The organism is Lysobacter sp. FW306-1B-D06B (assembly GCF_038446665.1).
Lineage (GTDB): Bacteria > Pseudomonadota > Gammaproteobacteria > Xanthomonadales > Xanthomonadaceae > Lysobacter_J.
This window is the reverse complement of sequence record NZ_CP151802.1, coordinates 1,078,938-1,531,271: the sequence shown is the minus strand read 5'-3', so window position 1 is coordinate 1,531,271 and position 452,334 is coordinate 1,078,938. Positions and strand designations below refer to the sequence as shown.

The 452,334-nt window shown below is 67.0% G+C and carries 425 protein-coding genes, 2 tRNA genes and 3 pseudogenes (2 of these 430 running past the window's edge); 164 read left to right on the top strand and 266 right to left on the bottom strand.

Annotation, left to right across the window (positions count from 1 at the left end; genetic code table 11):
- The 15 genes from AAFF32_RS07010 to hppD all read right to left on the bottom strand — a co-directional run.
- Positions 1 to 2,419 carry the 5' portion of a hypothetical protein gene (locus tag AAFF32_RS07010; RefSeq protein ID WP_342316922.1) on the bottom strand. The gene continues 1,424 nt to the left of window position 1, outside the view, so only the first 2,419 of its 3,843 coding nucleotides appear in the window; it begins with the start codon at positions 2,417 to 2,419; its stop codon lies beyond the left edge, outside the window.
- A 200-nt stretch (positions 2,420 to 2,619) separates the two neighbouring features.
- A complete protein-coding gene (locus AAFF32_RS07005) occupies positions 2,620 to 3,270 on the bottom strand; it encodes a DUF4304 domain-containing protein (protein WP_342316921.1) in 651 nt (216 codons plus the stop codon).
- A gap of 1 nt (position 3,271) precedes the next feature.
- On the bottom strand, positions 3,272 to 8,275 hold the full coding sequence (locus tag AAFF32_RS07000) for an RHS repeat-associated core domain-containing protein (RefSeq protein WP_342316920.1): 5,004 nt from the start codon (positions 8,273 to 8,275) through the stop codon (positions 3,272 to 3,274).
- Positions 8,272 to 14,712 carry an Ig-like domain-containing protein gene (locus AAFF32_RS06995; RefSeq protein ID WP_342316919.1) on the bottom strand — a complete coding sequence of 2,147 codons (6,441 nt, stop codon included), beginning with the start codon at positions 14,710 to 14,712 and terminating at the stop codon, positions 8,272 to 8,274. The genes AAFF32_RS07000 and AAFF32_RS06995 overlap by 4 nt, the downstream gene beginning before the upstream one ends.
- 52 nt (positions 14,713 to 14,764) lie before the next feature.
- Positions 14,765 to 16,312 (bottom strand): hypothetical protein, encoded by a 1,548-nt coding sequence (locus AAFF32_RS06990; protein ID WP_216960743.1) that lies wholly within the window; start codon positions 16,310 to 16,312, stop codon positions 14,765 to 14,767.
- A 73-nt stretch (positions 16,313 to 16,385) separates the two neighbouring features.
- Entirely contained in the window at positions 16,386 to 17,930 is a 1,545-nt protein-coding gene (locus AAFF32_RS06985; RefSeq protein ID WP_342316918.1) for a hypothetical protein, read from the bottom strand.
- Between the two features lie 146 nt (positions 17,931 to 18,076).
- Complete coding sequence (locus tag AAFF32_RS06980) at positions 18,077 to 21,739, bottom strand: hypothetical protein (RefSeq protein ID WP_342316917.1); 3,663 nt, start codon at positions 21,737 to 21,739, stop codon at positions 18,077 to 18,079.
- Positions 21,740 to 21,832: 93 nt separating this feature from the next.
- Positions 21,833 to 21,985 carry a hypothetical protein gene (locus tag AAFF32_RS06975; RefSeq protein ID WP_216960751.1) on the bottom strand — a complete coding sequence of 51 codons (153 nt, stop codon included), beginning with the start codon at positions 21,983 to 21,985 and terminating at the stop codon, positions 21,833 to 21,835.
- Between the two features lie 330 nt (positions 21,986 to 22,315).
- Positions 22,316 to 23,188 (bottom strand): nucleoside-diphosphate sugar epimerase, encoded by an 873-nt coding sequence (locus AAFF32_RS06970; protein WP_342316916.1) that lies wholly within the window; start codon positions 23,186 to 23,188, stop codon positions 22,316 to 22,318.
- 3 nt (positions 23,189 to 23,191) lie between these two features.
- Positions 23,192 to 24,421, bottom strand: coding sequence for a Na+/H+ antiporter NhaA (nhaA, locus tag AAFF32_RS06965; protein WP_216960756.1), 1,230 nt, complete (start codon positions 24,419 to 24,421; stop codon positions 23,192 to 23,194).
- 34 nt (positions 24,422 to 24,455) lie between these two features.
- Positions 24,456 to 25,409: a calcium/sodium antiporter gene (locus AAFF32_RS06960; RefSeq protein WP_216960759.1), complete on the bottom strand. Its 954-nt coding sequence runs from the start codon at positions 25,407 to 25,409 to the stop codon at positions 24,456 to 24,458.
- 70 nt (positions 25,410 to 25,479) lie between these two features.
- Positions 25,480 to 26,109, bottom strand: a complete 630-nt coding sequence (locus AAFF32_RS06955; RefSeq protein WP_342316915.1) for a hypothetical protein — start codon at positions 26,107 to 26,109, stop codon at positions 25,480 to 25,482.
- A gap of 80 nt (positions 26,110 to 26,189) precedes the next feature.
- A complete protein-coding gene (gene hmgA, locus AAFF32_RS06950) occupies positions 26,190 to 27,491 on the bottom strand; it encodes a homogentisate 1,2-dioxygenase (RefSeq protein WP_216960764.1) in 1,302 nt (433 codons plus the stop codon).
- An 11-nt stretch (positions 27,492 to 27,502) separates the two neighbouring features.
- Complete coding sequence (locus tag AAFF32_RS06945; RefSeq protein WP_342316914.1) at positions 27,503 to 27,901, bottom strand: DUF559 domain-containing protein; 399 nt, start codon at positions 27,899 to 27,901, stop codon at positions 27,503 to 27,505.
- Between the two features lie 57 nt (positions 27,902 to 27,958).
- The gene (gene hppD, locus AAFF32_RS06940) at positions 27,959 to 29,053 is read right to left on the bottom strand and encodes a 4-hydroxyphenylpyruvate dioxygenase (protein ID WP_216960769.1); all 1,095 of its coding nucleotides are present in this window, start codon (positions 29,051 to 29,053) and stop codon (positions 27,959 to 27,961) included.
- A gap of 113 nt (positions 29,054 to 29,166) precedes the next feature.
- Between hppD and AAFF32_RS06935 the strand changes: the two genes are divergently transcribed.
- Positions 29,167 to 29,670: a MarR family winged helix-turn-helix transcriptional regulator gene (locus AAFF32_RS06935; RefSeq protein ID WP_216960772.1), complete on the top strand. Its 504-nt coding sequence runs from the start codon at positions 29,167 to 29,169 to the stop codon at positions 29,668 to 29,670.
- Positions 29,671 to 29,698: 28 nt separating this feature from the next.
- Here the strand turns inward: AAFF32_RS06935 and AAFF32_RS06930 are convergent, their stop codons facing one another.
- From AAFF32_RS06930 to AAFF32_RS06915, 4 genes are all read right to left on the bottom strand, one after another.
- On the bottom strand, positions 29,699 to 31,207 hold the full coding sequence (locus AAFF32_RS06930; protein ID WP_342316913.1) for a M14 family metallopeptidase: 1,509 nt from the start codon (positions 31,205 to 31,207) through the stop codon (positions 29,699 to 29,701).
- 164 nt (positions 31,208 to 31,371) lie between these two features.
- The gene (locus AAFF32_RS06925; RefSeq protein WP_342316912.1) at positions 31,372 to 32,913 is read right to left on the bottom strand and encodes an oligopeptide:H+ symporter; all 1,542 of its coding nucleotides are present in this window, start codon (positions 32,911 to 32,913) and stop codon (positions 31,372 to 31,374) included.
- A 166-nt stretch (positions 32,914 to 33,079) separates the two neighbouring features.
- Positions 33,080 to 33,496 carry an NUDIX domain-containing protein gene (locus AAFF32_RS06920; protein ID WP_342316911.1) on the bottom strand — a complete coding sequence of 139 codons (417 nt, stop codon included), beginning with the start codon at positions 33,494 to 33,496 and terminating at the stop codon, positions 33,080 to 33,082.
- A 4-nt stretch (positions 33,497 to 33,500) separates the two neighbouring features.
- A complete protein-coding gene (locus tag AAFF32_RS06915) occupies positions 33,501 to 34,385 on the bottom strand; it encodes a tryptophan 2,3-dioxygenase family protein (protein WP_216960783.1) in 885 nt (294 codons plus the stop codon).
- 165 nt (positions 34,386 to 34,550) lie between these two features.
- Between AAFF32_RS06915 and AAFF32_RS06910 the strand changes: the two genes are divergently transcribed.
- The 6 genes from AAFF32_RS06910 (at position 34,551) to AAFF32_RS06885 (ending at position 42,727) form a co-directional block, all read left to right on the top strand.
- Positions 34,551 to 37,805: a lamin tail domain-containing protein gene (locus tag AAFF32_RS06910; protein WP_342316910.1), complete on the top strand. Its 3,255-nt coding sequence runs from the start codon at positions 34,551 to 34,553 to the stop codon at positions 37,803 to 37,805.
- Between the two features lie 364 nt (positions 37,806 to 38,169).
- Entirely contained in the window at positions 38,170 to 39,240 is a 1,071-nt protein-coding gene (gene pdhA, locus AAFF32_RS06905) for a pyruvate dehydrogenase (acetyl-transferring) E1 component subunit alpha (protein WP_342316909.1), read from the top strand.
- On the top strand, positions 39,240 to 40,268 hold the full coding sequence (locus tag AAFF32_RS06900; RefSeq protein ID WP_216960792.1) for an alpha-ketoacid dehydrogenase subunit beta: 1,029 nt from the start codon (positions 39,240 to 39,242) through the stop codon (positions 40,266 to 40,268). The genes pdhA and AAFF32_RS06900 overlap by 1 nt, the downstream gene beginning before the upstream one ends.
- A gap of 12 nt (positions 40,269 to 40,280) precedes the next feature.
- Positions 40,281 to 40,643, top strand: coding sequence for an SH3 domain-containing protein (locus tag AAFF32_RS06895; protein ID WP_216960796.1), 363 nt, complete (start codon positions 40,281 to 40,283; stop codon positions 40,641 to 40,643).
- Between the two features lie 99 nt (positions 40,644 to 40,742).
- Complete coding sequence (locus tag AAFF32_RS06890; RefSeq protein ID WP_342316908.1) at positions 40,743 to 42,134, top strand: dihydrolipoamide acetyltransferase family protein; 1,392 nt, start codon at positions 40,743 to 40,745, stop codon at positions 42,132 to 42,134.
- Positions 42,135 to 42,340: 206 nt separating this feature from the next.
- Positions 42,341 to 42,727 (top strand): VOC family protein, encoded by a 387-nt coding sequence (locus AAFF32_RS06885; protein WP_342316907.1) that lies wholly within the window; start codon positions 42,341 to 42,343, stop codon positions 42,725 to 42,727.
- 36 nt (positions 42,728 to 42,763) lie between these two features.
- Here AAFF32_RS06885 and AAFF32_RS06880 read toward each other — a convergent pair whose 3' ends face one another.
- The 13 genes from AAFF32_RS06880 to birA form a co-directional block, all read right to left on the bottom strand.
- Positions 42,764 to 43,864: a sensor domain-containing diguanylate cyclase gene (locus AAFF32_RS06880; RefSeq protein ID WP_216960807.1), complete on the bottom strand. Its 1,101-nt coding sequence runs from the start codon at positions 43,862 to 43,864 to the stop codon at positions 42,764 to 42,766.
- 109 nt (positions 43,865 to 43,973) lie between these two features.
- A complete protein-coding gene (locus AAFF32_RS06875; RefSeq protein WP_342316906.1) occupies positions 43,974 to 44,933 on the bottom strand; it encodes an MBL fold metallo-hydrolase in 960 nt (319 codons plus the stop codon).
- 78 nt (positions 44,934 to 45,011) lie between these two features.
- On the bottom strand, positions 45,012 to 45,323 hold the full coding sequence (locus AAFF32_RS06870; protein WP_216960812.1) for a hypothetical protein: 312 nt from the start codon (positions 45,321 to 45,323) through the stop codon (positions 45,012 to 45,014).
- Positions 45,320 to 46,660, bottom strand: coding sequence for a tryptophan--tRNA ligase (locus AAFF32_RS06865; RefSeq protein WP_342316905.1), 1,341 nt, complete (start codon positions 46,658 to 46,660; stop codon positions 45,320 to 45,322). The genes AAFF32_RS06870 and AAFF32_RS06865 overlap by 4 nt, the downstream gene beginning before the upstream one ends.
- A gap of 242 nt (positions 46,661 to 46,902) precedes the next feature.
- The gene (locus AAFF32_RS06860; RefSeq protein ID WP_115841280.1) at positions 46,903 to 47,103 is read right to left on the bottom strand and encodes a CsbD family protein; all 201 of its coding nucleotides are present in this window, start codon (positions 47,101 to 47,103) and stop codon (positions 46,903 to 46,905) included.
- A 199-nt stretch (positions 47,104 to 47,302) separates the two neighbouring features.
- Positions 47,303 to 47,455 carry an entericidin A/B family lipoprotein gene (locus AAFF32_RS06855; protein WP_216960817.1) on the bottom strand — a complete coding sequence of 51 codons (153 nt, stop codon included), beginning with the start codon at positions 47,453 to 47,455 and terminating at the stop codon, positions 47,303 to 47,305.
- 177 nt (positions 47,456 to 47,632) lie between these two features.
- Entirely contained in the window at positions 47,633 to 47,770 is a 138-nt protein-coding gene (locus AAFF32_RS06850; RefSeq protein WP_216960820.1) for an entericidin A/B family lipoprotein, read from the bottom strand.
- Positions 47,771 to 47,924: 154 nt separating this feature from the next.
- Positions 47,925 to 48,059: an entericidin A/B family lipoprotein gene (locus AAFF32_RS06845; RefSeq protein ID WP_216960822.1), complete on the bottom strand. Its 135-nt coding sequence runs from the start codon at positions 48,057 to 48,059 to the stop codon at positions 47,925 to 47,927.
- Positions 48,060 to 48,184: 125 nt separating this feature from the next.
- Positions 48,185 to 49,108: an arginase gene (gene rocF, locus AAFF32_RS06840; RefSeq protein WP_342316903.1), complete on the bottom strand. Its 924-nt coding sequence runs from the start codon at positions 49,106 to 49,108 to the stop codon at positions 48,185 to 48,187.
- A gap of 219 nt (positions 49,109 to 49,327) precedes the next feature.
- Positions 49,328 to 49,403 (bottom strand) — tRNA-Thr (locus tag AAFF32_RS06835).
- Between the two features lie 110 nt (positions 49,404 to 49,513).
- A complete protein-coding gene (locus AAFF32_RS06830; RefSeq protein WP_342316901.1) occupies positions 49,514 to 50,263 on the bottom strand; it encodes an SPOR domain-containing protein in 750 nt (249 codons plus the stop codon).
- Between the two features lie 9 nt (positions 50,264 to 50,272).
- Positions 50,273 to 51,013 (bottom strand): type III pantothenate kinase, encoded by a 741-nt coding sequence (locus tag AAFF32_RS06825; RefSeq protein ID WP_342316900.1) that lies wholly within the window; start codon positions 51,011 to 51,013, stop codon positions 50,273 to 50,275.
- Positions 51,010 to 52,008 (bottom strand): bifunctional biotin--[acetyl-CoA-carboxylase] ligase/biotin operon repressor BirA, encoded by a 999-nt coding sequence (gene birA / locus AAFF32_RS06820; protein ID WP_342316899.1) that lies wholly within the window; start codon positions 52,006 to 52,008, stop codon positions 51,010 to 51,012. The genes AAFF32_RS06825 and birA overlap by 4 nt, the downstream gene beginning before the upstream one ends.
- Before the next feature lie 410 nt (positions 52,009 to 52,418).
- On the opposite strand from birA, the gene AAFF32_RS06815 reads away from it, so the two are divergent.
- Together AAFF32_RS06815 and AAFF32_RS06810 are read left to right on the top strand one after the other, a co-directional pair.
- Complete coding sequence (locus AAFF32_RS06815; RefSeq protein WP_216960837.1) at positions 52,419 to 52,679, top strand: DUF3827 domain-containing protein; 261 nt, start codon at positions 52,419 to 52,421, stop codon at positions 52,677 to 52,679.
- A 63-nt stretch (positions 52,680 to 52,742) separates the two neighbouring features.
- Complete coding sequence (locus AAFF32_RS06810) at positions 52,743 to 53,450, top strand: M90 family metallopeptidase (RefSeq protein ID WP_342317244.1); 708 nt, start codon at positions 52,743 to 52,745, stop codon at positions 53,448 to 53,450.
- 5 nt (positions 53,451 to 53,455) lie between these two features.
- Here the strand turns inward: AAFF32_RS06810 and AAFF32_RS06805 are convergent, their stop codons facing one another.
- The 5 genes from AAFF32_RS06805 to dusA all read right to left on the bottom strand — a co-directional run bounded on the left by AAFF32_RS06805 (position 53,456) and on the right by dusA (position 58,157).
- Positions 53,456 to 54,856, bottom strand: coding sequence for an ATP-binding protein (locus AAFF32_RS06805; RefSeq protein ID WP_216960840.1), 1,401 nt, complete (start codon positions 54,854 to 54,856; stop codon positions 53,456 to 53,458).
- 138 nt (positions 54,857 to 54,994) lie between these two features.
- Entirely contained in the window at positions 54,995 to 55,681 is a 687-nt protein-coding gene (locus AAFF32_RS06800) for a response regulator transcription factor (RefSeq protein ID WP_216960843.1), read from the bottom strand.
- A gap of 61 nt (positions 55,682 to 55,742) precedes the next feature.
- The gene (locus tag AAFF32_RS06795) at positions 55,743 to 56,057 is read right to left on the bottom strand and encodes a hypothetical protein (RefSeq protein WP_254200203.1); all 315 of its coding nucleotides are present in this window, start codon (positions 56,055 to 56,057) and stop codon (positions 55,743 to 55,745) included.
- Between the two features lie 175 nt (positions 56,058 to 56,232).
- Positions 56,233 to 57,144, bottom strand: a complete 912-nt coding sequence (locus AAFF32_RS06790) for an arginine deiminase-related protein (RefSeq protein WP_342316898.1) — start codon at positions 57,142 to 57,144, stop codon at positions 56,233 to 56,235.
- Positions 57,141 to 58,157: a tRNA dihydrouridine(20/20a) synthase DusA gene (gene dusA / locus AAFF32_RS06785; RefSeq protein ID WP_342316897.1), complete on the bottom strand. Its 1,017-nt coding sequence runs from the start codon at positions 58,155 to 58,157 to the stop codon at positions 57,141 to 57,143. Before dusA ends, AAFF32_RS06790 begins: the two co-directional genes overlap by 4 nt.
- Positions 58,158 to 58,252: 95 nt before the next feature.
- Between dusA and AAFF32_RS06780 the strand changes: the two genes are divergently transcribed.
- Positions 58,253 to 59,305 carry a site-specific integrase gene (locus AAFF32_RS06780; RefSeq protein WP_342316896.1) on the top strand — a complete coding sequence of 351 codons (1,053 nt, stop codon included), beginning with the start codon at positions 58,253 to 58,255 and terminating at the stop codon, positions 59,303 to 59,305.
- Positions 59,306 to 59,470: 165 nt separating this feature from the next.
- Here AAFF32_RS06780 and AAFF32_RS06775 read toward each other — a convergent pair whose 3' ends face one another.
- From AAFF32_RS06775 to AAFF32_RS06765, 3 genes are all read right to left on the bottom strand, one after another.
- The gene (locus AAFF32_RS06775; protein WP_216960852.1) at positions 59,471 to 59,869 is read right to left on the bottom strand and encodes a hypothetical protein; all 399 of its coding nucleotides are present in this window, start codon (positions 59,867 to 59,869) and stop codon (positions 59,471 to 59,473) included.
- Positions 59,870 to 59,995: 126 nt separating this feature from the next.
- Complete coding sequence (locus AAFF32_RS06770) at positions 59,996 to 60,886, bottom strand: SDR family oxidoreductase (protein WP_342316895.1); 891 nt, start codon at positions 60,884 to 60,886, stop codon at positions 59,996 to 59,998.
- Between the two features lie 6 nt (positions 60,887 to 60,892).
- Entirely contained in the window at positions 60,893 to 61,735 is an 843-nt protein-coding gene (locus tag AAFF32_RS06765; RefSeq protein WP_342316894.1) for a type 1 glutamine amidotransferase domain-containing protein, read from the bottom strand.
- A 177-nt stretch (positions 61,736 to 61,912) separates the two neighbouring features.
- Here AAFF32_RS06765 and AAFF32_RS06760 point away from each other — a divergent pair, with 177 nt between their 5' ends.
- Positions 61,913 to 62,821, top strand: coding sequence for a LysR family transcriptional regulator (locus tag AAFF32_RS06760; protein WP_342317242.1), 909 nt, complete (start codon positions 61,913 to 61,915; stop codon positions 62,819 to 62,821).
- A 385-nt stretch (positions 62,822 to 63,206) separates the two neighbouring features.
- Here the strand turns inward: AAFF32_RS06760 and AAFF32_RS06755 are convergent, their stop codons facing one another.
- From AAFF32_RS06755 to AAFF32_RS06705, 11 genes are all read right to left on the bottom strand, one after another.
- A complete protein-coding gene (locus AAFF32_RS06755; protein ID WP_342316893.1) occupies positions 63,207 to 63,638 on the bottom strand; it encodes an ester cyclase in 432 nt (143 codons plus the stop codon).
- A 209-nt stretch (positions 63,639 to 63,847) separates the two neighbouring features.
- Complete coding sequence (locus tag AAFF32_RS06750; RefSeq protein WP_342316892.1) at positions 63,848 to 64,798, bottom strand: zinc-binding dehydrogenase; 951 nt, start codon at positions 64,796 to 64,798, stop codon at positions 63,848 to 63,850.
- A 119-nt stretch (positions 64,799 to 64,917) separates the two neighbouring features.
- Positions 64,918 to 65,370 (bottom strand): DoxX family protein, encoded by a 453-nt coding sequence (locus AAFF32_RS06745; RefSeq protein ID WP_342316891.1) that lies wholly within the window; start codon positions 65,368 to 65,370, stop codon positions 64,918 to 64,920.
- A 41-nt stretch (positions 65,371 to 65,411) separates the two neighbouring features.
- Entirely contained in the window at positions 65,412 to 66,182 is a 771-nt protein-coding gene (locus AAFF32_RS06740; protein WP_342316890.1) for an SDR family oxidoreductase, read from the bottom strand.
- Entirely contained in the window at positions 66,179 to 66,688 is a 510-nt protein-coding gene (locus tag AAFF32_RS06735) for an ester cyclase (RefSeq protein WP_342316889.1), read from the bottom strand. Before AAFF32_RS06735 ends, AAFF32_RS06740 begins: the two co-directional genes overlap by 4 nt.
- A 77-nt stretch (positions 66,689 to 66,765) precedes the next feature.
- Positions 66,766 to 67,200: an ester cyclase gene (locus AAFF32_RS06730; RefSeq protein ID WP_342316888.1), complete on the bottom strand. Its 435-nt coding sequence runs from the start codon at positions 67,198 to 67,200 to the stop codon at positions 66,766 to 66,768.
- Positions 67,201 to 67,278: 78 nt separating this feature from the next.
- On the bottom strand, positions 67,279 to 67,878 hold the full coding sequence (gene wrbA / locus AAFF32_RS06725) for an NAD(P)H:quinone oxidoreductase (protein WP_342316887.1): 600 nt from the start codon (positions 67,876 to 67,878) through the stop codon (positions 67,279 to 67,281).
- Positions 67,879 to 67,948: 70 nt separating this feature from the next.
- Positions 67,949 to 68,611: a hydrolase gene (locus AAFF32_RS06720; protein WP_342316886.1), complete on the bottom strand. Its 663-nt coding sequence runs from the start codon at positions 68,609 to 68,611 to the stop codon at positions 67,949 to 67,951.
- 152 nt (positions 68,612 to 68,763) lie between these two features.
- Positions 68,764 to 69,369 carry a response regulator transcription factor gene (locus tag AAFF32_RS06715; protein ID WP_342316885.1) on the bottom strand — a complete coding sequence of 202 codons (606 nt, stop codon included), beginning with the start codon at positions 69,367 to 69,369 and terminating at the stop codon, positions 68,764 to 68,766.
- Between the two features lie 110 nt (positions 69,370 to 69,479).
- A complete protein-coding gene (locus tag AAFF32_RS06710; RefSeq protein WP_342316884.1) occupies positions 69,480 to 72,494 on the bottom strand; it encodes a two-component regulator propeller domain-containing protein in 3,015 nt (1,004 codons plus the stop codon).
- A 62-nt stretch (positions 72,495 to 72,556) separates the two neighbouring features.
- Positions 72,557 to 73,444: a LysR family transcriptional regulator gene (locus AAFF32_RS06705; RefSeq protein ID WP_342316883.1), complete on the bottom strand. Its 888-nt coding sequence runs from the start codon at positions 73,442 to 73,444 to the stop codon at positions 72,557 to 72,559.
- 95 nt (positions 73,445 to 73,539) lie between these two features.
- On the opposite strand from AAFF32_RS06705, the gene AAFF32_RS06700 reads away from it, so the two are divergent.
- Positions 73,540 to 74,400 carry a pirin family protein gene (locus AAFF32_RS06700; RefSeq protein WP_342316882.1) on the top strand — a complete coding sequence of 287 codons (861 nt, stop codon included), beginning with the start codon at positions 73,540 to 73,542 and terminating at the stop codon, positions 74,398 to 74,400.
- A gap of 56 nt (positions 74,401 to 74,456) precedes the next feature.
- Positions 74,457 to 74,879 (top strand): DoxX family protein, encoded by a 423-nt coding sequence (locus AAFF32_RS06695; RefSeq protein WP_342316881.1) that lies wholly within the window; start codon positions 74,457 to 74,459, stop codon positions 74,877 to 74,879.
- 30 nt (positions 74,880 to 74,909) lie between these two features.
- On the opposite strand, the gene AAFF32_RS06690 is transcribed toward AAFF32_RS06695, so the two are convergent.
- The 5 genes and pseudogenes from AAFF32_RS06690 to AAFF32_RS06670 form a co-directional block, all read right to left on the bottom strand.
- A complete protein-coding gene (locus AAFF32_RS06690; RefSeq protein ID WP_342316880.1) occupies positions 74,910 to 76,382 on the bottom strand; it encodes a cation:proton antiporter in 1,473 nt (490 codons plus the stop codon).
- A 13-nt stretch (positions 76,383 to 76,395) separates the two neighbouring features.
- Complete coding sequence (locus AAFF32_RS06685) at positions 76,396 to 76,788, bottom strand: carboxymuconolactone decarboxylase family protein (protein ID WP_342316879.1); 393 nt, start codon at positions 76,786 to 76,788, stop codon at positions 76,396 to 76,398.
- Between the two features lie 27 nt (positions 76,789 to 76,815).
- Positions 76,816 to 77,103, bottom strand: a complete 288-nt coding sequence (locus tag AAFF32_RS06680) for a DUF1330 domain-containing protein (protein WP_342316878.1) — start codon at positions 77,101 to 77,103, stop codon at positions 76,816 to 76,818.
- Positions 77,104 to 77,134: 31 nt separating this feature from the next.
- A pseudogene (locus AAFF32_RS06675) lies at positions 77,135 to 77,365 on the bottom strand (Atu4866 domain-containing protein); the annotation flags it as partial.
- 27 nt (positions 77,366 to 77,392) lie between these two features.
- Positions 77,393 to 78,130, bottom strand: a complete 738-nt coding sequence (locus tag AAFF32_RS06670; RefSeq protein WP_342316877.1) for an SDR family oxidoreductase — start codon at positions 78,128 to 78,130, stop codon at positions 77,393 to 77,395.
- 320 nt (positions 78,131 to 78,450) lie between these two features.
- On the opposite strand from AAFF32_RS06670, the gene AAFF32_RS06665 reads away from it, so the two are divergent.
- The 11 genes from AAFF32_RS06665 (at position 78,451) to AAFF32_RS06615 (ending at position 90,450) form a co-directional block, all read left to right on the top strand.
- Positions 78,451 to 79,368 carry an AraC family transcriptional regulator gene (locus AAFF32_RS06665; protein ID WP_342316876.1) on the top strand — a complete coding sequence of 306 codons (918 nt, stop codon included), beginning with the start codon at positions 78,451 to 78,453 and terminating at the stop codon, positions 79,366 to 79,368.
- Between the two features lie 17 nt (positions 79,369 to 79,385).
- The gene (locus tag AAFF32_RS06660) at positions 79,386 to 80,294 is read left to right on the top strand and encodes a helix-turn-helix domain-containing protein (protein WP_342316875.1); all 909 of its coding nucleotides are present in this window, start codon (positions 79,386 to 79,388) and stop codon (positions 80,292 to 80,294) included.
- Positions 80,295 to 80,414: 120 nt separating this feature from the next.
- Positions 80,415 to 81,161 (top strand): SDR family oxidoreductase, encoded by a 747-nt coding sequence (locus AAFF32_RS06655; RefSeq protein ID WP_342316874.1) that lies wholly within the window; start codon positions 80,415 to 80,417, stop codon positions 81,159 to 81,161.
- A 65-nt stretch (positions 81,162 to 81,226) separates the two neighbouring features.
- Positions 81,227 to 81,556, top strand: a complete 330-nt coding sequence (locus AAFF32_RS06650) for a putative quinol monooxygenase (protein ID WP_342316873.1) — start codon at positions 81,227 to 81,229, stop codon at positions 81,554 to 81,556.
- A gap of 25 nt (positions 81,557 to 81,581) precedes the next feature.
- Entirely contained in the window at positions 81,582 to 82,142 is a 561-nt protein-coding gene (locus AAFF32_RS06645; protein WP_342316871.1) for a flavin reductase family protein, read from the top strand.
- 331 nt (positions 82,143 to 82,473) lie between these two features.
- On the top strand, positions 82,474 to 82,776 hold the full coding sequence (locus tag AAFF32_RS06640) for a putative quinol monooxygenase (protein ID WP_342316870.1): 303 nt from the start codon (positions 82,474 to 82,476) through the stop codon (positions 82,774 to 82,776).
- Positions 82,777 to 82,796: 20 nt separating this feature from the next.
- Positions 82,797 to 83,636: an oxidoreductase gene (locus AAFF32_RS06635; RefSeq protein ID WP_342316869.1), complete on the top strand. Its 840-nt coding sequence runs from the start codon at positions 82,797 to 82,799 to the stop codon at positions 83,634 to 83,636.
- Positions 83,637 to 83,709: 73 nt separating this feature from the next.
- Entirely contained in the window at positions 83,710 to 84,480 is a 771-nt protein-coding gene (locus tag AAFF32_RS06630; protein WP_342316868.1) for an SDR family oxidoreductase, read from the top strand.
- A gap of 421 nt (positions 84,481 to 84,901) precedes the next feature.
- Entirely contained in the window at positions 84,902 to 85,978 is a 1,077-nt protein-coding gene (locus tag AAFF32_RS06625; protein WP_342316867.1) for an autotransporter-associated beta strand repeat-containing protein, read from the top strand.
- Between the two features lie 48 nt (positions 85,979 to 86,026).
- A complete protein-coding gene (locus tag AAFF32_RS06620) occupies positions 86,027 to 89,218 on the top strand; it encodes an autotransporter outer membrane beta-barrel domain-containing protein (RefSeq protein ID WP_342316865.1) in 3,192 nt (1,063 codons plus the stop codon).
- 491 nt (positions 89,219 to 89,709) lie between these two features.
- Complete coding sequence (locus AAFF32_RS06615; RefSeq protein WP_216960881.1) at positions 89,710 to 90,450, top strand: SDR family oxidoreductase; 741 nt, start codon at positions 89,710 to 89,712, stop codon at positions 90,448 to 90,450.
- Between the two features lie 399 nt (positions 90,451 to 90,849).
- Here the strand turns inward: AAFF32_RS06615 and AAFF32_RS06610 are convergent, their stop codons facing one another.
- The 3 genes from AAFF32_RS06610 to AAFF32_RS06600 form a co-directional block, all read right to left on the bottom strand.
- Positions 90,850 to 91,236 (bottom strand): ATP-binding protein, encoded by a 387-nt coding sequence (locus tag AAFF32_RS06610; RefSeq protein WP_342316864.1) that lies wholly within the window; start codon positions 91,234 to 91,236, stop codon positions 90,850 to 90,852.
- A gap of 11 nt (positions 91,237 to 91,247) precedes the next feature.
- Positions 91,248 to 91,892, bottom strand: a complete 645-nt coding sequence (locus AAFF32_RS06605; protein ID WP_342316863.1) for a hypothetical protein — start codon at positions 91,890 to 91,892, stop codon at positions 91,248 to 91,250.
- A 382-nt stretch (positions 91,893 to 92,274) separates the two neighbouring features.
- Positions 92,275 to 92,604 (bottom strand): hypothetical protein, encoded by a 330-nt coding sequence (locus tag AAFF32_RS06600; RefSeq protein ID WP_216960887.1) that lies wholly within the window; start codon positions 92,602 to 92,604, stop codon positions 92,275 to 92,277.
- 980 nt (positions 92,605 to 93,584) lie between these two features.
- Here AAFF32_RS06600 and AAFF32_RS06595 point away from each other — a divergent pair.
- On the top strand, positions 93,585 to 94,394 hold the full coding sequence (locus AAFF32_RS06595) for a hypothetical protein (protein WP_216961907.1): 810 nt from the start codon (positions 93,585 to 93,587) through the stop codon (positions 94,392 to 94,394).
- A gap of 204 nt (positions 94,395 to 94,598) precedes the next feature.
- Here AAFF32_RS06595 and AAFF32_RS06590 read toward each other — a convergent pair whose 3' ends face one another.
- Positions 94,599 to 95,372 carry an alpha/beta hydrolase gene (locus AAFF32_RS06590; RefSeq protein ID WP_342316862.1) on the bottom strand — a complete coding sequence of 258 codons (774 nt, stop codon included), beginning with the start codon at positions 95,370 to 95,372 and terminating at the stop codon, positions 94,599 to 94,601.
- 114 nt (positions 95,373 to 95,486) lie between these two features.
- Here AAFF32_RS06590 and AAFF32_RS06585 point away from each other — a divergent pair, with 114 nt between their 5' ends.
- Entirely contained in the window at positions 95,487 to 96,329 is an 843-nt protein-coding gene (locus AAFF32_RS06585; protein ID WP_216960892.1) for an AraC family transcriptional regulator, read from the top strand.
- A gap of 45 nt (positions 96,330 to 96,374) precedes the next feature.
- Here AAFF32_RS06585 and AAFF32_RS06580 read toward each other — a convergent pair whose 3' ends face one another.
- The 4 genes from AAFF32_RS06580 to AAFF32_RS06565 all read right to left on the bottom strand — a co-directional run bounded on the left by AAFF32_RS06580 (position 96,375) and on the right by AAFF32_RS06565 (position 99,033).
- Positions 96,375 to 96,929: an SCO family protein gene (locus AAFF32_RS06580; protein ID WP_342316861.1), complete on the bottom strand. Its 555-nt coding sequence runs from the start codon at positions 96,927 to 96,929 to the stop codon at positions 96,375 to 96,377.
- Positions 96,926 to 97,675 carry a formylglycine-generating enzyme family protein gene (locus AAFF32_RS06575; protein ID WP_342316860.1) on the bottom strand — a complete coding sequence of 250 codons (750 nt, stop codon included), beginning with the start codon at positions 97,673 to 97,675 and terminating at the stop codon, positions 96,926 to 96,928. The genes AAFF32_RS06580 and AAFF32_RS06575 overlap by 4 nt, the downstream gene beginning before the upstream one ends.
- A gap of 7 nt (positions 97,676 to 97,682) precedes the next feature.
- Positions 97,683 to 98,738 carry a copper-containing nitrite reductase gene (gene nirK, locus AAFF32_RS06570; RefSeq protein WP_342316859.1) on the bottom strand — a complete coding sequence of 352 codons (1,056 nt, stop codon included), beginning with the start codon at positions 98,736 to 98,738 and terminating at the stop codon, positions 97,683 to 97,685.
- A gap of 139 nt (positions 98,739 to 98,877) precedes the next feature.
- A complete protein-coding gene (locus AAFF32_RS06565; RefSeq protein ID WP_216960900.1) occupies positions 98,878 to 99,033 on the bottom strand; it encodes a hypothetical protein in 156 nt (51 codons plus the stop codon).
- Between the two features lie 27 nt (positions 99,034 to 99,060).
- Between AAFF32_RS06565 and AAFF32_RS06560 the strand changes: the two genes are divergently transcribed.
- Positions 99,061 to 99,309, top strand: a complete 249-nt coding sequence (locus AAFF32_RS06560; protein WP_216960902.1) for a hypothetical protein — start codon at positions 99,061 to 99,063, stop codon at positions 99,307 to 99,309.
- Between the two features lie 123 nt (positions 99,310 to 99,432).
- Here AAFF32_RS06560 and AAFF32_RS06555 read toward each other — a convergent pair whose 3' ends face one another.
- The 6 genes from AAFF32_RS06555 to hemN (AAFF32_RS06530) form a co-directional block, all read right to left on the bottom strand.
- Positions 99,433 to 99,561 (bottom strand): hypothetical protein, encoded by a 129-nt coding sequence (locus AAFF32_RS06555; protein WP_342316858.1) that lies wholly within the window; start codon positions 99,559 to 99,561, stop codon positions 99,433 to 99,435.
- Positions 99,562 to 99,574: 13 nt separating this feature from the next.
- Entirely contained in the window at positions 99,575 to 99,973 is a 399-nt protein-coding gene (locus tag AAFF32_RS06550) for a SirB2 family protein (RefSeq protein WP_216960904.1), read from the bottom strand.
- A 7-nt stretch (positions 99,974 to 99,980) separates the two neighbouring features.
- Positions 99,981 to 101,210 carry an NnrS family protein gene (locus AAFF32_RS06545; RefSeq protein ID WP_342316857.1) on the bottom strand — a complete coding sequence of 410 codons (1,230 nt, stop codon included), beginning with the start codon at positions 101,208 to 101,210 and terminating at the stop codon, positions 99,981 to 99,983.
- A gap of 143 nt (positions 101,211 to 101,353) precedes the next feature.
- The gene (locus AAFF32_RS06540) at positions 101,354 to 103,627 is read right to left on the bottom strand and encodes a nitric-oxide reductase large subunit (RefSeq protein WP_342316856.1); all 2,274 of its coding nucleotides are present in this window, start codon (positions 103,625 to 103,627) and stop codon (positions 101,354 to 101,356) included.
- Between the two features lie 105 nt (positions 103,628 to 103,732).
- Entirely contained in the window at positions 103,733 to 104,488 is a 756-nt protein-coding gene (locus tag AAFF32_RS06535) for a helix-turn-helix domain-containing protein (protein WP_216960910.1), read from the bottom strand.
- Positions 104,489 to 104,500: 12 nt separating this feature from the next.
- The gene (gene hemN / locus AAFF32_RS06530) at positions 104,501 to 105,901 is read right to left on the bottom strand and encodes an oxygen-independent coproporphyrinogen III oxidase (RefSeq protein ID WP_342316855.1); all 1,401 of its coding nucleotides are present in this window, start codon (positions 105,899 to 105,901) and stop codon (positions 104,501 to 104,503) included.
- Positions 105,902 to 106,066: 165 nt separating this feature from the next.
- Between hemN (AAFF32_RS06530) and AAFF32_RS06525 the strand changes: the two genes are divergently transcribed.
- Positions 106,067 to 106,306: a DUF2249 domain-containing protein gene (locus AAFF32_RS06525; RefSeq protein ID WP_254200205.1), complete on the top strand. Its 240-nt coding sequence runs from the start codon at positions 106,067 to 106,069 to the stop codon at positions 106,304 to 106,306.
- A 20-nt stretch (positions 106,307 to 106,326) separates the two neighbouring features.
- Here the strand turns inward: AAFF32_RS06525 and AAFF32_RS06520 are convergent, their stop codons facing one another.
- The 7 genes from AAFF32_RS06520 to AAFF32_RS06490 all read right to left on the bottom strand — a co-directional run bounded on the left by AAFF32_RS06520 (position 106,327) and on the right by AAFF32_RS06490 (position 110,411).
- The gene (locus tag AAFF32_RS06520; protein ID WP_342316854.1) at positions 106,327 to 106,815 is read right to left on the bottom strand and encodes a GNAT family N-acetyltransferase; all 489 of its coding nucleotides are present in this window, start codon (positions 106,813 to 106,815) and stop codon (positions 106,327 to 106,329) included.
- A 26-nt stretch (positions 106,816 to 106,841) separates the two neighbouring features.
- Positions 106,842 to 107,510, bottom strand: a complete 669-nt coding sequence (locus AAFF32_RS06515) for a hypothetical protein (protein ID WP_342316853.1) — start codon at positions 107,508 to 107,510, stop codon at positions 106,842 to 106,844.
- Positions 107,511 to 107,599: 89 nt separating this feature from the next.
- Positions 107,600 to 108,091, bottom strand: coding sequence for a hypothetical protein (locus AAFF32_RS06510; protein ID WP_342316852.1), 492 nt, complete (start codon positions 108,089 to 108,091; stop codon positions 107,600 to 107,602).
- 124 nt (positions 108,092 to 108,215) lie between these two features.
- Entirely contained in the window at positions 108,216 to 108,935 is a 720-nt protein-coding gene (locus AAFF32_RS06505; RefSeq protein ID WP_216960916.1) for an HAD family hydrolase, read from the bottom strand.
- A gap of 121 nt (positions 108,936 to 109,056) precedes the next feature.
- Positions 109,057 to 109,404, bottom strand: a complete 348-nt coding sequence (locus AAFF32_RS06500; RefSeq protein WP_216960917.1) for an EF-hand domain-containing protein — start codon at positions 109,402 to 109,404, stop codon at positions 109,057 to 109,059.
- 303 nt (positions 109,405 to 109,707) lie between these two features.
- The gene (locus tag AAFF32_RS06495) at positions 109,708 to 109,896 is read right to left on the bottom strand and encodes a CPXCG motif-containing cysteine-rich protein (protein ID WP_216960918.1); all 189 of its coding nucleotides are present in this window, start codon (positions 109,894 to 109,896) and stop codon (positions 109,708 to 109,710) included.
- A 2-nt stretch (positions 109,897 to 109,898) separates the two neighbouring features.
- Positions 109,899 to 110,411 (bottom strand): hypothetical protein, encoded by a 513-nt coding sequence (locus AAFF32_RS06490; RefSeq protein WP_216960919.1) that lies wholly within the window; start codon positions 110,409 to 110,411, stop codon positions 109,899 to 109,901.
- Between the two features lie 135 nt (positions 110,412 to 110,546).
- Here AAFF32_RS06490 and AAFF32_RS06485 point away from each other — a divergent pair, with 135 nt between their 5' ends.
- Entirely contained in the window at positions 110,547 to 111,044 is a 498-nt protein-coding gene (locus AAFF32_RS06485; protein ID WP_216960921.1) for a hypothetical protein, read from the top strand.
- 19 nt (positions 111,045 to 111,063) lie between these two features.
- On the opposite strand, the gene AAFF32_RS06480 is transcribed toward AAFF32_RS06485, so the two are convergent.
- Positions 111,064 to 111,867: a lytic transglycosylase domain-containing protein gene (locus AAFF32_RS06480; protein WP_216960923.1), complete on the bottom strand. Its 804-nt coding sequence runs from the start codon at positions 111,865 to 111,867 to the stop codon at positions 111,064 to 111,066.
- Positions 111,868 to 112,011: 144 nt separating this feature from the next.
- On the opposite strand from AAFF32_RS06480, the gene hemN (AAFF32_RS06475) reads away from it, so the two are divergent.
- Positions 112,012 to 113,406, top strand: a complete 1,395-nt coding sequence (gene hemN / locus AAFF32_RS06475) for an oxygen-independent coproporphyrinogen III oxidase (RefSeq protein ID WP_216960925.1) — start codon at positions 112,012 to 112,014, stop codon at positions 113,404 to 113,406.
- Between the two features lie 50 nt (positions 113,407 to 113,456).
- Here the strand turns inward: hemN (AAFF32_RS06475) and AAFF32_RS06470 are convergent, their stop codons facing one another.
- Positions 113,457 to 114,881 carry a PLP-dependent aminotransferase family protein gene (locus AAFF32_RS06470; RefSeq protein ID WP_342316851.1) on the bottom strand — a complete coding sequence of 475 codons (1,425 nt, stop codon included), beginning with the start codon at positions 114,879 to 114,881 and terminating at the stop codon, positions 113,457 to 113,459.
- A 98-nt stretch (positions 114,882 to 114,979) separates the two neighbouring features.
- Here AAFF32_RS06470 and AAFF32_RS06465 point away from each other — a divergent pair, with 98 nt between their 5' ends.
- The 12 genes from AAFF32_RS06465 to AAFF32_RS06410 all read left to right on the top strand — a co-directional run bounded on the left by AAFF32_RS06465 (position 114,980) and on the right by AAFF32_RS06410 (position 124,506).
- Positions 114,980 to 115,306, top strand: a complete 327-nt coding sequence (locus AAFF32_RS06465; RefSeq protein ID WP_342316850.1) for a hypothetical protein — start codon at positions 114,980 to 114,982, stop codon at positions 115,304 to 115,306.
- A 10-nt stretch (positions 115,307 to 115,316) separates the two neighbouring features.
- Positions 115,317 to 115,523 (top strand): twin transmembrane helix small protein, encoded by a 207-nt coding sequence (locus AAFF32_RS06460; protein WP_216960930.1) that lies wholly within the window; start codon positions 115,317 to 115,319, stop codon positions 115,521 to 115,523.
- A gap of 139 nt (positions 115,524 to 115,662) precedes the next feature.
- Positions 115,663 to 117,102 carry a cytochrome-c oxidase, cbb3-type subunit I gene (gene ccoN, locus AAFF32_RS06455; RefSeq protein WP_216960932.1) on the top strand — a complete coding sequence of 480 codons (1,440 nt, stop codon included), beginning with the start codon at positions 115,663 to 115,665 and terminating at the stop codon, positions 117,100 to 117,102.
- Positions 117,103 to 117,112: 10 nt separating this feature from the next.
- A complete protein-coding gene (ccoO, locus tag AAFF32_RS06450; RefSeq protein WP_216960934.1) occupies positions 117,113 to 117,727 on the top strand; it encodes a cytochrome-c oxidase, cbb3-type subunit II in 615 nt (204 codons plus the stop codon).
- A gap of 1 nt (position 117,728) precedes the next feature.
- Entirely contained in the window at positions 117,729 to 117,869 is a 141-nt protein-coding gene (locus AAFF32_RS06445; protein ID WP_342316849.1) for a cbb3-type cytochrome c oxidase subunit 3, read from the top strand.
- The gene (gene ccoP / locus AAFF32_RS06440) at positions 117,866 to 118,798 is read left to right on the top strand and encodes a cytochrome-c oxidase, cbb3-type subunit III (RefSeq protein WP_342316847.1); all 933 of its coding nucleotides are present in this window, start codon (positions 117,866 to 117,868) and stop codon (positions 118,796 to 118,798) included. Before AAFF32_RS06445 ends, ccoP begins: the two co-directional genes overlap by 4 nt.
- Positions 118,799 to 118,819: 21 nt before the next feature.
- Complete coding sequence (locus AAFF32_RS06435; protein ID WP_216960942.1) at positions 118,820 to 119,113, top strand: hypothetical protein; 294 nt, start codon at positions 118,820 to 118,822, stop codon at positions 119,111 to 119,113.
- 13 nt (positions 119,114 to 119,126) lie between these two features.
- Positions 119,127 to 120,680: a 4Fe-4S dicluster domain-containing protein gene (locus AAFF32_RS06430; protein WP_342316846.1), complete on the top strand. Its 1,554-nt coding sequence runs from the start codon at positions 119,127 to 119,129 to the stop codon at positions 120,678 to 120,680.
- A complete protein-coding gene (locus AAFF32_RS06425; RefSeq protein WP_216960948.1) occupies positions 120,680 to 121,189 on the top strand; it encodes a FixH family protein in 510 nt (169 codons plus the stop codon). The genes AAFF32_RS06430 and AAFF32_RS06425 overlap by 1 nt, the downstream gene beginning before the upstream one ends.
- Before the next feature lie 2 nt (positions 121,190 to 121,191).
- Positions 121,192 to 123,600, top strand: a complete 2,409-nt coding sequence (locus tag AAFF32_RS06420; RefSeq protein WP_342316845.1) for a heavy metal translocating P-type ATPase — start codon at positions 121,192 to 121,194, stop codon at positions 123,598 to 123,600.
- Entirely contained in the window at positions 123,597 to 123,797 is a 201-nt protein-coding gene (gene ccoS / locus AAFF32_RS06415; RefSeq protein ID WP_216960951.1) for a cbb3-type cytochrome oxidase assembly protein CcoS, read from the top strand. Before AAFF32_RS06420 ends, ccoS begins: the two co-directional genes overlap by 4 nt.
- Positions 123,787 to 124,506, top strand: coding sequence for a sulfite exporter TauE/SafE family protein (locus AAFF32_RS06410; protein WP_342316844.1), 720 nt, complete (start codon positions 123,787 to 123,789; stop codon positions 124,504 to 124,506). Before ccoS ends, AAFF32_RS06410 begins: the two co-directional genes overlap by 11 nt.
- Positions 124,507 to 124,549: 43 nt before the next feature.
- Here AAFF32_RS06410 and fnr read toward each other — a convergent pair whose 3' ends face one another.
- Positions 124,550 to 125,314 (bottom strand): fumarate/nitrate reduction transcriptional regulator Fnr, encoded by a 765-nt coding sequence (fnr, locus tag AAFF32_RS06405; protein WP_216960957.1) that lies wholly within the window; start codon positions 125,312 to 125,314, stop codon positions 124,550 to 124,552.
- A 288-nt stretch (positions 125,315 to 125,602) separates the two neighbouring features.
- Positions 125,603 to 125,926, bottom strand: coding sequence for a hypothetical protein (locus tag AAFF32_RS06400; protein ID WP_342316843.1), 324 nt, complete (start codon positions 125,924 to 125,926; stop codon positions 125,603 to 125,605).
- Positions 125,927 to 126,288: 362 nt separating this feature from the next.
- Here AAFF32_RS06400 and AAFF32_RS06395 point away from each other — a divergent pair, with 362 nt between their 5' ends.
- Both AAFF32_RS06395 and AAFF32_RS06390 read left to right on the top strand, forming a co-directional pair.
- The gene (locus tag AAFF32_RS06395) at positions 126,289 to 126,822 is read left to right on the top strand and encodes an outer membrane beta-barrel protein (RefSeq protein WP_342316842.1); all 534 of its coding nucleotides are present in this window, start codon (positions 126,289 to 126,291) and stop codon (positions 126,820 to 126,822) included.
- Between the two features lie 135 nt (positions 126,823 to 126,957).
- Entirely contained in the window at positions 126,958 to 128,238 is a 1,281-nt protein-coding gene (locus AAFF32_RS06390; RefSeq protein WP_342316841.1) for an APC family permease, read from the top strand.
- A gap of 3 nt (positions 128,239 to 128,241) precedes the next feature.
- Here the strand turns inward: AAFF32_RS06390 and AAFF32_RS06385 are convergent, their stop codons facing one another.
- Entirely contained in the window at positions 128,242 to 129,006 is a 765-nt protein-coding gene (locus AAFF32_RS06385; protein WP_342316840.1) for an N-acetylmuramoyl-L-alanine amidase, read from the bottom strand.
- A gap of 100 nt (positions 129,007 to 129,106) precedes the next feature.
- The gene (locus AAFF32_RS06380; protein ID WP_216960972.1) at positions 129,107 to 129,616 is read right to left on the bottom strand and encodes a DUF1993 domain-containing protein; all 510 of its coding nucleotides are present in this window, start codon (positions 129,614 to 129,616) and stop codon (positions 129,107 to 129,109) included.
- A 180-nt stretch (positions 129,617 to 129,796) separates the two neighbouring features.
- On the opposite strand from AAFF32_RS06380, the gene AAFF32_RS06375 reads away from it, so the two are divergent.
- Complete coding sequence (locus AAFF32_RS06375; RefSeq protein WP_342316839.1) at positions 129,797 to 130,492, top strand: hypothetical protein; 696 nt, start codon at positions 129,797 to 129,799, stop codon at positions 130,490 to 130,492.
- Positions 130,493 to 130,510: 18 nt separating this feature from the next.
- Here AAFF32_RS06375 and AAFF32_RS06370 read toward each other — a convergent pair whose 3' ends face one another.
- The 7 genes from AAFF32_RS06370 to AAFF32_RS06340 form a co-directional block, all read right to left on the bottom strand.
- Positions 130,511 to 130,948, bottom strand: coding sequence for a hypothetical protein (locus AAFF32_RS06370; RefSeq protein WP_216960978.1), 438 nt, complete (start codon positions 130,946 to 130,948; stop codon positions 130,511 to 130,513).
- Between the two features lie 104 nt (positions 130,949 to 131,052).
- Positions 131,053 to 131,958 carry a phosphogluconate dehydrogenase (NAD(+)-dependent, decarboxylating) gene (gnd, locus tag AAFF32_RS06365; RefSeq protein ID WP_342316838.1) on the bottom strand — a complete coding sequence of 302 codons (906 nt, stop codon included), beginning with the start codon at positions 131,956 to 131,958 and terminating at the stop codon, positions 131,053 to 131,055.
- Positions 131,959 to 132,072: 114 nt separating this feature from the next.
- Positions 132,073 to 132,483 (bottom strand): hypothetical protein, encoded by a 411-nt coding sequence (locus AAFF32_RS06360; protein ID WP_216960983.1) that lies wholly within the window; start codon positions 132,481 to 132,483, stop codon positions 132,073 to 132,075.
- A gap of 85 nt (positions 132,484 to 132,568) precedes the next feature.
- A complete protein-coding gene (locus AAFF32_RS06355) occupies positions 132,569 to 132,985 on the bottom strand; it encodes a hypothetical protein (RefSeq protein WP_342316837.1) in 417 nt (138 codons plus the stop codon).
- Between the two features lie 76 nt (positions 132,986 to 133,061).
- Positions 133,062 to 133,583, bottom strand: coding sequence for a lipocalin family protein (locus AAFF32_RS06350; RefSeq protein WP_254200439.1), 522 nt, complete (start codon positions 133,581 to 133,583; stop codon positions 133,062 to 133,064).
- Positions 133,584 to 133,675: 92 nt separating this feature from the next.
- Entirely contained in the window at positions 133,676 to 134,230 is a 555-nt protein-coding gene (locus AAFF32_RS06345; protein WP_342316836.1) for a DUF4166 domain-containing protein, read from the bottom strand.
- A 45-nt stretch (positions 134,231 to 134,275) separates the two neighbouring features.
- Positions 134,276 to 134,491, bottom strand: coding sequence for a hypothetical protein (locus AAFF32_RS06340; protein WP_216961910.1), 216 nt, complete (start codon positions 134,489 to 134,491; stop codon positions 134,276 to 134,278).
- 311 nt (positions 134,492 to 134,802) lie between these two features.
- Here AAFF32_RS06340 and AAFF32_RS06335 point away from each other — a divergent pair, with 311 nt between their 5' ends.
- On the top strand, positions 134,803 to 135,576 hold the full coding sequence (locus tag AAFF32_RS06335; RefSeq protein WP_216960994.1) for a response regulator transcription factor: 774 nt from the start codon (positions 134,803 to 134,805) through the stop codon (positions 135,574 to 135,576).
- A gap of 61 nt (positions 135,577 to 135,637) precedes the next feature.
- On the opposite strand, the gene AAFF32_RS06330 is transcribed toward AAFF32_RS06335, so the two are convergent.
- The 8 genes from AAFF32_RS06330 to AAFF32_RS06295 form a co-directional block, all read right to left on the bottom strand.
- A complete protein-coding gene (locus AAFF32_RS06330) occupies positions 135,638 to 135,847 on the bottom strand; it encodes a dodecin (RefSeq protein ID WP_216960996.1) in 210 nt (69 codons plus the stop codon).
- Between the two features lie 147 nt (positions 135,848 to 135,994).
- Positions 135,995 to 136,477, bottom strand: a complete 483-nt coding sequence (locus AAFF32_RS06325) for a hypothetical protein (RefSeq protein WP_342316835.1) — start codon at positions 136,475 to 136,477, stop codon at positions 135,995 to 135,997.
- 79 nt (positions 136,478 to 136,556) lie between these two features.
- Positions 136,557 to 137,531 (bottom strand): flagellar motor protein MotB, encoded by a 975-nt coding sequence (gene motB / locus AAFF32_RS06320; protein ID WP_216961001.1) that lies wholly within the window; start codon positions 137,529 to 137,531, stop codon positions 136,557 to 136,559.
- A 1-nt stretch (position 137,532) separates the two neighbouring features.
- The gene (motA, locus tag AAFF32_RS06315; RefSeq protein WP_216961006.1) at positions 137,533 to 138,387 is read right to left on the bottom strand and encodes a flagellar motor stator protein MotA; all 855 of its coding nucleotides are present in this window, start codon (positions 138,385 to 138,387) and stop codon (positions 137,533 to 137,535) included.
- Between the two features lie 103 nt (positions 138,388 to 138,490).
- Positions 138,491 to 139,285 (bottom strand): aldose epimerase, encoded by a 795-nt coding sequence (locus AAFF32_RS06310; protein WP_254200209.1) that lies wholly within the window; start codon positions 139,283 to 139,285, stop codon positions 138,491 to 138,493.
- Positions 139,286 to 139,292: 7 nt separating this feature from the next.
- The gene (locus tag AAFF32_RS06305; RefSeq protein ID WP_342316834.1) at positions 139,293 to 140,318 is read right to left on the bottom strand and encodes a glycoside hydrolase family 43 protein; all 1,026 of its coding nucleotides are present in this window, start codon (positions 140,316 to 140,318) and stop codon (positions 139,293 to 139,295) included.
- A 38-nt stretch (positions 140,319 to 140,356) separates the two neighbouring features.
- A complete protein-coding gene (locus tag AAFF32_RS06300) occupies positions 140,357 to 141,835 on the bottom strand; it encodes an MFS transporter (RefSeq protein WP_216961013.1) in 1,479 nt (492 codons plus the stop codon).
- 121 nt (positions 141,836 to 141,956) lie between these two features.
- On the bottom strand, positions 141,957 to 144,881 hold the full coding sequence (locus tag AAFF32_RS06295) for a TonB-dependent receptor (RefSeq protein ID WP_216961016.1): 2,925 nt from the start codon (positions 144,879 to 144,881) through the stop codon (positions 141,957 to 141,959).
- Between the two features lie 409 nt (positions 144,882 to 145,290).
- On the opposite strand from AAFF32_RS06295, the gene AAFF32_RS06290 reads away from it, so the two are divergent.
- The 7 genes from AAFF32_RS06290 (at position 145,291) to AAFF32_RS06260 (ending at position 157,240) form a co-directional block, all read left to right on the top strand.
- On the top strand, positions 145,291 to 146,595 hold the full coding sequence (locus AAFF32_RS06290) for an MFS transporter (protein WP_216961019.1): 1,305 nt from the start codon (positions 145,291 to 145,293) through the stop codon (positions 146,593 to 146,595).
- A 26-nt stretch (positions 146,596 to 146,621) separates the two neighbouring features.
- Entirely contained in the window at positions 146,622 to 147,620 is a 999-nt protein-coding gene (locus AAFF32_RS06285) for an endo-1,4-beta-xylanase (RefSeq protein WP_216961023.1), read from the top strand.
- Positions 147,617 to 150,472: a glycosyl hydrolase 115 family protein gene (locus tag AAFF32_RS06280; protein ID WP_342316832.1), complete on the top strand. Its 2,856-nt coding sequence runs from the start codon at positions 147,617 to 147,619 to the stop codon at positions 150,470 to 150,472. The genes AAFF32_RS06285 and AAFF32_RS06280 overlap by 4 nt, the downstream gene beginning before the upstream one ends.
- A gap of 166 nt (positions 150,473 to 150,638) precedes the next feature.
- Complete coding sequence (gene uxaC, locus AAFF32_RS06275) at positions 150,639 to 152,060, top strand: glucuronate isomerase (protein WP_216961025.1); 1,422 nt, start codon at positions 150,639 to 150,641, stop codon at positions 152,058 to 152,060.
- 167 nt (positions 152,061 to 152,227) lie between these two features.
- The gene (gene galB / locus AAFF32_RS06270) at positions 152,228 to 154,933 is read left to right on the top strand and encodes a beta-galactosidase GalB (RefSeq protein ID WP_342317240.1); all 2,706 of its coding nucleotides are present in this window, start codon (positions 152,228 to 152,230) and stop codon (positions 154,931 to 154,933) included.
- A 65-nt stretch (positions 154,934 to 154,998) separates the two neighbouring features.
- Positions 154,999 to 156,093 carry an endo-1,4-beta-xylanase gene (locus AAFF32_RS06265; protein ID WP_342317239.1) on the top strand — a complete coding sequence of 365 codons (1,095 nt, stop codon included), beginning with the start codon at positions 154,999 to 155,001 and terminating at the stop codon, positions 156,091 to 156,093.
- A 112-nt stretch (positions 156,094 to 156,205) separates the two neighbouring features.
- Positions 156,206 to 157,240 carry an SMP-30/gluconolactonase/LRE family protein gene (locus AAFF32_RS06260; protein WP_342316831.1) on the top strand — a complete coding sequence of 345 codons (1,035 nt, stop codon included), beginning with the start codon at positions 156,206 to 156,208 and terminating at the stop codon, positions 157,238 to 157,240.
- 323 nt (positions 157,241 to 157,563) lie between these two features.
- Here AAFF32_RS06260 and AAFF32_RS06255 read toward each other — a convergent pair whose 3' ends face one another.
- The 6 genes from AAFF32_RS06255 to AAFF32_RS06230 all read right to left on the bottom strand — a co-directional run bounded on the left by AAFF32_RS06255 (position 157,564) and on the right by AAFF32_RS06230 (position 169,296).
- On the bottom strand, positions 157,564 to 159,021 hold the full coding sequence (locus AAFF32_RS06255) for a mannitol dehydrogenase family protein (RefSeq protein ID WP_216961858.1): 1,458 nt from the start codon (positions 159,019 to 159,021) through the stop codon (positions 157,564 to 157,566).
- Between the two features lie 207 nt (positions 159,022 to 159,228).
- Positions 159,229 to 161,850 carry a glycoside hydrolase family 3 C-terminal domain-containing protein gene (locus AAFF32_RS06250; protein WP_342316830.1) on the bottom strand — a complete coding sequence of 874 codons (2,622 nt, stop codon included), beginning with the start codon at positions 161,848 to 161,850 and terminating at the stop codon, positions 159,229 to 159,231.
- A gap of 210 nt (positions 161,851 to 162,060) precedes the next feature.
- Complete coding sequence (locus AAFF32_RS06245) at positions 162,061 to 163,683, bottom strand: glycoside hydrolase family 43 protein (protein ID WP_342317238.1); 1,623 nt, start codon at positions 163,681 to 163,683, stop codon at positions 162,061 to 162,063.
- Between the two features lie 199 nt (positions 163,684 to 163,882).
- Positions 163,883 to 165,136, bottom strand: a complete 1,254-nt coding sequence (gene manD, locus AAFF32_RS06240; RefSeq protein ID WP_216961034.1) for a D-mannonate dehydratase ManD — start codon at positions 165,134 to 165,136, stop codon at positions 163,883 to 163,885.
- A complete protein-coding gene (locus AAFF32_RS06235; RefSeq protein ID WP_342317237.1) occupies positions 165,133 to 167,082 on the bottom strand; it encodes a sialate O-acetylesterase in 1,950 nt (649 codons plus the stop codon). The genes manD and AAFF32_RS06235 overlap by 4 nt, the downstream gene beginning before the upstream one ends.
- Before the next feature lie 60 nt (positions 167,083 to 167,142).
- Positions 167,143 to 169,296, bottom strand: coding sequence for an alpha-glucuronidase family glycosyl hydrolase (locus tag AAFF32_RS06230; RefSeq protein WP_342317236.1), 2,154 nt, complete (start codon positions 169,294 to 169,296; stop codon positions 167,143 to 167,145).
- A gap of 308 nt (positions 169,297 to 169,604) precedes the next feature.
- Here AAFF32_RS06230 and AAFF32_RS06225 point away from each other — a divergent pair, with 308 nt between their 5' ends.
- Positions 169,605 to 170,681 (top strand): LacI family DNA-binding transcriptional regulator, encoded by a 1,077-nt coding sequence (locus AAFF32_RS06225; RefSeq protein ID WP_254200210.1) that lies wholly within the window; start codon positions 169,605 to 169,607, stop codon positions 170,679 to 170,681.
- Positions 170,682 to 170,739: 58 nt separating this feature from the next.
- On the opposite strand, the gene AAFF32_RS06220 is transcribed toward AAFF32_RS06225, so the two are convergent.
- The 5 genes from AAFF32_RS06220 to AAFF32_RS06200 all read right to left on the bottom strand — a co-directional run bounded on the left by AAFF32_RS06220 (position 170,740) and on the right by AAFF32_RS06200 (position 176,738).
- Positions 170,740 to 172,233: a sugar porter family MFS transporter gene (locus AAFF32_RS06220; protein ID WP_342316829.1), complete on the bottom strand. Its 1,494-nt coding sequence runs from the start codon at positions 172,231 to 172,233 to the stop codon at positions 170,740 to 170,742.
- Positions 172,234 to 172,292: 59 nt separating this feature from the next.
- Positions 172,293 to 173,624: a xylose isomerase gene (gene xylA, locus AAFF32_RS06215; RefSeq protein ID WP_216961045.1), complete on the bottom strand. Its 1,332-nt coding sequence runs from the start codon at positions 173,622 to 173,624 to the stop codon at positions 172,293 to 172,295.
- Between the two features lie 63 nt (positions 173,625 to 173,687).
- A complete protein-coding gene (gene xylB / locus AAFF32_RS06210; RefSeq protein WP_216961048.1) occupies positions 173,688 to 175,223 on the bottom strand; it encodes a xylulokinase in 1,536 nt (511 codons plus the stop codon).
- Between the two features lie 302 nt (positions 175,224 to 175,525).
- Positions 175,526 to 175,696 carry a hypothetical protein gene (locus tag AAFF32_RS06205; protein ID WP_216961050.1) on the bottom strand — a complete coding sequence of 57 codons (171 nt, stop codon included), beginning with the start codon at positions 175,694 to 175,696 and terminating at the stop codon, positions 175,526 to 175,528.
- Between the two features lie 31 nt (positions 175,697 to 175,727).
- Positions 175,728 to 176,738, bottom strand: coding sequence for a peptidoglycan DD-metalloendopeptidase family protein (locus AAFF32_RS06200; protein WP_342316827.1), 1,011 nt, complete (start codon positions 176,736 to 176,738; stop codon positions 175,728 to 175,730).
- Between the two features lie 273 nt (positions 176,739 to 177,011).
- On the opposite strand from AAFF32_RS06200, the gene AAFF32_RS06195 reads away from it, so the two are divergent.
- The 4 genes from AAFF32_RS06195 to AAFF32_RS06180 all read left to right on the top strand — a co-directional run bounded on the left by AAFF32_RS06195 (position 177,012) and on the right by AAFF32_RS06180 (position 181,858).
- Positions 177,012 to 177,557, top strand: coding sequence for a cupin domain-containing protein (locus tag AAFF32_RS06195; protein ID WP_342316826.1), 546 nt, complete (start codon positions 177,012 to 177,014; stop codon positions 177,555 to 177,557).
- Between the two features lie 213 nt (positions 177,558 to 177,770).
- A complete protein-coding gene (locus AAFF32_RS06190) occupies positions 177,771 to 179,456 on the top strand; it encodes a hypothetical protein (RefSeq protein WP_342316825.1) in 1,686 nt (561 codons plus the stop codon).
- Position 179,457: 1 nt separating this feature from the next.
- Positions 179,458 to 180,831: a hypothetical protein gene (locus AAFF32_RS06185; protein WP_342316824.1), complete on the top strand. Its 1,374-nt coding sequence runs from the start codon at positions 179,458 to 179,460 to the stop codon at positions 180,829 to 180,831.
- Positions 180,832 to 180,853: 22 nt separating this feature from the next.
- Positions 180,854 to 181,858, top strand: a complete 1,005-nt coding sequence (locus AAFF32_RS06180) for a DUF2235 domain-containing protein (RefSeq protein ID WP_216961065.1) — start codon at positions 180,854 to 180,856, stop codon at positions 181,856 to 181,858.
- A gap of 62 nt (positions 181,859 to 181,920) precedes the next feature.
- Here the strand turns inward: AAFF32_RS06180 and AAFF32_RS06175 are convergent, their stop codons facing one another.
- The 7 genes from AAFF32_RS06175 to AAFF32_RS06145 all read right to left on the bottom strand — a co-directional run bounded on the left by AAFF32_RS06175 (position 181,921) and on the right by AAFF32_RS06145 (position 187,807).
- Positions 181,921 to 182,286, bottom strand: coding sequence for a hypothetical protein (locus AAFF32_RS06175; RefSeq protein ID WP_342316823.1), 366 nt, complete (start codon positions 182,284 to 182,286; stop codon positions 181,921 to 181,923).
- Between the two features lie 30 nt (positions 182,287 to 182,316).
- Entirely contained in the window at positions 182,317 to 182,688 is a 372-nt protein-coding gene (locus AAFF32_RS06170) for a VOC family protein (RefSeq protein ID WP_342316822.1), read from the bottom strand.
- Between the two features lie 115 nt (positions 182,689 to 182,803).
- Positions 182,804 to 183,154, bottom strand: a complete 351-nt coding sequence (locus AAFF32_RS06165) for a response regulator (RefSeq protein ID WP_342316821.1) — start codon at positions 183,152 to 183,154, stop codon at positions 182,804 to 182,806.
- A 10-nt stretch (positions 183,155 to 183,164) separates the two neighbouring features.
- Positions 183,165 to 184,907, bottom strand: coding sequence for an ATP-binding protein (locus AAFF32_RS06160; protein ID WP_342316820.1), 1,743 nt, complete (start codon positions 184,905 to 184,907; stop codon positions 183,165 to 183,167).
- A gap of 1 nt (position 184,908) precedes the next feature.
- The gene (locus AAFF32_RS06155; protein ID WP_342316819.1) at positions 184,909 to 186,186 is read right to left on the bottom strand and encodes a tetratricopeptide repeat protein; all 1,278 of its coding nucleotides are present in this window, start codon (positions 186,184 to 186,186) and stop codon (positions 184,909 to 184,911) included.
- Positions 186,183 to 186,332 (bottom strand): hypothetical protein, encoded by a 150-nt coding sequence (locus AAFF32_RS06150; RefSeq protein WP_216961101.1) that lies wholly within the window; start codon positions 186,330 to 186,332, stop codon positions 186,183 to 186,185. Before AAFF32_RS06150 ends, AAFF32_RS06155 begins: the two co-directional genes overlap by 4 nt.
- Positions 186,329 to 187,807, bottom strand: a complete 1,479-nt coding sequence (locus AAFF32_RS06145) for a glycosyltransferase (protein ID WP_342316818.1) — start codon at positions 187,805 to 187,807, stop codon at positions 186,329 to 186,331. Before AAFF32_RS06145 ends, AAFF32_RS06150 begins: the two co-directional genes overlap by 4 nt.
- A gap of 158 nt (positions 187,808 to 187,965) precedes the next feature.
- Between AAFF32_RS06145 and AAFF32_RS06140 the strand changes: the two genes are divergently transcribed.
- Together AAFF32_RS06140 and AAFF32_RS06135 are read left to right on the top strand one after the other, a co-directional pair.
- Complete coding sequence (locus AAFF32_RS06140; RefSeq protein ID WP_342316817.1) at positions 187,966 to 189,141, top strand: ATP-grasp domain-containing protein; 1,176 nt, start codon at positions 187,966 to 187,968, stop codon at positions 189,139 to 189,141.
- Positions 189,131 to 189,493 carry a hypothetical protein gene (locus tag AAFF32_RS06135; protein ID WP_342316816.1) on the top strand — a complete coding sequence of 121 codons (363 nt, stop codon included), beginning with the start codon at positions 189,131 to 189,133 and terminating at the stop codon, positions 189,491 to 189,493. The genes AAFF32_RS06140 and AAFF32_RS06135 overlap by 11 nt, the downstream gene beginning before the upstream one ends.
- On the opposite strand, the gene AAFF32_RS06130 is transcribed toward AAFF32_RS06135, so the two are convergent.
- Positions 189,494 to 190,504, bottom strand: a complete 1,011-nt coding sequence (locus AAFF32_RS06130; RefSeq protein WP_216961115.1) for a PIG-L family deacetylase — start codon at positions 190,502 to 190,504, stop codon at positions 189,494 to 189,496.
- A 227-nt stretch (positions 190,505 to 190,731) separates the two neighbouring features.
- Between AAFF32_RS06130 and AAFF32_RS06125 the strand changes: the two genes are divergently transcribed.
- Both AAFF32_RS06125 and AAFF32_RS06120 read left to right on the top strand, forming a co-directional pair.
- Positions 190,732 to 191,457: a cytochrome c oxidase assembly protein gene (locus AAFF32_RS06125; RefSeq protein WP_216961118.1), complete on the top strand. Its 726-nt coding sequence runs from the start codon at positions 190,732 to 190,734 to the stop codon at positions 191,455 to 191,457.
- Positions 191,454 to 191,933 (top strand): hypothetical protein, encoded by a 480-nt coding sequence (locus tag AAFF32_RS06120; protein ID WP_216961121.1) that lies wholly within the window; start codon positions 191,454 to 191,456, stop codon positions 191,931 to 191,933. Before AAFF32_RS06125 ends, AAFF32_RS06120 begins: the two co-directional genes overlap by 4 nt.
- Here the strand turns inward: AAFF32_RS06120 and AAFF32_RS06115 are convergent.
- Positions 191,930 to 192,433 carry a DUF2231 domain-containing protein gene (locus AAFF32_RS06115; protein ID WP_342316815.1) on the bottom strand — a complete coding sequence of 168 codons (504 nt, stop codon included), beginning with the start codon at positions 192,431 to 192,433 and terminating at the stop codon, positions 191,930 to 191,932. The two genes, AAFF32_RS06120 and AAFF32_RS06115, sit on opposite strands and share 4 nt — an antisense overlap.
- A gap of 81 nt (positions 192,434 to 192,514) precedes the next feature.
- Between AAFF32_RS06115 and coxB the strand changes: the two genes are divergently transcribed.
- Genes coxB through AAFF32_RS06095 form a run of 4 tightly spaced genes read left to right on the top strand, consistent with a single transcriptional unit; the run spans position 192,515 to position 197,387 of the window.
- A complete protein-coding gene (coxB, locus tag AAFF32_RS06110) occupies positions 192,515 to 193,180 on the top strand; it encodes a cytochrome c oxidase subunit II (protein WP_216961126.1) in 666 nt (221 codons plus the stop codon).
- Positions 193,177 to 195,711 carry a cytochrome c oxidase subunit I gene (gene ctaD, locus AAFF32_RS06105; RefSeq protein ID WP_216961129.1) on the top strand — a complete coding sequence of 845 codons (2,535 nt, stop codon included), beginning with the start codon at positions 193,177 to 193,179 and terminating at the stop codon, positions 195,709 to 195,711. The genes coxB and ctaD overlap by 4 nt, the downstream gene beginning before the upstream one ends.
- The gene (locus tag AAFF32_RS06100) at positions 195,708 to 196,046 is read left to right on the top strand and encodes a hypothetical protein (RefSeq protein ID WP_342316814.1); all 339 of its coding nucleotides are present in this window, start codon (positions 195,708 to 195,710) and stop codon (positions 196,044 to 196,046) included. Before ctaD ends, AAFF32_RS06100 begins: the two co-directional genes overlap by 4 nt.
- Before the next feature lie 15 nt (positions 196,047 to 196,061).
- A complete protein-coding gene (locus AAFF32_RS06095) occupies positions 196,062 to 197,387 on the top strand; it encodes a ferredoxin reductase family protein (protein ID WP_342316813.1) in 1,326 nt (441 codons plus the stop codon).
- 118 nt (positions 197,388 to 197,505) lie between these two features.
- Here AAFF32_RS06095 and AAFF32_RS06090 read toward each other — a convergent pair whose 3' ends face one another.
- The 7 genes from AAFF32_RS06090 to cyoA form a co-directional block, all read right to left on the bottom strand.
- Positions 197,506 to 198,048, bottom strand: coding sequence for a response regulator transcription factor (locus AAFF32_RS06090; RefSeq protein WP_216961136.1), 543 nt, complete (start codon positions 198,046 to 198,048; stop codon positions 197,506 to 197,508).
- Positions 198,032 to 199,324, bottom strand: a complete 1,293-nt coding sequence (locus AAFF32_RS06085) for an ATP-binding protein (protein ID WP_342316812.1) — start codon at positions 199,322 to 199,324, stop codon at positions 198,032 to 198,034. The genes AAFF32_RS06090 and AAFF32_RS06085 overlap by 17 nt, the downstream gene beginning before the upstream one ends.
- Positions 199,325 to 199,358: 34 nt before the next feature.
- Positions 199,359 to 200,162, bottom strand: a complete 804-nt coding sequence (locus AAFF32_RS06080; RefSeq protein ID WP_342316811.1) for an SURF1 family protein — start codon at positions 200,160 to 200,162, stop codon at positions 199,359 to 199,361.
- Positions 200,159 to 200,551 carry a cytochrome o ubiquinol oxidase subunit IV gene (cyoD, locus tag AAFF32_RS06075; RefSeq protein ID WP_216961145.1) on the bottom strand — a complete coding sequence of 131 codons (393 nt, stop codon included), beginning with the start codon at positions 200,549 to 200,551 and terminating at the stop codon, positions 200,159 to 200,161. The genes AAFF32_RS06080 and cyoD overlap by 4 nt, the downstream gene beginning before the upstream one ends.
- On the bottom strand, positions 200,548 to 201,177 hold the full coding sequence (gene cyoC / locus AAFF32_RS06070) for a cytochrome o ubiquinol oxidase subunit III (protein WP_342316810.1): 630 nt from the start codon (positions 201,175 to 201,177) through the stop codon (positions 200,548 to 200,550). The genes cyoD and cyoC overlap by 4 nt, the downstream gene beginning before the upstream one ends.
- Positions 201,170 to 203,149, bottom strand: coding sequence for a cytochrome o ubiquinol oxidase subunit I (gene cyoB / locus AAFF32_RS06065; RefSeq protein ID WP_342317234.1), 1,980 nt, complete (start codon positions 203,147 to 203,149; stop codon positions 201,170 to 201,172). Before cyoB ends, cyoC begins: the two co-directional genes overlap by 8 nt.
- A gap of 104 nt (positions 203,150 to 203,253) precedes the next feature.
- Positions 203,254 to 204,315: a ubiquinol oxidase subunit II gene (cyoA, locus tag AAFF32_RS06060; RefSeq protein ID WP_216961148.1), complete on the bottom strand. Its 1,062-nt coding sequence runs from the start codon at positions 204,313 to 204,315 to the stop codon at positions 203,254 to 203,256.
- Positions 204,316 to 204,488: 173 nt separating this feature from the next.
- On the opposite strand from cyoA, the gene AAFF32_RS06055 reads away from it, so the two are divergent.
- From AAFF32_RS06055 to AAFF32_RS06025, 7 genes are all read left to right on the top strand, one after another.
- On the top strand, positions 204,489 to 205,799 hold the full coding sequence (locus AAFF32_RS06055) for an MFS transporter (protein WP_216961151.1): 1,311 nt from the start codon (positions 204,489 to 204,491) through the stop codon (positions 205,797 to 205,799).
- 175 nt (positions 205,800 to 205,974) lie between these two features.
- Positions 205,975 to 206,316, top strand: a complete 342-nt coding sequence (locus AAFF32_RS06050; protein ID WP_216961153.1) for a helix-turn-helix domain-containing protein — start codon at positions 205,975 to 205,977, stop codon at positions 206,314 to 206,316.
- Positions 206,313 to 206,795: an ArsI/CadI family heavy metal resistance metalloenzyme gene (locus AAFF32_RS06045; RefSeq protein ID WP_216961156.1), complete on the top strand. Its 483-nt coding sequence runs from the start codon at positions 206,313 to 206,315 to the stop codon at positions 206,793 to 206,795. Before AAFF32_RS06050 ends, AAFF32_RS06045 begins: the two co-directional genes overlap by 4 nt.
- A 7-nt stretch (positions 206,796 to 206,802) precedes the next feature.
- Entirely contained in the window at positions 206,803 to 207,243 is a 441-nt protein-coding gene (gene arsN2 / locus AAFF32_RS06040; protein WP_342316809.1) for an arsenic resistance N-acetyltransferase ArsN2, read from the top strand.
- The gene (locus tag AAFF32_RS06035; protein WP_342316808.1) at positions 207,240 to 207,743 is read left to right on the top strand and encodes an arsenate reductase ArsC; all 504 of its coding nucleotides are present in this window, start codon (positions 207,240 to 207,242) and stop codon (positions 207,741 to 207,743) included. Before arsN2 ends, AAFF32_RS06035 begins: the two co-directional genes overlap by 4 nt.
- Complete coding sequence (locus tag AAFF32_RS06030) at positions 207,740 to 208,123, top strand: arsenate reductase ArsC (protein ID WP_216961165.1); 384 nt, start codon at positions 207,740 to 207,742, stop codon at positions 208,121 to 208,123. Before AAFF32_RS06035 ends, AAFF32_RS06030 begins: the two co-directional genes overlap by 4 nt.
- Entirely contained in the window at positions 208,123 to 208,797 is a 675-nt protein-coding gene (locus AAFF32_RS06025; protein WP_342316807.1) for an MIP/aquaporin family protein, read from the top strand. The genes AAFF32_RS06030 and AAFF32_RS06025 overlap by 1 nt, the downstream gene beginning before the upstream one ends.
- A 51-nt stretch (positions 208,798 to 208,848) precedes the next feature.
- Here the strand turns inward: AAFF32_RS06025 and AAFF32_RS06020 are convergent, their stop codons facing one another.
- Together AAFF32_RS06020 and AAFF32_RS06015 are read right to left on the bottom strand one after the other, a co-directional pair.
- On the bottom strand, positions 208,849 to 209,382 hold the full coding sequence (locus AAFF32_RS06020) for a M1 family aminopeptidase (RefSeq protein WP_342316806.1): 534 nt from the start codon (positions 209,380 to 209,382) through the stop codon (positions 208,849 to 208,851).
- Complete coding sequence (locus AAFF32_RS06015; protein WP_342316805.1) at positions 209,382 to 210,368, bottom strand: hypothetical protein; 987 nt, start codon at positions 210,366 to 210,368, stop codon at positions 209,382 to 209,384. The genes AAFF32_RS06020 and AAFF32_RS06015 overlap by 1 nt, the downstream gene beginning before the upstream one ends.
- Before the next feature lie 129 nt (positions 210,369 to 210,497).
- Between AAFF32_RS06015 and AAFF32_RS06010 the strand changes: the two genes are divergently transcribed.
- Positions 210,498 to 211,826, top strand: a complete 1,329-nt coding sequence (locus AAFF32_RS06010; RefSeq protein WP_342316804.1) for a PQQ-dependent sugar dehydrogenase — start codon at positions 210,498 to 210,500, stop codon at positions 211,824 to 211,826.
- Positions 211,827 to 211,857: 31 nt separating this feature from the next.
- On the opposite strand, the gene AAFF32_RS06005 is transcribed toward AAFF32_RS06010, so the two are convergent.
- The 6 genes from AAFF32_RS06005 to AAFF32_RS05980 form a co-directional block, all read right to left on the bottom strand.
- Positions 211,858 to 212,337, bottom strand: coding sequence for a VOC family protein (locus AAFF32_RS06005; protein ID WP_342316803.1), 480 nt, complete (start codon positions 212,335 to 212,337; stop codon positions 211,858 to 211,860).
- 177 nt (positions 212,338 to 212,514) lie between these two features.
- Positions 212,515 to 213,015: a YaiI/YqxD family protein gene (locus tag AAFF32_RS06000; RefSeq protein ID WP_216961175.1), complete on the bottom strand. Its 501-nt coding sequence runs from the start codon at positions 213,013 to 213,015 to the stop codon at positions 212,515 to 212,517.
- 87 nt (positions 213,016 to 213,102) lie between these two features.
- Complete coding sequence (locus AAFF32_RS05995) at positions 213,103 to 213,540, bottom strand: hypothetical protein (RefSeq protein WP_342316802.1); 438 nt, start codon at positions 213,538 to 213,540, stop codon at positions 213,103 to 213,105.
- 53 nt (positions 213,541 to 213,593) lie between these two features.
- The gene (locus AAFF32_RS05990; protein WP_342316801.1) at positions 213,594 to 213,818 is read right to left on the bottom strand and encodes a hypothetical protein; all 225 of its coding nucleotides are present in this window, start codon (positions 213,816 to 213,818) and stop codon (positions 213,594 to 213,596) included.
- Between the two features lie 382 nt (positions 213,819 to 214,200).
- On the bottom strand, positions 214,201 to 214,800 hold the full coding sequence (locus tag AAFF32_RS05985) for a hypothetical protein (protein WP_342316800.1): 600 nt from the start codon (positions 214,798 to 214,800) through the stop codon (positions 214,201 to 214,203).
- 244 nt (positions 214,801 to 215,044) lie between these two features.
- The gene (locus tag AAFF32_RS05980) at positions 215,045 to 215,305 is read right to left on the bottom strand and encodes a hypothetical protein (RefSeq protein ID WP_216961181.1); all 261 of its coding nucleotides are present in this window, start codon (positions 215,303 to 215,305) and stop codon (positions 215,045 to 215,047) included.
- Between the two features lie 962 nt (positions 215,306 to 216,267).
- Between AAFF32_RS05980 and AAFF32_RS05975 the strand changes: the two genes are divergently transcribed.
- Positions 216,268 to 216,798: a hypothetical protein gene (locus AAFF32_RS05975; protein WP_342316799.1), complete on the top strand. Its 531-nt coding sequence runs from the start codon at positions 216,268 to 216,270 to the stop codon at positions 216,796 to 216,798.
- A 53-nt stretch (positions 216,799 to 216,851) separates the two neighbouring features.
- On the top strand, positions 216,852 to 217,433 hold the full coding sequence (locus AAFF32_RS05970; RefSeq protein ID WP_342316798.1) for a hypothetical protein: 582 nt from the start codon (positions 216,852 to 216,854) through the stop codon (positions 217,431 to 217,433).
- Between the two features lie 46 nt (positions 217,434 to 217,479).
- On the opposite strand, the gene AAFF32_RS05965 is transcribed toward AAFF32_RS05970, so the two are convergent.
- Entirely contained in the window at positions 217,480 to 217,956 is a 477-nt protein-coding gene (locus tag AAFF32_RS05965; protein WP_342316797.1) for a hypothetical protein, read from the bottom strand.
- A 446-nt stretch (positions 217,957 to 218,402) separates the two neighbouring features.
- On the opposite strand from AAFF32_RS05965, the gene AAFF32_RS05960 reads away from it, so the two are divergent.
- On the top strand, positions 218,403 to 219,287 hold the full coding sequence (locus AAFF32_RS05960; RefSeq protein ID WP_342316796.1) for a hypothetical protein: 885 nt from the start codon (positions 218,403 to 218,405) through the stop codon (positions 219,285 to 219,287).
- 593 nt (positions 219,288 to 219,880) lie between these two features.
- Here AAFF32_RS05960 and AAFF32_RS05955 read toward each other — a convergent pair.
- The 3 genes from AAFF32_RS05955 to AAFF32_RS05945 all read right to left on the bottom strand — a co-directional run bounded on the left by AAFF32_RS05955 (position 219,881) and on the right by AAFF32_RS05945 (position 223,827).
- Positions 219,881 to 220,675 (bottom strand): NrdJb, encoded by a 795-nt coding sequence (locus AAFF32_RS05955; RefSeq protein ID WP_342316795.1) that lies wholly within the window; start codon positions 220,673 to 220,675, stop codon positions 219,881 to 219,883.
- A gap of 93 nt (positions 220,676 to 220,768) precedes the next feature.
- Positions 220,769 to 221,368, bottom strand: coding sequence for a hypothetical protein (locus AAFF32_RS05950; RefSeq protein ID WP_216961207.1), 600 nt, complete (start codon positions 221,366 to 221,368; stop codon positions 220,769 to 220,771).
- A 290-nt stretch (positions 221,369 to 221,658) separates the two neighbouring features.
- Positions 221,659 to 223,827 carry an adenosylcobalamin-dependent ribonucleoside-diphosphate reductase gene (locus AAFF32_RS05945; protein ID WP_216961210.1) on the bottom strand — a complete coding sequence of 723 codons (2,169 nt, stop codon included), beginning with the start codon at positions 223,825 to 223,827 and terminating at the stop codon, positions 221,659 to 221,661.
- A gap of 567 nt (positions 223,828 to 224,394) precedes the next feature.
- Here AAFF32_RS05945 and AAFF32_RS05940 point away from each other — a divergent pair.
- Genes AAFF32_RS05940 through AAFF32_RS05920 form a run of 5 tightly spaced genes read left to right on the top strand, consistent with a single transcriptional unit; the run spans position 224,395 to position 228,479 of the window.
- Positions 224,395 to 225,825 carry a trypsin-like peptidase domain-containing protein gene (locus tag AAFF32_RS05940; protein ID WP_216961213.1) on the top strand — a complete coding sequence of 477 codons (1,431 nt, stop codon included), beginning with the start codon at positions 224,395 to 224,397 and terminating at the stop codon, positions 225,823 to 225,825.
- 52 nt (positions 225,826 to 225,877) lie between these two features.
- Positions 225,878 to 226,297, top strand: coding sequence for a hypothetical protein (locus AAFF32_RS05935; RefSeq protein ID WP_254200217.1), 420 nt, complete (start codon positions 225,878 to 225,880; stop codon positions 226,295 to 226,297).
- 6 nt (positions 226,298 to 226,303) lie between these two features.
- Complete coding sequence (locus AAFF32_RS05930; protein ID WP_342316794.1) at positions 226,304 to 226,852, top strand: phage holin family protein; 549 nt, start codon at positions 226,304 to 226,306, stop codon at positions 226,850 to 226,852.
- Between the two features lie 2 nt (positions 226,853 to 226,854).
- Positions 226,855 to 227,352 carry a hypothetical protein gene (locus AAFF32_RS05925; RefSeq protein WP_216961215.1) on the top strand — a complete coding sequence of 166 codons (498 nt, stop codon included), beginning with the start codon at positions 226,855 to 226,857 and terminating at the stop codon, positions 227,350 to 227,352.
- On the top strand, positions 227,349 to 228,479 hold the full coding sequence (locus tag AAFF32_RS05920; protein ID WP_216961218.1) for an AI-2E family transporter: 1,131 nt from the start codon (positions 227,349 to 227,351) through the stop codon (positions 228,477 to 228,479). The genes AAFF32_RS05925 and AAFF32_RS05920 overlap by 4 nt, the downstream gene beginning before the upstream one ends.
- Before the next feature lie 238 nt (positions 228,480 to 228,717).
- Here the strand turns inward: AAFF32_RS05920 and AAFF32_RS05915 are convergent, their stop codons facing one another.
- Positions 228,718 to 228,948 (bottom strand): DUF6289 family protein, encoded by a 231-nt coding sequence (locus AAFF32_RS05915; RefSeq protein ID WP_216961221.1) that lies wholly within the window; start codon positions 228,946 to 228,948, stop codon positions 228,718 to 228,720.
- 239 nt (positions 228,949 to 229,187) lie between these two features.
- Here AAFF32_RS05915 and AAFF32_RS05910 point away from each other — a divergent pair, with 239 nt between their 5' ends.
- Both AAFF32_RS05910 and AAFF32_RS05905 read left to right on the top strand, forming a co-directional pair.
- Positions 229,188 to 229,904, top strand: coding sequence for an HAD-IA family hydrolase (locus tag AAFF32_RS05910; RefSeq protein WP_342316793.1), 717 nt, complete (start codon positions 229,188 to 229,190; stop codon positions 229,902 to 229,904).
- A complete protein-coding gene (locus AAFF32_RS05905; protein WP_342316792.1) occupies positions 229,901 to 231,280 on the top strand; it encodes a leucyl aminopeptidase family protein in 1,380 nt (459 codons plus the stop codon). Before AAFF32_RS05910 ends, AAFF32_RS05905 begins: the two co-directional genes overlap by 4 nt.
- Positions 231,281 to 231,554: 274 nt before the next feature.
- On the opposite strand, the gene AAFF32_RS05900 is transcribed toward AAFF32_RS05905, so the two are convergent.
- From AAFF32_RS05900 to AAFF32_RS05885, 4 genes are read right to left on the bottom strand one after another with little or no spacing between them, the layout of a single operon-like run.
- Positions 231,555 to 232,172 carry a response regulator transcription factor gene (locus AAFF32_RS05900; protein WP_216961230.1) on the bottom strand — a complete coding sequence of 206 codons (618 nt, stop codon included), beginning with the start codon at positions 232,170 to 232,172 and terminating at the stop codon, positions 231,555 to 231,557.
- Between the two features lie 49 nt (positions 232,173 to 232,221).
- Complete coding sequence (locus AAFF32_RS05895) at positions 232,222 to 233,421, bottom strand: sensor histidine kinase (RefSeq protein WP_342316791.1); 1,200 nt, start codon at positions 233,419 to 233,421, stop codon at positions 232,222 to 232,224.
- A gap of 52 nt (positions 233,422 to 233,473) precedes the next feature.
- Entirely contained in the window at positions 233,474 to 234,244 is a 771-nt protein-coding gene (locus AAFF32_RS05890; protein WP_342316790.1) for an ABC transporter permease, read from the bottom strand.
- Entirely contained in the window at positions 234,244 to 235,152 is a 909-nt protein-coding gene (locus AAFF32_RS05885) for an ABC transporter ATP-binding protein (RefSeq protein WP_342316789.1), read from the bottom strand. Before AAFF32_RS05885 ends, AAFF32_RS05890 begins: the two co-directional genes overlap by 1 nt.
- A 239-nt stretch (positions 235,153 to 235,391) precedes the next feature.
- Between AAFF32_RS05885 and AAFF32_RS05880 the strand changes: the two genes are divergently transcribed.
- The 4 genes from AAFF32_RS05880 (at position 235,392) to AAFF32_RS05865 (ending at position 240,063) form a co-directional block, all read left to right on the top strand.
- On the top strand, positions 235,392 to 236,654 hold the full coding sequence (locus AAFF32_RS05880) for an efflux RND transporter periplasmic adaptor subunit (protein ID WP_216961240.1): 1,263 nt from the start codon (positions 235,392 to 235,394) through the stop codon (positions 236,652 to 236,654).
- Between the two features lie 54 nt (positions 236,655 to 236,708).
- Positions 236,709 to 237,404, top strand: a complete 696-nt coding sequence (locus AAFF32_RS05875) for an ABC transporter ATP-binding protein (protein WP_216961243.1) — start codon at positions 236,709 to 236,711, stop codon at positions 237,402 to 237,404.
- A 156-nt stretch (positions 237,405 to 237,560) separates the two neighbouring features.
- On the top strand, positions 237,561 to 238,718 hold the full coding sequence (locus tag AAFF32_RS05870; protein WP_216961246.1) for an FtsX-like permease family protein: 1,158 nt from the start codon (positions 237,561 to 237,563) through the stop codon (positions 238,716 to 238,718).
- 13 nt (positions 238,719 to 238,731) lie between these two features.
- Positions 238,732 to 240,063 carry an ABC transporter permease gene (locus AAFF32_RS05865; protein ID WP_342316788.1) on the top strand — a complete coding sequence of 444 codons (1,332 nt, stop codon included), beginning with the start codon at positions 238,732 to 238,734 and terminating at the stop codon, positions 240,061 to 240,063.
- Between the two features lie 209 nt (positions 240,064 to 240,272).
- Here AAFF32_RS05865 and AAFF32_RS05860 read toward each other — a convergent pair whose 3' ends face one another.
- The 3 genes from AAFF32_RS05860 to yedA are packed head-to-tail and all read right to left on the bottom strand — an operon-like array spanning position 240,273 to position 242,633.
- Positions 240,273 to 240,773: a DinB family protein gene (locus tag AAFF32_RS05860; RefSeq protein WP_216961253.1), complete on the bottom strand. Its 501-nt coding sequence runs from the start codon at positions 240,771 to 240,773 to the stop codon at positions 240,273 to 240,275.
- Positions 240,774 to 240,786: 13 nt separating this feature from the next.
- A complete protein-coding gene (rarD, locus tag AAFF32_RS05855; protein WP_216961255.1) occupies positions 240,787 to 241,698 on the bottom strand; it encodes an EamA family transporter RarD in 912 nt (303 codons plus the stop codon).
- Complete coding sequence (gene yedA / locus AAFF32_RS05850; RefSeq protein WP_216961258.1) at positions 241,695 to 242,633, bottom strand: drug/metabolite exporter YedA; 939 nt, start codon at positions 242,631 to 242,633, stop codon at positions 241,695 to 241,697. Before yedA ends, rarD begins: the two co-directional genes overlap by 4 nt.
- 240 nt (positions 242,634 to 242,873) lie before the next feature.
- Here yedA and AAFF32_RS05845 point away from each other — a divergent pair, with 240 nt between their 5' ends.
- The gene (locus AAFF32_RS05845; RefSeq protein WP_342316787.1) at positions 242,874 to 243,368 is read left to right on the top strand and encodes an Lrp/AsnC family transcriptional regulator; all 495 of its coding nucleotides are present in this window, start codon (positions 242,874 to 242,876) and stop codon (positions 243,366 to 243,368) included.
- A gap of 101 nt (positions 243,369 to 243,469) precedes the next feature.
- Here the strand turns inward: AAFF32_RS05845 and AAFF32_RS05840 are convergent, their stop codons facing one another.
- The 6 genes from AAFF32_RS05840 to AAFF32_RS05815 all read right to left on the bottom strand — a co-directional run bounded on the left by AAFF32_RS05840 (position 243,470) and on the right by AAFF32_RS05815 (position 249,543).
- Positions 243,470 to 243,916 (bottom strand): universal stress protein, encoded by a 447-nt coding sequence (locus AAFF32_RS05840; protein WP_216961265.1) that lies wholly within the window; start codon positions 243,914 to 243,916, stop codon positions 243,470 to 243,472.
- Positions 243,917 to 244,016: 100 nt separating this feature from the next.
- On the bottom strand, positions 244,017 to 244,847 hold the full coding sequence (locus AAFF32_RS05835; RefSeq protein WP_216961268.1) for a methylated-DNA--[protein]-cysteine S-methyltransferase: 831 nt from the start codon (positions 244,845 to 244,847) through the stop codon (positions 244,017 to 244,019).
- 132 nt (positions 244,848 to 244,979) lie between these two features.
- Positions 244,980 to 247,241: a carboxy terminal-processing peptidase gene (locus AAFF32_RS05830; RefSeq protein WP_342316786.1), complete on the bottom strand. Its 2,262-nt coding sequence runs from the start codon at positions 247,239 to 247,241 to the stop codon at positions 244,980 to 244,982.
- Positions 247,242 to 247,512: 271 nt separating this feature from the next.
- Positions 247,513 to 248,526: a lipoyl synthase gene (gene lipA, locus AAFF32_RS05825; protein WP_342316785.1), complete on the bottom strand. Its 1,014-nt coding sequence runs from the start codon at positions 248,524 to 248,526 to the stop codon at positions 247,513 to 247,515.
- 58 nt (positions 248,527 to 248,584) lie between these two features.
- On the bottom strand, positions 248,585 to 249,277 hold the full coding sequence (gene lipB / locus AAFF32_RS05820; RefSeq protein ID WP_342316784.1) for a lipoyl(octanoyl) transferase LipB: 693 nt from the start codon (positions 249,275 to 249,277) through the stop codon (positions 248,585 to 248,587).
- Positions 249,265 to 249,543 carry a DUF493 family protein gene (locus tag AAFF32_RS05815; protein ID WP_342316783.1) on the bottom strand — a complete coding sequence of 93 codons (279 nt, stop codon included), beginning with the start codon at positions 249,541 to 249,543 and terminating at the stop codon, positions 249,265 to 249,267. Before AAFF32_RS05815 ends, lipB begins: the two co-directional genes overlap by 13 nt.
- Positions 249,544 to 249,777: 234 nt before the next feature.
- On the opposite strand from AAFF32_RS05815, the gene AAFF32_RS05810 reads away from it, so the two are divergent.
- A complete protein-coding gene (locus AAFF32_RS05810; protein ID WP_216961281.1) occupies positions 249,778 to 250,071 on the top strand; it encodes a hypothetical protein in 294 nt (97 codons plus the stop codon).
- Between the two features lie 84 nt (positions 250,072 to 250,155).
- Here the strand turns inward: AAFF32_RS05810 and AAFF32_RS05805 are convergent, their stop codons facing one another.
- From AAFF32_RS05805 to AAFF32_RS05770, 8 genes and pseudogenes are all read right to left on the bottom strand, one after another.
- Complete coding sequence (locus AAFF32_RS05805) at positions 250,156 to 251,370, bottom strand: D-alanyl-D-alanine carboxypeptidase family protein (RefSeq protein ID WP_342316782.1); 1,215 nt, start codon at positions 251,368 to 251,370, stop codon at positions 250,156 to 250,158.
- 59 nt (positions 251,371 to 251,429) lie between these two features.
- Positions 251,430 to 252,668, bottom strand: a complete 1,239-nt coding sequence (locus AAFF32_RS05800; protein ID WP_342316781.1) for a septal ring lytic transglycosylase RlpA family protein — start codon at positions 252,666 to 252,668, stop codon at positions 251,430 to 251,432.
- Positions 252,668 to 253,789, bottom strand: a complete 1,122-nt coding sequence (gene mltB / locus AAFF32_RS05795; protein WP_342316780.1) for a lytic murein transglycosylase B — start codon at positions 253,787 to 253,789, stop codon at positions 252,668 to 252,670. Before mltB ends, AAFF32_RS05800 begins: the two co-directional genes overlap by 1 nt.
- 137 nt (positions 253,790 to 253,926) lie before the next feature.
- Positions 253,927 to 255,039 carry a rod shape-determining protein RodA gene (gene rodA / locus AAFF32_RS05790; RefSeq protein ID WP_216961289.1) on the bottom strand — a complete coding sequence of 371 codons (1,113 nt, stop codon included), beginning with the start codon at positions 255,037 to 255,039 and terminating at the stop codon, positions 253,927 to 253,929.
- Positions 255,040 to 255,371: 332 nt separating this feature from the next.
- Positions 255,372 to 257,231 (bottom strand): annotated as a pseudogene (gene mrdA, locus AAFF32_RS05785) (penicillin-binding protein 2); the annotation flags it as partial.
- Position 257,232: 1 nt separating this feature from the next.
- Positions 257,233 to 257,718, bottom strand: coding sequence for a rod shape-determining protein MreD (mreD, locus tag AAFF32_RS05780; protein WP_216961295.1), 486 nt, complete (start codon positions 257,716 to 257,718; stop codon positions 257,233 to 257,235).
- Positions 257,715 to 258,785 carry a rod shape-determining protein MreC gene (gene mreC, locus AAFF32_RS05775; RefSeq protein WP_216961296.1) on the bottom strand — a complete coding sequence of 357 codons (1,071 nt, stop codon included), beginning with the start codon at positions 258,783 to 258,785 and terminating at the stop codon, positions 257,715 to 257,717. The genes mreD and mreC overlap by 4 nt, the downstream gene beginning before the upstream one ends.
- A 169-nt stretch (positions 258,786 to 258,954) precedes the next feature.
- Entirely contained in the window at positions 258,955 to 260,001 is a 1,047-nt protein-coding gene (locus AAFF32_RS05770; protein ID WP_137833221.1) for a rod shape-determining protein, read from the bottom strand.
- A gap of 288 nt (positions 260,002 to 260,289) precedes the next feature.
- Here AAFF32_RS05770 and AAFF32_RS05765 point away from each other — a divergent pair, with 288 nt between their 5' ends.
- Positions 260,290 to 261,222 (top strand): carbohydrate kinase family protein, encoded by a 933-nt coding sequence (locus AAFF32_RS05765; RefSeq protein WP_216961299.1) that lies wholly within the window; start codon positions 260,290 to 260,292, stop codon positions 261,220 to 261,222.
- A 96-nt stretch (positions 261,223 to 261,318) separates the two neighbouring features.
- On the opposite strand, the gene AAFF32_RS05760 is transcribed toward AAFF32_RS05765, so the two are convergent.
- From AAFF32_RS05760 to AAFF32_RS05740, 5 genes are all read right to left on the bottom strand, one after another.
- Positions 261,319 to 261,786, bottom strand: coding sequence for a YbaK/EbsC family protein (locus tag AAFF32_RS05760; RefSeq protein WP_216961302.1), 468 nt, complete (start codon positions 261,784 to 261,786; stop codon positions 261,319 to 261,321).
- A 171-nt stretch (positions 261,787 to 261,957) separates the two neighbouring features.
- A complete protein-coding gene (locus tag AAFF32_RS05755; protein ID WP_342316779.1) occupies positions 261,958 to 262,665 on the bottom strand; it encodes a hypothetical protein in 708 nt (235 codons plus the stop codon).
- Positions 262,656 to 263,381, bottom strand: coding sequence for a hypothetical protein (locus AAFF32_RS05750; protein ID WP_216961307.1), 726 nt, complete (start codon positions 263,379 to 263,381; stop codon positions 262,656 to 262,658). Before AAFF32_RS05750 ends, AAFF32_RS05755 begins: the two co-directional genes overlap by 10 nt.
- A complete protein-coding gene (locus AAFF32_RS05745; RefSeq protein ID WP_342316778.1) occupies positions 263,378 to 264,346 on the bottom strand; it encodes an alpha/beta hydrolase in 969 nt (322 codons plus the stop codon). The genes AAFF32_RS05750 and AAFF32_RS05745 overlap by 4 nt, the downstream gene beginning before the upstream one ends.
- 66 nt (positions 264,347 to 264,412) lie before the next feature.
- Positions 264,413 to 266,353 carry a M1 family metallopeptidase gene (locus tag AAFF32_RS05740; RefSeq protein WP_342316777.1) on the bottom strand — a complete coding sequence of 647 codons (1,941 nt, stop codon included), beginning with the start codon at positions 266,351 to 266,353 and terminating at the stop codon, positions 264,413 to 264,415.
- A 292-nt stretch (positions 266,354 to 266,645) separates the two neighbouring features.
- On the opposite strand from AAFF32_RS05740, the gene AAFF32_RS05735 reads away from it, so the two are divergent.
- Positions 266,646 to 266,951, top strand: a complete 306-nt coding sequence (locus tag AAFF32_RS05735) for a putative quinol monooxygenase (RefSeq protein ID WP_216961314.1) — start codon at positions 266,646 to 266,648, stop codon at positions 266,949 to 266,951.
- 76 nt (positions 266,952 to 267,027) lie between these two features.
- On the opposite strand, the gene ubiE is transcribed toward AAFF32_RS05735, so the two are convergent.
- Positions 267,028 to 267,801, bottom strand: coding sequence for a bifunctional demethylmenaquinone methyltransferase/2-methoxy-6-polyprenyl-1,4-benzoquinol methylase UbiE (gene ubiE, locus AAFF32_RS05730; protein WP_216961317.1), 774 nt, complete (start codon positions 267,799 to 267,801; stop codon positions 267,028 to 267,030).
- Between the two features lie 97 nt (positions 267,802 to 267,898).
- Here ubiE and AAFF32_RS05725 point away from each other — a divergent pair, with 97 nt between their 5' ends.
- The 8 genes from AAFF32_RS05725 to AAFF32_RS05690 all read left to right on the top strand — a co-directional run bounded on the left by AAFF32_RS05725 (position 267,899) and on the right by AAFF32_RS05690 (position 274,426).
- Positions 267,899 to 269,557, top strand: coding sequence for an MFS transporter (locus tag AAFF32_RS05725; protein ID WP_342316776.1), 1,659 nt, complete (start codon positions 267,899 to 267,901; stop codon positions 269,555 to 269,557).
- Complete coding sequence (locus AAFF32_RS05720) at positions 269,554 to 270,651, top strand: HlyD family secretion protein (RefSeq protein WP_342316775.1); 1,098 nt, start codon at positions 269,554 to 269,556, stop codon at positions 270,649 to 270,651. Before AAFF32_RS05725 ends, AAFF32_RS05720 begins: the two co-directional genes overlap by 4 nt.
- A gap of 24 nt (positions 270,652 to 270,675) precedes the next feature.
- Positions 270,676 to 271,161, top strand: coding sequence for a GNAT family N-acetyltransferase (locus AAFF32_RS05715; protein ID WP_216961326.1), 486 nt, complete (start codon positions 270,676 to 270,678; stop codon positions 271,159 to 271,161).
- Positions 271,158 to 271,613: a nucleoside deaminase gene (locus tag AAFF32_RS05710; protein ID WP_216961328.1), complete on the top strand. Its 456-nt coding sequence runs from the start codon at positions 271,158 to 271,160 to the stop codon at positions 271,611 to 271,613. Before AAFF32_RS05715 ends, AAFF32_RS05710 begins: the two co-directional genes overlap by 4 nt.
- Positions 271,614 to 271,617: 4 nt before the next feature.
- Positions 271,618 to 272,028 (top strand): DUF5655 domain-containing protein, encoded by a 411-nt coding sequence (locus tag AAFF32_RS05705; protein WP_342316774.1) that lies wholly within the window; start codon positions 271,618 to 271,620, stop codon positions 272,026 to 272,028.
- A gap of 91 nt (positions 272,029 to 272,119) precedes the next feature.
- Positions 272,120 to 272,827 carry a helix-turn-helix domain-containing protein gene (locus AAFF32_RS05700; RefSeq protein ID WP_342316773.1) on the top strand — a complete coding sequence of 236 codons (708 nt, stop codon included), beginning with the start codon at positions 272,120 to 272,122 and terminating at the stop codon, positions 272,825 to 272,827.
- Between the two features lie 41 nt (positions 272,828 to 272,868).
- Positions 272,869 to 273,933, top strand: coding sequence for a hypothetical protein (locus AAFF32_RS05695; protein WP_216961334.1), 1,065 nt, complete (start codon positions 272,869 to 272,871; stop codon positions 273,931 to 273,933).
- Positions 273,934 to 273,979: 46 nt separating this feature from the next.
- Positions 273,980 to 274,426 carry an OsmC family protein gene (locus AAFF32_RS05690; RefSeq protein ID WP_216961335.1) on the top strand — a complete coding sequence of 149 codons (447 nt, stop codon included), beginning with the start codon at positions 273,980 to 273,982 and terminating at the stop codon, positions 274,424 to 274,426.
- Positions 274,427 to 274,568: 142 nt separating this feature from the next.
- On the opposite strand, the gene hslU is transcribed toward AAFF32_RS05690, so the two are convergent.
- The 12 genes from hslU to AAFF32_RS05630 all read right to left on the bottom strand — a co-directional run bounded on the left by hslU (position 274,569) and on the right by AAFF32_RS05630 (position 286,599).
- A complete protein-coding gene (hslU, locus tag AAFF32_RS05685) occupies positions 274,569 to 275,957 on the bottom strand; it encodes an ATP-dependent protease ATPase subunit HslU (protein ID WP_342316772.1) in 1,389 nt (462 codons plus the stop codon).
- A 90-nt stretch (positions 275,958 to 276,047) separates the two neighbouring features.
- A complete protein-coding gene (gene hslV, locus AAFF32_RS05680) occupies positions 276,048 to 276,599 on the bottom strand; it encodes an ATP-dependent protease subunit HslV (RefSeq protein WP_158982858.1) in 552 nt (183 codons plus the stop codon).
- 114 nt (positions 276,600 to 276,713) lie between these two features.
- Positions 276,714 to 276,914 (bottom strand): DUF3079 domain-containing protein, encoded by a 201-nt coding sequence (locus AAFF32_RS05675; protein WP_342316770.1) that lies wholly within the window; start codon positions 276,912 to 276,914, stop codon positions 276,714 to 276,716.
- Positions 276,915 to 277,050: 136 nt separating this feature from the next.
- Positions 277,051 to 277,887, bottom strand: coding sequence for a tyrosine recombinase XerC (xerC, locus tag AAFF32_RS05670; RefSeq protein ID WP_342317232.1), 837 nt, complete (start codon positions 277,885 to 277,887; stop codon positions 277,051 to 277,053).
- 110 nt (positions 277,888 to 277,997) lie between these two features.
- Positions 277,998 to 278,672, bottom strand: a complete 675-nt coding sequence (locus AAFF32_RS05665) for a DUF484 family protein (RefSeq protein WP_342316769.1) — start codon at positions 278,670 to 278,672, stop codon at positions 277,998 to 278,000.
- Positions 278,665 to 279,510 carry a diaminopimelate epimerase gene (gene dapF / locus AAFF32_RS05660; protein ID WP_342316768.1) on the bottom strand — a complete coding sequence of 282 codons (846 nt, stop codon included), beginning with the start codon at positions 279,508 to 279,510 and terminating at the stop codon, positions 278,665 to 278,667. Before dapF ends, AAFF32_RS05665 begins: the two co-directional genes overlap by 8 nt.
- Positions 279,507 to 279,767 (bottom strand): lipoprotein, encoded by a 261-nt coding sequence (locus AAFF32_RS05655; protein ID WP_342316767.1) that lies wholly within the window; start codon positions 279,765 to 279,767, stop codon positions 279,507 to 279,509. Before AAFF32_RS05655 ends, dapF begins: the two co-directional genes overlap by 4 nt.
- Before the next feature lie 36 nt (positions 279,768 to 279,803).
- Complete coding sequence (locus AAFF32_RS05650) at positions 279,804 to 280,220, bottom strand: YbaN family protein (protein ID WP_216961349.1); 417 nt, start codon at positions 280,218 to 280,220, stop codon at positions 279,804 to 279,806.
- Positions 280,221 to 280,356: 136 nt separating this feature from the next.
- On the bottom strand, positions 280,357 to 282,459 hold the full coding sequence (locus tag AAFF32_RS05645) for a S9 family peptidase (protein WP_342316766.1): 2,103 nt from the start codon (positions 282,457 to 282,459) through the stop codon (positions 280,357 to 280,359).
- Between the two features lie 281 nt (positions 282,460 to 282,740).
- Complete coding sequence (locus AAFF32_RS05640) at positions 282,741 to 284,861, bottom strand: prolyl oligopeptidase family serine peptidase (protein ID WP_342316765.1); 2,121 nt, start codon at positions 284,859 to 284,861, stop codon at positions 282,741 to 282,743.
- Positions 284,862 to 285,013: 152 nt separating this feature from the next.
- Positions 285,014 to 285,316 carry a hypothetical protein gene (locus AAFF32_RS05635; protein WP_216961357.1) on the bottom strand — a complete coding sequence of 101 codons (303 nt, stop codon included), beginning with the start codon at positions 285,314 to 285,316 and terminating at the stop codon, positions 285,014 to 285,016.
- Positions 285,317 to 285,630: 314 nt separating this feature from the next.
- Complete coding sequence (locus tag AAFF32_RS05630; protein ID WP_216961360.1) at positions 285,631 to 286,599, bottom strand: YafY family protein; 969 nt, start codon at positions 286,597 to 286,599, stop codon at positions 285,631 to 285,633.
- 123 nt (positions 286,600 to 286,722) lie between these two features.
- On the opposite strand from AAFF32_RS05630, the gene AAFF32_RS05625 reads away from it, so the two are divergent.
- From AAFF32_RS05625 to AAFF32_RS05600, 6 genes are all read left to right on the top strand, one after another.
- Positions 286,723 to 287,334 (top strand): hypothetical protein, encoded by a 612-nt coding sequence (locus AAFF32_RS05625; RefSeq protein ID WP_342316763.1) that lies wholly within the window; start codon positions 286,723 to 286,725, stop codon positions 287,332 to 287,334.
- 23 nt (positions 287,335 to 287,357) lie between these two features.
- Entirely contained in the window at positions 287,358 to 290,339 is a 2,982-nt protein-coding gene (locus tag AAFF32_RS05620; RefSeq protein WP_342316762.1) for a molybdopterin oxidoreductase family protein, read from the top strand.
- Positions 290,336 to 290,548: a hypothetical protein gene (locus AAFF32_RS05615; protein WP_342316761.1), complete on the top strand. Its 213-nt coding sequence runs from the start codon at positions 290,336 to 290,338 to the stop codon at positions 290,546 to 290,548. The genes AAFF32_RS05620 and AAFF32_RS05615 overlap by 4 nt, the downstream gene beginning before the upstream one ends.
- Positions 290,549 to 290,558: 10 nt before the next feature.
- The gene (locus AAFF32_RS05610) at positions 290,559 to 291,326 is read left to right on the top strand and encodes a 4Fe-4S dicluster domain-containing protein (RefSeq protein ID WP_342316760.1); all 768 of its coding nucleotides are present in this window, start codon (positions 290,559 to 290,561) and stop codon (positions 291,324 to 291,326) included.
- A gap of 10 nt (positions 291,327 to 291,336) precedes the next feature.
- On the top strand, positions 291,337 to 292,314 hold the full coding sequence (locus AAFF32_RS05605) for a DmsC/YnfH family molybdoenzyme membrane anchor subunit (RefSeq protein ID WP_216961375.1): 978 nt from the start codon (positions 291,337 to 291,339) through the stop codon (positions 292,312 to 292,314).
- 96 nt (positions 292,315 to 292,410) lie between these two features.
- Positions 292,411 to 293,070 (top strand): DUF481 domain-containing protein, encoded by a 660-nt coding sequence (locus tag AAFF32_RS05600; protein WP_342316759.1) that lies wholly within the window; start codon positions 292,411 to 292,413, stop codon positions 293,068 to 293,070.
- A 386-nt stretch (positions 293,071 to 293,456) separates the two neighbouring features.
- Here AAFF32_RS05600 and hemC read toward each other — a convergent pair whose 3' ends face one another.
- The 4 genes from hemC to AAFF32_RS05580 form a co-directional block, all read right to left on the bottom strand.
- Positions 293,457 to 294,371, bottom strand: coding sequence for a hydroxymethylbilane synthase (gene hemC / locus AAFF32_RS05595; protein ID WP_342316758.1), 915 nt, complete (start codon positions 294,369 to 294,371; stop codon positions 293,457 to 293,459).
- 36 nt (positions 294,372 to 294,407) lie between these two features.
- Entirely contained in the window at positions 294,408 to 295,160 is a 753-nt protein-coding gene (locus tag AAFF32_RS05590; RefSeq protein ID WP_216961384.1) for a LytTR family DNA-binding domain-containing protein, read from the bottom strand.
- Positions 295,161 to 295,234: 74 nt separating this feature from the next.
- Positions 295,235 to 295,933 carry an alpha/beta hydrolase gene (locus AAFF32_RS05585; protein WP_216961387.1) on the bottom strand — a complete coding sequence of 233 codons (699 nt, stop codon included), beginning with the start codon at positions 295,931 to 295,933 and terminating at the stop codon, positions 295,235 to 295,237.
- A gap of 40 nt (positions 295,934 to 295,973) precedes the next feature.
- Positions 295,974 to 296,891 (bottom strand): energy transducer TonB, encoded by a 918-nt coding sequence (locus AAFF32_RS05580; RefSeq protein WP_342316757.1) that lies wholly within the window; start codon positions 296,889 to 296,891, stop codon positions 295,974 to 295,976.
- A gap of 333 nt (positions 296,892 to 297,224) precedes the next feature.
- Here AAFF32_RS05580 and AAFF32_RS05575 point away from each other — a divergent pair, with 333 nt between their 5' ends.
- Genes AAFF32_RS05575 through AAFF32_RS05560 form a run of 4 tightly spaced genes read left to right on the top strand, consistent with a single transcriptional unit; the run spans position 297,225 to position 303,353 of the window.
- Entirely contained in the window at positions 297,225 to 297,602 is a 378-nt protein-coding gene (locus AAFF32_RS05575; protein WP_216961393.1) for a hypothetical protein, read from the top strand.
- A gap of 54 nt (positions 297,603 to 297,656) precedes the next feature.
- Positions 297,657 to 298,934, top strand: a complete 1,278-nt coding sequence (locus tag AAFF32_RS05570) for a TolC family protein (protein ID WP_342316756.1) — start codon at positions 297,657 to 297,659, stop codon at positions 298,932 to 298,934.
- Positions 298,931 to 300,178 (top strand): efflux RND transporter periplasmic adaptor subunit, encoded by a 1,248-nt coding sequence (locus tag AAFF32_RS05565; protein ID WP_342316755.1) that lies wholly within the window; start codon positions 298,931 to 298,933, stop codon positions 300,176 to 300,178. Before AAFF32_RS05570 ends, AAFF32_RS05565 begins: the two co-directional genes overlap by 4 nt.
- Before the next feature lie 10 nt (positions 300,179 to 300,188).
- Positions 300,189 to 303,353, top strand: coding sequence for a CusA/CzcA family heavy metal efflux RND transporter (locus tag AAFF32_RS05560; protein ID WP_342316754.1), 3,165 nt, complete (start codon positions 300,189 to 300,191; stop codon positions 303,351 to 303,353).
- Positions 303,354 to 303,430: 77 nt separating this feature from the next.
- On the opposite strand, the gene AAFF32_RS05555 is transcribed toward AAFF32_RS05560, so the two are convergent.
- The 5 genes from AAFF32_RS05555 to AAFF32_RS05535 form a co-directional block, all read right to left on the bottom strand.
- Positions 303,431 to 303,994: a hypothetical protein gene (locus AAFF32_RS05555; RefSeq protein ID WP_342316753.1), complete on the bottom strand. Its 564-nt coding sequence runs from the start codon at positions 303,992 to 303,994 to the stop codon at positions 303,431 to 303,433.
- A 53-nt stretch (positions 303,995 to 304,047) separates the two neighbouring features.
- Complete coding sequence (gene tssI / locus AAFF32_RS05550) at positions 304,048 to 307,263, bottom strand: type VI secretion system tip protein TssI/VgrG (RefSeq protein ID WP_342316752.1); 3,216 nt, start codon at positions 307,261 to 307,263, stop codon at positions 304,048 to 304,050.
- A 119-nt stretch (positions 307,264 to 307,382) separates the two neighbouring features.
- Positions 307,383 to 307,973 carry a hypothetical protein gene (locus AAFF32_RS05545; protein WP_342316751.1) on the bottom strand — a complete coding sequence of 197 codons (591 nt, stop codon included), beginning with the start codon at positions 307,971 to 307,973 and terminating at the stop codon, positions 307,383 to 307,385.
- Between the two features lie 10 nt (positions 307,974 to 307,983).
- Entirely contained in the window at positions 307,984 to 310,179 is a 2,196-nt protein-coding gene (locus AAFF32_RS05540; protein ID WP_342316750.1) for a xanthine dehydrogenase family protein molybdopterin-binding subunit, read from the bottom strand.
- Between the two features lie 194 nt (positions 310,180 to 310,373).
- Positions 310,374 to 310,829 (bottom strand): (2Fe-2S)-binding protein, encoded by a 456-nt coding sequence (locus tag AAFF32_RS05535; protein ID WP_216961417.1) that lies wholly within the window; start codon positions 310,827 to 310,829, stop codon positions 310,374 to 310,376.
- Positions 310,830 to 311,067: 238 nt separating this feature from the next.
- Between AAFF32_RS05535 and AAFF32_RS05530 the strand changes: the two genes are divergently transcribed.
- A complete protein-coding gene (locus tag AAFF32_RS05530; RefSeq protein WP_342316749.1) occupies positions 311,068 to 312,072 on the top strand; it encodes an XdhC family protein in 1,005 nt (334 codons plus the stop codon).
- On the top strand, positions 312,069 to 312,671 hold the full coding sequence (locus AAFF32_RS05525) for a nucleotidyltransferase family protein (protein ID WP_216961420.1): 603 nt from the start codon (positions 312,069 to 312,071) through the stop codon (positions 312,669 to 312,671). Before AAFF32_RS05530 ends, AAFF32_RS05525 begins: the two co-directional genes overlap by 4 nt.
- 175 nt (positions 312,672 to 312,846) lie before the next feature.
- Here AAFF32_RS05525 and AAFF32_RS05520 read toward each other — a convergent pair whose 3' ends face one another.
- From AAFF32_RS05520 to AAFF32_RS05510, 3 genes are all read right to left on the bottom strand, one after another.
- Complete coding sequence (locus AAFF32_RS05520; protein ID WP_216961423.1) at positions 312,847 to 313,230, bottom strand: HU family DNA-binding protein; 384 nt, start codon at positions 313,228 to 313,230, stop codon at positions 312,847 to 312,849.
- 191 nt (positions 313,231 to 313,421) lie between these two features.
- Positions 313,422 to 314,057: a bifunctional 4-hydroxy-2-oxoglutarate aldolase/2-dehydro-3-deoxy-phosphogluconate aldolase gene (gene eda, locus AAFF32_RS05515; RefSeq protein WP_216961427.1), complete on the bottom strand. Its 636-nt coding sequence runs from the start codon at positions 314,055 to 314,057 to the stop codon at positions 313,422 to 313,424.
- Positions 314,044 to 315,051: a sugar kinase gene (locus AAFF32_RS05510; protein WP_216961430.1), complete on the bottom strand. Its 1,008-nt coding sequence runs from the start codon at positions 315,049 to 315,051 to the stop codon at positions 314,044 to 314,046. The genes eda and AAFF32_RS05510 overlap by 14 nt, the downstream gene beginning before the upstream one ends.
- A 252-nt stretch (positions 315,052 to 315,303) precedes the next feature.
- Here AAFF32_RS05510 and AAFF32_RS05505 point away from each other — a divergent pair, with 252 nt between their 5' ends.
- The 4 genes from AAFF32_RS05505 to AAFF32_RS05490 all read left to right on the top strand — a co-directional run bounded on the left by AAFF32_RS05505 (position 315,304) and on the right by AAFF32_RS05490 (position 321,793).
- A complete protein-coding gene (locus tag AAFF32_RS05505) occupies positions 315,304 to 318,165 on the top strand; it encodes a TonB-dependent receptor (RefSeq protein WP_216961433.1) in 2,862 nt (953 codons plus the stop codon).
- Positions 318,166 to 318,375: 210 nt separating this feature from the next.
- Entirely contained in the window at positions 318,376 to 319,719 is a 1,344-nt protein-coding gene (locus tag AAFF32_RS05500) for a hypothetical protein (protein WP_216961436.1), read from the top strand.
- Positions 319,719 to 320,948: a pectinesterase family protein gene (locus AAFF32_RS05495; protein ID WP_342316748.1), complete on the top strand. Its 1,230-nt coding sequence runs from the start codon at positions 319,719 to 319,721 to the stop codon at positions 320,946 to 320,948. The genes AAFF32_RS05500 and AAFF32_RS05495 overlap by 1 nt, the downstream gene beginning before the upstream one ends.
- 95 nt (positions 320,949 to 321,043) lie before the next feature.
- Positions 321,044 to 321,793 (top strand): rhamnogalacturonan acetylesterase, encoded by a 750-nt coding sequence (locus AAFF32_RS05490; RefSeq protein ID WP_216961442.1) that lies wholly within the window; start codon positions 321,044 to 321,046, stop codon positions 321,791 to 321,793.
- Positions 321,794 to 321,852: 59 nt separating this feature from the next.
- Here AAFF32_RS05490 and AAFF32_RS05485 read toward each other — a convergent pair whose 3' ends face one another.
- Positions 321,853 to 323,109: a hypothetical protein gene (locus AAFF32_RS05485; protein ID WP_342316747.1), complete on the bottom strand. Its 1,257-nt coding sequence runs from the start codon at positions 323,107 to 323,109 to the stop codon at positions 321,853 to 321,855.
- Positions 323,110 to 323,335: 226 nt separating this feature from the next.
- On the opposite strand from AAFF32_RS05485, the gene AAFF32_RS05480 reads away from it, so the two are divergent.
- From AAFF32_RS05480 to AAFF32_RS05435, 10 genes and pseudogenes are all read left to right on the top strand, one after another.
- Positions 323,336 to 324,187, top strand: a complete 852-nt coding sequence (locus AAFF32_RS05480; protein ID WP_216961446.1) for a 2-keto-4-pentenoate hydratase — start codon at positions 323,336 to 323,338, stop codon at positions 324,185 to 324,187.
- 11 nt (positions 324,188 to 324,198) lie between these two features.
- On the top strand, positions 324,199 to 325,185 hold the full coding sequence (locus tag AAFF32_RS05475) for a TRAP transporter substrate-binding protein (protein ID WP_216961888.1): 987 nt from the start codon (positions 324,199 to 324,201) through the stop codon (positions 325,183 to 325,185).
- A 7-nt stretch (positions 325,186 to 325,192) separates the two neighbouring features.
- Positions 325,193 to 325,711, top strand: a complete 519-nt coding sequence (locus AAFF32_RS05470; RefSeq protein WP_216961449.1) for a TRAP transporter small permease — start codon at positions 325,193 to 325,195, stop codon at positions 325,709 to 325,711.
- 1 nt (position 325,712) lies between these two features.
- Entirely contained in the window at positions 325,713 to 326,996 is a 1,284-nt protein-coding gene (locus tag AAFF32_RS05465; RefSeq protein WP_216961452.1) for a TRAP transporter large permease, read from the top strand.
- A gap of 46 nt (positions 326,997 to 327,042) precedes the next feature.
- On the top strand, positions 327,043 to 328,143 hold the full coding sequence (locus tag AAFF32_RS05460; protein WP_216961454.1) for a LacI family DNA-binding transcriptional regulator: 1,101 nt from the start codon (positions 327,043 to 327,045) through the stop codon (positions 328,141 to 328,143).
- 251 nt (positions 328,144 to 328,394) lie between these two features.
- On the top strand, positions 328,395 to 329,240 hold the full coding sequence (kduI, locus tag AAFF32_RS05455) for a 5-dehydro-4-deoxy-D-glucuronate isomerase (protein WP_216961457.1): 846 nt from the start codon (positions 328,395 to 328,397) through the stop codon (positions 329,238 to 329,240).
- Between the two features lie 175 nt (positions 329,241 to 329,415).
- Entirely contained in the window at positions 329,416 to 330,171 is a 756-nt protein-coding gene (gene kduD, locus AAFF32_RS05450) for a 2-dehydro-3-deoxy-D-gluconate 5-dehydrogenase KduD (protein WP_216961459.1), read from the top strand.
- Between the two features lie 109 nt (positions 330,172 to 330,280).
- Positions 330,281 to 330,670: pseudogene (locus AAFF32_RS05445) on the top strand (cupin domain-containing protein); the annotation flags it as partial.
- 148 nt (positions 330,671 to 330,818) lie between these two features.
- Complete coding sequence (locus AAFF32_RS05440) at positions 330,819 to 331,004, top strand: hypothetical protein (RefSeq protein ID WP_342316746.1); 186 nt, start codon at positions 330,819 to 330,821, stop codon at positions 331,002 to 331,004.
- A 13-nt stretch (positions 331,005 to 331,017) separates the two neighbouring features.
- A complete protein-coding gene (locus AAFF32_RS05435; protein ID WP_342316745.1) occupies positions 331,018 to 331,176 on the top strand; it encodes a hypothetical protein in 159 nt (52 codons plus the stop codon).
- 14 nt (positions 331,177 to 331,190) lie between these two features.
- Here AAFF32_RS05435 and AAFF32_RS05430 read toward each other — a convergent pair whose 3' ends face one another.
- The 10 genes from AAFF32_RS05430 to AAFF32_RS05385 all read right to left on the bottom strand — a co-directional run bounded on the left by AAFF32_RS05430 (position 331,191) and on the right by AAFF32_RS05385 (position 346,131).
- A complete protein-coding gene (locus AAFF32_RS05430; protein WP_216961471.1) occupies positions 331,191 to 331,892 on the bottom strand; it encodes a response regulator transcription factor in 702 nt (233 codons plus the stop codon).
- Between the two features lie 13 nt (positions 331,893 to 331,905).
- A complete protein-coding gene (locus tag AAFF32_RS05425) occupies positions 331,906 to 334,542 on the bottom strand; it encodes a sensor histidine kinase KdpD (protein ID WP_342316744.1) in 2,637 nt (878 codons plus the stop codon).
- A gap of 251 nt (positions 334,543 to 334,793) precedes the next feature.
- The gene (kdpC, locus tag AAFF32_RS05420) at positions 334,794 to 335,414 is read right to left on the bottom strand and encodes a potassium-transporting ATPase subunit KdpC (RefSeq protein WP_342316743.1); all 621 of its coding nucleotides are present in this window, start codon (positions 335,412 to 335,414) and stop codon (positions 334,794 to 334,796) included.
- A gap of 84 nt (positions 335,415 to 335,498) precedes the next feature.
- Positions 335,499 to 337,574, bottom strand: coding sequence for a potassium-transporting ATPase subunit KdpB (gene kdpB / locus AAFF32_RS05415; RefSeq protein ID WP_342317231.1), 2,076 nt, complete (start codon positions 337,572 to 337,574; stop codon positions 335,499 to 335,501).
- A 117-nt stretch (positions 337,575 to 337,691) separates the two neighbouring features.
- On the bottom strand, positions 337,692 to 339,422 hold the full coding sequence (gene kdpA / locus AAFF32_RS05410; protein WP_342316742.1) for a potassium-transporting ATPase subunit KdpA: 1,731 nt from the start codon (positions 339,420 to 339,422) through the stop codon (positions 337,692 to 337,694).
- 150 nt (positions 339,423 to 339,572) lie between these two features.
- Positions 339,573 to 339,665, bottom strand: a complete 93-nt coding sequence (locus tag AAFF32_RS05405; RefSeq protein WP_216961486.1) for a potassium-transporting ATPase subunit F — start codon at positions 339,663 to 339,665, stop codon at positions 339,573 to 339,575.
- Positions 339,666 to 339,684: 19 nt separating this feature from the next.
- Entirely contained in the window at positions 339,685 to 340,410 is a 726-nt protein-coding gene (locus AAFF32_RS05400) for a TorF family putative porin (RefSeq protein WP_342316741.1), read from the bottom strand.
- Between the two features lie 195 nt (positions 340,411 to 340,605).
- Positions 340,606 to 343,149, bottom strand: coding sequence for a mechanosensitive ion channel domain-containing protein (locus AAFF32_RS05395; RefSeq protein WP_342316740.1), 2,544 nt, complete (start codon positions 343,147 to 343,149; stop codon positions 340,606 to 340,608).
- A 107-nt stretch (positions 343,150 to 343,256) separates the two neighbouring features.
- Positions 343,257 to 345,107 carry a DUF885 domain-containing protein gene (locus AAFF32_RS05390; RefSeq protein ID WP_342316739.1) on the bottom strand — a complete coding sequence of 617 codons (1,851 nt, stop codon included), beginning with the start codon at positions 345,105 to 345,107 and terminating at the stop codon, positions 343,257 to 343,259.
- 94 nt (positions 345,108 to 345,201) lie between these two features.
- Positions 345,202 to 346,131: a LysR family transcriptional regulator gene (locus AAFF32_RS05385; protein ID WP_342316738.1), complete on the bottom strand. Its 930-nt coding sequence runs from the start codon at positions 346,129 to 346,131 to the stop codon at positions 345,202 to 345,204.
- 127 nt (positions 346,132 to 346,258) lie between these two features.
- Between AAFF32_RS05385 and AAFF32_RS05380 the strand changes: the two genes are divergently transcribed.
- The gene (locus AAFF32_RS05380) at positions 346,259 to 346,996 is read left to right on the top strand and encodes an SDR family oxidoreductase (protein ID WP_216961501.1); all 738 of its coding nucleotides are present in this window, start codon (positions 346,259 to 346,261) and stop codon (positions 346,994 to 346,996) included.
- Between the two features lie 52 nt (positions 346,997 to 347,048).
- A complete protein-coding gene (locus AAFF32_RS05375; protein WP_342316737.1) occupies positions 347,049 to 347,963 on the top strand; it encodes an SDR family NAD(P)-dependent oxidoreductase in 915 nt (304 codons plus the stop codon).
- A gap of 85 nt (positions 347,964 to 348,048) precedes the next feature.
- Here the strand turns inward: AAFF32_RS05375 and AAFF32_RS05370 are convergent, their stop codons facing one another.
- The 3 genes from AAFF32_RS05370 to AAFF32_RS05360 all read right to left on the bottom strand — a co-directional run bounded on the left by AAFF32_RS05370 (position 348,049) and on the right by AAFF32_RS05360 (position 351,627).
- Complete coding sequence (locus tag AAFF32_RS05370; RefSeq protein WP_342316735.1) at positions 348,049 to 350,121, bottom strand: TonB-dependent receptor; 2,073 nt, start codon at positions 350,119 to 350,121, stop codon at positions 348,049 to 348,051.
- Between the two features lie 72 nt (positions 350,122 to 350,193).
- Positions 350,194 to 350,595 (bottom strand): DUF2946 family protein, encoded by a 402-nt coding sequence (locus AAFF32_RS05365; RefSeq protein ID WP_342316734.1) that lies wholly within the window; start codon positions 350,593 to 350,595, stop codon positions 350,194 to 350,196.
- 90 nt (positions 350,596 to 350,685) lie between these two features.
- A complete protein-coding gene (locus AAFF32_RS05360; RefSeq protein ID WP_342316733.1) occupies positions 350,686 to 351,627 on the bottom strand; it encodes a GlxA family transcriptional regulator in 942 nt (313 codons plus the stop codon).
- Between the two features lie 114 nt (positions 351,628 to 351,741).
- On the opposite strand from AAFF32_RS05360, the gene AAFF32_RS05355 reads away from it, so the two are divergent.
- From AAFF32_RS05355 to AAFF32_RS05345, 3 genes are all read left to right on the top strand, one after another.
- A complete protein-coding gene (locus AAFF32_RS05355; RefSeq protein ID WP_342316732.1) occupies positions 351,742 to 352,548 on the top strand; it encodes an SDR family oxidoreductase in 807 nt (268 codons plus the stop codon).
- A 63-nt stretch (positions 352,549 to 352,611) separates the two neighbouring features.
- On the top strand, positions 352,612 to 354,183 hold the full coding sequence (locus AAFF32_RS05350; RefSeq protein WP_342316731.1) for an MFS transporter: 1,572 nt from the start codon (positions 352,612 to 352,614) through the stop codon (positions 354,181 to 354,183).
- The gene (locus AAFF32_RS05345) at positions 354,180 to 355,208 is read left to right on the top strand and encodes an HlyD family secretion protein (protein ID WP_342316730.1); all 1,029 of its coding nucleotides are present in this window, start codon (positions 354,180 to 354,182) and stop codon (positions 355,206 to 355,208) included. Before AAFF32_RS05350 ends, AAFF32_RS05345 begins: the two co-directional genes overlap by 4 nt.
- 9 nt (positions 355,209 to 355,217) lie before the next feature.
- Here AAFF32_RS05345 and AAFF32_RS05340 read toward each other — a convergent pair whose 3' ends face one another.
- From AAFF32_RS05340 to AAFF32_RS05330, 3 genes are read right to left on the bottom strand one after another with little or no spacing between them, the layout of a single operon-like run.
- Positions 355,218 to 356,591, bottom strand: a complete 1,374-nt coding sequence (locus AAFF32_RS05340) for an aspartate aminotransferase family protein (protein WP_342316729.1) — start codon at positions 356,589 to 356,591, stop codon at positions 355,218 to 355,220.
- A gap of 11 nt (positions 356,592 to 356,602) precedes the next feature.
- Positions 356,603 to 357,022 (bottom strand): VOC family protein, encoded by a 420-nt coding sequence (locus AAFF32_RS05335; RefSeq protein WP_342316728.1) that lies wholly within the window; start codon positions 357,020 to 357,022, stop codon positions 356,603 to 356,605.
- Positions 357,019 to 357,798, bottom strand: coding sequence for an iron-containing redox enzyme family protein (locus AAFF32_RS05330; protein ID WP_216961529.1), 780 nt, complete (start codon positions 357,796 to 357,798; stop codon positions 357,019 to 357,021). The genes AAFF32_RS05335 and AAFF32_RS05330 overlap by 4 nt, the downstream gene beginning before the upstream one ends.
- A gap of 316 nt (positions 357,799 to 358,114) precedes the next feature.
- On the opposite strand from AAFF32_RS05330, the gene AAFF32_RS05325 reads away from it, so the two are divergent.
- Positions 358,115 to 358,948 carry a hypothetical protein gene (locus tag AAFF32_RS05325; protein WP_342316727.1) on the top strand — a complete coding sequence of 278 codons (834 nt, stop codon included), beginning with the start codon at positions 358,115 to 358,117 and terminating at the stop codon, positions 358,946 to 358,948.
- Between the two features lie 39 nt (positions 358,949 to 358,987).
- On the opposite strand, the gene AAFF32_RS05320 is transcribed toward AAFF32_RS05325, so the two are convergent.
- On the bottom strand, positions 358,988 to 361,045 hold the full coding sequence (locus tag AAFF32_RS05320) for a M13 family metallopeptidase (protein WP_342316726.1): 2,058 nt from the start codon (positions 361,043 to 361,045) through the stop codon (positions 358,988 to 358,990).
- Positions 361,046 to 361,290: 245 nt separating this feature from the next.
- Between AAFF32_RS05320 and AAFF32_RS05315 the strand changes: the two genes are divergently transcribed.
- Positions 361,291 to 361,764 carry a MarR family winged helix-turn-helix transcriptional regulator gene (locus AAFF32_RS05315; protein ID WP_216961539.1) on the top strand — a complete coding sequence of 158 codons (474 nt, stop codon included), beginning with the start codon at positions 361,291 to 361,293 and terminating at the stop codon, positions 361,762 to 361,764.
- Positions 361,765 to 361,807: 43 nt separating this feature from the next.
- On the top strand, positions 361,808 to 362,782 hold the full coding sequence (locus AAFF32_RS05310; RefSeq protein WP_342316725.1) for a nitrilase-related carbon-nitrogen hydrolase: 975 nt from the start codon (positions 361,808 to 361,810) through the stop codon (positions 362,780 to 362,782).
- Positions 362,783 to 362,827: 45 nt separating this feature from the next.
- On the opposite strand, the gene AAFF32_RS05305 is transcribed toward AAFF32_RS05310, so the two are convergent.
- From AAFF32_RS05305 to AAFF32_RS05290, 4 genes are all read right to left on the bottom strand, one after another.
- On the bottom strand, positions 362,828 to 364,366 hold the full coding sequence (locus AAFF32_RS05305; protein WP_342316724.1) for a M20/M25/M40 family metallo-hydrolase: 1,539 nt from the start codon (positions 364,364 to 364,366) through the stop codon (positions 362,828 to 362,830).
- A gap of 150 nt (positions 364,367 to 364,516) precedes the next feature.
- Positions 364,517 to 364,792: a hypothetical protein gene (locus tag AAFF32_RS05300; protein ID WP_342316723.1), complete on the bottom strand. Its 276-nt coding sequence runs from the start codon at positions 364,790 to 364,792 to the stop codon at positions 364,517 to 364,519.
- Between the two features lie 98 nt (positions 364,793 to 364,890).
- Entirely contained in the window at positions 364,891 to 365,397 is a 507-nt protein-coding gene (gene msrA, locus AAFF32_RS05295) for a peptide-methionine (S)-S-oxide reductase MsrA (RefSeq protein ID WP_342316722.1), read from the bottom strand.
- 67 nt (positions 365,398 to 365,464) lie between these two features.
- A complete protein-coding gene (locus AAFF32_RS05290) occupies positions 365,465 to 365,905 on the bottom strand; it encodes an Ohr family peroxiredoxin (protein ID WP_216961552.1) in 441 nt (146 codons plus the stop codon).
- Between the two features lie 293 nt (positions 365,906 to 366,198).
- Between AAFF32_RS05290 and AAFF32_RS05285 the strand changes: the two genes are divergently transcribed.
- Entirely contained in the window at positions 366,199 to 366,651 is a 453-nt protein-coding gene (locus tag AAFF32_RS05285) for a MarR family transcriptional regulator (RefSeq protein ID WP_342316721.1), read from the top strand.
- Positions 366,652 to 366,880: 229 nt separating this feature from the next.
- Here the strand turns inward: AAFF32_RS05285 and AAFF32_RS05280 are convergent, their stop codons facing one another.
- Positions 366,881 to 368,410, bottom strand: coding sequence for an alpha/beta fold hydrolase (locus AAFF32_RS05280; protein WP_342316720.1), 1,530 nt, complete (start codon positions 368,408 to 368,410; stop codon positions 366,881 to 366,883).
- 158 nt (positions 368,411 to 368,568) lie between these two features.
- Complete coding sequence (locus AAFF32_RS05275; protein ID WP_342316719.1) at positions 368,569 to 369,489, bottom strand: phosphatase PAP2 family protein; 921 nt, start codon at positions 369,487 to 369,489, stop codon at positions 368,569 to 368,571.
- Positions 369,490 to 370,063: 574 nt separating this feature from the next.
- Between AAFF32_RS05275 and AAFF32_RS05270 the strand changes: the two genes are divergently transcribed.
- Positions 370,064 to 370,867, top strand: coding sequence for an SDR family oxidoreductase (locus AAFF32_RS05270; protein ID WP_342316718.1), 804 nt, complete (start codon positions 370,064 to 370,066; stop codon positions 370,865 to 370,867).
- Positions 370,868 to 370,968: 101 nt separating this feature from the next.
- Positions 370,969 to 372,516 (top strand): arylsulfatase, encoded by a 1,548-nt coding sequence (locus AAFF32_RS05265; protein WP_342316717.1) that lies wholly within the window; start codon positions 370,969 to 370,971, stop codon positions 372,514 to 372,516.
- A 60-nt stretch (positions 372,517 to 372,576) separates the two neighbouring features.
- Here the strand turns inward: AAFF32_RS05265 and AAFF32_RS05260 are convergent, their stop codons facing one another.
- Positions 372,577 to 372,798, bottom strand: a complete 222-nt coding sequence (locus AAFF32_RS05260) for a hypothetical protein (RefSeq protein WP_342316716.1) — start codon at positions 372,796 to 372,798, stop codon at positions 372,577 to 372,579.
- 348 nt (positions 372,799 to 373,146) lie between these two features.
- Here AAFF32_RS05260 and AAFF32_RS05255 point away from each other — a divergent pair, with 348 nt between their 5' ends.
- The 4 genes from AAFF32_RS05255 (at position 373,147) to AAFF32_RS05240 (ending at position 376,846) form a co-directional block, all read left to right on the top strand.
- Positions 373,147 to 373,581, top strand: coding sequence for a RidA family protein (locus tag AAFF32_RS05255; protein WP_342316715.1), 435 nt, complete (start codon positions 373,147 to 373,149; stop codon positions 373,579 to 373,581).
- A gap of 276 nt (positions 373,582 to 373,857) precedes the next feature.
- Positions 373,858 to 374,538, top strand: coding sequence for an alternative oxidase (locus AAFF32_RS05250; protein ID WP_342316714.1), 681 nt, complete (start codon positions 373,858 to 373,860; stop codon positions 374,536 to 374,538).
- Between the two features lie 207 nt (positions 374,539 to 374,745).
- The gene (locus AAFF32_RS05245) at positions 374,746 to 375,807 is read left to right on the top strand and encodes an HlyD family secretion protein (protein WP_216961573.1); all 1,062 of its coding nucleotides are present in this window, start codon (positions 374,746 to 374,748) and stop codon (positions 375,805 to 375,807) included.
- A complete protein-coding gene (locus AAFF32_RS05240) occupies positions 375,797 to 376,846 on the top strand; it encodes a DUF2955 domain-containing protein (RefSeq protein ID WP_342316713.1) in 1,050 nt (349 codons plus the stop codon). The genes AAFF32_RS05245 and AAFF32_RS05240 overlap by 11 nt, the downstream gene beginning before the upstream one ends.
- 3 nt (positions 376,847 to 376,849) lie before the next feature.
- Here the strand turns inward: AAFF32_RS05240 and AAFF32_RS05235 are convergent, their stop codons facing one another.
- Both AAFF32_RS05235 and AAFF32_RS05230 read right to left on the bottom strand, forming a co-directional pair.
- A complete protein-coding gene (locus AAFF32_RS05235) occupies positions 376,850 to 378,427 on the bottom strand; it encodes an MFS transporter (protein WP_342316712.1) in 1,578 nt (525 codons plus the stop codon).
- Positions 378,428 to 378,436: 9 nt separating this feature from the next.
- The gene (locus AAFF32_RS05230; RefSeq protein ID WP_216961584.1) at positions 378,437 to 379,531 is read right to left on the bottom strand and encodes an HlyD family secretion protein; all 1,095 of its coding nucleotides are present in this window, start codon (positions 379,529 to 379,531) and stop codon (positions 378,437 to 378,439) included.
- Between the two features lie 103 nt (positions 379,532 to 379,634).
- Between AAFF32_RS05230 and AAFF32_RS05225 the strand changes: the two genes are divergently transcribed.
- Entirely contained in the window at positions 379,635 to 380,279 is a 645-nt protein-coding gene (locus AAFF32_RS05225; RefSeq protein WP_342316711.1) for a TetR/AcrR family transcriptional regulator, read from the top strand.
- Between the two features lie 7 nt (positions 380,280 to 380,286).
- Here the strand turns inward: AAFF32_RS05225 and AAFF32_RS05220 are convergent, their stop codons facing one another.
- The 13 genes from AAFF32_RS05220 to AAFF32_RS05160 all read right to left on the bottom strand — a co-directional run bounded on the left by AAFF32_RS05220 (position 380,287) and on the right by AAFF32_RS05160 (position 394,656).
- Positions 380,287 to 381,750 carry an efflux transporter outer membrane subunit gene (locus AAFF32_RS05220; protein WP_342316710.1) on the bottom strand — a complete coding sequence of 488 codons (1,464 nt, stop codon included), beginning with the start codon at positions 381,748 to 381,750 and terminating at the stop codon, positions 380,287 to 380,289.
- A 91-nt stretch (positions 381,751 to 381,841) separates the two neighbouring features.
- Positions 381,842 to 383,434, bottom strand: coding sequence for a proton-conducting transporter membrane subunit (locus AAFF32_RS05215; RefSeq protein ID WP_342316709.1), 1,593 nt, complete (start codon positions 383,432 to 383,434; stop codon positions 381,842 to 381,844).
- On the bottom strand, positions 383,431 to 384,933 hold the full coding sequence (locus AAFF32_RS05210; protein WP_342316708.1) for a proton-conducting transporter membrane subunit: 1,503 nt from the start codon (positions 384,931 to 384,933) through the stop codon (positions 383,431 to 383,433). Before AAFF32_RS05210 ends, AAFF32_RS05215 begins: the two co-directional genes overlap by 4 nt.
- Before the next feature lie 30 nt (positions 384,934 to 384,963).
- The gene (locus AAFF32_RS05205) at positions 384,964 to 385,302 is read right to left on the bottom strand and encodes an NADH-quinone oxidoreductase subunit K (protein ID WP_216961598.1); all 339 of its coding nucleotides are present in this window, start codon (positions 385,300 to 385,302) and stop codon (positions 384,964 to 384,966) included.
- Positions 385,295 to 386,242 carry a hydrogenase subunit MbhD domain-containing protein gene (locus AAFF32_RS05200; RefSeq protein ID WP_342316706.1) on the bottom strand — a complete coding sequence of 316 codons (948 nt, stop codon included), beginning with the start codon at positions 386,240 to 386,242 and terminating at the stop codon, positions 385,295 to 385,297. The genes AAFF32_RS05205 and AAFF32_RS05200 overlap by 8 nt, the downstream gene beginning before the upstream one ends.
- Positions 386,239 to 386,529: a monovalent cation/H(+) antiporter subunit G gene (locus AAFF32_RS05195; RefSeq protein WP_216961604.1), complete on the bottom strand. Its 291-nt coding sequence runs from the start codon at positions 386,527 to 386,529 to the stop codon at positions 386,239 to 386,241. Before AAFF32_RS05195 ends, AAFF32_RS05200 begins: the two co-directional genes overlap by 4 nt.
- Positions 386,526 to 386,786: a monovalent cation/H+ antiporter complex subunit F gene (locus tag AAFF32_RS05190; RefSeq protein WP_216961607.1), complete on the bottom strand. Its 261-nt coding sequence runs from the start codon at positions 386,784 to 386,786 to the stop codon at positions 386,526 to 386,528. The genes AAFF32_RS05195 and AAFF32_RS05190 overlap by 4 nt, the downstream gene beginning before the upstream one ends.
- Positions 386,787 to 386,828: 42 nt before the next feature.
- Positions 386,829 to 387,362, bottom strand: a complete 534-nt coding sequence (locus tag AAFF32_RS05185) for a Na+/H+ antiporter subunit E (RefSeq protein WP_254200478.1) — start codon at positions 387,360 to 387,362, stop codon at positions 386,829 to 386,831.
- A gap of 5 nt (positions 387,363 to 387,367) precedes the next feature.
- Positions 387,368 to 390,427 carry an efflux RND transporter permease subunit gene (locus tag AAFF32_RS05180; RefSeq protein ID WP_342316705.1) on the bottom strand — a complete coding sequence of 1,020 codons (3,060 nt, stop codon included), beginning with the start codon at positions 390,425 to 390,427 and terminating at the stop codon, positions 387,368 to 387,370.
- A complete protein-coding gene (locus tag AAFF32_RS05175) occupies positions 390,424 to 391,485 on the bottom strand; it encodes an efflux RND transporter periplasmic adaptor subunit (protein ID WP_342316704.1) in 1,062 nt (353 codons plus the stop codon). The genes AAFF32_RS05180 and AAFF32_RS05175 overlap by 4 nt, the downstream gene beginning before the upstream one ends.
- A gap of 230 nt (positions 391,486 to 391,715) precedes the next feature.
- Positions 391,716 to 392,969, bottom strand: a complete 1,254-nt coding sequence (gene arcA / locus AAFF32_RS05170) for an arginine deiminase (protein ID WP_216961615.1) — start codon at positions 392,967 to 392,969, stop codon at positions 391,716 to 391,718.
- Between the two features lie 17 nt (positions 392,970 to 392,986).
- Positions 392,987 to 394,390, bottom strand: coding sequence for a basic amino acid/polyamine antiporter (locus tag AAFF32_RS05165; RefSeq protein WP_256448102.1), 1,404 nt, complete (start codon positions 394,388 to 394,390; stop codon positions 392,987 to 392,989).
- Between the two features lie 143 nt (positions 394,391 to 394,533).
- Positions 394,534 to 394,656, bottom strand: coding sequence for a hypothetical protein (locus tag AAFF32_RS05160; RefSeq protein ID WP_256448103.1), 123 nt, complete (start codon positions 394,654 to 394,656; stop codon positions 394,534 to 394,536).
- 101 nt (positions 394,657 to 394,757) lie between these two features.
- Between AAFF32_RS05160 and AAFF32_RS05155 the strand changes: the two genes are divergently transcribed.
- Positions 394,758 to 395,207, top strand: a complete 450-nt coding sequence (locus tag AAFF32_RS05155; RefSeq protein ID WP_342316703.1) for a DUF6491 family protein — start codon at positions 394,758 to 394,760, stop codon at positions 395,205 to 395,207.
- Between the two features lie 9 nt (positions 395,208 to 395,216).
- On the opposite strand, the gene AAFF32_RS05150 is transcribed toward AAFF32_RS05155, so the two are convergent.
- The 3 genes from AAFF32_RS05150 to AAFF32_RS05140 form a co-directional block, all read right to left on the bottom strand.
- A complete protein-coding gene (locus tag AAFF32_RS05150) occupies positions 395,217 to 395,636 on the bottom strand; it encodes a helix-turn-helix transcriptional regulator (RefSeq protein ID WP_342316702.1) in 420 nt (139 codons plus the stop codon).
- An 88-nt stretch (positions 395,637 to 395,724) separates the two neighbouring features.
- On the bottom strand, positions 395,725 to 396,471 hold the full coding sequence (locus AAFF32_RS05145) for a hypothetical protein (RefSeq protein WP_342316701.1): 747 nt from the start codon (positions 396,469 to 396,471) through the stop codon (positions 395,725 to 395,727).
- A 65-nt stretch (positions 396,472 to 396,536) separates the two neighbouring features.
- A complete protein-coding gene (locus AAFF32_RS05140) occupies positions 396,537 to 397,211 on the bottom strand; it encodes a hypothetical protein (RefSeq protein ID WP_342316699.1) in 675 nt (224 codons plus the stop codon).
- 169 nt (positions 397,212 to 397,380) lie between these two features.
- Here AAFF32_RS05140 and AAFF32_RS05135 point away from each other — a divergent pair, with 169 nt between their 5' ends.
- From AAFF32_RS05135 to AAFF32_RS05120, 4 genes are all read left to right on the top strand, one after another.
- Positions 397,381 to 398,430 (top strand): helix-turn-helix domain-containing protein, encoded by a 1,050-nt coding sequence (locus AAFF32_RS05135; RefSeq protein ID WP_342316698.1) that lies wholly within the window; start codon positions 397,381 to 397,383, stop codon positions 398,428 to 398,430.
- A gap of 271 nt (positions 398,431 to 398,701) precedes the next feature.
- The gene (locus tag AAFF32_RS05130) at positions 398,702 to 399,967 is read left to right on the top strand and encodes an AAA family ATPase (protein WP_342316697.1); all 1,266 of its coding nucleotides are present in this window, start codon (positions 398,702 to 398,704) and stop codon (positions 399,965 to 399,967) included.
- A gap of 1 nt (position 399,968) precedes the next feature.
- Positions 399,969 to 400,844, top strand: a complete 876-nt coding sequence (locus AAFF32_RS05125) for a hypothetical protein (RefSeq protein WP_342316696.1) — start codon at positions 399,969 to 399,971, stop codon at positions 400,842 to 400,844.
- Positions 400,845 to 400,854: 10 nt separating this feature from the next.
- Positions 400,855 to 401,466, top strand: coding sequence for a pYEATS domain-containing protein (locus AAFF32_RS05120; protein WP_342316695.1), 612 nt, complete (start codon positions 400,855 to 400,857; stop codon positions 401,464 to 401,466).
- 27 nt (positions 401,467 to 401,493) lie between these two features.
- On the opposite strand, the gene AAFF32_RS05115 is transcribed toward AAFF32_RS05120, so the two are convergent.
- A complete protein-coding gene (locus tag AAFF32_RS05115; RefSeq protein ID WP_342316694.1) occupies positions 401,494 to 402,384 on the bottom strand; it encodes a pseudouridine synthase in 891 nt (296 codons plus the stop codon).
- 72 nt (positions 402,385 to 402,456) lie between these two features.
- Positions 402,457 to 403,110 carry a hypothetical protein gene (locus AAFF32_RS05110; RefSeq protein WP_342316693.1) on the bottom strand — a complete coding sequence of 218 codons (654 nt, stop codon included), beginning with the start codon at positions 403,108 to 403,110 and terminating at the stop codon, positions 402,457 to 402,459.
- Between the two features lie 280 nt (positions 403,111 to 403,390).
- Here AAFF32_RS05110 and AAFF32_RS05105 point away from each other — a divergent pair, with 280 nt between their 5' ends.
- On the top strand, positions 403,391 to 404,437 hold the full coding sequence (locus tag AAFF32_RS05105) for a DUF5694 domain-containing protein (RefSeq protein ID WP_342316692.1): 1,047 nt from the start codon (positions 403,391 to 403,393) through the stop codon (positions 404,435 to 404,437).
- Between the two features lie 29 nt (positions 404,438 to 404,466).
- Complete coding sequence (locus AAFF32_RS05100) at positions 404,467 to 404,796, top strand: hypothetical protein (RefSeq protein WP_342316691.1); 330 nt, start codon at positions 404,467 to 404,469, stop codon at positions 404,794 to 404,796.
- Positions 404,797 to 404,900: 104 nt separating this feature from the next.
- On the opposite strand, the gene AAFF32_RS05095 is transcribed toward AAFF32_RS05100, so the two are convergent.
- From AAFF32_RS05095 to AAFF32_RS05075, 5 genes are all read right to left on the bottom strand, one after another.
- Positions 404,901 to 405,425, bottom strand: a complete 525-nt coding sequence (locus tag AAFF32_RS05095) for a hypothetical protein (RefSeq protein WP_342316690.1) — start codon at positions 405,423 to 405,425, stop codon at positions 404,901 to 404,903.
- A gap of 51 nt (positions 405,426 to 405,476) precedes the next feature.
- Entirely contained in the window at positions 405,477 to 405,854 is a 378-nt protein-coding gene (locus tag AAFF32_RS05090) for a DUF2314 domain-containing protein (RefSeq protein ID WP_342316689.1), read from the bottom strand.
- A 43-nt stretch (positions 405,855 to 405,897) separates the two neighbouring features.
- Entirely contained in the window at positions 405,898 to 406,779 is an 882-nt protein-coding gene (locus AAFF32_RS05085) for a hypothetical protein (RefSeq protein ID WP_342316688.1), read from the bottom strand.
- 93 nt (positions 406,780 to 406,872) lie between these two features.
- Positions 406,873 to 408,051 (bottom strand): site-specific integrase, encoded by a 1,179-nt coding sequence (locus tag AAFF32_RS05080; RefSeq protein ID WP_342316687.1) that lies wholly within the window; start codon positions 408,049 to 408,051, stop codon positions 406,873 to 406,875.
- Positions 408,048 to 408,518, bottom strand: a complete 471-nt coding sequence (locus tag AAFF32_RS05075; RefSeq protein WP_342316686.1) for an Arc family DNA-binding protein — start codon at positions 408,516 to 408,518, stop codon at positions 408,048 to 408,050. Before AAFF32_RS05075 ends, AAFF32_RS05080 begins: the two co-directional genes overlap by 4 nt.
- Before the next feature lie 123 nt (positions 408,519 to 408,641).
- On the opposite strand from AAFF32_RS05075, the gene AAFF32_RS05070 reads away from it, so the two are divergent.
- The 5 genes from AAFF32_RS05070 to AAFF32_RS05050 all read left to right on the top strand — a co-directional run bounded on the left by AAFF32_RS05070 (position 408,642) and on the right by AAFF32_RS05050 (position 411,185).
- Entirely contained in the window at positions 408,642 to 408,863 is a 222-nt protein-coding gene (locus AAFF32_RS05070) for a helix-turn-helix domain-containing protein (protein WP_342316685.1), read from the top strand.
- A 68-nt stretch (positions 408,864 to 408,931) separates the two neighbouring features.
- Positions 408,932 to 409,291 (top strand): hypothetical protein, encoded by a 360-nt coding sequence (locus AAFF32_RS05065; protein ID WP_342316684.1) that lies wholly within the window; start codon positions 408,932 to 408,934, stop codon positions 409,289 to 409,291.
- A gap of 25 nt (positions 409,292 to 409,316) precedes the next feature.
- On the top strand, positions 409,317 to 409,550 hold the full coding sequence (locus AAFF32_RS05060) for a hypothetical protein (RefSeq protein WP_342316683.1): 234 nt from the start codon (positions 409,317 to 409,319) through the stop codon (positions 409,548 to 409,550).
- Positions 409,551 to 409,989: 439 nt separating this feature from the next.
- Positions 409,990 to 410,358: a hypothetical protein gene (locus AAFF32_RS05055; protein WP_342316682.1), complete on the top strand. Its 369-nt coding sequence runs from the start codon at positions 409,990 to 409,992 to the stop codon at positions 410,356 to 410,358.
- On the top strand, positions 410,355 to 411,185 hold the full coding sequence (locus AAFF32_RS05050) for an ATP-binding protein (protein WP_342316681.1): 831 nt from the start codon (positions 410,355 to 410,357) through the stop codon (positions 411,183 to 411,185). Before AAFF32_RS05055 ends, AAFF32_RS05050 begins: the two co-directional genes overlap by 4 nt.
- A gap of 203 nt (positions 411,186 to 411,388) precedes the next feature.
- On the opposite strand, the gene AAFF32_RS05045 is transcribed toward AAFF32_RS05050, so the two are convergent.
- From AAFF32_RS05045 to AAFF32_RS04975, 15 genes are all read right to left on the bottom strand, one after another.
- On the bottom strand, positions 411,389 to 411,625 hold the full coding sequence (locus AAFF32_RS05045; protein WP_342316680.1) for a LuxR C-terminal-related transcriptional regulator: 237 nt from the start codon (positions 411,623 to 411,625) through the stop codon (positions 411,389 to 411,391).
- A 603-nt stretch (positions 411,626 to 412,228) separates the two neighbouring features.
- On the bottom strand, positions 412,229 to 412,744 hold the full coding sequence (locus AAFF32_RS05040; RefSeq protein ID WP_342317229.1) for a phosphate-starvation-inducible PsiE family protein: 516 nt from the start codon (positions 412,742 to 412,744) through the stop codon (positions 412,229 to 412,231).
- 124 nt (positions 412,745 to 412,868) lie between these two features.
- Positions 412,869 to 413,384, bottom strand: coding sequence for a response regulator (locus AAFF32_RS05035; protein WP_342316679.1), 516 nt, complete (start codon positions 413,382 to 413,384; stop codon positions 412,869 to 412,871).
- Positions 413,381 to 416,014, bottom strand: a complete 2,634-nt coding sequence (locus AAFF32_RS05030; RefSeq protein ID WP_342316678.1) for an EAL domain-containing protein — start codon at positions 416,012 to 416,014, stop codon at positions 413,381 to 413,383. Before AAFF32_RS05030 ends, AAFF32_RS05035 begins: the two co-directional genes overlap by 4 nt.
- An 88-nt stretch (positions 416,015 to 416,102) precedes the next feature.
- On the bottom strand, positions 416,103 to 417,533 hold the full coding sequence (locus AAFF32_RS05025; protein ID WP_342316677.1) for a PLP-dependent aminotransferase family protein: 1,431 nt from the start codon (positions 417,531 to 417,533) through the stop codon (positions 416,103 to 416,105).
- Between the two features lie 163 nt (positions 417,534 to 417,696).
- Positions 417,697 to 419,607: a molecular chaperone DnaK gene (gene dnaK, locus AAFF32_RS05020; RefSeq protein ID WP_342316676.1), complete on the bottom strand. Its 1,911-nt coding sequence runs from the start codon at positions 419,605 to 419,607 to the stop codon at positions 417,697 to 417,699.
- 105 nt (positions 419,608 to 419,712) lie between these two features.
- Complete coding sequence (gene clpB, locus AAFF32_RS05015; RefSeq protein WP_342316675.1) at positions 419,713 to 422,298, bottom strand: ATP-dependent chaperone ClpB; 2,586 nt, start codon at positions 422,296 to 422,298, stop codon at positions 419,713 to 419,715.
- Between the two features lie 273 nt (positions 422,299 to 422,571).
- A complete protein-coding gene (locus tag AAFF32_RS05010; RefSeq protein ID WP_342316674.1) occupies positions 422,572 to 422,883 on the bottom strand; it encodes a chaperone modulator CbpM in 312 nt (103 codons plus the stop codon).
- Positions 422,880 to 423,785, bottom strand: coding sequence for a DnaJ C-terminal domain-containing protein (locus tag AAFF32_RS05005; protein ID WP_342316673.1), 906 nt, complete (start codon positions 423,783 to 423,785; stop codon positions 422,880 to 422,882). Before AAFF32_RS05005 ends, AAFF32_RS05010 begins: the two co-directional genes overlap by 4 nt.
- A gap of 223 nt (positions 423,786 to 424,008) precedes the next feature.
- Complete coding sequence (locus tag AAFF32_RS05000; protein WP_342316672.1) at positions 424,009 to 426,639, bottom strand: excinuclease ABC subunit UvrA; 2,631 nt, start codon at positions 426,637 to 426,639, stop codon at positions 424,009 to 424,011.
- A gap of 231 nt (positions 426,640 to 426,870) precedes the next feature.
- A complete protein-coding gene (locus tag AAFF32_RS04995) occupies positions 426,871 to 427,398 on the bottom strand; it encodes a thioredoxin domain-containing protein (protein WP_342316671.1) in 528 nt (175 codons plus the stop codon).
- A 2-nt stretch (positions 427,399 to 427,400) separates the two neighbouring features.
- Complete coding sequence (locus tag AAFF32_RS04990; RefSeq protein WP_342316670.1) at positions 427,401 to 427,877, bottom strand: redoxin domain-containing protein; 477 nt, start codon at positions 427,875 to 427,877, stop codon at positions 427,401 to 427,403.
- Positions 427,878 to 428,296: 419 nt separating this feature from the next.
- Complete coding sequence (locus tag AAFF32_RS04985; protein WP_342316669.1) at positions 428,297 to 428,803, bottom strand: MarC family NAAT transporter; 507 nt, start codon at positions 428,801 to 428,803, stop codon at positions 428,297 to 428,299.
- A gap of 1,022 nt (positions 428,804 to 429,825) precedes the next feature.
- Positions 429,826 to 430,689, bottom strand: a complete 864-nt coding sequence (locus AAFF32_RS04980; RefSeq protein WP_342316668.1) for an SDR family NAD(P)-dependent oxidoreductase — start codon at positions 430,687 to 430,689, stop codon at positions 429,826 to 429,828.
- A 67-nt stretch (positions 430,690 to 430,756) separates the two neighbouring features.
- Positions 430,757 to 431,944 (bottom strand): MBL fold metallo-hydrolase, encoded by a 1,188-nt coding sequence (locus AAFF32_RS04975; RefSeq protein WP_342316667.1) that lies wholly within the window; start codon positions 431,942 to 431,944, stop codon positions 430,757 to 430,759.
- Between the two features lie 79 nt (positions 431,945 to 432,023).
- On the opposite strand from AAFF32_RS04975, the gene AAFF32_RS04970 reads away from it, so the two are divergent.
- On the top strand, positions 432,024 to 432,638 hold the full coding sequence (locus tag AAFF32_RS04970) for a TetR/AcrR family transcriptional regulator (protein ID WP_342316666.1): 615 nt from the start codon (positions 432,024 to 432,026) through the stop codon (positions 432,636 to 432,638).
- 79 nt (positions 432,639 to 432,717) lie between these two features.
- Here AAFF32_RS04970 and AAFF32_RS04965 read toward each other — a convergent pair whose 3' ends face one another.
- A complete protein-coding gene (locus tag AAFF32_RS04965; protein WP_342316665.1) occupies positions 432,718 to 434,187 on the bottom strand; it encodes an HD domain-containing phosphohydrolase in 1,470 nt (489 codons plus the stop codon).
- Positions 434,188 to 434,358: 171 nt separating this feature from the next.
- On the opposite strand from AAFF32_RS04965, the gene AAFF32_RS04960 reads away from it, so the two are divergent.
- Positions 434,359 to 435,132 carry an alpha/beta hydrolase gene (locus AAFF32_RS04960; protein ID WP_342316664.1) on the top strand — a complete coding sequence of 258 codons (774 nt, stop codon included), beginning with the start codon at positions 434,359 to 434,361 and terminating at the stop codon, positions 435,130 to 435,132.
- 149 nt (positions 435,133 to 435,281) lie between these two features.
- Here the strand turns inward: AAFF32_RS04960 and AAFF32_RS04955 are convergent, their stop codons facing one another.
- The 4 genes from AAFF32_RS04955 to AAFF32_RS04940 all read right to left on the bottom strand — a co-directional run bounded on the left by AAFF32_RS04955 (position 435,282) and on the right by AAFF32_RS04940 (position 437,614).
- The gene (locus AAFF32_RS04955; RefSeq protein WP_342316663.1) at positions 435,282 to 435,581 is read right to left on the bottom strand and encodes a hypothetical protein; all 300 of its coding nucleotides are present in this window, start codon (positions 435,579 to 435,581) and stop codon (positions 435,282 to 435,284) included.
- Between the two features lie 85 nt (positions 435,582 to 435,666).
- Positions 435,667 to 435,921, bottom strand: a complete 255-nt coding sequence (locus AAFF32_RS04950; RefSeq protein ID WP_342316662.1) for a hypothetical protein — start codon at positions 435,919 to 435,921, stop codon at positions 435,667 to 435,669.
- A 61-nt stretch (positions 435,922 to 435,982) separates the two neighbouring features.
- A complete protein-coding gene (locus AAFF32_RS04945) occupies positions 435,983 to 437,059 on the bottom strand; it encodes a hypothetical protein (RefSeq protein WP_342316661.1) in 1,077 nt (358 codons plus the stop codon).
- A 150-nt stretch (positions 437,060 to 437,209) separates the two neighbouring features.
- Positions 437,210 to 437,614, bottom strand: a complete 405-nt coding sequence (locus AAFF32_RS04940) for a hypothetical protein (protein ID WP_342316660.1) — start codon at positions 437,612 to 437,614, stop codon at positions 437,210 to 437,212.
- 341 nt (positions 437,615 to 437,955) lie between these two features.
- Here AAFF32_RS04940 and AAFF32_RS04935 point away from each other — a divergent pair, with 341 nt between their 5' ends.
- From AAFF32_RS04935 to AAFF32_RS04925, 3 genes are all read left to right on the top strand, one after another.
- Positions 437,956 to 438,606 carry a response regulator transcription factor gene (locus AAFF32_RS04935; RefSeq protein WP_342316659.1) on the top strand — a complete coding sequence of 217 codons (651 nt, stop codon included), beginning with the start codon at positions 437,956 to 437,958 and terminating at the stop codon, positions 438,604 to 438,606.
- On the top strand, positions 438,603 to 440,462 hold the full coding sequence (locus tag AAFF32_RS04930; RefSeq protein ID WP_342316658.1) for an ATP-binding protein: 1,860 nt from the start codon (positions 438,603 to 438,605) through the stop codon (positions 440,460 to 440,462). The genes AAFF32_RS04935 and AAFF32_RS04930 overlap by 4 nt, the downstream gene beginning before the upstream one ends.
- A 249-nt stretch (positions 440,463 to 440,711) precedes the next feature.
- On the top strand, positions 440,712 to 441,875 hold the full coding sequence (locus AAFF32_RS04925) for a YadA-like family protein (protein ID WP_342316656.1): 1,164 nt from the start codon (positions 440,712 to 440,714) through the stop codon (positions 441,873 to 441,875).
- Positions 441,876 to 441,963: 88 nt separating this feature from the next.
- Here the strand turns inward: AAFF32_RS04925 and AAFF32_RS04920 are convergent, their stop codons facing one another.
- From AAFF32_RS04920 to AAFF32_RS04910, 3 genes are all read right to left on the bottom strand, one after another.
- On the bottom strand, positions 441,964 to 442,209 hold the full coding sequence (locus tag AAFF32_RS04920) for a hypothetical protein (RefSeq protein ID WP_342316655.1): 246 nt from the start codon (positions 442,207 to 442,209) through the stop codon (positions 441,964 to 441,966).
- A 1,132-nt stretch (positions 442,210 to 443,341) separates the two neighbouring features.
- Positions 443,342 to 443,818: an Hsp20/alpha crystallin family protein gene (locus tag AAFF32_RS04915; RefSeq protein WP_342316654.1), complete on the bottom strand. Its 477-nt coding sequence runs from the start codon at positions 443,816 to 443,818 to the stop codon at positions 443,342 to 443,344.
- 377 nt (positions 443,819 to 444,195) lie between these two features.
- Positions 444,196 to 444,399: a hypothetical protein gene (locus AAFF32_RS04910; protein ID WP_342316653.1), complete on the bottom strand. Its 204-nt coding sequence runs from the start codon at positions 444,397 to 444,399 to the stop codon at positions 444,196 to 444,198.
- 310 nt (positions 444,400 to 444,709) lie between these two features.
- Between AAFF32_RS04910 and AAFF32_RS04905 the strand changes: the two genes are divergently transcribed.
- The gene (locus AAFF32_RS04905) at positions 444,710 to 444,973 is read left to right on the top strand and encodes a hypothetical protein (protein WP_342316652.1); all 264 of its coding nucleotides are present in this window, start codon (positions 444,710 to 444,712) and stop codon (positions 444,971 to 444,973) included.
- A gap of 43 nt (positions 444,974 to 445,016) precedes the next feature.
- Here AAFF32_RS04905 and AAFF32_RS04900 read toward each other — a convergent pair whose 3' ends face one another.
- Both AAFF32_RS04900 and AAFF32_RS04895 read right to left on the bottom strand, forming a co-directional pair.
- Positions 445,017 to 445,415, bottom strand: coding sequence for a hypothetical protein (locus AAFF32_RS04900; RefSeq protein ID WP_342316651.1), 399 nt, complete (start codon positions 445,413 to 445,415; stop codon positions 445,017 to 445,019).
- Between the two features lie 272 nt (positions 445,416 to 445,687).
- A complete protein-coding gene (locus AAFF32_RS04895; protein ID WP_342316650.1) occupies positions 445,688 to 446,038 on the bottom strand; it encodes a YkvA family protein in 351 nt (116 codons plus the stop codon).
- Positions 446,039 to 446,830: 792 nt separating this feature from the next.
- On the opposite strand from AAFF32_RS04895, the gene AAFF32_RS04890 reads away from it, so the two are divergent.
- Positions 446,831 to 447,013, top strand: a complete 183-nt coding sequence (locus AAFF32_RS04890) for a hypothetical protein (RefSeq protein WP_342316649.1) — start codon at positions 446,831 to 446,833, stop codon at positions 447,011 to 447,013.
- The gene (locus AAFF32_RS04885; protein ID WP_342316648.1) at positions 447,010 to 447,831 is read left to right on the top strand and encodes a hypothetical protein; all 822 of its coding nucleotides are present in this window, start codon (positions 447,010 to 447,012) and stop codon (positions 447,829 to 447,831) included. The genes AAFF32_RS04890 and AAFF32_RS04885 overlap by 4 nt, the downstream gene beginning before the upstream one ends.
- Before the next feature lie 243 nt (positions 447,832 to 448,074).
- On the opposite strand, the gene AAFF32_RS04880 is transcribed toward AAFF32_RS04885, so the two are convergent.
- Both AAFF32_RS04880 and AAFF32_RS04875 read right to left on the bottom strand, forming a co-directional pair.
- Positions 448,075 to 448,147 (bottom strand) — tRNA-Ile (locus AAFF32_RS04880).
- A 67-nt stretch (positions 448,148 to 448,214) separates the two neighbouring features.
- Entirely contained in the window at positions 448,215 to 450,572 is a 2,358-nt protein-coding gene (locus AAFF32_RS04875; RefSeq protein WP_342316647.1) for a GH92 family glycosyl hydrolase, read from the bottom strand.
- Positions 450,573 to 450,757: 185 nt separating this feature from the next.
- Between AAFF32_RS04875 and AAFF32_RS04870 the strand changes: the two genes are divergently transcribed.
- Positions 450,758 to 451,798: a LacI family DNA-binding transcriptional regulator gene (locus AAFF32_RS04870; protein ID WP_342316645.1), complete on the top strand. Its 1,041-nt coding sequence runs from the start codon at positions 450,758 to 450,760 to the stop codon at positions 451,796 to 451,798.
- Positions 451,795 to 452,334 carry the 5' end (the start) of a sugar MFS transporter gene (locus tag AAFF32_RS04865; RefSeq protein WP_216964429.1) on the top strand. Its footprint extends 747 nt past the window's final position, so only the first 540 of its 1,287 coding nucleotides appear in the window; it begins with the start codon at positions 451,795 to 451,797; its stop codon lies off the right edge, out of view. Before AAFF32_RS04870 ends, AAFF32_RS04865 begins: the two co-directional genes overlap by 4 nt.

The following is a 452,334-nucleotide window of genomic DNA, read 5'->3' as shown; positions in this document are numbered from 1 at the left end:
CGGACGCGCGGCGGTTGGAGGAATCGAACGTGCTGACCGTGTCGATCTCGAAGCGGTAGGTCAGCGCATCACCGTCGACGTCGTTCGCATTGGCGGCCACCAGCATCGCGTTGCCCGCGGTGGTGACGTCCACGCCGTTGACCGGGCTGACCGGCGACGGCTCGGACGGCGCCGCATTGCCGGTGTGCACGGTGAACGGACGCAGCGGCGTCATCGTCTGCGCGCCGTGCTCGTCGGTGGCGATCGCACGCCAGTAGTACGTCGCGTGGTTGGCCAACGGCACCTGCACGGTCCAGGACGTCGTGCCGCTCGCATCCGGCGCCAGGCCGGCCACGGCGTCGTGGCGCTGCGCCAGCGTGGCGTCGGTGAACACTTCGAACGCATACGTGATGGCATCACCATCGCGGTCCTGCGCATTGGTCAACGACAGGATCGGCGTCAGCGCATCGACTTCCGTACCGGCCGCCGGCGCGGTCAGGTTGAAGCTGTCCGGCGCATCGTTGAACAGATTGACGAAGAACGAGCCTTCCACCCAGGCGCTGTTGATGTCGCCCTCGGCGAGCGCCCGCGCGCGCCAGTAGTAGTGGCGGTTGTCGTCCAGGTCATCGGACGGCTGCCAGCCGGTCGGCTGACCGGAGACCGGGTTCTCGACCACGGTGCCTTCGCCGAGCTTCTCGGTCATCGCCGCGTCGGCGTACAGCTCGAAGTGCACGTTGCGCGTGGGATCGTTGCTCGCCTCGCCCGTCACCACCTGCAACTGCGGACGCAGCGCCGGCACTTCGGCACCGGCCAGCGGCGCGAACAGCACCGGAATCGCCGGGCCCGGCGGCGGTTCTTTCGATTCCACGCGGATCTTCGCCGAACGCGTGCCCGACAGACTGCCGTCGCTGGCGAGGTAGTTGATGAGGTAATCGCCCGCCTGCCCCACGGCCGGAACCCAGTCGAAAATGCCGAGGCCACCGCCCTGGTCGACGAAGGTCGCGCCCGTCGGCAACGGTTCGGCCGCCAACGTTACCGAGCGGCCCATCGGGCTGGAGGCTTCCACCAGGAAGCCGATCTGATCGCCTTCCTTCACCACGCGATCCGGGATGAACTGCAGCACCGGCGGCTTGGGATCGCTCGACAGCTCGTTGAACGCGACTTCATAGGTGCCCGGCGAGTTCACGTCGAACACGTTGAACCAGTACTCCCACTGCTTCGTATCGGCGTTCTTGGTCTTCGACAGCCACACGTTCTCGACCGCCATCGCCTTGGCGTCGGCGCGCATCACCGGGCCCAGCGCCTTCTGCCCGCGGTACGGGTCCGGCTTGCGCACGTAGAAGAAGCCCTGCGTCGGCGGCAGCGTCAGTCGATAACCGCCACCGGCCGCGACCAGGCCGGCCTCGTTGGAACGGTCGGTGACTTCGCTATCCGGACCGGCCGACTCGTAGACCTTGAGCGCGGTGCCGTCGAGCGCCAGGAAGTCGCGCACGAAGTCGCGCCCCGGCAGGTCCACGCGCACGTCGCGCAGCAGCAGGTGCGCATTGGTCGCCTGCAACAGCGAGGTCAGCGCGCCGCCCAGTTCGTCGGAATGCGTGAAAGTCGCCGTGAAGTCGACGAACTTGCCGGCGATGTTGCTCTCCATCTGCCAGCGGCCCATCTTGCTGCTGCTGGACGCAATGTCGCCGAAGTTGATCAGCAGCGAATTGCTTGCCGGCAGGTCCTGCACGTAGCTGCCGATGATGACGAAGCTGATCGGCAGGCCCTGCGCGTTCTCGATGATGCGCGGCTGCGCCGAGTTGATCTTCAGTTCCTTCGCCGCGGCCATGCCCGAGTTCTTCACGCGCACGCCCAGCGTGTACGGTTCCGGCGCCTCGATCTCGGCGGTCATCGGATCGTCCGCGATCACGTCGCGGGTCAGGAAGTAGTCCAGCGTCAGCGACGGCAGCGGCTTGACCGTGATCGCGTCCGGGTTCAACTCCAGCACGTGCGTCTCGGTGCCGAAGCGGTAGCGCAACGTCGCGCCCACCAGGTAGCGCTTGCCGAACGGCGTCGTCCCGGCCGCACCGGGCGCCGGGATCAGCATCCAGTTCACCGACGCCGTGGTGCCGCCCGCGACCTGTCCGCTGCCGGTGGTGTTGTCGATGTTCTGCTTCTGCGTCTGGCGCAGGAAGAACTTCGCACTGAGGTCGTTGGGGTCCTGCGTGATCGGCACGGGAAGCCCGGTCTCTTCGGTGACCTTCACCTCCACCAGCACTTCCGTCAGCGGCGTGACCGGCAGCGAGTTGGTGATCCGAAGCTCGGCGTCGAACGCCTGCCGCTCCAGCGTCAGCTCCTGCTTGATCTCGATCTTGACGCGCGCGCATACGGTCTCCTGTGCGTGCGCGGGTGCGCATGCAAGCAGGCCAAGCCACAACGCCAACGCGCCCCAGGCGCCCATCCGTGTTGTCTGCACGTGTTCCTTCCCCTGAACAGCTACTTCCGTGATTGCATAGGGCAGCCTTGCCAAGACCACCTTCCCCCTGCTCGGCTTCCATCCCGCCGAGTTGCCTCTGACACCGTCTTCACCGGCGACACACCTCATCCCCGCCGAGTCCCTGTGCCTGTCAGCGTCTTGGTGAAGTCGCCCCAAAAAGCCGGCTATCCCCCTGAACGTCCGGATCTCATTGACTCTTCCAATGTGGCTAACGTGGACTCGAGCGGAGACCCCGCCGCAAGCGCAACGGCCGACTCCAATGCCGACCCAGCCTTGGAGTCGCCGACCATTCTGAAAATGATCGCTGCGTAAGCGAGTCGCTGAGCCTCATGCATGGGAAACACCTGGCGGTATTCGCGAGGAACGTCCGAGAGGAACTCCGCGACCGCCAACTGCGAGGGAAACAGGCGAAGGAACGGAAGAGCCAGGCCCTCGATAGCAGCGCGCAGGTCCTCGCTCAAGCGGTCATCGGGCGCATGGCCCGAATCCTCGGCGGTCACGCTCCACCACTTGTCCTTGTGGTCCGGGCTCAACATGCCCAGACGGCTTCCTACGCAGCAGTCAACGATCTTCGGATTCTTTGGGTCTGGGCGGTTGGCGAACAAGGAGATCACACCCGGGATATGGACTCCACAGTTCATCGTGAAATCCAGGGCGGACGCATTGCTCCATTGACTGCGCTGTAAGTCGACTATGTACGAAATGCAGCCTTCCTTCCGCTCATACACATAGCGCCGCTTCTTGAAACCATGCACAGCCAGGGCCGGAGTGATTCCGGCCTTAATAATTTGATCAAACCTGGTATCGAGATTCATATCAGTAGTAAACAACTCGTCCACGCTTGCCGGTCGCACGTTCGTATGCGTCAAGTTGCTGCCGTCCAGCTCGACGGCCACTAGGCGTGTTCGGCTTGAGTTCGATAGGCCGACCGGACCTGTCCAGTGCATCGGGAACAACCTTCTTTCCGGTCTTCGGATCGACCAAATGCTGCGGCTCAGACTGCCATCCTTCCTTGGCTTTAACCTTGTCGGCGAACTCGCGGTGCTTCTGCCGACCGTTTGCCGCGGCATCCCGAACCTTCGGATTCCGCGAGCCCTTGCCCTTGCACATTACGTTATGTGCAAGGACTCCATCTTCGCCAACGTAGAACGTGTGGGAATCGGCTACTTCCAGGTTGTAGACCGCAACCGTCTCTTTCCGCTGCTCTACGCGCAGTATCCCGACAGTGGCCAGCTTGCCGTCTGGCCCCTTCACATCAAGCTGCCCTCCCGCCAGCAGCAGCTGAGCTGCGCGCCAGCCGTCGGGAGTATGCAACGGGTGACCGCCCGTCACTTCAAGTTGCTTACCCGAGCTCAACCACAGCGTCACGATCGTCTGCTCGTGATGCGACAGGATCAGGTTGGTGACTTCCTCAACCTGTGTCTCTTCCGCCCATTCCGAGTAGGCCAGGACTTTGTCCCCTGGCCGCAGGTCCTCGATCCGCCTCAGCCCTCCGGGCGTCGCGACTTCGGTGGCGCCGGGGAAACTGTTGAACAGACTGTTCCATAGACCCTGCACACCACCCCAAAGCGCAGCGAGCTTCTTGCACGGAATCGGAACCAGGCTCCAGAGGCAATCCTTGAGGCAGTCCGTTACATCGATGTCGCAGGGGTTGTTGATCAGGTCCGAAACGCCATCCACGACGGCACATTCGACCAGGCAGGTAGCGTACCGCCCGGCCGCGGCCCTTGCCGCGTTCCAGCCAATCGGCACCAGCATGAACGCCTCGCCCGTCGGGTCGATCCGATTGGTTGGCGAGTGCCCTGTGTATGCATAGAAGTTCGGACCGCCATCGAACCCGATGGGATCCTCAGTGATGTAACGACCAACCTCAGCCTCGTAATAGCGTCGCTGGTTGTAATGCAGCGAAGTCTCGGCATCGAAGTATTGCCCCGGAAAACGCCACGGCTGCGTGATCTGGGCTCCTGCCGCGATCTTCGCCGTACCGAATGCGGTGTAGTCGTTGGCGGACCATACGATTCCGCCTTCACGGTTGGTGACGCGCCAGGGCGTGCCAAGGTGGTCGTTATGGTAGTAGTAGTAGTTGCCGTCGGCCCGCTGAAACAGCGGATAGGTCGAATAAGTGCCACTCGGATCCCATCCGTAGCCGCGAATGACGCTGCCATCTGCAGCCACTTCGGCAAGCAGGCCTTCCTCTGCCTGAAGGAAAAGCGTCTTACCCGGGATCGAGCCGGCTCGATCGACAAACACCTCCTTTGCCAGGCGATTGTCGAAGGGGTCGTACGCGTAAGTGGCGACCAGTGCATTGGCGCCGTCGCGAACTTCGACCAGGCGGTTGAAGCCATCGTAGACATAGCGGGTTGTCCGGAATGGCTCACTCAGCCGCGCCTCGACCTTCCGGATGAGATTGCCGGCGCTGTCGTAGTCATAGCTGACATCACCGCGGCGCTGGAGACGATTGGCGTCGTCGTACTCCCAAGTGCCCGATATCGTGCTTTGTTGCTCACGATTACCGGCCTTGTCTATGACATACGTCTCGCTGCCCCCCCCGATGAACTGCGCATCAGTCTTGACCAGGCGAACGGCCTCGTCGTACTCGAACTGCGTGATCTTGCCGTCTGTCTCTCGACTGCCCAGCTCACGCAGCTTTCCGAATCGATTTTCCAGCTCGAACAAAGTGGCCTGACTCGGACTCTTCACGCGCAGCCGCGTGAGACCGAGAAGCCCATCCCGCTCCATCTCTTGAACCGTGCCACCGGGCAGCACTACTTTCTTCGGCGCGAGCCAGCTCCACTCGGTGACACTGATCGACCCCTCGCCCGGAATCTCGACCCGGCTCAGCTGGTCGTTCTTGTCGTACGAGTACGTCAGCGTGATCCCGTCCGGGCCTGTGTAGGTCTTTACCTGGTCGTTCGCGTAGTAGGTGTAACGACGGCTAAGGCTTACCCCATCGACCTGAACTGTCTCGCCGAGCAGGCGGTCCGCGTCGTCATATTCCAGAACGCTGCTGGCACGGCCCGTCGTCCAGCCGCTCAGGTTTCCGGCTGCATCCCATTGATAGGAGTGCGCCCCTTGCAATGAACCGTCAGTGCCAAACGCTTGGCTTTGCTCAAGACGTTGTGCTGCATCATGCTGATACTTGACCGTGACACCGTTGGGGCGATGCATCTCGACCAGGTTTCCGGCATCGTCGTAGACGTAGCGAGTCGTCTGGTCGAGCGCGTTGGTTTCGCTAACCAGAAGGCCACGGCCGTCGTAGGCCATCCGTGTGACCTTCTGCCTCGGGTTAGTGAAGCTCACCAAGTTGTTGCGATGGTCATACCCGAACTTAACCGTCGCGCCGATTTCACTGATCGCCGACACCATTCGACCGAGCCCGTCATACTCGAACGACCGGGTGTGCCCATTGGGGTCGGTTTGCGTCCGGACGCGACCAACAGCGTCATAGGTCCAACCGATGGTCAGAGAGTCGTCTGGAAGCACCTCGGTCTGCAGCGAGGGTCGCTTCCGGTCGTCGTATCGAAACAGCCGCTGAAAGGTGGGATACGTGATCTTTCCCGGTTGCCGTCCACCCCGATCGGCGCCATCGCCCTCGACATAATCGAGCAGCGTCTCGTAGTTCTCGCCATCTTTGAGCTTTGTCAGCCGCCCGAACGCGTCATATGAGAACCCCGCGGTCTGCCCGATCGGGTCGCTCGATGCGGAGAGGCGACCCGCAACATCGAAGCGATCGCTGTATGTCTCGCCATAGTGGTTGGCGATGCTGGATTCGCGCCCGGCGGCGTCATAACCGATTCGCGTGATCTTTCCCCGCGCGTCGGTGATGGTCAGCGGAAGGTCCGTTCGGTCATATGTGTAGGTGACCGTGTGTTGGTTCGGGTCCGTCTCCGTCAACAGGTTGCCGTGGACGTCGTAGGTATACGCCCACTGATGATTAAGCGGATTCGTCGCCTTGGTCAGGTTGCCTTGGCTGTCGTACTCATACGTCCACCGCTTTCCCTCACCATCGAGCACTTCGCTGACATTGCCGTTATCGTCGCGCGTCATGCGCACTTCGGTGTCGACGTCGGTAGACCCGTCAGGATTCGATCCGCCCTTGCGCCGGATCAGCTCGGCTTCGCCTCGCGCGTTGTAGACGTACTCTGTGACCTGCTCTTCCGGTCGACCTGCGGCTGCCTTGACGTCGAGCAGATTGCCGCGGCCGTCCCAGCGGTTGCGCCAGATCGTGCCGGCTTCGTCGGTGAATTCACGGACGTCGGTGGAGCCCGCCTCATAGGCGTAGCTCTTCGAAGTCCCGTCGGCGTACGCGATCCGGGTAACTTCGTCGAAGTTGTCCCGCTGGATCTGCGTACTGCCGTTGCGCTCATCGATGTAGGTTATCGAGCGGCCGCTTCCCGTCGAGGTCATCAGCGCTTTGCCATTGGCCTCGCGAGTGACAGGGCGACCTTCCTGGTCGAAACGGAAGGTCTCGATCTTGCGGCCGCCCTCAGTCTGGGGGTACCTGACCGTGATGCTGAACTCTTTCTTCAGCTTGTCGTAGCCGTAGTCGAACTCCGTGAGGCCTCCGTCGGGCGCCTTGACTCGGCCCACGCGCGCGGTGACCCCATATCCGATCTCGGTGACGCGACCTTCTGCGTCGGTCACCTTGGTGACCTTGCGGCGCGTGTCGACGAGCAGCATCGCCGCGCTTGAGGCGCGTGCACCGATGGGCGCGCCGGACCCGCCGCTATCTGGCGCACCGAACGATCCGTTGTAGTCGTAGGCCGGCGAATCGAGCGAGCCGTAGTCGAACGACGTCGTGTTGCCGCGCGCGTCGACGACATTACGAAGGCGGCCGTCGCCGTCGTACTGGTACTTCACGCGACGGATGCTGCCGTCCAGCGGCGTGTGGTCGCGCACTTCGGTAATGAAGTCCGCGCTGCCGTTGGAGTACAGCAACGTGAAGACGGTACGACCGTTGTCGTCCAGGATCCGTTCGACCTGTCCGTGGCTGCCGTACTGGAACCACACCCTGACGTTGTTTCGATCGCCGTAGCTGGTGATGCGGCCGATGTTGTCGTATTCGATCCAGGATCCGCTGCGGTCGATCCACCGGAAACCGTTGACCAGGGTGGTGGGCGTACCGCCGGCCCCGGGCTTTCCGGGCGCAGGATGCGCGTCGGCACCATTGCTCGCCGGCAACACCGGCACCGACTGCGGACGCACGACGAAGCGCGGATGCTTGCTGCTCACCCACGAAGTGCCGTCGGTACTGCGGCTGAAACCCACACCATTGCGTGCAACGAACTCGGCGGCGTGGGGGTCGGGCACCGGCCGTCCCTCCAGATCGCGCCCGAAGAACGGATCGTTCGGAATGCGCGTCTGCTGGACTTCGTTCTCCGGATTGCCGATGGCGATGGCACTGCCTGAACTGGCGGTGTTATCGCAACTGCTGACGCCGTCGACCACCGTGCAACTGAAGAAGGCGCCCATCGAGGGGTACATCGCCTTGTTGTACGAAGGACGCCCCAGGCCCGACCATTGGCGATTGAACACCCACTGCTTGCCGTCGTAGTCGCGGTTGATGCGCACGTAGCCGCCGGGCACCTTCACGCTCAGGTCGTCCTGCTCAATGAAGAAATCGCCGTTGCGATTGCCAAGCCCCATCCAGCCATTGCTGCCAAGCGGGAACTGCGTCTGCGCATGAGCGCTGAACGTCGCGACAAACAACACCAGCGTCGCCAGCAACTTGCGGCCCAGATTCGTGAGCATCCCTTCTTTCCCTTCCATCGTTCGTTCGCGCCCACGCGCGGGCGTCTGCATCCAGCGGGGCGGCATCATTCGCCGCCCTCCTTGTCGTCGTTGCCACCGGGGTTGTCGCAATCGCCGGAGCCCTTGGCGCACAGCGGTACGCCCGGCATGCCGCCGTAACCCGGGCCACCGGAGCCACCCCAACCACCGCCGCCCACACCGCCGCCGCCCGGGCTTGGCGCAGGCGTTCCCACCGGGCATGCGCTGCGGTCGACGTAGAACCAGTTGGCGGCGGAACCGCAGTTCTCACTCATCACGCCGTTGGCGCAGACGTAGCGACAGCTCACCGGATAGCGGACTGTGTAGGTGTAGCAACCCGGTGTGCCGCTGACGCTGCCGCCCGGGGCGGTGCTCGAGCCGTTGCCGCCGGTGCCGGTTCCAGCATCGATGCCGCCGGGGCCGTCGCCACCACCAGAGCCGCCATCGTCGCCGCCGTCGTCTCCACCACCGCCGTCGCCACCACCGCCGGCACCGCCACCGTAGTAGCCATACGGACGCAGCGCGATCACGCGATACGGCAGACGCACGCGCTGCTTGGCTTCCAGGCTCGTCGGCGGCTGCACCAGGAACTCGAAGCGGTAGTACTGATCGGCGCCCGGCGGGCGAGCCACCACGTTGTCGGCGCGAATCAGGCCATAGTTGGTCAGCACCAGCTCGCCCTGGAACACTTCGCCCGGCGCCATCTTCGGCAGGTTGATGCTGGTGGGCTGCATGACCACCACCGGCGCGGGAACGTCGGTTTCAAACGTCGCGTTGAGCGTGATCTCGTAACGGTCCTCGATGGTGATTTCGCGCACCGACCATTCGACCTGGATCAGGCTGTATTCCAGGAACACCGACTGGTTCACCGTCAGGCCCGGCTTGACCGAGACGCGGCCGCCGGCTTCCTGGTGGTTCTGCGCGCTGGCCTTGAAGCGGTAGCTGCCGGCCGGCAGGTTCTGGAAATAGGCCTCGCCGTAGGCGTCCGTCCGCAGTTCGAAGCTCTGGCTGACCACCGCCTCGTTCTGCAGGAAGATGCGCGCGCCCGCCAGGCCCGGGATCAGGTTGCCGTTCTTGTCGCGCGTGGCGGTGTAGATGTCGGACGCCTTGAACAGCAGGCTGCCGATGCCCGACTGCGTGACCGAGACGAACACGTTGACGGTCTCGGCCGGCAGGTTGGCGCCGGAGACTCGCAGCACGAACTCGTGGATGCCTTCGGCGACGTTGGCGTCCGGTGCGACGTTGACGTCGACCGTGCGCTTCTCGCCGACGCCGATACTGCCCAGCGCGCGGCCCGAGGCCAGCGTGATCCAGGCCGGCGCCGCGTTGCCGCTCTTGTCGAGCAGGTCCACGACCACCTCACTCATCGCAACGAAGCCCTTGTTCTCGAACACGACCTGCTCGAGCGCCGTCTGTCCGCGCGCAAGGCCCGCTTCGACGTAGTTCGGCGTGGCGTACAGCGCCGGCTTGGCCTCGGTCAGCGTGTAGTCGACGTTGAGCAGCGCCAGCGGCGTCGCGCCGGAGCCATCGCTCACCACCGCCAGCACCACGCGCCCGCTCGGCGCGGCCGTGTTGTCGCCCGACACGCTCACCGGCAGGGAAAGGTCCTGCTTGGGCGCGATGCTGATCGGATCCGGCAGCAGCACCTTGATGCCCGCCGCCAGCGTGCCACTGGGCTGGTATTCCGGCGCGTAGATCACGCGCAGGTTGCTGGCCTGCGAACCGGTGCCCGAACGCGCGCGGAAGTCGATGCGATAGGCGTAGTTGCGCGGCACCGTCAGCTTGAACGGCGTCGGCGTGATCTGGATGCGGTTGATCGTGAAGCTGGCGTGCTCCGGACGGTCGGTCATGTCCGGATGGATCGCGCCCACGCGGTAGCGACCGGCGTCGGTCAGCGTCGGCTTGAAGACGTAGCGGAAGCCGCCTTCCGCGTCGGTCATCACGTCGGTCAGGCGCTCGAAGCCTTCCTGGTTCAACGCGATCTTCAACGGTGCGTTGGGCACCGGCGCCTGCGAGGCGCGATCGACGGCGCGGCCGCGGATCGTGATATCGCCGGTGCCGAAGGAGACCACCGGATCGACGGAGGTGATCTCGCCGGAGTACGGCGTTTCCACCAGATCCACCGCGCGTTCGCTGCCCATGCCCGGGATCGCCACTTCTTCGGCCTGGCCGGTGCTGTAACGCAGCTTGTCGACCTCCAGCTTCAGGCGCACGCGATCGGGCGCGCTTGCGGGCACGGGCATCTGGAACACGTCGGACACGTAGCGCTGGCCCGGTGCGATGCGCGCCACCGTCTGACCCTGCGCCAGCGTGATCACGCCCGCGCCGGTGGCCTGGCGGTACGGCACTGTGCTGAGCAGGTTGCCGTCGTTGTCCATCAGCTTCAGGCGAAGCTCGTTGGAGGCGTCGCGACCGGAGTTGCGCGCGGTGAGCAGTTCGACTTCGACGTCGGAGGTGTTCTCCACCGTCAGGCGCACCTTGCCGGTGGCGCCGCGCGTGAAGCCTTCCGCATCCAGTCCGACGACGAGCGCGCTGTCGACCACCGACGCCTGCTGATCGCGGCCGATGCGCATGCGCTCGCCTTCGCTGGCTTCGTTCTCCAGCAGCAGCGTCAGTGCGGCCGGATTCGGCAGGTCCGGATAACCGCCCACCACCAGCGGCACCACCTTGGTGGCGTTGCCGCCCAGGGCGAAGGCTTCCGAGCGGAACTCGCGCGCACCGACCTTCGCCACGACCTTGGCCACGTTGAGCGCCGCCGACGACAGGTTGGTCACCTGCACGTTGAGGCGGTTCATCACGTTGCGCTTGAGCGGCAGGCCACCGACCACCTGCAGCGAGGCGTTCGGCAGGAGGATCTCGCGCGCCATGCGCACGCCGTTGGCGTCGACGGCTTCCACCGTGTAGCGGCGCTCGCCGCCGGTGTAGCCGGTGTCGGTGAGCGTGGTCGCGGTGATCGGCTGCGTCGTGAGCTTGAAGCGCGCTTCGCCTTCACCGACGTAGACGTCGTAGCCCGTCGCGCCGCTGCCGTTCGGCGTCCAGGCCAGCACCGGCAATGCGGTGCCGAGCTGATCGACGTGCAGCGTCTTGACCGGCAGCAGGCTGAAGTTGAGGTAGACCGAGTTGGAGATCGCCGATTCGTTGCCGGCCGCGTCGAGCGCGGTCACGACGTAGGCGTGTTCGTCCTGCGACGGCACCGCATCCACCACCTGCGTGGTCTTGATGTTCTGCTTGAGCGGCGTCAGGCCGGCGACCGAGGTGATCGTCGCCGTCGCCGCGCGGTACAGGCGATAGCTTGCCGGCGCGGTGCCGACCGGCGGCTGCCACGTCGCCAGCACGCCCTGCGGAATCAGGCTCAGCGCGAGGTTCTGCGGTGCGCCCGGTGCGGTGCGGCTGGTGGTGACCTGCGCGACGGACGACTGGCCGCTCAGCGTTTCCTGGCCGTTGGAGGTGCGCACCGATGCGACGGTGTAGCGATACAGGCCATCGACCGCCGTGCTGTCGGTCGTCTGCGCCTGCGTGGCGCGGACGCGCTCGACCAGCGCCGGTTCGCCCGGTGCCTGGCGGTAGATCTGGTAAGCCGTCGCGCCTTCGACCGCCTGCCACTGCAGGCGCACCTGGCCCGCCGGCAGCGCCGATGCGGTGACACCGAGCGGCACGTTCAGCGCCGGCAACTCGCCCTGATAGACCTGGGCTTCGTTGGCGGCGGTGACGCGGCTGGACGTATTGCCCAGTGCGTCCTCGGACTGTTGGCTCAGGCTCAGCAGTTCCGGCGAAGCCTGACCGGCGTCGGCCGGCAGCTCGAAGCGCACGCGCCAGGTCTGTGCATCGATGCGCTCCGGCGCACCGGTCGCGACCGGCGTGCGGCCATTGCCGGAAAGCTGGTAGCGCACCACCGGTGTCTTGCCGGCAGGCAGCGCCTCGCTGAAGTTCAGCGTCGCGGTGATCTCGCGATCGGCATCGGCCTTGATCGGCGCCTGCGGATCCAGCGCGATCTGCACCAGCTCCGGCCCGACGGTGTCGATGCGCAGCGAACCGCCCTCGCGCACGTCCACGCCACGGTTGCCGACCAGGTCGCGCGCCGAGAACAGCACGTTGGCCACGCCGCTGCCCGCACCGGAGGCCAGCGTCAGCGTGCCTTCGTAATGCGTGTCGTCGCGCTTGATCAGGTCCACCGGAACCGGCAGGCCGCCTTCGGGCACGATGCTGAAGTACGGCGTGCCGACGAGCGGCTCGCTCACGGTGACGCGCAAGTCCACGCGGCCCTGGCCGTAGGTCTGGGTGTTGGCGTCGTAGGCACCTTGCGGCGTGTATTCCACGCGCTCGGCGGCCGGCGGCGTGCGGTCGATGGTGGCGTTGGCGATGTTGGTCGGCGCGCTCGGCGTGCCGGCCGCATTCACCGCGACCACGCGGTAGAAGTACTGGCCGTCCGCCGCCGGTGCGTCCTCGTAGGCGATGGCCGAGGCGGTGAGTCGAACCAGCTTCTGCGCTTCGCCGATGGCGGCGAACTCGTTGCCTGCGCGGTAGATCTCGTGCGCGACGACGTTGGTGTCGCTGGCCGCGGCCCAGGTCAGGCGGATCTTTCCGCCCGTCATCGGCGCGGCCGCAAGGCCCGATGGCGCCGACGGGACGGTCACGTCCAGCGTCACCCTCACCACTGCGGACAGCGCGCTGGTGCCGTGCTGGTCAGTCGCGGTGGCGCGCAGCTGGTTCTCGCCCGGGACCAGGGTCACCGGCGCGGCGAAGCGGCCATCGCTGCCGGCGGTCACGGCGTCGCCCGCGGCGACGTCGTTGATCAGCACCTGCACGCTGCTGCCCGCCTTCGCATTGCCGGACACGGTCAGGGCCGCGTTGCGCGTGACCAGGCCGTTGGCGGGCTGCGTCAGCGTCGGCGCCGCAGGCGGCGCATGCGCGACGGTGATCGAATACGTCACCGTGTTCTGGTTGGCCAGCGAGTCGAACGCGCGCAGCGCCAGCGCATGCACGCCGTTGGCGACATTGGCAAGGTCGAGCAGCGCGGTGTACTGGCTGGTGCCCGTCGCGGTGGCGACGACCACGCCGTCGAGCAGCAACTCGATGCGCGAAATCGCGCTGCGGTCGCTCGCGGTGAAGGCGAGCGTGCTGTTGCCAGTGAAGGTCATGCCATCGGCCAGTGCGATGCCGTTGGCCTTGATGTTGCCCAGCTGCGGGCCTTCGACGTCCGGCACCGGCGCGCCGTGCGAGACGGTCACGGTGATGCTGTGTTCGGCCACGCGGCCGGCTTCGTCGGTGGCGATCGCCTTGAGCACGTAGTTGCCGTCGGACACGCTGTCGGTGTTCCAGGCGTACGCATACGGCGCGGTGGTGTCGGTGGCGAGCACCGTCGTGTCGCGCAGGATCTGCACCTGGCGAACGCCGGAGACGTCGCTTGCGTTGACTTCGATGTCGACCGATTCGCGGATCAGGCTGCCCGCGGCGGGATTGGCGATGGCCACCTGCGGCGGCTGCGTGTCGATGAGCACGCCGCCGGCGAGCGTCGCCGTGACGACGGCGCCGGTAGGATCGCGGAACTGCGCGTGCAGCGTCTTGCGACCGTCGCCGGCGGAAACGTCGAACTCCACGTTCGCGCGGCCGTCGGTGAGCGGCTGGAAGGCCACGCCGGTGAACGCGTTGTTCTCGGCGAGGCGGAACTCGGTGGCATTCACGCACGACAGTTCCAGCGCGATGCGGCGCTGTTCGAAGTACGTCGCCGGCGCGGCAAGCCGCACGGTCGGATTGATGAGCGGCACGGCCGTGAGGAAGCTGGCGTAGTTCACGCCGGCCGAAACGGCGTCGCCCTGTCCGGCGGGATTGCCGGCGGCGTCGCGCGGCCCGGTCGAATGTCCCCACCAGTTGCCGGTTGCCTGGACCGGCGTCGTCGGCCAGCGATTGACGACGGCCTGTTCGCGATTGCCGGCGAACTGCGTGGACCCGATCGTGGGCGCGCTGTTGCGTTCCACATCCAGGCCAACGCCGTTACGCAAGAAGCTGGAGCCGGTGATCGCGGGCGACGCACCTTCGAGCAGGCGCAGGCCGTTCGTGTTGTCCGTCACCTGCAGGTATTTCAGCGTCGGACTCACACCGCGCAGCGTGAACGCGGCGCGGCCCTCGTCGCCACCGGCGTAGCGGATGCGCAGGTCCTCGAACGTGAGCGCGCCAAAGGCCTGCGCCGATTTCTCGATGCGCACGCCCTGCCAGTCGCCCGCGGCCGGAACGCCCTGGCCGGTGCCGGCCTGTCCGCCGACGCTGTCGTCCTTGTCGCTGGTCAGCGCCACGCCCTTGCCGGCCGCAAGCTTGTCGCGCACGACCAGTTGCGCGTCGTCACCGAACTTCACCACCACGCCGTCGCCCAGCGTGAGGTCCGCGGCGCCGGTCGTCCACGGCATGCAGGCCAACAAGGCCATGCACACGGTGCCGATGGCGCGCCGCGAACCACGACGCAACTTCCTGCTGGTGTGTTCGGATTGACTCATGGTGACCGCACGTCCCTGCCTGCGTTGTTTCCAGCTGCCGATGCCGGTTGCTTCAACCCTTGAAGCCGATCTCGCTCAATGCCTCGTAAGGCAGGTCGAACGATTTGCCGCTGTCGGTGATGAGCCTCGCGCGCGCGCCGCCGTGCAGCGCCACGGTCACCTCCACCTTTTCCACGCGCTCGTTCTGCGCAAGTCGCGAGAGCTTCTCGCGCAGCGCTTCGTCTTCCAGCGCGGCGATGACGACGGTGTAGGTGGTGGTGGCCTGCAACGTGCTCGATCCACGTGGCAGCGTCACGGAGACCTGCGCGGTTCCCGCTGCCGTGGTTCCGGTGATGGCGGGGCTGATCGCCTCGCTGGGCGTTCCGGACGCCGGCACGATGCGCAACTGCACCGTGTTGCCGACGGGCACGTTGGTGGTCTCGAATCCGACCACCACCGGACCGGTCGTGGTGTCCGGCAGGTTCACGTCGTTGGTGCCCGTGGGAACCGCCGCGACGGCCTGGCCGGCGACGGAGGAAATACGCAACGCCGGCGCATTGGCGATGAACACCGGGCCGATGTCGCCGCGCACGTAGGTGGGCTGCGACGTGCCGTTGTAGGTGACCGATTCGCCTTCGATGCGGATGCGACCTTCGGAGCCGCCGTAGACGCTCCTGCCGTCGTAGCCGCAGTACTGGCGCCGGTTGCCGTTGTAGTTGATGCAGCCGCCGGACGCATAGACCGTGCCGTTGCCTGCGACGGTGGTTGCGACCAGTCGGATCGCGCCGCCGGAACCGCCCGCGCCCTGACCGCCGGCACCGGTGCCTCCATGTCCTGCACCATCGCCGCCCGTCGCGTCGACGCTGCCGGTAATCCTCAGCGTGCCCGACGACGCGATCAGGATCGCGCCACCGCCGCCGCCGCCGCCGGAACCGGGATAGTTGGTGCCGCCCCGGCCACCACCGCCGCCGGAACCGCCCACCAGCGGCTGCAGCAGCGTCGAGCCGTATGAGAGGCCCGCGGGACCGTAGTTCGCGGCGCACTGGTGCGTGGTGTAGTACTTGTAGGCGTTGTTGGCGTAGCCGCCGCCCGTGCCGACGTACTTGTAGTAGCCACCCGCGGGCGTGCAGCCGTCGCCGCCTTCGATACCGCCCGGACCACCGCCCGGCCCGAGTCCGGCACCACCGCGGATGATCTCCACGCGTTGCTGCGCATCGCCGCCGCCGCCGCGACCGCCGCGGAAGCCGCCCGGGCCACCCTCGCCCGGCAAGGCGTCATCGGCCTGGGCGCCATTGCCGTAAGTGCCGGTCGGCTTTCCATCCTCGCCACGCACGTCGATCGTGCCGGCGATGGTCACGTCGCCACTGGCCAGGATGTACACCGGCGTGTTGGCGGCATTGCGCTTGAACTTGACGCTGACGCCGACGGGAATGTTGATGGTGGTGTAGTTGAGGATGCCCGACGGCGGCAGCTGGATCTCGGTGCTGGCCGTCGGATTGAGCACGCCGTCGGCACCGGTGCTGCCGCTGTCGAACGCGGCCCATGCCGTCGGCGCGAAGAGCGCCGCGACGAGCGCCATCGCCAACGACGCCTGCGTCGGCGCGCGGAACTGCTGATTCATGGGGTAGCTCCTGTTACGCGCATGCGATGCGGCGGCTTGCGGGTGTCGGGTGGTGATCTCGGCCATGGTCTGCTCAGCCCTTGAACCCGATCGCGCTCAGCGCGGCGTACGGCATCTCGAACGTCTGTCCGCTGCCGGTGATCAACTTCGCGCGCGCGCCGCCTTCCAGCGCGACGGTCACTTCGACCTTCTCGACGCGTTCGTTCTGCGCCAGGCGCGACAACCGTTCGCTGAGCGCTTCGTCCTGCAGCGAGGCGACGGTGACTGTGTAGGTCGTCGTGGCCTGCAATGCGCTGGGCCCCTGCGGCAGCGTCACCGACGCATCGGCCGTGGCCGCCGCGGTGCTTCCGACAAGCGCGCCACTGACCGCCGCGCTGGGCGTGCCGTAAGCGGGCACGACGCGCAACTGGATCGTGTTGCCCAGCGGCACGTTGGTGGTTTCGAACGCCACCACCACCGGGCCTGTCGTGGACGCCGGCAGCGTCACGTCGTTGGTGCCGGTCGGCACCGCAGGCACGGCCTGGCCGGCCACCGACGAGATGCGCAACGACGGCGAGTTGGTGAGGAACACCGAGCCGATCTCGCCGCGAACATAGGCGGGCGAGGACGAACCGGTGTACGTGATGGCCTCGCCTTCGATGCGGATGCGGCCTTCGGAGCCGCCGTAATGGCTTGAGCCACCGGTCGACCCACAGCGCTGACGACGCGCGTTGTCGTAGTTGATGCAACCCCCCGGCGCGAGTAGCGAACCGGTTCCGGTGACGGTCGTAGCGATGAGTCGGATGCCACCGCCCGAACCGCCCACGCCCTGACCACCGGCGCCGGTACCTGAAATGCCGCCACCGTCGCCGCCGGTCGCATCGACGCTGCCGTTGACTCGCAGCGTTCCCGAAGCGGCGATCAGAACCGCGCCACCGCCGCCGCCACCACCGGAGCCCGGATAGTTGGTGCCACCGCGCCCGCCACCGCCGCCCGAGCCGCCCACGAGCGGCTGCAGGAGGGCCGAGCCATATGGCTCGGTCGCGGGCGTGGTCATCGAACAGTTGGCGACGTAGACCTTCACCGCCTTGCTTGCGTAGGCACCGCCCATACCGGCGTGCTTGTAGTAGCCCGTCGTGGCATTGCAGCCGTCGCTGCCTTCGACACCACCCGCACCACCACCCGGCCCCAGGCCACCACCGCCGCGGATGATCGCCGCACGCTGCTGCGTGTCGTCGCGTCCACCGCGTCCGCCTTCGAAGCCGCCGGGACCGCCTTCGCCGGGAATGCCGTCGTCGCCCTGCGCGCCGTCGCCGTAGGTGCCCGCGTGCTTCGCATCCGCGCCGCGGACGTCGATCGTGCCGGCGATGGTCACGTCACCCGACGCCAGGATGTACACCGGCGTGTTCGCGGCATTGCGCTTGAACTTGACGGTGACACCGGTCGGGATGTTGACCGTCGTGTAGTTGAGGATGCCCGACGGCGGCAACTCGATCTCGGTGTTGACCGTCGGATTCAGGACTCCGTCGGCGCCGGTGCTGCCGCTGTTGAAGGCGGCCCAGGACGTCGGCGCGAAGAGCGCCACGACGAGCGCAGTCGCCAACGATGCGCGCGTCGGCAGTCGGAGAGGCTGATTCATGGTGTAGCTCCTTGAACGGGTATGCGTTGCGTCGTGCTGGGAGGAGATGTCGCCCGCGGCATGCGGCGCGGACCGGGCATCGCGGCCATGCGCGTCGCGCATGCCGCATGGGCCGCCGGATTCGTGGGCGCTTGAACGGTGCAGGGTCATGGGCCGGCCACCACGGTGAGGGTGTTGGCCACGCTCGGTGTCGCGGACGTCGCGCCACCGGGCACCTTCAGCTGCAGCACGCGCTGCCCCGTCGTCGCGCCCGCGGCGATGTGCACGGTGACCTTCAACTGTTCGCCCGTTGCGTCCTGCGACCACACCGGCGCGCCGACCTGCGTGAATCCGTCGGCCGGAGTGAAGACCGCACCAGTGACGCCGGCGAGGTCGCGGCCACGCACGGTCAACGTCACGGTCTCGCCCGTGTTGAGCACGATCGGCGAAACCGAATCCATCGACGGCACGCGTCCGATGCCGAACGAGGCCAACGCGCCGGACTGCCAGACGACCTCACCGCTGCTCGTGCGCAGGCGCAGGCGGCGCGAGCCCAGGGCCGCGTCCTGCGCGACGCTGACCGGAACATCGAGTTCGGTGCCCGACGCATTGGCCGACACCGTGCCGAACAGGATGCCGGCGCTCGGCACGGCTTCCACCGACGTCACCTGTCCCAGATCGACGCCATGGATGCGCAGCGTGTCGGAGACGCCCTGCAGCCAGCCATCGGCCGACTTGCCGCGCGCCACACTGCCCACCAGCAGGCCGACGGTGTTCGCGGTCGGCATCAGGTCGACCGGCTGCGGCGGCAACGGCTCTTCGATCACCATCACGCCCACGGTCGGTGCGATCAACGCACCGTCGTAGGTCTGGCTCTGGCCCGCGCCGACGCGCACTCCGACCGCCGGCGACATGATCGCCGGGTAGGCAGGACCGGTCTGCGCGGCCAGCACCACCGTGTTCGCAGGCGATGCTTCGGCAGCGGAATCGCCGGCGGCCGTCGTCACGATCAACTTGCGCGGGCCCGTGGTGGCCGCAGCGTCCACCTGCACGGCGAAGGCCAGCGTGTTGCCGCCGTCGCTCGCGGTGAACGGACGGATCACGGTGATGCCCGCGGCCGGCACGAAGCGCACGTCGACCACGTTGTCGAGGTAACGGCCACGCACGGTCAGCGTCTGCGCCGTGCCGCCCAGCGTCAGCACCTGCGGCGCGATGGATTCGACCATCGGCAGCGGCGTGGACACGAGGAACGCACCGTCGTTGACGTTGGCAAAGGCCATCGGGCCTGCCGGCGTGGCGAGCACCAGGCGGCGCAGGCCGAGCACCGCGTCGGCGGCCACGGTCACCGGGAAGGTCAGCTCGCTGCCATCGCCCGCGACGGTCGGCGCGCCCACCGTGAGTCCCGTCGCCGGTACGAACGACACCGCGTTGACGTCCTGCAATCCCTGTCCCTGCACCTTCACCGTGACGGTCGAACCGACGATGCCGGTGCGCGGCGTCACGCCGGTGGCGCTGGCGCCCACGACCACGCCTAGGTGCTGCATCAGCACCGGCACGATCTGCTGCGGATCCGGTGCGCGTTCGCCCACGCTCACGCCGACCAGCGGCGCGGTCCACGCATACGTGGACTCGATGGCGCCCACCACGTGCAGCGTGTTGGCGCTGGTGGCGTCGGCCGGACTGGTGCCGGTGACGCTGGACACCTGCATGACCCGCGAACCCAGCGCGGCAGTGGAACCGACATGCACCATGGCCGTCAGCTCCGTGCCGTCGGCATTGATCACCGGCTGCGCATCGATCTCGATGTCGCTGCCCGGCGTGACGCTCAGCTTCGCGTCACGCAGGTTGCGACCGTGCACGACCATGGACACCGTCGAGTTGCGGGTGACGGTGATCGGCGAGATCGAGTCGATCCTGGGCAGGCCCGCCGCCAGGTACACGGTCCCGCTGGCCGCGTTGGCGAACGCGAGCAGCGAACCATTGTTGTCGCGCACGACCACACGCCTCGGGCCGCTCTCGGCATCGCCGGTCGTCGTCACCGGCACGCTCAGGGACGTTCCATCCGGCGACACCGTTGCGGCGCCCAGCGTGAGTCCGTCCGCAGGCACGATCGAAACCAGCGAGCCTGCGGGGATCGCGGCGCCGAGGATCTGCAGGTTCTGCGTCGTGCCCGCGGTCCAGCCATTGGGAACGACGTCGCCCAGCACCGCACCGACGCCCACGCCAACGAGGCTGTTGGGCTTGGTCTCGCGTGTTTCGCCGCCCACCGGACCACCGGCGACGGTGACACCCACCGGCGGGGCGTAACTGGTGTTGATGCCACGGAAATCAGGCGTGATGAAGATCGGCGTCGAGCTGTTGCCCAGCGTGGCCGACTGCGCGATCAGCGTGACCGAACCCTGCACCAGCGGCGTGATCGTCACGCGCGCGGTGAGCTGGCCCGCGGCGATGGTGAGCGATGCCGGAGTGACCGTGGCCTTGGCCGGATCGGACACCGAGAAGTTGATGGTGTGGTCGCGGATATCCGCCTTGGACAGACGCAGCGTGATGTCGTGCGCCTTGTTGTCCGGCGGCATCGCGATCGGCGTCGGTTCGAAACTCACCGTCGGCGGCACCGGCATCTGCACGGTGAGGTTCACCGAGTTCGACAGCAGCGGCGGACTGCCGCCGGCCGGATGCGGATTGCGCACCTGCAGCGGCAGCACCGCGGCGGCGCTCTGGTTCGGGAGCGTGGCGCGCAGTTCGCCGCCACTTACGTACTGCGTCGGAAGTCCGGCCGAGTTGACCAGCACTTCCGACTGCGCGCTGAAGTTGCGCCCGGTGACGACGATTTCCGAAACGCCCACGCCCGCGATCACGGTCGCGGGCACGATCTGCGTCACCGCCGGGATCGGCGGCGTCACGGTGAGTGCATTGGGCAACACGAGTTCGCCGGCGTCCACGCGCAGCGACAGCGCGGCGGGCCCCAGCGCCGCATCGGCATTGGCCTTGAGCTGGAAGCTCAAGCGCGACGAGGAGCCGCCGCTGATCGGCGTCACCGTCAGGCCGCTGTTGTCGACCGCCCCTGCCGCAAAGCCATCCAGGCGCACGCCATCGACCGCCACGGACACGGTCTGTCCCTGTTCGATGGTGGCCGGCGTGATCTGCGATACCGCAGGCGAGCGGCCCACCGAAACGGTGCCGCTACGCACCACGTACGGAATGCCCGACAGGTTCCACTTGACGCTGCCGACGATGTCACCGGCCGGCACTTCGATGCCGTTGACATCGTTTCCGCTGGCCTTGTTGCCGACACCGGAGGGCGAAGCCGCCAGGTCGATGCTGATCGCAGGGCCCTGGCTGTTGCGGATGTCCAGGTAGTTCAGCACCGGCGAAGCACCGTTCACCACCAGGCCGCGTCCGTGCTCGAAACGCACATGCTCAAGACGCGTGGTGGCGGTGGCGCCCGGTCCGAACGTCCAGGTGCCGTAGTCGCCGGCGGCCGGCGCCTGTCCGCGCAGTGTCTTGACGGAAAGCACGCGGATCGGCTGCGTCACGGTGCCGAGCGCGCGGAGGCTGCCCGCCTGCACGTTCACGCTCGCACCGGCTTCCATGTACACCGTTACGCCCGCGTCGATGGTGAGCGTCGCGGCGCTCTGCACCAGCAGGTTGCCCGACACCACGTACGGACTGTTGGCAAGCGTCCAGCGCGCATCGGTGGCGATGGAACCGCTCACCGCCGTCTCGGCGCGGGAGTTCGGAGCGAAGGCGAGCGACAGCGTCGCCATCATGAGCAGCACAAGCAGTCGCCAGAGCGGAACGGCACGCGCCGGCCCCGCGCCTTGCGTCATCTCGACGAAGTCACGGGTTCCGGACGCACGCGCACGCGCGCAGCCTGGCCTCTCAGGACAGAGCGGCATGGTGGATTGGGCTCGAGTGCGCGATCAGCGACGAGGCGCGCGCGAACGCGACGCTTCGTTGCCGAGCGGAATGCTGTGGTATTCGGAAGCGACGATACGGGCCTGATCGAGGCGCTGGGACCAGCGCAAGGCCGCACTACACCAGGCGCCGAGGGCGCCGGACTGCTGAAAATCCATTCATTCCCCCTAAATCCGTTTATTCCGGCATGCGCCCGGAAACCCCTTCCCTGGCGTTGCGGGTCCGATCATAAACAGGGCTCGATCGGTTTTGCAATCCACTGCAAACGATCAGGATGATCCTCGTCACAAATTCGGAACGCGAGCCATCCGGCCGCGCTCGCGCGACGGACTGCATCCGCCAGCGGCGATGCAGTACGCGTTCCCGACATCGCCAAGAAGCAGCCACTGGCGGCATGCGAACGAGCAACGCGTGCGAGATCGCAACGCGTTCGGCCTTCAATTCCTGTGAGGCAGCGGGCGCTTGCACACGCACGCGGCGCAGATCCGTCAGCTTTCTTCGGGTCGCGGCTGGAACATCTGCGCACGCGGATGGAAGCTGCGCGGCGCGTAACCGAAATCGCGCTGCGCCGGTGCGATGTCGAACGTGAGATCGCTGCGCATGCGGCGCACCGCGGCTTCGCCGAGCCCGGTGCCGCGTCCGCTCAGCTGCGCGGCGAACAGCGCGGCACTGAACAACGGCGAAGGCAATTCGATCAGCTTCGGCGGCGACGTCAGCGAGGCGAGCACGCGCGCCACCATGTCGCGGTAGCTCAGCGTCTCGCCGCCCGGCAATGCGTAGGTCCGTCCATGTGTGGCCGCCTGCGATGCGCAGGCAAAGGCCGCCGATGCAAGATCGTCCGCGTGCACCGGCTGACGCAGGCCGTTCGCACCGCGCGGCAGCGGGAAATAACCCCAGCGCTGCGCAAGCTGTGCGATGCGTGTGAGCGTGGCATCGCGACCGGCTCCGTAAATGAGCGTGGGCCGAAGCAATGTCGCCGCCGCATCGCGCTTGTGCGCGGTGGACAGGACGAGCTCCTCGCCTTCGCGCAGGCGACGCGCGACATCGCGCTCGGCCGCATCCGCCGAACCGCGCTTCACTTCCACGCTGGTGGAACCGAAGGCGATCACGCGCGGGCACTCGATCGCGCTGCCCGCGAACCACTGTGCGAAGCCGTCCAGCGGCCCGCAACTGAAGATGGCGTCCACGCGTGCGGGCACGGCCGGCATCGCGTCGAGTTCGCCGCGCAACCAGTGCAGGCCGGGCTCGTCGGTGTGCATGCCGCGCGAGAGCGCCGTGACGCGCCAGCCATCGCCCAGGAGCATGCCCAGCAGTGGAAAGCCGATCTGTCCGGTCGCGCCGAACACCAGTGCATGCCGCATCGTTCAGTCCACTCTTGTCATCGGGGGCAGCGTCATGCGCAACCATATCCAGCCGGCGAGCGCCGACACGAGCGAGGCCAGCAACACGCCCAGCACGGCCGCGTCGTAGAGGTGCGGATCGCGATAGGCGAGCGAAGCGATGAACAGGCTCATCGTGAAACCGATGCCGCACATCAGCCCGAGGCCGAGCATCGCGCGCAAGCCCATGCCGTCCGGGAACCGCGCCCAGCCCAGCGCGCGCATCAGCATCGCCGCGCCGACGATGCCCACCGGCTTGCCGACCACCAGGCCAAGCAGTACGCCCATCGGCAACGGTGCGAACACGTCGTCCAGTGCCATGCCTTCCAGCACGAGCCCTGCGTTGACGAAGGCGAACAACGGCAGGATCGCGTACGCGACCCACGGATGCAGCGCGTGCTCTAGCGACTCCAGCGGTGAACGCGCGACGCCTTCGCGCGAACCGTGCGGCACCATCAACCCGGTCACTACGCCGGCCAGCGTCGCGTGCACTCCGGACTTGAGCACGCACACCCACAGCACCGTGCCCAGCATCAGGTACGGCGCCAGGCGCCTGACGCCACGCCGATTGAGCAGCCACATGCCGGCGATCGCCGCGGCCGCCCACACCAGCGCCGTCGTCGACAATCCGTGCGAATAGAACAGCGCGATGATGACGATGGCGATGAGATCGTCGACCACCGCGATCGTCGACAGCAACAGCTTCATGCCCGTTGGCACGCGCGAGCCGAGCAGCGCGAGCACGCCGAGCGCGAAGGCGATGTCCGTCGCCGTGGGCACGCCCCAGCCGCGCAGCGCCTGCGCATCGCCGCGGTTCAACGCGAAGAACAGCAACGCCGGAACGACGACACCGGCGGTCGCGCACACCATCGGCAACACCAGCTGCGAGCGACTGGCGAGCTGTCCGCTGAGCGCCTCGCGCTTGATCTCCAGCGCGACCAGCAGGAAGAACACGGCCATCAGGCCGTCGTTGATCCACAGCAACAGCGGCTTGGCGATGTCGAACGCGCCGATGCGCACTTCCACGGGCAGTTGCCGGAACGCCTCGTACGCCGGCGACAGCGGCGAGTTGGCCGCGGCCATCGCCAACACCGCGGCGGCGATCAGGACGATGCCGCCGGCCGCCTCCAGGCGGAAGAACTCCCGCAGCGCGCGCACGCCGCGCGGAGACGGTGTGATCGGCCCGGAGGCGGAAGGAGGAAGGGTCTGCGTCATCGGCCCAGTATATCGGCCGCGATGCGCGGCCCCGTCAGTACATGGTCAGCAGTTCGAACGCGACCCACGCGAAGAACGCGATCAACAGGCCCGCGCCCTCGCCCTTGCTGATGTGCAGGTCGCCGCGCAGCATCGGGTAGAGCATCAGCGCGAACACGCCGGCCGCGGGCAGTTCGAACATCACGAACGATTCGGGCAGCGCCATGGAGCCTCCGATCGCCGCCATGCCGCCGATCACCACGAGCAGGTTGAACAGGCTCGAACCGATCACATGGCCCACCACGATGTCGCCATGCCCCTTGCGCGCGGCGGAGATGGCGGCGGCCATTTCCGGCAGCGCGGTGCCGATGGCCACCGGCAGCAGGCCGGTGAGCAGTGGCGCCATGCCGATGCCCTCGCCGATCGTCGGTGCACTGCGCACGATCATGCGCGAGCCGAAGTAGAGCAGCACCGCCGCGATCGCGAAGCGGATGATGTTGAGCCACAGGTCGGTGCTGGTGCGTGCGAAGGCGGCGATCGCATCTTGCAATTCGGGCGATTCACGACGCGTGCGCGCTGCGGCGAACATCACCACCGCCACGAAGGCCACGAGCAGGAGCATGCCCTCGATCCGCGACAGCCTGCCGTCGAAACCCAGCACGATGGTCAGCAGCGTGCCGAGCAGCAACACCAGCAGCAGCGGCGAGAGTGCGCGCCAGCGCACGGTCAGCGGCGCGACCAGCGCGGCCGCGCCGAGCGTCAGGCCGAAGTTGGCGACGTTGCTGCCCACCGCGTTGCCCAGCGCCAGCGCGGGCTGATGGCGCACGACTGCCTGCAGGTTGACCGCCAGCTCCGGCAGCGACGTGCCGAAGGCGACCAGCACCAATCCGGCAACGAAGGGCGAGGCCCCCAGGCGCTGGGCCAGCCCCGACGCGCCCTTCACGATCGAGTCGCCACCCAGTGCCAGCAGCACCAGCCCCAGTACGAACCAGCCAATGGCCTCGAGCATCGTGTCCCCCTCCACGTCTCAGTCCCTCGATTCTAAGCCCGGGCCGCCCAGCCGCGCCCAGCACCGTGTCTCAGGAGCAACCTTCCACATAGTCCACCTGCGGCGGCTCGCCGATTCGCCACGTGGTGACGCGGCCCGACGCATCGGTCTCGAACAGCACCACGCCCGCGCCTCCGTCCGGATTGGGAACGCGCAGGTACTTCCCGCCCTCGACGTATTTGTGGTTCTGCACCTGCACGTGCCCTGCGTACAGTTGCTCGATCTGCTGCGTGCTCATGCCCACGCGCCCGCCGCCGGGCGCCTCGATGTCCTCGGCGTTGACGTCCATGCGCACGAAGCGCTGGTCTTCGAACATGAAGGCGATGCGGTAGCCGCGTTGCGTGCGCGGTTGCGGCATGAGGTAGTAGCAGCCCTGCGGCGTGTCGGGCTTCATGCCGCCCAGTTCACGGCGCCAGGCCATGCGCAGTTGTTCTTCGGTCGAGCCGAACGGCGCGGGGCCGAAGCCCGCGAAGCCGATCACACCGGGGGCCGGCATGGCGCCGTTGGCGGCGCCGGGCGGCGGCGGCGGCGTTCCGCTGGACGGTTGCGAGGCCGGCTCCACCGCCGGTGCGGGCGTGGCGACGTCCGGCGTGCGTGCAGGCCCGCGCTCACCGCAGGCCGACAGCACCAGGAGCAAGGCCGTCGCAGTCGCCACCCTCATCACGCACGCTCCATGCACGGCACCGGGCCGGTCGGGCAGCCTAGCTCCGCACCGCGTTAACGCAACGCAAACGCGCCCGCTCAGGCCTTCGCGTCGAAGTGCTTCTTCAGCCCGGCCCAGCACGCCTGGTAATCGCGCTGGCGATGCGCGGCATCGAGGGCCTGCTTCGTCGGACGGATCACCGCGCGCGTCTCGAACATGAAGGCCATCGTGTCCTGGACCACGTCCGGCTTGGACAGATCGGCCGCACTGGCCTTCTCGAACGTCGCCGCGTCCGGACCGTGGCCGGTCATGGAGTTGTGCAGCGACGCACCGCCCGGCACGAAGCCTTCGGCCTTGGCGTCATAGGCGCCGTGCACCAGGCCCATGAACTCGCTGGCGATGTTGCGGTGGAACCACGGCGGGCGGAACGTGTCCTGCGCGACCAGCCAGCGCGGCGGGAAGATCACGAAATCCAGGTTGCTCGTGCCCGCCGTGTCGCTGGGCGAATGCAGCACGAGGAAGATCGACGGATCGGGGTGGTCGTAGCTGATCGATCCGATGGTGTTGAAGTGGCGCAGGTCGTACTTGGACGGCGCGTAGTTACCGTGCCAGGCGACCACGTCGATCGGCGAGTGACCGATGTGCGCGCGCCACAGGTGGCCCTGGAATTTGGCGATCAGCTCGAAGTCGCCTTCGACATCTTCGTAGGCCGCGTTCGGCGTGAGGAAATCACGCGGGTTCGCCAGCCCGTTGGAGCCGATCGGCCCCAGGTCCGGCAGGCGAAGCATCGCGCCGAAGTTCTCGCACACGTAGCCGCGCGCCTCGCCGTCGGGCAGCGTCACCGCGAAGCGGATGCCGCGCGGGATCACCGCGATTTCCTGCGGCTCCACGTCGAGCACGCCCAGTTCGGTCTCGATGTGCAGGCGGCCCTGCTGCGGCACGATCAGCAGCTCGCCGTCGGCGTCGTAGAACCAGCGGCCCTGCATGTCGCGATTGGCGGCATACAGGTGGATGCCCACGCCGCCCTGCGCAGCGGGCGAACCGTTGCCGGCCATGGTGAACAGACCGTCGACGAAATCCGCGCCGCCAGCGGGCATCGGCATCGGGCTCCAGCGCAGCTGGTCGGGCGAGACCGGCGCGTCGCCGAAGTCATTGTGGAAATGCGCCTGCGCGTAGGCTTCAAATGCGCCGTGCATCGCGGCGGGGCGGATGCGATACAACCAGCTGCGGCGGTTCGCATGGCGCGGCGCGGTGAACGCGGTGCCCGAGACCTGTTCCGCATAGAGCCCGTGCGCTACGCGCTGTGGCGAGTTGCGCCCGACCGGCAGCGCGCCGGCCACCGCCTCCGTCGCGAACTCGTTGCCGAAACCGGATTGGTAGCCGTTGCTGGTGATGGTCATGTCGGAGCCTTTTAAGCCCCTCTCCCATCGGGAGAGGGGTTGGGGTGAGGGGCGGCGGAGCGGCATGCGTTCCAGATCGCTTCGATGACAGCGTCGGTCTGCTGCAGCACTTCGTTGTCCCAGAAGCGAAACACCGTGAAGCCTTGCGATTCGATGAAACGGGTGCGGGTCAAATCTGTCTGGTACGAATGCTGCGAGCCGTCAAGCTCGATGACAAGCATCGCGGTCAAGCAGACGAAGTCCACGACATAGGGAGGAATCGGATACTGGCGCCGGAACTTGAAACCGGGAAGCTGGTTGTTTCGCAGCCCTCGCCAGATCACGCGCTCGGCATCCGTGGCCGACGCTCGGAGGGATCGCGCCCTGCGCAACGTGTCCGTCGGCAATTTCGCCCTCTGACGGTCTTCCATGCTCCACCCCTCACCCCAACCCCTCTCCCGTCGGGAGAGGGGCTTCAAAGCACTTACTTACAGCACGCCGCGCCGCATCTGATCGCGCTCGATGCTCTCGAACAGCGCCTGGAAGTTGCCCTCGCCGAAGCCTTCGTTGCCCTTGCGCTGGATGATCTCGAAGAAGATCGGGCCGATCGCGTTCTGGGTGAAGATCTGCAGCAGCTTGCGCTGGTGGGTTTCCGGATCGGCGTCGATCAGGATCTTGTTCTTCTGCAGGCGCGGCACGTCCTCGCCGTGGTTGGGCACGCGCTGGTCGACCACGTCAAAGTACGTGTCCGGCGTGTCAAGGAACGCCACGCCCTGCTCGCGCATCGCCTCGACGGTGTCGTAGATGTTGTCGGTGAAACAGGCGATGTGCTGGATGCCCTCGCCCTTGTAGGCGTCGAGGTATTCGTTGATCTGCGACTTGGGATCGTTCGACTCGTTGAGCGGGATGCGCACGATGCCGTCCGGCGCGGTCATCGCCTTGGACACCAGACCCGTCTTCACGCCCTTGATGTCGAAGTAGCGGATCTCGCGGAAGTTGAACAGACGCTCGTAGTAGTCCGACCACTTCTGCATGTTGCCGAAGTACAGGTTGTGCGTGAGGTGGTCGATGAAGGTCAGGCCGAAGCCCTTCGGATCCGCCTCGGCGCCCTGCACCGGCAGGTAGTCGCCTTCGTAGATGGAGCCGTTGTCGCCGTAGCGGTCGACCAGGTACAGCATGCAGTCGCCGATGCCCTTCACCACGGGCGCGGCGACCGCGCGGCTGGCGGCCTTGTCGGTGATGGCTTCGCCGCCGTTGCCGACCACGGTGTCGAACACCTTCTGCGCGGATTCCTTGAAGCGGATCGCGAAGCCGCAGGCGCTGGGGCCGTGCTTGGCGGCGAAGTCGGCCGCGAAGCTGTCCGGGTCTTCGTTGACCAGGAAGTTCACGCCACCCTGGCGGTAGACCGTGATCGGCCGGGTCTTGTGGCGCAGCACGGCGGTGAAGCCGAGCTTGCGGAAATAGTCGTGCAGGGCCTCGCCCTGACCCGCCGGGGCGGCAAACTCGACGAACTCGAAGCCGTCGATGCCGAGCGGGTTCTCGAACGTGGTGACCTGCATGCCGAGGTTGGGCTGCGCATTCATGGCATTGTTCTCTGATGGCGGCCCGGCTGATGGGGGACGGACTTCCGGCCCGGGCCAATTCGGAAACGACTTTTATAGTTTCACCTGAAACCATAATCAAGGCATACCGCACCATGAATGCGCGCGACCCCGGATTTCCCAGGCTGGGCCAGACCCTGCCCGCCCACGCCCAGCTGGACCTGGAGCACTTCCTGCCCTACCGGCTGTCGGTGCTCAGCAACCGCGTCAGCGGCACGATCGCGCGCATCTACACCGAGCGCTTCCAGCTCAGCATCACCGAATGGCGGGTCATGGCGGTGCTGGGGCGCTACCCGGGCCTGTCGGCCAACGAGGTGGCCCAGCGCACGGCCATGGACAAGGTGGCGGTTAGCCGCGCCGTCGCGCGCCTGCTCGAAGCCGGTCGGCTGGATCGCGAAATCCACGGCGACGACCGGCGCCGGTCGGTGCTGAAGCTGTCCGAGGGCGGCTACAGGATCTACGACGAGGTCGCGCCGCTGGCGCTGGCCTTCGAGCGCAGGCTGCTGGAGGGCATCGACGACGCCGAGCGCGCCGCGCTGTTCCGCCTGCTGGACCGGCTGGATGAGCTGGAGCTGCAGGCGGAAACCCAGTCGGGCTAGAGGCGCGCGACTGACGCGTCGCGCCGCCTCAGGCGTGCACGATGGCGTTCACGCGCCATGCGGGGAATTCGGAGCCGACCGTCGGCGGATCGATCCAGCCGCACGCCACCAGGCCGTCGTCGCTGCCGGCCTCGCACAGATAGACCGCGACTGCGCCGCGCTGCTGTTCGGTGCGCACCAACGCCCAGCCGGCGGGCAGCGTGCGTTCGTCGCGCAGGTACTCCGCTTCCACGTACGGGGTTGCGTTCGCCTCCAGGATCTCGCGTCCGGCCGATGACGCCAGCGCGGTCACCGTCGCGATTTCCGCGTGCAACTGCGGCGGCACCGGCGGGCGTTCGATCACGAGCCCATGGCCTTCCAGCCGTGCCGCGATCGCCTCCGGTACCGCGTACGCCAACGGGCGGCGCACGATGTGCTCGCCGACGAAACGGCCGATGTAAGGCACGCGCACGCTCACCGCTTCGCCTTCGAGCGTGTACGGATCGCGCGTGAGGATCTCCACTTCCCGGTCGGGGAAGGCGTCGAGCCGGTAACGCACGGCGATATCGTCGGGCGGCATCTCGCAAACGGCGAGCAGTTCGACGATCTCTTCCGCGTGCTCGCCCACGTAAGCCAGCGTGTGACGCAGGAAGGCGTAGGTGGTGTGCACCCGGTCGTAGAAGTCGATGTAGGCGTAGGTTTCCAGCAGCAGGTCGAGGCGGTTCGCCAGGCCGCGGTAGTTGCCGCCGAAGCGCGGATGGTGCGTGTAGGTGATCCAGCCCGTGCCCTGCCCGCCTTCGTCGCGCAGGAAGTTGCCGTACCAGAACGTATCGCGCCCGTCCTCGCGCTTCACCGCGTCCGTCACCGCGGGCAGCAGGTGCTCGCGCATGAAGTCGATCGGCTCGATGCGACCGCTGTGCACCGTGTGCGGGATGTCGTATGTCAGGTCGAAGCGGTGGATGGAACCGTTGGTGGCGTGGCAGTCGATGGTGAGGTGCGGGTTCCAGGCGTGCATCACGTGCGTCTGCAGCAGGCGCATCTCCTCCGCGTCCTGACGCATGTAGTCGCGGTTGAGGTTGATGCCGGCGGCATTCACGCGCGTGCCCACGCCGCTGTCGGGACCGAGCTGGCCGGTGAAGTGCGCGATGTCGAGCGCGCGGTTCGCCGGGTCGATGCGATCGTTGCCGTCGGCGTTGAACAGCGGCACCAGCAGCAGCGTCATGCGATCGAGCAGGTCGCCGTGCGCGCCGTGCAGGATGTCGCGCACGAGCATGAGCCCGGCCTCCTTGCCCTCTACTTCGCCGGCATGGATACCGCACAGCACCAGCACCACCGGCAGGCCGCGGCCGTGCGCTTCCTGCGGGGAACGCGCACCGTTCGCGGAGAGCACGAGCAGCGGAAGCTCGCGGCCTTCCGGCGTCGCGCCGAAGTCCGCGACGTGCAGGCGGTGGTCGCCCAGTTCCTTCAACCCGTGGATGAACGCCATCACGTCGGCGTGGCGCGAGGTCTCCGCGTACTGGGTGCTTTCGGCGCGGGTGAGCAGCGGGGGCTGGGACATGCGGCGGCGTCCGACGGGCGTAGGCGACTACGGTAACCCGAGGGCTTCGCGGCGGGCCTCACCGCTTGTCCGCGCCCCGGCGGCGCCGCAAACGACGACGGCGACCCGAAGGTCGCCGTCGCTCCAGCAAGGCCGCTTCCGCCAGGCGGAAGCGGGCCGGATCGTCACTTCACGCCATGCATCAACTTCTGCACCAGGGGGGCGACCAGGAACAGCAGCACGCCCGCGCCGACCAGCGCCCAGAAGCCGAAGGTGTAGCCCGCCAGCGCCGACGCCGTGGTCATGCCGCTCTCGCCGCTCACGGCACCCGCGAAGATGCCCGACAGGTTGTTGCCGATGCCCGTGGACAGGAACCAGCCGCCCATGCCGAAGCCGACCAGGCGCACCGGCGCCAGCTTGGTCACCATCGACAGGCCGATCGGCGACAGGCACAGCTCGCCGATGGACTGGATCCAGTACACCGCGAACAGCGTCCAGAACGGGATCAGGCCGGCGGCCGTGACCAGCTTGGACAGGGCGAACATCAGCAGCAGGAAGGCCAGGCCGTTGAAGATCAGGCCGAGCGAGAACTTGCGCGGGATCGACGGGTTGGCCTTGCCCATCTTCACCCAGCCCCACGCGATCAGCGGGGCCATGGTGATGATGGCGATCGAGTTGATGCTCTGGAACCACGCGGTCGGGAACACGCGCTCGCCGCTGAGCGTGTAGACCAGGTCGGCCAGGCCGCCGCTGAAGATGTCGCGGTCGACGATCTTGTCGGCGAGGAAGGTGAAGGAGCTGCCCGCCTGCTCGAAGAACATCCAGAACAGGATGTTGAAGGTGAAGATGATCAGCATCGCGATGGTCATGTCGCGCTGCTTCGGACCTTCGCGGAAACCCTCCACCAGCAGCATCGCGCACAGGCCCAGGAACATCACCGTCAGCACGCCCTGCAGCGCGCCGGCGCCCATGGCCAGCAGGAAGTACACCACCGGGATCGACACCAGCGCGCCGGCGAACACGTACAGCACCTTGCGCTTGTCCGTGCTGTTGACCGGCGGACGGCCGATGCCTTCCAGCTGGCGACGGCCGAACCAGAACCACACCAGGCTGATCAGCATGCCCACGCCGGCGGCCATGAAGACCACCTTGTAGGCCGGCATCGTTTCTTCGCCGAAGACCTTGCGGGCCAGGTACTGGGTCAGCAGCGGGGCCAGCATCGCGCCCAGGTTGATGCCCATGTAGAAGATGGTGAAGCCCGAGTCGCGGCGTTCATCGCCCACGGCGTAGAGCTTGCCCACCATCGTGGAGATGTTCGGCTTGAACAGGCCGTTGCCGACGACGATCGTCGCCAGGCCCAGCTTGAACAGGTGCTCGTTGGGCAGCGCGATCATGAAAAGGCCCGAGGCCATGATCACCGCGCCCAGCAGGATCGAACGCTGGTACCCCAGGATCCGGTCCGCGACATAACCGCCGAAGATCGCCGCGGCGTACACCAGCGCCAGGTAGGCGCCGTAGACGCGGTTGGCCTCCGCCTCGCCCGAGGCGTCGCCGCCGTAGAACTGCGCGACGATATAGAGCACCAGCGCCCAGCGGATGCCGTAGAACGCGAAGCGCTCCCAGAATTCCGTCATGAAGAGCATCCACAGCGGCTTGGGGTGGCCCAGGCGCTGCTCGAATGCAGGAATCGCGGCCGTGCCGGTCGCGGGTGTAGCGGTTCCGCTCATGCGGTATCCCCTGTGTGGATCAAGTACTGACAAGAAAGGAAAACCCACGCCGGGCGGCACGGGACCGGGGAGATTTACCGGGTGACGTCCATCACGTCAAACCCGCGTGAAGGCGAAAAGGCCGTGCTGCGACGCAGCATTCCGCCTGAACAGGCGCTCCGCGCACTCAACGGGACAAAGCGGCGGCCCTGACCGCCAAGGCGAGCAAACGCGGGAAATCCGGGTGGGCGTCCACGAGTCGCGCCTGCGCCTCCTCCAGCGCGCACCAGCGCAGCTCCGCGTGCTCGGCCAGCGGGGCCGGCGTGCCGTTCCAGCCCGGCACCAGGTACAGCCGCAGGCGCCACGGCTCCGGCGCCGCGCCTTCGATGACATCCAGATAGGACAGGCCAAGGGGGGCGATGCCGAGTTCCTCGGCGAGCTCGCGCGCGATGGCCTGCTCGCCGCTCTCGCCCGCCTCCACGTGTCCGCCGAACACGTCCCACGCGCCGGCGAGCCAGTCGCAATCGTCGCTGCGCCGTCCCAGCAGGATGCGGTCCTGGCGTACCAGCAGCGCGCCCACGCAGTCGTGCACGCGCCGGTCCATCGCCCTAATTCGCCGGCGGCGCCCCGTAGCCGGCGTCGGCGCCGATCATCGTGCGCACGTCGAACAACTCGGGGAAGAAGGTCAGGTCCAGCGCCTGGCGCAGGAAGCCCACGCCGCTGGAGCCGCCGGTGCCGCGCTTGAAACCGATGATGCGCATCACCGTGCGCATGTGGCGGAAGCGCCACAGCTGGAACTGGCTTTCCAGATCGACCAGGTCTTCGCACAGGTGGTACGCGGCCCAGTGCGCGTTCGTGTCCTCGTAGATGCGCTCGAACACCGGCAGCAGCTCCGGATCGGCGACATGCGCGTGCGACCAGTCGCGCTCCACATGGCGCTGCGGCACCGCGTAGCCGTGGCGCGCCAGGTAGCGCAGCGCCTCGTCGTACAGGCTGGGGGCTTCGAGTACGTCGCGCAGTGCGCCTTCGGCCTTCGCGTCGTGCGCGAACACCTTCAACATCGCCGCGTTCTTGTTGCCCAGCAGGAATTCGATGGTGCGGTACTGCAGCGACTGGAAGCCCGAGGACGGGCCCAGGATCTCGCGGAACTTCATGTAGTCCGACGGCGTCATCGTCTCCAGCACGGACCACATCTCGGTGAGCTGGCGCAGGATGTTCTTGCAGCGCGCGAAGATCTTCTGGCACTCGCCCAGGCGGTCCTCGCGCAGGTTGGCGATGGCCGCCTTCAGCTCGTGGATCATCAGCTTCATCCACAGCTCGGCGACCTGGTGCTGGACGATGAACAGCAGTTCGTCGTGCTGGGGCGGGTTGGACAGGCGCTGCTGGGCCGACAGCAGCGTGTCGAGCTGCAGGTAGCCGGAATAGCTCATCCGCCCTTCGAAATCGGTGTGGATGCTCGATTCCAGTTCGCGCTCGTTCTTCTCGACCGTCATTTCAGGCTCGTGGGGCGCCGGATCGGGCCGGCCAGGGGGCCCAAAGGGTAGCGCATCGGGGGGCGGTCACTCGCGTGAAATACCCGCAACGCAGCATCCGGCACACTCGGCCGGTCCGCGACAGGGGCGTTGGCGGGCGAGGACGCTCAAACAACGGGGAAGACTATGGACAGGTTCGGGGGCCGCTGCGCGGCTGCGTTGTTCTCTCTCGCATTGCTGGCCGGGGCGAACGCCGCCCAGGCGCAGGTGGTCATCAGCCAGGTCTACGGCGGCGGCGGCGGAGGTACGGCGGTCTACGCCAACGATTACGTCGAGCTCTACAACCGCGGCACCGCACCGGCCTCGCTGGCCGGGCTGTCGGTGCAATACGCCAGCGCGACCGGCACCGGCAATTTCAGCGGCGTGGCCGTCCTGCCGGCGGCGACTGTCCAGCCGGGCAAATACTTCCTGGTCGCGATGAGCGGCGGCTCGGCCGGCGCGCCGTTGCCGACGCCCGACGCCACCGGGCCGGCCGCGATGGCCGCCGGCGCAGGCAAGGTCGCCCTGGTGCGCCAGACCGGCGTGCTCGCCTGCAACGGCGGCAGCACGCCGTGCACGGCCGAACAGCGCGCGTTGATCGCCGACCTGGTCGGCTACGGCAACGCCAACTTCTTCGAAGGCGCCGGCGCCGCGCCCACGCTGAGCGCCGCCACCGCCGCGCTTCGCAACAACAACGGCGCGACCGACACCGACCACAACAACGCCGACTTCACCGCCGGCGCCCCGACCCCGCGCAACAGCGGCTCCACGACACCGGAACCCGAACCCGCCACGCCGCTGACGATCGCGCAGATCCAGGGCAGCGCGCTTCGCTCGGCGCATGAAGGCGAACGCGTGGTGACCGAAGGTATCGTCACCGCCTTGAAGTTCAACAACGGTTTCTTCCTGCAGGCTGCGAACGACGACGGCGATCCGTCCACGTCCGACGGCATCTTCGTGTTCACCAGCAGCGCGCCGCCGGCCTCCGCCGCGGTGGGCAACCGCGTGCGCGTCACGGGCAAGGTCGAGGAATTCGTACCGGCCTCCAACGTCAACCAGCTCACCATCACCGAGATCACCGGGCCGACGGTGGAGCTGCTGGAAAGCGGCGTTGCCCTGCCCGCGCCGGTCGAACTGAGCGCCGCCGATCTCTCGCCTTCCACAACGCCGGGCACGCTCGAGCGCCTGGAAGGCATGCGCGTGAGCGTGGCGAACGCGATCGTGGTCGGCCCGTCGGAAGGCCGCATCGACGAAGACGACGCCACCGCCACCAGCGACGGCGTGTTCTACGTGACGCTGCCTGACGTCGCCACGCCGTTCCGCGAGCCGGGCATCGGCGTGATGGACGCCGCGCTGGCGTCGCTGCCGCCGGGCAAGAACCCGCCGCTGTTCGACACCAACCCCGAACGCCTGATGGTGCGCAGCCGCGGCCAGGTCGGCGCGTTCCCGCTGTCGGTGGACACCGGCGCCGACATCGCCGGCCTGTTGGGCGTGCTCGACTACTTCGGCGGCACCTGGGCCCTGCTGCCCGACACGGCGACGCCACCGACCGCCAGCGGCGGCCGACTGCCGCAGGCCGTCAACGACGCCGATTACGACGCGGTCACCCTCGGCGGCTTCAACCTGCTGCGCTTCTTCGATGAAGTCGCCGACAACAACGGCGCGCCGACGATCAAGCCCGAAGCGGTCGACAAGCGCCTGGGCAAGACGGCCGGCGCGATCTGCGACTACCTCAAGACGCCTGACATCCTCGGCGTGGTGGAAGTGGAGAACCTGCGCGTACTCGGCCTGCTCGCCGATCGCATCAACGCCACCTGCGCGAACTCGCCGGACTACGTGCCGTACCTGTCGCAGGGCAACGACGTGGGCGGCATCAACGTCGGCTTCCTGGTCGCCACGCGCGACAGCGGCGCCGGCGTGGCGCGGGTGGAAGTGCTCGACGTGGTGCAGTTCGGCAAGGACGCTACGCTCGCCAACCCCGACGGCAGCACCAGCCTGCTCAACGATCGCCCGCCGCTGCGCCTGCGTGCCCGCGTGCACCAGGGCAACGGCGCGAGCTATCCGGTCACGGTGGTCGTCAATCATCTGCGCTCGCTGAGCGACATCGACTCGGTCGCGCCGGGCAGCGGCGGCTGGAGCAGCGAAGGCGCGCGCGTGCGCGGCAAGCGCGCGGCACAGGCCGCGTACCTGGCCACGCTCGTGCAGCAATGGCAGCAGGCGAACCCGGGCGAGAAGATCGTGCTGGTCGGCGACTTCAACGCGTTCGAGTTCAACGACGGTTACGTGGACGTGCTCGGCGTCATCAAGGGCACCGAAGCGGCCGAAGACCAGGTGCTGACCTACGTCGACAGCCCGCTGACGACGCCGCTGATCGACGGCTCGGAGCTGATCGCCGACGCGTCGCAGCGCTACTCCTACGTGTTCAACGGCAGTGCGCAGACGCTCGACCATGTGCTGGTGAACGAAGCGGTCGTGCTCGACGCCTCCGCCGTCACCGTGGAGCATGCGCGCATCAACGCGGGCTTCGGCGTGGACAACTTCGGCGACACCACCGTGCCGCTGCGTGTGTCCGACCACGATCCGGTGCGCATCAGCATCCGCGTGCCGGCGTTCCGCAGCGCGGACCTGTCGGTGGTCGCGTCGGCCACGCCTTCGACGCTGCGCGCGGGGGAAATCGCCACCTGGACGGCGACCGTGCACAACGCCGGCCCCAGCGCCGCCGACGCCACCGCCGTGGCGTTCGCCTTCGACGCCAATGTGGCGCCATCGGTCGACGTGCCGCCAGGTTGGACCTGCTCGGCGCCGACGCACGACGGCGCGACCACGACCGTCGCCTGCACCATCGCCACGCTCGCGACACAGGCAGGCGCGTCGTTCACCCTGCGCACGCCGATGCCGGCGCTGGCCAACGGCACCGCAGTGCGCATGGCCGTGGCCGTGCGTTCGCAGACGCGCGATCCGGCCAACGCCGACAACGACGCCACGGCGCACGTCACGGTGGTCACCGCCGCCGATCTGTCGGTGCGCATCGAAGGCGCGGTGTTGCCGGTGCGCAAGGGCGCGATCGCGACCTTCCTCGTGCCGGTTCGCAACGACGGCCCCGACAGCGCACAGGCGCCGACGCTGACGATCGACGGCAACGTCGCGGTGTCCGCCGCGGCGGTCGCCGCACCGTCGGGCTGGAGCTGCACGCGCGTGGCGACGAGCACCGGCTTCCGGGCGCAATGCGCACGCAGCGGCAGTATCGGCAAGGGCGTGCAATGGTTCGCCTTCGCCATCGTGGTTCCGGAGCGTCCGCGCACCGGCACGGCGCTGGAATTCAACGCGAACGTCGACGCCGACACGCCGGATCCGGATGCGTCCAACAACGCCGACAGCCTGAGCGTCGCGATCCGTCGCTGAGGTACCGGCATGACGAAGAGGGCGCGGTGCGAACCGCGCCCTTCTTCGTTGCAGGCCCCGCGCATTCAGGCGATTCGCGGCCGCGTCCATACCGCTGCGTCGGGCGGCGTCTACCGTCTTTCCCGCAAAGTTGCATGCCGCACCGCGCAACGGCCCTTAACGCGAGCTTGGTTATGATTCGCGCACCAGCGTGTCGGCGCGGCCCTTGATTGGCCGTCTGCCGACACCTCGGAGCCAGGCCGGGCGCATGCCCGACCCAGCCTTCCGAACGGTCCCTGCCGGCACTGGATCCGGGATGCGGCCGCTTCGGGCTCCCCCTGCTTAAAACAGGCACTTTCCAGGCATCTCAGTCAGGACTCCCGCGATGACGGTCGCCGCGACCTTCGAAATCGAATACCTGCAATACCTCGGCCAGGACGGCACGCCCGTCGCCGAGCTCCCCGCCGCGTTCCGCGACCCGAAGGCGCTGCTGCCTGCGTTCAAGCAGATGCTGTTCGTGCGCACCTTCGACAGCAAGGCCATCGCGCTGCAGCGCACCGGCAAGCTGGGAACGTACGCCAGCTGCTTGGGCCACGAAGCCACGCATGTCGGTATCGGCGCCTCGATGCAGCCCGACGACGTGTTCGCGCCCAGCTACCGCGAGTACGGCGCGCAGTTCATGCGCGGCGTGCTGCCGCGAGAAGTGCTGCTGTACTGGGGCGGCGACGAACGCGGCAACGACTTCTCCGGCCCGAAGCAGGATTACGCCTGGTGCGTGCCGATCTCCACGCAGTGCCTGCATGCCGCCGGCGCCGCGCTGAAATTCAAGCTGATGAAGCAGAAGCAGTTGGCCGTGGCGTGCTGCGGCGACGGCGGTTCGTCGAAGACGGACTTCTACGCCGCGCTCAATTCCGCCGGCGCCTACCAGCTGCCGCTGATCCTGTGCGTGGTCAACAACGGCTGGGCGATCTCGGTTCCGCGTTCGGCGCAGACCGGCGCCAAGACGCTGGCGCAGAAGGGCCTGGCCGGCGGCCTGCACTGCCTGCAGGTGGACGGCAACGACCTGATCGCCGTGCTGGAAGGCATGCGTCGCGCCAGCGAACGCGCGCGCAACGGCGAAGGCGGCAGCGTGATCGAGTTCATGACCTATCGCCTGCACGACCACACCACCGCCGACGATGCACGCCGCTATCGCGACGAGAGCGAAGTGAAGGACGCCTGGACGCGCGAACCCATCGCGCGCCTGCGCACCTACCTCACCGCACAGGGCGTGTGGAGCGAGGAGGAAGAGAAGGCCTGGGCCGAGGAATGCGCCAAGAAGGTCGACGTCGAGATCAACGCCTACCTCGAAACGCCCGTGCAGCCGGTAGAAGCAATGTTCGATTACCTCTACGCCGATCCGCCGCCGGACCTGCTGGCGCAACGCGCCTTCGCGCTCGCGCAGGAGGGCCGCTGATGAACGCCGAAGACAAGAAGAAGGTCGAAGCGGCCAAAGCAGCGACACCGACCGCCATCACACTGATCGAAGCAATCACGCAGGCGCTGGCCTACGAGATGCGCGTCGACGACAAGGTGCTGGTGCTGGGTGAGGACGTGGGCGTCAACGGCGGCGTGTTCCGCGCCACCGCCGGCCTGCAGCAGCAGTTCGGTTCCGAACGCGTGCTCGACACGCCGCTGGACGAAACCACCATCGCCGGCCTCACCGTCGGTCTTGCATCGCAGGGCATGAAGCCGGTCGCTGAGTCGCAGTTCGACGGCTTCGTCTACCCGATGGTGGACCACATCATCTGCCATGCCGCGCGCTTCCGTTACCGCACGCGCGGCCGCCTCACCTGCCCGATGGTGCTGCGCGTGCCGTGGGGCGGCGGCATCCGCGCGCCGGAGCATCACAGCGAAGCCAACGAAGCGATCTTCACCAACGTGCCCGGTTTGCGCGTGGTGATGCCGTCTTCGCCGGCGCGCGCGTACGGCCTGCTGCTTGCCGCGATCCGCGATCCGGATCCGGTGATCTTCATGGAGCCCAAGCGCATCTATCGCCAGTACAAGGAAGTGGTGCCCGACGACGGCGAAGCGCTGCCGCTGGACGTGTGTTACGTGCTGCGCGACGGCACCGACGTGACGCTGGTGACGTGGGGCGCGCAGGTCAAGGAATCGCTGGAAGCCGCCGAGAAGCTGGCGGGCGAAGGCATCAGCGCCGAGGTCATCGACGTCGCCACGCTGCGCCCGCTCGACTTCGCCACCATCGCCGAATCGGTCAGCCGCACCGGCCGTTGCGTGATCGTGCACGAGGCGCCGAAGACCGCCGGTTTCGGCGCCGAAATCGCCGCACGCCTGGCCGAGGAATCGATGTTCGACCTGCTCGCGCCGGTGGAGCGCGTGACCGGCTACGACACGCACATCCCGCTGTTCCGCCTGGAAATGAAGTACCTGCCCAGCGTCGAACGCATCGTCGCGGCGGCCAAGCGCACTCTGGCGGCGAGCTGAGGCGCGCCGCGCATGCGCCACGCACGCGTCGTCGTATCGCACCACGCCCCGGACCGCACGCCGGTCCGGGTCGCGCGCGGCGATGCCGTGCACCTGGGCGAACGCGACAAGGATTGGCCGGAGTTCGTGTGGACGACCATCGCCGAAGGCCATGAAGGCTGGGTGCCGGCAAAGCTGTTCAACCGCGAACAAGGGCCCGCAACCGCGCTGGACGACTACGACGCGCGCGAACTCGACGCCCAGGCCGACGAAGTGCTGACCCTGCATTACGAACTCGCCGGCTGGTGGTGGGCGCAGAATGCCCTCGGCCACCAGGGCTGGATTCCGGCGCGCGCGCTCGACCTGCTCGACGACGACGACGGCGAGGACGCATGACCGTCCGGCGCCTGCGGCTTACGTTCAAGACCTGAAAACCCGGGCGCGGCGCGCGTGGCGCGACGGCCCTTCACCGCACTCCAACGAGACACGACCCGTATGGCGAACGCAAAGAAGACCTTCTTCCTCCCCGACCTCGGCGAGGGCCTGCCCGACGCGACGATCGTCGAGTGGTACGTGAAGGAAGGCGACACGATCCGTCTTGACGACAACCTGGTGTCGATGGAGACCGCCAAGGCCGTGGTCGACGTGCCCTCGCCCGTGTCGGGCAAGGTGGTCAAGCTGGCCGGCGGTTCGGGCGACATCATCGTCACCGGCAAGATGCTGGCGGAGTTCGAGATCGATCCGTCCATGCCGCAGCGCGCCGAAGGCCAGGACACCGGTCATCACCACGGCGCCGGAAGCCATGCGCCTGACGACGGCGACAAGGTCGTCGCCTCCGACGAAGGCGGCACGATCAGCGACGCAGGCGAGCCGGCGCCCAAGGGCGAGGCGCGCGCGGATTCGGGCACGGTGGTCGGCGCGATGCAGAGCTCCGATGCGGTGCGCAGCGAACAGGCGGTCGCGGTGGGCGGCGTCAAGGCGATGCCCGCCGTGCGCGCACTGGCGCGCAAGATGGGCGTGGACCTCTCGCGCGTGCGCGCCACCGGCAGCGACGGCGTGGTGACGATGGACGATGTGAAGCGCGCCGCCGCCGACGGTTCGGCCAAGGCCGGCGCCGCGCCGGTCGTACGCGCCGCCGATCGCGCCGTGGCCGCTGCACCGACACCCGCTCCCGCACCGCAGGCCGCGCGCAGCACGCTGTCGCAGGCCGGCAAGCCGATGCGCACGCAGCCGCCGGGCGTGGCCGCCAGCGGCCAGCCGGAGCAGCTCAAGGGCGTGCGCCGCAACATGGCGCGCGTGATGGCAGACGCGCACGCGAAGGTCGTGCCGACCACGCTGTGCGACGACGCCGACCTGCACGCATGGATCGGCAAGCAGGACATCACCGCGCGCCTGGTTCGCGCGATCGTCGCCGCATGCAAGACCGTGCCGGCGCTCAACGCGTGGTTCGACGGCGACACGCTGACCCGCACCCTGCATCCGCAGGTGGACATCGGCATCGCGGTGGACACCGAGGACGGCCTGTTCGTCCCGGCGCTGCGCAATGCCGACATGCTCGACGGCGCCGGCGTGCGCGGCGCGATCCAGCGCCTGCGCGCGCAGGTGGAGGACCGCACGATCCCGGCGTCGGAACTCAGCGGTTACACGATCTCGCTGTCGAACTTCGGCATGTTCGCCGGCCGCTACGCGACGCCGGTGGTGGTGCCGCCGTGCGTGGCGATCATCGGCGCGGGCAAACTCAGCCACGACGTCGTCGCCGTGATGGGCGGTATCGAAGTGCATCGCCGCATGCCGATCTCGCTCACCTTCGACCACCGCGCCTGCACGGGCGGCGAAGCGGCACGCTTCCTGAAGGCGCTGCTGGACGACATGGCATCGCCGAACTGATACACACGTAGCCCGGGGAAGCGCAGCGCACCCGGGTCTCTCGCCGGAAGGCGCGCAACGCCCCGGGTGCGGCTTCGCCTTACCCGGGCTACATGAGTCGCGTGGCTGCGTGTAGTCGGGAGAAGAACGGCTTGCGCCACTGCTGACATGACCCTGTCAGCAGCTGCGTTACAAGGTGCAGTACGTCCTTCCACAGGAGTCTCGCCATGGCCCATCGCAGCCGTCTTGCCGGTTTCATCATCGACTGCAACACGGACAACCTCGACGCCGCGGCGGATTTCTGGGCGCAGGCGCTGGGCGTCACCATCGCCGATCGCAATGCGGGCGACGAAACCTGCGAATACCAGCAGTTCGGCGACACGCCGGGCGATCTGTACATCGAGGTGCAGAAGGTCGACCACCCTTCGCGCGTGCATCTGGACATCGAGTCCGATGACATCGACGCGGAAGCCGAGCGCCTGGTGAAGCTCGGCGCGAAGAAGGTCGCGTTCGTGAAGCGCTGGTGGGTGATGGAAGCGCCGACGGGACAGCGCTTCTGCGTGGTGCGGATGAAGCAGCCGGAGATTCGCTCGACGCCGAACGAGTGGGCGTAGGCAGGCCGCTTGCGCTGCACTGCCGCGCCGCCTGCCTCACCCCAACATCGGCGTGTCGTCCACCACCACGCGATCGCGTCCGTTCGCTTTCGCCTTGTAGAGCGCCTGGTCGGCGCGGTCGAATACCTGCTCCGACCAGTCGCGTGTCGGCTCGCCCGCCGCAAGCCCGATCGACACCGTAAGCGCAAAGGGCAACGGTGCAGCCGCGATGCGCTGGCGAATCCGTTCGGCCACCTGCACCGCCTGCGCCAGGCGCGTGTCGGGCAACAGGATCAGGAACTCCTCGCCGCCGTACCGCACGGCGATGTCGCCCTCGCGTATCGACGCGGCGACGGCGTCCGCCACCGCGCGCAATGCGCGATCGCCGAGCAGGTGGCCGTGGCGATCGTTGACGTCCTTGAAGTGATCGACGTCGAGCAGCATCAACGTGTACGGCGCCTGCTGCAGCTGGCGCATCGCGTCGGGATTCTCGCGCAGTTGCGCCAGTGCGGCACGGTTGAGCAGGCCCGTCAGCGCGTCGTGCGTGGCGCTGTGCTGGAGCAGATCATTGCGGCGTTGCAGGTCGGCGCGCGCATCTTCCAGTCGCTGCGCGAACGCCTCGCGCTCGGACAGCAGACGACGTTGCTCCAGCGCGTACCGGCGCAGTTCGAGCAGGTGCTGCGTCTGCCGCGCCAGCACTTCCAGTCCCTCGCGCTGCGCGTCGGTGAGCGTGCGCGGCTTGTTGTCGAGCACGCACACCACGCCGAGCGCCTGGCCGTCGGGACTGAGCAGCGGCACGCCGGCATAGAAGCGCAGCGCATCACCGTCCACGCGCAGCGATGGCCGCGGCAGTTCGGGATGATGATGCAGGTCTTCCACCACCAGCATGCGGTCGGGCTGGCGGATCGCGCGGTCGCAGATCGCTTCGCTGCGTGCGGTCTCGCGCACGTCCAGGCCGATCTGCGCCTTGAACCATTGGCGATCGTGGTCGATCAGCGAGATCGCAGCCGCCGGCGCATCGCACAACGTCACGGCCAGGCGGACGATGTCGTCGTAGGCCTGCTCCGCCACCGTGCCCACGACCGCATAGGCGTCCAGCGCGGCCTGTCGGCGCGCCTCGTCAGGCGGGGTTGGCGGGAGCAGGCGGAGGGCGGACATGGGCGGCGCCAAAAGGTCGCTCAGGCTACTCTCCGGCCCGGTCGCGACCCGTGACGCGCACCACAACCTGCGCGGCTGCGGCCCGCTTGTTCAGCCTTCCGGGCCGGTTTCAGCGAACCTGAACGGGCCGGCGTGGCGCGGTCTCGCGCGCCAGCCAGATTTCCAGTCCCTGGGCGTTGAGTTCGATGTCCATCGCCAGCAGCTCGGCCGCTTCCTGCGCCGTAAGCGGTGCACCGTGCGCAGTGGCGCGTTCAACGTAGAGGTGCGTCAGCGATTGGACGAGGCGTTCGTGACGATCCGCATGGCCGTGCGCGGCGTGCGCCAGTGCCACCATCGCGTCGATCTGCGCGATCAGGTCGTGCGCCAGACGCGCCACGTCACCGACGCGGCCGTAATGCGTGAGATGCATCGCGACCGGATCGCGCGACAGCATGGCGCGTATGGAGGCCTTCAACGGCTCGGGTTCGAACTGCACCGGCGATGTCGTGGGAATCACGAACGGCTCGCCGCGTGCATTGTCGAACTCGCGATACGAGAGGCCGAAGGTGTCGCCGGTGAACCAGCTGCGGCTGCGTTCGTCCCACACGCACACGTGGTGGCGCGCATGACCGGGCGTGTCGATGCACAGCAGCGGACGACCGGCGAGGTCGACGGTGTCACCGTCGTGCAGCTCGCGCACGCGCGCGGCGTCGACGGGCACGATCTCGCCGTAGCTGCGCGCCATTTCGGCTTCGCCGTACACGGCCGTTGCGCCAGCGACGAGGCGCTCGGGGTCGATCATGTGCGGCGCACCGCGCGGATGCACGGCGAGTCGCGCGTTCGGCAACGCGCGCATCAATGCGCCGGCACCGCCAGCATGATCGAGGTGCACGTGGGTGAGGATGAGCCAGTCCACGTCCTCCGGACGAAGGCCCTGCCACGACAACGCATCGAGCATCGCCGGAAGCGAATGCTGCGTGCCGCAATCGACATAGGCAACACGGCCGTGCTCCACGATCAGGTACGCGGCATCGAAATACGGTCGATGGAATCCGGTGTCGATGGTGACGATGCCGTGCGCGTCATTCATGCCATGCACTCCATGGAGGACGGGGTCCAGTCTAGGTCGCAGGCCGTGGCGCGGCGATGCGGCCTTTGTCGCAGGCCGTCAGTGACGCCGACGCAGCCAGCGGCGGCGCACGAAGAAGGCCACCGTGAGCACCGCCAGGAACACGCCATAACCGACCGCGGTGGCGAGGATCTGCTGCCACATCTTGCCGTACGTCGGATCGGCGTTCTCGTGCGACCAGTACAGGCTGAGCAGGAAGGCGGTGAACGCAAGCAACAGCGCGGTGCAGTCGAAAAGCTTGCGCGAAGCCGTGCGCGGCTTGCGCGGGAACATCCAGTACAACGCGCCCAGGATCGCGAACCACGGCAGGAACAGGATCAGCGCGAGGTTGAGCTCGATGAGCGGGTTCATGCGTCCTCGGCCGCGAACTGCGCCAGCGCTTCGACCACTTCGGTCAGTTCGACGCCCTCGTGCAGGTGAGCGATCAGTTCTTCGCCCAGATGCACCGCGTTCGCCTCGACCTGGCGAAGCGCTGCACCCCCTTCCTGTTTCAGGCGGCCGATGAGCTGGCCAGCGGTGCGCGCCGAATCGAATCCGGCGCTCTGCAGCAGCACGCGGTCACCGTCGACCAGCTTGAAGTAGAAGCGGCCATCGGCCTCGCGGTATTGCTTGAACGTCGGCGCCGCGGTCTTTGCGGCCTTCTTCGCGTGGGTGGACTGCACTTGCGAGAGATCGCGCAGGCCCACCGCTGCACGCAGCGTGTCCAGCGTCGGCCGCGCGTAGCGCTCGCGCAGGCGCTTGGCGCCGTCACGCAGCACGGATTCGATGTGGGCAGGTTGCGCGATCAACGCGTCGTAGCGCTCGCGTAGCGGCGCCACTTCACGGTCGATGCGCTCGAACAGCGCCTGCTTCGCTTCACCCCACGCGATGCCGTCGGCGAAGGCCTTGCGCATCGCCGCGGTTTCTTCGTTCGATGCGAATGCCTGGTAGAGCTGGAAGACGTTGGAATTGTCCGCGTCCTTCGCCTCGCCCGGTGCACGCGAATCGGTGACGATGGAATAGATCAGCTTCTTCAGCGTCTCGCGCGGCACGAACAGCGGGATCGTGTTGTCGTAGCTTTTGCTCATCTTGCGGCCGTCCAGGCCGGGGAGCGTCGCCACGTTTTCGTCGATCACCGCTTCGGGCAGCGCGAAGAACGTTTGGCCCGACGGTTCGCCATAGAGATGGTTGAAGCGCTGGCCGATGTCGCGCGCCATCTCGATATGCTGGATCTGATCGCGGCCCACCGGCACCTTGTTCGCGTTGAACAGGAGGATGTCGGCCGCCATCAGCACCGGGTACATGAACAGACCCGCGCTGACGCCGGCATCGTCGTCCTCGCCCGTCTCGCGATTCTTGTCCACCGCCGCCTTGTACGCGTGCGCGCGGTTGAGCAGGCCCTTGCCCGCGACGCAGGTCAGGAACCACGTCAGCTCCTGCACCTCCGGCACGTCGCTCTGGCGGTAGAACCACACCTTGTCCGGCTCCAGCCCGCAGGCGAGCCACGTCGCGGCGATCTCCAGCGTCGAGCGCTGCACGCGCGCCGGATCCTGGACCTTGATGAGGGCGTGGTAATCGGCGAGGAAATAGAAGCTCTCCACACCGGGATCGCGGCTGGCGGCCACGGCGGGGCGGATCGCGCCGACGTAATTGCCCAGGTGCGGGGTGCCCGAGGTGGTGATGCCGGTAAGTACGCGGGTGGGGCTCATCGAACACTGACTGCGGGAAACGGCCCCACAGTGTACCTGCCGGGGCCCGCGGCGCAGGGCGTCTCGGACGCGCCTTCCCGGACCGTTTTCAGGCGGCCCGACCCGGCACAGCCGCCCTGCGCAGAAGGGCGGATCGTCGGATCCGCCCTTCTGACTTCTCTTCGTACCGGGCAATCGTCCCGGTTGGCGCGTGCCGTTGACGGCCCTTGCCGCCCCGCTGCGGCACGCGCCGCATCGTGCAATCAGTTCAGCGATTTCTCGAAATCGCGAACCTCTTGCTGGGCACGATCGCGCTCCCAGCCGTAGCGCTCCTGCAGCTTGCCGGCGAGGTATTCGGCGTTGCCTTCGGCGACATCGAAGTCGTCGTCGGTCAGGTCGCCCCAACGCGCCTGTGCCTTGCCCTTCAGCTGGGTCCACTTGCCGGCGATGATGTCTTTGTTCATCCGTTGCATTCCTCTTGTGTGGGAGTGCGGTTGCCTCACCGCGTCATCAGCTTCGCAATGCACGCATTCGAATGAGGTCGCGATTACGTTAGGCACTGCTTGATGTCGGTGAACGCGCGCGTAAGCGGGTCGCGCTGCAAGCAAAGAAAAGGGCCGGATTGCTCCGGCCCTTCTCCATCCACGTTTGCGGATCACTGCATCAGCACTTGCCGTCCTTGCAGTCCTCGGCCTTGTCTTCGACCTTTTCGCCGGCCTTCTGCACGTCCTTGCCCGCGCCGGCCATCGTGTTGCAGGCACTCAGGGTGCCCGTCGAGAACAGGGCCAGCAGCAGCAGAGCCATCAGACGCTTCATGAAATTCTCCTCGACCACGTGCACGCCGTTGCGTGCGGTGGCTGCATGAGACGCGAGCGTCCGTGAATGTGGAGTGGAAGTGCGCATGCATGATTCAGCGCGCGGCAAGGCTTCGTCGACGCAAACAAAAAGGCCGGCATGCGCCGGCCTTTCTGCAACACACTGGGCTTGCAGGCGTTACTCGCCCTTCGCCGCGTCTTCCACTTTTTCGCCCGCCTTCTGCACATCCTTGCCGGCGCCGGCGACCGTGTTGCAGGCGCTCAGCGTGCCGACGGAAAACAGGGCCAACAGGAGCAGGGCCATCAAACGCTTCATGGGTATCACCTCGGCTCGATTGATCAAACGCACGTCACGCCGCAGCGTGCGTGTGCATCTGACGCGAGCGGCCGTGAACGCCAAGTGGACGCGCGCCCCGGAAGGCGGACAGCAAAAAGGCCGGCGGATGCCGGCCCCGGACTGCCTGCCGGCGTCAGCGGCTGGCCTTGTCGTCGATCTTCTGGCCGAGCTTTTCCACGTCCTTGCCCAGGCCTTCCATGGTGTTGCAGCCATTGAGCACGACGAGGGAAACGGTGGCGAGCAGGACCAGACTGATGAAACGCTTCATGTGTCTCTCCGGGAGACGCGTGGGTGATGGGGAAAGGATGGCATGCCCGCGATCCGCCCGCATCCGCCCTGCCCCTCCGGGCAATGGCGGGATGTCAGCAGAAGTTCAGGCCCGCGCCGCGCCGCTCAGTCGCGCATCAGCGTGGACTTGCCGAACAGGCTTTCCACCAGATCCACGGCAAGCCTGGCGGTGCGGTTGCGCTTGTCGATGATCGGGTTGAGCTCGACGATGTCCAGCGACGCCATGCGTCCGGTGTCGGCGATCATCTCCATCACCAGCTGCGCCTCGCGGTAATTGGGCCCTCCCGGCACGGTGGTGCCCACGCCTGGCGCGATGCTCGGGTCGAGGAAGTCCACATCGAAGCTCACGTGCAGGTGCGTGTTGTCGTCCACGCCTTCCAGCGCTTCTTCCATCACGCGCTTCATGCCGATCTCGTCGATGTAGCGCATGTCGTACACGTCCAGGCCGTACTCCTGGACGAGGCGTTTCTCGCCTTCGTCCACGGAACGGATACCGATCTGGCGGATCTCTTCCGGCCGCATCGCCGGCCCTTCGCCGCCGAGGTGGGTCAGCGCGTCCGGCCCCAGTCCGCACAAGCATGCGACCGGCATGCCATGCACGTTGCCCGACGGCGTGACCTGGCTGGTGTTGAAGTCGGCGTGCGCATCGAGCCAGAGCACGCGAAGTTGCTTGCCGGCCTGGCGGCAGTGGCGGGCGACGGCGGTGATCGAACCCAGTCCCAGGCAATGGTCGCCGCCCAGAAGAATGGGCAGGCGCCCTTCGTCGAGTTCGGCGCCGACCGCGTCCATCACGGCCCGGTTCCAGGCCACGACTTCGGCAAGGTGCCGATAGCCATCGACCGGCTTCTGCCAGGGATTGCGCGGACCGTCCAGATTGCCGCGATCGATCACGTCGACGCCGCGCCTCACCAGCGCCTCGCCCAGCCCGGCGATGCGCAGCGCCTCCGGCCCCATGCGCGAACCGCGGTGGCCCGCGCCGACGTCAGTGGGTGCGCCGATCAGCGAAACCGGAGGGTAAGTACGACTCATCGAACGACGTCCTCGTAAGGGTGTGGATCCGCCGATGCGCACAGCATCCCGGGAAAAAACCAGGTGGCGGGTTCGGAAGTCCAAGTGTAGTCGAGCCCAGCACACGGCCGTTCGAGACGGCGCGTCGTCGCGGCATGAATGGGACGACGCAATGGCGGCTGGGCGACATTGCCCCAGAAGCGCGAAGGCAGCCCGCGGGCTGCCTCTGCGTGCCTGGATTGGTGCCGCTTGTCCGATTCGAACGGACGACCTACTGATTACAAATCAGTTGCTCTACCGACTGAGCTAAAGCGGCGTTGCGATGCTTCGCGGATCCGGCCGGAGCGACCGGCCCGTCGACCGGGCACGTGCCGGCGACGTGCGCATTCTAGCCTGCACCGCCCCGCACGCCCATGACACCGCCTCTCAGCGGATGCGCGCGCAGTCGAGTTCGCGCGCGGGAACCTGCACGGCGGCCTCGGCGCGCGCGGGGTCGAACTCCGGCTTGGCCACGAGGTCGAGCCAGACCGTGGACGGGCCGCCGTCGCCCAGCGGTTCGGCGCGCACGGCGAAGCCGGCGGCAGCGAGGCTGTCGGCGCGGCGGCGGGCCGATTCCTCGTTGCGATAGCGGCCCAGCGCGATCGAGTTGGCCTCGTTGCCCTGGCGGACGATGAAGTAGTCGCCAAACCCGGCGCCGGCGATGCGTTGCGCGGCCGCCTGTGCCTCGGCCAGCGAGGCCATCGGCGGAAGGTAGACGCGCCAGCCGCGTGGCGAACCCGTGCGCTGTTCGCGCGGCACCACGCGCGATGCCACGGCCATCAGCACCTCGCGCGCACTGTTGGCCGCCGAGGCGTTGGCGAACGGTCCCACGCTGTAGCAGCGCGCGGACGCGGCAGGCGTCGCGGGTGGCGGCGTGGCGGCGATCGCCATGTCGGGCGTGGGCGTGGCAGGAGGCGTGGCCGGCGCCGGTGACGCAGCGGGCAGACCCTGCGCGACCGGAGCAGGCGCGGGCGCGGCCGGCTTCGCACCGGGCTTTTCGCTGACCAACTGCAGCCTCGCCACATCCGACGGCGGCACGAACGCAGGCGCGGGCGCCGGTGGCGCACGCAGCGTCCACCAGGCGGCCACACCAAGATTGAGCACCAGCAGCAGGACGACCAGGGCGCGAGCGAGCATGGGGCGATTCTAAGCGGCGGTCTCGACGCAGGCCCAGCGGGCCAGGCCTTCCAGCACCAGCGTTGCGACTTCGGTCGCGTTCGGCAGGTGGCGGGCCAGCGCATCGGACCCGCCGCCGTGCAGCAGCAGCGCGGGCACCCGGCCCAGGCGCTGCGTCGCGGCCGCCAGGCTTTGCTGGATCAATGCGACGCCCGCGCCTTCGCAACCCGATGCCAGCGCGTCCTCGGTGTCGCGGGCGAAGTCGTCGTACTGGCCGCCGACGTCGGGCAACTGCGGTGCGCGGGCGTGCAAGGCTTCGCGCATCAGCGTGGGCGACGGTGCGATGCGACCGCCGACATGCCGGCCTCCCGCATCGATCAGATCGACGGTCAGCGCCGTGCCGACGCCGCACACCAGCGCCGGACCGCGTACGCGCGCGTGCACGGCGAGCAGGGCAAGGAAGCGGTCCACGCCGAGCTTGCGCGGATCGGCATAGGCAATGCGCACACCGCCGAAGCGCGGCTGCGTCCGGGCGATGGAAATGCGACCGCAGCGCGCGACCAGCGCATCGAGCACCGCCACCCGCAGGCCGGGCTGAGCGACGCTGGCCAAGTAGGCCACGTCGATCCGCGCGGGCAGGTGGTGCGCCATCGCCGCGGCGACATCCTCCTCGCGATGGGGCAACGCGATCGCCTCGCCGATGCCGCCATCGGCATTCAGCGGTGCGCACTTCAAGCGCGTGTTGCCGAGGTCGAACAGCCACGCGCTCATGTATCGGCTCCGCTGCGCACGCTCACTTCGCCGGAATGGAAACTTCGCTCCCCGCCCTCGTCCAAGCGCACGCGCAAGGCGCCATCGTCAGCCAGGCCGAGCGCGCGACCGTGCAGCACGGCGGTGGGCGCATGCACGGTGACGGGGCGGTCCGCCAGCGCGTCCACGGCGGCATAGCGCGCACGGAAAGGAGCGAGCCCGTCGGCATCGAACGCGTCCAGCGCCGGCAGCAGTCGCGCGAGGACGGCGGAGGCTATTGGGTTGCGGTCGACGGACGCCCCCGGTTCGGCAAGGCCGGCGAGGTCGCACCATGGTTGATCGATTGCGGCCGCTGCCGTGGTCGGCATACGCACGTTGATTCCCAGGCCGATCACGGCGCGCACCGGCCCGGCATGTTCACCGCCGCCTTCGACGAGGATGCCGCCGAGCTTGCGCATGGGCCCGCCGGGCTCTGCAACCACCAGATCATTGGGCCATTTCAGCCGGACGGTCGGGAAGCCAGCGTCGTGCAGCGCCTCGGCCGCGGCGACGCCCGCGACCAGGCTCAATCCGCCCAGCCGCGCCAGCCCGCCACCGAAGTGGCGCGACACCGACAGGTAGAGATGCGCGGCCAGGGGCGAGGTCCATTCGCGTCCGCGTCGGCCGCGCCCGCCGGTCTGGCGCTCGGCGAGCAGCACCAGGGCACCCTGCTCCGGGGCCGGGCGTCGCAGGAGTTCGCTGTTGGTGCTGTCGATCGTCCACGCGGTTTCCAGCGCCGCCACCGACGCATGCACGTCAGCCGGCAGCCCGGCCCGGATGACATTCACATCGATCAGATGCACCGGCGTGGCCAGGGCATAGCCCTTCCCCGCCCGCGCCTCGATCGGCACGCCGGCCTCGCGCAGGGCTTCGATGCGCTTCCACACGGCGGCACGGGTCTGCCCGCCCTCGCGGGCCAAGGCATCGCCCGACACCGGCCCGGCGATGAGCCGCTGCAGCAACTGGCGCTCGTCCATCAGCGCAAGCGCCCTGGCGGGTAGCGGGCGGCGGTCATGGAGGATGGGGGGCGGGCATCGGGCGTCATCGCGCGGATTATGCGGGAACGGCACTGGCCGACGAACGGCGCCCGGGCGGCGCACGACCCACGGGAAAGCCCGATACGGGACATCCCCGGGGACTAATCGGCGGGACGGTGGCCGAGCGCGACGAAGCGTTGCAACCCTTTGCGCCAGGAGCGCATCGATAAGAGATGATTGCGTCTGCAAGGCGCCGTCCGGAGGACGCCGCCGCCGGCCCATCCGGCGGCACCGCCCGAACAAGGAGAGTTGCTGCAATGCACCACCCGCCCGTCCGGCCTCTGTCCTGTTTTCGCGCTATAGTCCAGTCTTGCCCGGGGTCTACCCCGGGTCCGTCCGAGGATTCCGCCATGTTCCGGATCTGCCTGTGCCTGCTGATCGTGGTCGCCAGCTCGACCGTGGCTGCGCGCGAGATCAAGCTCAGCTCCGCCAACAGCGGCAGCTGCCCGGAAGCGTCCTCGATCGCACGCGAGAGCGCCCGCTCGAATCCGCGCGCGACCGCGCCGGCACGCGACACCAAGCCCGCCCGCCCCAGCGTCCACAGCGACGCGAGCAGCGGTCGCATGCAGTCGCCGCGCTGGCACAGCTTCCTGCCGGGCATGTTCCGCTGATCAACGCGCGAGCGTCGTGATTTGCTAGGACTGTTCCGGCGCCTGCGGTTTTCGCCCGCTCCGATTCCCGATGACATCTGGCACGCCGCGCATGCGCGCGTGCCTTGGTTGCGCGCGCTCGATCCCGCACGCGATGCGCGCCTGCGCGAACTCACCGCACGCTTCCTCCATGAAAAGACCATCACGCCCGTCGGTGATCTCGTGCTCGACGACGCGCAGCGCTGCACGCTTGCCGCGGTGTGCTGCCTTCCGCTGCTGGAGTTCGGCGCGGAAGGACTGCGCGGCTGGTCGCAACTCATCGTCTACCCCGACGCGTTCCGCGTGAATCGCACGCATGTCGATGCCGCCGGCGTGCTGCACGAGTGGCAGGACGAATTGATCGGCGAGGCCTGGGAAATGGGGCCGGTGATCCTGTCGTGGGCCGACATCGTGGCCGATTGCGAAGACCCGCGCGCAGGCTTCTGCGTCGCCGCGCACGAGATGGCGCACAAGATCGACGTCCTCGACGGCGCGCTCGACGGCACGCCTCCGCTGCCGCGTCCGTGGCAGAAGGAGTGGGCGCGCGACTTCCAGGCCGCCTACGACGCGTTGTGCAAGCAGGTCGATCGCGGACGCGAAACGGGGATCGACGGCTACGCCGCCGAAGCGCCCGAGGAATTCTTCGCCGTCGTCACCGAGTACCACTTCAGTGACCCGCACCTGCTGCGCGCACAAATGCCGCAGGTCGCCGCGCACCTGGAACGCTTCTACGGCCCCTCGCCTTTCGCCTGAGCGTCTTACAAGCCCGGCGGCAAAACCACTTCGAACCGCGCGCCGCCCAGTTCCTGCGAGCGGCTCACGTCGAGCGTGCCGCGATAGCTGCGCACCACGTCCTGCACGGTCGCCAATCCGATCCCGTGCCCCTGCACACGCTCGTCGCCGCGCACGCCGCGCTGCAGGATCAGATCGATCTTGTCTTCCGGCACGCCGGGGCCGTCGTCGTCGACGGCCAGCAGCAGGCCCGGGCGACGGTTCGGCGCGATCTCGCCCTCCTTCACCGTGAGCAACACGCGCGAGCGCGCCCACTTGAAGGCGTTTTCCAGCAGGTTTCCCAGCACTTCCTGCAGGTCGCCCGGCTCGCCGTAGAACTTCACGCCCTCGTCGATATCGAATTCGCAGATCACGCCCTTGGCGGCGTAGATCTTCTCCAGGCTGCGCACGATCTGGTCGGCGTAGGGTTCGATCTCCAACGGCGCGGCGAACAGCACATGGCCCGAGCGCGCGGCCCGCGCCAGCTGATACGACACCAGATCGCTCATGCGGCGCACCTGCGTGTCGATCTCCTCGCGCAGTTCCTGCACCGGGACGTCCTCGCCGACGCGCGCGCGCAGAACCGCCAGCGGTGTCTTCAGGCTGTGCGCGAGATCGGCCAGCGTATTGCGCTGGCGGTCGAGGTTCTCGCGCTCGCTCTCGATGAAGGCGTTGATGCTCTCGGTGAGCGGTTCCAGCTCGCGCGGATGGCGTCCGCTCATGCGCGAGGCCAGGCCGCGCTGCACGCGCTTGAGTTCGTCGATCACGCGCCGCAGCGGGCGCAGGCTCCAGCGCAGGATCACCGCCTGCAGCAGCATCAGGATCAGGCCCGCGCCGCCGAGGTAACGCCACAGGGCCTGGCGGAACACACTCACCTGCCGGCTCAGCGCGGTCGTGTCCTCCAGCACGTAGATCGTGTACGGGAATTCCGCGCGCGCATCGTCGCTGCCGGCACTCCAGATCAGGCCGCGACCGTAGCGGTACGCCTCGCCGGCCTTGCCGCTGATTTCGGTGATGGGCAGCGCGCGCTCGAAGCTTTCCTCGTTGGGCTCGAGCATCTTGCCCGCCGGCAGGATCGGCCCCTGCGCGGAAGTCGAATCCCAGTGCCCATTGGGCAGCACGACCTCCGCGTACAGGCCGCTGCCGGGACGTTCCAGGCGAGGATCGACGGTTTCGTAGGGCGGGATGAACTCGCCGTTGCGTGCGAATTCACCGCCGGCGACATACGCGAGCGCGAGGCTGCGCAAGCGCTGGCGCATGTTGCTCTCGGCCGTTTCCAGGAACGCGCGGTCCAGCGCGTAACCCGCCAGCGCGAGGAACGCGATCAGGCCCAGGCTCGCCGCCAGCAGCTGGCGGGCTTGCAGCGAACGCGGCTGGCCCCAGCTCATGGGCGACCGGCCAGGCGTCCGGCGTGGAAGGAAAGGATCGGCGACGGCATCGCCGCCAAGGGTACCCACCGCGCCGCGCGTTGACGATGACTCGCCGACGCCCGGCGCTGCTGGCTCATCGAATCCGTGCGCTGGTGCTTATTGCTCTCCGCTGCGCGCGATGGCGAAGCGGTAGCCACGGCCGCGCACCGTCTCGATCGGCTTGAGCGAGCCATCGGGATCGAGCTTCTTGCGCAGGCGGCCGATGAAGACCTCCAGCACGTTGGAGTCGCGGTCGAAGTCCTGCTGGTAGATGTGCTCGGTGAGATCGGCCTTCGAGACCAGTTCGCCGGCATGCATCATCAGATATTCGAGCACCTTGTACTCGTAGCTGGTCAGGTCGACATTGCTGCCGTTGACGCTCACCGTCTGCGCGGCGAGGTCGAGCACGACCGGGCCGCACTCCAGCGTCGGCTTGCTCCAGCCGGCCGCGCGGCGCACGAGCGCGTTGAGGCGGGCCAGCAGTTCTTCGATATGGAAGGGCTTGACGAGGTAATCGTCGGCGCCCTGCTTGAGGCCCTCGACCTTGTCCTGCCAGCTCGAACGGGCGGTCAGGATCAGCACGGGGAACTTCTTGCCTTCGTCGCGCAGGGCCTTGATCAGCTCCATGCCCGACATCTTCGGCAGGCCCAGGTCGATGATGCCCAGGTCGAACGGGACTTCGCGGCCCATGTACAGGCCTTCTTCGCCGTCCTGGGCGGCGTCCACGGCAAAGCCTTCCCGCTTCAGGCGGGCGGCGAGGGTTTCGCGCAGCGGAGCTTCGTCTTCGACCAGCAGAATTCGCATGTTGACTCCAATGTCTGTCGTTCTGTCCCGGCCGTAACCGGGCTCCGGAGAGCGTGGCGGGTCAGTCGTCGTCGCGGCGTGTAGGGGGTTCCTGCTGCGGGCGATCGCGCGACTGCGGATCATCCATGTAGATGCGGACCCGGCCGCTGGAATCGACCACCTTCACACGGTTCACGTCACGCCCGTCATAGGGCACCCGCTCCGCGCTCAGGACCTGGCCGCCCGTGCGGCGTTCGACCCGACGCACCGAATCGGACAACGCCTGCCGGTCGTTTCCGCGCTCGTGTCCCCGGCCGCCACGATCATGGTCACCCCGATCCTGCGCCCAAACCATGCCCGCCGTCGCCATGAGCGCGGCAAGCAGAAGCAGGGACATCGGACGGGCTGACGGCATCTTCATCGAGGTTGGGCACACAAGCGAGGCAATATCGCACGGCCGTGCGACAGTGTGCATTCTCAACCGAAGCGGTGAATCCGGTCTGAACTTTTCCGATTGCCCATGGCCGGCATTCAGACCCTGCCGCGTGGCGACCCTGCCTGGGCGCGCTGGACTAGTAGATCTCGCCCACGCAGCAGCGCAGGGATCCCCCGCCGGCCTCGATGGCATCCAGTCCCACGGTGCGCACCTGAAAGCCCGCAGCGGCCAGCACCTCCCGATTGCGCGGAGCCAGGGCGTCGGCGGCCCGGGCGCTCATCCACACCGTGTCGCCCGACAGGGCAATCGCATTGCCGACCAGCGCCCGGTGCTCCCGCTCCGACAGCTGCACCACGTGCGGGGTGTAGAAGTCGGCGATGGCGCGTGCGATCGCCGGGTCGGCGAAGCCCGGTTCGCTGATGATCGCCGCCCGCCCGGCCAGCACCGACAGGACCACGTTGGTGTGGTACTCCCCCGGCGCCAAGTCGAACAGCAGCGTCGCGCGCAGGCCCAGCGCTTCGTGCATCAGCCGGGCGCCGGCTTCATCGCAGCGTTCCGATAGCCCGCATAGACCCAGCCCGCGGGCCCGGTCGATCACCAGCGCGCCCGTCAGCTCGCACGGGTGCGGCTGCAACGACAGGTCGATCTCGGCGTAGTCGAGGACTCCGCCGAAGAAGCCGCGAATGTCGGCCCGCTCGGCCTCGCGCTGCCGCACGGGGTGGCGCATGCGCCCCACCACGTAACGCCCGGCCGCGGTGGCGAAGACGTTATTGGGAAAGACCGCATCGGGCGTGGCCGGATCGCCGGGAAAGCACACGGTCGGCAGCACGTCCGAAAGCGCGCGGTGCAACGCGTGGTGCTGGTCCGCAGCGCGTGCGGCATCGAACCCGGCCGCCTGCGCCATGTAGCGGTTGTCCTGAGCGGACTGCTCGGCCAGGCGGAAGCCGTCGGGCGCCACCAGGAACGCGGCTCGCGCCGTCGCCGGGCCGAAGTCGTGCGCAAGCGCCTGTGCATGCGCGAAAAACGCCTGCGCATCACGCGTGATCATGCTGCGTCCATCCGCTCGCCGGCAAAGGACTCGGTGACCTGCAACGCATGTTCGACCAGCGACCAGTCCGCCCCCGGCTTGTGCGCGCCTTCGCTGAGCACCTGCCGGAACGCACGCCCGCCGCGCTCGCCGGCGAACAACCCAAGCAGGTGGCGCGTGATGTGCTTGAGGAAAACACCGCGTGCAAGCTGATCCTCGACATAGGGACGCAGCGCGCGCAGAAGATCGCCGCGGCTGCGCAATTCGCCGCCGAACCAGGCGACGTCGAGGCGATGCAGCAGGTAGGGATCGTGGTACGCCGCGCGGCCGAGCATCGCACCGTCGGTATGTGCCAGATGCGCGGTCGCCTCCTCCTGGGTGGCGATACCGCCGTTGACGACGATCTGCAGATGCGGGCGTTCGCGCTTGAGCTGGTACGCCCAGTCGTAGCGCAGCGGCGGGACCTCGCGGTTCTCCTTCGGAGACAGCCCCTGCAGCCACGCATTGCGCGCATGAATCACGAACATCCCGCAGCCCGCCGCGGCGACGGTGTCGACGAAGGTGAGGAAGCGGCCCCAGTCGTGGTCGTCGTCCACGCCGAGGCGGCACTTCACGGTGACCGGTACGTCGCAGCTTTCGACCATCGCCGCGACGCTTTCGGCGACCAGCTGCGGCTCGCGCATCAGGCACGCGCCAAAGCGCCCGGCCTGCACGCGATCGGAGGGGCATCCGCAGTTGAGGTTGATCTCGTCGAAGCCATGTTCGGCGCCAATGCGGGCCGCCTGCCCGAGCAGCTCCGGCTCGCTTCCACCCAGTTGCAGCGCGACGGGATGTTCGACCGCATCCATCGCCAGCAGCCGCGCGCGATCGCCGTGGATCACCGCGTTGGCATGCACCATCTCCGTGTACAGCCGTGCATGCGGCGCCAGCAGCCGGTGGAAGACACGGCAGTGGGTGTCGGTCCAGTCCATCATGGGCGCAACCGACAATCGGATAGCTTGCGGATTCAACAATTTCTGTTTACTTACAGTCACTTATGCTGCTCGATTGATCCTGCACATTCCCGAAAATTCCCGTCATCTCCCAGCCTTTGTGTACCATTCGTGTACCACCTTCACCTGGCACAACGATGGCGACCTTTCAGCAGCGCGGCGATCGGTGGAGGGCTATTGTCCGCCGAAAAGGCTTTGCGCCCAAATCGCGGACCTTTCCGACGAAGAGTGCAGCCCGCACCTGGGCGGATCGAATTGAGCGCGAACTAGCGGACCAGGAAGCTCGAGGTGTCGCCGAGCATGACGGAGCCACCGTCGCGGAGCTCGTGGATTGGTACAGCACGTACGTCGGCCAATTGAAACGAATCAGCCTCACTCAGCGGGGAAATCTGTCGAGGGTCAAGGAGGGACTTGGGGACAAAGTGGCCAGCAAGCTCACAGCTGCGGACGTCATCGAGCACACGCGGAAGAGGCGCCAGGGCGAGCACATCAACAAGGATGGGCACCGCGTGCCAGCCTGCGGTGGCGCCACTATGAATGTCGAACTGGGCTACCTGTCCGAAATGCTCAAGGTGGCCAAGTCGATGGGCAAGCTCACCTTGCCCCACGACCCAGTGGCCGAGGCACGGCCTTCGCTGCGCCTAGTAAAACTGGTTGCCAAGTCGGTCAAACGCAACCGACGCCCAACCCCCGAAGAGCTTTCGAGATTGAAGGCGCATTTCGAGGCCAATGCTTGGCGAATGAAGCTGCCAATGGCCGACATAGTCGACTTCGCCATCGGAACCGCCAAGCGCGAGGGCGAAATCACGAGACTTCTTTGGGAAGACTTGGACGCGCCTACCAGAACAGCAGTACTTAGAGATGCAAAGCACCCGCGGGCGAAAGAGGGGAATCACAAGCGCTTCCCCTTGCTCGCCGACATGTGGCCCCTAGTCGATCGCCAGCCCACGAAAGATCGACAGAGAATCTTCCCATTCAAGCCCGATTCGATCGGGACAGCGTTTCGGCGCGCATGCATCGCTCTTGGAATACAAGATCTTCACTTCCACGACCTTCGGCACGAAGCGACGTCCCGCTTATTCGAACAAGGGTACAGCATCGAACAGGTCGCCACAGTCACGTTGCACGAGAGCTGGCAAGAGCTGAAGAGATACACACAGCTACGCCCGGAGAGCCTGCATAGGGACTGATTGTCGCCGGTGGCTGCTTCCAGTCGGGCACTCCTTCGTCAAGCATAGAACGATTAAGGTCGCCCTTCGGATACCGGATATCCGCTTCGAGTCGAAGACGGACCTTACATTGATTCGTCGTGCCTCCGCGCCCAATGCCCGCTATCGGCCAGAAGCGGACATTGCTCAGAGATCCGCAGCGTCCTCAGCGAGTGACCAGTCCTTCATGTCTGGGAGCACGCGCGCCCTGACAAATTCGAACACGTCTTCGTAGACGTCGCTAACGATGTTCCACGTACGGGGCGATGCCTGATTGCTTTCGCCAAAGACTGGATGAAAGTAAACGACCTGATCTGTGATCTGGCCATTCACCACCAACAGCCCCGCAAAGTCGTCGCAGTCCTGCTGACTGGCAAAAACAAAGACTTCGCCGCCGCTTACGTCTTCGCGCTGGAAAGCGCGGGCCGCGAACTCAAAGTCCGAGGCGTCGGAAAAGAAATGCCATGGCGTGAACTTGGCCAAGCCCTGATTAAGGAACCAACGCAGGGCGTTTGGCCAGGTCGGATCAATCTTGCTTCGTTCCATGACGTTGCGTGGTCCGTATGTCCGCTATGGGTCGGAAGCGGACATTAGCAGCCCGGCCGCATGCCGTCCTGGCCGAACGTCCGGTATCGGCCAAAGCGGTCATTCAGGCCGACTTCGATTGCTGGTTCAGAGGATGGAACGAAACGTGCCGCCTTCCACCCGGACCGCGGCGCCGTTCGATGCGGCGCCCAAGGGACTTGCAAGCAATGCCACCATCGCCGCGATCTCGTCGGCTTCGATCATGCGTGCGATCAGCGAGCTGGGACGGTAGGTCTGGAAGAAATGTGCTTCGATCTGCGCGTCGGTCATACCGGGACGCGGCGCGGTCTGGCGCAGGTATTCGACGATGCCGTCGGAGCGGGTGGCGGACGGCAGAACGCTGTTGACGGTGACGCCGGTGCCCTTCGTCAGCTCGGCCATGCCGCGCGAGACCGCCAGTTGCGCCGACTTGCTAACGCCGTAATGCACCATGTCCGGCGGGGTGAACGCACCGACTTCGCTGGAGACGAAGATCACACGGCCCCAGTTCCGTTGCAGCATGCGCGGGAAGTAGTGGCGCGACAGGCGCACACCGGACATCACGTTCACCTCGATCATGTGCAGCCAGTCCTCGTCGCTGATCTCGGCGAAGGGTTTGGCTTCGTAATAGCCCAGGTTGTTGATCAGGATGTCGGTGTCCTGCTGGGCTGCGATCAAGGTGGCGGCGCCCTCGGCATTGGCGAGATCCGCGACGATGGTGGCGACGTGGCGGTCGGGAACGTCCTTGGCGATATGCGTGGCGGCGCTGTCGAGTTTTCCCGGATCGCGACCGGTGAGCGTGACGGCCGCGCCTTCGCGCGCCAAGGTGCGAGCGATGGCCAGCCCGATGCCGGCGGTGGCGCCGGTGACCAGAGCGGTTTTTCCGGTGAGCTGAAGATCCATGGTGGTTTCCTTGGGACAAGGCGACGGCGTGCGCGCATCCACGGGGGCGCGCGGTCGATGTAGAAGGTCCAGATGGGCCGTCAGCTCGAGCGACACGCGGCGCTACTTCAGGCGCTTGAGCAGTTCCTGCGCGACGCCGAGCGCGGAGGCGGGGTTCTGGCCGGTGATCAATTCACGGTCGACGACGACGTTGGACGTCCAGGGCGCCTTGTTGCTCCGGTACTGCACGCCAGCCTGTTCCAGCGCGTCCTGCGGGTAGAACTTCATTTCGCCGCCACCCAGCTGGGCTTTGGCTTGCTCTTCTTCCTGATTGCTGATGACCGTGACGCGGTAACCGCTGTAGATCCAATGCGGTGCGCGGTTCGGCTGGCCGGACTCCAGCGCGGCCACGAATCCGTTGCTGTCGGGCAGCGTCGACAGCAATGCAATAGGGCCGTGGCAGACCAGTGCGGTGGTCTTGTTGCGCGCATGGAAGTCTGCCAGCAGGCGACCTAGCGCCGCGCTTTTCAGCAGGTCCTGCATCGGCGCGTGGCCGCCGGGAACATACACGGCATCGAATTGCCCATAGCCTTGTTGTTCGATGCGGGCGAGGCTCACGACGGGGGATGTTTGTTTCGAGGTCAACGCAAGTTGATCGAGCAGTTCCTGGTGCACCTTCAGTTTCGCGACGTCGTTGCCGAAGTACATCGCGTCGATAGAGTTCGCATCGACCGTCGGTGCCTGCCCCGTCGGCGTGGCGAAGGTCACCTGATGACCGGCATCGAGCAGCAGCTTGACCGGTTGCATCAGTTCGTTGAGGTAGAAGCCGGTGGGGAAGACCTTTCCGTCATTCAGGTCCAGATGATCGGAATCGGACAGTACGACCAGCACGTGGCCGGCCTGGGCCGTGGAAGCCGCAAGGCTCAGGGCCATCAGGATCGCGAGTTTGTGCATCAGCTTGTTCATTGGGGACCTCTTGGAGATTTCATCGGGTGGCTTCGCGTTCGCCGCGAAAGCGGCCCGTTACGCATGGCTCGACCGGCACCGGTGGCCCTGCGTACGGCGTGGGAGGCCCACTGTATTGAGGCTATTCGCGGCGATAAACTGGCCCGCGGGAAAAACATTTGTTCCATCAAGGACAAGATGAGCCGGAAATTCGACTACCTCGGGGACGTGGAGGCCTTCATCGCCGTGGTCGAGCACGGCTCCTTCACCGCGGGGGCGGTGGCGCTATCGACGACGCCGTCCGTGTTGAGCCGGGCGATCGCCAGGCTGGAGGCGCGCCTGGGACGTCAGTTGCTTCAGCGGACCACGCGTCGCCTTGGCCTGACCGAAGCCGGTAGGCTGTACCTGGAACAGGCACGCTCGGCCTTCGCCCTGCTCGATGAGGCCGAGCGCGACGTGCAGGGTCAGGAAGGCGAACTCACCGGACGCGTCCGGATGAGCGTGCCGACAACCTACGGGCACTACCGCCTGCCGCCATTGGTGGCCCGCTTCGCACGGCAGTATCCGCGCGTCCAAATCGAACTGAACATCACCAACCGCAATGTCGACCTGGTGGCGGAGGGCTTCGATCTGGCCATCCGACTCGGTCATCTGCCCGACAGTGGTCTGGTTGCGCGCAAGCTTCAGGACGAATCGCTGCTGTTGGTCGCATCGCCCGCCTACATCGAGCGAGCCGGTGCACCGCGGACGCTGGAGGACTTGCGGCAGCATGTGTGCCTGCCCTTCGTCATGCCGCGGACCGGCCGCCTCGCGCCGTGGGTATTTCGGGATGGCGGGCACGACGTCGATTGGCTGCCGACCTCGCCCATCGAAATATCGGACGACGTTCTGGGCGTGGTGTCGTTGGCCGAGCAAGGCGTCGGCATCTGCCAGAGCTACGAGTTCATCGTTCGCGACCGGATGGACCGCGGCCAGTTGGTTGAACTGCTGCCCCAGCTGCGCGGACGCACCCGGCCGTTCTCGGTCGTTTACGCTCCGCATCGCCGGCAATCCGCAGCGGCGCGCGCCATGATCGAGCTGCTGACGGAGGTTGATAATGCGGCTTGATCCGACGAGGGGCACCTCGAGCCTGACTCTCGTACGCAGCGCGCACCCGCGCCGTTTCCGACGTCCGCTATCGTCGCACGCGAACAATAGTCTTCCGGGCAGTGCAGGTTTCTATTAGGGAAGTTCTCGGACTGAGGTCGTTTGCACGGCTGTTTGCCTTCGAGCATGTACGAATGTTCGGGTCATATTCTTTGGTGGTCAGAAGAGCCGAGGGTAGAACGCTCGGCTGACAGTAGAGCTGCCGAATACCGGCGTCTCCACGCGCTATCGATGAGGCGCCTGGCCGAAACCGGAGAGCCTGCCCGAGCGTCCGTCGGGCAGACAACTCCAGCGTCAACTGCACCGCAGCAGCCCGGGGACGCTAAACACTGTCAGCGAATCCTGTTCACGCGAGCTTTTCGGGAGCCAGCTGCTTCAGGAGCCCGTAGAAATCGAAGTACGAGTCGGCCCGCATGATCTTCCCGTCCTTGAGGCGGTAGACGTCGCAGAAGTTGACCTGCATCGACTTGCCGCTCGGCTGCAGCTCACCGGCCGGCGAGTTAAAGACGCCCCCGTGCGTGCCGCGGCCGATGCCTTGCGCGATGACATAGTCCTCGAGTGCGACCAGGCTGCGAACCTCGCAGGTGGCGTCCGGGAAGATATTGAACCAGCTCTTCCACGGATCGATGATGGCGTCGACGCCATACGTGGTGTAGTTGAACGGCACATCCAGCCACTCGCTCTCGGGCGCGCCGAAGTCGGCGATGGTCTTCAGGTCCTTCTTGTTCACTGCCTCGTACAGGCCGCGGATCAGTGCTTCGTTGGCGATGTTCGTCATGACACTCTCCTGGTTTTTTGGCGGAATGATCTCGCCGCGCGAGACCGTGAGTGCATGCTAGGCCTACGACCTCGCAGTGCTAATGCCGGTTAATTTCGCCTCTTTGCCGATTCCTCTAAGAGGCCCGACGGCCCGGCAGACGTCGGCAGAAAGCGGGGCGGGTCACGTCGAGGGTTCACTGCGCGTTCTGCCCTTCTTGAACGAAGCGGTCAGGGAACAAGCACCATCGGCCCGAACGTGTGCCGGGCGGCAATATCGGCGTGCGCCAGGGCGGCGTCCTTGAGGGGATAGGTCGACGCCTTGTAGTCGCCGAACGTGCCGTCCCGATATGCGCCGAACACCGCATCGATCGCTTCGCGCGTCCGGCCTTGGAGATGCTGCGCCATCGGGCCGGCGACAACACGAACGTTTCGCCGGGACAGGGCGCCAGAGTCTGGCTCTGGCTGTCCGGAGGCGGCTCCGATGGTCGCAATGGTTCCGCCGTCCCGCACGGCGGCGACCGACGTGTCGAAGGTGGCCTTGCCAACGAACTCGTACGCGACGTCCGCACCCGCCGGCGCGATTGCTTTGAGCTGCTCCACGATCGAAGCGTCGGACGACAATAGGGCGTAATCGACGGAGCCCCGGATCGTCTCTAGCTTCTCCGGCGAGCTGGTCGTACCGATGACACGTGCACCGCGTGCGCGGGCCCAACGCGCTACCAGCAGTCCCACATTGCTCGAAGCGCCCTGCACCAGAACGGTTTCTCCCGCATGCAACTTGTAGAAGCCGTTCACCGCGGCCCAGGCCGTCAAGCCCTTCGTGAGGATCGTGGCGACTTCTACCGACGTGATGTCTTCGGGCGTCGCGATCAGGTCAGCTGCATTGATCAGGCGAACTTCTGCGTAGCTGCCAGGGGAAAGGAAATAGGCCACACGGTCGCCGACCTTCAGGTCGACGCCGGGGCCTGTCTCCTCGACAATGCCAGCGCCCTCGACGCCGGTTACACCGGGCAGCGGCATCGGAAAGATGCCCCGCCTGAAGGCGGTGTCGATGAAGTTCACGCCAATCGCCTCGTGGCGCAGGCGGACCTGTCCTTCGAGAGGACGGCCTACTTGCTCCTCCTCCGGGATCAGGACTTCAGGGCCGCCGTACTGGTGGAATCGGATCGTGGTGGTCATGGCGTGCCTCTAGTCGGTCAGGGCGAAGGGGAAGTGCTGTCAGCCTAGGCCGCTCATTGCGGACGCAGAAGCCAATGTCTCTCGATGCATTCCATCGTCCGTGTCGATGGATCGCGTTATCACCGGCCGGGAGTTCCTACAGCACCCTGGCGGTGCCTCGCGTCCACGCTGATAGTGCCCGGCCCGAACGCGGCAATCTGCAGGAATCCACCTGCCATGGTCAGATTCTTGAGGAAGTGGATGAACTGGTTCTGGTCGTTGAAGGCAGTGTGAAAGCTCAGGGCCGTGACGACGCAGAACAAGGCCAGCACGCTCGCGACAGTGCGCGTGCGATATCCCACGATGAGCGCGACGCCGCCCACAATTTCGATCAGGACCGCAACGATGAGGGCTGCTTCCGGTGCTGGAAGACCGGCGGAGGCGATATAGCCGGCGGTTGCCTCAGGGTTCGCCACTTTTACCGCGCCCGAGATGATGAAGATCGCCGCCATCAGCATGCGACCCAACAGACTGAGCATCGGCACGTAGCCAGCCGCCTCGTATCCACGATCAGCGATGGAAGGTGTAGACATATCGGAACTCCAAGGAAGGTAGGGATCGATTCCGCGAGCGCTCACAGCACCGAGAGCAAGCCGCCGTCCACGAGCAAGGGAGTGCCAGTCACGTAACTGGACATATCCGAGCCCAGCCACACGACGGCGTCGGCAATCTCCGAAGGTTTGCCGAGGCGGCGCAGGGGCGTTCTCTGACGAAACCCTTCCGACGCTTCCGCCACGCCCGGCGTATTACGCAACAGCGCTGTGTCGATGGTCCCGGGGCAAACGGAGTTCACGCGAATGCCAGAGGGCCCGAGCGCATCGGCCAGTGCCTTGGCCATCAGCACGACGCCGCCTTTGCTGGTGGAGTACGCAACCGTCATGCCTGCGCCGGAGATGCCACCCATGCTGGCCATCAGCACGATGCTTCCTGGCTTCGACAACGCCTGCATCTGGCGGGCAGCCGCCTGGGCGCAGAACAGGACGCCATCCAGATTCACGGCCATGAGGCGGCGGTAGTCTTCTTCCGCCACGTCCGCACCGTCCGAGCGCAGCGTAATGCCGGCGTTGCAGACCATGACGTCCACGCCGCCAAGGGAGTCGGTTGCCGCGATGAGGGCATCCACTTCGTCGCGCTTGCTCACGTTCGTTTGCACGAAGCGGCTGGCAACTCCCAAGGCGTCGATCTCGCTTGTCGTCGTCGCTCCTCCCTCGCGGGGTGTTTCGACCACGTCAGAGACGATCACGGCCTTCGCGCCGTGCTGCGCGGCGCCGATCGCGATCGCGCGTCCAATGCCGCTCGCCGCGCCAGTCACCACGACTACTTTTCCCGACAGCAGCTTGCTCATTTGCTGTCACCTTCCTTCGGAGCATCCAGTCCCTTCTGGAACGACTGGAATGCGGACTCTTTCGGCTTGGCCGTCAGTTGCGCCTGGAAGGTCGCGAAATCGGCGACCTCCCAGTGCTCGGCGAGCTTTCCGCCCTCGATGCGGTAGATCTGGAAGGCTCGGAAATCGACCTTGTTGCCCGTGGCCTTGAGCCCGCCGAAATCATTCAGCTGCGTGCCGGAGACGCGGTTCATCACGGCGACGCGATCGCCCTCGGCAACGATCTGCTCGATCGTCCAGGTGAAGTCGGGAAAGCTGGCCTTCAGCCCCTGCAGGTAGCTGCGGATGACGTGGATGCCGGGCGCCTGCCCTTCGAGGCGATCGCCATAGTCGCCTGTCACGATCTCGTCCAGATGGCTGAAGTCGGCGCGATTGAAGGCGTCGAAGTAGCGGCGCACTACAGCCTTGTTGGCCTCGATGTCGCTGTCGGGCTGCTTTGCCATGACCGGCTGGAACACCGCCGACATGAGCACGACCATCAAGGCCAGTGGCATGGTGAACGTTGGGACGCGCATGGGAGTCGCTCCTTGCTTCAGGAAAGTCGTCAGGACACCGGCGGCAGGCCGCCGAGCTGCTGCATCAGCGAGAACAGGTTCGCCACGCCCCAGTGATCGGTGATCTTTCCGTCGCGGACCCGCATCGCATCGACGGTTTCGAACTGGATCTTTCGCCCAGTCGGTGCGATGCCGAAGAGAGCGCCTCGGTGCGTGCCGTGATACGTCTTGAACGTCGTGACCACATCGCCGTCCACGGTCTGCCAGTGGATGACCGGATTGAAGTCGGGAAACGCCTCGCGCAAACGGTGGTAGAGGACACGAACGCCGTCCTTGTCCGGAGTGGTCCCTGGCTGGGGCGTGTGGTCGACGAAATCGTCTGCGAACAGCTGTTCGAACAGAGCAAAGTCGCCCTGTCCCTGCACTTGTTCGGTATTCGTACGGACAATGGTCTTGGCCTCTTCAGAGGCGATGCTGCTGGTCATGGCTGGCTCCGGGGAGAAAGGCGGGCCGTCTGCGGTGGCTCAGTGGGGGAGGATGAGTCCGCGCCGGCCCGTAACTGGTTAGTCGAAGAGTTTTGCCGCGGTGCGCGCGACCAGTTCGCCCTGGTGTCGGGCGCCGGCCAGATCGATCGCAGTGGGCTGTCTCGAACCGTCTCCACCAGCAACCGTGGTCGCGCCATACGGCGCCCCACCAACGACCTCGTCGATACTCATTTGTCCCTGATGGCTATAGGGAAGTCCCACGATCGTCATACCGAAGTGGAGCAGGTTCGTGATGATCGAGAACAGCGTCGCTTCCTGCCCGCCGTGCTGTGTCGCCGTCGAAGTGAAGGCGGCGCCTACTTTTCCGTTGAGTGCGCCGCGAGCCCAGAGGCCGCCGGTCTGATCGAGAAACGCCGCCATCTGCGAGGCGATGCGGCCGTAGCGGGTGCCGGTTCCGATCACGATGGCGTCGTAGTTCTCCAGCTCCGCGACGGTAGCGATCGCGGCCTTCTGGTCGAGCTTGTAATGGCTCTTGCGGGCGATTTCGTCCGGAACGGTTTCCGGAACGCGGCGAATGTCGACCGTCGCGCCTGCGGTACGCGCGCCCTCGGCAACGGCCTCGGCCATTTGCTCGATGTGGCCGTAGGAGGAGTAGTACAGGACAAGGACCTTGGCCATGGGATTCTCTGGTTGTTGTTCGCAAAGGTGGGCACTTGGCCGCGACGTGCAGCCATGCAGATATCAGGCGTTAGACGCCAGCGCCAGGCTTGCCGGCGAGCAACTGGAATTCCCAGGCCAGGTTGGTAGCGGTGGCTCCGCCATGCTCGAGGAGTGCGGGAATGAGCTTGGCTGCGGACTCCTCGCGGGCCCAGTCGCGCTGAAGTTCCGATGCGAAGACGATCCACGTCATCGGGACCGCACCCGCTTGGACCATGCGCGCGATGCCCATCTCGTGTGCCTCAACGCTGGTACCGCCGGACGCATCGGTCACGAAGTAGACCTCGTAACCATCGCCAAGCGCGTGGATGACCGGGAACGCCAGACACACTTCGGTCCAAAGGGCGGCAATCACGACCTTCTTTCGTCCGGTCCGCTTTACCCACTCGACGCACGCCGGGTCTTCCCACGTGTTGATCGTGGTTCGATTGATCGGCTTCTGCTCCGGAAAGACATCCAGCAGCGGCTTCACGATGTATCCGCCGCGGTCCTCCACGACGCTGGTGAGCAGCGTGGGAACCTCGAATACCTTTGCGGTCTTGGCGAGGGCAACCACGTTGTTCATGAGCAGCGCGGCGTCGATGTTCTTGACTCCGCTGAACTGGAACGGCTGATGATCGATCAGCAGAAGCACGCAGTTGTCGGGCGTCAGAAGGGCTTCCTTGCCGATCTTGCCTGCGGTGGAGTTGCTCATACGTGCCCTCATCTCTTCATGGAGTGAAGGTCACGTTAGGGTTTGTTCTCTGCGACTGAAATCCGCCGTCGGCGTAGATTCTTCCTACGTCTTTCGGATAGCTGCCAGCGAACACACTGATCGCAGCCCGGAGTCTTCGCGGGCGGCGAATGCTACGCGAGGTGAATGATCCCGCGTTTGAGCGCAATCACCACTGCTTCGGTTCGGTCCTGCGCGTGGAGCTTGTTCAGCACGTGCAACACGTGAACCTTGACCGTCGCTTCCGTTCGATGGATCTGCGCGGCGATCTCCTTGTTGCGAAGCCCTCTCGCCATCAGACGCAGAACCTCCAGTTCCCGATCAGTAAGCTCGACACGCGGAACGTACTCGGCAAGTCGTCGCGCCACGGCATCCGGCAAGATCCAGCCTTGACGCGAGACGGCGCGTATCGCGTCGGCAACCTCGTTGCGGAGCACGTCCTTGAGGAGATAGCCCCGCGCACCTGCCTCCAGGGCCCGGTGGATGTCCGTGTCGCCCTGGTAGGTCGTGAGCGCGATGATTCGCGCAGAGGGGAATTCCTCCACGATCCTTGCAATGGCATCCACCCCGCTCATCACGGGCATGCTCAGATCCATCAAGGTCACATCCGGTTGCCAGGCGCGGTAGGCGTCCACGGCAGCTGCTCCGTCGCCGGCCTCTGCGACCAGCTCCAAGTCGGGATGCAGTTCCAGCACGGCGGCCAGGCCATCCCGGTAAATGGGATGATCATCGACCGCCATGACGCGGATCCGCTGGGTCGCTCCATTGACGTCCAGGGGCTGCTTTCTATTGACGGACATAGTTCCAATGGTCGTCCTGTTCGGTGAGGCGCGACAATCCACCTATCGGCTTATTTTTGGGGCGACGTGACGGCTGCCCGCCGAGTGAAGCCCGGCACCAGTCTCAGCCAGCGCCAACGCGGGACTCTGACGCACACCTGAGTGCCGCTCCCCGGCTGGCTGTTCAGCGCGACGGATGCCCCGATGCATCTGGCTCGCTCTTGTATTCCCTGGAGCCCCCAATGGCCTCGGCGCCTGGCAACCTCTGAAACGTCGAAGCCCCGGCCGTCATCCCGCACGGAGATGCGCAAGTGGCTCCAGGTGTATTCGAGTTCGACGACCACCGTGGCTGCGTGGGCGTGCTTGTGAACGTTCACCAGGATCTCTTCCACGATCGAGCGGCACTGGGCTTTGACCTCCGCCGGGAGTTCGAAGGTGACGCCCGTGGCGGAGACGATGTTCACCGCGACGCCGCTGTCGGCGAGGATGCGGTGCGCGCTGAGTTGGATCGAGGCGGCAAGATCGTCCGCCTCACTGGGCTGGCGAATGTCCCAGACCACCTTTCGTGCGTGGGTCAACGTGCGATCCACTAGGGTAAGGATGCGGTCCAGGCTCGCCCTCTCGGGCGAGTGCGCGCCCAGTCGCTGATCGACCGCATGCAGCTGCAGCGCGATGCCACCGAAACCTTGCAACAACGAGTCGTGGATATCCCGGGCCAGACGTGTGCGTTCATCGAGAATGGCGGCACCGCGAATCCTGAGGGCAGCGCGGTGATACAGCCACAACAACAATGCGATGGTCAGAATCGACAGTGCGATGAACCAACCTTTCAAGTAGAACGGCGCCAACGCCTGGATCGTCACGTCGGACTCGATGGGAGACCATTGCCCTCGAACATCGCGCGCGGAGACGCGGAACCGATACGTCCCAGGGGCCAGGCGCGTGTAGGAGGCGACGCGTTGGGTTCCTGCATCTATCCAATCCGAGTCGAAGCCGTCCATGCGATAGCGGAAACGCACGTCCGGTCCATGCGACAGATCAACTCCGGTGTATCGGATGTCGATGCGGCGTGTCGCGGGATCCAGGACGATTTTGTCCCGGTTGCTCTGCCTCACCCCGTCGGCGGTGATTTCATCGATGTAGACCTTGGGGGCCGCACCGATGGGCTTCGCCTTGAGAGGGTCTACCGACACGATGCCGTGGCCCATCGCAAACCAGAGCATTCCGCCCGAATCCTTGAAGGACCAGGGATGCGGCCATGCCGCTGGGTCTCCGCCCGGCAACCCATCCAGTGGCTTGAAGCTGCCCACATCGATCAGGTCGGGAAGTTTGCCGTCGGCTACCGCAGACAGTTCTGCGAGACGAATGCGAGTCAGGCCGCCGAGCTGACCGAGCCAAAGCCTTCCCGCATCATCCACCTCGCCTGCGCCAACCCAACTTTCCGGCAGTCCCTCTTCCACGGCGACGACGGTCGGCTTTCCGCCGGCAACTCGGACGAGCCCTTCGTCCGATCCCACCCACACGGTTCCCTTGGGTGCTTCGAACATCACGTTGGGCCTGACACCGGTCTGCTTCGGCGTGGGCCAAGCGACGAACGTTTGATCGCCTGCCACGTCGATACGAGTCACGCCTGTCAGGCTGGCAACCCACAGCGCGTCGCTCGAATCCTTGAACAGGCGGAAGATGAATTCGTCCTTCTGCTGTATGCGCTCGAGGCTCCCACCTCTGCCACGAAAGAGGCCTCGCCATGTCGCGATCCATAGCGAACCGGTGCGGTCTTCCAGCAGGTCGGTGACGGGGGGCAATCCGCGGTAGCCGTGATCGGCCGTGGCCTGCCCCTTCTCGAAGCGGGAGATGATCCCATTCGGGCGCCCCACCCACACGCCGCCACCTCGCGCCGGCGCGAGCGAAAGCACCAGGTCGGCAGGGCTGCTGCCAACTCGCGAGAATGACGTGCGGGACGAGTCGATATGGCCGTAGTACAGCCCTCCAGTGGGAGGCGCCAACCACGTACCGCCGTCAGCGTCGCGCACCATGCCGCCAGGCATATCGCTTGGCAGCCCCGTACGCGCCGTGAAGGCTTGCACCTGCAACGGCTGGAATCTGTTCAGGCCATCACGCGTGGCCACCCATACGTTGCCTTGCTGGTCCGGAAGGATGTCGATGACGCGGTCATCGGATAAGCCATCGGCACGCGTGAATGACTGGAACTGCTTGCCGTCGAACCAATGCAGGCCGGCCCCGTACGAGCCCACCCACAGCGTGCCCGACGCGTCTTCCGCCATTGCGGTAACGGCACCAAACCCCTTGGTGGCCGGTAGTGGGAAATGCTCGATCTGCCCATCCTTCCATCGCGCGATGGCCGTGTGCGTGCCGAACCAGATCGAACCATCGCGAGTCGCGTAGACACGGCTCGGGTTATGCACTTGGGCACCTTCCGGAAGTGCGATCCGGCTGAGCTTCCCTTCGCTGATCCGATACACCGCACCTTCGCCTGCGGCGATCCACATATCCCCGTTGTTGTCGACGGTCATGCTGCTGCCGGAGTAGCTGACCAGCGTGCCGCGAAGCTCCCGCTGACGACCGTCGCGATCGATGACGACGACACGGCCGCTGCGCGTCACCGCCCAAAGACGATCGTGGGTGTCGACGGCGGCGGCATTGATGATGTCGGCCTTGAACGATTCATTGGTCGCGCGCAACGTCACCTGATCGCCCGCGACGCGAAACAGCTCGCTCCCGCTCCCCACCCACAAACCGCCCTCGTGATCTTCGGCGAGCGGGATGGTGATCAACCGAGTGCGGCCGCGCAGAGCCGGCGAGTTGTCGGCGTTGAAAGCCTTGAAGCGAACCCCGTCGAATCTCACCAGGCCCGACTGCGACGACAGCCAAAGGTAGCCGTCTCGGGTCTGGACCAGGTTGGAGGTAAACGCGAGCTTCACCTCCTCATGGGAGCGCCAGGTATCCACCTTGTAGCGGCCATAGACCACGGATGCCTGCTGTGCGACCACGCTATGCGGAAACGTGGCCAACAGCAGCGCGGCTAGGAGGCAAAAAGGAAGCAACGTCGGACTTCGGCTGCTCATGTGCAATGCCCTGCAAACGGCCAGTCCGTTGCCTTGGGGGAGAGGGTGATCATGAAATTTCGTCAGTGCTTGAGCGCTTCGATGAAGGCGCGCCCCACGGGTCCGGGTGGTGTGTCCTTGCGATAGACCGCCTGCATCTCCAAACCGGCACGCGTGGTGGCATTGGCGTGCGTCCGGATTTCCACCAGCTGGCCCTGATCCAGATCACCCTGGACCATGTGCACAGGCATGTGTCCCCATCCAAAACCTGCGCGCAGGAAGGCATGCTTCGCGCCCAGATCCGCCAGCCGCCACGTGAGCGGTGAGATGACGCCAAAGTTGCGTCCTGAAGATAGCGAGGTGCGGTCGGTGAGTATCAGCTGTACATGCTTGCTAAGCTCTGCGTTCGACAGGGGCTTCCGTGCCTTCGCCAGTGGGTGCTGCGGAGCGACCACGGTAGCGAACGGCACCACCACCAGCGGCTCTGCCACGAGCTCGTCTGGCACCGTTGGCAGCGAGCCGATGACGCCAATGCGACAGGAACCATCCAGGACCGGCTGCACAACACCGCCCAATGCCTCCACGTAAAGACGTAAGGGCGTGTTCGGATAGAGCTCTCTGCATCGCCCTACCGCGTGCGTAATTGCCGGCATCGGATACATCACGTCCATCGCCGCGGACAGTTCAGGCTCCAGTCCTTCGCGCATGGAGCGGGCCCTGGCCTTGAAATCATCCATGTGGTCGGCGACTGCGCGGGCATCACGCAGAAGTGACTCGCCCTCTTCGGTCAGTTGCGGGTAGCGCCCACTGCGCTCGAACAACGTAACGCCGAGCTGCGCTTCGAGATTTGCAAGCGTGTGGCTGACTACCGACTGCGCACGACGCAACTTCCTCCCCGCTGCGGAAAAGCTGCCTTGCTCCGCCGCCGCAATGAAGGTGCGGATCTGGTCCAGCGTGACTCCGTCGAGCATATATCTATCCTTTCGATGGATATCATCGATAAATATAGGCTATCAAGATATGTCTGGCGAACCTACTTTGGTCGCACCTCCCCAGAGATGCCGCCGTGACCCGCCTCACTCAGAAGCTTGCAGAACCGGAAACCTTCGTCGCCTCCCGCCGCATCGTGTTCCAAGGTCGTGGCGCCACGCGCGGCCCCATCACCCGCCTGGTCAACCCTTCCGATCTGGGCCAGCTGATCAAGCCGTTCGTGTTCCTGGACCGCGGCGAACTGCCGCCGACCGGGGACACCTTCTTCGGCATCCATCCGCACTCGGGCATCGCAACGCTGACGATCGCGCTCAGCGGCGGACTGCAGTACGAAGACACGACGGGCCAATCCGGTCAGGTGCCTGCGGGTGGCCTGGAATGGATGAAAGCCGGCGCGGGTGCCTGGCATGACGGCCGCGTCTATACCACCGAGCCCCTGAAGTTCTTCCAGCTCTGGTTGGCGTTGCCGGCGGAGCTCGAAAACTCCCCTGCCGAAGGCCAGTACATCCCGCCGGAGCAGGTCGAGAGCGATGGTCCTGTCAGGGTGGTGCTGGGTCGTTATGGCAATGCGCGCAGTCCGATCCGGGCACCGGAAGGCATCAACTACTTCCATGTTCGCCTGAAGGCCGGCGAGACGTGGCGCTACCAGCCTCCTCATGGACATACCGTCGGTTGGATCGCGGTGTACGAGGGAGTCGCTGAAACACCGAACGCCGTCGCCGCAGGCGAGATCGCGGTGTTCGATGAATCAGACGCGGCGCTGGAGTTCACCGCACAAGGGCCGACCTCTTTCGTGATCGGCTCGGCCATCAAGCATCCGCACGACCTCGTGACCGGGTACTACTCCGTTCACACCACTCCCGATGCGTTGGAGCAAGGCGAAGCCGAGATCAAACGAATCGGAAACATCCTCCGCGCAGCCGGGCGCCTTCGCTGATCCGGCGCGCATTCCCGCAGCACTCACCTTTACACATCACCATTCAGGAGATTTCCATGTCCACTATCGCAACGACCGCCGCTCCTTCCACGACCAACGTGGCCCGCAACAGCGCCGAGCTTCTCGGGCGCGTCCTTCTCGTCGCTCTCTTCCTCATTTCCGGTCTGGGCAAGATCAGCGCCTATGACGCGACCGCCGGCTACATGGCGTCCGTAGGCGTCCCGGGTATCGCGCTGCCCGCGGTGATCGCGCTCGAAGTGCTGGGTTCCGTCGCGATCATCCTGGGCTTCCAGACCCGTCTCGTCGCCGCCGTGCTCGCCGGCTTCACTCTCGCCACGGGAGTGATCTTCCACAACAACTTCGCCGATCAGATGCAGATGATCATGTTCCTGAAGAACGTCTCGATCGCAGGCGCCTTCCTGATGCTCGTGGCCAACGGCGCGGGCGGTTTCAGTATCGATGTGAGAACTGCCAAGTAAGCCCGTCGATACCGGTGCCGAGGCGTGCTGTCACGCCTCGGCGATCTCCCGCCTCCGATGCGGCGTCAGACTCAGCTCCCTCCAGTCCAGCTCTTCCTGCAGGATCCGGAATGCATCCTCCGGGACCCTTCCTTCAAGAAGCAGGGACTGGAGCGTCCTGCGCTGCGCAGCCACCAAGACACGTTCCGCTTCACGAGACCGCGGCAAACAGAAGTTCGCATCTTCAGCTGGTTGATCGACCGCCACGGCATCCAGAACTGAGCGCGCGGCCCTGACGTCCCGATCCAAGGACAAATCCTTCGGAATCCCGAGCCATTTGATGAGCGGGGCTATCGTGGCTCCTTGCAGGATCAATGTGCCCAGCACTACGGCGAAAGCGCTTAGGACGATCAGGTCGCGCCCGGGGAATTGCGCCGGCAACGACATGGCAGTGGCCAAGGTCAGAATGCCCCGCATCCCACACCAGCCGACCAGAAGACGGGTTTGCACCGTGCCAGCGGGAGGCTGGCGAAGAGACGGCAGAACCGGGCTGAGAAGGCATCGATAACTCAACACCCACGCAATCCTGACCACGACGACGCAAACGAAGACCAGCGCCGCAAAGCCCAAGGCATTCCAGACTTCGGCACCCTGTAACTGCGAAAGGATCGAGCGCGTCTGCAGTCCCATCAGGAGAAATGCAGTGACATTCAGCGCGAAGACCGTTGCATCCCAGACTGCAAACGAGTGAACACGGTCGCCCGCAGTCTGCCGTCCGTGGGCAAACCGAGCCACCCACATGGCGTATGCCACCACCGCCAGAACGGGAGATACGTGCAACCTCTCGGCGATCAACCAGATCCCGAAGGTCGAGACGAACTCGATGAGCGTCGATCCCAGCGTGCCGGACCAGAAGGGCCAAAGGGCGACGAATGCTGCGCCCGCAATCACACCCAGAACGACACCGCCAGGCACGGCTAGCGCTAGCGAGGGCGCGAGGTCGGCCAAAGCGTCGCCGGACGTCACCGAGCCCACCGCGGCAGCGAAAATCAGCAGCGCAACGGCATCGTTGAACAGGCTCTCGCCTTGGAGCACAGTCAAGGTTCGCCGTGGCAACCCCTGGCTGTTCAGTACAGCCTGCGCGGCGGCTGCATCCGGCGGCGCCACGATGGCACCCAGCGCGATCGCGGCCGCGATCGGAAGACCGGCAACTTTCCACCCGATCCACGCCACTGCCGCCGTGGTGAGGACGACGGCGAACAGCGCGAGCGCGACCAGCGCAGCCCAGTGCCGGCGCAACTCATACGGCGATATGTCGTAAGCCGCGCTGAGGATGGCAGGAGCGACGAACAGGACCAAGGCGAGATGCGGGTCAATCGCAATGACCGGCGCCCACGGCGTGGCCGCCACCAGCGCTCCCGCAAGCGCCAGCATGGTTGGATACGGCAAGCCGATCCTGCGCGCCAAGTGAAGCAGGACGCAGGAAATCAGCAGCAACAGCACCAAGGATTCAAACAGAGCCATCTCGCACTCCGACCTAAACCGCGGACAGGCCTCGTTCCACGAAAACTTCCCTCGCGGCGACCAATCCATTGATCGCAGCTGGGAACCCGGCGTATACCGCCATCTGCAGGATGCATTCGGTGATCTGCTGCGGCGTGCAACCCACGTTCAGACCACCGTGAATGTGGACCTTCAGCTGCGCGGTGGCGGTCCCCAATGCCGTCAGTGCGGCGATGGTGGCGATCTGCCGAACGGGTTTATCGAGGCCCGGACGAGACATCACATCCCCATACGCGAACGCCACGATCCAGTCGGCGAAGTCGGGCGCGATGTCCTTGAGGCTCTCAACCACCGCCTCACCGCTGCTCCCCGTGATGCTCTGTAACGTCGCAACACCTGTGGCGTAACGGTCTTCAGGAGTAGCCATCTTGGAATCTCCGGTAGAGGCGGACATTCAGAGTCCGCCGAACGCGACCAGGTCGGTATGGGCGCTTGCCTGGCGCATCGCCGCCAGCGGCGCGTATTCGGGCGATGTCAGCAAGCCACGAATCGCAGACATGTTTGGAAACTCGAGAAGGATCATATTGCGCGGGATCCAGCTTCCCTCGACGTACACCGGTGTTGCGTCGATCACCAACGCCTTTCCGCCGTACTTCTCGACAAGCGGGAGCGCGCGGCGGCGGTACTCTTCGATAGTGAACTCGTCTTCAATTTCAACGTTGCCGACAAGATATGCGGCCATGATGGTTTCTCCTGGGTGATTCGGAGGGCGCTTACCACTGCCGGTAAAGCACCATTCCTGCGTGGTAAAGGACGCCGTCCACGAAGTCGCCGTCCGCCGTGAAGCCGGTGTCGTCGACATACTCGATGTGGTCGCCTGTGAGCACGTAACTGCCTTGATACGCGCTCTGCTTGCGGCCTCGCGCTTCGTCGTACCGACCGTTGGCAAGAAGTTCGTGACGAATGTGACCGTCGGCTGTGACCCACATGCCAACATACGGATGAGTGTTCATCTGGGATGCTCGCTTTAATCAGTAAGGGCTTGCCGTCGGACGAACGATCAATTCGCTGACGTCGACGTCGTCTGGCTGCTCGATCGCATAAGCGATCGCGCGCGCGATTGCTTCAGGTGCCAAGGCCACCCGACGGAAGGCCTTCATGGCGTCGCGCGCTTGCGCATCGGAGATTGAGTCGGCGAGCTCGGATTCGACGACGCCAGGCGAGACGACCGTTACCCGAATTTTGTCCGTCTCCTGCCGCAGGCCATCGGAGATCGCACGCACGGCGTACTTCGTTGCGCAGTACACGGCGGCGGTAGGCGACACCGCGTGGCCACCGATCGACGAGATGTTGATGATGTGCCCGCGCCCGCGCGCCTCCATGCCGGGAAGGGTCGCGGCGATTCCGTGCAGGACGCCGCGAACGTTGACGTCGATCATCCGGTCCCACTCGTCGACATTGAGCGCGTTAAGTGGGGAGAGCGGCATGACGCCGGCGTTGTTGACGATCACGTCGGCAGGGCCATACGTGGCTTCGGCGAATGCAACGAACTCACGCACGTCGTCCAGCCTGGTGACGTCCAGCGAGCGGAACGCGACCTGACCGCCTGAACTGCGAAGCTCGTCGGCCAAAGCTTCGAGTCGATCGGTGCGTCGAGCGCCCAGAACGACACGGTGCCCTTGCTTGACGAGCAGACGTGCGGTGGCCTCGCCGATGCCGCTGCTGGCGCCGGTGACGAGAACGACTTTGGAAAGTGTGGTGGTGTTCATGTGAGGAGGTCCGATCAGTGGGTTTGCGCCGCTTCGGCACGCAAGACGAGAGCGCGGAAGGCGACTAGAGCGAGGGAGATGGCGAAGCGACTCATATGCCCTCTTTGCGTTTCTTGAATGCCTGGTCGACTCCAGGTGAGGCCATGCTAAGAAGCGGGGCCCGGGCCGCTAAGACCGGATCGTCTGCGGCTTTTGCCTATTTCTCTCGTGGCCTACACAGGCCGGTTTGCCTGTGGTGATATATGAGCAGGCCCGTAACCGGACAGACCCCAATGGGCGCATCTTCTTCTCAACCAAAAGGCGTAGACCGGCGTTCCCAGATGGTCGAACTGATCGGCCAGCTCGCTCCTTCCGACGGCTATACCAAGTCGGCGCTGGACGGCGTAACGCTGATGCGATCCAACCATGCACTGGCCAAGACGCCTGCGCTGTACGAACCGAGCATCGTCATCGTCGCTCAAGGCAGGAAGCGTGGATTCCACGGTGGCGAGACCTATGTCTACGACGCGCAGCACTACCTGGTCCTGGCCGTGCCGCTCCCATTCGATATCGAGACAGAGGCCAGTCCCGAGGAACCCATGCTCGGACTCGCGCTTCGGATCGATTCGACGGCTACTGCGGAGCTGGCACTTGCTCTTGACGAGGAGGCGCCCCACGAATCGTCACCGCCGCAGACATTGTTCGCGACCCGATTGGACGAACGAATCGGCGATGCCACCGTGAGACTTCTTGAAGCACTCACGTCGCCGGCGGACGCCCGCGTACTCGGGCCGGGCATCGTGCGCGAGATCACTTACCGGGTGCTCTCAAGCGAGCAAGGCGGCAGCCTGCGCGCTGCGTTGACACAAGGAAGCCACTTCGCCCGGATCGCGAAAGCGTTGCGGCGCATTCATGACCATTACGACGGCGACCTGGACGTCGCCACGTTGGCGAGCGAGGCCAATATGAGCGTCCCGGCCTTCCACATTCATTTCAAGGCGGTCACCGCAACCACGCCTATCCAGTACATCAAGGCGATGCGGCTCCATCAAGCTCGACTGCTGATGATCCGGAACGGGCTGAGTGCGAACACCGCCTCGGAGCGCGTCGGCTATGAGAGCGCGTCGCAGTTCAGCCGAGAGTTCAAGCGCATGTTCGGCCGCAGCCCCCTGGAGGAAGCCCGTCACCTCAAGGATGTGCTTAGCCTCGCGCCTCCGGTGCGCCACGCCACAAGCGAGCGCCGCGTGCTCGCGTCCTAGACGATCGGATGGTAGCGATGACCGCAGACGTACGTCATAGTTCCTCCGAAGCGCTCGACGAGTTGGTTCCTGGCACGCGCGTAGCCGCTGCCAAGGGCCGGGCGTGGAATGACCTTCTCGCTCAAGTCTTCGAGCGGAATCGCGTTCAGGACTGCCTGCTTATCCCGGCAGTTCCAGAGCCACTGATTGTGTGGATCCTGTCGGGGAGCGCTGTCGTGGAGGAGCGTGAACTGGGTGGTGAATGGGTCGCGAACCGCGTCTGCGCCGGTGACTTCTTCCTCACGAACGCACCCGAGCCCTATGAACTCAAATGGACAGCCGAGGGCGATCGCCCGTTCTCGGTCATGCACCTTCACCTGGGTCTCCAGCTGCTTCAGCGCGCTGCTGCCGAGGTCCTGGGGAAGGAAGTGCAGCTTGAGCTGCAGGATGTTTCCGGCGCTCAGGACGAGATACTTTCAGCGCTTCTTGAGCCGCTTCGCGTTGAGCTGATGTCGTCGAGAGAGCCCAGTGCCATGTTCGTCCAGGGGCTGGCGCAGAGTCTGGCCATCCACCTGGTTCGCCGCTATGGTCGCGCTCGCGAAACGGAAAGCCGGCCTCGCGGCGGGCTGCCTGCCTTCAAGCTGCGGCGTGTTACGGAATTGATGGAAGCGCAGCTCGACCAGGAGTTTCACCTGGCCCACCTGGCACGGGAAGTCGGACTCAGCGAGTTTCACTTCGGACGCGCATTCAAGAAGAGCACGGGCTACACGCCATCACACTTCTTCATTCGATTGCGGATGGAGCGCGCCCGCCAGATGCTGCGCGAGACCACGCGGCCCATCATCGAAGTGGCTCTTGACGTGGGCTACACGAGCGCGAGCCACTTTGCGCAGGTGTTCCGCCGGGAAGTCGGCGTGACGCCGCGCGAATACCGCGGCGAAACCTGATAGCAGAATCGCAACAGCGGCGGCAAGATCGCCGGAGATCCACCTTAGCGGAAGGCGCAACCTACGCTCCGTGCTGAAGCCGAACCCTCCCCGTCGGCGGCACTTCTCAAGGTGAATCTCATGAATCTCAACGGAAAAATCGCTCTCGTCACGGGTGCATCCAGTGGTATCGGCGCTGCGACTGCCCTCAAGCTGGCCGCCCAGGGCGTGAAGGTGGGCCTTGCCGCCCGTCGCATCGATCGTCTGCAGGAGCTGGTTTCGCAGATCAAGGCCAACGGTGGTGAAGCCGTCGCCATCCAGATGGACGTCGTCGATCCCGCGTCGGTGCAGGCCGGCGTCGATGAACTGATCACGGCCTACGGCACGATCGACATCCTGTTCAACAACGCCGGCCTGATGCCGATCTCCGACATCGAGACGCTCAAGACCGACGAATGGGCGCGGATGGTCGACGTGAACATCAAGGGCCTTCTGAACAGCACGGCTGCGGCCCTGCCGTACATGCAGAAGCAGCACTCCGGCCACATCTTCAACACGTCGTCGATCGCCGGCCGCAAGGTGTTCCCGGGTCTGACCGTGTATTGCGCCACCAAGCATGCGGTGACTGCCTTCTCCGAGGGTTTGCGTCTGGAGGTCGGCAAGAAGCACAACATCCGCGTTACCTGCATCCAGCCGGGCGCTGTCGATACCGAACTCTTCGAGCACGTCTCGGACAAGGGTTATCGCGACCAGATGGAAAGCCTCCGTGGCCAGATGGCCTTCCTCAAGGCCGACGACATCGCCGACACGATCCTGTTTGCCTTGCAGGCCCCGGACTACGTCAACGTCGCCGAGCTGTTTGTTCTCCCGACCGACCAGCCGTGGTAACGGCCCATTGATTCAGCTCATGCGGCCGCCGCTGTCAGGCGGCGGCCGCCTTCTGGAGATTGCACATGGCCATTGTCAGCAAGATTGCGTTCTTCGCGGCACGCCGCGGCCAGGAGGAACGACTCGGCGAGAGCCTGCTGGCGCTTGTGGCGCCTTCACGGGGCGAGGCCGGCAGCTTGCGCTATGAAATCTTTCAGGACGCAAGCGACGACGGGCTTTGGATTGCCGTTGAAGACTGGCGCTCGAACGAGGCCTATGACTCGCACATGGAGACCGAGTATGTCCGCGCTTTCCTGAGCATGGTTCCAAGCCTGTGCGACGGCGACCCCGACATTCGCACCTATCGCAAACGTTCAACGACTGACTCGCGCCCTGCGCCGAACCGCGAGGATTGACGAGTCTGTCAGAGAGGAGAGACACATGAAGACGTACGAGAAGAGGAGCTTTCCGCTCACCCAGGTTCGGCAGCTTCTGGAGCCGGGCCCGATCGTTCTGGTTAGCTCGCGCTGGAAGGGCGAGGACAACATCATGGTCATGGGGTGGCACATGATGCTGGGCTTCTCGCCGGCGCTGTTTGGCTGCTACATCTGGGAAGGCAACCATAGCTTCGAGATGATCCGACGCAGCCGGCAATGCGTGATCAACCTCCCCACCGCAGACATGGTGGATACCGTAGTGGCCGTAGGCAACTCCAGCGGCGCCGAGCGCATCAACAAGTTCGGTACATTTGGCCTCACGCCCGGGCGTGCGCAGATCGTAGACGCCCCGCTGATCACGGAATGCTATGCGAACTTTGAATGCAAGCTAGCTGACGATCGTCAGATCGACGAGTACGGACTTTTCATCTGGGAGATCGTGAAGGCGCACGTGGCCACTTCACCGAAGCGTCCCGAGACCCTGCATTACCGTGGAAACGGGGAGTTTATGGTTTCCGGGGGGCACATCAGTAGGCGCTCGAAGTTTAAGCCGCAGAACCTGTGAAGCGATGGCCCGGACTCGGGTTCAGTGGTCGTTGCCTGGACAGCGTAGTGAGAACTGGTCCCAGTCGGGTTGTAGGCCAGGGGGCCGTAGTTGCGGAAGCCATTCTTTTGCTCAGCCCCGCGTCGGAGGCGACATCGATGCCGGCGTTTACACCTCGCGCTGGCGGCATGCTGGCTGCGATCGTGTGCTGCGGCCGCAAACGCACCATCGCTATCAACGACGCCTGAAGAAAAGAGCAAGATCGCGACAGCTTCCACCAAAGCGCGGCAGATCTTCTCCCGCCATGCCGCGACTATTTGGCTGTGGCACTAACAACTTAAGGAGAACAGAAATGACTGAACTTACCAATGTGGCCTACTTCACGGCAAAGCCGGGCCGCTCACGGGACCTGGGTGATGAACTCCTTGGGCTCGTCGCTCCGTCCCGCGAAGAAGAAGGCTGCTTACGCTACGAGATCCACCAGTCCAATGACGTTCCTGACGTGTGGATGGTGATCGAGGACTGGCGGCACCACTCGGACTTCGACCTGCATATGAGTACGCGTTACGTCAAGGCTTTCATGGCGAAGGTCGCCGACTTGTGCGTCGAAGACGTAGAAATATGCGGGTACCAGCAACGATCCCCGCAGGCCTGAAATGGAAAGGAGTACTTGAAATGAGCACGCAAAACCCTAAAGTTTGGCTTGTAACCGGATGCTCGACCGGCTTCGGTCGCTGTATCGCGGAACACCTGCTGGAGGCCGGTGAAAAGGTTGTGGTCACAGCACGCAAAACTGACAAGATCGCTGATCTTGAACAGAAAGGAGATGCCCTGATCCTTCCCCTCGACGTTAGCGACAGGGAGCAGTGTCAGAAGGCTGTCGACGCTGCCCAAGCACGCTACGGTCGGATCGACGTGTTGATCAACAATGCCGGCATCGGTTTCTTTGGTGCTATCGAGGAAACTGAAGAACAGAATGCCCGCCGCCTGTTTGACGTAAATTTCTTCGGCACCGCGAACGCGATCCATGCAGTCCTTCCGCTGATGCGGAGTCGTCGAAGTGGCACGATCGTCAACCTGACATCGATCGGCGGTCTCGTCGGCTACACAGGCGTGGGCTACTACTGCGCCACCAAATTCGCGGTGGAAGGCCTATCGGACACGCTTCGGAAAGAAGTGGCCCCCCTTGGCATTAGCGTCATGACAGTAGAGCCGAGCGCCTTCAGGACTGAATGGGCAGGTTCGTCGAGTGAGGTCGTCGCGTCCATTGACGACTACGCTGACACAGCCGGCGAGGCACGCCGTGCTTACCATGCATCGGTCGGAAAGCAGGCTGGCGACCCGGCGCGCGGGGCGAAAGCCATCCGGGAAGCCGTGCTGGCGCCACAGCCTCCGCAACACCTTCCGCTCGGCAATGACGCCGCGGACGCTGCCCTGAAGAAGGCGGATGAGCTAAAGGCGAACGTCCTCGCCTGGGAAGCCTTGTCCCGTTCGGCCGACTTTCCGGCGAGCTAATCCATCCCGCTAAACCTATAGAGCAATCGTAACTGCGGCGGCGCAAGCCGCGCAGAAGGAAGGAGTGTGTGTCATGTCAAAGCGATTTGAAGGAAGAGTGGCTGTTGTGACCGGCGGTGGTTCCGGTATCGGCGCCGCCATTGCCACCCGGCTTCTCGAGGAAGGAGCATCCGTGATGATCTCCGGAAGAACCGAGAAGCGGTTGTCGGATACTGCCTCAAGAATGCCGGCCGACCGCGTTGGCATCTTTGTCGCCAATGTTTCCTCACGGCCGGACTGTGACGCTCTCGTCGCAGCGACCGTCGGGCGGTTCGGCCGTATCGATACTGTCGTCAACGCCGCCGGCATGAATCTCGTCGGCACTATAGACGAGACGAGCGATCAGGATTGGGACGAGTGCATTGCTTCAGACCTTTCGGGCGTCTTCTACATGAGTCGTGCAGCAGTTCCGCATCTCAAGGAGACCAGGGGTTCGATCGTTAACATCGGTTCCGTTTCATCCCTTGGTGGGGGCTGGAGCCATGCGGCCTACAATGCAGCAAAGGGCGGCGTCGCAAACCTGACCCGCTGCGCCGCCTGCGACCTCGGCAAGTTCGGCGTCAGAGCAAATACAGTTGCACCTGGACTGACTGTCACGGGCATGGTCGAAGCCATCATGGATGATGACGCGCTTCTCGAAAAGGCCTGGGACCGTATTCCGCTGAGACGGGCAGGCCGACCTGAAGAGATTGCCTCGGCGGTCGCTTTTCTTGCTAGCGACGAAGCTGCCTGGATCACCGGGATTGTCTTGCCGGTTGATGGGGGGCAGACCTGCACGGATGGGGGTCCGGAGTGGGGCAAGTAGGGGCGCGAGAAGCCCGGACCATCGTCCGGGCTTTTCGTTCGATCGAGTGCTTTGCTTTGTGATGACAGGCCCTTGCAACGGAGGGTCGAACGCAAGCAGGCCTACAAGGACAGCGAATGGGCCAAGGAGAACGTTTTGATCGCGGTGGCCGGTGCATCGGGCGCCGGTACCAGCAATCAGGCATCCGCTATCGGCCAGGAGTCGACTCTTCGGGCTTACAGGTACTTCGCCTTGAAGTTCCGGCGCCAGGTGCGCCATCGGCGTCCGCCCCAAAAGGAGAGCCGGCATCCACCAGCCAGGTCACGCAGCCCCAGGCCGCGGCCGACATCGCGGGGATACCGCCCGGAACGGTGATGACGCCGGGCTTTGTCGAAGCGGCAGGTCGGATGATGGCGCGACCATCAGCGGCGGCCAGACCTTCGTGCTCGCGGGTGCGCTGGCGCAAAACAGCGGCAACACGGCGATCGACGCGCTGGTGCTCGGCATCAGCACGGACCCGCTGGGTCAGCCCACCAACGGCACGCTGCTCGTATCGGGCGGCTCGCTGACGATCGACACCAGCCTGACCATCGGTTCGTTCGGCGCCATCGGCCAGGTGAACCAGAGCGGTGGCGACGTGCGGATCTTCGCCGGCTGCGGCGATGTTGCGCGATGCGCTTCGTTGAACATCGGCAACCAGGGCGGTACGGGCACGTACACCATCTCCGGCGGATCGCTGGTCTTCGACGGTCCCGGCTTCGTCATCCTCGGCCGCAACGACGGCGCTAACGCTAGCACCGGCATCCTCAACCTCAGCGGCACCGGGCAGGTGACGGTGAACCAGGGCCAGATCGTCGTCGGCAACAACCTGGCCGCGAGCAATCCCGGCAGCGGCACCATCAACCAGACCGGCGGCACGTTCACCGTCGCCAACGCCGCGAACCTCTTCCTCGGCGGCAGCGGCACCGGCACCTACAACCTGGCCAGCGGCACGTTGCAGATCGGCGGCTCGTCGCTGACACACAGCTACCTCAACCTGGGCGGCAGCTACGCGTTCAATCTCAGTGGCGGCACGGTGCAGGTCATCGGCTCGACGTTGAACACCAGCGTCGATGCCACGCTGCTCGCCGGCACCACCTCGACGATTGATACCAACGGCTTCGGCGCTAACTGGTCGGGTGTGTTGTCGGGCGGTGGTGGCCTGACCAAGACAGGCGTCGGCACGCTGACCCTGACGCAACCGATTGGCTACAGCGGCCTCACCACGATCTCGGCCGGCACGCTTGCGTTGACCGGCGCGAGCCAGGTGTTCAACGGCGGCGTCCTGGTCGATGCTGCGGGCATCTTCGACATCGCTGCGGTGACAGGTTCGATTCCTCCGGCGTTCCCCGGACCGGCCATCGTGCTGCCGAGCCTCACCGGCACCGGCACCGTCAACGTCGGCACCACGTCGCTGGCGTTGAACCTTGCCAGCAACGAAGCGTTCGGCGGCGCGGTCAATCTCGGCGGCGAAGGCTGACTGCCCGCGCACGGACTGTTCATCAAGACCAGCGCGGGCACACTCACCGTGGACGGCGCCACGTTCAGTGGCGGCCAGACCCTGGTGATGGATGGCGCGTTCTCGCAGTCGAGCGGCAACACCGCAATCGATGCACTCGTGCTCGGCCTGAGCATCAATCCAGTGACGGGCCTGCCCTCGGCAGGCACCTTGACCGTGAGCGGCGGTTCGCTGGCGGTGGACACCAGCCTGCAAGTCGGCTCGTTCGGCGCCACCGGCCAAGTGACGCAGACCGGCGGCGATGTGCGCATCTTCGCCGGCTGCGGCGACATCGCGCGATGTGCTTCGCTCAACATCGGCAACCAGGGTGGCACCGGAACCTACGACATCTCCGGTGGATCGTTGACCTTCGACGGCCCCGGCTTCTTCATCCTCGGCCGCAACGACGGCGCCAACGCGAGCATCGGCACCTTGAACCTCGGCGGCACCGGCGTGGTTGCGGTGAACCAGGGCACGCTCGTCGTGGGCAACAACCTTGCCTCCAGCAATCCCGGCAGCGGCACGATCAACCAGACCGGCGGAACGCTCGCCATCGACAACGCGGTCACGATGTACCTGGCCGGCAGTGGCAACGGCACCTACAACCTGCTCGGCGGCACGTTGCAGATCGGCGGCACGTCGCTGGCGCACAACTACCTCAACCAAGCCGGCACGTATGCCTTCAACCTCGGCGGCGGCACCGTGCAGGTCGCCGGCACGGCGCTGACGACGGACGTCAACGTCACGCTGCTTGCGGGCAGTGCGTCGTCGATCGATACCAACGGTCTGGGCGCGACCTGGTCCGGCGTTCTTTCCGGTCCTGGCGGACTGACCAAGGGCGGCGCCGGCACGCTGGCGCTGATGGCCGTCAACACCTACGCCGGCCCCACCGCCATCAACGCCGGCACGCTGCAGTTGGGGGTCGATGGTGCATTGCCCACCGGCACCGCGTTGGTGGTGAACAGCGGTGGCACGCTGGACATGGCCGGCTTCGATACGACGGTCGGCGATCTCACCGGAAACGGCGCGATCGCCAACGGCGGTGGCACGCTCAGTGCGGGCGCGGCGGCTGACACTACCTTCGGCGGCGTGATAAGCGGCGCGAGCGGCTTCATCAAGCAGGGAAGTGGAACCCTGGCGCTTTCGGGTGCCAACACCTACAGCGGTGGCACCACGGTCGCAGCCGGGACGCTGCAACTGGGCGCCGGCGGCGCCAGTGGCTCGGTCGTCGGCGACATTGTCAACAACGGCACGCTGGCGGTGAACCGATCCGACACCTTCACGCTCGACGGCACGATTTCCGGCACGGGCGCCCTCGTGCAGCAGGGAACGGGAAGGACGGTTCTGTCGGGAGTGAACACCTACAGCGGCGGAACGCAGATCAACGCCGGCACGTTGTCGGTCGCCTCCGACGCCAACCTTGGCGCGGCGATGGGGCCCATCACGTTCGATGGCGGCGCGTTGGCCAACACGGCTGCATTCGTGCTCTCACGACCGATCACGCTCGACAACGGCGGCGGAGCCTTCGACACGGTTACCGACCTCACCGTCAGTAGCGCGATCACCGGACCGGGCGCATTGACCAAGGCGGGCAATGCCACGCTGATCCTCACCGGAGACAATACCTACACCGGTCCGACCAGCGTCAACGCCGGCACCCTGCAGGCCGGCGCCGCCGGCGCGTTCGGCGCGACCTCGCAGATGACCGTGGCGGCGGGCGCGACGCTGTTCCTGGATGGCATCAGCCAGACCTTCGCCAACCTCGACAACGCCGGAACGGTGCAGCTGGCCGATATAGGCGCCACGCCGGGGACCAGCGTGACCATCACCCACAACTACCTCGGTCGCGGCGGCGCAATCGCCCTGAATACCGTGGTCGAAAGCGACGACTCCCCCACCGACAGGCTCGTGCTCGACGGGCCCGATGCCAACGCCACCGGAGCCACGCGACTGTTGATCACCAACGTCGGCGGCGAAGGCGCCATCACCGAAGACAACGGCATCGAAATGGTCCACGCCCACAGCACCACCACATCCAATGCGTTCACGCTCGGCGCGCCCGTGTTTGCCGGACCTTACGAGTACACCTTGCAACGCAGCAGCTTCGACGACAGTGCGCCGGAGAGTTGGTTCCTGCGCTCCACGATCGACTGCAACGCGCCGGACGCCCCATCGTTGCCGTGCGACGACGTCGAACCGGGGCCTGGGCCTTCCCCACCGCCACCGAATTATCGCCGCGAGGTCTCGCTGTACGCGGCGCTTGCGCCTACCGCGCTGCAATACGCACGCACCCTGCTCGACACCCTGCATGAGCGCACTGGCGAGCTCGACCAACTGCGCGGACGTAGCGACCTCGGCAGCGGCCCGGGCCTGGAAGGCAGCTGGGGCAGGCTCATCGGCGTGGACGGCGAACGCGAAGGCCGCGACGGCATTTATGGCGAAGGGCCGACGTACGACTACCGCTTCTTTGCGTTGCAAAGGGGCGTCGATCTGCTGCGTCGCGAGCGCGATGGCGGCCACAGCGATACCGCGGGCGTGTACTTCGCCCTGGGACTGGCCAAGAGCGACGTGAAGCACTACGACGGCACCCTCGCCGGCGACAACTTCATCGAGGGTTACAGCCTGGGCGGCTACTGGACGCATTACTGGCCCAACGCCGCCTACCTGGACGGCGTCGTGCAGGCGACGTGGGTCGATGCGCGATCGAATTCCTCGCGCCCCCTGCCATCACTGGAGAGCGATGGCTGGAGCGGTGCGGTGTCGCTCGAAGGCGGGTACCCGTTCGGCATGGGTGGCAGCGGCTGGATCATCGAGCCGCAGGCACAACTGGTGTACCAATCGATCGACATGGACGACGTCGCGGTAATCAACACGCAGGTCCGCTTCGACGACGTGACTTCGTTCGCAGCGCGTCTTGGCGCACGCGCCGCAAGGAGTTGGCAGCGGGGCGACGCCACCGAGCCGCTGCAGCTTTCCGGCTGGGCGCGATTGTCGGCCTGGCATGACTTCGAGGGCGAACCCGAAACCGAGTTCTCAACTGCGATCGGTTTCGCCGCATTCCCGACCGACATCGGCGGTAGCTGGGGTGAGTTCAAAGTGGGCCTCACCGCCGAAATCAGCCGCAACCTTTTCATATTTGCGAGCGCCGGCTACCAGCAGTCGGTCGATGGAAGCGACACGCATGCGTGGGACGGAAAACTGGGAATTCGGGCGAACTGGTAGCGTGACGAGCGCTCCGCAACGTTCGTCTGGCCGCACCTCATTCGAGGCTGTCCACTCCTTTAGCTCGCATGCTCGCAGGTCCCCTGTCGGCCAGAATGAGTCATTCGCCAGCGCCTGAATCACGCCGCGCGAAGCGGAGTCGGCTTGGATGAATCTCCGTCTTCCCGGGCGAGATCTACCGCGCGCCCGGGACGTGGACCGAGCATGCGCACCCAACGCTGTGCTACTTCGACGAAGTGAGCAGGAGAGGTCACTTCGCCGCGTGGGAACAGCCCCATCTGTTCAGCGCCGAACTCCGTGCGGCCTTCTACCCGTGGCGCAAAGCTTCGCCGGTCAGCCCCACGCCCGTCGTATCGGAAGGCGTCGCAACGAACTTGTGATGCATTGGCTTACAAAGCGGCGGCAATGGCGACATCCGCCGGATACACCGCAGGCGCGTAATGGTCCAAAGCCAGCGGATCGTCTGCTGGCTCCATCCAAAGGACTCGAACATGACGAACCTGCCCTCACAGACCCCAAAGGCCGCGCTGGTCTTCGGGGGTTCGCGCGGCATTGGCGCCGCCATCGCCCGCCGCCTCGCCCGTGACGGTTACGCGGTGGCCATCACGTACGCGTCCCGTGCCGACAAGGCGGCGGAGGTGGTCGATGCTATACAGGCCGATGGTGGTCTCGCCATCGCGCTGCAGGCCGACAGTGCGGACGCGGAGGCAATCACGTCCGTCGTGCGTGGAGCGTCCGCCCGGTTCGGTCCGCTCCATGTGGCCGTGGTCAACGCCGGCATTTACAAGGGAAGCCCGCTACAGGAGTTCTCGCTCGACACCCTCGACCAGATGCTGGCGATAAACATACGTGGCGTGTTCCTGGCGATCCAGGCGGCGGCTGCAGGCATGGCCGAGGATGGGAGGATCATTACCATCGGCAGCAACACCGCCGTGCGCGGAGGCGTCGTGGGCAGCAGCGTATACGCGATGAGCAAGGCGGCCGTCGCAACGCTGGTGCGTGAACTCGCCTTGGACCTAGCGCCGCGTCGGATCACGATCAACAACATCCAGCCCGGCCCGATCGAAACCGACATCACCGCCGACTTCCTCGAACCCCTGATCGCGCGAAACCCGTTGAAGCGGGTTGGCCGGCCGGACGAAGTCGCCGCGCTGGCTGCTTTCCTCGCCAGTGCGGACGCCGGATACATGACCGGCGCGAGCCTGACGATGGACGGTGGCTACTCGATCTAGCGAGCGAAAGCCTCGTCACGCGCCCGCATGAACCGAACCGGCCGGACACGTGGGCGACGTCATCGATCTCATCGGGTCTTCCAGCCTCCGCCCAGCGAAATCCGCTTCGGGGCGAAAGCACCCGCTAGTACTCCACTTCGGCTCTGGCCGAATGTCCGCTATCGGGAAGCGGACATTCGCCACGCCCCGTGACCTCCGGCACCGATGAGGTGCTGCCTCGTCAAGTCGAACTCATGGGATTGGAAGGAACGCACTCGGCAACCCGATAGGTTTGATTCCAGTCTACTGGTTGAGCGCGGATCTGCTCGGGCGACGTCATCAGCAGCACCCTTTGGCCGCGCGATTTGATGCGCCGGCTTACCTCGCCACTTCCTGAGCCTTCTGCTGCGGAGGGTCTGGTTACTGCTCCACGACTGCAGCGGGTTCATCGCCCAGCGCGTGCCGGGGGAGGTCGATGGTGAAGACGCATCCGATACCAGGCACGTCACGCACGCTCAGCACACCGGAGTTGGCTTCGATGCTGCTGCGGGAGATGGACAGTCCCAGACCCAAGCCGCTTCTGTTCTGGCCTCTCTGGATGAAGGGCAGGAACATCTTCTCCGCATCGCCTGACGGCAGGCCACCACATTGGTCTTCAACGTCGATGAGGATGCGATCCGCCACGGCGTAGGCATTGACGCTGATCTCGCTGTGCGGGCGCGAGAACTTGAAGGCATTCTGCAGCAGGTTTCCGGCTGCCGAGAGCAGCAGGTCACGATCCACGTCGACGGCCAGCAAGGGATCCACGTCGGACACCTTCAGCGTGGCCCACGCACGTTGGCCTCTAGCGAGGCGGAAAGCTTGAGCTCCGCCAGAAAATCGCGGACGGAGAACAATCGGCTCTGAAGTGGCAGGCCGGCTGTCATCCGGACCTCAGCCAGGGAGCGGTCGATCAGGTTGCCCAGATTCACCAGAGATCGCTCGAGTACGCCGCCGGTGGCACCGGTCACGCCCACGCTGCCATTCCTGATCGCAGAAAGTGCCAGCGTCGCCGTCGCCAGCTGGTTACGCAGTTCGTGGGCGAGAAAACCCAGCCGCGCGTTCAGATCGTGCGCGTGCTGGTCCGCGACGACGATATCGCGTTGGTACCCGAATTCGGTGACCGCATTGGCGATCGCGTTGTCCAGGCAGCGATTGAGAACCCGGAACTCGTCCACTTCGATCTGCGCATCCAGCTCGAATGCCAGATCGGTGATGGCCTGGCAAAGGTCGCCGTAGTCGTGGACCACTTCCTCGACAGTGAAGCCATGCTGCATCAACTCCTTGCCGTGCTGGGCCGCCGTGTCGCCTATCTCCGATAGGGCCGGCTTGCCGCCACCGGTGCGCCCAGAAATGCGTCGGCTCTGCCGCGGATCTGAGGTCTGCTCCAGTTCCAGCGTCCTGATGACCTGTTCGAGAAACACAGATATTCCGTGTTCAAGCTCCGCCCCGGACACGCCACGGGCCGACCTCGCCTTGACCTTCACCCTGCATCGAGCAGCCAGTTCGTCCCGATTCGCGATTAGAAAGCGGTGCATCATCACAGCACCATACCCCTAGCGCGCAATCGCGAAGCGGCGGAGCGATCTACCGTCTGTCGGCGGAACCGCCTGTGCAAGCGGCAGGCGAAGGCCGCTGCGGTGAGGACCGAACACATTCTCAGATCCTTTGGGTCATGAGTGACATTGGCCGCGGCGCCGGACACTTCCGTCGTCGCAGGTACCAAGCGGAATGGCGAGCGACGCTGCCGTGCGTTCTCACGGTGGCGTCATTGGAGCGAGGTCCTTCCCTCATCCGCGTCGCGCGTCACCAGCCATGCAGCGCCAACACCAGCAGGGCCGCAATGCCTGTGATCGCCGTAATCCAGTATGCGAGCAGCATCAGGTCGCGATGGTGGCCGCAGTAGCGAATGCCGTCCCTGTCCATGCTGTCCAGGTATTCCCGGTTATGCAGATAAAGCATCGTGCTGCGCGCGCTTAACAACGTCCTGTGCTGCCAGAGGACCGGCTGGGAAGCATGCAGCCACTGCTGCGGGTGGCGAGTCCTGAGGCGGTGCAAAAACGCTACCCACACCAGCGTCTCCACTGCCATGGCGAATGCAAACGAAACACATGCGATGACCGTTACCTTGTTCATGACCGCACTGCAGCAATCTTGCTGACCGTTGTTTCTCGTGCGCGCGCGCGTCTGACACGGGTTCGGACGACCATTTCTTCGTCAACCCGCCCGCACGCCCGTCGCTCCTTCCATGCCCGCTTGGTGCGCAACATTTAAGTGCCTCGCGCCGGGCAGGCAGCGCCTGGCGACTCGATCTCTGGCACCTGTCGCACTCCTGCCGGCTCGACGCGTCCGGCGGTATGGCCGTTGGATTCGCGTTTCTTGACTGCGTCCCGACCGACACAAAGAACATTGGCGAAGCCGCGAAGCTTCGCCAATGGCAAAATTCGACTCGAACCGCGAATCTGGCCGGTCGTTCTGGCCCGCTTCAGCACCAACATCAACGGGCTTTGGACTCCGCCGATTAACCGCGTGGCTTCACTTCTTCTCGATGCTGCGCCGCGTGACGTGAGCAAGCTGTTACGGTCTCAGGATCGCATGCCCTTCAGGGCAGTGCTTTGCGAGGCATCCGGGACGACCGAAGTCACGCAGGCTTTGTGTAAGGAGCCGGACGGGCTGCGATCATCGGTAGCCGCCCTCCACCCCGGGTCGGGCGACCACAGTGGAAGGGGTGTTATCAGGGACCTGACTGCATCCGACAGCGTAGACCAGAGCATCTCGACGATGGTTTTCATATGCGTATACCACCCCTGGGTGAGCCTCCATAGGAAGGTCACAGGGGCGCGAGGGGCTCGGCGCATCTGCGGCTTTGACGACGGCTGGTCGTGAGCCCTCACACTATGGGCGTCCTTGACATGCGTACCTCGAATCTGCGGAACGCGGTTCATCTCGCGTACCCGCAAGTGCGCAGGCCACCGCAAGGGGCAGACGGCCAGGTACCGAGATCGCAACGACTGGTCTTTCGGAACGCGCACTCCGGGGGCCCGTCGTAGCCGGGCTGCAGTGGAGAAGTCCGCGAGCGCTTAAGGCATTGCCGACTCACGTTGAGATCACCCGGAATGGCGCAGCTTGAGTACGCACTACGACGCAACGTCGTAATGGCTGTTCAGCCGCGCCGCCCTGCCCGTCCTCTCCGCATAGAGCCCGACGCTCTCCTGTCACCCGACTTGGGCGGCGATCTGCACAGCAGCGCGGCCGGTGCCTCCGTCGTGGACGCTACCCATCCCGACGACGTCTCCCGTCTCAAGCAGAGCAGCCGCTCGACCGAGAACATCATGAACGCCTCCAGCAGCCCCTTATTCACCGACCCCCTCAAATCGATGCCCGGATTCTTTGGCATCCGACTTGATACCCAACCTGCGTATCGCATCGAGGATACTGATCTTAGCGCGCAAACGTTAGCGCTTGAGTACGATATCGCCGTGCAACGCGCTGAGAACGAAGGTCTGGCGATCCAGACGTTTGGGAGGGCTGAGAGTCCGAGCCTTTTTGCTCGCATATCGAAGTACGTGAGGAAAGATTTCGACCCGGCCGCCAAGGAGCAGGAGCGCACCCTCGAGCAGCTTCTTGTTGATCTCAGGACTGCGACGAACTGCGATACGCAGCTGCGCATGCGATCAGCCCCGTTGATGGCCTTGATGGCATCCGATCTTCGGGACGCCAGGCGCTTCCCTACCGAAGGAGCCCTCTCGGCAAGGCCGATGCGGGCATGGCTCCAGCGCTACAACGGAATTGAGTTCCTTCAAGCGGCGAAGCGACACCACGCTCAAGTAAATGCGCAAGCATTGCGCATGGCATGGCTGGCTGCCACGCGGCGCATACGGGCTGGCTGGGCACGTTTGGACTATCTAGTTCCTCCGACCCGCTAACGTGCCGATGAGATGTCCGCTATTGGCCAGGAACAGACATCGAACAAGGCAAATCCTTAGACTGGAACGCTTCGTGAATCGCGGTTTCGTAGATTCGCAGCTGGATAGGCCTTCAGTCTGCTTTTCGGCAGATCGCTCGACGACTGATCAACGCAGTTCGTCGGGAAGCCCCTGCGGACTCCCCGACAGACCCTGTGGGCAGGATTACTTCGCGGCTGCGCGCGCTGCCTCGATAATCACCTTCGCCACCGCTTCCGGGCTCGACACCATCGGCACGTGGCTAGTCGGCACTTCGGTGGTGGTGGCGCCGATCTTCTTCGCGAGCGCACGCTGAGCGCCCGGGTCGATCATGCGATCCTGGCCGGCGACGATGTACCACGACGGCTTCGCGGTCCACGCGGCCACGGTGACACGCTGTTCGAAGTTCGCACCGCGCACCGGACCCTGGGTGGCGTGGATCAGGTTGGCTTCGGCGGCGCTCACGTCCTGAGCGAAATCGCGGGCGATGGCGTCGGCGGGCAGAGTGAGGAAACCGTCGGCGTCGGCGATGAAGTGCGCGAAGCCCGGAGGCGCCGGGAAGCCGGTGGTGTCGGCGGCCGAGTGGGCCCCGAGCGTCGGCGCGAAGGCCGCGACGTAGACCAGCGACTTCACCTTGGCGTTGCCGCCGGCCTGGGTGATGACTGCACCGCCCCAGGAATGGCCGACCAGCACGACCGGACCTGTCTGGGCGTTGATGATGCGGTTGGCGGCGGCGACGTCGTCTTCCAGCGAGGTCAGCGGGTTCTGCACCGCGACTGCGTTCAGGCCCTGAGCCTGTAGCAGCGGTATGACCTTGTTCCAGGACGAACCGTCGGCGAAGGCGCCGTGCACTAAGACCACGGTCGGGCGAGTGTCGGCGATCGGGTCAGGGGTCGCGGCGGTGGCGGCGGCGCTCAGGCCGAGGGCGGAGGCGAGGACCAGCGGGGCGAGCAAGTTCATGGCGGAGTTCCTTAGGTGTGTGTCGGCCGGGTCGTTCCCGGTGAGGCCACTATCCCGGAGTCGCCCGCACGTCATGTGTTGTAAAGTCCAGAAAACTTGCCATGGAGTCCAAACATGACCGACAGGCTCGATGCCCTGCTGGGGAATTTCTCGGTGCGGGCCACGGTCCGCAACACCGGCACCATCTGCGGCACCCATGAATTGGCGGCGGAAGACGGCGTGGGCCAGCTGCATCTGGTCAGGCGCGGCACGGTGGTGGTGCACCACGCCGTAGGCAAGCCGATCACCATCGATACGCCCAGCCTGCTGCTGTACCCGCGGCCCTGCGGCCACCGCTTCGTGGTGGAAGGTGAGGATGGCGCCGACTTGGCCTGCGCGGCCCTGGTCTTCGAGTCCGGCACCGAAAATCCGCTGGTGTCCGCGCTGCCGGCCTGCCTGTGCCTGCCGCTGGACCAGCTGATGGGCGCCCGCCTGCTGCTCGACCTGCTGTTCGAGGAAGCCTTCGAGCAGCGCTGCGGCCGCCGCGAAGTACTGGGCCGCCTGTTCGAACTGGTGCTGATCCAGGTGCTGCGTCACCAGATGGGAAGCGAGCAGCTGCAGACCGGCCTGATGGCGGGCCTGGCGCACCCGCGCCTGCGGCGCACGATCACCGCGATGCACGAACGGCCGCGCGAGGAGTGGACGCTGGAAGCGTCGGCGGCGGTGGCGGGCATGTCGCGTAGCTCGTTCGCGCAGACATTCCGCACCACGGTCGGATGCACGCCGGGCGAATACCTGCAGCGGTGGCGGATCCTGCTGGTGCAGAAGGGGTTGCGTGGCGGAAAGCCCTTGAAGTTACTGGTCGACGACGCCGGCTATGCCAGCGAGTCGGCGCTGTCGCGGGCGTTCAAGGCGCAGGTGGGGGTAACGCCCAGGGAGTGGAGGGGGCGAAATCATGTGCAGCGCAGGCCTGACTAGTCCGCTATCGGCCAGAAACGGACATCGTCAAATACCGACTTCGCATCACCTGGCGTAAAAAGCTCGGTTCGTTAGACCTCGGGCGAGGACGCATGAACACGCTGAAGAACTGAGCACACTCCAGCCGCAACTAACAGCGTCGTTACGATGCGGATCCACGCAGGGCTCAGTACGCTCTGCCAGCGCTGCCGACAGCGTGCGGACATCGCGCGCCTGCGGTTGTAACAGGCGCCAGCGCCTTGTATCCAGACGGTGCTGGCGTGCGACATCGGCCAGGACGGCCGGCGTGTCGCGCGCCGGATCGATGCTGATCATCGCGAAGTCCAGCCGCTCCTGCTCACCGGCGGTCAGCTGCGTCTGCAAGGACTTTCCGCTGCCGATGATCAGCGGGCACATCACATGGCAGCCGGCATAGAACATCGAAACCACGGTCGGTCGGCCGCGCAGGGCGTGCCAGGCGAGATGGCGCCCGGACTGGTCGGTCATCGTCGCCTGCACTTGATAGATCGAGTCGCCGGGCAGCGCCCGCTGCGCCAGTGCCGGCATCGCCGACAGCAGCATCGCGGAACCCAGTACCAGCGCATGGATTGCGCGTCTCATGAAGCCTCCCGCACACAATGAAAGCCCAGGTTTCCCAGCGTGCTGCGCGGCGCCATCGCCGACAGCAGCGCCACGCGCTTGAGGACCGCGTAGTCGTCGCGATCGGCGAACGACAGGCCCGTTGCACCGCAGAAGCGCAGGCGGTCGCCATCGTCGGAACCGCGCTTGTCGGAGTCGCCGAGCAGGCTGGCATGGTCGCCGACCCACTCCCAGTTCGCGCCGTGCAGCCCCGACACGCCGTAGGCATTGGCGGGTGCGCCGGGACGCGCGTCGATGCCACGCGGCGTACCGTCGTCGAGCAGACGCGCGCGCCAAGCCGCATCGCCGCGCGCGTCACGGCGTGTGGCGTCGGCGGCGGCGGCGAACTCCCACTCGGTCCAGTCGGGCAAACGCGCCCCGATGGAAGCGCAGTACGCGTCGGCTGCGAACCAGCTCACTTGTGTCACCGGGGTTTCGGGAGCCTGCCCTGCTGCATCGGCCTGGCGCCAATGCGCCAGATACGCCGAGTCCGCCAGCAGCGATGGCACCCGATCGCGCCGCCACTGCGACTGTACGCGCACGAAGGCTTCGAACTCGCGCACGGTCACGGCCCGCCGCTGCATCGCGAAACCGTCCACGCGACGAAGGCGCTCGTCGCCCTCGTAGCGCACGGTCGAACGGTACATGCCGCCAGGCACAACGGCGAAGTCGGGCGGCGCCGTTGCGGGCGCCGCCAGCAACCACCACAGCAGTGCACTGGTCAGCACGATCGCCTCAGTCTCCCTTGGCGGGCGCGCGGGCAGGTTCGGGGAACTCGTCGGTGGACTGCTGCCCGGTGTAGATCGAGGGATTCTTTTCCCCGTCCACCTTGAGGATGCCCAGCGTGCCCTTGTGGAACGTGCGGAAGATGCTGTGATCGACCAGGACGAAGTTGCCCGGCACATCGGTCTTGAACTCCACGATCGCCGAACCACCCGCCGGCACCAGCGTGGTCTGCACGTTCTCCTGGTACTTCGATCCGCCCTCGCTGTAGACACGATCGAAGATCTCGCCGATCACATGGAAGCTGGACACCAGGTTGGGCCCGCCGTTACCGACGAACATGCGGATGCGATCGCCGGCCTTCGCGGTGAGTGCGTTGTCGCCGGTCAGCGAACCTTCCGAACCGTTGAAGACCACGTACGTCGGATGCTCATCGATGGCCTTCTCCAGACTGAAAGGCTGCAGGCCCGGATCGCCGTGCTTGCCTTCGGTGTAGAAGTCGCCCTGCATGACGTAGAACTCCTTGTCCACTTTCGGCAGGCCTTCCGGCGGCTCGACCAGGATCAGTCCGTACATGCCGTTGGCGATGTGCATGCCCACCGGCGGCATCGCACAGTGATACACGTAGAGCCCGGGATTCATCGCCTTGAAGGTGAACTGCGTCTGGTGCCCCGGCAGCGTAAACGTCGCCTCGGCCCCGCCACCGGTACCCGTCACTGCATGCAGGTCGATGTTGTGCGGCATGTGCGAGTCATGCGCGTTCTTCAGCTTGAACTCCACCGTGTCGCCCTGGCGAACGCGGATGAAGCTGCCCGGCACCGTCCCGCCGAACGTCCAGAAGTTGTAGGTGACGCCGTCGGCCAGGCGCATGTCCTTCTCGATGACTTCCAGCTCCACCAACACCTTGGCCGGCGCGTTGCGCTGGATGGGCGGCGGCACCATCGGCGGCGCCGTGAGGATGGCCTTGATGAGCGCGCCTGCCGGCTCGGATGCAAAGACAGCGGGTGCGCTGATTCCCAGGGCGACGACAAGCGCGTAATGCAGCACGTTGCGGGAGGCGCGGAGCATGGACTGTCTACCTTGATTGGGCCCGAGGCCGATGCGCGCACGTTAGGGTTCGCAGGTACGTACCCGCCTTGACCTATGTCAATCCCATTCAGCACGACTGCAACTTGATGCAAGACGGCATATACGGATTTGATCCGGATCATTTTTTGCGCACGGCGATGTCGGCCGCATGGCGTTGCGTGTCGATGCATTCGACCCACTCGCGCACGCCGCTTCCCCGATCCGCAGCGGCATTGACCTTCGTCAAGGAATCGGCGGCCGCATCCACTAGCCTGAGCGCCGCACGATTCTGCATTCCAGCCCACTCAAACGGATACCGACCATGATCTCCGCCGTGAACCCGCATCTGCACACCGAACGCGAAGCCGCCATCACCCGCGCCCTGCGTACGGCCGACCCGGACGCCGTGGTGAACATCGACCGCGAAAGCGGACGCCTCAGCGTCCACACCGTGCTCGATGAACGTCAGGTGCGCGCACTCCTCACCGAAGCAGGCGTGGAAGCCGCCCCTTCCCGTGACGAGCAATGCAACGACGACGCGTCCGGCGGATGTTGCGGCAGTTGCGGTTGATTCTTGCCGATGTAGACGCTTCACATGAATGCGACCGGCCCGCGTGGCGCGGCCTCTCCCGACGGGGCGAGGCCGCGCCGTCGGCGCTGATGCATTGCCCGGTCGAGGGCTGCCTGCGTCGCTTTACGGTTCGGACGGCACGTCGTCGTCCGCCGCGCCCGCCAGCGTGCTCAGTCCCGCGGCGTCGAGCGCCTCGACCACAAGCGCGAAGGCGGGCGATGCCGCTTCGCAGGTGTCGCTCCAGTGAGCCATCGTGTCTCTTCCTTCATGCCAACAAGTGGATGAGTCCCAGCGGGTGATGCGAGCGCGCGATGAAGTAGATCTGCGCGTAGACCAGCAGCGCCGCGACGAACGCGGTGATGCGCACCAACCGACTGCGTACTCGATGCAGCGCGAAGTAGCCCAGCACGATGTACGTCACCACCAGCATCACCTTCACCGCGAGCCAGCCATTGGCGAACAGGGCACCCGGCAGGATCGTCAGCAGCATCATCGCCGCGGTGAGCAGCACGGTGTCGATCGTGTAGGCGAGATAGCGCGCGGGGGCGGCCGTCGGCCAGCGCATGCCCGCCAGCAGCGAAGCGCCGCGCAACAGGAACCATGCCCCGCTGCACGCTATGGCCAGCACGTGCGCCAGCTTGATGTAGGGATAGAAGGCGATCATTGCGGCCTCAGCCCGGCTTCCCGTCGGCGCGAGGCGTGAGGTAGATCCAGCCCAGACGGCCGACCCACGGCAGGAAAGCCAGCAGCCATCCGATCGCCGCGGCGACATGCCAGGCGTACGCGTCCGGCATGACCTCCGCCATCACGCGCATCAGCGCCACCACCTGCACCGCGACGAAGGCGAACCATGCCACGGCGTACATCACCAGCGGCCGTCCCGAATGTCCCTGTGTCACGCGCGTGACCATCGCCACGAGCAGGCTGCCGAAGAAGCCGATGAACAAGGCGTGCGCCGGCGCGCGGCCAAGCTCGAAGCGGTCGGTGACGGCGAAGATCAGACTTTGCGCCGAATACAACGCGAACGTCACCGGTAACCACGCCATGCCGATGAAGAGCACCGCCAGCAGCCCGGGCATGCGCCCGCGCGGCCACCAGCGCCACAGTGCCCACAGCGAAAGCGCCAGCAGCGGCAGGTCGGCGACCCACAGCCACGCGTATGCGTGGGCCAGTTCAAGCAGCAGGTGCAGGAACAGCAGCGCCCACGCGCTCGCCAGCCACCCAAGGGGACGCCACACGACATACCCGGGCACCGTGTTGCCGGCGAAGAACGGGAACATGCGATGCGCCACGGTGAGGTAGATCGGCAGCAGCAATCCCACCGTGCCCAGGCGGATGCTCAGCATCACCAGCACCGGCGGTCCGCCGAGCACGTAGGCGAGGAATGCCAGCAACCCCACCCATCCAAGCACCAACGCCAGGAAACACGAACGCGCGTGCCAGGTCGTGCCCGACTCGCGCAGCAACAGGCGGCCGAGGAAACACAGTCCCGCGGTCCAGCCGGCGACGGCCATCAGCACGCCGATCACGATGGCCGCTTCCAGCCCGCACGCGCCCAGCAGCAGGGCCAGCTGACCGCCCATCAGTCCGACGCCGACGGGCACGTAGTGCCAGCGCTCCAGTGCCGGCAGCCCCATCCAGCGCGGGAACACGGTCAGCAGGAAGCCGAAGATGAAACTCGGCAGCACGAGGTACTGCATGATGAAGGCATGCAGCCAGCCGGCGGGAACCGAAGGCTGCGACGCGCCGAGCAAGTCCGGCCAGCGCGTGGCCGCGAGCCACAGCGCCCACCAGCCCATTGCCAACAGCACGTTGCCCGCGCCGGTGAAGAACATCAGACGATGCGGTGCCTGCACGAGGTGGCGCGCGGAGGCGTCGTTGGATCGGATGGCCTGCAACATGGGCGCAGTGTAGGAATCGCACCGGTGGCAGGGCCTTGATCTATGTCAGATGCGATGCAGACGCGCGCCGGACAGAGAGGGAGACGGAGACGGCAAAGCCCGACCGTTTCCGGCCGGGCTTTGCGCGATTGCCGCGATGATGATCAGGCCTGAGTCGGAAGTCCCCGCGGCACCGCCACGCGCCGCGGCGCCACCCACAGCCGCAACACGAACCACGCCAGCGACACGGCACCGACACTGAAGATCGTGTCCGACGGCACGCGCATCCACACCAGCAGATCGACGATGGGCTGCTGCATGAACTCGGCCGAACGCGCGTACCAGTAGCCGTGTTCCAGCGCCGCCTTCAACTGCAGGATGCCCAGGGGCAGCAGCGTGAACAGCGCCATCCCCGCCAGACCGATGTTGAACGCCCAGAAGCTGGTGCGCAGCACGTTCTCGTTCCACTGCACGTCCGGCTTGAGGCCACGCAGGCAGAACAGCATCAGCCCGATGCCCAGCATTCCGTACACGCCGAACAACGCGGTGTGGCCATGGGTAGGCGTCAGATTCAGGCCCTGCATGTAGTACAGCGACAGCGGCGGGTTGATGAGGAAGCCGAACAGCCCCGCGCCCACCAGGTTCCAGAACGCCACCGCGATGAAGAACATGATCGGCCAGCGGTAGCGCTGCATCCACGGCGTCGCCTTGCCCATCTTGTAGCTGTGGTACGCCTCGAACCCCACGTAGGCCAGCGGCACCACTTCCAGTGCGGAGAAGCTTGCGCCCAGTGCGATCACCGCCGTCGGCGTGCCCGCGAAGTACAGGTGGTGCAGCGTCCCCAGCACGCCGCCGGCCATGAAGACGATGGTGGCGAACAGCACCGCCGTCGTCGCCGTGCGCACCTGCAGCAAGCCCAGGCGCGTGAACAGGAACGACATCACCGCCACGGCGAAGACTTCGAAGAAGCCCTCCACCCACAGATGCACGACCCACCAGCGCCAGTACTCCACCATCGACAGCGAGGTGTGTTCGCTCCACATCAGGCCGGCCGCGTAGAACAGGCCGATGGCGACGGTGGACAGGAACAGCAGCACCACGATCGAACGCGACTCGCCGCCATTGCGGATCGCCGGCCACAGCGCGCGTCCCACCAGCGTCAGCCACAGCACCAGGCCGATGAAGAGGAACCACTGCCAGAAGCGGCCCAGGTCGACGTATTCCCAGCCCTGGTGACCGAACCAGAAATTGTGCTGGAGTCCGAGCTTCTGCATCACCGCCAGCCATTGCCCGGCGAACGCGCCCACGACGATGACGATCAGGCACGTCCACAGCAGGTTCACGCCCAGTCGCTGGAACCTCGGCTCATGCCCGGAAATCGCCGGTGCGATGTACAGGCCCATGCCGAGCCAGGCCGTGGCGATCCACAACACCGCCAGTTGCGTGTGCCAGGTGCGCGTCAGCGAATACGGCAGCACGTCGGCCAGTGCGAAGCCGTACGCCTGCTGGCCTTCGACCTGGTAGTGCGCGGTGATCGCACCCAGCAGGATCTGCGTCAGGAACAGTGCGATCACCACCCAGAAGTACTTGGCGGTGGCCTTCATCGACGGCGTGAGCCGGATCGCGGCCAGCGGGTCGGTGCGCGGCAGCGTCGGGGCCATTTCCTCGCCGTGGTTGACCGCATAGTGCCAACCCAGCAACGCGATGCCGGCAATCAGGAACAGCACGCTGAAAACCGTCCAGAGGAACGCGCCCGACGTGGGCCGGTTGCCTACCAGATCATCGGCCGGCCAGTTGGCCGTATAGGTGATGTCGGAGCCCGGTCTTTGCGTGACCGCCGCCCACGCAGTCCACCAATAGAACGCGGTGAGCTGCCGGCGATGCTCCGCATCGGGCACGGTGTCGTTGCGCATCGCGTAGGCCTCGCGCAATCCGGCGGTGGCCGGATCGGCGCCGAACAGGCTCTGGTAATGCGTCGCCACGGTGGCGATGGCCGCGACGCGGTCCGCGTCCAGGCGAATCGTCCCCGTCGCTTCGTCGTAGGTATTCGGACGCAGCAGCGCCTGCACGCGTGCGCGATACGCGGCCTGGGTGTCCGGGCCAAGCTTGCGGTAACTGTCGACGCCGTCCTCGCGACGCGCCCAGCCGTCCAGGAGGGCTTCGGCTTCGCGGTGCAGCCAGTCGGCGCTCCAGTCCGGCGCGACGTAGCCGCCGTGGCCCCAGATGGAACCCAGTTGCTGGCCGCCGATCGATTGCCACACCTGCCGGCCCGTCTGGATGTCCTGGCGGGTGAAGACGACTTCGCCGGTCGGTCCGACGACCCGCTCGGGCATCGGCGGTGCCTGGCGGTGGATCTCGCTACCGACCCATAGCAGGACGGCGAACGAGGCGATGAGCAGGACCGCCAGGCCTGCCCAAAGCTTGCGAGTGGAAGTCATGTCTGCGCTCCTGTGAATGCGCAGGCATCTTCCGGCCGGGTGACCACCCGCCTCCATGATTTATGTCAAGGCGAAACGATCTGATTGACACGACTCGACACCGCATCAGTGCCGTAGCACGGCCCGCGCCATCGCCTCCAGGCGGGGCATGTCGAGGATTTCCACGTCGCGGTGCTTGATCTGCACCAGGCCGTCGCGCTCGAACCGCCGCAGCACGCGGCTGACGGTCTCCGGCGCCTGGCGCAGGTAGTTGGCGATGTCGGTGCGCGACATCGTCAGCTGGAATCGCCGCGGCGAGAACCCGCGTTGCGCCAGGCGCCGCGACAGACCGATCAGGAACGCCGCCATGCGCTGGTCGGCCGAATGGTCGCCCGCGAACAGGGAGGCCACGCCGATGTCGCGGCTCATCAGGCGGAACAGATGGCGCTGCAGATTGGGAAGCCGCGCGGCCAGCGTCGCGATGCGCGGGAACGAGAACCGGCACAGCATCACCGTGTCCAGCGCCACCGCGTTGCACGGGTAGCGGTCGTCGTGGATGGCGTTGAGGCCGATCACCTCGCCGGGCAGATGGAAACCCAGCACCTGCTCGCGGCCGTCGGCATCCACCATGTAAGTCTTGACCGTGCCTGCGCGAACCGCGGCGATCGCGCCGAACCCGTCGCCTTCACGAAAAACGTGTTCGCCCGGATGCAGCGGACCGATGTGTTCGACCAGCACGTGCAGATCCTGCAGCGCCGCCTTGTCCATGCCCTCGGACAGACAGGCCTGCGAGAAGGCGCAGGTCGAGCAGAAGTGAAATGTGTCGCCGTCGTCCGCGAGCACCGAGGCGTCGGTGCGCGGAAACACGATGCCCTGATTCATGCGGCCGCTCGCTCACACCATCCGCGAGAAGGGCGCCGGCCGTTCCCCGGGCGGTGCCGCGAGGTAACGGTCGAAACAGGACGCCAGCACCCGCAGCAGCAGGCGACCTCGCTCGGTCGCGCGGATGCAATGCGGACCCACCTCCACCAGTCCGTCTTCTTCCAGCGGCTTCAACTTCGCCAGGGCCTGGGCGAAGTAGACGCCGAAGTCCATGACGTGGCGGCGCTCGGTGGCCGTCACGTCGATCTCTCCCAGGCACATCAGCTGCTGGATGACGTCGGCGCGGATCACGTCGTCGTCGTCCAGCTGCATGCCGCGCCACACCGGCATGCGTCCTTCATCGATAGCGCGCTCCCAGCTCGGCAGATCGCGTGGATTCTGGCTGAAGCTGCTGCCGACGTGGCTGATCGCGCTGACGCCCAGGCCGAGCAGGTCGCTGTCGGCGCAGGTGGTATAGCCCATGAAATTGCGGTGCAGCTCGCCGCGTCGCTGCGCGAGCGCCAGGTCGTCGCCCGGCAGTGCGAAGTGGTCCATGCCGATGTGGACGTAGCCCGCTTCGCCGAGGCGTTCGATCGCCTGCTGCAACAGCGCCAGTTTGGCCTGCGGCGTGGGCAGGTCCGCCTCGTTGATCTGCCGCTGCGGCCGGAACAAGGTGGGCAGGTGCGCGTAGCTGTAGATCGCCAGGCGATCGGGTCGCGCACGCAGGGTGATGTCGAGCGTGCGGTCGAACCCGGCCATCGTCTGCCGCGGCAGGCCGTAGATCAGGTCGACGTTCACCGAGCGGAAGCCGTGCGTGCGGCAGGCATCGATGATGCGCAGCGTTTCCTCCACGCCCTGGATGCGGTTCACGGCCTGCTGCACGTCCGGGTCGAAGTCCTGAACGCCCAGGCTGGCGCGGTCGAAGCCCGCTGCGGCCAGTTCGCGCACATAGGCTTCATCGACGAAGCGCGGGTCCAGCTCGATCGAGCACTCGCGCCGGCCACGCGCAGCGAACCGGAAGTGATGCCGGACCACGTCCACCGCCTCGGCGAGTTGCTCGGCTGACAGGAAGTTGGGCGTGCCGCCGCCGAAATGCAGCTGCACCACTTCGCGATCGCGATCGAACATCGCCGACGCCAGTCCGATCTCGCGATACAGCCGCGTCAGGTAAGTCTCGCCGCGTGCCTTGTCGCGCGAGATGATCCGGTTGCACCCGCAGTAGAAGCAGGGACTGGCACAGAACGGCACGTGCACGTAGAGCGACAGCGGGCGTGGAATCGGATCGCCGTTGCTCGCCGCCGCGGCCTGGCGCAGCTGCGCTTCGCCGAATCCGGGCTTGAACTGCGGCGCCGCCGGATACGAGGTGTAGCGCGGCCCCGGGCGGTCGTAGCGCCGGAGCAGCTCGGGATCGAAGACAACACGCGAGGTAACCATGGCCGGCATCGTCCGTGGCCCGGGCCGGTTCCACCTTGATTTTTATCAAGCAGCAGCACGCATGCACCCCTGGCGCACCTGTTCGCGTTCGGCTTGACCCATGTCATACCGCGCCGCCGGCCGTCATGCGCGAATGGCATGCACTCCACCAGTCATGACACGACGATGAACCAGTACCCCTTCGACGCGCGCGGCATCAGCAAGCGCTTCCGCCATGCCTCCATCTTCGGCGCGCTGGACGCACTGACGCCCGGCGAGACGATGCGCTTCTTCAACGACCACGATCCGGTCCCGCTGCTGCAACAAATCGCGCAACGCTACGGCGAAGGCATCCGTGTGGAATACCGGCAGCGGGAGGTCGGCGTGGTGATCATCGACTTCACCGTGACCGACAGTCCGGCCTGAGCGGTCAGTCGCGCGGCTGCCTAACGAGGCTCCGCAGGTTCCCACACCATGTACACGTCGGCCCGCACGTAGTGCGAACCCGGGCGCGGCGCAGGGTGATGGCGGAAGCCCACGCTCTCGTAGAGCGCCAGCGCCGGGCCGAGCTTGCTGCTGGACTCCAGGAACAGCTCGCGGCCGTTGCGCGCGCGGAAGGCGTCGAGCGCGCCCTGCATCAGGGCGCGGCCCACACCGGAACCGCGCGCCTCGGGGGCGACGGCCATCTTGGTCAGTTCGTACACGCCCTCCGACTCGCGCTTGAGCGCAACCGTGCCGATGGCGTGACCGTTCCCGTCGACAGCGAACAGCACATGGCCGCCGTCGGCGAGGATGTGGCGTTCGGGGTGTCCCAACACTTCACGGTCGATCGGCTCGACCGTGAACCAGCGTTCGAGCCATTCGATGTTGAGGCGGGCGAAGTCTTCGCGCCAACGCGGCGCGTAATCGACGATGCGAAGGGTGGCGATGTTCATGCCGCCATCATAGGCCGCACGACGGCTCAGCCCTTGCCCTTGTCCTGGCCCTTCGCCTTGCCGCTGTCCTGGCCCTGGCCCTGTCCTTTCGCCTTGCCGCTGTCGTGCCCGTTGCCGTTGCCCTTGCCCTTGCCCTGTCCATTGGACTGACCGGCCGGCGCAGCGTGCTTCTTCGCCGTCCCCGTGGCCTGGCCTTTCGGCCGGGCGGGCTCCTTCGCACGTCCCGGGAAATCGCGGGACAGCTCATTGTCGAGCGTGATGCCCCGCCCCCAGCGGTCGTAGCTGGGAACGAAGCCCTTCTTCAGCCGGTGGAACTCCGGCGAACCGGGCTTGATGCCCAGTCCCTGCGCGACGGCGCCCCAACCTTGCGCATGGTCGCGCTCCCACACATCGGCCACATAGCGGCACGGACGGCCGAGCACCGAGGCGATCGCGCAGGCGAAGTACACATCGCCCGGCGCCCAGCGACGCTCTCCGAGCAGGTCGTTGACCAGGTCGCGGGGCGCGCCGTAGTAGCGAACCATCTCGTCGACGAACGGATCGCGATAGCGCGCGCCGTAGCGGTTCATGTCGGACAACCAGGTGTCCACCCATACATCGCCCGTGCGTGGATTCCAGCCGAAGGTGTAGTCCTGCGCCGAGGCGGTGGTGCCCCACCCCAGTGTGGCCGCGGCCGCCACCAGCAGCGCGCCCATCCGTGCTCTCCAGGTCATCGCCATCGGCAAGCTCCCTTCGTCATCGAAGGAACGCCACGCGGGCGTTCCGTTGCGGTCCACGGCCATGATCAGTCGTCGCGGTCGTCGCGCCAGCGGCGATCGTCCCGGTCGCGGTGGTCGTGGCGATCATACCGGCGGTCGTCCCAGCGGCGGTCGCCGTAGTAATACGCGCGGTCGTCGTGACGGCCGTAGCGGCGATCGTCGTAGCGGTGATCGTAGCGGGCGTCGTAGTAGCGCGTGGTGCACTTGCCGTGCTTGTTGCAGTTGCCGCGCGGGGCGTTCCAGTAGCCGTAGGCGTTGCCGTAAGGCGGGCCCGCCCGGTAGACGCGGCGGTAGTAGGTCGGGGCGCCGCGATAGTCGTGCACGACGATCAGCCGGTCGCGATAGCCGCGGTCGTATCGGTAGTACGGATAACCGCCGTGGTAGATCACATCGGCGACGCTGACGATCACGCGCGCCCAGTCGTCGTCGGCGCGCGCGGGCGTCGGGGCCATCGCGGCCGCGCCCACACCCACCGCCAGCACCACAGGGGCGAACCATCGGGTCAGGACAGTGGCCATGTCTGCGCTCCTTGTTGGCCCGCACCCTGCGGGCCCCGGAGCCAAGATGCGACCGGCGCCATGAACCATTTTCTAACCCAGCCGGGGTCTGCCGGGAGCGCTCAGCCGGCGTTGGGGAACCCGTTCAGCCGGCTTGCGCGGCGAGGGCCTTCACAGCCGCCGGAAGCTCGTGCGCGCTGCCGATGCGGCGCAGGCGCGGGGCGGCATCGGCCACTTCGGCCTCGTTCTCGTGGGCCCAGGTGGTGTGGTACGGAACGTGGATGCCCCACCCGCCCAGTTCCAGCACCGGCGCGATATCGGACCGCAGCGAGTTGCCGACCATGACGAAACGCTGCGCCGGCAGGTCGAACTCTTCCAGCAGCCGCGCGTAGGTCGCCGTGTCCTTCTCGCTGACGATCTCGATGCGGCGGAACAGATCGGCGAAGCCGCACTGGCGCACTTTCGCTTCCTGGTGGAACAGGTCGCCCTTGGTGATCAGCACCACGTCGAAGTCGGCCGCGATGGTTTCCACGGCCTCGCGCACGCCCGGAAGAAGCTCCACCGGATGGCGCAGCAAGCCCTTGCCCAGTTCCACGATGCGATGCACGTCCTGCGCGGCGATACGCTGGGCGGTGATGTCCACGGCGGCCTCGATCATCGACAGCACCATGCCCTTCACGCCGTAGCCGAACAGCGCGATGTTGCGCTTCTCCACTTCGTACAGGCGGTCCTGCACGCGCGCATCGCGCAGGTCGACGTAGGCACCGACGATGCGCTCGAACTCAAGCTGGGCTTCGTCGAAATAGTCCTGGCTGCGCCAGAGGGTGTCGTCGGCGTCGAAGCCGATCAGTTGGATTTCGCTCATGTGCCTAGTCTATTCGACGCCGCGCGCGGGGCCGGACACAACGAAGCAGGGGCGGCCGAAGCCGCCCCTGCCGGAGTCCAACAATGCGCAGGTTGGACGGGATCGATGACGCGTGTGCGGGTTACTTGCCGCCGCTGCCGCTGCCCGAGGCACCGGTCTGCACCTTGGCGACGTAGGCCTTGTATTCGTCGGCGGTCAGCGCACCGTCGGCATCGGCATCGGCCTGGTCGAACACCTGGCCCAGCGCCGGCACGCTCGAAGCTTCGGACTTGCTCAGCGACCCGTTCTTGTCGGTGTCCACGTCCGACCAGCTCTTCTTCGCCGGTGCGCCCGATGCCGGCTGCGCGGCCGACGCGGCGGCCGGATCCTGCGACTGCGGGGTGGCGGACTGCGCGAAGGCAAGCGGCGCTGAAAGGACGGCCACCAGGGCGGCGGCGGCGATGAGCGGCTTGCGGTTGCGGATGGTCATGCGGTGTCTCCTGGAATGAAGGAAGTTCTGCGCGTGCCTGCCCCAAGGCGTGCCGCACGGATCGACCTTGCCCACCTCCGCATGAACGTATCGGCGCGCGCGAGTGTTAACGCAACGTTGCTTTAACCACCGCGCCCGGCGCTGCCGGTAGGCGCGAGGCCGATTGTCGATGCGATCGGCCCGGGAATGTGACGCGCACCGAAGTTAAGTTGCCTGCCCTCGCGTGCCGCAACTGAACCGAACACAACCTTCACCGGCGACCGAAGTCAACGCGCGCCGAGCGGAAACGTTTTCCGCGCCCGCTCACGCCTCGTCTTCGCTGCCCACGTCGACGTCGATCGCCCCCTCTTCGTCGATGCGCACGCGCACCACCATCGGCCGGCAGCACACCTGGCAATCCTCGATGTAGGTCTGCGCGCCGGCGGAGTCGTCGATCAGCAATGTAAGCGGTTCGCCGCAGTACGGGCACAGGACTTCGACGGCGGGCAGCATGGTCATTTCTCCGGTGCGGCGCTCGGCAGTGCCTCGCCCGGAGCGGCGGTCAAGACGATATCCACGGGCTGCCCGGGGTTATGGCTGCGCAGATGCAGCTCGTTGGCGTCGAGCTTGAGGATGTCGGTCGGATACGCGATGCCCTCTTCGACCATCGTCAACTTGCCGCTCTCGAAGCTCCACTTTCCGTGCATCGGCGTTGCGTTGGGCGAATCGATCACCAGCGTGCCGTCACCGAGGAAGGCATACACGGTGTCGGGCTCCACCGAACCGGACGACTTCACCTTCCACACCTTGTCGGCGAATGCCGCGGGTGAAATCGCGGGCGCGACGGTCGGTGCGTCGGTCGCGGGCTGATCGGTCGAACGCGCCGGCTGCTGCGAGGTATCGGCAGTGACCTGCGGCGCGGCAGGCGCGGCTGGCTCCTGCGCGGGAGGCGACGACGGCTGGCAGGCGACGAGCATCCCGCCCGTCAACGCGGCGAGAAGAATGGAGGAACGCGCGGAAGGACGCATTGCAGGCTCGCATGTGCGGAAGATGCGCGCACCTTAACACCGCCATGTGCAAGCCCGCGTTCATCACGTCCCGGTAACTCCGGCGCGGCAAAGCTTCGGCCATCGCGTCGCCATGAATCCGTGCGGGAGGGAGCGATGAAGGTTCGCCATGTTTTCAGCACGCCCGATCTGGCCACGGCGCAGTCGGTGATGAACGCAGCGCGCGGCGCCGGCGTGCGCGACGACGACATCCTGCTCGTCGCGCGATCGGACATCGAGCTGGAAGAGATCCCCAACGACCGCAAGGAAGCCGATACCGACCTGATTCCCGCTGCACTGCGCGGCGCGGGTTATGGCGGTGCAGCGGGACTGCTGGCGGGACTGGCGGCCATCGTCATCACGCCGATCGGCCTCACGCTGGCCGGTGCCGCGGCCGCGGCGGTGGCGGGCGCGCTGGTGGGATCGTGGGCATCGGCGCTGGTGGGTTCATCGCTGCCCGATCCGATCCGTCGCAAGTTCGACGAGGAGATCCAGGCAGGCCGCATCCTCGTCGTGCTCGATGGCGACAAGGAATTCCTCGACGGCATCGAATCGCAACTGGCAACCGCAGGTGCCGTGCATCTTCCTTACGAATCGACCAAAGCGATGGCGTAATGCGCCGCCGCTGCGCTCGCTAAGGAGAAGCCCATCCGCGCGCGGACTGTTTTGCGAGCGGCTTGCCGAGCGCATCGCGATAGCGGCCGTGGAGCGTGCGTACCTTCACCACATAGGCCTGCGTTTCGGCATACGGCGGAACGCCGCCGTAGCGCGTGACCGCACCGATGCCCGCGTTGTAGGCCGCGGCCACCATCGTCATGTCGTTGCCGTAACGTCGCATCAGCGCGCGCAGGTGACGCGCGCCGGCCATGATCGACTGCTCGTACGAGAACGGATCGGTGACGCCGTACTCGCGGCCCGTCTCCGGCATGAGCTGCATCACGCCCTGCGCGCCCTTGGGCGAAACGGCGGCGGCATCGAAGTCGCTCTCGGCGTGGGCGATCGCGCGCAGCCAGGCCTCGTCCACGCCGGTCGCTTTGGCGGCGGCGCGGAACTGCTTCGGATATCGGTCGAGCCTCGGCGGTCCCAATCGGCCGAGCCCCTCGTGCGCTGGTTCGCCCGGCGGTGCGGGCACGGTGAAGGACAGCACCTTCACGGCGCCCGGCAGCTTGCGCGTGCCGTAAACGGGCTTGCCGTCCTGCATCCGTTCGTAGAGCACGCCGCTCACCGCCTCGCCGGTGCCGAACAGGTTGGGCACCGCGGCGGCGTTGTCGTCGATCTGCTTCGGCGTGCAGCGCGAGCCCGGCTCGGGCGCGGTCGACAGGCTGACGGTGCCATCGCGCACGCATCTATATACGGTGCGCGCCTGCGCCTGGCCGATCGCACAGAGCACGAGCAGCACGCAGAGCAGCACGACGGCGGGAGCGCGAAGCCGGGCCATGGCGCGGATTCTAGGCGCCCCGCCCGAACGGCGATGCAACGCGGGCGCCCGTTCATCGGGGCGGGCGCGGCCTGAACCACCACGGTCGGAAGCGACTTGATTCAGGTCAAAGCGACCCGCGACATGCTCGATAGGCTGCGCGCCATGCCCACCCTTCCGCCCTTTCCGACCGAACTGCTGCGCCGCTACGACCGGCCGGGGCCGCGCTACACGTCCTATCCCACCGCACCCCAGTTCAGCCAGGACTTCGGCCCGGCGCAGTTGGTCGACGCCGCCCAGGCGAGCAACGGCGATCCGATTCCCAGCCGCCTCTCGCTCTATGTGCACGTTCCCTACTGCACGAGCCCCTGCTTCTACTGCGGATGCAATCGCATCATCACGCGCGACCGCTCGCGCAGCGAGCCCTATCGCACGCGACTGGCGCGCGAGATCGGCATGATGGCCGGCCTGTTCGATCCGGACCGCGAAGTGGTGCAGCTGCATTTCGGCGGCGGCACGCCCAACTTCTTCACTCCCGCGCAGCTGCGTGCGACCGTGCAGGACCTGCGCGACCACTTCCGCTTCAGCGATGCCGCCCACCGCGACATCTCCATCGAACTGGACCCGCGCGAGCTCACGCCCGACGACATCGCCGAACTCGCCGACGCCGGCTTCAATCGCGCCAGCCTGGGCGTGCAGGATTTCGACCCGGACGTGCAGCGCGCGGTGAACCGCGAGCAGGACGTCGCGGCGACGCTGGCCATCATCGACGCGTGTCGCCACCACGGCATGCGCTCGGTCAACGTCGACCTGATCTACGGCCTGCCGTTGCAGACCCTGGACGGGTTCTCGCGCACGCTCGACACCGTGATCGACGCGCGCCCGGAGCGTCTGGCCGTCTACAGCTATGCGCATCTGCCGGAGCTGTTCAAGCCGCAACGGCAGATCCGCGCCGAGGACCTGCCGTCGGCGGATCTCAAGCTTGATCTGCTGCGCCTGGCGATCGAGCGCCTCACCGCCGCCGGCTATGTCTACATCGGCATGGACCACTTCGCACTGCCCGACGACGAACTCGCGCTGGCGCAAGCGCGCGGCGGCCTGCATCGCAATTTCATGGGCTACACCACGCATGCCGATTGCGACCTCGTCGGCTTCGGCGTGAGCGCCATCAGCCACATCGGCGACAGCTACAGCCAGAACCCGCGCGATCTTCCGGGCTGGGAACAGGCCATCGACGCACCGCGCCTGCCGGTGTGGCGCGGCCTGCGCCTGAGCGCCGACGACCAGCTGCGCGCGGACGTGATCCAGCGTCTGATGTGCCAGGGCGAAGTGCCCATCGACGCGATCGAACGCGCGCATGGCATCGACTTCACGCACTACTTCGCCGACGCCCTGCGTCGCCTGCAGCCACTGCAGGACGACGGCCTGGTCTGGGTGGAGCCCGAACGCATCGTCGCCACGCCGGAAGGCCGCCTGCTGCTGCGGGTGATCGCGATGTGCTTCGACGGGTATTTGCGCCAGCCGCAAGCGGCACCCGCGCGGTTCTCGCGGACGGTATAGAGCAACGCAACGAAAAGCCCGCGCGCGCCCCTCTCCAAGCAGCAAAGGCGCTAACCGATCGGTCGCGCCGTACGCGCCAGCGCCCCGAGCGACTCCAGCGCCGACTGGCTGCGCGCATCGAACGGATGCCCGAAATTCAGCCGCAGGCAATGACCGAAGCCGCGACTGGCGGAGAAGATCGGACCCGGCGCGATGCTGATCCCCGCTTGCAGCGCGCGACGGTGCAGCGCCAGCGCGTCGCGCCCGTCGGGCAGTTCAATCCATGCGAAGTAACCGCCCGAGGCACGGGTGACACGCGTGCCTTCCGGAAAGCAGGCCGCAACGGCCTCGATGTACGTCGCCTGCTGCGCGGCGAGCGTGGCGCGCAGTCGGCGCAGGTGGCGGTCGTAGCCACCGCCCTGCAGGTAGCGGCTGATCGCGTGTTGCGCCGGCACGTTGGTGTTGAGTGTGGTGGTGAGCTTGTTGCGCGCGATGGTCTCGCGGAACCGGCCCGCCGCAACCCAGCCGATGCGGTAGCCCGGCGCCAGGCATTTGGAGAACGAGGAGCAATGCAGCACGCCGCCCTCGCGGTCGTGCGCCTTGGCCGGCAGCGGACGCTGGGCGCCGTGGTGCAGCTCGGCGTAGACGTCGTCCTCGATCAGCGGGATGCCGTGTCGCGCGAGCAGCGCGACGAGATCCCGCTTGGCCGCATCGGGCATGGTCGCGCCGAGCGGATTGTGGAACGTCGGCATGAGCCAGCATGCGCGCGGCGAATGGCGCAGGATCGACCGCTCCAGAGCCTCCAGGTCGACACCGTCGCGCGGATGCGTGGGCACTTCCACCGCACGCAGGCCGTTGCGCTCCAGCGACTGCAGCGCGGCGTAGAAACAGGGCGATTCCACCAGCACCGCGTCGCCGGGACGGGTTATCGCGGCAATGGCCAGATTCAACGCTTCCAGCGCACCGTTGGTGACGATGATTTCCTCGGCCGGCACCTCGATGCCGTCGATCAAGTAACGCAGGCTGATCTGGCGGCGCAGTTCGCCCAGTCCGGGCGTGAGGTCGTCCACGGTGCTCCACGGGTCCAGCTCCTGCGCGGCCGAGGCGACGGCACGGCCGAGGCGGGCCAGCGGAAACAGCAGCGGGCTGGGGAAGGCCGAGCCGAATGGCACCAGCTCGCGCCGCATCGCCGATTGCAGCACCTCGAACACCAGATCGCTGACGTCCACCGGACGCGAGTCCCCGTCCGGTCGCGACGCGGCCTCGGGCTCCGGCGGCAGGCGCGGCGGGTGGGCGGCGACGTAGTAGCCCGAACGCGCGCGTGACTCGATCAGGCCGCGCGCCTCCAGCAGGTAGTACGCCTGGAAGACCGTGGACGGGCTGAGCCGGCGCGCGGCCGTGGTCTGGCGCACCGACGGCAGGCGGTCCCCCGGGTGGAAGACGCCGGACTGGATCGAGCGGGCCAGATCGTCGGCCAGGGCTTCGTAGCGCTTCACCGGGAGGCAACTGATACGGTTTTTCTGTCGAATTCTGATTCTACTTCAACTGATACGGTCGCCCTAGACTGCGGCCACTTCCCCCGCCCGAGCCTGCCGTGTCCGAAGGCGTCCAGCTGCACCTCGCCCTGATCCTGTTCGCGCCGTGGTTCGCGGTGCTGTCGGTTTTGTTCTGGCGCTATCCGCGACAACCGCGCGGCCCGGCCCGCTCGCTGTTCGACACGGTTGCGCTGACGCTGGCAACGGCCGCCGCTTTCGGCGGCATGTACTGGGGCATGGCGCACGCGGACGCGGGTTTCGGCCCGATGTGGAAGCAGGTCTTCGCCACCTCGATCGCCTATGGCCTGTACCTGGGCGTGATGGCGGTGGCGTTGGTCGCTCGCATCCGCTGGCTGGCGCGCGCGTCCTCCCTCTCTCCTACCTGATGGGCTGCCCATGAAGACCCTGATCGTTGTCGGATTCCTCGCCCTGATCGTCTACAACCTCGGCGCCGCGCTGTTCTACATGCTCACCGACCGAGGTGAGAGCAAGCGCGCGGTCAACGCCCTGACGCGTCGCATCGGGTTGTCCATCGCCCTGATCGCAATGGTCGCCGTCGGCATCGCCAGTGGCTTCATCCAGCCCCACGCGGTCGGCGCCTGACAGCCGCCGAACGGTCCTCCGCGCGCGCGCGGTTGCGTTTGAATGGCGTGGCCGGCGCTTTGATCGAGATCAAGCGCCCAATGTGAACGGGTTCCTAACATGCCGCCGACCCCGGCCTACCGCTCGGGAGTGCCTACCCATGCAAACCCAACCCGAAACTTATAACGACAAGATCGTGCGCCAGTTCACCGCGATGACGGTGGTCTGGGGCATCGTCGGCATGCTGGTAGGCGTAATCATCGCCGCCCAGCTGTACTGGCCGGCGCTCAACTTCGACCTCCCATGGCTCAGCTACGGCCGACTGCGACCACTGCACACCAATGCGGTGATCTTCGCCTTCGGCGGTTGCGCGCTGTTCGCCACCAGCTACCACGTCGTCCAGCGTACGTGCCATGTGCGCCTGGCCTTCGACAAGCTGGCAGCCTTCACGTTCTGGGGCTGGCAACTGGTAATCGTCGCCGCCGCCGTCACCCTGCCGCTGGGCCTCACCCAGGGCAAGGAATACGCCGAGCTGGAATGGCCGATCGACCTGCTGATCGCCGTCGTGTGGGTGAGCTACGGTGTGGTCTTCTTCGGCACCATCGTCAAGCGCCGCGTCAAGCACATCTACGTGGCCAACTGGTTCTACGGCGCGATGATCATCACCATCGCCCTGCTGCACATCGTCAACAACCTGGCGATGCCGGTGGGCGCGTTCAAGTCGTACTCGCTCTACACCGGCGCGGTCGATGCGATGGCGCAGTGGTGGTACGGGCATAACGCGGTCGGTTTCTTCCTGACCGCCGGCTTCCTGGGAATGATGTACTACTTCGTCCCCAAGCAGGCCAATCGCCCGGTCTACTCGTACCGGCTGTCGATCGTGCACTTCTGGGCGCTGATCGCCATCTACATGTGGGCCGGCCCGCACCATCTGCAGTACACCGCGCTGCCGGACTGGGCGCAGTCGCTGGGCATGGTGTTCTCGCTGGTGCTGCTGGCGCCCAGCTGGGGCGGTGCGATCAACGGCGTCATGACGCTCTCGGGCGCATGGGACAAGCTGCGCACCGATCCGATCCTGAAGTTCCTCATCGTCGCCGTGTCGTTCTACATGATCGCGACCTTCGAGGGTCCGATGATGTCGATCAAGACGGTCAACTCGCTCTCGCACTACACCGACTGGACCGTCGGCCACGTCCACGCCGGTGCGCTGGGCTGGGTCGCGATGATCTCCGTCGGCGCCGTCTACTCGATGCTGCCGCGCCTGCTGGGTCAGGAGCGCATGTATTCGGTGAAGGCGATCGACCTGCACTTCTGGCTGCACACCATCGGCGTGGTGTTCTACATCGCCTCGATGTGGATCGCCGGCGTGATGCAGGGCCTGATGTGGCGCGCCACCAACCCCGACGGCACGCTGACCTACAGTTTCGTCGAAGCACTCAACGCCACGTATCCGTACTACCTGGGCCGACTGGCCGGTGGTGTGATCGTGCTGAGCGGCATGTTCGTGATGGCCTGGAACGTGATCCGTACCTGGCAGCAGGCGCGTGACCTCGTCCCGACGCCCGTGCTTCCGCCCGACACTGCGAACGCACACGCCTGAGGCCGCCCAGATGAGTCATTCTCACGAGAAAGTCGAAACCAACGTCGGCCTGATGGCGGTGCTGATCGCCGTGGCCGTCTCCTTCGGTGGTCTGGCGGAAATCGTCCCGCTGATGCACCAGGCCGAAGCCATCGAACCGTTGCCGGGCGTGAAGCCCTACCCCGCGCTGCAACTCGCCGGACGCGACGTCTACGTCCGCGAGGGCTGCTACAACTGCCACTCGCAGATGGTGCGCACGCTGCGCTTCGAGACCGAACGCTACGGCCATTACTCGCTCGCGGGCGAATCGGTCTACGACCGTCCGTTCCAGTGGGGCAGCAAGCGCACCGGGCCCGACCTGGCACGCGTCGGCGGCCGCTACTCCGACGACTGGCACCGCGTGCACCTGCTGAACCCGCGCGATGTCGTGCCCGAATCCAACATGCCCGGTTTCCCGTGGCTGGCGAAGAACACGGTCGACGGCGCGCAGGTCGAAGACCGCATGCGTGCGCTCAAGACCATCGGCGATCCGTACACGGCCGCCGATATCGCCGGCGCGAAGGCTGCCGTCGAGGGCAAGACCGAACTCGACGCCGTCGTCGCTTATCTGCAAGGTCTCGGTCGCCATGCGCCGAGGGGAGGCTGAGATGCTGTCCGGAATCGTGACAACCGTGCTGCTGGTGCTGTTCGTGGCCGGCTGGATCTGGGTGTGGAGCCCGAGACGAAAGAAAGAATTCGAAGCGGCGGCGCGACTGCCGCTCGATGAAAGTAAGGAGATGCCGCAATGAGCGCCGGCTGGTCGTGGTTCGTGATCGCGCTGGTCGCGATCAATATTCTGGGTTGCGTGTGGCTGATCTGGTGGACCGGCAAGCGCCGGCCGGGCGATCCCGCCCCCACCGACACCAGCCATGTGTGGGACGGCACCCTCACCGAGTACAACAAACCGATGCCGCGGTGGTGGATCAACCTGTTCTACATCACCATCGTCTTCGCCATCGGCTATCTCATCTACTTCCCGGGCCTGGGCGCGTATGCAGGCGTGAGCAGGTGGAGCTCCGCCAAGGAGCAGGCGGCCGACAAGGCACGCGACGACGCCAAGCTCGAAGCCGCCTTCGCGCCGTACGCAGGCAAGTCGATCGACGTCATCGCGCATGATCCCAAGGCCGTGGCGCTGGGCCGCTCCATCTTCAACAACACCTGCGCCACCTGCCATGGTTCGACCGCGCAGGGTGCCATCGGCTATCCCAACCTGACCGACCAGGTCTGGCACTGGGGCGGCACGCCCGACGACGTGCTGCATTCGGTGCTCGACGGCCGCGAAGGCGTGATGCCCGAATGGGGCAAGGTGCTGACCGGCATGGGCGGCGACAACGCGGTGGACTACGTGGCGGCCTACGTGCGCACGCTGTCGGATCCGGACAGCATGCAGAACAACTACATGGCTGCTCAGGGCAAGTCGCTCTACGAGGGCGTGTGCATCGCCTGTCACGGCGTCGACGGCAAGGGCAACACCGCCATGGGCGCGCCGGATCTCACCGACGACTACTGGCTGTACGGCAACAGCAGCGACAGCCTGCGCCAGACGATCAGCAACGGCCGTCACGGCGTGATGCCCGCATGGCGCCAGACGCTCGGCGAGACCCGCGCACGCCTGGCCGCGGCCTATGTCTGGTCGCTGTCCCACCCGACCAAGCCTCCCATTACCGCCGCGAAGTGACCACCCCATGAGGGGCACGCCATGACCGTGCAGGAACCGCGATTCGACCACCCGCCCCGACCGCTCTCGCAGCGGCTCGGGGCGATCCTTTGGCCAAGCTTCTTTGCCGCCTGCGTGGCGACGATGGTGTTCTTCGCCTTCGTCGACCCGCTCGCACTGCGCGACATGACGTTCCCCCACCTGCCGATGACGCGCACGCTCGGGTACAGCCTGGGCTTTTTCATGTTCTGGGTGGCCACCGCCGCCTCCAGCGCATTCACCTGGGTGCTGCTGCGCCCGGCCAGTCGTTTCAACCGGCCGCTTCGGCCGGAGTAGTACCGGACCTGCAATGAGCAAGAAAATCACGATCGACCTTGTCGAAGACACCGGCAGCGCGCTGTACGTCAGCGAGCGCAAGATCTACCCGCGCAGCGTGAGCGGTGTGTTCCAGACCTGGCGAAATGTCGCGGTCGTGGTGTTGCTGGGCATGTTCTACGTGTTCCCCTGGCTGCGCTGGGACGGACGTCAGGCGGTGCTTTTCGACCTGCCGGCGCGCAAGTTCTACGTGTTCGGGCTGAACTTCTGGCCGCAGGATTTCTTCCTGCTCTCGGTGCTGCTGATCATCGCCGGCCTGACGCTGTTCTTCTTCACCGCGTTGGCCGGCCGCCTGTGGTGCGGCTTCGCCTGCCCGCAGACGGTGTGGACGGAAGTGTTCCTGTGGATGGAGCGCTGGACCGAAGGCGATCGCAACGCGCGCATGAAGCTCGACGCCGGCCCCTGGAACGGCACGAAGGTCTTGCGCAAGGGTGCCAAGCATCTGCTCTGGCTGGTGTTCGCGCTGTGGACCGGCTTCACCTTCGTCGGCTTCTTCACGCCGATCACCGACCTGGCCGCACGCGTGCCGTTGTTCGGGCAGGCACCGGGCTGGGGTGGCTGGGAAACGTTCTGGGTGTTGTTCTATGCGCTGGCGACCTGGGGCAACGCCGGCTTCCTGCGCGAGCAGGTCTGCAAGTACATGTGCCCGTATGCGCGCTTCCAGAGCGCGATGTTCGACCGCAACACCCTGATCATCGCCTACGACCCGATGCGCGGCGAACCGCGCGGCCCGCGCAAGCGCGGCCTGGGCAGCGTGCTCGAACGCGCGCGCGGCCTGCTCGATGTCGCCACCGCCTACAACTACGTGTTCCGAGCCGCGCGCCAGGGCAACGCCGTCGCGCTCGAGGCCGCCGGCACCACCGCCGTCACCGACGTCGGCCTCACCGCCGAACCGCTGCCGAAATTCGCGCCCGAACAACTGGGCGACTGCATCGACTGCACGATCTGCGTGCAGGTCTGCCCCACCGGCATCGACATCCGCAATGGCCTGCAGTACGAGTGCATCGCCTGCGGCGCGTGCATCGACGCCTGCGATTCGGTGATGGACAAGATGGGCTACCCCAAGGGCCTGATCCGCTACTCCACGCAGAACGCCATCGACGGCAAGCCCACGCGCGTGGCGCGTCCGCGCGTGCTCGTCTATGGCACGCTGCTGGCCGCGTTGTGCGTGGCCTGGGCGTGGGGCGTCGGCCATCGCAGTCCGCTCATCGCGGAGGTGCTGCGCGACCGCAACGCGCTTTACCGCGAGACGGCTGACCAGCGCATCGAGAACACCTACACGCTCAAGCTGATCAACAAGGACATGGAGCCGCGAAGCTTCCGCATCCGCGCGCAGGGCCAGGCCGGCATCACGCTGGCGGGCGGCGAACAGACCATCGACGCCGCCGCCGAGGAAGTGCTCAACCTGCCTCTGGTACTGTCGGCACCGAAGGACGTACACGGCAAGCAGCCGGTCACCTTCCATGTCGAGCGTACGGACGGCGCGGCCAGCGCCAACGTGGAATCCAACTTCTTCGGACCGATGTGATGGAACAGCGCGGACGCACCCGCAATCCCGTGATGTGGCTGGTGATCGGACTGCCGATCCTGGCCGTGGTGGCCGGCGTCGGGCTGGTCGTGATCGCGCTGCGCAGCGGCGGCGACGACGCCGTCATCGACACCGTGCAGCGCACCGCGCAGATCCAGACGACCGAACTCGGCCCCGACGAGCGCGCGCGGGAGATGAAACTCTCCGCGGTGCTGCGCGTGGATCGCCGTGGCGTCGAGCTGCTGCCCGTGGACGGTGGTTTCGGCGACGGCCAGGTGCCGCGCGATGTGCCGCTGACCCTCGCGCTGTCGCACCCGAGCCAGGCCACACAAGACCGCACGCTCGAACTCCGGCCCAGCGAGCTGGGCTGGCACGCGGACGTGGACCTCCCGCTCGACCACGACTGGCTCCTGCAACTCACCCCGAACGACCGGCAGTGGCGTCTGCACGGCCGCCTCGTCGCCGGCCAGCAGGCCGCGCACCTGGCGCCGGCGCTCGCCGGCGAATGACGATGGACGCGGCGCTGCCCCTGCGGGACACGCGCGCCGCCGAAGCCGGCGGTTGCCAGCACTGTGGCGAGTCGCTGCCGCCCGACGCGGTACGCGCCGACGGCCGCGCCTTCTGTTGCAGCGGTTGCGCCGCGGCGGCGTCGTGGATTCGCGATGCCGCGCTGGGCGATTACTACCAATTGCGCACCTCGCCCGCCGGACGCGTGCAGGCCGAGGCGACGGACTTCAGCGCGTGGGACCGCGATGTCGTGCTCGCCGAACACAGTCGCACCGTGCCCGGCGGACGCGAGATCACCGTGCTCACCGACGCCATGCGCTGCGCCGCGTGCGCGTGGCTGATCGATCGCGCGCTGCGGCGCCTGCCCGGCGTGCTCGATGCGGGTGCGAACGCGGTGACCGGTCGCATCACGGTGGCGTGGGATCCGCAGCGCACCGCGCTCTCCACGTTGATGCAGCGCCTCGCCGCGCTCGGTTATCGCCCCTGGCTGGCGACCGGCGACGCACGCGAGCAGGCCCAGCGCATCGAACGCCGGCGTTGGCTGATGCGACTGGGCGTGGCAGGCCTGGGCGCGATACAGGCGATGATGTTCGCCGAAGCGCTCTACCTCGACAGCGCCCAGCAGATGCCTGCGGCGACGCGTGACTTCTTCCGCTGGATCACCTTCCTCGTCTCCACGCCGGTCGTGTTCTATTCCGGCTGGCCGTTCCTGGAAGGCATGTGGCGCGAACTGCGCGGCCGTCGCATCGGCATGGACACGCTGATCGCCGGCTCCACCCTGCTCGCCTACTTCGCCAGCCTGGTCGAAACCCTGCGCGGCGGCGTGCATGTCTGGTACGACGCGGCGGTGATGTTCGTGCTGTTGTTGCTGGTGGCACGCATGTTCGAGCAGCGCGCGCGCGGCATCGCCAGCGCGCAGGTCGATGCGCTCGCGCGTGCGCGCCCTGCGCTGGCGCTGCGCGAGCGGGGCGACGGCGCGCCGGAACAGATTCCGCTGGGCGAACTCGTGGTCGGCGACGTGCTGCGCGTGGCCGCCGGCGAAGCCGTGCCGGCCGATGGCGTGCTTCTGGATCGCGCCGCGTCCTTCGACGAGGCGCTGATCACCGGCGAATCCACGCCCGTGCGACGCGAGCCCGGCGACGCGGCGCTGGCCGGCAGCGTCTGCCGCGAGCAATCCGCGCGAGTGCGCGTGACGCGCACCGGCGCGGACACCTGGCTGTCGCAGCTCACGCGGCTGGTCGAGCAGGCGCAGTCCGCGCGGCCACAGCTGGCGCGCGTCGCCGAACGCGTGGCGGGCGGCTTCGTCATCGCCCTGCTGCTGTGCGCCACCGCTACGTACGCGTGGTGGCGCGTGCACGATCCAGCGCGCGCACTGGAAGTCACGTTGGCGCTGCTGGTGGTGAGCTGCCCCTGCGCGCTTTCGCTGGCGATCCCCACCGCGCTGACCACTGCCCACGGCGCGCTCGCGCGCATGGGCGTGCTCGGCTTGCGTGGCGATGCGCTGTCCACGCTCGCGCGAATCGATCGCGTCATGCTCGACAAGACCGGCACGCTGAGCAACGGCCGTCCCGAACTCGACCGCGTCGCCGTCTTCGTCGACATGGACCAGGCGCGGGCACTGGCCATCGCGGCCGCGCTGGAACACGGCAGCGCGCATCCGCTGGCCCAGGCATTCGCGCATGTGGAGACCGACCTCGCCGCACGGCACGTCACCAGCGTCGCCGGCCAAGGGGTCGAAGGCGACATCGACGGCGTGCGTTGGCGGCTGGGCCGCGCCGAGTTCGCCGCGTCAGGCGTGGACGACGGAGCGCTCTGGCTCGGCGACGGCACGCGCGCGTTCGCGCGGATGACGGTGCGCGAAACCATGCGCGAGGATGCCCGCGCCGCGATCACGGCCCTGCATCGCGCGGGACTCGCCGTCGAGCTTTGCAGCGGCGACGCGGACGGCGCGGTCGCGCGCTTCGCACTTCAGGTCGGCATCGAAACGTTCCATGCGCGCCAGACGCCCGAACAGAAACTGGCGCAGGTGCGGACGGCGCAGGCACGCGGCGAGATCGTGGCGATGGTCGGCGACGGGCTCAACGACGCACCCGTGCTGGCAGGCGCCGACGTCTCGCTCGCGATGGCCGAAGGCGCCGCGCTGGCGCAGCGGGCGGCGGACTTCGTCATCACCAGCCCCTCGTTGTTGCGCGTTCCGCAGGCGATCGTGCTGGCGCGACGGACGCAACGCATCGTCCGCCAGAACCTGGCCTGGGCACTGGGTTACAACATCCTCGCGATCCCCCTGGCCGCGACCGGCCACGTCACGCCGTGGATCGCGGCGGTCGGCATGGCCGCATCCTCGCTGCTGGTGACGCTCAATGCATTGCGGTTGAGCCGGCGCGACGCCGACGACACGCGGAGGTCCGCATGAACATCCTGCTCCTGCTCGTTCCGATCAGCCTGGTGCTGCTGGGCATCGCCATCGGCGCCTTCGTCTGGGCCGTGCGGCGCGGACAGTTCGACGACCTGGACACACCGGCCATCGACATCCTGCGCGACGACCCGCTGCCCATGCGCGCGCCCGAGCGCGCCATCCCGAACGACGACCCGCCACGTCATGACGATTGACTGGCTGACGCTAGGCGCGGCCTCGCTCAGCGGACTGCTGGGCGGCGCGCATTGCGCCGCGATGTGCGGCGGCATCGCCACGGGCTTTTCCGCAACGGCGCAACGGTCGGTCGCACCGGCGATCGAAGCGAACCTGGGACGTGTCGGCGGCTACATCATCGCCGGGGCAATCGCCGGTGGCCTGGGCCACGGCATCGTCGGCGTGGCGCGGCTGGACGGTCTGGCCACCGCACTGCGCATGCTGGTCGGGCTGGTGCTGGTGATCGTCGCGCTGCGTTTGTTCGACCGCCACGGTCGCTTCACCTCGCTGGGGCGTCCCGGCGCGCGGATGTGGCGCTGGTTGCAGCCGCTTCAGGCGCGTCTGTTGCCTGCGGACTCGCGCGCGAAGCGTCTGGGCCTGGCGGTGCTGTGGGGCTGGCTGCCGTGCGGGCTGAGCACGACGCTGCTCGCGGCCGCATGGTTGCAGGCCAGTGCGCTCGGCGGTGCGCTGACGATGGCGGCGTTCGGCCTGGGCACGCTGCCGGTGATGCTGCCGCTGACCTGGAGTGGCGCGCGCCTGGGACGCTGGTTGCAGACGCGATGGCGCAATGCCGGCGCAGCGCTGGTGATGGCCGCAGGGCTGCTCACGCTGTCGGCCCCGTGGCTGATGCAGGTGCCGGAACTGCACGCGGTGCTTTCCGCGCTGGGCTGTGTCACGCCGTCGGCGTGATGCCGACAGGGAAGTACCGACGGGATCGCCTGAGAGAGCGGGCTCAGCGTGCGCGACGCGCGCGCGATGCGTTGTCCGCTTCGGCACCGTGCGCAAGGCGCGTCAGCTCTTCGACGTCGAGAATCTCCACGCGCCGGCCGTGCACCAGGATCACTTCGTCTTCCTGCAAACGCGTGAAACCGCGGCTGACGGTTTCCAGCGCGAGGCCGAGATAACGCGCCACATCCTCGCGGCTCATCGGCAACTTGAATGCGGTCGGCGACTGTCCGATCTGGCGGAAACGCTCGGTCAGGCCATGCAGGAACAACGCGATGCGCTCGTTCGCCTGCCGCCGCACCAGCATGCCCATGTGGTCGTGATCGCGGTTGAGGCTGTGGCCGATCACGCGCAGCAGCTGCTGCTGCAGGCCGGGCAGTTGCGCCGCGATCTCGGTGAGCTGGTCGAACGGCACTTCGCACACGTTGGCCTCGCCCAGTGCGATCGCCTCGCATCGGTGCGCGCCGCCGCCCAACGCATCCAGGCCGATCAGTTCGCCCGGCAAGTGGAAGCCCAGCACCTGCTCCTCACCGTCCTCCGTCACGCTGACCGTCTTGAACGCACCGTCGCGTGCCACGTACACCGAAGCAAGCGGATCGCCGATGCGGAACAAGCGCTCGCCGCGGCCGATGGCGCGACGGCGGCGGACGATGTCGTCCAGGCGCTCCAGTTCCGGCCCGGTGATGCCCGCCGGAAGGCAGAGCTGCTGCAGCGAACACTGCGAGCAACTGCGGCGCAGGCGGGCCAGATCAAGGGCGGAGGCTTCGTTCATGGTGGCCGTATTGTCGCATGCGCAACGCCGGGGCCGCGCTCCAACCCGGACTTTGGCCGTCGATCGCCCTGAAAAGCGAAAGGCGGCCGAAGCCGCCTTTCGCGCCACACACCCGAAGGTTCCGCCCTCTCGCGGGGCTCGCCGGACGCCACCGAACATCGGTGCCGACCGCGACCCGACTGTGCGCCCGGCCGGATGAATGCCAGCGCGCCCGGAGTCCGGCCATGCACGCGCGCTTAACCCCGTGCGCTGCGAATTCTGCTTATGACGGGAATGCGGCCAATGGCGTCACTGGCCTGCGCACTGCGGGCTCGCGCAGATGCTGCGCGTCTGCATCATGCGATCGGTCGCCTGCTGGCCGGCCCGCGTCTTCGCGCTCTCGCGTTCTTCAGCGCGTTGCTTGGCGGTCTTGCACACGCGTTCGACCTTGTGGCTGCCGGTGGATTTCACGCGCTCGCAGATCAGGCGCTCTTCGTCGGCCTTGGCGACCTGGCTTTCCTGCGGCTTCGCCTGCTCCCGCGCAGGCGCCGTCGCGGCGGTGGATTCGCGCGCCATGGCGGGCGTCGCGCACAGGCTTGCCAATACGGCCAACGCCAGCATGCATGTCTTCATGAGTGCCTTCCCTGTTTGATGATGTGGGCCCCGCATCGGGCGGGAGTTGCTTGCCACGCGCACGACGCTCCCCGCGCGGCACGGCGTTCGATCTTAGGAGCGCGCATCACCACGCGACGCGCCTTCACGCCAAGCGCCAGATTGGGTAAAGCCGCACCGCGCGATCGCGCCCACGCACGTCCCGCGCCGGAAAGTTCCAGTCGCGGGACAGAGCATCCCCCGATTCCGGCCTTTGTTCCGCGCATGGAACTCCCATCTCCTCCGTGCAGCGACGGCCGTCCAGGCATTCCGCCAGGGCCCGTCGCACGGAACCGCCGCTCCCTCCCCCCTTCGCGGCGCCCCGATGCAGGAGTCCATTCGCAATGAAGAAGAACAAGCTGCTGTCCACTGCCCTCGTCGCCGTCATCGCCAGCGCCGCCGCCTTTGGCGCGCAGGCCGCCGACAAGGGCTTTTACGCCGGTGCAGGCGTGGGCCAGTCCTTCGTGGACGAAGGTGCCTACGACGATGAAGACACCGCGTTCTCGGTCTTCGGCGGTTATCAGTTCAACCGCTATTTCGGACTCGAGGGCGGCTACGCCGATTTCGGCAAGCTCGAGCCGCGCGGCGCGGGCCCGGAGCTGGAAGCCAGCTCGGTCTACCTGACCGCCGTCGGCACGTTGCCGATCACCGACAAGTTCTCCGCCTACGCCAAGGCGGGCATCCAGCGCTGGGACCTGGACACGGCGATTCCGTCCGTCGTCGGCAATAGCGACGACAGCGGCACCGATCCGACCTACGGCCTGGGCGTGCAGTACCGCTTCACCGACCACGTCGCACTGCGCGGCGAGTACAGCCGCTTCCAGATCGAAGACACCGATCTGGACCTGGCCCAGTTGCAGGTCCGTTACGACTTCTGAGTCAGGACGCGTCTGCATACGACCAAGGCCGCCGGTGAGAACCGGCGGCCTTTTTGCTGATCGAGGTTGCAAGGGAGACTGGCGCCGGCGCCGCGGGACGGGCACTCTCGGCACTGGCCGACCACGGGAACGCCCTTGGAGCAGTCAGACACGTCGCCCGGCACGCTGCGCGCCGTCAGTCGATGGCAGATCGTCGGCCTCTCGATCAACGACGTCATCGGCAGCGGCATCTACCTCCTGCCCGCCGCCGCGGCGGCACTGCTCGGGCCGGCAAGCCTGTGGGCCGTGCTGCTCGCCGGCTTCGCGGTGAGCCTGCTGGTGCTGTGCTACGCGCAGGCGGCGAGCTATTTCGACGGCCCCGGCGGCGGCTACCTGTATGCACGCGAGGCGTTCGGCCCGTTCGTGGGGTTCGAAGTCGGCTGGATGCTGTTGCTGACGCGCATCGCCACCGCCGCCGCGCTCGCCAATGGCCTGGCCGAAGCAGTCACGCATTTCTGGCCGGCGGCCGACACGGGCTGGGCACGCGTATCGATCGTCGCCGGCTCGCTCGGCCTGTTGGTGGCGATCAACATAATCGGCGTGCGCGCGGCGGCGAATGCCGGCGTACTCCTGGCGATCGGAAAGCTCGTGCCGCTGGTGTTGTTCGTCGCGATCGGCGCCTTCCACGTGGACGCCTCACTCGCCGCACCGGCAGGCGCACCGCTGTCGGTGCGTTCCCTGGGCGAAGCGGCGCTGCTGTTGCTGTTCGCCTACGCCGGTTTCGAGAACCTGCCCGCGGCTGCCGGCGAATACCGCAATCCGCGCCGCGACGTTCCGTTCGCCCTGCTGACGATGATCGCCACCGTCACGCTGGTCTACGTGAGCGTGCAGTGGGTCGCGCTGGGCACGCTGCCCGGGCTGGCCGGATCGTCCACACCGCTGGCCGAGGCCGCCTCGCGCTTCAGCGGCGAAGGCCTGGCGTTGCTGATGACGGTGGGCGCGAGCATCTCGATCCTGGGCACGAGCAGCAACACCGTGCTGATGGCGCCGCGTTACCTGCTCGCGCTTGCGCAGGACGGTTACGGGCCGCGCTGGCTCGGCGCGATCCACCCGCGCTTCCGCACGCCGGTGACGGCGATCGTGCTGATCGGCGTGATTTCGCTGGCGCTGGCGCTGTCGGGCTCGTTCGTGCAGCTGGCCCTGCTGTCGGTGGTCTCGCGCCTGTGCACGTACCTGGGCACTGCAGGTTCAGTGCTCGTGCTGCGTCACCGCCACGGCGACCGCGACGGCGCGCTGCGTCTGCCGGGTGGGCCACTGATTCCGCTGGCGGCGATCGCACTGAGCATCGGGCTGCTCGCCAGCGCGCAGGTCGCCAACCTCATCGCGGCGGCGATCGCGCTGGTGATCGGCGCGGTCATCTACCGGCTGCGCCGCTGATCCTCACGGCGCCGGCGTGTCCGGCATCTGCATCAGCTGGACTTGCAGGTCGAACAGGATTTCCGCATCGCCCGGCAGCCACTGCCCTTCCTCGTTGCCGCGATAGTGGCGATGGAAGGCGCGCAGCGCGGCTTCCGGATCGCGCAGGTCGTAGCCAACCAGACGCATCGCCGCCCACGGATCGAAACCGATCGGCGCCGGTGCCGAATTCGCGCGCGGCCACAGACCGTACCCGGCCTGCGCGAGCCGCTGCCAGGGAAACAGCGCGCTGGGATCGCGCTTGCGTGTCGGCGCGATGTCGCCGTGACCGATCACCAGGTGGCGCGGGATATCCAGTCGACCGGTGATGTCATCGAGCAGCCGCAACAGCGCGGCGATCTGCGCATCGCTGAAGGGCTCGACGCCGTCGTTGTCCAGCTCGATGCCGATCGAACCGGAATTGAGGTCGGCCACGCCGCCCCAGCGCGAGGCGCCCGCATGCCACGCGCGCTCGCGTTCGGCGACGAGCTGGTACAGCCGACCGTCGTCGCCGATGAGGTAGTGCGCACTCACGCGTCCGCCCGAGTTGCGCGTCTGCAAGGTCAGCAACGCCGCTTCCGCGCTCTCCATTTCGGTCTGGTGCAGCACGATCATCTGCGCGCTGCGCGGGTTGTGGTTGGGCGAAGGACGCCACGCCGCCAGCGGATTGCGCTCGGGCGCGGGCGTCGTGGCGCAGGCGACGAGCGTGAGCGCGACGGTGCAGACAACGGCGATGCGATGGGCCTTCATGCGGAGCTTCCCTTGCCGGCGGACATCGCGCCGGCACCGTGCCGGAGCTTCGCGACGCTTCGCATTGTTCCACACCGCATCGCGCGCAGTGTTCGGGCGCTCACTTGGGCCAGAGGAAATCCGTCTTGCCCAGCGGCACGCCGGCCTTGCGCAGGATCGCGTAGGAGGTGGTGCAGTGGAAGAAGAAGTTCGGAAGCATGAACTCGCTCAGGTAGGCCGCGCCTTCGAAATGACGATCGCCTCCGCTGCGCGTGCTGAGCGTGATGGTGCGCGTCTCGCCGGCATCGACCTGTTCGGCGGTGAACGTGCCGATGTAGTCGATCGCACGCTCGATGCGCGCATACAGCTGCTCGAAGCTCGTCTCGTCGTCTTCGAACTTCAGCGCTTCCACGCCGGCCATGCGCGCGATGCCGTTCTTCGCGGTATCGGTGGCCATCTGCACGTTGCGCACCAGCGGCGCCATGTCGTCGATCAGGCGCGATTGCAGCAATGCGTCGTCGGCGATGCCTTTCTGGCGCGCGTGCGCCTGCCCGACTTCCAGCACATGGCGCAGGTTGCGCAGCGCGCGTTGCACGGTGGGGACGATGATCTGATGGGTGGAAATCGCCATGCGCGCAGTTCCTGTAGGGGGGCGTCCAGCCTACCGCCATGCATTGCGCTCGATTAGTCCGGCGCGGAGGGAAGCGCCGTCCCGCACGCGGGCCAATGCGGAACCGGACGCAGTGCGCGATTCCCCTCGGCACCCTTGCCCTATGCTGTCGACCAACCGAGCCGGCCCGGGGGGACCGACATGGATGCACTGATCGTCGCGCTGCACTTCGCCGTGGCGCACAAGATCGCGGTGATGATGGTGATGATGGGCCTGGCGCTGCCGGCCATCGTGATCGCGAAGAAGCGGCGGACTGCGGCGTGGAGTGCGGTCGCGGTGCTGATCGTGGCCTTCGCGTTCGGCAACATGTTCTTCGGTCAACGCCTGCTGGGGCGGCTGCTGGACGCGCACGGCGAGCACGGCACCGGCACCATCGTGGCCGTGCACGACACCCGCAGTCGCATGAACGGCCAGCCCGTGAAGCGCTACGACGCGCTGATCCGCGCCGTCAACGGCAGCACGGTCGAAGCGCGCTTCGACGGCTTTTCGTTGCCACTTCACCCCGCGCCGGGCGAGGGCTACCTGTTTCCGCAGCCCGGTGTGGAGTTCCAGGTGTCGTACCTGCCATCGCAGCCGCAGGTGTTCGTCATCCGCACCGATGGCGCGAGCGCCTACGCGCAGGGCCTGCGCTGCGCCGGACTTGCGCGGGCGCTGAGTGCGGCGAAACAGCGCGCGGTGTTCGCACGTGCATCCGCCCAGTACCGCACGGCGCACGCACGGGCCATCGACGCGTACACCGATGCGGGCTGCATCGCCAGCCCGGACCTCACCGAGCGCATGCGTGCGCAGGCACGCGCACTGCGCGGCACGCCGGGCACGTCACCCGGCGCACCCTGACGGCAAGCGCGCGATCGCTCAGCGCAGCCAGCCGCGCGCCGCGGCACGTCGCGCGTACGACAGCAGGAACAGCGCGATCAGCAACAGCAGGATCGGCATGATCAGCCCCGCCGGTCCAAGCGCGGCCCATGCAGGCGTCACCGTGAACGTGCCGACGATCTGCACGATCAGACCCAGCAGCGACAACAGGAAGAAGGTCGCCGCCCAGCGCCTGCTCATCAGCAGCCCGATCGCGCCGAGCACGCCGCCGAACACCGCCACGCCGTAAGCGGCCTGCAACCAGGACGGCGTCGATTCGAGGATGAGGCGCTGCTCCGGCGGCATCATCGCGATCTGCCCCGGCGTCGCCGCCAGTTGCATGCAGAACATCAGCACGCCCAGCAGGTTCCACAGCAGCGCCAGGGCGGCGACGATCCAGTACGTCACGGGGCGCGGGGACGAAATGGCGGTGCTCATGGTCGATCTCCGGTCGTATGGCGTGAGGGTCCGGCGAAAGCGTAGGGCCATGCGGCGCTGCGGCATGGCGCACGCCGACGGACGGAGCCCGGCGTAGCGCGCGATCACTCCTTGCGGATCGCGTGCCCGCCGAATTCCCCGCGCATCGCCGCGAGCAGCTTGTCGGCGAAGGAATCGTCCTCGCGCGAACGCAACCGCTCCAGCAGCGACAACGTGATCACAGGGGCCGATACGTCCAGTTCGATCGCCTCGGCCACCGTCCAGCGCCCCTCGCCCGAATCGGCCACGAAGGGCGCGATACCGTCCAGCGTGGGGTTGCGTTCCAGCGCATTCGCGCTCAGGTCCAGCAACCAGGAACGCACGACGCTGCCGTGGCGCCAGATCTGCGCGATCTGCGCCAGGTCGAGCGCGAAGTCCGTGCGCTTCTGCATGATCGCGAATCCTTCGGCGTAGGCCTGCATCATTCCGTACTCGATGCCGTTGTGAACCATCTTGGTGAAGTGACCCGCTCCGCTCGGCCCGACGCGTCCCCAGCCGCGATCCGGCGCCGGAGCCAGCGCTTCGAACAGCGGGCGCAGGCGTTCCACCGCGGTTTCTTCGCCACCGATCATCAGGCTGTAGCCTTCGCTCAATCCCCACACGCCGCCGCTGGTGCCGCAGTCGATGTAGGCGATGCCGTGTTCGGCCAGCATCGACGAACGGCGCAGTGTGTCCTTGTAGAACGAGTTGCCGCCGTCGATGAGCGCATCGCCCGGCGCGAGCTGCGATAGCAGATCGGCGATGGTGCGATCCACCGGATCGCCCGCCGGCACCATCATCCACACCGCGCGCGGCGCGGCGAGCGCATCGATCATCGCGGCGAGCGACTCCACCGGTTCGATGCCCGCCTGCGCGGCGCGTTCGCGCGCCTGCACGCCCGGGTCGAATCCGACCACACGATGCCCATGTTGCACGAGCCGCTGCGCCATGTTCGCGCCCATGCGGCCCAGTCCGATCATGCCCAGTTCCATGTCGCCTCCGATTCCGGCGGTGGGGCCGCCGCGAGGCCGACAGGATGGCCCATGCGCGCGCGCACTTCATCCCTCGATGCAGGCGCGCGAAGGCGATGTGAATGCCGCGCGGCGCTACGGGCAGCGTCCGAATCGCGCCTTCATCGCCTGCGCGCCGACCACGGGCGCCGCGGCCGGCACGTAGTCCTGCAGCGGGACGAACTGCCCCTTGGCGTCTTCGAACACGTAGAGCGAAAAGTCGTCGCCGATGAATTCGACGCGGTAGCCCTCCGGCACCGGCGAGGTCGGGGCGGCGCCGAAGCTGGTGTAGGAGTCCATGGTCACGCGCGTGCGCAGCTTGCGTGCGCCGTGGGCGATCTCCAGTCCGTCGGCGGCGATGCGCACGCGCGGCGCGGACGGGTCGCCGCAGGCCGGCGAGAACGTTCCGCCGTATTGCTTCAGCGACTCCGGCCGCAGGTCCTGCGCCGATGCGGAGGCGGCGGCCAGGCAGGTCAGCAACGCGATGCCGAGGGTCGGGATGCGCATGTCACCGCTCCGTTGGGTCCGGTGTCCGGATCAACGCGGCGAACGCGCGGCCTCGGCCACGCGCGTTACGGAGCTGCGGACGCGTTCAATGCGGCAGGGACGGCGTCTGCATCGGCGCCAGCGAATCGCGCTCCAGGCGCTCCTGCTCCAGTGCCGCCAGGTACTCCTCCAGCGTCTGTCCGGCCGCCGCAGCCTCGCGACCCGCGGCGTGCAGCAGCGGCGGCGAGGCTTCCAGGCGGAGTTCGCGCCCCGTGCGTGCCTGCAGGGCGACGACGTGCTTGAGCATCGCCAATGCCATCGCGGCGCTGTCGCTGCGTGCTGCGATCTGTCCACCCAGGACCAGCAGCCACTCGCCGTCGCGCCAGGCCACGCCGCCGATGGATGCGTCGTCGGCATCGAGCAACTGCGCGTGCGGCTGCAGCGCTCCGCCCAGGCGGCGGATGGGCCGGCCGGGCTCCTTCTTGATGCGCGCTGTGCGCTTGGCCTTGGAATTACGTGACATGACTCGGTTCGAACGCTCCCTGGGCGCGCATTCTAGGCCGATCGCGTCGCCGATGCGGAGGCGATGGCCGCACCGGTCAGCGCAGCGGCGCCATGACCTTCAGTTCCCTCAGGTTATAGCCTTTCATGGCCGCGCTGGCCTTGAGCCGCTGGAACAGCGCACGGTTCATCTCCGGCGTGCGCGAGAGGATCCACAGGTACTCCCGGTCCGGGCCGCCGACCACCGCCCAGCGGTACTCGGGGTCCAGGTCCACCACCCAGTAGTCCGCCCAGACCATCGGCAGCCAGGCCAGCCACTCCGGCGCGAAGCGCACCTCCAGCGCGCCGGGCTTGCCCTCCACCGGCCGGGCGATGCCTTCTGACACATCGGTCGTGCCGTCCTCGGTGCGGCAGGCATTGCGCACGCCGACCGTGCCGTCCGCGTTGGGCGTGTAGGTCGCGGTGATGTCCCCCACGCACTGGCGCTGGAAGAACATCGGCAGGTGTGCGATCTCGTGCCACTGCCCGCTGTAACGCTGCAGGTCGAGCTGCGCGACCGGCGCGTTCACCTGTTCCTGCGCGCGACACGGCAGCACGAATGCCGCCAGCAGCGCGAGCATCGGCAAGGCAGTGATCGGAAATCGCGGCATGGCGGGTCCTCGTTGCGTGGACCCGCAGGTTCACCGCGCCTGCGTCGTTTTGGCGTGAGCGGTCAATGCGTGAGTGAACGCGACTTCAACCGACCCGAATACGCGAACAGCAAGCCCAACCCCGGCAGCGTGACGCGCACATCGAACACGTAGCCTTCACCCGGATCGATGCGTTTTCCCGCCGCGACGCGCGGCAGCAGCGCCAGCGGCACGCGCATGCCGTTCCACCAGGCCGCGCACGGGCGCCATTGCCATCCGCCGTCCTTCGTTTCCACGGCCAGCGCCAGTTGCATCGGGCCGAGCGTTTCGCGCCAGTAGCCCGACGGCCAGCCGCCGACGGGCACGAAGGTCGATGGCATTTCGTCTGCGTCGTCGAAGACGCGGTGCCAGTGCAGCACGTCCGCATCCGAGGCGATTCGCACGCGCAGACGTGCGGTATCGCGTCCCGGCGGCAGGCCCATGCGGCGTGCGATGCGTCGCCCCAGCCAACCGGCGGCGGCGCGTCCGTACTCGATGCGGATCAGGCCTTCCAGCTCACCGCCGTGGCGGTGCAGTTCGCGCAGTCGCGGATGCAGTCGTTGAAAACCGTCCGCGAACCAGCGTTCGACCGCATGCATCCGGCGCCCTCCCCGTGAGGGCGCCAGTGTGCCTTGCGGCCGGGTTCAACGGAATGGCGACAGCGCCGTGGTGCCGCAGACGAACGACACCGCATGGTTGTGGAAACTGGAGCGACGGCGCGGGCCGTCACCGCATTCCACGCGCGCGGTGTCGCGTTCTTCCTTGCGCGGCACCGGCTCTTCGACGCCGGCCAGCGAGCGCGCCAGGTCGGCGTCGGCAACATGGCCGTGCAGGAACAGCAATCCGGAATAGAGGTTCATGGCAAGACTCCCTGTCGTTCGATGTGCGTCCACGTTAGTGCGCGGGCATGCCTTGAAAAAGCGACGGTTCGGCAAGGCTGTATTGAATGGGATTCAAGGCTCGGGCGACGACGGGGCTCGGTCAGGCGATCGATCGCGCAGTGGCGAAAAAACAGTCCGTCATTCCCGCGAAGGCGGGAATGACGATCGAGCCTTTCCGGGAGCAACGGGGCCGGCCGCGACACCGCGAGCCTCCATCCATCGCATACAGCCACCGCTCACGTCGTTTTCACGGCCGGATTCGCAGCCTTCACGCACCTATCGGAGGCATCATGAAGAACAACGGCGGACTCATCCTCATCGTCGAAGACCACATGGCCATCGCGGAAATGGTCGGCGAGTTCCTAGAGGGCCGCGGCTACGAAGTCGATTTCGCACGCGATGGCGCCGACGCGCTGCGCCTGACGGCCGAGAACACCTACGACGCGATCATCCTGGACCGCACGCTGCCGCGCCTGGACGGCCTGGACGTGTGCCGGCGCATCCGTTCCGAGCAGCGCCGCTCCACGCCGGTGCTGATGCTCACCGCGCGCGACACGCTCGACGACAAGGTCACCGGGCTGGAAGCCGGCGCGGACGACTACCTGACCAAGCCCTTCGCCATTCAGGAACTGGAGGCGCGCATCGCGGTGCTGATCCGCCGTGGGCGCAAGGCCATGGGCGGCGGTGCGCTGCGTGTGGCCGATCTGGTGCTCGACCCGGAAGCGATGACCGTGCACCGCGCCGGGCTGGAACTGCGCCTGTCGCCGACGGGCTTCCAGCTGCTGAGCATCCTGATGCGCGAATCGCCGCGCGTGGTGTCGCGGCAGGAGATCGAGCGCGAGATCTGGAAGGGCGAGTCGCCCGATTCGGACACGCTGCGCAGCCACCTCTACAACCTGCGCAAGAGCATCGACCGGCCGTTCGACAACCCGCTGCTGCACACCATGCAGACCGCTGGCTACAAGATCGCCGATCTGTCCGGCACGGAAGTGCACGAGGTCGCGCCGACCGTCGCCGCGCAGAACCGCTTCGCGGCACCGCCTGCGGTGGTCGGCCTGCACTGACGGGGCTTGATTGCGATGCGACGCGAAGGCCGCCTGCGGGCGGCCTTCGTGCATCGGCACGTCATTCGTCGAGGGTGAAGCCGACCTTGATCGTCACCTGCCAGTGCGCGACCTTTCCATCCTCGACGTGGCCGCGCACGTCCTGCACGCAGAACCACTTGATGTTGCGCACCGTCTGCGAGGCGCGTTCGATCGCCTTGCGGATCGCGTCGTCGGTGCTGGTCTTCGACGAACCGGTCAGCTCCAGGTGCTTGTAGACGTGCTCGCTCATGGTCGGGTCTCCGGTGGGGGTGTCGGGCATGCCGCCCGATCATAGTCCCCTGCCCGTCCCGGGCCATGTGATGCGATTGCGGTTTGGGGGTCGCCCCAGACGCCCCCACGAAGCCGTCATTCCCGTCTGCGCGGGGATGACCGTCCCTCAGAACCCCACGCAGCTGTCACCGGAACGCATGCACGCGGCGTTGCGGTCGGCCATCTTGGAGGCGGCGTCGCGGCGGGCGGCACGTTCGGCGGCCGTCATGCACACGGTCTCGGTGCGGTTGCTGCCGACCTTGCGCGTGCGCTCGCAGACCAGCTTCTCTTCCGGCGCGCGATTGACGATGGCCGAGATCGATTCCAGCGAATTGAACACGACGATGCGGTCCGACTCGGGCAGGTCGGTGATGGCCGCACGGTCGCGCAGCAGGGTGAACACCTTGTCCTGCTCGCGCAGCAGGGATTCGCGCTCGGCCGCGGGAAGGTCCTTGTAGCGGCCGCTGCGCTGCTCGACCTCGGTGCGGATCTGGTGCTGCTGGGTGAGGATCGCGTTGGCGTCCAGGTTCGGATGGACATCGTTGGCGGACGCGATCGGAAGCGTCGCGGACACCGCGAGCGCCAGCGTGAAAACGACGGTCTTGAGCATTCCCTTACCCCTTGCCCTGGTCGAAAGTCCACGACCGTACCGGCAAGGGTTTCCGCCGTCCAGTGCAAAGGAGGAGGTATCAGCCGCTTCCGTGAACTTCGGACGCCGAGGCCTGGGCAACGCTGATCGGGGCGACCTGGGGCAAGGCGCCCGGCGCCGGCGCGCCCGTGCCCGGCAGGCTGTCGGCCGGCGGCACGTTCTCGGCCTCGGGATTCAGCACGACGATGCTGATGCGGCGGTTGATCGGCGCGTTCGGCTGGGTCTTGTCGAACGGCACCGACGCGGCCAGGCCGACCACGCGCGAGATGCGGCCTTCTTCCAGCCCGCCCTCCACCAGTGCGCGGCGCGCGGCGTTGGCGCGTTCGGCCGACAGCTCCCAGTTGCCGTAGCCGCCGATGCGGTGGAACGGCACCTCGTCGGTGTGGCCGCTGAGCGCGATGCGATGGTGGCCGTCGTTGAGCAGTCCGCCCATCTCGCCCAGCAGCGTGTGCGCGTAGTCCTTCAGACGTGCGCTGGCGGTGTCGAACATCGGCCGGTTCTGGCGATCGACGATCTGGATGCGCAGCCCCTCGGGCGTCAGGTCGATCATCAGCTGGTCCTTGAACGGCGCCAGCGCCTGGCTGCGTTCCACCGCCTCTTCCAGCGCGCGCTTGAGCGCGTCCAGCCGGCGCTGTTCCTCCGCGCGTGCGGCCGCCTTGGCTTGCTGCGGCGTCAGCTTCATCGGCTCGCGCGCGCCGAATTCGGCGCCGTGTCCGCCGGCGACTGCGACGACGCTGGTGGTGGGAATCAGGCGATCGGCCGCGCCGCCCGGCCCGTTGGCGCCCGGCGCAGGCTTGAGCGATTTGCCGACGACGGCGCTGGGATTCTTGAAGTACTCGGAAATCGCGGCGCGCTGCTGCTTGTCGGCGATGCCGACCAGCCACATCACCAGGAAGAACGCCATCATCGCGGTGACGAAGTCGGCGTAGGCCACCTTCCACGCGCCGCCGTGATGCCCCGCGGCCACGCGCTTGACGGGTCGCAGGATGACCAGCGGGCGCGGCTTGGCGCTCATGTCAGCGCTTTGCGCGCAGGTGCGCGTCCAGGTCGGCGAAGGCCGGGCGCGTGTCGGAGAACAGCAGCTTGCGCGCGAACTCCACCGCCACGCTCGGCGAATAGCCGCGCAGGCTCGACACCAGCGCCATCTTGATGATCTCGAAGGCCTTGGCTTCTTCGTGCGCGTGGTGCTGCATCGCCGCCGCGAGCGGGCCGACGAAACCGTAGCCCAGCAGGATGCCCAGGAACGTGCCGACCAGGGCACCGGCGACGTGCTTGCCGATCTCCGCCGCTTCGCCGCCGATGGAGGCCATCGTGATCACGATGCCCAGCACCGCCGCGACGATGCCGAAACCCGGCAGCGAATCGGCCAGCACCTGCAACGCGTGCGCCGGCTCGCTGGCTTCCTTGGTGTGCGTTTCCAGCTCGATGTCGAGCACCTGTTCGAGCTCGTGCGGCTCGAAGTTGCCGCTGACCATCAGGCGCAGGCAGTCGGTGGTGAATTCCATCAGGCGTTTGTCGGCCTGCAGTTTCGGGTACTTCCCGAACAACTCGCTGGCGGCGGGATCGTCGACGTCGCGCTCGATGCCCATCATGCCTTCGCGGCGCGCCTTCATCAGCACGTCGTAGAGCATGGCGAGGATGTCGACGTAGTCGCTCTTCTTGTAATGCGTGCCCTTGAGCAGGCGCGGCACGCCCGCGGCACAGGCCTTCACCACCTTGATCGGATTGGCGACCAGGAACGCGCCGAACGCTGCGCCGCCGATGATCAGCAGTTCGTAGGGCTGCCACAGCGCACCGAGCTTTCCGTGCGCCAGCACGTAACCGCCCAGCACGCTGCCGAGCACGACGATGAAACCGATGATGATGAACATTGGACGCCCCGAAACCCCAGAAGGGTTAACGGCACGGTTCGCGGAGGATTGAGTTCCGCACTGATGCTCCCCTCTCCCGCTTGCGGGAGAAGGGCTTCAGTCGTCAGAACGCAATGCGGAACCAGCGCTCCAGCGTCTGCCCCGGCGCCAGCGTGCGCGGCTCCAGGTTGAACGCATCGGGCGGACCGCTCTGCGGCTCCACGCAGGTCGTGCGCTCGGGCATGTCGTAGACGACCCAGTGCACGCAGTCGGAGGTCAGCGTGATGCGGCGACCGTCGCGATGCAGCACCGCGGGTGCGTCGTTGAGGAAGCAGTCGTCCCACGGGCCCGGCGGAGGTGGCGCGAGCGGACGCGTCGCCATGCCGTCCGCGTCGCGCGGATACCACTGGCTCGGCGTGAACTCCAGCCGTTCCGGCTTGAGGAACCAAGGATGCCAGCCCAGTTCCGCCGGCAAGGCGTGCGCACCGGCGGTTACCGACAGCGTCATGCGCACACTGCCTTCTTCGACTTCGATTCGCTGCCGGCAGATACCGCCGAACGGCCAGCGTTCGTCCTGCGGCAACGCCAGCGACAGTTCGACGTGGTGCTGCGATTGCGCATCCACGCGCCAGGGCAGCGCGAAGCCGACACCGTGGATCGCGTGTCGCCCCAGGTTGATCGCGAGCCGGCGCGGTTCGCCCTCGAACGCGAATTCGCCCTGCCGCACGCGCCCGGCCCACGGCACCATCGGGTACGAACCCCACGCGATCATCGCCGCGTTGTCGTCGCGGTAGCCGGCAAGCTGTTCGACACCGTCGAGGCGGATCTGCGCGATGCGCCCGCCCGCTTGCGGCGCGATGTCCACCGATACCGCGCCTCGGGCCAGCGTGATCAGCGGGCCCGGCGCAAGTCGTTCCATCGCCGCATCAGGCGCCATAGGGATCGATCGTGCGGATGCGCCCGTCGGCCTCGTGATGCAGCGGAGCGACCTTCACCGAACGCAGGTGCGTCACGCCGCCGGAAAGAATGGAGTCGTGATAGAACAGGTACCACTGCCCGTTGAACTGCGCGATCGAGTGATGCGTGGTCCAGCCCACCACCGGCGACAGGATGCGGCCCTGATAGGTGAACGGTCCGTACGGACTGTCGCCCGTCGCATAGCACAGGAAATGCGTGTTGCCGGTGGAGTACGAGAAGTAGTACTTGCCGCCGAACTTGTGCAACCACGAGGCCTCGAAGAAACGGCGGTCGTGGTCGCCGGCGCGCAGCGGCTCGCCGTTCCCGTCGAGGATGAGCACTTCGCGCGGCGCCTCGGCGAACTCCTTCATGTCGGCGCTCAGGCGCGCGACCTTCGGGCCGAGCGCGGCTTCGGAGTCGCCCGGCTCCTCGTGCGTCGCGTTGTAGGCGTTGTCGCGGTACTTCTGCAACTGCCCGCCCCAGAGGCCACCGAAGTACATGTAGCTTTCGCCGTCGGCATCGGTGAACACCGCCGGGTCGATCGAGTAACTGCCGCCGATCGCCTCCAGCTCCGGCACGAACGGCCCTTCCGGCCGATCGCCCACCGCCACGCCGATCTGGAAGACGCCGTCGGCGCGCTTGGCCGGGAAGTACAGGTAGTACCTGCCGTCCTTCGTCGCCGCATCGGGCGCCCACATCTGCCGCTGCGCCCACTTCACGTCCTTGACGTGCAGCGCGACGCCGCAGTCCACCGCGATGCCATCGGGCGAATCCATGCGCAGGACGTGGTAGTCCTCCATGCCGAAGTGCGAGCCGTCGTCGTCGAAGGGAATGCCCGCGTCGATGTCGTGCGAGGGGTAGATGTACAGCTTGCCCTCGAAGACGTGCGCCGACGGATCGGCCGTGTAGATGTGCGTGACCAGCGGCTGCGAGATCGCCCTGGCGGCGAGTGCCTGCAGGTCGTCGGTTTCCGGTTGCTGCGATGCGTCGGACATGGGGGTCTCCGGTGCGTTGCGTGGAGGTCGGGTGCGGATCAGGACACCGCGCCGGCACGGCGCGCGGTGAGTTCCTGTTCGATGCGCGATTCCATCGGCTTGTTGATTTCGTAAAGGAACAGCAGCGCCACGCACAGCAGGAACGGCAGCGAGGCGTAGAGGCTGACCGCCAGGCGGATGCCGTCCACGGTCTGCGGCGCCTGTGCCGCTGCGTCCGCGTTGTAGCCGTAGTAGGCGAGGATGCCCGCCACCGAGGCGCCGCCGACGCTGAGGCCGATCTTCAGTCCGCACAGCATCGCCGAGAAGATGATGGCGGTGGCGCGACGGTGGTTCTTCCATTCGGAGTAGTCGGCCACGTCCGCGATCATCGCCCACAACAGCGGAATGGTGATGCCGTAGAAGAAGCCGTGCAGGATCTGCGAGGTGAACACCACCCACGTCGCCTGCGGCGGAAACACGAAGAACGCCAGCATGAACAGCGTGGAGACCAGCAGCGCGCCGCCGAAGACGTCGCGCTTGCCGAAGCGGTCGGCCAGACGCTTGGAGAAGCCGATGCCGATGATCATGAAGATGATGCCGCCGGCATTGAACAGGCTCAGCGCGGAGGTCGGCGCGTCCTTGGGCCACTGGAACTCGGTCAGGCCGACGCCGGTGAGCACCGAGTTCAAGCCGGCGATGAAGCCGTTGAAGCCGACCTGTTCGAGGAACGCCGCCAGGTGCGGCTCGCTCAGGTAGTACTTGAAGTAGTACACGTACATGCCGCCCTTCAGCGCGAGCGTCATGAACACCAGGATGGTCAGCATCAGCATCACCACCCACGGCCGGTTGCGCGCGAGGTCGGTCAGGTCCTGGCGCACGCTGGACTTCTGCTCCGGCGCCGGGACGATGCGCTCCTTCGTGGTGAAGAAGGTGATCAGGAAGAACACGGTGCCGACGACGGCGAACAGCATCATCGTGTTGTGGAAGCCGCGCACCTTGTCGCCGTCGCCGAGGATCAGCACCAGCGGCAGCAGCAGCGCCTGGATGACGAACTGCGCGACCATCACCGCGACGAAGCGGTACGACGACAGGCTGTTGCGCTGCGCCATGGACCCGGTGAGCACGCCGCTGAGCGCCGAGTACGGCAGGTTGTTGGCCGCGTAGATCAGCACCAGCAGCGTGTAGGTGCCCATCGCGTAGGCGACCTTCGCGCCCGGTGCGAGATCGGGCGTGCTGAAGGCCAGCAGCGAGAACACACCGAACGGGATCGCCGTCCACAGGATCCACGGCCGGAACTTGCCCCAGCGCGTGTTGGTGCGGTCGGCCGCGATGCCGATGATCGGCGTGAACACGAATGCGCCGAGCATGCCGCCGATGAAGATGATGGTGGCCGCCGTCGCCGCGGGAATGCGGTAGACGTCGGTGTAGAAGAACGCAAGGAACGTCACCAGCGTCTGGAAGATCAGGTTCGCGGCGAGGTCGCCGAGGCTGTAGCCGACCTTCTCGGTGACAGACAACGTTTCGGAAGTGTTGTTCATGTGCCCCTGGCGTTCGAATTCGAGGGCCCCGCCGCGGCGGGGCCGAAGTAGCGCGGCCCGCCCGGTGTTTCCACCGGAACGGGCCGCAGGTTACCGCTGTTGGATCATGTTGTGCGACTGATCAGAACGTGCCGCGGACGCCGATGGTGTACGTGGTGCCCGGGTCGTACATGTCGTTGACCGCATTGTCGTAGGCGAAGAACGAACGGCGTTCCTCGCCGGTGATGTTGAGCACGTTGAAGAAGATCTGCGGCTCGGACTTGATGCCCTTCAGCGTGTAGCTGGAGGACAGGTCGAGCTGGCCGCGGTCTTCGCCGTAGAGCTGCGCGAACGGAATGCCCTGCTGGTTCGGACCCGTGCCTACCGCGCCTTCCTGCCAGTTGTACGACAGGCGCACCGAGGCGACGTCGTTCTCCCAGTAGGTGGTGGCGTTCCACATCTTCGGCGAGACGCCGTAGACGTTGCCGGCCAGCGCGCTGGAATCCTTGCCGATCGTGTCGATGTTGAGCTTCGAGAAGTTGGCCATGAAGCCCAGGCCTTCGAACACGAAGTTCAACGGCTGCACCCAGATCAGTTCGATGCCGCGGATCTCCAGCTCGGCATCGGCGTTGACCTGCTGCTGCACGTTCACGGTCGCCACGTTCGGACCGCCGCGGTTGTTGATGGCGATCTGCTGTGCTTCGGTCAGGCTTTCGAACGGAATCTCCAGGCTGGTGAACGGCCGGGTGGTCACGCCCTGGAAGGTGTAGCCCTCGATGCGCTTGTTGAACAGCGTCACGCCGACGAAGCCTTCGCCACCGGTGTACCACTCGCCGCCGATGTCGAAGTTGGTCGAGATGTACGGCGTCAGATCCGGATTGCCCTGGTTCGCAATCTGGGCACCCTGATCCGTGAACGTGGTCGACGGCAGCATCGAGCTCGGGTTCGGCCGCGTCATGGTGCGCGAAGCCGAGGTGCGCAGCACGACGTTATCGGCCACGTCCCACGCCGCACTGAACGACGGCAGCCACTCGGCGTAATCGCCGGTCAGCGTCCGGTAGTTGCGCACGCCGTTGATGGTCACAGGACCGGTGATGTCCTGGTCGGTCTGCGCATAGCGCATGCCGAGGTTGAAGCGCATCGTGCGGTGCCAGACCTCCGACTCGCCGTTGACCATGATGAAGGCGGCGGTGTTGGCCTCGTCGAAGCCACCGGTGGGCGCACCGGTGTTGGCGCCGCTGGATTCAGGTGCGTTGTCGCGATAGAAGGCGTAGTTCGTGTCCGCCATGAAGCGGTCGAAATCCACCGACACGAAGCCGAACGGACCCGGCGTGATGTAACCCGGGAGCGCCGAGGTCGGCACCTGCGACAGCGCATACGGCTGCCAGCTGGTACCGGTGTCGCCGAAGCCGACGATGGTGCGGTAGTTCTGGTCCCAGGCCAGGCCGAAGACGACGTTGTTGCGGTCGTCGCCCAGCTGCAGGCTGGCGTTCAAACCCTTCGTCTCGGTCACGCGCTTTTCGTTCTGCGCCCAGACGCGGCCGCCGGTCCAGGTCCAGCCGGCGTTCGGGTCGTTCAGGTCGAGATCGGTGGTCCAGGTCGGGATGTCGCCGTTGTTGGTGTACTGGATCGTGGTGAACGGCGAGTTGAACAGGATCGTCGGCGAGTCGCGGCGCATCCAGCTGCGGCTGTAGCTGCCCGCCACGTCGAGCTTGACGTCGTCGGCGAAGTAGAACGTGCCGCCCGGGGTGACCTGCCAGTACTGCACTTCCTCGTTGTACGGACGGGCCTCGAGGAAGAACTGCGCGTTGGCGAACGTGGCGCTGGTGACGACGTTGTTCGCGTCCAGCTGCATGTTCATCGGGATCATCGCGCCGTTGCGGCCGATGAGGTTCATGTCGATGCGGTCGTTGCTGCGCTCGGCCTTCGTGTACAGGACATCCATGTACATGTCGGCCCAGTCGGCCGGGCGCCACTGCACCGAGCCGAGGAACGAATCGCGGTCGCGGTCGCCGGACATGTGCACCGGGCGGCCCAGGCGCGGGATCAGCGCTTCGCCGATCTGCTGCGTGGTCAGGCCCGGGTTGTGATCGCGCAGCCACTGTGCGTTGAAGGTCTGGCCCGCAAGGCCGGCGGCGGTCGTGTAGGGAGTCGTGGCGACAGAGTCAGGAATGCGCCAGCCGTTACCACCCGTCAGATTGCAGGGCTGACCCAGCGCGGGGAAGGCGCCCGGTGCCGTCGCCGCGGCGGCATTGCCGCACTGCGCGTTGGTCAGGTTCGGGTTGGTCCAGCCCACCGTTTCATAACCTTCCACGCCCAGCTTGCCGCGCGCGGAGGTCACGCCGGCCAGCACGCCGAAGGTCTTGTCCTCGTTGAGCCAGCTGCCGATCACCGTGCCGCGCGGGCTGGCTTCCTCGGCGATGTCGTTGTAGTCGGCCTGCAGGATGTAGGTCAGCTGCGAATCCGGACGGTCGAACGGGCGCACGTTGCGCATGTCGATCACGCCCGCCGCGCCGCCTTCGGTCAACGCCGCCGTCGGGGACTTGTAGACCTTGATCTGGCTGAAGAATTCGGTCGGGAACAGGTTCAGGTCGACTTCGCGGTTCTGGTTGGTCGAATCCAGGCCGATCGAGGCCGTGGCGACCGACGCACCGTTGATGGTGGTCTTGGTGAAGCTGTTGGGCAGGCCGCGGATGGCGACGTTCAGACCTTCGCCGTTGACGTCGCGGTTGAGCTGGATGCCCGGGATGCGGGCCAGCGACTCGGCGATGTTCACGTCCGGGAACTTGCCGAGGTCCTCGGCGAAGATCGAATCGGTGAAGCCGGTGGAATCGCGCTTGGCCTGCGTCGAATACTCAAGGCTCTGGCGGAAACCAGTGGTGACCACGCGGTCCAGCTCGGTGACCTGCTCGCTCGACGCCGATGGCGACGCCTGCGCTTGTTCGGTGGCGGGCTGCGCCGCCGCTTGCTCCGTCTGTGCCTGCGCGAACGCCGTGCTGCTGATCATGCCCAGCAGCGCCACGCTCAGCGCATGCGACAACGTCGACTTCTTCACCTGGTGTTGCACCGTACTCCCCTCCCGATTTTCTGGTGATTTGTGCTGGTAATCCGGGCCGTCCCCCTGGGACTGGCGACCGTTTCCAGTTGTTCTGGTTGAAACCCGTTTGACGCGGTGACCCATGAAGCAGTGCCGGCGGATGGTAGCGCTACCATTTTTTCACCGCACGCTGCGGAGCAACATGACGAAAACGGGGCCTGGAAACGTCTTTTCGCTGCAATGCAGCATGACGTTGGCCCCTTAAAGCAGGTTGGATACGCGATGTGGCAGCGCGGTTGGTCCCACGCCGGCGCTCATGCTAATGATAGCGCTACCACTTTTTCTTCCTCTTTCAATACCTGCGCGTGTGCAGGGGGACGTTCGCGACGATGCATCACACCTGCCTGCCCTTCGCGATGCCTCACGCAGGCGCGCGCGCATGAACGATCTGAGCCAGGGCACCGCGCCCGCCGCGACGACGAAGGTCGGCAACTACCGCTGGCGCGTGTGCGCGATGCTGCTGGCGGCCACGACCATCAACTACGTCGACCGCCAGGTGCTCGGCGTGCTCGCGCCGTTCCTGCAGACCGAGATCGGCTGGAACGAGATCCAGTACGGCTACATCGTCACCGCGTTCCAGGCCGCGTACGCGATCGGCCTGTTGTGCACGGGCGCGATCATCGACCGCTTCGGCACGCGCATCGGCTACGCCATCGCGATCAGCGTGTGGAGCGTGGCGGCGATGGCGCATGCGCTGGCCGGCACCGTGGTGGGCTTCGCGCTCGCGCGTTTCGCGTTGGGCCTGGGCGAAGCAGGCAACTTCCCCGCCGCGATCAAGACCGTCGCCGAATGGTTCCCGCGGCGCGAGCGTGCGCTGGCCGTGGGCGTGTTCAACGCCGGCTCCAACGTCGGCGCGGTGCTCGCGCCGCTGCTGGTGCCGATCATTGCCGCGACGTGGGGATGGCAGGCGGCGTTCCTGTTCACCGGCGTGCTCAGTGCGACGTGGCTGGTGGCCTGGCTGCTGACCTACCGCACGCCGGAGGACCAGCCCAAGCTTTCGGCCGCTGAACTGGAGCACATCCGCAGCGATCCGCCCGAACCGAGCGTCAAGGTGCCGTGGCTGCAACTGCTGCGCCACCGCCAGGCGTGGGCCTTCGTCGCGGCCAAGTTCATCACCGATCCGGTGTGGTGGTTGTTCCTGTTCTGGCTCGGCAAGTTCCTGGCCTCCGAATACAAGCTTTCGCTCGCCACCATCGGACTGCCGATGATCGTCGTATACCTCATGGCCGACGTCGGCAGCATCGCCGGCGGATGGCTCGCGGGCCGTTTCATGCGCCTGGGCTGGGACGTGAACCGCGCGCGTAAGGGCGCGATGCTCATCTGCGCGCTGTGCGTGGCGCCGATCGTGCTGGTCACGCAGGTCGACAACCTGTGGATCGCGGTGGCGCTGATCGGCCTGGCGATGGCCGGCCACCAGGGTTGGTCGGCGAACGTGTTCACGCTGCCGTCGGACATGTTCCCGCGTCACGCGGTCGCGTCCGTGGTCGGCATCGGCGGCTTCGCCGGCGCGGTGGGCGGCATGATGATGTCGGTCTTCACCGGCGCGCAGCTGGAATCCACCGGCAGCTACGCCCGCATCTTCCTGATCGCCGGCTGCGCGTACCTGATCGCGCTGCTGGTCGTGCACCTGCTGGTCCCCAAACTCAAACCCGTGGCGCTGGAAAGCAAGCCGGCAGCCGCATGACCTCATTCATCCGTAGGAGGGACGGAATGAAACATCGCCACACCATTCTTTGCGCGCTGCTCGCCGCGGCGCCGGCCATCGTCCACGCGCAGGACGCCGGCACCGCACTGGCCGCAGGGCAGCCGAAGTTCCTCGGCAGCGCGTACAGCAAACCGCAGTCGAAGGACTTCGCGCGTTACTGGAACAAGGTCACGCCTGAAAACGCCGGCAAGTGGGGCGAAGTCGAACGCAAGCGCGATCGCATGGACTGGCGCGGGCTCGACGAGGCCTATCTCGCCGCCAAGGACAACGGCCTGCCCTTCCAGATGCACGTGATGGTCTGGGGCAACCAGCAGCCGGAGTGGATCGAGAAGCTCCCCGTCGCCGAACAACGCGAGGAAATCGAGGAGTGGTTCGCCGCCGTGGCCGAACGCTATCCGCAGCTGGACTACGTCGAAGTGGTGAACGAGCCCCTCAACGATCCGCCGAACAAGGACGACAAGGGCGGCGGCAACTACATCAACGCGCTCGGCGGCAGCGGCGCGACCGGCTGGGACTGGATCATGGAATCCTACCGCCTGGCCCGCAAGCATTTCCCGAATTCCAAGCTGCTCATCAACGACTACAGCATCACCAACAAGCCCGACGCGACGAAGCGCTATCGCGAGATCATCGAGCTGCTGCGACAGGAAAACCTCGTCGATGGCATCGGCGTGCAGGGCCACGCGTTCGCCACGACGCCCGACGTCCCGATGTCGGTGCACAAGGCCAACCTCGACTCGCTCGCGCAGACCGGCCTTCCGATCTACGTGACCGAACTGGACATCGACGGCCCCACGGACGAGCAGCAACTCAAGGATTACCAGCGCATCTTCCCGGTGTTCTGGGAGCATCCGGCGGTGAAGGGCGTGACGCTGTGGGGCTTCCGCCCCGGCCTGTGGCGGCAGAAGGAAAAGGCGTACCTGGTGCGCAAGGACGGCAGCGAACGTCCGGCCCTGCAATGGCTGCGCGAGTACGTGCGCGACACCGCGAAACCGGCACCGTGACGCGAGTGCGTGCCGCCGTCGCCGCGCTGGCGATACTCGCCAGTGCGCCCGGTTTCGCGGCGAGCGGTTGCGAACAACCGGCGGCGGTCTGCGACACCGCCGTCGCCGGCGCGCTCGCACTGGTCGATCACGGCCGCACCGCGCGCGTGCTCACCGACGAAGCGGATTTTCCCGGCGTGCTGCGTGCCGCGCGCGACCTGCAAGGCGACCTGGCCAAGGTGGCCGGCGCCTCCGCGCAGGCAAAACCGACGAAAACCGCGATCATTGCCGGCACGCTCGGCCGCAGCGCGCGCATCGACCGCATCGTGAAGGCCAAACGCCTCGACACGACGGGCGTCGCCGGCACGTGGGAAGGCTACCTGTTGCAGGTCGTCGACCGCCCCGAGCCCGGCATCGACCGCGCGCTCGTCGTCATCGGCGCCGACAAGCGCGGCACCGTCTTCGGCCTGTACGAACTCTCGCGCCGCCTGGGCGTATCGCCGTGGTCGTGGTGGGCGGACGTGCCGGTGCCGGTGCGCGAAACGCGCTACATCGCGCCGGGACGTTTCACCGATGCGCCCGACGTGCGCTACCGCGGCCTCTTCCTCAATGACGAAGACCCCGCGCTGGGCGGCTGGATCAAGGCCACCTACGGCGGCCCGAACCACCAGTTCTACGAGCGCATCTTCGAGCTGATCCTGCGCCTGAAGGGCAACTACCTGTGGCCCGCGATGTGGGGCCGCGCCTTCGCCGACGACGACCCGCTCAGTCCGAAGATCGCCGACGAATACGGCGTGGTCATCGGCACCAGCCACCACGAACCGATGATGCGCGCCCACGTCGAATGGGAACGCCACGGCCAGGGCCCGTGGGATTACACGAAGAATGACGAGCGCCTGCGTGCGTTCTGGCGCGAGGGCATCTCGCGCATGGGCACGAACGAAAGCGTGGTCACGCTGGGCATGCGCGGCGACGGCGACGAGCCGATGACGCAGGGCACGGCGATCGAACTGTTGCAGACGATCGTCGCCGACCAGCGCAGCATCCTCACCGAGCTTACCGGTAAGCCGGCCGCGCAGACGCCGCAGGTGTGGGCACTCTACAAGGAAGTGCAGGACTACTTCGACGACGGCATGCAGGTGCCCGACGACGTCACGCTACTCTTCGCCGACGACAACTGGGGCAACATCCGCCGCCTGCCCAAGCCCGGCGACACGCGCGGCGGCGGCTACGGCGTGTACTACCACTTCGACTACGTCGGCGGGCCGCGCAACTACAAGTGGCTCAACACCACGCAGATCGAACGCACCTGGGAGCAGATGCACCTGGCGTACGAGTACGGCGCGCGGCAGCTGTGGATCGTCAACGTCGGCGACCTCAAGCCGATGGAGTTCCCGATCTCCTTCTTCCTCGATTACGCCTGGAAGCCCGACGCGTTCCCGCTGGAGCGCCTGCAACGCTACCCGGCCGACTGGGCGGCCAAGCAGTTCGGCGCGCAGCACGCGGCGCAGATCGGCGAGCTGCTCACGCGCTACACGCAGTACAACGCGCGCCGCAAGCCGGAGCTGATCTCGCCCGACACGTGGAGCCTGGTCAACGACGGCGAAGCGCAGCGGATCAACGCCGACTGGACCGCGCTGGCTGAGCGTGCGCATGCAATAGGCGCCGCATTGGGGCCGCAGTATCGCGACGCGTACTACCAGCTCGTCGAATACCCCATCCTCGCCAGCGCCAACCTCAACGCGATGTACGTGGCCGTCGGCCGCAACCGCCTGTATGCCGCGCAAGGCCGCGTCTCGGCGAATGCGCAGGGCGAACTTGCACGCACACTGTTCGATCGTGACGCCGAACTGGCGCGCATCTACGAGCAGGACATCGCCGGCGGCAAGTGGGTCCACATGATGTCGCAGCCGCGCATCGGCTACACCTCGTGGCAGCAGCCTGACCGGAACATCATGCCGACACTGGAACGCGTGGACGCGCGTGCCGGCGCGTCGATGGGCGTGACGGTCGAGGGCGACACGGCCGCCTGGCCGGGCGCGAAGTCCACGCCGGTGCTGCCGGCGCTGGACCCGTTCGCCGCGCGTTCGCGCGAGGTGGTGGTGTTCAATCGAGGCAGCGCGCCCTTCCACTTCACGGCCGATGCCTCGCAGCCCTGGCTGAGAGTGACGCCGACCTCCGGCGAAGTGCGCGAAGACCAGCCGCTGCGCGTCGAAGTCGACTGGAACGCCGCCCCCGCAGGCCAGCACGCCGCCCGCATCACGTTGCGCGGCGACGAAGGCACGCGGGTCGCGATCGACGTGCCGATCGTGAAGCCGGCCGACACCGCCGCCATCCACGGTTTCGTCGAAAGCGACGGCCGCATCGCCATCGAGGCCGAGCACCATGCGCGTGCCGTCGCGCCGACCGGCGTGCAATGGCGGACGATTCCGAACCTCGGCCGCACGCTCTCCGGCGTCACCTCGTTCCCGGTGACCGCAGCGGCGGGTACGACGGACGACCGTGGCGCCTGGCTGGAGTATCCGATCCACCTGGCGCGCAACGGCGAGTTCGAGGTCCGCGTCGTGATGTCGCCGACCCTGGATATCCAGCATGGCGGTGGCCTGCGTTACGCCGTTTCCATCGACGGCGAGGCGCCGCAGGTGGTGACCGTGAAATCCGATCCGACGCCCGAGCATGCCGATTTCAAGGCATGGACAAGCGCGGTGAGCGACAGTGTGTACGTCGGGGCTTCACGCCACCGCGCCGATGCGGGCAACCGCATGATGCGCGTGTGGCGCATCGACCCGGGCGTGGTGCTCCAGCGCATCGAAGTGGTGCGCAAGGGCGCGCGCGAAAGCTACCTTGGGCCGGTGGAGAGTCCGAAGCTGTAGGCATCCGAGGCAAACGAATCGCAGCGACCGCTCGTCATCCCCGCGAAAGCGGGGGTCCAGCGACGTCCGGCGATTTGGGCAAAGGCACTGGGTTCCCGCTTTCGCGGGAATGACGATCAAGGGTGGCGAGCTTGCTTCGCCGCCGAAACACACCAGAGAACACGACATGAGTTCCGCGACCGCTCTCCATCTCCACGAAGACCGCCTGTTCCCCTCCGACACCGTGCAGCGCGCCATCGCGCGCCGGCTGTACGGCGAAGTGGCCTGCCTGCCCATCGTCAGCCCGCACGGGCACACCGACCCGTCCTGGTTCGCCGGCAATGCGCCGTTCGCCAACGCGACCGAGCTGCTGCTGGTGCCGGACCATTACGTATTCCGCATGCTCTACAGCCAGGGCGTGTCGCTGGATGAAATCGGCATTCCGCGCGCCGACGGCTCCCGCGCCGATGTCGATCCGCGCGCGGCGTGGCGCGTGTTCGCGCGCAACTTCCATCTGTTCCGGGGCACGCCGTCGTCGATGTGGCTCAACCACGTCTTCCACGACGTGTTCGGTCTTCGCGAACGGCTCGGCGAAGGCACCGCCGATGCCTACTACGACCGCATCACCGAAGCGTTGCACACGCCGCAGTTCACGCCGCGCGCGTTGTTCGAGCGCTTCAACATCGAGGTGATCGCCACCACCGAATCGCCACTGGACCCGCTGGAGCATCACGCCACGATCCGCGACAGCGGCTGGAAGGGGCGCGTCATCACCGCCTACCGCCCCGACGCCGTGGTCGATCCCGAACACGAGCAGTTCCCGCACGCGCTGCGCGAGTTCGGCGCGCTGACCGGCGAAGACGTGTACAGCTGGGACGGCTACCTGCGCGCGCACCGCCAGCGCCGCGCGTTCTTCAAGCAGATGGGCGCCACCTCCACCGACCACGGCCACCCCACCGCCGCCACCGCCAACCTGCCGCCGGACGAGGCACGCAAGCTGTTCGACACCGTCGTGCGCGGTACGGCCACGCCGGCGCAGGCGGAGCTGTTCCGCGCGCAGGTGCTGACGCAGATGGCGGAGATGAGCCTGGACGACGGGCTGGTGATGCAGATCCATCCGGGCTGCTTCCGCAATCACAACGCGGGGCTGTTCGAGCGCTACGGCCGCGACAAGGGCGCCGACATCCCGCTGCGCACCGAGTACGTGCATGCGCTCAAGCCGCTGCTGGACCGCTTCGGCAACGACCCGCGCCTCACCGTCATCCTCTTCACGCTGGACGAAAGCACCTACAGCCGCGAGCTGGCGCCGCTGGCCGGCCACTATCCGACGCTGTTCCTCGGCCCGGCGTGGTGGTTCCACGATGCGCCCGAAGGCATGTGGCGCTTCCGCGAGCAGACGTTGGCCAGCGGCGGCTTCTACAACACCATCGGCTTCAACGACGACACGCGCGCGTTCCTGTCGATTCCGGCGCGCCACGATGTCGCGCGGCGCATCGACTGCGCGTTCCTCGCCAAGCTGGTGGCCGAGCACCGCATGGACGAGGACGAAGCGGTGGAAGTGGCGCGGGATCTGGCGTATCGGTTGCCGAAGCAGGCGTATCGGTTGTGATTGCCTGGACGTAGGCATCTGGAAGGGCCGTGTGATGCTGTCATTCCCGCGCAGGCGGGAATCCAACCATCCGGGCCCTCACAGTTGGATCCCCGCCTACGCGGGGATGACATCTTCAAGTGCGAGGGGCGCGAGTGCGGCCGATGACCAGCAAGTGTGTGAGGGGAATGCTGTGGGTGGCCTGTGCCGTGGTGTGGCTATGCGCTGCCGCGCCGACACTCGCGCAGCCGCCCCGCGAACGCATCCGCCTCGACACCGACTGGCGCTTCCACAAGGGCGACCCCGCCGGCACCACCGGCCTGGACTACGACGTGCGCCCCACCGTGGAGAAGAGCGCCGACGGCAAGGACGCCGACGCGCGTCCGGATGAAGCCGCGAAGGTGCACACGCGTGGCGAGCGCGTGCTCAAGCCGTGGATTCTGCCCACCGCAAATGCGTTGATCCGTGATCCTGCGCTGCGCCACGTCCGCCCTGTCGGCGATCCCGGCAGCGAAGTGAGCTACGTGCAGGCGCGGTTCGACGACAGCGCCTGGCAGCGCGTCACGCTGCCGCACGACTGGGCCATCGCCGGTCCGTTCCTCAAGGACGGCCCGTACGGCGGCATGGGTCGGCTGCAGACCTGGGGCCCGGTCTGGTACCGCCGCACGCTCGACATCCGGGCCAGCGACAAGGGCCGTTCGATCTTCCTCGATGTCGACGGCGCGATGTCGTACGCGACGGTGTGGCTCAACGGCCGTCTCGTCGGCGGCTGGCCGTACGGCTACAACGGCTGGCGCGTGGATCTCACGCCTTACGTTGTTCCCGGTGGCACCAACCAGCTCGCGATCCGCCTCGACAACCCACCCGATTCGGCGCGCTGGTACCCCGGCGCCGGGCTCTATCGCGATGTCTGGCTGGTGAAGAACGATCCGGTGCATGTCGCGCACTGGGGCACGCGCGTGACCACGCCGCAGGTGTCGACGGAACGCGCGACGATCGCGCTGGACGTGGCCGTCGACAACGATTCCGACGCCGCCGTCGACGTGGCGGTGAGCACCGACGTGTTCGCGCTCGACGCCGACGGCACGAAGACCGGCCGCGCCGTCGCGTGCATCGACGGCGGTCGCGCGCGCATCGCGGCGAAGTCCGGCGCCACGCTGTCCGGCAACACCGCCCTTGCCCGCCCGCGCCTGTGGGGCCCGCCGCCGACGCAGCAGCCGCACCGCTACGTCGCCGTCACCACGGTCACGCGCGATGGCCGCATTGTGGATCGCGTGGACACGCCGTTCGGCATCCGCACGATCCGCTTCGACGCCAACGAAGGCCTGTCCGTCAACGGCGAGCGCATCGTCATCCGCGGCGTGAACAACCATCACGACCTCGGCGCGCTCGGCGCGGCGTTCAACCTGCGTGCGGCGCAGCGCCAGCTGGAAATCCTGCGCGACATGGGCGCCAACGCCATCCGCATGGCGCACAACCCGCCCGCGCCGGAATTGCTGGAACTCACCGATCGCATGGGGCTTCTCGTCATCGACGAGGTGTTCGATTCCTGGGAGCGCAAGAAGACGCCGCTGGACTTCCACCTCGTCTTCCCTGACTGGCACGAGCCCGACCTGCGCGCGCTGCTGCGCCGCGACCGCAACCATCCCTCCATCGTGGCGTGGAGCGTGGGCAACGAAGTCGGCGAGCAGTACACGGGCGAACCCGGCGCGGCCATCGCGAAACGCCTGCACGCCATCGCACGCGAGGAAGACCCCACGCGGCCGACGATCAACGCGATGAACTGGGCCAAGCCCGACATGCCGCTGCCCGGCGCGCTGGACCTCATCGGCCTGAATTACCAGGGGGAAGGCATCCGCCAGGAGCCCGAGTTCGAAGGCACGCAGCGCATCCGCACGCCGCCGCAGTACGACGCCTTCCACGCGGCGTTCCCCGACAAGGCCATCGTCAGCACCGAAACCGCCTCCGCGCTGAGCAGCCGCGGCGTCTACCTGTTCCCGGTGACGCAGGCGTCGAGCGCGCCGGTGCGCGACGGGCGCGGCGGCGACTCGACGATCCGCCAGGTCAGCGCGTACGAACTGCACGCGGTGGATTTCGGTTCCAGCGCCGACAAGGTGTTCGCCAGCCTCGACCGGCATCCGTTCGTCGCCGGCGAGTTCGTGTGGACGGGCTTCGATTACCTCGGCGAGCCGACACCGTATTACGACTCGCGCAGTTCGTACTCCGGCATCGTCGATCTGGCCGGCTTCCCGAAGGATCGCTATTACCTCTACCAGGCGCGCTGGCGTCCGGACCTGCCGATGGCGCACCTGCTGCCGCACTGGACGTGGCCCGGCCGCGAAGGCCAGGTGACGCCGGTGCACGTGTTCACTTCCGGCGACGAAGCCGAGCTGTTCGTCAATGGCGTGTCGCAGGGTCGGAAGAAGAAGGCGCCGTTCGAGTACCGCCTTCGCTGGGACGAGGTGGTGTACCGGCCCGGCGAGCTGCGCGTGCAGGCGTACAAGGCCGGCAAGCCGTGGGCGAAGGAAACCGTGCGCACGGCCGGCGCGGCGACACGACTAGACGCGCGCGCCGATCGCCGCACGATCGCCGCCGACGGCCGCGACGTGTCCTTCATCACCGTGCGCGTGCTCGACCGCGATGGACGCTCCGTGCCGATTGCCGATCAACGCATTCGCTTCCGTGTGGAAGGCGCGGGCGAACTCGTCGCCACCGACAACGGCGATCCAACCGACATGGATGCCTTCCCCTCGCATGAGCGCGATGCGTTCAGCGGCCTGGCGCTGGCGATCGTGCGCGCGGTGCCGGGACGCTCCGGCGAGATCACCGTCCACGCCGAGGCCGACGCGCTGCAATCGGCACGCATCGAACTGACTTCACGGGAACAACCATGAAACTGCACCATCCCCTCCAACGCGCGTCCTTCGGCATGCTCGTGTTGAGCACGCTGGCGCTGGCCATGTCCGCGTGGTCGAAGGAACCGGCCACGCAACTGCAGAAAGCCTACGCCAACGATTTCCGCCTCGGCGTGGCGGTGAACGACGACATCGTCAGCGGCCGCGACGCGGCCTCGCGGGCGTTGGTGGTCAAGCACTTCAACGCCATCACCGCCGAGAACGTGATGAAGGCCGAGGTCGTCAACCCGAAGCCCGGCGTGTACGACTTCGCCGCCGCCGATGCCTTCGTCGACTTCGGCCACAGGCACGGCATGTACGTCATCGGCCACACGCTGGTCTGGCACAACCAGACGCCGGAGTGGTTCTTCCGCGATGCGAAGGGCCAGCCGAACACGCGGCAGGCGCAGATCGAGGTGATGCGCGTGTACATCGAGAAGGTGGCCGGCCGCTACAAGGGCCGTGTCGATGCGTGGGACGTGGTCAACGAGGTCATCGACGAGGACGGCAACTACCGCGATACGACCTGGGTGCGCGCCGTCGGTGATGGCGACGATCTGGTGAAGCACGCGTTCGAGTTCGCGCATCGCTACGCGCCCGACGCGCAGCTGTACTACAACGACTTCAACACCTGGCGACCGGAGAAGCGCGACGGCATCGTGCGCATGGTGAAGCAGTTGCAGGCGGCCGGCGTGCGCATCGACGGCATCGGCATGCAGGGTCACTGGGGCCTGAACTACCCGTCGCTTGCGGACATCGAAGCGGCCATCGACGCCTACGCCGCACTCGGCGTGAAGGTGATGATCACCGAGCTGGACGTGGACGTGCTGCCGCTTACGCGCGAAGGGCAGGTCATCGGCACGGTGATGGCGCACAAGCAGTTCCAGCTACCCGAGTTCAAGCGCTACCTGGACCCGTACCGCGACGGTTTGCCGCCGATGGTGCAGCAGCAACTGGCGAACCGTTACGCCGAGCTGTTCGCGCTGTTCCACCGCAAGCGCGACGTGATCGACCGCGTCAGCCTGTGGGGCGTGCACGACGGCATGTCGTGGAAGAACGACTATCCGGTGCCGGGGCGCATCAACTACCCGCTGTTGTTCGATCGCGATCGCCAGCCGAAACCTGCACTGGACGCGGTGCTGCGGGTGCCCGCACCGTAGCCGTAGCCCGGGTAAGGCCAAAGGCCGCGCCCGGGGTACCCTCACCGCAAGCGCCTCCCCGGGTGCGCTTCGCTTACCCGGGCTACTGCCGATCCTTACGAGGAACCGCACCATGCCGCATGCCGTTCGCATCACCGCGCTGTTGCTGTCGTGCTCACTCCTTGCCGCTTGTGCGTCGCCGCACGAAGCGACGCCACGCTACGAGGCGGTGGGTCGCATCAAGGCGTTCGACCCGGCCTTCCATGCACTGGTGCCGAAGGACGCGCGGATCGAAAAGATTGCCGAAGGCTTCGAATGGTCCGAAGGCCCGGCGTGGATCGCCAACGGCGACTACCTGCTGTTCAACGACGTGCCGGCCAACACGATGCACCGCTGGTCCGCGCTCGATGGCGCGTCGGTGTTCCTCAAGCCCTCCGGCTACGACGGCACCGACCTGTCCGGCCTGCGCGAGGCCGGTGCGAACGGGCTGGAAGCCGAACCGGGCGGCACGGTGCTGCTGGCCGATTCGGGCTCGCGGCTGATCGCGCGCTTCAACCCGACGGACAAGACCCGGACGACGCTGGCGGCGACCTTCGAAGGCAAGCGCTTCAACAGCCCCAACGACATCGCGCGCCGCAGCGACGGCACGGTGTTCTTCACCGACCCGCCATACGGACTGAAGGGCATCGACGAATCGCCGCTGAAGGAGCAGCCGGTGAACGGCGTCTATCGCCTGGATGCGGACGGTTCCGTGCACCTGATCGAAGGCGCGCTGAAGTTTCCCAACGGCGTGGCGCTGTCGCCGGACGAGCGCACGTTGTACGTCGCCAATTCCGACCGCGCGCATCCGGTGTGGATGGCGTACGCGATCGACGCGAAGGGCGAGGTGCGCGACCGCCGCGTGCTGGCCGATGCGTCCGACCTGGCGGCCGCTGCGGAGGGTGCGCCGGATGGGTTGTGCGTTTCGCGCGACGGTCATCTGTTCGCCAGCGCGCCGGGCGGGTTGCTGGTGATGGACGCGAACGGCAAGCGATTGGGGATGATCGAGACCGGCGCGCGCGTGTCCAACTGCGCCTTCGGCGACGACGGGCGCACGCTGTACCTCACCTCGCACACGTTCGTGGCGCGGGTGCGGGTGACGGCGGTGGGGGCGGGGTTCGGCCCGTAGGATCGTCCGACCTCGCGTTCCTGCTCGCGGTCGCCCGGTAAGCCAAGCGCACTCCCTGCTTGCAGGGGGAGGGGCAAGAGCCGAGGCGAAAAGCAAAAGCTCGAGTAGCCCGGGTAAGCGAAGCGCACCCGGGGTCCCGCACGCATCACCCGGGTGCGGCCTGCGGCCTTACCCGGGCTACGACGCGGCGCAGGCAACTCCCTCCCCTGCTTGCAGGGGGAGGAGCAAAACCGCCGCCGCCCAGAACTGCCACCGCCAAATAAAACGGGCCACGCGATCCGGAGGGAGTGCGATCGCGCGGCCCCAAAACCTGCGCTGGTGCCCTATGCGTCCGCCAGCGCCCTCGCGACCGCGTCGGGCGAACCGTCACCGAGCGCCGCGTACGCCGCGCACAACCCCTCGACGAACCGCGCGTCCTCCGACAGCGACGCGAACACCGCATCCAGTTGCAGGAACGCCGCAACGTCATGCACCGCATCGCCGTTGGTGGCGAGGCCGACCGCCGACAGCGCCTCGTTCATCGGATCCACCAGCGCCACGCCCGCGTTCGCCTGGCGACGCACGAAGCGCAACCAGCCCGCCACCGGCAGGCACAGGCGGTCGATCGGACGCCCCGCCTCCAGCGCGTCGGCGATCGTGCCCAGCAACCGCACCGGGATCTTCTGTGAGCCGTCCCAGGCGATCTGCGCCAACTTGTGCTGGATCGCCGGATTGCGGAAGCGCGCCAGAATGTCGCCCGCATAACGCTGCGCGTCGAAGCCGCGCGGCGCGGCGACGTTCGGTGCGATCGCCTCGCGCATCAGCCGCTCGACGAAACCGGCCAGCACCGGCGTGGCCATCGCCTGCGCGACGGTCTCGATGCCCATCAGCGAACCCAGGTACGCCAGCGCCGAATGCGGTGCGTTGAGCAGCCGCAGCTTGGCCTTGTCGTAGCCGGCGATCTCGTTGCTCATCGTCACGCCCGCGCGCTCCAGCGGCGGGCGGCCGTTGCAGAACGCGTCCTCGACCACCCACTGCGTGTAGGCCTCGCGCTGCACGGGCCAGGCATCGGTGCAGCCCAGTTCCGCCGCGACGCGCGCGCGCACCGGCTCGTCAGTGGCCGGCGTGATGCTGTCCACCATCGAACGCGGGAAAGCGCCGTTCTCCGCGATCCAGCATGCGAGGTCGCGGTCCAGTCGCTGCGCGAAGGCCACCACCGCGCGACGCAGCTTGCCGCCGTTGTCGGGCAGGTTGTCGCAGCTGAGCACGGTGTACGGCGGCAGTCGCTGCGCCTTGCGACGACGCAGGCCTTCGACGAGGTAGCCGATCGCACTGACCGGCGTGTCGGGGTAGATCAGGTCGTGCGCGATGTCCGGGTGGCCGAAGTCGAGTTCGTTGCCCGAGAGGCAGTAACCCTTCTCGGTGATCGTCAGCGTCACCAGGCGCACGCCGGGGTCGGCGAGTCGATCGAGCACGAGCGCCCCCTGCTCGCGTGCGGCCAGCACTTCGCGCAGCGCGCCGATCACGCGCAGGCGCGGCTGTTCGCCCAGCAGCGCGAGCGTGTACAGGCCGTCCTGCGGCGCCAGCGCGTCGCGCACGTCGCGGCTGTTGAGCGAGACACCGCAGATGGCCCAGTGCGGGTCGTGCGCGAGCATGTCGTCCACGTACACCGCCTGGTGCGCGCGATGGAATGCGCCGACGCCGAGGTGGACGATGCCGATGGTGGCGGCGGCGCGGTCGTAGGCGGGACGCTGGATGGCGTGCGGAAGGTGCTCGAGAGTGGTGTTGCTGAGGCGTTGCATCGGGAATTCGGTCTTCGTCGTTTCGGGTGGTTCGGGTGCGTTGGTGGTGTTGCTGTTGCTGTTGCTGTTGCTGCTGTTCTTTTCTGTCGTCATTCCCGCGAAAGCGGGAATCCAGTGACCTCCCTCGACCGCCAAGGCGCTGGATCCCCGCTTTCGCGGGGATGACGGACTGTCAGACGGGGCCCGAGAGCCCCGCCCGCGCAGGTCTTACTTCGTTACCGTCAACGTCTTCCTCGCACGGATATCCGCGCTGGAAGCGCCCACCTGCACCTCATACGCCCCCGGATCGACGGCGTACGCCTTGCGCGCTTCGTCCCAGGTGCGCAGGTCATGGGCCGGCGTGATCGTGAAGCTCACCTCGCGCGATTCGCCCGGTTGCAGATGCACGCGCTGGAAGCCGCGCAGCTCCTTGCCCGCGCGCTCGCGCTGCGGCTTGAGCGGATGCAGGTACAGCTGCACCACCTCGTCGCCCGCGCGCGTGCCGGTGTTCTTCACGTTGAATGACACCTTCACCGGCTGCGTCGCATCCGCGCGTGCGCGATCCAGGCGCAGGCCGTCGTAGGCGAACGTCGTGTACGACAGGCCATGCCCGAACGGATACAGCGGCTCGCCCTCGAAATAGCGGTACGTGCGGCCGCGCATCGCGTAGTCGTCGAACGCGGGCAGCTTCTCGTCGCCCTTGTAGAACGTCACCGGCAGGCGCCCGGCGGGGTTGGCATCGCCGAACAGCACATCGGCCACGGCGTTGCCGCCGCGCTGTCCCGGATACCAGGCCACCACAATCGCCGGCAGGTTCTGCTTGGCCCAGTCCACCGCGATCGCCGAACCCGTGGTCAGCACCAGCACCACCGGCTTGCCCGTGGCGTGCAGCGCTTCAAGCAGCTTGCGCTGCGTTTCGGGCAGGCGGATGTCGGTGCGGTCGCCGCCGGCGAAGCCGGGGTAGTTCACCGTCATCTCTTCGCCTTCGACGTCGCCGGTGAGGCCGCCGACGAAGATCACCACGTCGGAATCGCGCGCGGCCTGCACGGCTTCCTCGAACGGCGGCTTCGCGCCGGGCATGCGCCACGCCAGGCGCACGCCGGCGTCGCGTTCGCGCTCGTAATACTCCAGGCGGATGTCGTAGGCGCGACCGCCCTGCAGTTCGACCGTCGCGTGTTCGGCGTGCAGGCGGTCGGTGTTCTCCCAGTGGTCGATGATCCGCTTGCCGTCCAGGTACAGGCGGAAGCCGTCGTTGCCGGACGCTTCGATCGTGTAGCTGCCGCTCACCGGCGGCAGCAGCTGGCCGCTCCAGCGGATGCTGAAGTCGTCCGCCGGCACGTCCTGCCCGCCCTGCGCTTCGCCGCGCGCCATCAGGTTGTCGGTGGGCGAACCGCGGTCCCAGCGGTAACCGATCTGCGAATCCACGCGCACCAGCACCGGCTTGCCGGTGAGATCGCGGTTGCGGAAGTACTCGCCGCGCAGGCCGCGTTCGGTCGAACCCGCCGACGGGCGCAGGTGCTGCGGTTCGATCAGCGGCGTCGCGGCGGGATCGTCGCGGCCTTCCACCAGGTCGACGCCGCGCGCGTGCACCACCTGCGCATTCGGCGCCGCCTCGCGGATGCCTTGCAGGATCGTCACCGGCGCGGCCGGCGTGCCGTAGTAATTGCCCAGCAGCGCCATCGTGTCGTCGGCGGTGGGGCCGACGACGGCGATGCGCCTGATGTCGCGCGACAGCGGAAGGATGCCGTCGTTCTTCAGCAGGACGATCGACTCCTGCGCGACCTTGCGCGAGAGCGCATCGTGCGCCGGCGACTGGTTCACCGAGTACGGAATGCCCGCCCAGCGCACCTGCGACGGCGGATCGAACATGCCCAGGCGCATGCGCGCGGTGAACAGCTGCGTGAGCGCGGCATCGATCTCCGCTTCCGGGATCAGGCCCTTGCGCACCGCGACCGGCAGCGAGGGCATGTACGTGTCGCCGCAATCCAGCTGCGTGCCGTTATTCACCGCGAGTGCGGCGGCTTCCTCCGGCGTGGCGACGATCTTGTGGTGCTTCCAGATGTCCACGATCGCCCAGCAGTCGGACACGACGTAGCCCTTGAAGCCCCATTCCTCGCGCAGCACGTCGCGCAGCAGGAACTTGCTGGCACTGGCCGATTCGCCGTACACGCGGTTGTAGGCGCCCATCACCGCATCGACATCGCCCTCCTTCACCAGTGCTTCGAACGCGGGCAGGTAGGTCTCGCGCAGGTCGCGCTGCGTGGGCTTGGCGTCGAAGGTGTGGCGGTCGGCCTCCGGGCCGCTGTGCACGGCGAAGTGCTTGGCGGTGGCGTCGAGCTTGCGGTACTTCGGATCATCGCCCTGCAACCCCTTCACGAAGGCCACGCCCATGCGCGACGTCAGGTACGGGTCTTCGCCGTAGGTTTCCTGCCCGCGGCCCCAGCGCGGGTCGCGGAAGATGTTGATGTTCGGCGACCAGAACGTGAGGCCTTGGTAGCGGCCGCGCTGATCGTGGCGGGCGAACTCGTGGTGCTTGGCGCGCGCTTCGTCGCTGATGACATCGGCGGTCTTCGCCATCAGCGGCACGTCGAACGTCGCCGCCATGCCGATGGCCTGCGGGAATACCGTGGCACCGCCCGCGCGTGCGACGCCGTGCAGCGCTTCGTTCCACCAGTCGTAGGCGGGCACGCCCAGGCGCTCGATGGCCGGTGCGGCGTTCTGCATCTGCGCAGCCTTCTCTTCCAGCGTCATCTGCGAGACGAGGCTGGCGGCGCGTTGCTCGAAACTTTGGCTGGTGTCGAGCCAGGGGCGCTTGGCGGGGTCGGCCGCGTGCGCGCAGAAGGTCTGCACGCACAGCACCAGCAGTGCCGTCGTGAGCAGCCCGCGCTTGCGCGATATTGCGCGCGCCCTGCCCTCACCGTCATCCCCGCGAAAGCGGGGATCCAGCGTCGTGGAAGCACCGTGCGAGCCGGAAGGCGCTGGGTTCCCGCTTTCGCGGGAACGACGGAGTCGGGCTGCCGATCCAAACGTAACGTTCGCGAACTCCATTGCGATCACTCCTCACTGTTCCTGCGTGATACGTGCATACGGCCCCACCGTCGCTCCGATGAAGCCACCCGCGACATCGGTGCTCAGCACCGTGCCGTCCACGTCCTGCTTCGACCACTGCCAACCGCTGCCGATGTCGTAGGCGAAGGCGTACTGGCCGCCGTCGCCCTGGACCTTCAGCGTGATGTTCTTCGCCTTCGCCGGCAGCGTCGTCGTCGCCAGCGTCGTCGTCGCCTCGCCCTGTCGCTTGCGCAGCGTCAGTTGCACGCCGTCACGCGTGCGCTGGACCGTGTACGCGAACCAGTGCTTCTCGTTCTGGAAGGCGGCCATTCCGGCCTCGGTGCCGCCGGCCGCTGGAATCGCCAGCGCGGTGCTCGCCTCGAACGCGAGGTGCTGCTGTCGACGCGCGAGGAACGAAGGATTGCGCAACGTATCCAGGCCCTCGGCCAGCGGCTGGATCGACAGTTTCCCGGCGTGCGAGCGCAGATCCGCCCATGCCTGCTTCGGCACGCGTGCGAACAGCCATGCGGTGTCGAGCGTGGGTTTGTCGAACTCATCGCGCCAGGTGAAGTTGCCGCTCAGCGGCGCCTGCGTGGCGTCGCGCTGCATGAACGAGGGACCGTCGACGACCTGCGGAATGCGCGTGCCGTGCGCCAGAATCGTCGGCCAGCCGTCCTTCCACGTCACCGGCAGCAGGTAGGTTTCGCGGCCGGTGTTGTAGTGCGTGACGCCGTAATTGCGGCTGCCGAGGAACACGGCCCACCAGGTGCCATCGGTGGCTTCGACGATGTCGGCATGGCCTGCGTTGGTGATTGGATCCGGACGGTCGTCGGGAAGATCGCGCTGCGTGAGGATCGGGTTGTGTTCGTACGGCGTGTACGGCCCCCAGATCGAGCGGCTGCGCGCGACCACCTGCGAATGCTGCGGCCCGGTGCCGTCCTCGGCGCAGACGAGGTAGTACCAGCCGTCGCGTTTGTGCAGGTGCGGGCCTTCGATCCAGATCGGCTTTTCCGACAGGTCCATGCCGCCGTTGATGAGCACCTTGCGCGGGCCGATGGGTTGGAGCGTGTCGGGCGCCAGTTCCGTCATCCAGATCGCGCGGTGGCCTTCGTACAGCGGCTTGCCTTCGGGCGCGTCGTTGTTGATCAGGTAGATCTTGCCGTCATCGAAGAACAGCGCCGGGTCGATGCCGTCGATGCTCTTCAGCCAGATCGGGTCCGACCACGGGCCAGCGGGGTTCTTCGCGGTGGCGATGAAGTTGCCGCCCGCGTCCACCGACGTGTTCAACACGTAGAACGTGCCGTCGTGGTACTCGATGGTCGGTGCGAACACGCCGCGCGACATGCCCAGACCATCGAAGTCGAGCTGCGACGGCCGGTCGATGACGTTGCCGACCTGCGTCCAGTGCACCAGATCCCGGCTTTCGAACACCGGAATGCCGGGGTAGTAGGTGAACGTCGAGTTGACCAGGTAGTAGCGATCGCCCGCGCGCGTGATGCTGGGATCGGGATAGAAGCCGGTGAGGATCGGGTTGCGGTACTGACCCGGTTTCAGCGGTTGCTCGAGCGTCGCGTCGTGGCCCTTGTACTCGAACCAGTCGAAGAGGACGGGTTCGGCGGCGTGGGCCGATGTCATGCCCACGGCGCCGAGCAGCAGCGCCGCGATCCATGCCGACGCGCGCGCCGCCTTCCTGCTGTCGTTCCCGCGAAGGCGGGAACCCAACTGTCCGCTCCGATTCCGGCTGACGGAATGCGTGATGCCGTCAGCGTTGGATCCCCGCCTGCGCGGGGATGACAGCTGCTGGAGAAGACCGCGTCCTGGTCGCATCATCGCATCACCAATCCCACATCGCGCCGTCTTCCAGCCGCGCGATCGGCAGCTGCTTGGGCGCGTATGGATACTTCGCGGCGAGCTTCTCGTCGATGTCCACGCCATGACCCGGCGTATCGCCGACATGCAGGCGGCCATCGCGGAACGTGTAATCGTGCGGAAAGACATCGTTGGTCTCCTGCGAGTGGAACATCCATTCCTGGATGCCGAAGTTCGGTACCCACGTATCGAAGTGCAGCGCCGCGCCCATGCACACCGGCGACAGGTCGGTGGCGCCGTGGAAGCCGGTGCGCACCGCGTGCAGCGCGGCGAAGTCGGCGATGCGGCGCACGTGCGTGATGCCGCCGCCGTGCACGATGGTCGTGCGGATGTAGTCGATGAGCTGGTTCTCGATCAGGTGCTTGCAGTCCCAGATCGAATTGAACACCTCGCCCACCGCCAGCGGCGTGACCGAGTGCTTGCGGATCAGTTCGAAGCCCTTCTGGTTTTCGGCCGGCGTGGCGTCTTCCAGCCAGAACAGGCGGAAGGGTTCCAGATCGCGTGCAAGGCGTGCGGCTTCGATCGGCGTGAGGCGGTGGTGCACGTCGTGCAGCAGCTCGACGTCGTCACCGTGGTCGGCGCGCAGGCGTTCGAACAGCTTCGGCGCGACGTTGAGGTACTTTGGCGTGTTCCACACGGTTTCGGCCGGCAGCTCGCTTTCGGCCGGCTCATACGGCTTGCCGCCGGTGGAGATGCCGTAGGCCTTCTTCACGCCCGGCACGCCGCACTGCGCGCGCACGGCGAGGAAGCCCTTCTCTATGTACTTGCCGACTTCGTCGCTGGCCTCTTCGATGTCGCGACCGTTGGCGTGACCGTACACCAGCGCGCCTTCGCGCGAGCGGCCGCCGAGCAGCTGGTACAGCGGCAGTCCCGACATCTTGCCCAGGATGTCCCACAGCGCGACGTCGACGGCCGCGATCGCGGTCATCGTCACCGGGCCGCGGCGCCAGTACGCGCCGCGATGGAAGAACTGCCAGATGTCCTCGATGCGGCCCGCATCGCGGCCGATCAGGTTCGGCACGAGGTGGTCCTGCAAATACGAGGCGACGGCGAGTTCGCGGCCGTTGAGCGTGGCATCGCCCAGGCCGGTGATGCCAGAACGCGTGGTGATCTTCAGCGTGACGAAGTTGCGGCCCGGGCAGGTGACGATGACCTTTGCGTCGACGATCTCGCGATCGCGTGCGGAGCCGTGGCGGTTTTCGGTGGTGGCGGTATTCATCGTGCGTGATCGTCGGTGGAGGCGGTGGGGATGGCGATTTCGAAAGGTCCGGCCGGCAGGTTGGCGCCGTCGAACAGCGTGCATACGGGGTTGTCGCCCCAGCAGTAGCGCACGCGCGTGGCCTGGTGCGCGTCGGGCGTGCGCAGCGTGACGGCGGTGCCGCGCACGCTGGCGCTGGCGAAACGGCAGGTGTCGGGCTGCGCGCCGCACAGCTCGAAACCCAGCGCGCCGTCGCCGCCGAACGCGGTCAGCGCACCGTCCACGTCGGCGAAGGTGACGACGACGCCGTCGTCCACGCGACGTGCCGCCTGCGGAATCGGGCCTGACGGTGCCAGCTTCTCGCCGTACACCACGTGACGCGCCGCGCGCGCGAGGCGGCGGCCGAGTTCCTGCTTGTTCGACGGATGGATGTCGTAGCGATCGCCGATGTCGATGGCGACGACGAGGCCGCTATGCGCATCGGCGTCGGCGACGTGTCGCTGCGATTCGCGCAGCTGCGCCCAGCCGCTCTCGGCCGGCGCACTCTTGGGCATGCCGTAACCGGCGAGCTGCACGATCAGGAACGGGGTCTGCGCGCCGAAGCGCGAACGCCAGTCCTCGCGCAGCACGCCCAGCAGGTCGCGATAACGCTGCGCCTCGAAGGTGTTGGACTCGCCCTGGTACCAGAGCATGCCGCGCAGGTTGTAGGGGCCCAGCGGCGCGATCATGCCGTTGTAGAGCGTGGACAGGCCGGCGGCGGTCTGCCATGGCGCGCGCGGCGGCGTGTCGCTGCCGTCGACCTTGCGGTACTTCCACGCGTTGGCGAGCGGTGCGGTGGTGCCGTCCTTGAAGCGCACCAGGTTCGCCGACGCCGGGCCGGACAGCCCGCCGTCGCGGTAGGTGTCGAGCACGTTGACGACGACGGTGTTCTCGCCTTCTTTAAGCAGGCCCGGCGGCAGCGCATACTCGCGGCCGCTGCCGGCGCCGTAAGTGCTGCCGACGGCAACGCCGTTCACCCACGTCATGTCCACTTCATCGGCAGGCGCGAGTGCGAGCACCGCCTCCTGCTTCGCCTGCGCCGCGGTGAGCTTGACCGTGGTGCGGTACCAGACCATGCCGTCGAATGCGGCCAGCTCCGGCACGCCCCACTTCTCCCACGCGCCCAGCTCGCGCGGCGCGGTGCGCCAGTCCTTGCCCGGTGCGTAGGTCGCGCTCCACGGCTCGTCGCCGGGCTTCGCTCCGACGCGCGCGTTCCACCAGCGCGTCCACACGTCGCCCCAGCGACCGATCGCGCCGCCCTCATCGGTGGCGTACTGCGCGAGCACGTCGAGCTCGTCGTTGTAGTAGCCGGTCTTGCGCAGCGCATCCCCGCTGGTCCACGCCTGGATGCGCGATCCGCCCCAGGCCGCGTTGATCAGGCCCATCGGCACATCGACGGTCTTCTGCAACTCGCGCGCGAAGTAGTAACAAGCGGCGGAGAAGTCGCGGATCGTGTCGGAGTTGGTGGCGGTCCACTTCACCGGCGTGGCGAAGGTGTCCTGCGGGGTGACCGCGCCGTTCTGCGGCACGGTGAGCAGGCGGATGCGATCGCTGGATGCGCCGGCGATTTCCGCGCGTGCATCCAGCGTGCGCCACACCTGCAACTCCATGTTCGACTGGCCCGAGCACAGCCAGACATCACCGACGAGCACATCGGCGACGGTCTGCGTCGCGCCGCCCGCACTGGCCGTGAGGGTGTAGGGGCCGCCGGCTTTCATCGCCGGCAACGCGGCGCTCCATCGGCCATCGGCATCGGCGCGGCCGACGGCGCGATTGCCCGCGAAGACGACGCGCACCTGCTCGCCCGGTGCGGCGCGGCCGAAGACGCGGATCGGCTGGCCGCGCTGCAACACGGCGTGATCCTGGAACATCGTGTGCAGCAGCGGCGCGCTGTCGGCTGCGCTGGCGACGAATGCAGCGGCGGTCATCGCCACGCCGCACAGCGCGCGCGTCAGGCGTCCTTTGAGCTTGGTGTGCATCTGCATGGTTCAGCCATTCCCCGGGGCGAACGGAAATTCGAGCGACTCGTAGTACTCCAGCGAATGCGCGGGCGGCGCGTAGCCGGCCGGCAGCGGGCGCTGCGAGAAGGCCTGGAAGTAAGCGATGCTGGCGTCGCGCCACCACTGCGCTTCCTTCTCCTGGATCGCCAGGAAGGTCGCGACCTGTGCGTGGCGCTCCGGATCGATGCGGCCGGACAGGCCGTCCCAGGTCTTGCGCATGCCGCGCACCTGCTCGACGCCGTGCGTGTAGCGCACGACCAGCTCGTCCCACAGCGGGCGGCCGGACTTGGTCGTGTAGTCCCACGGCAGGTGGTGGAACCACAGCAGGAATTCCTCCGGCGTCTTCGCCGCATCGTCGAACTGCGCGGCCACCGGCTTGGCGTATTGCGACACGGCATCGCTGCCGCGCGTGGTGCGGTCGAAGCCGATGCCGTCCTTGGATGCGCGGTGGTAGTACACGCTGGTCCAGTCGGCGCGCGGGCCGCCCTGCACCCACGGGCCCGGGCCGTAGTGGTGGCTGCGACCCATCAGGTGGTGCAGGCCCAGCGGCGTCATGTAGTCCACCACCGCTTCGCGCGAGCCCATCATCATCGCGACGATGGGCTGCACGACATCGGTGTCATTGGAGAACGTCATGCGCGTCCATTCCTCGGCGATGTCGCGCGAGGACGCCTGCGGATTCCATGCGAGCCGGCCGAACACGTACCAGTTGGCCTGGTCGAAGTGCGAGCCGCTCCAGTTGCGGTCGCTGCCGATGTTGGCCACGCCGGCCATGCCGGTGAGTTTGTAGCCGTGCAGCGAGCCGTCGACGACCTCCGCCACGGTGGAGCCTTCGCCGCGCACGCGCGTATCGGCGCGCAGCGTCTCCTCGAACATCGGCCCCAGGTAGGCCAGGTGCGTGGCGAAGCCCAGGTACTCCTTGGTGATCTGGAACTCCATCATCAGCGGCGTCTTCGGCATCGCGCCGAACAGCGGATGGAACGGCTCGCGCGGCTGGAAGTCGATGGCGCCGTTCTTCACCTGCACCATCACGTTGTCGCGGAACTTGCCGTCGAGCGGGACGAACTCGTTGAACGCCTGCTTGGCGCGATCATCCGGCGTTTCGTGCGAATACACGAAGGCGCGCCAGATCACCTTGCCGCCGTGCGGCTTCACCGCGTCGGCCATCATGTTGGCGCCGTCGGCGTGCGTGCGGCCGTAATCCTGCGGACCGGGCTGGCCTTCGGAATTGGCCTTCACCAGGAAGCCGCCGAAATCCGGGATGGCCTTGTAGATCTCGTCGGCCTTCGCCTTCCACCACGCGCGGACCTTCGGATCGAGCGGATCGGCGGTGTCGAGCCCGCCGATCTCCTTCGGCGCGCTGAAGCGCGCGCTCAGGAACACGCGGATGCCGTAGGGACGGAACACGTTCGCCAGCGCGGCCGCCTTCTCGATGTACATCGGCGTGAGCTGCTGCGCGCTCGCGTTGACGTTGTTGAGTACGGTGGCGTTGATGCCGATGGACGCGTTGGCGCGTGCGTAGTCGGTGTAGCGCGGGTCGACATAGTCGGGGAGCTTGTGCCAGTCCCAGATGGATTCACCCGCATAACCGCGTTCGACGTGGCGGTTGAGGTTGTCCCAGTGATTGAGCATGCGCAGCTGCGTGCGCGGGGCTTCGCGGATGTCGAGCGCGTCCAGCGGCTGGCGCGTCTGCAGCAGGCGCAGGAAGTGGAAGGCGCCGTGCATCGCGCCGGCATCGTCGTTGGCGGCGATGACGGTGGCCTTGCGGCCGTCGATCTCCACGCTGCGGATGCGATAGCCCTCGCGGCCCAGGTCCTTCGTGGCCAGGCGCGAGCGGGCGATGGCCTTCGACGAAGAAGGGGTGCCGACGATCAGCGCGCCATCGGCGTCGACCGCTTCGGCGGTGGCCGGTGCCGTGCCGAGCAGGCCGCCGAGACCGCGCAGGAGTTCATCGCGCGTGGCCTGCTGCGCGGGCGTGGCGGCCGGGGCGACGAGCTGCGCGATGCGGGCGCGATAGGCGGCGGCCTCGCCTTCGGGGATCGGGCGGTAGCGCAGCCACAGGTCGTAACCGTCCTCGGCCAGGGCGGGACGCGGGAGTAGCAGGGTCGCGAGGAGGAACAGCGCAAGGGCAATGATCCCCAGATAGCCGTAGCCCTTGCCGTCATTCCCGCGTAGGCGGGAGACCAACTGTCCGAACCCACTCCGGCCTCCGGAAAGCATGTTGCGGCTGGCGCGGGGATGACGGCCAGAGGTACGGGGATGACAGCAAAGGTCACGGGAATCGCCGCTCGGGAAGCCGTGTACGCTGTCGCCGGGCGCGAGGGATGCCCGTACCATGTGCAAAGCTCTCATGCGCAGTCCTGGTTGAACTTGGAAATGGGGGTCCGTCGCTGCGACGGGCTCCACCCGATGCGGCACCCGCGGCCGCCGGCCGACAGAAGGAACGAACGTTGGAGAAGCCGAAGAAGTCGCTGCGCCGCAAGGGCGATGCCGTCACCATCGACGAGGTCGCCGCGCTGGCGAGCGTTTCGCCGATGACGGTCTCGCGCGTGGTCAACGGTCAGGGCAAGGTGCGCGACAGCACGCGCGAACGCGTGATGCGCGCGGTCAAGGAACTGGGCTATACGCCCAACCTCGCCGCCAGTTCGCTCGCCGCCGCGCAGCACACGCGCATCGCGCTGATCTACACCAACCCCAGCTCGGCCTACCTGCGCGAGCTCCTGGTCGGCGCACTGCGCGGCGCGGCGCGCACCGCGGCGCAGCTGATGATCGACAGCTGGGACACTTACAACGCCGAAGCCCAGCGCAACGCCGCGCGCGAACTGGGCAAGAGCGTGGCGGGCGCGATCCTGCCGCCGCCGCTGTGCGAATCCAAGGCGGTGGTGTCGGAGCTGGTGGCGGCAGGCATTCCGGTGGTGGCGATCGCCTCTGGACGTTTCAGCCAGGAAATCTCCTGCGTGCGCATCGACGACTTCCGCGCCAGCCAGGAAATCACCGCGCACCTGATCTCGCTGGGCCACACGCGCATCGGTTACATCAAGGGCCATCCGAACCAGACCGCCAGCGCGCGGCGCTACGAAGGTTTCCAGGCCGCGCACGCGCAGGCCGGGCTCGAAGCCGACAACGCACTGGTGCAGCAGGGTTACTTCACCTACCGCTCGGGCCTGGAAGCCGCGGAAAAGCTGCTCTCGCACAAGAAGCCGCCCACGGCGATCTTCGCCAGCAACGACGACATGGCCGCCGCCGTGGTGTCCGTCGCGCACCGGCGAGGACTGGACGTGCCGCGCGATCTGTCGGTGGTGGGCTTCGACGATACGTCGGCCGCGACCACGGTGTGGCCGGAACTCACCACCATCCACCAGCCCATCGCGTCGATGGCCGACTCGGCCATCGACATCCTGCTGCGCAGCATCCGCCGCAAGGACAAGAGCACGCGCGTGGTGGTGGACCACGTCATCGCGCACCAGCTGGTGACGCGCGACTCGGTGGCTCCGCCCGCGCCGCCGAAGGGCACGCGCGAGACCTGATTGCGGGAAGAAAGGCCGCGCCCGAGTCTGGTTTGGCAAACCCGGGCGCGGCACGTCGTCAGCCTTCCATCTGCTCCAGTTCCTTGCCCTTGGTCTCGTAGACGTACTTCAGGACAAAGAACACCGACACGATCGCGGCGACGGTATAGATGCCGTACGCGCCGGCCAGGCCGATGCCGGCCAGCAGGATCGGGAAGGTCACGGTGATGGCGAAGTTGCTGGTCCACTGCGCGGCGCCGGCGACGGCCAGGCCCGAACCGCGGATCTGGTTGGGGAACATCTCGCCCAGCATGACCCACATCACCGGGCCCCACGAGGCGTTGAAGAAGATCACGTAGACGTTGGCGGCGATCAGCGCCAGCGTGCCCATGCCATCGGACAGGACCAGCTTGCCGGCAGCGTCGAGCGACGCGGTGGCGAAGGCGAAGGTCATCAGCGCCAGCGACACGGCCATGCCGATCGAGCCGATCCACAGCAGCGGCTTGCGACCGATCTTGTCGATCAGCAGCACCGTCACCAGGCAGGCGCCGATGCTCAGCGCACCGGACAGCACGTTGATCAGCAGCGCGTCGCTTTCGGAGAAGCCCACCGCCTGCCACAGCACCGCGCCGTAGTAGAAGACGACGTTGATGCCGACCAGTTGCTGGAACGTCGCCAGGCCGATGCCGATCCACACGATCGGGCGGATCTTGCCGGTGGCCTTGTTGACCAGGTCCGACAGCTGCGGACGGTGGTGGTCGGCCGACAGCGAGGCGTCGATCTCGGTCAGCTTGTTCTGCGCCTCGGTGGCGCCGTACAGGCGCGTGAGCACCGCCAGCGCATCGTCCTTGCGCTTCTTCACCACGAGGTAGCGCGGGCTTTCCGGGATGATCAGCAGCAGCACCAGGAACAGCGCCGAGGGAATGGACATCATCCAGAACATCCAGCGCCAGGCCTCATGGCCCATCCACAGCGGCTGCGTGGAGGCGCCGGCCGTCTTGGCCAGCAGGTAGTTGCTGAGGAAGGCGCTGAACAGGCCGCCGATGATGGCGATCTGCTGCACCGTCGCCAGCCGCCCGCGATAGCGCGCGGAGGCCACTTCGGCGATGTAGGCCGGCGACATCACGCTCGCCGCGCCGACGGCGAAGCCGCCGATGACGCGGGCGATGACGAACATCGTGGAGCTGCTCGCCGCGCCCGAGCCGAGCGCGGAAATCAGGAACAGCACGGCCGAGATGATCAGCACCGAGCGCCGGCCCCAGCGGTCGGCCAGGCGTCCGGCGAAGAACGCGCCGATCGCACAGCCCAGCAGCATGGAAGCGACCTCGAAGCCCAGGCCGGCCTTGGTCGACTGGAACGCCTGCTGCAGGCCGTCGACCGTGCCGTTGATGACGCCACTGTCGAAGCCGAACAGGAAGCCGCCGATGGTGGCGACGCAACTGACCAGGATGATGAAACGGGTGTTTTCCGCACTCTTCGCGGACGTGGCACTTTCGAGCATGGCGCTATTCATTCGCTTGCACTCGTCGTTGTGACCGGACCCCTCCGCCGCACATGGCGGCGCCCCTACCACGCGCCTTCCCGCTCCGGCGGCGGGAAGGCACCCGTCACATCATGCTGCTTTCTGCTACCTCAGCGCAGCAGGTAGTGGTTCAGCAGGTTCTCGTAGCGCTCCTGCTTGCCGCTGATCTGCTTGGGCTCGCCGTTCTTGACGGCCAGGGCGTGCAGGTCGGCCAGGCCGAGCTTGCCCTTGGCGAAGTCGCTGCCGGCGCCGTTGTCGAAGCTGGCGTAACGCTCCTTGCGCCACGTCTCCCACGGGGAGTCGTTGAGCAGGCCGTAGGCCACTTCCAGGCCGCGCGCGAACGCGTCCATGCCGCCGATGTGGGCGATGAACAGGTCTTCCATGTCGGTCGACTCGCGGCGCGCCTTGGCATCGAAGTTCAGGCCGCCCACCAGGCCGCCCTGGCGCAGCACGACCATCATCGCGCCGACGGTGTCGTACAGGTCGGTCGGGAACTGGTCGGTGTCCCAGCCGTTCTGCGCGTTGCCGCGGTTGGCGTCGATGGAGCCGAGCAGGCCGTGGTCGGAGGCGACCTGCAGGTCGTGCTCGAAGGTGTGGCCCGACAGCGTGGCGTGGTTGGCTTCGATGTTGAGCTTGAAGTCCTTTTCCAGGCCATGCTGGGCAAGGAAGCCGGCGACGGTGGCGCTGTCGAAGTCGTACTGGTGCTTCATCGGCTCCATCGGCTTGGGCTCGATGAAGAAGTAGCCCTTGAAGCCGATGCTGCGGCCGTAGTCGCGCGCCATCGTCAGGAAGCGGCCGAAGTGGTCCAGCTCGCGCTTCATGTCGGTGTTGACCAGCGAGGCGTAGCCTTCGCGGCCGCCCCAGAACACGTAGTGCTCGCCGCCCAGTTCGACGGTCGCGTCGATCGCGGCCTTCACCTGCACCGCGGCGCGCGCGACGACGTTGAAGTCCGGGTTGGTCGAGGCACCGTTCATGTAGCGCGGGTGCGAGAACAGGTTCGCCGTGCCCCACAGCAGCTTGACGCCGGTCGCCTTCTGGCGCTCCTTGGCCATCGCGACCATGTGCTTGAGGTTGGCTTCGTACTCGCCGATGTCCTCGGCGTCCGGCGCCAGGTCGACGTCATGGAAGCAGTAGTACGGCACGCCGAGCTTGGTGATGAACTCGAACGCCGCGTCGACCTTGTTCTCCGCCGTCTGCATCGGCGTCGCGCCTTCCCATGGGAACTTGCGCGTGCCCGGGCCGAACGGATCGTGGCCGGCGTTGGTAAAGGTGTGCCAGTAGCAGACGGCGAACTTCAGGTGTTCGGCCATCGTCTTGCCGCCGATCTTCTTGTTCGCGTCGTAGATCTTGAAGGCCAGCGGGTTGTCGGAATCGCGTCCCTCGAACGGGATGCGGCCAATGCCGGGGAAGTATTCCTTGGCGCCGATGAAGTGAGTGCTCATGTTCGTGGGAATCGCTTTGGTCGGTGGATGGGCGTGCTGCGTCGGTGACGTCAGCCGAACGTATCAACGTGTCGCGGTGGCGTGCGGTGCGTACAGCGAACGCGCGGAATCTAGGTGCTTGAGGAACTGGGCGTATTGCGCCGCATACGCGGCGACGGCCTCGGGGTTGGGACGCGCGGCGGTGGTTTCGTCCACGCGGACGTGATCGCGCGCGATGTCGGCGATCGCCGTGTCGCGACCCTGCGCGCGCTCGAACGCCCACAGCGCCTGCAACGCGCCGCCGAACGCCGCGCCTTCGGCCTGCTCCGGCACTTGCACGGGCAGATCGAACACGTCGGCGACCATCTGCCGCCACGTCGCGCTGTGGCTGCCGCCACCGGTGAGGCGGATCGAATCGAACGTCATGCCCGCTGCACGCAGCGAATCGAAGCCGTTGCGCAGCGCGTAGGTCGCGCCCTCCATCGCGGCGCGATAGACGTTGCCGGGCGTGAGGTTGCCCATGTCCATGCCGTGCAGACTGGCGCGCGCGTTGGGCATGTCCGGCGTGCGCTCACCGTTGAAGAACGGCAGCATCACCAGGCCGTCCGCACCGGGCACGGTGCCGGCGAGGACGGACTCGCCATCGCGGCTGCTGAAGCCGAACAGCTTGGCGACGTTCTCGGTGGCGACGGTGCAGTTCATGGTGCAGATCAGCGGCAGCCAGCCGCCGGTCGAGGAACAGAACGCGGCCCAGCCGGCGGCCTCGTCAACCACCGGCCGGTCCGCGCAGGCGAACAAGGTGCCCGAGGTGCCCAGGCTCATCGTCAGCACGCCCGGTGCGACGTTGCCGGTGCCGATGGCGGCCATCATGTTGTCGCCGCCGCCCGCGGACACGCGCACGTCGCCTCGCAGGCCCAGTTCGGTGGCGATGGACGGTGCGAGCGCGAAGCTGGCATCCGCTTCGACCAGCGGCGGCAGGAAATCGGCGAGGTTCGTGTCGGCGTCGGTGGCGGCGAGCATGTCGCGCGACCAGGTGCGCGTGCGCACGTCGAGCCAGCCGGTGCCGGAGGCGTCGCCGTATTCCATCCAGCGCTGGCCGGTGAGCCAGAAGTTCACGTAGTCGTGCGGCAGCAGGATCGTGGCGAGCTTCGCGTAGACCTGCGGCCGGTGCTTGCGCGTCCACGGCAGCTTGGAGGCGGTGTAGCCGGCGAGAATCGGATTGCCCGCCAGTTCGACGCAGTGCTGCGCTCCACCGGCGGCCGACATGATCTCGTCGCACTCGCCGCTGGTGCTGGTGTCGCACCACAGCTTGGCCGGCGCGAGCACGTTGCCGTCGGCATCCAGCGGCACGAAGCCATGCTGCTGCCCGGACACGCCAATCGCGACGACCGCCTCGCGCTGCGCCGGCTCGAGCCGGGCGAAGCAGGCGCGGATGGCGTCGATCCACCACTGCGCTTCCTGCTCGCGGCTGCCGTCGTTGCCGGCGATCAGTTCGAGGGGCTGGCCGTGCGTGGCGACGATGCGCCGGGTCTGCGGGTCATAGGCGACCAGCTTGACGCTCTGGGTGCCCACGTCGAGGCCGACAAACAGGGGTGCCGCCGGAGTTGCTGCTGCGCTCATGCGCGTCGGGCTCCAGAAAAGTTAGCGCTACCATTCTTGCGGCAGGAGAAATCCGCACTGGAAACATCGACCAGCAGTGACATGGGTGGAAATCGGGATCCCGTAGGTGCGTAGCACTCTACCAGCGATGCGAAAAAAGCCTTGCTGCAGTGCAGAATTCCTTTTCCGACAAGCACTTGCAGGTGGTGCGCCGCAGCGATTCAGGTTCGTCCGGCCAAGCAGACCCGCGCCGCTGTGATGGCGGGCACGATCCCCGCGGCGCGTCCCGGACCACTGCGCATACCGCTAGCGCTACCAACCGCTCATAGATTGCGGAAGACCGAGGCCAGCCAGAGCAGCACGAAGGCCAGCGCTACCAGCCAGAACGCCAGCGGCGCCAGGATCGGCACATAGCCCAGGCGTGCGGCGATGCCGGCGCCACCGGCCAGGGTGGAGATGAAGAACATCGAGATGCTGGGAGGTGTCAGGCCCATCGTGTGTCGCTCCTGAGGAATAGTCGGCGGCTCAGCGTTCGGGCAGGACGTCGCGCGGATCGACCAGGTCGCCGTCGTGGCGAAGTTCGAAATGCACCATGTCGCGCTTGGCGCCGACACGGCCCATCTCCGCGATCACCGCGCCGGCCGCCACGCGCTGCCCTTCCACGACCAACTGCCTGCGGCTGTGTGCGTAACTCGAAACCCAGCCGTCGTCGTGCTTGATCACGATCAGCTGTTCGTAACCGGGCGAACCTTCGCCGGCATAGAGCACCTGTCCGCCGGCCGCCGCGCGCACGGGAGTGCCCGCCGCGCCGGCGATGTCGAGCGCGCGCACGATGGCGTCGTGGCTGGCCGGCATGTTCAACAGCGTGCCGTTGGCAGGCCATTGCCACTTCAATTCGTCGGACGCGGGAGTTGGCTGCGTCACGGTGGCCGGCTTGGCGGCCTTTGCTGCCTCGGCTTTTGCGGCCGCAGCCTTGGCTTGTGCTGCTTTCGTCGCGGCTGCTTTGACTTCGGCGGCCTTCGCGTCTGCGGCTTCCTTCGCAGCGGCCTTCGCGTCAGCGGCCTTCTTCGCTGCGACCTTGGCTTCTGCGGCCTTCGCTGCGGCGGCTTTTGCTTCTGCCGCCTTGACGGCCGCCGCCTTGGATTCGGCCGCCTTGGTTGCCGCCGTGTCGTTCGCCGCCGAATGCCGCGACACACTCGTATCGGGAAGCGGTTCGGTCCGCACGCTTGGCTGTGTCGCTTGCGTTGACGGCAACTGCACGGGCGCAGGCACCGCGGGCGTCGCGCCCGTCGTCGGCAGATGCAGGCGTTGCCCCGGGTGGATGAGGAACGGTTCCTGGATGGCGTTGGCTTCCGCCAGATCACGCACGTTGACGCCATGGCGCCGCGCGATGCCGTACAGCGAATCGCCCATCTGCACCACGACACCGTCGCCCTCCGCGGCCGCAGCGGCTGCAGTCGGCGCAGCGGGATACACCTTCACCAGCGTGCACGCGCACAGGCACAGACAACTAATGGCGATGAGGAAATGGCGCACGGCGGCCTGCCTTCGTATGTCCGTGCGAATCGCGACCGCGTCGCGCCGTGGACGGGCCGCGAGGATAGGAAGACCCCATGCGCGATGGTATGTGCATCTTTCTTGTTGCCTGCGCGCGCAATGCACTCACCGCCCGGTAACGCGGGACTGCCGACGATCGCTGTGGCCCCGACCCGACGCGCGCGTACACAACCTTACAAATCCGCCCTCGCCCGACACACCGGCGATACGCCTGGCCGTTGCAATGGACCACCCCAACCCCTGGAGGTCCCCATGACCACCTCACGACTCCTCACCGCCGCGCTGCTTGCCTCGCTCGGCGCGCTCGCCCTGCCCTTCGCGTCGCATGCGCAGGGCGCCGGCATCACTCGCACCGATCTGCAGCGCCACGACCTGTCCGTACCGGGTCGCGAAGCGGTCCAGGTACTGGTGGGCTTCGCGCCCGGCGTCGTCGCAGCCAACCATCACCATCCCGGCGAGGAGATCGTGTACGTCGTCGAGGGTGAACTCGAATACCGCCTGGAAGGCAGGCCGCCCGCGGTCGTGAAGGCCGGCGAAGTCCTGTTCATTCCCTACGGCGTGAACCACGAAGTTCGCAACGTCGGCAAGGGCAAGGGCGCGGAGCTGGCGACCTACATCGTCGAGAAGGGAAAGCCGCTGGTCGTGCCGGCCGCATCGCCGAAGGCCGCTGTCGGCGCGAACCCCGCAGCGGGCCCCGTGGAGGGCAAGACGCGCCATGTCGAACTGACGTTCGCCGACGACGCGCCGCTCAAGCCCGGCATGTTCGATTCGCCGACGGCGTGGGAAGACGAGCCGTGAGCGAGCCGATCGTGTAGCCCGCCTGCGCCCGTGCAAGCGGCGCTTGCGGGCCACGGGACCTGCCCAATGCGCAGTGCCGTGGCCGGCCTGTGGTGACAAAGCCCGTTCTCAGGGACGAGCCGGCCGGAACCGCGGCGAGGCCAACATGGACGGACCCCGAACATGGCCACCCCAGACAAGCGAAAGCACGACTCCCTCCGCCATGACGTGCCGATGCGCCCATGGACGGTACTGGCGCAGGACCCGGGCCTGATCAACCGGGAAGGCGGCCTGGTGACCACCCAGGTCATGGTGCCCGCCGAACGACTTGAACGCGGGCCCAAGGGCCACCGCGTGCACGTCATCGACTACGACGCCTCTGCCGATCTGTTCTACCGCTCGCGCGACATCGAGGTCGACACCGACCACTACGAGAACGTGCACGATGCCAATGCATTGCTCGGCGACTGCTACTTCCACCAGCAGAACGTGTACGCCATCGCGATGGCGACGCTGCACCGGTTCGAATGCGCGCTCGGGCGGCCGGTCCAATGGGGTTTCCGCGACGGCCAGCAACTCAAGATCGCACCGCATGCCTACGCCGACGCCAACGCCAACTACTCGCGCGAGTCCGAAGGCCTGAGCTTCGGCTACTTTCCCGACCACAACGGCACGCTCGTGTACACCTGCCTCTCGCACGACATCATCGTGCACGAGACCACGCATGCGCTGCTCGACGGCCTGCGTCCCTTCTACATGAAGCCGTCCTCCACCGACCAGGCCGGCTTCCACGAAGGCTTCGCCGACATCGTCGCGCTGCTGTCGGTGTTCGGTGCGAAGGAAGTGGTCGAAGAGGCGTTGCGCCCGTTGATCGAAGACGACGGGCGCATCCGCATGGAGAACCTCGCGCCGGACAAGATGGCCGACAACACCTTGATGACGCTGGCCAATCAGATGGGACAGGCGCTGCGTGGCGTCCCCACCGCGGCGCTGCGCGCGTCGCTGAAGATCCAGCCCGACGAGTCGCTCTACGCCAGCGAACGCTACGCCGAAGAGCACGACCGCGGCGAACTGCTCGTGGCCGTCATCATGCGCGCCTTCATGGCGACCTGGTACGCGCGCCTGCTGTACTTCAACAACGAGGACAAGCTGGCCTACATCCGCCCCAAGCTCGTCATCGAGGAAGGCTGCACGGCGGCCGAGCAACTGCTGCGCGTGGTGATCCGGGCGATCGACTACCTTCCGCCCGTCGACATGACCTTCCCCGACTACGTGAGCGCACTGCTCACCGCGGACATCCAGCTCAATCCCGACGACAGCAAGTACGGCTACCGCGAGATCCTGCTGAAGCTGTTCCGTGGATACGGCATCGAACCGGCCAGCCGTTCGCGCTCGGACGGTGCCTGGGAGCCGCCGCCGAACGCGAGCTCGCTGAACATGTCCGGCCTGCACCTGGAGCGATTGCAGCGCGAACCCACCGAAGCATTCCGCTTCGTGTGGGAGAACCGGGACGCGCTCGGGATCGACCGCGACGCATTCACGCGCGTCACCTCCGTGCAGCCGGTCGTGCGCGTGGGCAACGACTGGGCGATCCTGCGCGAAACCGTGGCCACCTACGTGCAGACGCTGCGCGTGCGCGCCGCCGAACTCAGCCGCCTCGACATCGATCGTCCGCCCGGCCTGGACGACGACAACTACGAGATCGTCCTGCACGGAGGCGGCACGTTGATCTTCGATGAGTTCGGCCGCCTCAAGTTTCACATCGGCACCGGCGTGCGCAGTTCAAAGCAATCCGCGCGCGTGCGCAGCCTCTGGGAGCGCGGCGAGCTCGACGGCCGGGCGAACGTCGGCGTGCGCATCGCGCGCATGCACCGCGACCGCGTGCTGCGCCGCCCGATCTCGCCCATGGGAGTGTGGTGACATGGCCAAGACCAAGACACAGACCAAGCCCCGTTCGCTGACCCTGCGCAGCTACGACGTCGGCTTCGGCGACTGCTTCCTGCTGAGCTTCCACTACGCCAGCTTCGATCGCCACGTGCTGATCGACTTCGGCTCCACGCGGCTGCCCACCGGCAAGGCGGTGAAGGGCAACTACATGGAGTACATCGCGCGCTGCATCCATCGAGACTGCGGCGGGAAGCTGACGGCCGTGGTCGCCACGCACCGGCACAAGGACCACATCAGCGGATTCGCGATGAAGGACGGCAAGGGCTCGGGCGCGATCATCGCAGCCCTTCAACCCGATGTCGTACTGCAACCCTGGACCGAGGACCCCAACGCGCCCCGCAATGCGAAAGTGCCCAGCAAAACCCTGCCGGGCAAGAAGGTGCCCGTCGCCACGCTGATGGCCATGCACCTGGACGCCCTGGAAGACATGAACCGCTACGCCGGGTTCGTCCTGGACGCCAGCAAGAAACTCACCGCTCCCGGCCTGAAGTCGCTGCGCGATCAGCTGGAGTTCCTCGGCGACGACAACGAGCTGGCCAATCGCAGCGCGATCACCAACCTGATGACGATGGGCAGCTCGCCCGCGCGCTACCTGTATTTCGGTGCGAAATCCGGGTTGGAAACGCTGCTGCCGGGCGTGACCACCCACGTGCTCGGACCGCCGACGCTGAAGCAGACGGACACCATCACCAAGCAGCGCTCCACCGACGAGGACGAGTTCTGGCTCGCGCGCGCGGACTTCTGGAAGAAGCGGGCGGCCGTCGCGGCCAGGCCCGGCGTTGCCTTCGAGCCCCTGTTCCGCAACCAGCAGGAGCACCGCATTCCGCTCGACGCACGCTGGTACCGGAACCGTGCGCAGCATGAACAGGCCGAGACGATGCTCTCCATCGTGCGATCGCTCGACGCGCAGATGAACAACACCAGCCTGATCCTGCTGTTCGAAGTGGGCGGCAAGTTGCTGCTCTTCCCGGGCGACGCGCAGTACGAGAACTGGATGTACGCGCTGGACCAGGAGGGCGTGGCCGAGAAGTTGCGGCAGGTGGATTTCTACAAGGTCGGCCACCACGGCAGCCGCAATGCCACGCCCAAGCGCCTGTGGGACGGCTTCGAGAAGCGCTACCCGCCGCCGCCGGGCGACGATGACGGCGAGCACGCTCCCCACGCGCACGGCGAAGGGTTCGTCACCCTGCTGTCCACCAAGGACCACGTGCACGGCCGCGCGAGCGCCGACACCGAAGTGCCCCGGCAGACGCTGGTGGACGCGCTGGAAACGCAGTCGACGCTGGTGGACACCCGCACCACGAAGGACAACGAGATAGGCCAGTGCTGCACCCTCGACCTCTCCTGATGCACCGTGGAGCCCGACCCGTATGAAACGCATCGTGATCTGCGCCGACGGCACCTGGAACATCCGCGACCAGGTGGACGAGAAGGTCGGCAAGCGTCGTCCCACCAACGTGACCAAGCTGGCGCGCGCCGTGCTCGCGCGCGCGGACGGGATCGATCAGGTGGTGATCTACCACGACGGTATCGGCACCGATCCGGGCATGGACAAGTTCACCGGCGGCGCGTTCGGCCGCGGCATCGAGGAGAACGTGCGCGCGTTGTACCGTTCGATCACCTACAACTACGCGCCGGGCGACGAGCTCTATCTGTTCGGCTTCAGCCGCGGTGCGTTCACCGTGCGCACGCTCGCCGGTTTCATGAACCTGGCCGGCCTGCTGGAAAAGGACGACGACTACTACGTGCCCGATCTCTACGCCTGCTACGAGAAGGGCCAGGGCCCGGGCTCGGCGATGTGGACGCAAGCCAACCGCAACATCAGCGGCACCCTGCCCTGCCCGCAGATCCGCATGCTCGGCGTGTGGGACACGGTGGGCGCGCTCGGCGCACCGGGTTTGATGGGCCAGCTGTTCAACAAGGACAAGTACCAGTACCACCGCATCGAACTCAACCCGCGCATCCAGCATGCCTACCAGGCGCTGGCGATCGACGAACGCCGCAAGCCCTTCGCGCCCGATGTCTGGAAACGCCCCCCCGGCTGGACGGGCGTGCTGGAGCAGGCGTGGTTCCCCGGCGTGCACTGCAACGTCGGCGGCGGCTATACGCCCGATGGCCTGGCCAACGGTGCATTGCGCTGGATGGTGGATCGCGCGAAGGCGTTGGGACTGGGCGTGGACGAGGAGTACCTGCGGCACTTCGAGGAGCACTACGACTCCTACCTCGCCGACTCGATGACCGCGATGTACAAGATGATGGGCAGCTTCGTCCGTCCGGTGTGCAAGACAGACCCGGGATCGGAATCCGTCCATCCCTCCACGCGCAAGCGCATGGCCGATCCGAAGTGCAAGTACAAGCCGCCGAATGTGCCGTGAGAAGGGTGATGCTGCCTGCCTGACGCGGACAGAGCGATAGCAGCCATCGCATCGCCGCCCGCTCAAAGCGGATGCACGGTCAGCGCGAACAGGCAGGCGGCCATCGCCAGTCCGACCAGCAGGCAGGACGCTCCCTTGCGGGCGGGGGCAGTGACGTACGCCGCCGCACTTCCAACCACGACAATGAGAATGAGCGCCCCGAGCCGGAACGACGACTCCGCCGTCGAAAACCAGGGTGCAGTGCACACCTCGACCGGGCCACCGATCTGAGGGGTCAGAACCAGGCGGGACGCCGCAGGGCACGCCTTCTGCAGCAGCGCGTAACCGAGCCACACCAATCCACCGGCGATGACACAACCCGCCGCGACGGAAGGAACCAGCAGCAGCCATCGCAACATTGACGCACGCATCGCGGCAGCCTTCGTCATCATGATTGGAATGCGCTCATGGCCCGATCGCTACACATGCTGATCCAGCATGATCACGTTCCCATCCGGATCCGACAGGATGATGTGCGCAGGACCCGAGGTGTCTGCGTCCGCGCGCGTCGCCAGCGTGATGCCCTGTGCTTCCAGCGACTTCTGCACCTCGCGAACGTCCGTGAAGGACGCCAGCGGATTCGCGCCCTGGTCCCATCCCGGATTGAAGGTGAGGATGTTCTTGTCGAACATGCCCTGGAACAGGCCGATCACCGTCGAGCCGTTGCGCAGGATGAGCCAGTTCTGCGACTGGTCGCCGGCGAACCTGGAGAAGCCGAGCTTCTCGTAGAAGACTCGTGAGGCTTCGATGTCCTTGACCGCGAGACTGACTGAAAACGCGCCGAGTTCCATGGGCCTTCCTCCGGATCGTTGAAGTCGTGCGGGGTGACCCGAAGGATACCGGCGTCGCGGCGTCCGTGACGCCGTAGCGCGTCGGCGCCGCCAAAGCACCGTGGCCGGAGCCCAGTCACGCCATTCCGATCGCCGCCTGCACCGCCACGCTGACCGGCTTCTGCAGCACTTCGTCGAAGCCGCTGTCGCGCAGCGTGGCCATTTCCTCCGGCTGCACCGAGGCGGTGTAGGCGACGATGCGCAAGGCGCCGTGCCGGCGCTTGCGCAGTTCCCGGCAGACATCGCGGCCGTCCATGTCCGGGAGGCCGATGTCGAGCAGCACCGTGTCGACCGGCGCCCGATCGAAACTCGCCAGTGCGGACGCGCCGTCCTCGCACTCTTCGACCGTCCAGCCGCTGCGTTCGAGAATGGCGCGCGCAAGCTTCCGGTTGACCAGGTCGTCATCCACTACCAGTACGCGACGCATGGCGATGGCCTCATTGGGTGGGCGAGGTGGGCGGCGCGGGCGGTCCGTCCCGCGGGATCCAGAAGGTGACGTCGGTGCCCTGCCCCTGCGTGGATGCGACCTCGATCCCGCCGCCGTGCAGCGCAAGCAGTTCTTTCGAGAACGCGAGCCCGAGGCCGGAGCCCGCCTGCAGCCGCGACTCCGCGTCGCGACCTTCGCTGAAGGGTTCGAACAGGTGCTGCTTGACCTCATCGCTCATGCCGATGCCGGTGTCGGACACGCGAACCATCACGCGTTCATCGGCCGTGAACAGTTCCATCGACACCTTCCCGGCCCGGGTGAACTTGATCGCGTTGTGCGCCAGGTTGTTCAGCACTTCGCGGATGCGCACACCGTCGCAGAGGACAGCCGCGGGGAAGTCGGGCGCGATCTGCAGGCGGTATTCCAGGCATTTTCCTTCGGCCACGACCGAATGCGTCCTGGACACGCTGGTCGCGATGTCCTTGAGGTCCACCTCGCGCAGTTGCAGTTGCAGCGTGCCGTTCCGAAGCTTGGTCAGGTCCAGGATCATGTTGACCAGATCCAGCAGGTGGCTCGCGCTGTCGTGGATGTATTCGCCGTACTGGCGCGGCTCTTCCTCGTGCGCGGTGATCTTGATGAGTTCGGCGAAACCCAGGATGCCGTTGAGCGGCGTGCGCAGGTCGTGGGAAATCTTGGCCAGGAAGCTGGACTTGAGTTCGTTCGCCCTGCGTTCGCTCTCGGCCAGTTGCTGCAGGATGCGTCGCTGGCGCCGGGCGAGGATCGCGCCCATCACGGTCAGCAGGCCGACGCCAAGGGTGAACGCCGTCGTGCCGGCCAGGTAGAGCTGCCGGCGCCGTTCGAAACCGCGCAGCACCACGCCGCGCGAAATGCCCACGACGATGGTCGCGTCGTAAGCGCGCAGGTATCCGCCCGACCACAGGCGCGGCACAGCATCGAGGCGGGCGTTGGGTCGCGGCTGGATATCGCCGTTGCGCGTGCGGTAGATGGCCGGTCCCTCCGGCCACCGTGATGCCGCAAGCGCCGCGCCGCCCAGTCGCACGGCACGCAGGCGTCCGTCCATCCCGAGGATGGCGGCCACATCATCGCGACCCAGTTCGATGCTGCCGAACTGACGCGCCATGGGCCCCACGTTCAAGCGCGGCAGGCTGGCCAGTACCTGCTCCGGCCGCACGAAGACGGCCACGTGTCCCGCCAAGGCACCGTCACGACGCAGAATGGGCCGACTGAAAGCGAGCAGATCGGGGCGGCCGCGTTCGGCGCGCAGTGCCGTGGAAAACACAGGCCGGTCCACCGCCGGTCCGTCGTTTCGCTGCGGCATCGCCTTCGCCAGCCACTGCGGCGCATCGGGCCCCTTGCCCGCGATGATCCGGTTGGACGCATCCAGCACCGCCACCTGCACCTGGTGCGACTCGCGGAAGCCGGCCCGCGTCAGCATGCGGGCGATGTCGTCCTCGCGCATGCCGGCGACATAGGCCCTTCGAACCACGCGCACGATCTGATCGAGGTCGTCGAGGTTGTGCCGCGCCATTTCCGCGAAGGAGCGACTCAGGCCGTTGGCTTCGCGATAACCCTCCGCCAGCGCGGCGTTCCGGTCCTTCGAGATCTGGTCGAACGTGACGATCCACGCGAAGCAGATCATCAACGGGCTCACCAGCACCATCACCCACGCCGGCTGGATGCGGTTCGCCCAGCGACGCCATCCGGATTCGCGCGGGGCCGGCGCGTCGACCATCCTATTGCCACTCCATGCGCCAGCCGACGATCGCGTCGAATTCACCGCCCAGGCTGCGGTGTTCGAAGCCGAAGGTGATCGCCTGCCGCGGCGACACCGGCCACACGCCGCGCACGTGCGCGATGACGTTGGACGGATCGGAACCGTAGCCGACGCCGCCGGTCAGCTGCAGGCGTTCGCGCTCGTAGGTGAAGTCGGCGACATAGGCCATGGTGTCGTCACCTAAGCGCGGCTGCGCGTAGTAGGCGATCAGCGTCGCGTAGGTCCGCTGCGACATCGGCACGCTCATGCCCAGATGCCAGAGGCGATTGTCCAGGCTTGACGGAAACTGGCGGCGCACGCCGGCGAATCCCTGCACCTGGCCGAACAACCGGTGGCCCACGTTGAGTTCGACGCGCTGGGTGTCCTGGATCACGTCATGGCGCCGGTACTCGACGGCGATCTCCCAGAAATACTGCGCGGGCACGCGATGGAGCCAACCCACGCGCAGGCTGTCCAGCGGCGTCACCGCGCGGTCGATCGGATCCTGCGTGAACACTTCGCGATCGTTGTTCTGGTATCTGGCATGGAACTCGTCGCGCGCGTTGGGCGCCATCGTCCATTGCGCTGCGACGCTGTTGGATGCGCCCTGCGGCACATCCTCGCGCCCCACGGCCAGGTCCAGGCGATGACGCCAGCCCAGCGCCAGCTCGGTGAGGCCCGCGCGCACTTCCGGATCGTCGGGCTCGGCGGCCTGCAAGAGCTGCAATCGCGCGCGCGCCTCGTCGTAGCGGTGCTGCTGCAGCATCGCCATCGCAAGACCGGTGCGTGCTTCGCGGTCGTTGGGATCCTTCGACAACAGCGCCTGGTAGATGCGCTCGGCCTCTTCGGGCCGGTACTGCTGGCGCGCCACGCGCGCGAGCCCGAGTTGCGCGGCACGCGACGTGGGGTCGATCTCCAGCGCGCGCAGGTAAAGCGGCTTGGCCTTGCCGGGCTGCTGCTGGAATTCGTAGGTCACCGCCAGCTCCAACATCGGCGACAGTTCGGAAGGCGCCTGTGCGTGGGCGCGCGAAAGCAGGTCCACCGCGTCGTTCAAACGCTTGTCGTCGCGGGCGAGCACGCCGGCAAGCAGATCGACGCGGTAGTCCGTGCTGGCCGCCGCGCGGCATGGGTCGAGCATGCCCTGGATGCGCGCGTCCTGCCGCGGTTGCTGCGCCATCAACTGCTGCGCAAGCTCGATCTCGCACGTCGAAGGCGGTGCGGCCAAGGCGGCGATCAGCGGCAGCAGCACGGGGCTCATCGCCCTACCCAATAGCGCAGCACGGCCAGTGCCAGCAGCAGTGCAAGGAGCACGAGTTCGGCGTACAGCAGGCGCCGCTCGCGCCGCATGTCGGCCTTGAGGGCCGTGGAGAATTCCGTCGCCGCCGTGTCGATGTCGTCGTTCATCCCAGCTGCCTCACCTTGCCGACCTTGACGGTCTTGTCCCACTGACGCTCCGCGCCGCGCCACTCGGCCACGTAGGCGGCGAAGGACACCGCGCACAGCACCGGGCCGTAGCCGACCACGGCGAGCAGGGGTCGCACGATCCAGGCCGGAGCGCCGGCGCGTTCGAGCCGGTACAGCCCCCACGCCGCCGCCATGCAGGCGCCGACCCAGGCGTACAGCAGCACCGCGACGACTGCCCGCCAGTCCCAGCGTCCGTCGAATCCCGGGAACGACGCCAGCAGCGATTGCATCTGCGCCGGAAAGATCGACCACACCATCAACCCCACCGACACCAGCCCCGGGAAGAGCACGCCTTCCAGCCACGCGCGCCTGGCCGTCGGCGCATCGATCACGCACGAGAACAGCAGCACGAACAGGTAGACGAAGGCGTTGATCAGCCACAGCACGTGGAATGCGCGCCACGCCCAGCCCTGATGGACGAACAGCAACGTCAGGCCGCCCGCCATCGCGGCGAGCATCAGGATCGGCATCAGCAACGTCGAGAACCAGATCAGCCCGAACATCCATCCGCCGATGCCACGGTGGGAGAACGGCCGAAACCAGGCGTGTCGGAACGCCCACGTCAGTTGCAGGTTGCCGCGTGCCCAGCGCAGGCGTTGCTTCCACAGGCTGGCGAGCGCGTCGGGCTCCTCCGCCCACACGATTGCATTGGCGTCGAACAGCGCGCGCCGCCCGCGCAGTTCGGTGAGGAAGGTGCTGTAGGTGTCTTCCGCCAGGGTCGAGGTGTCGATGGCGCCGCCGATGGCGATGAGGTTTTCGCGCGTGTGCAGCTGCGCGCCGCCGGCCAGGCAGGCCATCACGCCCATGACGTTCTGCGCCCGGCGTGAGGCGGCCTGCGCGGTGATGTATTCGAAGGCGATGGAACGCGAGACGAAACCGCCGGGCGCGCTGCCTTCCTTGATGTACGCCGTGACCGCGCCGACCTGCGGGTCGTGGAGGTGGCGCACCATCTTCGACAGCGCATCGCGCGAGAACACCACGTCGGCATCGGTGATCAACACCGCCTGCATCCAGTCGTCGTCGAGCACATGCGCCAGGCCGTGATTGAGCGTGTGCGCCTTGCCCTGCCCGCCGTTCTCGCGGCGCAGGTGGAAGACCGTTCCCGGGTAGCGCAGCGCCGCGGCCTGGGCGACCTGCGGCGTATCGTCGGTGCTGGCGTCGTCGATGATGTACACGCGCAGGGCATGACGCGGATAGTCCAGCGACATCATGTGTTCGACGGTGTTGTCGATCACCAGGCCTTCGTTCCAGGCCGGTATCAGCACCGCGACGCGGCAGGTCACCGGCGCGCAGAGCGGGTAGTGGTTGCGCACGCCGTGGACGCCGACGAGCAGGAACTGGAGCAGCGCTGCAAGTTGCGGCGCCGCGCCGAGGAACACCGCGACCACACACAGCCACACCAGGATGTCCAGCATGCGCTTTGGCCTCCGGAACGCCTGCCGGCGGACGCATCGGCGATGACCGGGTCCTGTGTACCACACCCCACGCATGCGCCGGGCGAATCCGGAACGCGTGAAGGCAGCCATCACGACGGAGCGGATAGCTTCCCGACATCCATCCACGAATCGCGAACATGCGCGTTCTGGTCACCGGTGCGGGCGGACCCGCAGCGGTCAGCGTATGGAAATCGCTGGCCGCCGAGCACGAGCTCTTCCTGGCGGACATGGATGCGAATTCCCCGGGGCTCTACCTGGTACCGGCGTCGAACCGGTTCCTGATTCCGCGCGGCGAAGATTCCGGGCTGGTGTCCGCGCTGCTCGAGCTGTGTCGCGCGCAGTCCATCGACGTGCTGATCTCCACCGTCGATCCCGAGCTGGCGCCCCTGGCCGAAGCCGAGGCGGCCTTCACCGCGCTGCGCACACGTGTGCCGCTGTCGCCGGCGGCGGTGCTGCATCGCTGTCGCGACAAGTGGGCCCTGATGTCGCACCTGGCCGGCAATCCGTTCGTTCCCGAATGCGTGCTGCTTACCGACGACACGCGCGCCGGGATCGTCCGCTTCCCGTGCTTCGCCAAGCCGCGCGCGGGCGCCGGTTCGCGCGGCATCGCGCTCATCGAACGCGCGGCCGACCTGGATGCCCTGCCCCGGGACGGTTCCTATCTCGTGCAGGAACTGCTGCCCGGGCCGGAGTTCTCCGTCGACGTGTACGTGAGCCAGCACGGCGAACTCGTCGCGGCCGTTCCGCGCGAGCGCATCCGCACCGATTCGGGAATCGCGATCACCGCGCGCACCGTACACATGCCCGAGCTCACGGATGCCGCCGCCGGTATCGCGCGCGAGGTCGGCATCCGCTACGTGGCCAACATCCAGTTCAAGCAAAGCCGCGAAGGGCCGTACAAGTTGCTGGAGATCAACGCGGCCGTGGAGACGTGGCCGATCGAAGAGTTCTCGTACCTGGCGCCCGCGCGCGCGGACCGCACCAGTCCGGCGCAGCGCAAGCCGATGGTGACGCAGTACTGGCAGCGCGCCGATCCTTTCCACGTCGACGGCGAAGGGGCGGAATCGTTCGCGCAGTTCGTCGGCCGCCTGCGCGCGTTCCACCTCCGGCTGTGGCAACAGGAGGGTCACGTCGTAGTGTTCGGGCACGGGCAGTTCCTGCGCGGTTTCATGATCGGCCTGGATGATGGATTCGCCGATTCGCGCGAAGCGATGCGGCATTTCCGCGAGGCGGAAACCGCGCAGCCCGTGCGCAACGGCGAGATCCTCGCCGTGACGCTGCCGCCTCCGGACGCAGCCGCCGATGAAGCATGAGGGCGATCTGGATCTGGAACAGGCGGCGCGCCTGCTGGGTGATGCGGGGCTGGTGCCGTTGGTGGTGGAGACCTTCGCCGAGGCCGCGCAACGCCTGCTGCCGCAGCTCAGGCAAAGCATCCTCGCCAATGAGGAAGGCGAGGTGCGCCGGCATCTGCACCGCTTGACGCCGACACTGGCGCTGCTGGCCCGACGCGATATGCAGGATCACTGCGAACGCGTGTCGGCGATGTGGCACGCGCCGGTTTCACCCGAGCGCGAGCCGCACTCCCTCGCGCTGGTGGATCGCATCCAATCGCTGCTGCGCGAAGCAGCGCAGTCGTCGGCCGAGGGAACGGACGGCGCGGCGTGATCAGGGCCCGCGCTGCCGGATCACTTCCAGCGGTTCGGCCATCACGTAGCCGGCGAAACGGCCCCAATAGCGCGCCGTGGCGACGATCAGATCGGGCGCGAGGTACGCGCGCGATGCCGTCTGGCTCGAATAGGCGTCGATCGCGTCGAGCTTGTGCTGCATGTGGCCGGAGATGTCGATGAACAGCCCGGGCCGGAACTCCACCGTCGCCGACGGCGGCTGATAGCAGTAGACATTGCCCACGCTGCGCGCGGCGACCATCGTGGCGCGATGCGTGTTGCGATGATCCTGATGGGTGTCGTACTGCGAATGCGTGTAGACGTGCGTGGGCTGCACCTCGGCGATCGCCTGCTGGATCAGTTCGATGCTGGTGCCGCCTTCGGGAATCTGCGTGTCACGCAGATCGGCCAGGATCAAGCGTGCACGGAGCAACTCCGCTGCCGCATGCGCCTCACGCGCGCGGATCATGGCGTCACCGCCCTGCGCGCCGTGGCTGAGGGTCAGGATGGTCACTTCGTCCTGGTTGGCCGCATGCATCGACAAGGTGCCGCCGCACCCGATCTCCACATCGTCGGGATGCGCGCCCACCGCCAGCACCGAGCGGCGCTCATGCCGGCGACGCGTGAGCGTCTGGCCGGCGAGTTTGTGCACTTCCTTCAGGAACACCTCTTTGCTGAAGGGTTTGAAGAGCAGGCCGTCGGCGTTGTTCTGCAGCGCCGTGCGCGCGTACTCCGCGCTGACCACGCCCGTCATCACCAGCACGCAGGTCCATCGATACGCGGCCTTGGCTTCCTGGATGAGGTCCAGCCCGCTGGCGCCCGGCATCTCGACGTCGGTGACCATCATGTCCCAGTGGCGCGAGTGAATCGCGACGCGCGCCTGCACCGCGTCTTCGGCCAGGGTCACCTGCGCCAGGCCGTCTTCCTCGAGCCATCGCCGGACGATCAGCGCGTACTCGGGGCTGTCTTCCACCACCAGGACCTGCAATGGAAGGCTCAGCTTGGAGGCCATCTCGTGCTCCAGGGGCCAGGGCGCCGATGCGCGGCGAGAATCGCGGCGCCGCGTGCAAGGTTAGCGCATGCGTGATGCGGCGCGTCTCTCCAGACCGCTGCGAACGGCCGCGCCCACCGCATCGACACACGCCCAACACCCCGCCTTCACTGCCCATCGGCTAAGACTCCCCCGGCTCGGGGCGCACACCAGATCGGGGGCGTTGGGCGGGAGGAGGAGATCGAGCCATGCCGGTTCCGATGATCGCCTACTGCGGGCCAGCCGCCATTCCCGGCGACGTGTGGACGCGCTGGAATTTCGATCCCTGGCTGATCGCGATGCTGCTGTTCCTCGCGGCGGCGCTCACACGTGCGCGCGCACCCCACAGGCGGGCCGGCTGGAGCGCGATCGCGGTGATGGCCGTCGTGTTCGTCTCGCCGCTGTGCGCACTCTCCTCGGCCCTGTTCTCGGCGCGCGTGCTGCATCACGTCCTGCTGGTCGCCGTGGCGGCGCCGCTGCTGGCGATGGCGTTTCCGTCGACGAAGGCAAGCCGCCTGCCGCTGGCCGCCGTGGTCGCGGCCCATGCCGTGATCCTCTGGCTGTGGCACACGCCCGGCGCGTACACGTGGGGCCTGGCCAGCGTGGCCGCGTACTGGCTGATGCAGGTGACGCTGCTGGCAAGCGCGTGGGTGATGTGGCGCGCGATCCTCGCGCCGTCGACGCCGATCGGTTCGGCGCTGGTGGCGTTGGGCGCGACCATCGGGCAGATGGGCCTGCTGGGCGCGGTGATCGTGTTCGCGCCGCGCCCGCTCTATCTGGTGCATTTCGCCAGCACGTATGCGTGGGGGCTGGATCCGATGTCCGACCAGCAACTGGCCGGACTGCTAATGTGGGTCCCGGCCGTGGTGCCCTATCTGATCGCCGGGTTGTCGATCGCGGCATCGGGCCTGCGTCCGCGCGAGAGCGGCGTATGACCACGCTGCTCAAGTTCATCCACCTGGCCGCCATCGCGGTGTGGTCGGGTGGATTGATCGTGCTGCCGTTCCTGTTCTGGCAGCGGGGCGCGCTCGTGCCCGGCACCGAGTTGAACCGCCTGCACCGCATCGCGCGACTGGTCTACGTGGACCTCACCTCGCCCGCCGCCTACATCGCCATCGCCAGCGGCACGGCGCTGATCTTCCTGCAGGCCACGTTCCTGGAATGGTTCTCGATGAAGATGGTGCTGGTCGGCCTGATGGCGATGCTGCACGTCGTGGCGGGGCTGATCCTGGTGAAGCTGTTCCTGCCCAACGGACGACTGGGCCGTCCCTCCTGCATCGCGCTGGCCGTGGCCTACGCGGTGCTGATCACGGCGGTGATCTGGGTCGTGCTGGCCAAACCGCATCTGGATTCGAACCTGTTCGCGGCCGGCCTGTTCCAGCCGGGCGGACTGCAGCGCTGGCTTCGCTAGTCCCTGGACGACGAAACCAGAATTCCCACGCCATGATCGAAGACGAGCTTGCCGCCGTGCCAACCCGCGAAGCCCACCATCACCGAGGCGAGCAACGACAGCGCCAGCCCATGCGGCAGGACGGCCGCGGGGTCGATCAGGCGCACGCCCCAGTTGGCGGCGGTGATGGCGACCAGCGTCATCGCGGCGATGGCGTGCGACCAGCTGGCTTCCAGCAGGCGGATGCCGCGCACGAGCAGCAACTCGCCGGTGCCGACGATGCTCGCGCCCACGCCCGTCCAGAACGCGACGCCGGCCGCCCACACGCCGGCCCGCTGCCAGAACGGATCGCCCGACCACCAGTAGCACACGTCCGCACCGAGCGTGGCCACGACGAACGCGACCGGGAAGTGCACCATCATCACGTGGATCGGATGCCCCACCAGGGCCACGGCCGATCCCATGTCCAGCCGCAGGTGCTCCAGGAAGACCTCGCTCATCTTCGACGGTTGCTTCGCCATGGCCCGCGTTCCTCGATCCTCGACGGTGACGGCGCGGATCGTACGCGCGGTCGCGTGATCGTCCGGACAGGATGGATGGGCATGGCGGCGCTGGCGCTGAGCGGATGCGACCGGCCCTTGTCGACGCTGGATCCCGCCGGCCCGGCGGCCGATTCGATCGCCACGCTGTGGTGGGTGATGCTGGCCGGCGGCGCTGTGCTGTTCCTGCTGGTGATGGCGCTGTGGGTGTTGGTCATCAAGCGCCCGGGATGGGGATCGAGTCTCTCGCCGACGCGCTGGATCGTGCTGGGCGGGTTGGCCCTGCCGGCGGTGGTGCTGCTGCCGCTGCTGGCCTATGCGCTGATCGCGGGCGAGCGGCTGCTTCCGCTGCCGGGGCGTTCGCCGCTCCAGGTCGAAGCGGTCGCCCGGCAATGGAACTGGACCTTCCGCTACCCCGACAACGGCGGCATGGCGACGAACGGCGTGCTGCACCTGCCGGCCGACACGCCGGTCGACATCAACGTCACCAGCGACGATGTCATCCACGCGTTCTGGGTGCCGCGCCTGGCGGGGAAGATCGACGCCCTGCCCGGCCACGTGAACCGCCTGCGCATCCGCGCCCCCGTGCCCGGCCGCTACGAAGGACTGTGCAACGAGTTCTGCGGACTGGGCCACGCGAACATGCGCTTCACCGTGATCGTCCATCCCCGCCAGGACTACGCCGCCGCGCTCGCGCAGGCGGGCACCGGCCAGAAGGAAGCGCCATGAGCGAGCACGTCGATCCGGCATCGAACGAAAGTCCGGCGCTGCGGCTGCATCGCCAGTTGTCGGCGATCTGGGCGACCGGGCCGGGACTGCAGCGCCTGGCGGCGGTGAACCACTCCGTCATCGGCGTGCGGATGATGGTGACGTCCTTCGCCTTCTTCGCCATCGCCGGCGTGTTGGGCATGCTCACCCGCGTGCAGCTGGCCACGCCCAATTCCGATTTCATGACGCCGGAGATCTACAACCAGGTCTTCACCGTGCACGGGACGATGATGCTGTTCCTGTTCGCCATCCCGATGGTGGAGAGCTTCGCCGTCTATCTCACGCCGAAGATCCTGGGCACGCGCGACTTCGCCTTTCCGCGACTGACCGCCTACGGCTACTGGTGCTACCTGTTCGGCGGCTCGATCGTGACGCTCTCGCTGCTGTTCGGCGTGGCGCCCGACGGCGGCTGGTTCATGTACACGCCGCTGAGCTCCAACGTCTACAGCCCCGGCATCAACGCCGACGTGTGGCTGCTGGGCATCACCTTCGTGGAGATATCGGCGCTGTCGCTGGCGGTGGAGATCGTCGTGTCCATCCTGAAGATGCGCGCGCCCGGCATGTCGCTGGACCGCATGCCGATCTTCGCCTGGTACATCCTGGTGACGGCGATGATGATGATCGTCGCATTCCCGCCGCTGATCCTCGCCTCGATCCTGCTGGAAGCCGAGCGCGCGTTCGGCCTGCCGTTCTTCGATCCCACGCGCGGCGGCAATCCGCTGCTGTGGCAGCACCTGTTCTGGCTGTTCGGCCATCCCGACGTCTACATCATCTTCCTGCCGATGGCCGCCGTGCTGTCGACGATCATCCCGGTGTTCGCGCGCCGCGAACTGGTGGGCTACCGCGCGATCGTGGTGGCGATCATCGCGCTGGCGTTCCTGAGCTTCGGCATCTGGGTCCACCACATGTTCACGGTGGGCATTCCGCACCTGGCACTGGCGTTCTTCTCCGCAGGGTCGGTGATCGTGGCCGTGCCCACCGCGGTGCAGGTGTTCGCGTGGCTGGCGACGCTGGCGCACGGCAAGCCGCGCTGGGACGTGCCGATGCTCTACATCTTCGGTTTCTTCTTCGTCTTCGTGATGGGCGGGCTGACCGGCGTGATGCTCGCCGTCGTGCCGTTCGACTGGCAGGCGCACGACACCTACTTCGTCGTGGCGCACATGCACTACGTCGTCGGAGGCGCGCTGGCCTTTCCGATGCTGGCCGGCCTGTACTACTGGCTGCCGCTGCTGACCGGACGCGCGGCGGTGGGACGGCTGTCGGTGGTCGCGTTCTGGATCATCTTCATCGGCTTCAACCTCACCTTCTTCCTGATGCACCTGACGGGCCTGCTCGGCATGCCGCGGCGCATCTACACCTACCACGGCTTTGAAGGCTGGAACGGGCTCAACCTGCTCTCCTCGCTCGGCGGCTTCGTCATGACGATCGGTTTTGCGGTGCTGGTGATCGACCTGTTCGTGCAGGTCCGCTACGGCCGTCGCGCGCAACGCAATCCGTGGGGCGCGACGACGCTGGAGTGGGCGATGCGTTTGCCACCGCCGTCGTATGCGTTCGCGTCGATTCCGCATCTGGGCGAGGGCGGCGGTCCCGCCGATGCGGACGAACTGCGCCTGTCGCTGGCGCGCGGCGAAGGCTACCTGGGCTCCACCCGCAACGGCTGGCAGGAAGCGCTGGGCGTGCACGCGACCTCGGGCGAACCGGAGCAGTTGATCGTGCTGCCGCAACCCACGTACCTGCCGCTGGTGACCGGCGTGGCCACGGCCGCGGCGGTGCTGGGCTTCCTGTTCAAGGCGTACTGGCTGTCGCTGGGCTGGGCGATCGTGGTGATCGCGCTGCTGGTGCTGGCCGCGCAACGTTCCGGCCATGCGCGCGACCTGGGCCCGCTGCCGATCGGCAAGGGCCTCAGCGTGCCGCCGCATACCGAAGTCGAAGGTTCGCCGCCTTGGATCGCGCTGGTATGCACGCTGGTCATCGACGGCACGCTGTTCACGTCGCTGCTGTTCGGCACGCTGTATGTGTGGACCGGCTTGCGCGGGACACCGCCGGCGATGCCCGCGCCCGACATGGTGCGTGTGGCGATCCTCGCCATCGCCCTGATCGTCGCCGCGGCGATCGCACGGCGCTCGCTGCGCGCGCTCGTCGGCGGCGCGATGCCGATGGGCTCGGTCGCCATGACAATCCTCGCGCTGCTGGTGGCGATCTTCGCCGGCATGGGGCTCATCGCGCGCATCGTGCCCGCGCCGACCGAACACGCGCTGGGCGCCACGGCTTCGGCGCTGGTCGGCTTCGTGATCTTCCACGCCATTGCCGGGCTGGTGTTCCTCATCAGCAACCTGCTGCGCATGCGCGGCGGATACGTGTCGCAGCGGCGCACGCTGGACCTGCGCCTGACGCGAGGCTGGCTCGACTACACGGCGGTTACGGGGCTGATCGCACTGGGGCTGTTCATCGCGCTGCCGGGGCTCGTCGGCGTGCTGGAGCTGCATCCGTGAACGCGCCGCCGCTGGCGCCACGTCGTCTGTGGTGGCTCGGCGCCGGCTTCGCGTTGTGGTGCAGTGCGCTCGTGGTGCTGTATGCGGTGCACGCGATCGGTTGCCGGTTCGCATGGGCGAGCGGTTCGCTGCGATTGACGCTGGCCGCGCTGCTGCTGGCGCACATGATCGCGATCGGCTGGCTGTGGCATCGCTTCAGCCTGGCCATGCGCGGGCCGGGCCAGACGCCGATCGGCGCGTTCGTGCATGCCGTGATCGTGTGGACGCTGGTCGCAGCGCTCGTCTCGGCGATCATCGCGCTGGCGCCGGCATTGCTGTTGACCACCTGCACCTGACACGCGGGGCCGCCGATGAGCCATCGCGATCTCCCACGCCACGCGCTCTGGATCACGATCTACCTGTTCTTCATCCTGGGCCCGTTGTTCGTGCTGCTGATCGGAGCAATGCCGCCGGCCCGCGACTTCGCCACCGAGTTCTCGGTCGCGCTGGGCTATTCGGGACTGGCGATGATGGGGCTGCAGTTCGGATTGACCGCGCGCTTCCGCCACGTCACACAGCCGTTGGGCGAGGACGTGATCTATCACTTCCACCGCCGCATCTCGCTGATCGCGGTGACGCTGGTGTTCGTGCATCCGCTCATCCTGCTCGTCGCCGGCTCCGAGGCGATGCGGCTTCCCGATTCGCTGATGGAACTGCCGCTGGGCGCGGTGTTCGCGGGCATCTCGATTTGCTCGTTGCTGCTGCTGGTGGTCACCGCGCTGTGGCGCACGCGACTGAAGATCCGCTACGAGGTCTGGCACGCCAGCCACATCGTCCTGGCCCTGCTGGCGATCGGTGCGGGCCTGTTCCACATGATCGCGTGGGGGTTCTACCTCGACAATCCGTGGAAGCGCGCATTCTGGATCGGCGTGGTCGCGCTGTGGATCGCGCTGTTGCTGTACGTGCGCGTGTTCAAGCCGCTCTTCATGCTGCGCCGCCCGTACCGGATCGCGGAGGTGCGCAAGGAACGCGGCGAGACCACGACCCTGGTGATGCGCCCGGAAGGGCATGCGGGCCTGCGCTTCCAGCCCGGGCAGTTCGGCTGGCTCACGCTGTGGGGCAGTCCGTTCAAGATCACCGGACATCCGTTTTCGTTCTCGTCCAGCGCACAGGCGGACGACGGTCGCGTCGAGATGAGTATCCGGCGACTGGGCGACTTCACCGACGCGGTGCAGTCGGTCGCGCCGGGACAGCGGGTGTACCTGGACGGCCCGTATGGATCGTTCACGGTGCGCGACTCCACCGCCGTCAAGGTGATGATCGCCGGCGGCATCGGCATCACGCCGATGATGAGCATCATCCGGACGTTGGCCGATCGCGGCGACAAGCGGCGCCTCATCCTGATCTACGGCAACAAGGACTGGGATTCCGTCAGCTTCCGCGAGGAACTCGAGGTACTGCAGGGACGCACGCAACTGACCGTGGTGCACGTGCTCTCGCGTCCGCACGAGGGCTGGACCGGCGAGAGCGGCTACATCGACGCGGCGCTGCTCAAGCGGCACCTGCCGGAGGGCTATGCGGATCACGAGTACTTCATCTGCGGCCCGGGCATCATGATGGACGCCATCGAAGCGGCATTGGGCGAGATGGACGTGCCGCTCAGCCGCTACCACTCCGAACGCTACAGCTTCGTCTAGGAGACCGCGATGCGACGCCTGCTGGCCGACAAGCTGACGATCGTGTCCGCGGTGGCGGTGGTGGCGCTGGCGTTGCTGTTCGCATTCCTGCGCACCGCCTAGGCGTGCGCCGCGCGACTCACTTGATCCGCCGCTTCTCCAGCTTGCGGGCCAGCGTGCGGCGGTGCAGGCCCAGTCGTCGCGCGGCTTCGGAGATGTTGAAATCGCTTGCGGCCAGCGCTTCGTGGATGTGCTCCCACTCCAGCGTCTTGATCGAGGTCGTGCGTTGCGTGAGTTCGACCTCGGTGTCGCCGGCGGCGCGCTGGAAGGCCGCTTCGATGTCGTCCGTGTTGGACGGCTTGGCGAGGTAGTGGCGCGCGCCGAGCTTGATGGCTTCCACTGCGGTGGCAATGCTGGCGTAACCGGTCAACACCACGATGACCATGTCCGGATCGAAGGCATTCAGGCGCTTCACGCTGGACAGTCCGGAGGCGCCACCGGCCAGCTTCAGGTCGACGACCGCGTGCGTTGGAACGAACGACTCCAGCAGTTCGGTCATGCCCTCCTCGCCCACCACGTGACGCACCTGGTAGCCGCGGCGCTCGAAGGAGCGCAGCAGCGTGCGCGCGAACGCCTCGTCGTCTTCGACGATCAGCAATCTTCGTTCATTCTTCGCGGTCATCGTCTTCATCCTCGATGGCAATGCTCGCGATCGGGAGCGTCATGGTGACCACCGCCCCGCCCTGCGGCCGGTTCTTCGCCGTGAGGCTGCCACCCAGCGTACGCGCAACGTTGAGCGAGAGGAACAGCCCAAGCCCGCCGCCGGGGCGGCCCTTGCTGGTGTTGTAGGGCGTGCCCAGTCGCCGCAGGATGTCCTGCGCGAAGCCGGCGCCATGATCGGTGACGGAGATGACGAGCACGTCGTCGTCGCAGTCCGCGTCCAGCGCCACCCAGGCCGGCGAGGCTTCAAGGGCATTGTCGAGCACGTTGAACACCATCTGCCGCAGGCCGGCGTCCGAAACGATGAGCGGGTCCACGCTGCAGCGGTTGTTGTACCTGAACGCGGTCGGGTTGCGGCTGTCGCGCCATTCCACTGCCAGTTCGTCCAGCATCGCGTGAAGCGTGGTCTGCGTGGGTTCCTCTGCACGCGGTCCGCCGGCGGCGAGCAGGATGTTGGTGACGATCGACTTGCAGCGCGCGACCTGCGCCTGCATCTCCAGGACATCGTTGTGCAGTTCGCCGTCCGACGCGATCGTGGGCAGGTGTTGCCAGTCGCCCAGGATCACCGAGAGCGTGGACAGCGGCGTGCCCAGCTCGTGCGCGGCGCCGGACGCGAGCAGGCCCATGCGCACGATGTGCTCCTCCTCCACCGCACGCTGGCGCAGTTCCGCAAGCCGCGCATCGCGCTCGCGCAGGATGCGGGCGATGCGGGTCTGGAACACCACCAGCAACGTCGTGACGAGAAGGAAGCAGATCAGCAGGCCTTGCACGTAGTAATCGGCCAGGCCCCGCTCGGGCTCCGCCGGCAGCGCGATCTGCGCGTGGACCAGCGTCAGCCCGGTGACGCACAGCGCCGCGGCGGCAGCGATCACCCAGCTCAACGGCGAGCGCAGCACCACCGTGCCCAACCCCACCTGCAACAGGTAAAGGAACACGAACGGATTGGTGATGCCGCCGCCCAGGTACAACTGGATCGTCAGCGATGCGACGTCCACCAGCAGCGACACCAGCAGCGCGCCGCTGGACACCTGCTCGCGTCGGCGCCACCACAACTGGCTGATCAGATTGAAGGCGACGAGCGCGGCCAGCACGGTGAACATGCGCGCCATCGGCAGCGCGATGTCCAGCAGGTAATGCACGAGCAGGATGGTGGCGACCTGCCCGATCACAGCGATCCAGCGCAACTGGATCAGCTGCTGCATGTTGCGCAGGCCCGCGCTGTCACGGGAACCGTTCACGACGGAGTCCCCGCGTGCCGCCTCGTCGATGGCCTCATTCTGGCTCGTTCGTGCCTGCATGACCGGAGCGCGCGTGGTGTCGGTGTCGATCATGGCGCAACCGGCGCTCCGACGCGACCAGGTACGCCCCCGCCACGAGGGCCAGCAACGCCATGCCGAACCAGGTCAGCGCATAGGACAGGTGCGAGTCGCGGAACTTCACCACCGTCATGCCGCCGCGCGGCCAGTCGTTCGACGCGTGATCGCGATCGGCGTCGATGAAGAACGGCGCCACGCGATCCGCCGGCAGCCCGTGCGAGCGGGCGATGGCGGCGACGTCGCGCGAGTACCAGCGGCCCTGTGCGGGATCGTTGCGGCGCAGGAAGCCGCCACCGGGCTCGCTGATGCGCAGCAGTCCCTGCACCGTCACGCGACCTTGCGGTACCTCGCCGGCGGCATCGCCCGTCGGCACGAAGCCGCGATTGACCAGCACGTAGTCGCCCGATTCCATGCGCAGCGGCATCAGCGACCACGAACCCGCGCCGAGTTCCGTCACCGCCTGCGTGCGCGTTTCATTGTCCGGCACGAAGGTGCCGGATGCCTGCACATGGCGGTAGCCGTCGGCGGACTCCGATACGGCCGGCCATTGCGCACGCGCCGGTACGGGAACGGGTGCGGCATGCACGCGCGCATCGACGCGGGCGATCAGATCGTGCTTCCACGCCATGCGCTGGAGCTGCCAGACGCCGAGCGAGACGAAGCCTGCGAACGCGGCTGCCAGCAGCGCGGCGAACGTCACGAACACCCAGGCGCGACGCGTGCGCGGCGCGGGGCGGGAGTCGGCGATCGGCCGGCTCATGGCGCGTTCTTGATCATCTCCTGCATCTCGTGCGCGCCCGGCATCATGTTGGTGTTGAGGTGATGCATGACCCACAGCGAACCGGTCAGCACGATCACCACCAGCACCACCGTGAAGATCAGCGCGAGCGCGTTCCAGCCGCCCTCGGACTTCGCGTTCATATGCAGGAAGTAGACCATGTGCACCACCACCTGCACGGCGGCGAACGCCAGCAACACCAGCAGCAGCGTCGGCGTGGCGACGCCCGGGCCGCCCATCACCAGGGCGAACGGAATGGCGGTCAGGATGACCGAGAGGACGAAGCCGGTCAGGTACTCCTTCTTCGAGACGTGCGGAATGCCGGTCTCGAGGAAGTCGTCGTCGTGGTCGTGGTGTGCGTGGTCACTCATCGCAGCGAGCCCATCAGGTAGACGAAGGTGAAGACGCCGATCCACACGACGTCCAGGAAGTGCCAGAACATCGACAGGCAGGCGACGCGGCGCGTGTTGGCGCGCGTCAGGCCGTGCTTGCGCACCTGCAGGCACAGCACGATCAGCCAGATCACGCCGAAGAACACGTGCAGGCCGTGCGTGCCCACCAGCGCGAAGAACGAGGACAGGAACGCGCTGCGCTGCGGGCCGGCGCCGATGTGGATGAAGTGGTGGAACTCGTAGAGTTCGATCGCCAGGAACGTCGCGCCCAGCAGGCCGGTCACGATCAGCCAGGCGATCAGGCCGCGCTGGTTGCGGGCCTGCATCGAAATCATGGCGAAGCCGTAGGTGATCGACGACACCAGCAGCACCGCGGTGTTCACCGCGACCAGCTTCAGGTCGAACAGGTCCGCACCCGACGGGCCCGCCGCGAAGCTGCGGCCCAGCACGCCGTAGGTGGCGAACAGGCAGCCGAAGATCATCAGGTCGCTGAGCAGGTAGATCCAGAACCCGAGCAGCGAGCCGTTCTCCGGATGGTGACGGCCCTGCGTGTCCAGGAACACCGGCGCGCCGTCTTCACGGGTCAATGCGATGGACTCAGCCACGGAAGGTCTCCAGCTGCACGGTGCGCGCGTGCTCGGTTGCGGCCACTTCCTCGGCGGGGATGTGGTAGTCGCGGTCGTAGTTGAAGGTGTGCCAGATCGCGTAGGCGATCACGCCCAGCAACGAGACGGCGGCCAGCCACCACACGTGCCAGATCATCGCGAAGCCGAACACCGTGCTCACCACCGCCAGCACCAGGCCGGCCGGCGTGTTCTTCGGCATGTGCACGGCGAGGAAGCCCGTGCGCATGCGGGTGAACCCGCGCTGCTTCATGTCCCACCACGCATCGTTGTCGTGGACGACCGGCGTGAAGGCGAAGTTGTACGCCGGCGGCGGCGAGGACGTGGACCACTCCAGCGTGCGGCCGTCCCACGGATCGCCGGTGACGTCGCGCAGCTGCTCGCGCTTGCGGAAGCTGACGTAGATGCAGATCAGGAACGCGGCGATGCCGACGGCGATCAGCACCGCACCGAAGGCGGCGATCAGGAACCAGATCCGCAGCGACGGATCGTCGAAATGGCTCATTCGGCGCGTCACGCCCATCAGGCCCAGCACGTACAGCGGCGTGAAGGCGAACCAGTAACCGGCCAGCCAGAACCAGAACGAAACCTTGCCCCAGAAGTCGTCGAGCTTGAAGCCGAAGGCCTTCGGGAACCAGTGCGTCATCGCCGCGAACAGGCCGAACACCACGCCGCCGATGATCACGTTATGGAAGTGCGCAATCAGGAACAGGCTGTTGTGCAGCACGAAGTCCGCCGGCGGAACGGCCAGCAGCACGCCGGTCATGCCGCCCACCACGAAGGTGATCATGAAGCCGATCGTCCACAGCATCGGCACTTCGAAGCGGATGCGGCCGCGGTACATGGTGAAGAGCCAGTTGAAGATCTTCGCGCCCGTCGGGATCGAGATGATCATCGTCGTGATGCCGAAGAACGAGTTGACGCTGGCGCCCGAACCCATCGTGAAGAAGTGGTGCAGCCACACCAGGTACGACAGCACGGTGATGCACACCGTCGCGTAGACCATCGACGAGTAGCCGAACAGGCGCTTGCCCGAGTACGTGGACACGATTTCCGAGTACACGCCGAACAGCGGCAGGATCAGGATGTAGACCTCCGGGTGGCCCCAGATCCAGATCAGGTTCACGTACATCATGGCGTTGCCGCCAAGATCGCTGGTGAAGAAGTTGGTGCCCACGTAGCGATCCAGCAACAGCAGCGCCAGCACCGCCGTCAGCACCGGGAACGACACCACGATCAGCACGTTGGTGCACAGCGAGGTCCAGGTGAAGACGGGCATCTTCATCATGGTCATGCCGGGCGCGCGCATCTTGATGATGGTCACCAGCAGGTTCACGCCCGATAGCAATGTGCCTATGCCGGCTATCTGCAACGCCCACAGGTAGTAATCGACGCCGACACCCGGACTGAAGGCCAGGCCCGACAGCGGCGGATACGCCAGCCAGCCGGTCGCGGCGAACTCGCCGAAGAACAGCGACATCATCGTCAGCACGGCGCCGGACACGGTCATCCAGAAGCTGAAGTTGTTGAGGAACGGGAACGCGACGTCGCGCGCGCCGATCTGCAACGGCACCAGGTAGTTCATCAAACCCGTGACCAGCGGCATGGCCACGAAGAAGATCATGATCACGCCGTGGGCGGTGAAGATCTGGTCGTAGTGGTGCGGCGGCAGATAGCCCAGGTTGTCACCGAAGGCCATGGCCTGCTGCAGGCGCATCATCAGCGCGTCGGCGAAGCCGCGCAGCAGCATCACCAGACCCAGCACGATGTACATGATGCCGATCTTCTTGTGATCGATGCTGGTGAACCACTCGTTCCAGAGGTAGCCCCACAGCTTGTACTTCGTGATCACGCCCAGCAGTGCGAGGCCGGCGATCACGGTGCCGATGAAGGTCACCGCGAGGATCGGCTCATGGAACATGGGAATGGATTCCCATGACATGCGTCCGAAGATCGGTGAGGACGGTAGGGTGGCGCTTTCGAGGGACATCGCGGAATTCCGGGGCTTTCAGGCCAAGAAACAGGTCGGCACGACAGGGTGGATCGACGGCGGGACGCTTACTGCGCCTTCATGCCGACGATCGAACCCGACAGGGACTGGGGCACCACGTCGTCGACGGCGCACACCTGCGCCGACACGTACGCGCCCAGGCGCGGATCGCCGCGACGCGGCGTCGCCAGCGGCTTCAGGCCGTCCAGGCCCAGGCCACCGGCGGCGTCGATCGCCATCATCTGGTTCATGCACAGGCGGTCCATGTCGACGCAGCGGTTGAGCACGGCATCGAACAGGCCGTTGTCGACGCGGGCGAAGTGACGCACCGGCTCGCGCTCGGACGGCTTTTCCAGTTCCAGATACGTCGCGCGCGTGAGCGAATCGCCGCTGGCACGCACGTCATTGAGCCAGCGCTGGTAATCGGCGTCGCTCTTGCCATGGAACTTGAAGCGCATGTGCGAGAAGCCCGCGCCGCTGTAGTTGGCCGAGAAGCCGTCGTACACGCCGGGCGCGTTGATGACCGCGTGCAGCTCGCTCTCCATGCCGGGCATGCCGTAGATCATGCCGGCCAGCGCGGGCACGTAGAACGTGTTCATCACCGAGGAGGACGTGATGCGGAAGTGCACCGGGCGATCGACCGGCACGGCGATTTCGTTCACCGTCGCCACGCCTTCTTCCGGATAGACGAACAACCACTTCCAGTCGAGTGCGACGACCTGGATTTCCAGCGGTTTCACGTCGGCCGGCACGGGACGGCCTTCCGAGATTCGGTCGAGCGGGCGGAACGGATCGAGCAGATGCGTGCTGATCCACGTGATCGCGCCCAGCGCGATGATGATCAGCAACGGGATGCCCCAGATCACCAGCTCCAGCTGGGTCGAATGATCCCAGTCGGGCTTGTACGTGGCCTCGCGGTTGGACGCGCGGTAACGCCACGCGAACAGCAGCGTGAGCGCGATCACCGGAATGATCACGATCAGCATCAGGACGGTCGCCACGACGATCAGCTGCCCCTGACGGGCGGCGATGTCGCCGGCGGGATTGAGAACCAACAGGTTGCATCCTGACAAAACGGCCGTGCCGAGGAGCAACACGGCGGCCTGCAGGAATCTGCGCGCGATGGACATGTGGGTGGGGGCTTACGGATTGAGCATGATCAATGTATTCCCGACATTACTCCGGGAGAATTGGACGTTTTGTCCTATCGCCCGGCCCGGTTGCCTCTGTCAGGCTATCGTCGCATCCTCCTATGTCCAACCGGCCCTCCTTCCATCGGCCGGTCCATCCGAGTGTCCCGGCGATGACCTCCCTCAGCCCCACCGCTTCCTCCCACGATCACGGCACCAAGGCCCAGCACGACGTCGCCCCGGGCGAAATCGCCGTCGGCGTGGTCATCGGACGCGCATCCGAGTACTTCGATTTCTTCGTCTTCGGCATCGCCTCGGCGCTGATTTTCCCGGCGGTTTTCTTTCCGTTCGTCGGCAGGCTCGAAGGCGCGTTGTGGTCATTTGCGCTGTTTTCACTGGCGTTCGTGACACGACCGCTGGGCACCGTCCTGTTCATGTCGATCCAGGAACGCTGGGGCCGCGGCATCAAGCTCACCATTTCCCTGTTCATGTTGGGCACCGCGACCGCGGGCATCGCCTTCCTGCCGGGCTACGCCACGCTGGGTACCGCATCGATCGTGATGCTGGCGTTGCTGCGCATGCTGCAGGGCCTCGCACTGGGCGGTTCGTGGGACGGCCTGCCGTCGTTGCTGGCGATGAACGCACCGAAGGAACGCCGCGGCTGGTACTCGATGCTGGGCCAGCTCGCCGCGCCGATGGGCTTCATCGTCGCCGCCAGCGTCTTCGCATTCCTGTATGCCAGCCTCAGCGAGGCCGACCTGCTTTCGTGGGGCTGGCGCTATCCGTTCTTCGTCGCGTTCGCCATCAACGTCGTGGCGTTGTTCGCGCGGCTGCGCATCGTGGTCGCCGACGAGTACCAGAAGAAGATGAGCGAGCTGGAGCTGGAGCCCACGCCCATCCGCGAGCTCTTCCAGGCCAAGGGCCGTCACGTGGTGATCGGCGCCTTCGCGGCGCTGGCCAGCTACGCGCTGTTCCACATCGTCACGATCTTTCCGCTGTCGTGGATCCTGCTGTATTCGCAGAAGTCGATCGTGACGTTCCTGATCATCCAGATCATCGGCGCGTTCATCGCCTGCGGCGGCGTGGTCGCATCGGGCCTGATCGCCGACCGCGTGGGCCGCGCGCGCACGCTGGGCGGCCTGGCGATGCTGATCGCGATGTTCAGCGGTTTCGCACCCACGCTGATGGGAAGCGGCAACGTCGGACAGGCGGCCTTCGTGCTGATCGGCTTCGCCCTGCTGGGCCTGTCGTACGGCCAGGCGGCCGGTGCGGTGACCGCCAACTTCGGCCGCCGCTATCGTTACACCGGCGCGGCGCTCACCTCCGACCTGGCCTGGCTGATCGGCGCCGCGTTCGCCCCGCTGGTCGCGCTGGGCCTGTGCTCGCAGTTCGGTCTGGCCTGGCTGGGCGTCTATCTGCTCTCCGGCGCCGTCGGCACGTTGGCCGCGCTGGGCATCAACCGGGCGATGAACTACAAGAGCTGACGCATTGCGAGCCCGCGCCGACGGCGCGGGCTCACGCACGATGTGATCCATGCGCGCGAAAGCGCGTCGCCCTCCGGCGCGCATGGCGCGAGCCCTTCTGCCTTGAAGCCTGCGGGCGCAGACCCCGCCCCGCTTCGGTGTTGACACAATTCGATAATTCCATAATCATGGAATTATGAAGACCGACACCGCCCTCAAAGCCCTCGGCGCCCTGAGTCACGACGCCCGCCTTGCCGCGTTCCGCGAGCTGGTCCAGGCCGGACCGGACGGCCTGCCGGTCGGCGACCTGCGCGATCGCCTGGGCCTGCCCGCCGCCACGCTCACCGCGCAGCTCAACATCCTACGCAACGCGGCACTGGTCCACGACCAGCGCGAAGGCCGCGTCATCCGCGTGCGGGCCAACTACCTGCAGATGAACGAGCTGATCGCCTACCTCACCGAAAACTGCTGCAGCGGCAATGCCGTCTGCGAGCCCGCCGCCGTGTGCAAGCCGCAAAGCAAAGGAGCATCGAAGTGAACCGCTTTCATGTACATCTCAACGTATCGAACCTTGACGACAGCATCCGCTTCTACTCGCAGCTCTTCGCCCACGCCCCGGTCGTGGTGAAGGCCGACTACGCGAAGTGGATGCTCGAGGATCCGCGCATCAACTTCGCCATTTCCACCACGGGCCGCGCGACGGGTATCGACCACCTCGGCATCCAGGTCGACAGCGCCGACGAACTCGCCGCGCTCGGAACGCGCCTGGACGCGGCCGGCAGCGCGGTAATGCCCGAACCCGATGCCACGTGCTGTTACGCGCGCTCCGACAAGATGTGGACCGAAGACCCGCAAGGCACGCGCTGGGAAACGTTCCATACCTTCGGCGATGCCGTCACCTACTACGCCGCCGACAGCGCCTGCGCCACCGACGGCGCCGCGTGCAGCCCGGCCATGCCCGCTGCACACCAGACGCCCGCCGCGGCCTGCTGCGCACCCGCAGCCGGCTGCTGCTGAGGCGCGCATGATCGTCCGCCCCCTGGCGCATGACGAGGAGCCGCGCGTGCGCGCGCTCCTCGTCGAGGCAGCGCTTCCCGTCGAAGACCTCGATCAGTCGAACGTGCATTTCATGGTCGCCGTGGATGACGACGCGACCATCGGCGCGATCGGGCTGGAAGTCTTCGGGCCCGTCGGCTTGTTGCGTTCGCTCGTCGTGCGCCCGGAGGCGCGAGGCGACGGCACCGGCGGCCGACTCGTGGATGCCCTGGAATCGTTTGCGCGCACGAACCGCGTGAGTCAGCTGGTGCTGCTGACGCAGACGGCCGCTGCGTTCTTCGCCCATCGCGGCTACGCCGTGATCGATCGCGCAGCCGCCCCCGCCGAGGTACAGCGCAGCGCCGAATTCCGCTCGCTGTGTCCTGCCTCCGCGACCTGCATGATCAAGGCTCTGGAACCGACCCCATGAACAAGCCCGCCTACAACGCGTTGTTCCTGTGCACCGGCAATTCCGCGCGCAGCCAGATGGCCGAAGCCCTGCTCAACATGATGAGCGACGGACGCTTCCGCGCCTACAGCGCGGGCAGCCATCCGTCCGGATTCGTGAAGCCGCACGCGCTGGAGTTGATCCAGAGCGTCGGGTATCCGACGGATTCTCTGCGCAGCAAGAGCTGGGATGAGTTCACAGGGCCCGACGCGCCGCGCATGGACCTGGTCATCACCGTGTGCGACAACGCGGCCGGCGAAACCTGCCCGATCTGGCCCGGACACCCGGCGGTGGCGCACTGGGGTGTGCCCGACCCGGTGGATGGCGACCCGTACTCCTTCAAGGCCGCCTGGTGGATCCTGCGTCGTCGTGTCGAACTTCTGCTCGCCTTGCCCATGGAGAAGCTGGATCGCCTCGCCCGAGAGCAGCGGCTGAACCAGATTGCCGAAACCACCCAACCCACCGAGACGTCCCAAGCATGAAGCGCGTCCTGTTCGTCTGTGTCGAAAATGCCAACCGCAGTCAGATGGCGGAAGCCTTCGCGCGCATCCACGGTGGCAGCACCGTCGAAGCGCTCAGCGCGGGATCGCGCCCGTCCGGCGTGATCAATCCCAAGGCCATCCGTTTCATGTCCGAGCTCGGTTACGACCTGAGCAAGCACGATTCCAAATCACTCGATCGCATCGAAGGGGAGTTCGACGCCGTCATCACCATGGGCTGCGGCGACAACTGCCCCTGGGTTCCCGCCGTTCGCCGCGAGGATTGGGCCCTGCCCGACCCCAAGCACATGGACGACGACGCCTACCGTGCCGTGCGCGACGAGATCTCCGCGCGCGTGAAAGCCTTGCTGGCGCAGCTTTGATGCCCATCGCCCGCAGACTTCTGGCGGAATTCCTCGGCACCTCGTTGCTGCTCGTCGCAGTCGTCGGCTCGGGCATCATGGCCGCGTCGCTTTCGCGCGGAAACGACGGCGTCGCCCTGCTCGCCAACGCCGCGGCCACCGCGGGCGCGCTCTATGTACTGATCACGCTGCTCGGTCCTATCTCCGGCGCGCACTTCAATCCGATGGTCACGCTGACCATGCGCCTTCGTGGCGAGTTGTCCACGCGCGATGCAGTCGCCTACATCGCGGTGCAGTTTCCGGCCGCCGTGGCGGGCGTGCTCATGGCGCACGCGATGTTCGGCCTCGAACTGCTCCAACCCGGCACGCACGCGCGCACCGGCCTTCCGCAATGGACCAGCGAAGTCGTGGCGACATTCGGATTGCTGATCACCGTGCTGCTCGGCGCGCGGCAACGTCATGCATCGATGCCCGCGCTCGTGGCCAGCTACATCTTCGCAGCGTACTGGTTCACGGCCAGCACCTCGTTCGCCAACCCGGCCGTCACCGTCGCGCGCGCCTTCACGCAGACGTTCGCCGGGATACGGCCGGAGGACGTCGCCGGCTTCATCCTCGCGCAGGGCATCGGCACACTGCTTGCGCTGCCGGTCGCCAGGCTGCTTGTGCCCAGAGAAGGACTCGCGACGCAGGCGTGAAGCAACGCGTTGCGTTCCGATCCGCAGAGCGGTGGCGCTGCGCGAGCGCCATCATGGCTCATCGAGAGGCGGCCGCGTATCACCGTGGCCGTACACCCAACGATCGAAGAACGCCGACAGATCCTTGTCGCTGACGCGCTGCATCGCCTGCTGGAATTCCGCGGTGTTCACCGATCGGCCGTAGTACGCGCGCGTGTACTCGCCGATGCCGCGCCAGAACACGTCCTCGCCCAGCTCTTCGCGTAGCAGGTGAAGCACGTAAGCGCCCTTCTGGTACACCACCGCGCGATCGTCCGCCGTGGGCTTGTCCCAGTTGTCGAACACCAGCGCACGATCAGTGCCCGCCGCACGCAACCGTTCCAGGCGCTGCATCCAGCCATCGACCTGCTTGCGGTACTCCTCGTCGCCAAATCGATGCTGCAGATACGCCGCTGCCATGAAACTGGCGAAGCCCTCGTTGAGCCAGAAGTGCGTCCAGTCTTCGCAAGTGACCATGTTGCCCCACCACTGGTGCGCGGCTTCGTGGGCGATCAACCCCTGCGCGGCGGGCCGCTCCAGCACTTGGAGACCGTAGGACTCGGACATCAGGGAGAAGCCCGCCAGTTCCTGACCGACCGTCCTTGCAACCAGCGCCTGGGTATAGTCGCCACGATACGGACGCCCTGCGCGCTCACCGAAGAAGCGCAGCATGTCACCCGTGTCGGCGAACACCTGTCGCAACTGCTGCGCGTCCAGGTCCATGGACAGATAGCGCAGTTGCACGGGTCCGGCGCGCCCATGCACCTGCGTGTACGGCCGGCAGCGAAGCCGTACACATAGCTGGGCACCGGGACGCTCTGGCGCCAGCGATGCAGGCTCCGCCCATCGGCCAGGCGACGCACCGGAAGCGCGCGGCCGTTGCCGACAGCCGTCACGTCAGCCGGCAACACCACCGACAGATCGAGCGTCGCTCGCTCACGCGGCGCGTTGATGCACACCAGCCACTGGTCGGTTGAGAAGATCGTGTACAGCTCACCACGCTGCGGCTGGAACTGAAGTCCGAAGCGCGGCGTACCGTGGTAGCCGATGTCCAGTGCATGCCGCTCACCGGGACGCGCGGCACGCGGCAGAGTGATGCGCAACCGGCCGCCTTCCATTGCGAAGGGCAATGCCACGCCGTCCTCGCGCACTGCATCGATCACCAGCTCACCGGCGTCGAATTCCAGCTCCGGCGCCGCGGTCAGCACGCGCAGGTCAATGCGTACTTGGCCATGCAGACTGCCGCGGGCGAGGTCCGGCTCAATTCGCGCCGAATAGCTCCGAACGTCAATCGCTGCGACCTCAGCCGATGGAGGCTGTGAGCCGGCATACGCGGGCAGGACGACGAGCAGCCACGTTGCAAGAAACAGCGACGTGGCACGCGCGATGACGCCGACTTGCAACCCGGGAAGGGTGAAGCGTGCCACCAGCCCAAGCGCTGTCGCACCCAGGGTCAGCGCGATACCGAAGTCCATGAAGCCCCTGCACAGAAGATCGGCCTGCAGCTTACACAGGGCGGCATCACGCTTGGATGGCAGGCGATGCTTACGCATGCAGTCAAAGTCGCAGCTCGCACCCGGATGGTCGTCAACGGGCATCGAAGATGCCGCTGCGCCCTTGTCCCGTCCAACAACCGCGACTCGCATGCGATCCTGCACGCCACCGCAAACGAGCCTGCACGGATGACGCCACGCTTTCGCCCCGTATTCGCGACCTTCGCCGCACTCGTGCTCTGCGCGGCAGGGACGCCCGGCGTCGCCGCGCCGCGCGTCGCATACGCCGCACCCACCGGCACCTGCGACGGGTATCCCCGGCTCGACATCGGCATGGCGAAGGGCTTCTGCGCCGGCCTCGTCATCGGCCCCACCGCCGCCGACCGCACGCGGCCGATGCGCCTGCCGCGTTCGCTGCTGCAACTGGACGACGGCTCGTGGCTCGTCACCGACCTGGGAAGCTGGGACGGTGCGAACGGCGCGATCTTCAGGCTCCGCACCGCACCCGGCGGCGTGCCGGCGCTGACGCGTGTGCTCGATGGCCTGCACATGCCGCACGCGATCGCGAGGGGGCCGGACGGCAAGGTCTACGTCGGCGAGATGAGCCGCATCTTCCGCTTCGATCCCGACGCCGTCGACGCCCGCGCAAGCATCGAGCCCGTCGTGACCGGCCTGCCCGACAACCGCCTGCACGACAACCGCCATCCGCTGTCGAAATTCGTCTTCGCACCCGACGGCGCACTGCTGGTGAACGTCGGCGCACCGTCCGACCAGTGCCTGCGCGCCGACGGCACACCGCCCGGCCGCACCTGCCCGGAAACCGATGGCGACGAACACGCCGCGTCGATCCGCCGCTACGCATTGCAGTCGCCCGGACAATGGAGCCGCGACTACACCGTGCACGCGCGCGGCCTGCGCAACTCGGTCGCGCTGGCGGTGCATGCTTCCGGCACGGTGCTGCAGGGCGAGAACAGCTACGACTTCACCACGCGCTGGTTCCCCTTCGACGAGATCAACGTCATCACCGGCGGACGCCACTACGGCTGGCCTTACTGCGCCGATGTCGCCGCGCCCACGCCGGGCTGGAAGGCCGCCCGCGCGATGGATTGCACGTCGAACGCGCACACACCGCCCGCACTGCTGTTGCCGCCGCACAGCGCGCCGCTGGACATGCTCTGGTACGACGGCGCCATGTTCCCCGCGCTGCGTGGCCGCCTGTTGATGACCTGGCATGGTTACCGCAGTGTCGGCGGCCGCATCGTCTCCTACGCCACCGATGCCCGCGGCGTTCCCGCTCCAGACCGCAACGCGCGCTATCCCCTGTATGGCGCCAGCTCCCGCGCCTACGGCGCCGCGCCCGCCGCGAACGCCGTGGTCATGACACCGGGCTGGAATCTCGCCGCCGGACGTCGACCGCAGGGATCACCGGTCGGACTGGCCGTGGCGAAGGACGGCGCGATCTGGACCGCGGACGATCGCGCCGGGCTGGTGATCCGGATCGCCGTTGATCGGCCCTGAGTCGCGACGCCGAAGCTCGGCATCGAACGACCTACCCGCGACGCGCCGCCTCGATCTTCGCGATGTCGATCTTGCCCATCTCCATCATCGCCTCGAACGCGCGCTTGGCGGCGGCCGGGTCCGGATCGGTGATTGCGTCGGTCAGGGCGCGTGGCGTGATCTGCCACGACAGGCCCCACTTGTCGCGGCACCAGCCGCAGGCGCTTTCCTCGCCGCCGTTGCCGACGATGGCGTTCCACAGGCGATCGGTTTCGGCCTGGTCGTCGGTCGCCACCTGGAACGAGAACGCCTCGGAGTGTTTGAACGTGGGTCCGCCGTTCAAGCCCAGGCACGGAATGCCCATCACCGTGAACTCCACGGTGAGCACATCGCCCTGCTTGCCCGAGGGATAGTCGCCCGGTGCGCGATGGACGGCGTTCACTGCGCTGTCGGGGAACGTCTTCGCGTAGAACGTCGCCGCATCCAGCGCGGTGCCGTCGTACCACAGGCAGATCGTGTTCTTGGCGACCATTGCGTTCTCCATTGCTCCAGGGCGGGCATCGGGGCGCTACTGTGCCACCTCGCGCACGCCAACGACGATGCACGATCTTCACAACGCCAAAGCCCCTCTCCGCTTGCACTAGCCCCTCTCGCGCTTGCGGGAAAGGGGTTGAGGTGAGGGGAACAACGATCCCGCTGCCTCCGCGCCCTACTCTTCGCCCGCCGCCGGCGCCTGACGCCGGGGCCGCTGCGCGAGCCAGCGATCGAGCTGATTGGCGAACGCCTGCCGGTCGCGTGCATGGAACGCCGCCGGCCCGCCGGTCTGCACGCCGGCGCCGCGCAGCTCTTCCATGAAGTTGCGCATCGACAACCGCTCGGCCATGTTCTCCGGGCTGTAGCGCTCGCCGCGCGGATTCACCGCCATGCCGCCCTTCTCGATCACGCGCGCCGCCAGCGGAATGTCCTGCGTGACCACCAGGTCGCCACGCTGCATGCGCTCCACGATCTCGCTGTCGGCCACGTCGTAACCGCCCTGCACCTGCACCGAGCGGATGTAGCGCGAGGCAGGCACGCGGATCCATTGATTCGCCACCAGCGTGACCTGCACCTGCGCGCGCTCGGCCGCTCGGAACAGGATGTCCTTGATCACGCCGGGGCAGGCGTCGGCGTCAACCCAGATTTGCGGCGGCGGGGTGTCGGCGGTGGTCATGGGCGCGTCGTGGTTGCGTTGCGCGGATTTTCGCTCATTCCACGGCGCCGCGTGCACATCGCTCACACCCCGTGCGCAGGCTGCGTCCTAGAGGAAGTTGTCCTTCACCGGCGGGCTGGCAATGAGCTGCCTGAGCTTGTCCGGGTCGTTCGTGTACTGGATGGTGGCCTGCGTCGGCAGATAGGTCATGCGCATGCTCTCGGCCGACGCCACGAAGACGAAGAAGTTCTGCGCGTTCACCCGGACTCCTATCTTCCCGTAGAAGAACGGTAGGTCCGACAGCTGGCGGAAGCTGATGTCGGGATGCACCAGCGCAACGAGATTGCGCGCGCACTGCCTGCGGATGACATCCAGTGCGCTTCCTTCCGGCACCGCCGCACCATTGACCGCGAGCGCGTAGCCATCGCCCCGTTTGGCGGGCGTCATCTCCACGACCAGAATGTCGCGACTCTCACAGCCGGCGGACCACGCGGGGCCCGCCACGACGACGGCCAGCCAGGACAGTGCGATCACGGTGCGCTTCATGGTCTTCCGCTCCCTTACGAAGGTCCAGTTCAGGGCCGCAAGGCGGTGATCGCTCATGCCCGCTGGCCGTCCACTTCCATCAACCGGCGCAGCATCGATTCATACGACACGCCTTCGAGGTACGTGCCGTCCTCAAGCGGCAGCCGGAGCTGGGCAAGTTGCTTCTCATCGGGTTCGATGATGTCGGGCTCGTACACCTCGCCACGCAGCGTGAGGTCCATCACCTCGCGCGTCGGCAGGCGCCTGACCACGTCGAAGTCGGTGGTGGGGAAGAACACGGCGATGTAGACAGCCCCCCGGAAGCCCGGGGACGAACGACGCGAACGCGATGGCGCCGCCGAACATGTACACGAGGGCGGCGCTCAGGCGCAGCAGGGAGTCAAGGCCCGGTGAGAGTGTCATGTCGCTTCCTGCGAAGTGTTGTCGTGGTGTTCGTCGGTGATGCCGTGGACCGGCGATCTTCAGAAGTATCCGCCGTCGGCTTCGCGCCCCATTTCGTAGCCTTCCAGTTCATCGAGACAGTGGCACCCGGCTTTGGTGTGGAAGGGCTACGCGATGGGCTGCCCGCAGGCGCCCCGGGTGCGCTTCGCTTACCCGGGCTACGCGCTGGTCGGACGCGGCCTGCTTTGGTGTGGAAGGGCTGTGCGATCGACTGTGCCGCTAAGGACCCGGATCGTAACCATGATCGGCCTGGATCCACTCGCGCGCCTTCTCGTCGGGGTCCAGGCGCCACGCGATGTCCGACTCCGTGACCAGGCAGCCATCGCCCGCCGGTGTCGCGACCACTTTCAAGCCGTTGTCCGGCGAGGTCGACGTCAGCAGCGTGGCCTCTCCCATCGGCTGCCCCTGCACGCCACGGTCGCGCACGTAGCGCTCCACTACGTCCTTGCAAGGCTGCTTCCAATGCCGCGCTTCCGTCCAGGACAGTGCGCACAAGCCGCTGGCGTCAGGCCCGGCCACCCATTGCAGGTGGGCCTGGTCGCCGTTGGGGTAGGTGGTCACGTACAGCCCCATGTAGGGCCTGCGCTTCTCGTCGCCCACCGGATAGAACGCGACGCCCTGCCCTTCGCGATCGCCGAGCGCGTGGATCAGCATGTCTTCCAGGTTGTAGCGGCAGGACGTGGCGCCACGGGCCACCGCATCCTCGATGATGGCCGGATTCGGGCGATCGTCCGGATAGGTCTTGAGTTCGCTTTCGGCGAAGCCGACGAGCCACGGGAGCGTGGCAAGCAGAGCGATCGTTGCGGGATTGAGCTTCATGCGTTCCCCGGGGCATCCGTCAGAAGGCCAAACGCCCCCTCCCTCGTCCGCGGCCTTGGCGCAGGCCGGCAGGGTCGCAAGCGGCATGCGGCGATGGTACTTCGTGTTGAAGCCGCCCGGGGCGTCCGCGCGGGCGCAGCGCGTAATCGCGCTACGCCGAGAATCGACGAGGGGCGCTCAAGGCGCCCCTTATTCTTTCGTTCGCATTACGGCCTTGCGTGATCGAGCGCTGCGGGCCTTTCGGCTACTCCGGTTCCTGCCAGTTGGTTTCGGCCAGGACGTCGCTCACGTCGTTGGCCAGGCGCTGGAAGCAGGTGACCATGGCGTTGGCGGAAAGCTCCAGTTCGCGTGCGTCGTATTGCACGCGCGCGGCGCACACGCTGGACAGCAGCAGCAGGTGTTCTCGCGCGCGGTACAACGTGTCGCGCGAGGCTTCGCTGATCTTGAATCGCGGGGTATTGAAGGTCGGCGGACGGTGGGACCCGGTACGACGGGGTTTGCTCATGAGTCGCTCCATTGACTGCGGTTGCCCCTGCGGCGAGATGCCGAAGGGGTGTCGGGAGGTTAAGAACCGCAACCAGCCGGCGGGCAGTTTTCCCCTTGCGGGTGTTGTATGACTGCCGCCCTCCCGACGCAGAACGACTGCATCGGATCTTGCGCCCAAAAATGTACAGGCACAAAAAACCCACCGGTTTGTCGGAGGTGGGTGCCGCTGGTTGTGGAGTTCTTACGCTCCGGCGGCGAGTCTCCATTCGCCGTGCGCACAAGATCAACACGAAGAAGTCGCGAACGTTCTTCGTAGCCCGGGTAAGCGAAGCGCACCCGGGGAAGCCTTCCCGCATCCACGAAGCGCAACGCTCGGCACGCCGAGCTCCGAGCTCGGATGACGGAGCTATTTGCTCGGCACGCCGGGCTCTGAGCTCGGATGACGGAGCTATTTGCTCGGTGCGCCGAGCTCCGAGCTCGGATGACGGAGCTATTTGCTCGGCACGCCGAGCTCGGAGCTCGGATCACGGAGCTATTTGCTCGGCACGCCGAGCTCCGAGCTCGGACGACGGAGCTTTTTGCTCGGCGCGCCGAGCTCCGAGCTCGGATGACGGAGCTATTTGCTCGGCACGCCGAGTTCCGAGCTCGGATCACGGAGCTATTTGCCCGGCACGCCGAGCTCCGAGCTCGGATCACGGAGCTATTTGCTCGGCACGCCGAGCTCGGAACCTCGGAACACCTCCCCGTCGCGTCCCGCGTCGCCGTCCGGGTAAGGCCAAGACCGCCCCCGGGGAAGGCCGAATTGTCATGTCAGGGAAAGCCCCGGGTCGCTGTCGGCGTTACGGTCGCAGGGGCCAGGTGGCCGGGTTGGCCGGTGCCGTTGCGTTGGGCTGTATACGAGTGCCGGCCGACGCGCCGCCCCCCTTTGTCCGCCGCGCACGCCGGGTCGGCGCGACCACCCCACGCTTTCGGAGAGACACGATGACCAAGTGGACGGCACTGGGAGCCACCGCAGTCCTGGCCTGCGCCTGCGCGGCCGTGGCCCATGCGCAGACCGGGGCGGCCGCCGCGCCGGCGGCCGGAACCGCCACCGCCGACAACCGCATGGTGCTGGCGGACAACGAGTCGTTCCTGATGCCGCTGGACGACATGAAGAACGCCCGGCCGAGCTACCCGGAGACGCTGCTCGCCTCCAACCTGCCGCCGCGCACGGTCTGCCTGATGGTGGGCATCAACGAGAAGGGCGCCGTGACCGTGGTGGCCAAGGCGCAGCCCTCGCCGTACTGCGCCACGGACGCGGAGCGCGAGTTCGTGGCCGCCTCCGAAACGGCGGCCCGGACGTGGAAGTTCGACCCCGCGCTGCGCTGCGTCTTCCGCAACGCGAAGGACAAGGAGCGCGCCCACGCCAGTTGCGACGGCGGCAAAGGCGTTCCGCAGGCGGTCACGCTGACCTACCGGATCCGGTTCGAACAGGTGGACGGGAAGCCGCAGGTGCATGTGGTGGGCGGGTAACGCGACGCGTGGCGACTGCACGGCTTCGGTAGCGAGCCTGTTGGTGAGGACCCATGGCGGAGCTGATCAAAACGTGGGCGCCGATACTGGTTCCATTGCTCGGGCTCATCGCCGGAACTGGATGGCTCCAGTACTTCCTCGCGCGAAGGCGTGAAAAGCGGGCGGAGGAGCTCAAACGCATCGAGGGCTTTCTACGCCCGTTTCAGGCCACGCTCAAAAGCACCGCGAAGCTCGCGGGCCAACTGCGCGAGAACGGCGAGCTTTCCGCGCTTGAGTACAACCCGGCGCACCTGAAGAAGCACTTCGCCAATCTCCCCGCCGGCGATGTGCGCAGGACCGCGTGGAAGGCCTACATCTCGCTCCTGCACGACGAGAACCGTCACGGCATTGCGCTGGTCGAAGCGAACATAGGCACGGCGTCTCCCGAGTTCCGCACTGCACTTGAGGATTACCTCCTGCACGTCAAGAAGTGGAGATACGTGTGGGATGCCCTCGACGCGGACGCAGGGGCAGAAGAACCCCCGGACGAAGCGGGCATGCTGATCGCCGATCCATTTCCAAAGGACGTTGAGCGTCTGTTGGAGACGGAGCTTGAGGCGGCCTTGCGCAAGGTCGGGCGTCGCGGATCGACATAGGGGACTGCACCTGGGGCGCTGTATCGCCGGGCACCTCAACGGCTCGTCATCTGCCCATCGCCCGCTCTAGTTCCGCGCGCCTGGCTCTTGCCCTTTCCGCTTCGGCCTCTTGCGTCGAGATCAACAACTTCTGGAGTTCGATGTTTTTCTGGGTGGCCTTCGCCATCTCCGGCTCATTCGTCGCTTGGTAGCGTTGCAATTCTCCCTCGAGGCGAAGCAACTCGGCCTTGCTCTTTATAAGAGCGGCCTCCCAGACCTGCAGATCCGCTACGGCTCTATCCAGTTCGCTGGTGCGATGATCGTCGGTTACACCTTCCCGTATCGTAGCGTCCTCCAGTTGCGCGATCTCAGCCTCCAGCCTCCTTTGCTCGACAGACCATTGCTCTCTTTCCTGATCGAGTTGTTGCTCGGCGTACCGGGCGTTCGACCTGGCTGTGGTGAACTGAATGGCATTGCCCAAGAGGGAGACCAGCAATCCCGCGATAGCAATGATCGTGGTTGGGCTTTTCCAGTCGGACGACATCGTAGCCTCCTTGAACCAAACGTCGGATTGGTGGGATATCGAACCGGGTTTGATTGATGATTCGACCGTGCGAAGGGGCGAGAGCTGCCGCGTGTCGGCACGCGATCCATCAAAGAGCCGCTCGCAAGCCTGACGATCAGTCAGAACGCAGCCGCTCGATCGCATGGGCCAGTGGGTAACCCATCAGGGACCGCTGGCCGTCTTCTCAGTGGTCGAGCTTGGCAAGTCCGGCAGGCCGCGTCGTCAGGTAATTGAAAGTTCCGGGTACGCCCCGCTTACCCGTCTACTCCGGCTTACCTGGACTACGCCGACTGCCGAACGGGTGGCCGTCCACCTGAACTGCCAGCGTTCCCACTATCGCAAGCCGGGTCAGGGCGGCAGGTCGAAGCCCACTTGGCAGCATCCGGTCCACAGGAGCGCGGCGTCAGCAAAAGGGAAAGCAAAGTATGAAGCCGTTCCTAGACCAACTGCAGATCGTTTCAACGCACCCGTTCGCATTCGTGGCATACATCGCGCTGATCGGACTCTGGGCAATCGTAGTCATCAAAGCGAATCGGATGCGCACGGTCTCTCGCACGATCTCCCAGTCGCTCACGCATCTCCCAGAACGGCAGCGCCCAAAGGCTCTCGCGGACGCCCTGAGGGAGCAGGGATACCACCTCAAGGAGGGGATGTCGGCCAAAGATTTTCTTCGCGCAGAGAGAATGAAGTACATCTTCTACGCCACCATTGCGCTGCTTGTCGTCGCAGTTATCCTCACGACCCTTGTTCTTACGCGTCCACACGGAACCACTGCACAGGCCGAAGGCACTGCTGCCACAACGCCCCCCTCCCCCGCCATTACGACCGGGAAAGGCGTGGTCGAAGACAGGAGAGCGTTGCTCAGGCTTGAGATTGAGAAGCGCAAGGCAAAGAGCGCGCGGTATCTGAACTTCCTCGGCGCCTACCCCAGCCAGCCCGAATCCTACAGACTGGAAGCATCCAAGTTGTACGGCCCTTCCGACTATGGCGGCGGCGACTTCCTGGAGCTCGATAGCAAATACCTTCCTTCAATAGACGCCATTGAGCGACTGATCGAAAGCGCTGAGCTGAACGACAAGACGAGAGGGCCTGTCGAGGCGTTCCGATCCTCCTACGAGCGATTCTTAGCTTCTGCCGAAGAACTCGCGCACCGAGGCAACCTCATGCTTGGCGTGAGTGACCTGCAGAAGTTCTCCCAAGAGGCAACGATGAATGCCACGTTCGCGTTATGTGCGCTTGACGCCGATCTAGGAGAGCGCGGCCCTAGCACGGGACCTGTGCCATTCGGGTGTGCCCCGGTGCACAGATAGCAGGGGCTGCGGCCTGAAGTCCGGCAATCTGACCGAGAACTGCTAGGGCACTGCTTACCCAGGCCAGGCCGGCTAGCGGCGAAACGGACTATTTCTTTAACCACGCGCGCAATAGATTCGCGAGAGGCGCGAAAGTCCATGCCAGCAAGAACGCAGTAACTGCCGCGGCAAGATAGCCGAGCCCACGAAGCCCCGTTACCTCGCGCAGAACGTTGTGTGGAAAGGGCTTTTCCGACCGCCCCGCGCAAGGCGGAGGGAATTTTGACTGCAACGATTGGTCGGGACTGCGGGATTCGAACCGACGACCCTCTGCCCCCAGACAGATGCGCCATCGCCCTAGGCAACCTCACGACCCAGAGCAGGCATAGGTTGCAGGTTGCAAATCGCCCGACTGCCTCGCTTAGGGACTGGCGAGGTTGCGCCCTGCGTAAAGCCGACGGGCGGAACTCCGCCGACGGCGGCCAGTTGGGGCGCAATGGCCCCAACTGGTACTAGCCTCTATTGAGGGCCCAACTAGTAATTTCTGGGTTCCCAACTAGCGCTTTGTGGATAACCCCACAACCGCGCGCTTGTACCACTCCTAGCGAGTCAACTCACCCGCACTTGGAATACCCACAATTCAAGCAAGTGGCACACCCATCCATAATCACCACCGCCTTCGTGCTGCACTTGTGGCACATCGTCGCGCTCGGCGGGAAGGCGGCGCCTTCGCCGGTGACTTCGACGTCTTCGCTGCGCGGGGTGTCGGTGACGCGGGGGTCGGGGAACAGGTCGGCGTGGTCGCTTACTTCACTGTTTTTTTTTGAGAGCTGCGCGTAGGCCGCGCGCTTCTCGGCGATCAGCGCGCGCTGCGCGTCGCTCAGTTCCGGGTCGATGATCAGGCCGATGGACTTCAGGTGGTCTTCGACAATCGCGCCCAGCTCGGCCACCAGCGAGGGCATGTAGACGCCGCCCGGCTTCCAGTAGCCGCCGCGCGGGTCGAACACGGCCTTCATTTCGTCGACCAGGAAGGTGACGTCGCCGCCCTTGCGGAACACGGCCGACATGATGCGGGTGAGCGCGACGATCCACTGGAAGTGGTCCATGTTCTTCGAGTTGATGAAGATCTCGAAGGGACGGCGCAGTTCGTGTTCGGTACCGGCGTTGAGCACGATGTCGTTGATGGTGACGTACAGCGCGTGCTCGAACAGCGGCGACTTGATCTTGTAGGTGGAGCCGATGAGGATCTCCGGGCGCTCGATGCGCTCGTGCATCTGGATCACGTCGGCCGTGGGCAGGGCGTCCAGGCTGGATGCGACGGGCGCGCTCTTGGCGGCAGCAGCCGAAGCCTTGTCTTCCGGGGTGACGACGCTGTAGCCCTTGATTTTCTTGTCGATCTTGACGGCCATGTGACCCGCTCCTGGTGCGGTAGTGCTGATCTAGTTATGTGTTTAATGCGGTGGCCGCGCCGCGAGGGCGCGGCCACCAATCGGGGCTTGCTGTTACCTGGCAGCTTTCTTCGCAACCTTCTTGGCGGGTCGCTTGGCTGCCTTCTTCGCGACGGCCTTGCGGGCCGGCGCCTTCTTCGCCGTCGTAGCGGCGGATTTCTTCACGGCCTTGCGCACGGCCGCCTTGCGGGTGGCGGTGCGCTTGGTCGCGGTCTTCTTCGCTGCGGCCTTCTTCGTGGCCTTCTTGGCGGCGGCTTTCTTCACGGCCTTGCGCGCGGTGGTCGTCTTCTTGGCAACCTTGCGCTTGGCGGCGGCGACGTCGCGCTTGACCGTGCCCTTGGCTTTGGCGACGGCGGTCTTGCCCGCCTTGCGTGCGGCCTTGACCTTCTTGGCTGCCTTCTTCTTGGCGGCCGTGGCTTCGCGGCGAATGTTCGCCACTTCCTTCTTCGCGTCCGCCGAGGCCTTGGCGAGCTTCTTCTTCGCATTGCCGACGGCCTTCTTCGCCGCCTTCTTGGCGGTGTCGGCCTTCTTGCGCGCGGTCTTCACCGCATCGTCGGCGCGCGCCATGACGGCGCTGCTGAAGCTGGTCACGGTTTCCTTCACGTTCTCGGCGGCCTGCGTCAGGGTCGCCGTGACTCCGTTGCCATTGCTCATGTTTGCCCTCCTGACGGGCGTCTCATTCGTTTGGCGGTTCGGTAATCGGGGTCGAACAAAGCAAAAGCACGTGTTGCGAAGTCGATGCTATACCCGCGGCGGGCCTGAACATGAACGCGGAAGCGGCCCACGGCGTTGAAGCCGGTACTTCTGCGTGGAGGCGGTGGGCCGCCTCCTGCCTTTGCTCTTCCGGTAAAGCCCTGAAGTCACTGGAGAGTGCCGCCATTCGGCGGCCCAACTGCCCCCGCTTTCGCGGGAATGACGAGCATCCGTCGCGTAAATGACGAACGTCAGAACTTGCCGTAATAGCCTTCCTTCAGTGCATCGAACAGGTTGGCGGCGGTGTGCATTTCACCGTCGTACTCGATCTGTTCGTTGCCCTTCACTTCCAGCACGCTGCCGTCTTCCAGTTCGAAGCGGTAGGTGGTGTTCTCCAGGTCGGCTTCCTTCACCAGCACGCCCTGGAAGGCGGCGGGATTGAAGCGGAACGTGGTGCAGCCCTTCAGGCCCTGCTGGTGCGCGTAGCGGTAGATGTCCTTGAACTGCTCGTACGGATAGTCCGTGGGCACGTTCGCGGTCTTGGAGATGGAGCTGTCCACCCACTTCTGCGCGGCGGCCTGCACGTCGACGTGTTCCTTCGGCGTGATGTCGTCGGCGGCGATGAAGTAGTCGGGCAGCTGCGCGCCGGCATCTTCGGCGAAGGGCATGGCCTTGGCGTTGATGAGCTCGCGGTAGGCCAGCAGCTCGAAGCTGTAGACGTCGACCTTTTCCTTGGACTTCTTGCCTTCGCGGATCACGTTGCGGCTGTAGTGGTGCGCGAACGAGGGCTCGATGCCGTTGGAGGCATTGTTGGCCAGCGACAGCGAGATCGTGCCGGTCGGCGCGATGGAGCTGTGGTGGGTGAAGCGCGCGCCGGTCTCGGCGAGCTCGTCCACCAGCTCCGGCGCGACTTCGGCGATGCGCTGCATGTAGCGGCTGTACTTGGCGTGCAGGACGCGGCCCGGGATCTCCTGGCCGATCTTCCAGCCGTCCTTCTTCATTTCAGGACGCTTGCGCAGCATCTCGGCGGTGACTTCGAAGCGCTCTTCCATGATCGGCGCGGCGCCCTTTTCCTTCGCCAGCGCCAGGCCCATTTCCCAGCCGGCCACGGCCATTTCCTGGGCGATGCGCTCGGTGAACTCGCACGATTCCTTGCTGCCGTACTTCATGCGCAGCATGGTCACCGTGGAGCCCAGGCCGAGGAAGCCCATGCCGTGGCGGCGCTTGCGCATGATCTCCTCGCGCTGCTGCGGAAGCGGCAGGCCGTTCACTTCGACGACGTTGTCGAGCATGCGGGTGAACACGCGCACGACTTCCTTGTATTCCTCCCAGTCGAAGGAGGCCTTGTCGGTGAACGCGTCGCGCACGAACTTGGTCAGGTTGACCGAGCCCAGCAGGCACGCGCCGTACGCCGGCAGCGGCTGCTCGCCGCACGGATTGGTGGCGCGGATGTTCTCGCACCACCAGTTGTTGTTCATCTCGTTGACGCGGTCGATGAGGATGAAGCCCGGCTCGGCGTAGTCGTACGTCGAGACCATGATCATGTCCCACAGATGACGGGCACGGATGTGGCCGTAGATCTTGCAGGCCACCAGGCCGTCGTCGCGCACGATGTAGTTGCGGTGCGTGGGCCACTCGCGCCACACGACCTGCGTGGCGTCTTCGATGTCGAGGTCGCCGCGCTCCTTGATGTTCACCGGGAAGACCAGCGGCCAGTCGGCGTCGGTTTCGACCGCCTGCATGAAGCCGTCGGTGATCAGCAGCGACAGGTTGAACTGGCGCAGGCGACCGTCTTCGCGCTTGGCGCGGATGAAGTCCTTCACATCGGGATGCGCGACGTCGAACGTGCCCATCTGCGCGCCGCGACGGCCACCGGCCGAGGACACGGTGAAGCACATCTTGTCGTAGATATCCATGAAGGACATCGGCCCGGAGGTGTACGCGCCGGCGCCGGCGACGAACGCGCCGCGCGGGCGCAGCGTGGAGAACTCGTAGCCGATGCCGCAACCGGCCTTCAGCGTGAGGCCGGCTTCGTGGACCTTCTCCAGGATGCCGTCCATCGAGTCTTCGATGGTGCCCGAGACGGTGCAGTTGATGGTCGAGGTGGCGGGCTTGTGCTCCAGCGCGCCGGCGTTGGACGTGATGCGGCCGGCGGGAATGGCCCCGCGGCGCAGCGCCCAGACGAAACGCTCGTTCCAGTACTGCTGCTTTTCGGCGGTGGGCTCGGCCTCGGCCAGGGCCTTGGCGACGCGCTGGTAGGTGGCGTCGATGTCCGCGTCCACCGCCTGGCCGGTCTTGGTCTTCAGCCGGTACTTCTTGTCCCAGATGTCCTGGGAGGCGGGCTGCATGGGGACGTCCCTGTTGGGATCGGCCCGATCCGCCGCGGCTGTCTTGACCGCCTCGAGGCGCACTGTGCTCATGCCTGTCCTGTCTCCTTGCTGTGGCGTCGCCGTATCGGTCCGGCACGCCGGTGGATTCTTATGTTGGGTACTGCACCGTCGTGGCCACGTGCCTGGAGGCCGCCGACGGCTATGCCCGCAACCGCGTTTTCAGCGGGCGCGACGGCATGGGTTTTTCTGGAAATCTCCGCTCATCCTGCTCCGCCATGCGCCCTCCCCCGAAAGCGCCGCCAGTCAAGCAACTCCAAGCACGGAACCCCAAATTTGGGCCCTCGCCACCGCCATGACCACTAGATGTAGTGGCGGCAGCGAAGGCTCAAGCTACCCCCGGCCCCGGGAAGTGTCAACGATTTTTTTGATGGCAGTCACATCACTGTGATGGCGGTCAAGCAGCTTGATTCGCACGCTTGCCGCCTCCGTGCAAACGTGCACGACGCACCGTCGGCACGCTTGGATCGGGCCTTGGAGGGGCAAAACTTCATCGCATATTTAATGCCGTTCACGGACACTGGCCGTCTCCGCGGTGGGGACGCGGTGCCCCGTTGCCGACGCCTCCCACGCCCATTCACCTTTTCCCAGAACGACGCGATGCGCCCTCTGCCGACCTTGCTCACCCTGTCCCTCGCCGCCGCCTTCGGTGGCTTCGTCGCCATCGCGGTGCGCGACGGCCTGGAGGCGCCCGCCCAGGCCGCCCCGGCGACCGCCGTGACCACGCCGACCGTGGCCGCGCTGCCGGCGATCGTGGGCGGGCAGCCGTTGCCCTCGCTGGCGCCGATGCTGGCCAAGGTGACGCCGGCGGTGGTGAGCGTGCACACCAAGCAGCGCGTGCGGGTGAGCCCGTTCGGCAACGATCCGATGTTCCGGCGCATGTTCCCGGAGCTGAGCCAGGAGCGGATCAACGAGTCGCTGGGCTCGGGCGTGATCGTCGACGCGCAGCGCGGCTACGTGCTGACCAACCACCACGTGATCGAAGGGGCCGATGAGGTGTCCGTGACGCTGGCCGACGGGCGCACGCTCACGGCCGACTTCGTGGGCTCCGATCCCGACACCGACGTGGCGCTGATGCGCATCAACGCTTCGAACCTGACCGCGCTGCCGATGGCCGATTCCAGCGCGTTGCGCGTGGGCGACTTCGTGGTGGCGGTGGGCAATCCGTTCGGGATCGGCCAGACGGTGACGTCCGGCATCGTCTCGGCGGTGGGGCGCACGGGCCTGCGCGGGCTGGGCTTCCAGAACTTCATCCAGACCGACGCGTCGATCAATCCGGGCAATTCCGGCGGCGCGCTGGTGAACCTCAACGGCGAGCTGGTGGGCATCAACACCGCCAGCTTCAATCCGCGCGGTTCGATGGCGGGCAATATCGGGCTGGGCTTCGCCATTCCCACGAGCCTGGCGCGCAACATCATGGGCCAGCTGATCGCCAACAACGGCGTGGTGATCCGCGGCTCGCTGGGTTTGGAGTCGCAGGACGTGGACGACCGCCTCGCCAAGGCGCTGGGCCTGAGCGAGACGCGCGGCGCGGTGGTGACGCAGGTGTTCTCCGGCAGCGCGGCGGCGGCGGCGGGCGTCAAGGTGGGCGATGTGATCCTTGCCGCCAACGGCGAGCGCATCGACAGCCACGACGAACTGCGCAACTACGAAGGCCTGCAGGCCGTGGGCAGCCGCATCGCGCTGGACGTGCGCCGCGACGGCAAGCCGCTGACGCTCAATGCGTCGCTGCGCGAGCAGCCCAAGTCGTTCCAGGGCCTGGAACTGGATCCGCGCCTGTCGGGGGCGGTGTTCGCTGAATTGCCCGAGCGCCTGCGTCAGGCAGGTCTATCCGGCGTGATGGTGGCGTCCGTTGCCAGCGGCAGCCGCGCCGAAGCGAACCGTTTGCGCAAGGACGACGTGGTGATCGCGTCCAACACGGGCAATTTCGATGATCTGCCGGGCTTCCGCGCGAGCTTCACGCAGCGTCCTGCACAGTTGGTGCTCCGCATTCTCCGCAGCAACCGCTCGGCCGACCTGCTGATGCAGTGACGCCGTGGCGGCGGTGCGGATCCGCAATACCCAGTCACACAGGAGCCGTTCGATGAACACCAGCCCCACCGATCCCACCAACCCCGGCGACAACAGCTCGGCAGCCTCCGGCGCCGCGAGCTACCGCGACGGCCTGCGCAGCAACCTCAGCGAGGCCGGCGGTCATGTGAAACAGGCCGCCAGCGATGCGGGCTCCGCGCTGCGCGGTGCCGCCGCGGCAGCGGGCGAAGAACTGCGCGTGGGCAAGGCCCACGTCAAGGCGGACCTGGCCGACAGCGCGCTGGCCGGAATCGCCGCGGCGGAGAACGCCGGCGGTGCCGCGCGCGAGCAGATGGACGCGCTCATGGACAAGGGCCGCGATCTGGTCGACAGCGCCGCCGAACTGATCCGCGAACGTCCGCTGGCCTCCTTCGGCGTGGCCTTCGCGGCGGGATGGATCCTCGCCAAGCTCGCCCGCAGCGGCGACAAGTAAGCCCCCGTGAGCGAGGCCGACGAGCGTCGCGAACACGAAGACCCGGCGGCGCCACCGCCGCCGGACCTGGCCGAGTCGCTGCGCGACATCGGCAGTACGGCAAAGGCCAGCCTGGGGGCGGCGGCCGATTCGGCGCGTGCGTTCCGCACGCTGGTGGCCGCGGACCTGTCGCTGGCACGCAGCGCGCTGGGGCGTGCGCTGACCTTCGCCGGTGTGGCGGTGGTGTTCGGCGCCTCGGCGTGGCTGTTCCTGATGGCCACGCTGGTGGCGCTGCTGCGCAGCTTCGGCATCTCGTGGCTGGTTTCGATGCTGATCGCCGCGGGCCTGAGCCTTGTCGTCACCGTCTACGCCGGACTGCGCGCGGCGCACTATTTCGAATACACACGCATGCAGGCCACGCGCCGTCAGCTGGCGCGGTTGGGCATCGGCGAGCTGGCCGACCTCATGCCCACGCCCGACTCCGCCGAGTCGGCGCGCGCGGCGGCGCAGGATCTGCGGCAGGATGCCGAGAAGCTGAAGAACTCCGGCAACGGCACCCACATCACTCCGCCCTGACCATGGCCGACCGCAAACCCCATAAGACGCTGAGCTTCAAGCAGCTCGTCGCCAAGGTTCACCAGGCCGAGGACGTGCTCGAGGAGAGGGAGCGCACCGTCGCCGCCGACCTGGGCCAGCTCAAGTCGTCGTGGCTTGCGGCGTGGACGCCGTGGCGCATCGTGACGGCGGGGCTGGTGAGCGGCTTCGTGGTCGGTCGCGCCGAGCCGCTGCGTGCGATCGGCAAGAGCGGCGGGCTGATGCAGATGGTGTCGATGGTCGCCAGCCTGGTCGCGGGCGGCAGCGCGAAGGTCGCCGCCGAGGAAGCGACGGAGGCGAACGAACAGGTGCAGGCCGAAGCGGCGGAAACCTCGGCGACCGGGGCCGGTTTCGCGCAGCGCGCGGTGCCGCCCGACGCGGTCGCGCCGCCTGGCGAGGTCGACGAAGCGCTCGCGCTGGCGCAGGCCGAACTACGCATGCGCGCGGCGCGCACCGCCACGGTCGACCAGGTGGCGCCATGAGCGCGCTGCCACCGGCGCCTCCCGCCTCCGACGACATCGTCCACGCCGACGAAGGCGACGAACTTCCTCCCAGTCCCGTCTCGCCGCGTCCGCGCTCCTCGAGCGCGGCGATGGTGCTGGCGACGCTCGCGGTCGGATTCACGCTGTGGGCGGCGCAGGAGCTGATCCTGCCGATCCTGCTGGCGATGTTCTTCGCGCTGATCGGCAACCCCATCCTGCGCGGGCTGCAACGTTTGTACGTGCCGCGCTTCCTCGGCGCGCTGCTGGTGCTGCTGGGCGGATTGGCCGCGGCCGGTGCGCTGGGCAATCAGCTGATCGAGCCGGCCAGCGAGTGGGTGCGCCAGGTGCCGCGCGAGATGAAGCAGATCGCGCCGAAGCTGCGCGACCTGACCAAGCCGATGCTCGATGCGAACAAGGCCGCGCAGAACATCGCGCGTGCGGCCGGTGGCGAAAGCACCAGCAAACCCGTGCAGGTGATCCGCACCGAACTCAACGAGCCCTACAAGGCGCTGACCGCGACGCCGCGACGCGTGGCTTCGGTGCTGGCGGTGGTGCTGCTGACGTTCTTCTTCATGGTCTACGGCCAACAGTTGCAGCGCAACGCGATGGCGCTGCTGCCCACGCGCCAGCAGAAGAAGCTGACGGTGGACATCCTCACTTCGATCGAGCGCGCGATCTCGCGCTACGTGCTCACCATCACCGTGATCAACACCGGCGTGGGCCTGGCGCTGGCCGGTTCGCTGTACTGGCTGGGCGTGCCGATGCAGGAAGCGCTGCTGTGGGGCACGATGGCGGCGATCCTCAACTTCGCGCCGTATGTCGGTCCGTTGATCGGCATCGTCATCATGCTGCTGATGGGGTTCGTCGCCTTCGACGAACTGTGGCCGTCGCTGCTGCCGGCGGGCCTGTACCTGGCGCTGCACACGCTGGAAAGCCAGATCATCACGCCGATCGTGCTCGGCCGCAGCATGCGCTTGTCGCCGCTGGTGCTGATCCTGGCGCTGATGGTGTTCGGCTGGCTGTGGGGCATCGTCGGCCTGCTGCTGGCGGTGCCGATGCTCGTGTGCGTGAAGCTGGTGCTGGCGCGCATCGAGGGGCTGACGGGGTGGGCGAAGTTGTTGGAGTGAGCCTCGTCATGGGCCCTATCCCGCGTTGAGCCCCTCTCCCGCTTGCGGGAGAGGGGTTGGGGTGAGGGCTCGGGGAGAGCAATGCAGTGATGCTCGCGGTCAGGCTCCTGCGCTGTGCACTTCACCCCTCCCCAACCCCGCGGCCTCCGGGCACAGCCCGGAGGCGTTCGTCGGGACGCGCGCCAGTGGCGCGCAAACGTCCCTCCTCACCCCTGCAAGCAGGGGAGGGAGCGAAAAACTACAGATCCGGGCACTGCAACCGTTCGATCGTGTACACCGGCGTGCGCACGCCGTGGAAGCTGTAGCTGTTGTCGCAGTGGCCGATCTGCCAGCCCACCGCGTTGCCGGCTTCGTCGTAGAACGTCTGGATGTAGGGCCAACGTCCGGCGCTGGCGGTGCCGGCGAGCACCAGCACCAGCGCGGCGATGCCCAGCAGGCGGGCGAGCGTGGATCGGCGTGGAATGCGCATGACTTTCCTCCTTGAGGCGGCACAAGCCGCCGTGGACCGCGGCGCGCGAGCCGTCCTGGGCGCGCCCGGCGACAGGGCCGTCGGCACGCACGCCGGTGGGCCGGAACGGGCTCCGCGCGTGCCGTGAGCTGGATACACCCCCGCGCACCGGGGAACCGGGACCGCGTCCGCAAACCCCGTCTCGCGGGCTCGCGCATGCGACGAACGGGCAGGCGGCGCAGTAAGGCTAAAATCGGGGAATGGCTTCCCCCGTCCGCGCGATCACCCTCGACCTCGACGACACCCTGTGGCCCTTCGCGCCCATCGGCGCGCGGGTCGAGCGCGTGCTGCACGACTGGCTCACCACGCATTGCCCGCGCACGGCGCAGCGCTTCCCGATCGAGGCCATGCGCGAGCTGCGCGAACGCATCTACTTCGAACGCCCCGACCTCGCCCACGACTTCAGCCTGCTGCGCAAGCTGAGCCTGGTGCGCGCGATGGAACTGGCCGGCGACGACCCGCTGCACGCCGACGCCGCGTTCGAAGCCTTCTACGACGAGCGCAACCGCGTGGAGTTCTACGACGATTCGCTCGATGCCCTCGCGCGCCTGGCCGCGCGCGTGCCGCTGGCGGCCATCAGCAACGGCAATGCCGACCTGGCGCGCGTGGGCATCGGCACGCACTTCGTCTTCCAGCTGGGCGCGCGCGAACACGGCACGCCCAAGCCGGCGGCGAGCATCTTCCACGCCGCCTGCGAGCGTTTTCCGCTCGCGCCCGCCGACGTGCTGCACGTGGGCGACGACATCGAAATGGACGTGCTCGGCGCGCAGCGCGCGGGCCTGCGCAGTTGCTGGATCAACCGCACCGGCGCGCACTGGCCGCACGCGGACGTCCGCCCCGACCTTGAATTCACCACCCTCGCCGGGCTGGCCGACTGGCTGGACGCGGCGCAATCACCGGAAACCGCTGCCGCATGAGCCTGCCGACTGGATTCGTCGACATCACCACCACCGCCGCACTGCCGCTGCACGTCGTCACGCGCGACGGACTGGCCCAGTGGCGCTCGACGCAGCCGGCCGCGGTCGGCGCCTGGCTCGACGCGCAGGGCTTCGACGGCTCGCCGTTCTCCACCATCACCTTGCCTGCGGCCGACGGCGGCATCGCCGCGGCGGTGATCGGCGTGGGCGATCCGCTCGACCCGTTCGCCCACGGCCATGCGCCGTTCGCACTGCCGCCGCGCGCATTTTCGCTGGCGACCGAGTTGCCGGCCGAGGCGCAGGCGGCGTTCCAGCTCGGCTGGGGCCTGGGCTGCTACCGCTTCAACCGCTACCGCACGCCGTTGCGCGCGCCGGCGCAGCTCGCGCTTGCGCAGGGCGATGCGGACGCGTTCGCGCAGTTGGCCGCCTGCATCCGCGTGCGCGATCTGGTCAACACGCCGACCGAGCACATGGGCCCGGACCAGCTGGAACAGGTGGCGTGCGAGATCGCCGAACGCTTCGGTGCGCACATCGAAGTGTTCAGCGGCGACGACCTGCTCACGCACAACTTCCCCGCGATCCACGCCGTCGGCCGCGCCAGCCACCGCGCGCCGCGCCTGATCACCCTGCGCTGGGGCGACGAGTCGCACCCGCACGTGGTCATCGTCGGCAAGGGCGTGTGCTTCGACACCGGCGGCCTGGACCTCAAGCCCGCCGACGGCATGCGCAACATGAAGAAGGACATGGGCGGCGCGGCGCACGCGATCGCGCTGGCCGAGCTGGTGATGACGCAGCGCCTGCCGCTGCGCATCACGCTGTTGGTGCCGGCGGTGGAGAACGCCGTGGGCCCCAACGCGTTCCGCCCGGGCGAAGTGGTGGACACGCGCAAGGGCATCACGGTGGAAATCGACAACACCGATGCCGAAGGCCGCGTGATCCTCTGCGACGCGCTGACCTACGCCGTGGAAATGCAGCCGCAGCTGCTGCTGGACTTCGCCACGCTCACCGGCGCTGCGCGCATCGCGCTGGGCCCGGACCTGCCGGCGCTGTACAGCAACGACGAAGGCGTGGCGCAGCAGTGGCTCGAGGCCGGCATGCAGCTGCGCGATCCGCTGTGGCGCATGCCGCTGTGGCGTCCGTACGTGCGTTACCTGCTGAGCAACGTCGCCGACATCGCCAACGGCGGGCCGTCGAAGATGGCCGGCAGTATCACGGCGGCGGTGTACCTGGACCGCTTCGTCCCGCCCGCACAGAAGTGGGCGCATCTGGACGTGTACAGCTGGAACGACAGCGATCGCCCGGGCCGTCCGGCCGGCGGCGAGGCGCAGGGGCTGCGCGGGGCGTATGCGTTGTTGAAGCGGCACGCGGGCGTTTGATTCCTGCCTCCCGCCCCACTGCGCCGATGGCGCGATGAGCCCCTCTCCCACCGGGAGAGGGGTTGGGGTGAGGGGCAACGGAGGCAGACGCGCTGGCTCTCGCGCACGCATGTCCGCGCTGCGCTGTTGCTTGGATCAAAGCGAAAGTGGCTTCCAGCTTCGCTGGAATGACGGCATAGGATGCGGACGGCGTGACGGCCTGGGTCCCGGCCTTCGCCGGGATGACGGTGCGCGAGGCAATCGCCCCTAACGGGACGCCAAGACACTGGCGCCCCTACAACCACCCCTTCTGCCGCGCCAACCGATACGCCTCGATGCGATTGCCGACGCCGAGCTTGCCGATCGATTCCGACAGGTAGTTGCGCACCGTGCCCTGCGACAGATGCAGGCGCGCGGCGATCTCGCCCGCCGTCAGCCCCTCGCCCGCCAGGCGCAGCACCTGGCGCTCGCGTTCGTTGAGCGGATCGGCCTCGCCCCAGGCGTCCACCGCCAGCTGCGGGTCGATCGCGCGGCCGCCGCGATGCACCTGCCGGATCGCCTCGGCCAGTTGTTCGGCCGGCGCGTCCTTGAGCAGATAACCGCTGGCGCCGGCTTCCAGCGCGCGGCGCAAAAAGCCCGCGCGGGCGAAGGTGGTGACGATGATGACCTTCGTCGCCCAGCCGTGGCGCTGCATGCGCTGCGCGAGTTCCAGGCCGCTCAGGCCGGGCATCTCGATGTCGGTGACCAGCACGTCCGGCACGCGGCCCTCGCGCTGCATGCGCTCCAGCAGGCTCCATGCGGCCTCGCCGTCGGTGGCCGTGCCGAGCACGTCGATGTCGGACTCCAGACGCAACAACGCCGACAGCGCGCCCAGCACCATCGCCTGATCTTCGGCCAGCACCACTCCGATCATCGCCTGCGCCTCCAGCGGACTGCGCGCACGTTAGCACTGCGCGCGCAGGTCAGGCCGCGGCGGGCGGCACCTGCGTGCGCAGCGCCGTGGCGTCGGGCGCATCCATCGTCATTCGCGGCAACGGCACCTGCGCCTGCACGCGCGTGCCCTGCCCCGGCGTGGAGTCCACGCGCAGGCGACCGCCGAGTGCTTCCAGCCGTTCGCGCATGCCGCTCAGTCCGTTGCCGGGCGCGATCGCGCCGCCGCGCCCGTCGTCCTCGATGTGCAACACCGCTTCCTCGCCCTGCGTGTGCAGGCGAACGCGTGCGTTGCGGGCGCGTGCATGGCGCTGGATGTTGGTCACCGCTTCGCGCAGCGTCATCGCCAGCACGGTTTCCACCTCGGCCGGCAATGCCATCGGCGCGAACTCGTAGTGGAACACCACGCCGTCCGATTCCAGCAGCAGACGCGCCGACGCCAGTTCCGACGCCACGCCCGCCGCGCGGATGCCGGTCACCGCGCTGCGCACCTGGCCGAGCGCGTCGCGGGCGATGCGCGTCACCTCCGACAGTTCACGCACGGCCGCCTGCGGATCGCGCTCCACCAGCTTGCCGGCGAGCTCCGACTTCAGCGCCACCAGCGACAGCGTGTGGCCGAGCAGGTCGTGCAGGTCGCGGCCGATGCGTTCTCGTTCGGCCAGTGCGGCCAGCCGGCGCACTTCGTCGTGCGAGAGCTGCAGCGCGGCCTGCTTGCGGCGGCTTTCCAGGAAATGGTGGTTTCCGAAGAACACCGCCACCGCGACGATCAGCGTGATCAGGAACACGAACACCGGATAGCGCAGCAGCACGATCTCCACCAGCAGGCCGGCGAGCATCGCCGCCATCCACGCCAGTCGCTGCCACAGCGGGCCACCCACGGTCGCCGCGAAGCCGCACGCGTAGATCAGGTAGGTGTTGGCGAAGGGATTGCTGGGCAGCACCAGGTAACCCAGCGCGGCGATCGCCAGCATGCAGGCCACCTTCCTCGCGCCGATCTGCCGGTACGCGGCGAAGTACAGCGGCAGGAACAGCGCGATCGACACCAGCGTCGGCCACAGCTGCGTGCGCCCGCCGAAGACGCGATCGTTCTCGCCGATCCACGCCAGCAGCGTGGGCAGGAACAGGAAGCTCAGGTAGCCCAGCAGGAAGAACGGCGTCCAGCCCAGGCCGAGCGCTTCGGGGATCAGGCGTCCCCGCCAGCGCAGCAACGCCGGTTTGATCGATCCGGACATGGCGCGGACTCCGTCGGTGTGGCGCGTGTTCATGACTGTAGCCCCGGGTTCGTCAACGCGAAAGACGGCGGCGCGCGAGCAGGAAGAACACGACGGTGATCGCCGCCAGCACGGCGACGTGCATCACCGCCGATGCGCCGGCATCGCGCCCGACCACCTTCAGTGCGAGCTGCCCCAGGTGCCACGCCGGCCACAGCGGGGCGAGCTGGGCGAACACCGGCGGCAGCACGCTCAGCGGCATCCACAGGCCGGACAGGAATGCCATCGGCATGTACACCAGGTTGACCACGGCCGGGGCGCCGCTGCCGCCGACCAGGCTGCCGATGTACAGGCCGATCGCGCAGAACGGCAGCGCGCCGGCGATGTTCACCAGCCACAGCATCGCCCACTGCCCCGGCGCCAGCGACACGCCGCCCAGCGATGCGCCCAGCACCGCGAGCAGCAGCGAGATGATCGCGCAGAACAACGCCGCCATCGCCATCTTCGCCAGAAGGTACGCGCCGGGCGGCATCGGCAGTGCGCGCTTGAGTTCCAGATACCCGTTCTCGCGCTCGATCGCCACGCTCACGCCGAAGCCGAACAGCGCCGCGCCCATGACGCCGAACACGCCGTAGGTCGCCAGCAGGTATTGCGACGCCGCGACGCCACCGCGCGAGCCGGCCAGCAGCACGCCGAACAGCACGTAGAACAGCGTGGGAAACAGCAGCGTCGGCACGGCGAACATCGGCGTGCGCAGCAGGCGCAGGAACTCGTACTTCGCTTCCAGCCGGTAGCTGCGCAGCGTGGTGTCCGGCCTGGATGCAATGCTGGCAAGGGTGTTCATCACGCAGCCTCCCGGTTGGCTTCGCGGGTGAGTTCGAGGAAGGCGTCGGCCAGTCCGGCGCGCGACACTTCCAGTTCGGTAAGCGCCGCGTCTTCGGCGAGCAGACGGCGCACGACGGGTTCGGCGGATTCGGCGATCACTTCCAGGCGCGCGCCGTCGCGACGCGCTTCCATCACGCACGGCCATGTCGCCACGCGCTCGGCGGCCACGGCGCTGAAGCAGCGGATGCGACGCTGAGCGAGATGGCCGCGCAGTTCGTCGACCGATCCCTGCGCGATCACGCGCCCGCGCTGGAGCACGACGACGCGATCGGCCAGCGCTTCGGCCTCCTCCAGGTAATGCGTCGTCAGCAGCACGCCGCAGCCTTCGCCGACCAGTTCGCGGATCGCGCGCCACAGCATGCGGCGGGCCTCGATGTCCAGGCCCGTGGTGGGTTCGTCGAGGAACAGCAGCTTCGGTCGCCCGCATACGGCGAGGGCGAACTGCACGCGCCGCTGCTGTCCGCCGGAGAGGCGGCCGTAGCGCCGGTCCATCAGACCGTCGAGTCCGGCAAGCATCACGCAGTCGGCGACGCTGCGCGGCTGCGCGTAGTAGCTGCGGGTGAGCGCTAACAGTTCGGACACCTTCAACATGTCGGGAATGCCCGCGCTCTGCAGCATCACGCCGATGCGGCGGCGCACGGCGAGTTCGTGCGGCGACGCGCCGAACAGCGACACCGTGCCCGCATCCGCCCTGCCCTGGCCGAGCAGCAGTCCGATCGCGGTGCTCTTGCCTGCACCGTTGGGGCCCAGCAATGCCAGCATCTGGCCGCCGCGCACCGTGAGGTCCACGCCCGCGAGAGCCTCAATGGGGCCGAACGACTTGTGCACCCCGTCCAGCCGCGCCAGCACCGCGTGTTCGCTGTTCATCGCCTGCTCTCCATGCGGGATCGTCCCGAGTGAAGGCATCCTGCGCGGGTGCGTTCTGGCGCGGCAGTCGCAGCCGTCACGGCGAACACATGACAGACATCAGGTGACCGCGCGGGCCCGCATCGAATAGGCTTGGCGCTGTCCTGGCCGCCCTGGCGGCAGAAAGTTACTTCCGGCCCCTAGCGCAGGCGCGGTCGGACTGCCCACACTTCTCCCCTTTCACATCGTCCGGATCGTCGATGAACAACTCTGCCGACCTGCTGAAGGAATTGCGGATCGACCGCTCGACACCACCGCCCCCGGCATCGCGCCGCGGGCTGTGGATCGCATTGGCCGCCGTGGCCGCACTCATCGTGCTCGTGCTCGTCGCATGGGCGGTGTTCGGCCGCTCACGCGGCGTGGAAGTCCAGACCGCCACCGTCACCGCGATCGGCAACGGCGGCAGCAGCGCGTCGGTGCTGGATGCCACCGGCTATGTCGTCGCGCGTCGCATGGCGACGGTGTCGGCGAAGATCACCGGCAAGGTGCGCGAGGTGTTCATCGAGGAAGGCATGCGCGTGGAGGAAGGCCAGGTGATGGCCACGCTCGATCCGCTGGACGCCGACGCCGAACGCACGCTCGCCAGCGCGCAGCACAGCGCATCGCGCAGCCAGGTGGAAAGCGTGCGCGCGCAGCTGTCGGAGGCCGAGGCCAATGCGCGTCGCCTGTCGACGCTGGTGAACCAGCAGCTGGTGTCGAAGGCGCAGTACGACGAGGCCATCGCCGCGCGCGATTCGCTGCGCGCCGAGCTCATCACCTCCGAGCGCAACGCCAAGGTCGCCGGCGACCGCCTGCGCATCGCCGACATCGGCGTGGACAACACCATCGTGCGCGCGCCGTTCGCCGGCGTGGTCACGGCGAAGGCGGCGCAGCCGGGCGAGATCGTCTCGCCGCTCGCCACCGGCGGCTTCACCCGCACCGGCATCGGCACGATCGTCGACATGGATTCGCTCGAGATCGAAGTGGAAGTCGGCGAGGCCTTCATCGGCCGCGTGCAGCCGAAGATGCCGGTGGAAGCCACGCTCAACGCGTACCAGGACTGGAAGATTCCGGCCGAGGTGATCGCGATCATTCCCGCCGCCGACCGCGGCAAGGCCACGGTGAAGGTGCGCGTGGCGCTGAAGCAGAAGGACCCGCGCATCGTACCCGACATGGGCGTGCGCGTGAGCTTCCTGGAAGCCAGGAAGCCCGACGCGCCGGCGCAGAAGCCGGGCGTGCTGGTGCCGGCCGCGGCGATCGCCTCGCGCGATGGCAAGCAGGTCGCCTTCGTCGTCAACGACGATCGCGCGCAGCGCCGCGAGGTCACCGTCGGCCGCAGCCTGGGCGAGGACCGCGAGGTCACGCAGGGACTCGCAGGCGGTGAGACGGTGGTGCTGGATCCTCCCGAACGTCTCGCCGACGGCGACCGCGTGCGCGTCGCCGCGGCGGACGCCGAGTCGGCGTCCGATTCCGCAAGCGAGTAAGGCCTTACGAACCGCAGGACGCAGTCCCCCTTTCATCGTTTCGAGGACGTCGCAATGGCTACGCTGGTTTCGATCCGCAACCTGAGGAAAACCTATCAACGCGGTCCGGAGAAGGTCGAGGTGCTGCACAGCATCGACCTGGACATCCCCAAGGGCGATTTCGTCGCGCTGATGGGTCCGTCCGGTTCGGGCAAGACCACGCTGCTCAACCTCATCGGCGGGCTGGATTCGCCCACCGGCGGCGAGATCACCGTGGACGGCCAGCGCATCGACACGATGACGGCCGGCCAGCTCTCGCACTGGCGCAGTCAGAACGTGGGCTTCGTGTTCCAGTTCTACAACCTGATGCCCACGCTCAATGCGCAGAAGAACGTGGAGCTGCCGCTGCTGCTGACCAAGCTGTCCTCGGCGCAGCGCAAGCGCAATGCGGAGATCGCATTGCAGCTGGTGGGCCTGGCCGATCGCGGCAAGCACCGTCCGAACGAATTGTCCGGCGGCCAGCAGCAGCGCGTGGCGATTGCGCGGGCGATCGTGTCCGACCCGACGCTGCTGATCTGCGACGAGCCCACGGGCGATCTGGATCGCCAATCCGCCGAGGAGATCCTCGCGCTGCTGCAGTCGCTCAACCGCGACCACGGCAAGACCATCCTGATGGTCACGCACGATCCCAAGGCCGCCGACCACGCGCAACGCACGATCCATCTGGACAAGGGCACGCTCGTGGAGCGTGAGCTTGCGGTGGAGCACTGACATCGATTCCTTGCTCCTCCCCCTGCATGCAGGGGGAGGTTGGGAGGGGGTCCGAGGCGCGCAAGCGCCGAGCTCGCCGCGAGGCGGCTCGCAACCCCTCCGCAACCCTCCCCTGCGCCGCAGGGGAGGGAGTGAAATCACCTTGAGGACGCGCAGATGAAATACCTGCACCTGATCTGGGCCGCGCTGTTCCGAAGCAAGACGCGCACCTTCCTGACGCTGCTGTCGGTGGTGACCGCGTTCCTGCTGTTCGGCATGCTCGACTCGGTCCGCGTGGCGTTCAACACCAGCGCCAACGTTTCCGGCTACAACCGCCTCATCACCACCTCGCGCCTGTCGATCACGCAGTCGCTGCCGTACCGGCTGCAATCGCAGATCGAGAGCGTGCCGGGCGTGACGAAGGCGTCCTACGCGACGTGGTTCGGCGGCATCTACCAGGATCCGAAGAACTTCTTCCCCAACTTCGCCGTCGGCCCGGGCTACATCGAGCTGTACCCGGAGTACGTGATCCCCGCCGACCAGCTCAAGGCGTTCTACGCCACGCAGGACGGCGCGATCGTCGGCGAGGCGCTGGCCAAGCTGCACGGCTGGAAGATCGGCGACACGATCCCGCTGCAGGCCACCATCTTCCCGACCAAGGGCAGCAACAATTGGAACTTCAAGCTGGTCGGCATCTTCCGCATGAACGACAACAAGCGGAAGGGCGAAGAAAAGCAGCTGATGTTCAACTGGAAGTACTTCGACGAAGCCAACGACTACATCAAGGGCCAGGTGCACTGGTACGTGGTCGATGTCGCCAAGGCCGACCAGTCCAACCAGGTGGCGCAGGCGATCGACAAGCTCTCCGACAACTCCGACCACGAAACCAAGACGCAGACCGAGCAGGCCTTCAACCAGGCCTTCTTCAAGCAGATCGGCGACATCGGCCTGATCGTCACCTCGATCATGGGCGCGGTGTTCTTCACGCTGCTGCTGCTGACCGGCAACACGATGGCGCAGGCAGTGCGCGAGCGCATCCCGGAACTGGCGGTGCTCAAGACGATCGGCTTCTCCAATCGCAGCGTGCTGTGGCTGGTGCTGGCCGAAGCGACGCTGCTGGTGGTGCTGGGCGGGTTGATCGGCCTGGGACTGGCGGCGCTGATCATGCCGGCGGTGAGCCAGGCCAGCATGGGCCTGATCCAGCTGCCGAACGTGCCCGCCGCGACCTGGGGCCTGGGTCTGGTGCTGATGGTCGTCATCGGCGTGGTCGTCGGCCTGCTGCCGGCGATGCGCGCGATGCGCCTGAACATCGTCGATGCCCTCGCGGGCCGCTGACAGGAGACACGACATGAGCCGTGCAAGAAAGTGGTTGGGCAACACCGGCGTCGTGCTGGCGCTGGTCGCGGGACTGGCCGTGTGGACGATGCTGCCGTGGTACGCGGTGCTGGCGCTCGTCGTCGCGCTGGCGCTCTGGCTGGTGCTCACGCGCACCGGACGCCTGGCGCTGGAGGCCACGCGCATCGGCATCGCCAGCCTGCCGCAGCGATGGGGTGCTTCGAGCGTGATCGTGGTCGGCATCGCCGGCGTGGTCGGCGTGCTGGTGGCGATGCTGGCGATGGGCGCGGGCTTCGAGGCCACGCTCAAGCAGACCGGCAACGACAGCACCGCGATCATCCTGCGCGGCGGTTCGCAGGCGGAGACCAACTCGGTCATCACCCGCGACCAGGTGCCGCTGGTGAGCGCATTGGCCGGCATCGCAAAGGGCCCGGACGGACGTCCGGCGATCTCGCCCGAGCTGTCGCAGGTGGTGAACATGGTCACCCGCGCCGACCACACCGACGCCAACGCGCAGCTTCGTGGCGTGGGCGAAGCGGCGTGGACGCTGCGTCCGCAGGTGAAGATCGTCGAGGGCCGCAAGTTCAACCCGGGCATGCGCGAGCTGGTGATCGGCCAGGGCGCGCGCAAGCAGTACGTCGACCAGCAGTTCAACGATCTCAAGTCGGGTTCGCAGATCGAACTGGCGAACCAGATCTGGACCGTGGTGGGCTTCTTCGCGTCGGGCGATTCGCACGACTCGGAACTGTGGGCCGATGGCGAGACGCTGGCTTCGACGTACCGCCGCAGCGCCTACCAGTCGGTGACGGTGAAGCTGGACGGCAAGGACGGCTTCAACCAGCTCAAGGCCGCGATGGCCGCCGACCCGCGCCTGAAGCTCGACGTCGACACCACGCGCCACTACTACGCCAAGCAGTCCGAAGGGCTGAGCAAGTTCCTGCGCGTGCTGGGCATCGTGATCGGTTCGATCATGGCGGTGGGCGCGGTGTTCGGCGCGCTCAACACGATGTATGCGGCCGTCGCCGGTCGCGCGCGCGAGATCGCGACGATGCGCGCCATCGGTTTCCGCGGCCTGCCGGTGGTGGTGGCGGTGATGCTGGAGACGATGCTGCTGGCGCTCATCGGCGGCCTCCTCGGCGGCGCGGTGGCGTGGCTGGTGTTCAACGGCTACAGCGTGTCCACGCTGGGCAACAACTTCAGCCAGGTGATGTTCCAGTTCAAGGTTTCGCCGGCGCTGCTGTGGAACGGCATCATGTGGGCGCTGGGCATCGGCCTGGTCGGCGGTCTGTTCCCGGCGCTGCGCGCGGCGCGATTGCCGGTGACGGAGGCGTTGCGGGCGGCGTGATCGCCACTTGTGGCTGAAGACGGAAAGGCCGCGAGCAATCGCGGCCTTTCTTTCATTCCCGCGCAGGCGGGGTCTTTTGGGCCGCCGTATGGCGGCACCATCCAGGCGTCAGCTGCGCCACCACTGCCGAAGAGCGTCACACGCCTGAATGTTGGATTCCCGCCTTCGCGGGGATGACGGCTTGAACAAGCCGCAGCGGCGACTGCGCCTTACACCACCACCCGCTCCGACTCGATCTTCCCCAGCAACCACTGCAATCCCGCCAGGTGCTGCTGATCATGGCTGCACAGGTAGTGCACGAGGCTGCGCAGCGTCAGCGGCCCATAACCTTCGAACTGCGCCGTGCGCGCCAGCTGCGCCGCGTCCAGCCGCGTGATCGTCTCCACCGTGCGCGCACGCGCATCGCGGAAATCGTGCAGCACCGCATCCGCGTCCGCATCGCCGTAGCGGCGCTCCACGGCCAGCGGTTCGCTGTCGATCGACGGGAGTAGCGGATGCGATTCTTCCAGCGTGCGGCGGATGCGCTCGTGGTAACCCTCGATCTCGATGTCGCGCACGTGGCACAACTGTTCGATCGCAGTGAAGTGCTCGCTGGGAATACCGTCCCAGCTGGGCGGCGTCCAGTGGCGGTATTCGGCCGGAATCGCCTTGTAGTGCGCTTCCAGTTGCAGCGGGAATAGCGCCAGCGCGCTCAGTGTCGTCTTGTCCATGACGTAGCTCCTCTTATGCCGTGGCGGGCAGCGCCGACTGACGCCGCGCACGCCACAGGCCTTCGCCGGCGAAGATCACCAGCGCGATCCAGATGAAGACGAAGCCGGTCGCGCGGTCGCGATCGAAGGCTTCACCGAAGAACAGCACGCCGAGCAGGAACTGGATCGTCGGCGCGATGTACTGCATCAGGCCCACCACCGACAGCGGCACGCGGCGCACGGCGTAGGCGAAGCCGATCAGCGGCAACGCAGTCAGCGCGCCGGCGAAGATCAGCAGCAGGTCCGCGCCCAGGCCGTAACCGCCGACGAAACCGCCGCCGCCGTGCGTCTCGCTCCACAGCAGCAGCGCCAGCGCGGGCAGGAACAGATAGACGCTCTCCACGCCCAGACCGCTGACCGCATCCACCGCGACCAGCTTGCGGATCAGTCCGTACAGCCCGAACGTCAGCGCCAGTCCCAGCGCGATCCACGGCGGCTGCCCGTATTGCCAGGTCAACCACGCCACGCCGAGCCCGGCGAGTGCGACCGACACCCACTGCACGCGGTTGAGGCGCTCGTGCAGGAACACCACGCCCATCACCACGCTGATCAGCGGGTTGATGAAGTAGCCCAGGCTGCTCTCGACGACATGCCCGGCGTTCACGGCCCACACGTACAGGCCCCAGTTGGCCGAGATGAGCAGGCCGCTCAGCCCGAGCATCCACGCCGCACGCGGGCGCGCCAGCGCCGCGCGCAGCCAGCCGCGTCCCTGCTTCCACGCCAGCCAGCCGGCGACGAGCAGCGCGCTCCACACGATGCGATGCAGGACGATCTGCAGTGACGGCACCGCCTTGAGCAGGTGCCAGTACAACGGCATCAGGCCCCACAGGACGAACGAGGCCGCCGCGATCCACAGCCCGTTGCGGGTGGCGTGGGCGTCGTTCATGCCGCCGGCTCCGAGGTCGGCGCCGGTGCGACCGGCCGCGATGCGCGCGCCTTCGCCAGCGTGATGATGACCACGCCGACCAGGATCACCGCCATCGCGCCCAGATCGTGCGCGGTGAAATGCTCGCCGCCGAGCAGCGCGCCGAACATCACCGCGATCGGCGGATTCACGTAGGCGTAGCTGGTCGCCAGCGCCGGGCGCACGTGATGCAGCAACCAGATGTAGGCGGTGAAGCCGAAGATGGAGCCGGCGACGACGAGGTAGAGCATCGCGCCGGTGGCCGACAGCGACGGCATCTGCGTCATGCGCTCGCCGTGGATCATCGCGGCGATCAGCATCCAGATGCTGCCCGTGAGCATTTGCCCGGCGGCGGACATGAAGGGCTGCGGCAGGTCCTGGTCGCGGCTCCAGATGGAGCCCCAGGCCCAGGCGATCGGCGCGATGACCAGGCACACCAGGCCCAGCATCGACGACGACAGTTCGCTGCCCGCGTTGAGCCACAGCACGCCGAGGAAGCCGATGATCAGGCCGACCCATTCGATCTTCGACGGATGCCGCCCGCGCAGCATCGCGAACACGCCGGCGAACAGCGGCATGGAAGCCACCGCGATCGCGGCCAGGCCGGAGCCGACCTCGGTCTCGGCCAGGTTCACCAGGCCGTTGGACAACAGCACCATCCAGATCGAGAGGATCCACAGCGTGCGCCACTGCTTGCCGGTGGGCGACGGCACGCCGCGCGCGCGCAGCACCGCATACATGATCAGCCCGGCCAGGAACATGCGACCGGCACCGAGCAGGAACGGCGGGTAGCTCTCCAACGCGAAGCGGATGGCGAGGTAGGTCGAGCCCCAGAGGATGTAGACCGAGGCCAGGGCGAAGGCGACGGCCAGCGCGCCGGGCGCGGCCCGGTCGACGGTGGGTGCAGCGGTGCTCATGCGGGTTCCGGACGTGGGGGGAGGTGAGGCACTGCAACTGCGTTCGTGAACAGCGGGCCGTCGAAACACAGCGTTGCGGCCCGTCTGCACCGAAGACACCACGGGCACCGCGCTGGTCGGAGCATCCTTTGCGAAGGACGCTGCGCGCGCGGTGCCTGGGGTCGTTCGGATGCATCAAGCGTAACGCCACCGCCCCGCGACATGCTTGATTAATCATGCGCTTGAGCGCAAAAATTTTGCATGGCCGCATCGCCGCTCGCACTGGATGAATTCGACCATCGCCTGCTGGAGCTCCTGCAGCGCGATTCGGCCGCTACGCTGACGACGCTCGGCGAGGCGGTCGGGCTGTCGGCCAGCGCCGTGCAGCGGCGCATCACGCGCTACCGCCGGCATGGACTGATGCGCGAGATCGCGGTGCTCGACCCGGCGCTGCTGGGCACCACCACGCTGGCGACCGTGCTGGTGGCCATGGAGCGCGAGTCGGCCAAGCTGCACGCCGCTTTCCACCATCGCATGCGCGCCGCGCCGGAGGTGCAACAGTGCTACTCACTGGCCGGCGAGTGGGATTACCTGGTCATCCTGTGCACCACGGGCGTTGCGCATTGCCGCGAGATCGCCGATCGGCTCTTCATGGACGAAGGCAACATCAAGCGCTACGAGACGCGGATGGTGTTCGACGTGGTGAAGACCGGGCTGCACGTGCCGACGCGGGCGCCGGTGAAGCGGAAGCGGTAGCGGGGCGAGGCGCGCTGGGCGTGGACCTCTCCCGCAATGGGAGAGGTCGGGCAATGTCGGCAGGAAACGTTGTTGGGCGCGGAGGCGCCTTCGTCACGCCATCATGCTTCGGCGCGATACACCAGCACGGGAATCGCGGAGTGCGTCAGCACCTTCAGCGTTTCGCTCCCCAGCACCAGCGCCTTGATGCCGCGACGCCCGTGCGAGGCCATGGCGATCAGGTCGCAGCCGCGATCGGCGGCGGTGGCGATGATGGCCTGGTACGGAAATTCGTCTTCCACGACGATCGGCTCGCACGGCACGGCCAGTTCATGCGCGCGGCTGATCACGGTGCGCAGGTGGCGCCACGCGGCCTCCTGCGCGCTGCGCCCGTACTCCTCGCCGCTGACGACCAGTTGCTCCGGCGTCACCGCAAAGACGTGCAGCGGCTGGGTCACGCACAACGCCGTCACCCGCGCGTGCAATGCATGCGCCAGTAACAAGGCCTGTTCGACCGCGTGATCGGACAGCGGCGAACCATCGGTCGGGATGCAGATGTGGTGGTACATGGCGCACTCCGGGGTGGATGTACGTCCACCTTCCCGCGGCCTGCGCACCGATGTTTGATCCGGATCAATCCCGCGTCATCGTCGCGACGGACGGCGGGCACTACGCCGCCTGTTCGCGCTCCAGCACCCGCTGCTTGAGCGGAAGCCCCCAGCGATAGCCGCCGAGCGACCCGTCGCCGCGGATCACGCGATGGCAAGGCACGACGATGGCGACGTGGTTGTTCGCGCACGCGTTGGCGACAGCGCGCGACGCACTCGGATGGCCGATCTGCTGCGCGATCTGCGCATAACTGCGCGTCTGCCCGCGCGGGATCTTCATCAGCGCATCCCACACCTTCTTCTGGAACGCGGTGCCGATCAGGTCCACCGGCACCTGCGCCTGCTTGCCGGCCAGCGCATCGGCGACGGCGCGCAGGCGCGGCGCAAGGAATTCATCGCGACCGGCATCCACGCGTTCGAGCTGCGCCTTGGGGAATTCCTCGTGCAGACGCGCTTCCAGCACCGCCGCATCGTCGCCGAGTTCGATCGTGCAGATGCCACGCTCGGTGGTGGCGACGAGCGCCTGCCCCAGCGCGGTGTCGGCGATGCTCCAGCGGATCTGCTCGCCCGCACCGCCGGCGCGGTAGCGTGCGGGCGTCATGCCCAGCTTCGCCGCGCCGCCTTCGTACACGCGCGAAGGCGAGCCGTAGCCGGCGTCGTACAGCGCGGCACTGACGTCGCTGCCTTCGCGCAGCGCGCCCTTCAGCGCGCCGAGCTTGCGCTGGGCGAGATACTGCGCCGGACTGAGGCCGAAGCGCGCGGCGAACTGGCGTTGCAGGTGCGAGGCACTGAGGCCGACGGCGACCGCGAGGTCGGCCAGCGTCGGCTCGCCGTCGTCGAGCAGGCGGCGGGCGTGGTCGAGCTTGTCGCGAAGTTGGCGTGCCGTGTTCATGGCCCAAAGCGTAGCGGGCGCCCTGAGGCGCCCGCTATCCGTTCTTTGCGATGTCCGCCTCGGATGCACTGGCGGCCCGCGAGACGTAGCCCCCTGAGTCAGGGGGCGATTCGCGCGCAGCCTGGGAACCCGTCAGTCGGCCCAGTGGCCGGCCGTCGTGGCCGTCGGCAGCACCTGCGCCGAGAGCTGGCGGTCGTTGTTCAACAGGCGCACGGCATCGGCCAGGATCGCGGCCGATTCGCGCAGCAGCGGGTCCGGACGCTTGTCGGCCAGCTTCTCGCGCTCGGCATCCTTGGCGATGTCGCGCTCGTTCGCGGCCAGGCCGTCGTCGTTGTAGTCGTCGGCCAGCGGGTCCAGGTCCAGGCCCAGCGCCTTGCGCTGTTCCTGGCGCGTCTTGCGCTTGGCGTCCTCGTTGTCACGCTCGGCGCGACGCACGGCTTCGTTGAGGCTCACCCATTTCTTGGCGCGCTCCTCGCGGAACTGCGCGACGTCTTCACTCCACCACTGGAATTCCTTGTCGTTGGCGATGCGCGTGGTGTGCAGCGTTTCCAGCTTCGGCAGCAGCGGGCTGAAGTTGCCGTAGGTGGTGTGCGGCACGGCCGAGATGCGCGTCCACGGCAGCGCGTTGTCGTACGTGCTCTCGCCGTACTCACTGGCGTCGACCGAAACCGGGAAGGCCACGTCCGGCACCACGCCCTTGTTCTGCGTGGAACCGCCGCTGACGCGGAAGAACTGCGCGATGGTCAGCTTCACCTGGCCGAAGCGCGCTTCTTCGTTGGCCGGCCAGCGGTCGAGGTCGACCAGGTTCTGCACCGTGCCCTTGCCGAAGCTCGTCTCGCCGATGACCAGGCCGCGACCGTAATCCTGGATCGCGCCGGCGAAGATTTCCGATGCCGAAGCCGAACCGCGGTTGATCAGCACCGCCAGCGGGCCTTCCCAGGCGATGCCGGTGTCGCTGTCGCCTTCCACGCTCACGCGGCCGCCGGACTCGCGCACCTGCACGACCGGGCCGCGGTCGATGAACAGACCGGTGAGTTCGATGGCTTCATTGAGCGAGCCGCCGCCGTTGTTGCGCAGGTCGAGCACGACGCCGTCGACCTTCTTGCCGCGCAGCTCTTCCAGCAGCTTGGCGACGTCACGCGTGGCCGAGGCGTAATCGTTGCTGTTCTTCCGGCGACCTTCGAAGTCCTGGTAGAAGCCGGGCAGTTCGATCACGCCGATGCGCTGCTCGGGTGCGCCGTCCTTGCCGGGGATGGTGATGACCTTCGACTTGGCGGCCTGGTCTTCCAGGCGCACCTTGTCGCGCACCAGCACCAGGCGCTGCGGCTGGCTGTCCAGGCCGGCTTCGGCCGGGATCACGTCCAGGCGCACCTTCGTGCCCTTGTTGCCGCGGATCTTGGCGACGACATCGTCGATGCGCCAGCCGATCACGTCTTCCATCGGGCCGCTGTCGCCCTGGCCCACGCCGACCACGCGGTCACCGGGCTTGAGCTTGTTGGACTTGCTGGCCGGGCCGCCGGGCACGATCTCGCGGATCGCGACCACGTCGTCCTGCTTCTGCAGCACCGCGCCGATGCCTTCCAGCGACAGCGACATCGACACGTTGAAGTTGTCGGCCGTCTTGGGCGTGAAGTAGTCGGTGTGCGGATCGACCGAGTTGGCGTAGCTGTTGAGGAAGGTCTGGAACACGTCCTCGCCCTTGAGCTCGGCGATCGACTTGCCCATGTTGGTGTAACGCTTGTCCAGCGTCTTGCGGATCTCCTCCAGCTTCTTGCCGGCGAGCTTCAGGCGCAGATAGTCGTTGCGCACCGACGCCTTCCAGAGCGAGTCCAGCGCGGCATTATCGGTCGCCCACGGTGCGTCCTCGCGGTCGTACTCGTAGCGGTCGCTGCCGGTGAAATCGAACATGTCCTGCTTGAGCAGGTTGCGCGCATAGCCCACACGCTGATCGACGCGCTGCTTGTAGGTCGAGAAGATCGCGTAGGCCGGCGCGAGGTCGCCGCTCTTGATCGCGTCGTCGAACTTCAGCTTGTAGGCATCGAACTTGGCGATGTCCTGCGCGGTGAAGAACTGCTTGCCGCCGTCGAGCGCTTCCAGGTAACGCTTATAGATGTCGGCCGAGAGCGTGTCGTCCAGCGTGACCGGGCGGTACGCGTAGCGGCTGTCGGAAAGCAGTCCGTAGACGAGCTTGGCGGCCGTGGTCTGGTCGGCGGTCGCCGCGCGCGGCAGCGGCGACGGTTCCATCGACTTGATGAGGTTCGGCTTCTCGCGCTCCGGCAGTTCGACCTGCGAGGTCTTCTTGTCGGCAGCACTGTCGGACTGCGCGAGCAACGCCACGGGCGTGGTCAGCAGGAAGGCGACGAGGACGGAGGCAGGTGCGGTTTTGGCTTTCATCGAGAGGCTTCGCGCGGCCGAGGAGCAGCCGTCATAGGGGTTGCAGATCAGGAAGAACCTGAGGAGTCAAACGCAGAATGGACGGCGTTTGGACAATCCCACAGTGCCGAAAGTTGCGGCGGCTGTCACCCACCGTCCACGGGAATTAGCGTGCCGCCAGCCGCATTTCGCCCATTCATGGCTGCGTGTTCAGCTGGGCGACGGGCAGCGGTCAGGCAGGGGTAAGCCTCGGGCTTTCCCGATCAAAGGCACGTGAGCGGAACAAGGCCGATCAGGCGGCGACGAAGCCGGCTTCCATCGCGGAGCGATCGGCGTGGTACGAGGAGCGGACCAGCGGGCCGGAGGCGACGTGGGTGAAGCCCAGGCTCATGCCGTACTCCTCCAGCGCCTTGAACTCCTCCGGCGTCCAGTACCGCAGGACCGGATGATGGTGCGGGCTGGGCTGGAGGTACTGGCCGATGGTGATCATGTCCACGTCGTGCGCGCGCAGGTCGCGCAGCGTGGCCTGCACCTGCTCCATGTCCTCGCCCAGGCCCAGCATGATGCCGCTCTTGGTCGCCACTTCCGGGTGCTGCGCCTTGAACTTCTTCAGCAGGGTCAGCGACCACTGGTAGTCGGCGCCCGGGCGGACGTTGCGGTACAGGTCCGGCACGGTCTCGACGTTGTGGTTGAACACGTCCGGCGGGTTCGTCGCCAGGATTTCCAGCGCGCGCTCCATGCGGCCCTTGCCGCGGAAGTCGGGCGTGAGGACCTCGATCTTGGTGCGCGGGCTGTGGTGGCGGATCGCCGCGATGCAGTCGACGAAGTGCTGGGCACCACCGTCGCGCAGGTCGTCGCGGTCGACGCTGGTGACCACCACGTACTTGAGGTTCATGTCGGCGACGGTGGTCGCCAGGCTCAGCGGTTCGGCCGGATCCGGCGGCTTCGGACGGCCGTGGGCGACGTCGCAGAAGCTGCAGCGGCGGGTGCAGACCTCGCCGAGGATCATGAAGGTCGCCGTGCCGTGGCTGAAGCACTCGTGGATGTTCGGGCAGCTGGCCTCTTCGCAGACCGTGACCAGGCGGTTCTCGCGCAGCTTGGCCTTGAGCTGCTGCACCGAGTTGCCGGAGGGAATCCGAACGCGGATCCACGACGGCTTGCGCAGCACCGGCGCGTCGGCGAACTGCACCGGCGAGCGCGCGATCTTGTCGCCGGCGACCTGCTTCACGCCGGGCTGCAACGTGGACGGCGCGGCGTCGCCACTCACCACCGACAGCGGGATGGTCTTGGAAGCGGACTCGGTCATGGCGTGCGTGGATCTCTGGAGCGGCGGCCCCGGTCTGCGGAGCGCGTCGGAATGGGGGTCAGAACGTCGGCGGCGGGGCCGGTTGGACGTCGAGGCCGAACTGGCGGGCGACGTGCTCGATCAGCACCGGCTTCACCGCATCCAGCCCGGACGGGCCGCCCAAGTCTAGCATCGAGGTCACCTGCAGCCCCTGATAGCCGCAGGGGTTTATGCGCTGGAACGGCTCCAGGTCCATGGCGATGTTGAACGCCAGGCCGTGGAAGGTGCAGCCGCGCCGCACGCGGATGCCCAGCGCGCCGATCTTGGCGTCGTTGACGTACACGCCCGGGGCGCCGTCGCGGCGCTGGGCGAGGATGTTCCAGTCGGCCAGCGTGTCGATCATGGCCTGCTCGATCCGGTGGACGTATTCCTTGACGCCCACCTTCAGCCGCTTCAGGTCGAGCAGCGGGTACAGCACGATCTGGCCGGGGCCGTGGTAGGTCACCTGGCCGCCGCGGTCGACGTGGATCACCGGGATGTCGCCGGGAAACAGGACGTGCTCGTCCTTGCCGGCCTGGCCGAGGGTGAACACCGGGTCGTGTTCGACCAGCCAAAGCTCGTCGGGCGTGTCCACCGTGCGCGCGTCGGTGAAGGCTTGCATGGCGTGCCAGACGGGCTCGTAGGCACGGCGGCCCAGGTCGCGCAGGCGGGCCGAGGGCACGGTGGGTGCCGGCTCGGGCGCGACGACGACCGGCTCGCTCAGAGCGTCCACTTCACTTCCGGGTGTTCGCGCAGCGCCTGATGCGCCAGGTCGTACTGCTCGCGGCTGGTCGCACGGAAACTGATCCGCACGGACACATAGCGCCCGTTGCTCGACAGCTTCCAGTTGACGGTTTCGTGCAGGACTTCGATGCCTGCATCCAGCAGCAGCGTCGGCAGCACCGTTTCCAGGTCCTTCTCGGCCGCGCCCATGGCGCTCAACTCGAACGTGCCGGGGAACTGGAAGCCGTGTTCCGGGTTGTCGGATTTGATTTCCATGGCGGTCATTATGGGTCTGCCCCCCGGCAAACCCAACCCGGTTTCCGGCCTGCGCAGGCGTTGCAGCGTCAGGCCGCCAAGCGCACTTCCTGTTCATCCGGACGAAGACGGACATGTGCCGGCCGCCCCTCGTTCGCGACGCGGCGCCTGCCTCGCGGCCTCTTCAGACTTCGTCCTATTTCGACGGACGGCGCGCGCGCCGAGACTTCGCGGGCTCGAACACCGGCCCGGCCCATGACCCCTGCGTTCTCCCACCGCGCGCTGATCGCGCTGCTGGCCGTCCACACCTCGGCCCTGGCCGCGCTGGCGCTGATCCTGTCGCTGATGGTCGCCGGCTATGGCGAGACCGGCACGGCAGACGCGCTCGCGATCGCGGCACCGTGCATCGCTTTGTTGTACGCCCTGGCCATGGCGACGTACCTCGTCACCGCCCGGCTGCTGCGACAGGGCCGCCACAGCGCGGTGATCGGCTGGCTGTTCGGCTACGCCTGCGTGCCTTTGCCGATGCTGGCCGCGATGCTGCTCTGACGCCGGCTCCACGCCCAACAAGACACGCCCAACAAAAAAGGCCGGCTTGCGCCGGCCTTTTTGCTATGTGAGTGCGGGGTCGGATCAGTCCGACTCCCACCACATCCAGAACTCGTCCCACAGGCGCTTGAAGAAGCCGCCCTGCTCGACCGCGTTGAGCGCGACCAGCGGACGCTGCGAGACGACCTTGCCGTCCAGCATCACCTTCACCGTGCCGATCTTCTGGCCCTTGGTGATCGGCGCGACCAGCGTCTTGGGCACGTCCATCATCGGCTTGAGCTGGTTGTACTTGCCGCGCTGCACGGTTACCAGCAGCGGTTCGTCGACGCCCAGCTGCACTTCGTCGGACGCGCCCTTCCACACCTTCTGCTTCGCCACGGCCTTGCCGGTGTCGTAGAGCTTGTGCGTCTCGAAGAAGCGGAAGCCCCAGTTGAGCAGCGCCTGGCTGTCGTTGGTGCGCTGGTCGTCGGACGTGGAGCCCATGACGACCGAGATCAGGCGCTGGTCACCGCGCTTGGCCGACGCCATGAGGCAATAGCCGGCGCCGGAGTGATGGCCGGTCTTGATGCCGTCCACGGTGGAATCGCGCCACAGCAGCCGATTGCGGTTCGACTGGGTGATCGGGCCGACCGTGAATTCCTTGATCCGGTTGTACGAGTACGCGACCGGGAAATCGTGCACCAGCGCGCGGCCCAGCAGCGCCAGGTCGCGCGCGGTGGAGAAGTGCTCCGGATCCGACAGGCCCGTCGGGTTGACGAAGTGGCTGTTCTTCAGGCCGATGCGCGCGGCGTACTGATTCATCAGCGCGGCGAAGGCGTCGGTGCTGCCGGCGACATGCTCGGCCAGCGCGATGGCGGCGTCGTTGCCCGACTGCACCACCATGCCCTTTTCCATCTCCAGCAGCGGCGCGGTCTTGTTGACCTCGAAGCCGGAGTAGCTGCCGTCGGTGCCGGCGCCGCCGACGCGCCAGGCGTTCTCGGTCATCATGACCTGGTCGTCGCCCTTGACCTTGCCGGCGGCCATTTCCGCGGCGATCACGTAGCTGGTCATCACCTTGGTGATGCTTGCCGGCTCCAGGCGGGTGTCGTAGTTCTCGCCGGCCAGGATGTTGCCGCTGGCGGCGTCCATCAGCACCCAGGCGGTGCCGGCGATCTTCGGCGGCGGCGGCACCGGCAGCGATTCGCTGGCGGCCGGCAGCGCGGTGCGCGGCGCGGGCGTGGTCTGGGCGAGCGCGAGGCCGGCCACGAGGGTGGCAGCGGCCGCGACGACGGCGGCTCTGGCGAGAGCGGGGACTTTCATTTTCGGTACGGCTCCGGGCGCCGGCGTCAGGCCGGCCATTGGCAAGAGTGGGAAGAATTCTAGTCGCGGACGCGCTGCGGCTGCCCGAATCCCAGACCGGCGATGCGGGCGGCGAGTTCCGTGGCCTGGGCGGCCTGCAGCGGACCGACGCGCAGGCGCCAGATGGTCTGGCCGTTGGCGCTGGCGTCGCTGAGCTGGGCGGTGTCGATGCCGGCCTCGCGCAGGCGGGTCAGCGCGCGGTCGGCGTTGGCGCGGGCGGTGAAGCTGGCGACCTGGAAGACGACCTTGTCGCCACCGGCCGACACGGGGGCCGCGACCGGCACCGTGGCGGCGGGGAGGGCGATGGGCGCGGTGACGGCCGGGCTCGGGGCAGCGGACTGGACCGATGCGACGGCGCCGGCAAACTTGCCGCCGTTCGCGTTCATCGGCGTGGGCTTGCCGGTGGCGATGCGCACGCCCGGCGGCAACACGGCGGCGCCGGCGGTGCCGACCGGGATCGCGGCGACAAGGCGGTCCATAGCGCTGGGCGACTTCTGCGGTGCGGGGGGCGTGGGCTGAGGCGTCGGCTGGGCGGTCGGCCGCTCCGGCGCGGAGGCGTAGATCGGCGCGTCGTCGCCCGGCTTCAGCGCACGCACTTCGACCTTGCCCGTGCCCTTCTGGGTGATGCCCAGCTTCACCGCGGCGGCGTAGCTGAGGTCGATTACGCGCCCTTCGTGGAACGGGCCGCGGTCGTTGACGCGCACCACCACCGACTTGCCGTTGTCGAGGTTGGTCACGCGCGCGAAGCTCGGCAGCGGCAGCGTCTTGTGCGCGGCGGTGAAGGCGTACATGTCGTACACCTCCAGGTTGGACGTGCGGCGTCCATGGAACTTCTGCCCGTAGTACGAGGCCGTGCCGCGCTCCACATACCCCTTGGTGTCGTCCATCACCTTGTAGGTCTTGCCGAGCACGACGTAGCTGGGGCGATTGCCCACGGCCGAACGCGGTTCGTTCGTGACCTCGGGCTCGGGGATGGAATCGACGTCGGGCACGTAATCCGGCGTGGTGTCTTTCACGCCCGGCTTGTAGAGCCCGCCGGCGGTGTAGTGGCCGCGCGTGTTCGGGTCTTCCTGGGCCGGGGCGTAAGGCGATTTCTTCTTGCTTCCGGGCAGCGGTGCGTGATGCACGCCGCCACGATCCGGCGCGGCTGTGGGCCGCGAAGCAGACTTCTTCGGCGAACTCGCGCAGGCGGCGAGACAGACCACCGCGACCGCCAGGAGCGTCCGGGCGGCCACGGTGCCGAGGGCAGGCAGGCGCATCATGCGGACGGCTGTCCTGAGGGTGCGGCCGCGACCGGCGCATCACCGCTGCCGGCGATCGCCTGGCTCAACTGATACACCGCCATCGCGTAGTGCTTGGAGATGTTGTAGCGGGTGATCGCGTAGAAGTTGCGGAAGCCGAACCAGTACTCCGGCCCGGCATCGCCGTCGAGCTTCACCACCGTGGCGTTCTGTTCCGGCGGCGTCACCGGCTGCAGCGGGCGGAAGCCGCGCGTGGCCAGGTCGCTCATCGTGTACAGCGGATCCAGGCTTTCCGGCTCGATCGGCTGCGCATTGGCCGACGCATTGGCGCGCACCGTCACCGGCCCGCCGCGCACCCAGCCGCCCTTCTGCACGAAGTAATTGGCGATGGAGGCGAAGACGTCGTCGAGGTTGTTGAACAGATCGCGCTTGCCGTCGCCGTTGCCGTCCACCGCGAACTCGCGGTAGCTCGACGGCATGAACTGGCCCCAGCCCATCGCGCCGGCGTAGCTGCCCTTGAGCGCGGTGATGTCCAGTCCGGTTTCCTTGCCCAGCGCGAACAACTGGGCCAGCTCGCCGCGGAAGAACGCTTCGCGGCGGTTCTCGCGATCCAGCTTGGCCGGATCGCCGCTGCGCGGATAGGCGAAGGCCAGCGTGTACAGCGCATCGAGCACCGGATAGGAACCGGTGTTGCGGCCGTAGTTGGTTTCCACGCCGATGATGGAGACGATCACTTCGGCGGGGACGCCGTACTTCTCCTGAGCGCGTGCGAGTTCTTCGCGGTGCTCGGCCAGGAAGGCGCGGCCGCCGTCGATGCGCGACTGGGTGATGAAGATCGGCCGGTAGTCGCGCCACGGCTTGGCTTCGGCCGGTTTGGACATCGCGGCGACGATGCTGTCGCGGATCTGCGCCTTCGCCAGCACCGATTCGATGTAGGCCGGGTCGATTCCGTACTGCGCGGCGGTCTCGCGAACGAACGCGGCACGCGCGAGGTCCAGCGGCTGCTGCAGCACCGGATCGGGCAGCGCAGGCGTGCCCGGCACCGGCCTGGCCGGAGCGGCGGGGGTGGAAGTCTGCGGAACGGGCGCGGAGGCCTGGGTGGCGCAACCGGCCAACGCGAGAAAGGACGCGCTGATCACGGCGCTACGGATTAAGTGGCGTCGGGTCATCGACGCGAGGGTAGCACGCGCTCCGGATGGCCAGAACCGCACGTTCATGCAGGACAGGGCATCGAGTCAGGTTCGCGCGGCCCTGCCCTGCACGATGAACAGGTGTGTCAGCGCGCGTAGATCGGCCGGTGCGCGCGAACGGCCATCACCACGCCCAATCCCGCCAGCAGCGAGACGGCCGACGTGCCGCCGTAACTCAACAGCGGCATGGGCACGCCGACCACCGGCAGCAGGCCGGAGATCATGCCGCCGTTGACGATCACGTATACGCAGAACGCCAGGCCGAGCGCGCCGGCGATCAGTCGCGAATAGCCGTCGCGCGCCTCCGCCGCGATCCACAGGCAGCGGCCGATCACGAACAGGTACAGCGCCAGCACCGTGCCCACGCCGATCCAGCCGAACTCTTCGCTCAGCACGGCGAAGATGAAGTCGGTGGTGTGCTCGGGCAGGTAATTGAGGTGCGACTGCGAGCCCTGCCCCCAGCCCTTGCCGGTGAGGCCGCCCGCGCCGATGGCGATCTTCGACTGGATGATGTTCCAGCCGGTGCCCAGCGGATCGGACTCGGGATTGAGGAAGGTGAGGATGCGGTCCTTCTGGTACGGGCGCAGCAGCCAGAACCACGCGACCGGCGCCACGGCCGCGACCGCGCCGAACGCCATGCCGAACCACCACCACGGCAGTCCCGCCAGGTACAGGGCGAACGCGCCGCTGGTGGCAACCAGCATCGCGGTGCCGAAGTCGGGTTGGAGCAGGATCAGGCCGGTCGGCACGGCGATCAGCACGCCGGCGATCAGCACCGTGCGGAACCGCGGCGGCAACGCCTGCCGATCGAGGTACCACGCGACCATCATCGGCAGGCTGAGTTTGAGCAGCTCGGCCGGTTGCACGTAGACCACGCCGAGGTTGATCCAGTGGCGGCCGTGCTTGCCGGTGCCGATCAGCAGCACCAGCACCAGCGGCAGCAGCGAGGCGCCGAACACCAGCGGCGTCCAGTTGCGCAGCTGGTTGGGCGGCACGCGCGAAAGCGCCCACATCACGCCCAGACCGGCGACGAAGAACGCACCCTGGCGCACGACCAGCCCCATGGCGTGATCGGCAGCGCTGTACAGCACCGCCAGGCCGATCACCATCAGCGCCAGCAGCGCGCCGAGCAGCGGCAGATCGAGCGTGCGCGCGAAGCGCACGAGCAGGTCGAACAGCCAGCGCAGGATCAGCCTCATCGGGTGGGTTCCTGCGGTGGGGTGGGTTGCGGTGGCTGTTGCGACAGCGGTTGCGATTGTCCCGGCTGCGGCGCTTCCCTTCTCCCGCTTGCGGGAGAAGGTGCCCGGAGGGCGGATGAGGGCAAGGGCGCCGGCGGCGTTGAAGTCACCACGGCCGCTTCGTTCGCCCTCACCCCTCTCCCGCCAGCGGGAGAGGGGCTCGATACAGCCGTGGCGCCCGCCGCGACGGGCGTTCCCGCCACCGGCAGCAACGTCGGCACCGGACCGGCCGCCGTGCCGGCGACCGCAGTCACCGGCGCTGCATGCGGCTGGGCCGGGCGCGTGTACTTGGGATCGGTCGGCACCGGATCAGGCATCTTGCCCAGCAGCCAGGCATCGAAGATCTTGCGCGCGATCGGCGCCGCGGTGCTGCCACCGAAGCCGCCGTGTTCGACCGAGATCGCCACTACGATGGTCGGGTTGTCGGCCGGCGCATAGCCCACGAACAGCGCCTGGTGGCGCAGGTGGTAGGGCAGCGAATGCGGATCGAAGCTCTGGCTGCCCTTGCGGCTGATCTTCTGCGCGGTGCCGGTCTTGCCGGCCATCATGTACGGCGCGCCGATCGCCATCGCGCGACCGGTGCCGCCGGCGCCATGGATGGTCTGGATCATGCCTTCCTGCACCGCGCGCAGGTTGCTGGCGTTGTCGGTGATGCGCGATGGCGCGGGCTGCGGCAACGGCACCCACGGCGTGTCGTAGCCGTCGCGGCGCTCCGAGACCAGGTGCGGTCGCATCAGGTCACCGCCGTTGGCGATCGCTCCCGTGCCGCGCACCAGCTGCAGCACCGTGGCGATCCAGTAGCCCTGGCCGATGCCGGCGTTGACCGTCTCGCCCGCGTACCACGGCTCCTTGGTTCGCTTGCGCTTCCAGTCCGGCGACGGCACCACGCCCTTGTTCTCGCCCGACAGGTCGATGCCGGTGGGCGCGCCGAATCCATACTTGCGCATGTATTCGTCGAATCGCTCGATGCCCATCTCGTAGGCGAGCTTGTAGTAGTAGAAGTTCACCGACGCGGCGATCGACTTGCGCAGGTCCGTCCAGCCCGCACCGCCGTGCGCGTCGCGCCAGCCGCGCTTCTGCCCGGGGATATAGAACGTGCCGGTGGAGAACACCTTCGACTCGGGCGTGCGCAGCCCGCTGTCCAGGCCGGCCAGCGCGATCAGCGGCTTCACCGTCGAGCCCGGCGGGCCGCCGCCGAGCACGTTGCGGTTGAACAGCGGGCGCGACGGGTTGTCCATCAGCGCGCGGTAGTCGACGTTGGAGATGCCGTTGACGAACAGATTGGTGTCGTAGCCCGGCAGGCTGACCATGGCGAGGATTTCGCCGGTGCGCGGGTCCATGGCGACGGCCGAGCCGTCCATGTCGCCGAACGCCGTCACCATCGCCTGCTGCAGGTCCAGATCGATGCTGAGCTTGAGGTCGGCGCCCGGCGTGGCCGGAACATGCCCGACCTGGCGCATCGGCCGGCCGTCGACGTTGGTCTCGATCTGCTCGTAACCGACCTTGCCGCGCAGCGCTTCCTCGTAATAGCGCTCCAGTCCGGTCTTGCCGACGTGGGTCAGCGCGGCCCCGCCCTCGCCCAGGTCCTTGAGGTCGTCGGCGTCGATGCGGCCGACGTAGCCGATCACGTGCGAAAGCAGTTCGCCGTAGGGATAGCGCCGGTTGAGGTAGGGCACCAGGTCCACGCCGGGGTAGCGCCAGCGGTCCACGGCGAAGCGCGCGGCCTCGTCCTCGGTGACGCGCAGCTTGAGCGTGATCGGCTTGAAGCCGCGCGTGGCGCGACGCTCGTCCTCGAACCGTGCCTTGTCCTCGGGCGTCAGCGCGATGATCTTCGCCAGCGAGGGCAGCCAGGTGTCGGTCTTGCCGGCTTCGAACGGCGTCACTTCGATGCGGTACGCCGGCACGTTGTCGGCCAGCACGCGGCCCTTGCGGTCCAGGATCAGCCCGCGGCCCGGCACCACCGGACGCAGCTTGATGCGGTTGGCTTCCGAGCGCGTGGCGTAGTCGGCGTGCTGCAGGACCTGCAGGCGGAAGTACCAGAAGCCCAGCCCGGCCAGCGCCGCCAGCACGCAGATGAAGGCGATCGCGGAGCGCAGGCGGAACTGGTTGGCTTCGGCTGCGCTGTTCTTCAGGACGCGACGACGCGGGCCCATCTCAGCGCGCCCTCCAGCGGCCGTGACGGAGGGAATCCAGGCCAACGTACACCAACGGCCACAGCAGCAGGCCCGTCAGCGGCGACAGCCAGGTCAGCGGCAGCGGCGTGCGTTCGCCGACGGCGAGGTGAATCGCCGCGATGACGATGCAGTCGTTCAACAGCAGGCCGCCGATCGCCAGCGCCTGCTGCGACATCGGGAAGAAGCGCAGCCGCGCGCGGAAGCGCTGCAGGATGTAGGCCATCACGACCAGGCGCAGCGCGTGTTCGCCGAACAGGCTGCCGTACACCAGATCGCCCAGCAGCCCGACGATGAAGGCGACGCCCAGGCCGACGTGGTCGGGGTCTTCGATCACCCAGTAGGCCAGCACGAGCGCCAGCCAGAACGGCCGCAGCGGCTGCAGGGCCGGCGGCAGCGGCAGCAGGCCCAGCATCAGCGCCACGACGATGCTGAGCGGCAGCACCCATTGCGGACGGACGCGGCTCATCGGCGGGCCTCCGGCGGCGCGTTGGGGCGCGGCGGTTGGACCGGCGCGGACGCGGGCGCATTCGGTGCGGCCTGCGTGGCCGGCCCGCTGGACGGGGTCGGGGTCGCTGGCGCGGTTCCGCCCGTCGCAGCAGGCACGACCGGCGACACCGCCGTCGCGGCTCCGCCCGCGGCAGGCGCTGCGCCGGCATCCGACGGGGTGAACGCCGTGGCGGCCGGCAGCGGGTTCGGCATCGACAGCAGCACCAGCACCTCGCGGCCGCGGTCGAGCTGCGCGGCCGGCGTCACCTCGCCGACGAGGAAGGCGCGGCTGTCGTCGGGCTTGAGCGAGGCGATCGTGCCGACCGGGAACCCCGGCGCGAAGCGGCCGCCCAGGCCCGAGGTGACCAGCACGTCGCCGACCTTCACGTCGCTGGAGAGCGGCACGCTGGTCAGGCGCAGCCGGTCGCTGCGCCCTTCGCCGTACACCACCAGCCGCACGCCATTGCGCGCCACGGCCACCGGCACCGCGTGCGAGGGATCGGTGAGCAGCAGCACGTTCGCGTACATCGGCGTCACGGCGATGATCTGGCCGAGCAGGCCGCCGGAGTCGATCACGTTCTGCCCGACCTCCACCCGGTCGCGCGTACCGGCATTGAGCACCAGTCGCTGCCGCGTGGGGTCCAGGTCGATGTCCAGGATCGGCGCCAGCTTGACGTCGAGGCGACCGCGCTCGGCGGCGTCGAGCAGTCCGCGCAGGCGCGCGTTGTCGGATGCCAGCGTCTGCAGGCGGGCCATGCGCGCCTGATTGAGCATCAGGTCGTTGCGCAGGCGGCGGTTCTCGGCGGTGAGCTGGGTGAGCGTGCCGGCATCCTCGCTGATGCGCTCCACCACCTGCCCGGGCCAACCGGCGACCATCCACAGCGGCTGCACGAGCAGGGTCACCTGCTGGCGCGCCTGCGCGAGCCAGCCGCCCCGGTGGTCCAGGACGATCAGCACCACCGCCAGCGCGAGGTAGGCCAGCAGCTTGAGCGTGCCGGCCACGTCACCGGGACGTGCTGAGGTGGGTGGGCCGGCGTAGGTGGGCATGGGGCCGGGAATGGGGAATCGGGAATGGAGAGTAGGAGAGCGTCGCGCCTGTGCGCTTGCCATGCCGGCGGAGCACCCCGCCCCGCCCGGCATGCTTGTACTGGGACCAGGCCGGGAACGCCGCAGCGCAGCCGCAACGATTCCCGATTCCCGATTCCCCTTCTGCGGCTTATTCCGGCGCGAAGAACTCGTTGCCGTGCATGTCGACCAGTTCCAGCGCGCGACCGCCGCCTCGGGCCACGCAGGTCAGCGGGTCGTCGGCGACCTGCACGTGCAGGCCGGTTTCCTCGCTGATCAGGCGGTCCATGTCGCGCAGCAGCGCGCCACCGCCGGTGAGCACGATGCCGCGCTCGGCGACGTCGGCGCACAGTTCCGGCGGGGTCTGCTCCAGTGCCAGCTTGATCGCCGAGACGATGCCGGCCAGCGGCTCGCGCAGCGCTTCGAGCACTTCATTGGAGTTGATGGTGATCATCTTCGGCACGCCCTCGGCGAGGTTGCGGCCGGAGACTTCCACCGTGGCGGCCTTCTGCTGCGGGTAGGCGCAGCCGATCTCGAGCTTGATGCGCTCGGCCGTGGCCTCGCCGATCAGCGTGCCGTAAGTGCGGCGCACGTAGCTGATGATCGACTCGTCGAAGCGGTCGCCGCCGATGCGGACCGAGGCCGAATAGACGATGCCGTTCAGCGCGATGACCGCCACTTCCGTGGTGCCGCCGCCGATGTCGACGACCATCGAGCCGCGCGCCTCGGTCACCGGCATGCCGGCGCCGATGGCGGCCGCCATGGGCTCCTCGATCAGGTAGACCTCGCGGGCACCGGCTTCTTCGGCCGATTCCTTGATCGCGCGGCGCTCGACCTGGGTCGAGCCGCAAGGCACGCAGACCAGCACGCGCGGGCTCGGGCGCAGGAAACGGCTCTTGTGCACCTTGCGGATGAAGTGCTTGAGCATCTCTTCCGTATAGGTGAAGTCGGCGATGACGCCGTCCTTCATCGGGCGGATGGTCGTGATGTGGCCCGGGGTGCGCCCGAGCATCATCTTGGCCTCGCTGCCGACCGCGGCGACGGTCCGGTTGCCGCCGATCAGGCGGTCCTGGCGGACGGCGACCACCGACGGCTCGTTCAGCACGATGCCCTGGCCGCGCACGTAGATAAGGGTGTTGGCCGTGCCCAGATCGATGGACAGGTCGTTGGAGAACATGCCGCGAAACTTCTTGAACATCGAGGATCGGCCGTGGAATGAGGGGCGAGCGAGGGGTTCGCTAGCCTAACAACGCCCCCCTTGTCGAGCAAGGAAAAAACCCGGATTTCCCGGTACTTCCTGCGCCTTCAGTCACCTTTCGGATATGTCCTAGGCCAGTTCGCGGTGGCGGGCCGCTCCCGGCGGCTGGCCGTGGACGCCCCCAGCGGCTACCCTAGCGCCCGCGCGGCACTGGGCCGCCTCCCGCGATTTTCTCGCAACCGCCGTACGCCGCCTGCGCGGCCGGCCTCCTCGACCTGGGTACTTCCGATGTCTGCACTGATCTGCGGATCCATGGCCTACGACACCATCATGGTGTTCCCGGACCAGTTCAAGAACCACATCCTCCCGGACAAGGTGCACATCCTGAATGTGTCCTTCCTCGTGCCGCGGATGCGCCGCGAGTTCGGCGGCTGCGCCGGCAACATCGCCTACAACCTCAAGCTGCTGGGCGGCAACCCGATCCCGATGGCCACCGCCGGCCAGGACTTCGGTCCGTACCGCGAGCACTTCGAGCAGCAGGGCATTCCGCTGGATCACGTCAAGATCATCCAGGAACTGTTCACCCCGCAGGCCTTCATCACCACCGACCACGACAACAACCAGATCACCGCGTTCCATCCGGGCGCGATGATGCGGTCGTACGAGAACCACGTTAAGGACGTGAAGGGCGTGACGTTCGGCATCGTCAGCCCCGACGGTCGCGAAGGCATGCTGCAGAACGCGCAGGAATTCGCCGACGCCGGCATCCCCTTCATCTTCGATCCGGGCCAGGCGATGCCGTTGTTCAACGGCGAAGAGCTGCGCAACTTCATCGAGCTGGCGCAGTACGTCACCGTCAACGACTACGAGTCCAACCTGCTGCAGGAACGCACCGGCTGGAGCGAGGGCGACATCGTCAAGCGGGTGAAGGCCTACATCACCACGCGCGGCCCGAACGGCTCGCAGATCCACACGCCGGAGAAGACCTTCGACATCCCGCCGGCGCACGAGCGCCGCGTGACCGATCCGACCGGCTGCGGCGACGCGTTCCGCGCGGGCCTGATCTTCGGCATCGAGAAGGGCTACGACTGGCTCACCATCGGCCGCATGGGCAACCTGATGGGCGCGCTGAAGGTCGAGCATCCGGGCACGCAGAACCAGCGCTTCGACTTCGACGAGTTCAGCGAGCAGTTCAAGCAGCAGTTCGGTTACGCGCTGTAAGGCCGGGATTCGAGAATCGGGATTCGGGATTCGCAAGAGCAGCGCTTCTTCGAATCCCGAATCTCCAATCCCAAATCCCGACGCCGCGAAGCGGCGTCACATCATGTGCGCCAGCCAGAGCATCTCCGGCGCGGCCAGGCGCTCGAACTCGCGATACGGCATGCGCACCACTTCGGTGTGGTTGCCGGCGTTGAACGCGATCTCGTCCTGGTGCGCCAGGCGCGAATCGACGTACACCGGCATGCCGTACAGATGCCCGAACGGCGGCATCGCGCCGGGCTCGCAGTCGGAGAACGCCTCGCGGAACTCGCTCTCTTCGGCCAGTTCCACCGGCACGCCGCCCAGCGCCAACGACAGGCGGTAGAGATCGGCCCGATACGCAGATGGCATCACCACCATCGCCAGCCGTCCATCGGCCTTGATCATCACCGTCTTGGCGAAGTGATTGGGCTCCACGCGCGTGGCCGATGCGGTCTCGTGCGCGGTGACGGTGCGCGGGTGCGTCAGCGTCGTGTAGGGCGCCTGGCCCTGGTCCAGCAGATTGTGCAGACGTGGGGAGAGCATGGCGTCCTCCACCCAATGCGATGCCGCGCCGACTGCGATCCGATCGCGTCGCATGCGGCTGGCGAACCGGCGCGGGCTTCCGTGCTCGCGTCGCCCGATACACGGCACATGGCCGGCATCGGGGAGGAGCTTACGAATGCAGCGCGTAAGGCAGTGTGGAGACGCGGACCTTCAGCCGCGCGCGCCACGCGACGCCGCCAGCGCGATGCCGGCGCGTTGCAGGATCGCGTTCAACGCCTTCTCGTCGCCCATCTCGTAGGTCTGGTCGGCTTCCAGCGCCACGGCTCCATCGATGACGATACCGACCTGCCCGCAGCCGTAGCAAAGCAGGACTTCGTAGCGGTGGTCATGCGCCTGGAAAGCGATCGCATGGCGATACTCGGGGATGCAAGCGGCCGCATAGCTGGGGACCTTGGACAACGACGCATGCAGCGCGTCCCGAACGGCCGCCGCATCCGCCGCACCAACGACTGTCCTGCCCAGGATCTTGTTGCGATCCAGACACGCATCGCGCGTGCACCACTCCTTCTCGCTGCGTCGCCACGCGGCGGTCTGCTCGCGATCGAAGATCTCGCGCTGCGGCGTGCCATAAGCGGGCGGGGGGCCCGCCGGTGCAGGCGGCTGCCACGGTTGCAGCGAGTACAGCTCGAACCTCTCGGCCTTTGCCATCGCCTCCAGCGCCTGCGCGCGCGGCGAGCCGGGCTCGGGCGCGGACACACGGGTTTCGGGCAGGACCGCGGGCTCGTCGGAAATGCGCAGCCCCGCCACGACGTCCTCGGGCGCCGCGGATCGTCCGGACTCCCGGCACCCGGCCAGCGCGACGAGCAGCAGCGCCAGGCCCAGCGCACTGGCCGAAGCCTTGCGCCTGCTCAGTTCCACTTCGGCATCCGCGACGAATCCAGCCCAGCTACTTCGAACACCGCCGTGCGCGTGCCACCCGCCTTCACCGGGAATTCGATCGCGATGACCTTCGCGCCTTTGACCGTCTTCCACAGCATCTTCTCGTCCTCGATGAACATGGCGATGGCCTCGTCGGTCTTCGGGCGGCTCGCATCCACCGGCTTGGGCGCGGCATCGTCGACCTTCAGCTTCACCTTGCAGCCGCCGTAGCAGTCGAAATCGCCCTTCTCCAGCACGAGGTAGCTGCTGCGGCCCCAGTCGGGCCGGTCGCGGAAGATCAGCTGCACCGGACGCGGGCCGCTGCCGTCGGTGTCGACGTGATCCTTGGCGTAGATCGACGCCGAAACCTGCTCGCCCTTCTCCACCGGCTGCGTCTGGTACGTCCACAACGCGGCGGTGCGGCGCTGCTCGCGTTCCTGCGCGGCCTTGTCCTTCACCTCGCCATACCGCGCTTCGATGCGGGCGAACGCGGCACTGGCGGGATACTTCGCCGCGAGCACGTCGCCGTGCGCGCGTGCCAGCGCCCAGTTCTGCTTTCCGTATTCGGTCTCGAAGGACTTCGCCATTTCCTCGGCCGCCTGCTCCTGCGCGGCGGCCTGTGCGGCGGCTTCGGCCTTGGGATCGGCCGCCGGCTGGCACGCGACGAGCGCGCCGGCGAGCGCGAGAACGGACAACTGCAATGCAGCGTGCTTCATCGTGATGTTCCTTGTTCGATCAGCGCGATCACCGCACGAGCGACCGCGTCGGGTTGTTCCAGGATCGACATGTGGCCGCAGCCGTCGAGCATGACGCGTTGCGCCTGCGGAATGCGTCGGGCGTACAGCTCCAGTGCGCTGGCGTCGATCACCGCGTCCTGGCGGCACCATAGCAGCAGCGTCGGCTGGCGGATGCGCGCGGCGTCTTCGCCGGGCAGGAAGCGCTCGCTGCCGCGGCCGATGCGATCGAGCACGTGCTGTTCGAAGGCCGCGTCCGCCCGGCGGCGTTCGATGTAGATGCGATCCACCGGCCACGGGATCACCGGCTTGGCCGCATCGTCGAAGAACACCGTGTCCAGGTAGCGTTCGAGCGTGCTCGCATCGCTGACGCCGAACGGATTTCGTCCGGCCAACACGTCCAGGCCGAAGCGGTTGTCGGCGAAGCGCACGCCGGCCGCGTCGATCAACCCCACGCGCGCGACCTCCCCCGGATGCCGCGCGGCCGTGAGCGCGGCGATGCCACCGCCCATCGAATGCCCCAGCAGCACGACGCTGCGCTCCGGCGACACGGTATCGATGAAGCGCGCGACGCGTTCGCTCTGGGCGAGGAAGCCGTAGTCCGCGCGCTCGATGCGCCGGCTTTCGCCCCAGCCGGGCAGATCGGGAATGACGAGTCGGTACTTCCCGCGCAGCCTGCGCGCGACGGAATACCAGTTCTCCTTGCTGCCGGTGAATCCGTGCAGCATCACAACGGTGGGTGCATCGGCCGGCGCGTCGTCGCTGTAGGCGTAGACCCAACGTTCCTCGCCGATCTGCACGCTCTCCTTCGACAGGCCGGCGACGACGCGCTGACGCGTGAAGTCGCCGCTGATGAGGGCGTAGGGGTTGCGCCAGAGGAACGCGGCGGCGGCGAGCAGCAACGCGAGAAGGACGATGGCGAATGTACGCAGCGTTCGACGGCGCAAGCGCGACCTCCCTCCCATCCTCCCCCTGCGAGCAGGGGGAGGGGCAAACGCACGGCTTCGAGCCGCTTACGACTTCGCCGGCTGCTTCGCCTTGGCGATCGTCTCTTCCACCGACTGCGTCGTGATCGGGTGGTAGCCCGCACGCGCCTTGGCGAAGGTGTCCTCGGCCAGCTTCAGGCCTTCGGGCGTCTTCACCAGTTCGACGTAGGTCGGCATGATCAGCTTGCGACGGCCGACGCGGCTGATGAACTCCGCCGCCGCCGCGTTCGCCTGCGTGTAGCCGCTGCGCACCGCCAGTGGGTACCAGCGCTGCGCGATCTCGCCGTTCGGCGTGCCGGTGAACTTGAACGCCGCATCCAGCGCAGCCAGCTGCTCGGGCTTGAGCGTCTGCGGCATGCCGTCGATGAAGTGCACCCACTCCTGCGTGCTCCACTTCGCCGTCGCGCCCGATGTCGGCAGCGTGCCGCCGTCCAGCCACGCCTTGCGCGCGGCGTCCACCGCGTCGAAGCGCGGCGACACGGTCTTCGGCGCGCTGTCCGGCACGCCCGGCTCGTAGATCCACTGGTCGAGCTCGGCTTCGGTGACCTTGCCCGGGTACTTGGCGAGCAGGTTGGCCTTGGCGTACTCGATGAACGTCGTGGTCGGGATCGACTGGAACGCGAAGTGGTTGAAGTATTCCTTCAGGAACGGATCGAACGCTTCGCGACCGTAGCGCTCTTCCAGGAATTGCAGGAACCACGCGCCCTTGGTGTAGACGGTCGAGCTGCTCTGGCCGTCCGGATCGGACAGCGTGCCCGGTCGCAGCGCCATCACCTGCAGCTTGGGATCCAGCTCCTTGTACTCGGCGGCCAGCTCGTTGCGCGAGATCACCTTCTCCATGTCGGCCGCTTCCTTGCCGTACAGGTCCTCGACGATGCGGTTCTCGACGTAGCTGGTGAAGCCTTCGTTGAGCCAGCTGTCCTTCGGCGTGGAGAACGTCACCAGGTTGCCCGACCAGCTGTGCGCGAGTTCATGCGCCACCAGCGAGACCAGCGACTTGTCGCCCACGATCACCGTCGGCGTGGCGAACGTCAGGCGCGGGTTCTCCATGCCGCCGTACGGGAACGACGGCGGCAGCACGAGGATGTCGTAACGCTCCCAGCGGTACGGACCGTACAGGCGTTCGGCCGTCTGCATCATCTTGTCTGTGTCGGCGAACTCGGCGGCGGCCTTCTTCACCATGCCCGGCTCGGCCCACACGCCGGCGCGCTCGCTGATCGGCTGGAACGTGAGGTCGCCCGCGGCGATCGCCAGCAGGTACGACGGGATCTTCTGCGGCATCTTGAAGCTGTAGTCGCCATCGCGCGCGGCGTTGGGATCGTTGTCGGCGCTCATCAGCACCATCGCGTCCTGCGGCGAGGTCACGTGCGCGGTGTAGGTGAAGCGCACGCGCGGCGTGTCCTGCAACGGCACCCACGAACGCGCGTGGATCTGCTGCGACTGGCTGAACATGAAGGGCGTCTTCTTGCCCTGCGTCATCTCCGGCGTGAGCCACTGCAGGCCCGAGGCTTCCGGCGAGGTGTGGTAGGTCACGCGGATGCGCGCATTGCGCTGCGGCGATTCGATGGTGAACTTGTTGCCGAGCACCTTGTCCTTGTCGGCGACCGTGAACTTCAGGTCTTCCCACTTGCCGTCGCTGCGCTCGCCGACGACCTTCTCGACGGTGATGTCGCGCGTGTCCAGGATGAGCTGCGTCGCCTTCGGATCGAGCCAGTCCAGCGTGTAGGTCGCGCTGCCGCCGAGTTCCTTCTTGTCGAAATCGACCTTGAGTTCCAGTGCGAGGTCGTTGATGCGGACCTTGTCGGGTTCGGAGTACGAGTACTCGTCCACTTCGGCGACGTTCTTCTGGTCGGCGGCGGCGGTCACGGCGGCATCCTTGTTGGCGGTGTCGGCGGGCGGCGCGGCATCGCGCGAACAACCGGCGGCAAGGGCAGCGGCGAGGCACAGGGTCAGGATCGAATAACGCATGCGTGGAACCGTTCTGGCGGGTGAGCGGCCGAGTTTAGCGCCTCCGGGCGGGCTCACGGCAGGACCGCGGCGGTCTTGCGGCATGCCGTACGGCAGCCGATGCCGTATTCACTCTTCCCATTCTCGGCCAGGCGCCAAACCGGCAGTCTCGGACCTTAGGCAAAACCAACGCCCTGCCCACTCGGACGCAGCGGTCCCTTTGGGGCGCGACATGCGGGGAAAATAACCAACTGCACGGCACGGCGGCAGAGACTAGCCTGCGCCCCTTCGTCGAGATCGTAAGGAAGGCACCGTGACCCACCTCATCGCCATCGCCGCCACCGCTCGCGCCAAGGCGAACCGATCGGAAGAACTTGGCGCTGCGTTCATGGCGCTGGTAGCGCCGTCCAGAGCAGAGCCCGGATCGATCGTCTATGAGTTGCATCGCTCGACGCAGGACGCGGACCTGTGGATGGTCTACGAGGTCTGGGCGAGCCAGGAGGCCTTCGACGCCCACCTCGCTACTGCGCACCTCCAGGCGTTCCTCGGCCGGGCCCCCGAGCTCGTCGAGGGGGACATCGACATCCAGCCCTTCGTTCCGCTGACTCGCGCCCCGTAGGCAGAACAGCTCCGATCCTTGCGGGCCCGACTCCGCCGAAATCCGGCTACCTCGGGCCCGAAAGGAACATGACGGCTTACACCTTGTACCCGGTATGGATCGCCACGATCCCCGCCGACAGATTGCGGTAATCGCAACGCGCGAAGCCCGCCGCCTGCATCATCGACTTCAGCTCGTCCTGCGGCGGGTGCTTGCGGATGCTTTCGGCGAGGTACTGGTAGCTGTCGGCGTCGTTGGCGAACAGCTTGCCCAAGCGCGGCAGCACCTGGAAGGAATGGAAGTCGTAGATCGGCTTGAACCAGTCGGCCTTCACTTCCGAGAACTCCAGCACGCGCGCCTGGCCGCCGACCTTCAGCACGCGGTTCATCTCGCGCAGGGCGGCGTCCTTGTCGGTGACGTTGCGCAGGCCGAAGGCGATCGTCACCAGGTCGAACGTGCCGTCCGGGAACGGCAGCTTCTCGGCGTTCATCTGCACGTATTCGAAACCGCCGACCTTGCCCATGTCGGTCATGCGGTCGCGCCCGGTGCGCAGCATCGCGCCGTTGATGTCGCCCAGCACGATGCTGCCCGATGCGCCCACGCGGTCGCGCAGCAGCAGCGCGATGTCGCCCGTGCCGCCGGCCAGGTCGAGCACGCGGTCGCCGCGCTTCACCTGCGCCGTGCCGACGAAGTAGCGCTTCCACACACGGTGGACGCCCAGCGACATCAGGTCGTTCATCAGGTCGTAGTTGCGCGCGACCGACGAGAACACCTCGCCGACGAGCTTCTGCTTCTCGCCCGTGGGCACGTCGCGGAAACCGAAGTGGGTCGTGCCGGAGTTGGCGTCTTGCTTCTGGCTGGGATCGTTCATGCGGCGATTATCGCACCCCGTGCCAAACTGCGCCCCACCGGCCGCGCGCATCGAGGCGTCCCCGCCGGCCCCGCGCCCAGGGAGGACCACCGCGCCCATGAGCCGTTACGCGCCGCGCGACTGGCTGCCGCACGAGCGGCCGACGCTGCCCGGATCGCCCTCGACCCCGCTGCACACGCCGGCGCGCCGCGTGGCCTTCGGCCTGGTCGGCTTCCTGGTCGCCATCACGGGCGGGCTGGGCAATGCGCTGGTCACGGCCAACCTGCTGAACCTGCAGGGCGCGATCGGCGCGACCTCGGCCGAGGTCCAGTGGCTGCCCGCCGCCTACGTGATGACCAACGTCTCGGCGAATTTGCTGCTGGTGAAGTTCCGCCAGCAGTTCGGCCTGCGTTTGTTCACCGAAGTGTTCCTGGGCCTGTACGTGCTGCTGACCTTCGCGCATCTGTTCGTGCACGGGCTGGGCTCGGCGATCGCGGTGCGTGCGGCGCACGGCATTGCCGGCGCGGCGCTGAGCACGCTGGGCCTGTACTACATGATGCAGGCCTTCCCGGCCGCGCACCGGCTGCGCGGGCTGGTGGTGGGCATCGGCGTGGCGCAGCTGGCTACGCCGCTGGCGCGGATTTTCTCGGCCGAGCTGCTGGAGTTCGGCGAATGGCGCGGCCTGTACCTGTTCGAGCTGGGGCTGGCGCTGATTTCGCTGGGCGGCGTGCTGATGCTGCGGTTGCCGCCGAGCGACCGCATGAAAGTGTTCGAGAAGACCGACTTCCTCACCCTGGCCTTGTTCGCGCCGGGCATCGCGCTGCTGTGCGCGGTGTTGTCGCTGGGGCGCATCGACTGGTGGTTCGATGCGCCCTGGATCGGCTGGGCCCTGGCCGGTTCGATCGTGCTGCTGACCGCAGCCATCGCGGTGGAGCATTTCCGCGCGAACCCGCTCATCAACACGCGCTGGCTGGCGAGCGGGACGATGGTGCGGCTGGGCGTGTCCGTGCTGCTGATCCGCTTCGCGTTGTCGGAGCAGAGCACCGGCGCGGTGGGCTTCATGCAGGCACTGGGGTTGAACAACGACCAGATGCACAGCCTGTTCGCGATGGTGGCGCTGGGCTGTGCGGCGGGCATCGTCGCCAGCGCGATCACCATCCGCCCCAACCGGATGATCATCCCCTCCTCCATCGCGCTGGCCTGCATCGCCATCGGCGCACTGCTGGATGCGCAGTCCACCAACCTCACGCGCCCGCAGAACATGATGCTGAGCCAGTTCCTGATCGGCTTCGGCAGCACCTACTTCCTCGGCCCGGCCATGGTGCTGGGCATGGGCCAGGTCATCGGCCAGCCGCGCAACCTCATCACCTTCGTCGTGCTGTTCGGCATGGCGCAGAACCTGGGCGGGCTGGTGGGCACGGCGGCGCTGGGCACGTTCCAAACGGTGCGCGAGAAGTTCCACTCCAGCCAGCTCGTCGAGCCCCTCACGTTGCAGGACCCGCTGGTGGCCGCACGCGTGCAGGCCGGCGCGTCGGCGTATTCGCGGGCCATCACCGACCCGGCCCTGTTGAACCAGCAAGGCGTGCGGGCGCTCGGCGCGGCCGCTTCACGCGAGGCCAACGTGCTGGCCTACAACGATGTCTTCATGGCGATCGCCGCGATCGCGCTGCTCACGCTGGTCTGGATGCTCGTGCATCGCCTGCGCCTGCTGCAGCGCGACCGCGCCGCCGCCCGTGCCGCCTCCCCCTCCATTCCCGCCGCCCCCGTCGCTCCATGAACACACCCGCTCCAGCTCCCGCCGCGCCCGCCGCACCTGACCCGTCTCCCGCCCGCCGACGCCGGCGACGCTGGCAGATGGCGGCCTTCGCCGGCGTGGCGCTGACGGGCGTGCTCGTCGTGCTCTACGCCTGGCGCCTGCCGCCGTTCCGCAGCGCCATCCAGAGCACCGAGAACGCGATGGTGCGCGGCCAGGTGACGATCATTTCGCCGCAGCTCGGCGGTTACATCACCCAGGTCGCGGTGCAGGATTTCGACCATGTGCGGCGCGGCCAGCTGCTGGTGCAGATCGACGACCGCATCTACCGGCAACGGCTCGAGCAGGCGCAGGCGCGGCTGCAAAGCGAACGCGCGGCGCTGGCCAACGCGACCCAGGCGCGGCGCAGCGCGGAGGCGTCGGTAGTGCAAAGCGACGCCGCCGTGCGCAACGCGCAGGCGCTGGCGCAGAAGACCCAGGCCGACCTGCGCCGCATCGATCCGCTGGCGAAGCAGCAGCTGCTCTCGCAGGCCGATCGCGACCAGGCCCGCGCGGCCAGCACGCAGGCGCAGGCCGGCGTGAGCGAGGCGCTGGCCGGCGTGGAGATCGCGCGCCAGAGCGTGCGCAGCGTGTCGGTGAACATGGCGGTGCTGGAGGCGGCGGTCGCCAATGCGGAGGCGGCGTTGCAGCTGGCGCGCATCGACCTGGACAACACCCAGGTTCGCGCACCGCGCGACGGCCAGCTCGGCCAGGTGCAGGTGCGGCTGGGCGCGTTCGTCAATCCCGGCACGCAGTTGATGGCGCTGGTGCCCGAACGCATGTGGGTGGTGGCCAACATGAAGGAAACGCAGATGGAGCACGTGCGCATCGGCCAGCCGGTGACGTTCACCGTCGACGCACTGGGCGGCGCGCGCCTGCGCGGACGCGTGGAGGAGATCTCGCCCGCCACCGGCTCGGAGTTCAGCGTGCTCCCGCCCGACAACGCCACCGGCAATTTCGTCAAGATCGCCCAGCGCATCCCGGTGAAGGTGTCCATCGACGCCGGCCAGGCACCGGCGGCGCGGTTGCATCCGGGCATGTCGGTGGTGGTGAGCATCGACACGTCGGGCGACCGCTGAGGCGCGCGCTGGCATCATGCGCGCATGACCGCTCCGCTCAACGCCCTGCGCTGGCAGGCCCGCCTGTTCCGCGAACTCGACGCCGGCACGCTGTACGCGCTGCTCAAGCTGCGTTCGGAAGTGTTCGTCGTCGAGCAGCAGTGCGTGTACCTGGATCCCGACGGCAAGGACACGCATCCGGACACGGTGCATGTGTTCGCGACCGACGACGACGGCGCCATCGCCGCCTACCTGCGCATCCTCGCGCCGGGCCTGAGCTACCCGCAGGTGAGCTTCGGCCGCGTGCTCACCGCGCCGGCCTGGCGCGGCCGCGGCCTCGGCGATCCGCTGGTGCATCAGGCGCTGGCGCAGATCCAAGCGCGCTGGCCCGGCTGCGACGTGCAGATCGGCGCGCAGGCGCATCTGCAGCACTATTACGCGCGGCACGGTTTCGTGCCGTCTTCCGAACCCTACCTCGACGACGGCATCGCGCACATCGACATGCTGCGTGCCGCTGGAGCTTCCGCATGATCCATACGCCCGACTACCGCGCCCTGCTCGCCACCGCCGTCGAGGAAGCCCGCAAGGGGCTGGCCGAAGGCGGCATTCCGATCGGCGCGGCGCTGTACCACGACGACGGCCGTCTGCTCGGCTGCGGCCACAACCGCCGCATCCAGGAGAACGACCCGTCGGTGCACGGCGAAACCGACGCCTTCCGCAAGGCCGGCCGCCAGCGCCGCTACCGCGACACCATCATGGTCACCACGCTGGCGCCGTGTTGGTACTGCAGCGGACTGGTGCGCCAGTTCAACATCGGCACGGTGGTGGTGGGCGAATCGGTGAACTTCCGCGGCGGCATCGACTGGCTGCGCGAGAACGGCGTCAAGGTGATCGACCTGGAAGACGCGCAGTGCATCGGCATGCTCGGCGATTACATCGCCGCGAACCCGGACGTGTGGAACGAGGACATCGGCGAGGATTGAGCGCATGCCGGCGTGGTCCTGCCCGAACTGCGGTCGCGTCTTCAACCGCGCCAACGTGAAGCACAGCTGCGGCACGGGCGACCGCGCGGCGATGCTGGCGAACAAGCCGGCGGCACTCGTGGCGCTGTACGAGGAACTGGAACGCACGGTGCGCGGCTACGGCGACGTCGAGATCGTGCACAAGGATCGCTACGCGCTGCTGCGCACCACGCGCATCTTCGCCGACGTGGTGTTCATGAAGGACGCGTTGCGCCTGGCGTTGCAGCTGGACCGCGAGTTCGACCACCCGCAGTTCTTCAAGACCGCGCGCGATGAACGCGGCCGCGTGCAGCAGGTCGCGAAGCTGCGCGATGCGGCCGACCTGCGCGCCATCGAACCCTGCCTGCGCGCGGCCTGGCAGTTCGCCGCCGGCTGAGGGTTTCAACCCGGCGCCGCGCTCGTGCATCCCAGGACGGGCTGACTTCCGCCACTGGCCCGTTCCGTCCCGCGTCCCTCAGGATTCCCGCATGCACGCCCACGCCGGTTTCGAAACCCGCCATGACGCCCGCGACGTGCTCGGCACGCACCGGCACGGCGGCGCGTACGCGGCACTGGTGATCGACGGCAGCCACGTCGAGGCCAGCCCCGACGGCCCCATCGCCTGCGAGCCCGGCACGCTGGTCCTGCACCCGCGCTGGCATGCGCACGGCAACCGCTTCGGGCGGTTCGGCGCGACGGTGGCGAACCTCGACCTGGTCGATGCCGCCGCACCGGACACGCTGCGCGTGCTGCGCGTACCGGACGCGAGGCAAGCACGGGCGGTGTTCACCGATGCGCCGCAGCGGCTGGGCGAACTCATCGCCGCGTGCACGCCGGTGCGCGCGCCCGAGCTGCATGCGTGGCAGGCAGAGTTCCTGCGGGAGCTGGAGCTGGGCGAGCTGGACGTCGCCACGCTGGCGCGCCGCGCGGGTGTCTCGGCCGCGCATGCCTCGCGCGTGTTCGCGGTTTCGCACGGAATGCCGCCGCAGTTGTTGCGTCGCGAACTGCGCTGCCGCCGCGCTCTGCGCCTGCTGGCCGATGGCCTGGCACTGGCCGACATCGCCGCGCTCGCCGGATTCGCCGACCAGGCACACCTCAGCCGGACGCTGCGCGCCGCCACCGGCGCCACGCCGTCGCGGTTGCGGGGGCAGATCAAATGCGTTCAAGACGCCCCGCCCCGCCCCCCGCTGCAATGAGCGTGAAGACGGCCGCCGGCCGTCGACCGAACGGATTCCCCATGCCCCACGCCATCCGCATCGCCCCACTGTTCCTCGCCGCACTGTTGCCGGCCGCGTACGCCGCCGAGCCTGAAACGTCCACGCCGGCCGCGACCGCCGCGATCGCCGAGTCCACCAACGCGATCCTGCAGGGCGATGGCCCGCGTGCGGTGCGCGCACTGCGCGAATCGCCCATCGACGGCTTCCGCGGCAAGGACGCCGTCTACCGGGCCTGCATGCTGGCGCGCCACGCGGATGCGCCGGTGTTCGCCACCGACGCCATCACCGACGACTTCGCCCGCGGCGTGCTGCACGATTACCAGGACTACTGGTGGCACGCGATGAAGTCGCCGTCGCAGCGCGCGGCACTGGAAGGAAAACTGCTGGAAACCCTGCGCAAGCGCATCGGCGCCGATGCTGCGGGCGCGAAGGACATGGACGCGCTGGAACCGATCCTGCAAGGCCAGCTGCTCGCGCACGGCTACCGCGCGCAACTGGGCCGCACCCTGCCGCTGCGCGAGCTGATGATGTGGCGCAAGCAGGACACCCGTCCGTACAACGTGGAACTGCCGGAAGGCCCGTACACCGTGAAGGTGGAGCTGCTGGACGACTGGGTCAGCCGCGGCTGGACGTCGTACGGCCGTTGCGAGCGCGGCTCCGCCGGTGGCTGGGCGACCGCCGAAGCGCTGTACGCCGTGGTGCCCAGCTACAGCGAAGGCCTCGACAGCGAAGCGTTCCGCGTCGTGTTCCTCGGCCACGAAACGCAGCACTTCGCCGACCAGAACGCGTTCCCCGGCATGGCCTCGTGGGAACTGGAATACCGCGCCAAGCTGGTCGAACTGGCGCAAGCGCGCGAAGTCAGCGCCAAGCGCCTGGGCTCGTTCATCTCCGCGCAGAGCGACGACATGGATTCGCCGCATACGTACGCCAACAAGCGCGTCGTCGCCGACCTCACCGCGCGGCTGGGCGAATCGCCGGACAAGGTGAGCATCGAGCGCCTGCAACAGGCCGCGCGCGATCAGCTCATCGAGGACACGCGCCGGCGCAAGGCCGCAGGTGCGCACGCCGATCCTGTCGCCCGCTGAGCGCGCTGTGGCATGGTGGCGGCCCGCCCACACGGAAGCCGCCGCCATGTCCGAACACCTCGCCTCGATCCGCTGGACCCGCAACGGCCAGCCGTTCGACTACGAGCATTACCCGCGCGATCACGAGGTGCGTTTCGAACGCGGGCAACGCATCACCGGCTCGGCGGCGCCGGCCTACTTCGGCAGCGCGCAGGGCGTGGATCCGGAGGAGATGCTGGTCGCGGCGCTGTCGTCGTGCCACATGCTGACGGCGCTCGCGATCGCGGCGAAGAAGGGCTGGACCGTCGATGCCTACGAGGACGATGCGGTCGGCACGCTGGGCAAGAACGACGAAGGACGCGCGGCGGTCACGCATGTGACGCTGCGTCCGCGCATCGTGTTCGCCGACCAGGCGCCGAGCGCGGAAGAGCTCAAGAAGCTGCACGAGTCCGCGCATCGCAATTGCTTCATCGCGAGCTCGGTGAAGACGGTGGTTGCGGTGGAGCCGCGCTGATCACAGCCCCTCCCCCTGCTTGCAGGGGGAGGTTGGGAGGGGGTCGAGGCGCGTCAGCGCCGAGCTCGCCGCGATGCGGCTTCGCCACCCCTCCCCAACCCTCCCCTGCGCGCAGGGGAGGGAGCATTCGTGGAGTTTGGGCTTACAGAATGTACCGGCTCAGATCCGGATCCTGCACCAGCTCGCCCAGGTGCTGATTGACGTAGGCGCGGTCGATGCGCACCGCCTGTCCGTCGCGATCCGGCGCCTCATAACTGAGCACATCGAGCAGACGCTCCAGCACCGTGTGCAGGCGACGCGCGCCGATGTTTTCCTGGCGCTCGTTCACCTGCGCTGCGATTTCCGCCAGGCGCTCCACCGCGTCCGGCGTGAATTCCAGGCCCACGCCTTCGGTGCGCAGCAGTTCGATGTACTGCGTCGTCAGCGCGGCCTTGGGCTCGGTGAGGATGCGCACGAAGTCGTCCTTGCTCAGCGCGCTCAGTTCCACGCGGATCGGGAAGCGACCCTGCAGTTCGGGGATGAGATCGCTCGGCTTGGCCAGATGGAACGCGCCCGACGCGATGAACAGGATGTGGTCGGTCTTCACCGGGCCGTACTTGGTGCTCACGGTGGAGCCTTCCACCAGCGGCAGCAGATCGCGCTGCACGCCTTCGCGGCTGACGTCGCCGCCGCTCAGGCCCGCTTCGCTGCGCTTGGCGACCTTGTCGATCTCGTCGATGAAGACGATGCCGTGCTGTTCGCAGGCCTCGATGGCGGCCTCGCGCACTTCGTCTTCGTTGACCAGCTTGCCGGCTTCCTCTTCCGTCAGCTGCGAACGCGCGGTGCGGATCGGCAGCGTCTTCTTGTGCGTCTTCGCGCCGGCCACCTGCGAGAACATCTGCCGCAGCTGCTGGCCCATTTCCTCCATGCCGGGCGGCGCCATGATGTCGACGCCGACGTTCACCGCCGTCTCGATCTCGATCTCGCGGTCGTCCAGCGCGCCGCTGCGCAACTGCTTGCGCAGCTTGGCGCGGGTTTCGTTCTCCTGCGACGAGGGTTCGTCCTTCGCCGCTTCTTCGGCATTGAAACCGAACACGGTCGTCGCACCCTGGCGGCGTGGCAGCAGCGCATCGAGGATGCGCTCCTCGGCGCGCTCTTCGGCCTGCGTGCGCACGCGGTGCTTGGCCTGCTCGCGATACAGCTTCACCGCCGTGTCGGCCAGGTCGCGCACGATCTGCTCCACGTCCTTGCCGACGTAGCCGACCTCGGTGAAGCGCGTGGCTTCCACCTTCACGAACGGCGCGTTGGCCAGCGTCGCCAGGCGGCGTGCGATCTCGGTCTTGCCCACGCCGGTCGGGCCGATCATCAGGATGTTCTTGGGCATGACCTCGTTGCGCAGCTCGGCCGGCAGCTGCATGCGGCGCCAGCGGTTGCGCAGGGCGATCGCGACCGCGCGCTTGGCCGAATGCTGGCCGACGATGTGTCGATCCAGCTCCTGCACGATCTCGCGCGGCGTCATGGTGGCGTTGGAGTTATCAGGCTTGATGGGCATTTTTCGGGATTCGGGATTCGGGAGTGGGGATTCGCAAAAGCAAGGCGGGACGGGCTTCGAATCTCGAATCCCTAATCCCTAATCCCGGCTCTACAGTTCTTCCACCACCACGTTGCGGTTCGTGTAGATGCACACGTCGCCGGCGATGTTGATCGCCTCGGTGGCGATGGTGCGTGCGTCCAGCTGGGTATGCGCGATCAGCGCGCGCGCGGCGGACAGTGCGTACATGCCGCCGGAACCGATGGCGATGATGCCGTCCTCGGGCTCGATCACGTCGCCCGTGCCGCTGATGATCAGCGAGGTTTCCCTGTCGGCGACCGCGAGCAGCGCTTCGAGCTTGCCCAGGCGTCGCTCCGTGCGCCAATCCTTGGCCAGTTCCACCGCTGCGCGCGTGAGCTGGCCATGCTTCTCCAGCTTGGCTTCGAACAGTTCGAACAGGGTGAAGGCATCGGCGGCGGCGCCGGCGAAACCGGCCAGCACCTGGCCGTCGCGGCCAAGTCGTCGCACTTTGCGTGCGTTGGCCTTCATCACCGTGTGGCCAAGGGTGACCTGACCGTCGCCGGCGACCGCGACGCGACCGTCGCGGCGCACCGACACGATGGTCGTGGCGTGGAAAACGTTGGGGTTCTGACTCGGATCCATGCGACCTCCGGGGGATTCCCAGTGGGTGGGGGCATGGACGGGTGGGTTCAAGCCGGCGGGTTGCGCGACGATGTCAATGCGCATGCGTGAAGACGCACGCGCACGACCGAATGCCTAGAGCAACGCCATGCGTGGATTGTCCGGGGAGGGCTCGATGTCCCACTCCTCGTACCAGTGTTCGCCCTGCGATTCGGCCGGGTGCATGACGCGTCCGGAGCCGTTGCCGCAGGCCAGCGATTGCGCCGGGCAGTAGCGGTCGCAGCCCCAGCAGATGCGCTCGGGGTGTTTGGGATTCAGGGGGAAGTTCTTCGCCATGGCCCGGGTCTCCACTGGATATTTGCCCGTGCAAGCAAAGCTACGGACGAGGCCCGGCGGGAGATTTGAGACGAGTCAGAAAAGTTCCTGGACCCTCTCCAGGAGGCCTCGCGAGAGCGGTCGGTACGGAAAGCGTTCAGCCTTCGCCGGTCTTGCGGCGGGCACGCGGGTGCGCGGCGTCGTACGCCTTGGCCAGGTGCTGGTAGTCCAGGTGGGTGTAGATCTGCGTGGTGGCGATGTCGGCGTGGCCGAGCAGCTCCTGCACGCCACGCAGGTCGCCGGAGGATTCCAGGATGTGGCTGGCGAAGGAATGCCGCAGCAGGTGCGGATGCACGCGCTTGAACAATCCCTGCTGCTGCGCCAGATGACGCAGCCGCAACTGCACCGCGCGCGGCGTGATCGGCGCGCCGCCGCGACCGGGAAACACCGGTGCGTCGTTGCCCGCGCCCGTGGACGCGCGCCATTCGCCCAATGCGTTACGCGCATGCGAACCCAGCGGCACGCTGCGCTGCTTGCTTCCTTTGCCGAGCACGGTGACCAGCGCATCGGCCAGGTCGAGGTCGCGCCAGCGCAGCGCGCACAGTTCCGACAGACGCAGGCCCGAGGAATAGAACAGTTCCAGCAGCGCGCGATCGCGCAGGCCCAGCGGCGCATCGGTCGGCACTTCGACCAATGCCTTGGCTTCGTCGGGATCGAGCACCTGCGGCAATTTGCGCGGTGCCTTGGGCGAACGGATCGACGCGGCCGGGCTCGCTGCGATGCGCCCCTGCTTCACCAGCCAGGCATAGAAACTGCGGCATGCGGAAAGCCGCCGTTGCAGGCTCTTGGGCGACAGGCCGCGGCGGTGTTCGGCGGCGACGAAGCCGCGGATCTGCTCGCCATGCAGCGATGTCACCTCGCTGCCTTCGCGCTGCGCCCACTGTGCGAGCGCGAGCAGATCGCGCCGGTACGCATCGAGCGTGTGCGCGGACATGCGGCGTTCGACCTGCAGATGTGCGAGGTAGTCCTCGATCTGCGCCACGCGCGGCGCCTCGTCCGGTGCATCCGGTGGAAGCGACACCGCGCCGGCGCGCCCGCGCGGCATCAGCCCGGGAAGCGCTTGAGCGCGGTGGCGAGCGATTCGCCCATCATGCGCAGGAACAATGTGCCCATGCCGGGGAAGAAGCGGTTCGCATCGCGACTGCCCACCGCCACCAGGCCCACGCCCGGCAGCGGCAACAGCGCGGTGGACTGCACTTCCTCCGCGCGAACGCCGTACAGCAGCGCGTGCTTCTCCGGCTGCAGACGGCCGCACAGCGGTTCGCCGTCGGCCAGGCAGTCGCGGAACGGATGCAGGCGCGCATCGTCCTGCGCGATGACCTGCAGCCAGTCGGTATCGCCCAACCCGTCGATCGGACGGAACACCACCAGCCGCACCAGATCGCCGTTGAAGTCTTCGGCGAGGCTGGCGGCCATCGCGCGCAGCGTGTCGGCGGCGCTGCCCTGGCGCATCAGCGCCAGCGTGAGCTGGTGCGTGCGCACCGACAGGCGCTCGTTCTCCTGCGCGTTGGCGAACAGTTCCTGGAGGCGGCGCGAAAGCTCGCGGTTCTTGTCGCGCAGCACTTCCAGCTGATAGCTCGCCAGCGACGATGCCGAACCTTCCTCGCGCGGGACGACCAGGCTCAACGCGAGGTCGGGGAACTGCTGCAGGAAGCGCGGGTGCCGGCGCAGCCAGGCGGCGACTTCGTGGGCGCCGAGCTTTTCCAGCGTGTCAGTCATGAGTCCACTCTCCTTCGAAGACGAACGCAGCCGGCCCGGACATCGTCAACGGGGCATCGTCCGCAGGCCAGGCGATGCGCAGTTCGCCACCGGGCAATGCGACGGTGACGTCGCGATCCACGCGTCCGCGCCGCATCAGCACCGCCGCCGCGGCGCAGGCGCCGCTGCCGCAGGCCAAGGTCTCGCCGACGCCGCGCTCGTACACGCGCAGGCGGATGCGATCGCGCGATTCGACCTGCGCGAAGCCGACGTTCACCGATTCCGGAAAGGCCGGATGCGATTGCAGCAGGGGCGCGACGGCTTGCACTGGCGCGTGATCCACGTCGTCGACCTCGATCACCGCGTGCGGGTTGCCCATCGACACCGCGCCGAAGGTGAATACCGAGTCGTCGTGGTACAGCACGTATTCGTCCTGCGCGCCTTCGAAGCCGCGCAGCGGGATGCTGGCCGGCGCGAAGCGCGGCAGGCCCATTTCGATGCGGTAGCCGCCGCCGTCCAGGCGCGTGACGGCATGCGCGCCGACGGGGCTGTCGAGGACGAACTCGCCGCCCAGCGCGTCGCCGCGCGATTGCGCGTCGCGCACCACCCACGCGGCGATGCAGCGCGCGCCGTTGCCGCACTGCTGCGACGAGGAACCGTCGGCATTCCAGATGCGGTAACGCGCGGCGGCACCGTTGTCGGCGCGTTCGACGGTGAGGATCTGGTCGCAGCCCACGCCGGTGTGGCGGTCGGCCAGCGCGCGGCATACCTCGGGCGAAGGCGGCGGCGTATCGCCGCGCAGGTCGAGCACGACGAAGTCGTTGCCCGCGCCGTGCATCTTGGTGAAACGCAGGGTCATGAGCGCGGCGTGTCGGTGTTTTCCGGCGGATCGGAGTCGTCGTCGTCCAGGTCCGATTCGGCGTTGGTGGCGTCGGCCTTGGGCGTTTCGTCGATGGCGTCGCTGGCGTCGCCGATTTCCTGTGCCGGCGCCGCACCGGCCTGCGTGTCCACGGGGACCTTCGGCGGCAGGATCAGGGGGCCCTTGTTGCCGCACGCCGACAACAGCAGCGGCAGGGCAAGCAGGGAAACGGCGGCGAGCAGGCGGACGGGATTCATGCCCGAAGTGTAGCCCGGGGCGCGCGCGATGGAACCTCAGGCACGCGGATGCGGCGGCGGTTCCGGGCGTCGCCACAGCCAGACTGCGACCACGGCCATGATTCCGGTGCCGGTCGCGGCCATCCACCAGCGCGGCGCGGTGAGGAACATGATCACCGCGCAGACGGCCATCATCGACACCGCCAGGCGCTTGGCGCGCCGCGAAACGGCGCCGTGCGCCTCCCAGTCGCGGATCATCGGCCCGAACTGGCGATGCGCGAGCAGCCAGTCGTGCAGCTTCCGCGAACCGCGCGCGGCGGCGAAGGCCGACAGCAGCACGAACGGCACGGTCGGAAGCCCGGGGACGACGATCCCGATCACGCCCAGCGCGAGGCTGGCGTAGGCGAGCAGCCACCAGGCCCAGCGGAAGCGGGCTTTGGGGCGTGGCGTGGGCGATGGAAGCGGGGTAGTCACGTGGTGGTCTTGACGTTCCGGGGGCTTTGCGAAAGCAGTAGCGGCATGTGGCGAGCGGCGCCTCACCGCACGCCCCGGCCCTCACCCCAACCCCTCTCCCGGCGGGAGAGGGGCTTAACGCTCGGCACTGCCGGGCTTACTTCGAAGCAGTCGCCGCAGGCGCCGCGGCCAGGCCCAGCTGGTCGAGCATGAACGCATACATCTCCGACAGCTCGCGATAGCGGCGGAAACGGCCCGACTTGCCGCCATGGCCGGCGTCCATGTTGGTGCGGAACACGACGGTGTTGTCGGAGGTGTCCACGTCACGCAGGCGCGCGACGTACTTGGCCGGCTCCCAGTACTGCACCTGCGAATCCCACAGGCCGGTGCCGATGAACATCGCCGGATACGCCTGCCTGGACAGGTTGTCGTACGGCGAATACGACAGCATGTAGTCGTAGTAGTCCTTCTTTTCCGGGTTGCCCCACTCGTCGTATTCGTTCGTGGTGAGCGGGATGGTCGGATCGAGCATCGTCGTCACCACGTCCACGAACGGCACCTGCGAGAGGATCACGCGGTACGTGTCCGGCGCCATGTTGGCGATCGCGCCCATCAGCAGGCCACCGGCGCTGCCGCCGTACGCCGCGACGCGATCCTTCGCTGCATAGCCCTGCTTCACCAGGTCGTGGGTGACGTCGATGAAGTCGGTGAAGGTGTTCTTCTTGTGGAACAGCTTGCCGTCGTCGTACCACTTGCGGCCCATTTCCTGGCCGCCGCGGATGTGGGCGATGGCGTACACCATGCCGCGATCGAGCAGGCTCACCACCGGACCGTTGAAGCGCGGATCGGTGGAGGAGCCGTAGCTGCCGTAGGCGTATTGCAGCATCGCGGCCTTGCCGTCCTTCTCGAAGCCCTTGCGATACACCAGCGACACCGGGATCTTCACGCCGTCGCGCGCGGTCGCCCACACGCGCTGCGTGACGTACTTCTCCGGGTCGTAGCCGATGACGGGTTCGCGCTTGAGCAGCTTGCGCTCGCCGGTTTCGACGTTCACTTCGTACGTCGTGCCCGGCGTGGTCAGCGAGGTGTAGCTGTAGCGCAGCCACGGCGTGTCGTGTTCGGAATTGACCGACAGGCCCATCGAATATGCCGGCTCGTCGGCCTTGACGTACTCCTCCTTGCCGTCCTTCTTCAGCACGCGCAGGCGCTCCAGCGCGTCGGAACGTTCGGCGATGGTGGTGAAGCCGTCGAACAGCTCGAAGCCTTCGATGAACACGTCGTCGCGGTGCGCCACCCAGTCCTTCCACTGCTTGCGCGAGGTGGCATCCGACGGCGCGGTCATCAGCTTGAAGTTCTTCGCGCCGCCTTCGTTGGTGCGGATGACCCAGCGGCCGTCGAGGTGATCGGCCTGGTATTCCACGTCGCGCTCGCGCGGCGCGAGCACGGTGAACTTGTCCGGGTTCGCGGCCGGCGCGCAGCGCATCTCGCTCGAGACGGTGCTTTCCACGCCGATGCAGATGAACTTGTCGTCGCGCGAGCGATCGATGCCCATGTAGAAGCTGTCGTCCTTCTCCTCGTACACCAGCACGTCCTGCGAGGCGGGCGTGCCGAGCACGTGCTTCTTCACGCGCACGGTGAGCAGGGTTTCCGGATCGTTCTCGACGTAGAACAGCGTCCTGTTGTCGTCGGCCCAGACCAGGTTGGGCGAGACGCCCTTGATCTCGTCGGGGTAGACCTCGCCGGTTTCCAGGTTCTTGAAGCGGATGACGTACTGGCGGCGGCCCACGGCGTCGTCGGCCCAGGCGAGGATCTTGTTGTCCTGGCTGACTTCCCAGTCGCCGACGTTGAAGTAGTCCTTGCCCTTGGCCATGACGTTGACGTCGAGCAGCACCTGCTCGGTGGCGTTCATGTCGCCCGCGCGGCGCGCGTAGATCGGGTAGTCCTGGCCGGTCTCGAAGCGGCTGTAGTACCAGTGGCCGCGCTCGCGGTACGGCACGGAGGCGTCGTCCTGCTTGATGCGGCCGACGATCTCTTCGTACAGCTTGTTCTCCAGCGGCTTCAGCGGTGCCATCACCGCGTCGACGTAGGCGTTCTCGGCGTTGAGGTACGCCAGCATGTCGGGATTCTTGCGCTCGTCGTCGCGCAGCCAGTAGTACTCGTCCTCGCGCTGCGCGCCGAACGGGGCCTTGACGATGTGAGGCTTCTTCGCCGCATCGGGCGGGGTGGCGGTGGCGGCGAGGCTGGGGGCGGTGGTGCTCATGATCAGGCCGAAAGCAGGAGATGGGTCGGTTTCATGGATGGGGTCCGGTTGTGCCAATGACAACGTGCGGCTCTTGGAACCCCTCCCCCTGATTGCATGGGGAGAGGCAGGACTGCTTGCGCGCCACTGGCGCGCGTCCCGGCGAACGCCATCGGCTGTGCCCGATGGCCGCGGGTTGGGAGGGGGTGGTGAGGCGCGTCAGCGCCGAGCTCGCCGCTGCGCGGCTTCGCCCCCCTCCGCAACCCTCCCCTGCACGCAGGGGAGGGAGAAACAGCAGCGGCTTACTTGCCGCTCAATTCATTCCACAGGAACGTAAACGCCAACGCACTCATATGCGCCGCCTGGGCGTTGTTGGCCGAACCGCCGTGGCCGCCCTCGATGTTCTCGTAGTAGCGCACGTCCTTGCCGGCGTCGAGCATCTTCGCCGCCATCTTGCGTGCATGGCCCGGGTGCACGCGGTCGTCGCGCGTGGAGGTCATGAACAGCGCCGGCGGATAGGTGCGCTTCGCGTCGAACAGGTGGTACGGCGAGAAGGTGCGGATGTAATCCCAGTCGGCCGTGTCCGGATCGCCGTACTCGGCCATCCACGAGGCGCCGGCCAGCAGGTGGCTGTAGCGCTTCATGTCCAGCAGCGGCACCTGCACGACCACCGCGCCGAACAGCTCCGGGTACTGCGTGAGCATGTTGCCGGTGAGCAGGCCGCCGTTGCTGCCGCCCTGGATGCCCAGGTGCGGGGTCGAGGTCACCTTGCGCGCGATCAGGTCCTGCGCGACCGCGGCGAAGTCCTCGTAGGCCTTGTGGCGATTGGCCTTCAGCGCGGCCTGGTGCCAGCGCGGGCCGTACTCGCCGCCGCCGCGGATGTTCGCGACCGCGTACACGCCGCCTTTCTCGAGCCAGCCCTTGCCGACGCCGCCGGAATACGCGGGCGTCAGCGAGATCTCGAAGCCGCCGTAGCCGTACAGCAGCGTCGGCGCCTTGCCGTCGAAGGCCAGGTTCTTCGGGCGCACCAGGAAGTACGGCACGCGCGTGCCGTCCTTGGACGTGGCGAAGTGCTGTTCGATCGCATCCCGGGACGCATCGAAGAACACCGGCATCGTCTTCAGGACTTCCGGCTTCGACCCCAGCTGCGCCAGCGACAGCGTCGTCGGCGTGAGGTAGTCGGTGGCGGTGAGCCAGACCGCGTCGCTTTCGTCCGGATCCACCGCCGACACCGCCAGCGTGCCGAAGGTCGGCGCGCCGGTGAATTCCTTGCGCGTCCATTCGCCCGCGCCCGGCGTCAGCACGCTCAGGCGGTTCTTCACGTCGTCCAGCACGTTCAGCACCAGGCGCGACTTCGTCCAGGTGTAGCTGGACAGCGAGGTCTGCTCGGTCGGCGTGAACAGCGCGGTGAACTCGCGCTTGCCGGCCATGAAGTCGTCGAACTTCGTGGCGACGAGGCTGCCGGCCGGCCAGGTCTTGCCGCCGGCTTCATAGGGCTCGCGCAGCTCCAGCAACAGCCACTCGCGGTGCGCGGACTTGTTGGCGGAGTTGGGCGCGTCAATCTTCGCCAGCGAGCCATCTGCCTTCCGCAGATAGAGTTCGTCGTTGTAGAACGCCAGCGTGCGGCTGACGAAATCGCGCTCGAAGCCCGGCGTGTGATCGCGCAACGCCGCGATGTACATGTCGGTCGGCTTGCCTTCGTACACCACGCGCGCCTGCTCGATCGGCGTACCGCGCTTCCATTCCTTGACGATGCGCGGGTAGCCCGAGCTGGTCATCGAGTCGGCACCGAAGTCGGTGTAGACGTACACGGTGTCGCGGTCGATCCAGCCCAGCGCGCCCTTGGCCTCGGCGCGGAAGAAGCCGTCCTTCACCCAGCTCTTGGTGGACAGGTCGAACTCGCGGGTGACGTCGGCATCGGCGCCGCCGCGCGAGAGCGCGATCAGGCAGCGCGTGTAGTCCGGGCGCAGGCAATCCACGCCGTGCCAGACCCAGTTTTCGTTCTCGGACTTGTTCAGCGCGTCCAGGTCGATGACCGTTTCCCAGCGCGGCTTCTCCTTGCGGTATTCCTCCAGCGTCGTGCGCCGCCACAGGCCGCGCTCGTGCTGCTTGTCCTTCCAGAAGTTGTAGTAGTACTCGCCGATCTTCTCCACGCCCGGGATCTTGGCGTCGGAATCGAGGATGGCGCGGATGTCGGATTCCAGCTGCTTGAACTGCGGCGTGGACGCCAGTTCGGCCTCGGCCTGCGCGTTATGCGCCTTGACCCAGTCGAGCGAACGCTCGCCGGTGACATCTTCAAGCCAGGCATAGGGATCGGCGGACACGGCGGGGGACTCCTTGGCGGGTGCGGCGCCGGCCAGCGAGGCGACGGCAAAACCTGCGGAGATCGCCAGGGTCTGGCAGGCAAGCGACAACTTCGGCATCGGCGTTCAGGCGTGGTGATCGGAGCCGGAAACCTAGCACAGCGCGCGCGGCCCGCCGGGCGGACGGGGGCCGGACGGGGCGCGGGTGGTGTACGACGTCGCAGGGCTCGTTCGAACCCGTCTTCGGGCCGGCGGCCGGCCCGGCTGGGGGCTCAGGCCGCCTGCGAGTGGCGACGATGCAGCACCGACGGCCGGCGGCGACGCGCCTGGGCGCCGCTGCGGCGACGCGTGCGTACGGTGGCGGCCTCGTCGGCCTCGCGCGCGGGCAGGCGGAAGCGGTGCAGCGCCCACCACGCGGCCAGCGGCATCGCCACCAGCCACAGCGGCATCCAGCCGAAGGTGGGGCTGAAACCGCGCGCGGCCGGCAACAGCAACACGATCGCCACGCCGATGGCGACGGCATGACGCATCAGGACGTCGAGGTCGGGGTGGATCGAGGGGCGGGTCGGCTGCATGGCACGGGCTCCGTGGACGATGGGGCCAGCGTGCGGCGGGAGGATCTCATGGGTTGCGACGGTCTGCCGGGAGACCACACGCGGCACGCACCCCTGCCCTCGCACCTCCTGGCCCAAGGGCTGGTCTGACCCTGCCCACCTCACCCCACTCCGTTCGTCCTGAGCGTAGGCGCGAAGCGCCGAAGTCGAAGGATGAGCGGGCATCACGGCCCGTCCGCCCTTCGACTTCGCTTCGCTCAGGACGAACGGGGACACGTACGACCCCGACCCGATGCTCCGCGACTGCCTGCGCGTGCTGCTACTGCGCCCGCGCCTCAGCGCTCGTAATTGCTCAACGCCAACTGCAACAACGCCCGCGCCTGCTCGCGCAGCACCTGCGGCTCGACGATTTCCGCATCGCTGCCGTAATGCATCACGTCCATCAGCAGTTCGCGGCCGGCGCTGTAAGGCACCTTCAGCTCGTAACGGCCGTCGGGCAGGAAGCGCCCCTGCTGCTGCGAATGCCAGTGCTCGTCGGCCACCCAGCGCGCCGCCTTCGGCGTGAACACGATCGTCGCCCAGCCCTTCGGCGTGCCGGAGAAGATGCCGTAGCTCGACGCCAGATGCTGGTCGAGCTGCTCGTCGGGGAGGTCGCGCGCCGCGTCCTCGCCGAGCTTGGCCGAGCTGATGCGATCCACGGCGAAGCTGCGTAGCGCCTCGCGGTTGTGGTCCCAGGCGTCCAGGTACCAGTTCTCGCGGTAATGCGTCAGGCGCTGCGGCGAGACGAGGCGACGCGTCTGCTCGTCGGTGGAACGCGCGCGGTATTCGAAGCTCAGCTGCTTGCGATCGAGCACCGCCGTGGCGACGGTGCGGAAGGCGGTTTCGTCCAGGCGCCGCGTGCGGTGCGGGATCACGCGCACGCGCTCCACCGGCACGCGCCGGCCGCCGGCGTGTTCGTCCAGCAGCTTCTCGATGCGGTGCTGCAACGGCGCCAGTGCGTTGGACAGCACGCCGCCGCCGCTGCGCACCAGCAGCTGTTGCGCGGCCAGCAGCGAATGCAGTTCTTCCGAACTCAGCCACAGGCCGGGCAGTTCGAAGCGTTCGCCTTCGCTGTGGTCGTAGCGGAAACCCGCCTCGCCGTTGCCCACCACCGGCGCCATCAGGTAATCGCGCAGATAGGCCAGGTCGCGGTAGACCGTCGCGCGCGAACACTCCAGATCTTCCTGCAGCCGCTGCACCGTGACCGGGTAGCGCGCGGCGCTGAGGATGCGGTGCAGGGCGTGGATGCGTTCGATGCGTTCCATGGCTCGCGGGTCGAAGAATGCGGAGAGAAAGGATCGCACCGCGCCCCGATGACTGCCAGCGCCCGGCTAACTCCGGTTTAACCGGGTGCCCACGATACTGCGGCCACGACGTCAGGGGGCGTGATGGATTCGGCGCAGGGAACGCGATGGGAAGCCGCGCTGGCGGCGGGAGTGGCGGTAACGGTGACGTTCGGGATGTTCTGGAGCCTGGCGCGGCTGATGCGGCCCGCGCCCGTGCCCGCGCCGGCGCGCGTGGCGGCGACCTCCATCGAAGTGACATGGATCGTGCGCCCATCCGCGCCGACTGACGACGTCCGTCACGAATCGCAACGCCGCGCAGCGCGCACGACCGGGCGCGCCACCGCTCCTCCCGCGCGCGACGCCCGCTCCGTGAACGAGCCGGAAACGCCGACCGCGAACGCGCCCACCGGCGGCCGCACGCTCTCGGCGGTGTACCTGTCGCAGGCGCGCGCCGAGCCTGTCGCGCCGACGTCTGCGGACCCCTTCGCCAACCGCAGCGCGCGCCTGCCCGGCGAAGGCCGCGAACGCTTCCGCATGCGCACGCAGACCAGCGTGGCCACGGTCGTCAACGGCATCGGCCGGATGTTCGGCGGTCGCGATCCGGACGAGCCCTGCCGCGAGAATCGTCGAAACATCGGCGATCTGGCCCTGGACGGCGACAGCGCCGCATTGCAGCAACAGCTGGATTACGAACGCCGACTGTGTCGCCCCTAGCCGCACGCAGGCACAATGTCGGGATGCGCGCGCCCCAGCCAGCCATCGACACCTCGCCCGTCATCGGCGACGAGGTCAAGACCACGACGTGCTACATGTGCGCCTGCCGTTGCGGCATCAAGGTCTGGCTGAAGGACGGGCAGATCCGCTACATCCAGGGCAATCCCGATCACCCGGTGAACCAGGGCGTGCTCTGCGCCAAGGGCTCGGCCGGGATCATGCAGCACTACTCGCCCGCGCGGCTGGACAAGCCGCTGCTGCGCGTGGGCGAGCGCGGTTCGGGCGAGTTCCGCCAGATCGAATGGGACCAGGCGCTGCAGATCGCCACCTCGTGGCTTGAGCCGATCCGCGAGCGCAATCCCGACGAGCTGGCCTTCTTCACCGGCCGCGACCAGTCGCAGGCGTTGACCGGCTGGTGGGCGCAGCAGTTCGGCACGGTCAACTACGCCGCGCACGGCGGCTTCTGCTCGGTGAACATGGCCGCGGGCGGGCTGTACACCGTCGGCGGCAGCTTCTGGGAATTCGGCGAGCCCGACTGGGACCACACGCAGTACCTGATGCTGTGGGGCGTGGCCGAAGACCACGACTCCAATCCGATCAAGCTCGGCCTGGGCAAGCTCAAGGCGCGCGGCGCGAAGATCGTCGCGGTCAATCCGGTGCGCTCGGGCTACGGCGCCATCGCCGACGAGTGGATCGGCATCCGGCCCGGCACCGACGGGCTGTTCGCCTTCGCGCTGGTGCACGAGCTGCTCAAGGCCGATCGCATCGACCTGGACTACCTGGTGCGTTACACCAACGCGCACTGGCTGGTGGTGCGCGACCCCGGCGGCGCGGAAGACGGCCTGTTCGCGCGCGACCTCGACGGGCATCCGCTGTGCGCGGTGGATTCGCACCGTTTCGCACGCGCCGACGAGGTCGGCATCAGTCCGCGCGTGGTCGGCGAGTACACGCTGCGCGACGGTCGCACCGCGGTGCCGTCGTTCCATCTCGTCGCCGAGCGTTACCTCGACCCGCAGTACTCGCCCGATGCGGTGAGCGAACGCTGCGGCATTCCCGCCGACACCATCCGCCGCATCGCGCGCGAGCTGGCGCAGGCCGCGTTCGATCGCGCGTTCACGCTGCCGATCCGCTGGACCGACGCCTGGGGCCGCGAGCACGCGGAAATGCAGGGCCGTCCGGTGTCGATGCACGCCATGCGCGGCATCAGCGCGCACAGCAACGGCTTCCACACTTGCCGCGCGTTGCACCTGCTGCAATTGCTGCTGGGCGCGGTGGATGCGCCGGGTTCGTTCCGCTATCAGCCGCCCTTCCCCAAGCCGCTGCCGCCGCCGAACCGGCCCGGCAAGGCGCGCCAGGCCAACGGCGTGCTCGACGCGGCGCCGCTGGGTTTCGTGCACGGGCCGGAGGATCTGGTCGTCGACGACGCCGGGCAGCCGCGCCGCATCGACCATGCATTCTCGTGGGCGTATCCGCTGTCGGCCCACGGGATGATGCACACCGTGATCCGCAACGCATGGGCGGGCGATCCGTACCGGATCGACACGCTGATGATGTTCATGGCGAACATGAGCTGGAATTCGTCGATGAACACCGCGCAGACCATCGCGTGGCTCACCGACAAGGACGAAGCCGGTGACTACCGCATCCCGCGCATCATCTACGCCGATGCCTATGCGTCGGAGATGGTCGCCTACGCCGACCTGGTGCTGCCCGACACCACGTACCTTGAGCGTTTCGACGCGATCAGCCTGCTCGATCGCCCGATCTCCGACGCCGATGGCGCGGCGGACGCGATCCGCCACCCCGTGCTCGACGCGGCGAAGCAGAACCCGGGGCGCGACGTGCGCGGTTTCCAGTCGGTGCTGATCGAACTGGGTGCGCGGCTCGGCCTGCCGGGTCTGGTCAACGAGGACGGCTCACCGAAGTACCGCGACTACGCCGACTACATCGTGCGCCACGAACGCGCGCCGGGCGTGGGCCTGCTCGCCGGTTGGCGCGGCGCGCACGGCGAGGTCGAGGCCAAGGGCCAGCCGAATCCGGAGCAGTTGCAGCGCTACATCGACAACGGCGGTTTCTGGCGCAGCGAGATTCCCGAAGAGGCGCACTACTTCAAGATGGCCAATCGCGGCTATCTGGACTGGGCGCAGCGCATGGGCTTCCTCGGCCATGCCGATCCGATCGTGCTGCAGCTGTATTCGGAAACGTTGCAGAAGTTCCGGCTCGCGGCGCAAGGGCATGGCGCGGTGCAGCCGCCGGAGCAGCATCGTGAGCGTGTGGCGACGTATTTCGATCCGCTGCCGATTTGGTATGAGCCCTTCGAAGGGGCGCAGATCGAACGCCGCGCCTTCGATGATCGCCGCAGCGCGGACGAAAGCCGGACCCGCACGGCGATCACTTCCCCTCTGCCGCTTGCGGGAGAGGGATGGGGTGAGGGCGAAGCGCCTGCAACGTTGTCTGGTGAGGCTTCACACCCCTTCCCCCTCAGCGCCGTCACCCAGCGCCCGATGTTCATGTACCACGCGTGGGGTTCGCAGAACGCGTGGCTGCGGCAGATCGCCACGCGCAACTGGCTGTACCTGCATCCGGACACGGCCGCGCGCCATGGCATCGCCGACGAGGACTGGATCGAAGTGACTTCGCACCACGGCACCATCACCGTGCAGGCGAAGTTCGCCGCCAACGTGCAGCCCGACACGGTGTGGACGTGGAACGCCATCGGCAAGCGACGCGGCGCGTGGCGCCTGCGCAAGGACGCACCGGAAGGCCGCGAGGGCTTTCTGCTCAACCACCTGATTTCCGACATCACGCCCCGCGGCGATTACGCCAACGCCGACCCCGTCACCGGGCAGGCGGCGTGGTTCGACCTGCGCGTGCGCATCGCCAAGGCGCCGCGCGCGCAGGCCAGCTCACCGCAGTTCGCGCCGCTCGACATGGGCCAGGCCGACGACGCACCGCTGCGCTACGGCGCGCAGTTCCGCAAACAACGGGAAGACGCTTCGCAATGAAATCCGTCCGCCTCCTCGCCGGCTGGCTGTGCATCGTGCTCGCCTTCGCCGTGATGATCCTGATCAGCTTCGGCGTGCTCGACCCGCTCGCGCCGGCCGGGACGACGACCTCGATCGTGCCCGTGCTGGTGGGCATGCTGCCGAGCGTGACCTTCGGCATCGCGCTGTTCGCGATCGGCGTGTGGCTGATCAGCACCCGCAAGCGATGAGCGATCACGCATGACCGACCTGCCGCCGCCGTCGAAGAAAAAACTTGGCCTGGTCATCGACCTGGACACCTGCGTGGGCTGCCATGCCTGCGCAGTGAGCTGCAAGGAATGGAACGCCGGCGGTTTCGCCGCGCCGCTCACCGACGAGCAGCCCTACGGCAAGGATCCGTCGGGCGTGTGGTTCAACCGCGTGCACAGCTACGAGGTCGCCGCCACCGAAGGCTGCGCGTCCAGCGCGACGCCGCAGCCGGCGATGACGCTGCACTTCCCCCGCTCGTGCCTGCACTGCGAACAGCCCGCGTGCGTGACCGTGTGCCCCACCGGCGCCAGCTACAAGCGCGCCGAGGACGGCATCGTGCTGGTCGACGAGGACAAGTGCATCGGCTGCAAGCTGTGCTCGTGGGCCTGCCCGTACGGCGCGCGCGAGTACAGCCCGGTCGAAGGCGTGATGAAGAAGTGCACGCTGTGCGTGGACCGCATCTACAACGAGAACCTCGCCGAATCAGAACGCCAGCCCGCATGCGTGCAGGCGTGCCCGACGCGCGCGCGTCACTTCGGCGACCTGGGCGATCCGGAGTCGAAGGTGTCCAAGCTGGTGGCCGAGCGCGGCGGCGTGGACCTGCTGCCGCAGCTGGGCTATCAACCGGTGAACAAGTACCTGCCGCCGCGCCCGCGCCGCACGGGCGAGGCGAGCGCCGTTGCGCCGCAGGCCGAAACCCTCGACACCGCCGCGCTGCCGCCCGTGCTGCGCTGGCTCGACCGCGTACTCAGCCGCTGAGTCCTTCCGCATGCATCCTGCGTTCTCCGTCCTGTTGTTCACCACGCTGTCCGGTGCGGGCTACGGCCTTTTCATGTGGGCTGCCGCGCTGATCCTGTTGCCTTATCTGCAGGGCCGGCCGCCGCAGCAGGGGATGATGCCTGCGCTCTGGGCGGTGCTGCTGGTCCCGGGGCTGATGCTGACCACCATCGGGCTGGTCAGTTCGATGTTCCATCTCGGAAAGCCCATGCGCGCATGGCGCGCGTTCTCGCAGTGGCGCAGCTCGTGGCTGTCTCGCGAAGGCGTGTTCGCGGTGGCGACGGCTCTGCCCGCGGTGGGCGTGCTCGGGTTCGTGGCGGCGATGATCGCGACCAATTCGTACGCGGTGCTGGGCAGCATCATGGTGCCGCTGATGGCCGCGGCGCTGCTGCTGCTGTCCGTGGCGACCGTGGTGTGCACGGCGATGATCTACGCATCACTCAAGCCGATTCCCGCCTGGCGGCAGGCACTGGTCGTTCCGGTGTATCTCGCCTTCGCGGTGTTGAGCGGCTGGCTGCTGGCGATGGCGCTGCTCACATGGGGCGCGCTGGGCGATGAAGCGCTGGGCGTGATCGTGCTGATCACGTTCGTACTCGCCTTTACCGTTGCCGTGCTGAAGCTCGTTTATTGGCATCGCATCGATCGCCAGGCGCTGGGAGCGACACGCGGCGATGCGGTGGGCCTGCCCGGTCGCGAGATCGGCGTGTTCGAACGCCCAAGCACGCAGGACAACTACATCAACCGAGAAATGGGCTTCGTGCTGGCACGCAAGCATGCGCGTGCGCTGCGCGCGATCGCGCTGGTGCTGTTCGCCGTCGTGCCTGCCGTGGCCTCGTGGCTTGCGTGGGCCCACCCGGACTGGGCCGGCCCGGTGTTCACGCTGGGAGCGTTGTTGACGCTGACCGGCGTGTTGGTCGAACGCTGGCTGTTCTTTGCCCAGGCCCGGCATCTCGTCACGCTTTATTACTGACGTCGCTGAACAAACACCGGGTTTTTGTGCAGGCGCGATTGCCTGTAACCGTTTCCATCGGCAACATGGGGCATCCCTGCTGCCCCATTCACGACGATGCTCGGTGCACTCGGGCTCGCCCTGCTCGGCGGTCCCTTCGTGACATTGCCGCTGCCGGTCTCTCCCGGCGACCCGACGCTGATGGCCATCGCGGCCGATCCGGCGCAGATGCGGCTGTACTGTTTTTCCACGCGCTGCGGCGATGCGGAATGGCAGGTGGCGATGTCCGCGCCGATGCCGGTGGAGCGCAGTGATGCGGGTCGCCGCTCGCTTCGCCTGCCAGGCAGCCAGAGCTACGCGCCGTTGAGTGCGCCGGCGACGCCGCGCGAGAGCCAGACGCTGTACTCCAACGATTTCCGCATCGGCACCCGCTACAACGTGCAGGCCATGCGCGACGGCCCGACCCAGGTCGGCCTGGCGCTCGGCGCGGGCTATCGCCTGGCGCCGCTGTACGACGACGGCATCAACCAGGCCGGCCCGGTGCTGCGCGGCGAACTCAATCTGGGCCAGCAGTTCGGCGACCGCGCACGGCTCACGCAGCGCGTGCAGTTCGAGAGCGGCCGCGGCGAAGCGTTCGTGAAGCAGTCGATGAGCCTGGACGTGAACCTGTGGCCCAACTGGACGCTGGAAAGCGACTTCGCCATCCGCCACGACACGCAGAGCGGCGGCGGCAAGGAAACGGCGGAAAGCAGCATCGAGCTGCGGCGGCGGTTCTGAGGAGCGGGATTCGGGATTCGGGATTCGGGATTCGGGATTCGGGATTCGGGATTCGGGAAAGCGTCTCCAAAGTCGTCATCCCGCCGAAGGCCGGGATCCAGGCTGTCACGCCGTCCGCTACGTCACGTCATTCCAGCGAAAGCTGGAATCCATCTTGCTGTTGATAGCCAGCCGGGAAAGCGTGGAACGTCCCTGGAGAGTGCCGCCATGCGGCGGCGCAGAAGCCCCTGCCTACGCGGGAATGACGATGAGTAGGTTCATCGCAATGGGAGTGCCCGGATGCTGGTCCCGGCCTTCGCCGGGATGACGATGAAGGGGCACGCCTGGCGTCGCCAGGATGACGGCGAGCTCGCCGCTGCGGTCGCACACAGCTCCGCTCGACCGCCTCACACCGCCCCGATCAACTCCCGCGCGCCCTGCGCCAGCAACTGCTCCGCCACTTCCAGCCCCAGCGCATCCGGTGCGTCGCCGCGACCTTCGCCCTGTGCCCGGACGAAGCGTCCATCCGCGGCCGAACCCACCAGGCCGGACAGATGCAGATGCTCACCTTCGAGCCGCGCGAATGCCGCCACCGGCACATGGCAGCTGCCGTGCAGCGCGCGGTTCATCGCACGCTCGGCTTCGGCGCAGGTGCGCGTGGCGGCATCGTCCAGGCGCGCACACAGCTCGCGCGTGGCGATGTCGTCCTCGCGGCATTCGATCGCCACCGCGCCCTGCGCCGGCGCCGGCAACCACTGCGGCGCCTGCAGGCGATCGCGGATGCGCGCGTCGAAGCCGAGGCGTTGCAGGCCTGCGCATGCCAGCACTATCGCGTCGTATTCGCCGGCATCCAGCTTCGCCAGGCGCGTGTTGACGTTACCGCGCAGGTCCAGCAGTTCCAGGTCCGGCCGCAGCGCGCGCAGTTGCGCCTGACGGCGCAGCGAGGACGTGCCCACGCGCGCGCCCTGCGGCAGCGCGGCGATGTTCGCGAACGCATTGCTGACGAAGGCGTCGGCGTAATCGGCCCGCGCCAGGATCGCCGGCAGCGCGAAGCCCGGCTCCAGTTCCATCGGCACGTCCTTGAGCGAATGCACGGCGCAGTCGGCCTCGCCCCGCAGCATCGCCAGCTCCAGTTCCTTCAGGAACAGGCCCTTGCCGCCGATGGCGGCCAGCGAGCGGTCCAGCACTTCATCGCCACGCGTGCTCATCGGCACCAGCTCGACCGCCAGGCCCGGGTGGGCGGCGCGAAGGCGGTCGGCGACGTGCTCGCTCTGCCACAGGGCAAGCGGGCTCTTTCGGGTGGCGATGCGCAACGTGTTCATCCCGGCATTATCGCCGGGATTTCCGCGCCGGGCCGCCTACAAGTGCTTGAGCGTGTCCTTCAGCCCCGCCACGCAGCGGCGGCTGACTTCCAGCGGCGCCTTGCCATGACGCAACACCGCCTGGACGTGGCCATCGGCCGCGCGGCGCAGTTCGACGATCTCGTGACGCGCCACCAGGCAATTGCGGTGGATGCGCACGAACCGCTCGCCGAACTCGTCCTCCAGCGACTTGAGCGACTCCTCGATGAGGTCCTCGCCACGCGCATGGTGGACGACGACGTACTTCTCCTCGGCATGCAGGTAGTGCACATCCTCGATCGGGATCAGGCGCAGGCTGCCGCGCAGGCGCGCACACAGGTGGCTGCGGCGCTGCCCGCCGGCGGGGCCGGCGCCGTTGTCGCCGGCCTTCTCGCGGCCGGCGGCGAAGGTGCGCACGCGCTCCAGCGCGGCGGCCAGACGCTCGGCGCGCACGGGTTTGACGAGGTAGTCGATGGCTTCGGCCTCGAAGGCCGACAGCGCATGGGCGTCGTAGGCGGTGCAGAACACCACGGCCGGACGCGGATCGAATGCCGCCAGATGGCGCGCGGCTTCCAGTCCGTCGATGCCCGGCATGGCGATGTCCAGCAGCACCAGGTCCGGGCGATGCTCGGCGCAGGCATGCAGGGCGTGCTGGCCGTCGGCAGCTTCGGCGACGACTTCGACGCCGCGCTGCTCGGCCAGCAATCCTCGCAGGCGCTCGCGCGCCAGCGGTTCGTCATCGGCGATCACTACCCTCATCGGCGCCTCCATCCCCCAGGCCGGCTGAGCCGTATTGAGAGGGATACTAGCCCCGGGCGGGGCCCGCTACCAATTATCGGGCGGGCCTAGCCGGCAAAACGGGCGGACAGCCAGTCGCCCAGGTCGCGGATCTCCTCGGCGCAGACCTGGTGGGCCATGGGGTAGCGGTGCCATTCCAGCCGGAATCCCAGCGATTCCATCGTCCCGGCGCTGCGCTCGCCGATGGCGGCGGGCACCACCGGGTCGAACTGGCCGTGGGCCATGAACAACGGCTGCGCCTTGGCCGCGGCCTGCAGCGCGGCGGCCGCCTGCTGGGGCGGCTCGGGCAGATAGGTCGAAAGCCCGGCCAGGCCGGCCAGCGGGACGCGTCGGCGCAGGCCCGCCGACAGGGTGATGGCCCCGCCCTGCGAGAAGCCCACCAGGACGATCCGCTCCGGCGGAATGCCGCGTTCGTTCTCGCGCGCGATCAGCGCCTCCACCTGCGCCACCGATTCGGCCACGCCGGCTTCGTCGGCGCGGTTGCCCGCGTTCAACGCATCGAAATCGAAATGGACGATGTCGTACCACGCGCGCATGCGCATGCCGTTGTTGATCGTCACCGCACGCACCGGCGCGTGCGGGAAGACGAAGCGCAGCGCCGGCCAGTCGCGGCGAACGAGTTCGGGAACGATCGGCGCGAAGTCGTTGCCGTCCGCGCCCAGGCCGTGCAGCCAGAGCACGGTCCACGCGGGGTTCGGCGCGGTTTCGAATTCGACGGTTTCCAGCAGCGGGGCGGTGGTGTTCATGCCGGCATTGTCGCCGCTGCCCGGCGATGCTGCCAGCCGATCAACCGTTGGGCTGAGCAGGCAACCGGAACGTCAGCGTGCGCGTCGTGTTGACGCGACGCGAGGTGGCCTCGAACTGCCAGCGCGATGCGGCCGCCAGCGCGGCCTGTTCGAACAGGCCTTCCGGTTGTGCTGACACCGTGTGCACATCGGTGACGCTGCCGTCGGGCTGGATGGTGAAGGCGACCTGCACGCTGCCTTCGATGCGGCGGTTGCGCGCGGCCAGCGGATAACGCGGCGCCGCATCGCGCAGCAGGCGCGGCAGGGCCTGCGGCGCGGGTTCGGCGCGTGCGGTCGCGACGGGCGGCGGCGGTGTTTCGGCGAGTGCGGGCGGCGGTTCGACAGTCGCCACCGGGGCCGGCGCGACCTGCGGAGCCGGCGGCGGCGAGGCGATCGTGGGCGCGATGGTGGATGCAGGCGTCGACGGCGCGATGGGCGCAGGCAGCGGCGCGGTTTGCGCGATGCGCGCACCCTCCTCGCGATCCGCACGCTCCTGCGCCACGCGCAGCCCGTCACGCAGTCGCGGCAGCGCAGGCGCATGCGGGTCCATGCGCGCGAGCAGGGCGAGCAGGCGGCGCGCTTCATCACGCTGATCCAGCGCGAGCGACTGCTCCGCGGCGATCAGCACGTAAGGCTGCAGTTCCGCCAGCGCCGCGCTGACACCGGCATCGGCCTCGCGTTCGCGCAGGGCGAGGTAGTACTCCACGGCGTTGTCGCCTGCCGGCGTGTGGATGCGCTGCTCGCGCAAGGCGGCCTGCGCACGATCGCGCAGCGGCTGCGTGTCCAGTTGCTCGAGCACCGGCGCCGGCAGCGCCACATCGTCCTGCCGCGATGCGGCTGCATCGTTGTTCGTGCGCGCCGCATCGCAACCGGCCAGCGCCAACATCAGCAAACCCGCACACGCCAGACCGGACCGCATTGCCCCTATCCCCTTGCGAAAACCCGCACAGGCTAGGGAGCGCATGTGACGGCAATGCGGCAGGGGGCCGGAAGGGCGGTGTGGATCGCGCCTGCGTTCTCCGTCTGCGATCCAGCGGCGGCACGTTGGATTCCCGCCCTCGCGGGAATGACGTGAGGGGCCGGATGGCGTGAGGACCTGGATCCCGGCCTTCGCCGGGATGACGGCTTCGGTGACGCTTTCCCGATTCCCGATTCCCGATTCCCGATTCCCGATTCCCGATTCCCGATTCCCGATTCCCGACGAAATTGTGTATCGCCACCTCCGCCGCGTACCCTTGGCCGCATGTCGCGCGTGCCCGCCCCCTTCGCCCAGGCCTTCCGGCTTCTGTTGCTGGGCCTGCTGCTGTGTGGCGTGGTGCTGAAGCCGTCGCTGGCGATCGCGGAGGAAATGCACGAACTGCTCGCACACGCGGCCGTGGCCGGCGATGGGCACGTGCACACCGATACGCAAGCAGTCGAGGTCGTTGCGCCATCGGGCAACGACGGTTCAAAACCGCACGACGACAGCCACTTCCACCTCACCCACTGCTGCGGCCAGCAGGCCGCCGTGCTGCCGCGCATGGAGCTGACGCTGCCGCGCACGCACGCCGATTCGCCGCTTCCGGCGCAGACGGTCGCCTTCGCGCCCGCACCGCACATCGCACCGTTCCGTCCTCCGATCACGGCCTGATGTCGCCGCCGGCATGTGCCGGCGTTCCGTCCGCCTTTCCATCGGAGAACCACCATGCTTTCGCGACCCGCGGCTTTGGCCGCGCTGGTCGTCGCGCTCGTTGCGGGCTCGCCCGCGCGCGCTGACGATCGACTCACCCTGGACGATGCGTTCGCGCGCGTCGCCGCCACCCACCCTGATCTTCGCCTGCCCGCGCTGCGCGAGCAGGCGCTCGCCGCCGAGCTGGAGACCGCATCGCAACGTCCTGCGCTGCGCGCCGGCATCGAGCTGGAGAACGTCCTGGGCACGGGCGACTACGCCGGGCTCGACAACGCCGAACTGACGCTCAGCCTCGCCTCGGTGCTCGAACGCGGCGGCAAGCGCGACGCCCGCCGCGCGCTCGCGCAAAGCCGCATCGACGCGCTCGCGCCCGAACGCGAAGCCGCGCGGCTTGATCTGCTCGCCGAAACCGCGCGCCGTTACCTCGACGTGGTCGCCGCGCAACGCCAACGCGACCTCGCCGATGCCGACATCGCCCAGCGACGCCGCACCGTCGCCGCCGCGCAACATCGATTCGACGCCGGCGCGTCGCCGGAGTCGGTGGTGCTGACCGCGCAGGCCGCCCTCGCCCGCGCGGAGCTCGAACGCCGCCGCGCGCAGCAGGCGCAGGAGGCAGCGCGTCAGCACCTCGCCGCGCTGTGGGGCGAGCGCGAACCGCGTTTCGATCTGGCACCGCAAGACCCACTGGCGCTTCCGATGATCGCGGACTTCGACGTCCTCGCCTCATTGCTCGAACGCACGCCGGACCTCGCGCGCTTCGCCGACCAGCGCCGCATTGGCGAGGCGCGGTTGCAACTCGCCCGTTCGCAGGCGAAGACAGACGTCGACTGGCAGTTCGGCGCGCGCGCCTTCAACGGCACGGACGACGTCGCGCTGATCGCCGGTGTTTCCATGCCGCTGGGCGGCACGCGTCGCGCGCAGCCGGAGATCCGCGCCGCGCAGACGGAGCTGGCGATGCTGGAGGTCGAACGCGAGTCGCGCGGTCTCTCGCTGTATTCGACGCTGGTGGAAGCGCACGGCCGTTACCGCGTGGCGCAGCTGGAAGTGCTGCGGCTGCGCGACGACGTCCTGCCAAAACTCGCGCGCGCCGAAGCCGCCGCCGAACGCGCCTACCGCGCCGGTGCGATCAGCTACCTGGAATGGGCGCAGCTCCAGTCCGAACGCACCGCGACCGCACGCCAACAGCTCGACGCCGCGCTCGACGCGCGTCGCGCCCTCATCGAAATCCAGCGCCTGACCGGCGAAGCCCTCGTGCTGCCGGCCCGCTCCATGGAACAGGGAGTTTCCCCGTGAACATCCGACCGATCCTGTCCGTTCTCCTCGCGCTGGCGCTGGCCGGCTGCGGCAATTCCGGCGAGGCCGGACACGAACACGAGGCCGGCGACGGCCACGCCGAAACGGAAGTCGCACGCGGCGAACACGGCGGGCGGCTATTGCAGAGCGACGGCTACACCGTCGAACTCGCGATCGCCGAAGACGGCACGCCGCCGAAGTACGAAGCCTGGCTGTACCGCGACGGTAAGCCGCTGCCCGCGGCGACCGGCGAGGTCGACGTCGCACTGGTGCGCCTGGGCGGCGCGACCGAGCGCCACGCGCTGCGCGCGCAGCGCGATGGCCGCCTGATCGCCACGACCGTCGTCGGCGAGCCGCATTCGTTCGACGTCGCCGTCACCGCACGCATCGAAGGCCGCACGCTGCGCTGGGAATTCCCGAGCTACGAAGGCCGCACCGCCATCGCGGCCGACGTCGCACGGCAATCCGGCATCCGCGTCGCCGCCGCCGGCCCCGGCGTGATCGCCGACGAGCACGAGGTGCAGGGCCTGCTCACGCCGGTGGAAGGACGTGTCGCCAACGCGATGGCGCGCTTCCCCGGGCCGATCCGCGCCTTGCGCGCGAACGTCGGCGATCGCGTGCGCGCGGGGCAACCGCTCGCCACCATCGAAAGCAACCTGAGCCTGTCGCAGTACAGCGTGACCGCGCCGATCTCCGGCGTGGTGCTCTCGCGCAACGCTGCGGTCGGCACGGTGGCCGCCGAGGGCGCACCGCTGTTCGAGATCGCGGACCTGTCGAGCCTGTGGGTGGATTTGCATGTGTTCGGCGCCGATGCCACGCACCTGCGCCCGGGCGTGCCGGTCACCGTCACGCGCATGAGCGACGGCGCGAACCTGCGCACCACGCTCGAACGCGTGCTGCCCGGCACGGCCACCGCCAGCCAGAGCACCGTCGCGCGCGCCACCATCGACAACGCCGACGGCCTGTGGCGTCCGGGTTCGGCGGTGACGGCAAAAGTCACCGTCGCCGAACAGCCCGTCGCACTGGCCGTACCGCTGAGCGCATTGCAGACCTTCCGCGACTGGGACGTGGTGTTCGTGCGCGTGGGCGACACCTACGAGGTGCGCCCACTGGAGCTCGGCCGCCGCGACGCCACGCGCGTGGAAGTGCTGTCGGGTCTTCGTGCCGGCGACGCCGTCGTCGTGGAGCAGAGCTATCTGGTGAAGGCGGACATCGAAAAGTCCGGCGCTTCGCACGATCACTGAGGCCATCGACATGCTCGAGAAAATCATCCGATTCGCCATCGCCCACCGCTGGCTGATGATGGCGTTGACCGCGGCGCTGATCGCGCTGGGCGTGTGGAGCTTCCAGCGCCTGCCCATCGACGCCACGCCCGACATCACCAACGTGCAGGTGCAGATCAACACCGAAGCGCCCGGCTACTCGCCGCTGGAGTCCGAACAACGCGTCACCTTCCCCATCGAAACCGCGCTCGCCGGGCTGCCGAAACTCGACTACACGCGTTCGCTGTCGCGCTACGGGTTGTCGCAGGTGACGGTCGTCTTCAAGGACGGCACCGACCTGTACTTCGCGCGCCAGCAGGTGGCCGAACGCCTGCAACAAGTGAAGTCGCAGCTGCCCGAAGGACTGGATCCCGAGCTGGGCCCGATCTCCACGGGCCTGGGCGAGATCTTCATGTACACCGTCGAGGCCGACCCCGCCGCGCGCAAGCGCGACGGCACGCCCTGGACGGCGACCGACCTGCGCACGTTGCAGGACTGGGTGGTGCGGCCGCAGCTGCGCAACACGCCGGGCGTCACCGAGGTGAACACCATCGGCGGCTATGCGCGGCAGATCCACATCACGCCCGACCCGGCGCGGCTGGTCGCGCTCGGCTTCTCGCTGCGCGACGTCGTGGCCGCGCTCGCGGCGAACAACCGCAACGTCGGTGCGGGTTACATCGAACGCAACGGCCAGCAGTTCCTGGTGCGCGTGCCGGGCCAGGTCGCGGACCTGGAGGCGATCGGCAACATCGTGCTCGATCGCCGCGACGGCGTGCCCATCCACATCCACGATGTAGCGCAGGTGAGCGAAGGCCCCGAACTGCGTAGCGGCGCGGCGACGCAGAATGGGCGCGAAGTCGTGCTCGGCACGGTGTTCATGCTGGTCGGCGCGAACAGCCGCGATGTCGCGCAGGCCGCCGCGGCGAAAGTGGAAGCCGCCAACGCGAGCCTGCCCGCCGGCGTGAAGGCGCATGCGGTGTACGACCGCACGTCGCTGGTGGATCGCACCATCGCCACGGTTACGCGGAACCTGGTCGAAGGCGCGCTGCTGGTGATCGCGGTGCTGTTCCTGCTGCTGGGCAACATCCGCGCGGCGCTGATCACCGCCGCCGTCATTCCGCTGTCGATGCTGTTCACGATGGCCGGCATGGTGCGCGGCGGCGTGTCGGGCAACCTGATGAGCCTGGGCGCGCTCGATTTCGGCCTGATCGTCGACGGCGCGGTGATCATCGTGGAGAACTGCCTGCGCCGCTTCGGCGAGGCGCAGCACGCGCTGGGTCGTGCACTGGACGACGAGGAGCGTTTCGACCTCACCGCCTCCGCCACCGCCGAGGTGATCCGCCCGAGCCTGTTCGGCATCGGCATCATCACCGCCGTGTACCTGCCGATCTTCGCCCTCACCGGCATCGAGGGAAAGATGTTCCACCCGATGGCGATTACGGTCGTGCTGGCGCTCACCGGCGCGATGCTGCTGTCGCTGACTTTCGTACCGGCGGCGATCGCCCTGTGCATGCGCGGCAAGGTGGCAGAGAAGGAAAGCCGCCTGATCACGTGGGCGCAGCGCGGTTATCGACCCGCGCTGGCGTGGTCGCTCGCGCACGGGCGCATCGTCATCGGCACTGCCGTCGCGCTGGTCGCGGGGTGCGCATTGCTGGCAACGCGACTGGGCACGGAGTTCATCCCGAGCCTCGACGAAGGCGACGTCACCGTGCATGCGATGCGCATTCCCGGCACCAGCCTGACCCAGGCGGTGACGATGCAGGCGCAGCTGGAGCGCAGCTTCGCCTCGCGCCCGGAAGTGGCGCGCGTGTTCAGCAAGATCGGCACGGCGGAGATCGCCAACGATCCGATGCCGCCGTCGGTGACCGACACCTACGTGATGCTCAAGCCGCGCGATGCGTGGCCCGACCCGCGCAAGCCCAGGGCCACGCTGCTGGCCGAGCTCGAAGCCGTCGCCAAGCGCCTGCCGGGCAACAACTACGAGTTCACCCAACCCATCCAGATGCGCATGAACGAGCTGATTTCCGGCGTGCGCGCGGACGTCGCGGTGAAGGTGTACGGCGACGACCTCGACACGCTGGTGCGCGTGGCGGAGGAAGTGGAAGGCGTGATGCGCACGGTGCCGGGCGCGGCGGACGTGAAGACCGAACAGACCACGGGCCTGCCGTTGCTCTCGGTCACGCCGGACCGGCGCGCGCTTGCCGGTTACGGATTGAACCCGGGCGATGTGCAGGACACGGTGGCCACCGCCGTCGGCGGCGAGGTCGCCGGCCAGCTGTTCGAAGGCGACCGGCGTTTCGACATCGTCGTGCGTTTGCCGGAGTCCATGCGCAGCGATCCCGCACGCCTGGCCGATCTGCCGATCCCGCTCCGCGACGAGGCCAACGCCGACGAATCCAGTCGCAGTGCGGACTGGGCCGTCGGCACGCCGCGTACGGTGCCGTTGCGCGAGGTGGCGAAGATCGAAACGGTGCTCGGGCCGAACCAGATCAACCGCGAGGACGGCAAACGCCGCGTGGTGGTCACCGCGAACGTGCGCGGGCGTGATCTGGGCGGCTTCGTCGACGAGTTGCAGCAACGCCTGCAACGCGACGTGACGCTGCCGTCCGGCTACTGGCTCGGCTACGGCGGCACGTTCGAGCAGCTGATCTCCGCCAGCCAGCGCCTCGCGGTGGTCGTCCCGGTCACGTTGGTGGTGATCCTCGCGCTGCTGTTCTGGGCGTTCGGCTCGGCGAAGGATGCGGCGATCGTGTTCAGCGGCGTGCCGCTGGCGCTCACAGGCGGCGTGATCGCACTGGCGCTGCGCGGGATTCCGCTTTCGATCTCAGCAGGCGTGGGCTTCATCGCGCTGTCGGGCGTGGCGGTGCTCAACGGCCTGGTACTGGTGAGCTTCATCCGCCGCCTGCGCGAGTCGAACGCGCCGCTGGGCGAAGCGATCTTCGATGGCGCACTCGGCCGCCTGCGTCCGGTGCTGATGACCGCGCTGGTGGCGTCGCTGGGCTTCGTGCCGATGGCGTTCAACGTCGGCGCCGGCTCCGAGGTGCAGCGCCCGCTGGCGACGGTGGTGATCGGCGGCATCGTCTCCTCCACGCTGCTCACCCTGCTGGTGCTGCCCGCGCTTTATGCGTGGGCGCATCGGCGCGGGGCGGTGCGCTGACGCACCCTTGGCATCGCCCGGGCGTGGCGGGTTGCGCCCGGGCAATGGCTTGATCTCGCCAGCGACGACGGCCTGCGTCAGTGCGGATCAGCTAGTCGGCTCACTTCTGCGATCGTTCTAGCGAGGCACCGATAAACTTCACATGGTTCCGCGCGTTGCAGCGTGACCTCGTAGTCCACGTCGAGCTTGACCGGTGTGCGAGTGGCCTTGGCATAGAAATGGTCCATCAACTCACCGAAGGTCGACATCATCCCCTCGGTGCCTTGCGGAAACCCGGCGCTGAGGTCCACCGAATTGGTGTAAACCTTGCCATCGCATTGCATGTAGTAGCTGAACATGTACTCCGGGCTGCGCATCGCCGGCCACTTCAGGTCGCGGCAGAGCTTTCCGCGCATGGCTTCCAGCAGTTGCTTGTCTTCCGCATCGAGCGTGCCGCTGTACACACCGGCACCGATGGCGCTGTGTGCACCCTTGGGCCGGCTTGCGCTCCAACCGCTCAGGGTCGTGGTGGTGGGCAGGTAGAGGGTGTAGTGCTCGCCATCCTTGGTTCCGAGCGAATTGAGGCCCGTCATGCCCATGTATGAGAACGACATGGTCTGTGGGGACAGCGGCGGTGAGTCGGGCTTGGGTTCGGTGCTCATGGCGCATCCTGCGTGGAGAAGGGAAATCAGTACGAAGGGGACGAGGCGTGATTTCATCGGATGACCTTCCAGGCTTTACCCGTCCGGCGGGCGAACCAGTCGCGGATGCGATGGACGTAATAGACCGGGGTTCCGGTCGTCTGGATATGAACGCCACCTCCCATCAGATTGGCCGTGGCCTGAAGCTGCCAGACATCCGTGCCCTTTAATGGCGCTTCAGTACTGAAGTCGATGTCCTGGCCCACGACGTACTGCTTATGGCACGCGCCGCCATGCGCCCAGTACTCATCGGGCCAGCTGAAGAGGTGACCGACTTCATGCGTGGTGACGTGATCGACCGTGTGAGGCTTCCATATGGACGTATTCCAGTCATACGAGCCGCTTACCTCTCCCCAGGCGGCCGCGTTGGCACGTGCACTGCGCGGGTACATTTCGATGGTGTGATGCGGTGCGCTGGGGTACGTCTCGTCGTGCTTTTGTAGCTCGACCGCAAACTTCACCGGGATCTGGCAACTACAGGCGCTGCCCTGCGGACAACCATCGATAGTCAGCTTGTATTTGTCCTGCCCCAGCGTGTCGGTGACACGATCCGCGAGGCCTTCAAGGTCAATACCAACCTGAGCCCGATCCACCTTTCGATGATTCGCGTTCGAGATCTCCGCCTGAGTCCAGTGTTTGTCACTGTCGAAGGGCACGGAGATCGGCGTTCCGTTCGAGTCCAGCTTCGGTCGCCTCGCGGCGGGCGTCGCGCCAGTCGCCACGTCCAGTTCCACCATGTCCTTGGGCACCACCTTGATGCGGACCGTGGCGGTAATCACCTTTGCCGCCTCGTCATAACGAAGATCGAACTTTCCCTCAAACGTGGAGTACCGAAGCAGGTGCGGAAGCCGTGTCGTCGGGTCCAACACTCGGTTCTTGAGTTTGTCCAACATGTAGTAGTCGGCGCCCTCCATGTTCATCCGGCAGTTCGTCTGCTCGACGGACGGGATGCGCCATTGGCACTCATGCGGCGTGGGCGCAGGTGACGGAGGCGCCGTGGTTGGAGTGGCGCCCGGACTTGGGGGCGGCGTCGCAGGATTCGCCGGCAGCGGCACGGCCGGGGCGACTCCATGCGCAGGCTGCGCGGCATCGGTGGGCGATGCGAGCTGCGGGTGGCCTGAGGCTGCGGGTAGCAGTTGCTCCTTCTTCGGCTGGAACGCAACAGCGCCGCCCCACGGACATGCCATTTCCAGCGGCACAGCGGGCAACAGCGTTCCCTCTACCGTGAACTCGTTGCCACGTCCCTCACCTTCGATCCGCACCGGACCCTTGAGGCGGATGTGAAGGGCATCGAGCTTGATGCCGCTATCGTCAATGGTGATGCTGCCGCCCGGGCCGCGCAGGATGACGCGCCGACTGCCGTTGATTTCGGCGATCTGCGTGCGCTCGGTGATGGACTGGCCGGCTTCGATGTCGAGGCGACCGGCGACCTTGTGCTCGTAATGCCCACCGGTCTCGGCCTTGCGATCGGTCGCGGTCTTCTCGATGCGGACGTTGCCGATGTCTTCGATCAGGTCTTTGGCGATGGTGACGTGGCGACTTCGGCCGATGTCGATGGTGTGATCGCGGCCGAGTGTTTCGCGGCGGTCCTGGCCGATGCTCAGCGTTTCGTCGTTGCCTACGGTTTCGGTGCGGTCGTGGCCAATGGCGATGGTTTCGTCGTTGCCGACGTCTTCGCTGCGGTCATGCCCGACCTTCGTCGTCTCGTCGTGTTCGACGACGATGTTCTGGTCCTTCTGCGCATGGACGAAGATTTCTTCCTTCCCGGCCTCGTCCTCGAAGCGAAGTTCGTTGTAGCCCTCGCCCTTGTGGGTCTGGGTTTTGAACGTGGTGCGGGTCTTGTGGTGCGGCAGCTCGTACGGCGGGCGATTGGCGGCGTGGTAGGCCCGTCCTGTGACGATGGGCTGATCCGGATCGCCTTCCAGGAAGCTGACGATGACCTCGTGGCCGATACGCGGAATCGCCTGGAAGCCGTACATGGCGCCTGCCCAGCCCTGGCTGACGCGAATCCAGCAAGTGGCGTTCTCGCGCGGACCTTCCCGGTCCCAGGGGAACCACACCTGCACGCGGCCGTGTTCGTCGCAGTGGATTTCTTCGCCTTGGGGCCCGACGACGTGGGCGATCTGCGGCCCGTCGACCACCGGGCGCGGGGCCGGTTCGGGTTTCCAGTCGTAGTGGGCGGGGACGACGGTGGCTTCGTACTTGTAGCGGCTGCCGTGCTCGGCGTCTGCGGCGTCGGTTTCCTGCGAGGTCGCCTGCTCGCCGGTATGGCGCATCGAAATCACGCGCCAGCGGTCGTTGAGCTTGGTGGTCGGGTGGCCGGTCAGGTTGAACGCCAGTCCTGGCCACAGGCGGGCATCGTCGCCTTCGATTCGCGCGTGCTCGGCCGCGTTGCGCAGGCCCGACAGCTTGCTGCGTGTGAACGGCTTTCCGGCTTCGTCGCGTTTGTAGCGCCCGGCGTAGTCGTAGTGCTCGTAGTCGCCGATGGCGTTCTCCGCCGCCCACGCCCTGGCCTCGTGTTGCAGGTCGTAGCGTGGGTTCTTGAAGGTGTATTCGCGGTTCGTGAGCCGCGTCGGCGCGAGTTCCCGGCGGTACCCGACGTGCCACAGGTGCGGGCCCGGCGCCTCACCCGCGGGCGCGGGCTGGTAGACCACCGGACCATCGAGCATCGGCGCGCTGTCGATGCGGTCGCTCAGCACCAGCGTACCGTGACCGTCCTGCGCCTCGCTCCAGTGGACGATGCCTTCCTCGGTTGCGATGCGATGGAAGAACGTCGCATCGGTTTCGCGGTATTGAACGCAATACTCGCGCGGCTCGTGCGTACTCCGGAACGCCGTGCGCGTCCCCGCCAGGCGATGCTCCTTCAGCAGTGTCGCCAGGATCTCCGGCGCCGCGACCTGCTGGAAGATGCGGCTGCCATGACGCAGGCCCAGCCGCGCCAGCGGCGATTCGACCGTGGCCCGGTACCGCGTCCGCTGGAAGCCGGTTTCGTCCTGCTCGAAGGCCGTGACGATGCCGTGCACCCGGCGTTCGACGATACCGTCGCGCGCGATGGCGAACGTCGCATCCCGATCCAGCAGCGCCGTGGCGTCGATGGCGTCATCGAAGCTGGACAGCTCCAGCTCCAGGCGGAAGGGCTGTGAAACCCCTTCCCTCAACTCGAAGCGGACGACGTCGAATGCGCTACCGCCTCCTTCAAAGGTGAAACGTACTTCCGATCGCGCTGCCATGTTCCATTTCCCTGGAAGACATGGCGCGCACGTTAGGCGGCAGACGAACCCGCTTCACAGCGGAATTTTTCGCAGATTCCAACTCGCACTTCCGGTCGAATGCGTCTTTCTCGTGGAGATCACCCCTGCGCCTGCGGGCACGGCGCGCCCGCATCCATCCAGGTGCGGAACGCCTTGACGAACTCGTCGTGCGGCACCGGCACGGCGACGCGGTTGCCGCCCGGTGCCCAGCCCCACAGCACCAGCTTGTCTTCGGCGACGTGCTTGAACATCGCTTCCATGTCGCGATCGCCGTTGCGCTTGCGGTCCTGGATCATCGCGCACAGCTCGTGCGCGGGTACGCCGATCCACGCCATCTTCTGATCCGGCGGCGGCAGTGCCCAATGCGGCGCGCCCGGTGGTGCGTTGGGGCCGTAGCTCGCGGGCAGGTTGGCTTCGCCGTGGCACGACGCGCACGGAAGGCCCGTAGCGCCCTTGCCCTCGGGGCCGCGCACGACGTTCATCATGTGCGGCACCTGCGTGTCGAACTGCAACGGCTGGTCGCCCGGAATATGGCAATTGCTGCAGCGCGGGTGCTGGAACACCTTCTCCACCGTGGCGAAGGCCGCCAGCCCCTGGGCCTGCTGCTCCGGGCTCGGGCGCTTCGCGCATGCGGCGAGGAGGACGACGGCGAGCAACACGACAACGCGGTTCGCGAATGCAAGGCGCATGGTCGTCTCCTCAGACGTTGGCGTTTTCGGCGGGAAGACGCAGCGGCAGTTCGCGCAGGCGCTGGCCGGTGAGCGCGAACAGCGCGTTCGCCACGGCCGGCGCGATCGGCGGCGTTCCCGGTTCGCCCGCGCCGCCCATCTTCTCGGTGCTCGGGACGATGTGCACTTCGATCTTCGGCATCTCGTCCATGCGCAGCACCACGTAGTCGTGGAAGTTCGATTCCTGCACGCGCCCTTCCTTGAACGTCAGCGCGCTGTGCAGCGCCGCGCCGAGGCCGAAGGCGATGCCCGACTCCATCTGCGCGCGCACGCCTTCGGGATTCACCGCGATGCCGCAGTCGATCGCGCAGACCACGCGATGCACGCGGATCGGATGGTGCGTGCCGGGCGTGCGATCGATCGACACCTCCGCCACTTGTGCGATGAAGCTGCCGAAGGATTCGTGCACGGCGACACCGCGCGCCTGCCCCTGCGGCAGCGGCGAACCCCAGCCGGCCTTGTCGGCGACGAGGTTGAGCGCGGCCAGATGGCGCGGATGCTTCTGCAACAGCGCGCGGCGGTATTCGACCGGGTCCTGTTTGGCCGCGTGCGCGAGCTCGTCCACCAGGCTTTCCATGACGAAGCCGTTGTAGCTGTGCCCCACCGAGCGCCACCACAGCACGGGAATGCCGGTGCGCGGCGAATGCAGTTCTATTCGATGGTCGGTCAGGTCCTTGATGTAAGGCGAATCGGCGACGCCTTCGACCGAAGTCGCGTCGATGCCGTTCTTCACCATCGCCGCCTCGAACGGCGAGCCGGCGAGGATCGACTGGCCAACCAGGACGTGGTGCCACGCGATGGGCTTGCCCGCGTCGTCCAGCGCGATGCGTGCCTGCTGCAAATACATGGGCCGGTAGTAGCCGCCGCGTATGTCGTCCTCGCGCGTCCAGACCGTTTTCACCGGGGCGCCAGCGGCCTTGGCGACCTGCACCGCTTCGCTGACGAAGTCCGAACTCGGCGTCGCACGCCGACCGAAGGCGCCGCCGAGGAAGGTGGTGTGGATGCGCACCTGTTCGGGCGCAAGGCCGAGGATCTTCGCCGCGACCTGCTGGTCCAGCGTCTGGAACTGCGTGCCGGTCCAGATGTCGCAGCCCTCGCCGTCGACCTTCACCGTGCAGTTGAGCGGTTCCATCGGCGCGTGCGCGAGATAGGGAACGTGGTATTCGGCCTCCAGCGTGCGCGCGGCCTTCGACAGCGCGGCCTTGGCGTCGCCGCCCTGGGCGGCCGGCGTGCCGTCGGTGAGCGCCAGCGTGCGGAACTGCTCGCGCAATGCGGGCGTGTCCAGTGCGGCGTTCGGGCCGAGGTCCCACTCGATCTTCAATGCATCGCGGCCGAGCTTCGCCGCCCAATAGTGATCGGCCACTACGGCCACGCCGCTGGGCACCTGCACGACGTTGCGCACGCCGGGCACGGCCTTCGCGGCGGTGGCGTCGAAGGATTTCACCGAGCCGCCGAACACCGGCGCACGCGCAACCAGCGCCGTCAGCAGGCCATCGAACTGCACGTCCATGCCGAACTGGGCGCGGCCGGTGATCTTCTCCGGCGTGTCCAGGCGCTTGGTGGGATGGCCGATGAGTTTCCAGTCCTTCGGATCCTTCAGCGCGACTTTCGCCGGCGCCGTCAACAGCGCGGCGGCGGCGGCGAGTTCGCCGTAGCGCGCACGCTGGTCGCCGGCGATGGCGACACCGTTTTCGGTGCGTACCTGCGCCACCGGCACGCCGAACTTCGACGCGGCCGCCGCCACCAGCAACGCGCGCGCGGTGGCGCCGGCCTGGCGGTAGCGGTCGAATTCCGACCATGTGGTCGTCGAACCGCCGGTCATCTGCATGCCGAAGGCCGTGTGCGCATACGGCGGCGCGGCCGGTGCGTGTTCGACGCGAAGCTTGGTCCAGTCGGCGTCGAGTTCCTCGGCCACCAGCATCGCCAGCGTGGTCCACACGCCCTGCCCCATCTCCGAATGCGCGATCAGCACGGTGACGGTGTCGTCCGGTGCGACGCGGAGGAAGGCATTGGGCACGAAGCCGTCGGCCACCGCGCCCGCCTCCCCGGGCGCGGCCTGCGCGAAGCGCTTCGCGCCGGGCACTACGAAGGCGACGACCAGGCCCGCGCCGAGCGTTGCGGTGGCTTTGAGGAAGTTGCGGCGGGATGGGTTCAATCGAGCGTTCATCACATGCTCCGCGGATTCTTGCCTTTTCCTTCTCCCCTCGGGAGAAGGTGCCCGGAGGGCGGAAGAGGGGTAACGGAGCTTCAAGGCTCGAACTCCCAGCGCGGTAGTGCACTGGCTGTTCGACGGTGATGCTTCGTTGCCCCTCATCCCAACCCCTCTCCCGGTGGGAGAGGGACTCAAGAGCAGGGCCCCGATCAGGACTTTCCGATCTCCGCCGCGCGATGCACCGCCGCGCGGATGCGCTGGTAGGTGCCGCAACGGCAGAGGTTTCCGGACAGGGCCTGGTCGATGTCGGTGTCGCTGGGCGCGGGCACCTTCGCCAGCAGCGCGGCGGCGGACATGATCTGGCCCGACTGGCAGTAGCCGCACTGCACGACGTCCAGCTCCGCCCATGCGCGCTGCACGGGATGCGTGCCGTCCTTCGACAGGCCTTCGATGGTGGTGATCGCCTTGCCTTCCACGGTGGACACCGGCGTGACGCAGGCGCGTCGCGGTGCGCCGTCGACATGCACCGTGCAGGCACCGCATTGCGCGATGCCGCAGCCGAACTTGGTGCCGGTGAGGTGGAGCAGATCGCGCAGCACCCACAGCAGGGGCATGTCGGGATTTGCTTCGACGTCGTGCTCGGTGCCGTTCACAAGCAGCTTCATGGGGTCCCTCGCGGCGGCTGGGGTATCGGCAGCCTACGCCCGGCCCCGTGAGGGCGCCAAGGCACGGCATGTCCGTGGCTACAGTAGACGCCGGCCATCGCGCGGCCTCCAGCCCGATCCTCGCCGATCCTTGCCCGATCCTCCGGCGCGCGCCCTCGTCGTCGGCCTCGAACGCTTGCGCGGCCACATAATCGGCACGATCACGCCGGCACTCCGTCGTCTCGCCCAAGCTCAGTCCATGGACCAGCCCCGCCTGACCACCCTGATGCCCACCGCACTGCCGACCGGCGGTGCGCGCGCGGTGCTCGAAGCCTCCGTCGCGGCGCTGTCCCGCGACGATCCGGCGGCCCTGGCGCTCGTGCTGGAAACCAGCGGTTCGACTTACGTGCGCGCCGGTGCGCTGGCGTTGTTCGACGGCGATGGCGCGCAGGTCGGCTGGCTCAGTGGCGGCTGCCTGGAACCGGAAATCCAGCAGCGCGCCGACGACGCCGCACGCGCGGGGCGCATCGATTTCCTCGAGATCGACACGCGCGGCGACGAAGACCTGCTTTCCGGTTCGGCGATCGGCTGCCGCGGTCGCCTGCGCATCGCGCTGCTGCCGGTAGCGGCGCTGCACGCTTGGCCGGCACACGTGGCGGCGTGGCGTGCGGGCGAGCCGCTGCACATCGCAGTGCACGCCGACGGCACGCTGGAAACAGGAGCCGGTGCGCACGTCGCCTCGCTGCGGTTGCCCGCGCACGCGCCGGACTGGACCGATGCATCGGCACGCTGGACGCTGTCGATCCCGCCGGCACCGTCGATCACGGTATTCGGCGCCGGCCCGGAAACGCCGGTGCTGCTGCCGCTGCTGCGCGCGCTGGGCGCGACGACGACGCTGGTCGAACGCCGCCCGCGCTGGATCGCTGCGGGTGCGTTGGCCGACGTCGCGATCACGCAGACGCCGACGCAGGCGATCGCCGATACCGCGCGGCTGGGCGACGTCGCGCTGGTCATGCACCACCATTTCGAACTCGACCGCGAGGCGCTGCATGCGCTCGCCGACACGCCGGTCGGCTTCATCGGCCTGCTCGGCCCGGTGCGGCGGCGCGATGACCTGTTCCGCGTGCTCCCGGCCAGCGCGCGCGACGTACTGCAGCCGCGCCTGCACTCGCCCGTCGGCCTGCACCTGGGCGGCAACGGGCCGGAAGCGATCGCGCTGAGCATCGCCGCGCAGCTGCAACGCCACCTGCACGGTGCGCCATGAAACACGCGGCGGTGGTGCTGGCGGCCGGCGGAAGCACGCGTCTGGGGCGGCCGAAGCAGTTGCTCACGCGCGACGGCGAAACCCTGGTGCACCGCGCCGTGCGCCTGGCGGCGGCCACGCATCCGGCGCGCCTGATCGCGGTCATCGGCGCGCACGCGCAGGCCGTGGCCGGTGCACTGGGCATCATCGCGGTGGACAACCGGCTGGAATGCGTCGTCAATCCGCATTGGGGATCCGGGCTGGCCGGCAGCCTCATCGCGGCGGCGGACACGCTGCAGGACTTCGACGGCGCCGTGCTGATCCTGGTCTGCGACCAGCCGGCACTGGAGGAACATCACCTGCGCGCACTGCTCGACGGCACCGTGGTTTCACCGTCCGGCTGCGCGGCGACCCGGCACGGCGCGCGCCTGGGTGCGCCGGCGGTGGTTTCCATGCAGGTGCTTGCGTCCGCGCGTGCGCTGCACGGCGACTCGGGCCTGGGAGCGCGGTTGAGCGTGCTGCCGGACGTGTGGACGCTGGACGCGCCGGAACTGGCTTACGACCTCGACACGCCCGAAGACGTGCGCGACGCACAGGCGAGGAAGTGGCTGGATCCCTGAGAAGGCGCGAACGCGCGCGGGATCGTGCTCTTACATCGTGGGTCTTACTTCGGCGGTCTACATCGACGGACGCACATCACCGACGTGCGTCGGCGATGCGGCACCACAACGGCGCCCGGTACGTGAACGCCGGAAAGGATGCGGCGGCATTGCGCACGCCGCATCCCGGCGGTCATCAGGCCGCGGCGTCCTTCAGCTTCTTCAGCGGACGGACCTTGACCTTCACCGTGGCCGGCTTGGCAGCAAACCACTGCTCTTCCTTGGTGAACGGGTTGATGCCCTTGCGCTTCGGCTTGGCCGCAACGCTGACGGCGGTGATCTTCAGCACGCCCGGCAGGGTGAACGCACCGGCGCCCTTCTTGCTGACCGACGCGTGCACGGCGCCTTCCAGTGCGGCCAGGACGTTGCGAACGTCCTTGGCGACCACGCCCGTCGCCTCGGCGATGTGCGCGACCAGGCCGGACTTGGACAGCACTTCCTTGATCGGCTTCGGAGCGGCCGGCTTGGCAGCGGCCTTCTTCGGGGCGGCTTTCTTTGCCACTTTCTTCGTCTTCGCCATATGTGTCTCGTGATACTCGATGGTTGATGGATGCCCGGAAACCGCAGCTAGGCAAGCGGAATGTAGGGCAACGCAATCGCGCCGCCAAGTGGGTTTGCGCAAAAAATCACGGGAAATTGGCGACTTTGGCGAAGCAGGCCACATCCGGGCGTGCGCAATGACGCCCGGACGGCCGCTTCTGACGCGCCAGGTCAGTCCGCGACGAGCGCCACGGCCTCGCGCGCAAGGCCCTCGATGCGTGCCCAATCGCCCGCGCGCAGCGCGTCGGACGGAGTCAGCCAGGAGCCGCCCAGGCAGGCGACATTGGGCAGGCGCAGGTATTCGCGGGCGCGCGCGGCGTCGATGCCGCCCGTCGGACAGAAGCGCGCCTGCGCGAACGGTCCGCGCCAGGCGTTGATCAGCTCGAAGGCGTTGATCGGTTCGGCCGGGAACACCTTGAGCAGGCGATGGCCCGCGGCGAGCGCGGCCATGACTTCGCTGCCGGTGGCCACGCCGGGCAGGTAGGCGATGCGCATCTCCACCGCGGCCTGGAGCAGCTCGCGCGAGCTGCCGGGCGAGACGATGAACGTCGCGCCCACGTCCTTCGCACCGCGCATCTGTTCCACGTCGAGCACGGTGCCCACGCCCACCCGCATGCCCGGCAGCTCGCGCGCGATGGCGGCCACCGCGTCCATGGCGACCTGCGTGCGCAGCGTGACTTCGATCGCACCGATGCCGCCAGCCTTCAGCGCGCGCGCCACCGCGAGCGCCTCGTCGACGCTGGCGGGCGTGTACACGGGCACGATGCGGTGCCCCTGCAGCACGGCCTGGGCGTCAACGGCGGACATGGAAGCCCGCCTGCGAAATGACATCGCTGATTTCCTGCGCCGTGGCGAGACAGAAATCGCCCGGGATCGAATGCTTCAGGCACGCCGCGCCCAGGCCGAAATGCAGCACGTCGGGTGGCTCCATGCCGCTGATCAGGCCGTGCAGCACGCCGCCTGCGAAGGCGTCGCCCGTGCCGATGCGGTCGACGATGCCTTCCAGCGCGTAGTCGGGCGCCCGGCGACGCGCACCGTCGCGTTCGACCATCACCGCCGACAGCGTGTGGCGGTCGACGCTGTGCTGCGTGCGCAACGTGCAGGTGAGCCAGCGCAGGTTCGGGAACGCGGCGAAGGCGCGCGTGGCCGCCTCGGCGACGGCCTTCTCGCCCTCGGAAGGCACGCGCTCGTTGAGCACGACGGCAATGTCGCGGTGGTCGGCGAAGACGAGGTCGGCCTCGGCGAAGATCTGGTACAGCAGCCCGGCCGCGTCGCCGTCCCACGCCTGCCAGAGCTTGCCGCGGAAGTTGCCGTCGAAGGACACCTTCACGCCCAGTCGGCGCGCGGCGCGCGCAGCGGCGATGGTCGCCTCCGCCGTCGCCAGACCCAACGCCGGGCTGACGCCGGACAGGTGCAGCCAGTCGGCGCCTTCCAGCAGCGCGTCCCAGTCGTAGTCGGCATTGCGCACGAAGGCGGAGTCGGCGCGGTCGTAGAGCACTTCGCTCGGTCGCTGCATTGCGCCGTGCGAGAGGAAGTACAGGCCCATGCGGCCGGGGGCCTCGCGCACCGGGCGGGTGTCGACGCCGTAGCGGCGCAGCTCGCCCACCGCCGATGCGCCCAGCGCGTTGTCGGCGACGGTGGACACCATCGCCGCGTCATGGCCGAGCTGGGCCAGCAGCACCGCCACGTTGGCTTCCGCGCCCCCGATATGGACATCCAGGCGCGGCGACTGCAGCACCCGTTCGCGACCGGGCGCCGACAGGCGCAGCAGCAGCTCACCGAAACACACCACTCGACTCACGTCCCGTTCCTCGTCATCTGATCCGTCCCCCGGTAGCAAACGCGTCGATTCTGCCTGCTTGCCGGCCACTTGCACCCCGTCGGCGCCCCCTCGGGCCGGGTCATGGCGCACCGCAGCATGCGGTCGGCCATCCCTTTTGTTAGGGTTTTGACCATCGGTGTCATTTCACCGCCGGAACAACCATAGCAAGCGTCGCAAGCCAGTCAACACGCACCTTACAAGCTGTATATGCCATATGGGAGGGGAGAACCTATGCAATTTCAGCGTGCCGCCAAAAAGACACCGGTTACCTTGCTGGCCGCATCCATCGGCCTGGCGCTCCAGCTGAGCGCCGTCAGCGCGCTCGCGCAGGAAGCCGCCGCACCCGCCGCGGCCCCGGCCGCCGCGCAGTCCACGGACCAACCGACCGAACTCGACACCGTCACCGTCACCGGCTTCCGTGGCGCGCTCGAAAAAGCGCTCGACAAGAAGCGCAGCGAGATTGGCGTCGTCGACGCCATCGTCGCCGAGGACATCGCGGACTTTCCAGACCTGAACCTGGCCGAATCGCTGCAGCGCATCCCGGGCGTGTCGATCGCGCGCGATGCGGGCGAAGGCCGGCAGATCTCCGTGCGCGGCCTGGACAGCCAGTTCACCCGCGTGCGCATCAACGGCATGGAGGCGCTGACCACCACGGGCGGTACCGACAGCTCCGGCGGCGCCAACCGCGGCCGCGGCTTCGACTTCAATGTCTTTGCCTCGGAGCTGTTCAACAGCATCACCGTGCGCAAGACCTCGTCGGCCGAGATCGAGGAAGGCGCGCTCGGCGCCACCGTCGACCTGCAGACCGCGCGTCCGTTCGACTACGACGGCTTCACCTTCGTCACCGGTGCGCAGCTGGGCTACAACGACCTGGCGTCGGACCTCGATCCGCGCGCGACCATGCTGATCAGCAACACCTGGGCCGACAACAAGTTCGGCGCGCTGCTCTCGGTGGCCTACACCAAGCGGCGCCTGGTCGAGGAAGGCCACAGCACCGTGCGCTGGGACAACGGCCCCAGCAACGGCACCACCGGCGCGACCGGCAGCGGCGGCTTCAACGGCTGCCCCACCGCGGCCCGTCCGACCAACACCTCGCCCTTCCCCGCCGCCTGCAGCGCCAGCGTGTTCCACCCGCGCATCCCGCGCTACGGCGTGCTGGAGCATGAGCAGGAACGCCTGGGCGTGACCGCGTCGCTGCAGTTCGATCCCACCGACAGCACGTCGCTGGGCCTGGACATGATGTACGCCGACCTGGACGCGACGCGCACCGAGAACTTCCTCAACGGCCTGTCCTTCAGCCGCGGCGGCGCCGCCGGCAAGGCGCAGTCGCGCGTGCTGGAAGGCGCGGTGGACGGTCGCGGCAACCTCGTCTACGGCCGTTTCGACGATGTGGACGTGCGTTCGGAAGCGCGCTACGACGAACTGGAAACCAAGTTCACCCAGTTCAACTTCTACGGCGACCACAAGCTCACCGAGGACTTCAGCCTCAATTTCGAGGCGGGACGCGCCAAGTCGGAATTCTCCAACCCGATCCAGACCACCATCACGATCGACCGCCTCAATGCCGACGGCTACGTCTACGACTACCGCGGCGACAACCGCCTGCCCGTCATCACCAACGGTTTCGACGTGAACGACCCATCGCAATGGGCGTTCATCAACGGCACCACGGCGGTGCCGGGTTCGGAAATCCGCCTGCGCCCGCAGTACGCCGACAACACGATCGACAACGCGCAGCTCGGTTTCGCCTGGCAGCTCACCGATGCGGTGCGCCTGAAGGGCGGCGGTCAGTACAAGGAATACACCTTCGACAGCCGTGAGGAACGTCGCGCGTCCGAAGTGCTGGTGCCCGCCTTGCCGGCCGGCGTGACGCTGGCCGACCTGACCCGTCAGATCGGCCTGGAGGACATCAGCGGCGTTGGCGACAGCACCTGGCTGATTCCGGACATCGACGCATTCAACCGCGTGTTCAACATCTACAGCGACAGCGGCATGTTCGCCGTCAGCGACCAGGTGGCGGCGGTGCTGGGCAACAACCGCAGCGTGGAAGAGAAGGACCACGGCTTCTGGCTGCAGGCCGACTTCACCACGCAGATCGGCAGCCTGCCGCTGAGCGGCAACGTCGGCGTGCGCCAGGTCGAGACCAAGCAGACCTCCACGGGCTATTCGACCGTCGGCACCGGCGCGGCGCAGCTGACCACGGTCCGTCGCTCGTATGACGACACGCTGCCCTCGTTCAACCTCGTGCTCGACGTGACGCCGGACTTCCTGATCCGCGTGGCGGGCGCGAAGGTGATGGCGCGTCCGGGCCTGGGCAACCTCACGCCGGGCGTGACGGTGAACGTGAGCGGCGGCAACCGCGTGGTCAACGGCGGCAATCCGATGCTGGATCCGTTCCGCGCCACCACGGGCGACCTCAGTTTCGAGTGGTACTTCGCCGAGGAATCGCTGCTCGCGCTGGGCCTGTTCTACAAGGACATCGACAGCTTCGTGCTGACCTCGCGCGAGACGCGTCCGTACTCCAGCTCCGGCCTGCCGGCGAGCTTGCTCGAAGGCACCACGGCGACGGTCAACGACGACTTCCAGTTCAACGTCCCGATCAACTCCAAGGGCGGTCCGCTGAAGGGCCTGGAGTTCACCTACCAGCAGCCGTTCGTGTTCCTGCCCGGCTTCTGGAGCGATTTCGGCGTGCAGCTGAACTACACCTACGTCGATTCGAAGATCCAGTACGTCACCGCCACCGGCGCGCCCTCGCTGCGCACGGACCTGACGGGCCTGTCGAAGAACGCCTACAACGCGACGCTGTACTACGAGGGACCGAAGTTCGGTGCACGCGTGTCGGCCGCCTACCGCGACGACTTCCTGACCACGGTGCCGGGCCGCAACAACAACGACGTGGAAGGCACCGCCGAGACGCTGACCATCGACATGTCGGCCTCCTACAAGATCAACGAGCACTTCGAGATCACGCTGGAAGGCCTGAACCTCACCGACGAGTACCAGGACCAGTGGGTGGATTCCATCGGCGATCGCGCCTCGGTCTACCACCACACCGGCCGCCAGTACTTCCTCGGCGCGCGTTACAAGTTCTGACCGTTTGACGCGATGACCCTTCTCCCGCTTGCGGGAGAAGGTGCCCCGCAAGGGGCGGGTGAGGGCGAGCGAACGCCCTCACCCAAACCCCCCTCCCGCACGCGGGAGAGGGCTGCATTGCACGCTGGCAGTTGCGTTGTGATCCCGCGGACGCCGCGCCGCCGCCCGACGCCGACGTCCGCTCCCTCCACTCACGAAGGAGCGGTACCGATGAGCCACCGCACGCAGATCTTCCTGTCCGTACTCGCGCTCGCATTGCCGTTGAGCGCGCACGCCGGCCATGGCCTGGAACGTCAGACCATCGCAGCCAACGACGGCTGGGCCGCACAAACCACCACCGCGCTGCCACAGGGCACCACCGGCGGATCGGCCGCCGACGCGGCGCACGTGTTCACCGTGTCCGACCGCAACGCACTGGTCGCGGCGCTGAACTTCCCCGATGCCACACCGAAGATCATCCGCATCGAAGGCATGATCGACGCGAACGTCGATGCCGACGGCAACCCGCTCACCTGCGAGGACTACGCGCGCGCGGATGCGACGACGGGCGAGCTGTATTCGCTGCCCGCCTTCCTCGCCGCCTACGATCCGACCACCTGGGGCCGCGTCAATCCCAGTGGCCCGCAGGAGCGCGCACGCGTCGCCTCTGCCGCTGCGCAACAGGCGCGCGTGCGCATCCGCGTGCCGGCCAACACCACGATCATCGGCGCAGACCACGGCGATGGTCTGCGCGGCGCGTGGCTCGACATCCGCCCCAGTTCGACCAGCGGCAACCAGCCGATGAACGTCATCGTGCGCAACCTGCTGCTGGTGGACAGCTACGACTGCTTCCCGCAGTGGGCGCCCACCGATGGTGCGGATGGCAACTGGAATTCGCTGTACGACGCCATCTCCGTGCGCAACGCCACGCACGTGTGGATCGACCACAACGCCTTCCTCGATGTCGCCACGCGCGACGAAGACGCGCCCACGTACTTCAACCGCCTTTACCAGCGCCACGACGGACTGGTGGATGTCACCAACGAATCGGACAACGTCACCGTCTCGTGGAACCTGATGGCCAACCACGACAAGGCGATGCTGATCGGCTCCTCCGACGGTGCCAGCGCCGATCGCAACAAGCTGCGCGTGACGCTGCACCACAACCTCTTCCACGACCTCGGCCAGCGCGTGCCGCGCGTGCGATTCGGGCAGGTGCACGTGTTCAACAACCAGTACACGCTCACCAACGAAGGCGCGCTGACCTACGGTTACAGCTGGGGCGCGGGCATCGAGTCGCAGATCGTCGCGCAGAACAACCACTTCCTCGTGCCCGAAGCGGTGACGCCGGACCTGTTCGTGGAGCGCTTCAACGGCACCGCGCTGCGCGCGGAGGGCACGCTGCGCAACGGGCTGCTGCGCCATGCGCGCGTGGATGTGGTCGCGGCATTCAATGCGGTCAATCCGGTGCCGCTGGACCCGAACGTCGCCTGGACGCCGACGCTGTACCGCCGCATCGACCCGACTGCGCTGGTGCCGCTGGCGGTGATCCTGGGTGCGGGTCCGTTCAAGTGATGTCGCAGGATTCCTTGCTGCAACGGCGTCGAATGCTGCGCGGGTTGGCGTCCTCCACCGCGCTGCTGCTCTTGCCCCCTCCCCTGCTTGCTACGCCCGAAGGCCGGGCCGGTTGGGGAGGGGTCGCGAAGCCGCAACGCGGCGAGCTCGGCGCTGACGCGCCTCACACTCCCCTCCCAACCTCCTCCTGCCAGCAGGGGGAGGAGGCCTGTCACTTCGACGCCATCGTCGCAACCGCTCCACGCGACGGCCATCGCACGTTCGCCACCGTCAGCGACGCCATCGCCGCCGCGCCGGTCGATGGCACGCGTCCGTTCCGCATCCTCGTCACCCGCGGCCGCTGGCACGAGAAGCTCGTCATCGACCGCCCATTCGTCCACCTGATCGGCGAGGACCGCGCGACCAGCGTGCTCACCTACGACGCGGCCGCCGGCATGAAACGTCGCGACGGCCAACCCTGGGGCACATGGGGATGCGCCAGCGTGACCGTGCGCGCGCCCGACGTGCGCATGGAGAACCTCACCGTCGAGAACGCCTTCGACTACGTCGGCAACCTCTCCGCACCGAAGTTCGAGCCCATTGGCCCGAACGGCGCGCAGGCGGTGGCGCTGATGCTCGATGCCGGCTCGGACCGGTGTTCGTTCGAACGCGTCGATCTTTCCGGTCATCAGGACACGCTGTTCACCGATGCCGGACGCAGCCATTTCCGCGAGTGCCGCATCGCCGGCAGTGTCGATTTCGTGTTCGGCGGCGGCAATGCCTTGTTCGAGCAGTGCGAGCTGCATTCGCGTCACCGCCCCGACAAGGAGCGGCAGGGCTACGTCGCCGTGCCGTGCACGCCCTCGGCGCAGGCGTATGGCCTGACCTTTGTGCGCTGCCGGCTCACGCGCGAGGCGCAGGTCTCCGACGGCAGCGTCGCGCTGGGCCGCGCGTGGCGCCCGGGCCGCACGTTTCCCGACGGCAAGTACGGCGATCCCGACGCGATCGGCGCCGCGGTGTACCTGGACTGCTGGATGGATGCGCACATCGACGCGCGCGGCTGGGACGAGATGGGCTACACCGCGCGCGACGGACGCCGCGTGATGCTGCAGCCCGCGTCGGCACGCCTGTTCGAGCATGCGAGCTCGGGTCCGGGCGCTCATCGCTCCACCTCCCGTCGTGAACTTCCGCGCGAACGCGTAGCAGCGTATGCGCGTGAACGCGTGCTCGATGGGTGGCTATCCGTCTGAGTGCCGCGTCGCCAACGGATCTCTCGTGCTTACACCCACCCTCAACCGTCATCCCGGCGAAGCCCGGGACCCAGGCCCTCATCGCATCCACTGCCATGCGCCATCTCCGTCGTCTCCTCACCCTCGCAACATTGCTCTGCGCCTTCGCCACCCACGCAACACCGCCGATCACGATCCACCTCGCCGGCGATTCGACGATGGCGGAGAAGCTGCCCGAAAAGCGCCCCGAGGCCGGATGGGGCGAACACCTCGCCGCGCAGTTCCGCCCGGGCAGCGTGATCGTGGACAACCGCGCGAAGAACGGCCGCAGCACGCGCACCTTCATCGAGGAAGGCCGCTGGGCGGCGTTGCTGGAGGCGACGAAGCCGGGCGACGTGGTGCTGATCCAGTTCGGCCACAACGACCAGTCGGTCGAGAAGCCCGACCGCTACACGCCGCCCGCGGACTACGCACGCAACCTCGAGCGCTTCGTCTCCGACGTGCGCGCGAAGGGCGCCACGCCGGTGCTGTTGACGCCGGTGGCGCGCCGGCGCTTCGACGAAGCCGGGCATGTGGTGCCCAGCCACGGCGAGTATCCGGACCTGGTGCGGGCGCTCGCAGCGCGCGAACGCGTGGCGTTGATCGACATGGAGCGGCGCAGTTCGGCGGTATTGCAGGAGGCGGGCGCGGAAGAATCCAAGGCGCTGTTCCTGTGGATTCCGGCAGGAACCCAGGCGAACTATCCCGCCGGCTTGCAGGACAACACGCACTTCTCGCCGAAGGGCGCGGCGCGGATGGCGCGGGAGTTCGCGTTTGCGTTGCGGGAGTCGGGGCTGGCGCTGGCTGGAGCGTTACGCGCGGAATGAAGCGCTGCGCGCGGCCTCTCCTCTCGCGTATCGCCCTCTCCGCTTGCGGCGACCGTCGCTTACTTCAACGGCTCCCGACGCGGCAGCGCCTTCAACGGCTCCATCGTGTCCATGTCCCAGTCGGCGGGCACGAACGCCTGGCGCGTTTCCTTCTGCTTCGGATAACCGCCCACCTGCTCCTGGCTGTCGATGATGCGGCCACGGCCTTCGATGGTGTCGGCGAGGATGCGGCGGTCCACGTCGTCGCGATCCCACGGACGCGCACCGGCATTGGCGATCACCGCGTCCTGCACCTTCGCCGACGGCAGCAGCGTCACGCCGAACGGCAGCGCGGGTGCGCGCTTGGTCGCGGCGACGTCGATCGGCGTGGTGGTGTAGCGGCCCTGCTGCGGCAGCGGATTGCCCAGGCGATCGACCGCGAGGTTGTCGTCCAGGTAGACGTCCACGTCGCCGGAACCGCCCACGCTGAAGAATGCGACGTCTTCCGTCGAGATCCCCGCGCGCATCACGTTGCCGCGCGCGATCACCTGCCCGCGCGAGTACGGATGGCCCAGCCACTCCTCGGCGATGAGGTTGTAATGCACGCCGCGCTGGCCCGGATCGTAGATGAGGTTGTTGAGAACCTGCCCACGCGCGCCGCCCTTGAACAGCGGGTTGCGCTCGTAGTTGTGCGCGTAGAGGTTGCCAACGATCAGCACGTCGTTGACGTGGTCGTGGATGAGCGAGCCCTTGGAATGCTCGCCCTTGGGGTGCGTCGCATTCGCCAGGCCCTCGGCGATGATGTTGTTGCTGAAGGTGATGCGGCGCGAGGCCGCGTCCATCCACGCCTTCTCGTCCTCGCCGTGGAAGCGCGTGCTCGACGCCGACAGGTTCTCGTCCGTCGCCCAGGTCAGCGAGCAGTGGTCGACGATCACGTCGCGCGCACCGCGCACGGTGGTGATCGCATCGATATCGCCCGACCACTTCGGCATCGCGCCGTCGCCCGGTCGCATGCGGATGTGGCGCACCACCACGTCGTGCGTGGCGATGGTGAGGCCGCCCTTGATGAAGGTGATGCCCGGCTGCGGCGCGGTCTGGCCGGCGATGGTGAGGAAGGGCTCGGTGATGCGCAGCTCCTTCATGCCCAGGTCGATCACGCCGCCGACTTCGAACACGACGATGCGCGGACCCGGCGTCGCCAGCGCCTGCGCGAACGAGCCCGGCCCGCTGGCCGCGAGCGTCGTCACGCGGATCACCTGCCCGCCGCGACCGCCCGGCGTATGCGCGGCCCAGCCCTGCGCGCCCGGAAACGCCAGCGGCCCTGTCCCTTGGGACAACGAGGTCTGCGCCGCCTGCACCGCCAGCGATACGCCTCCGACCACCGCTCCGGCCAGCAGCGCCCCCGCTGCCGCCCGTGCAAACCGCGTAAAAACGCCCCTTCCGCGCTGCTGCCCCATCCGTACTCTCCCCGAGTCGTGCGCCGAGTGTAGACCCCGATTGTCAATGACACCGGTTTCCTATACAACAGTTCCAATCAGTCGATCTGCAGGGGACAGCCGCCGCATGGACAGACACGCGCCCGACGCGGGCAGCGCCGACAGTGCAACGATCGCCCGGCGGCTGGTGGACGCGCGCCGGCAGGCGCAGGCGCTGCCCCAGTATCCGGGCGAAGTCCCGCAGACGCTGGCGGCGGGCTATGCCTGCCAGGACGAAGCCATCGCGCTGTGGGGACGGCCGGTGGTGGGATGGAAGGTCGGCAAGATTCCGGCCGACTGGGAAGCGAAGCTGGGCGAGGAACGGCTGGTCGGGCCGATCTTCGAAGGCGCCGTGCAGGCGCCGGGCGCCAACGACAGTGCAACGCTCCAGGGTGCGACGTTCGCGGTGATTCCGGGGGGATTCGCCGCGGTGGAAGCGGAGTACGTGTTCCGCATCGGGCACGACGCACCGGCGGACAAGACCGACTACACGGCGCAGGAAGCCGCCGCGCTGGTCGACATGCTGATGGTGGGCGTCGAACTGGCCGGCAGCCCGCTGCCGCTGATCAACGTATTGGGGCCGCCGGTGGTGGTGTCGGACTTCGGCAACAACACCGGGCTGATCCTGGGCGCGGAAATCGAAGGCTGGCAGCGCCTGCCCGCCGAGGACCTCACGTGCGAAACCTTCATCGACGGCCACCTCGTCGGCGAAGGCGGCGCGGCTTCGATCAGCGGCGGCCTGCTCGCGGCGCTGGCCTTCGCGTTGTCGCGTTGCGCGTCGCGCGGATACCCGCTGAAGCAGGGCATGCTGGTGACCACGGGCGCGGCGACCGGCATCCACGACATCGTGGCCGGCCAGCGTTCGCGCATCAGTTTTGGCCGTTGGGGCGACATCCTGTGCAATGCCGTGGCCGCAACGCCTTCGCAGGAGCACGCATGAGTGCAGGCACGATGGGACGCCGCCGTTTCCTTGCCGGACTCACCGGCGCCTGTGCGCTCGGCGCGGCGCCGCTGCTGCGCGCCGACGGCGCCACGCGCGTGCTCACCGCCACCGACGTGCACGTCAAGGATTACCCGACCGTCGAAGCCGTGCGCTGGATCGGCGAGCAGCTCGAACGCCAGACCGACGGGCGCGTGCGCCTTCGCATGTACCACGCGGGCCAGCTCGGGCGCGAATCCGAGGCGATCGACATGGCGCGTTTCGGCGCCATCGACATCACCCGCGTCTACACCGGCGCGCTCAACAACGCTTTCCCGCTGACGCAGGCGCTGTGCCTGCCGTACGTGTTCGATTCGGTGCCGCACCTGCGCCGCGCGCTCGACGGCGACGTCGGCGCGCAGGTGCTGCACGGCTTCCAGGCACGCGGCCTGGTGGGCCTGGCCATCTATGACAGCGGCCCGCGCTGCTTCTACAACATCAAGCATCCGATCGTGGAGCCGGCCGACCTGCACGGTCTGAAGATCCGCGTGCCGGTGTCGGACATCTTCATCCGCATGATGCGTTTGTTCGGCGCCAATCCCACGCCGTTGCCGCTGGGCGAAGTGTTCTCCGCGATGGAGACGCACATGATCGACGGTGCCGAGAACAACATCCGCAGCTTCCAGTCCAGCCGCCATTTCGAAGCCGCGCGCTACTGGTCGCACAGCGATCACTCCTATGCGCCGGACGTGCTGCTGATGTCGCGCCAGACGCTGGATTCGCTGGCACCGCGCGACCGCGAGCTGCTGCTGTCGCTGGCACGCGAATCGGTGCAGGTGATGCGCCGCCTGTGGGCGCAGCAGGAAGAGCAGGCGCGCAACACCGTCGTCGAGTCCGGCGTGAAGTTCAACGAGGTGGACATTCCCGCGTTCCGCGCCGCCGCGCAGCCGCTGATCGCGCGGTACCGCCAGGATCCGTCCATCGACGCGCTGTACCGGCGCATCCGCGAGCTTGCCTGAGGACTCCATGGCCGACACCGCAATCGCGTTCCCTTCTTCCTTACTGCAGCGCGTCACCGGGCGGCTGGCCGACTGGGCCATCGCGACCGCCGCGCTGGCGTTGCTCGGCCTGGTGGTCGTGCAGGGCTGGCAGGTCATCGCCCGTTACGTGCTCAACGATTCGCCCAGCTGGACTGAACCGGTCACGCTGCTGCTGCTGAGCACGGCAATGAGCCTGGGCGCCGCCGCCGGCGTGCACACGCGCCGGCACTTCGCTTTCTCGCTGCTGGCCGAAGCACTCAAGCCGCGTGCGCGGCATGCGATGCACCTGCTGCAGTCGGCGGTGATCGTGCTGATCGGACTGGTGCTGCTGTACTGGGGCGCCGTGTTGTTCATCGACGGCGTGCACATCCCCACGGCGGGCGCGCCGATGCCCGAGAGCATCGAGTACCTGCCGCTGGCCGTCAGCGGCGCACTGATGGCGCTGTTCGCGCTGGCACAGATGATCGCCTCGCCCGATGCACCCGCCGCCCCGGAGGCCGACTGAGATGGCCATTGCGATCCTCTTCAGTGTGTTCGCCCTCCTGCTGGTGATGGGCGTGCCGGTGGCCTTTGCGCTGGCGGCGGCGTCGCTGGCGACGCTGATGTACCTGGACGTTCCGTCGATCGTGATGGTGCAGCAGGTCTCGGCCGGCTCGGGCTCGGCCAGCCTGATCGCCATTCCGCTCTTCATCTTCGCCGGCGAGATCATGCTGCGCGGCGGCATTTCCGAACGCCTGATCGGACTGGCGTCCTCGCTGGTCGGACGCATGCGCGGCGGGCTCGGCCAAGTGAGCATCCTGTCCTCGCTGTTCTTCGGCGGCGTGTCGGGTTCGGCGCTGGCCGACGTTTCGGCGGTGGGCGGCACGATGATCCCGCAGATGGTGCAGCGCGGTTACGACCGCGACTTCGCCGTGAACGTGTGCATCACCGCCGCGCTGGTCGCGCTGCTCGTGCCGCCTTCGCACAACCTGATCCTGTATTCGGCCGCGGCCGGCGGCGGGCTGTCGATCGCCGACCTGTTCGCGGCCGGCATCCTGCCCGCGCTGCTGATGACGGCCACGCTGATGCTCACCTGCTACGCGGTCGCGCGGCATCGCGGGTATGGCGTGGAGATCTTCCCCGGCTGGCGCGCGGTGGCGCTGCGCCTGGTGTCCGCGTTGCCGGGCCTGGGCCTGGTGGCGCTGATCTTCGTCGGCATCCGCGCGGGCATCTTCACCGCGGTGGAAAGCGCCGCGATCGCCGTCGTGTACGCGCTGCTGGTCACCAGCGTGCTGTACCGGCAGCTGCACTGGCGCGAGTTCCTCGGCACGGTCGTGCACGCCGCGCGCAGTGCGGGTGCGATCCTGTTCGTGATCGCCGCCGCCGCCGTGTTCGGCTGGCTGCTGGCCTACCTGCAGGTGCCGGCGGCGTCGGTGGAGTTCCTCACCGGCCTCACCCAGGACCGCAACCTCATGCTGTTGCTGATGATCCTGGTGCTGCTGGTGCTGGGCACCTTCCTGGACCTGGCGCCGATGATCCTGATCTGCACGCCGATCTTCCTGCCGGTGGCGCGCGCCATCGGCATCGATCCGGTGCATTTCGGCGTGATCCTCGTGCTCAAGGGCGGCCTGAGCCTGATCAGCCCGCCGCTGGGCTCGGTGCTGTTCGTCGGCACGGCCATAGGCAAGATCAGCATCGGCCAGAGCATGCGGACGATCTGGCCGTTCTGGCTGGCCGGGCTGTTCGTGCTGCTGGTGGTGGCCTTCGTGCCGGCGCTGTCGCTGTGGTTGCCGGCGGCGCTGAAATCGTGAGGGCCCGGGGCGGGCGCGAACCCGGCGGGCGGCTAGAATTGCCGGCATGACCGAACCCGCGCCGCGCTCCCGCCGTTCCCGCTCCGCCACCTCGCCGCTGCCCGCGCCGGAGGACGTGACGCTGACGGGCAAGGCGACGATCAACGACATCGCGCGGCTCACCGGCGTGTCGAAGAAGACCGTCTCGCGCGTGATCAACAACTCGCCGCTGGTGCATCCGGAGACGCGCGAGAAAGTGCTCGCGCTGATGAAGCAGCTGGGCTACGTGCCCGACCCGCAGGCGCGCGGGCTGGCCTTCCGGCGCTCGTTCCTGATCGGGCTGGTGTACGACAACCCGACCGCGCAGTTCATCGTGAACATGCAGTACGGCGCGCTCGACGCGCTGCGCGATTCGGGCTACGAGCTGGTGGTGCACCCGTGCGATTCCTCCAAGGAGGATTACATCGAGAGCGTGCGCCGCTTCGCCCAGCAGCAGAAGCTGCACGGCGTGATCCTGATTCCGCGCGTGTCGGAGGACGAGCAGCTCGCCACGGCGTTGCGCGAAATCGGCGTGCGTTACGTGCGCATCGCCTCCATTCCGCTGGACCAGGCCGCGAGCATGGTCGTCACGCACGACCGCCAGGCCGGCACGGAAGCGGCGAATTACCTTGAATCCCTGGGCCATCGCATCATTGGCCTGATCACCGGCCCGCGCCGTTACCGTTCCACCGTCGAGCGCGGCGGCGGTTTCCTGGGCGGCCTGGACGCGCGCGGCATCGAGCTGTCGCCGGATTACATCTACGAAGGCGGCTACACGTTCGATTCGGGCGTGGCCGGTGCGGAGTACCTGCTCGCCAAATCGCCGCGCCCGACCGCCATCTTCGCCTGCAACGACGAAATGGCCGCCGGCGTGTACAAGGCGGCGATGCGGCGGGGGCTGTCGATTCCCGGCGATCTGTCGGTGGTCGGCTACGACGACAGCCCGCTGGCGTCGCAGCTGTGGCCGGCGCTGACCACGATCCACTCGCCGATCCGCGACCTGGGCCACATGGCCGCGCAGATGCTGCTGTCCGACGAACCGGCCGCATCGGCCGAGCCGCCCGCCGCGCCGCGCACCGTGACGCCGCACCTGGTCGTGCGCGATTCGAGTCAGCGGCCGAAGGTCTGAGCGCCCCCTCTCCCCTTGCGGGAGAGGGACAGGCCGCCGGAGGCGGCCAGGTTGAGGGGTGGGACCTCTTGTAAAGGCACGCGCTACGCGCGCCCCTCTTCCGCCTTTTTGGCACCTTCTCCCGCAAGGGGAGAAGGGACAAGCGTGCCATGGCCAACCCCTTTTGACACCGGTTACCAAAACCCGGCTATCATCGCCTCATGACCCCGCCAGGCGCCGTCCGCACTGGCCCGAACCACCGGAGAGGCCCGATGTTCCGCAAGACCTACCACGCCACCCACCCGGACATGATGGCCGGCGCCAGCAACGACCAGCTGCGCGAGCGCTACCTCATCGACGGCCTGTTCGTGCCGGGCCAGGTGGTCCTGAACTACTCGCACAACGAGCGCTTCGTGATCGGCGGCGCCGCGCCGACGACCGCGCCCGTCTCGCTGCCGCAGCAGACCGAGCCGGCCTCCGCCGCCGGCAAGCCGTTCCTGGAACGCCGCGAACTGGGCATCGTCAACGTCGGCACGGGCACGGGCTCGGTGACGGTCGACGGCACCGCTTACACGCTGGAGCCCAAGGACGGCCTTTACGTGCCGATGGGCAGCAGCGACGTGCAGTTCGCGTCGAACGACGCCGCCAATCCCGCCAAGTTCTACCTCGCGTCCACGCCGGCGCATGCGCGCTTCGAGGCCAAGCACATCTCCATCTCGCAGGCCGTGCCGCTGGAGCGCGGCGCGCTGGAGACGTCGAACGAGCGCACGATCTACCAGTACATCGTCCCGGCGACGGTGAAGAGCTGCCAGCTGCTGCTGGGCCTGACCATCCTCAAGCCGGGCAGCGTGTGGAACACGATGCCGCCGCACCTGCACGATCGCCGTTCGGAGGTCTATTTCTACTTCGACCTGGGCGACCAGCGCGTCATGCACTTCATGGGCGATCCGGCCGACATGCGCCACCTGGTCATCGCCAACGACGAGGCCGTGGTGTCGCCGCCGTGGTCCATCCACATGGGCTCGGGCACGAAGAACTACTGCTTCATCTGGGCCATGGGCGGCGAGAACCTGGACTACACCGACATGAACCAGCTGGACATCTGCCAGCTCAAGTGAACCCGCGTCATGCCCGCGAAAGCGGGCGTCCGTTCGTCCTGAGCGTAGGCGCACAGCGCCGAAGTCGAAGGATGAACGGAGCGGTGCCTGGCAGTCCTTCGACTTCGCTTCGCCACGCCCGGGACGAAGATCGTCTTGCGCGCGATCATCCATTGCATTGAAAGGGGAAGTTTTCATGGCCAATCCGTTCAGTCTCCAAGGCAAGGTCGCGCTGGTCACCGGCGCCAACACCGGCCTGGGCCAGGGCATCGCGCTCGCACTGGCCGAAGCCGGCGCGGACATCGCCGCTGCCGGCATCGCGCCGCCGACGGAGACCGAAGCGAAGGTGCGCGCGCTCGGCCGCCGCTTCGTCGCCATCGAGGCGAACCTGTCGAGCCTGGAGCCGATCGACCGCGTCGTGCGCGAAACGGTCGAAGGCCTGGGCGGCCTGCACATCCTGGTCAACAACGCCGGCCTGATCCGCCGCGCCGACGCGGTGGATTTCACCGAGAAGGACTGGGACGACGTCATGAACGTCAACATCAAGGGCGCGTTCTTCATGGCGCAGGCGGCCGGCCGGCAGATGATCGCCAACGGCGGCGGCAAGATCGTCAACATCGCCTCGATGCTGTCGTTCCAGGGCGGCATCCGCGTGCCGTCGTACACCGCCAGCAAGAGCGGCATCGCGGGCATCACGCGGCTGCTCGCCAACGAGTGGGCCAGCAAGGGCATCAACGTCAACGCGATCGCCCCGGGTTACATGGCCACCGACAACACCGCGCAACTGCGCGCCGACGAACAGCGCAGCGCGGAGATCCTCGGGCGCATTCCGGCGGCTCGCTGGGGCACGCCGGCCGATCTGGGCGGTGCGGCGGTGTTTCTCGCTTCGCGCGCGTCGGATTACGTCAACGGCGCGATCCTGCCGGTGGATGGCGGCTGGCTGGCGCGGTGATGTGACGCCGTGAATCCTCCCCTGCTTGCAGGGGAGGAGCGAAGAGCAAGGGAGTGGAGTAAACGCCATGATCCGCATCGCCGCCAGCATCCTCCTGTCGACCGCCTGCGCCGCGACGCACGCCGCAGAACCGCGCCGCGACTCCTACGTCGAAAATGCCCGCGACGTCGCCGTGCAGCAACCCGGCCCGCACGAGGGCAAGGGCACGACCACCGCGTACCCGTTCTTCGAGGACGCGCAAGGTTTCGACATCGTCTTCCGCCAGCGCGCACTGCACAAAGGCGCGACCATCGGCGAGCACCGCAACGACAAGGACGAGATCTACTATGTGCTCTCCGGCCGCGGCGAACTGCTGCTCGACGGAGCGCGCCGCGAGGTCGCGGCCGGCGATGCCATCCTCACGCGCGACGGCAGCACGCACGCGCTGGCGCAGCGCGGTGAGGAAGACCTCGTCATCCTCGTCGTCTATCGCAAACGCACCGCACCCGCGAAGCCCTGACGTCGCGATCGACTCGCGCGAAACCGTGCGTTCATGGTGAAGGCACCGTGACGCAATCACGTCGAACGCGTTAACGATGCACGCATTCGCCCGGCCTTAACCCGCGCCCCACGAGCATGCAGCCACACCACCGTGGAGACCCAGGCCGATGGCGTCGAGCAAGCGCGAACTCATCTCCCCCAATGGCGACAAGCGCTACGTGCGTCGCGACGAGAAGGGACGTTTCAAGGAATCCGACGACGTCGGTCGATCCCTCTCGCAGGACCGCAAGCGCTCATCCGACACCACCGTACCGTCCGGACAGGGCGATCGCGGTGACCAGAGGCGACGCTGAGCGAAGCGGGCCGATGAACAGACGCCAGATCTTCTTCCTGATGGCGGCCATCCTCATCGTCGCCCTGGCCGGCTACCTGTACTTGAACAGCCGGCAGGCCGCGCCGTTGCAGGATGCGTCGCCGAACGCCACCGGTTCGCTCGGGAAAGCGCCGCTGCAGGCGTGGACGTAAGCGTCCGATCCGTCCTAGGCGATGAACTTCAGCCCGACACCCGGCTCGGTCGCGATGTAACGCGGCCGCGCCGCGTCGTCGTGCAGTTTGTGACGCAGCTTGCCGACCAGCACGCGCAGGTAATGTGTGTCTTCCTGGTGCGTCGGGCCCCACAGTTCGCGCAGGATCTGCGGCTGCGTCACCACGCGCCCGGCGTGCTGCACCAGCAGTGCGAGCAGTGCGTACTCCTTGCGCGCCAGCACCACTGCGGCACCGTCCAGGGTCACCTCGCGGCGGACGAGATCGATGTGCAGATGGCCGTCGTCGAATACCGGCGGCGCCTCGGCACTGGTCACACGCGTGCGCAGCAGCGCGCGCACGCGCGCCATCAGCTCCTGCGCGCCGAAGGGCTTGGTGACGTAGTCGTTCGCGCCGCCGTCGAGGCCGGCGACCTTCTCGGCTTCATGCGATCGAACGGTCAACAGGATCACCGGCACCGTCGACCACTGGCGCAGTTCGCGCAGCACCTGCTGGCCGTCGCGATCGGGCAGGCCGAGGTCGAGGATCACAAGGTCGGCACCATGCGCGGCCAAGGCCTCCAACCCGCCCTGCCCCGTCTCCGCCGTTTCCACCGCATAGCCCTGCGCGCGCAGGCTGATGTCGAGGAACCGGCGGATCTGCGGTTCGTCGTCGATCACCAGAATGCGCGGCGGCGTGGTGGCGGAAGGGTCGCTCATCGGTGCGTTGCGTTCACGGCTCCAGGCGGGGCAGCGTAATCCGGATGGTCGTGCCGCGGCCACCCGGCCCCGGCAGCGCCTCCACGCTGCCGCCGTGCGCGCCGATCATGCCCTGCGTGATCGCCAGCCCCAGGCCCGTGCCCTGCCGCCCGCGGTCGCCGCGCTCCACGCTGTAGAACATGTCGAAGATGCGCCGGCGTTCGTCCTCGGGAATGCCCGGGCCGCGGTCGCGCACGTCGATGCGCAGCGCGCCGTCGACGTCGCGCGCCTCCACTTCGACCGCTTCGCCGCCCGGCGAGAACTTCGCCGCATTCTCCAGCACGTTGAACAGCGCTTGTTCGACCAGCGCCGGATGCACCCAGATCGGCGCCATCTCCGGCTGCACCGACACCTCGAAACGCGCCTGCGGCTCGTAACGCGACAGGCGCGTCACCGCCGAGCCGATCAGCTCGTCCACGCCGATCCAGTCGCGATTGAGCGTGAGGCCGCCGTGGCCCAGGCGCGTCATGTCGAGCAGGTTCTGGATGTAGCGGTCCAGCCGCTCGCCCTCGATGCGGATGGTGTCGAGCAGGCTGCGCCGGTCCTGCGGGCCCATCGCGTCGCCGTAATGGTCCAGGCTGCTGGCCGAACCGATGATCGAAGCCAGCGGCGAGCGAAGGTCGTGCGACACCGACGACAGCAACGCCGAACGCAATCGCTCGGTCTCGCTGCCCACGCGCGCGTCTTCCAGGTCGGCGACCAGGCGCGTGCGCACCAGCGCCTGCGCGATGTCCTCGGCCATCGCCTCGGCGAGTCGGCGTTGCTCCGCGCCCAGACGCGTGCCGTCGGGCAGACGCAGGCCGACCACGCCGGTCTCACGCTCACCCAGCGCCAACGGCAGGAACCACCAGTCCGAGCCGGCCAGCGTGTCGGTGAAATGGCCGGAAGCCTGGCGATGACGCATCGCCCAGTCGGCCGCGGCGCGGTCCTTTTCGTCGAGCACTTCGAAGTGCAGCGACTGCGCACCGGCATGCAGCACGACGTCCGCGTCCAGCGCACGACGCAACGCATCGCGGCCGGCATGCAGCACCTGGCCCAGGTCGGCCGCGGTGGACAGTTGCCGGCCCAGCGTCTGCAACGCCGTCGCCTGCGCGTTGGCGGCGCGCAGCGCGAGCACCTGCATGCGCAGCTTCGACGCGAGCCTGCCCGCCACCAGCGCGGCGATCAGGAACAGCACGACGGTGATCGCACCCTGCCGCGCGCCGATCATCAGCGTGAAGCGCGGTTCGATGAAAAAGAAGTTGTAGGCGAAGAAGCACAGCACCGCGGCGATCACCGCCGCCGTCATGCGCGTGCGCGCGGCGACCAGCACGACGGCGACGATGAAGATCAGCGACAGGTCGTCCAGTCCGATCCAGCGTTCGGCGAACCACGCCAGCGCGGTCGCCGCTGCCGCGGAAAACACCGCCAGCGCCGCATCGCTGCGCGTGAGCAGGCTGCCCGTGCCGCGCCAGGAGCGTCGCGCGCGTGCACGCGCCTCCGGCGTGCTGACGATGGTCAGCTCGTAATGCGCGCCGCGCTGGATCAGCTGCTGCGTCAACGTGCGGTTGAACATGCGCGCGACCGGCCGCTCGCGCGTGCGGCCGAGCACGATCGCGCTGGCGCCCGAGCGCGCACCGTGGTCCAGCAACGCATCGACGATGTTGTTCCCGTGCAGCACCAGCGCATCGCCGCCGAGGCGCCGGGCGAGCGCGAACGCGCGGTCGAGCTCGCGCTGTCGCGCGTCGTCCGTAGCCTCGTTGCCCTGCACGGTGACGACCGTCCACGGTGCATCGCGGCGTTCGGCCAGGCGGCGCGCCACGCGCACGAGGTACTCCGACTGCCCGCGCCCGTCGATCGCCACCATCACGCCGCGCCGCAGTGGCACACCGGGCAATCCGCGCGCGGCCTGCGCCTCGCGCAGATCGCTGTCGACGCGGTCGGCGGCGGTCTGCATCGCCAGCTCGCGCAGCGCGGTGAGGTTGCTCGGCGAGAAGAACGCCTGCAGCGCCTGCGCCGCCTGCTCGGGCACGTAGACCTTGCCCTGCTGCAGACGCTCGATCAGCTCGCGCGGCGGCAGGTCGACCAGCACGATGTCGCGCAGCCGGTCGAACACGGCGTCCGGCACGGTCTCGCTCACCCGTATGCCGGTGATACGGTGGACGACGTCGTTGAGGCTTTCCAGGTGCTGGATGTTGATCGTGGTATAGACGTCGATGCCGGCGTCGAGCAGTTCCACCACGTCCTGCCAGCGGCGTTCGTGGCGACTGCCGGGCACATTGCGGTGCGCCAGTTCGTCCACCAGCGCCAGCGCCGGCTTGCGCGCGAGCAGTGCGTCGAGGTCGAGTTCCTCCAGCGCGCGTCCGAGGTACTCCACGCGCCTGCGCGGCTGCAGCTCCAGTCCGTCGAGCAGCGCCGCGGTCTCGCCGCGACCGTGCGTTTCGACGATGCCGACGACCACGTCGAGGCCGCGCCGCTGCAACTCGCGCGCACGGGCGAGCATGGTGTAGGTCTTGCCGACACCCGGCGCTGCGCCGAGGAAAATCGTCAGCCGCCCCGCGCCTTCGCGCCGGAGTTCGCCGATCAGGGCGTCGGCCTGCTGCTCGCGTCGGGCGTCGTGGGAATCGGTCATGCGGGCATTGTGCTGGATGGTGGCTGCGGTTGCGTCGCTCGGCATACGGAGTAGGTGCCTGCGTTCTGGACTGGGCGTTCGGCGCGCTCGGCCCGACCTCCGCGCCGGCCTGTACCGTTCGTCCTGAGCGTAGCGAAGCGGAGTCGAAGGACGGGCGGGCGGCAGCGCTCCAGGCCCGTCCATCCTTCGACTTCGCGGCTTCGCCGCTACGCTCAGGACGAACAGGGTGAGATTGCGCGATCCGCCACGCCTCAGCGTGCGCGATCCAGCGCCACATTCAACTCCAGCACGTTCACCCGCGGCCGCCCGAGCACGCCGAACGTCGCCGGCTCCGTATGCCCGGCGACCAGCGCGTTCACCTGCGCCTCGCTCAGCCCGCGCGCCTTCGCCACGCGGGCGATCTGCACGCGCACGCCTTCGGGCGACAGGTGCGGGTCCATGCCGCCGCCGGACATCGTGACCAGCTCGGCGGGCACCTGCGCGGGTGCGATGCCTTCGCGCTGCGCGACCTGCTGGCGCAGTTCGTCCATGCGCTTGCGCAGGTCCGGATTGCTGCGCGCCAGGTTGCTGCCGGCGGCGGCCATCGGGTCGTAGTTGCCGGCCGATGGGCGCGGCTGGAAATAGCGCGCATCGACGAACGGCTGCGCGACCAGCGCCGAGCCGCGCGGCGTGCCGTCGACTTCGACCATGCTGCCGGTGGCCTGGTGCGGAAACAGCACGCGCCCGAGGCCCGCGCCCGCGAGCGAATACAGGAAGCCGAAGCCGGCCAGGATGACGACGGCGAAGCCGACGCTGGCGCGCAGCGTGGAGCGGTCGTCGATGGTGCGGGCGGGTGAATCGTGTGAAGCGGATGCAGCGATTGCGTGGTTCATATTCTGGAGTCCTTCGAGCGGTTGGCGGGTTCGGGCGCGGCCCTCGCCCCAACCCCTCTCCCGCAGGCGGGAGAAGGGCTTTCATCACAGGCCGAGCGCGACCAGCGCCATGTCGATCAGCTTGATGCCGGCGAACGGCAGCAGCACGCCGCCCACGCCGTACATCAGCATGTTCCGGCGCAGCAGCGCGACCGCGCTGGCCGGTCTGAAGCGCACGCCCTTCAGCGCGAGCGGGATCAGCGCCGGGATGATGATCGCGTTGAACACCAGCGCCGCCAGCACGGCGTTGCGCGGGCTCGACAGCGCCATGACGTTGAGCGCCGCCATCTGCGGGATCGCCGCGGCGAACAGCGCCGGCAGGATCGCGAAGTACTTCGACACGTCGTTGGCGAGCGAGAACGTGGTCAGCGCGCCGCGCGTGATCAGCTGCTGCTTGCCCACTTCCACCACGGCGAGCAGCTTCGCCGGATCGCTGTCGAGGTCGACCATGTTGCCGGCTTCCTTCGCCGCCTGCGTGCCGGAGTTCATCGCCAGGCCGACGTCGGCCTGCGCCAGCGCGGGCGCGTCGTTGGTGCCGTCACCGACCATCGCGATCAGGCGTCCGCCGGCCTGCTCGGCGCGAATGCGGGCCAGCTTGTCTTCCGGCCGCGCTTCAGCGATGTAGTCGTCCACGCCGGCTTCCGCGGCGATCGCGGCGGCAGTGAGCGGGTTGTCGCCGGTGATCATCACGGTGCGGATGCCCATCGCGCGCAGTCGCGCGAAACGTTCCTTGACGCCGTGCTTCACCACGTCCGACAGCTCGATCACGCCGAGCACGTGCCGGCCTTCGCTCACCACCAGCGGCGTGGCGCCGCCGCGCGCGACCTGTTCGATGCGACCGCGCAGTTCCGCCGGCACACTGCCGCCAAGCGCCCTGACGTGGCGTTCGATCGCATCGCCCGCGCCCTTGCGGATCGTGCGCGGCGCACCGTCCTCGCCGTCGAGCAGGTCCACGCCCGACATGCGCGTCTGCGCGGTGAACTGCACGTAGTGGGCGCGCTCCGGATCCTGCATCGGTGCGCCCTGCTCGCGCGCCAGCTTGACGATCGACTTGCCTTCGGGCGTCGGGTCGGCCAGCGAGGACAGCAGTGCGGCGTTGCGAAGCTGTTCGGCGTCGATGCCGGCAAGCGGGTGGAACGCCGTCGCCTGTCGATCGCCGTGCGTGATCGTGCCGGTCTTGTCGAGCAGCAGCACGTCGACGTCGCCAGCCACTTCCACCGCCTTGCCCGACTTCGCCAGTACATTGGCGGCCAGCGCGCGGTTCATGCCGGCGATGCCGATGGCCGGCAGCAGGCCGCCGATGGTGGTCGGGATCAGACACACCAGCAGCGCGATGAGCAGCAGCGGATCGAGCGTGGCGTTGACGAAGCCCGCCGGCGCCGGCAGCGTCGCCACCACGATCAGGAACGTCAGCGTCATCGCCGCCAGCAGCATGGTCAGCGCGATCTCGTTCGGCGTCTTCTGGCGATTGGCGCCTTCCACCAGCGCGATCATGCGGTCCAGGAAGCTCTGGCCCGGTTCGGCGCTGACCTGCACGACGATTTCATCCGACAGCACCTTGGTGCCGCCGATCACGCCGGAACGGTCGGTGCCGGCCTCGCGCAGCACCGGCGCGGATTCGCCGGTGACGGCGGCCTCGTTGATGGTCGCCACGCCTTCGACGATCTCGCCATCGGCGGGAATGAACTCGCCGGCGGAGACGATCACGTGATCGCCCGGCTTCAACGTGGCGGCGGCGAGGCGCGACTCGCCGCCCACGCGGGTTCGACCGTTGAGGCGGCGCGCGATCAGGTCGCGCCGTGCCGCGCGCAGCGAAGCCGCCTGGCCGCGACCGCGCGCTTCGGCGATGGCCTCGGCGAAGTTGGCGAACAGCACCGTCACGAACAGGATCAGCGTGACGGCGATTCCGAAGGCGCGGCCTCCGGAAAGCGCATCGCCCGGCGTCACCGCCGTGATCAGCGCCGACAACAGCGTGCCGAGCAGCACGATGGCGATGATCGGGCTCTTCAGCGCCTGGCGCGGGGCCAGCTTGCGGAAGGCGTCGAGCATCGCGGCGCGCAGAACGGCCGCGTCGAACATCGCCGCCTGCCTGCGCGCGGTGCCGAGATGGGATTGGGTCATGTCGTTCATGGTTTCGTTTCCGTCTTCGTCATTCCCGCGAAAGCGGGAATCCAGTGCCTTCGTGCGGTGCGGGGAACGTCGCTGGATCCCCGCGTTCGCGGGGATGACGACCAAGGGTCATTGCGCCGCGAGCGTCAGGTGGTCCGCGATCGGCCCCAGCACCAGCGCCGGGGTGAACTGCAGCACCGTGAGGATCACCACCACCGCCACCAGGGTGAGCGCGAACGTCGGTGTTTCGACGTGCAGCGTGCCGCTGCTTTCCGGTGCGACGCGCTTGCGGGCGAGCAGGCCGGCGACGGCCAGCGGCACGATCAGCGCGGGGAAGCGGCCAAGCGCGAGCACGATCGCGCAGCTGAGGTTCCACCAGTACGTCGCATCGCCCAGACCCTCGAACCCCGAGCCATTGTTGGCGAACGCCGAGGTGTACTCGTAGAACACCTGGCCGATGCCGTGGAAGGACGGATTGGAGTTGCCCGTGATCGACGGGATCGCCAGCGTGACCGCGCTGAAGCCCAGCACGACCAACGGTTGCAGCAGGATGAGCAGCGCGAGCAGGCGCACTTCCGGCGCTTCAAGCTTGCGGCCGAACAGTTCGGGCGTGCGGCCCGTCATCAGGCCGGCGAGGAACACGCTCAGCAGCAGGTAGACGAGGAACTGCTGCAATCCGCAGCCGATGCCGCCCCAGATCGCGTTGATCAGCATGTTGACCATCGCCACGCCACCGGTGAGCGGCGCGAGCGAGTCGTGCATCGCGTTCACCGAACCGTTGTTGACCTGCGTGGTCAGGCCCGACCACAGCGCGGAGGATTCCACGCCCAGGCGCACTTCCTTGCCTTCCATCACCGCCGGATCGCTCGCCGTGGACGAGTACGCTTCCGACCACATCGACATTCCGGTGGACGCCACCGACATCAGCAGCATCGTGCCGAACACCATCGCGGTGAGGCGACGGCGTCCGACCAGCGGGCCGACCATGAAGGTGATCGCGATCGGGATCAGGACGATGCCGAGCATCTCGATGAAGTTGGACAGCGGTGTCGGGTTCTCCAGTGCGACCGCGCTGTTGGGGCCGTACCAGCCGCCACCGTTGGAACCCAACTGCTTGGCCGCGACCATCGGCGACACGGGGCCGAGCGGGATCTTCTGTTCCTTCATTTCCGCGCTGGCGTCGATCGGCGCGACGGTCGGGCCGCTTTCCAGCGTCGAAGGCACGCCTTGCCAGGTCAGCAGCGCCGACCACAGCAGGCACAGCGGCAGCATGAAGCGCAGCGTGGCGCGGGTGACGTCGGCCCAGTAGTTGCCGAGGTCGCGGTCGGTGTCGGAGGCGCTCACGGCCGCAGGCGATGCTGACGCATCGCCAAGGCGCGCGGCCGTTCGCCCGCCAAACAAGCCTCTCAGCGTCGCCACCGCGACCGCCAGCCCCATCATCGGCGTCACCACTTGCAGGCCGACGATGCCGACCATCTGCGAGAGATAACTCAGCTGCGCCTGGCCGGAGTAGTGCTGCTGGTTGGTGTTGGTGAGGAAGGACACCATGGTGTGCAGCGCCGTGTCCCAGCGCATGTTCGCGATGCCGTCGGGATTGAGCGGCAACCACGCCTGGGTCATGAACTGCACCCACACCACCAGCCCGACGACGAGGTTGCTCAGCGCGAATGCCTTCGCATAGCCGCGCCAGGTCATGCCGCGCGCGGGGTCGGTGCCGAGCAGTTTGTAGATCGCGCGCTCCACGGGACCGAACACCGCGTCCAGCGGTGAACGATCGCCGCGCATCACGCGCGCGAGGTAGAGGCCCAGTGGCCATCCCAGCAGGATGGCGAGCAGCAGTACGAGAAGAAATTCGGTCATGGGAACAGTCCCGTGGTGTTGCCCCCTCCCCTGCTTGCAGGGGAGGGTTGGGGAGGGGTTGCGAAGCCGCATCGCGGCGAGCTCGGACGCTGACGCGCCCTCACCACCCCCTCCCAACCTCCCCCTGCAGGCAGGGGGAGGAGCAGGTGATTAGAAGTCTTCGGGGCGAAGAATCACGTACAGCAGATACGCAGCGGCCATCACCACCGCGATGCTGCAAACGAAGGCAAGCCAGCCGGGCATGTCGGTGTCTCCGGTGAGATCAGAAGGAGGCCTGGATCGCCGCTTCGATGCGGCTTCCGGCGAAGTCGTCGCCAAAGATCCGCTTGGCGCCCGAATCGGTTCCGTGTGCGGTCACGCGCAATTCCAGCGGTGCCTTGACCGCCCAGATCGCGCTGAGCTGGCCGTGCGCGTAGCGCTCGTCGTACACGTCGTCGAGGAAGTAGTAGCCGGCAGCGGCTTCGAAACGCAGCGTGTCGTTGACGTGGAAGCGCGCACCGAGCTGCGTGTAGGTGCCGCTTTCCTCGCTACCGAGCGCTTCCGGCGACCAGCCAACCGACAGCCAGTAGTTGCCCGCGTAGGTCAGCGTGCCGTTGAGCTCGGTCCAGTTGAGGTCGACCGTGGTCGAGGGGTACTGGTAGCGCAGCACGTTCACGTCGACGGCCCAGTCCGGCGCGATCTCGCCGGCCCAGCCGACGGTGAAATCCAGTTCGCTGCTCGCGTGGGTGTCCGGCGCGAACTCGACGTTGGAGCCCCACACCGAGCCGTAGAAGCCGGAGTCGCCGGCGAGCTTGAAGCCCGCCTGCACGGCGGCGTCGCCCTGGGTCTGGGTGGTGCCGCGCCACACGTAGTCGCTGGTGAGCGCCGCGTTGCCGCTCAGCTGCGCCGCCTGCGCGGTCGCGCCCAGCGACATCGCGCCGACGATGGCGAACGCGGCAAACGGCAAGTACGCGCGCAATTCCTGCGCGCGGAAGATCGCGTGTTTCATAACCCTGCTTGGTATCGACGAGGCCATCCGGCCACGGCGCAAATTTTCGGCAGCAGGGGCGTAAAGCCTCTATTCGCGGGGCCGGCGGGGGCGTAAAGCGCGCGTAAATTCGCGGTTGCCCACCGGCATCCATGCGGTGACGCGAGGGAGGCGTGCATTCCCGCCTTCACGGGAACGCCTGCCATCGGGCTGCGTCTAGCCCGGCGGGTGATCCGCCCCGTCACCGTCCGCATCCGCGCGCCTGGCCGCTTCTGCGCGCGGCCCCAACCGCTCGCCCGCCTGCTGCGACACCGATCGCAGGTGCACGTCCTGCTGCGGGAACGGCAACTCGATGCCGGCCTTGTTCAACGCGATGAACATGCGCGTGACCATGTCGCTGCGGATGTTGGCCGAGTTGTCGTAGTCGTACGTCCAGGCACGGATGCTGAAATTCAGCGCACTCGCACCGAAGCCGGTGAACAGCACCGCCGGCTCCGGATTGGAAACGATGCCCGGCGTCTGCAGGATGGTGTGCGTCAGCACCGAGGTGACCTGCGCCGGGTCGGAGCCGTAGCCCACGCCGATGTCCACGTCGAGCCGGCGATTGCGGTCCAGCAGTGTCCAGTTGGTCAGCTTCTCCGACAGCAGCGTGCCGTTGGGGACGACCACGTCGGCGCCGTCGAAGGTCTTGATGGTGGTGGCACGCATGCCGATCTCGCGCACGCGGCCGGACGTGCCGGTGATGTCCACCACGTCGCCGGGCTGGATCGGCCGCTCGAACATCAGGATCAGGCCCGAGACGAAATTGTTGACCACGTTCTGCAGGCCGAAACCGATGCCCACGCCCAGCGCGCCGAAGATGAAGGCCAGCTGCGTCATCTTGAAGCCCGCGGCGGACAGCGCGACCAGCACGCCCAGCAGCAGCACTGCGTAATACGTGAGCGATGCCACCGAATTGCCCACGCCGCGCGGCAGCGACATGCGCGTGAGCACGGCCTCCTGCAACAGGTAGCGCGTGGTCTTGGCCGCCCAGAACGCCACGTACACCGACACCATGAACACCAGCACGTGGCCGAGGCTGATGGAGAGCTCGCCGAGCTGGAAAGCGTGCGTGAGGATCGACTCGGCGAAGGCGTACAGCGGCCGGAAGATGCGGAACCGGTTCGTCGTGAAGACGACCCAGCCGATCACCGCGACGAACGTGAGCAGGCGCACGGTCAGCGTCAGCAGCGGCGTGGCGTGGTCGCGCACGATCTGCGAACGCGCATCGCCGCCGCGCGCGAACAGCAGTTGCAGCAGCGCCACCGCGACGGTCATGCCGGCGTACAGCACCAGGCCGAAGTAGCCGCTGTCGATCACGCCGCTGTTGAGCATCTCGGCCATCGAGACGTTGCCGATGACGTTGGAGACGATCGACGCCGCCAGCAGCAGCACGCTCACCCAGGCCGCGACGTGCACGGCGCGGCCGATGCGCCCTTCCAGTCCGGAATGCTCCATCGCGCGCGCGCGCCACAGCAGCCACAGCGTCATCGTCAGCGCCAGCGTCGCCAGCACCAGGTGATACCAGCGATACACCAGCGAGTTGGAGAGAAAGAAGAAGCTCAACCGCTCCAGCAGGTACAGCGCAGTGGCGACATACGGCCAGCGACCGAGCAGCCGCGTGCTCTGCGGCGGCAGCAACCGCAGCACCGGCACCAGCGCGACCAGCATGGCGAACTGGTGCAGCAGCAGCGGCGCGTCGGGCTCGAAGGCCAGCACGCCCATCATCGACAGCAGCAGCCACGACGATATGGGACGTCGCAACACGCGCGTGGTGGCGTCCGTATCGACCGTCGGCGCCGCCGATGCATCGGGCGCATCTGCCGTATCGGGTGCAACCGCCGCCGCGCGACGCGTGCGCAGCGCCAGCCACAGCAGCACGGGCAGCAGCAGCAACTGCAGGATGTGCAGGAAGCGCTGGTTGCCGAAGTCCGCCGCGCCGTACTCGGCCATGAAGCGCGCTTCGATGCCGATGCCGTTGGTGATGGAGGTCATCGCGTCGCCTTCGTCGCTGGCGCGCGGCGCGGCCGCCCACAGCGGCTGGGCGTCGAACCGGATCAGGCGGCTGTCGATGAACTCGATCGCATCGGCCACGGCACGCAGGCCGGCCTGGATGCGCGCATCGATGAGGTTGGCGCGGCGCCCGAGCGCGATCTGCCGCGCCAGTGGCGTGGACAGCGACTGCTCGGCCGCCTTCAGCTGCGCCACCAGCGCGTCGACACGATTGGCCAACGCCGCGGGCATGTTGCCGGCGCGCGCGGCGACCTGCGTGGCCTCCCAGTCGGCGCGACGCTGCGCAAGCTGCGCGGCGTCCATCGCGTACGGCTGCGTGGCGCGGCGCATGTCGTCCTGCCAGCGCGCGAAGCGGCGGGCGTCGAATTTCCAGTGGCGCTCGAAACTCTCCAGCCGCATCACCGGCAGCGCGCGCAGCTGGGAGGCGCGGAACAGCTTGGCCTTCTCGTCCACGGACTTGGCGATGGCGTCCAGGCGCGGCGACAGCTGGTCGGTGGGATCGACCTCGCGCGCACGCAGGATCACCGATTCGGCGAAACGCTCGTCGGCATCGGCGCGCAGCGGGATGTCGGCCACCGGGATCGCCGCCGGGGCCTTCGGCACACTGGCCGTGATGTCCGGGAGCGCGGTCTTCTCCTGCGCGAACGCGGGCGCCGCGGCCATCGTCAGCCACAGCAGTGCGCACAGCCAGCGCGTGATTCCTCGCATCGTGCCTCCGGCGACGTCTGGGCGGAGTCTAGGCGAAATGGCCGTGGCAGGCGGTGCACGACGTGAGGACCGAGCCTGCCGCACCCCGGACGCGGTCGTGACCCACCTCAGCGGGCCTTCGCGACGGTGCCGCGCTGCGTGCGTATCCAGTCGTCCACCGATGCCTCCAGCACCGCCAACGGCATGGCGCCATTGCCTAGCACGAGGTCGTGGAAGGCACGGATGTCGAAGCGTTCGCCCAGCGCGGTGCGCGCACGTTCGCGCAGTTCGACGAACTTGAGGTGGCCGATCTTGTACGAACACGCCTGGCCGGGCTGTACCAGGTAGCGGTAGACCTCGATGCGCACTTCGTCCAGGGGCATGCCGGTGTGTTCGTGCATGTAGGCGATGGCCTGCTCCGGCGTCCAGCGCTTGCGGTGCAGGCCCGTGTCCACGACCAGACGCACGGAGCGGAACAGCTCGGCGCGCAGCCGGCCCAGGTCGCCCCACGGGTCGTCGCGGTACAGCCCCATCTCGGAGGCGAGCTGTTCGGCATACAGCGCCCAGCCCTCGCTGAAGGCGCTGGGATTGAGGCTGCGGCGCAGCATCGGCAGGTCGGTCAGCGTCTGCCCGATCGCGATCTGGAAATGATGGCCGGGCGAGCCCTCGTGGTAGGTCAGCGTCGGCAGGCTCCAGCGCGTATTCGCTTCCAGGTTGCCCAGGTTGATGAAGTAGATGCCCGGGCGCGATCCGTCCATCGCCGGCTGCACGTAGTACGCGCCGGGCGCGGTGGCCTGCGCTTCCTTCGGTACCGGGCGCACGTCCAGCGGTTGCGGCGGCGTGCGGCCGAAGTAGTTCGGAATGTGCGGCGTGAGCGCCGCGAGCGTGCGCTTGATGTCGCCCACCAGCTCGGCCCGGCCCGCGTCGGTATCGGCGTACTGGAAGCGCGGGTCCTTCACCAGCGCGGACATGCGTTCGCCGACGCTGCCGGTGCGCCGATCCTGCGCGACCAGCAGCGCGTCCATCGCCTTCTCGATGCGCGCCACTTCGTCCACGCCGATGCGGTGGATCGCATCGGCGCCCAGATCGGTGCTGGTGTTCCAGCGCAACGCTGCGTCGTAGTACGCATCGCCGCCGGGCAGCGCCCACATCCCGCGACTGCCGGGCTTGCGCGCGATTTCCTCGTCCAGTCGCGCCAGCAGGCGCGCATAGGCGGGATTGGCGTCCTCGCGCACGGCCCGCGCCGCCTGCGCGAGCAGTGCCTCGCGCTGCTGCGCCGTGAAGGCGCCCACCTTGTCGAGCTTGCGCCGGAACGATTGCACCAGCGGGCTCGATGCCGGATCGGGCTGCGTCAGCGCGCGGATCTGCGAGGCCGCGCCTTCCATCGCCACCTGCGGCGGCAGCACGCCGTGCCTGGCCTGCAGGTCGAAGTTCGCGCGCACCTGGTCGATCTTCGTCGCCACCGCATGCAGGCGGGAGATGTACGCGCGCGCGCTGGCTTCGTCGCGCACGGCGTGCTGGTTTTCGAGGAACGCGGGCAGTTGCGCCGGCACGCTGAACAACTGGTCCACCGCATACGTCGACGCGCCCACGGGCAGCCACGCCGGTGCCCAGTCGGGTTGCATCAGTTCGATCTGGCGCTGGTAGAACCACACCGCCAGCCCGTGGCTCCAGCGATCCTGCCCGGTGAGGCGGCTGGCATCGATGCGTTCGAGCGCGTCGAGATTGCCCTGCATCTGCGCACGCAGTTCGGCGCGGCGCGGCAGCGAGACGTCGGTGAGTTGCCCGGACAGGTCGATGCCGTCGCCGGACAGGCCCAGCAACGTGCGCAGTTCGGGATCGTGACGCACCGATTGCATCGTCTGCACGTCGATCAGCGCACCGACACCGGCCGGTGGCGTGTCCGCGCTCGCGACATGGACGGACAGGGCGAGACTCAACGCGGCGCTCAACAGCAGCGCTTGGGACGCAAGACGCATGGGCACTCCGGGGAAGGGAAGATCGGCGCGAGCGGACGCATCCGCGCAGGCGCGCCATCGTGGGCGCAGGCGGCGCGGCCGTCGAGTGTAGCGGTCACGTTCCGTGGTGCGACCCGTCGATCTCCTGCGTCGATGCGGTGCGCGCGGCGAACTCGCGCGCCGCCCAGTCCAGGAACACGCGCACGCGCGGCGACAGCTGCCGCGTGCGCGAATACAGCAGCGACACCGGCACCGACGGCGGCGGCATGCGCGGCAGCAACTCCACCAGCGCACCGCGGCGCAGGTCGTCCTCGACATGGAAGCGCGGCACCTGCGCCAAGCCGAGGCCGAGGCGGATGCCGGCCAGGTAACTCTCCGTGCCCGTCACCGAGAACGTGCTGGGCAGCGACACGGCCTGCAGCTGTCCGTCGACCATGAACTCCAGCGGCGTCACCGCGCCGGTGGTGATCGAACGGATGCCGACGACGCGGTGGCCGTCGAGGTCGTCCAGACTCGCGGGCGTGCCGTGGCGTGCCAGGTACTGCGGCGTGGCGCAGGTGAGGCGATCGAGCATCGCGACCTGCCGCGCAACCAGTTCGCTGTCGCGCAGGCGTCCCCAGCGCAGCGCGCAGTCCACGCCCTCCTGCACCAGATCGACCCAGCGGTCGCTCTCGCTCATCGACAGTTCGATGTCCGGGTAGCGCTCGAAGAACGCCGGCAATGCAGGCAACAGGAAATGACGCGCGATGGTGCCCTGCACTTCCACGCGCAGCAGGCCCTTGGGACGGGCGCCGAGGAAGGCGCCGTCGGCATCCTCGATGTCGCCCAGGATCCCCAGGCACCGGTGGTAGTAGGCCTCGCCGTCCAGCGTCGGCCGCACCACGCGCGTGGTCCGTTGCAGCAATCGGGTGCCCAGGCGGGTTTCCAGGGCGCGGATCACCGTGGTGCAGGTGGAGCGCGGCACCTCCATGTCGTGCGCGGCCTGGGTGAAGCTGCGCCGCTCCACCACGCGGACGAACAGGCGCATCGCGTCGAAACGGTCCACGGCGGGCCTCCGATTGTTCGAATTGATTGAACAGTCAGGCCAATCCTAGCCCGATTATCTCCGAACGACGGAGTTCCAGACTGTGCCCACGCCGCCGATCTCGGCCGGCGCCAGACCCGGAGCCCCCATGAACACCCCGACCCGAACCGCCCTCGTCACCGGTGCCTCGCGCGGCATCGGCGCCGCCATCGCCCGCCGCCTTGCGGCGGACGGCTTCACCGTCGTCGTCAATTACGCCGGCGCCTCCGCCGACGCCGACGCCCTCGTGGCGGAGATCGAACAGGCCGGCGGCCGCGCCGTCGCCGCGCAGGCCGACGTCTCCGATGCCGCCGCCGTCGCCCGCCTGTTCGACAACGCTCAGGCCGCGTTCGGTGGCGTGGACGTGCTGGTCAACAACGCCGGCATCATGCGCCTGGCGACGCTGGCCGAAAGCGACGACGCGCTGTTCGACAGCCAGGTCGCGATCAACCTCAAGGGCACGTTCAACACGCTGCGCGAAGCCGCGCGCCGACTGCGCGACGGCGGCCGCATCGTGAACCTGTCCAGCAGCGTGGTCGGCCTCACGCCGCCGACGTATGCCGTCTACGCCGCGACCAAGGCCGCGGTGGAAACGATGACGCAGATCCTCAGCAAGGAACTGCGCGGCCGCAACATCACCGTCAATGCCGTCGCGCCCGGCCCGACTGCGACGCGGCTGTTCCTGGACGGCAAGCCGCAAGACGTCATCGAGCGCCTGGCCAAGCAGGCGCCGCTGGAGCGCCTGGGCCAGCCGGAGGACATCGCCGCCACGGTCGCCTTCCTCGCCGGCCCCGACGGCGGCTGGATCAACGGCCAGGTGCTGCGCGCCAACGGCGGCATCGTCTGACGTCACTTTCACGCGCGCCGCCGCCGCGCGGCGCCCGTTCGTGGAGAACCACATGAACACCGCAACCAAATCCGTCGTCCTCATCACCGGTGCCTCCAGCGGTTTCGGCCGCCTCGCCGCCGAAGCGCTCGCCCGCGCGGGCCACACCGTCTACGCCTCGATGCGCAACACCGCCACGCGCAATGCGCCGGTGGTCGAGCAGATGCAGGCGTTCTCGCGCCAGTACGGCGCCGACCTGCGCACGGTCGAGATGGACGTGCAATCGCAGCCTTCCGTCGACGAAGCCGTCGCCCGCGTCATCGCCGACGCCGGCCATATCGACGTGGTGATCCACAACGCCGGCCACATGGCCTTCGGCCCCGCCGAGGCCTTCACGCCGGAACAGTACGCGCAGCTGTACGACATCAACGTGCTCAGCACGCAGCGCGTGAACCGCGCCGTCCTGCCGCACCTGCGCGGTCAGCGCGACGGCCTGCTGCTGTGGGTGTCCAGCAGCAGCGTTGCCGGCGGCACGCCGCCGTACCTGGCCCCGTACTTCGCGGCGAAGGCGGCGATGGATGCGATCGCCGTGCAGTACGCGCGCGAGCTGTCGCGCTGGGGCATCGAGACTTCGATCATCGTGCCCGGCGCGTTCACGCGCGGTACCAATCACTTCGCGCACAGCGGGCAGCCGGACGATGCAGCGCGTGCGGCCGAGTACGACGACGGCCCGTACGCCGGATTCGGCGAGCAGGTGCGCGAGGCGTTCGCCGAGATCGTGCCGGAGGACGCGGACGTCGCGCTGGTGGCCGAGGCGATCGTCGCCATCGTCGATGCGCCGCGCGGCCGGAGGCCGTTCCGCGTGCACGTGGATCCCCCGCAGGACGGCGCGGACGTGGGCTTCACGGTAACCGACCGGTTGCGTGCGGAGATGCTGCATCGCGTGGGCTTGTCGGATCTGCTGGCGGCGCGGATCGGGGCGCATTGAAGGCGCCGCCCTTCTCCCGCTCCGCCCTCACCCCAACCCCTCTCCCGCAAAGCGGGAGAGGGGTTTTCTTCCTTGCACGACGCCCTTACTGCATCGCGAACTCCAGCCCCACGTACACCGAGCGCCCGTCGCCCGGCAGGAAATTCGCCTGGTCCATGCTGCGCGCGTCGGCGACGACGTTCGTGCTGGAGATCCACTTGCGATCGGCCAGGTTGCGCGCATCCACGAACCACGACCAGCGCGATGCGACGCGCCCGCCCACGCGAACGCCCAGTACCGAATAGCCCGGTGCGCGAAAGGTGTTGGCGTGGTCGATGTAGTAGTCCTGAGGCACCCACTCCAGGTTCGGCGCGATGTACAGCGACTCGCCCGGCGACCAGCGCAACGACGCGCGCAGCTGCTGAGGCGGGATGCCGGCCAGTGCGTTGTCGCCGTACACCGCGTCATGGTCGAAGCGGAAATCGTTCCACAAGTAGTTCGCCGACAGCCGCCATTGCTCGGCCAGGCGCCAGCCCAGGCCGAGTTCCAGCCCCTGATGGATCGTGCGATCGGCATTCACCGTGCCCAGCGGATTGCCGTTGCCGTCGGTCAGCGCCAGCAGTTCGCCGTCCACGCGCGCGCGGTACAGCGCTGCATCCAGCGACAAGCGCTCACGCTGCACGCGCACGCCGATCTCGGCCGTGGTCTCCTTCTGTTCGTCCACCTGCGTCACGCCGGGGCCGCCGGTGAGTTCGCCGAAACTCGGCGGTTCCAGGCTGCGGCTGACGTTGGCGAACAGCTGCGCCGTATCGTCGAACAGATAGCGCACGCCCAGCTTCGGACTGAAGCCGGAGTAGGCCACGTCGAAACTCTCGTCGCGTCCGCCGGTGATGAAGCCGTCGCGTGAGCGGCGCGTTGAGTGCAAGCCCTGCGCACCGACGGCGAACGTCCACTTCGCATCCAGCCAGGTCTGGTCCTCGACGTAGGCCTTGGCGTTGCTTGCGCGCTGGTCGAAGCGGTTGGTGCGCGCGCCTGCGTGCCCGGCGACGTTGACGAAGCGGTCGTCGTCGATGTCGCCGCGCACGTAGGTGATGCCGGCGATCAGCACGTTGCGATGGCCGGCGAGTTCGCCTTCCTGGCGCCAGCGCGCATCGATGCCGACGTCGCGGCTGTCCTGGTCTAGCACCTGGTAGATCGGATGGTGCAGAGACTTGTCGGACAACCACGTGGAGACCGTCAGCGTGCGGCCCAGCGACGGCGCCCAGCCCAATGTGCCGGCGATGCGGTCCAGCCGAAAATCGCGGCGCTGGTCGAGCGCGACGTTGCCCGGGTTGGCCACGCGCGGATCGGACTTGGCCTGCGCGAGGGTGAGGTTGCCGGGCAGTTCGGAGCGCGTGTCGACATGCGTGAGGTAGATGCGCGCATCGAGCGTGTCGCCGAAGCGATAGCCGGCATTGCCGAAGAGGCGGTAGTTCTCCTGCTGCGAATGATCGCGGTAGCCGTCCTGCTGTAGTCCGGTGAGACTGAGGTAACCATCGGCGCGCAGCGAAGCACCGGCCAGCGCCAGCTGCTCGCGGCGATAGCCGAAGCTGCCCACTTCCATGCGCGCGTCGAGCATGGGCGCGTCGAAACCGGTCGGCGAGACGAAGTTGATCGCGCCGCCCAGTGTCGCCGCGCCGTACTCCAGCGCGTTGGCGCCGCGATAGACCTCGATGTAGCGGGCCGCCAGCGGTTCGATCGCCTGCATGTCGAAGGCGCCGTCGGCGAGGTTCAGCGGTGCGCCGTCCTGCAGCACTTCCACGCCGCGCCCGTGGAAGGTGCGCTGCACGCCGGAGCCGCGGATCGACAATCGCGCCTCTTCCGCGCCGAAACGCGACTGCACGAACACGCCCGGCGCATACCCCAGCGCATCGGTGAGCGTGCTGACGCGGCCGTCGCGGTACGCGTCGGCATCGACCAGCGCGGTGGCGCCGGCGCGCTGATCCAGGCGTTCACGCGCCTGTTGCAGCGATTCGACGCTGGCGATCGAGGGGCGGGCGCCGTGCACTTGCACTGCATCCAGCGTGGTCGCGGGCGCAGGCTCGGGTTCGGCGAAAGCGGAGGCACAGGGTAACAGGACCGCAGCGACGGCCACGGCCAGACGCGACGCATGCGGCGTCGCGGAGAAAGGAATAGGCATGGAAACTCCAAAAGCACGGGACGCGCGCGAACGACGTCGCGCACGCAACTCAGGGGATGAGGAACGTGACTTTCAGAGGGCGAGCGGCGGGCCGCGCGAGCCCAGACCGCTGGGATGCAGGAACGCGCGCAGCGGCGATCTGCGCCACGGCGGCAACGCGCGACACGCGGCCTGCGGCGCGACGAACAGCGTCCACACCAGCAGCAGGACCAGGCCGGCGAGCACCGGGCAATACGCGCAGTCTTCGCCCGACATTCCGGATGGCTTGGGCGTGGGCGGATCCAGTGGATGGGCGTCGCCGGGTGCGATCTTCACCAGCTTCAGCCCCGCCATCGTGCACATCTGCGCCCACACGCCGCGCGAATCCGCCGACGAGCCCGACAGGACGCGCCCCACCGTCGGCAACGCCAACAGCAGCAGCATGGCGAACAGCGCCAGCAGCGTCATGCGTCGGTGGAAGGCGGGGGTGCGCACGGGGCGCATTGTAATGACGCGATCGTCGTCGGTCCTGACGTGGGTCAAGAACACCCGCCTCGGCAAACCGCGCCGCGCGGTGCGGCGGAATCAGGCGCTGGCGAGCCGCGCCGTGCGCCGCAGGGCCTGCGGTGGTTGCCCGAACGCGCGCAGGAAGGCGCGGCGCATGCGTTCGGTGTCCGCGAATCCGGTTTCGGCGGCCACTTCGTCCATCGTGTGCCGGCTCTGTTCGATCATCACGCGCGCCGCCTCCACGCGCATGTGTTCGACCGCCTTGGCCGGCGACTGCCCGGTTTCCGCACGGAACGCGCGGCTGAACTGGCGCGGGCTGAGGTGCGCGGCGTCGGCGAGTTCCTCCACCGTCAGCGCCGCGCGCAGGTGGCTGCGTGCGTAGCTGAGTGCGCTCTGGATGCGGTCGGTCTTCGCATCCAGTTCAAGCAACGCGGAATGCTGCGATTGCCCGCCCGCGCGGCGATGGTAGACCACGAGTTTCTGCGCGACCGCGCGCGTGAGCTCGGCGCCGAAATCCTTTTCGATCATGCCCAGCGCCAGGTCGACGCCGGCGCTCATGCCGGCCGAGGTCCACAGCGCGCCGTCGATGATGAAGATGCGATCGTCCTCGACGATGGCGTTCGGGAACTGCGCCTGCAACTGGCGCGCATGGAACCAGTGCGTGGTGACGCGATGCCCGTCGAGCAGTCCGGCTTCGCCCAGCAGAAAAGCACCCGTGCACACCGACGCGATGCGGCGCGTGGATTGCGCGGCGCGGCCGATCTGGCGGATCAGGCCGGGACGGGTCGGTTCCGGATGCAGCAGGCCGGTGACGATCAGCGTGTCGAGCTTCTGCCGCGACAGCATCCGCGACTCGATCGGCACGCCCAGCGAACTGGGCACGGCGCCGCCGTGCTCGGAGACGATGCGGATGCCGTACAGCGCCTCCTTCGCAGTCACGTTCGCCAGTTCGAAGGCCGACGCCGCGGCCATCCCCATGATCTGGAAACCGGGCGGCAGGGCGAATCCGATGGTGAGCATGGCAGCCTCCGGGGGCATGGCCTGAAACGAGGTATATACGACATTTGAGACATGGGCAAGGCGGTCTAGATTTCAACCCGCACCCGGCATCCGCCGGACTACCGGACCTCCCCCATGAACACCCGCATTCATCAAGGCACGGCGCTGATCACGGGCGCCTCTTCCGGCATCGGCGCCCTGTATGCCGACCGCCTGGCCCGCGCCGGCCATGACCTGATCCTGGTCGCCCGCCGCGCCGACAAGCTGCGCGAGCTGGCGCAGGAGCTGACCACGCGCACCGGCCGCTCGGTGGAAACCATCGCCGCCGACCTGACCCGCCCCGAAGACCTGGCGCGCGTGGAAGACCTGCTGCGCCGCGACGCCAGCATCACCGTGCTGGTGAACAACGCCGGTGTGGGCGCGACGGCGCCGCTGCTGCAATCCGACGTCGCCGCGATGGACCGCATGATCACCCTCAACGTGAACGTGCTTACGCGCCTGGCCTATGCGGCAGCACCGGCCTTCGTCGCGCGCGGCACGGGCACGATCATCAACATCGCCTCGATCGTCGCGCTGGCACCGGAGCTGCTCAATGGCGTGTACGGCGGCAGCAAGGCGTTCGTGCTGGCGTTCTCGCAGTCCTTGCAGCACGAGCTGGCCGACAAGGGCGTGCGCGTGCAGGCCGTGCTGCCGGGCGCGACCGCCACCGATTTCTGGGACGTGGCCGGCACGCCAGTGACGCATCTGCCGCAGGAGATCGTGATGCCGGCCGACGCAATGGTCGACGCCGCACTGGCCGGGCTGGCGCAGGGTGAGACCGTGACGATCCCGGCCCTGCCCGACATCGCCGACTGGAACGCGTTCGAGCAGGCACGCAAGGCCATGGCCCCGGGGCTGTCGCGCTCGCGTCCGGCCGCGCGCTACGCCGTCGCCACTTCGTGATCCACGCCGATCGCCGGCGCGGCCGTACCGTGCCGGCGATCGCGCATCGCCTCTTCTCATGCCATGAACGCACAGGTCGCCACCGCCGTCTCCGTCGACGAAACGCGCTTTCCGCCCGCCGTGATGGTCGCGCTCGCGGGCTCGTTCCTCGCGAACATGACCGCGCAGTTCGCGTCGGCCAATCTCGCCGACATCCAGGGCGGCCTGGGTGCTTCCGCGGACGAAGCATCGTGGATCACGACGGTCTACACCGTCGCCAGCTTCGTCGGCATCGCCGTCTCACCCGTGCTGCTGCGAACGCTCGGCCTGCGTCGCTACTTCATCGTCAGCGCCGCGTGGTTCGCCGTGTGTGCCTGGCTGTGCGCGATGGCGACGTCGCTGCCTTCCCTGCTGGTGGTGCGCGCACTGCAGGGACTCGCGGGCGGCACGTTCGGGCCGATGGCCTTCGCCGCCGTATTCCTGCTGTGCAAGGGCACGCAACGACTGCAGGCGATCGCGCTGCTGTCCTTCGTACTGCTGGTGTCCGCGAACGCCGGCCCGGTCGTGTCCGGCCCGCTCGAAGCGATGCTCGGCTGGCGCGCCTTGTTTCTCGCGCAGTTCTGGGCGATGGCCTTGCTGGCGCTTGCCGCGCTGCGATGGATGCCCGTCGCGCCGGTGAATCGCGAGGGCCTGCGGACCCACTGGCCCGCGATCGCGCTGTTCGCGCTCGCATCGGGCGCGTTGATGCTGGTGCTGAGCCAGGGCGCGCGCCGGTTCTGGCTGGAAAGCCCGGTCATCGCGTGGTCGCTGGCGCTCGCCATCGGCGCGGCGGTGGGTTTCGCCGTGGTGCATCGCTTCTCGACGCTGCGCATCCTCGATGCCGCCAAGGTCGTCGAGCGCCGGTTCGGCCTCTCGCTGCTGCTGAACCTGCTGTTCCGCTCGACCTTCGCCGTCAGCGCCTATCTGATCCCGCTGCTTCTCGTGCAGACGCAGTCCGCGCGACCGCTGGATCTCTCGCAGACGCTGGCGTGGTCGCTGCTGCCGCAGATCGCGACGTTCCCGCTGGCATGGCGCCTGCTGCACCGCGTGGACAGCCGCGTGTTGATGGCGGCGGGCGTGACGTTGCTGGCCGGCGGCGTCGCGCTGGCGGGTTCCTCCACCTCGCTCGTCGCGGGCGAGCAGTTGCGCGCGAGCCTGGTGCTGATCGGCGTGGGGCAGATGCTGTTCGCGGTGCCGAACCTCGTCGTCGGCGCACTCACGCTCAAGCCGCAGGACGGGCCGACCGCGACGATCGCCTTCAATCTCACCACGCTGGGCGGCACGACGCTGGGCACCGGCTTGCTCTCGCATTTCACGATCGAACGCGAGAAGCAGCACTCCAGCGTGCTCGTCGAACACGCCTCGTGGCTCGCGCCGGATACGGCCGAGCGCCTGTCGCTGCAGGCGACCCCGTGGTCCTCGCGCTTCACCGACGACCTGGCGGGCGCGGCATCGCTGGCGCAGCTCGGCGGTGCCGTGCGCCGCCAGGCGTGGGTGCTGGCAGCCAACGACGCGTTCGCGCTGATGGCCGCCGTCGCACTGCTCGGCCTGGTCGGCATCGTACTGCTCGGCCGCTGCCCACCCCTCTCCCGATCCATTCCCGGAGCCGCTTCATGAAACTGCGAACTTCCACTCTCGCCGGTCTTGCGGCGGCCGCTCTCGCGACGGCCGCGGTCGGCACCACGCTTTCACCCGGCGGACTCGTGCAGGGCTGGGACCGGCATTACACCGACAACGCCTACGTGCGCGGTGACGTCACGCAGATCAGCCCCAAGGTCTCGGGCCACGTCACGCAGGTGTGGGTGCGCGACAACCAGCGCGTGAGGGCCGGTGAGGTGCTGTTCCGCATCGACGATCGCGATTTCCGCGCACGCGTCGAACAGGCGGAGGCCGCGCTCGCCGCACGCACGGCCGCGGTGGGCAATCTCGACGCCCAGTTGGAGTTGCAACGCGCGGTCGTGCGACAGGCGCAGGCCGCACTCAACGAATCCTCCACCGACGCCGCACGCGCCGCGCGCGATGCGGGACGCGCCCGCCAACTGGCCGGCGAGCGCTTGATCGCCGCATCGCAGTTCGATCAGCTGGTGTCCTCGGCGCAGGGCGCATCCGCGCGTGTAGCCGAGATGCAGGCCAACCTGATGGCCGCGCGCCAGCGCATCGAAGTGCTCGAAAGCCAGCGTCCGCAGCTGCGCGCCGACATCGAAGCCGCGCGCGCCAACGTCGCGTTGACGCGCATCGACCTGGACAGCACGGTCGTGCGCGCGCCGGTCGACGGCCGCGTGAGCGAACGCGCTGCGCGGGCGGGTCAGTACGTGAAGGCCGGCACGCCGCTGATCGGGTTGGTGCCGCCGGAACTGTGGGTGGTGGCGAACTTCAAGGAGACACAACTGGAAGGCATGCGCGTCGGCGCGGGCGTGGACGTGGCCATCGACGCAGTACCGGGCGTGGAATTCCGTGGCCGCGTGGACAGCCTGTCGCCTGCAAGCGGCGCCCAGTTCGCGCTGCTGCCTCCGGACAACGCGACCGGCAACTTCACCCGCGTGGTGCAGCGCGTTCCCGTGCGGATCGCGCTGGTGGATGCGCCGGCGCACCTGGTCGACCTGCGGCCGGGCATGTCGGCCACCGTCCGCGTGCGCGACTGAGCGCGACCGTTAACCGATGTAGTGGCGGTCGGCGATGTGCAGCGCTTCGTCGATGATCGCCAGGCCCGCGCGAAGGTCGGCCTCGTCGATGTTCAGCGGCGGCACGACGTGCAGGCGGTTGCCCATGACGAGCGGCCACAAGCCCAGGCGTTTGCATTCACCGGCGAATTCGGCCATCGGCGCATACGCCGCGCCCGACGCATTGAAGGGCACAAGCGCTTCGCGCGTGGCGCGGTCGCGCACCAGTTCCACCGCCCAGAAGGCACCGAGCCCGCGCACGTCGCCGACCGACGGGTGACGATCCTGCATCGCGCGCAGGGCCGGGCCGATGATCGTCTCGCCCAGCGCGCGGGCGCGCCCGATCAGGCTCTCTTCCCGGTAGATGCCGATGCATGCCACCGCGGCGGCGCACGCCAGCGGATGGCCGGCGTACGTCAGCCCGCCGGGATACGCGCGCTTGGCGAAGCTGGCGGCGATCGAATCGCGCAGGATCACGCCGCCCAGTGGCACGTAGCCGCAGTTCACACCCTTGGCGAACGTGATCAGGTCCGGCACCACGTTCCAGCGATCGATCGCGAACCACTCGCCGCAGCGGCCGAAGCCCGACATCACTTCGTCGGCGATCATCACGATGCCGTGTTCGTCGCACAGATCGCGCACGCCTTGCAGGTAGCCGTCAGGTGGCACGAGGATGCCGTTCCCGCCCACGACGCTTTCGAGCAGGATCGCGGCGATGGTCTGCGGCCCTTCGACCTGGATCGTGTTGGCCAGATGGGCGAGCGCGCGTTCGCCTTCCTCTCGCGCGTCCGAGGCGTGGAACGCAGAACGGTACGGATACGGCCCCCAGAATCGCGCAAAGCCCGGCGCGCCCGGTTCGGAGGGCCAGCGCCGCGGATCGCCCGACGCCGTGAGCGCAGCGGCCGTCGCGCCGTGGTAGCTACGATATGCGGTGAGCACCTTGTGCCGCCCGGTGTGCAGGCGTGCCATGCGGACGGCGTTCTCCACGGCCTCCGCGCCGCCGTTGGTGAAGAACACACGGTTGAGATCAGCGGGCGCCGCTTCTGCGATCAGCCGCGCGGCTTCGCTGGTCGCGGGGTTGGCGTGGTACGGCGCGATCGTGCACAAGGTCTGCGCCTGCGCCTGGATGGCCGCGACCAGCCTGGGATGCTGGTGGCCGACGTTGACGTTGACGAGCTGGCTGGAGAAATCGAGCCAGCGTCGTCCGGTCTCGTCCCAGAAGTACGCGCCCTGCGCACCGGCGACCATGGTGGGCGCGGGCATCTCGATGGCCGACCAGGAGTGCAGCACATGCGCGCCATCGTCGCGCCGCGCGGCCGACACCGCGAACGCATCACCGTCGGCGGGGATACGGGCCTCACGCATGGTGGCTTCCTCTAAGGGATGAAGGTCTGCTCGGGATCGTCGAACGACTTGAACTCTAGCGCATTGCCCGACGGATCGAAGAGAAACATTGTCACGTGCTGACCGGGCTTTCCCTTGAGGCGCAGATGCGGTTCTTCCTGGAATTCGACGCCGGTCTCCCTCAGGCGTATGGCCAGTGTCTCCCACTGCTCGCGATCGAGGTTCATGCCGAAGTGCGGCACCGGCACGGCCTCGCCGTCGAAGCGACTCTCGTGCAGTGCGCCACCGTCGGGCGCGATGTGCGCGACCAGATGATGGCCGAAGAAATCGAAGTCCTGGTACATCACGTCGGTGCGCCCTTGCGGGCAGCCGATCACCTCGCCATAGAATCGGCGCGCTTCATCCAGATCGCGCACCGGGAAGGCCAGGTGGAACTGGGTGATGCGGCTCACGAGGCGGCCCTCTGCGGCGGAACGCAGGCGTCGAAGATGTTCTGCCAGAACTGGTTCCAGGCGGTGATGCTGCGCTCGTAACCCTGCGCGAGATCGGGAAGCGCGCCGGGCTCGTCCTGGATGTAGCGGTCGATCGCCGCACGCGTGAGCTCGCCGTGGACGATGTCCTCCTCGCCGGTGTGGATCGTCCAGAACTCCCAGTCGATGCGGTCGGCGTTGTCGCGCATGTACGGATGCTCACGCAGATGCTCGAACATCACCGACAGGTAGGTCTGACACAGGCATTCGCCGCCCATGCCGCGCAGGCCCACGCCGAAGGCGGGATCGCGACGCCACAATTCATCGGTAAGGGTGCCGAGGATCTCGCGGTTCGCGCTCAGGCCGCGCTCCAGGCGTTGTGGCGCCACGCCGATGCTGGCGAGGAAGCGGTCGTAGATCTCCGGATGCGCACGTGCCGCGTCGCCTTCGCCGAGTTCTTCCGACAGGATCTGGCTCAGCAGGCTGCGCAAACCGCCGAACGGAAGCTTGGCGAGCAGCAGCGCGAGGTCGCTGATGTATTCGATGGTGAAGAATCGATACTGCGTGCAGAACTCGCGCAGCGCTTCCACGGGAAGGTGCTCAAGCGCCTTCATCTTCTGCGCCGCCAACGCTTCGGTCGCCTCCTTGGCCGCGTCGGCGAACTGCCAGAACGTGCGCCTGTCCCATTCGCCCGCATGCATCGCGACGGCGGAGAACGAAGGGGCGACGCGAGGGTTCAGGCTTCTTTCCAATGACATGCATCCGGTCCTGTTGAGGCCGACATGCGACGACAATGCATGCGGCGTGAGAGGGACGAACCACGAAATTCGGCTGGAGCATACTCTGCGGGAACGATGGCAAAGTTCACTCTCCCTTGACCATGAAGTCTCGTTTCTCCCGGAATTTCAGCCACTTCGCTGACGCTCATCACGTTTGCGAAGACGCGCTTCACGCCTGTGCGCATTCATGTTGTCGCGAGAACAGCGACGATTCATCTTCCTTTACGGACGACGTGCGAGGCTCGCATCAAGGATCGCCGCGCATGTGCGATCGCCGCTGGAGAACGTTCGCTCGATGCAGGCCACGCATGCCATCGGCGACGCAGGCGTGAACCTGCTGTGGACCGGAGGATGGGATTCCACGTTTCGACTGCTCCAGCTGCTGCTGGTGCATCGCGTGCCGATCGTTCCCTACTATCTGGAAGATCCAACGCGGGCGTCGACCGGTGTCGAGCTAGAGACGATGGCGCGCATCGCCGCGGTCCTGCACGAGACATACCCGCATACGCGCGATCTGTTGCATCCGTTGCGCCGGGCCGCGGTGACCGACATCGTCGTGGAAGCGGACATCGCCGAGGCCCTGCACGATATCCGCAGGCGCTCCTTCATCGGCAGCCAGTACGCGTGGCTCCCGGCGTTCTGCAGGCACCATGGCCTGACCGGCATGGAGCTGGGCGTGCATGTGGACGACAAAGTGCAGGCGCTGGTGCGCGCATTCGCGGTGGAGTTCGACCATCCTGCCGGCTTCCGCAGCGTTCGCGTCGATCCGGCGCGCGCGGATTCGGTCGAGTACACGCTGTTCGGCTGCTTCAGCTTTCCGCTGTTCCGCGTCGACAAGCGGGAGATCGAACATCAGGCGCGCGCCGGTGGATGGACCGGAATCATGGAAATGACGTGGTTCTGCCACACGCCGGTGCGCGGCCGGCCCTGCGGCATATGCGCGCCGTGCGTGTACACGATCGAGGAGGGACTGGCGCGTCGCGTGCCGTGGCCGCGACGCGTGCTGTCGTTCTTCTACCGGCGGCTTGCGCTGCCGCTGAAGGCACCCGCGCGACGACTTCGCGCAACGCTGCGCAGTGCCCGCGCACGACGGAGCCGCCCACCCACGCCGGGGTTCGGCGGCACCTGAAGCGCGACGCGACGGACTACGCCGCGCCGCGCGGCTGCATCACCAGATGCGAACGCGCTGCTCCGGCGGCAGGTAGAGCGCATCGCCCGGCTTCACGTCGAAGGCCTGGTACCACGGATCGAAGTTGCGCACGGGGCCGTTCGCGCGGTACATGCCGGGCGAATGCGGGTTGGTCTTGACCTGGTTCAGCAGCGCTTCGTCGCGGTACTTGCCCTTCCAGATCTGGCCGAACGCGAGGAAGAAGCGCTGGTCGCCGGTGAGGCCGTCGATCACCGGCGCGGGCTTGCCGTGCAGGCTGAGGCGGTACGCGGTGTAGGCCATCGAAATGCCGCCGAGGTCGCCGATGTTCTCGCCCATCGTCAGCGCACCATTCACGCACTGGCCCTGCAGCGGGCAGTAGCTGTCGTACTGCGCGCCCAGCGCCTTGGTGCGCTCGTCGAAGCGGGCGCGGTCGGCGTCGGTCCACCAGTTGCGCTGCACGCCATCGGCATCGGACTTGCTGCCCTGGTCGTCGAAGCCGTGGCCCATTTCATGGCCGATCACCGCGCCGATGCCGCCGTAGTTCACGGCCGGGTCGGCGTTCACGTCGAAGAACGGCGGCTGCAGGATCGCTGCGGGGAAGACGATCTCGTTGAAGGTGGAGTTGTAGTACGCGTTGACCGTCTGCGGCGTCATGCGCCACTCGTCGCGATCGGTCTTCTGGCCGACGCGGCGGTTCTCGTCGGCGCGGTCGAAGCGGCGCATCGCGATCACGTTGGCAACCAGATCGCCCGGCACGATGCTGACGCTGGAGTAGTCGGTCCACTTCTCCGGATAGCCGATCTTCGGGCGGAACGTGGACAGCTTGCGGTAGGCCTCGGCCTTGGTGGCCTCGCCCATCCAGTCCAGGTTCTGGATGTTCTGGCGCAGCGCGGCGCGCAGGTTCTCGACCAACTGGTCCATCGCGGCCTTGGATTCGGGCTGGAAGTAGCGCGCGACATACAGCTCGCCCACTGCATCGCCGAGACCGTCCTTCGCGCCGACCATCGCCACCGCACGCTTCCAGTCGTCCTTCTGCGCCTTCTGTCCGGCCAGCACCTTGCCGTTGAACTGGAACGAAGCGTCGTCGATCGCGCGGCTGAGCAGTTCGGCGTTGCCGTCGATGGCGTGGAACGTTAGGTAGTCGCGCCAGACCGGCAGCGGCGTGGCGGCGATCACGTCGAGCACCGGCTGCACGGCATCAGGCGTGACGACATTGACGCGGTCGGGCTGCGGCATTTCCTGCGCCTTCAGGTGCGCCGCCCAGTCGTAGGACGGGAACTGCTGCTGCAACTGCGCGAAGGTGGAAACGTTGTAGGTCTTGTCGCGGTCGCGGCGCTTGGCGCGCTCCCACTGCGGCTTGGCCAGCGCGGTTTCCAGTGCGAGCACTTTCTCCGCGCGCGCCTTGCCGTCCTTGACGCCGGCGAAGCCGAGCATGCGCTGGATGTGTTCGAGGTAAGCGCTGCGGATGGTGACGAAGCGCGCGTCCGGATTGACGTAGTAATCCTTGTCCGGCAGGCCCAGGCCGCCAACATTGAGACTGACCAGATGCTGGTCGGGGTTCTTGCGGTCCAGATCCACGCCCAGGCGGATGGGCGAGGCGCTCGCGTCGAGGTCGCTGTTGGCGAAGGCCGCGACGAGATCCGCCTTCGAATCGATCGCGGCGATGCGCTTGAGCACGGGCTTCAGCGGGGCGATGCCCGCGGCGTCGCGTGAGGTGCGATCCATGTAGCTGGCGTAGTAGTCGCGCACCTTCTGGCCGTTGCTGCCCGGCGCGAGATCGTTGCGCTTGCGCAGGTCTTCGATCAGGCCGTGCACCTGCTCCTCGGCGCGGTCGCGCAGCTGGTTGAAGGAGCCGTAGGAGGTCTCGTAATCCTTGAGCTCGTACGTCTTCAACCAGGTTCCACTGACATAACTGTTGAAGTCGTCACCGGGCTTCACCGTGAGGTCGCGCGCGCTCAGGTCGACGCCGAAATCGCCGAGCTGGGCTTTGCCCGCCGGACTGCCCGCGGCAAGGGAAGCGGTGGAGGCCAGGCCCAGCGCGATGGCGAGGCTCAGGCTCAGATGCGAAGACTTCATGGAGAGGTTCCGGCTGACAGGAAGGTCCCGAGGCTAGCGGCCACGCGGCGGGCGGTCGAGTGGCATTCGTCCGTGCAGGCACGGACGGGCCGGAGCTCGCGCGTGATGGACCGCTTCGGCAAAGCCTGCGGCGCACGCCCCGGGAGCGCCCTTCCCCGCCATTCAGGCGCGTTCGGCTTGCCGTTCGTCGGTCGGTGCCACCCTCGGCGTTGACACCATGGTGCATATACACCATAGTCCGACCCATGAAGACGAAGCCCAACCCTAAAGCGGAAGCACTGGCCGGCCTGGTCAATGAAGTCACCGGCGGTTGCCTGATGACGCGCACGCGCCGCATCTCGCGCGTCATCACCAACCTGTTCGATCAGGAGTTGCGGCCCTTCGGCTTGAATGCCTCGCAGTTCTCGCTGCTGGTGCTCATCGCGCGCATGGACGGCGCCAGCCGCGCCGAGATCGGTCGCGCCAACCATCAGGAACGCTCCACTTCCACCCGCAACCTGCAGCTCGTGCTCGATCAGGGCTGGGCCGACGAGCTCGTCCCCGACAAGGGACGCAGCCGCCCCATCGTGATCTCCCCGGCCGGACGCGAGCTTCTGGCCCAGGCCATGCCCGCATGGCGTGCCGCGCAGGCCAAGGCCAAGCGTCTTCTGGGCCAGCACGGTGCCGCCGCCATCGTGGATCTCGCCTCCGGCCTGCCAGCGGAAACGCTGGCCGGCTGATCCGCTCTCAATGTTGCATATACACCACATAGGAACCAACCCCATGTCGATCGTCAAAGCCGCCGCCGTCCAGATCAGTCCCGTGCTCTACAGCCGCGCGGGCACTGTCGAGAAGGTCGTCAACAAGATCCGCGAACTGGGCCGCCTCGGCGTGCAGTTCGCGACCTTCCCCGAGACCATCATTCCATACTACCCGTATTTTTCCTTCGTGCAGTCGCCGTTTCAGATGGGCAAGGAACACCAGCGCCTGCTGGAGCAGTCAGTCACCGTGCCTTCGGCCGATACCGATGCGATCGCCGCCGCTGCACGCGAGGCGAAGATGGTCGTGTCCATCGGCGTGAACGAGCGCGACGGCCACACGATCTACAACACCCAGCTGTTGTTCGATGCCGACGGCACGATCGTGCAGCGCCGTCGCAAGATGACGCCGACGTACCACGAGCGCATGGTATGGGGCCAGGGCGATGCTTCGGAGCTGCGCGCGGTGGACACCGCGGTCGGCCGCATCGGCCAGCTTGCATGCTGGGAGCACTATCTTCCGCTGGCGCGCTACGCGCTGATCGCCGATGGCGAGCAGATCCACTCGGCGATGTACCCGGGATCGTTCGCCGGGCCGCTGTTCGCGGAGCAGACCGAGATCAACATCCGCCAGCACGCGCTGGAATCGGCGGCCTTCGTCGTCAATGCCACGGCATGGCTCGATCCGGAGCAGCAGGCGCAGATCGTCCGGGACACCGGCGCCCCCATCGGCCCCATCTCCGGCGGCTCCTTCACCGCGATCGTCGATCCGGAAGGCCGACTGATGGGCGAGCCGCTCACCTCGGGCGAAGGCCACGTGATCGCCGATCTGGATTTCTCCCTGATCAGCGCGCGCAAACGACTCATGGACGCGCGTGGGCATTACAGCCGGCCGGAGCTGCTCAGCCTCATGATCGATCGCACGCCGGCCTCGCACGTGCACGACCGCAGCGTGCGCACCGACAATGGCAATGAGGGCAGGACGATCGAACTGCTGTGAACGCGATGCGCGCGGCCGCAGCCACGCGCATCGGACTCCGATCGGCTACTTTGCCGCCGCCGCGCTTCCTGTCGAGCTCCCCAGCTCGTACAGGTAGTCCACGTAGGACATCACCGCGCCGTCGAAGCCCTGCACTTTCGGATTGCTGGACTCGATGAGGAAGAACTCGTCCGGCGCATGTGCGCCGCCGCCGTGCCCCAGGCCGAAATGGCCCGCCGGAAGCGACAGCGGCGGCTGCGTGAACACGAAGCCCGGATACGAACCTGCCAGGCGCGGCCACATCAGCGGCTCCACACCGTTGCGTCGCAGCACGGCGACCTGCGCCTGGATCAGGCGCGAGTCGGCGTCGGTCGAAGTCGGGTCGTAGCCGCCGCTGACGTTCACCGCGATGTCGCCGTAGCCGCGCTTGGCCAGATGCGCCTTCAGCGCTGCGACGGCGCCGTCTCGCGTCATCGGCGGGACCAGGCGCATGTCGATCTTCGCCACCGCGCGATGCGGCAGCACGGTCTTGCCGCCCACGCCCGTGTAGCCGCCGACCAGGCCCTGGATGTTGACCGTCGGCTGCGAGACGAGGCGCTCGTTCGCCTTCTCCCACGACAGATCGTCGATCCAGTGCGGCACGCCCAGCGATTTGCGCGCCGTAGCCTCATCGCGTGCGCCGGTCGAGCGGGCGATCATCGCGCGGTCTTGCGCGCTCAGCGGTGCGGGCTTGGGGAAACCGTCGATCGTCACGGTGTTGCCGTCTTCCGAGACCAGCGTGTCCAGCGCCTTCACTAGCCGCCAGGCCGGACTGTCCACCATCGCCTTCAGCGAGGAATGCACATCCTTCGACGGCCCGCGCCCCCAGGCCTTGCCGTCGGCCACCAGCTCCAGTTCGACCACGCCCTTGGCGCCGAGGTTGACGGTCACCGCGCCGGCGGGATCCTGCAACCCCATCGGCATGAACACGCCGATGCTTTTCTTCAGTGCGGCCTGGATGTCGGGACGCAGGACCAGCTTGCCGATGTTGGGCGAGCCGATCTCCTCCTCGCCCTCGGCCACGAGCACGAGGTTGACGGGCATCGTCTGCTTCGCATCACGGATCGCGTGCAGTGCCGTCAGGAAGGCCATCTCGGGCCCCTTCTGGTTGGTCGCGCCGCGACCGACGACGGCCTTGCCCAGCCCGGGCTTGTCGATCAGTCGCGCTTCGAGCGGCGGCGAGGTCCATTCGGCCGGGTCGTACTGCTTCACGTCGTACATGTAATACACGCCGACGGTGGTCGGCGCGCCGGCGTCGAGCGTGGCGAACACGCCCGGCTTGCCGCCGGTGTCGACAACCTCGACATGCTGGAAGCCGGCTTCGCGCGCAAGCCGGGCCATGTACTCGGCCCCTTGTGCGGGGTTGCGGTCCTCGGCGGCGATGGACGGCAGCGCGATCCACTCCTGCAGCGCCTTCACCGCCGTGTCATGGCGCTGGGCCACCTGGGCCTTGATCGCATCGCGATCCGGCGGAGCCGCGTGCGCGGTCATCGCCATGCACGCGGCGAGCGTGGCCAATCCAAGTGCGCGCACGCGCGCACGACGTCCCAAACCCGTTGCTGCCATGCATCGCTCCCAGCGGTGGTCGTGAGGCGAGTCTAGCCGAGCCGGCCGGAGCGCCGGCGTGCCCGCGCTCACGTCGTCGCGGGCGATCGCAGGATGGCCTGGCGCGCACCCGTCACGCGTACGGATGCGTATGCGAAAACGCGGCGGCGATTACAGCGCGCAGCCGTCCGCGTCGCCGAACGATGCCAGCGTCTGGCCATGCACTTCGACAAGGCGGTCCAGGCGGATCGTTTCGCCGGAGTCCATCGACAGGAACTCCTCGCCTTGGCGGGCGTAAACGTCGGTGATCACCCCATCGCCGCGCCGCATCGTGCCCGCATCATCGAGATACGCGATGCGGGTGAGCCGGCGCGCGGTGGCGAGGTCTTCCAGCAGGTCATGGAACTCGCAGTTGATCGGTCGATAGGACTGGTAGGTGGCGTTCATGGCAATCACCGGGTGATGGCATGCCGCCGGCGTGGGCCGGCGCGCATGCGATTTGGAGGGGCGTGCCGCGCGATGCGGCACGCGTGTGCGGGTGGTGGTCAGCCGCGCTGCGGCAGCGTCCAGTCCGGGCGGATGAAATGGCAGGTATAGCCTTCCGGATACCGCTCCAGGTAGTCCTGATGCTCCGGCTCGGCTTCCCAGAAGGGGCCCGCGGGGGCGACTTCCGTGACGACCTTGCCCGGCCACAGGCCGGATGCGTCCACGTCGGCGATGGTGTCCAGCGCGATGCGCTTCTGCTCGTCGTCCTGGTAGAAGATCGCCGAGCGGTAGCTGGTCCCGATGTCGTTGCCCTGCCGGTTTCGCGTGGTCGGATCGTGGATCTGGAAGAAGAACTCCAGGATCCTGCGGTAGCTGATCGTGGCCGGATCGAAGGTGATCTCGATCGCCTCGGCGTGGGTGCCGTGGTTGCGGTAGGTGGCATTGGGGACATCACCGCCGCTGTAGCCCACGCGCGTGGCGACGATGCCCGGGATGCGGCGCAGCAGATCCTGCATGCCCCAGAAGCAGCCACCGGCGAGCAATGCGGTTTGGGTGTGGGCGGTCATGGGGTTTCCTCTGGTCTCTTCCTGGAAGGTGGCCGGCTGGCGCATGGCCAGCCGGCCACGGGTGCAGTTACGAAGTGGTGACGTTCACGGCGACATCAATATTGCCGTGGACCGCCTTGGAGTACGGGCAGATCTGATGCGCCGCGTGGGCGATCTTCTCGGCTACGTCCTGGGCCACGCCCGGCATGCGCACATCGAAACGGGCGGCCAGCTGCCAGGCCGCGCCGGACTGGCCGAGGACGACCTCGATGTCCACCGAGAGGTCGGCCGGCAAGCTCACGCGCTTCTGCGCGGCCACCAGCCCTACCGCCGTGATGTAGCAGGCCGACCACGCGCCGGCGAACAACTGCTCGGCCGTCGGGTGCGGCGCGACGTCGGTGAAGGCCAGCGCCTGGCCGTCGACAGCGGTGAGTTCCAGGTTCACGCTGCCATGGTCGGCAGCGGACGGCGGCGGGTTGACGGTGGTGTGCGTCTTGCCGGTGAAGAGGATTTTGTCGATGGCGTTCATGAGCGTGTACCGTGTCTGGCGGGGGAGGTTGTTTTACATCGCATGCGATTGAATCGTTTGCGATGGCGCGCACTCTAGACGCGCCCCTGGCGATTGCCAAGGGTCGCGGCAGGGGTGGTTCAAGTTTCATTCATCGCTTGCGCTTAGATCGCACGCGATTTATTACGATATGCTCCCTGACTGGGCTTGAGCGGGCATCGCAGGCTGAACCGGGCACTATTGACCGGATTCACATCGCTCCCGATTCCATCGCAAGCGATATAATCATCCCGTCAGCCGCTCCGGAGCCCTCCATGAAATCGAAAGCCGATGCGCCCGACCGCAAACTGTCGGACTTCCTGTGCTTTGCGGTCTATTCGGCCAACCTCGCCTTCGGCAAGGTGTACCGGCCGGTCCTCGACGAACTGGGCCTGACCTACACCCAGTACGTCACCCTCGTCGCGCTGTGGGAAGAGGATGACCTGACCGTCAGCCGCCTCGGCGAGAAGCTCTTCCTGGAATCCAACACGCTTACGCCCATCCTCAAGAAGCTCGAAGGCATGGGCTATGTGGAGCGTGCGCGCGATCCGGCGGACGAGCGTCAGGTCCGTGTGCGCGTGACCCGGAACGGTCGCCGCCTGCGCGAGCGCGCCGTGATCGATCTGGGCGATGCCTGCGGCCTGAGCACCAAGGATTTCGCCAGATTGCAGAAGGAGATCGTCACGCTGCGCAACAGCCTCCTCGACGCGGTGGACCGCACGGAGTAAGGCCCGCCGCTCTCGCCCATCGCAATCGTTGCGGTGGGTCGGAGCGACTGCGCACCTCTGTCACTCATACGTTCTACGCCGCGCGATCCCTCGCCGCAACCGCCATTCGTCGGTGTGTTGCGCGCCTCGCGCAAGGCGGATTCGACCGCATTGCATCGCGTGATGCAGCGATGCCGCGAAGTCGTGATGACGCCGCATGCATCGCACGCGCGCACGCTCCCAGCCCGCTTCAGCCCTTCGGCAGCTTCGCGGCAATGCGCGCGAGCATGTACGAATGGAACGGGTTGAAGCCAAGCCTGACCAGGCTGTCCTGCGAGACCATCAACGCATTGCGTTCGCCGCGTACCGCTATGGCGCCCAGCTGCAGGCCACCGCGCCCCGACGATATGTTTCCGTAGAGGGGATCGTCCTGCGGGAATGGCAATGCGACGTGTGAGAGCGAGTACACGTCGGCGGGATAGCGCATGCCGATGGGTTCGGCGACGATCGCCTCCGCGTTGGCCGGACGCGAGCGCGCCAGAACGTTCGCATCGCTGTCGGAGGTGGCGCCGACGATGGTCACCGCGTACCGGCGCGGCGACTGCAGTACATCGCGTGACCAGTCGCTGGCGGCGCTGCGCAGGATCGGCGCGATGACGCGGCTGCGATTCACGTCGAACAGCACCAGCTCGCTGCCATTGGACGGCAGCGCTTCGAACAGCCGCGTCATCACGGCGCGCGCCGATACGGTGTCGTCCACGACGGACTGGAAAGCGAGGATCGGCGGAAGCTGGTTCATCCGCTGCTTCGCGGCAACCTGCGTGAGCGTCGCCTGGAGATCGGAAGTGACCAGGTAGGATTCACGCGCCGCACGCACCGGGAACGAGTTGTACTTGAATGCGTTGAACTCGGGCATCAGGTCCAACCACGCCGACTTGGCCCAGCGACCGAACAGCGCCGGCAGCCCCGCCAGCCCGGCATAGCGCGCGAAGCGGTTCACCTCGATCATCGGCGAGAGCAGCACGATGCGCTGCACGCCTGCCGATTCTCCGCGTTCCAGCCGCCTCAGCACGTGCGTGAGCGCCAGTGCACCTCCGTTGGAGTACCCGACCAGATGGACCGGCAGCTTCCCCGCCGTGCGCCGCTGCGCTTCGCCCATCGCCATGTCTACGGCCGCGTACCACTCCTTGCGGCCCTGGCGCGTCAACCCGGCGGGCACGGTGCCGTGCCCCGGCATGCGCGGCACGAGGGCGACGAAGCCGTGCTCGCGGTACAGCTCGGCCAGGCTGAGCATGCTGTACGGCGAGTCCGTGAGGCCGTGCAGCAGCACGGCGACGCCGCGTGGCGCCCCACGGGGTTCCAGTACGAACGAGCGGTTCCAGTCGCGCTCGAAGCGCAATGGCGACACGATGCTCGCGTCGTAGTAGCGGTTGAGCGGCGTGCGGTCGCCCGGCTCCATCTTCTTTTCGAGCTTGCCGTGCAATTTCGCGTACATCGCGTCTTCCGCACGGACGTAGGCTCGCCAGTCGCCGTGGGCGACGGTGTCGGCGCTGGGTTCCTCCGGCACGATCGTCTGCCATGGACGCAACGGCGGTCCCTGCGTCGACAGATACGCGCGCACGCACACCAGCACGAGCAGCACAAACGCGATGAACCAGACGGCCTTGCGCAGCAGCGTCCACAGGCCGCTGAAGGATTGCCGCACGAGGCTGCGCAGCGGGCGATGGGGCCCGTGTCGCTCCTCGTCGCCGTGCGCTTCGTCTTCCGGCGTGATTGCCATGCACAGCCCCCGCTCCGACGGATGCGCAGGCATGGTGCACGCGACCGGCGGCCGGTATCAACTTCGAAGGTGCGCCCTGCCCTTCTTGTCGCAGGCCGGGCCCGGGCGTATCGCCGCGGCCCGGCCTGCGGCCCGGGCTGGACCCGGGCCGTGTTGCGTTACAGCACGCCGTCGATGCGCTGCGCGAGCGCGGTGGCTTCGGCGTCGCAGTCCACGTCGGGCCGGGCGCCACTGGCGCGCAGCTGTGCGATCTCCGTTGCCGCGGACGCCATGTCCGCCCGGAAGTCGGCATTGGCGTGCAGCGCGGCAACCGTCGAAGACGCCGTCGTGCGTCCTTCGAGGATGTCGCTCTGCCAGTGCGCATTGCAGACCAGGCGGCTCTCGCCGAACGAGCGGCCGCGCGCCAGCAGTGCGTCGGCGCGCTCGGGCGCCAGTTCGGTGAGGATCAACGCCCAGGCCCAGCCGATGGACGTATGCCCGGACGGGTACGAACCGTCTTTGCGCAGCGCGGCTTCGTCCTCGGGTCGGCACGTTCCCTCCTTGTAGTGCACGAAGGGACGGATGCGCTTGTACTGGTTCTTCGCACCGTACGTCGCAAGCGCCGCATCGGTCAGCGTCCGCCGCAGCAGTTGGTACAGATACGGCGACTGTTGCTGCGTCACCGGCACGCCCAGTGCGCAGGAGAACACCGAGGCCACGTGCGGAAAGGCGAGGTCGGCATCGGACGCGGCCAGTGTGTAGCGCGGCGTATCGCGCAGCTTCTGCGAAGCGCGGCTCACCGCCTGGTCGTTGCGGAACGCCGCCGAACCTTCCGCCGGCGGCGGTGGCAGCAGCTTCAAGCTGTCGGGCAAGTTGCGGCCGAGGTAACCGGCGAGCACGCCCGGATGGATCTCGGGAACGGTGGGTGGAACCGCCGGGCGGGCATCGGCGCCCGGTGTCGCCCTGGCATCGACGGACGGCGCGGCCGTCGGCGACGACGCGCATGCGCCCGCCAGCACCGCAGCGAGCGCAATCCACCCACGCATCGCCGGACGAATCGCGCAGCGCGTGGAATCCATCGAACGTGGGGCGATAGGCATGGCGAGTCTCCGCGAGGCGTGTGGCCGCCGTGGATTGTCACGGCGGATCGGTGGCGAGCGTAACCGCCCATCGGTGCGGCCCGCGTCGCGGTAGAACATTTCACCCAGTCATAACGTCGACGAAGCGGTCTCCCCCTCCCGCACCCGGGACGCCGCATGCCCTGCTCAATTGTTGCGCGTGGGACAACACCGGATGTCCGCGCCCAGGCCTTCCGCCTCCTGCACGCGACGCCCTATCGTCGCCCTCAAGGTCGAATCGATGCTCCATCCGATCGACCGCGATCTTGCGCACCCTGCGGTGTGGAAGATGTTCCTATGCTTCTTGTCCGCCGTAACGAAGAGGACGGATGTCAGTTCGTCGAGGCGGCTGTAACGGGCGTGCACTTTCCATCCGTTCGTGCACGGGACAACCCCACGTCGGCGCGGCGTCCCCGCGGAATCCGATCAGCTACACGACGAGACGGCGGACAAGAAGCACTCCATTGTTTCCACCCCACGCGGGCCATCGTTCCATCGGGTCGAGCTGCCGCTGCGACGATCCGCGATGACGCGCTCCTGATCGGGAGTCCGAACCATGAAGGTTGTAGTTGCAGGCGGAAGTGGCCTGGTGGGATCCAGGCTGGTCACGCGACTGAGCCAGCTCGGCCACGACGTCGTCGCCGCCTCGCGGCGCACGGGCGTGGACACCGTCACGGGACACGGACTCGACGACGCACTCAACGGTGCGCACACCGTGATCGACGTGACGAACGCGCCTTCGTTCGAAGACCCGGAGGTCACCGAGTTCTTCCGCCGATCCACTGAGAACCTGCTCGCGGCGGGCGCGCGCGCGCGCGTTTCGCATCACATCGCGCTGTCGGTGGTCGGCACGCAACGCCTGCAGGGCAGCGCGTACTTCCGCGCGAAACAAGTCCAGGAGCGTCTGGTCGGCAACGCCACGGTGCCGCACACGCTGGTGCGCGCGACGCAGTTCTTCGAGTTCATGGCCACTATCATCCCGCCGGGCAGCGGCAAGGACATCGTCCACCTCTCGCCGGGTACGGTGCAGCCGGTGGCGGCCGACGACGTGGCCGCCCGCCTCGCGGAACTGGTGTCCGCGCCTGCGTCGCATGCGGTGCTGGAGATCGCCGGGCCCGACACATTCCACCTCAACGAACTCGTGCAGTGGGTCATGTACAGCTACCAGGACGACCGGCCCGTCGTTGCCGATCCCGCTGCCGGTTACTACGGCGCGATCCTCGACGACCACACCCTCACGCCGGGCCCCGATGCGGTCATCGCGCAGACGCACTTTCGCGAGTGGCTCGAAGGCTACCTGTCCGGCGGAATCGAGATCCCGCACGTGCACCATCCCAGCCCGATCGCAGGCGTGCGTTAACGGCGCCTCGGCGCGGATTTCACGGTGGCGACACGTCCGGGGTGAAGAATCCATGAACCGCTCGGTCACTCGAGCCGGGCGGCGCACCTCGGGAGATCCTCATGGCACAGAAGAAGGCCGCCCCCAAGGGCGCACGCGGCACGCCCCCTGCAGCCTCAGGCAAGCCGAACATCCTGGTCATCTTCGGCGATGACATCGGCATCCCGCAGATCAGCGCCTACACGCGCGGCCTGATGGGCTACCAGACACCGAACATCGACCGCACCGCCAACGAAGGCGCGCTGTTCACCGACTCTTACGGCCAGCAGAGCTGCACCGCAGGACGCGCGTCCTTCATCCTCGGGCAGGAACCCTTCCGCACCGGCCTTCTCACCATCGGCATGCCCGGCGATCCGCACGGCATCACCGACTGGATGCCGACGATCGCCGATGCACTGAAGACGCAGGGCTACGCCACCGGCCAGTTCGGCAAGAACCACCTCGGCGATCAGGACCAGCACCTCCCGACGAATCACGGATTCGACGAGTTCTTCGGCAATCTCTATCACCTCAACGCCGAGGAAGAACCCGAAGGCTACTTCTATCCCAAGGACCCGAACTTCAAGAAGAAGTACGGTCCGCGCGGCGTGATCCACTCCTACGGCGGCGGCAAGATCGAGGACACCGGGCCGCTCAACATCAAGCGCATGCCGACGGTGGATGAAGAGTTCCTGGAGGCGGCGGAGAAATTCATCAAGAAGAGCGCCAAGGCCAAGCAGCCGTTCTTTGTGTGGTTCAACACCACGCGCATGCACGTATTCACTCACCTGAAGAAGGACTCGGTGGGCAAGACGGGCAAGGGCCTGCACGCCGACGGCATGGTCGAACACGACGGCCATGTCGGGCAGTTGCTCGATCTGCTGGACGAACTGGGCCTGGACGACAACACCATCGTCGTCTACACCACCGACAACGGCGCCGAGATCGCGCTGTGGCCCGACGGCGCCATGACGATGTTCCGCGGCGAGAAGGGCTCGACCTGGGAAGGCGGCTTCCGCATTCCGATGGCGATCCGCTGGCCGGGCACGATCAAGCCCGGCACGGTCTACAACGATCCGATCTCGCTGATCGACATGTTCCCCACGCTGTGCGCGGCCGCCGGTGTTCCCGACATCAAGGAACAGCTGGCGAAGGGCGCCACGCTCAACAAGAAGAAGTTCAAGGTCAAGCTCGACGGCTTCAACTTCATGCCCTACTTCCAGGGCAAGGAGAAGAAGGGACCGCGCGATGCCATCTTCTACTTCGACCAGGGCGGCAACCTCAACGCGCTGCGTTTCCAGGACTGGAAGCTCAGTTTCGCCAGCCAGCACGGCAACATCGCCACTGGCACGCGCGCCGTGACCAACTGGGCCATGATCACCAACCTGCGCATGGACCCCTATGAACGCGGGCTGGAGGATGGCGGCGGTGCGATCGATTTCCTCGCGCGCCAGATGTGGCTGATCGTGCCGGTGATGGGCGCCATCAAGGCGTTCTTCTCCGACTTCATGGATTACCCGTACCAGGCCGGCAGTTCGCTCAACGCCGGCAGCATCAACTACGGGTTGCTGAAGCAGACCGACGCACTCAAGCGGCTCAAGCAGCTGGAATCGCTGCACCCGAGCAGTTGAGACATCGCGGCGCCCGGACGCGCGATGCGTCCGGGTTCCGCAGTGCGCGTGCGAACCCGCTCAGTCCTCGCCGTCGTCGGCGAGCTTCATGTCGCGCAGGATCGCGCCCAGCTCGGTATGCACCGACTCGACCATGTCGGGCGGCGCGCGTTTGAGGATGAAGTCCGCCTTGCCGGCGAACGTGTCGAAGAACGTGGCGGTGTCGGGCGTCTCGCGCAGCATCGAGGGAACGTCGTCCCGCAATGCCTGCAGTTGCGATTGGAGTTCGGACCAGGTGGGCATCGGCATGGATTCGCTGGAAAGGGCCGTCACCGGATGATGACCGCGACCGTGTGTCGCGCCGTGAACGAGGCCGGCATGCCGTTCATCCGGCTGGGAGCCTCGACCGCGCACTGCGTCCCGTGGCGCAACGCCGATCGTAGGCCAGCGCAGCCAGTGTTCTGTAAGCGCGTGCGAGGCAACAGCGCGTTTCCGCGCGCGGCCGCAGCGCCAGCAGCGCGGACGAACCGGTTTGTGCGCATTGGTGCGATTTCCTCAACACCGCATGCCCTTCCATCGGGCTACACGCGGGCCGTGCACTCGCCTAGAACAGTGGGCGGATCCGCATCAACGCAAAGCAGGAGAACGGACGTGACGATCGGCAAAGAGACCAAGGGCATGGGCATGCCCTGGGAAGACGCCTACGGCTATGCGCAGGCGGTGAAGGTGGGCGACACCATCTACGTGTCGGGACAACTCAGCCATGACGCCGAAGGCAACATCGTCGGTGCACCTGCGCTGGATGCGAAGGGCCGGATCCTGGATCACTCGAACATGGAGATCCAGATGCGGCAGACGTACGCGAACGCGCGCGCCCTGCTCGGCCAGTTCGGTGCATCGCTCGACAACGTGGTCGAAGAAGTCCTGTACGTCACCGACATGGACGCCGCTTTCGCCGTGGCCGGCACCGTCAGGAAACAGGCGTACGGCACGGACAAGCCGAGCGTTGCCAGCACCATCCTGGTCACGCCGCGCCTGGCGCTTCCCACGCAGCTCATCGAGATCAAGTTCATCGCCCGGGTCTAGCGACGCCACACGGCCCGGCCGGCCTTCCGCGAGAGGCTGCCGTTGCAGGCCGCGCAAACGCCGATCGATCGCGAACTGGCGCCTCTGCTCGCCGCCCATTCCGGGCAGTCCGGCGCGATCTTCCAATAGCAGCTTCAGGGCGCCTGCATTCGTGCGTCCCGGTCAACAACAGGTGTCCGACGAACGACCTTCCTGCGCGGGCTCCCACGACCTACAGTGATCGGACCCGATCCGCGCCCATCGGGCCGGCGCGCAGGCCGGCTCCCGGAGACTCCCATGCCCGCAGGCGATCCGCGTCCGCTCGATTTCCACCATCCGGTCCTCAACGCCTCCGACCGCATCGCCTACCGCACCACGCGGGCGCTGCGCTTCTTCGCGGACACGCTTTTCGCCAAACGCTATGGAAACCGGGCCATCGTCCTGGAAACCGTCGCGGCCGTGCCCGGCATGGTCGGCGGCGCGCTGGTGCACCTGCACTGCCTGCGCTGGCTGCACGACGACGAAGGCTGGATCCACACGTTGCTGGACGAAGCCGAGAACGAGCGCATGCACCTGATGACCTTCATGGAAATCGCGCGGCCGAGCTGGTTCGAACGCATGATGGTGCTGGTCGCCCAGGCGCTGTTCTTCACGTTCTACCTGGCCCTCTACGTGGTTTCCAGCCGCACCGCGCACCGTCTCGTCGGCTATTTCGAAGAGGAAGCGGTGGTGAGCTACACGCGGTATCTGGCGGAAATCGACGCCGGCCGCATCGACAACGTGCCCGCGCCGGCCCTCGCGATCGGCTATTGGAAGCTTCCCGCCGACGCGCGCTTGCGTGACGTCGTCATCGCGGTTCGCGACGATGAAGCCGGCCATCGCGACGTGAACCATGCCTTCGCCGAGGAGAAGACGCGATCGCGGCACCCGCACGCCCAGGCGGCATCGGCCGACGCGGGCCCACGCGACACCGCATGAGGTGAGGCGCGCGCGGCGGGCAGCGCAGGGTTGACCGCAGATCGCGAATCGCGCGCACCGCACGCCCTGGCAGCGCGGGCGGTGCATTGGTGCCGGACAGGCAACATGATGTCCACGCGAAGTCGGCTTCCGGTGCCGCGTGCGCGGTACTAGCGTCGGTGCAGGGTTGGACGAGTCGGGGTGCCGCCGGCATCCGAGGAGTGTTCAATGAGCACCGACGCCCGTTTTCGCGCCTGGATGTTCGGATCGCTGGCGCTGATCGGCCTGAGCTTCGTGTATTACCTCGTCGCCGACATCCACATGCCGGTGTCTCCGGAAGCGCGCCTGACTTACCACGTCACGCAGGTTGCACCGGAGGTGAGCGGTCGCGTGGTCGACGTGCAGGTGCGCAACAACCAGCGGGTCGAGAAGGGGCAGCTGCTGTTCCGGGTGGATCCGGAAACCTACCGCACCGCCGTGCACGACGCCGAGCTGCAGGTCGAGCAGGCCGGGCAGGACAACGCGCAGCTCGACGCCTCCATCGCGGCGGCCTCGGCCGAAGTCACGCGCATGAAGACCCAGGTGGATGACGCCCTGCGCGAACTGCGCCGTTTGCAGGGCCTGGTGAGCGAACGCTACGTGTCGCGTTCGGCGCTCGACCAGGCGCAGGCCCGATACGACGTCGCGCGCGCCGCGTTGCAGTCTTCGCGCGCGGCGTTGAACGCGGTGAGGGTGCAACGCGGCAGCGACGGCGACCGCAGCCTGCGCCTTCGACGCGCGCGCAACGCGCTCGCCCATGCCGAACTCGACCTGCGCCGCTCGGACGTGGTGGCGGCCGCGCCCGGCATCGTCAGCAACATGCGGTTGGCGGCGGGCACCTACGCGCAGGCCGGCGTGCCGAAGCTGGTGTTGATCAGCACGGCCCCCAGCCTCCAGGCGGATTTCCGCGAGAAGGCGCTGCTGCATGTCAGCCCGGGCACGCGCGCGCAGGTGGCGTTCGACGCGTTCCCGGGACGGCTGTTCGACGCGGAAGTGAGTTCGCTCGACGCGGGCGTGGTGCGCGGGCAGATCGATCCGGACGGACGCCTGGCTGCGCCCGACCAGGACGACCGCTGGGTGCGCGATGCCGAGCGCGTGCGCGTGAATCTGCAATTGCTCGAGATCCCGCCGCGCCCGCTGATGACCGGCGCCCGCGCCACGGTGCAGCTGCATCCGCAGGCGCGGGGCCTGCGGCATTGGCTGGGTAACGTGCAGATTCGCCTGATCACCCTGCTCCACTATGTCTACTGACGCGCTGTCGCAGTCCCGGCAGGCGCGGCCCGCGCTCGGCGAGGACGCGTGGCGGCAAGCGTGCCGGCTGGCGATCGGCACCACCGCGGCGCTGGCCGTGGCCAAGGCGATGAGCTGGCCGTTCGGCGCGTTCTTCGCGCTGTATCCGGTGCTGTTGCTGGGCCTGGTGCCGATCTACAACCTTCGCATCGCGGCACAGTTCGTGGCCAGCAGCCTGGTCAGCATCACCGCGGCCAACCTGCTTGCGATCCTCGGCAACGTGTCCCCGCTGCTCGCGATCGGCGCGTTCTTCGTCTTCGCCCTGGCCTGCTTCCGCCTCATGGCGCAGGGCCCGTGGTTCCTGTTCGGCGCACTGACGATGGTGGCGTCCTCCGTGCTCGTTCACCTGGCGAGCTACCCGCACGTTCCCAAAAGCGATCTGTTCACCGCGCAGTTCATCGCGACCTTGCTGGCGGCGTTCATCGCAGGCGCGGTGCATGCGCTGATCCCGGAGCGGCGCAAGCTTCCGCACGGCGCGCCCGCCAAGCCGTTGCCGCTGGTGCGTCACCAGATGCTGCTGGGCGCGATCTGCGCGACGGCGTCCTTCGCGGTGTTCCAGTTCCTGGACCTCCCCGATGCGCTGTCCGCGCAGGCGGCGACCGTGCTGATCCTGTTTCCGATGACGCTGGCCGGCGGTCGCCGTGCGGCGTGGACGCGTGTGTCGGGGACGCTGCTGGGCACCGTCTATGCCCTAGCGCTGCAGCTTGTGCTGTACTCGCACGTGAGCCAGGCGGGATTCGTGATTGCGCTCTACGGCGTGGGCGCGCTCGTGTTCGCCACCATGCACGTGCGCGAGAACGCCGGCCCCGCCGTGGGATTGAGCGCCGCCACCGCGATCGCGGTGCTGATCGGCCAGCTCTCGCCCGCCGGGGATCTGTACAGCATCTCGCTCTATCGCCTCACATCGGTGGCGATCGCCGTCTTCGGCATGCTGCTGTGCATGTTCGCGGTGGAAGCCGTGCTGAACCGGTTCGCCTCCACGCGCGCCCCTTCGCCTTGACACTCAATGTGCTGCCAAGTGCCTTTGCGCGTGTTGCGCGCGGCGCGACTGCCGCGCGAGAAGCGCCTTGGTGCCCAGCAGCAGCGGTATGGCCACGACGAAGAACATCGCCAGCGACAGGAAGATCTCGTCGAACGCACGCGCGGCCGACTGCTGCTGCACCTGCCTTGCGATCCATGCCGCGCTGGCCGTCGTCGCCTCGCCCGCCGCAAGGCCCTGCTCCATCCACAGATTCATCAGCGTCGCCTGCGTCGCGTCGAGTTCGGCGCTGCCCATCGGCACGTGCTGCCACAACGCAACGCCATGCGCAGGCAGGCGCCATTCGAGCATCGTCGAAACGAACGCCATGCCCGCCAGTCCGCCCGCCTGCCGGCCCAGGTTGAACAGCGCGACGCCGCCGGCCATCCGTTCGCGGGGAAGCCCACCCAGCGTCATGACCGTCAGCGAGACGAACAGCAGTCCCATGCCGAAACCGCGCAGCCAGGTGGCCAGCAGCATCTGCGGCGCGCCGGTCTGCGCGCTGGACAGCGAGAGCAACCACATGCCGGTCATGAAGAGCGCGATGCCCACCGGGATCGGCGCCACCACCGGCACGCGGCCGGATTGCAGCGCCAGCCCGGCCAACGCGAGGCCAGCCGCGGCGGCGATGGAACTGGACAAGGCCAGCTGGCCCACGTGCTCCGGCGCGAGCGACAGCACGACGTTGCCGAACAGGGGAATCGCGGCGCCGCTTCCGAACAGGGCGAAGCCCGCGAAGAAGCTGGCGCACAGACCGAATACGAAGTCCGGATGCGCGCCTGCATGGCGCATCGCCTGGCGGCCGGCGTCGCCGCGCAAGGCGAACCACGATGCGCAGGCGAGGGCGATCACCGATGCGACCGCCACCACGCGGATGTGCACGGCATCGAACCAGTCGAAGCGCGCGCCTTCTTGCATCACGTATACGACGCCGACGATCGCGGGCGCCAGCAGCAGCTGCACGACGGGACGAGGGGCGTTCGATGCGACGCGCGCAGGCTCCCGTGGTCGCGTGGAATGGAAGGCGACGCATGCAAGCAATGCCGTGACAGCTGCGCCGACGAAGAGATCGCGCCAGTCGTGTGCGTCCGTCACCCAGCCGTGCAGCGCGGGCGCGACCATTACCGGCACCACGACGACGGCCAGCGCGATCATGCTCTGCAGCAGCGGTTGCCGCGTCGCGGGATACGCCTGGAACACCAGCGTCTGCGCGGCCACCAGCACGAGCGCACCGCAGGCACCCTGTGCTGCGCGGATCGCAATGGCGAAGGTCAAATCGGGCGCCATCGCCAACGCGCCGGTGACGACCGCGAGCAGAAGGCCGCCGACCCACGTCGTCTTCACCGCGTCGTAGCGACCGACCAGCCACGGCGTCGACACGAAGGCGATGAGTTTGGTCGCGAGGTAGGCGATGTTCAGCCACGCCGCTTCATCCGGCGTCGCCGCATAGCCGCCCATCACCTGCCCACGATTGACCACCAGGAGCGTGCCGTTGATGCCGTCCACGGCCATCAACGCCACGATGCCGAGCAGGCAGATCGCCTGGCGCAATGCGTTGGCCATCGCGGCCGGTCAGTTCGCCGTGGAGGCGGTGCGCTTGCCGCGTGCGGGAGCGGGGTCGCCGTCGGTGTGGATCGACACTTCGGCGGACAGGCCGGCATAGAGTCGGCCGGCGAGCGCATGCGCGGGATCCAGCACGATCTTCACCGGCACGCGCTGAACGATCTTGGTGAAATTGCCGGTCGCGTTGTCCGGGGGCAGCAGCGCGAACTGCGCGCCGCTTCCCGGCGCGATGCTGTCGACCGTGCCCGTCAGTTCGACGCCGGGGTACATGTCCAGCGTCACCTGCGCCGTGTCGCCGACCTTCACGTCGGTGAGCTGCGTTTCCTTGTAGTTGGCGACGACCCAGACACCGTCCAGCGGCACCAGCGTCAGCGCCGTCGCGCCGGGCGCGACGTAGCGGCCGACGCGCACCTGGCGATTGGCGACGACGCCGTCGACGGGCGCGCGCACCACGGTGTGCTTCAACGAGATCGACGCCAGCCTGCGCGCCGCCTGGGCCTGTTGCAGTACCGCTTCGACCTCCAGCTTCTGTGCACGCAGCACCTCGAGCCTGTCCGTCTCCGCCTGGCGCCGCGCGCGCGCGGAGTCGGTCGCGGCCAGCGCCCGGCGGTGCGTGGCATCGGCCGATTCGTGCATCTGCCGGCTCACGGCGCTTTGTTCCACGAGGGTGCGATAACGGCGCGAATCGAGCCCCGCGCGCTGCGCCTCGACTTCGATCGCGCGCACGTCGGCGGAGGCCTGCTCGATCACCGCGCCCTGCAACTGGATCTGCTTGTCCAGGCTGCCCAGCGCGGATTGCTGGCGCAGCACGTTCGCGAGCGCCTGGTCCAGCTGCGCCTGGTAGTCCGCGTCCTCGATGCGGAACAGCACCTGGCCGCGCTTGACCGGTTCGTTGTCGCCGACGAGCACCTCCGAGACGTAGCCCGCCACGCGCGGGGCGATCACCGTCACCTCGCCGCGCGTGTAGGCGTTGTCCGTCGACACCGAGGCGCTGCTCCACAGCCAGCCGTGCACCGCCCACGCCGAGGCCGCGACCGCCGCGCAGGCGGCCAGGATGAAAACTGAGCGACTTCGGCGCTCGTTATTCGGGAGGGTCGTCTTCATCGGGTGCCCGTGCGGCGGTCGCGGCTCAATGGGTACTGTTTGGTACCGTTGAGGTAAACGGTAATAGTCGGTACCTTACGTGTCAAGTGCCATGGAGTGCGCCATGAACGTCCCCAGTGAACCCACGCCCGCGCGCCGGAGCCGGCGCAGCCCGGATGCCTTGCGAAGCCAGATCCTCGATGCCGCCAGCGAGCTGTTCCTGCGCGATGGCTACGCCAACACGAGCATCGACGCGGTGATCGAGAAGGTGGGCGGCTCCAAGCGCGCCATCTACAGCCATTTCGGCGGCAAGGACGATCTCTTCGCCGCGATGGTGACCGGGCTGTCCGAACAGGCCCTGCAAGCCATCCACCGTGCGGACGAGCGCGCCGGCGACGACGTGCGCGCCAGCCTGGAGCAGTTCGGCCGCGCGATCATGCGGATCCTCATGGATGCCCGGACGATCGCGCTCTACCGCCTGGTGGTGTCCGAGTGCGGGCGCATTCCGGGCCTGGCCGAGGCCTTCCTGCAGAACGGGCCGGGCCGCGCGACGACCGCCCTGACCCGCCTGCTGGAGCGCTACGCCGGATCGGGCCAGCTCGCCATCGCCGATCCGCGCGCCGCGGCCGAGCACTTCATCGGCATGCTGCGCGACGACCTGCACCTGGAGGTGGTGCTGGGCGTGCGCAAGGCGCTGGGCGAGCGGGCGCAGCGCACCCGCGTGGAGCAGGTGGTGGACATCTTCCTGCACGGCGTCGGCCCGCCCTGAGCGTCCGTCACCGCCGCAGGCCGCCGCCATCGCTGCGTGGCGCGGCCTCGGAACCGGTCTCCGTAGCGGTGGTGCGCGCCTGCGCGGCATCGACCCAGCCGCCGCCCATCGCCCGATAGACCTGGACGATCTGCGTGTTGCGCTCGGCGCGCACGCGCACGAGGGCGATTTCGGCGGCGAACAGCTCGTTGTCGGCGATAAGCACCTCGACGTACCCCGCCATGCCGTACTCGAACTTCGCCCGCGACAACCTCGCCGAATCACGCAGTGCCCGCACGCGCGCTTCCTGGCGCTGGAGTTCCTCGGCCTTCTTCACGGTGCCGGTGAGGGCATCGTCGGTTTCGCGCATCGCGTTGAGGATGGTCTGCTGGTAGACCAGCACCGCCTCCTCCTTCTGCGCCTCCGCGGTGCGCACCTGGCCTTTGATCGCACCGAAGGTGAAGATCGGGCCGGCCACGTTGGCGGCGACCAGCCACGCACTGGCCGGGCCGGTGAGGAAATCGCCAAACGACGTGCTCGTGGAACCCAGCGCACCGGTGAGCGTGAGGTCGGGGAAGTACAGGGCCCGCGTGGCGCCGATGTTGGCGTTGGCCGCGACGAGGTTCTGCTCGGCCTGCAGGATGTCGGGGCGACGCTCCAGCAGTGACGAAGGAAGGTCGGCCGGAATGCGCGGCGGCACGAGCTGGTCGATGGTGAGCCCGCGCGGAATCGGGCCGGGGTTGCGCCCCAGCGTGATGGAGATGAGGTTCTCCACCGCCGCGATCTGCTGCTCCAGCACGGGGATCGTCGCCAGCGCCTGCTCGCGCTGCGACCGGATCTGCGAAACCTCGGTCAGCGACACGATGCCGGCCTTGTGCCGCAGGTCGAAGATGCGCGCCGTCTCGCCGAAGTTGTTCGCCGTGGCCTGTGCGATCTCCAGTTGCCGGTCGAGCTGGCGCAGCGTGATGTAGCTGGCCGCCACGCTCGTCACCAGCGAGAGCACGACGCCGCGCCTGGCCTGCTCGCTTGCGTACACGCGCGCCTGCGCCGCTTCGCTCAGCCGCCGCACGCGTCCGAACAGGTCGATCTGCCAGCTGGCGCCGAGCGAGCCCTGGTACAGCGTGAAATACGGGTCCGCGCCCGCCGGGATCGGCGGCTGCCCGACGCGACTGGCCTTGGCGCGGCTTGCATCGACGTCGTAGCCCACCGTCGGGAAGAAGCGCGAACGCGTGGCCGTGAGCGCACCGAGGAACTGATCGACGCGCGCGGCGGCGATGCGCACGTCGCGGTTTTCGGCGAGTGCGGTGTCGATGAGCTCGTCGAGCACGGGATCGTTGAACGTGGTCCACCACTGCGTGTTGGCCAGGTCTTTCGCTTCGCCGGGTGCGATGCGCCATGCGTCGGGCGTGTCGATGGTCGGACGCACGTAGTCCGGCCCGAGCGTGCACCCCAGCGAGAACAGGAGCAGGGCCGTGGGAACGAGGATCCTCATGACGGTACCTCCGCAGTGCGTCGGGCCGTGCACGGAACGCGCGCGGCCGCAGCACGATGATGCAGTCTTGCGATGCAAGGCTTCGTCTTCATCACACGCGCAATGTCCAGTAGAAGGCGGCGGCGATCAGCAACAGCGCGACGCTCGCCACCTGCCACCGCCGCGCCACGGTGTCGCATCGTTCCAGCGCCACCGCGATCGCACGGCCGGCCCGTTCGATGCCAACGAGTGCGATGCCGATGTCGCCCGCCGGCAAGGACGGCCCTGCATGCGCCACGCGCGCCCATGCCCATGCCAACGCGCCGCCGACCAGCACCGGCCACAGCGACGCCCACAGCGCAGCCGGTGCCAGCGCGGCCGGGGACGTGCCGATCGGGATCGCCAGATAGAGCCACCACGGAACGACCACGCACGCGACGGCCATGAACAGCCACGTTGCGGTGCCTCGCACGCTCGCCTGCGTCGCGTTCGCGAGGCGGCGCAGGAAGTGCACCATCAGCATCGACGTCGCCACCGACGAAGCCACCGCCAGCATGGCCATGACGCCATTGCCGACCACGCCCTTGGCCGCATCCTTGGCCAGCGCGCCGCCCGTCAGGGGAAGTCCGGCCAGGCTCAGCGCCACGATCGCCGCGACCGCGAGCCACGGCCACGCAACGCGCCGGCGTGCCGGCACCGCGTCGATCGCCAGGAACAGCGTGCCCTTCACCAGCAGGTGATGTGCCGCGTAGAAGACCGCGATGATCGGCGTGGCGGCGTCGCCACTGGCCAGCCCCATGCCGATGAGCGCCATCACGAAGCCCATCTGGCTCACGCTCGAGTACGCCAGCACCACCTTCGTGTCCGACTGCGTGAGGCCGATGGCGACGCCGTAGAACGCACCGAGCATTCCCACGGCCGCCAGCGGCATGCCGAAGTCCGGCAACGCGATATCGAAGGGAAGCAGGCGCACGAGCGCCAGGACACTCGCCTTCACCACCGCACCGCTCATCACCGCCGCGGCGGAGAGGGGCGCGGCGCCGTACGCCAGCGGCATCCAGAAATGCATCGGCACCAGCGCGGCCTTCATGCCCAGGCCGATGATGAGCAGCGTGAGCGTGAGCCCGCGCGTGGTCGACGCGGACAAGGTGGCCGGCGCGTCGGCGATCATCAGGCTGCCTTCCGGCGATGCCTGCACGAGCAGCACCAGCGCGGCGAGCAGGAGCGCCTCGGCCAACAGCGCCACGCCCAGATAGACGGCCGCCGCGCGCATCGACGCGGGGCGCACGCCCTGCATCACCAACCCCGCCGCGCCCACACTCAGCACCGCCAGCAGGAAGTAGAAGCCCACCACGTCGGCCGCGAGGAACACGCCGACACAACCGGTGAGCGTCATCAGCCAGGCGGTGACGAAAGCACCGTTGCTCGCCCGTTCCTCGCGCTGCGCGTGAAGGGCGCCAGCGATCCACAGCAGCGACGCGACGCCCAGGAGCACCGCACCCGGGCGATCCATCGCGAAGACGAGCGCGAAGCCGGCATGGCCGACGCGCAGTGGCATGTCCTGCGGCGCGAACAACGCCGCCAGCAAGGCCGGCACCGGCGCGATCGGCAACCACCGCATCAGGTCCGCACGCGCGCGCGCCCAAAGGCACGCCAGCAACAGCAGCAGCGGGGTTGCGATGGCGGCGGCGATCCATGCGTTCATGGCGCACTCCATGCCGCCTGCGCGCGACCCAGTTGCGGCACGTCCAGCGGCAGCAGCGCCGCCGCGCCGAGCAGGAACGAACACAAGGCCAGCCCCAGCACCGCGCCCTGCTGATAGCGCGGCACGACCGCCTTCGGCGCCCAGCCGGCGTCGGGCGCCGCCATCGCACGCACCACGACGATGAACACGTACACGCTGGTGAGCAGGCCGCCGATCAGCATCGCCAGCGCCCACCACCACTGCGCGGTCGACACGGCGGCAGAGAGCAGCAGCCACTTCGCGAGGAATCCGCCGCTGGGCGGCAACCCGATCAGCGACGCGCCCGCGAGCGCGAAGGCGAGGATCGTGATGGGAAGCTCGCGCCCGGCGCCGCGCAGGTCGGCGACGCGATCGTGCCCGAGCGTGGTGTAGATGAGGCCGGCCGCCATGAACATCGCCGCCTTCGCCGTCGCGTGCGAGATCGCCTGCAGCATGCCGCCGGTGACGGCGGCGGATTCATCGGCCTGCGCCGCGCGGGCGCCCAGCGCCAGCGGGAACATCAGGAACAGGTAGCCGATCTGCGCGACCGTCGAATAGGCGATCAGCAATTTCAGGCGCACCTGCCGCAGGGCGACGATGTTGCCGACGAGGATCGCCGCCACGCCCAACGCGGCCAGCCACTGCGCCGCGGGCCACGTGATCACGCCGGGGAACACGTCCAGCCACAGCCGCACCGCGAGGAACCACGAGCCCTTGATGACCAGCGCCGACAGCACCGCACTGGCCGCCGCCGGCGCGCCCGCGTGCGCAGGCGGCAGCCACAGGTGCAACGGGAACAGCGCCGTCTTGGCCAGCAGCCCCGCCGTCATCAGCGCGGCCGCTGTCCACGTCAGCGGGCCCGCGGCGACGCGCTCGCCCAGCATCGCGATGTCCAGCGTCCCGTACGCGCCATAGAGCAGGAACGCACCGAGCAGGTACAGCATCGAACCCAGCAACGCGTAGAGCACGTAGCGCAGCGCGGCGCGCAGGGTTTCGCCGCGACCGTCCAGGCACACCAGCGGCACACCGGCGAAGGTCAGCAACTCCAGCGCGACATAAAGCGTGAAGACATCGCCACTGACGAACACCAGGTTCAACGCGCCCCACACCGCCATCAGCAACGACCAAAACGTGAGCGACGCGCGTTTTTCGCGCACGCCCACCGGCGTGCCGAAATCGGCGCGCGCATACACCGCGATCCCGGCGATCACCACGGCGACCGCCACCAGCATCACCACCGACAGCCCGTCCGCACGCAGCGCCACGCCCAGCGGCGGCGCCCAGCCTCCGAGCAGGTAGACCAGCGCCGCGCGCGATTCGATCACCGCCTCCGCGATCGCCAGCACCACCACCAGGCCCACACCGATCGTCGCGATCGCGACCCGCTGCGCATGACGACCGCCCGCGACCAGCCCCAGCATCACGGCCACGAACGGCACGAGCACCGCCGACACGAGCAGGTGGCCATCGGGCGTGGTCACGACCGCCCCCCTGCGCCTGCGTGGCGCATGTCACGCGCCGCGACCATCATGATCCTTCCGGGTCGGCGCCTCGTCGTCCAGCGACGTCGTGCCGGTCATTTCGAACAAGCGCAGCAGCAGCGCCACGGCCAGCGCCGAGGCCGAGAACGCAACCACGATCGCGGTGATGAGCAGCGCCTGCGGCACCGGATCACCACCCATCCCCATCGCCGCACCACGGCGCGCGATCACCGCGCACACCAGGAACACGCCCGTGCCGATGATGTTGAACGCAAGTATCTTGCGCAGCGGCTGCGGATTGACGATCAACCCGTACAGGCCGATCCCGATCAGCGCGGCGGCGCAGTAGCCGAACCACGTTTCATTCATGGCGCCCTCCCGTGTCGCGCGGCGCACCGGCCAGCAGCAGCGCCAGCGTGATGGCCAGCGATGGCATCAGCGCGATCTCGATGACGACGATCAGCGGTTTCGCGAACCCGTCCGGATACGCGAGGAACGCCCCGGCGCGCCACACGCCGTAGACACCGATCGCGACGAACACCAGCGGCCCGGCCACCAGCCACGCACGCAGCGATGCGCGGCCGATCAATGGCGCACGCGCAAGGCCAGCCATCATCGCCAGCAGCCACATCGCCGCCAGCACCGTCGCGCCCTGGAACTTCCCGCCCGGTGCATCGGCGCCCACCCACAGGATGTAGATCGCTATCACTACCCCGATGGGCGGAAGCACGCGCGCGACGTAGGCGAGCACGCCGTCCGGATCGACGTCGTGTGCGACGTCCGGCCGCTGCCCCCATGCCGCATCGGGCGTGAGCGACCACACGCCGATCAGCGCGAAGAGCAGCACGATCGCCTCCAGCAGCGTGTCCATCGCGCGGAACGCCAGCAGCACGCCCGTGATCGGATTGCCGACGCCGGTCGCATCGAGGTTCGCCGCGACATCCGGCACCAAGGTGGGCTGCGGTTCCGGCAACCAGTTCAGGCACACCACCAGCACGGCGGTCACGCCGACCGACACCGCGACCGCCAGCACGCGCGTCAACGGCCCACGCCGCGCGCCCACCTCGCCGTATCCGGCACCGCGCAGTCGCGAGGCCGCGCCGATCAGCAGCGCGCCGGTCAATCCGCCGCCGATGGCCGCTTCGGTCATCGCGACATCGACCGCCGACAAGCCCACCCACGCCAGTGTGAGCAGCAACCCGTACGCGATGAAACCCGCCACCGCCGCGAACATCCCGCGCGCCAGCACCACCCACAGCGCGAGAGCGATGAGCAGCGCGATCAACGCGAGGGTCGGCGCGCCGCTCATGGCTTGTCGGCCTCGCGCACCGTGCGCGCGATGAGTTGCGATACCGCCGCCGAAGCCCACAGCACCAGGCCCCAGATCAGGATCAGCTTGATGCCGACCAGCACGCTCCCCGCCTGCGGCAGCAGGCCCAGCACCACCAGGCCCAGGCCGAGGTTGTCGGCCTTGGTCAACGCATGCAGGCGCGTCAGCGAATCCGGGAAGCGCAGCAATCCCACCGTTCCGGCGAGGAAGAACACACCACCGGCGCAGACGGCGACATAGGTCCACAGGTCGAGCAGCAGGCTCATGATCGCCTCGCACCTCGCGCCGCCTTGACGAAGGCGATCGATGCGAACGCCGCCAGCAACGCGAGGATCAGCGCGACATCCGTCACCGCCGATGCACCGGCCGTCGCGCCGAGCAGCAACGCCGCGATGCCGCCGCTGCCCAGCAGTTGCGCGGCCATCATGCGCTCCGCGTCGCCCGGCCCGCGCAGGATGCGCACCAGGCCGATGGCCACCACGAACAGGACGAATGCCGCCGCGCCCAGCAGGAAGTCGTCCATCACGCCTGCCCTCCCGCGTCCGCGAAGACGCGTGGTGCGAACTCAATCATGGTCATCCTCCCGTGCGGGAATCAGGGCGCGCGCGAACAGCTGCTCTTCGCGCTTGAGCTGTTCGGTATTGGGTAGGTCGCGGTCCAGGCAGTGGTACACCAGCGTGTCCTGCGTCTCGCCGCAGGGCACCGAACCGGGCAGCAGGCTGGTGATCGCCGCGAACGTGTTGCGCGTGACACCGCGCGGGAATGCGACGGGACATTCCACGATCCCCGGTGCCAGCGGCAGGCGCGGATCGAAGGCGCGACGCGCGACGTCGATGCCGGCCAGCACCGATTGCCACAGGAAATGCGGCCCGAGCGCCAGCAACGCGCCGAACTTCAGGTGCCCGGCTTCCGGCCTGAGCAGCTGCAGGCTCGTCCACGTCGCAAGAACGCTGGCCACCAGGCCGAACGCCACGTCCGCCGGCTTCGCGCTCGGCATCAGCACGATCCACAACGCGAGGAATCCCGCGCCGCGCATCAACGCCGTCCACGCGTACCGCCCGCGCGCGAACTTGCCACCGGCCGGTGACGGCGCGCCCATCGCGCTCACCCCTGCTCCGCCGCCCGCGTCGGCGGCGGCTCGTTGCCGAAGACCGTCACGTACAGCACCGGCAGGAAGATGAGCGTGAGCGCGGTGGCGACCAGCAGCCCGCCCATGATGGCGAACGCCATCGGCCCCCAGAACACCGTGGGTGCGATGGGGATGAGGCCGAGCACGGTGGAGATCGCCGTGAGCATCAACGGCCGCATGCGCGAAGTCGCCGCACTGAGCACCGCATCGAGCACGCCCATCCCGGACGCGCGGTCGGTCTCGATCTGGACGATGAGGATCACCGCGTTCTTGGCGATCATGCCGATCAGCGCCAGGATGCCCAGGATCGCCACGAACCCCAGCGGCCGGTTGAACACCAGCAGCGAAGCCACCACGCCGATCAGGCCCAGCGGCAGCACGCACACCACCATCGCCAGGCGCCGGAAGCTCACCAGCAGGATCATCATGATCACCAGCATCAGCAGGATCATCACCGGCACCACCGCATACACCGAGCGGCTGGACTCGTTGCTTTCCTCGTAGAGCCCGCCGGTGTCGACGCGGTAGCGCTTTGGCAGCGTTTCGTTGAACGCTTCGATCTTCGGCCGCAATGCGTCCACGACGTCGTCGGGCAACACGTCGCGCGTCACGTCCGCGCGCACCGTCAGCGTCGGTACGCGGTCGCGCCGCCACACCAGCGGGAATTCCTGTTCCTCGGTGAACGTCGCGAACTGCCGCAACGGCACCGTCCGCCCCGTGGCGGTGGGCACCTGCAGCGTGGAGAGCGTGTCGAACGACGCGCGCTCCTCGTCGGTGGCGCGCGTGACCACGTTGATCAGGTAGATGTCGTCGCGCACCTGCGTGACCGGCGTTCCGGCGATGGACGCGTTGAGCACGCCCGCCAGCGCCGCCGAACTCACGCCGAGCTGGCGTGCCTCGTCCTGGTCGATGTGGACGCGCACCTGCCGCGCGGGCTCCATCCAGTCGTAGTTGACGTGGCGCACGCGCGGGTCCGAACCCACCACGCCCGCCAGGTCGAGCGATATCTGCCGCAGCCGATCCATGTCGGGCCCGCTCACGCGGTACTGCAACGGCCAACCCACCGGCGGCCCCAGTTCCAGCGGTGACACGCGCGCAACCACGTCGGGAAAGTCCGTCGCCAGCAGATCCTCCAGCTTCTGATGAAGGCGTTCGCGCGCCTCCAGGTCCTTGGCGACGATCACGAACTGGGCGAAGAACGGATTGGCCAGTTGCACGTTGAGCGTGAGGATGAAGCGGATCGCGCCGCGCCCGACGTAGGTGCTGTAGTGATCGACGTCCGGGTTGCCGTTGAGGAACGCTTCCAGGCGCTCGGCCTGCTCCTGCGTGGCGAAGATGGACGCGTTCTGGCGCAGCGTCATGTCGACGGTGAGCTCGGGGCGGTCCGATGCGGGAAAGAACTGCTGCGGCACGAAGCGCACCAGGAAGATCGCCAGCACGAAGGCCGCGACGGTGACGCCGATGGTGAGCCAGCGTGCGGCGATCGCCCCGCGCAGCAGCTTTCCGTACGTCGCCATGATCCGGCTCGGCTTGGCCTGCGCATCGCGCTTGGGCACTTTCAGGATCGCCTTGCCGAGCAGCGGCGCGAAGATCACCGCGCCCAGCCACGACACGATCAGCGAGATCGCCACCACCGCGAAGATCGAAAAGGTGTACTCGCCCGCCGAACTGCGCGCGAAGCCGATGGGGACGAAGCTGGAGATCGTCACCAGCGTGCCGATCAGCATGGGCGCGGCGAGCGTGCGGTAGGCGTACGTGGCCGCCTCGTCCTTGCTGTCGCCCGCGCCGAGCCGGTTCATCATCGCATCGACCGTCGTCATCGCATCGTCGACGAGCAGGGTCAGGGCGATGATCAACGCACCGAGCGAGATGCGGTGCAGGTCGATGCCCAGCGCGTTCATGACCGTGAAGACGATGGCCAGCGTGAGCGGGATCGACAACGCGACCACCGTGCCCGGTCGCACGCCCAGGCTGACGAAGCTGCACACCAGGATGATGATGATGGCCTGCCACAGCGAGGCCATGAAGTCGTTGATCGAAACCTCCACTGTCACCGCCTGGTCGGCCACGAGCGTGGGCTCGATGCCCACCGGCAGGTCGGCGCGGATGTCGGCCATCTCGCGGCGCAGGTTCTCGCCCAGCGCCAGGATGTCGCCGCCTTCGCGCATCGCCACGGCCAGGCCGATGGCGGGCTTTCCGTTCACGCGGAACATCGGTTGCGGAGGATCGACAGTGCCCCGATGCACGCGGGCGATGTCGCCCAGGCGCACGATGCGGTTGCCGGCCGGGAAGTTGAACGACTCGATGTCGGCCTCGTTGTCGAACGCACCGCTGACGCGCAGGAACACGCGCTCCTGCCGGGTCTGGATGACGCCGGCGGGGCGCACCACGTTCTGCGCCTGCAACGCGCCGATGATCGTCCGGTAATCCAGGCGCATGCCGGCCAGGCGCTCGGTGGAGAACTCGATGAAGATCTGTTCGTCCTGCGCACCGAGCACTTCGATCTTGGACACGTCCGGCACGTTCAAAAGACGCGAACGCACCGCTTCGACCTGGTCGCGCAGCTCGCGAAAGCTGAAGCCGTCGGCGGTGAAGGCGTAGATCGTGCCGAAGGTGTCGCCGAAGTCGTCGTTGAAGAACGGACCGACGACGCCGGCCGGCAAGGTCTGCCGGATGTCGCCGATGTTCTTGCGCACCTGGTACCAGACATCCGGCACCTCCGACGGCGGCGTGGATTGCTCGAGTTCGACGAAGATCGTGGTCTGCCCCGCCGTGGTGTAGCTGCGCACCGAGTTGATGTGGCGGGTTTCCTGCAGCTTGCGCTCCAGACGTTCGGTGACCTGCGGCAGCATTTCTTCCACGGTCGCGCCGGGCCACGCGGCGCCGACGACCATCGTGCGGACCGTGAACGCGGGATCCTCGTCGCGGCCGAGCTGCAGGAACGACATCAAGCCTGCCGCCAGCGAGATGATCATCAGGAACACGACCAGCGAGCGTTTGCCCAGGGCCCACTCGGAGAGGTTCGGCCCTATCACGGCTTCGCCTCGATGAGGCGAACCTTCTGGCCGGGGCGCAGCGCCTGCACGCCGGCGGTCACCACGATGTCGCCCTGGTTCAGGCCCGAGGCCACCATCATCGCCGAGGGGCTGGACGACTGGATGCCGATCTCGCGCGTCGACACCGTGTGCGCCTTCGGGTCGACGACCCACACCGCGGCCTTGCGTCCGGAGCGGATCACCGCCGCGGCCGGCACTTCGATGCCGAGCACGGAATCCAGCTTCATGCGTCCGGTCACGGTGCTGCCCAGGCGCATCGCGGCGGGCGGATCGATCAGGCCGACGTTGATGCGGAACGTGTTGGTCACCGGATCGGCGCGCGGCGCGACTTCACGGATGCGGCCCTGCGCGGTGATGCGTGGATCTGCGGTGAGCATGACGGTGATGCGCGGGTTGTCGGGCGCGCTGTCCTTCACCGCCGCGGGCACGTCGAAGACGGCATCGCGCCCGCCTTCGCGCGCGACCTGCGCGATCATCTGGCCTGCGCCTACCACCTCACCGGGTTCGGCGCCGACGGCGGTCACCACGCCCGCAACATCCGATGCGATGCGCGTGTAGCTCAAGCGGTTGCTGGCGAGGTTGAGCTGCGCCTGCGCCGATTCGACCTGCGATTGCGTGGCGCGGCGACTGGCTTGCGCCTGGTCGAACAGCGCCCGCGACACCGCGTCCTGCGCCACCAGTCCGCGCATCCGGACGAAATTGTTGTCGGCCTCCACCGCCTGCGCCTGCGCCGCGCTGAGCTGCGCACGTGCAGCCTGCACGCCGATCTCTTCGTCCTGCGTGTCCAGTCGCGCGATCACCTGCCCGCGCTGCACGCGATCGCCCACGCCGACCCGCCGTTCGGTCACGCGGCCGGAAATGCGGAACGACAGGTTGGCCTCGCTTTCGGCCTGCACGCTGCCGACCAGCGATACCGTGTCGCCGCTCATGCGCTTGTCGGTGACCATCACGCGGACGGGCCGCACTTCCTGCGTTTGCTCGTCGCTGCCGCGCCCGCAGGCGGCAAGAAGGACGAGCACGCAACCCGCGGCGACCATGCGCCAGTGGAAGCAACACCGGAGGACGCGGATGGAAGGCACTGGCTCGACTCCCTATCGATGTACCGGACCGGATTTCATCCCCCCTGGTCCGGGCGCACCGGACGGCCGGGATAACGCACGGAGCCGGTGTCCGCGCGACTGCAACGCAAGCGCCGGCCCGGGTCCGGATCTGCTTCCCGGGCGCGCCTTCGATCCGGCCGGTCGTCGCGAACCGCGATTGCCCGGACCTAGAAATCCACCGCGTCGCGGATGATCGGACACGTCATGCAGTGGCCACCGCCGCGTCCGCGGCCGAGTTCGGCGCCGACGATGGTGATGACCTCGACCCCCTGCTTGCGCAGCTGCGTGTTCGTATAGGTGTTGCGATCGTACGCATAGACCACGCCGGGCGAGGCGCACACCAGGTTCGCGCCGCTGTCCCACTGCGTGCGCTCCTGCTGATAGGCCGTGCCGCCGGTTTCGACCACGCGCAGCTTCTTCAGGCCCAGCGCCTCGCCGACGACGTCGACGAACGGCTTCTCCTCGCGGTGCAGTTCCACGCCGCTGGGATGGCTGCTCGGGCGATACGAGAAGGTGCGGACCTGGTTGATGAACTCCGGTGCCAGCAGGCACAGGTCGCGATCGGCGAAGGTGAACACCGTGTCCAGATGCATGGCCGTGCGCATCTTCGGAATGACCGCCACGATCACGCGTTCGGCCGCCTTCTTTTCGAACAAGGACGCGGCCAACTGGCTGATCGCCTGACGCGAGGTGCGCTCGCTCATGCCGATGAGCACGTTGCCCTTGCCGATCGGCATCACGTCGCCGCCTTCCAGCGTCGCCAGGCCGTGGTCCTTGGTCGGATCGCCCCACCACACGTTGACCTTGCCGGCGAAGTCCGGATGGAACTTGTAGATGGACGTGGTGAGGATGGTTTCCTCGTGGCGCGCCGGCCAGTACAACGGATTCAGCGTCACGCCGCCGTAGATCCAGCACGTGGTGTCGCGCGTGTAGAGCGTGTTGGGCAGCGGCTGCAGCAGGTACTCGGCTTCGCCCGCCGCCTCCTGCACGACCTTGAGCGCCTCGCCGCCGATCTTCTCGGGGAACTCCTCGGTCGACAGGCCGCCGATGAGCGTTTCGGCCAGATCGCGCGGAGACAGGCCCTCGAGATAGCTGCGCAGTTCGTCGATGAAGCCCAGCCCGACCTGGTCCGGCACGACCTGGTTGTCGAGGATCCACTTCTTCGCTTCCGGTATCTCCACCGTCTCGGCGAGCAGGTTGTGCATCTCCACCACGTCGATGCCGCGGTCGCGCATCTTGTTGACGAAGTCGAAGTGGTCGCGCTTTGCGTTCTCCACCCACAGCACGTCGTCGAACAGCAGCCGATCGCAATTGGTCGGCGTGAGCCGCTGGTGGGCGCGCCCGGGCGAACACACCATGACCTTGCGCAGCGTCCCTACTTCGGAATAGACGCCGAACTTTCCATCCGATGCCGTCGCCATGAACCTGCTCCTGCTTGCTAGATGGTGATGTAACCGGTGACCAGCCACCACACGCCCACGATGGCGCCGATCGCGGCCAGAACGAAGATGATCCAGTCGGAGGTGCGCGAGAAGACCGGAAGTCCCTGCTCGCGCCGCGCCCACACGTACAGCGCCGTGCCCGGTGCATAGAGCACCGCCGAGAGCACGATGAACTTCATGCCGCCCGCGTAGAGCAGGAAGATGGTGTAGACCGTGGCGACGGCGGCGATGATGAGATCGCGCTTGCGGTCGCCGGGGTCGGTCTCGTAGGTCTCGCCCCGGCGCGTCAGCATCAGGCCGTAGCCGGCCACCAGCAGGAACGGAATCAACGCCATCGCACTGGTGAGGTTCAACATCAGGCTGAACGCGTCGCGCGACCAGTAGGTGGTGATCACGATGACCTGGATCACGATGCTGGTCGCCCACAATGCGGCCACGGGCACCTTGTTGGCGTTTTCCTTCGCGAACACGCGGGGCATGTCGCGGGTCCTGGCGGCCGTGAACATGACCTCCGCGCAGATCAGCGACCACGCCAGGTACGCGCCCAGCACCGAGATCAGAAGGCCGATGCTGACGAAGATCGCGCCCCACGGGCCGACCACCGCCTCCAGGACCGTCGCCATCGACGGCTGGCGCATGCCGGCGACATCGACGCGCGGCAGCACCGCGTAGGGAAGCAGCGTCACCAGCACCATCAGGGTGGTCACCGAGATGAAGCCGGTGATGGTCGCCGCGCCCACGTCCTCGCGCTTCTTGGCGTAGCGCGAGTACACGCTCGCGCCTTCGATGCCGAGGAAGACGAAGACCGTCACCAGCATCGTCGCGCGCACCTGGTCGAAGACGCCGCCTTCCAGCCCGCCGCCGTAGAAGTTCAGCTGGAACAGGTCCATCTTGAACGCGAACGCCAGGATCGCGATGAAGACCAGAATCGGGATGATCTTGGCCACCGTGACGATCTGGTTGATGAAGGCGGCCTGCTGCACGCCGCGCAGGATCATGAAGTGGAACAGCCAGATGCCGACCGAGGCGACGACGATCGCCACCACCGTGTTGCCGTCGCCGAAGACGGGGAAGAACGCGCCCAGCGTCGACTTGATCAGCACCCAGTACGACACGTTGCCGATGCAGCTGCCGATCCAGTAGCCGAACGCGGAGAGGAAGCCCGGGTAATCGCCGAAGCCTTCCTTCGCGTAGGCGAACACGCCCGCGTCGAGGTGGGGCTTGCGTTCGGCGAGGAACTGGAACACGCGCGCCAGCATGTACATGCCGGTGCCGGCGATGAGCCAGGCGATGATCGCGCCGAAGGGTCCGGTCGCGTTCGCGAAAGTGCGAGGCAGCGAGAAGATGCCCGCCCCCACCATTCCGCCGACCACCATCGCGGTCAGCTGCATGCGTGACATTCTGGGTTCGGACGTCGCCATGTCGCTCACGGTCCTGTGCACGTCGGCGAACCATGCTTCAAGTTGCGTAACGTGTTCGTGAAGATGGCGAGAAGGGTTCTGCCGTTCATCGCGGTTTAAACGCGATATGTGTCACGCCGACTTCACTGCATGCTCACCGCATGTGGATGCGCGTTGCGGTAGGCCGCCGCACTGCGGCAGCGGGCACGTTTCACTTTCGCTTCACCGCAGCCGTCGTATTCCACGCGCTCGTTCGACAGGTCCACTGGTCGAACCTCCGCGTCGCACCGCAACGGGCCTGCGTGCGACGCGATGCGACGGGCTCCATCACCGACCGACGGCAAACGACATGCGCTACACCGCTCCCTTGCTTCTCGCAATCGCAGCGGCCCTGGCGGCCGGATGCGCCACCTCGCCCACGCTGGACACGCAGGAGCGATTGGCGCTCTATCGCGAGCACGCCGGTGCGCCGGTGCCGTCGTTCCGCCTGGAGCGGATGACGGGCACCCAGAACTGGACGCCGCTGGGCGATCAGGCACTGGCGGTCTGGTCCAGTGCCAGCCGCGGGCACCTGCTGGAACTCGTGAATCGCTGCCCCGCGATGTCGTCCGCCTCGGGCATCGCCATCACCAACCGTGGCGGCCAGGTCACCGCGCGCGTCGATGCGGTGATGCCGCGAACGGCCACCGGGCTGGTGGCGGTAGGCAGCGGCACCTGCCGCATCGATTCGATCCGCCCGCTCGATGGCCGCTCGCTGCGCGACGCCAAGCGCGAGCTGCGCGAGGCGGACATCGTCGAACGAAGTGACGGCGGTTAGGCCGCGCGCCTACCCGCAACGCGCCACGTGCTCGCCACGCCTGAGCGTCTCGTGCGGGTACTCGCCGAAGAGCGCATGGTATTCGGCCGCCATGCGGCCCGGATCGCGAAACCCGAACCGCTGTCCGATCGTGGCGATGGTGGTGTGCCCGGACATCGCGGAGAACAACGCGGCGCGGACCAGGTGCAGCCGTCGCATGCGGATGTACCGACTCGGCGACATGCCCAGCGTCGACTGGAACGCCGAGCGCATCGTGCGCTGGCTGACGCCCGCGTCCGCGCAGATCTCGCTCACGCGTAACGAGCGCCCGTCGGTGGCGTCGATTTGCGCCATCGCCCACGACAAGGCCTGGCGATCCAGCGCCGGACGCCCGCGTCGCGCGGTGACCGCGCCGTCGTCCTGACCAAGCCGCTTGCGGGATCCGGGCATGAGGGCTTCAGGGAGCACGTGAAGAGACACGCGGCACGATCGGGCCGCGCGGCATGCGTCGTCTGCATTGCTTCCAATGCGCGGGCGCTCAGAAGGAGATGGCCACGCCGATCAGCGGTCCGTGCTGCATGAGCTCGTAGTGCTGGAACGTGCGGCCCTGTCCCTCGCTGTAGTCGTAGGACAGGACGCGGTAACCGAAGTACCAGTCGAAGCGGTCGTTCACGCCGCGACGGAACGTGGTCAGGAAATGCCAGGTCAGGTCCGAACCGCCGCCGCCGATGTCGCCGCGCACGTTGTAGCTCCACTTCTCGCCGATCGGGAACGAGGCGCGCATGCCGATCAACCCGTCCGTCCAGCTTGCGCCGCGCCTCGCCTGCGCCGTCTGTTGCAGCACGCGCACGTTCAACTCCGAATCCAGGTCGAAGTAGGCCGCCGACAGCAGTACTTCGGCGTAAGGCGCGAAGCGGTATCCGCCCGTCGCCATCACCGTGAGCTGATCCAGGTACAGGCTTCCGCCCACGTTTCCGCGCGGGCCGGACGCGCGCCAGCCCAGATCCATGTACGTGACGTCGGTGCTGAACGACCACAGGCCGTTATCGATCCGGTAGGCCACCATGCCGCCCATCCGCAATGCGTCGAGCACATCGGACTTGTCGAGCTCCACGCTCAGCGGCGGCAGGATGCCGATCTGCGCATCGCCTTCGATCGCCGCGCCCATGGCGTAGATGTAGACCGTCTGCTTCCACGAGTCGCGGGCTTCGACGTCCTGCGCCCGTGCGGGCATGCACAGGCACAGGGCGGTCGCGCTCGCCGTGATGGAGAGAAGAAGCTTCATGCATCACCTCCTCGCATTGCTTTTTGCATGGCCACATCAATCGGCATTCGTCATGCCCGGCTGGATCACCATCTGGAACGGCTTCGTCGTCGCCGGTGTCGGCTGCGCATTGCGCGTGCCCGGGAAAACGGCGAAGTCGGGCGTGAACTGCACCAGGATGCCACCCAGCTGCTCGATCGGCTTGCGATTTCCGCTGAACCGGGCCAGCCCCTGCTTCTCCAGGTCCGCAGCGTCGCGCGCGCGGTTGCGGCGGCCGTGGCGGGATCGAACACGATCCAGCCGGTGTTGCCCTTGATGAAGGTGACGTTGGCCAGGTCGAAGCCGCGCACCTGGTAGATGCGGTCCGGCAGCACTTCGTACAGGCCGTAGGCCATGTTGAGGATGGCCTGGCGTTGCAGCGACGGATGGATGCTCTCGAAATCCTTGTCCTGCAACAGCCAGCTGTAGCTGTCCATGTCCCACGCCACGTTGCCGGCGTCGGCCATGATCTGCTTGAACGGTGGCACCGCGATGAGCCCCTTCTTGTTCTCTTCGAAATCGCGCTTGTCCTCGAACGGCAACGCCTTCCGCACGCCGTTGCGCAGTTCGACGGTGAAGCGTGACGGAGGCTTGCCCTCGGGATGGAAGTGCGTGAGGGCGGCCTGCGCCGCGGCATGGCCCGACTCGGGAGGTTGCTGTCCCCACGCCGAGGACGAACCTGCGACGAGCACCAGCAAGGAAGTAGCGAACAGTGCCTTCATCTGGAAGCTCCGTCAGGGTGGAGGCGGCGCGTTCACGTTCGTGACAATCCGGTGATCGCCGTACAACGGGGTTCGCGAGCGCACGTCCGCGATGCGTTCGGGCGATGCCGCAGAGGCTTTCGCCAGGCCCTCCCATCGCGCTGGACGGTCCTGGAGCGTGCGACTAGAGTTGATCGCGCAGGGCCGCTTCGCTACGTCAAATCGGAAATATCTCAGCACCGTCGAGGTCGCGATGCTCCGGATTTCCAGCAGCGAGTTCGAAGAGTTCGTGGCCGCGGTTCCGGCGATCAGCGGTCGTTACCTGCAGACGGGCCGAAGCGTCCGGGCGTGGCGCCTGAGCATGACCACGCTGGGCGATGTCACCATCGTCTGGGTCCGCGGCGGCGCCCGCAACATCTTCCACGGCACGAGCCTGGCCGGCCGTTACTCGCTGTATCTGCCAATCTCGGAGCCGACCGTGATTGCGCTCAACGGGCTCAAGCTTGCCAATGCGCGGTTCGGTTCGATCTGTCCCGGGCAGGAGTTCATTCTCCGCACCGATGCGCCGACGCTCTGGGCAGGTTTCCAGGTGCCGTTCAGCGCCGTGCGGCATCGGGTCGGATTCGAGCACGACGATGCGACGTTGCTCGCACAGACGCGTGTATTGCAGGCCACGCCACTGGCCATCGCGCGGCTGTTCGCGCTGACCCAACGCTTGCGTGCCGTGGAGGCGCGCGATCCCGACGTTCTGGACGGAACACCCTCACGCAACGCACTCGCACAGCAGCTGCTGGACGCGATCTTCGAAATGCTGCACAGGGGCGACCCGCGCGATGCCCCGAAGGTTGGACGCAGGCCGATGCAACGGCACAGGATCATGGAGCGCTGCCTGGAGCTGATCGAATCGCGCCTGGATTGCGCGCCTACCGTGGAGGATCTGTGCAGCGTTGCCGGCGTATCCGACCGCACGCTGCGCACGGTGTTCATCGAGCAATGCGGCGTGGCCCCTCATCGCTACCTGATGATCAGACGGCTCCACGCGATCCACGAAGCGCTCTGCTACGCGGTAGCCGGCGAGACGGTGACATCGATCTGCAGCGCCTTCGGCGTCTGGGACTTCGGCCGCCTCGCCCGGCAGTACCACAGCCTCTATGGCGCGCTTCCGTCCCAGCATCTCCATCGCGCGGGGCGCATGCGGCGGGGGAAGACGCATGGAGTTGGGGCGAGGCGCGTTCACTAGGTGAAGGTCTAGCGCGGGGACAGGCGCAGGGCGTACTGGAACTCCAGCTTCCGAGGGACGGGACGCACGCGCGGTTATTGTCTTACCGCTCCTAATGCCCACCCACCGCCGCTCCGGCCAGTCGGGCGAAGGACACGCCTTGTCCTTCGCCTTCGCGGTTCCGCGTAGTGGGGAGGGAGGTCAGCGCGATGCCCGCCGTGGTCCGGGTGGCGCGCCCTCACCGGAGTCGGCTCCACTTCTGGCTTCGCATTCCCTTTCGCATGGAGGCGTCATGCACATCCGTTCGCTGGAAATTCGTGATCTTCGCTCCATCAAGAAGGCGGAACTGGACTTCATGTCGACGGAACACGCGTCCAAGGACAGCAAGTTCAAGAACGTCAACGTGCTGCTGGGCAGCAACGGCACGGGAAAATCCACGGTCTTGCGCGCCATCGCCATGAGTGTCCTGGCGCCTGTGCTCGAAGGGAACTCCGGATTCGTTTCCGACGGCTTCATCCGCCGCGAATCCAACGTCAAGTCGAGGACGAGGAAGGCGCCGGCCTCCCGCGGCATGCCGCAGCGGGCGCAAGTCGAGTCGAAGGTTTGGGTGGACCCGCAGGACCTCTCGATGAACAGGAATGGGCGCATCCATTCATTGAAGGCGCAGATCGACCGCGTTGGCGACAACGAGCGCCTGCAGTGGCTGCGTCCACGCGCACAGGCAGCCGCCATTCTCGATACGCAGAGCACCCGGGAGAGCAGTGCGTTCTTCCTGGTGGGCTACGGCGCGACCCGACGCGTGGAGCATGGGCGCCAGGTCGACTTCGACGCCCGCAGCCAAACCCGGGTGACCCGGTACCAACGCGTGGCCAGCCTATTCGAAGAGCACTACAGCCTGATTCCCCTTTCGGCATGGTTGCCGGCCTACGCGGCACGCAACCCGGGACGGCACAAGCAGGTCATTCAGCTGCTCAACCACCTTCTTCCCGATGCCTGCCGGATGCATACCACGGCCACCGAGACGACCAGCGGCCCGGAATACCTTTTCGATGTGTCCGGTGTGGATATCCCGTTCCGCGCCTTGTCGGATGGCTTTCGTGCGTATGTCGGCTGGATCGGCGACATGCTGTTCCACCTGTGCATGGGTGCACCGAGGGGGCGCAAGCTGGTCGACAACAAAGGGGTTGTCCTGATCGACGAGATCGACCTTCACCAACATCCCGAATGGCAGCGCCTGGTGTTGCCCAGGCTGTCGGCCGCATTGCCGAACGTCCAGTTCATCGTGTCGACACACAGCCCGCTGGTGGTCGGCTCATTGCAGCGCCAGAACATGCAGCGGCTGGAGGTCACCACGACGGGCACGGTTTCGCGCATGCTTCCCGAGCGTGTCCACGGCAAGAGCGCCGGCCAGATCCTGCTGAGCCCGTATTTCGGTTTGGCGTCGACGCGCGCTCCGGACGTCGCCAGCCAGCTCGACGAGCTTCGCTCCCGCCGGCAGGCAGGAGCCAAGGGAGCCGCGTTGGAATACCTCCGACTCCTGGCAAGCGGAGACCTCTGACATGAGGCGCATCGATACGACGCAGGCGGATCTGCATGCCGCCATCGACGCGGAGAAGCCCGGCTGGCTTGCCAAGGCGAAGAAGCGGACGGCGCAGTACAAGACCGCGGGGAAATACGGTGCCGGAAGCGAGTTCTGGGGCGACATCAAGAACGTCTACATCGATCTCCAGCACGAGAAGTGCGCCTATTGCGAAACCAAGCTGGCGGGAAAGCAGCTGGCCAGCAAGGTCCACGAGGTCGAACATTTCCGCCCGAAGTCGAAAGTCAGTAAGTGGCCCGCGAAGGCCAAGAAAGGCGTGACGCCTTTCGTGCCCCCATGCAAGGTTGGCGGTGAAAGCGAGAACGGCTACTACCTGCTTGCCTACCACCCTCTCAACTACGCGATAGCCTGCACCCGGTGCAATTCCACATTGAAGTCGGACTACTTTCCTGTCCGTGGCAGACGGAACATCCAGGGCAGCGATCCCACCAAGCTGAAAGGCGAAGACGCACTTCTGATCTATCCGATGGGCGATATCGACGCGGACCCCTCCGACCTGATTCGCTTCGACGGTGTCCTGGCGGTTCCGGCCAAGACACGAGGCAAGAACTTCGAACGGGCATTGATCACCATCGAGTTCTTCAAGCTCAATCACGAAGACCTCACGACCCGACGCGCGCAGATCATTGCGATGCTCTGGCGTGCACTGCGCACGCTGGAACTCGGCAACCTCCCATCCGACCTGCGAAATGACACACAGTCGACCATCGACCTATCGGTCGCAGCCTCGGGACAGTTTTCGTCATGCGCCCGCGACTTTGTGGACCTGTACAGCACGAACAAGACCCTGGCCAACGAGTACGGCCGTCTTGCACAGGATCTGGTCGGAAACTAGCTGGAACATCGTGCGATTCCGCCTTCGACGTCTGTTGGTGGCATGCTCCCTGGCAGGCTTCCTGGTCGTCTATATCTGGACCCGCACCGGCTTCATTCTCCATCTGGAAAAAACCCAAAGCGACCTGGCGACGATGATCCGGAACAAGGACAAGGCGCTCATGGATACCTTGGGGTTTCTCGAAACCGCTGCCGGCTCGCGGACTGCAGCGACGCAGATCGCCGCAGATAGGAGTACAACGGGCCGCGACACGTCGCGGACGCTGACCGAGCGAGCGCTGTGGGATAGCGATCCGCATAAGGACAAGTTTGGCGGGCAGCCCAAGGCAGGCGGCTTCGTCTTAAGTGCCGAAGTACGCGCCCTAGGCGCGGGTGCCTCACTTCGATTCGGCGTGCACCTGACGGTCACTCGCGACGATCGCAGGCCTTTCGAGGAGGTCGTGACATTTTACTTGCATCCGACCTTCAGCCCCGATGTCGTGCGCGTAGCACCGGTCAATGGCGTCGCTGAACTGAAGGTCGTGGCAAGCGAAGCATTCACCGTCGGAGCAGAGGTCGGCGAGACACGGCTGGAGCTTGATCTGAACCAACTGCCTGGAGTTCCGAGCACATTTCGCTATTAATACAAGTACCGTCCCTCGCCGCGTGGATCAGCCTTGCAGCTGAAGGTGGCTGGAAAAGGTGCGCTCCACGCCACTAAGTGGATCGATGAACGACAGCCGCTTTGCCAGCAGCTGCAATGGCGCGGAGCAATCGCCTGGCGCGCGGTGGAGCACGGACGGATAGATCGCGTCGTTGACGATCGGCGCGCCCATCGCGGCCATATGCACGCGCAGCTGATGTTTGCGGCCGGTGAGCGGGGTAAGTGCATAACGCCAGTGCCCGTCGCCGCGCGCGACGACATCGAGCCGGGTCTCGCTGTTCGGCAACCCCTCCACTTCCTGCATGCGGAAGAACGGCTCGCCGGCGACCAGCCGGCTTGAACGCACACAGGGAAACTCGATGCCCGGCAGCGCCGGTGCGATTGCCTCGTAGCTCTTCTCGATCCGTCGCTCGGGGAACAGCGCCTGGTAACGTGCACGCGTGTCCGGGCTGGTCGAGAACAACACCAACCCGGCGGTGTCGCGATCGATGCGGTGCAATGGGGCCAGCGCGTGGTTCCCGGTGCGGCGAATAAGGCGGCCCAGCAGGGTTTCATGGACATGCGCACCGACTGGGGTGACGGGCAGGAAGTGCGGCTTGTCCGCCACCAGCAAGTCGTCGTCCGCATGCAGGATGACTTCATCGAACGGGATCGTGGGCTCGTCCGGGACTTCGCGGTAGTAATGGACTTCAAACCCAACGCGATACGGCGTTTCCGCCGTCACCCGACTCCCGGCGTTGTCCACGACCCGCCCACGCGACATTCGCTCCAGCCATTGCGAGCGCGCCACGGCCGGGAAGCGCTCGCACAGGCAATCCAGCACGGTCGACCACGCGCCCGGCGGGAGCTGCAGCGTGCTGGCGGTGAGTCCGTCGATGGTGGGTGGGCGGTTGCGCATGGGCGCAGTGTGGCACCGGGTGGACGCGCGGTCAGCCAGCGTAGCCGGAGGAAGGCCGCAGGGCCGCAGGATCTAGCCGCTTATGGCTCCTTCCGGAATCGCCGCAGCAGCCAATGGCGCGATCACCGTCCAGCCCAGGTTCGCATAGAGGCTGCGGCCGTCTTCCGTTGCGACCAGAAGCTGTGGACTCACCGAGGATCGTCTCGCAGCGCCGAGCGCCGACATGACCGCGACACCCAGTCCTCTGCGTCGGTGCTGCTGCGCGGTTTCGATTCGATCGTAGATGAAGACATCGGCCGTTTCGGCCGCGCATCCGCTTGCGGCCAGATCGCCGTCCGGTGCGATGACGCAAGCGCGGGTGACGGGACCGGCGCGATGCAGCTCCATCGTGTATCCATCCGGCAGAGGCTTTGCGTCGAGGGTGCTCGCTTGCGTCGTCATGAAATGGTTCGCTGGCTGAATCTCCCAGCGGGCAGGCAGTGCGCTTCGCAGCTCGTCGTCGGGGCCGCACAGCTTCAAGTAATGCCGGGGAGCCGTGATCTCATGCGCGATGGCGCGCAAGCCATCGCATGGCCGGGGGAACACCCAGCGCTTCACTTCCTTTTCGGACTGGGTGTCCACGCGGAATCCACCGCGATCCAACACCGGCGGCGGGGAGCCCCGAGCAATGGAATGCGCGGCTTGCCAGGCGAAGACGAGCTTCGGATCGATGTGGGATGCGTCCATGGCGGATCGTATGCGGTGCGCGGAGGGGTCGAGCTGTGCGGTGAGTACACGGGGCCGTTCCCTGTCGGGACGCTCCGCTGCGACTCGTCGAAACTGCGACTAGAGCAGCGCGCTGTCTCAGGGGCTAGGACCAGAGCCAATCGTGGACGCGCCCCGGCGCTTTGCCGCGGCTGGCCGCTTTGCTTCGCCGCTTGCATTCATGTCGAAAGTCACGCGCGCGGCGCGTAGCGCGTTGGAAGAATGCACTCGCGCCACGCCGGCGCCAGAAAAGGAATCGTGCATGATCAGGAAAGGAATGAAGTGGCTCGGGATCTGCGCCTTGTCGCTGCCGTTCACGGCGCAGGCGCAAGTTGATCTGACCTCGCTTGACCGCGACATGGCGGGCCCGCGCTCGCAGGTGTTGGTGCTGGGAAGCGTGCACTTGAATGAACTGCCCAAGGGCGTCCGCGAAGAGACGCTGGAGCCGGTGATCGAGCGCCTGGCCGCGTTCAAGCCGCAGATCATCACGATCGAGCGCCTGCCCGGGGAGGAGTGCGAACGCTTCTTCGCGGTGTACGGCCCCCGCTTCTGCCCAGGCACGGATGACGCCAAGCAAGCCACCGGCCTGGGCGTGAGTGCCGCGAGCGCGGAGATCGACAAGATGCTCAAGGACTGGCCCGCGTCGCCGACGCCGGCGCAGCGCAGGCGCATGGCGGCGCTGTTCCTGGCAGCCGGTGATTCGTCTTCGGCCTACGTGCAATGGCTGCAACTGCCCGCTGCGGAGCGTCGTGCGGGCGATGGCCTGGACGATGCGCTGGTGTCGAGGCTTGGGAAGATCGCCTCCAGCAACGATGAGGGCTACCAGATCGGCGCGCGCCTGGCGGCGCGCCTGGGTCTGCAGCGCGTGTACCCCGTGGATAACCACACCGGCGACAACGTCCAGATCGACGACGGCGCGGCGTTCGGCAAAGCCCTCCAGGACGCCTGGGGCTCGAGCCCAGCGGGCATGAGCACACGGGAAGCCCAGCAGCAGGCGCTGACGGAACGCGGCGACATGATCGCGCTGTACCGTTACATCAACACGCCGCAGAGCATGCGCGTGAACGCCGAGCACAACATCGTCGGACCGATGCGAGCCACCTCGCCGCAGCACTACCCGCAGATGTGGGTCGGCGGATGGGAGACTCGCAACCTGCGCATGGTGGCCAACATCCGCGAGACGTTCCGCGAACGTCCTGGTGCGCGCGTGCTGTCCATCGTGGGCGTCGCGCACAAGCCCTGGTTCGACGGCTGGCTCGGGCAGCTGCAGGGTGTGGACATCGTCGACGCACAGCAGGTGCTGAAGTAATTCATGCAGGCCGCAGGCCAGCAGATTCCATGGCCTGCGGTGCTTGGCGCGGCTCACTCTTCACGGCGTGGATATCCATGACAGCAGATCGGACATTCCTGCTTCCCAACTCGCTCATCCTTGGCGCAATAGGCGTTACGGTGATCGCGACGGCTGGCCTCGTTGCGTTTTCCGGCAATCTGCTTGTTTGGCAGGTCGCGTCATGGACACTCGCAGCTGCCCTGCTGGCTCTGCTGGGCCTCGTCCTGGCCTGCGGCTATTCACTTGCCACGAATCGCATTGCGAGGACCTGGCAACGGATGTCCTGTTTCGCGGCGGGGCTCGCCATCCTCATGGTGCTTGTGATCGGATGGTTCTAGCTGATCTCTCGAGCGTGGCGAAGCTGCACAACCCGGCACAAGCTGCGTGTCTCAGGAGATAGGACGAAAGGCATGAGGCATCGCGCAACGAGGCTCGGAACCGGTCAGCCAGCCTCCGAGATCAACCGATCCAGCCGAGGCACCATGAAGAGTGCCCACTCCTCCAAATCATCCTCGGCGAAGTAGCGCAGCCACGTATCGCAACCGGGCTTCCACTGACCCGGGTTGGGTGCGAACGCTCGCTCGAAGGACTGACGGAAGGTCGCTCCCTCGGCGCCAGGAAGGCTCATGAACTGGTGGATGTAATGATCGTGAGGCGGCTCGGGAATGCGCGACACGATGCGTTCCTCCAGGGCAAGTCCAGCATCACGACTATCGCCATCGAGGCCTTTAAGGATCCTTCGCCCCGCGGCAAGGTCGCGGCCGTTCCATCCAGACAGATTCAATGTCATGGAGCTGCCCGACCAGCTGTCGCCCCATTGGCTGGGCTGCACCCAGAACACCGAGTCGGCACGGACGAATGCGCAACTGTAGCCGGGACGCTTCTGCCAACCTTGTTCAACGAACCAGGGCGCAAGAAGCCTCCTCATGTGGCGGTGCACATCCTTGGCTTTTACATACGATCGCATCGAGTTCCCTCTGGACGCCTGGCTTGCTGGCAATCTGATCCGCGAGTCCGCTCAATCCACGGGCGGCACCGGCAGCACCTGCGCGACGTGCCGGTGAGCGAACTCCACGACGTCGCCAGGGGCGAGGGATTCGATCAGCGCGGGCTCATTCGTCAGGTGCCCCCATATCGACGAATCGTCGTGGATCTTGCATACCTCGACCCACATCCGCTCCGCGCGAGGATTCCTGCGGTCCGCGACCACGTCCGGTGCAGTGATCACGAAGTGCAGCCTCGCCAGATCGCCGACCTTCAGGCCTGACAGGGCGGCGGCCGACGGAACTTCAAACGTTTGGCGATGACGCCTGGCGATTGCCGCACAGTCCTCCAGCTCCCAGCCCGGCCCACAGAAGCCTGCCCGCACCGGATAGCCATCGTATTCCTGCCTCATGCTTCGTCATTCCTTTGCCTGTCCGAGATCTGCACCGAGGCCGCTAGTCGCGACAGTACTTTTCGATCAACTCGTGTTCGAAGGGACTGCCGAACCTGAGCGACGGAGTCGCGGCGCGTAGAGCGGCGAACTCGGATGCGCGAAAGTTGTATGCGCAATGGAGAGTGGTGAGCCTTGGAAGTCCATGCAGCGGGAGGAGGCCGTCCTTCAACACCTTGGCCCCTACCAGCCACAGCAGTTCGAGGTTGTGCATGTCCTTCAGCGGCCAAAGGCTGTCGATCTTCAGATCGGTCCACATGCTGCCGGACGCGCCGAACTCCTCGAGATCCGTGAGGCTCTCCACGAAGGCGAGATCGTGCGCTTCCTTCACGTTCTCGACGCGCAAGCTTCTTAGTCGGGGAAGCTTCGCGAGATGCCCGAGGCCGGTCATCGACGGGCTGCTGCCTATGTCCAGGGCGGCAAGGGAGTCGGTGTCGGTGATTGAAGCGATCGACTTGATCGAGCTCCACTTGATGCTCAGCGCGTGGAGCCCTTTGATCTGGGTGGCGGCGTCGAAGAGCTCCTGATTGACCTTGGTCGAGAAGATCAGGGTTTTCAGCTGCAGCTGCGGCAGCAATGCACACCATGCCTTGACCAGCTTGCGTTGCTCCGAAGCGGGAAGGTGAGTCTGCGTGCACGCAAGGATCAGGGCGTCGCCACCGGTGAACTGGTCAGGGTGGGTGATCGATGTCTCTGGAAGCACCCCGGCGATTCGCCTCGAGCCCCAGTACCCGTTGTTGAGTTCGTCGGTCGACAGCATGTCTTGACCCCATCCCTGAGGGAGGCCGAGCGGCTTGATCGACCCGGCCTGAAAGAACTCGTGGCGCGCGAACAACACAGCCGGCTGACGGACACTCCCCGTTCCGCCGCCGCTCGCCAACGTCATGCAACTACTGGTGGGCCCACCAGGATTCGAACCTGGAACCAAGGGATTATGAGTCCCGCCCGTTGCTCGCGAGAACGCCTTGAATTTCCGTGCTTACGCGCTTCGACGCTGCAATTTTGGTGTAACTGTGCGCCGGCGCGATACCCGTTTGGGCTTCGCGTTGTACGCGGATTCGAGCTTATCCATCGCCTCACGCATGCTGCCGGCGTGCGTGTAGCGTTCAACCATCTGACGCGACTTCCAACCACCCATCGCCTGCAGCGTCGCGACGTCGACGCCGGCATGCGCTGCGTTCGTCGCCATCGTGTGGCGCAGCTTGTGTGGCGTAATGATGCGGCTCAGCTTCGCGGCGGCGACGACGCGATTGAACGCGATGTGCATGTTGGTTGCGTGACCGCTCTCGCTGCGCTTCGAGGGGAACAGCCAGGGACCATCGAGCTTCCCAACGTACTGGCGCAGGAAGGCCGCAAGCTCGCCGGTCATCGGCTGCTGACGCTCGCCGGCCTTATCGCGATCGACCCAGACCACGCGCCGATCGAAGTCGAGTTCATCCAGGCGAATCCGCAGCACCGCGCTGAGCCGCATCCCCGTGTGTAGGCCGATCATGCAGAACGCGAACACGTGCTCGTTCGAATCGTTCGCCGCGGCTTTGAGCAATGCTGCCGCCTCAGTGGGACGGAGATAAACCGGCTTGCTCTCCGGTTCTTTCACGCGCGGCACTCGGTATGGGAGACCCGGTAGGAGTTTCAGCTCTTCCGGATTCGCTGCGAGGCTGAGGAGATGGCTCACCACCGCGAGCTCGCGATTGATCGTGCCCGGTGATGCGCCCTCCTTCGCCCTGACCGTCGCGTAGCGCTTCAAGTCCGTTACCGTCAGCGCCTGCAGCTGGACGCCGCCAAGATGTGGGTACAGGTGCAGAGTGAGCCGCTCGCGCTTCTTGTCGACGTCCTTACCCCCGGTCGCTTCCAGGTGAGACAGGTATAGCTCACCAGCTTGCTTGAATGACACAGCGCGGGCCCGCCGAATGCCGAGCGCGCGCTCGCGCTTCGCGGCCTTCAGGCCCGCGACAACCTCCTCCGCCTGTGTGCGAGTGAAGCCTTCCGACTCATTGCCGACGACGCGGTGATGGCGCACACGGTTGATCATCACGTTGACCGACCAGCGCCCATCGCCATTCGGCAGACGAGTGAACGTGATGCCGTGCTCGCTGATCGAGGCGCCAGCCTTCAAGGACCGCAGCGCGGGCCGCGTCAGCTTCGCAAATGCGGTCACGGCTCGCCCGCCTCAAGCGCGTTCCCTACGCGCTTCCCGAGATCTTCAACGAGGAGCTCAATCTCTCGCTCGACACGCTTGAGCTGGGATTGCGCGAGCGCACGCTCTTCCCCGGCGATGCGGATGTGTCTTTCGAGCTGGCTCCGCTTGCTGGCGTTCTCGTCGGCATGAGGTAGCGCTTCGAGTTCACTCGTCAGCAGGCGTTTGTTGAGTCGCCACTCCGCCTCCCGTGCCCGCAGCCGCTCGAACTCTTCGAGTCGGCGGTCGATGAGCGTGTAGGTCAATGAAGAACTGAACGTCGACTCGAGGCGCCAAACGATTTCCGCAGTCAGGGAGCGCCCGGATTCGGCAGCCGCCGCCTCGACCTTGGCCCTGAGATCCGGGGTGAGACGAATGCTGAAGGTGTCAGCTCGTTCGGACGCGGGCTTGGCCGGCCTCCCGACGCGCTTTTTTGGGGTGGCTGCCATTAGGACGGGGCCTCACGGGTGTCCGAATTAACTTAACACAAATACCCCCTTGTAATTCCGAAGCGGGCACTGTAGCGTTCGTTTCTGTGTTGTAAACGAACACATAAACACACAGGAATATTCATGAGCCAGCAGACAGTGAATGCAGTGGCCGACCGCCTGAGCGTCGAGAACGCAGCCAGGCATCTCGGGCTGAGTGCCTCGACCCTGAACAAGATGAGGAGCGAGGGGCGCGGCCCTCGATACATGCGCCTAGGGAGCCGGGTCTTTTACCGCCGACAGGACCTCGATGCCTACGTCGAGGCAGGCGTGGTTGAAACCACCGACAGCCGAGCAATCGCCTGAAAAAAAACGGCCCGAGCGCTGGAACGCCCGAGCCGTTGTGACCACAGCCGTCTAATGTGGAGACGACCATGACCACCAGCAATGTACACCAAGGCCCGTGGGTCTCGCGTGCGCAGCCGATTACGAATGCTTCCGAGGGGCTCGGCGGATTCGATCCGCAATTCGAGGAAGTGATCAGCGCCGTAGAAGACCGCCAGTTGCCCGGAGAGGGCAACGCAGGACCGCTGGAGGCCCACCTCAGCGCGCCAAAGCGCCTTTGCCGACGCCTGGAGCAAGCGCACGCGATGCTCGGTCTCCTGCTAGGCGACGGCCGCGAACACTTCCCCAGCCTCACTGCAAGCCTGCAGGAGGCGTACTTGTCGACCATTGCGGATCTCGTGGCCGCTGCCGCGATCGATCGCCATGTGGCTCAACGGCAAACGTACTGAGGCACCTGACACAGGGGATGCGGCTATGAATCGACCCATCACCGCGGCGGCATACGCCGACCGCTACGCGCCGGCGAAGGACTTGAGGCTGCAGCTGCCCGAGGTGGGCGATCAACTCATGGAGCAACTGTATGCGCTCAGCGCGACCCCGAGTGTCGAGGCGTGCGATCAAGCTTCCACCGACCTGGCCGGCGCGCAGACGGCCGTGCGGAAGCTGCGCGAAGCGCTCATCGGCGAGGGCGCTGCCAGTGGGCGATGAACCGAAACGCCTGCTACAGCACTGGCGCGTCGTCGGACGGGCGAGCTTGGACGCCGAATTATGCCGCGTCGACATCGCGGTCCTATGGAGCGTTCTGCAGATGATTAACGGCGAAACCGGTCGGGCGTTCACCAGCCTTGAGAGGATCGCGGAGCGCGCTCACGTGTCAGTACGTAGCGTCCCGCGATCGCTCCAGCGCCTGTGCGCTGGCCGTTACCTAGTGAAGCGTCCAGAGCGTGGAGCGAACCGCTCGAGCATCTACTCGGCGGGCGACCCTGACCAGTTCGTCACTGACCGATCTGACAGTGACGAATCTGTCAGCGTCGAATCCGTCACTGACGGATCTGCGGGGGCGACCCTGACAGATTCGTCAGGCTATACCCTGACAAATCCGTCAGACATATCAGCTTCAAATCAACTTCATTCTCCAGCTTCACTCTTGTCCGACGTCCCTTCGCGGTTCGATGAGTTCTGGAAGCAGTACCCCAAGCGAGAGGCGAAGGCAAAGGCGCAAGAGATCTGGGCGAGAAAGAAGCTCGACAGACAAGCCGACGCGATCATCGCTAACGTTGCCGCACGCGTCGCAGACCCGCGCCAGTGGACCAACCCGCAGTTCATCCCTCTCCCCACGTCGTATCTCAATCAGCGGCGCTGGGAGGACGAATGGCAGAGAGCCTCGGGCTCCGTAGAGAGCCTTGTCGATAGGAATGCGCGGCGTGCCACCGAGATTCTGGGGAGGCTCCCCCGCGAAGAGAATGCGGACGCAATCAACGCTGAGAGCATGCGCCGTCTGGGGATGAAGCCATGACCGAGTTTGCCTGCCCGCGCCACGGCACCTATCAGCGCTCCGAGGGCGTACCTGAGGGCGTGCCGATTACGTGCGGCCACTGCCGTACCACGGCGAATGCAGAGCGCGAGGAGGCACGTTTGGCGTTCGATCGCCAAATGCGTGTGTGGCGCCGCTGGGAAGCATCTGAGGTACCTGCGCGATATCAGGCCTGCACCGTGGGGAACTGGCTCCCGCAGCCGGGCCAAGAGACAGCCGCTCGCATGCTGCAGGTCTGGGCCGATGACGTACGCCTGCACTGGAACAGCGGCGAGGGACTGCTGCTCATGGGTGCGCCTGGCGTCGGCAAGACGCACCTCCTCGCGGGCCTGACCGCCGCGTGCATCGCCGCCGGATACAGCGCCCGTTATGCGAGCTGGCCGGACGTTTGGGACCGCTGCCGCCCGCCGTTCGAAGGCCAGCACCCCGAGGCGCTGTTGCGCGATCTGGCGCGCATCGATTTCCTCGCCTTGGACGAGATCGGCGTTCGCACCGGAACGGACAAAGAACAGGCACGGCTCTTCGAGCTCGTCGACGCGCGGTATCGCGACAAGCTGCCGACGATCGTCGCAACGAATGCGACGCAGGCGACTCTGCCGATGATCGGTGAGCGCACCGCCGACCGGCTTCTCGAAGCCTGCATCCCGATTGCTATTTCAGGTGACAGCAACCGGCGTCGCGCGCTGCGAGCCGGCAATGCCCGACCCGCGATCGCCGAGCCCGAGCCCAGGCGCGTAACCCGCGTGCTCTCAATCAACGGGAATGACGTCGAGCAGAGCCATGAGATCAACTGGCAAAACTCAGTCTAAGCGCGAAATCGAGGCTCCATGATCTCGCACTGCCGGTGCACCCTCTATTTAAAGTACCCTCGCACCCCTCGAAGTGCATTGAAGTACAAGTAGCTTGCGAATGCTGTAGGTCCGAAGCCGACGGTTACATCTTCCCCGCCCAGATAGCCCCGATGTCCGCTTCCGGCCATAAGGCCACTAAAAGACGACTACTTTCGCTCTGTTCATATCAAGCCAAGCTGCGAAGCTTTCAACGTCGCCGCGGCACGCGTGGAGCACCCCAGCTTGCGGAACACGCTCTCGACGTGCGTGCGCACCGTGCTCGGGCTGATGCCAATTTTCTGCGCGACCACCTTGTTGCTGGCGCCGAAGCTGATCCATCGCAGGATTTCGCTTTTGCGCTCGGTGAGCAGCGCGCCGGCAGCGCGTACTTCATGCCACTCCTCCGCAAGCAAACACAATAACCGCTTTGGGTCGGACCACTGTAATCGGCAAGACGCTGCCAAACAGCAGCGCCAGCCGCGCTGCCTCTGCTCGTTTGTCCGCTAACGGCCAGTGGCGGCCGTTCGCTCGTTAGGCCTCGGATTCCCAGCCGCCCAGCTTCCCGCCGAATGCCAATCTAGAAGTTCCGCTGCCATTGGCTGATAGCGGCGTGAGTCGTCATAAACTTCGGCACCCATCTGCGCAGGACGATGGCTAGCGAGATCCTTCCAGAGCTTGATCTCGTAGAGGCTTGGCGTTCTTCATGGCCTTCTGATCAGAGAAAGGAGCAGGAGTTCGTTCCCACGCAGCAGCGAAAAGCGATGGTCAAAAGCGCGCGTCAAACCTTCACCACGAAGAACCCTTCTCGAGCGCCGTTCGAATCCCTGCGGCGCTACTCGCTTAAGTTCATCGGCAACCACTCCAACAGTACAAAAAAGGGCGCAGAAGTTGAGCAGCAACCCACGAGATGGATTGCGCGATGACCCGCCGGGACGCCAGCGTCCCAAATTGAGTTCGGAGACGCGGGCGAAGTCCGGGCACTGGGAGCCGTGGAAGGTGTTTTAGGACAGCGCGGAGCGTAGTCACTCTCCAGGCCCATCTCCCGACCCGGTGCAACTGGCCTTCATCAGGCGGTCGTCACGTTCGCGAAGCAGCCAATAGACGATTCCCAAGACGAGCGTGGCAACCGCCAGTGCGGCAATGGTCTCCGCATCTGTGGCCTTGCTGTCCAGAACGATAAACTTTCTTGACAGGGCCAGCAATGAGATCAGCACCACTGTTTTGACCTGCACGATGCTCTCGCGGCGCATTGCCACACGAATGATCGAATGCTTGAACTCTAGCGCGATCAGCAAGGTCATGATCATCCCGAACAGACCTTGGAAAACGTCGTGGTCGAGCGGATCTATCGCGCCGATCACAAGCAGCGGCACCACGCGCGTGAGCAACTGAAGCAGAGCAAGTGCGATGACCAGCGCGATGATGACGCTCAGGATGAACGCGACGACATGCTCGAAGCGCTCATAATGATTCATCAATGGCCAACGCTCGCGCGTTTCCTGGAGCAGCGGGCCTGGGCTTCGACGCGGCGACGGCATGGTGTTCTCCCTGCCGATGGTGGTCTCGCCATACTGCGCCAACGCAAGGAACGCCGCCATCCCATGCGGCAAGCTCTTTCAGGTCAGCCTCTGCATTGGTTGAGATGGCTGCTCCCCAGCGGACTCAGAACTCGCTCAGCCGCGTCGGTAAGGGGCCAGGCATCAGCACTTCACCGTTCGGACCCCACTCAACCTGAGTAATGCCCGGCTCAAGCCCCTCGAGCCGGCGCCGTTCCAGCTCTTCGATACTCGGGGCGGCGGCAGGGTCGAATACCAGTGCAGCACCCAAGTCGGCCAGAAGCTGTTGTTCGCTCCACGGCTTTGGAATGTAGCGGAAGACCCCGGCCCTATTCACCGCCGCCAGCACGGTGCCGAAGTCGGTCGCCGCGGTGAGCATCATGCGCACAGTACGTGGGGCCAGCTCCCTGGCGCGGACGAGCAGCGTCACGCCGTCCATCCGCGGCATCCCGTAATCGCATATCAGCACGTCGAAGTGCACCTCGTGCAGGCGCTGCAACGCGTGGAGCGAATCGGCACAAATTTCCACGCCGAGTTGCTGCGGCTTGAAGTGGTTTTGCAGCAGACGGCGCAGGGCGTGCAGGACCGGCGTCTCGTCGTCGACGATCAGCAGACGCTTCATGTGGAAGCCTCCTGCGGGATGTCGGGCAAGGTACCGTACTCGCGGCGCACGTCGGCGCAGTATTCGATCTCGTTGGTGAATATGTTTAGCGTCGACTTCATCCCCTGGTGCAGCGAGGCCAAGACCCACTCTTGCTGTGTGTCGACGCGCGAGAAGTCCTTCAGGTCCTGGACGATACTGTGCACGCGCGAAAGACCTTCCTTGGACTCGCCGATCAGCATCGGGATGTCCTGCTTCAGGTAGTCGAGTTCGAACCGTGCACGCAATGCGGCGAGCCCGGCCGCGATGGCGCCGTCGGCCAGCGCCGGTTCGGCCCGCTCGTACGCGTCGAGCATCTCGAACAGGCGCTCGAGATAGGTCTCCAGCGTACCGAGGTTCGAGAATACATAGCCGATTGGATTGTTGATCTCATGCGCAACGCCAGCGGCGAGCTGCTGGATCGACGCCAGCCGTTCGGACTGCAGCAACTGGTCCTGCGCGCGGATCCTCTCCTCGTCGTCAACCAGCAGAACGGTGCGCTGCGGCGAATGCCCGGCCAGCAGCGCCGGGTCGATTTTCCGACCGTCGCGCAGCATCGCTTCGACCGCAGCCCCCGGCAGTGCGGCGCTGAACCAGTAGCCCTGGATGCGGTCGCATCGGTTGGCGGCCAGCAGCGCCGCCTGGCCTTCGCTTTCGACGCCTTCGGCAAGCACCGTCATCTGCAGCTGGTGCGCCATCGTGATAATGGCGCGCGTGATGGACAAATCTTCCGCCGGCGCGGCAACGTCGGGCACCAGCGAGCGGGCGATCTTGATCACGTCCACCGGCAGCCGGCGCAGGTAGCCCAGGCTCGAATAGCCGGTGCCGAAGTCGTCGAGCGAGACCTCGACGCCGAGCGCGCGCAGCGCGCTGAGATGTTGCACCGCCTGATCGATGTTGGCGATCATCATGCTCTCGGTGACTTCGACACCGAACAGCCGCGGGTCGAGGCCAGTCGCGGCGAGCAGGCGTTCGACGCGGTGGGCCAGGTCCGGCTGCAGCAACTGGCGCGGCGACAGGTTGACCGCCATGCGCAGTGGCGGCAGCCCTGCGCGCTGCCAGCTCGCGGCCTGCTCGACGGCGCGGCGCAGTACCCAGTCGCCGATGGGGACGATCAGGCCAGTCTCCTCGGCGATCGGGATGAAGCGATCCGGCGCAATGCGGCCCAGCGTCGGGTGCTGCCAACGCAGCAATGCCTCGACGCCGACGATGCGGCCATGCACCAGGTCCACCTGCGGCTCGTAGTGCAGCTCGAACTGCTCGTCGCGCAGCGCCTGGCGAAGCGCGGTCTCCAGCGCTAGCCGTTCGGGGTCGTCGTCATGTGGCGCGCCGGCAAAGACGCTGACTTGGTTGAGGCCTAGCAGCTTGGCGTGGCGCAGCGCGGCGTTGGCGCTGCGCAGCAGAGTGTCGGGACGGTCGCCGTCGGCAGGCGCCATGGCGATGCCGATGCGGCAGGTGAGTTGGAGTTCGTGCCCCTCGATCGTCATCGGTCGAGAAATTGTCTCGAGCAGTGCCTGCGCCGCGTTCAGCGCCGTCACCGACGAGGCCGACATCACGATCACGAACTCGTCGCCGCTGCGGCGTGCAATCAGAACGACGCTGTGCACGGTCGCGGCGATGCGTTGTGCCACTTCGCGCAGCACTGCGTCGCCGATTTTGTGGCCCAGGCCGTCGTTGATTCGCTTGAAGCGGTCGATGTCAAGCACCAGAACCGCAGTTTCGGTGCTGGTCTGCAAGGTCGCGTCCAGACGCTCGATGAGCAGATGCCGGTTCGGCAAGCCCGTCAGTTCGTCGAACTGCTGCAGTTTCCGGATGCGCTGTTCGGCGGCGCGACGCTCGCGCAGGTCGTCGACGCAGAGATGGGCGATAGTCTCATCGGCACTGGTCACCAGGCTGACGGAGACATCGACCGGTATCTCATGGCCATCGTGATGGCGAATATTGGTCTCGAAGCGCAAGGAACCGCGCTCCCACATTTCATGCCAGCGCCGCGGCCAATGCGTCTCGTCGACCCCGGTGTCGATGTCGGGCACACGCAGCCGCAGCAGTTGTTCGCGCTCTAGACCCAGCAACCTGCAGGCCGCTGCGTTGGCGTTGCGAAAGGCGCCGTCGGGACCGACCTCCAACAGCGCGTCATTGGCCTGCTCCACGGCATGACGGGTCAGCAGCAACTGGTGCTGCGCCTCTTCCCGTTCGCTCACGTCGCGCGCGGAGGGGATCAGCCAGACCACCCGACCGTCAGCGCCATAAAGGGGCAGCAGCGAGAAGTCCATGGCCAGGGTGGCGCCGCTGCTTGAGGCCACACGCACGTCGAATCGCGAGACTTCGCCGCGCAATGCACTGGCCAGTGCCTGCTGCAGCCGCCGCTTCGACAACTCGCAGGCTTGCCACCAGGGGGTGGTGTCGAAGTGCCGGCCGAGTACTTCCTCCGGCGTGCTGCCGATGGCCCGCAGCGCCGCTTGGTTGGCGTAGCGCAGCACGCCGTCGGTGTCCAGCAGACCGGCAAAAATGGATGGCCCCAGCCGGTCCAGCACTTCATGCAGCGCCATATCTGGGCCCGGTGCGGCGGAACTGGCCGCTACCAGCTTCGGCACGGAATCGATTTTCGGCATGCGCGGGACAACCTGGGTTTCGACATACCCGAATCTGACAGTCAGCCTGCCCCGGCGGGGTGAGCAGTTGCGGGCCTGGGCGATCGGATCAGATCGTCGGTGGCGTATGGTCGCCTTCGCGTGGTGCGTCGTCGACCAGCCGCGCCAACGTGCGCGTTGCGCGTTCGAGCGTCCCGTCCCATTGCTGGGCACAGGTCAGACGGATGTGGTGCCGGAACTCCGCCCTCGCCGAGAACATCGGCCCCGGAGCCAGGCTGATGCGGTGTGCCAGCGCGGTACGATGCAATGCCAGCGCGTCGACCCCCACAGGCAGTTCGACCCAGACGAAGTACCCGCCGGCCGGCCGAACTACCCGCGTTCCGTCCGGGAAGTGCCGGGTCACGGCATCGAACAGGCTGTTGCGCTGCGCCTGCAGAGACGAGCGCAAGCTGCCCAGATGGCGGTCGTAGCCGCCCTCCTGCAGGTATTCGGCCAGTGCCGCCTGCACCGGGATCGACCCAGACAAGCTCGTCATCAGCTTCAGCCGTTCGACTTCGCCCGCCAGCCGGCCGGGCGCGGCCCAGCCGACGCGGTAGCCCGGCGCCAGGCACTTCGAGAACGACGAGCAGTGCAGCACCAGACCACGGCGATCGTAAGCCTTGGCTGGCAGCGGCGCCGCCTTGCCTTCGTAGAGTTCGGCGTACACGTCGTCTTCGATCAGCGGCACGTCGTGGCGGGCAAGCAGTTCGACAAGGTCGCGCTTCTTCGCCTCGGGCATCAGGCTGCCGAGCGGGTTCTGGAAGGTCGTCATAAGCCAGCAGGCCTTCGGGCGATAGAGTTCGATCACCTGAGACAGGCGTCCGAGATCGATGCCCTCGCGCACATGTGTCGGCACCTCGATGGCGCGCAGACCCAGGCGCTGCAGCGCCTGCAGCGCCATGTAGAAGGTCGGGGACTCTACCACCACTGCATCACCCGGCCGCGCCACCGCGTTGAGGCAAAGGTTCAGCGCCTCCATCGCACCGTGGGTCAGCACGATCTCGTCAATGGTCACGGCAAACCCCTGACACAAGTAGCGCTTGGCAATCTCGCGCTTAAGTCGCAAGTTGCCCGGCGGCAGATCATCGACCATGTTCCAGGGTTTGAGACGTCGTGTGCTCGATATCAGCGCACGACGCAGTCGATCGAGTGGAAACAAGTCCGGGCTCGGAAACGCAGAACCTAACGGCACGATGTCGCGAGCACGCGCCGTGCCGAGACAGGCGTAGATCAGGTCGTTGACTTCGACGGGCTGCGATCCGAACTGGGGCTCCGAGGTTTGCGGCTCGGGGAGCGGCACGCCGCCGGGGCGTGCGGCGACGAAGTACCCCGAGCGTGGTACGGAGCGGACAAGACCGCGGGACTCGAGCAGATAGTAGGCCTGGAACACCGTGCTCGGGCTCAAGCCACGACTAGCACAGGTCTGGCGCACGGATGGCAAGCGATCCCCCGGTCGCAGCACCCCGGCAGCGATCTGCTGCTCGAGTTCTCGAGCGAGCATTTCGAACCTCGTGGAGACGGCGGATGGGCGCACACGCATGGCGACGGAACCGCGTCTCGATCGACTGCCAGCTAGGTGGCGTGGTGGGCTCATACATCAATCCTTCTCGCATCTGCCAGCTCATTCCATGCGGAACACGTGCGGTGAGACCCGTACTGCCCAGCTACTTCTTGTCGTCTACCTCCGTGAATTCGGCATCGACGACATCCGGAGCTTCGTGTGGAGTTCTGGAATCGCCGGTGCCGGCCGTTTGTTCACTCGCGGTAGCCGCAGCGAGCAGGGACTGAGCGGCCCGTTCCAGGCCCTTGGACTTTGCCTCGATTTGTGCCTTGTCATCACCCTTCATCGCCGTCTCCGCTTCGGCTAGCGCAGCCTCAACCTCGCCAATTACGTTGCCGCCGACCTTGCTACCTTGTTCCTTGATGGCGTTGCGAACGGTATAGATCAGCGCATCTGCCTGATTCCTGGCAGTTACGAGCTCCTGGAACTTATGGTCTTCTTCGCGATGAATCTCGGCGTCGGCAACCATCTTGGCGATCTCGTCCTCGGACAGGCCCGAACCGGCCTTGATCTCGACCTTCTGCTCCTTGTTGGTCTTCTTGTCCTTGGCCGACACGTGCAGGATGCCGTTGGCGTCGATGTCGAAGGACACCTCGACCTGCGGCATTCCCCGCGGCGCCGGCTCGATGCCGGTCAGGTCGAAGCGGGCCAGCGACTTGTTGTAGCGGGCCTGCTCGCGCTCACCCTGCAGCACGTGCACGGTCACCGCGGACTGGTTGTCCTCGGCAGTGCTGAAGGTCTGCGAGGCTTTGGCCGGGATGGTCGTGTTTTTCTCGATGATCTTGGTCATCACCCCACCTTGAGTTTCAATGCCCAGCGACAGCGGGGTCACATCGAGCAGCAGCACGTCCTTGACGTCGCCGGCCAGCACGCCGCCCTGGATCGCGGCGCCCAGCGCCACGGCCTCGTCAGGATTGACGTCCTTGCGCGGCTCCTTGCCGAAGAACTCGGCCACCGCCTGCTGCACCTTCGGCATGCGGGTCTGGCCGCCGACCAGGATCACGTCACCGATCACGCTGGCCCGCAAGCCGGCGTCGTTCAGCGCGATGCGGCACGGTTCGATCGTGCGCTTGACCAGGTCGTCCACCAGCGCCTCGAGCTTGGCGCGGGTGAGCTTGATGTTCAGGTGCTTCGGGCCCGAGGCGTCGGCCGTCACGTACGGCAGGTTCACTTCGGTCTGCTGCGCGCTGGACAGTTCGATCTTGGCGCGCTCGGCGGCGTCCTTCAGGCGCTGCAGGGCCAGCGGATCCTTGCGCAGGTCGATGCCCTGGTCCTTCTGGAACTCCTCGACCAAATAGTCGATGACGCGCTTGTCGAAGTCTTCGCCGCCCAGGAACGTGTCGCCGTTGGTGGACAGCACTTCGACCTGCATTTCGCCGTCGACGGAGGCGATCTCGATGATCGACACGTCGAACGTGCCGCCGCCCAGGTCGTAGACCGCGATCTTGCGGTCGCCGCCCTTCTTGTCCATGCCGTAGGCCAGCGCGGCCGCGGTGGGCTCGTTGATGATGCGCTTGACGTCCAGGCCGGCGATCTTGCCGGCGTCCTTGGTCGCCTGGCGCTGGCTGTCGTTGAAGTACGCCGGCACGGTGATGACCGCCTCGGTGACGGTCTCGCCGAGATACGCTTCGGCGGTCTTCTTCATCTTGGCCAGCACTTCGGCCGAGATCTGCTGCGGGGCCATCTTCTTGCCTTCGGCCGTCTCGACCCACGCATCGCCGTTGTCGTGCGAGGTGATCTTGTACGGCACCAGGCCGATGTCCTTCTGCACTTCGGCGTCGGTGAACTTGCGGCCGATGAGGCGCTTGACGGCGAAGAAGGTGTTCTTCGGATTGGTGACGGCTTGGCGCTTGGCCGGGGCACCCACCAGCACCTCGCCGTCCCGGCTGTAGGCGACGATGGAAGGCGTAGTGCGATCGCCCTCGGCGTTCTCGATGACTTTCGCCTTGCCCCCCTCCATCAGCGCTACGCAGGAGTTCGTTGTACCTAGATCGATACCAATGATCTTGCTCATCTTGGTCACCTTTAGACGTCGAGCTGCTGCGAACGCTTAGTGTTCTCCCTCTTCCTGGCAGACCGTCATCTAAAGAATCTGATGTCTAAGGCCGTGTGGCTCGGTCTATTTCTTAGCGAAACTCAAATGCCCGTCGTCCGCGTGCACGCGCACCGTATCACCAGGATTGAACTCGCCTGACAGGATCTTCTGAGCTAGCGGGTTCTCCAGCTGCTGCTGGATCGCGCGCTTGAGTGGGCGCGCACCATATACCGGATCGAAACCAACATCGCTGAGCAGCGTCAATGCCGACTCGTCTAGGTCCAACGTGAGCTGACGATCAGCCAAGCGCTTCTCCAGCCCGCGGATCTGGAAGCGCGCGATCTGGCGGATCTGCTGCTTGTCTAGCGGATGGAAGACCACGATGTCGTCGAGCCGGTTGATGAACTCCGGACGGAAATGCGCCTGCACCACGCCCATCACCGCTGCCTTCATCTGCATGTACGCCTGCGGTGAATCGTCGCCGGCCAACTCCTGGATCTGATGCGAGCCCAGGTTGGAAGTCATCACGATCACCGTGTTGCGGAAGTCGACCGTGCGGCCTTGCCCGTCCGTCAGGCGACCGTCGTCGAGCACCTGCAACAGGATGTTGAACACGTCAGGATGCGCCTTCTCGACTTCGTCCAGCAGGATCACGCTGTACGGGCGACGACGCACCGCTTCGGTCAGGTAGCCGCCCTCTTCGTAGCCGACATAGCCCGGAGGCGCGCCGACCAGACGGCTCACGGAATGCTTCTCCATGAACTCGCTCATGTCGATGCGCACCATCGCATCGGACGAATCGAACAGGAATTCCGCCAGCGCCTTGCACAGTTCGGTCTTGCCCACGCCCGTGGGACCGAGGAACAGGAACGAGCCCGACGGCCGGTTCGGATCGGACAATCCCGCGCGCGAACGACGCACCGCATCGGACACGACCTTGATCGCCTCTTCCTGCCCGACCACGCGCGCGTGCAGCTGGTCTTCCATGCGCAGCAGTTTCTCGCGCTCGCCTTCGAGCATCTTGCTGACCGGAATGCCCGTCCAGCGCGCGACGACTTCGGCGATCTCCTCCGCCGTGACCTTGTCCTGCAACAGCGTGAAGCCCTTGGTTTCGGCTTCCTGCGCGGCCTTGAGCTGCTTGTCCAGTTCCGGCAGCGTGCCGTACTGGATCTCGCTCATCTTCGCGAAATCCTGGCGACGCTGCGCGCTTTCCAGATCTAGCTTGGCCTGTTCGATCTGCTCCTTGATCTTCGTGGCGCCCTGCAGCGTGGCCTTCTCGGCCTTCCACACTTCTTCCAGGTCGTTGAACTCGCGTTCCAGACGTGCGATCTCTTCCTCGAGATCGGCAAGACGCTGCTTCGATTCGGCGTCCTTCTCCTTCTTCAACGCCTCGCGCTGGATCTTGAGCTGGATCAGGCGGCGTTCCTTGCGATCGAGTTCCTCCGGCTTGGAGTCGATCTCCATGCGGATTCGCGAGGCCGCTTCGTCCATCAGGTCGATGGCCTTGTCGGGCAGCTGCCGGTCGCTGATGTAGCGGTTCGAAAGCGTCGCGGCGGCGACGATCGCCGGATCGGTGATCTCCACGCCATGGTGCACGGCGTACTTTTCCTTCAGACCGCGCAGGATGGCAATGGTGTCCTCCACGCTCGGCTCGCCGACGAACACCTTCTGGAAGCGGCGTTCCAGCGCGGCGTCCTTCTCGATGTACTGGCGGTACTCGTCCAGCGTCGTCGCGCCGATGCAGTGCAACTCGCCGCGAGCGAGCGCGGGCTTGAGCATGTTGCCCGCGTCCATCGCGCCTTCGGCCTTGCCGGCGCCGACCATCGTGTGCAGTTCGTCGATGAACAGGATGACCTGGCCTTCGCTCTTGGCCAGGTCGTTGAGCACGGCTTTCAGGCGCTCCTCGAACTCGCCGCGGAACTTCGCGCCGGCGATCAGCGCGCCCATGTCGAGCGAAAGCACGCGCTTGCCGCGCAGACCTTCGGGCACTTCGCCGTTGATGATGCGCTGCGCGAGACCTTCGACGATCGCGGTCTTGCCCACGCCGGGCTCGCCGATCAGCACCGGGTTGTTCTTGGTGCGTCGCTGCAGGACCTGGATGGTGCGGCGGATCTCCTCATCGCGACCGATGACCGGATCGAGCTTGCCGTTCTCCGCGCGCGCGGTGAGGTCGATGGTGTATTTCTCCAGCGCCTGGCGCTGGTCTTCGGCGTTTTCCGATTGCACGCTTTCGCCTCCGCGGACCTTGGCGATGGCCGCTTCGAGTTTGTCCTTGCTGGCGCCGGCCGCCTTCAACGCGCGGCCGACCTCGCCGCCGTCGTCCAGCGCGGCCAGCACGAACAGCTCGCTGGCGATGAAGGCATCGCCGCGCTGCTGGGCCAGCTTGTCGGTGACATTGAGCAGTCGCGCCAGGTCGTTGCCGACGCTGATCTGCCCGTCCTGCCCGGTGACTTTGGGCAGTTTCTCGAGCGCTTCGCCGAGGCGTTCGCGCAGCAGCGGCACGTTCACGCCGGCCTGCGCCAGCAACGGGCGCGTGCTGCCGCCGCTCTGATCGAGCAGCGCGGCCATCAGGTGCGAGGGTTCGATGACGCTGTTGTCGCGGCCGAGCGCCAGCGATTGCGCATCCTGCAGTGCCTGCTGGAAGCGTGATGTGAGCTTTTCCATTCGCATCGGCACACTCCACCTTACGAAGCGCGAGTTCACTACTCGTGCGCTCCGATCACCTTCCATACGAGCGCTTGGATAAGAGTCTTATCCAGCTACCGATCATGCGCTTTTCCGTATCCGGATGTAGAAACGGCCGCAGAATGCGCAAGGTCTTCTGGTCCGCGATAGTGAACAGGTGCTAGAAGGCATGGCGGACGACATTGGGCCGTTAAGCGAGCTGCTTTACAAAGGTAATTATCGATTGCCGCGGAATATTGTTTCGCCACCCCCGCGCGGTCAGGAGGTAGGGCCGGGTAGCTCCAAGCGAGATCGGTTCGTAAAGACGGCCTCGCGGCGGATCGAAAGCAGCACGGACCGAAGACCGTGGATCTGGTCAACCAGGTCCAGCACCAGATCGACCCCTTGCTCATTCACGCCGAGGTCCTGGATCAACTCGCGCACAAACGTGGCCCTGGCTAGGTCGACTGACTCGAACTGCATGCCACGCGGAGTGGTTACTGGGCTGATCCATTGATTGTCGATCCAGCGGTCCAACGTTGGCGCCGCGATACCCGTCGCAAACAGGAACTCTTCAAGGCTGATGGTCATGATCTGTTGCCCTCCCTGGGATCGAATGAGTCTGCATTTGCCCAGTTCGAGACGAAGTCCCTGAGCGCTGCGTCAGCGGGCTTCGAAAGTACGATCCGCAATTTCACGAGCTGATCGCCCCGCCCTCCACCGCGCCGAGGCGCGCCTTTCGCTTTTAGGCGCAGCGTCGTGTTGCTATCGGAGCCCGCAGGCACAGTAAGGCTCACGTCGCCTGTGGGCGTCGGCGCATTGACCTTGCCGCCCAACACGGCCTCCGCCAGCGAGATCGGGAGGTCCAACGTCAGGTCATCTCCTTCACGGGTGAATCGCGGATCAGGGCTGACCTCCAACTCGATCAGCGCGTCACCAGGTTTGCCATCGCCGGCACCTGGCGCGCCTTTTCCGCGCAACCGCAGAGTCTGTCCTTCCACGACTCCGGCGGGTATCGTGACATTGAGGGTGCCGCCAGTTGGCAGCGTTATTCGCTTCTCCGCTCCAGTGATGGATTCGTCGAAACGAATAGGCAATCGGTAGTGCAGATCCTGCCCCCGACGGTTCGCTCTCGCTCCAGAGCTACGACGCAACAGCTCAGCGAATGGATCGTCCGCATCGAAGAAGTCTGCATACCCGGCGCCACTGGCGTAGGAGTGCGCTTGTCCCGTTTCCGCAAAATCGCGGTAGTACTGGCGTTGCGGTCGCTCGGTGCCGGCTTCGTCGATCTCGCCAGCGTCGTAGCGCTTCCGTGTCTCAGGGTCGTTCAGTAACCGATAGGCACTGGCAACGTCCTTGAACCGTGCTTCTGCCGCCTTGTCTCCTGGATTGAGATCTGGATGTAGCTTCCGCGCCAACCTCCGGTAAGCCTTCTTGATCTCGTCAAGAGACGCAGTTGGGGCGACCCCAAGAGTCTCGTAGGGGGTGCTCACAAACAAGCCTCCAGGGGGGCAGATCAAGCTGAGCTTCAATCTGCGCAACGGTCAACAACTTGTAGCGCGACCAACGTGATGAACGCTTCTACATCGACGCAGGGCAAGAACCGTGCCTGCGCGGTTGTCGTCGGCCACTTGGCCGACCATCGTAGTGCCGGGCGGCGCCTGGTCCGGGTGCTCAGGTCGGCACGAAACGTTGAAATGGATCGCCAGGACGGGCTCACCGTAACCACAGAGCCAGATAGGGCGCCGTGCGGCTGTGCGTGGCACGGCCCACGTCGTCCGGCCTGCCGGCCACCACGATGCGCCCGCCCTCTTCGCCCGCGCCGGGCCCCACGTCCACCACCCAGTCGCTGTCGGCGACGACGCGCATCTCGTGTTCGATGACAATGACGGTGTTGCCGGCGTCGACCAGTCCGTGCAGTTGCGTCATCAGTTTGTCGACGTCCGCCGGATGCAGTCCGGTGGTCGGCTCGTCCAGCACGTACAGCGTGTCGCCGCGCTGGCTTCGCTGCAGTTCGGTCGCCAGCTTGATGCGCTGCGCTTCGCCGCCCGACAGTTCCGTCGCCGGTTGGCCCAGTCGCAGGTAGCCCAGGCCGATGTCGTGCAGCAGCTCCAGCGGTCGGGCAACGGCGGTCTCGTCGGCGAAGAACGCCCGCGCATCGTCGACCGTCATGCCGAGGACCTGCGCGATGTTCCGTCCGCGCCATGCGATCTCCAGCGTCTTGGCGTTGTAGCGCTGGCCATGACACGTCGGACACGGCGCGTACACGCTGGGCATGAACAACAGCTCGACGCTGACGAAGCCCTCGCCTTCGCAGGTCTCGCATCGTCCCTGCGGGACATTGAACGAGAAGCGGCCGGCGCCGTAACGGCGCGCCTTGGCGGTCTTCGTCGCCGCGAACAGCTTGCGGACGTGGTCGAACAGGCCCGTGTACGTGGCGAGATTGGAACGCGGCGTGCGCCCGATCGGCTTCTGGTCGACGTTGACCATGCGCCGGATCGCGTCCGCGCCTGCACCGATCCGCCCGGCGGTGCGTGCGATCGATCCCGGCCGGGGTGGGCCGTCGGCTTCGGCGTCTTCCGTCGACGGTTCGTGCCCCAGGTGTTCGCCGACGAGCTCCACCAGGGCCTGGCTCACCAGGCTCGACTTCCCGGAACCCGAGACGCCGGTGACGGTGGTGAAAGCGCGGAGCGGGAATCGCGCGTCCACGCCGTGCAGGTTGTTGCGGTGGATGCCGCGCAGCTCGAGCCACTGCGACACCGGGCGTGCCTCACGGCGACGGGTATCGCGCTTGCCGAACAGATAGCGGCGCGTGTGCGATGCCTCCACATCGCGCAAGCCTGATGGCACACCGCTGTAGAGCACGCGACCGCCGTTCTGGCCGGCGTCGGGGCCGACATCCACCAGCCAGTCGGCGCGGCGCATGAGGTCCAGGTCGTGTTCGACCACGAACAAGGTGTTGCCAGCCACCTTCAGCTGGTCCAGCGCGTCGTACAGCGCTTCGCTGTCGGCGGGATGCAGGCCGGCGGAAGGTTCATCGAGCACGTACACGACGCCGAACAGATTCGAGCGGATCTGCGTCGCCAGCCGCAGTCGCTGCAGTTCGCCCGGTGAGAGCGTGGGAGTTGGCCGATCCAGCGTGAGGTAGCCCAGCCCCAGTGCCTGCAACGTGCCGATGCGATCGAGCAGGTCGTGCGCGATGCGCTGGGCCGCGATGCGTTTTTCCTCGGAGAGATCCGGCGTGCGGCGAACGTCGGAGCCGCCGGCATGCGCGGAGCCGCCCGCCTCCACGCGCGCGGCCACGTCCTTGCGGTGGTCGGATCGGCCCCGTGTGCGTGTTTTCGCCGGCGTGTCGAAATGGCCATCGGCGGCGGGCTTGAGCACTTCCGCGGCACGGTTGATCGGCAGTTGCGACAGCGTTCCGATGTCGAGGCCCGCGAAGGTCACCGACAAGGCCTCGCGCTTGAGCCTGCGCCCCTTGCACACGGGACACGGCGCGCCGCTCATGAAGCGCGACACACGCTTCTTCATCAGCGCACTCTGCGTGGTGGCGAAGGTGTGCAGCACGTAACGCCGTGCACCGGTGTAGGTGCCCATGTACGCCGGTTCGGTCTTTCGGCGCAGCGCGGTACGCGTTTCGGCGGGGGTGAACCCGGGGTAGACCGGTACCGTGGGGGTTTCCTCGGTGAAGAGGATCCAGTCGCGGTCCTTCTTCGGCAGTCGCGACCACGGCGTGTCGACGTCGTAGCCCAGCGTGACGAGGATGTCCCGCAGGTTCTGCCCGTGCCACGCCGGCGGCCAGGACGCGATGGCGCGCTCGCGGATACTCAGCGACGGGTCGGGCACCATCGAGGCCTCTGTCACGTCGTAGATGTAGCCTAGGCCGTGGCAGTTCGGGCACGCGCCCTGCGGCGTGTTGGGCGAGAAGTCCTCCGCGTACAGCATGGGCTGCTTCGACGGATACGTGCCCGCGCGCGAGTACAGCATGCGCACCAGGCTCGACAGCGTCGTCACGCTGCCGACCGTCGACCTTACATTGGGCGTGCCGCGTTGCTGCTGCAGCGCCACCGCCGGCGGCAGGCCTTCGATCGAATCCACATCCGGCACACCGACCTGGTTGACCAGGCGTCGCGCGTAAGGCGACAGCGATTCAAGGTAGCGGCGCTGCGCTTCGGCGTAGAGCGTGCCGAATGCGAGTGAGGATTTCCCCGAGCCCGATATTCCCGAGAACACCACCAGCGCGTCGCGTGGAATATCGACGTCGATATCCTGCAGGTTGTGCTCGCGCGCCCCACGAACACGAACGAAGGCAGCGGCTGATGTGTTCTGGCGTTCGCGTCGAGGCATCAAGTCGAATCCAAGCTTCGTTCGCCGCGGAATGGTGTGACGACGTCGAACGTCGGATGGCTTGCGCTCGAGAGGTCGCCGGGCAGGAGGAGCGCCAAGGGGCCAACGTCCGCTATCGGCCCAAGGCAGCGCCGGCATATAGCACAAATGTGCGAGTTTGTTTTCCGTTGATGAAGTCGCTCTCCTACATGGAGAGGCCAGGTAACGGCTCACATCGCGCTTATCGCAACGTTAGCCTGCCATTGCGCTGTCGATGCTGGAGGCGAGTTCGGTGAATGTGTAACCGGCATCGTGGCGGATACCATTGACGAAGAATGTGGGCGTGCCGTTGACTCCGCTGCGCACACCACCCAGAAAATCGGCCTCAACCTTGCGTGCGTGCAACCCCGACGCCAGCGCTTCTTGAAATTCCTGGATGGGTAGTTCAAGTGCGCTGACCAGCGTCAACAACCAGTCGGGACTGAGACGCGGCTGGTTGGCGAACATGGCGTCGTGCACTTCCCAAAAGCGCCCGTAGCCTCCCGCGAATTCGGCTGTCTCCGCAGCAACGCCCGCCATAGGATGGACCTCCGTCAACGGGAAATGCCGGAAAACGAGACAAATCCTGCTGCCATAGCGCAACTCGATTTGCTTGACCGGCAACTGGGCGGCTGCGCAATGGGGACATTGATAGTCGCCATACTCGACCAACGTCACAGGAGCACCGTAAGTACCGAGGATGTGATCCGAAGTTGCCACGGGAACCTTGAGGCTGGCCATCGTCATTCTCCAGTCGTCGGCATCGCGTCGAGCGCATCAAGAATCCCATCGGCGCCCGGGTTCACTGCGATCGGCGAGCAGTAGCTCCAAACGATTGCCTGCTTCTCGTCGATTACGAACAGCGCACGTTCGCAAACGCCTTCCGACGCTCGGTATGCTCCGTAGGCACGCGCCACCTCGCCCTTCGGCTCGAAATCCGCGAGCAGCGGAAAGTGCAGGTTTCTGGCCTGCGCGAATGCCTGATGGCACCACGCACCATCCACCGAGATACCGAATATCTCGGCACGCCGGCTGCGGAACTCCGGAAGAACCTGGTTGTACAGCGCCATCTGGTCTCCACACACTGGACTCCAGTCCGCCGGGTAGAAGGCAAGCACGATGCGCTTGCACCGGATCTCATCCAGCGAGAGCAACTGGTCCGGAGTCACGTGGAGCTTGAAATTTGGCGCGCGGGCGCCGGCACCAAGAATCGTCGACATATCGTGTCCTCTAGAGGGTGCCGAAGCCACGGCGGCTAGCGGCCCTTCATCGCGTTTCCTCCGCCGAAGTGCCAATACCAGCATTGCGACACTGAACACCAACGCGTAGCGTCGAACCCAAGTCCGTTCGCGAGTTCGTCCGCCCCTAACTAGGGGCCTGCAAGTTCAACTTCGTGTCCAGGCCCGCTGAGCGCCCTACTCACGAGTTCGGCAGCGCTGGCGACGAATAGGATCTGCATAACACCTCCATCGGCAACCTCAAGCTGCACGGAGGCTATAGATGCGGACAGGGGACGCCTGTCTAATGCATTTTTAGGTTACGCCATTAGCTGTACAGAGCGGTGACGAGCCATTCACGAGACAAGGCCTGAGGGTTGGAAGTGTTCCCCCCGATCGGAGCGCGCGGCGGCGCTCGCCGCTCAGTTTACTAATGGGTAGTCCTGGATGATGTCCACCACGCCATTGATGACGAATTGAACGCCCATGCAGGCGAGCAGGAATCCCATCAGACGCGAGAGTGCCTCCACGCCGCTGTGCCCCAGCAGGCGGATGATCGCGCCAGCGCTGCGCAAGCACAGGAGGAGGATGAGGCTGACCAGGAGGAACACCAGCACCGGCGCGAGCTGCATCACCCATGGCGAGAACGGTCGCTCATCGTGCAAGGTCGCGGCGGTACCGATGAGTAGCGCGATGGTCCCCGGGCCGGCGGTAGTTGGCATGGCAAGCGGGATGAAGGCGATGTCGCGTTTGTGGTTGCGCAGCAGTTCTTCGCTGCGATGCTCCACTTCCGGCGCATCGTCGGCTCCGTCGGCTGGGAACAGCGTGCGGAAGCCGATAAAGCCCACGATCAGGCCGCCGGCGATGCGAAGTCCGGAAATGGTGATACCGAACACGCCCATCACGGCCTGCCCGGCGTAGAACGCCACGGCCGTAGAACCATGTGGACCGGCACATCTCGAAAGGCCCCTAGCATCTGGCGAGCGCGGGCTTTCACGCCCTTGTCTAGCGCGATGCGCAAATGCGACTTTAACGTGGGGAGATCAGGAAGCATGAGGTCGCAAGTAGGAGGCCACGATAGGGAGTGTACCCTCGGAGGTACTACCTTGTGCCGGGCCCCAAACCGGAGGAACGTCGCTGCACACTTTCAATCAAACGCATCGGGAGCGACCAGCAGCACGAGGAGCAAAAGGGATAGGCGCATCGAGCGGTCCCGGGCGAAATCTCCGCTCTGGGTTGAAAGCGGACGTTGGCATCCAAACCGGCCGCCGCCCCGCTCCAATGTCCGCTAACGGCCAGAAGCGGACGTTCCCGGGTTTACGTGATCCAGTCACGGTGATTGACACCCTCGCGCCCAGGCAACACCATCCGGACGCTTGCACATGGTGTGCCCATGACCCGGTTACGATTGCTCACGTGCGCTCTGTTTCACCTCATATCGCTGCCTTGCTTCGCGGCAGAAGTTAGTCTGCAGATAACTCGCGAGCCGCGGCCATGGTCCAAGCCCTTGGGAGTGCCAAGCACGCGATGGGTTGGCGACTCCCTGCATGTATCGGTCGTCGTGAACGAAACTGCGGGAAACATCGTTTCGAACGAAGCGCCTCGGGCGGTTCTGCTCGAGTCGAAGATCGTTCTCTGCTACCCGATGGAGCCCGTCAAGTATTCCGAGGGACAGCCTGTTCCGAGCTGGGCCGGCCCCGTTGGGCTGGAGTTCGTGATCACCGATCTTCCCAGAATCGATCATCCGGAGATCCAGATTCTCCGAGACTGCCCCAAGCAGCTCTGAATCCGGGCGCAACTGCAACTGCTGCACAGCCAACTGGCCAGGCCTGCATCCCGACCCCGGGTCAACGCCCGCTAACGGCCAGAAGCGGACATCGAAACCGTCAGCGTCTGGTTCCAGATGGGCTGTTCCGGGCCAACGACACGGGGTTCGCGGCCCAGGCGGTGTTTACTCAGAAGGGAGGACGGGGATCGGTCCCTCGGTAGCAATATCCGTCCACGCACTTACATTTCTCCACCGCTCAGCCGCAGCGTTCCTCGCGGCGTCAGCTCCAAGTGCTCCTTGGAATGCGTCTGAGCCAAGGAGGATGTGAGATGGCAAACGATCAGCCTCGGCGACACCGACAACGACTTGCGCGACCTTTCCTGGATCGCTCGGTTCATTTCCCCAGTACGCTTCCAGTTGCCGGACGGTTTCGCCAACCGAGGCTTCGTAATCCGGCAACATGGGAGGCACGCTACCGAACGCTCGCTTCCCCCAGTTGGTGCGCATGCCACCTGGTTCGAGAGCAGTCACTTTCACGCCGAATGGTGCCGCTTCGAGAGCGATAGTCTCGGAGAATCCACCCACGGCCCACTTGGATGCAATGTAGGCGGCATTTCCTGCTAAAGCCGAGCGCCCACCGACGGATGAAATCTGGATGATGTGCCCGCTCCTTCGTTGACGCATTCCAGGGAGGGCGGCTCGCGTGAGGTTCACGACGCCAAAGAAGTTGGTTTCCACAACACGGCGAAAATCTTCCGATGAAACCTCTTCGAATGGCCTCGTTTCACCGAACCCAGCATTGTTCACGAGAACATCGAGGCGCCCGAAAGCGGTAATCGCGGCGTCCACGGCGGCGACGCTCTCCCGCTCATCGGTAACGTCGAGGCGGACCGGCGCTACCCGATGACCAAAAGACGCAACCAGACCGTCCAGTTGCTCCACGTCGCGCGCAGTCGCGACGACACGATGGCCCGCGTCCAACGCCTTGATAGCGATTGCCCGTCCCAAGCCCGAGCCACTTCCTGTAACAAGCCATACCTTAGACATGCTCTATCTCCTTCGGATGTGAGTATCTGGAAAGACACCTGTGAGTCCGACCGCGGCCGGGCCCGCGCTATCGCGCGGTCGGTGCCAAGGTCGAATCTGCAAACGCCAAGGCTTCACCCGCCCCGCGCCACCAGCGCGTGGCCGCGTGCGGCGACGCCAGGTCGAGTCGTTCGCCCATGCGTGGTGTCGCCAGCGCGATGCCCCGATCGTTGGTTAGCGCGAGGACGCGCTCGAATGGCTCGGTCCAACCGTGCATGGCTAGGTCGAACGTGCCGTTATGCATCGGTACCAGCCAACGACCGCGTAGATCGAGGTGCGCCTGTACGGTCTGCTCGGGCTGCATGTGTATGTAGGGCCATTGCGTGTTGTACGCGCCGGTCTCGAGCATGGTTACGTCGAACGGCCCAAAGCGCTGGCCGATCTCCTTGAAGCCTTCGAAGTAGCCGGTGTCGCCGCTGAAGAACAGCCGTAGATCGTGCGCCGCGGTGTCGCCGTCGGCGCCATCGACGATCACCCAGGATGCCCACAAAGTCTTGTTGCCATCGAACAGGCCGCGGCCCGAATAGTGCTGCGCTGGCGTGGCCGTGAATTGCACACCACCGAGCGTTGTGCTCTCCCACCAGTCGAACTGACGCACTTGATCGGGGCTCACACCCCAGGCTATCAGTCGGTCACCGACCCCCAGTGGGGTCAGGAAGACACCGGTCGTCTGCGCGAGCTGCAGCACAGTCTCGCGATCAAGGTGGTCGTAGTGATCGTGCGAGATGATGACGCCACGCAACGGCGGCAGATCTTCCAACGCGATCGGCGGCGCGTGAAAGCGTTTGGGGCCCGCCCATTGCACCGGCGATGCACGTTCCGCGAAGACCGGGTCGGTGATCCAGAAGCCGCCGCGCAGCTTGATCAGCATCGTCGAGTGACCGAGCCGGAACAGGCTTCGGTCAGGCGCAGCTTCGAGCTGGGCGCGGGTGAGCCCGTCGACGGGCAGCGCCGCAGCCGGAACGGTGTCGGCTGGCTTGTTGAGCAGGACGTCCCAGATGAGACCCAGGGTTTTAAGCACTCCGTCGACCGGCTTCGGAACCGGATTGCGGAACCGGCCGTCCGCGGCCTGCGGCGAATCAGGATAGCCAGCGAAGGCGACATTGGTCTTGGCGACGGAAAGAAGGCAGGCGCTCACGATCAGAACTCCAAGGAGAAGGGCGCTCCGGCCTGCCAGGCGGAACGCGCGGCGGGCTGGGGTGGACGGGGTGGTCATGGCGGACACCTCGAAAAGTACACGACACAGTGTAGTTTCCTCTTTTTCAAAAGTAAACTAGTCGGTGTAAACTTGTCGGATGAGCACTTCCCCCGCCCCCTCCCGTCTGACCGACCGCAAGCGCGCGGCCATCCTCGACGCCGCAATCGCCGAATTCAGGCAGTCCGGCTACGAGGCCACGAGCATGGACCGGGTCGCCGCCAGCGCAGGGGTGTCGAAGCGGACCGTCTACAACCACTTCCCGAGCAAGGAAGCCCTGTTCGCGCAGATCATTCAGCAGCTCTGGGAACGGGCCGCGGAAGGGGCGGATCCGGCCTATCGCAGCGACCGCCCGCTGCGAGCGCAGCTCTTGGATTTGGTTTCGCAGAAGCTTCGCTTGCTGCACGACCCGAGCTTCGCAGACCTGGCACGCGTCGCAATCGCGGCCGGCATTCATTCACCCGAGCGCACGCAGGAGATCGTTGCGCGCATGGGCGAGCGCGAGGAAGGTCTGACCATCTGGATCCGTGCCGCCGCGGGTGATGGCAGGCTGAAGACAAGCGATCCCGTCTTCGCCTCGATGCAATTGCAAGGGCTCGTCAAGGGCTTCGCGTTCTGGCCGCAGATCGCCTTGGGTCAGCCGCCTCTTACGCCCGCCGAGCAAAAGCAGGTTGCGGAAACGTCGGTAGACATGTTCCTGGCCCACTACGGCTGACAAGGCAACACGCCATGGGTCACCGGCGTGGTCCCCGCCAGCCCGGGGCCGATCGCAGCGACCACGCGGACAAATGGGACTACAGCAGTCCCAACTGAGTGGCCTTCAATGTGGCCGCCGCTCGCGTCGAGCAGTCCAGCTTCCGGAAGACGCTTTCGACGTGCGTGCGCACCGTGCTCGGGCTGATCGACAACTTCTGCGCCACTTGCTTGTTGCTCGCGCCGAGACTGATCCAGCGAAGGATCTCCCGCTCGCGATCTGTAAGTAGCGCCGTCGGTGGCGCGACAGGTCTGGCCGTTGGCGACCGCGGCTTGTCGAGTAGCGCGCGAACAACGTCCACGTCGTAGCGACCCTCCGCGGCCTCCGCCATCAACAACTCGCCTGCCGCAGTTTCCGGGTACGCATCGCGCCAGGGACGCGCCATTCGCAGCGCGGCCATTGCCGCCGCCGCGGCGAGAATGCGGCCTTCGAGCGGAAAGCTGACCTCCTTGACCTCGCGGAAGTAGCCCGAGCCATCTGGACGCTCGTACGCGTACGAGGCGACTTCGGCCTCACGCGCCAGCGAACCGATCTGTCGCGCCGCGCGGCCGGTCCAGTAGGGCACCAGGCGGATGCGTTCCCATGCCGACTCCGCAAGCCGGCCCTCCGTGTCCCACACAATGTTCGGCACGGCGGCGCGCCCCATGCCATGGATCAGCGCGGCGCGATACACGCGTTGCTGGCTGACTTCGTCCAAACCGAGCTGGCGTGCGGCATTGCGTGCAAGGTTGGCGACGGCGCGCGAGTAGCCGGTCATCCAAGGCAACTTCAGATCGATCACGTCCGCCAGGATCTCCAGCGAAGTCGTGCGCCCGGACAACGTCGCATCCAGCGAACACGGGCCAGACAACGTCGGGTCGTCGTCGAGCGCAGCCTGCCATTGTCTGGCGTGTAGCAGGACCAGGCCCGCAAGGGTTCGCGGATACAGCACATTCGCGCGTTCGGCGATGAGTTTGCATGCCTGCTCCAGGCCATAGAGCCGGCTGAAGATGTCCAGATCGCCCGCAAGCGACGCCATGTAGACGGCGACCGGAACCTGCTCGCCGCGCAGTCCGTCAGGCGCGCCTGTGCCGTCATGGCTTTCGAACAGATGGCGCAGTGCGAACTGGGTGTCCTCATCCAGTCCGAGTTGCGCCGCGATATCGCCCGACACTTCGCAATGGATACGCGACAGCGACAGGAACGCGGAACTCTTCTTTCGAGTACCGGACCGGAAACTGCTGCCGGAAGTCTGCATCGCGAGCAATGCCTTGCGCCCGCTCACGTCGTCGCCGAACAGCTGAGCGAACTCTGGCGCATTGGCGGTACAGCCCGACCAGCGCAGCAGCGCTACTGCAGTGGCGCGTGTGCAGGTGGCATGATCCGCACCCGCTTCGCGGGCCAGTTGCCCTGCGATCCACGCCGCGCGCGGCGAGTGGTCCGTCGGCTGGCCCATGGCGAGGTCGCCGACGAACGCCAGCGACCGGATCACATCCAGGACAGCGACGGGAGAGTCTTCCACGGTCTTCATCACCTCTACACGGGGAGGACGGGAAGTCTAGCCCCGCCTTTCCCGCGTGGGCCTCGGTCATTCAACCGATGGTGCGCGTGAGGGCCGGACGGCAATCTGCGCTCCAAGGCTGGCCCGCCAGTCTCTCCGCCGAAAGACCGAACCGCCTCACTACCCGCTCTGGAGAATCCCATGAAACTGAAGTCGCTCGCGCTCGCTGCGGTTGCCGCCCTGTCCCTGGCCTCCACCGCCCATGCCGCCAAGCCGTCCCCGACCTCGAAGCCGCTGAAGAACGTCGTGCTCGTCCACGGCGGCTTCGTCGACGGCTCGGGTTGGAAGAAGGTCTACGACATCCTCAAGAAGGATGGCTACAACGTCAGCATCGTGCAGAATCCGACGACCTCGCTCACCGACGATGTCGCCTTCACCAAGCGCGTCATCGCGCAGCAGGACGGCCCGGTGGTGCTGGTCGGCCATTCCTACGGAGGCGTGGTGATCTCTGAAGCCGGCAGCGACCCCAAGGTCGAACGCCTGGTCTACATCGCCGCCTTCGCGCCGGATGCTGGCGAGTCGGTGCAGACGCTCATCGCCAACCCGCCGCCGGGCGCCCCGCAGCCACCGATCCTGCCGCCTCAGGATGGATTCCTGGCGCTGGACCGCGCGAAGTTCGCTGCTTCGTTTGCTGGCGACCTGCCGGCGGAGGAAGCCGCGTTCATGGCCGCTTCGCAGGTGCCGTGGGGCGTCGACGCGCTTGCCGGCAAGGTCACCGTTCCGGCGTGGAAGTCGAAGCCGAGCTGGTACCTGGTGGCTACCGAGGATCACATGATCCCGCCGCCGGCGCAGCAGATGATGGCCAAGCGCGCAGATGCAAAGGTCACCGAAGTGCCTGGCAGCCATGCCATCTATGTCTCCAAGCCCGAAGCGGTTGCCAAGCTCATCGAGCAAGCCGCGCAAGGCAAGAAGTGATCGTGATGTAAGACGCAACAGTCACCTGCGCCCCGCATACGCGGGGCGCTCTTCTGTCCGCTTTGGCAAGAAAGCAGGCAACACCACTGTTGGGTCCGAGCTCGGCTTAACGTCTGCTATCGGCCAGAAGCGGACGTTGCCAGCCGACTTCAGTCGTCGTGTGTATAGAAGGTATAGCCATCAGGCGCTGCCCCGAAGAACCCGGAGAACAAGCCGATGGGCCACGCCTCCTCGATGGACAGCGTCGGCGGCGAACCGGCATTGTCGGCCGCGTAGGGACCGCCTGGCAGCCATTCGCTCAGCACGAGCGACGTCGCGGCGGCTTGCGCTTGTCCGAGATCCGGCGCCTTCACCACGCGTGTGGTGAAGAACCCGATGACTGGATCGGAACCGTCGGCAAAGGGATACGAGATGCCCGCACCAGAGAGCCTAACTTTGAAGTACGGCATAGGCCTTCCGCAGCGATGTCCGCTATGGGTCGAAAGCAGACATTAGCACCCGGCCAGCCAGTGAATGAGGCGGCCTCAACGTCCGCTAACGGCCAGAAGAGGAGGTCTGCACTCTGTCAGGGCGTTCGATCAGCACGAAGTCTTCAGCGGTTTCGACGGTGTAATGCACGAGACCGCCGAAGTCGGTATCGACCACGATGCCTTCACCGAGATATGCCCAGCCTTCCTGCCCGGGGAGATACCTTCCCGTGTCCATCGAGGCGATGACCTTTCCGCGATACTTCGTGGCGATCTGGATGATGTCGCCTGGCTCAATGTCGGGGCCATCCACGTACTTCATGCCCTACCTCCTCGATCTCGCCCAATTTACAGTTTCGGCCAAGAGCGGACATCTGGGCCCCTCACTCATCCTGCGAGCGCTGTCTGTCTACGGCTTCCTCGCCGCCCGCGTCGCTACCGATGTACGGGATCGCTCGCATCCCATGCTCAAGTTCACGGATACGCACCACGTCTCGTTTGAGGCGAAGAGCTTCGCCCTGCGGCTCTTCAGCTGCCTGCTCCATCGAGGCAGGTAACACAACGTCAACTTCGCCGCCCTTCTCAATGAATTTCACAAGCTTTCCAACCGCCTTCTCGAGGGCGGCCAACCGTTCTCCGTCGAGATTCGGTGTTTCGTCGGCGATCGCCTTCGAAATATGCTCCAAGCCTTCGTGCTTCTCTGCCTCGGCCTGGAGTCGAATGGCGTTTAGCACCTGCGTGTTGGCAAGCTTTAGCGCTTGTATCTCAAGTTCAGCCTTGCGCAACGCCTGGACCTTTTCTGCAACTTCCAAGGCCTTCAGCAGTACGGACGAGATAACTCTGGCTATTGCCAACGTTGTTGCAAGAGTGAGGATGATCGATCCAGTTTGAGCGCCGATGACCCGAATTTCTTTAGGAGAGGCGCCAACTGCCATGGCCACACCCCTGCCGATGTCATGCCATTCTTGCGCCCACTTCTTCAGATCCACGACATCATTGATCGAGGCGTCATGATCGAAAACGACCCTAAGGACAATCTCGTCACGCGGCGTTTCGAACGGATCAACCAGACCGTAAAGAGCCGCCCTGATCTGGGTCGACCTCTCTATCGCGGTCGTGACTTCACCTGCGATGCGATTCAACTCGCTGGCAGCCGTCACCACATCCAGCGCATTGCGAAAGAGCACGCCTTCCAATTCACGAATGCCAGCGCCACCGAGATGACCAAGTAGACGGAGTTTTTCTTCAAGAAATCTGGCCTGAGCATCCGTCAGAGAAGTCAGATCTACTTCTGCTAGTTGGGCAACTAGCTGCGCCTGCTCCCGCGCAAAAGCTTGCCTCGAACCGTTGGCATTGTTCTGGACTGCGGTGGCGAGCTCTGAGTACAGCCTCGGAATTTGACGCTCAACGACCTCGCGATCGACCCAAAACGTTAACCCTGCAAGCTCTTCCGTGTTCACCGTTCTGCCCCCTGTTCCTGTACACAAAGGAGTGGGCGGGATGCCCGACTCCTCCTGTTATGTGTGTTGTGGAATCGCTCTTCGACGACCGCTTTGGGTCGAAGGCGGACATTAGCATCGCCGAGGCCGGCTCGCCTCGCGGCATGTCCGCTAACGGCGAGAAACGGACGTCGCCTGTCGACGCGACCTCACGGTGCGTACCCACGCCCCGGCGACGGTTCCAACAAGCGCCGCGAGCACGACCAGCAGCCATTCGATCAGCATCATGAGCGGCGGTGCCGCACTCCATGCCGACAAGACGAGGCCAATCAGGATCGAGACGAGCGTGTACACCCCGAGCGTCATGAAGGCCTGTCGGAGGGATTCGGTGAGACTTTGCGTTGCGACCGCGAAGAACAGGATCACCACCGCCAACGTGAAAGCCACATTGCTGGCCGCCCAGGTACGGAAAACCCCCGCTGGATCGCCATATGGGAAAGCGCCTTCGAAGAGGCCGATGACGAAACCTATGGCGACGACGCACAGCGCGTGCCTTACCGCGATTCTCCAGCGCACTGCGTCTCCTCAAACGTCCGCTTCGGGTCGGAAGCGGACATTAGCAGCACAGGCGCCGGCCGTCCCTTCCGAACCTCCGCTTTCGGCCAGAAGCGGACACCAACCGGCGATCAGTCTTCGAAATGCGGCTCACGTGTGGTCCAGAACAGGTCGTATCCCCTTCGCGGTCAATTGAACATGCCTAGGTGACGCCAACGACTTGGCCTACCCGCCTCCGGGCTGCAAGGCTTGGAAGCCGCACGGGCACCCGGACCGCCCCGGCACGATCGGAGCGCGATCAACCACGCTAGACTCGCGTGCGTTTGGGGGGTCCGGCGAGGGGAATCGTGGAACCGCGGTCGATGGTGCTTTCTTCGGTGCTGGTCGTCGAGGACGACGACGGCGCCCAGCGACGCCTGTTGCGATTGACGTCGGACGTTGCCGGCGCGGATGCGCACGTCGAGGCGGTCCCCAGCCTGGAAGCGGCGCGTGCGCGCCTGTCCGCGCGGCCGTTCGCGTTGGCCCTGGTGGACATGCAGTTGCCCGACGGCAACGGCGTTGATCTCATCGCCTGGATGCAACACCGCAGCACGCAGACACAGGCGGTGATCGTGTCGGCATGGGCGGAAGAGAACGTCATCCTCGCGGCAATTCGTGCCGGGGCGATCGGGTACTTGCTCAAGAGCAGCGAGGACGCCGAACTCGCGATGTTCCTGCGCATCCTGCAACGCGGTGGCGCCGCCATCGATCCGGTGATCGCACGACGGATCCTGACGCTGCTTCCCCAGGCGCCCGCTTCTGCGCCCGAAGCAGGCGATGCCCGGCTCACGCCACGCGAGAGTGAGGTGCTGCGCATGGTGGCCCGTGGACTGAGCAACCGCGAGATCGCGCAGGCCACCAACCTGTCCCGGCTCACCATCGAAAGCCATACCCGCAACATCTACCGCAAGCTTGCGGTGACTTCGCGCACCGAGGCGGTGTTCGAAGCGCGTTCGATCGGACTGCTGAGTTGATACGCGCGCTCCTGGCGCTGCTCGCGCTGTGGCCCGCGATCGCGTTTGGCCAGCTCGCGTCCACCGCTTCGACGTTGACGATCGATCGCGCCGAGGCGGTTCGGTCGGATTGGAACGCCACCACCGCGCCCGCCACCGGCTGGACCCCGGTGACGCTGATGGACTACTGGGATGCGCGCTGGCCGGAGCACGACGGCGTGGTCTGGTATCGCCTGCACTGGCGGCAGGATGACGCCAGTCGATCGACCGCGTTGCTGATCGACTACGTTTGCATGACCAGCGCGGTGTATGTCAACGGAAGCCTCGTCGCACGCAATCCAGGTCTGGTCGAGCCGCTGTCGCGCACATGGAACTCGCCGCAGTATTTCCTGCTTTCACCACCGTTGCTCCGACAAGGCGAGAACACGGTACTGGTGCGTGTGTCGGGCCTGACGGCGTACCAGCCCGGCTTCGGAACCGTCACCGTCGGCGATCCTGAGGTGGTGCACGCGCAGTATCGAAGCGACCGCTTTCGCCGTTATGACATAAAGCTGATCAACCTCGCCATGAGCATGGTCCTTGGCGGCGTGTTCCTGCTGGTGTGGCTGCTGCGACGACAGGAAACCGTCTACGGCTGGTTCGCCCTGTCGGAATTCAGCGGTTCGCTGTACGGCGCGAACTTCATCGCTACCAGTACGTGGCCCTTCCCGAGCACCGACGCCTGGCAGGCGTTCATCGCCGCGATGTACATGGCGGCCGGCGCAAGCTACGCGATGTTCCTGCTTCGCTATGGGGAAAGGCGGTATCCGCGCCTGGAGCGCATCATGGGTGCACTGTGCGCATCGGGCCTCGTCGCCGCAGCCTTTGCGCCCGGCTGGATGGGGCCGCATCGAACACCATGGATCCTGCTGGGCGGCGCGTTCTTCTACATCGCCATCGGCTGGTTCCTGAGCCGCGCCTGGCGCGTGCGCCGCGTGGACTACGTGGTGATGGCGGGCTGCGTCATCGCACCGGTGCTGGTGTCGTTCTACGACTTCGCCCTTTACTTCGGCTGGGTTCGCGGCGACACCTACCTGCTCAGCCTGACCTCGGTGCTGACGCTGATCGGCGTCGGCTTCGTGCTGGCGTACCGCTTCGTCATCGCGATGCGCCGCATGGAAGGCTTCAACGCCGAACTGCAACGTGAGGTCGACGCCGCGACGTCGAATCTCGCGGCCACGCTCTCGCGCCAGCACGCCGTCGAACTCGCGCACAGCCGCGCCGGCGAACGCCTGCAGCTTGTCCGCGACCTGCACGACGGTTTCGGCGGCACGCTGATCGGCGCCATCACGCAGCTGGAGCAGTTGCCGGACGACATGCCCAAGGCGAAGGTCGTGGACGTACTGAAAGACATGCGCGACGACCTGCGCCTGGTGGTCGATTCCACCGCCCGGGAGCACGCGGACCTGGCCGCGCAGCTCGCACCGCTGCGCCATCGACTTGCCAGGCTGATGGAACTGGCAGGCATCGACAGTCGGTGGCAGCTGGAAGGCCTGGACGGCATCGAACTGGGTACCGCGCGCAGCCTCGATCTGTTGAGACTGATGCAGGAAGCGCTGGCGAACGTGTTCAAGCACAGCAACGCGCGATGCGTGGATGTGCGGCTGGAGTGCGTCGATGGCGTGCTGCGTTTGCGGATCGCCGATGACGGACAAGGCATGGCGATGCAGGCATCGACGGACGCGGGCGGTGCGGGACTGGTCAGCATGCGCGTGCGCGCGGGGCGCCTGGGCGGGCAACTGCGTATCCATTCGGACGCGTCGGGCACGGGACTGCAGCTGCAGTTTCCGGTCCGCCTGGAAGACCGGAATCCCCGCGCGGAGACCGCGACTACCTGATCTCGTGGATATCCGCGCACGCAGGACGAATGCATTCTCGCGCATTGCCGTGGGGGCGGCTTTGCATGTTCCACGGCGTCCTGTTCCCCGGAGATCGTCATGCCCCGTTCCGCTGCCCTTTCCCGACTGGCCTTCGCCAGCGCGCCGTTGTTCGCTGTCCTCCTGATGCTGTCCCCTGCGCTCGCACTCGCGCAGGCCGTCGGCGGCACGGGTACCGACCCTTGCAGCCAAAACGCCACCGGCCAGGACATGGCCTGCGGAAGCGGTAGCCACGCGAGTACGCCGGGCTCGGCGGGCCCCACCCGCTCAGGCTGGTCAAGCAGTGCCGGAGGCGCGGCCGGCTCGGCGAATACGGCCATCGGCGAGAACAGCCAGGCAGGCAATGGCGGAAACGGCGCAAACGGCACCGCCGGCGGCAGCGGGGGCGTCGGTGGAACCGGCGGCACGGGCAATTTCGCGATCGGCATCGACTCCCGCGCCGGCACGGGCGGCAACGCCGGCGACGGCTATGCGGGCGGCACGGGCGGCGCGGGCGGTGCCGGTGGCAACAACAACATCGCCATGGGAAATGGCGCCTCCGCTGGCATCGGTGGCGCCGGCGAGGAAGGCTGCTGCGGCTTCCCAGGCACTGCGGGCACGGCGGGTACGAGTGGCAACACCGCCCTCGGCCAGGACGCCGCCGCGAACGGCGGCAATTCGGTGGCACTGGGCGCCGGAAGCACGGATGGCGGCGTCGCCAACGTGATTTCGGTGGGTTCCAGCACGTCGCAACGCCGCATCATCAACGTCGCGGCCGGCACCGCGGGCACCGATGCGGCCAACGTGGCGCAGATGAGCAGCGGCGACGCTGCGACACTGACCTCGGCAAATGCCTACGCCGATGCGCGCGAAGGCGCGATCCGCAGCGACATGGCCGTCGGTAATGCCACCGTGCTCGCCTCCGCGAACGGCTACACCGATGCCGCGACGGCAACGACGCTGAGCTCGGCCCGCGCGCACGCCGACGCAGGCGACGTTCAGACGTTGAACCAGGCGCAACAGTACGCGGACGCCGGCGACGCGGCCACGCTGACTGCCGCCAACACGTACACGGACCAGCGCTTCACCGAGATGACCGGTCTGGCAGACAGCTTCAGCACGTTGCAGAAGGACGTGGACGACCGGTTCAACCGCATGGATCGCCGCATCGACAAGATGGCCGCGATGAGTGGCGCCTATGCAGGCATGGCGATGAACACATCGGGATTAACCGGTAACAACCGCATCGGCGTCGGCATCGGCGCGCAGGGTGGCCAGGAGGCCATCGCCGCGGGCTATCAGCGCATCATCGGAAATCGGGCAAGCGTGTCGCTGGGCGCCGCATTTGGTGGCGGCGAAAAAAGCGTTTCGGCAGGCGCCGGCTTCAGCTGGTAGTCGTTGCCAGAGGCGGACATCCGCCAAGCGTGCGGACGTTGGCACCGCGCCAAACGGGGCGGCGTCCGCTATCGGCCAGAAGCGGACGTTACGATCCGTTCCCTTCCCGATTGAACTGCTGGAACAGCTTGTAAGCGGCGCCGCCGGCACACACGGCAATCGCGAGATAGAGCACGGCTTGGAAGCAAAAGAGAACGGGACGTTCAGAGAGACGGATCAGATCGCTCCCTCGTGCAGGGCCATCGATTCCTCCGGTGGCCACACCGACCCCGAAGGCGGCGGCACTCAGCGCAGCTATGCAGGCGAGCAACAACGCCCAAAGAAACTTTGCCACTGGAGCCCGCATCACGATCAGTCCGCTTTGGGTCGGAAGCGGACATTAGCATCCGACTCGGCGTCCGCCCTGCTCAATGTCCGCTATCGGCCAGAAGCGGTCATGCCCCTCGGCCGGACGACATATCGAACATCATCGCCGTGGCCGGCCGTGCCGACCTCATGCGTGGCGTCAAGCGCAGCAGAAACCCACTCCGGAACAGGCTCTCCCCACAAGACACCGCGATGATCGTCGGGATAGGCCGTGCCGTTTGGATTCGGCGAGTGCGCCCAAACCGCATTGTCCATGGTGTTGGAGCACAACGTTGCCCAGAGCTGGAAGGGCTCATGCCGGACTGCCGCACGTTTCTCAAGGTGCCTCAGTACGCGCACGGTAGACGCGGCAATGCCCACGCGATTCTCCGCACGGGAGTTACCTCGTCCGTACCAGTCCACGTGCGTGTGCCAGTAATCAAACCAGCTTGAGAGATCGAGCTCGTCGATCCTGCGACAAGCCCTTGCTTCGGCTCGGGCCCAATACGCTGCCATTCGCTTCTGATAGCGACGATCCATGTGCTTCGCCATTACGTCCGCTTCGGGTCGGAAGCGGACATTAGCATCCGATCCGGCGTCCGCACGGCCCCAGCGTCTGCTATCGGCCAAGAGCGGACGTCAATCAGAATCGCATCGCAATTTGCGGCACGAGACTGCTTCCGGACCGGCCGGGTAGCGGGAATTTCTGCGACGAGTTGCCTAACGCAGCTTGAGCATTGATACCTCGCCCACCGAGGCAGAGTCACGAACCAGATTTCTTCTGGGGCTAGTCACTTAAATTGGGTGCGTGCGACACCGCGTAGTCGACCAGCTCAGCCGTCCAATCCTCCACAAAGGCCTGGCATCGATCAGCGATGTAGTCGCTGCCTCGAGCATACGAAGGCACCATCGGTTTGCTTATCGACGCGTCGTCCAACACTGCCTTCCAAGATGCGAGTGCGACGCTCGGATCAGGATGGGTGCGAAGCGTCGCGCGCAACGCCTGTCGCAGAATGTAAACCTGCGCTTGCAGGTCACACAGGGCCTCTTCCGTTACTCGATCCATAGGCACCCCGATCAAGAGGCGGCTGCCCGCCAAACGACGGGCAGCCGCACAAAGGTTACTGACTGATGACCGAACCGACTTGAATTCGCCGCGGCGTTGTCTCGGGCCGCTTCGGAATGACGATCTTTAGGACGCCGTTATAGCCAGAAGCTGAAATGCCTTCGGGATCCGCGCTTTCAGGCAACGCAAAGCGGCGGTGAAAGCTGCCTTGACGCCTCTCAATACGGGAGAAGCTCTCGGTATCCGACGTGGCTTCGCTGCGCCGTTCGCCCTTGATCGTCATAATTCCTTTGTCCATCTGCACCTCGATGTCCTGAGGCGGCACCCCGGGAAGATCCGCATAGAGGACGAACTGGCCGGCCTCCTCCTTGATGTCAACGAGGGGTATCCATTGGCTGGTGACAATCGACGACTCATCGGAAGATCCGTTCTCGAACATGGCCCGTTCCATTAGACGGTCGAGCATTTGCCGGAGCGGATCCTGGGACAGGCCTTGGTTGGGCCACTGGGGAATGCGAACCATCGTGTTCATGGCTAGGTCTCCAATTGGCGGTGTGGACGATCGCCCCGTCCGAAACGCAAATAGGAGCGCGGTGAGGCGATTCAAGGGGCCCAATTGCAGCACAAGGCGCCACTCAGGGTTCGTTTAGACAGGATGGGCGCCCCGCTGCGCTAGAGGATTGCGCGAGCCGCCGAACCGGCAAAATTCGGCGACATCACCGTTGGGCCTTGGTGAATGCAGCTAGGTCGTGACGAGCTGGACCGGCGCTTGGCCGCGTTGGACGAGGCCATGGCCAGGTTGCGCGCCGAGTATCCCGACCAGGAAGAACTCAGGGCGGCGCATCGGCAATAGGTGCCAAGGGAGAGCCCGTCACTCCCCTGGCACCCCTCCCCCACCTAACCTTGGAACTAGAGACCCGGGGTTGGCACACCGTAGCGGTGCAGTATTTCGTCCACCGCGATCCGGACCTCGTTCGGGTCCTCCGCGCTACTAATCACTGGCCCGATGTAACACGTGAACGCCGACAGGATGTCCTCCTGGGGCACCGCTTCGATGATCACCGGCACCATGGCTTCGAACGCTTCGAGATCGTGGCTATGCGCGTCAGTCATGACCCTCATCTCCCACTGAAGGTTGATCTTGGGGCAGTAAATTTTCCGCGGGGATCGTTAATCGCGTGTCAAATCGCGCCGGATTCCGCATGCTGCGAATCGGCCAGCAGCGCTAGTTCTCCAACGCCATTTGAGAAGGCTTCATCAAGCTCGCCAGCGGGCTGTAGAGCACTATGGCTTGAACGAGTAGCTTAGGCGGCACCCATGAGGAGTGGCTCAACCTCGGCCTGAATGCGGATTCCATACCTTGGCCGGGATTCAGTTGGTATAGTTGCGGCAATACGTCGTGTGTAACCATTTCCGGACGGCCATGGAACCAATTTCGCTCGAAGACCTCGCTTTGCTCGAGGTGTTAACAAGGATCTCACAGCACGCTGCACTGACCGATGGCGACTCCGTGGTTCGAGAGCGAATGATCGAGAGCGGCTTGGTGGTCGAGGGCGATGAAGGATTGGCACTGACGTCCGCCGGGATCGAGATGTGCAAATCCCTGCAGCATCGGGCTGCCGCCGACACGCAGGTGGCGAAGATTCTCCAATTGCGCGAGAACGGCGACGAAGCTCCAAGGGCTTAAGGAGCCGCTCGTTGCCATTGCCTGCGGGCCTCCGTCGTCCCTCTTAACCGGCGCGACAGCTTTCTAGAGCATTCTCGAGGTCGCGCAACAGGTACGGCTTCCTCAGGTGTGGTGCACCGCGCATAACAGCGGGAACCTCGTCGCCGGCATGCGCACTTGCAACCAGATACGGAATCCCGCGCTCAGTAAGCAGGATGGCGACGTTAGCCCCCGTCTGGCGTCCGAGATCAACGTCTAGCATCGCCGCATCAATCGACGGCTCCCGATTAATCCGTTCAATCGCTTCCTTTACTGATCTGGCGTGAACGGTCGTGTGACCTAGCATCTTTAGCGCCATCACGACGCAATCGGCGACGTCCGGGTCATTCTCCAACACCAAGATCAGCATTGTCGCTCCCCGCGAGAATTCTTCGGCTGAACTTGCCCGAGCCTGCGTGATCATCGTGGCAATAGACCGCTCACGAGCCGTAAATGCGCCGAGCGATCAGTTACAGATTTCGGCTCGGCCATAAGTCGATCCGTCGTCACTCCCTCAAGCAGGGTATGCCTAATTCGGCATTGAGGTGCGAGGCCGTTACAGCCGGCCAAAATGTCTACTAAGACGGAGCGTCGGACCGCTCCGTCTAGGTCAGCTTAGGGTCGGAAGCGGACGTTAGCACTGCGGGCGGGGCTGTGGCTGGCCGAACGTCCGATATCGGCCAATACCCGGAGGCACTAGGACCGCCATGTCTGATAGGCCCAGAGCGCAAGTGAGATCGCCAGCGCCACCCAGATGAGAACGATGACAGCGGTTGCCCAAGGGCTACCTGGCACATCGCCCGATCCGGCATCGACTCGTGCCCGACAATCGGCCATGACCGCAGGGGGAATCAAGCGAATTGCCCACGCAATCCCTAGCGGTAGAACGATGAGATCGTCCAAGTACCCGAGTACTGGGACGAAGTCTGGAATCAGGTCGATCGGGCTCAGCGCGTAGGCAACGATGGCGGCGACCAGCAGCTTGGCGTACCAAGGTGTACCCGGATCGCGGGCCGCGAAATACAGCGCACGGACTTCAGCCTTCATAGTGCGGGCATAACGTCTAAGCCGGCCAAGCCAAATCATCGCCGCGACTGTCTTGTTGGGCCGGAAACAGACGCTAGCACCAGTCCCGGCGCTCAGGTTGCCCAAGATGTCCGCTACCCGGCCAGAAGCGGATATTCACATTCGCCCCCATGTGCCGACCAGCATCGCGATTGGACGATTAGAGGGCGCGACTATTGGCCGCCACTTTTACCTTCGGTTCTTGGGTACACAAACCCATTAGCTCCGGAAGTCTCATGCGGAGGCTTTTTTAGCATCGGCGCGTTCTAAATCCCGTTGACGGGCAGGAACCGTATCGTTTCCGGCAAGAAGCAAATCGACCCCCATTCTATTCCCTGCTCTGTGCAAGACCAGTACCCCAGGAACGAAACGGCCCGACAGCCATGCTAGCGGGGACACCGGGGGGGGTATCAAAGTCCACAGTGCCACGCGCCGTAAACCACCTGTCCTCCCATGCAGGGATTTTTTCACCCAGAAAATCTCTCTCGGTGGAAATCAGCAAATGGCGAGCAAAACACCTTGTCTTCAGCTGTCGCCCGAGAGATTCAACTTCACAAGAATCGTGGATATCAGCAAATGGCGGGAGTGAAGGGCCGGAGCGGCGGGCCTCGGAGAAACGCGGGAGGGGCGCGCCCCGGAGCTGCTCGGAAGCCGAAGGTAATGCCATCTCTGGATTCACCAAATGCCGATGCAGGCCCAAAGGTCGAGGCAGGCTCGGAACCCCATACCAGCTCCGCGCGTGGCGCCGCTGCCAGCAAAGAGGGAGCACGCAGGGTGAGCGACTATGCAGGCACAATCATGGGCACCATTGGCGCCGTCGTCGGCTACATGGTCACCGGCACGCCTCAAGGCGCGACGTGGGGCTGGACCATCGGCTCGGGTCTCGGACCGTGCACAGGGAATTCGGTGGACCCTTGGGCCTGGCGCGAGCACGAGGCAAGCGAGGTGGCACGATGAGCCTGTTGAACGTGCACGTGACTCCCCAGTTGGCGCTAGTCGCTGTAGACACCGACGGGATCGGCCCGGCCGGTCACTTCGAGATCTGCAAGCTCTATCCCGTAGCCCACGCCAACACCATCTTGGCCGGCCAAGGCGAGCGCCGGTTCCTTCTCGAGGCGTTCTCGCGCATCTGCCTCGCAGACAGGAGCGTCGATTACGACGTGATCGTGGAGGCGATGCCGGGTTTGCTACGGGTCTTGGCCGCGGGCGCTCGCCAGCACGGCGCACCGGATCACAGGTACGCAATCGCCGTCGTTGGCTACTCGCCGGCAGAGGGCTGCGTGTGTGGCAGGTGGTACGAGGGCGTGGTCACCCGCGACCAGTTCGAGGTGCACAGCCTTGGGAGCCGCGTCGGGCCATGGCCGTTCGAGGACCGGGCACCAGTTCCGGACAGCGTGGAAAACCACGTCGCGCTCGCGCGCCGGCAGACCGCCTGGCACAAGTCCAAGGACTACGCCGGCGGCGGCAGGCTCATCCTTGCTGAGCTGACCCCGGACCAATTGAACATCCGGTCGCCTTGCAGGTTGGAATGGGAATGGGGCTACTACAAGCTCGGGCGTGGTGCTCAGTACTCGGAAGCGCACCTGCTGGCATTTCTGGAGAGCGGCAACTGCGCGCCCACGCAGCCGGTGCCTGCGCCCGGGCGACGGAAGCCGACGCGCGCGGCGTCAGAGATCAGCCCTCTGCTGAAGGCTCAGGAGGTTCTGAGGGCTGCTGCTGATCGCGAAGCTCTGCCAGATACTCCGCAACGTCGGCAGCCGCGAGTGCTTCGATGAGTCTGATCATCGCCGGACCTAGCGGACGATCCGTCAGCAAAGGCGGTTCGATCTGACCTGCCTTCGGGCCCGTGAGCCAGATGATCCGCTTCGGAGGGTTGGCCTGCTCGTCCATGCATCCCATCCCCCGGTGTAATTCTGGTGTAAGGATGTCGAGAAAACCCCGGGGAATTCGGCAACAGCTGCCTATAAGGGGAAACGCTGAACCTGCTGAATTTCGCTATATTTTACGACGATTTCTAATGGGCCCACCAGGATTCGAACCTGGAACCAAGGGATTATGAGTCCCCTGCTCTAACCGTTGAGCTATAGGCCCGTGGGCTGCGAAGTTTAGCAGCCCGTGGTGCGCCGCCGGCCGGGTGGCCGGCGCGGTGGGGGCGACTTCAGCGCGTGGACATTGAGTAGGGACGCTGCTCCGGTGCGGCGCCCCAGGCCTTGTTGGGTTCGGCCTGCATGGTGAAGCGCAGTTCGCCGCCGGCCATGACGTCTTCGTGACGCAGGTAGGCGCGGTCCAGCGGTTTGCCGTTGAGCGTGGCGCTGCCGATGAAGTGGTGCGCGTCGTCCAACCCTTCGGCAATGACGGTGAAGCGCTTCCCGTTCGGAAGATTGAGCGTGGCGCGCGGCATGAAGGGGCGGCCGATGATGTACTCGTTGCTGCTCGGTGCGACCGGATAGAAGCCCAGCGCGGTGAACACGTACCACGCCGACATCTGGCCCAGGTCGTCGTTGCCGGCCAGGCCATCGGGGCGCGGTGCGTACTGCGTCTTCATGATGTGGCCCAGGCGGTCCTGCGTGCGCCAGGGCTGGCCCGCGTAAGCGTACAGATAGGCGACGTGGTGGCTGGGTTCGTTGCCGTGCGCGTACCAGCCGATCAGGCCGGTGATGTCTTCCATGTGCTCGAAGATCTTTGGATCGACCTTCGCATCGAACACGGCATCCAGACGCGCGAGCAGTTGGTCTTCACCGCCGTGCGCGGCGGCCAGTCCGGCGACGTCCTGCGGCACGTACCAGGAGTACTGCCATGCGTTGCCTTCGGTGTAGTCGCTGCCGTAGCCGCTGGCGCTGGGGTCGAAGGGTTCGCGGAAGCTGCCGTCGCGCTTGCGTGCGCGCATGAAGCCGGTGTCCTTGTCGAAGGCGTGACGCCAGTTCGCGGCGCGCTTGCCGAACTGCGCGGCGACGTCCCCGCGCCCCATCGCGCCGGCCATGCGCGAGATGGTCCAGTCGTCGAAGGCATATTCCAGCGTCTTCGAGGCGGCTTCGCCTTCCTCGTCGATGGGCACGTAGCCCAGCTGCATGTACTGCGCGATTCCGTCGTAGGGACCGTAGCTGGCGCTGGCGACCATCGCGTCGAGCGCTTCGTTGGCGTTGTAGCCGCGGATGCCCTTCATGTAGGCGTCCGCGATCACGGGCACGGCGTGGTAGCCGATCATGCACCACGTCTCCAGGCCGTGGAACGTCCACACCGGCAGCACGCCGTACGGGCTTTCGCGGCGCGAGGCGAGCAGCGAGTTGACGAAGTCGTTGGTGCGTTGTTCTGGCTGCACGATGGTCAGCAGCGGATGCAATGCGCGGTACGTATCCCACAGCGAGAACGTGGAATAGTGCGTGAAGCCCTTGGCCTGGTGCACGGCGTTGTCCGGACCGCGGTAACGGCCGTCGGCGTCCATGAACAACGTCGGGCCCATCAGCGTGTGGTACAGCGCGGTGTAGACGCTGCGGCGCATCGGTTCGGGCGCATCGAGGTCGAGCGCGCCCAGCGCCTGCGTCCACTGCGCCTTCGCATCGTTGCGCACGGCGTCGAAATCGAAACCGGGCACTTCGGCGTCGAGGTTGGCGATGGCGCCTTCTTCGCTCACCGGTGAAATCGCGACCTTCACGATCATCGATTCACCCGCGGCGCCGTCGAAATCGAGCGCGCCCACCAGCTGCCGGCCTTCGATCTGCGCGCGTTGGCGCGGGTCCTTCTCGCCCGGCGGCGGGAAGCCCTTGTAGACGACGTCCTGTTCGGTGTCGTGGAACTGATGTCCGCTGACGGGCCGGGAGAATCGCATCGCGAAGTAGAGCTGCCGACCCGGCGCCCAGCCGCGCGTTTCGCGGAAGCCGGTGAGCGTGCCGTCCGGACGCAGGCGCAGACGCGACCACTGCACCTTGCCGGGGTAGTCGTACATGCTCGTGCGCAGGTCGACGAGGACGTGCGCGGGTTTGCCCTTCGGGAAGCGGTAGCGATGCACGCCTACGCGCGGGCTCGCGGTGAGCTCGGCGCGGATGCCGTAGTCGCGCAGCGTCACGGCGTAGTAGCCGGGCTGCGCGATTTCGTCCTTGTGATCGAAGCGCGAGGTGTAGCCGCTGCCGGGCTTGGTGATATCGCCGCGCTCGAGCTTCACCTCACCGGCGATCGGCATCACCAGCACGTCGCCCAGGTCGGAATGCCCCGTGCCGGAGAAGTGCGTGTGCGAGAAGCCGACGATGGTGTGGTCGTCGTAACGGTAGCCGGCGGCCCAGCCGTAGCCTTCCTTGCGCGATTTGATCTGCGTGTCGGGGCTCAGCTGGACCATGCCGAAGGGCACCGTCGCGCCGGGGAAGGTGTGCCCCTCGCCGCCCGTGCCGATGAAAGGGTCGACGGCGGCGTAGGCCTTCGCGCCTGCACCGCCCGACGGCGGTGCGGCCGAGGCCAGGCCTGCGGCGATCCAGAGTGCGGCGCCCACCAGGCGCAGGGAGGTGGAACGGGCACGACGGGACATGGGCGCTCCTGAGCAAAGACGGGGCGGCGGCGGCCGAATTTGGATCGTTCTAAACGCCGCACGCTAGCATGGGCCGACAAGCGGATTCATGCTGCATCGCACGATTGCACGGGCGGGCGCTGCCCCGCAGGATGCCCAAGTTTAGAACGATCCAAATTCATGCCCCACGCCACGGACCCATCGCCATGAACGCCCCTGCCGTGCGCGGACGGGTGACGCTGGCCGACATCGCCCTCGCCTGCGATCTATCGCGGGCGACGATCTCGCTGGTGCTGCGCGGCAGCCCGCTGGTCAACGCGGAAACGCGCGCACGCGTGGAGGCCGAGCTCAAGCGCCAGGGCTATGTCTATCACCGCGGCGCGGCGAACCTGCGGCGCAAGGTGTCCTCGACCGTCGCGCTGGTGATCAACGACCTGTCCAATCCGTTCTTCGCCGAGTTCGCGGCGGGCGTGGACGAAGCACTTGCCGCATCGGGCTACGTCACGCTGCTCGGCAGCACGGGCGAATCATCCGAGCGCCAGCAGGCGGTGCTCACCTCGCTGCTCGAACACGATCCGGCCGGCATCATCCTTTCGCCCGCCGAAGGCACCGACCCTGCGCGCCTTCGCCCGCTGCTCGCCTCGCGCACGCCGGTGCTGGTGTTCAACCGCGCGCTCGGCGGCGACTGGGATTACCTCGCGCTCGACAACACGCACGGTGCGCGCCTCGCGACGGAGCATCTGCTTGCGCAGGGTCATCGCCGCATCGCGTTCTTCGGCGGACACGAGGAATCCAGTTCGTGCCACGAGCGGCGCGAAGGCTATCGCGCTGCGCTCGCCGACGCGGGCATCTCGCCGGAACCGCAGTGGATCGTCGAATGCTCGCCGACGCGGCTGGAAGCGGCGCGGCAGACCGGCGCGTTGTTCGTGCGCGATCCGGCGCCCACCGCGGCCGTCTGCTACAACGATGCGGTAGCGCTTGGCCTCATGGCGGGTTTGTCGACGCGCGGCCGTCGCGCCGGTCATGACTTTGCCGTCACCGGCTTCGACGACATTCCCGAGGCCGCCGTCAGCGCGCCGCCGCTGACGACGATTGCCGTCGATCCACGCGCGCGCGGTCACCAGGCGGCGGAGCTGATCCTGCAACGCCTGCGCGAGCCTGCAACGCCCATCGCCACCACCATCGCCCCCGTGCGCCTCAACCTGCGCGCGAGCAGTCACTTCACCCTGCCCGGAGACGCCGCATGAGCGGTCGCCCGTTGTCCACGCGCACCGCGATCGCGGTGCTGACGATGATCTTCTTCACCTGGGGCGCGCTCACCAGCCTCAATGACGTGCTGATTCCGCATCTGAAGGCCGTGTTCGAAATGAACTACGCGCAGACGATGCTGATCCAGTTCACGTTCTTCAGCACCTACCTGCTGATGTCGGTGCCGGCGGGCAAGGTGGTGGCGCTCGCCGGTTACAAGCGCAGCATTATCATCGGCCTGTGCGTTGCCGGCGTGGGGGCGCTGCTGTTCTTCCCGGCGGCGAGGATTCCGTCGTACCCGTTGTTCCTGTTCGCGCTGTTCGTGCTCGCCAGCGGCATCACGCTGTTGCAGGTCTCGGCCAATCCGTACATCGCGCTGCTGGGCGATGCAAACAGCGCGTCGAGCCGGCTCACGCTGGCGCAGGCGCTCAATTCCTTCGGCCACACGATCGCGCCGCTGCTGATCGGACCGCTGATCCTGTCCGGCGTCGTCATCGGCGCCACCGAGCTGGCGCAGATGCCCGAAGCGCAGCAG

Bases quoted from the DNA above. Each gene is read 5' to 3' on its own strand.
- AAFF32_RS07005 (WP_342316921.1), bottom strand. From the start codon at position 3,270: ATGAATCTCGATACCAGGTTTGATCAAATTATTAAGGCCGGAATCACT.
- AAFF32_RS07000 (WP_342316920.1), bottom strand. From the start codon at position 8,275: ATGATGCCGCCCCGCTGGATGCAGACGCCCGCGCGTGGGCGCGAACGA.
- AAFF32_RS06995 (WP_342316919.1), bottom strand. From the start codon at position 14,712: ATGAGTCAATCCGAACACACCAGCAGGAAGTTGCGTCGTGGTTCGCGG.
- AAFF32_RS06990 (WP_216960743.1), bottom strand. From the start codon at position 16,312: ATGAATCAGCAGTTCCGCGCGCCGACGCAGGCGTCGTTGGCGATGGCG.
- AAFF32_RS06985 (WP_342316918.1), bottom strand. From the start codon at position 17,930: ATGAATCAGCCTCTCCGACTGCCGACGCGCGCATCGTTGGCGACTGCG.
- AAFF32_RS06980 (WP_342316917.1), bottom strand. From the start codon at position 21,739: ATGACGCAAGGCGCGGGGCCGGCGCGTGCCGTTCCGCTCTGGCGACTG.
- AAFF32_RS06975 (WP_216960751.1), bottom strand. From the start codon at position 21,985: ATGGATTTTCAGCAGTCCGGCGCCCTCGGCGCCTGGTGTAGTGCGGCC.
- AAFF32_RS06970 (WP_342316916.1), bottom strand. From the start codon at position 23,188: ATGCGGCATGCACTGGTGTTCGGCGCGACCGGACAGATCGGCTTTCCA.
- nhaA (WP_216960756.1), bottom strand. From the start codon at position 24,421: ATGACGCAGACCCTTCCTCCTTCCGCCTCCGGGCCGATCACACCGTCT.
- AAFF32_RS06960 (WP_216960759.1), bottom strand. From the start codon at position 25,409: ATGCTCGAGGCCATTGGCTGGTTCGTACTGGGGCTGGTGCTGCTGGCA.
- AAFF32_RS06955 (WP_342316915.1), bottom strand. From the start codon at position 26,109: ATGAGGGTGGCGACTGCGACGGCCTTGCTCCTGGTGCTGTCGGCCTGC.
- hmgA (WP_216960764.1), bottom strand. From the start codon at position 27,491: ATGACCATCACCAGCAACGGCTACCAATCCGGTTTCGGCAACGAGTTC.
- AAFF32_RS06945 (WP_342316914.1), bottom strand. From the start codon at position 27,901: ATGGAAGACCGTCAGAGGGCGAAATTGCCGACGGACACGTTGCGCAGG.
- hppD (WP_216960769.1), bottom strand. From the start codon at position 29,053: ATGAATGCGCAGCCCAACCTCGGCATGCAGGTCACCACGTTCGAGAAC.
- AAFF32_RS06935 (WP_216960772.1), top strand. From the start codon at position 29,167: ATGAATGCGCGCGACCCCGGATTTCCCAGGCTGGGCCAGACCCTGCCC.
- AAFF32_RS06930 (WP_342316913.1), bottom strand. From the start codon at position 31,207: ATGTCCCAGCCCCCGCTGCTCACCCGCGCCGAAAGCACCCAGTACGCG.
- AAFF32_RS06925 (WP_342316912.1), bottom strand. From the start codon at position 32,913: ATGAGCGGAACCGCTACACCCGCGACCGGCACGGCCGCGATTCCTGCA.
- AAFF32_RS06920 (WP_342316911.1), bottom strand. From the start codon at position 33,496: ATGGACCGGCGCGTGCACGACTGCGTGGGCGCGCTGCTGGTACGCCAG.
- AAFF32_RS06915 (WP_216960783.1), bottom strand. From the start codon at position 34,385: ATGACGGTCGAGAAGAACGAGCGCGAACTGGAATCGAGCATCCACACC.
- AAFF32_RS06910 (WP_342316910.1), top strand. From the start codon at position 34,551: ATGGACAGGTTCGGGGGCCGCTGCGCGGCTGCGTTGTTCTCTCTCGCA.
- pdhA (WP_342316909.1), top strand. From the start codon at position 38,170: ATGACGGTCGCCGCGACCTTCGAAATCGAATACCTGCAATACCTCGGC.
- AAFF32_RS06900 (WP_216960792.1), top strand. From the start codon at position 39,240: ATGAACGCCGAAGACAAGAAGAAGGTCGAAGCGGCCAAAGCAGCGACA.
- AAFF32_RS06895 (WP_216960796.1), top strand. From the start codon at position 40,281: ATGCGCCACGCACGCGTCGTCGTATCGCACCACGCCCCGGACCGCACG.
- AAFF32_RS06890 (WP_342316908.1), top strand. From the start codon at position 40,743: ATGGCGAACGCAAAGAAGACCTTCTTCCTCCCCGACCTCGGCGAGGGC.
- AAFF32_RS06885 (WP_342316907.1), top strand. From the start codon at position 42,341: ATGGCCCATCGCAGCCGTCTTGCCGGTTTCATCATCGACTGCAACACG.
- AAFF32_RS06880 (WP_216960807.1), bottom strand. From the start codon at position 43,864: ATGTCCGCCCTCCGCCTGCTCCCGCCAACCCCGCCTGACGAGGCGCGC.
- AAFF32_RS06875 (WP_342316906.1), bottom strand. From the start codon at position 44,933: ATGAATGACGCGCACGGCATCGTCACCATCGACACCGGATTCCATCGA.
- AAFF32_RS06870 (WP_216960812.1), bottom strand. From the start codon at position 45,323: ATGAACCCGCTCATCGAGCTCAACCTCGCGCTGATCCTGTTCCTGCCG.
- AAFF32_RS06865 (WP_342316905.1), bottom strand. From the start codon at position 46,660: ATGAGCCCCACCCGCGTACTTACCGGCATCACCACCTCGGGCACCCCG.
- AAFF32_RS06860 (WP_115841280.1), bottom strand. From the start codon at position 47,103: ATGAACAAAGACATCATCGCCGGCAAGTGGACCCAGCTGAAGGGCAAG.
- AAFF32_RS06855 (WP_216960817.1), bottom strand. From the start codon at position 47,455: ATGAAGCGTCTGATGGCTCTGCTGCTGCTGGCCCTGTTCTCGACGGGC.
- AAFF32_RS06850 (WP_216960820.1), bottom strand. From the start codon at position 47,770: ATGAAGCGTTTGATGGCCCTGCTCCTGTTGGCCCTGTTTTCCGTCGGC.
- AAFF32_RS06845 (WP_216960822.1), bottom strand. From the start codon at position 48,059: ATGAAGCGTTTCATCAGTCTGGTCCTGCTCGCCACCGTTTCCCTCGTC.
- rocF (WP_342316903.1), bottom strand. From the start codon at position 49,108: ATGAGTCGTACTTACCCTCCGGTTTCGCTGATCGGCGCACCCACTGAC.
- AAFF32_RS06830 (WP_342316901.1), bottom strand. From the start codon at position 50,263: ATGCTCGCTCGCGCCCTGGTCGTCCTGCTGCTGGTGCTCAATCTTGGT.
- AAFF32_RS06825 (WP_342316900.1), bottom strand. From the start codon at position 51,013: ATGAGCGCGTGGCTGTTCGACCTCGGCAACACGCGCTTGAAGTGCGCA.
- birA (WP_342316899.1), bottom strand. From the start codon at position 52,008: ATGGACGAGCGCCAGTTGCTGCAGCGGCTCATCGCCGGGCCGGTGTCG.
- AAFF32_RS06815 (WP_216960837.1), top strand. From the start codon at position 52,419: ATGTTCCGGATCTGCCTGTGCCTGCTGATCGTGGTCGCCAGCTCGACC.
- AAFF32_RS06805 (WP_216960840.1), bottom strand. From the start codon at position 54,856: ATGAGCTGGGGCCAGCCGCGTTCGCTGCAAGCCCGCCAGCTGCTGGCG.
- AAFF32_RS06800 (WP_216960843.1), bottom strand. From the start codon at position 55,681: ATGCGAATTCTGCTGGTCGAAGACGAAGCTCCGCTGCGCGAAACCCTC.
- AAFF32_RS06795 (WP_254200203.1), bottom strand. From the start codon at position 56,057: ATGTCCCTGCTTCTGCTTGCCGCGCTCATGGCGACGGCGGGCATGGTT.
- AAFF32_RS06790 (WP_342316898.1), bottom strand. From the start codon at position 57,144: ATGATCACGCGTGATGCGCAGGCGTTTTTCGCGCATGCACAGGCGCTT.
- AAFF32_RS06780 (WP_342316896.1), top strand. From the start codon at position 58,253: ATGGCGACCTTTCAGCAGCGCGGCGATCGGTGGAGGGCTATTGTCCGC.
- AAFF32_RS06775 (WP_216960852.1), bottom strand. From the start codon at position 59,869: ATGGAACGAAGCAAGATTGATCCGACCTGGCCAAACGCCCTGCGTTGG.
- AAFF32_RS06765 (WP_342316894.1), bottom strand. From the start codon at position 61,735: ATGAACAAGCTGATGCACAAACTCGCGATCCTGATGGCCCTGAGCCTT.
- AAFF32_RS06760 (WP_342317242.1), top strand. From the start codon at position 61,913: ATGAGCCGGAAATTCGACTACCTCGGGGACGTGGAGGCCTTCATCGCC.
- AAFF32_RS06755 (WP_342316893.1), bottom strand. From the start codon at position 63,638: ATGACGAACATCGCCAACGAAGCACTGATCCGCGGCCTGTACGAGGCA.
- AAFF32_RS06750 (WP_342316892.1), bottom strand. From the start codon at position 64,798: ATGACCACCACGATCCGATTCCACCAGTACGGCGGCCCTGAAGTCCTG.
- AAFF32_RS06745 (WP_342316891.1), bottom strand. From the start codon at position 65,370: ATGTCTACACCTTCCATCGCTGATCGTGGATACGAGGCGGCTGGCTAC.
- AAFF32_RS06740 (WP_342316890.1), bottom strand. From the start codon at position 66,182: ATGAGCAAGCTGCTGTCGGGAAAAGTAGTCGTGGTGACTGGCGCGGCG.
- AAFF32_RS06735 (WP_342316889.1), bottom strand. From the start codon at position 66,688: ATGTCGGCGGTGTTCCAGCCGGTCATGGCAAAGCAGCCCGACAGCGAC.
- AAFF32_RS06730 (WP_342316888.1), bottom strand. From the start codon at position 67,200: ATGACCAGCAGCATCGCCTCTGAAGAGGCCAAGACCATTGTCCGTACG.
- wrbA (WP_342316887.1), bottom strand. From the start codon at position 67,878: ATGGCCAAGGTCCTTGTCCTGTACTACTCCTCCTACGGCCACATCGAG.
- AAFF32_RS06720 (WP_342316886.1), bottom strand. From the start codon at position 68,611: ATGAGCAACTCCACCGCAGGCAAGATCGGCAAGGAAGCCCTTCTGACG.
- AAFF32_RS06715 (WP_342316885.1), bottom strand. From the start codon at position 69,369: ATGGCGGTCGATGATCATCCCATTTACCGGGATGGCCTGGCCGCCGTG.
- AAFF32_RS06710 (WP_342316884.1), bottom strand. From the start codon at position 72,494: ATGAGCAGCCGAAGTCCGACGTTGCTTCCTTTTTGCCTCCTAGCCGCG.
- AAFF32_RS06705 (WP_342316883.1), bottom strand. From the start codon at position 73,444: ATGCTCGACGGAGTCACGCTGGACCAGATCCGCACCTTCATTGCGGCG.
- AAFF32_RS06695 (WP_342316881.1), top strand. From the start codon at position 74,457: ATGTCCACTATCGCAACGACCGCCGCTCCTTCCACGACCAACGTGGCC.
- AAFF32_RS06690 (WP_342316880.1), bottom strand. From the start codon at position 76,382: ATGGCTCTGTTTGAATCCTTGGTGCTGTTGCTGCTGATTTCCTGCGTC.
- AAFF32_RS06685 (WP_342316879.1), bottom strand. From the start codon at position 76,788: ATGGCTACTCCTGAAGACCGTTACGCCACAGGTGTTGCGACGTTACAG.
- AAFF32_RS06680 (WP_342316878.1), bottom strand. From the start codon at position 77,103: ATGGCCGCATATCTTGTCGGCAACGTTGAAATTGAAGACGAGTTCACT.
- AAFF32_RS06670 (WP_342316877.1), bottom strand. From the start codon at position 78,130: ATGAACACCACCACACTTTCCAAAGTCGTTCTCGTCACCGGCGCCAGC.
- AAFF32_RS06665 (WP_342316876.1), top strand. From the start codon at position 78,451: ATGGTCGAACTGATCGGCCAGCTCGCTCCTTCCGACGGCTATACCAAG.
- AAFF32_RS06660 (WP_342316875.1), top strand. From the start codon at position 79,386: ATGACCGCAGACGTACGTCATAGTTCCTCCGAAGCGCTCGACGAGTTG.
- AAFF32_RS06655 (WP_342316874.1), top strand. From the start codon at position 80,415: ATGAATCTCAACGGAAAAATCGCTCTCGTCACGGGTGCATCCAGTGGT.
- AAFF32_RS06650 (WP_342316873.1), top strand. From the start codon at position 81,227: ATGGCCATTGTCAGCAAGATTGCGTTCTTCGCGGCACGCCGCGGCCAG.
- AAFF32_RS06645 (WP_342316871.1), top strand. From the start codon at position 81,582: ATGAAGACGTACGAGAAGAGGAGCTTTCCGCTCACCCAGGTTCGGCAG.
- AAFF32_RS06640 (WP_342316870.1), top strand. From the start codon at position 82,474: ATGACTGAACTTACCAATGTGGCCTACTTCACGGCAAAGCCGGGCCGC.
- AAFF32_RS06635 (WP_342316869.1), top strand. From the start codon at position 82,797: ATGAGCACGCAAAACCCTAAAGTTTGGCTTGTAACCGGATGCTCGACC.
- AAFF32_RS06630 (WP_342316868.1), top strand. From the start codon at position 83,710: ATGTCAAAGCGATTTGAAGGAAGAGTGGCTGTTGTGACCGGCGGTGGT.
- AAFF32_RS06615 (WP_216960881.1), top strand. From the start codon at position 89,710: ATGACGAACCTGCCCTCACAGACCCCAAAGGCCGCGCTGGTCTTCGGG.
- AAFF32_RS06600 (WP_216960887.1), bottom strand. From the start codon at position 92,604: ATGAACAAGGTAACGGTCATCGCATGTGTTTCGTTTGCATTCGCCATG.
- AAFF32_RS06595 (WP_216961907.1), top strand. From the start codon at position 93,585: ATGGCGCAGCTTGAGTACGCACTACGACGCAACGTCGTAATGGCTGTT.
- AAFF32_RS06590 (WP_342316862.1), bottom strand. From the start codon at position 95,372: ATGAACTTGCTCGCCCCGCTGGTCCTCGCCTCCGCCCTCGGCCTGAGC.
- AAFF32_RS06585 (WP_216960892.1), top strand. From the start codon at position 95,487: ATGACCGACAGGCTCGATGCCCTGCTGGGGAATTTCTCGGTGCGGGCC.
- AAFF32_RS06580 (WP_342316861.1), bottom strand. From the start codon at position 96,929: ATGAGACGCGCAATCCATGCGCTGGTACTGGGTTCCGCGATGCTGCTG.
- nirK (WP_342316859.1), bottom strand. From the start codon at position 98,738: ATGCTCCGCGCCTCCCGCAACGTGCTGCATTACGCGCTTGTCGTCGCC.
- AAFF32_RS06565 (WP_216960900.1), bottom strand. From the start codon at position 99,033: ATGCAGAATCGTGCGGCGCTCAGGCTAGTGGATGCGGCCGCCGATTCC.
- AAFF32_RS06560 (WP_216960902.1), top strand. From the start codon at position 99,061: ATGATCTCCGCCGTGAACCCGCATCTGCACACCGAACGCGAAGCCGCC.
- AAFF32_RS06555 (WP_342316858.1), bottom strand. From the start codon at position 99,561: ATGGCTCACTGGAGCGACACCTGCGAAGCGGCATCGCCCGCCTTCGCG.
- AAFF32_RS06550 (WP_216960904.1), bottom strand. From the start codon at position 99,973: ATGATCGCCTTCTATCCCTACATCAAGCTGGCGCACGTGCTGGCCATA.
- AAFF32_RS06545 (WP_342316857.1), bottom strand. From the start codon at position 101,210: ATGTTGCAGGCCATCCGATCCAACGACGCCTCCGCGCGCCACCTCGTG.
- AAFF32_RS06540 (WP_342316856.1), bottom strand. From the start codon at position 103,627: ATGACTTCCACTCGCAAGCTTTGGGCAGGCCTGGCGGTCCTGCTCATC.
- AAFF32_RS06535 (WP_216960910.1), bottom strand. From the start codon at position 104,488: ATGAATCAGGGCATCGTGTTTCCGCGCACCGACGCCTCGGTGCTCGCG.
- hemN (WP_342316855.1), bottom strand. From the start codon at position 105,901: ATGGTTACCTCGCGTGTTGTCTTCGATCCCGAGCTGCTCCGGCGCTAC.
- AAFF32_RS06525 (WP_254200205.1), top strand. From the start codon at position 106,067: ATGAACCAGTACCCCTTCGACGCGCGCGGCATCAGCAAGCGCTTCCGC.
- AAFF32_RS06520 (WP_342316854.1), bottom strand. From the start codon at position 106,815: ATGAACATCGCCACCCTTCGCATCGTCGATTACGCGCCGCGTTGGCGC.
- AAFF32_RS06515 (WP_342316853.1), bottom strand. From the start codon at position 107,510: ATGGGCGCGCTGCTGGTGGCGGCCGCGGCCACACTGGGGTGGGGCACC.
- AAFF32_RS06510 (WP_342316852.1), bottom strand. From the start codon at position 108,091: ATGGCCACTGTCCTGACCCGATGGTTCGCCCCTGTGGTGCTGGCGGTG.
- AAFF32_RS06505 (WP_216960916.1), bottom strand. From the start codon at position 108,935: ATGAGCGAAATCCAACTGATCGGCTTCGACGCCGACGACACCCTCTGG.
- AAFF32_RS06500 (WP_216960917.1), bottom strand. From the start codon at position 109,404: ATGACCATCCGCAACCGCAAGCCGCTCATCGCCGCCGCCGCCCTGGTG.
- AAFF32_RS06495 (WP_216960918.1), bottom strand. From the start codon at position 109,896: ATGCTGCCCGCCGTCGAAGTCCTGTGCCCGTACTGCGGCGAACCGCTT.
- AAFF32_RS06490 (WP_216960919.1), bottom strand. From the start codon at position 110,411: ATGCGTCCTTCCGCGCGTTCCTCCATTCTTCTCGCCGCGTTGACGGGC.
- AAFF32_RS06485 (WP_216960921.1), top strand. From the start codon at position 110,547: ATGAAGGTTCGCCATGTTTTCAGCACGCCCGATCTGGCCACGGCGCAG.
- AAFF32_RS06480 (WP_216960923.1), bottom strand. From the start codon at position 111,867: ATGGCCCGGCTTCGCGCTCCCGCCGTCGTGCTGCTCTGCGTGCTGCTC.
- hemN (WP_216960925.1), top strand. From the start codon at position 112,012: ATGCCCACCCTTCCGCCCTTTCCGACCGAACTGCTGCGCCGCTACGAC.
- AAFF32_RS06460 (WP_216960930.1), top strand. From the start codon at position 115,317: ATGAAGACCCTGATCGTTGTCGGATTCCTCGCCCTGATCGTCTACAAC.
- ccoN (WP_216960932.1), top strand. From the start codon at position 115,663: ATGCAAACCCAACCCGAAACTTATAACGACAAGATCGTGCGCCAGTTC.
- ccoO (WP_216960934.1), top strand. From the start codon at position 117,113: ATGAGTCATTCTCACGAGAAAGTCGAAACCAACGTCGGCCTGATGGCG.
- AAFF32_RS06445 (WP_342316849.1), top strand. From the start codon at position 117,729: ATGCTGTCCGGAATCGTGACAACCGTGCTGCTGGTGCTGTTCGTGGCC.
- ccoP (WP_342316847.1), top strand. From the start codon at position 117,866: ATGAGCGCCGGCTGGTCGTGGTTCGTGATCGCGCTGGTCGCGATCAAT.
- AAFF32_RS06435 (WP_216960942.1), top strand. From the start codon at position 118,820: ATGACCGTGCAGGAACCGCGATTCGACCACCCGCCCCGACCGCTCTCG.
- AAFF32_RS06430 (WP_342316846.1), top strand. From the start codon at position 119,127: ATGAGCAAGAAAATCACGATCGACCTTGTCGAAGACACCGGCAGCGCG.
- AAFF32_RS06425 (WP_216960948.1), top strand. From the start codon at position 120,680: ATGGAACAGCGCGGACGCACCCGCAATCCCGTGATGTGGCTGGTGATC.
- AAFF32_RS06420 (WP_342316845.1), top strand. From the start codon at position 121,192: ATGGACGCGGCGCTGCCCCTGCGGGACACGCGCGCCGCCGAAGCCGGC.
- ccoS (WP_216960951.1), top strand. From the start codon at position 123,597: ATGAACATCCTGCTCCTGCTCGTTCCGATCAGCCTGGTGCTGCTGGGC.
- AAFF32_RS06410 (WP_342316844.1), top strand. From the start codon at position 123,787: ATGACGATTGACTGGCTGACGCTAGGCGCGGCCTCGCTCAGCGGACTG.
- fnr (WP_216960957.1), bottom strand. From the start codon at position 125,314: ATGAACGAAGCCTCCGCCCTTGATCTGGCCCGCCTGCGCCGCAGTTGC.
- AAFF32_RS06400 (WP_342316843.1), bottom strand. From the start codon at position 125,926: ATGAAGACATGCATGCTGGCGTTGGCCGTATTGGCAAGCCTGTGCGCG.
- AAFF32_RS06395 (WP_342316842.1), top strand. From the start codon at position 126,289: ATGAAGAAGAACAAGCTGCTGTCCACTGCCCTCGTCGCCGTCATCGCC.
- AAFF32_RS06385 (WP_342316840.1), bottom strand. From the start codon at position 129,006: ATGAAGGCCCATCGCATCGCCGTTGTCTGCACCGTCGCGCTCACGCTC.
- AAFF32_RS06380 (WP_216960972.1), bottom strand. From the start codon at position 129,616: ATGGCGATTTCCACCCATCAGATCATCGTCCCCACCGTGCAACGCGCG.
- AAFF32_RS06375 (WP_342316839.1), top strand. From the start codon at position 129,797: ATGGATGCACTGATCGTCGCGCTGCACTTCGCCGTGGCGCACAAGATC.
- AAFF32_RS06370 (WP_216960978.1), bottom strand. From the start codon at position 130,948: ATGAGCACCGCCATTTCGTCCCCGCGCCCCGTGACGTACTGGATCGTC.
- gnd (WP_342316838.1), bottom strand. From the start codon at position 131,958: ATGGAACTGGGCATGATCGGACTGGGCCGCATGGGCGCGAACATGGCG.
- AAFF32_RS06360 (WP_216960983.1), bottom strand. From the start codon at position 132,483: ATGCGCATCCCGACCCTCGGCATCGCGTTGCTGACCTGCCTGGCCGCC.
- AAFF32_RS06355 (WP_342316837.1), bottom strand. From the start codon at position 132,985: ATGTCACGTAATTCCAAGGCCAAGCGCACAGCGCGCATCAAGAAGGAG.
- AAFF32_RS06350 (WP_254200439.1), bottom strand. From the start codon at position 133,583: ATGCTCGCGCTGCTGGCGGCATTCGTGCTGCCGTGTCGCGCGCAGGAA.
- AAFF32_RS06345 (WP_342316836.1), bottom strand. From the start codon at position 134,230: ATGCATGCGGTCGAACGCTGGTTCGCGGACGGTTTTCAACGACTGCAT.
- AAFF32_RS06340 (WP_216961910.1), bottom strand. From the start codon at position 134,491: ATGAACCTCTATTCCGGATTGCTGTTCCTGCACGGCCATGTTGCCGAC.
- AAFF32_RS06335 (WP_216960994.1), top strand. From the start codon at position 134,803: ATGAAGAACAACGGCGGACTCATCCTCATCGTCGAAGACCACATGGCC.
- AAFF32_RS06330 (WP_216960996.1), bottom strand. From the start codon at position 135,847: ATGAGCGAGCACGTCTACAAGCACCTGGAGCTGACCGGTTCGTCGAAG.
- AAFF32_RS06325 (WP_342316835.1), bottom strand. From the start codon at position 136,477: ATGCTCAAGACCGTCGTTTTCACGCTGGCGCTCGCGGTGTCCGCGACG.
- motB (WP_216961001.1), bottom strand. From the start codon at position 137,531: ATGAGCGCCAAGCCGCGCCCGCTGGTCATCCTGCGACCCGTCAAGCGC.
- motA (WP_216961006.1), bottom strand. From the start codon at position 138,387: ATGTTCATCATCATCGGTTTCATCGTCGTGCTCGGCAGCGTGCTGGGC.
- AAFF32_RS06310 (WP_254200209.1), bottom strand. From the start codon at position 139,285: ATGGAACGACTTGCGCCGGGCCCGCTGATCACGCTGGCCCGAGGCGCG.
- AAFF32_RS06305 (WP_342316834.1), bottom strand. From the start codon at position 140,318: ATGTCCGACGCATCGCAGCAACCGGAAACCGACGACCTGCAGGCACTC.
- AAFF32_RS06300 (WP_216961013.1), bottom strand. From the start codon at position 141,835: ATGAACAACACTTCCGAAACGTTGTCTGTCACCGAGAAGGTCGGCTAC.
- AAFF32_RS06290 (WP_216961019.1), top strand. From the start codon at position 145,291: ATGAACGATCTGAGCCAGGGCACCGCGCCCGCCGCGACGACGAAGGTC.
- AAFF32_RS06285 (WP_216961023.1), top strand. From the start codon at position 146,622: ATGAAACATCGCCACACCATTCTTTGCGCGCTGCTCGCCGCGGCGCCG.
- uxaC (WP_216961025.1), top strand. From the start codon at position 150,639: ATGAGTTCCGCGACCGCTCTCCATCTCCACGAAGACCGCCTGTTCCCC.
- galB (WP_342317240.1), top strand. From the start codon at position 152,228: ATGCTGTGGGTGGCCTGTGCCGTGGTGTGGCTATGCGCTGCCGCGCCG.
- AAFF32_RS06265 (WP_342317239.1), top strand. From the start codon at position 154,999: ATGTCCGCGTGGTCGAAGGAACCGGCCACGCAACTGCAGAAAGCCTAC.
- AAFF32_RS06260 (WP_342316831.1), top strand. From the start codon at position 156,206: ATGCCGCATGCCGTTCGCATCACCGCGCTGTTGCTGTCGTGCTCACTC.
- AAFF32_RS06255 (WP_216961858.1), bottom strand. From the start codon at position 159,021: ATGCAACGCCTCAGCAACACCACTCTCGAGCACCTTCCGCACGCCATC.
- AAFF32_RS06245 (WP_342317238.1), bottom strand. From the start codon at position 163,683: ATGACATCGGCCCACGCCGCCGAACCCGTCCTCTTCGACTGGTTCGAG.
- manD (WP_216961034.1), bottom strand. From the start codon at position 165,136: ATGAATACCGCCACCACCGAAAACCGCCACGGCTCCGCACGCGATCGC.
- AAFF32_RS06235 (WP_342317237.1), bottom strand. From the start codon at position 167,082: ATGACCGCCGCTGCATTCGTCGCCAGCGCAGCCGACAGCGCGCCGCTG.
- xylA (WP_216961045.1), bottom strand. From the start codon at position 173,624: ATGAGCACTCACTTCATCGGCGCCAAGGAATACTTCCCCGGCATTGGC.
- xylB (WP_216961048.1), bottom strand. From the start codon at position 175,223: ATGAGCGCAGCAGCAACTCCGGCGGCACCCCTGTTTGTCGGCCTCGAC.
- AAFF32_RS06205 (WP_216961050.1), bottom strand. From the start codon at position 175,696: ATGGGCCTGACACCTCCCAGCATCTCGATGTTCTTCATCTCCACCCTG.
- AAFF32_RS06195 (WP_342316826.1), top strand. From the start codon at position 177,012: ATGACCACCTCACGACTCCTCACCGCCGCGCTGCTTGCCTCGCTCGGC.
- AAFF32_RS06190 (WP_342316825.1), top strand. From the start codon at position 177,771: ATGCGCCCATGGACGGTACTGGCGCAGGACCCGGGCCTGATCAACCGG.
- AAFF32_RS06185 (WP_342316824.1), top strand. From the start codon at position 179,458: ATGGCCAAGACCAAGACACAGACCAAGCCCCGTTCGCTGACCCTGCGC.
- AAFF32_RS06180 (WP_216961065.1), top strand. From the start codon at position 180,854: ATGAAACGCATCGTGATCTGCGCCGACGGCACCTGGAACATCCGCGAC.
- AAFF32_RS06175 (WP_342316823.1), bottom strand. From the start codon at position 182,286: ATGACGAAGGCTGCCGCGATGCGTGCGTCAATGTTGCGATGGCTGCTG.
- AAFF32_RS06170 (WP_342316822.1), bottom strand. From the start codon at position 182,688: ATGGAACTCGGCGCGTTTTCAGTCAGTCTCGCGGTCAAGGACATCGAA.
- AAFF32_RS06165 (WP_342316821.1), bottom strand. From the start codon at position 183,154: ATGCGTCGCGTACTGGTAGTGGATGACGACCTGGTCAACCGGAAGCTT.
- AAFF32_RS06160 (WP_342316820.1), bottom strand. From the start codon at position 184,907: ATGGTCGACGCGCCGGCCCCGCGCGAATCCGGATGGCGTCGCTGGGCG.
- AAFF32_RS06155 (WP_342316819.1), bottom strand. From the start codon at position 186,186: ATGAGCCCCGTGCTGCTGCCGCTGATCGCCGCCTTGGCCGCACCGCCT.
- AAFF32_RS06150 (WP_216961101.1), bottom strand. From the start codon at position 186,332: ATGAACGACGACATCGACACGGCGGCGACGGAATTCTCCACGGCCCTC.
- AAFF32_RS06145 (WP_342316818.1), bottom strand. From the start codon at position 187,807: ATGCTGGACATCCTGGTGTGGCTGTGTGTGGTCGCGGTGTTCCTCGGC.
- AAFF32_RS06140 (WP_342316817.1), top strand. From the start codon at position 187,966: ATGCGCGTTCTGGTCACCGGTGCGGGCGGACCCGCAGCGGTCAGCGTA.
- AAFF32_RS06135 (WP_342316816.1), top strand. From the start codon at position 189,131: ATGAAGCATGAGGGCGATCTGGATCTGGAACAGGCGGCGCGCCTGCTG.
- AAFF32_RS06130 (WP_216961115.1), bottom strand. From the start codon at position 190,504: ATGGCCTCCAAGCTGAGCCTTCCATTGCAGGTCCTGGTGGTGGAAGAC.
- AAFF32_RS06125 (WP_216961118.1), top strand. From the start codon at position 190,732: ATGCCGGTTCCGATGATCGCCTACTGCGGGCCAGCCGCCATTCCCGGC.
- AAFF32_RS06120 (WP_216961121.1), top strand. From the start codon at position 191,454: ATGACCACGCTGCTCAAGTTCATCCACCTGGCCGCCATCGCGGTGTGG.
- AAFF32_RS06115 (WP_342316815.1), bottom strand. From the start codon at position 192,433: ATGGCGAAGCAACCGTCGAAGATGAGCGAGGTCTTCCTGGAGCACCTG.
- coxB (WP_216961126.1), top strand. From the start codon at position 192,515: ATGGCGGCGCTGGCGCTGAGCGGATGCGACCGGCCCTTGTCGACGCTG.
- ctaD (WP_216961129.1), top strand. From the start codon at position 193,177: ATGAGCGAGCACGTCGATCCGGCATCGAACGAAAGTCCGGCGCTGCGG.
- AAFF32_RS06095 (WP_342316813.1), top strand. From the start codon at position 196,062: ATGAGCCATCGCGATCTCCCACGCCACGCGCTCTGGATCACGATCTAC.
- AAFF32_RS06090 (WP_216961136.1), bottom strand. From the start codon at position 198,048: ATGACCGCGAAGAATGAACGAAGATTGCTGATCGTCGAAGACGACGAG.
- AAFF32_RS06080 (WP_342316811.1), bottom strand. From the start codon at position 200,162: ATGAGCCGGCCGATCGCCGACTCCCGCCCCGCGCCGCGCACGCGTCGC.
- cyoD (WP_216961145.1), bottom strand. From the start codon at position 200,551: ATGAGTGACCACGCACACCACGACCACGACGACGACTTCCTCGAGACC.
- cyoA (WP_216961148.1), bottom strand. From the start codon at position 204,315: ATGTCCATCGCGCGCAGATTCCTGCAGGCCGCCGTGTTGCTCCTCGGC.
- AAFF32_RS06055 (WP_216961151.1), top strand. From the start codon at position 204,489: ATGACCTCCCTCAGCCCCACCGCTTCCTCCCACGATCACGGCACCAAG.
- AAFF32_RS06050 (WP_216961153.1), top strand. From the start codon at position 205,975: ATGAAGACCGACACCGCCCTCAAAGCCCTCGGCGCCCTGAGTCACGAC.
- arsN2 (WP_342316809.1), top strand. From the start codon at position 206,803: ATGATCGTCCGCCCCCTGGCGCATGACGAGGAGCCGCGCGTGCGCGCG.
- AAFF32_RS06035 (WP_342316808.1), top strand. From the start codon at position 207,240: ATGAACAAGCCCGCCTACAACGCGTTGTTCCTGTGCACCGGCAATTCC.
- AAFF32_RS06030 (WP_216961165.1), top strand. From the start codon at position 207,740: ATGAAGCGCGTCCTGTTCGTCTGTGTCGAAAATGCCAACCGCAGTCAG.
- AAFF32_RS06025 (WP_342316807.1), top strand. From the start codon at position 208,123: ATGCCCATCGCCCGCAGACTTCTGGCGGAATTCCTCGGCACCTCGTTG.
- AAFF32_RS06020 (WP_342316806.1), bottom strand. From the start codon at position 209,382: ATGTCCGAGTCCTACGGTCTCCAAGTGCTGGAGCGGCCCGCCGCGCAG.
- AAFF32_RS06015 (WP_342316805.1), bottom strand. From the start codon at position 210,368: ATGCGTAAGCATCGCCTGCCATCCAAGCGTGATGCCGCCCTGTGTAAG.
- AAFF32_RS06010 (WP_342316804.1), top strand. From the start codon at position 210,498: ATGACGCCACGCTTTCGCCCCGTATTCGCGACCTTCGCCGCACTCGTG.
- AAFF32_RS06005 (WP_342316803.1), bottom strand. From the start codon at position 212,337: ATGGTCGCCAAGAACACGATCTGCCTGTGGTACGACGGCACCGCGCTG.
- AAFF32_RS06000 (WP_216961175.1), bottom strand. From the start codon at position 213,015: ATGACCACCGCCGACACCCCGCCGCCGCAAATCTGGGTTGACGCCGAC.
- AAFF32_RS05995 (WP_342316802.1), bottom strand. From the start codon at position 213,540: ATGAAGCGCACCGTGATCGCACTGTCCTGGCTGGCCGTCGTCGTGGCG.
- AAFF32_RS05985 (WP_342316800.1), bottom strand. From the start codon at position 214,800: ATGAAGCTCAATCCCGCAACGATCGCTCTGCTTGCCACGCTCCCGTGG.
- AAFF32_RS05980 (WP_216961181.1), bottom strand. From the start codon at position 215,305: ATGAGCAAACCCCGTCGTACCGGGTCCCACCGTCCGCCGACCTTCAAT.
- AAFF32_RS05975 (WP_342316799.1), top strand. From the start codon at position 216,268: ATGACCAAGTGGACGGCACTGGGAGCCACCGCAGTCCTGGCCTGCGCC.
- AAFF32_RS05970 (WP_342316798.1), top strand. From the start codon at position 216,852: ATGGCGGAGCTGATCAAAACGTGGGCGCCGATACTGGTTCCATTGCTC.
- AAFF32_RS05965 (WP_342316797.1), bottom strand. From the start codon at position 217,956: ATGTCGTCCGACTGGAAAAGCCCAACCACGATCATTGCTATCGCGGGA.
- AAFF32_RS05960 (WP_342316796.1), top strand. From the start codon at position 218,403: ATGAAGCCGTTCCTAGACCAACTGCAGATCGTTTCAACGCACCCGTTC.
- AAFF32_RS05955 (WP_342316795.1), bottom strand. From the start codon at position 220,675: ATGGCCGTCAAGATCGACAAGAAAATCAAGGGCTACAGCGTCGTCACC.
- AAFF32_RS05950 (WP_216961207.1), bottom strand. From the start codon at position 221,368: ATGAGCAATGGCAACGGAGTCACGGCGACCCTGACGCAGGCCGCCGAG.
- AAFF32_RS05945 (WP_216961210.1), bottom strand. From the start codon at position 223,827: ATGAGCACAGTGCGCCTCGAGGCGGTCAAGACAGCCGCGGCGGATCGG.
- AAFF32_RS05940 (WP_216961213.1), top strand. From the start codon at position 224,395: ATGCGCCCTCTGCCGACCTTGCTCACCCTGTCCCTCGCCGCCGCCTTC.
- AAFF32_RS05935 (WP_254200217.1), top strand. From the start codon at position 225,878: ATGAACACCAGCCCCACCGATCCCACCAACCCCGGCGACAACAGCTCG.
- AAFF32_RS05925 (WP_216961215.1), top strand. From the start codon at position 226,855: ATGGCCGACCGCAAACCCCATAAGACGCTGAGCTTCAAGCAGCTCGTC.
- AAFF32_RS05920 (WP_216961218.1), top strand. From the start codon at position 227,349: ATGAGCGCGCTGCCACCGGCGCCTCCCGCCTCCGACGACATCGTCCAC.
- AAFF32_RS05915 (WP_216961221.1), bottom strand. From the start codon at position 228,948: ATGCGCATTCCACGCCGATCCACGCTCGCCCGCCTGCTGGGCATCGCC.
- AAFF32_RS05910 (WP_342316793.1), top strand. From the start codon at position 229,188: ATGGCTTCCCCCGTCCGCGCGATCACCCTCGACCTCGACGACACCCTG.
- AAFF32_RS05905 (WP_342316792.1), top strand. From the start codon at position 229,901: ATGAGCCTGCCGACTGGATTCGTCGACATCACCACCACCGCCGCACTG.
- AAFF32_RS05900 (WP_216961230.1), bottom strand. From the start codon at position 232,172: ATGATCGGAGTGGTGCTGGCCGAAGATCAGGCGATGGTGCTGGGCGCG.
- AAFF32_RS05895 (WP_342316791.1), bottom strand. From the start codon at position 233,421: ATGTCCGGATCGATCAAACCGGCGTTGCTGCGCTGGCGGGGACGCCTG.
- AAFF32_RS05890 (WP_342316790.1), bottom strand. From the start codon at position 234,244: ATGAACACCCTTGCCAGCATTGCATCCAGGCCGGACACCACGCTGCGC.
- AAFF32_RS05885 (WP_342316789.1), bottom strand. From the start codon at position 235,152: ATGAACAGCGAACACGCGGTGCTGGCGCGGCTGGACGGGGTGCACAAG.
- AAFF32_RS05880 (WP_216961240.1), top strand. From the start codon at position 235,392: ATGAACAACTCTGCCGACCTGCTGAAGGAATTGCGGATCGACCGCTCG.
- AAFF32_RS05875 (WP_216961243.1), top strand. From the start codon at position 236,709: ATGGCTACGCTGGTTTCGATCCGCAACCTGAGGAAAACCTATCAACGC.
- AAFF32_RS05870 (WP_216961246.1), top strand. From the start codon at position 237,561: ATGAAATACCTGCACCTGATCTGGGCCGCGCTGTTCCGAAGCAAGACG.
- AAFF32_RS05865 (WP_342316788.1), top strand. From the start codon at position 238,732: ATGAGCCGTGCAAGAAAGTGGTTGGGCAACACCGGCGTCGTGCTGGCG.
- AAFF32_RS05860 (WP_216961253.1), bottom strand. From the start codon at position 240,773: ATGGACAAGACGACACTGAGCGCGCTGGCGCTATTCCCGCTGCAACTG.
- rarD (WP_216961255.1), bottom strand. From the start codon at position 241,698: ATGAACGACGCCCACGCCACCCGCAACGGGCTGTGGATCGCGGCGGCC.
- yedA (WP_216961258.1), bottom strand. From the start codon at position 242,633: ATGAGCACCGCTGCACCCACCGTCGACCGGGCCGCGCCCGGCGCGCTG.
- AAFF32_RS05845 (WP_342316787.1), top strand. From the start codon at position 242,874: ATGGCCGCATCGCCGCTCGCACTGGATGAATTCGACCATCGCCTGCTG.
- AAFF32_RS05840 (WP_216961265.1), bottom strand. From the start codon at position 243,916: ATGTACCACCACATCTGCATCCCGACCGATGGTTCGCCGCTGTCCGAT.
- AAFF32_RS05835 (WP_216961268.1), bottom strand. From the start codon at position 244,847: ATGAACACGGCACGCCAACTTCGCGACAAGCTCGACCACGCCCGCCGC.
- AAFF32_RS05830 (WP_342316786.1), bottom strand. From the start codon at position 247,241: ATGAAAGCCAAAACCGCACCTGCCTCCGTCCTCGTCGCCTTCCTGCTG.
- lipA (WP_342316785.1), bottom strand. From the start codon at position 248,526: ATGACCGAGTCCGCTTCCAAGACCATCCCGCTGTCGGTGGTGAGTGGC.
- AAFF32_RS05815 (WP_342316783.1), bottom strand. From the start codon at position 249,543: ATGGAAATCAAATCCGACAACCCGGAACACGGCTTCCAGTTCCCCGGC.
- AAFF32_RS05810 (WP_216961281.1), top strand. From the start codon at position 249,778: ATGACCCCTGCGTTCTCCCACCGCGCGCTGATCGCGCTGCTGGCCGTC.
- AAFF32_RS05805 (WP_342316782.1), bottom strand. From the start codon at position 251,370: ATGAAAGTCCCCGCTCTCGCCAGAGCCGCCGTCGTCGCGGCCGCTGCC.
- AAFF32_RS05800 (WP_342316781.1), bottom strand. From the start codon at position 252,668: ATGCGCCTGCCTGCCCTCGGCACCGTGGCCGCCCGGACGCTCCTGGCG.
- rodA (WP_216961289.1), bottom strand. From the start codon at position 255,039: ATGAGGCTGATCCTGCGCTGGCTGTTCGACCTGCTCGTGCGCTTCGCG.
- mreD (WP_216961295.1), bottom strand. From the start codon at position 257,718: ATGAGCCGCGTCCGTCCGCAATGGGTGCTGCCGCTCAGCATCGTCGTG.
- mreC (WP_216961296.1), bottom strand. From the start codon at position 258,785: ATGCCCACCTACGCCGGCCCACCCACCTCAGCACGTCCCGGTGACGTG.
- AAFF32_RS05770 (WP_137833221.1), bottom strand. From the start codon at position 260,001: ATGTTCAAGAAGTTTCGCGGCATGTTCTCCAACGACCTGTCCATCGAT.
- AAFF32_RS05765 (WP_216961299.1), top strand. From the start codon at position 260,290: ATGTCTGCACTGATCTGCGGATCCATGGCCTACGACACCATCATGGTG.
- AAFF32_RS05760 (WP_216961302.1), bottom strand. From the start codon at position 261,786: ATGCTCTCCCCACGTCTGCACAATCTGCTGGACCAGGGCCAGGCGCCC.
- AAFF32_RS05750 (WP_216961307.1), bottom strand. From the start codon at position 263,381: ATGAAGCACGCTGCATTGCAGTTGTCCGTTCTCGCGCTCGCCGGCGCG.
- AAFF32_RS05740 (WP_342316777.1), bottom strand. From the start codon at position 266,353: ATGCGTTATTCGATCCTGACCCTGTGCCTCGCCGCTGCCCTTGCCGCC.
- ubiE (WP_216961317.1), bottom strand. From the start codon at position 267,801: ATGAACGATCCCAGCCAGAAGCAAGACGCCAACTCCGGCACGACCCAC.
- AAFF32_RS05725 (WP_342316776.1), top strand. From the start codon at position 267,899: ATGAGCCGTTACGCGCCGCGCGACTGGCTGCCGCACGAGCGGCCGACG.
- AAFF32_RS05720 (WP_342316775.1), top strand. From the start codon at position 269,554: ATGAACACACCCGCTCCAGCTCCCGCCGCGCCCGCCGCACCTGACCCG.
- AAFF32_RS05715 (WP_216961326.1), top strand. From the start codon at position 270,676: ATGACCGCTCCGCTCAACGCCCTGCGCTGGCAGGCCCGCCTGTTCCGC.
- AAFF32_RS05710 (WP_216961328.1), top strand. From the start codon at position 271,158: ATGATCCATACGCCCGACTACCGCGCCCTGCTCGCCACCGCCGTCGAG.
- AAFF32_RS05705 (WP_342316774.1), top strand. From the start codon at position 271,618: ATGCCGGCGTGGTCCTGCCCGAACTGCGGTCGCGTCTTCAACCGCGCC.
- AAFF32_RS05700 (WP_342316773.1), top strand. From the start codon at position 272,120: ATGCACGCCCACGCCGGTTTCGAAACCCGCCATGACGCCCGCGACGTG.
- AAFF32_RS05695 (WP_216961334.1), top strand. From the start codon at position 272,869: ATGCCCCACGCCATCCGCATCGCCCCACTGTTCCTCGCCGCACTGTTG.
- AAFF32_RS05690 (WP_216961335.1), top strand. From the start codon at position 273,980: ATGTCCGAACACCTCGCCTCGATCCGCTGGACCCGCAACGGCCAGCCG.
- hslU (WP_342316772.1), bottom strand. From the start codon at position 275,957: ATGCCCATCAAGCCTGATAACTCCAACGCCACCATGACGCCGCGCGAG.
- hslV (WP_158982858.1), bottom strand. From the start codon at position 276,599: ATGGATCCGAGTCAGAACCCCAACGTTTTCCACGCCACGACCATCGTG.
- AAFF32_RS05675 (WP_342316770.1), bottom strand. From the start codon at position 276,914: ATGGCGAAGAACTTCCCCCTGAATCCCAAACACCCCGAGCGCATCTGC.
- xerC (WP_342317232.1), bottom strand. From the start codon at position 277,887: ATGTCCGCGCACACGCTCGATGCGTACCGGCGCGATCTGCTCGCGCTC.
- AAFF32_RS05665 (WP_342316769.1), bottom strand. From the start codon at position 278,672: ATGACTGACACGCTGGAAAAGCTCGGCGCCCACGAAGTCGCCGCCTGG.
- dapF (WP_342316768.1), bottom strand. From the start codon at position 279,510: ATGACCCTGCGTTTCACCAAGATGCACGGCGCGGGCAACGACTTCGTC.
- AAFF32_RS05655 (WP_342316767.1), bottom strand. From the start codon at position 279,767: ATGAATCCCGTCCGCCTGCTCGCCGCCGTTTCCCTGCTTGCCCTGCCG.
- AAFF32_RS05645 (WP_342316766.1), bottom strand. From the start codon at position 282,459: ATGAGCACCACCGCCCCCAGCCTCGCCGCCACCGCCACCCCGCCCGAT.
- AAFF32_RS05640 (WP_342316765.1), bottom strand. From the start codon at position 284,861: ATGCCGAAGTTGTCGCTTGCCTGCCAGACCCTGGCGATCTCCGCAGGT.
- AAFF32_RS05635 (WP_216961357.1), bottom strand. From the start codon at position 285,316: ATGCAGCCGACCCGCCCCTCGATCCACCCCGACCTCGACGTCCTGATG.
- AAFF32_RS05630 (WP_216961360.1), bottom strand. From the start codon at position 286,599: ATGGAACGCATCGAACGCATCCACGCCCTGCACCGCATCCTCAGCGCC.
- AAFF32_RS05625 (WP_342316763.1), top strand. From the start codon at position 286,723: ATGGATTCGGCGCAGGGAACGCGATGGGAAGCCGCGCTGGCGGCGGGA.
- AAFF32_RS05620 (WP_342316762.1), top strand. From the start codon at position 287,358: ATGCGCGCGCCCCAGCCAGCCATCGACACCTCGCCCGTCATCGGCGAC.
- AAFF32_RS05615 (WP_342316761.1), top strand. From the start codon at position 290,336: ATGAAATCCGTCCGCCTCCTCGCCGGCTGGCTGTGCATCGTGCTCGCC.
- AAFF32_RS05610 (WP_342316760.1), top strand. From the start codon at position 290,559: ATGACCGACCTGCCGCCGCCGTCGAAGAAAAAACTTGGCCTGGTCATC.
- AAFF32_RS05605 (WP_216961375.1), top strand. From the start codon at position 291,337: ATGCATCCTGCGTTCTCCGTCCTGTTGTTCACCACGCTGTCCGGTGCG.
- AAFF32_RS05600 (WP_342316759.1), top strand. From the start codon at position 292,411: ATGCTCGGTGCACTCGGGCTCGCCCTGCTCGGCGGTCCCTTCGTGACA.
- hemC (WP_342316758.1), bottom strand. From the start codon at position 294,371: ATGAACACGTTGCGCATCGCCACCCGAAAGAGCCCGCTTGCCCTGTGG.
- AAFF32_RS05590 (WP_216961384.1), bottom strand. From the start codon at position 295,160: ATGGAGGCGCCGATGAGGGTAGTGATCGCCGATGACGAACCGCTGGCG.
- AAFF32_RS05585 (WP_216961387.1), bottom strand. From the start codon at position 295,933: ATGAACACCACCGCCCCGCTGCTGGAAACCGTCGAATTCGAAACCGCG.
- AAFF32_RS05580 (WP_342316757.1), bottom strand. From the start codon at position 296,891: ATGCGGTCCGGTCTGGCGTGTGCGGGTTTGCTGATGTTGGCGCTGGCC.
- AAFF32_RS05570 (WP_342316756.1), top strand. From the start codon at position 297,657: ATGCTTTCGCGACCCGCGGCTTTGGCCGCGCTGGTCGTCGCGCTCGTT.
- AAFF32_RS05560 (WP_342316754.1), top strand. From the start codon at position 300,189: ATGCTCGAGAAAATCATCCGATTCGCCATCGCCCACCGCTGGCTGATG.
- AAFF32_RS05555 (WP_342316753.1), bottom strand. From the start codon at position 303,994: ATGAGCACCGAACCCAAGCCCGACTCACCGCCGCTGTCCCCACAGACC.
- tssI (WP_342316752.1), bottom strand. From the start codon at position 307,263: ATGGCAGCGCGATCGGAAGTACGTTTCACCTTTGAAGGAGGCGGTAGC.
- AAFF32_RS05545 (WP_342316751.1), bottom strand. From the start codon at position 307,973: ATGCGCCTTGCATTCGCGAACCGCGTTGTCGTGTTGCTCGCCGTCGTC.
- AAFF32_RS05540 (WP_342316750.1), bottom strand. From the start codon at position 310,179: ATGAACGCTCGATTGAACCCATCCCGCCGCAACTTCCTCAAAGCCACC.
- AAFF32_RS05535 (WP_216961417.1), bottom strand. From the start codon at position 310,829: ATGAAGCTGCTTGTGAACGGCACCGAGCACGACGTCGAAGCAAATCCC.
- AAFF32_RS05530 (WP_342316749.1), top strand. From the start codon at position 311,068: ATGGACCAGCCCCGCCTGACCACCCTGATGCCCACCGCACTGCCGACC.
- AAFF32_RS05525 (WP_216961420.1), top strand. From the start codon at position 312,069: ATGAAACACGCGGCGGTGGTGCTGGCGGCCGGCGGAAGCACGCGTCTG.
- AAFF32_RS05520 (WP_216961423.1), bottom strand. From the start codon at position 313,230: ATGGCGAAGACGAAGAAAGTGGCAAAGAAAGCCGCCCCGAAGAAGGCC.
- eda (WP_216961427.1), bottom strand. From the start codon at position 314,057: ATGTCCGCCGTTGACGCCCAGGCCGTGCTGCAGGGGCACCGCATCGTG.
- AAFF32_RS05505 (WP_216961433.1), top strand. From the start codon at position 315,304: ATGCAATTTCAGCGTGCCGCCAAAAAGACACCGGTTACCTTGCTGGCC.
- AAFF32_RS05500 (WP_216961436.1), top strand. From the start codon at position 318,376: ATGAGCCACCGCACGCAGATCTTCCTGTCCGTACTCGCGCTCGCATTG.
- AAFF32_RS05495 (WP_342316748.1), top strand. From the start codon at position 319,719: ATGTCGCAGGATTCCTTGCTGCAACGGCGTCGAATGCTGCGCGGGTTG.
- AAFF32_RS05490 (WP_216961442.1), top strand. From the start codon at position 321,044: ATGCGCCATCTCCGTCGTCTCCTCACCCTCGCAACATTGCTCTGCGCC.
- AAFF32_RS05480 (WP_216961446.1), top strand. From the start codon at position 323,336: ATGGACAGACACGCGCCCGACGCGGGCAGCGCCGACAGTGCAACGATC.
- AAFF32_RS05475 (WP_216961888.1), top strand. From the start codon at position 324,199: ATGGGACGCCGCCGTTTCCTTGCCGGACTCACCGGCGCCTGTGCGCTC.
- AAFF32_RS05470 (WP_216961449.1), top strand. From the start codon at position 325,193: ATGGCCGACACCGCAATCGCGTTCCCTTCTTCCTTACTGCAGCGCGTC.
- AAFF32_RS05465 (WP_216961452.1), top strand. From the start codon at position 325,713: ATGGCCATTGCGATCCTCTTCAGTGTGTTCGCCCTCCTGCTGGTGATG.
- AAFF32_RS05460 (WP_216961454.1), top strand. From the start codon at position 327,043: ATGACCGAACCCGCGCCGCGCTCCCGCCGTTCCCGCTCCGCCACCTCG.
- kduI (WP_216961457.1), top strand. From the start codon at position 328,395: ATGTTCCGCAAGACCTACCACGCCACCCACCCGGACATGATGGCCGGC.
- kduD (WP_216961459.1), top strand. From the start codon at position 329,416: ATGGCCAATCCGTTCAGTCTCCAAGGCAAGGTCGCGCTGGTCACCGGC.
- AAFF32_RS05440 (WP_342316746.1), top strand. From the start codon at position 330,819: ATGGCGTCGAGCAAGCGCGAACTCATCTCCCCCAATGGCGACAAGCGC.
- AAFF32_RS05435 (WP_342316745.1), top strand. From the start codon at position 331,018: ATGAACAGACGCCAGATCTTCTTCCTGATGGCGGCCATCCTCATCGTC.
- AAFF32_RS05430 (WP_216961471.1), bottom strand. From the start codon at position 331,892: ATGAGCGACCCTTCCGCCACCACGCCGCCGCGCATTCTGGTGATCGAC.
- AAFF32_RS05425 (WP_342316744.1), bottom strand. From the start codon at position 334,542: ATGACCGATTCCCACGACGCCCGACGCGAGCAGCAGGCCGACGCCCTG.
- kdpC (WP_342316743.1), bottom strand. From the start codon at position 335,414: ATGAACCACGCAATCGCTGCATCCGCTTCACACGATTCACCCGCCCGC.
- kdpB (WP_342317231.1), bottom strand. From the start codon at position 337,574: ATGACCCAATCCCATCTCGGCACCGCGCGCAGGCAGGCGGCGATGTTC.
- kdpA (WP_342316742.1), bottom strand. From the start codon at position 339,422: ATGACCGAATTTCTTCTCGTACTGCTGCTCGCCATCCTGCTGGGATGG.
- AAFF32_RS05405 (WP_216961486.1), bottom strand. From the start codon at position 339,665: ATGCCCGGCTGGCTTGCCTTCGTTTGCAGCATCGCGGTGGTGATGGCC.
- AAFF32_RS05400 (WP_342316741.1), bottom strand. From the start codon at position 340,410: ATGAAACACGCGATCTTCCGCGCGCAGGAATTGCGCGCGTACTTGCCG.
- AAFF32_RS05395 (WP_342316740.1), bottom strand. From the start codon at position 343,149: ATGCGAGGAATCACGCGCTGGCTGTGCGCACTGCTGTGGCTGACGATG.
- AAFF32_RS05390 (WP_342316739.1), bottom strand. From the start codon at position 345,107: ATGCGTCTTGCGTCCCAAGCGCTGCTGTTGAGCGCCGCGTTGAGTCTC.
- AAFF32_RS05380 (WP_216961501.1), top strand. From the start codon at position 346,259: ATGAACACCCCGACCCGAACCGCCCTCGTCACCGGTGCCTCGCGCGGC.
- AAFF32_RS05375 (WP_342316737.1), top strand. From the start codon at position 347,049: ATGAACACCGCAACCAAATCCGTCGTCCTCATCACCGGTGCCTCCAGC.
- AAFF32_RS05370 (WP_342316735.1), bottom strand. From the start codon at position 350,121: ATGCCTATTCCTTTCTCCGCGACGCCGCATGCGTCGCGTCTGGCCGTG.
- AAFF32_RS05360 (WP_342316733.1), bottom strand. From the start codon at position 351,627: ATGCTCACCATCGGATTCGCCCTGCCGCCCGGTTTCCAGATCATGGGG.
- AAFF32_RS05355 (WP_342316732.1), top strand. From the start codon at position 351,742: ATGAACACCCGCATTCATCAAGGCACGGCGCTGATCACGGGCGCCTCT.
- AAFF32_RS05350 (WP_342316731.1), top strand. From the start codon at position 352,612: ATGAACGCACAGGTCGCCACCGCCGTCTCCGTCGACGAAACGCGCTTT.
- AAFF32_RS05345 (WP_342316730.1), top strand. From the start codon at position 354,180: ATGAAACTGCGAACTTCCACTCTCGCCGGTCTTGCGGCGGCCGCTCTC.
- AAFF32_RS05340 (WP_342316729.1), bottom strand. From the start codon at position 356,591: ATGCGTGAGGCCCGTATCCCCGCCGACGGTGATGCGTTCGCGGTGTCG.
- AAFF32_RS05330 (WP_216961529.1), bottom strand. From the start codon at position 357,798: ATGTCATTGGAAAGAAGCCTGAACCCTCGCGTCGCCCCTTCGTTCTCC.
- AAFF32_RS05325 (WP_342316727.1), top strand. From the start codon at position 358,115: ATGCAGGCCACGCATGCCATCGGCGACGCAGGCGTGAACCTGCTGTGG.
- AAFF32_RS05320 (WP_342316726.1), bottom strand. From the start codon at position 361,045: ATGAAGTCTTCGCATCTGAGCCTGAGCCTCGCCATCGCGCTGGGCCTG.
- AAFF32_RS05315 (WP_216961539.1), top strand. From the start codon at position 361,291: ATGAAGACGAAGCCCAACCCTAAAGCGGAAGCACTGGCCGGCCTGGTC.
- AAFF32_RS05310 (WP_342316725.1), top strand. From the start codon at position 361,808: ATGTCGATCGTCAAAGCCGCCGCCGTCCAGATCAGTCCCGTGCTCTAC.
- AAFF32_RS05305 (WP_342316724.1), bottom strand. From the start codon at position 364,366: ATGGCAGCAACGGGTTTGGGACGTCGTGCGCGCGTGCGCGCACTTGGA.
- AAFF32_RS05300 (WP_342316723.1), bottom strand. From the start codon at position 364,792: ATGAACGCCACCTACCAGTCCTATCGACCGATCAACTGCGAGTTCCAT.
- msrA (WP_342316722.1), bottom strand. From the start codon at position 365,397: ATGACCGCCCACACCCAAACCGCATTGCTCGCCGGTGGCTGCTTCTGG.
- AAFF32_RS05290 (WP_216961552.1), bottom strand. From the start codon at position 365,905: ATGAACGCCATCGACAAAATCCTCTTCACCGGCAAGACGCACACCACC.
- AAFF32_RS05285 (WP_342316721.1), top strand. From the start codon at position 366,199: ATGAAATCGAAAGCCGATGCGCCCGACCGCAAACTGTCGGACTTCCTG.
- AAFF32_RS05280 (WP_342316720.1), bottom strand. From the start codon at position 368,410: ATGGCAATCACGCCGGAAGACGAAGCGCACGGCGACGAGGAGCGACAC.
- AAFF32_RS05275 (WP_342316719.1), bottom strand. From the start codon at position 369,489: ATGCCTATCGCCCCACGTTCGATGGATTCCACGCGCTGCGCGATTCGT.
- AAFF32_RS05270 (WP_342316718.1), top strand. From the start codon at position 370,064: ATGAAGGTTGTAGTTGCAGGCGGAAGTGGCCTGGTGGGATCCAGGCTG.
- AAFF32_RS05265 (WP_342316717.1), top strand. From the start codon at position 370,969: ATGGCACAGAAGAAGGCCGCCCCCAAGGGCGCACGCGGCACGCCCCCT.
- AAFF32_RS05260 (WP_342316716.1), bottom strand. From the start codon at position 372,798: ATGCCCACCTGGTCCGAACTCCAATCGCAACTGCAGGCATTGCGGGAC.
- AAFF32_RS05250 (WP_342316714.1), top strand. From the start codon at position 373,858: ATGCCCGCAGGCGATCCGCGTCCGCTCGATTTCCACCATCCGGTCCTC.
- AAFF32_RS05245 (WP_216961573.1), top strand. From the start codon at position 374,746: ATGAGCACCGACGCCCGTTTTCGCGCCTGGATGTTCGGATCGCTGGCG.
- AAFF32_RS05240 (WP_342316713.1), top strand. From the start codon at position 375,797: ATGTCTACTGACGCGCTGTCGCAGTCCCGGCAGGCGCGGCCCGCGCTC.
- AAFF32_RS05235 (WP_342316712.1), bottom strand. From the start codon at position 378,427: ATGGCCAACGCATTGCGCCAGGCGATCTGCCTGCTCGGCATCGTGGCG.
- AAFF32_RS05230 (WP_216961584.1), bottom strand. From the start codon at position 379,531: ATGAAGACGACCCTCCCGAATAACGAGCGCCGAAGTCGCTCAGTTTTC.
- AAFF32_RS05225 (WP_342316711.1), top strand. From the start codon at position 379,635: ATGAACGTCCCCAGTGAACCCACGCCCGCGCGCCGGAGCCGGCGCAGC.
- AAFF32_RS05220 (WP_342316710.1), bottom strand. From the start codon at position 381,750: ATGAGGATCCTCGTTCCCACGGCCCTGCTCCTGTTCTCGCTGGGGTGC.
- AAFF32_RS05215 (WP_342316709.1), bottom strand. From the start codon at position 383,434: ATGAACGCATGGATCGCCGCCGCCATCGCAACCCCGCTGCTGCTGTTG.
- AAFF32_RS05205 (WP_216961598.1), bottom strand. From the start codon at position 385,302: ATGAATGAAACGTGGTTCGGCTACTGCGCCGCCGCGCTGATCGGGATC.
- AAFF32_RS05200 (WP_342316706.1), bottom strand. From the start codon at position 386,242: ATGAGCGGCGCGCCGACCCTCGCGTTGATCGCGCTGCTCATCGCTCTC.
- AAFF32_RS05195 (WP_216961604.1), bottom strand. From the start codon at position 386,529: ATGAGCCTGCTGCTCGACCTGTGGACCTATGTCGCCGTCTGCGCCGGT.
- AAFF32_RS05190 (WP_216961607.1), bottom strand. From the start codon at position 386,786: ATGGACGACTTCCTGCTGGGCGCGGCGGCATTCGTCCTGTTCGTGGTG.
- AAFF32_RS05185 (WP_254200478.1), bottom strand. From the start codon at position 387,362: ATGGGCGCGCCGTCACCGGCCGGTGGCAAGTTCGCGCGCGGGCGGTAC.
- AAFF32_RS05175 (WP_342316704.1), bottom strand. From the start codon at position 391,485: ATGGTCGCCGCGGGTTGCGTGCTCGTCCTTCTTGCCGCCTGCGGGCGC.
- arcA (WP_216961615.1), bottom strand. From the start codon at position 392,969: ATGGCGACGGCATCGGATGGAAAGTTCGGCGTCTATTCCGAAGTAGGG.
- AAFF32_RS05165 (WP_256448102.1), bottom strand. From the start codon at position 394,390: ATGTCACGCATGCAGCTGACCGCGATGGTGGTCGGCGGAATGGTGGGG.
- AAFF32_RS05150 (WP_342316702.1), bottom strand. From the start codon at position 395,636: ATGCCCGGATCCCGCAAGCGGCTTGGTCAGGACGACGGCGCGGTCACC.
- AAFF32_RS05145 (WP_342316701.1), bottom strand. From the start codon at position 396,471: ATGAAGCTTCTTCTCTCCATCACGGCGAGCGCGACCGCCCTGTGCCTG.
- AAFF32_RS05140 (WP_342316699.1), bottom strand. From the start codon at position 397,211: ATGAAGGCACTGTTCGCTACTTCCTTGCTGGTGCTCGTCGCAGGTTCG.
- AAFF32_RS05130 (WP_342316697.1), top strand. From the start codon at position 398,702: ATGCACATCCGTTCGCTGGAAATTCGTGATCTTCGCTCCATCAAGAAG.
- AAFF32_RS05125 (WP_342316696.1), top strand. From the start codon at position 399,969: ATGAGGCGCATCGATACGACGCAGGCGGATCTGCATGCCGCCATCGAC.
- AAFF32_RS05115 (WP_342316694.1), bottom strand. From the start codon at position 402,384: ATGCGCAACCGCCCACCCACCATCGACGGACTCACCGCCAGCACGCTG.
- AAFF32_RS05110 (WP_342316693.1), bottom strand. From the start codon at position 403,110: ATGGACGCATCCCACATCGATCCGAAGCTCGTCTTCGCCTGGCAAGCC.
- AAFF32_RS05105 (WP_342316692.1), top strand. From the start codon at position 403,391: ATGATCAGGAAAGGAATGAAGTGGCTCGGGATCTGCGCCTTGTCGCTG.
- AAFF32_RS05100 (WP_342316691.1), top strand. From the start codon at position 404,467: ATGGCCTGCGGTGCTTGGCGCGGCTCACTCTTCACGGCGTGGATATCC.
- AAFF32_RS05095 (WP_342316690.1), bottom strand. From the start codon at position 405,425: ATGCGATCGTATGTAAAAGCCAAGGATGTGCACCGCCACATGAGGAGG.
- AAFF32_RS05090 (WP_342316689.1), bottom strand. From the start codon at position 405,854: ATGAGGCAGGAATACGATGGCTATCCGGTGCGGGCAGGCTTCTGTGGG.
- AAFF32_RS05085 (WP_342316688.1), bottom strand. From the start codon at position 406,779: ATGACGTTGGCGAGCGGCGGCGGAACGGGGAGTGTCCGTCAGCCGGCT.
- AAFF32_RS05075 (WP_342316686.1), bottom strand. From the start codon at position 408,518: ATGGCAGCCACCCCAAAAAAGCGCGTCGGGAGGCCGGCCAAGCCCGCG.
- AAFF32_RS05070 (WP_342316685.1), top strand. From the start codon at position 408,642: ATGAGCCAGCAGACAGTGAATGCAGTGGCCGACCGCCTGAGCGTCGAG.
- AAFF32_RS05065 (WP_342316684.1), top strand. From the start codon at position 408,932: ATGACCACCAGCAATGTACACCAAGGCCCGTGGGTCTCGCGTGCGCAG.
- AAFF32_RS05060 (WP_342316683.1), top strand. From the start codon at position 409,317: ATGAATCGACCCATCACCGCGGCGGCATACGCCGACCGCTACGCGCCG.
- AAFF32_RS05050 (WP_342316681.1), top strand. From the start codon at position 410,355: ATGACCGAGTTTGCCTGCCCGCGCCACGGCACCTATCAGCGCTCCGAG.
- AAFF32_RS05040 (WP_342317229.1), bottom strand. From the start codon at position 412,744: ATGCCGTCGCCGCGTCGAAGCCCAGGCCCGCTGCTCCAGGAAACGCGC.
- AAFF32_RS05035 (WP_342316679.1), bottom strand. From the start codon at position 413,384: ATGAAGCGTCTGCTGATCGTCGACGACGAGACGCCGGTCCTGCACGCC.
- AAFF32_RS05030 (WP_342316678.1), bottom strand. From the start codon at position 416,014: ATGCCGAAAATCGATTCCGTGCCGAAGCTGGTAGCGGCCAGTTCCGCC.
- AAFF32_RS05025 (WP_342316677.1), bottom strand. From the start codon at position 417,533: ATGCTCGCTCGAGAACTCGAGCAGCAGATCGCTGCCGGGGTGCTGCGA.
- dnaK (WP_342316676.1), bottom strand. From the start codon at position 419,607: ATGAGCAAGATCATTGGTATCGATCTAGGTACAACGAACTCCTGCGTA.
- clpB (WP_342316675.1), bottom strand. From the start codon at position 422,298: ATGCGAATGGAAAAGCTCACATCACGCTTCCAGCAGGCACTGCAGGAT.
- AAFF32_RS05010 (WP_342316674.1), bottom strand. From the start codon at position 422,883: ATGACCATCAGCCTTGAAGAGTTCCTGTTTGCGACGGGTATCGCGGCG.
- AAFF32_RS05000 (WP_342316672.1), bottom strand. From the start codon at position 426,639: ATGCCTCGACGCGAACGCCAGAACACATCAGCCGCTGCCTTCGTTCGT.
- AAFF32_RS04995 (WP_342316671.1), bottom strand. From the start codon at position 427,398: ATGGCCAGCCTCAAGGTTCCCGTGGCAACTTCGGATCACATCCTCGGT.
- AAFF32_RS04990 (WP_342316670.1), bottom strand. From the start codon at position 427,877: ATGTCGACGATTCTTGGTGCCGGCGCCCGCGCGCCAAATTTCAAGCTC.
- AAFF32_RS04980 (WP_342316668.1), bottom strand. From the start codon at position 430,689: ATGTCTAAGGTATGGCTTGTTACAGGAAGTGGCTCGGGCTTGGGACGG.
- AAFF32_RS04975 (WP_342316667.1), bottom strand. From the start codon at position 431,944: ATGACCACCCCGTCCACCCCAGCCCGCCGCGCGTTCCGCCTGGCAGGC.
- AAFF32_RS04970 (WP_342316666.1), top strand. From the start codon at position 432,024: ATGAGCACTTCCCCCGCCCCCTCCCGTCTGACCGACCGCAAGCGCGCG.
- AAFF32_RS04965 (WP_342316665.1), bottom strand. From the start codon at position 434,187: ATGAAGACCGTGGAAGACTCTCCCGTCGCTGTCCTGGATGTGATCCGG.
- AAFF32_RS04960 (WP_342316664.1), top strand. From the start codon at position 434,359: ATGAAACTGAAGTCGCTCGCGCTCGCTGCGGTTGCCGCCCTGTCCCTG.
- AAFF32_RS04955 (WP_342316663.1), bottom strand. From the start codon at position 435,581: ATGCCGTACTTCAAAGTTAGGCTCTCTGGTGCGGGCATCTCGTATCCC.
- AAFF32_RS04950 (WP_342316662.1), bottom strand. From the start codon at position 435,921: ATGAAGTACGTGGATGGCCCCGACATTGAGCCAGGCGACATCATCCAG.
- AAFF32_RS04935 (WP_342316659.1), top strand. From the start codon at position 437,956: ATGGTGCTTTCTTCGGTGCTGGTCGTCGAGGACGACGACGGCGCCCAG.
- AAFF32_RS04925 (WP_342316656.1), top strand. From the start codon at position 440,712: ATGGCCTGCGGAAGCGGTAGCCACGCGAGTACGCCGGGCTCGGCGGGC.
- AAFF32_RS04915 (WP_342316654.1), bottom strand. From the start codon at position 443,818: ATGAACACGATGGTTCGCATTCCCCAGTGGCCCAACCAAGGCCTGTCC.
- AAFF32_RS04910 (WP_342316653.1), bottom strand. From the start codon at position 444,399: ATGACTGACGCGCATAGCCACGATCTCGAAGCGTTCGAAGCCATGGTG.
- AAFF32_RS04905 (WP_342316652.1), top strand. From the start codon at position 444,710: ATGGAACCAATTTCGCTCGAAGACCTCGCTTTGCTCGAGGTGTTAACA.
- AAFF32_RS04900 (WP_342316651.1), bottom strand. From the start codon at position 445,415: ATGATCACGCAGGCTCGGGCAAGTTCAGCCGAAGAATTCTCGCGGGGA.
- AAFF32_RS04895 (WP_342316650.1), bottom strand. From the start codon at position 446,038: ATGAAGGCTGAAGTCCGTGCGCTGTATTTCGCGGCCCGCGATCCGGGT.
- AAFF32_RS04885 (WP_342316648.1), top strand. From the start codon at position 447,010: ATGAGCCTGTTGAACGTGCACGTGACTCCCCAGTTGGCGCTAGTCGCT.
- AAFF32_RS04875 (WP_342316647.1), bottom strand. From the start codon at position 450,572: ATGTCCCGTCGTGCCCGTTCCACCTCCCTGCGCCTGGTGGGCGCCGCA.
- AAFF32_RS04870 (WP_342316645.1), top strand. From the start codon at position 450,758: ATGAACGCCCCTGCCGTGCGCGGACGGGTGACGCTGGCCGACATCGCC.